The sequence below is a fragment of the Sporomusa intestinalis genome, assembly GCF_055383785.1.
Map to the genome: position 1 here is coordinate 1,128,529 of NZ_AP042390.1, position 461,373 is coordinate 1,589,901.

A 461,373-nucleotide genomic window follows, 5' to 3' on the forward strand; every position below is an offset into this window, starting at 1 on the left:
CTGCGACAGAGCCGTGCAGATTCACGGGGGCAACGGTTATAGCAAGGAGTTTGAAGTTGAACGGTTCATGCGCGATGCTAAACTACTGACTATTGGCGAAGGTACATCTGAGGTATGTAAAATTGTTATCGGTGGTCATGTATTGGCTTAAGTTTGTGAAGGGGGGCGAGAAACTCTCACCCCCCTCTTATATAAAATGACGAAAGGGGACTTGTTATGCCTAACATTATAGTTTCTTATAAATGGGTGCCAGATGAGCAAGACATAAAACTTAATTCATCCACTCTGGCGCTTGATTTTAGCAAGACCAAATATAAAATTAGCGAATACGATCGAAATGCCATAGAAGAGGCTGCACTGCTTACTCAAAAAAACGGTGGCAGCATAACGGCCCTCACCTTTGGGACCGCTGGGGCCAAACAGTCGCTCAAGGATGCTCTGTCGCGCGGTCCGGAAAGGGCCATCTTTGTAAACGACGAATTGGCTGCTAAATCCGACGCGTATGTTACGGCCAATGTATTAGCCGCCGCTGTCCGCAAAGCCAGTCCTTTCGATGTTATCCTTTGCGGCGAAGGTGCCGGAGACACATACGCTCAGCAAGTGGGACCACGATTGGCTGCAGTGCTTGGTATTCCGGCTATTACTTATGTCAGTGACATTAAGATAGAAGGCGACAAGGTTGTCGCTACCCGTAAGGTAGGAAATTGTACAGAAGTAGCAACCGTGGCATTCCCGGTTTTGATAAGCGTATTGCCGGAGATTAATAAACCGCGTATTCCCAGCTTGAAAGAAGTGCTCGGGGCTGCCAAGAAACCAGTGACCGAGTATAAGCTGAGTGAGCTAGAACTATCCGAGAATGAATTAATTGTCAAAAACAACGTCAAGGCTATTAAAGGCTATGTCATGAATCGCAAAAACGTGATCTATAAAGCGGGGACGGCTGCGGAAAAAGTAGCCGGTCTTGTCGAAAACCTTGCCCACGAAGGCGTATTGTAAGAAAGGGGGAAATAACATGCCAGCTATTTGGGTTTATTCAGAAGATGTTGCCATTACACAGCAGCTGCTTGCGCTAGGAAGAGCATTAGCCGATAATATGCAGACTCAATTGTGTGCTTTCACGCTGAATGGCGAAGGTGCAGCCTCCCTTATTGCGTCGGGGGCAGATAAGGTGTTTTCCTTGCAGGGGAATAGTCAGTGGCCGGAAAGCTACGCACAGCCGTTGGCAGATTTGGCAGCCCAGGAGCATCCTGAAGCTATCTTCATTGGTGCTACGCAACGCGGTAAGGATCTCGCAGCAAAGGTTGCTGCCCTAATTAAGAGCGGACTTGTGACAGAGGCTTTTGCAGTACGAATTGCTGACAGCGCGATTGAGACCGACAGAATTATGTATGGAGGCTTAGCCGTATGTACCGAAACACTTGTTGCGCCGGCTATGGTTACCATTCCGGCCAGAACATATGAAGCCCTTTTGCCTGACCCGAATCGAATTGGTGAAATAGTAACACTGGAAGTAAAAACCGATGACCGGGTGAGTGTAAGCAATGTATGTCCGATTGTAAGAGAAGGAGCCGATATTTCAGTCGCCGAAAAACTGGTGTGCGTGGGACGCGGCTTGGCTAAACAAGAAGATATGAAGCTGGTCGAAGGCCTTGCCGCTGCCCTCAGTGCGGAAATAGGTTGTACGCGTGGCATTGCTGAAGATTATCACTGGCTCCCCAGTGACCGGTATATTGGTTTATCCGGACAAAAAATAAAACCAAGTTTATATGTTGCTCTCGGGGTATCCGGTCAGGTTCAACACGTTTCCGGTATCCGGGACTCCAAAATTATTGTGGCAATTGATACAAATGAAAATGCTCCCATCTTTGAAGCCGCAGATTATGGTATTGTGGGTGACCTGTATGATGTTTCCCCGCTTTTGACCGAGGCCATAAAAAAAGCGGTCAAATAAATACGAAAAGGGGAAGGTTAAGTGAGTGCAGAGGAGCGTTTTGACGCAATTATAATTGGCGCTGGGCCGGCCGGAAGTGCCTGTGCATATGTACTCGCCAAGGCGGGGAAAAGTGTATTGCTTGTTGAACGGGGCGACACGGCGGGCAGTAAAAACGTCACAGGTGGACGCTTATATACTTACGCGCTGGAACTTGTGGAACCTGGGCTTTTCGCCCAGGCCCCCCTGGAGCGCAAAGTAGTTCGTGAGCAGATCATGATGCTGAGCAGTACGGGGGGGATAACGCTCGACTATGTAAATTATGAGTTCGGAGAAAATATACCGCAGTCCTACACTGTTTTGCGGGCTCCTTTTGATGAATGGTTCGCCGGACAGGCAGAAACCCAGGGTGCCATGTTTGCTGCCGGAATTCTGGTCGATGAACTTCTCGAAGCTGATGGAAAGATTGTAGGCATTAAAGCCGGTGACGATGAGCTGTATGCTGATGTCGTCATCGCGGCCGATGGCGTAAACTCTTTCATTGCGCAAAAAGCTGGTTTACTTCCTGATATTGCAGCCCATGCCGTGGGAGTCGGCGCCAAAGAGATCATTCAATTGCCACCGGAAGTTATTCAAAACAGATTTAACCTGGCTGAAGAAGAAGGCGCTGCCAGGGTTGTTCTGGGTGCGTCTGGCGGAGTAAGTGGCGGGGGTTTTTTCTATACCAACAAAGACAGTATTTCTCTGGGTCTTGTTTTAAATCCGGAAGAATTGGGGCGAAGCGGTAAGAAAATCCATGATTTGTTACAGGATTACAAGCTGCATCCTGCGATTTACCCGCTTATCAAAGATGGTACGACTACTGAATACGGAGCTCACTTAGTACCGGAGCTTGGATTCCATGGAGTGCCCCAAAAGTTATACCGTGATGGATTGGTAGTAATAGGCGATGCCGCCGGCTTGGTTATTAATACCGGGACAATCTTGCGCGGAATTGATTTAGCAATTGTAAGCGGCGTAGCGGCGGCCCGGGCATTGATCGAAGTAAGCGAACCAAGTAAAGTTGGACCGGCTTACCTACAACAATTAGAACAGTTGCAGTTGCTTCCCACCATGCGGCTGTATAAAGGCTTCCATGAATTGCTGTCTCTGCCGCGCATGTTTACGACCTATCCTAATCTGGCCAATGACATGATGCAGTTTATGTTTTCTGTGGATGGCAAGTTGCCGGAGCGCATGGATAAGGGCATGTTGCGTGTTTTAAAGAGCCACGTGACACTGGGACAATTAGTTGCTGATGGCTGGAAGGGGTTTAGATCACTATGACAATAAAACGGCAAAGCCCGGAAGAGTTACTGGGCCTAAATAAGTTTATGGTTGACGAAGATGAGCCGCATATTGTTCTAGATAAAACGATTTGTGCCAGTTGCACCGACAAGCCTTGCCTTGTTGTTTGTCCGGCTGTTCTTTACACATTAAAGGGTAAAGATATCAATTTTGAATACGCCGGCTGTCTCGAATGTGGTACTTGCCGGGTGATGTGCAAGAATAAAGGCATCATAAAATGGCAGTATCCCAGAGGCAGTTTTGGTGTTTCATTTCGTCACGGCTGATTTAATCTATTATAAAAAAGACTAGCCTAAGCTACCCCGACCTACAGTGGCAGGAGAAAGCTACAGGCTTTTCAATGGCGGCCTAGTGCTTCCCTGACTTATAATGCCGGGAGAAAGCTGCGGGCCGCTTTTGTTAGAATAATCATAAGGAGGGATGGACATAAAGGGGTGACTAGCGCATTAGGCATTTAAATATTTGAATATTGCGTATAAATACTGGAGGGATATGATGAGTGAATATATTGTAAAAAGGACATTTCCGGGACTGCTCACTACCGGTTTCGCGGCCACTGCTATTTGCTTTGTTGTCGCCTGTATCTACTGGCCAATATGGGGAACGGCAGTGAAAGCGATTGCGGTTTCTTTAGCAGGGCCTGGACTAAATACGGTTGACCCCAAAGTAGCTTCAAAATATTATACCGTTTTTGCCGAGGCTACTTTCTTTTGGACGGTTATTAATGCCTGGATTTGGCAAACATTGATTTTTGGTAATTATGGCAAAACATACTTCACTAAACGTCAGCCCTGGGCGGGGTTATGGTATACCTTAGTTGGATTCGGGGCTGGTATTATTGGATTTTTGATTCTTGTCGGCTTCATTGGAATTTGGTGGAAACCTTTTAACCTCGCCATCCTTTTTACCCCGCAAAACGCCGAACAAGTCACAATGGCAATTGAGGGGTTTGAAGTAAGCAACTTCTATGCCCTTGTAGTCATTACGGCGCAAATACCCTTTGTCGCTCTTTTCCATAAATGGCCCTTCGCCGGTAATATCAAAGCCCCGTTGGATGGCTTCGGTGTCATGATGATGAGTACGGTGGCTGCTTTAATCGTTTGGATTGCTAACATTATGCCTAGTCTGATGAAAATAACTCTAGGCGGACACGAAGCGACGGTTCCCCCTATGGGATCCTGGCCAACCTATCTGGCCTTTTCTGAATGCTTTATCTTCTGGTTTCTCATACCGGCCGAAGGGGGAGAACATTATCCGATGAAGCTGTTTGCCAAGAAGCAGCCTTATATGGGCCTGATGGGGTTAATTATTTCTTTGCTCGGAGGATATGTATCCATGTTAGCCCTCCGGCCGATCCTTGGGCCGATGAATCTTCTACCCGGGGCCCCCATCGATCTTATCGTGGCATCATTCGCCCTATCTCTCGTTATGGTCCAACTGCTGTGGCATCACCTCTTTGACGATTACCCCACTGCTCAAATGATGCCCAACCAGGCAAAACGCATTTTTATCCGTATCGCTATTTGGGTTGGCCTTGGCTCAGTCGTGGGTATTGCTTGGCTAAAGTCTTTCCGGATCTTACCATTTGCTGGCAACGATCTTGGCATGGGTTTCCCGGTAATGGGACTGCTTGCCGGTCAATTCGCCTTTATGTTGGTATACCTGTATATGAATACCTTCTTTGATAAGTGGCCTTTGGTTCACCAAGAACCAATCAAGCAACAAACCAATCGGGATATCAGGGCCTAATTGTTGTACGAGTCTTCTAAAATGTTCTCAAATGATAATCGCCGCCTCCGACTATTGTTGGTGGCGGCGGTTATCACTTTAGATTACGGCGGAGGATTAGATGTTCGGAAGAATAATTCCGGTGCAGGCTTGTAACTCAATACGATACTAGGAGGAGTAAATTATGAAATTATTTAAAGGTATTTTATTTAAACAATCACTATTTATTGGATTAATCATAACAGCAGTTGTTGTAATGAATACGGGAATGTGTAAAAAGTCTGATGGGAGTTGCCGTTACGATGGCTGCCGGAGATAAACGCGCAGCTACTACAGCTGTGATAGACGGAAACCGCCCGGTTGGAACAACGATTGACCCGGCCGTAGCCGAGAGAATTCTTGGGAAAGGTGAAAAATATACAGGGGCGGCAAGGATTCAAACTGTAAGCTATATTATCGAGGGCGCATAGAGAATTGCGAGACTATTTGTATAAAAAATCCGTTCCTTTGCTTTAATAATGTGTAACACATTGAGCAAATGAGAATGGATTTTTGTTTATCTGATTTCCGGTATGTTTTGCAATATTCTACTGACTTTGCTAAGAGTTTCTGGAATTTTACGACTTTGCGGTATTACTGCGTGTTTTTTTCATTGAAGCAGCCTTTACTATTCTACGAGTGTTTTAAAATTAAACAATATATCGATGGTGCCTTAATGGTGTTTTATTATAATACAGTCAACAAAGTTAATTGTATATATTTTTAACGGAATATAACTTATATTCCGTCTTTTCTTTTGTCTATTTTCAGATAATGATCAATCAATTCATAGTGTATTAATCTAATACAGTCGCTGGCGGAGATAACTGATGTTTATGGTGTGCCTTGGCGGACAGATTGCCGGTTTTCCGGGCCGCTGGACCGTCATATAGCCTGGCGTGCTTTGGCACGCAATTTGCTATTATTAATAAACAGTTTAGTGAATGATTCCCTTCATCCGTGAAAAGAGGTGAAAAAATGAGCATAATGCGCTATGACATAAACCAGGTTGATGTTTGTATTCAGCAGTTGGCGGAACGAATAACAGGCAGTACCCCGGCAGAAATAACGCAGCCCGTCTTCATCGGCGTTGATGTGGGCACTGCCAATGTAATCAGTGTTGCCGTCGATGCCAAGGGTGTGCCCCTGGCCGGAGAAATGACGCCGGCGCGCGTGGTCCGGGAGGGGATGGTGACGGATTATTTCGGGGCCATTCATATCGTCTGCGACCAGATAAATAAGTTGGAAACCCGGCTGGGTACTAAGCTGACTGTATCAGCCTCGGCAATTCCGCCCGGAACCGAACAAGGCAACGTCAAGGTTACGAAAAATATTCTGGAAGCGGCCGATCTTACGGTTACAAAAATCATTGATGAGCCTACGGCAGCGGCTCTGGTGCTGGGGATTGATGAAGGTATCGTTGTTGATGTCGGCGGCGGTACAACCGGGATTTCTATCCTGGAACGCGGCAAGGTGATCTACACAGCTGATGAGCCTACCGGCGGTTTTCAACTGGACCTGGTCATTGCCGGCCATTTTGGCATAACCCTGGAGGAAGCGGAGGGCAAAAAACGGGATCAGCAGCAACAAAAAAAGCTGTTGCCCATTGTCCGCCCGGTGTTTGAAAAGATTTCCCGGATTGTGCAGCAGCATATAGCCGGGTATAAGGCCAAAGATCTTTTTCTGGTTGGCGGCACCTGCGGCTTCCCAGGCTTTGACAAGCTTTTGGCAAGCGAGACGGGGCTCAGGACGTATCTGCCCAGGCAGCCGCTGCTGGTAACGCCGCTGGGTATTGCCTTGGCCTGCCGGGCGGAGCAGACAGTTACCAACTATTTATAGGCTATATGCAAGATATGAAGCACCCGGTTTATATCTTGTCTTATAAAAAAATGTAAAGGAGTAAATCGTTATGCAAACAACAGCAGAACAAGTAGCGGAAATTATTAATCAGGTCATGCAGCAGCTCAATACCCAGCAAGGTTCCGCGGTGGCAGCTCCATCGCCGGCGCAAGGCGGCTGCATCTTTGACGAAATGAATGATGCTGTGGCGGCTGCGGACAAAGCGCAGCAAGAACTTATGAAGCTCCCCCTGGTGAAAAGAGGTGAGATCATTCAGGCCATTCGCGCTACGGCAACCGCCAATGCCAACATGCTGGCGGAAATGGAACTGGCCGAAACCGGCTACGGCCGACTCGCGGACAAGCTCGTCAAAATTACTATGACTATTGAAAAAACCCCCGGAATTGAGGATATTACTCCCCAGGTATATTCGGGCGACCATGGTTTGGCCCTGGTCGAAAAACTACCGTTTGGTCTGGCCGGCTGCATTCTGCCGTCCACCGCGCCGGCGGCAACGGCCATCCATAACAGCATCTGTATGATTGCGGCCGGCAACAGTGCGATTATCAGCCCGCATCCCAATGCCAGCAAAACAGCATTAAAAGCGGTGGAACTGATCGGGCAGGCCATCAAGGCAGCCGGCGGGCCGGAACATTTGATTGTCAGCGTAAAAGAGGCCAGCATTGCCAAAGCCACCGAGATGATGAAACAGCCAAAGGTAAGGTTTCTCCTTGTTACCGGTGGTCCCGGCGTGGTGGCATCGGCGCTGGCGTCCGGCAAAAAGGCCATATGTGCCGGACCGGGCAATCCGCCGGTTTTGGTGGACGGCACGTCGGATATCGAACAGGCGGCGGCCGATATTATCGCCGGTAACAGCTTTGAGAACTGCATCAATTGCATTGGGGAGAAGGAAGTGTTCGTACTCGACAAGGTAGCGGAGGATTTGCTGAAAGCCATGGTCAAACATGGTGCGTACCTGATCAGGGATCAGCATACGCTTGCCAGGCTGGTCCAGCTCGTGACCGACGACAAGGGCGCGGTTAACAAGAAATATGTCGGCAAAAATGCCGGTGTGATTCTCAAAGATATCGGCATTACCGTTGATGAGAGCATCAAGACCATTGTATTCGAGGCGCCGGCAGACCATATCACGGTTATTGAGGAATATCTGATGCCGCTTTTGCCGGTGGTGCGGGTAAAGGATGTTGACGAAGGGATTGCGCTGGCCGTAAAGGCTGAGGGCGGCCGACGGCACAGTGCGATCATGCACTCGCACGATATCACGAATATAACCAAATTCGGCAAGGCAATTCAAACCACCATTCTGGTTAAGAACGGTCCGTCCTACAGCGGTGTCGGCATCGGCGGCGAGGGCTTTGTTACTATGAGCATTGCCGGTTCCACCGGTGAAGGCCTGACCTCGCCCGGGACATTTACCCGGGTGCAGCGGCGGACAATGGTTGACAAGCTCAGCAGGTATGCGTAAAGGGGTGAAGTCGCTTGGCTTGTACTAAATCGATAGGGATTGTTGAGGTTGTGGGACTGGTGCCGGCCATATGCTGTGCCGATGCAGCGGTAAAAGCCGCCAATGTGACACTAATAGGCTATGAAATTACCAAAGGCGGCGGTCAGGTCACCGTTAAATTAGGCGGCGATGTCGGGGCGGTGCAGGCAGCGGTGGCGGCCGGTGCCGCGGCGGTGGAGCAAATCGGCAGAGTGATTGGCACGCTTATCATCCCCAGACCGCATGCGGAAATAAAGCCGATCCTTTTCAATAAGGAAAATATCATTTATTCGCAGACGGCTGTAGGGGCGCAACCGGCGAACGGCGAGGAAAGCCCGGCCGGCGATGTTCCTGAACCTCTGCCTGTGGCTGGCACAGATGCTCCTCCAAACAGCGGCGGTGATGGCAGCGGCGGGGAGGAAGCGGTAATTACCACCCGGTCGCACCGGAAGGCTACCTGCAATATTTGCGGTGATCCGGAGTGCCCCCGGCATAAAGGCGACCCGCATGACAAATGTATTCACGCCGGTGACAACTCGTAAGGGGGGAGAATATGCCGGAACTTGACAAGGATTTGATTGACCGGATTGTCCGGGAAGTGCTCACGGTGCTTGGTTCTAAAAGCCGGAAAAAAGCGCTGGCTCTGATCTGCGGCGGCACCGCCGGCGGGGAGGAAGCCTTAACGGGTTTGAAAACCTTGCGTAACGCTGAATGTGATCTTACGCTTGTTTTCACGCCGGCGGGCAGGGAGCGCTACCGTGTGGCGCTGACGCAGTACGGGCTGGACGGCGTACCGGAACTGGTTGCTGGCAGCTGGGACGAAATAGCGCAGTGTGTGCGGGAAGCGGACGTCGTGCTGATTCCTGTCCTGTCTTTAAATTCGGCGGCTAAAATCGCGCATGGTATTGCCGACAATCTGGCGACCAGCCTGATTATGCAGGCTCTTATTGCCGGGAAACCAGTTGTTGCCGCCCGGGATGCCTGTACTGTCAATCAGTTGAGCGGTAATGCGAACTACCGGCAAATTTTTGCGGACAATCTTGCCTTGCTGGAAAAAATAGGAATTGCGCTGACGACAGCCCGGGAACTAAGTCGCCGTGTGACCGCCCTATTAAGCAGGGATGGCGGCACCGATACTTCCAAACACGCGGCTGGTGCCGGTGATCCGGTGACCGGGGAGGTATTTCCCGGGCGGGTACTAAGCGCCCAGGACATCAGACAATGGAACCGGCCGGTAGTAAAGGTGGGCAGCCGGACGCTGATCACGCCGGCGGCCTGGGATTTGGCCCGGGAACTGGGCATAGAGATTTGCCGGCACTAAGCGGCAGGAGGTTGGGTTATGTATATTGCAAAGGTGGTCGGAACTGTGGTTGCCACCAGAAAGAGCGAGGAGTTAGTCGGCAGGAAACTGCTTGTTGTCAGTCCGCTCGAAGGCAGAAATTATTCAGCGGACAAGTTTGAGGTGGCGGTTGATTCGGTCGGCGCCGGTGGCGGTGATGTCGTTCTGGTGGTAAGAGGCGGTCAGGCGCGCAACATTGCGGATGCCGGGAATGCGCCGATCGATGCGGCCATTATCGGTATCATTGACTCCCTGGAGTTTAGCAATACAGATAAAAAATAAATTTACGGAGGTACAAACAGATGGCACAAGAGGCATTAGGCATGATCGAAACAAGAGGCATGATCGGCGCAATTGAAGCGGCTGACGCCATGGCCAAGGCGGCTAATGTAACCATTGTTGGTTACGAAAAAATCGGGGCAGGGCTGATCACCGTTGTGGTGCGCGGCGATGTTGGCGCCGTAAAAGCGGCCACCGACGCCGGCGCGGCTGCGGCGCAAAGAGTCGGCGAAGTACTCTCGGTTCACGTGATTCCCCGCCCCCACACCGACACCGAGAAAATTATCCCGACGGTGTAGGTGTGCAGTGCACCGTTTTAAATTCAGAGGAGGAATGAACGTATGTCCACTAGCTTTAACGAAGAAACCGTCAGGCTGATTACCGAGCTGGTTACCAATGCCCTTAAGAATGAAGCCGCACCAGTAGCTGCCGGCAGTACTGACCTGCTGGCCCAGTATCCCCCTTATGACCAGACCAATCCAACCATCTTCGGCACAGGCTCTATCCGGATATTGGGAGCGAAAGCCAGAGAACTGGGGATAACCAAGGCTTTGATTGTTACCGATGAAGGCGTTGTTCAGGCCGGTGCGGTTGACAAGGCCAGACAGTCTTTGCTTGACGCCGGTATTCCGGTAGTGGTGTTTGACAAAGTCAATCCCAACCCGCTGGATATTGTTTGTGAAGCCGGGGGCGAACTGGCGGTAAAAGAAAAGGTCGACGGTGTTATCGCGGTCGGCGGCGGCAGTGTCATTGATTGTGCCAAGACCGTAAATATTCTCACTACGAATCCAGCCCCGGTAGCCAAGTACTACCGTACTTGGGGCTACAAAAAAGCGCAGCCGCTGATTTTGGTTCCCACCACCTCAGGGACAGGCAGTGAAAATACCATTTATGCCGTTATCTCCGACCATGAAACCCATGCTAAAAACGTTACTTTAGCCAAGGGCGATCTGGCGATCTGCGATCCGGAACTGACCTATACCGTTCCCCGGGATTTGACGGCGTCAACCGGCATGGATGCTTTTGCCCATGCGGCCGAATCGCTGACCGGCAATATCCGCAGCATCAAGACCGATGTGCTGGCGGTGGATGCTATCAAACGAATTGTCAAATGGCTGCCTGTTGCTTACCAGGAACCGACCAACGAGCGGGCCCGCTATGAAATGATGATCGCCAGCAACTTTGCCGGCATATCCTTCAGCGACACCCTGTGTCACTTAGGTCATGCTACGTCCCACAGTGCCGGCGTCAGACTGGGGGTTGCGCACGGCATCTCCTGTGCCTGGGCTTTGCCGGAAACACTGGCTTTTGTGGCAGATGCCGTCCCCGAACGGGTAAAAATGGTAGCCGATGCGATGGGGATTGTCTATAATCCGTACATTACCCCGGTTGAACTTGGCCGGCTGGTTGCCGATTCGATCAGAGAGTTCATGCGCAAGCTCGACATCCGGTCCATCAAAAGCTACGGTTTCAGCCGGCAGGAAGTGATGAGCGTATCCGATCTCGTTGTCCAGGATGTGTGTTTCCCCATTATACCCAAACCGATGACCGAAGCCGATGTCAAAGAGTTTCTCGGCCGGGTTTACGATAGCTATCAGTAAGTGAAAATGGGAGGAATGGAATGTGAATAAAGACCTTATTATCCAGCAGGTATTGAGCCAACTGCAGCATCAGGCCGCCCCGCCAGCGGTAGCGGCAACACAAAATCTGGTTGCCGGCTGTGGCATGACCGAGTTTGTCGGCGTGGGGCTGGGCGATACACTGGGCCTGGTTATCGCCAATCTGGATGCCAGCATTCACGACAAGCTAGGCATTGACAAAAAGTATCGCTCCCTGGGCATCATCAGCTCCCGCAGCGCCGTCGGACCGCAGGCAATGGGCGCGGATGAGGCGGTAAAATCAAGCAACAGCGAGCTGCTTATCTTCAATATGCCGCGGGATACCAAGACAGGCGGCGGTCACGGCATCTTGCTGGTTTTTGGCGCCGAAGAAGTTTCTGATGCCAGGCGGGCGGTGGAGATCACGCTCAAGTCCCTGGAATGGAGTTTTGGTGAAACTTATATGAATGAAGCCGGGCATTGCGAAATCCAGTATTCGGCCCGAGCCGGCCAGGCGCTGCAAAAGTTTTTAGGCGCCGAACTGGGGAAAGCCTGGGGAATCCTTTGCGGCTGCCCGGCGGGAGTTGGCATGCTGATGGCCGATAAAGCGGTGAAGTCAGCGGATGTAACCATTGCCATGCACGCCACGCCGGCCGTCAATACCAGCTTCAGCAATGAATTTATGATCATGGTCACCGGTGATTCCAGTGCTGTCAAGCAGGCGGTTCTGGCTGCCCGGGAAACAGGCATTCAGCTACTGAGCAAAATGGGCCCGGCGCCGGCATCGGTAGGTGGAACGCCTTATATCTACTAGGCGGCCTGGCGGGGAGGAACTCGTGGAGACAGTTGGAATTCAGGAAGAATTTATCGCGCAAATTGTTAAAGAAATCATACGCAAGCAGCAAAAAAACGATTTTTTGTCGATTCCGGTGGGCGTATCGAACCGGCATGTGCATGTATGCCGGGAGGATCTTGATATTCTGTTTGGCACAGGGTATGAACTTTCTCCCTGGCGGGAGCTATCGCAAAAGGGGTATTATGCGGCCAAGGAAACGGTGGTGGTGGCCGGACCCCAAGGCGCTTTGCCAGGGGTTAGGCTGCTGGGCCCGCTGCGGCCAGCCACGCAGATTGAACTGTTGCTTTCCGACGCCAAAACGCTGGGAATTAAGATACCCATTCGGGATTCAGGCACGATAGCCCGGTCAGAGGGTGTGACGATTATCGGCCCGCAAGGCATTGTGGTCAATAATACCGGTGTGATGGCGGCTTGGCGGCATATCCATATGAACACAGCGGAGGCGCTGGCGCTGGGCTTACAGGAAGGCGACGCCGTACAGGTCAAAACAAAGGGTGACCGGGCTCTGATTCTGGCCAATGTCAAAATCAGACTGGGTGAGAATTTTATCACTGAACTGCATGTGGATGTGGATGAAGCTTTCGCCGCCCAGCTTAAGAACGGTGATAAAGCGGAAATCCTCATAAACAGCAAGGGGGACAATCATGGATAGAGAAGAAATTATCCGGCAGGTCGTCAGCGCTTTGCAACAGCAGGGCGTTGCTACCGAAGCGGCTGCCGCTGGCAAGACGAATGCCAAACAAGCGGCAGTGCAAAGCAGCGTTGTGTATGAACGGGCCTGCGGCAGCCGCTACTATCCTTCGATGAAGGAATATGCAAGTTTATTTGCTCCCGGCCATATCGGCGGTTTGGAAGTGAAAAACCGGTTTGTCATGCCGGCCATGGGGACTAATTTCGCCAATCCGGACGGAAGCGTATCCCGGCAGATGATTGATTATTATACAGCCAGGGCCAGGGGCGGCTTTGGGTTAATCGTTATTGAGGTCACCGCCGTCGATCCTGTTGGCAGGGCCATACCGTATCAGGGCGGGCTCTGGAGTGATGACTTTATCCCCGGCTGGAAAAAGCTGATTGATTCTGTGCATCAATATGGCGCCAAAATCGCCGTTCAGCTGCATCATTGCGGCCGGCAGACCGACCGCGCTACCATCGGCGGCGCGCAGCCGGTAGCGCCTTCACCCATATCCTGTCCGGTTAAAAAGACTCTGCCACGGGAACTGACAACGGCAGAAACCTATGAGATTATTGATAAATTCGGCCAGGCTGCCGGACGGGCACTGGCTGCCGGCTTTGACGCCATTGAGTTCAACGGGGCGCACGGCTATTTGATCGCCCAGTTTATGTCGCCTTATGCCAATAAGCGAGTCGATGAATTTGGCGGCGATTTTAAATCCAGGCTGCGCTTCCCGGTTGAAATTCTGCGGCGGGTAAGGCGCGAGGTCGGCAACGGCTTTCCCCTCATTTTCCGGATGAGTGGTGAAGATAAGGTGCATGGCGGCCGCAGCCTCAGGGAGACGCAAATGATTGCCAGGGTTATCGAAGAAAATGGCGCTAACGCGCTGAGCATTTCCAATGGCACCTATGCCAGCCTCCACCATATGTCCGCTCCGGGCGCTCTGCCCCCTGGCCATAATGTCTATGCGGCGGAGGCCGTGAAACAGGTGGTTTCCCTGCCGGTCATTACGGCCGGGCGGATCAATGACCCTGATCTGGCCAAAGCGATTATCGCCGACGGCAAAGCCGATTTTGTCGCCCTGGGGCGGGTTTCCATTGCCGATCCCGAGTTTCCCAACAAGACGGCTGTCAATGCCACCGACGAGATTTCACCCTGCATTGCCTGCCTGCAAGGCTGCGTAGGCTACCTGTTCGATCCGGACCAAAAAAAGATATCCTGTCTGGTTAACCCGTTTGTTGGCCGGGAAGGCGACTGGCAGATCAGACAAACCAGCCGGCCCAAGAAAATTGTGGTTGCCGGCGGTGGCCCGGCCGGGCTGGAGGCTGCCTGGATCGCCGCCAAACGCGGCCACACAGTGGTTTGCTATGAAAAAGAACCGGTGCTCGGCGGGCAGTTCCGGCTGGCCGGCGTACCTTCCACCAAGCAAGACATCCTGACAGCCATTAAGTATTATGTCAGGATGGGTGAGAAGTATGGCGTGACCTACAAGCTGGGAACCGAATTCACGGCCAATATGCTGGCGGTCGAGAAGCCGGATGCCGTGCTGCTGACGACCGGCGGCGTGCCGCTCATTCCCCGGATCAAGGGCATTGAGAATCCGCGCTTTGTAAACGCCGTCGACGTTCTGGGCGGGAAATGCAGTGTGGGCAGTAAAGTCCTGGTGGTCGGCGGCGGACTTGTCGGTGCGGAAACCGCCGACTTTATCGGCGAGTATGGCTCAGAGGTTACCATTATTGAGTTTAAGCCCGCCGTTGCCGCTGATGTGCAGGCCTTTGTCCGCAAGTATCTGCTGGAGCGGCTGCGCGAATACGGCGTGAAACTGCTGACCGGCGCTAAGGTCATGGAGTTTCTTGACGACGGCGTGATTTACGAGAATACCGATGGCGGCGCCGGCGCCATCACGCTTCGCGGCTTTGACAGCATTGTGCTGGCCATGGGGGCAAGGTCCTATAATCCGCTCGAAGAAGAGCTAAAAGGCAAAGTGGCTGAACTGTACGTCATCGGCGATGCGCTCAAGGCGGGCAAGGCCATTACGGCCATTGAACAAGCGGCAGAGATTGGCGTGACGGTATAGGCGGGAAGGAGTAGCGATGGCTAATGGAGATCAACGAAGAACTAATCAGAAAAATTGTGGCTACGATTGTGGAGAATACTGCAACCGGACTGGCGGCAGCGTCCAAGCGCACTGACGCTGCCGGAAACTATCTAATTGCTGCGCAGGCCAGCCCGACAATTTTCGGTGAAGGCGCCCTGCAAACCGTAGGCTTGCGGGCGAAAGAACTGGGCTGTAGCCGAGTGCTGCTGGTAACCGATGCCGGCATCGTGCGCCTGGGTCTGGCCGATACCGTCAAAAATTTATTGCTGGCGGCGGGGCTGCAGGTCGTTGTATTTGACAAGGTGCGGCCGAACCCGCTTGACAGTGACTGCAACGCAGGCGGCCAGCTGGCGCTGGCGGAAAGGGTTGACGGCATTGTGGCGCTGGGCGGCGGCAGCGTCATGGATTCGGGCAAGGCAATTAAAATCCTGACAGCCAATCCTTTGCCCATTTCCCAGTATTACGGCACACTTTCTTACCGGCCGGGTGTGCCGCTCATCCTGATTCCGACCACCGCCGGCACAGGCAGTGAAGCGACCAAATATGCTGTTTTGACTGATGCCGCCACCCACGCCAAGAAGGTGGCGCTGGCGACCGGCGAGCTGGCAATCTGCGATCCGGAGGTGACTTATCAATTGCCGCCAGGGTTAACCGCCGCCACCGGGATGGATGTATTCGCCCATGCCTGCGAGTCGCTCGCCGGCAGTGTCCACAACCCGAAAGCGGATTTGCTGGCCAGGGAAGCGGTGGCCAAGATCAGCAAATGGCTGCCGGTTGCGTTTGCCGAGGGCAGCAACAAAACAGCCAGACGTGAGGTAATGCTGGCCTGCAATTTCGCCGGCATGGCCTTTAATGATACGCTGTGCCACCTTGGCCACGCGGCGGCGCACAGCATTGGCGCCACCTTCAATATTCCCCATGGCATTGCCTGCGCCTGGGTGCTGCCGGAAACCATGGTGTTTTGCGCCGAAGTGCACCCGGAACGGGTGAGAATGATTGCCGATGCTATGGGACTGGAGTATGATCCCTATAGTACTTCCCAGGAGCTGGGCAAGCTGACGGCGGCTGCTATTCGGGATATCGTACGCAAAATCGAGATTAAATCGGTTGCCGCCAGCGGCATCAGCCGGGAAGCGCTGCAAGACGTATCCGGCCTGGTCATGACTGACTTTTGTTATCCCTATATCCCCAGGGCCGTCACCGAAACGGAAGTGAAGGACTTCCTGGGGCGGGTCTATGACACCTATCAGTAACATAACATGTTGAGGAGGAATTCGTAGTGGCACAAGAAGCATTGGGATTAATTGAAACAAAAGGTTTGGTAGCAGCCATTGAGGCCAGCGATGCTATGGCCAAGTCGGCCAATATTATTATTGTCGGCTGCGAAAGAATTGGCGCCGGTTTGATAACCGTTATGGTGCGGGGCGACGTTGGGGCTGTCAAAGCAGCTACCGATGCCGGGGCGGCGGCGGCGCAAAAGGTCGGCGAGGTATTGTCCGTTCATGTCATTCCCCGCCCCCACACCGACACGGAAAAAATTCTACCCAAGCTGTAATGGTGGTTTACCCATCCGGAGAGTGAACCGACGGTTCGCTCCTTACACAATATACGGAGGCTGGATATGGATAAAATCTTAGTCATTAATCCCGGATCAACCTCGACCAAACTGGCGATTTATGAGAAGTGCCGGATGGTAGCGGAAGTCACTGTTCCGCATGAGCCGGAGTTTATTGCCGAATTTTCTTCGGTTACGGAACAACTGCATTACCGGCGAGCACTGGTCGAGGCCTGGCTGGAAGACCGGGGCGAAAGCATCGACTCGTTTGCGGCCATAGCCGCCCGGGGCGGGTTGCTGAGACCTGTGGCAAGCGGTACCTACCGGGTTAATGACAAAATGCTGGCGGATTTGCGCCAGGCGGTCTATGGCGAGCATGCCTCCAACCTGGGAGCGCAAATCGCTGCGGCCCTGACCAGGGAGAGCTCTGTTCCCTGCTATATTGCCGATCCGGTAATTGTGGATGAGCTGCAGCCGCTGGCCCGCATTTCCGGTCATCCGTTACTGGCGCGGAAAAGCGTTTTTCATGCCCTCAATCATAGGGCTGTCGCCCGCCGGGCGGCGGGCGAACTGGGAAAGACGTACGAGGAAAGCGCGCTGATTGTTGTCCATCTGGGCGGCGGCATTACCGTGGCGGCGCATCAGAACGGCAAGGTGATTGATGTGAATAACGGGTTGGACGGGGATGGGCCGTTTTCGCCGGAAAGAACCGGCGCGCTGCCGGCCGGTCAACTGGTGGCCTTGTGCTTTAGCGGCAACTATTCCCAGGCGGAGATACAGAAAATGCTTAACGGCCGGGGCGGAATGTTTGCCTATGTAAACAGCAAGGATATGCGGGCGGTGGAAGAGTCTGCTAATGAGGGGGATTCGCAAGCGGCCCTGCTGTTTGCGGCCATGGCCTATCAAATCAGCAAGGAAATCGGGGCTTACTCCACCGTGCTGTACGGCCGGGCCGACGCCATTGTCATTACCGGCGGCATTGCTCATTCTGGTAACATGATCGCCCTGATCAAAGAGCGGGTTGCCACGATTGCCCCGGTAATGGTTTATCCGGGCGAGGATGAAAATACGGCGCTGGCCGCAGCGGTGGTACGCGTTCTGAATGGCCGGGAGACCGCCAAAGAATATTAAAAGGAGGAATAATTATGTGTCGCTATTGTGTTGAATATGGCAACGGCACCAAATGGTACCTTAATCCTGACAACTATAACCCGGAGCTTTATAAAAGCGAGTTTCACAGCAAATCCTTCAATATGCTCACAGGTGTTGGCAAAAATACGTTTGAAATGGGCGCCCTGCGGGTATACGATGATTTTGTGCCCGACTATTACGGGGCCGACCCTGGTGTTGTCGGCAGCGAATCCTTGATCCGCCACCAGGGGCAGGTTGTACCGACAGAGGATATCCTGAAGGTGATTGATCTGGCTGGTGACCGGTTTGCCTTGGCCCATTGCGCCTGCCGCCGCTATAACGGTGATGATGACTTTTATTCCTGCCTGTGGTTTGAGGTCGCTGTCGACAGAATTTTAGAACAGCGTACCTGGGAGACCGATACCAAAGTGTTGACCAAGGCGGAAGCGAAGCAGTTCATCAGAGAAATGTCAGCCCTGGGCATGGTGCATACCTTGCTTGATGTGGGCACTGATACCGATGGCAAGCCCCCGGTGGTGGTCTGCAACTGCCAGATCACGGACTGCGTCGCCCTGAGGCTGAACGCGCTGTTTGGCAGCCAGCCTTTCGGCGGTTTGAAAAGCGAATATGTGGCTCAGATCCATGTAGACAAATGCGCCAAAAAATGCCAGGATTGCCAGGCGTGTCTGAAACGCTGTACCTTTGGCGCGCTTGCCTACAATCCGCTGAAAGAGAAAGTGGAAGTAATGATTTCCAAATGCTACGGCTGTGGGGCTTGCCGCAGCGTCTGTTCGAACAGGGCTATTAAGCTTGTCGACAGGAAGACATATCCTTCACTAGTGGATAACTGGTGATAAGCAACGATTTCTAACGGCAGCGGCGGTTGCCTGCAGCCACTTCTGACCCAAGATAAATATAGAATGGGGGGTTGACTATGAGTGACATGACACTCAATCCCATCGGCATTATCGCCAAAAAACCGTATTATGTTCAACGCTATAAATTGGAGATCGATTTGGAGAAATGCGGCAACGCGGTGTTGTGCCTGCAATGCGTGAAAGCCTGCAACCACCATGGGGCAAAATGTATTTCCTATGTAAACCGGGAAACTCCCGATCCGGACAATCAGCCCAAGACCCTGCGGGACATCCACCATATCGTAGGGGGCGGGCTGATGTATAACTGTGACGGCTGCGGTCTCTGTGTGGAAGCCTGTCCTAAGCAATGTATCCGGCTGATACCGCCGGAACCGCAGCTTCCCCGGGCTGTCATCCCGGCCAAGCCGGCGACGGTTCGCATCGTAAAGCTGAAGGACGGCACCAGCCATATGCCTGCTGGGGAGTAACCTTGGCCGCTGAAGCCGGACAGTTCCCTTCTTTGGCAGCTGGCGCCACCGTGGACGGCATACCCTGCTTGCTAAAGCGGGAGTCCTAAACCTGGTAAACACAAGTAACGCATATGGAACTGCCCGGTTACTCCGGGCAGTTCATTTAAATATCCTGTGCGGTTTTACCATGGCATTCAGGCCATAATGACTGCGGGCAAAGGAAGGAAACAACATGCGGAACACAAAAATCATTTCCTTTTCGGGAAAAGGCGGGACAGGCAAGACAACGGCGGCCTCACTGCTTTTATCCTCGGCCATCCGCCGGGGAAAATGCAAGGACATACTTGTAATCGACGCCGATCCTGATGCCAACCTTGCCACCACCCTTGGTGTGCAAGCGGCGCAAACGGTAGGCTCATTGGTAGACAGGCGCAAGAATGAAATGGAAAGCGGCCAGTGGGGGCCCCGGCTTCGTTTTGCCATATGGGATTTGGTTGTTCACGGGGAAAAATTCGATCTGCTGGTTATGGGCAGAACAACAGGCGAAGGCTGCTATTGTGATTTGAACAGTATGCTGACCTCCATCCTGAATGAGACCCTTCCCATGTACAATCTGGTTATTATCGATTTTGACGCAGGGCTGGAACACTTCAGCCGCAGAACTGCGAATCCCACCGACACCCTGATCGTGGTATGCGACCCGTCAGGCCTCAGCCTGGATACGGCCAAACGCATCCATGAACTGGTTGATGAATTGGGGCTGCCCTATGCGCGGGAGTATGTACTGGGCAGCCGGTTTCAAACCGGCCAGGCTGCTGATTTTGATGAGCTGGCCGGGGAAACAGGGATGGTAAGCCTGGGCTTTTTGCCTCTGGACAGGGAGATTATGAATAAAAATCTGGCGGGAGAAAGCCTCCTGACACTGGCTGAAAATAATCCGGCCCAGCAAAGGATGGATGGCATCTGGGAGCGGATTGCAGCGGCTCAGGGGCGCGGGGCGGAGTGATGCAATGGAAACAGTGAGCAAGGATACGGCCGTTTCGGCGTTCAGCCCGAAAACCCAAATCAGGAAACCGGTAACAGACAGGACCATGCTGGCGGCCTTAGCAGCTTACTTTTATGGACAGGGATATTTTGTCGATACATTTTTCCGGCCGCCCAAATGCAACGGTTACCTGGATCTGGCGGCGGTTATGCCCCGGATTCGGGAAATGAAGCCGCGGCTTACCCGGGGGTTTGCCCCGTCAGGCGTCATTTCCTACCTGCTGGACAACGCCGGCTGGGTGAGCGTCCGGCAACTTGCCCAAATGACCGGATATTCTTACGAAGTGGTAGGTAAATTGCTGGAAGAAGCCAATACCAACGGCTGGATTGAGCTGGATCTGACCCAGCCCCAACCCCTGTGCCGGCTGCTTGATTACAGGGTCCCGGCCAGCGAAATGCTGATTGCCTTTGACGGTATGCATGATCTGGCGGAAAAAGTAAGGGTATTCAAAATGCTGGCAGGTGCTTTCGACAGAGGTTATTTTGCTTTTACGGATATAGTGGACAATGAAACCATCGAGTATGTGCGCAAGACAGGTGCAGGTGTTTTGCGCTTTTATGAAAAGCACGGCATGTTTTTGGAAATCCTGCCGTCAGAGGAGTTTGCCATTATTGATGAAACGCGCCGGGCCATGCTGATTGAACGCACTGTCAGCCGGATCGTATTCCGGAAATCTTTGGACGAGCTGATTTGACAGTGATTAAAATATTTTATTAAAGAAAGGATAAAGCATGATAGAGCCTAAAACAAAAATCGTGTCATTTTCCGGGAAGGGCGGGTCCGGTAAAACCACCACAGCGACCCTGTTTCTCTATGCCGCGCTGCAATCCGGCCAATTCAAAAAAATTCTTGTTATCGATGCCGATCCTGACACCAACATGACCAATACCTTGCAGTTGTCTCCTGCCATGACCGTTGGCGAAGCCCTGGACCGGCAAAAGCGAAGCCGGGAGGAAAACGGCTCCGGTGGCGGCAAGCTGGCGGTATTGCCGGCGGAAGTGATCTGTCAGGCGAACGGGTTTGACTTTGTGGTGATGGGGCGCTCCCGGGGCGTGGGCTGCTATTGCAGCGTCACCGCTGTCCTGAATGAGCTTTTGGGAAAAACGATGGATGCTTATGAATTGGTGATTATTGATTACGATGCGGGGCTGGAGCATATCAGCAGGAAAGCCGGCGGCACGGTCGGTACGCTGATCGTGACCTGCGATCCGTCCAAGCTGAGCTTTGAGACGGCGGAACGGATAGAACGGCTTTTGCAGGAAATACAAGCCGGCTTTACCGGCAAATTTATCATTGGCTGCCGGTATTTGGAAGAGCACAAGGCTGTTTATGAAAAGCTGGCAGCCAAAACAGGTTTTGTATCACTTGGCATCGTGCCGCTGGACCGGGAAGTGGCTGCAAAAAATCTGCAGCGGGAATCCCTGCTGACATTGGCCCAGAGCAATCAAGCCGTTATGATTGTAGGAAATATGTTTCGCGATCTGCACAGAACAGACAGGGGCAGCATGCTGCCGGAGTCAGAGGAGCATCAATCACCGGTTGGGAAGATTATGGAATCCGCTGATAAAAGGTAAGATAAGGCCATAGTAGGCAAAAGTTATAATTAGATTTATTTAAATTTTCAAATATTTTTACCGGGAGGGTATTATAATGATAAAGCAATTGGTTTGTGCACTGGTTATAGTGTTTCTTACTGCTTTTAATATCCCCATATTTGCCAGCAGCCCTGCTGGTATTTTTGCCGATGTTCCCTTACATCACTGGGCCTATGCCGCAATTCAGCAATTGATTGATGAAGGTGTTCTGGCAGGCTATGATCAGGGCTATCTTCACGGGAGCCGACCGGTTACCCGTTATGAAATGGCGATCATTGCCGGCAATGCTATGACCAAAATGGACAAGGCCAACGAGCGGCAAAAAGATTTAATTCAAAGGCTGGCTGCCGAGTTTCAGCCCGAGCTGGAAAAATTTAATGGCTCTGTGGACAAAGCCGAGTCTGATCAAAAAAAATTGCAGATCAATATCGTTACTCGGATTCAATACACGCATACTTCCCTTACAGGGAACCGGCCGGGCGGCGCTCTCGGCGGCGGCACCTTCGATCATTCCGATCCGTTTTCAGAGCGGGTCCGGATTACTTTCTCCAAGCAGGTGAATGACGACTGGAACTGGGTAGGGCGCATGCATCAAGACAATTTCAACTTTCAAAACGGCAGCTACGGCAGTGGCGCCGAAATTGACCTGTTTTATCTGACAGGCAATATTCTGGGAGGAAAGGCAGAACTGGGAAGAATGTACCTGTACCCCGGCAAAGGCGGGTTCATTAACCGTGATTATAAAGCCGATCTCCTGGCTTACAGTACCTACACCGCCGATAAGAAGCTCTGGTTCAGGACAGGGACCGGCTACAGTGAAATTCCGGCTTTGGAACCGACGAAAAGCACCGATCTTAGTTTTGGCGAAGTAAAATGGCAGGTAAACAGGACTACGGACATCGGTGCGTATTATTATCAGCAGAACCGGAAAAACGGCGTCGAGGACGTTAAGGTGTACTCGGTTAATGGCGCGTATCGGTTACCCAATACCAAGCTGACGCTTGTGGGGGAGTGGGCCAGAAATGAGGCGGCCCCGTTTAAAGGGAAAACAGGCTATTGGCTTGGGTTGAATTCAGGCTATGACTTTTCCTACTGGAGCCCGGCTTTGGTTGATATGGTGAATTCGGCCAATGTGGGCTCACATGGCTGGGGGCTGACGTACCGGCATATGCCAAGCGGCGTAGCCGGTGCAAACAACTCCAACGCCTATGCGACTTGGTCTCCCTGGTGTAACGATAAGAGTGGCCAACTGATGAATGCTATTGATAATGTTAATGCCATCCGCTTTGATTATCAATGGGTACCGATGAAAGGCCTTATTGTAATGACCGGTTACGACAAAATTAAGCCAATTGACCAGCGCCAGGATTATGGTGTATTTTATTGTAATGTAAACTTCAACTTTTAGAATGGTATATGGGGGATAATAAGCCGCGTTATCGCTAAAAATAGTCTCCATTGACTCCCCACGGCTAATTTATCAATCATTTAATATGCCGCTTCAGAGACGGGACCGGAATAATGTACGAGCTAAGAGTGCGGGCAGGTTGTAGACCTCCTTCTGTGTATAATTTTGTTGGGTAGAAACATTCGGACCCATAATTAAGGGCTTCTCTTTTAGCGAAGCTCTTGATTATGTTGTTTGCCAGCAGTCAGCCAAGACCGGTTGCATTATGTTGTTAGTACACAAGCATTATAATGCTTGACCCGGTAAAATACATAGCGGTATACTAACTTTAGAAAATACCGAAAGCTACTTTTGTCCATACAAATATTTCATTCTGCGCATTGATTATCCATTCTTAATTTATTTAATTTTCGTTTTACTTAAGAATCCGGGGAGGAGAGCCAATGCAGAAAAACAAGGATACCCTAAGAGAATTATTATTTACACTTTCCTACTTTAACAAAATTGCTCAGAATGATATAGCTGTCGGTTTAACAGACTTGAAGGAATATATTGGTTATTTCAGAGCAAAAAACTTTGAATTAAATGTGCCTACTGGTACCCCTATTAAAGGGATAACGGCGATTGAAGAATGTATCCGTACAGGCAGGGAAACCTATTGTGATTTTCCTGCCGAAACCTGGGGCGTAGCGATAAGAGCCATATATGCCCCAATCTTTGATGACGACGGCAACGTAATCGGAACAATTAGCTCCGGCGTTAAATTGGCGGACAGTGCCGAAGCACTAAAAGCAGCAAAACAGCGTGACAACAGCAACATGGCTTGTTACAGTTTTGATGATCTGATATTTCACAACAAAAAAATGGCGGGATTAATCCAAAGCGCTAAGCATATTTCCTTCAAGGACACTACAATATTAATCCAGGGAGAAAGCGGTACAGGGAAAGAAATATTGGCGCAAGCAATCCATAATTATGGTAATCGCCGTAACAAAGCTTTTGTTGCGGTTAATTGTGCCGCTTTGCCAAAAGAATTGATTCAGAGTGAATTATTTGGATATGAGGAAGGAACTTTTACAGGCGCAAAGAAGGGGGGGAAGGCAGGAAAATTTGAGCTTGCCAATGGCGGTACAATTTTTTTGGATGAGATTGGGGATATGCCGCTGGCTGTTCAGGCTAATTTGCTTAGGGTTCTGCAGGAAAAAAATGTTGTTCGGGTTGGGGGCGGCCACACGATACCTCTGGATGTTAGGGTTATTGCAGCTACTAATAGAGACCTGCTGCAAGATGTAGAAGCTGGATGTTTTAGGCGAGATCTGTTTTATCGGCTGTCTGTGATTACTCTCTCTATTCCTTCTTTGAGGGAAAGAAAGGACGATTTAGAGATTTTAATACAGCATTTTATGAAAAAGCATGCAGGATTAAGTGCAGCGGACATTACCATTTCGCCTCAAGTAAAAAAATTTTTAGCGATCTATGACTGGCCGGGAAACATACGGGAACTGGAAAACACCGTAATCTATTTTTTACATTACATGAGTGGAAATACAGTTACGGTAAATCACCTTCCTGCTAGATTTCAAAACTCGGCAAAAGTTATTCCGGAGAAATTCGATATGCTAAATGAAGTCGAAAAACAAACCGTTGTCGAAGTATTTAGAAATTGCGGTTATAATATATCTCTTGCAGCGAGTGTTTTAGGAATTACGAGAGCCACTCTGTACAGGAAATTAAAAAAATTTCAAATATCTTTTTAGGGTACTACGAGTTGCCGTAAGCGGAAGGTTTTACTCCTGTGCCCTGTTTAAAGAGGACAACGCAAGAACAAATCAGCCTCAGTTTGGATGTCACTTCGCAAGTCGTTTCCAAATGAGAAAAAGACGGTTACGCTAAAACGTTGCCAAGGCGGCGGGCCGGTGGTATTATTACTGGCCATGCCAAACCCACCGGCCCGGGTCTTTAGCTGACCAACTGCTCTCAGGTTGAGGGATGATTGGGACCGGTCAGATGTTTATCGCCATGGATATTCTTATTTTTAAGGTTTTTATTCTGTTCTTTTGCCCGCTGCTGGGCTAAAGAGTCATTGGCGTTATTTTTTGCCATAATATCACCTCCTGGTTTATGGTTTGCAGGTTCCGTGATTTACATGCATATTCGCCAATGAAACGCCTGACAGGGTTTGGGGTTGGGTAAAATTTATTCAGGAGCAGGGACGATGGTGTTGGCTTGCGCTTTTAATAAGCAATGACACCGTGTCCCTGCCTTTGTTGTCTTTGCATTACTTTATGTCGCGCATTATTTTTATTATTTGGCCATTAACCCATAGCTGCTTGGCGCTGTAGATTTGCCGTGGATGTTTTGGATTGTCGGGTACTAATTCGACCCGCTTATTATAGCAAAAGACTCTTTTTAACGTGGTTTCATTGTCCAGCCGGACAGCATACACCTTGCCGTTAATGATATTGGGTGTGATATGGACTAAAACCATATCGCCGTCATATATTGTGGGTTCCATGCTGTCGCCGCTGGCAAACAGATAATAATATTCACCATTTGGTATGCCGGGGGGTAATGGCATTTCCCCTAAATGATCCGGCCGCTCTGCCAGCGGTCCGGGAATCGAAGCAAGTATCGGCGCTTTTCTACATTGGTCCCGATAATTTTGGGCCTGGATAGCAATAGTCCTGCATAAAAGGTAATCGGTTGTTACCCCGTACAGCTCGGCCAGGCTTTTTAACGTACCAGGCCCGGGGGAGCTGACACCATTTTCATAATTAGAAAGCGTTTTATTATTTATCCCTGTTATTTTTTTTACTCCAATCTGCGTTAGACCTTTGGCCAGGCGGGCATCACGAAGTTTTGCTCCCAAACTCAATAAAATCACCTCTTTATAATCTTACAACATTATCGGATTAGCGTAAAATCTTCCCATTATTTTGGAAAAATATTGACTTATAATGAAAATAATAGTAGGATGAAGGATGTAAGTCCAATTAAATGAGAATTTATGCTGGCACTGATACATTACCGTTAATCATGCAAATTAATTTAATTATTACCCATAATGATAGGAGGGTGCGTGAGATATGATTGGCAGTGTACCTCAGAAAGACGAGTCTATGACCTGTTTGGAGCTAATAGTAGAAATTCTTGCCGACCGGGCAATTAATACTTACCGGCCAGACCGGACACCAACCTGGGAGTCTGCTAATGATAATTTACGCCGCGGCATAGATTCTTTGCCTGTTGATTTCAATTCCCGAGAAGAGCTGTATACAAAACTAGATGACTTGCAGGTAACTATTGCTTCGCAAATGTATAAACACGGTTTTTCGGACGGGGTTCGCTTTATTATTGAAATCCTAAATAATAAGTAACAGGGCTTGCCGTGACTGCGGCATCCGCAATGGAAGCCGCGCAGGGAACGGCCGGTTTAATGAAAAGTTAACAGTCTCTTAACCCGGAGCCAGCATTTTTGCTGTATTATTAAGTTAACCTTTTTTTACAAAGTTTCCTCTTTTTCTACCGTTTACTCTGTAAGCGGTATTCTTTTTTTAGCAGTGCCCGGGGCTGCCGCTGTAACAGGTGATATAGAAACAACGGTTAAGGGAAACAATGAGGGATAAGACAGTGGAAAAAATATAAAGGAATATTCAGGACCTTGGCGAAGTTCCCTGTATAGAAGGAAGTAGCCATTTTAAAAGCGTAAAAGCCGGAGATGGAGGGAGAAGGGACACTAATGGAACGTAAATTAAAAGCGGCCTTGCAAAATACGATTAACGACTATAATGCAATTGGCAAAGAACTTGCTGATCCTTGCATATCTCCGGAAAGGGGCTTGCAATTAGCGGCTGCGCAAGAAGCGTTGCTTCAGGTTATCCAGCATTTTGCCAGGGCAGAATATCTGGAATGTGTCGATGGCCAGTGGCGGATCAAAGTGATTGTAATAATGGATTATGGCGATACGGGCCAGGCTTAACCAACCGGATGCAGTAAACAAAAGGCGGGTCGCTCCCTCAGGGAGCGACCCGCCTTTTGCATTTCCCGGCCAATGAGGTGTTTCCTGGTCTAATAGCCGGCTTTTTCTAAAGCCGCAGCGGCAACTGATAGCAGATAACCCAAATGCCTGGCCCAATATTTGCGCAGTAATGGCAGAAAGCTTAATAAGGTGATAAGGAATGGGTTAATTTATCTAATATGATATTAGGAGGTAGAGGCATGTTAAGTAATGCATGGGTTGCGTTTGGGCTGCTCATCACTGTGGTTATTGTTGAGCGGCTAATAGCTTCAATTGTGCTGGCTTGTGTTATAAAATATTATGACTGGGAGGATAAACATAGCAAATCACGGTGATAATGGCCGGCCCTGCAGGCTGCAGCAAAGTTCTTGCGGAATTTTGCTGCAGCCTAACGTTTTTTGGCGGCAGGGGCCGGCCGGAGTGATATTGACTGTCTGCCGTATTCACAATACAATGAAAGCAAATAAGCTGATAATAAAACAGGATAAACAGGGAGTGATGCGAATGGCTTGCACAAACGAGCCCTGGCAGGAACAGGTCAGGCAGGCTGCCCAGGGCATTAGACGCCGGGTTATGGAGCACACGATACGCAATCATGGCGGCTATCTGAGCCAGGCCTGTTCGGCGGCTGAGATTCTGGCAACTCTGTATCTACGGATTATGCATCTGGGCAAGACGGAAAAAGCGCTGGTACCGGCGCCTTTTGCCGGTGTACCCGGCCCCAATAACAACGCCGCGTCTACCGGTGCGCTGTTTAACGGGCCCCGGGGACCTGAATATGACAGGTTTATTTTATCACCCTCCCAGTATGCGCTGGTTTTATATGCCCTGCTGATTGAGACCGGCCGGATGGACCCGGCCGGCCTGGAGCAATTTAATGTGGACGGTTTTACGGTAGAGATGATCGGGGCTGAGCATTCGCCGGGGATGGAGGTCATGACCGGGTCTCTCGGACAAGGCCTGAGTCAGGCGGCCGGGATCGCCATGGCCCGCAGGCTAAAGGGCGAGCCAGGCAAGGTCTGGGTGTTTATGTCTGACGGCGAATGGCAGTCAGGCCAAAACTGGGAGGCCTTGCAGGCCATTGCCCACCACCGGCTTGACAATATCGGCATTTATGTGGATGTTAATGGCCAACAGTGTGACGGGGCAATCGGGGATGTCATGACCATCGACCCCTTTGCGGACAGGCTTGCGGCTTTCGGGGCCCGGGTGTATCAGGCGGACGGTCATGACCCGGCGGCCCTTGTCCGGCCGGTGCTGGCGCCCGCCGTTGCCGGGAAGCCTGTTATTGTGTTAGCCGCCACCAAGCCCTGGCAGGGCATCGAGATACTAAAAAAACGGCATCCTAAGCTGCATTATATTCGTTTTGCCAGTGACGATGAGCGGGCGCAGTATGACCGGGTTTTGCAGACGATGCTGTAAAGGAGGCCGAACCTATGGAAATCTTATCAAAGGTCCATGCCCGCAACCTGGTCGCCTGGGCGAAGGACAAACCGGATGTATATGTGTTGTCCGCCGATCTTACAAGCTCAACCGAGGCGGACCTGTTTCGCGATGCCTATCCGGAGCGTTTTTTGTCCATGGGCATTGCCGAGCAGAACATGATCAGTTTTGCCGGCGGCATGGCCAGGGAGGGGCTGTACCCCTTTATCCACACTTTTGCCGTCTTTATCTACCGCCGGGCGTATGATCAAATCGCTGTTTCGGTGGCTTATCCCAATCTGCCTGTGCGGATGATCGGCTTTTTGCCGGGCGTGACAACCCCGGGCGGTGCAACCCATCAGGCTATTGAAGATATTGCCGTAATGCGGGCCCTGCCGAATATGACAATTTTTGAATGCGGCGATGCCACTGATGTCGAAGGCGTGCTGGATGCAGCCCACAAGGTTGACGGGCCTGTTTACATCCGGATGCTGAGGGGGGAAATCCCCCGCCTGTTCGCCGCGGCAGAGCCCCTGCGCTTTAATCAGGCGCGGCTGATCCGGCGTGGCAGCGACCTTACCGTGTTATCGACAGGTATTTGTACCGAGGAAGCCATGCGGGCCATAGCGGTGTTGCAAAAACGCGGCCTGGCGGTACAGCATATGCATATTACCACCTTAAAACCTTTTAGTGACCCGGCGGTGCTGGCCGCCATCGCCCAGTCGCGGTATGGCGTAATTACAATGGAAAACCATTCCGTTATTGGCGGCCTGGGTTCGATTGTCGCGGAACAGATGGCTGAGGCCGGGGTTGGCAAACCGCTTGTCCGGATTGGCCTGGAAGATACTTTTGTTCATGGCGCCAGCCGGCCTTACTTGATGCGAAAATACCGGCTTGACGCGACCGCGCTGATTGAAAAAGTACAGAAGCTGACAGGCCACGACTTTGCCGTAGCAGAAGCTGAACTGGCCCAGGTGTATATTGCACCTGTGCATAGTGACGCCAAACCGGAGGCGCTGTAATGACAGGAGGAGAGCGTTTTTCCGTAGTGTACCGGTTAACAGGCAGCAGCGAACAGGAGGCCAGACAAAAGGCCTGGGATATTTGCCTGGAACAAACGGTGGAATTTCCGGAAGAGCTTATACCCGCCGGCATGATCAGGGATGAAATTGTCGGCCGCATTGAGTCCCTGGAACCAATCAGTAGCGGCAGTTATCAAACTGTCATCAGTTATGCGGTCGAGACGGCAGCCGGTGAATTTACCCAGCTGTTGAATGTTGTGTTCGGCAATATCAGTATTAAGCCGGGAATCCGGGTTGAACGGCTGGACTTGCCGCCGTCCCTGCTCAGTCAGTACCAGGGGCCACGCTTTGGCCGCGAGGGATTGCGGAAGCTGCTGGGTGTCAGCGGCAGGCCGCTCCTGTTTACGGCATTGAAGCCAATGGGCCTTACGCCGGCTAAGCTGGCGGCGATGGCCTATCAATGTGCGGTGGGCGGTATTGATATTATTAAAGACGACCACGGGCTGACAAATCAGGTTTTTGCTCCGTTCCCGGACCGGGTGGCCGCCTGTGTGGACGCAGTGGAAAAAGCCAATGCCCGGACCGGCCGGCAAACCATTTATGTCCCCAATATTACCGCACCGGCCAATGAGGTGGTGACACGGGCGAAACTGGCAAAAACACTGGGGGCAAAAGGTGTGATGCTGTCACCGGCTCTTACCGGCCTGGATGTAATGAAGTTATTAGCCGATGACGCGGAATTTGACCTGCCGGTGATCAGTCATCCGGCCTTTCAGGGCAGTTATGTGACAGCTCAGGCTAACGGCATATCTCATTTTGCGTTATTTGGCCAAATCCCCCGTCTGGCTGGGGCCGATGCTGTTATTTATCCAAACTTTGGCGGCAGATTCTCGTTCAGCCGGGAAGAGTGCCTGGACATTGTGCGGGGAACCTGTGAGGAGATGGGCCGGATCAAGCCGATTTTTCCCAGCCCGGGCGGTGGCATGAGCCTGGACCGTATTGGGGAATTGATGGCGGTATACGGCAGCGAGGTTATTTTCCTGGTTGGCGGCGGGTTATTTAAGCATGGGCCTGATTTAGAAGAAAACTGCCGCTATTTCCGTGCTATGGTCAGTAATTTTTCTAATACCGGCGGCAGCTAAAAAGGCTAAGTTCACCGGTCAGGGTGAACTTAGCCTTTTACATCCTGATAGAAAGTATCACTTTCCCTGGATAAGGGCAACATCGGCTGCCGCTTTCGCCAAAGGCTCGGCGCAAGCCGTGTTTTTCTTTAGTCTACCAGAATTTATAAAAAAATTCTGTGGACATAAGAACGACTAAGGCTTCTGCCGTCGTCCTAAAGGACTTGGCACAAGCCAAGTCTTTTCTTATCGTTATGCCAGTTTGTCGGGGTTGATTGGCCATTTGCCATAGTGACGGGCGGCGTCCATCATTGCCAGCACATTCGTGGCAGGGGTGCCTACCGGCAGGCCGCAGCCACTGGATAAAATGAACCCTTTGGGACTATCCCAGGCTTTACCCAAGCATTCTTTGACCTCGGCGGCAACCTCCTGCGGGCTCCCGCGCCAGAGCGCAAAAGGCTTGACATTGCCTGCCAGGCAGACTCGGTGGCCTACTTTAGCCTTTGCCGCCGCCAAATCAATCTGATTGTCCAAACTGAGCACAGTTGCCCCGGCATCGACTATATCATCCAAAATGTTTATGGTATCGCCGCAGATATGGACAAAGGGACCACTGCCGCAACGCTGGCTGATACGATCGGAATATTGTTTAAGGTAGGGTTTGGCAAACTCCCGGAAATGCTTATCGCTGATCAAGGTCCCCGAGGCAGAGGGTTCGGCGATGCTCGGTTTAATACCCATGGTGCACAGCACATCAATAAAGAGCAGGGCGTTATCAGTAACGTATTGCAATAACCGGTGCACCATTTCCGGGTTGCGGTACATATCCCGCAGGAATTGGTCTGTGCCCCGGACGGCGGCGGCGGTTGTAACGGGGCCGCCAAGCGAGCACCCCACGGCGGCGCGTTCCTGTACCGCGTCCTGAACAAGCTTGAGGGCTTCGAGTATGATTGGCAATCGTCCTGACCGGCAGGGATCGATCAACTCGAGTTTAGCAAGATCCTGATAGCCTGATATTGCCGGCGCACAAACAAAAGGAATGCCGTCATCAGGAAATGTCAATTTGGTGCCGATCGCCTCAGCCAGACCGAACAGACCGGGACCGGAACCGACCGAGTCTGTTTCATAGGTTTCAAACGCCTGAATCTGGGCCTGGGCCATTAAGGTGGCTGAATGGTAATACTGCGACAGCGGCCCGCCCGCCAGGCCATAGGCATGATCGGTAACTAACGGCATACAGGGTATTCGATCTAGGGGCTTGCCTGCAGCAAAAGCTGTAAGCCGCTCCTTGGGCGTCATCTCGTCCTGCCAATTGGTTTTCAAAATATCATTCCCCCAAATCCCCACCACAGTATAGTTACTGTGGTCACATATCGGTGTATTATAGTAATGATTATCTCTGGTTCAGCAGGATTCCTTCCGGCGAGGGAGGAATTGGCTGAAAAATATAGAAAAATTATATAAAATATAATGAAAATATATTGAAGAGAGGTCTGGGCGTGAAAAGACAGGAAATTTTTACTGCGCTGGCAGCTACTGTTGTCGAAATGGACGAGGACGGCGCGAAAATAGCGGCCCAAGCGGCAATTGACTCCGGGATACCGGCCTTCGAGGCAATTGCCGAGGGTTTGGTTAAAGGCATGAATATTGTTGGTGACAAGTACGCGGACCAGGAATACTTCATCCCGGAGGTGCTGCTTTGCTCTGATGCCATGCTTGCCGGTTTGGATGTGCTCCAGCCGCATCTGCCTAAGGACTATAATTGTGGCGCTGAGAAAGTAGTTATTGGCGTTGTTCAGGGTGATACCCATGATATTGGCAAAAATCTTGTAAAAATTATGCTGGAGACAGCTGGTTTTGACGTATATGATCTAGGCCGCAACGTACCGCTACGCGCGTTTGTTGATAAGGCCGAGGAGGTGGGGGCGACAATCGTTGCCATGGCCACACTGATGACTACAACTATGGATGGTATGCGCACCGTGATTGAGGAATTGGAGCAACGGGGCCTGCGCGACAAAATTACGGTTATCATAGGCGGCGGGCCTATCTCCCAGGTTTTTGCCGATGAGATAAAAGCCGACCTGTACGCGAAAGATGCCAATGTTGCAGTACGAAAGCTCAAAACCCGGACAGTGGCCGCTGCCAGCAGTAGTATGGTCTGCCAAGAATAAGGGGGAAACATGAGCCTTACAGAAAAAGAGCGCCTTACAGCCGTGCTGGCGCAAAAGCAGGTAGACCGCCCGCCGGTGATTTGCCCTGGTGGCATGATGAGCGCAGCTACTACTGCCGTCTTAGCCGGCTTTGCCCATGAGTTTCATAGTAAGCCGGCAGTAATGGCAAAAGTGGCGGAAGCGATTTGTCGGCATACCGGTTTTGAAAACCTGGGTGTTCCCTTTTGCATGACCGTGGAGGCCGAGGCTTTCGGCAGCACCGTTGATCTGGGGAATGCGGGGGTTGAGCCATGCATTACCGAATATGGAGCACAAGAATTGGCGGCGATACTGGCGGCGCCCTTGCCGGACCCTGTCAAAGACGGCAGGTCGCCGGTTGTATTAGCGGCTATTAAAGAGTTGGCGGCCCGCCATGCCGGCCTACCGGTGATCGGCAATCTAACAGGCCCTGTTAGCCTGGCAACCTCAATAATTGACCCCTTGTACTTTTTTCGGCTGATGCGCAAAACACCTGAGCAGGTTATGGACGTACTACACTATTTGACCGACTATTTAGCCGCCTTTGCCCGGGCGCAGGCAGCGGCCGGCGCTGATGTTATTGCCATCGCCGACCCCACCGCTACCGGCGAGATCCTCGGCAATGCTAATTTCCGCCGGTTTGTAATCCCGCTGCTATTACGCCTGGTCCGGGAGATCAGGCAGAGTGGGGCGGGGGGCATTGTCCATATTTGCGGCGATGCCACCGTATTGCTCAGCTCCTTGCAAGAACTTACCGGGGCGGCTCTCAGTTTCGATTCTGTTGTGAATCTGGCGAAGGCTAAAATTGCTTTGGGCGGTATACCGGTGATGGGCAATATCAATACCCAGATGCTGCATACCGGTACGCCTAACCGGATTGCACAAAATACCGGCAACTTAATCGCCCAGGGCATTGATATTATTGCGCCGGCCTGCGGTATTAGTCTGGCAACCCCCCAGTCTAACCTGGCAGCCCTTACGGATACGGTGAAAGGGTGGAGGTAGAATAAGCATTGGCCGCTCAAGTTGAAATCACATTTATGCCTGCGGACAAAAGTATAGCCGTAAATGAGGGGACAAGCCTGCTGGCGGCGGCCCGGGCCGCCGGTTTGCTGGTGGAGGCTCCCTGTGACGGACGCGGCACTTGCGGGAAATGCCAGGTTAAGGTCGCGGGGAAGCTTAATAACCCAGGCGAGCTGGAACAAAAGCAATTGGGAACCCGTCTTGAAGCGGGCGTACGGTTAGCCTGCCAGGCCAAGGTGGCGGGGGCTGCGCGGGTGGAACTATTAGCTAAGAATACTGAGGGATTTGTAGCCTTAACGGCAGCTCAAAGCACTAAGTGGCCATTTGATCCGCCTGTGCAGAGGCTTGTTTATCAGCAGCTGAAATCCGGGCAGGGTGCTTTGGCGCAAGGGTTTGACCCTCTGTTTCCGGAAAATTACTCGGGTCTGTTACAAGAACTGGCTGCTCAGCATAACCAGGGCAATGCGGCGCAAACAGCTATCGTCAGGAACGGCAGGTTATTAGATTGGCATTATCAGCCGGGACAACCCTGTTATGGCGTGGCCCTGGATATTGGCACAACCAGTGTCGTCGCTGAGGTTTTTGATCTGGCAAGCGGCAACAGTATGGGGACAGCTTCGTGTCTTAACCCGCAAACCGAGTTTGGCGGCGATGTGCTGACCAGAATATCCTTTGCTGCCAAGCAAGCCGGCGGAACCCGGCTGCTTCAGGAAAAGATCATTGCCGGGATCAACCGGCTGCTTGCGCAGGTGGCCACTGAGAATCAACTGGATAGTAAAAATATCTATGAAGTAGTTGTAGCCGGCAATACCACTATGCAGCATTTACTATTGGGGGTGGACCCCAGTTCCTTAGCCTATGCCCCCTATCAGCCGGTTTTTACGCAGCAGGTAGAAGTCAGCCCGGCCGCACTCGGGCTCGGAATATCGCCGCGCGGGGTGGTAACGATCCTCCCTTCTGCTGCCGCCTTCGTCGGCGCTGATATTCTGGCAGGGTTAGTAGCGGCTGGTCTGGCGCATGCTGCCAAAACTACGTTGTTTATCGATATTGGCACCAATGGCGAGATTGTAGTCTGTAAAGATGGTTCACTGGTGGGGACATCGTCGGCGGCAGGGCCAGCCTTGGAGGGCATGAATATCTCCTGTGGCTGCCGGGCCGAGTCAGGGGCCATTGAGGGCGTGACAATTGCCGGTGACGGCACTGTGGGGTTAAAGGTAATCGGGAATGGTTTGCCCACAGGGATTTGTGGCAGCGGTTTGATTGATCTGATCGCAGAGCTTGCAAGGTGTGGCGTCATTACCGCCAGCGGGCGGTTTGCCGCTCCGCCGAAGCTGCCTGCCGCCCTTGCGGCCCGGATGGTTGCTGTGGACGGGAAACCGGCTTTTGCAATCGCTAACGGGGAACCGCTTTTTCTGCAGCAAAAAGATGTGCGCCAGGTTCAACTGGCCAAAGGCGCCATATATACGGCCATGCACCTGTTGCTCAAAGAAATAAATCTTTGTTTTGACGATGTGGACGAGATTCTCGTGGCCGGCGCTTTTGGTTTTCACTTACAGCCGGCATCGCTGGTGGGAATTGGCTTATTACCCCCTACTTGTCAGCATAAGATCCGTTTTGCTGGTAATACGGCCAAGGAGGGAGCCAAGGCGGTTCTGCTTAATTGCCAGGCCAGTGGTGCGGTCCGACAAATTGGCCAACAAATTAAGATAATGGAGCTCTCCCTTCACCCCGAATTTCAGAGCTATTTTGTCCAGTCTTTAGCATTTCCCGCCAACAATAAGCAGTAAAGAAAAACCCAAGACTTTTTGTTGCGTCCTGCCGGACTTGACAAAAGTCTTGGGTTTTCGACAATTTTGGCGGCTGGATTTTGCCGTATAGTAAAAAATATTAGCAAAAAATGGAGAAATGGAAGGATTTTTTGGTTCGCTATAGAATAAATATTCCGGGAATAATTATTTTTTGTATATATTAGGAATGCCATAATGGAGATGCAGCTAAAGGATGGGGTCCCTTGATTGAAATAAGCAATTTGCAAAAATCATATGGTGACAGTACGGTTTTGAAGACAATTAACTTAACTATCAATGACGGCGAAATTTACGGGCTTGTTGGCAGGAGCGGCGCGGGTAAATCTACGCTTTTACGGTGCATTAACGGCTTAGAAAGCTATGACTCGGGCAGCCTGAAAATAGATGGCTTTGAGATTAAGGACCACAGTCCTCACGAAATCCGGAAGTTTAGAAAAAACATCGGTATGATATTTCAGCATTTCTCTTTGATGGAGAGAAAAACAGTATATCAAAATATCGCTTTGCCTATGGATTGCTGGGGGTACAAAAAACCGGAAATCGACAAGCGGGTGAAGGAATTAGTCAAGCTGGTTGATATTGAGGATAAGATTGATCAAAAACCAAGAGTATTAAGCGGTGGCCAAAAACAAAGGGTAGCCATCGCCCGGGCGCTTTCGTTAAAGCCGAAGATTTTACTGTGCGATGAAGCTACCTCCGCGTTAGATCCCAAAACGACAAAATCAATTTTGCTGCTGTTAAAAAGAATCAGCGAGACCTTGGGCATTGCCATCGTTTTTGTCACCCATCAAATGTCGGTTGTCAGAGAGATATGTCATAAGGTTTCTATTCTCGAAAATGGAGAAATCACCGCCAACGGCACAGTAAGCAGTATATTTCTTAATCAGCCGCAATCGCTAAAGAATCTACTGGGTGATGAGAATGAAGAATTAATACCGGAACAAGGTAAAAATATCAGAATTACTTATACGGAAAGTGGTGCAAACAGCAGGCTTTTGTCAAATATGGCTAAAGAACTGGGGGTTGGGTTCTCTATACCCTGGGCGAAAGTAGAAAAATATCGTGACGGTGTACTGGGGTCGATTGTAATTAATGTTGACCAGGACCGTGCCGCGGCGGTAGGGGAATACCTTACAGCCGCCGGTGTTCCGTGGGAGGTACTGAACTATGAATAATTCGGACATTTATATGCTTATTCATAGCATTGTTTTACCTGAACTGGTGAAGACCCTGTTTATGGTTGTTACGGCAACCGTTTTTTCGTCAATCATCGGTATTGGACTGGCTATTATTTTAATTATTACCTATAAAGATGGGTTAAGGCCACACAAATATATCTATCAAACCCTAAACACGATTATTAATATCGTTAGATCATTTCCCTTTATTATCCTGTTGGTAGCTATTATTCCTGTTACGCGGGCCATCGTTGGCACCTCAATTGGAGAAAAAGCGGCTATTGTCCCCCTAACCATTGCGGGTGCTCCCTTTATTGCCAGGATCATTGAAGGCAGTCTAAGAGAAGTGGACAAAGAGCTTATCGAGGCGGCAAAGTCGTTTGGGGCCAGCAACTTTCAAATCATCTTTAAAATCATGCTGCCAGAGGCAGTACCGTCAGTTATTTCCGGGATAACGCTGGCTATCATCTCCATCCTTGGCTGTACCGCGATGGCCGGGGCAGTCGGTGCCGGCGGCCTGGGAGCCGTATCAATCACCTATGGGTATGCCAATTTTGATAACACGGTAATGTATGGAACTGTTTTTGTTCTGATCGTATTGGTACAAGTTATCCAGGCGTTAGGCAACTATTTATATAAAGTATTAAAATAGAGGAAGCGGAGTGATGAATATGCGTATTAGCAAGAGCGTGTTGACAGCATTAATTTTAGTATTTGCCTTGGCAATGGCTGGTTGCGGGGAGACGAAACAGAGCGCGGGGGCAGCAACGGGCGGGAAAAAGGAGGTCATTGTCGGGACTTCGCCGATATTTAAAGATATTCTGGGGGCAGCGAAAGAAGAATTCGACCAAGACGGCTATACCTTAAATATAAAAGTATTTGATGACCTGGTTACTCCTAATATTGCCTTACAGGAAGGCAGTGTTGAGTTTAATGTTTATCAGCATGAGCCATACCTCAACCAGTTCAATCAAAATAAAGGGACTAATCTAGCCAAATATAACAGTGGCGTGGTTAAATATTTTATGGGTGTTTTTTCGAAAAAAATAAAAGATATTAATGAGTTAAAGGACGGGGCTACCGTATCTATTCCCAACGATCCAAGCAATCGGGCCAGAGCATTAAAAATGCTCCAGACAAACGGGTTGGTAAAACTTAAAGCAGGCGCAGATATGCCGACAAAATTAGATATAATAGAGAATAAGAAGAAGCTTAATATTGTTGAGATGGATGTAATGAAGCTTGTCAGCTCCTTAGATGATGTTGATTGTTCGGCAATCAACTCGGTTATAGCCGTCCAGGGAAATGTAGATCCTAAATCGGCGATTGCCCTTGAGGATAAGGGCGAAAGTGATAAATATTCTATTATCATTGCCGTAAAAAAAGACCAAATCAATGAGCCAATGGCAGCCAGGCTGGATAAGGCCTTAAAATCGGAAAAAGTCAGAAAGTTTCTGGAAGAAAAATACAAGGGGGCAATCGTGCCGTTATTCTAATTGCCTGCTTACATTTTATACGGCCCCAGGCCGGGGGCTGCCCGAGCCTGGAAGAGTAAATTCAGTAATTTTTTACGATTTGTTCACAGGATCTTCACAATTTGCTGCTACAATTACCTCAAAGGTATTCAGTAACAGTAACTTGAGGAGGAATTCAATTGAACATGACCCATTATATGGAGCTTCTGGCTGTGAATCAGCCCTGGAATCTCATTATCTATATGGTGATTCCGGTGGCTCTGGCCGAAGCCCTGGTGGCCACTGAATTCTTTGTGGTATTCAACAAGGACCGGGCCGGCGGGGCCCTGCGCACAATCAACAAATACATCGGCATTGTGCTCGGTTTCTATTTTCTCGGTATATTTCTGAACCTGATGATTACCGCCGTGCCGTCCATGGCCTGGCGCGGGCCGGCCGACATTCTGGCAGTCGGGGCCTATTTAAGCGGCGTGATTCCGCTTATGGGCATAGCCCTGCTGGAACTGGGGGTTATCGGCGGCGGCAAAACCGGGGACGAGAAATTAAAGCTCCATTTTATTCTGCTCACCGTGTTCCTGGTCGTTGCTCATATCGCGATGATATTCGGTATGGTCGACCCGGCAATTATGGGCTGGGATCCCCATGGCGCCCCGGCGCCCATGCAGCATAACATGCATCATAACTAACCGGCGCTTGCCTGATCCTGGGAAAACAGGATCAGGCAATTTTTGTCTGCGCCGGCGCAGCTGCCAAGCCTTGCTTCTCACCGTTAAAGGCGGTACAATGACAACAGCAAGCGACAGAAGGCGGGATATTGATGAAGGCAGTACCAATTGATGAAAAACTAATCCCTACGTCCTGTGTTCATAATTGCAGCGGCCGCTGTTTTCTCCATGCCCATGTTAAAAATGGTGTTTTGGTCAGGCTGTCACCGGGCGAGACAGGGCCGGAATCTCCTGCTTGCCCTCAGACCAAGGCCTGTTTGCGGGGGCTTGCCCAGCGGCACTGGCTGGAGCATCCGGACCGGCTGCGGTATCCCCTCAAGCGGGTTGGCCCGCGGGGGGAAGGCCGGTTTGTCAGGATCAGCTGGGAAGAGGCTTTGGCGGTGATTGCCGGCGAAATGCAGCGGATTAAAGCAACCTATGGCAATAGCGCCATCTATTTAAACTACGGCACCGGGGTTTACGGCCAAATCGGTGATGCCTATGTCACCGGCGATGGCTGGGGGGCTTTGCCGAGATTTTTAAATATGTTTGGCGGCTATCTCCGGTACTACAACTCCTACAGCGCTGCCTGCTACACGGTGGCTGCCCCTTATACGTACGGAACCGTGGAGGGCCAGTCGCCTGATGATCTGCCGAATGCCAAACTGATTGTTTTGTTTGCCGACAATCCGGCTGAAACCAGGATGGGAGGGGCCAACACCCCTTATTATTTAAGTCTGGCCAGAGATAAAGGTGCCAAAATTATTGTCATTGATCCCCGCTATAGCGATACGGCCGCCAGCCTGGCTGACGAATGGATTCCGGTAAAGCCCACAACCGATAATGCGCTGATTGCCGCCCTGGCCTATGTACTGATGGCCGAGCAGCTGGTGGACCAGTCGTTTTTGGACAGGTACTGTCTGGGCTATGACGAAGAACATATGCCGGCAGGCATTCCTGCCGGCAACTCTTTTACAAGCTATATCTTAGGGCTGGGGGAGGATAAGACGGCCAAGACGCCGGCCTGGGCGGAGGCAATTACCGGCGTGCCCCAGGCGGACATTGTCCGCCTGGCCCGGGAGATTGGTCTGACCAAGCCCTGCGCCCTGCTGCAGGGGCTGGGCTGGCAGCGGCATGCTTACGGGGAGCAGCCGGTAAGAGCGCTGCCGGTTTTGGCGGCTATGACCGGCAATATCGGGATTACAGGCGGCGGACCGGGGCTGCGTCCGGGCGGCCACAAGCTGGCGCTGGGCCGGCTGCCGGCCGGCAGCAATGCGGTAGCGGCCCAGATCCCGTGCTTCGCCTGGACCGAGGCCATCGTCAACGGCGAGCAGATGACCGCCGCCCAGGGGGTGCGGGGAGTGGACTGTTTGGGCACTAATATTAAGCTGATCTGGAATTATGCCTCCAACACCTTAATCAACCAGCATGCGGATATTAACGCCACGGCCAGAATACTGGCGGACGACAACCAATGCGAATTTATTGTGGTCCATGACCTGTTTATGACGCCCAGCGCCAGATTTGCCGATATGGTGCTGCCTGATGTCAGCCATTTTGAACGGGAGGATATTGTGACTTTTTCTTCCGGCATTGCCTACGCCATTTATCATCAAAAGGTCAGCGAGCCAAAGTTTGAGTGCCGCAGCATCTATGACATCTGCAGCTCCCTGGCCGGCCGGCTGGGTTTTGGTGCCCAATATACGGAGGGTAAAACCGAGCAGGGCTGGCTGCGGGAGTTTGTAAAAGTCGCGCAGTCACAGGACCGTAATTTTCCGGCTTTTGAGGAATTCCGCCGCCGGGGTATTTATAAAAAGCAGCCGGCCAAGCCCGTGATTGCCTACGAGCAGCAGATCCGGGAGCCGGAGGCCGCCCCGTTTGCGACCCCCTCCGGGAAAATTGAGCTTTTTTCGCCCCGGCTGTGGGCGCTGAAAACCCCGGAGATACCGGCTATTCCCCAATATGTACCGGCCTGGGAAGGTCCGGACGACCCGCTGCGCCAGCGCTACCCCCTGCAATGCATCGGCTATCACTCTAAACGCCGGGTCCATTCCACGTTTGAGAATATTGCCTTATTAGAGGCGGCAGAGCCGCATGCCCTGTGGCTTAATCCGGCCGACGCGAGCCTGCGGCAATTGGCAGCCGGCGATAAGGCGAAGGTCTTTAATGACCGGGGCGAACTCATCATTACCGTCAAGGTGACCCCGCGGATTATGCCAGGGGTTGTGGCCATTCCCCAGGGGGCCTGGTGGACGCCGGATTCCCGGGGGACCGATCGGCGGGGCGCAATCAATACCCTGACGAAATACCGGCCAACGCCCCTGGCCTTTGGCAATCCTCAGCATACGAACCTCGTGGAGGTTGTGAAACTTTGAGAAAAACGGATAAGAACGGGCAAATGCGTTTTCAGTTTCGTCAGGACCGGTGTGTTGGCTGCGCCACCTGCCAGATTGCCTGTACCGAAAAGAATCATCTGGCACCGGGGCAAGCCTTCCGCCGGGTGGAGGAATTTGCCGGCGGTGAATACCGCCAGAGCGGCCGGGGACTAAGCAATAACGTCTATGCTTATTGGCGGTCTGAGACCTGCCGGCACTGTTGCCAGCCGGCCTGTGTCCCGGCCTGCCCGGCAGGGGCGGTCCTAAAACGGGAAGACGGAGTGGTGCTGATTGAGCAGCAGCTTTGCACAGGCTGCTGCCGGTGCATTGCCGCCTGCCCCTATGGGGCTGTGCAGTATGACCGGCAGCGGCAACAGGCCCGGAAATGCGATTTTTGTGCCGACCTTTTGGCCCGGGGCGGGCCGCCGGCCTGTGTTGCCGCCTGTCCGATGCGGGCGTTAACTGTTGCCGTTGTCCCCTGCCAGCATGGTTAGATTATAAGTTGCACATACTATATTAGTAGTCTGCCAACCCTATTCCTGGGGATACTGACGGCGTATTTTCCCCAAGCCGCGCCGGCAAGCGGCATGCCCTCCATTCCGCCTTGTTTTTTTGCAAATCTCTTTCCTTCTGTCTGCAGTTTTACGGTTGGCACTATATTGTTTGCTGGTTTATAGGAGGGCTATAATTTTCCTGATTTTAGCAGGAATATGACTGAATTTCTCGAATTATAGCCTTAAGAAAAGAATAACATACTCCCGAAGGAGGTTGGCAAATGTCTAAGCAAATCTGTGAACTGGCTTTTCAAGGCGCTTCAACTGCTGTAGGTCTTGCAGAAAAACTCCTTAATGAAGCTATCGAAAAACATGGTGCTGAAGCACCGGTAAAGTATCCGGATACGGCATATAAACTGCCGGTGGTTACCGCTTTAAGCGGCGAGGATATAACCACGTTAGGGGAGCTTGTCCCTGTTTTACAGCGCATCAAGTCCAACAACCTGCGGCCTGAGCCTGAACTGGGCAATGCCCTGCTGTCAGGGGAAGCAACATTATACGCCGGCGAGGTAATTGAAGCCTTACGTTATCTCGGCGGGGCCAAACCTGACGAACCACCGTATACCGGGTTTTTGTCCGACCCTATGCTGCGGAAGTTCGGGGTGCCGCTGGTTGACGGCACGATTCCCGGCATTGCTGTTATTACCGGCAAGGCCAAAGATGCCAAAGCCGGTGCCAGGCTGATTAAAGACCTGCAGTCGAAGGGCATCATGATCATGCTGGTTAATGACATCATTGAACAGTGTATCGGGGAAAACATTAAAGTCGGCGCTGATTATATGACCTTCCCGCTGGGCAAGTTTACCCAGATTATACATGCCGTCAATTTTGCCGCCCGGGCCGGTTTGGCCTTTGGCGGTGTTCCCAAGGGCGCCCGGGAGCAAATGCTGGACTATCAAAAACGGCGTGTACCGGCCTTTGTCATTGCTTTGGGCGAACTTGACGCCGTTACCATTGCCATAGGTGCCGGGGCTTTGTTTATGGGTTTCCCGATTGTTACCGATCAGGATTTGCCGGCTGAACTGCAGATTCCCGAGCTTTTGGAAGCGCAGCCGGATTATGATAAAATTGTTAAACTGGCCCTGGAATTACGGAGCATAAAACTTAAGATTGTTGACATTCCGGTTCCCATCACCGTCGGCCCGGCCTTTGAAGGCGAAACCATCCGGAAAAAAGAGGCTTGGGTCGAATTTGGCGGCGGCCGCTCCCCGGGATTTGAGCTTGTGCAAATGGGCGATGCCGATCAGGTGGAAGACGGCAAAATTGAGGTGGTTGGCCCGGAAATTGACGAAATGCCGGAGGGCAGCGTTTTCCCGCTGGGGATTATTGTTAAAATCTTTGGCCGCAAAATGCAGGAGGATTTTGAAAGTGTGCTGGAACGGCGCATTCACTATTTTATCAACTACGGTGAAGGCCTGTGGCATGTGGCCCAGCGCGATCTGTGCTGGCTGCGGATCAGCAAAGGCGCCAAGGAGGCCGGCTTCAAGATCCGTCATTTCGGCGAACTGCTCATTGCCAAATTCAAGTCCGATTACCCCGCTATTGTCGATCGGGTGGAAGTAACCCTGCTTACCGATTTGGCAGCTGTCGAGGATAAGATTAAAGTAGCCCGCGAAAAATACCAGGCCCGTGACGCCCGCCTGAAAGGCCTGACCGACGAAACGGTTGACACCTTCTATTCTTGTACCCTGTGTCAGTCCTTTGCGCCTAATCATGTCTGCATTGTTTCCCCCGAGCGGGTCGGCCTGTGCGGGGCCGTTAGCTGGCTTGACGCCAAGGCCTCCAACGAAATCACCCCCACCGGTCCCAATCAGCCGATTGGCAAAGGTGAATGCCTTGATGAGGAAAAGGGCATGTGGCAAAATCTTAATGATTTTCTCCATACAGCCTCCAACCGGACATTGGAAGAGGTTAACCTGTATACCTTAATGGATAAGCCAATGACGTCCTGCGGCTGTTTTGAAGCCATCATGGCCATTTTGCCGCTGACCAACGGCATTATGATTACAACCCGCGAGCACGCCGGCGATACCCCCTGCGGCATGACGTTTTCGACGCTGGCCGGGACCTGCGGCGGTGGTGTACAGACTCCGGGTTTTATGGGGATTGGCCGCCGCTATATTGTCAGTGCCAAATTTATTCCGGCCGATGGCGGGCTGGGCCGCATTGTCTGGATGCCGAAAGAGCTTAAAGAGTATTTGCAGGATGAACTGACTGAGCGGGCGGTTGCCCTTGGCCTGGGCGCCGATTTCATCGACAAAATTGCCGATGAGACTGTGGGTACCACGGAGGAAGAAATTATGCCGTTCCTGGAGGAAAGAAAACATCCGGCGCTGACGATGCCGCCGTTAATGTAAGCCTGTATCTATATGAAATGTTAAAAACCTGCGCAAATAACTTTATTTGCGCAGGTTTTTAAGTTTTTGGGATAGGCTGTTGCCAATTTTTATCTTGTAGGAAGTATAACTTTCCGCCGCGATAAGGGGCAGATCGGCTTGTTGCTTTCACCAAACGGTCCGGCGCGCCGCTGTGCTTTCTTTACATTATGCGGAAAAACTGGTAGCATATACAATAAACACAGAAAAATATCCATAAATTAACTTATCTTATATCCGGAGGCTTTACCTACTTGCGAAATTATGTTACAAATTGGCTTGCGCCAGACAGGAAAAACTTAAAATATATTGAAAATTCCAATATATTAGAATAAAAATGTTCTTGGTTTGTTGGTTGAAAAATTTTTGCAAAATGTAACGATATAACGCTGTAGTAATTCTTGTATTTTTCACGCTATCTACTTAGTAATAAGGCTATGTCTATTAATATGAATCTCCAAGAATAAAAGGAGGTAATATTTTGAACAGGGATGGCCAACACATAGTTAACCTGAAGTCAATTCAGGATTATATCCAACGGGTAGCAGATGCATTTGCAGCCGTACTTGACTACGAGGTTGCTATTGTAGGTGAGTACCTGGAGGTCTTAGCGGGGACTGGAAAATATAAAGATCAAATTGGGATTGTTTATGGTTCAGGATCAATAAATTATCAATTGCGCTGCAAACAGAAGAGTTTTTTAGTATTCGATCCGCCAAACGGCAAACTCTGTCAAAATTGTAATCTTAGAGCCAACTGCAAGGTAGCGGCGGGTTTGCTATATCCGATCAAACTGGAAGATAAATTGATAGGCTCAATCTCATTATATGCCTTCAATGAAACACAAAAGGAGAATATGTTAAAGGACGTCGCTAAGCTTGAAGTGTTTCTACAGCACTTAGTCGAATTGATTTCCGGTAAACTTAATGAAAGGGCACTGTATAAGCAGTCAAAGAGGCTGGCTGCACAATTCAACACCTTGATTAATTCTGTACGTGAAGGAATTGTGGCGGTAGATTATCAGGGAAAAATTACTCATGTTAATCGATCGGCCACCGATCTTCTGATGGTACCGGCTGATCTGCTCAATGGCCGCATGCTGGAAGCAGTCTTCTCAGGAATTTCTATGGCGAGACTCCTAAAAATGACTAAACCATATATAGAGCAAGATATATTTTATAAATATGGTCAGCAAACATTGCATTTCATGAGTACCATCACAGAAGTGAAGTATGGAGAAGATATTAACGGCTTGGTTCTTTCTATTCGTTCGATCGGGGAAATGCGTAAGCTGGCTGGACGTTTTATCCGGGAAGAACGCAAGTATACTTTTGACGGTATCCTTGGTCAAAGCGAGGCAATCGCCAATATTAAAAAGAAAATGTGCAGGGTGGCGGCAACGGATTCAACGGTTCTTATCACCGGTGAAAGCGGCACAGGCAAGGAGCTTTTTGCCCATGCGATTCATCATGAAAGTTTACGGAAAACCGCCTCTTTTATTGCCGTAAATTGCGGAGCTATTCCTGAAAACCTGCTTGAGAGCGAGTTGTTCGGTTATGAAGAAGGCGCATTCACCGGGGCGCGCCGTACTGGCAAACCAGGAAAATTTGAATTAGCCAATGGCGGGACAATATTCCTTGACGAGATCGGCGATATCCCTTTGCACTTACAAGTCAAACTATTAAGGGTATTGCAAGAGCGCATGATTGAACGCGTAGGCGGGACTAAACCGCTAAATACAGATGTTCGAATTATCGCTGCCACCAATAAGAATTTGGAAGAAATGATAAAGGCTAACCAGTTCCGCAGCGATTTGTATTATCGCTTGAGTGTTATTCCTTTCCACATCCCCCCGCTGCGGGAAAGAATGGAAGACTTGGAACTGCTCATTCACTGTTTTATAGAAAAGTACAATTTGATTCTGGGAAAAAATATCAAAGGCTATAAACGGGATGCTCTGGCAAAATTGTTTGCATACCCTTGGCCGGGGAATGTGCGGGAGTTGGAGAATGCCGTTGAGTACTCCGCTAACGTTTGCCCTGATTCATTTATAGATGCCAGCTATCTGCCGGATCGAATTATCAAGCATATTTTGGCGTTGCAATCGTCCCACCCCCTGGAGCGTGTGCAATCAATTGCGGATTTAGAGAAAAATGCTATAGTAGAGGCGCTAAAAAGATTTGGTACAAGTAACCATGCCAAAGAAAATATAGCGAAATCCTTGGGGATGAGTCGTTCGACTCTTTATCGAAAAATTAAAGAGTTGGGCATAAAAGAGATAGGTATAAATGCAGAGCAATAAAATGAGTCTATGATTCATGCACCAATTACAAATAATGAATAAATGAACTTACCGATTGGAGGTAGGTTCTTATTTTTTTAATAAAGAAAAAGAGCAAATTAAAAACTTCCAACCGTTAAGGCTGGAAGTAATAAACAGCAAACTAAATATAAACTCCTGGTTTAATGCCAGGAGTGAATTAGCCAATGCGCTTAACAAGCGCCTGCTGTAATCCCCTCCCCATGCCTCGTGGGTAACAAAACGGTGATTGTCAGCTAGGCAGTTCTCCTGGCTCCGGATTATAGCTTGCTTAACCCTTCCCGGACTCTTCAGCCCAGTGGTATGTCTTAAGCTCGCTCCCCGTTACAGTGGCGGGACCGCGCCGGCTTTTAACCGGACTTCCCTATTAAGCCCCGTAGGGCACCTAACTCGAATATTTAATTTGTAATTTTACGATAACATATCTGGGAATAGTTGTCAATACGTTTTTTTAGCCTAAATGACCCAGCCGGAAGGCTTTTTAGTAAATACGGGGACAGCAATTGGCATAATTCTTGCATTTCGTTAAGATAGGTCAATTTTATAAAGGAGTGATTGAGAATGTTTATAGTCGGAGAATTAATTAATGCAAGTCGTAAGCCTATACGGGCTGCAATTGGAGAACAAGACGCGGTAGTGATTCAAAAAGTGGCTGCAGATCAATTTGAGGCGGGTGCCAATTATATTGATGTCAATGCCGGAATTTTCGTCCATAAAGAAGGCGAGTACTTAAAATGGCTTGTGGAAGTTGTCCAAGAGGCTGCCGGTGCTCCCTGCTGTATCGACAGTCCGGATCCAAAAGCTATTGAACAAGCGCTGGCTGTGCACCGCGGAGTCGCCATGATAAACTCCATCTCTTTAGAGAAAGAACGCTACGAAGGCATCCTACCTTTGCTTGCCGGTACAGAACACAAGGTAGTAGCTTTGTGCATGAGTGATGAAGGGATGCCTGAATCCTCAGATGCCAGGCTCGCCGTAGCAGATAAGCTTATCAATGGTTTAGTACAGAATAATATCCCTATTGGCAATATTTATGTTGATCCGCTGGTACAGCCAGTGTCTACGAAAGATGATTTTGGTATTGAGTTTTTAGCAGCGGTTGAGAAAATTATGGCGACCTATAAAGGGGTTCATACGATATGCGGTTTGTCGAATATCTCTTATGGTTTACCGGTCCGGAAGCTCTTGAACCAGTCGTTTGCCGTAATGGCGATTGATCGAGGCTTGGACGGCTTAATCATAAATCCTTTAGACAGGCAGATGATGGCTAATATAATAGCCGCTGAGACTATTGCCGGACGCGATAGCTATTGTGCTAATTATTTAAGTGCGTTTCGGGGCGGCAAGCTCGGAGACAATTAAAGAATCCTATAGTCAGAAACGCTGCGCGGGCAAGTATTTTTAACAAATGTCCTAAAATGAGATATTTATTTATACTTAAAAAAGGCGAATATGTTCTTGATTTCTATACTGAATCGTGGACTAAGACACTCCACAAAAGCAGTAACTTCCAAAATTAGTCTCAAAATAAGACGTGATATCTATCAATATCAGCAGGCCGGAATAACCTATTTCCCTCCCTGCCGTGAAAAGTTCCGTCTGAAAATGAGACGAAAACTTCAGGCTGTAAAACATAAGTTCACATACAGGCCAAGATCCATACCCCCGCTGGACTTGGCACAATACTTGCAATGAAGCTAATTTAAAAGAGTAATGCTATTGCTGTTTAAAATCATAAAGTGGCAGGTGAAATAATGGGTAAAAACTATCAGGTTAGACGCCGTGTTGCCAGCGGGGCGGGCGCCCCGGCAGCAGCCGTGGAGGCAAAAATAACAGAATATTGTGTAATGTTAAAATTGCCGGCCGGGTCGAAAGCTGAATTCGCCACTGCCAGGAAAGCCGGTGGGGATGAGGTAGTCAAAGCCCTGCGTGTCCATGCCTTGCCAATCAAACAAGACGATGAGAAAGGGGCAAGATCCCCCCCCTAATGACGCTGCCATGCCAGGCGAAAAAAGGGAGAAGGCTATTGCATTCCCAGTATGGAAAAGAAATTGATTTCTTAGGTGCCTTAGCTACAGCAATTACCGGGCCAGTTTAATTTGCGTAAGAAAATACTTATAAGAAAATCGGCCATTTTATGTCCGGTTTCAAGAAAAAGCTACAGCGAAAGCTGGAAATGAATTGGAAAGGGGTTTCAAAAGAATGGCAAACTTGGAAGAATTATCGAAAAGCGTAATCAGCGGCAATCTCGCCAAAGTTAAAAAGATAACACAGGCTCTGCTCGATGAAGGAGCTTCCCCGTTGGATATCATTAATCAGGGGCTGATCGCGGGTATGAGCGTGGTGGGGGCCCGGTTTAAGAACGGGGAAATGTATGTGCCGGAAGTGCTGGTCGCGGCCCGCTCCATGACGGCCGGCATTGAACTGGTAAAACCGTTGATTGCAGATCAAAACATGCCGTCGGCAGGCAAGGTTTTGTTGGGAACGGTAAAAGGGGACCTGCACGATATCGGTAAGAATTTGGTGGGAATGATGCTGGAAAGCAGGGGTTATACCGTTATCAATGCCGGCATGGATATTTCCCCGGAAAAATTTGTCGAGGAGATTAGAGTGCACAAACCGGATGTGTTAGGGATGTGCGCCTTGCTTACCACCACGATGCTGCATATGAAAGACACGATCGAACTTTTGAAAGAAGAGGGCATCAGAGAGCAAGTGAAAGTAATCGTAGGCGGGGCGCCGCTGTCCCAGGATTTTGCGGATGAAGCGGGTGCGGACGGATATGCGCAGGACGCGGCCTCGGCGGTAGATCTGTGTAATCGGCTCTTGGCATAAACATAGCGGATTGGAAAGGAGAGAGGAGTAAGTGAAGACAAAAAGTCGTTATACGCGGGCAAATTATGCGGTCAACCAGACCACCGTCTGGGAAATGCTGAGTGAGGATCAATGTGAGGAACTCTTCATGACAACGCTTGAGGTGCTGGAACGTACCGGCGCGGAAATCCTGAACGAAGAAGCGCGGGCCATCTTTGAAAAAGCAGGCTGCTGGGTAGATGGCAACCGGGTCAGAATCCCTTCCGCCTTAGCGGAATGGGCGGTAAGAAGCGCGCCTTCCCGTGTAACCGTATGCAGCCGCAATGGCAACAGGGCATTAAAATTGGAGACGACAAATGCGTACTATGGACCCGGCCAGGGGAATACCTATGTGCTTGACCCCCTGACAGCCGAGCGGAGAAAGCCGGTAAAGGCGGATGTCGTTAAAACCGGTGTTGTTTGCGACGGATTAAAGAATATTGATTTTGTTATGAGTAACGGCCTGCCCACCGACGTCAAAGAAAACACGGCGGAAGTTCATGCCTTTGAAGCCTTGGTAACCAATACGGCCAAGCCCATTGTCCAATCCGTCCGGGGAATAGAGCAAGCCCAGGCAATACTGGATATCGCCGCTGCCGTGGCCGGAAGTCTCAGGGAATTTCAAAAGAATCCGTTTGCCGTTTTGCTGATTGAAACGGAAGGAACGCTTGTTCACTCGGCTGAGACGCTGGCCAAGGTTTTATTTGCCGCCCGGAGCGGGATTCCCTATATTTATGCGACCAGGCTCATTGCCGGTGAAACAGCGCCGGCTACGCCGGCCGGCGCCATTGTCGTAGCCTTGGCGGATACGTTAGTTGGTCTAGTGCTGGGCCAATTAGTCCGCCAGGGAGCGCCTGTGATTGCCGGCGGTTTCTTCACCATTAAAAATCAAGAGACCGGTATCTTGCCTTACGGTGCGCCGGAAATCAGTTTGCTGGGAACCGGCATGGCCAATGTCCTGCGTTTTCTTAAGGTGCCGAGCTTTGGCTTTGCCGGTGCGACCGACGCCAAAACAAGCGATGCCCAAATGGGACTGGAAGCAGCCTTTTCGATACTGCATGCCGGACTGAGCGGAACAAGTCTGATCCATGGCTGCGGGCAATTGGAGTATGGCCTGACCGGTTCACTGGAATTACTGGTCATGGGTGATGAAGTCATGGGGATGACGCGCAGAATGATGCAGGGTGTCGAGGTCAACGAAGAGCGGTTGGCACGGGGTGTAATTGATGCGGTACAGCCGGGTGGCCATTACCTGGGAGAAGAGCATACCTTAAAATATTTCCGCGCGGAATTCTGGTGGCCGACGCTGATGAACAGAACCAGGATTGCTGAATGGGAAGCCAATGGGTCGAAAAGCCTGGGACAGCGGGTTAAAGAAAAGACCCAAAGCCTAATCAAAACCCATCAGCCGGAGAAATTACCGGAAGCAGTCCTGAGCAAAATCCAGGCAATCCTAGACAAAGCGGATGGCAGATAGAATGGAATGAGTTTTGAAAGGAGCGGTTGAAGTTGACAACCAGAACTAACATTAAGGCGAATGCAAGTACGAAGATGAATATATTGTCCGAAGCCCAGTGCTATGAATTGCTTATGGCCGCAGAAGAAGCCATGTGGCGAACCGGGACGGATTTTCATGACAAAGAGTCGCTGGAAATTCTAAGAAAAGCAGGCTGCTGGGTTGAGGGCAAAAGAGTCCGGATTCCGGCCAACATTACGGAACGGTGCTTAAGAAGCTGCCAGAAACACGTTGTGCTATGCAATAGCCGGACGGGAGCCCGGGAACTGTTTGTAGAAGGCAACAATGCTTATTTTGGTTCAGGCCCCTGCACTCCGTTTACCCGCAACCCCTTTACGAACGAAAGACATCGGGCCACCAGACAGTCGGTAGGCTGGGCAACCAAGGTTCTGGATGCCTTGCCCAATATCGATTATGCGATGTCGCTGGGTATTGTCCAGGATGTGCCCCTGTTGGTCTCGGACCGCCATGAGTTTGAGCAGCAGATTTTGCATACCGACAAACCCATCATTACAGTCTGTGTCGATCAATGGGGCCAGGAAGACGTCATTAAGATGGCGGAGATAGTGGCCGGCGGCGAGGAGGAGCTGAGAAGGAACCCGTTCATCTGCCTCTATGCTGAACCGATTTCACCGGGCGTGCATTGCAATGAAGCCGCGCAAAAGCTGGTCTTGGGGGCTAAGAAAGGCCTGCCGACTATTTATACCCCTTGTATTATGGCGGGAGGCACGGCGCCGGCGACGATGGCCGGGGTAATGGTTCAGGGATTGTGCGAAAGCTTGAGCGGTATGGTTCTGAGTCAGTGCACCCGGGAAGGCGCTCCCTTTATCATGGGCGGCGTATACACCGTACTCGATATGGGTACGACCATCTTTTCCTACGGGGCACCGGAGTTGCACCTGCTCTTAGCCAGCCTGGCTGATGTGGCCCATTATCTCAATATCCCGATGTTTGGCACGGCAGGCTGCACAGACGCCTGCATTATCGATGAACAGGCCGGCATCGAGGCGGCTTTGTCGATCGCTATGACCAATATGTCAGGGGCCAACCTGAATCATGATACCGGTTATTCAGAATACGGGACGACTTCAAACCTCGACCTTGTTGTGATAGCCGATGAAGTTATGGGCATGGCCAGAAGAGTAACCGGGGGCATACGGGTAGATCAGGACACGTTAGCGCTGGAGACAATTGAAAGGGTTGGCCCGGGCGGCAATTTTGCCGATGCAGACCATACGGAAGAGCATGCGGCGGAGAACTATACATCGCGTCTGGTCAATCGCGCCGCCCGCAGTATCTGGGAAAGTGCAGGCGGGAAAACCCTGACCCAGGCAGCCAATGAAAAAGTCCGCGATATTATCAATTATCATGAGCCTGCTCCCCTGCCGCGGGATATTGCCGCCAAGATCAGAGATATTGTGGAAAACGCTGTCGGACATATGCCGGGCGAAGACGATTAAAAATTGAGCTTGCCTGCTTTTGCTTTCGTTAAGGAGGAACGGAAATGTCACTGGTATTGGGAATCGATACTGGCGGAACGTATACCGATGGCGTAGTTGTGGAGCTTAAAAGCAAACAGATATTGAAGAAGGCCAAAGCATTGACGACCCGTGAAGATCTGTCCATTGGCATTCGCAATTGCATTACCAATTTATATTTTACAGATTTTAACAATATCCGTGCGGTTTCGCTGTCAACCACACTAGCAACCAATGCAATCGTAGAAGGTCGCGGCTGCGAGGTAGGTCTTTTAATGATTGGCTGTAACCCAATCGATTCCCTCCCGGTAAAGCATTACTATGTTTTGCCGGGAGGACACAATCTCAAAGGGCGTCCCAATGCAGAACTGGATCTGGAGAAAACCCGCCAGGCTATTTACGGGCTGAAGGGTAAAGTGGATGCCATAGCTATTTCGGGCTATCTGAGCATAAGGAATCCGGAACACGAAATCGCTGTAATGAGAATGGTAAGTGAAATTTTGGATCTTCCAGTGGTATGTGCCCATCAGCTAACGACTTCTTTGGGCTTCCAGGAAAGAACCGTTACGGCAGTTCTCAACGCTCGTTTAATTCCAATCATTGCCGAACTAATCGAATCCGTAAAAAAGGTGCTTGACGAAAAAGGGATAGAAGCGCCCATCATGGTTGTTAAGGGAGACGGGTGTATGATGGGCGAAGCGTTAGCGCGCGAAAAACCGATTGAGACGATTCTCTCGGGACCGGCTTCCAGTATCATAGGTGGAACGTTCCTTACCAAAGCAGCCGATGCCCTGGTACTCGACATGGGGGGAACTACGACTGATATTGCCATTCTGAAAAACGGCGTGCCTAGAATTAACCAGGAAGGGGCAACCGTAGGTGGCTGGCTCACACGGGTCCAGGCCGCACAAATATATACCTATGGTCTAGGGGGCGACAGCTATATCCAGATTAGCCGGGATGGTGAAATTCAGGTAGGTCCCCAAAGGGTATGGCCGTTATGCGTGGTTGCGAACCAGCATCCTTATTTGGTCGATGAACTGAAAATGAATTTTGCAATGACCTACGATCTTATGTTTGCGCAAGCAACAGATTGTTATATGTTCCTTAAGCAAGCCGCCTTTGCATTGAATGACCAAGAAAAACAAGTAGTGGAAATTCTGCAAACCGGGCCAAGAAGCCTGTATTACCTAACCCAAAGGATGAATCTGGATCCTAACCTGCTGAATTTACAACATCTTGTCAGTTTAGGAGTGCTAGGCAGAATATCCCTTACGCCCACTGATATCCTGCATGCCAAAGGGATCTATCAGCAATGGCGGCGGGACGCAGCGGAAATAGGGGTAGAAGTCCTGGCAAGCCGGATGAAAAAAAGCCCGCAAGAGTTTATACGGCTGGCATCAGAAAAAATAATCAATGAGCTTTGCCTTACCTGTATTCAGAGTCTTGTCGGCTGTGATGAGCAAAACATCAAGATAAAACACATCCCCGCTGTCATGTATTTCATGCAAAAAGCCTTATCACCCCAACAAGATCAGGGATTTAACTGTTTTTTAAAAATCAATATGCCCATTGTTGGCATCGGCGCTCCGGTCCGGGCCTGGTTGCCGGCTATGGCGGAAAAACTGAATACCAATTTGATTGTGCCGGAGCATGCTGAAGTAGCCAATGCTGTGGGGGCGGCAACCGGTAAGATCATGGAAACTGTCAAAGTATTGATTAAGCCCGGAGAAAAAGACGGGACCTATTTGTTGCATGCCCCCTGGGAATGCAGGTTGTTTGATGACCTGGCAACGGCAGTGTCTTATGCGCTGGACAAAGCCAAAGAGCAGGCTGCGCTGGCTGCAAATAAAGCCGGGGCCAAAGAGGTTGAGTTGGTAGTAACCCATCAGGATAAATATGCGCAGGCCGGAATGATAGAAAACGATCTTTATATTGAATCACTTATCGAAATAACCGCCGTAGAACGGCCGGAGTGGGAAAGGGAAGAAATTAAAGAGAAATTTTTTGTGGACATGGAAGATTCATGCAATCGCTGGGCATCGATACAACCTGCTTCAAACTGAGGCAGAGAAAACGCTGCCCCAGCCAGTAGCTTCGACCCTGCAGCGTTTGCGAAAAGTGGCGGTATCAGGGCGGATCAGGTCTCTGGCCGGGGTATGGATATTCATTATTCCGGATGCCAAAAAGCTTCTGTATCTGTTCGTAATCATTGATTGCTGCAAAAGTGAGTTATTTGAATAAATTTGAACAACGCTGGAGGGGGCAGCCCCCTCTGGCCTTGTGAGAAATGGAAGTGTTTGTTAACGCTGACAATGATGATAAAAAGGAGTTAGATGATGGAACAAGACGAAAAAGTGTTGCAGGTATTGAATGAATTAAACATTTCCTACCAGCTTCATCAACATCCGCCTGTGTACACCATAGAGGAATGGCATCAATATATTGGCGGCAAAGATGGCATTATGTGTAAATGTCTTTTTCTGCGGAACCAGAAAGGGGATAGGCATTTCCTGGTAGTTGCCGATCATTCAACTACTACTGACCTGAAAATTTTGGCGAAACATTTGGCTGAAAAACAGTTAAGTTTTGCTTCTGAAAAGCGGCTTGAACAATATCTGGGGTTAACGCGAGGGGCGGTCTCTCCTTTCGGATTGTTAAACGATGAAAATAAAGCAGTCATTGTTGTGCTCGACGCAAGCCTAAAGCGATATAGCAATATTCAAGTTCATCCTAATATAAACACTGAAACGGTTACTATTTCCTATAGCGATTTGAAAAAGTTTATTCAATGGCGTGGCAATAAATTGCTGGACATTAATCTGTAGCCAACCGGCCCAGAAGGTAAATGAAGACCAATAGCGATGCAATCCATTCGCGCTCAGTACTGCATGTTTAGGAAGGGGAAGGAAAAAAATATGTCCAATAGCCAAGATTCACAAAACCGCTCTGTTTTATACGTTTCGGCGACGATAGCCTTACTGTTTGTAGCATTTAGTATGTTCCTGCCCGCTCAAATGGGAAAAGCACTGGGCATGCTCACCTCGGGCGGGGACATGAACCCCAGTAAGAAACTGCGCGGTTTCTGGGGTATCGCGCAGGGTGCCGTCACTATCATGTTGATTTTGGTTGGCGGCACCGCGGCCCTGAAAACCCTGCAGACGGCATCCATTGCCGCCGCTTTCCCCTTCATGCTGGTTATGCTGGTCATGTGTTACAGCATATATAAGGCCCTTTCTGAAGAATCGGTTTAGGGCCAGCACGGCTTGCGCTTAGAGACTTGGCGCAAGCCGTGTTTTCTTATGGTCAGAAAACAGATATTTTAGCAATCCTAAAATGAGATACTTAAAAAAGTTAAATTGTTATTGATTTTTAGGCTCAATCGCCGGTAATATGCCCCACACAACAGCAGTAACTTCCCCAATTAGTCTTAAAATAAGATGTGATATCTATAGCAAGATTAGCAGCTAGAATGACCGATTTCCCTCCTTGGCCGGAAAAATTTCATCCGAAAATGAGACGAAAACTTCAGGCTTGGAATCAGCAGTGTGAAGACAGGCCAATATTCATACCCCCGCTGGACTTGGCACAGTACTTGCAATGGATCTAATTAAAAAAAATAATTGCCAATTTTTAGAAAAATGTACAATGGGAGGTGAAATAATGGATAAGAACCTTATTAGAACGGCAATCACGGCGATCTTTGCGGAAATGGTTCAAATTTTAGAGACCGGTACTATTGCTAACAGGTTGAGCGGCGGCCTAACAGCCTTGGGCCGTAATTACAGACCTGCGGAACTTATGCGAGGAGCGGAACTGGCAAAAGCCTGTCGGGAAAAAGCCAAACCAAGCGGATATGACCCGGGAGGAGGGGAGGCTTACTATCAGGTTAGACGCCGTGTTGCCAGCGGGGCGGGCGCCCCGGCAGCAGCCGTGGAGGCAAAAATAACAGAATATTGTGTAATGTTAAAATTGCCGGCCGGGTCGAAAGCCGGATTCGCCAAGAGCAGCGGTGGGGATGAGGTAGTCAAAGCCATGCGTGTCCATGCCCTGCCAATCAAACAAGACGATGAGAAAGGGGCAAGATCCCCCCCTAATGACGCAGCCATGCCAAGAAATTAATTTCTTAGGTGCCTTAGCTACAGCAATTACCGGGCCAGTTTAATTGGAGTAAGAAAACACTTACATAAAGAAAATCGGCAATCCCATGTCCGGTTTTCGTAGAAAAAGCTACAGCGAAAGCTGGAAATGAATTGGAAAGGGGTTTCAAAAGAATGGCAAACTTTGAAGAATTATCGAAAAGCGTAATCGGCGGCAATCTCGCCAAAGTTAAAAAGATAACACAGGCTCTGCTCGATGAAGGAGCTTCCCCGTTGGATATCATTAATCAGGGGCTGATCGCGGGTATGAGCGTGGTGGGGGCCCGGTTTAAGAACGGGGAAATGTATGTGCCGGAAGTGCTGGTCGCGGCCCGCTCCATGACGGCCGGCATTGAACTGGTAAAACCGTTGATTGCAGATCAAAACATGCCGTCGGCAGGCAAGGTTTTGTTGGGAACGGTAAAAGGGGACCTGCACGATATCGGTAAGAATTTGGTGGGAATGATGCTGGAAAGCAGGGGTTATACCGTTATCAATGCCGGCATGGATATTTCCCCGGAAAAATTTGTCGAGGAGATTAGAGTGCACAAACCGGATGTGTTAGGGATGTGCGCCTTGCTTACCACCACGATGCTGCATATGAAAGACACGATCGAACTTTTGAAAGAAGAGGGCATCAGAGAGCAAGTGAAAGTAATCGTAGGCGGGGCGCCGCTGTCCCAGGATTTTGCGGATGAAGCGGGTGCGGACGGATATGCGCAGGACGCGGCCTCGGCGGTAGATCTGTGTAATCGGCTCTTGGCATAAACATAGCGGATTGGAAAGGAGAGAGGAGTAAGTGAAGACAAAAAGTCGTTATACGCGGGCAAATTATGCGGTCAACCAGACCACCGTCTGGGAAATGCTGAGTGAGGATCAATGTGAAGAACTCTTCATGACAACGCTTGAGGTGCTGGAACGTACCGGCGCGGAAATCCTGAACGAAGAAGCGCGGGCCATCTTTGAAAAAGCAGGCTGCTGGGTAGATGGCAACCGGGTCAGAATCCCTTCCGCCTTAGCGGAATGGGCGGTAAGAAGCGCGCCTTCCCGTGTAACCGTATGCGGCCGCAATGGCAAAAGGGCATTAAAATTGGAGACGACAAATGCGTACTATGGACCCGGCCAGGGGAATACCTATGTGCTTGACCCCCTGACAGCCGAGCGGAGAAAGCCGGTAAAGGCGGATGTCGTTAAAACCGGTGTTGTTTGCGACGGATTAAAGAATATTGATTTTGTTATGAGCAACGGCCTGCCCACCGACGTCAAAGAAAACACGGCGGAAGTTCATGCCTTTGAAGCCTTGGTAACCAATACGGCCAAGCCCATTGTCCAATCTGTCCGGGGAATAGAGCAAGCCCAGGCAATACTGGATATCGCCGCTGCCGTGGCCGGAAGTCTCAGGGAATTTCAAAAGAATCCGTTTGCCGTTTTGCTGATTGAAACGGAAGGAACGCTTGTTCACTCGGCTGAGACGCTGGCCAAGGTTTTATTTGCCGCCCGGAGCGGGATTCCCTATATTTATGCGACCAGGCTCATTGCCGGTGAAACAGCGCCGGCTACGCCGGCCGGAGCCATTGTCGTAGCCTTGGCGGATACGTTAGTCGGTCTAGTGCTGGGCCAATTAGTCCGCCAGGGAGCGCCTGTGATTGCCGGCGGTTTCTTCACCATTAAAAATCAAGAGACCGGTATCTTGCCTTACGGTGCGCCGGAAATCAGTTTGCTGGGAACCGGCATGGCCAATGTCCTGCGTTTTCTTAAGGTGCCGAGCTTTGGCTTTGCCGGTGCGACCGATGCCAAAACAAGCGATGCCCAAATGGGACTGGAAGCAGCCTTTTCGATACTGCATGCCGGACTGAGCGGAACAAGTCTGATCCATGGCTGCGGGCAATTGGAGTATGGCCTAACCGGTTCACTGGAATTACTGGTCATGGGCGATGAAGTCATGGGGATGACGCGCAGAATGATGCAGGGTGTCGAGGTCAACGAAGAGCGGTTGGCACGGGGTGTAATTGATGCGGTACAGCCGGGTGGCCATTACCTGGGAGAAGAGCATACCTTAAAATATTTCCGCGCGGAATTCTGGTGGCCGACGCTGATGAACAGAACCAGGATCGCTGAATGGGAAGCCAATGGGTCGAAAAGCCTGGGACAGCGGGTTAAAGAAAAGACCCAAAGCCTAATCAAAACCCATCAGCCGGAGAAATTACCGGAAGCAGTCCTGAGCAAAATCCAGGCAATCCTAGACAAAGCGGATGGCAGATAGAATGGAATGAGTTTTGAAAGGAGCGGTTGAAGTTGACAACCAGAACTAACATTAAGGCGAATGCAAGTACGAAGATGAATATATTGTCCGAAGCCCAGTGCTATGAATTGCTTATGGCTGCAGAAGAAGCCATGTGGCGAACCGGGACGGATTTTCATGACAAAGAGTCGCTGGAAATTCTAAGAAAAGCAGGCTGCTGGGTTGAGGGCAAAAGAGTCCGGATTCCGGCCAACATTACGGAACGGTGCTTAAGAAGCTGCCAGAAACACGTTGTGCTATGCAATAGCCGGACGGGAGCCCGGGAACTGTTTGTAGAAGGCAACAATGCTTATTTTGGTTCAGGCTCCGGCACTCCGTTTACCCGCAACCCCTTCACAAATGAGAGACAGCGTTCTAACAGGCAGACTATAGGCTGGGCAACCAAGGTTCTGGATGCCTTGCCCAATATCGATTTTGCGATGTCGCTGGGGCTTGTCCAGGATGTGCCTCTGTTAATATCGGACCGCCATGAGTTTGAGCAGCAGATTTTGCATACCGACAAACCCATCATTACCGTTTGCAATGACCAATGGGGCCAGGAAGACGTCATTAAGATGGCGGAGATAGTGGCCGGCGGCGAGGAGGAGCTGAGAAGGAACCCGTTCATCTGCCTCTATGTTGAACCGATTTCACCAGGCGTGCACTGCAAAGAAGCCTGCCAAAAGGTGGTTCTGGGGGCTAAGAAAGGCCTGCCGACCATTTTTACCCCTTGTATTATGGCGGGAGGCACGGCGCCGGCGACGATGGCCGGGGTAATGGTTCAGGGATTGTGCGAAAGCTTGAGCGGTATGGTTCTGAGTCAGTGCACCCGGGAAGGCGCCCCTTATATCATGGGCGGCGTATACACCGTACTGGATATGGGTTCAACCATTTTCTCCTATGGAGCGCCGGAGCTGCACCTGCTCTTAGCCAGCCTGGCTGACATGGCCCATTATCTGAATCTGCCGATGTTTGGCACGGCAGGCTGCACAGACGCCTGCATTATCGATGAACAGGCCGGCATCGAGGCGGCCCTGTCCATTGCGATGACTAATATGGCGGGGCCCAACCTGAATCATGATACCGGTTACTGCGAATACGGGACAACGTCAAGCCTTGAGCTTGTTGTGATAGCCGATCAAGTTATGGGCATGGCCAGAAGATTAACCGGCGGCATACGGGTAGATCAGGACACGTTAGCGCTGGAGACAATTGAAAGGGTTGGCCCGGGCGGCAATTTTGCCGATGCAGACCATACGGAAGAGCATGCGGCGGAGAACTATACATCGCGTCTGGTCAATCGCGCCGCCCGCAGTATCTGGGAAAGTGCAGGCGGGAAAACCCTGACCCAGGCAGCCAATGAAAAAGTCCGCGATATTATCAATTATCATGAGCCTGCTCCCCTGCCGCGGGATATTGCCGCCAAGATCAGAGATATTGTGGAAAACGCTGTCGGACATATGCCGGGCGAAGACGATTAAGAACATCAGTGCGGTTTCGCGGCCAGACACATTAGCAGCCCACTGAAATGTAGAAGGTCGCGGCTGTGAGGCAAGTCTTTTGATGATCGGTCATAATCTAATCGATGCCCTCCCGGTAAAACGTTACTATGTTTTGCCGGGAGGGCACAATCTTAAAGAGCGACTCACTGCAAACCGGATATGGAGAAAACCCGCCAGGCTATTTGCGGGGCTGAAGGGATGTAACACTCGACCCACTAGCATTAAAGGGAGTGAGAAGTAATGTCTAAGTCCAATCTTGTGATTGAAGAGAGTCCGTTAACCCCATTTCTGAAGAGACTTACTGTTTATTGCGCCGGTGGCCCCTTCTTAGATGGCTATATTTTAGTCATAATCGGTGCGGCGCTTGTCCAGTTGAATCCCCACCTTCAGCTTGATGCTCACTGGGCGGGGATGATTGGAGCCGCTTCGCTTGCTGGACTGTTTGTAGGCGGATTTTTGGGGTATTTAACTGACATCGTCGGGCGAAAGGTGATGTACACGATTGATTTGCTTGTATTAGCCATCGGCTCAATTCTCCAAATATTTATTACTACTCCGATGGAACTGGTTGTTCTACGTTTCATAATTGGCATTGCCGTAGGGATCGATTATCCGATAGCCACTACGCTGTTGGCGGAATTTGCTCCGAGGAAGCACCGTGGCCAGATGCTGGGACTCTTGATGCTGGCATGGTATATTGGGGCGGCTGCCGCTAATATATTTGGATATTTTTTATTAGATACGCCAGGCGGCTGGAAATGGATGCTGGGCAGTTCGGCAATTCCCGCTATATTGCTTGTCATTGGGCGGTGGGGTACGCCGGAATCACCGCGTTGGCTATTAAGCAAGAATCGGGTGGATGAAGCCCGGGCTTCGCTGCGGCAAGTATATGGGCCTGATGTTGACGTTGACGCTATTGATCAAAGAGTAGTAGAGACTCGCTTAAGCAAGCTTATCGAACCAATGTATCTTAAAAGAAATATTTTAGTTTGCGGTTTTTGGATGTGCCAGATAGTGCCGTTATTTGCCATTTTTACATTTGGGCCGGTACTCCTGGAAATGTTCAATCTGGCTGAGGGCAAACAAGCTATGCTGGGAGATGTAGGTATTAGCATGTTTTTTGTCCTCGGCATAATCCAGGCATTAATGTTTATCAACAAAATAGGTCGGCGGCCGATGATTATCTGGAGTTTTGTGTTTATGACTGCAGGCATGTTAATTTTAGGACTGTTCCCGAATTCCTCAAGCTGGGTGATTATGGCAGGCTTTGCTATCTATGCGATAGCCTCAGGCGGGCCCAACATTCTGGAATGGCTGTATCCCAATGAACTATTTCCGACAGAGATAAGGGCAACCGCGGTAGGCATCGGCACGGCTATAAGCCGGGTCGGGGCATGCGTGGGTACGTATTTACTGCCTCAGTGGTTACTGACTTATGGGCTGGGGACAACCATGCTCATTATGGCCGGTATTACTTTTGTGGGATTGGTAATCTGCATATTCCTGGCAGAGGAAACGAAGGACTTAACGCTGGCGCAGGCGGCAGGTTCTGACGACAGTACGGCGGGTTCGGCCGGATCCCATATGTAAACAGGTAAATTTCGTTTTCCTGTGCAGCATAGGGATCGCTATAAGTCGTATTGACGTGTGTGCCGGTATGTATCTTTTGCCTAACTGGCCGCAAACTTATGGACTCGGCCCGACTATGCTTATTATACCGGGAATTACTTTGGCGGGGCTTATTATTTGTATAGCCTTGGCTGAGGAGACCAATGGTTTAACTTTGGCTCAGGCCGGCTGCGTTGGAAAGCGTGTTAACCGATAGTTATAAAGGATATTCGTTGGAAGAGAAGGCTAAAATAAAAGCTATTTGCACAGTGCCAGAGGGGGAGCAGCCCCCTCTCGTGCCGTGTGTCACATAAAATTTCAACTTTATCAACAATCCACCTGTATACACGGCAGAGCAATGGCAGCAATATACTGGCGGCAAAGAGGGCGTTATGGTTAGAAGTCTTTTCTGCGGACCAGAAAGGGGCTAGCATTTCTGGTGGTTGCCGATCATTCAACTTTATTTGGGAGGGTTGACCATGAACAATATAAAGATTTTCGCCTGCCGGACGCTGGAAGAAGAAGTCATGGCAGTGTTGCCTGGGAATGTAGACTATGAGTTTTTGGAGTATGGGCTGCATAGAACTCCTGATAAGTTGCGTGAAGAACTGCAGAAAAGTATTAATCTATCCCCGGAATACACAATATTGCTTTTTGGCTACGGCTTGTGTTCCAATAGTCTGCTCGGGCTTAAGGCTCCGCAACAAACAATAGTAATTCCCCGGGTCCATGATTGTATCAGTCTGCTGCTTGGTTCCAGAAGCCAGTATGATAAGGAGTTTAAACAGTATCCCGCGACCTACTACCTGAGCAATGGCTGGATTAAACAACAAGGAGATCCTCTAGCCAGTTTCTATCGGTACTGTAAACAATACGACGAAGAAACTGCCCGGTGGGTAATTGATGAAGAATATAAAAATTATCAGCGGCTAGTATTTATTCACACAGTAGGTGATAGTACCGAGGCGGTTAAATACAGCCGGAAGGTTGCAGAATTTTTGCAGGTAGAATTCTCTGAAGCGACAGGGTCCCTACGATATTTTCAGGAATTGGTTAAAGGCGATTGGAGCCAGGAATTTTTAGTCATTCCCCCCGGCGAAAATGCATCGTTATACGACTTCCTGTAAAAAGAAATATACGAGAATAAATATCCTCCCCCAAAAAATAGGAGAAATATTATAAAGTTGGTTGGAGGAAGACCTTATTCCAGCCGTAACTATGCATAGTTGTTAAATTTGCTGTCGTTGACAAAATTGTCTAAATAATATTATAATATAAAAATAATTTAAACAAACGACCAAACAACCAAACATGGAAGCGGAGAAGTACTGGCTGCCCAGGTATTCAAAACCGGGTGTCAAACAGAAAGAAATCAGATGCGGATGCCAGAGAATTCATAAGTATATCTAACGATAGCGGCATCGCCGCAACCGTGTAAAATAAATTATGGGGAGAGGAGGTAATTAATGCAATTAAAAGACAGAAAATTCGTTACTATCAGGAATGACGGCAGCTCCGGTCCTGCAGCGCACTGTGTGCGGAAACCCGGGTATAGACGTAGTATCTCAGCGGCAGAATGCTTTGTCTGCATTGCTGCGGGCTATGGACCTGGAAAACCGGAAGCGGGTTAAGGCGTTTACGGAGGATTCGGCGCAGTCGAGGGTGAGGCGACGCAGGACTGGCAGCCGAACTGTAACTGCCGGCAATCCTGCCTTTGCGGGTCTTTTGGCGGAGTCCGGTGGGACTGAGAGTATGCCATATATGTGAGCTGGAAGTGAAGGCCGATGCAATCCCCAGGTGTACGAAGAACAAATCAGTATGATGGAAATGGTGTTGGACGTAGACAGAGCTGAAATCCATTCGCGATCAGTACTGGATGTTGTAGGAAGGGGAAAAATAATTTATGTCAAATAGTCAAAGCTCACAAAACCGCTCTGTTTTATACATTTCGGCAACGGTATCCTTACTGTTTGTGGCATTAAGTATAGTTCTGCCTGTGCAAATGGACAAGGCAGCTAATGTCGTATTAAGATTTTTGACTACCAATTTTGGCTGGCTGTATCTGCTATCCGTGTTTATTTTTACCTTGACAGCCTATAGTGTTGCCTTTAGTCGCTTTGGCAGAATCAAGCTTGGCCAAGATGACGACAAGCCGGAATTTACCAATTTCCAATGGTTTACCATGCTCTTCGGCAGTGGTATGGGGATAGGCATGGTTTTTTGGTCGATTGCTGAACCGATGATGCATTACATGTCTCCCCCCGTTGGTCAGGGCGGGACCGTAGAGGCTATGCAGTTAGCTATGCGGCTTGTATTTAATGATTTCGGTATTCATGTCTGGATTATTTATACGATTTGCGGTTTAGCCCTGGCCTACTTCCAGTTCCGGAAAGGTCTGCCGTGTATGATCAGTTCGGCTTTTTACCCGCTCCTGGGTGATCGCATTTACGGTCCTAGCGGTAAGGCTATTGATGTTTTGGCGGTCTTTGCCACCATATTTGGCGTGGCTACCAGCTTGGGACTTGGTTCCAACCAAATTGCCACCGGTTTGCACTATATCTGGGGGATTGAGTCCTCACCGGGAATGATTGCCGTCATTATAGCGGTAATGACGGCAAGTTTCACCCTGGCCACTGTCTCCGGCCTGCATAAGGCTATGCAGGCTGTTGCTGATACCAAGGTCTGGCTATCGATTGTTTTTATGGTTTTTATCTTCCTGTTCGGCGGTTCGGTCTTCCAATTGAATATGTTTACTCACACTCTGGGCGAGTATCTGCAGAACTTTATCAGCCAGAGTCTGTGGATGGGGAATGTCGAGTGGGCTCAAGCGTGGCCGGTGTTCTATCGGGCCTGGTATATTGCCTGGGCGGCGTTTGTAGGCCAATTCATAGCCCGGGTCTCCAGGGGCCGTACCATTCGCGAATTTATTCTCGCAGCAACCCTGCTCCCCTCCGGTTTTTGCTTCATCTGGCTGGCGATATACGGCGGGGCCGCCTTCCATCTGGATGCGCTGTCCAATGGTGCCATCCAGGCCGCTGTGCAAGCGGATTATACAACAGCCCTGTTTGTCACGCTTAAACAAATGCCGTTGTATGCTCTTACCGCCCCCCTGTCGCTTGCCCTGATTGTGGCATCTTTTGTCGGCGCAGCCAACTCCGCCACTTATGTACTGGGCATGCTGACCTCCGGCGGGGACATGAACCCCAGTGCAAAATCGCGCGGTTTCTGGGGTATTGCCCAGGGAGCTGTCACCATTATGCTGATTCTGGTTGGTGGTACTGCCGCCATAAAGACCCTGCAGACGGCTTCTATCGCCGCCGCTTTCCCCTTTATGCTGATTATGCTGGTCATGTGCTACAGCATATATAAAGCTCTTTCTGAGGAACAGGTTTAAGGTAAAACGATAACAAACACTATATAACAAATTGCTGTATCTGCACTCCGCCGGGACCTCAATACCGGCGGAGTGCGTAATATACCGGCAAAATAAGTCATGCGAAAGAGTGGTGTAAATTTGGTATTAACTCGCAAAAACCAGTCGACTATTCTGAGCCATATATAGACCATCGTGGAAAAAGCCGCGTGAACGGTTCTGTACAGCGCGGATATAGTGCGGTATAATCAATATGTAAATCTGATGGAAAGATGGTGAACCTGTGGTAGCCTTATGCCGCATACGAGAAAAAAGCCTGATCGCTGTTCGTGCTTCTAATGTGAAAATACGTTAACTATCCCTCCAATCCGCGAATTTGGAGGGTTCTTTATATACATATACATATACATTTACATTCAGGGCGCTAGCCGGTGGAGCGCTAGTAAATACGAACCCTGCCGGCCAAAGAATAAGCAGCGGCTACAGGCCGCCGGCATGTGCCAACAACTTTTAAAGGGGGATTATTACCTGAAGACAACCAACAAGGTTCAGTCGGCCTGGCTGTTAATGCTCAGTGCGGCGGCCATATTAATGATTACAATGGGAGCCAGGCAGTCGGTCGGCCTTTTTGTCAACCCGCTGGATGCAGCTACCGGCCTGGGCATTGTATCTATTAGCTTTGCCCTGGCCATCGGCCAGTTTGTGTGGGGCCTGGCCCAGCCAATATTCGGGGCCGTCGCCGATAAAAAAGGGTCTTATTCTGTGCTTGTTTTTGGCACTCTGCTGCTGGCGGCCGGGCTGGCGCTAACCCCGCTGGTGCAGTCCGAATGGTCGCTGATCCTGACCATGGGCATATTAAGTGCCGCCGGGGCGGGGGCGGGCAGCTTCTCGGTGCTGATTGGCGCGACTTCCGGGCAGCTGCCTGCGGACAAACGCGCTTTTGCCGGCGGCTTTATTAACGCCGGCGGCTCGCTGGGCCAGTTTGTATTTGCCCCGCTGCTGCAGGCCATTATCAGTATGTTTGGCTGGGTAGCGGCTATCCTGACGATGGCGGCCACAACCCTGCTGTCAATTCCCCTGGCCTCGGTGCTGTGCCGTGGCTCGGCGGCGGCCGTGCAGGCCGCGGCCGCTCAGGCACCGGCGGTGGGCTTATATCAGCAAGTCTGCCAGGCCATGCGCAACCCCAGCTATTTATGCCTGCATGCCGGCTTTTTCACCTGTGGCTTCCATGTGGCTTTTTTGGTGACCCATTTGCCGGGAGAGGTTGCTTTATGCGGCCATACCGCCAGCGTCTCCGCCGCTTCGCTGGCGCTTATCGGCCTGTTTAATATAGCCGGCAGCCTCCTGGCCGGGGCGCTGGGCACCCGGTATCGCATGAAGTATATCCTTGCGGTCATGTATGCCAGCCGGGCGGTAATGATTGTCATGTATCTGCTGGCGCCGAAGACCCCGCTTACCTTTTATATATTTGCCGCCGGGCTGGGCTTCACCTGGCTGGCTACCGTGCCGCCGACAGCCGGGCTGGTGGGCAAACTTTTTGGTACCCGCTACCTGGCCACTTTATTTGGCCTGACGCTCCTGACCCATCAAATCGGCGGCTTCCTCGGCGCCTGGCTGGGAGGGCTGGCTATGGCCCATGCTGGCAACTACCAGTGGATGTGGTACGCCGATATGGTGCTCGCCGTTTTGGCTGCGGCCGTTAATCTGCCAATTAAGGAAGCCAAGCTGGGGGCTAAAGAGGCTATCGCGTAAAGATACAGTAAGAGCCATATAACTGTTAGTAAACAAATAGAAACATGATCATTTCCCGGTGCTTGGGAAAGGTCATGTTTCTATTTGTTTTGCGAAGAGATTACTGTTGTTGGTATTGAGGTTCCTGATTTTCCACATATTTTTGTCTGCTTTTTAAGGTTTCGACCGCATTATCCAGGGTTGTCGCCAATTGCTCGAAGGTTTGTTTGGCCTGCTGGTCCTGCGTTTCCAATGAGAAGGTTTTCATTGACGCCGCCGCGCTTTGCACGGTGGCGATAGCCTGCGTCATTTGTGTGCCTACTGTCATTTCTTCACCTCCTTTAAAGGCTCTCCCGCTATCCTTTCGGCTTGCAGAGCAACGCTGCTAAAAAGCCGAAAATGATCGCCGCCGAAATACCGGCGCTGGTAATTTTAAAAATACCTGTCAATACGCCGACAAGGCCGCTTTTCTCCGCCTCCTGGAGGGCTCCTTTGACTAATTGATTGCCAAAGCTGCTGATGGGGACAGAAGCTCCGGCGCCGGCAAATTTAACTAGGTCGTCATAGAGACCGAAACCGCCTAAAACGGCGCCGGTTATTACCAGGGTTACCATGGTATGGGCCGGCGTCAACTTCAGCCCGTCCATCAGGAGCTGGCCCAGCACACAGATGGCGCCGCCAACAATAAATGCCAGAATAAACTTCTCCAAACGTAAGCCTCCTAGGTTACATTTCTATTGCTACTGCATAGGCAATGCAGGGTATGGACTCTTTTTGCTGGTAAGACATCGGCGAGAGCAAAGCACCGGTCGCTATCACTAAAATCCGGTTCAGTTCACCGCGGCGCAGCCTGTTTAAAAAATGGCCGAAGGTTGTTGTGGCAACACAGGCGCAACCGCTGCCGCCGGCGAGAACAGGCTGCTTTTCTTTATACATCAAAAGACCGCAGTCAGTTAATTTTTCCACCGGAATGGCCAGGCCATGTTTTGTGAGCAAATCGCCGGCGATGCGGTGACCTACCCGGCCCAGGTCGCCGGTCGCAATGAGGTCGTAGTGATCCGGGGTCAAGTTCATATCCCGGAAATGAGCCTCGATTGTATCCACTGCTGCCGGCGCCATGGCTGCTCCCATGTTAAAGGGGTCGGACAGCCCCATATCAATCACCCGTCCAATCGTTGCCGCGACCACCCGGGGGCCGGTGCCCTGACCGGCAACAACGGCGGCGCCGGCGCCGGTAACGGTCCACTGGGCAGTGGGCGGTTTCTGGGCGCCATACTCAGTAGGATAGCGGTACTGCTTTTCACAGGCGGCGTTATGGCTGGACGTCCCCACCAGGGCGGTCTTGGCGAAGCCGCTGTCAATCATCAGCGAGGCTAAGGAAAGACCTTCCATCGAACTGGAGCAGGCCCCATAGATACCCAGGTAAGGAACGGCCAGGGTACGGGCAGTAAAGCTGCTGGGCATAATCTGGTTAATCAGATCACCGCTGAGGAAAAACTGGATATCCTCTTTTTTGAGTCCGGCTTTTTTAATTGCCGTCTCACAGGCTTGTTCCAAAAATTTTTTCTCTGCTTGTTCATAACTGTCCTGTTCAAGCCAGATATCGCCGTGAAGCAGGTCGAAATCGTCCGCTAAATTGCCTGCGGCTTCAAACGGCCCGCCGATAGCGGCTGAGCCAATGATTACCGGTTTTGTGGTAAAAACCCATGTTTGATGACCTTGCAGCATTCACATTCCACCTAACTCCGTGATGAGTACTTTAATAATTGCGACAATGAAAGCGGAAAAGACGCCAAAAACAATAACCGGGCCGGCGATTTTAAACATATTGCCGCCGACGCCTAATACCAGCCCTTCGCTTTTGTGGTCAAGCGCGGCCGATGCGATCGTATTGGCAAAGCCGGTAACCGGAACGGCAGTGCCGGCACCGGCCCATTGGGCAATGTGATCGTATACGCCAAGCGCGGTAAGCAGCACTGCGATCAAAATAAGAACCGCAACGGTTGGATCACCGGCTGTCTTTTCATCAAAGTTAAAATAGGTCATGAAAAACCACTGTATTCCCTGACCGAGCGTACAGACAAGGCCGCCGGCGACAAACGCCCGGAGGCAGTTTGCCAGTAGCGGACGCTGTGGCTCCCTGGCCCGGGCAAAGTCCTGATACTGCTGCTGGGCGGGGGTTAGATTCTTCCTTTTACTGCTTGACAATATAATCCACCTCCTTAACGCAATAAATAGGGCTTCAGTTTTTCCATAAGCTGCTCCAGCCGGCCGGCATGGTTGGCGTACATTTTCTGAGCCGCTTCATCCTGGGTCGCCAAGGCGAAGGTTGTGAGGTCAGCCTGGGATTTTTCAAGATTCGCGTAGAGCATTTCTCTGACCTCGGGCTGAGGGAGCTGGATAGAATCATCAAACAGATCCAGGTATAAATCGCCGGCAGCATCGACCTGACCGATAAACACATTATCCAGTGATACGCCCCTTGTCTCCAACTGGGTGCCAAGCCACTCCCGGTTAAGGCCCAAAGCAAACAGGGATTCATTTAATATGGTGCCGTCAAGGACCACGGTCTGCGGCTCGGCCAGCGGAGCTGTTTTTATCCCTACAGCGGCAGCCGCTACCGGCTGTTTCCCGGCTTTCAGCAGGACATTAATTTCGCCGGTGTCTTCCATGACCGCAAATTCCACATCGGCCAGATTATAGGCATTTTTAGAACGCAGCTCCCGCAGCAGCTCTTCCCCGGTTAACCTTGCCTGCAGCAGATTTTCTTCCAGTATTTTTCCCTGCTTGATCAACACCGTCTCTTGCCCGTTAATAAGATCATGCAGCCATTTGCTTTTTACAGACAAATACTCCAGGGCGACGGGAAAGAAAACCCAAACGCCGAGCGCAATCAGGCCAAAGGCCGGGTTGGGGATTGCATTTAATGACAGTAAGGCGGCAATTACCGCGATTACGATATAGCTTACAAACCGAAACGGTGTTAGGCGGGCGATATTCCGTTTGCCCATGACTCTGATTAAGAAGAGGGACAGCAAGAATACGGAAATTGAGCTGAATAGAACCTGTAGCCATGCCTGCATATTGTTATCTCCTACTAATTGCCTTTATATTGTGGCTCCTGATACTCCAACGTCTGCAGTCTTTTCTCCAGATCATGGATAACGGCATCCAGAGCATCTACCGCTTCATGATAGGCAGACATGGTTTCCTCATTGCCCGCCTGGAGGGCATACAGTCTTAACGTACCCTGGCTGCCTTTCAGACTGGCTAGTGTTTGTTTGACCTGCGAAGCAACTGTCATGGCATTACCTCCATTTACCAATCTATTATTTCAGTTAGCGGGGAATTTAATGCAATTCATTCATTTCTAATTTTTGGGAATGATAAAAGCGCGAGCTATGTGAAAGCTATACAGATAGAGTAGGCAAAGGAGGAAGATAATTATGGAATGGCAGGAGTATATCCGTGATACCTGGCAAACTACGCTGGTATTCTTAAGCCTGCTGGTTTTTACCCGGTTTCTTGGCAAAACGCAGGTCGGGCAGCTAACCTTCTATGAGTATGTAAGCGGAATAACAATCGGTTCCCTGGCCGCCAATATTGCCGCCGCCGATGTGGATAAGGTGTGGAACCATTATTATGATATGGTCCTGTTTGTCGTCTTAACCTATGTACTGTCACTTATTACCATCAAAAGCCGTCCGCTCCGGAAACTAATTGACGGCTCGCCGACGATTGTGATTGAGAATGGACGTATTATTGAAGAAAACATGCGGACTCTGCGGTATGATATTGACGAGCTGAGTGGACATCTGCGCCAACAAGGCGTTTTTGATCCCGCCGAAGTACAATACGCGATTCTGGAAATTACCGGTGATTTAAGTGTTATCAAAAAAGCGGACTATCAGCCTGTGACCAAAAGCGATGTCAGCCTGCATCTGCCTGACCCCTCGTTCCCGGTGGAACTAATCATGGACGGAGCAGTCATTGAACAGAATTTACATAAGCACAACTACTCTCAGGCCTGGCTGGAACAACAATTAGCGGCCAGGAACATCAGCGATCTGTCCGAGGTAACCTATGCCGGCATCGACTCGAAGGGACAGCTGTTTATTAACCGCAAAACCAGCTCCAGTTATCCTAATAAAAGCAGTAGTGAAGAATAACTTGGAATGAACCTCGTTTAGTAGACACGTAGAAGTTAAAATGGACTAAATTTGCTGGTCAAACTGCCTTGGGGATAGGTACCCCAAGGCAGTTTGTTTTCTCTGCCTGTTGTCAAATATCTTGATGTAATTTTAAAGACGGATTTTTTAGCTACTTCCCTACTTGTAAAGATTCCGCTGTTTCGTACTAATTCCGTCTTTAAGGTTTTCATGGAATGACTCTGCTACAGCATCATCATAAGGATTTCGAACATTAAGGGGTAATTTAAATAGCCTTTCGTTACTAAAATAGTACTTTTTTCCGATTTATTATAACCGATAATAAGCGTACTATTATAATTGTAAATTTATTATAATCCTGATAACCATAGTGTGTGGCTTGATTTGTGTTAAGAGTAATTTTGCTGGAGCAATGCAAACAGCGGCCTGCTATAATACAACGCAAGCGGTATGGAGGAGGAGGTTAAGTGAACGAACGATCTATAGGAATTTTAGGCGTAGGTTCATATTTGCCGGACAAAATTGTTACCAACCAGCAGTTGGAGGTAATGTTTGATACGTCAGATAAATGGATTGTTGAGCGCACTGGTATCCATGAGCGACGTATTGCACAGCAAAGCGAGGCTACATCCGAACTAGCCACAAAAGCCGCTGCCAGGGCACTCTTGGATGCTGGAGTCCACGCCGCAGAGATTGATCTTATTATTGTTGGGACTGTTACACCAGATCTGCTTTTTCCGTCTGTCGCCTGCCTAGTGCAAGCGAATCTTCAAGCGATTAATGCGGTTGCTTTTGATCTCACCGCAGTATGTTCAGGTTTTATATATGGCCTTATTACCGGCAGTACATTTATAAAAGCAGGCACTTATAAAAAAGTACTCGTAATTGGTGCAGAAACCCTATCTACAATTACTGACTGGGAGGATCGGAATACCGCTATCTTATTTGGTGATGGAGCAGGTGCTGTCGTACTAGGCGAAACAAAGTCAGGTTATGGAATTCTCGGTATGGACTTGGGCGCGGACGGTGGCGGTGGCGACCTTCTGCTAGTGCCTGCAGGTGGAACACGTCAGCCTGCATCCGCGGAAACCGTGGCAAACAGGCTGCACTTTATTCATATGGATGGTAATGAAGTCTTTAAATTTGCAGTAAAAATAATGGGTGAAACCCTAAATAAAGCTCTTACTAATGCCAGGCTATCTCCGACAGACGTCACCTATCTTGTGCCCCACCAGGCTAACCTGAGAATTATCCAATCGGCTGCTAAACGTTTAGGCCTGCCAATGGATAAGGTAATCGTTAATGTTGATAAATATGGCAATACTTCGGCTGCGTCGATTCCAATCGCTTTAGATGAAGGCGTTAAAGATGGTAGAATACAAAATGGCGATATAATCGCATTAGCGGGCTTTGGGGGTGGGCTTACCTGGGGGGCAACTATTATTAAGTGGTTAAAGTAATAACTACTTCTACTGTCCAGTAAATAGAGCTCAGTTTGTATTTTGATAATAAATATAAAATTATGCCATAAAAATAAAACAAAATCAATAGGAAAATAGTATTCATTATATTACAAAAAATCATTAGTTTTATTGAACCCCATGGTAATTGATAGTCAAAAACTATAAAGATAAAATTGAAGCAAATGTTGAGGTTTTTTAAAGCTACATACATTGAACGATTAATTGAAGTTTATAGGAGGATTCGAAGATGTATAATGTTCAGATGCCCAAATTTGGCATGACCATGGAGTCTGGGGAAATTAGTGAATGGTATGTAAAGGAAGGGGACAAAGTGACTAAAGGCCAGGCACTATGCGAAATATCTTCAGAGAAAATAACCAATATGCTGGAATGTTACACTGATGGCACGATAGATAAGATTCTAGTTGAAGAAGGTGATGAGGCTCCAATCGGTACTGTAATTGCAACGATCATAGAAGACTAAATGACTTTTGGAGGTTAATAAATATGGAATCTTTAACTCCTGGTACAATTACCGAGGATGGGAAGGAGATATGGCAAACACTGCCTATCACGGGGGCACGTAAAGCAATTAAAGTGAATTTAACAGAAAGCCTGCAGACAACAGCGCAAGCTAGTTCCTTTATAAAACCGGATCTTACCAAGCTTGTGGAATATAAAGAAAAATTAAAGGCAGCAGGCCATAAAATTAGTTATACGGCTTTATTTGCCAAACTGGTATCAGTGATACTGCAGAAAGATCCTACATTGAATTGCACCTCTACAGATAAAAAGATTATTATGTATAAATCAATCAACATCGGAATCGGAACAGGGGGGCCAAAGGACTTACTATATGTGCCTGTAATTAAAAATGTTGAAAACAAAGGCATCTCTCAAATTGCGGATGAATTGAAAACTTTGAGCCAGAAGGTAGCAGCAGGAACCTTTACAAAAGAGGATATGTCGGGCTGTACATTTACGTTATCCAGCCTGGGCATGTATGAGGTTGGGGCATTTACTCCCATTTTGAATCTCCCGGCGATGGCTATTATGGGAGTCGGCAATATCTTTTATGAGCCAGCCTGTAATGAGAATAAGGAGATTATTGTAAGGCCGACAGCGTATTTCTCCTTAACAATTGATCATGCCCTTATTCAAGGCGTTCCGGTAGGAAGATTTTGGAACGAGTTTATTGCTATATTAAAAGACCCAGAACAATATCTGCCTTTGTAATCAAGCGCAAGTTTGGTCAAATTAACAAATTTTTTAAAAATAAGGAGGGGAATATTCATGGAGTATTCAAAGCAGGAATATTTAAAAACCTATGAATTTATGACCTATTCAAGGTTGTTTGAAGAAATCTGTGAAGAGTATGTAATGAAAGGCATTGCAGGAGGCTTCCATCATCTTGGCACCGGCGATGAAGCAGTAGGAGTAGGTGTTTTTGAATCGTTAGGCCCCAATGACTGGATTGTACCTGAACATAGGAGCCGCCCCATGCTTGCCAGATATTTTGGCCAGCATGCATTTATTTCTGAAATGCTTGCCAAGCCAAATGGTTTTAACGGTGGTATGGCGGGCGATACCCATTACTGTGTACCTGCAAAAAAAGCAGGCCCGTATTCTGCTTTACTGGGTCAGTCGCAGGCCATGGGTGCAGGTATTGCCCTTAATTATAAGCTTGACAAAATAGATGGCTGCGTAGTTATCGGCTGCGGCGACGGATCACTGAACGAAGGCGTTATTGCGGAAGCATTGACGATGATTGCCGCTTGGAAATTGCCTGTTGTATGGTATGTTCAAAATAATAGCTGGGGCATGTCTATGCCGAGCAAAAAAATCAACGCTCTCAGTAGTTTGGCGAAAAGAGGAGAAGGCTTTGGCTTAGCGTCTGCTTCGTATGACGGCAATGACGTTTTCCTGGTAAAAGCAGTTATGCAGGAGGCCATGGACAAGGCTCGCAAGGGAGAACCTCAATTTATCGAATTTAAAACTGTTAGATGGGCCGGGCATTTTGTCGGCGATCCGCAATTGTATCGTGATCTGGCTGAAGTACAAGATGCCAGGATGAATACCGATTGCCTCAAATGGTGCAGAAATCATTTGCTGAACCGTAAAATTGCAACTGCAGAAGAATTAGATGCTATTGATGAAGCACAAAGAAAGCTCTTGTATGATGGTTTTAACGCAGCTTTGGCTGAACCAGACAAGACTGCCGCAGATATACTTGAGCCTAATAAAATTTTCGCGGAAATTTACGCAAAGTAATTTGGAGGTGAGATCATGAGTAAAAAATCTATATCACAGGCTATTAATGCAGCTCTCTGTGAAGAAATGACAAGAGATAAAGACGTTTATTTACTGGGTGAAGATATTGGCTTGTGCGCCGGATGCTTTGGCGTAACGAAAGGCATTATTGAAGAATTTGGCGAAGAACGGGTTATTGAAACCCCAATAGCTGAGGCTGGTTTTTGCGCTATGGCAGTTGGATCCGCCGTGGCCGGCAAAAGACCGGTAGTGGAATTAATGTTCGCCGATTTTTGCAGCCTTGCGTTCAATGCTATTGTTATGGAAGCTGCAAAAATACGCTATGTATCCGGCGGGACGGCAAAAGTGCCGGTCGTTTTCCGGGCTGCGCAAGGTGCTGGCGGGCACTTTGGCTTGCAACATTCCAATTGTGTTGAAGGCTGGATGATGAATGCTCCGGGACTGACTATTGTTAGCCCGTCGACACCTGCCGATTACAAAGGCCTGCTGAAGTCTGCCATTCGCAGCGACAATCCGGTTTTATTCCTGGAACATAAGGTGATGTACGGCAAAAAAGGCGAAGTGCCGGAAGGCGATTACACCATTCCGCTGGGAAAAGCGGATGTAGTAAAAGCAGGCAAAGATGTAACGATAATTGCCGGCCAGTTGATGAGAACTTATACAGAAGCGGCAATTAAAGAAGTCGAAAAAGACGGCATCAGTGTTGAACTGATCGACCCGAGAACTATATTGCCATTCGATCTTGAAACTTTCGTGGCATCGGCCAGGAAAACCGGCAGAGTCATTGTCGTTCATGAGCATCCTTTAACAGGCGGCATCGGCGGCGAGTATGCTTCAGCAATCACGGAGCAATGCTTTGCCGACCTGAAAAAGCCGGTTAAACGGGTTGCCGGAGCTGATATCAGTGTGGGCATGGGCGATGTGGAACCGCATATCTTCCCGACCATTGCTTCCATAACTGCTGCAATCAGAGATATCGTAAAATAGGCCATCTAAAGGAGAAGAACAATGAAAGCAGTCGTTTTAGAAGGTACCCACAAACTGGCAGTACATACTGTTGAAGCACCAAAGCCAGATGGCTATCATGTTTTGATCCAAGTCGAAAAAACAGCGATCTGCGGCAGTGAAACGCACTTCTGGTATGATATCGGTGATACGATGCAAGGCACAATACTAGGTCATGAATATTGTGGCACAGTATTGGATCCTGGTGCTAATGAGGATTTAAAAGCCGGCGACAGAGTTACCTCTGAAGCAATGGGGTGCGGGAAATGTGATCTATGCCAGGCAGGCCACCGCAATGTATGCTTCAACACACCGTTATTAATGGGGGGATTTGGGGAGGTTGCTATTTGCGTACCGGCGGCAGCAATCAAAGTGCCTGACCATGTTAGTTCGGTAGAAGCTGCCATGGTAGAACCAATTGCAACCTCCCTTCATGCCGTTAATACCGCCAATATTAAAATCGGCGATAAAGTTTGTATTATCGGTGGCGGAATTTTAGGCTTAGGATCGGCAAATTATGCCAGATTGGCTGGAGCTTCCAAAGTCATATTGGTCGAAGCAAATATGGAAAAAGCTAAAAAAGCACTCGCTATGGGCGATGTTGACGCTATTTTTGATGCAAAAGAAGATTGTGTGGAAAAATTAATGGAATATACAGGCGGGGCAGGATTCGATAGGGTATTTGAATGCTCCGGGGCGGCGCCTGCTGTAACAACTGCGCTTAAAGTTGTCAAAAGGAAAGGGAAAGTCATCCTTGTCGGCGGTTCTCCTACTGATACGAACGTACCCTTGTCAATCGCTTTATTTGGTGAAGTACAAATACTGCCGATATATGCTTACACCAGAACCGATTTCTTAAGAGCAATGGAAACTATTGCCGAAGGCCGGATTAATGTTAAAAAATATGCTACAAGGTTTGTAACATTAGATGAAGTTCCGCAAGTTTTTGAGGATATTAACAACCGCAAAATCAATGATGTAAAAGTAATTATCGATGTAGCCCAAAAATAGTTCAGCCACAGATATTTATGCTATTGAGACAATAGATGTCTTAATATATTTTAAGGAGGTAGGTATTTTGGATTACATAGTCAAATTTGCCGATTACATTGATGAGGCGTTTCAAACACCGTGGGCTCTGCCCAATAAGCCGGATGCACCCTTTGTAAGGATTCTTCGCCGGCTTATGAATGATGAAGATGCCAAGATTGCACTGGCTTTGACGCCGGTGGAAACTACTGCCGAGGAACTTGCTGCTAAATTAGGAAAGAAAGCCGAAGCAATAATACCCGTTTTGGATAAATTGGTAGACGGTGGCGTTATCTTTGATATTATTAGAGACGGTAAACGTACCTTCAAGCTAGTTCCTATCGCTCCTGGCATTCTGGAATTCCAAATGAATAAAAGGACCCTTGATAAAGAAATGGTCGACTTACTAGAAGAATATTACTATGATCTGGCTGAAGGTCAGTATCCTAACCTGTCTGTTGGCACCATGCGTATTGTTCCGGTACAGGAATCCATCGAAGCTGACAGCAAAAGCGCTTCCTATGAAGAACTGATGACCTTTATCAACGCTACTGACAAATATGCTGTTGCTCCATGTCTGTGCCGGTCAATGAAAAGGCAGATGGGCGAAGGATGCGGCCACATGCTGGAAACTTGTATGCTGTTTGGTGACTATGCCGATTACTATGTAAGAACCGGACGCGGTCGTAGCGTCACCAAGGAAGAGTTATTAAAGATCGTCAAACAGGTCGAAGAAGAAGGACTTGTTCACCATGTTTTCTCCTTTGATAAAGGGTTTTCTGAATATGTCTGCAATTGCTGCGGCTGCTGCTGCCTGACGACACGTGGCGTCACCCAGCAGAAGTTACATGACGGCGGCGGTACTACCAGAACCAATTACTGTGCTGAAGTTGATCCTGAAAAGTGCGTAGGCTGCGGTGAATGTGCGGAAGCTTGTATCTGGCAGGCCGTAAAGCTTGGTACCAGCCTGACCGATCCTGCAACCCAATGGACTCCTCGCGATCCGAATGCTGATGATCCAGCTGATACAACCTGGTTAAGAGACCGGTGGGATCCCAACTATCGCAATCGTCCCCTTGTTGCTGAAGGTGGTACGAGCCCATGTAAAACAGCATGCCCTGCTCACATTTCCGTACAGGGATATATCAAAATGGCATCTGAAGGAAAATACAGCGAGGCACTGAAGCTCATTAAGCAGGATAACCCATTCGCTGCAGTCTGTGGTCGGATATGCCCTGCTCCTTGTGAAAAAGAATGTACCCGTAACAAGGTTGACCAACCGGTAGCTATTGATGCGATCAAACGTTTCATCGCCGATCAGGAACTTGAGAGCGGAGCTCGTTTTGTACCTGAGATCAAGGCAAGTCCTGAGACTGTTGGTATGAAAGTGGCTGTAGTCGGCTCTGGCCCTGCAGGCCTGTCTGCTGCTTACTACCTGGCTATTCAGGGGTTACAGGTTACCGTATATGAAAAAGAAGAGGTTCTGGGTGGCATGCTCACACTGGGAATTCCTAGCTTCCGTCTGGATAAAGATACGATCAATGCTGAGATTGCAGTTCTTGCAGATTTAGGTGTTAAGTTCGTAACCGGAGTCGAAGTAGGTAAATACCTCACCCTCGATCAGTTGCGTGCTGACGGGTTCAAGGCTTTCTACTTCGCAGTTGGTGCACAAAAGAGCAGAAAACTTGGTCTTGCAGGCGAAGAGCTCGCAGGCGTTATTCCTGGCGTAGATTACCTCAAAAATGTCAATTATGGTAGACCCGGTTGCAACCTGAGCGGAAATGTTATTGTAATCGGCGGCGGTAACGTGGCTATTGACGTAGCCAGAGCTGCAATCCGGTCTGGTGCTAAATCTGTGAATATGTTTAGCCTGGAGTGCCGTGAAGAGATGCCTGCATGGGAAGATGAACTGGCTGAAGCTCTTGAAGAAGGCGTTGTTCTCAATCCATCCTGGGGTCCCAAAGCCATCCTCCAGCAGGACGGCAAAGTCACTGGTATAGAGTTTAAAAAATGTATATCCTGTGTCGATGAAGAAGGCAGATTCAGTCCGGCATTTGACGAGAACGACACCCAGACAGTGGCAGCAACAACCATTCTTGTTGCGATCGGACAAACTATTGATTGGGCCGGCTTAACTGCCGGTACTGCCTGCAAAGTGACCCCGCGCAATACGATGCAAGTTGCAGAGTTAAGCTATCAGACAGATCAACCGGACATCTTCGCCGGCGGCGATGCCGTAACCGGACCGCAGCTTGCTATTAATGCGATAGCTGCCGGCAAGCAAGCCGCTATCTCTATTCAGCGTTATTTACGCGGCGACAATTTGACCCTTGGCCGTGATGCCAAATTCGTATCCATTAACAAAGACAAAGTGGATGTCGGTGGTTATGACCGCCTGCCACGGCAGAAGTCAGGCAAAGCGGTAGGAGCAGCCAGAGCCCGCACCTTCGAGGATTTGACGGCAACCTTTACGGCAGCACAACTTCGTAAGGAAACTCAAAGATGCCTTAACTGCGGTCAAGCTGTTGTCAATCCCGAATTATGCATGGGTTGCGGTATCTGCACAGTTCACTGTGACTTTGACGCCATTCATATGGTGAAGGTAAGAGATATTCCTGCACCAGATAGCGCTATGGAGTATATCATGGATTCAGTCAAATACAGAGCGGAAAGAGCAGCGCGCATAGAAGCTAAAAAGAAAACAGGGTAAATCCTAATCCATACGACCTATAAAGAAACAGGGGCTGTGGGGACACTTAGAGATAAGTTATCCATAGCCCCTTATACATAATTTCTATTAAATAGGTTGCGCTGCTTTCGTGGGTAATACGAACCAGCGCCAATATGAGTTTCTGACAGGAGATGAAGCACATGAAAGTATATGAGGTTCTATATCAAATTATGTTAATAAGCGGCGACACTGAATTGAAACGGATAACACTAGAATCTGTTAGTCCGAAAAATGCCAAAAGGTGTGCATACAATATTATTTCCCAAGTAAAACCTACTGCATCCAAGACTAAGTTTATGTATGTACGTGAAACAAAAAAACTCAGACAGGTACACATTAAATAGTTTTTAAATGTCTTCAGGCGGCTGTTTGCCGGAAAAGCTAGTAGGCGCTGTAACCCTGAAAAGAGAAAAAAGTATGATTTTATTTATATAAAAGGGTAGCCCTAGACAACACATTAAGGCGATTTAAAAGAAAAACTGAATAGTTTAAAATTTTATATGTAAAGTATAATTGCTTTTGAAAAAAAATTAGGAGGAAACTATAACATGTGCAAAAATGCAGTACAACACCGTGAAGTTGTTGTGGTAGGTATGGCAAGAACGGCAATAGGTAATTTTTTAGGAAGCTTATCTAGTTTGACTGCGGTTGAACTTGCGAAGATAGTTGGTCAAGAGGCCATAAAACGCGCTAATGTTTCACCCCAGGTAATTGATGAAGTACTGGTAGGCATGGTTTACAAACAGGGACTAAAAGGAAATCCGGCCAGACAGGTACAAATCGGACTTGGAATCCCTGCCGCAGGTGGCGCGGCCACAATCGAACAGCAATGCGCTTCCGGTATGCGAGCATTGGAAATTGCAACTCAGCAGATTATTTTGGGAAAAACAAAAGCTGCTTTGGTTTGTGGCTGTGAAAGCATGTCTAATGTTCCTTTCCTGCAAATGCAAATGAGAAAAGGCGTACGGATGGGTGCCTGCACACTGGAAGACGGCTTAATGCATGATGCGTTGATTGATGCATTCAACGGCCAGCATATTGCGATAACTGCTGAAAACGTAGCCGAGAAGTATAACATTACCCGCCAGGAACAGGATGAATGCGCCCTCCTCAGTCAGCAGCGTGCATCTGATGCGATTGCCGTCGGCAATTTTAAAGACGAGATCGTTCCCGTAGAAATTAAAAGCAAAAAGGGCACTGTAGTTGTTGATACTGATGAGCATCCCCGGGCCACAACTATGGAAGCACTTGCTAAGTTGCCCGCGGCTTTCAAAAAGGACGGAACAGTTACCCCCGGTAATGCTTCCGGTTTAAACGACGGGGCCACAGCATTTGTAGTTATGTCCATGGGAATGGCAGTGGAGCTGGGATTAAAACCGCTGTTCAAGATCAAATCCACAACTACGGTAGGCGTTGACCCAAGTATTATGGGTATTGGCCCTGTTTATGCAATTCCTAAGGCAATAGACCAGGCAGGACTGAAGAGGGACGATGTCACTTACTATGAGATCAACGAAGCTTTTGCTGCCCAGGCAGTGGCTTGCTGCCGAGAGCTTAAGCTGGATATGAATAATGTAAATGCCAACGGCTCCGGGATTGCTTTGGGCCACCCTGTAGGCAGCACCGGTTTACGGCTTGTTATGGCCACTTATTCTGAATTGAAGCGGCGAGGCCAGAAATATGGTTGCGGTTCTTTATGTGCTGGCGGCGGACCTGCAATGGCGGTCGTAATTGAAGCACTGTAGTATAAGGAGGATGAAAAAATGCCAAATAGTAAAGTGCTGTTAAAAATTGAAAACAAAATAGCCACCGTTATATTGAATAATCCTCCCGTCAATTCAATAGATCAACAGGCCTTAAACGAACTTGAGAATACATTTGACGGATTGCAAAATGAAGACATCCGGGCCGTAATCATCGCCAGCGAAAACCCCAAAGCCTTTATTGCCGGTGGGGATATCAATCAGTTTGCCGCTTGGGACAGGAAGGGTGGAGTACAAGCTACACAAAGGGGCAATGATGTATTTTTAAAAATCGATCACTTTCCCCGCCCTGTTATTTGCGCCATAAACGGATTTGTCTTTGGCGGCGGGATGGAACTGGCTTTAGCCTGTGATATAAGGGTCATGGCTGTAAATGTTACATTAGGGTTTCCCGAGACAACCCTGGGCATATACCCGGGCTATGGGGGAACGCAACGGCTGCCGCGTTTAATCGGGACGGGAATGGCCAAAAAATTAATATTCAGCGGCGAAAGAATCAACGCGGAAGAAGCCTATCGCATTGGAATTTGCGAACAGCTAGCGGCAGAGGGCAAAGCACTTGAAGATGCGATGAAGATCGCACTGAAGATTGCCCAGGCGGGTCCTGTCGCAGTAAGAGCAGCAAAAGAGATTATCAACCAGGGAATAAATATGAATCTAAAAGATGCCATTGCGCTGGAAACTGCTAATTTTGGCGACATATGCGAGTCCTATGACAAAACAGAAGGGGCTAGAGCTTTTCTGGAAAAGCGGAAACCGGTATTCAAAGGGGAATAGCAGGAAGGATATAGCATGAACAATAAGATTTTTCGTGTATTGGCTATAAATCCCGGAGCAACTTCAACCAAGAACGGCATTTTTGAGAATGAAAAGTGTATTGCCGAAAGCACCATCCGTCATGATTATCAGGAATTGGCAGCATGCGGCTCTATAAAGAATCAAAAAAAGTTGCGTACTGAATTAGTTTTAAAGTTTGTTAAGGAAGCAGGCAGCGAATTGTCGTCATTGGCTGCCGTGATAGGCCGTGGCGGCATTATCAAGCCACTGGAATCAGGCATCTATGCGATTAACGATAAAATGATTGAAGATCTTAGCAAGGAGCCAGCCACCATTCATGCTTCCTCGCTGGCTGGTATTATCGCCCGGGAGATCGGTGACAGTCTGGGGATCCCTTCCTTCATTGCTGATCCTGTTACTGTGGATGAATTGTGCCCGCAAGCCAGGCTGACAGGTATTAAAGGTATTGAGCGGCAACCCATATTCCATGCTCTTAACTCCAAAGCTGTTGCGAGGCGTGTATGTAAAGAATTTGGTAAGAGATATGAGGAAAGCCGTTTGATCGTTGCCCACATGGGCGGAGGTATCTCGGTGGGAGCTCACCTTGATGGCAGAGTTGTTGATGTAAACTCTGCTGCCGCTGGCGAGGGGCCGTTTACTCCGGAAAGGTCAGGCGGGGTACCTTTATTTCCTATCATAGAAATGTGTTATTCGGGGTCTTACAGCAAAATAGAAATCATGGACTTGATTGTGAAAAAAAGCGGCATGCAAATGCATATTGGCACAAGTGATCTGCGTAAGGCCGAAGCAATGATCGCCGCCGGCGATTCCTACGCTGCCCTGGTTGTAGAGACCATGGCCTACATGGTTGCCAAAGAGATCGGAGCCATGTTCGCCGTACTTAGTGGCCGGGCGGATGGCATTATTCTAACTGGCGGGCTTGCTTACAGTACGTTATTTACGAATTACATTAAAGACCGGGTCGAACAACTGGCAACGGTGTATATGTGTCCAGGCGAAGACGAACTCTTGGCCTTGGTGGAAGGTGCACTGGCAGTATTGCGCAGGGAGACAGCCGTCAAACAATATTGATTTTTAAGGACTATAGTTATAAAAAGGTGAAATGAGGGAATTAAGAATGATAACAGATATTAAAAAAGTCGCAGTTATTGGCGCCGGGCTGATGGGCAGCGGAATTGTCCAGGTTGCTGCAACCGCTGGTTATCCTGTCGTTCTTTATGATGTTACCACAGAAATAGCGGAAAAAGGCAAAAAAAATATTCAAGCATTGCAGGACAAGGCTATTGCCAAGGGTAAACAAACCCAGGAGAATGCCGATGCAATTCTTGCCCGGATTACGACTACTGCGAATAAAACCGATTTAGCTGATGTGGATATGCTATTTGAAGCAATCATAGAAAAAACAAGCGTAAAAAATGCACTTTTCTCTGAACTCAACAAAATCTGCAAGCCTAACTGCATTTTTGCTTCCAATACCTCTGGGTTGAGTATTACTGAGATTGGAACTGCTACCGGACGCAGCGATAAATTTGTCGGCATGCATTTTTTTAATCCAGTGCCTGTTATGAAATTAGTAGAGGTTATTCGTGGTTATGACACTTCTGACGAGACTTTTACGACGGCTTTAGAAATGGGTAAAAAAATTGGCAAGGAAGCCATTGCCGTCCAGGAATCCCCGTTATTCTGTGTCAACCGTATCCTTGTTCCCATGCTTAACGAAGCTATATTTGTGTTAAGCGAGGGAATTGCTACGGCTGAAGATATTGACAAGGGCATGGTCTTGGGTTGCAACATGCCTATTGGTCCGCTTGCCTTGGCCGACATGGTGGGACTGGATACCTTGCTGCTGGTAGCGCAAACTCTCTTCCATGAAACCGGTGACAGTAAATATCGTCCCTCCCCGTTGTTGGTTAAGATGGTAAGAGCAGGCCATTACGGCAGAAAGAATGGCCGCGGATTCTATAACTATAACTAAGAATAGGTAATTGATTTGAAAACAGAGAAGGGTTTCTTACCAGAGACCCCTCTCTTAGTTTACATATAGCGAATACAGCAGCAACATGGCTTTAAGGAGTGTTGGAATCATGTTTGAGAAAATCATCGCAGCTGCACAGCAGTCTCCCAAGAAAGTTGCAGTTGCAGCAGCACAGGACAAACCGGTTCTGGAAGCGGTTCTGGCTGCACTGGAGCAGGGCATTGCCATACCCCTGCTTATTGGTGATGAGGCAAAAATAAGGATGCTGGCAAGCGAAATGAGTATGGATTTGTCTAACATTACGGTGCTCAATGAGAAGGAACCAGCGAAGGCAGCGCTGCGTGCAAGCCGATTGGTGCGGGATGGGCAGGCTGACTTTTTGATGAAAGGTCTTTTGCAGACGGCTGACCTGCTAAAAGCCGTGCTTGATAAGGAATATGGCCTGCGAAGCGGATCCATGCTCAGCCATGTTACAATTATCCAAGCAACCAGCTATGGCCGGTTGTTGTTCTTAACTGACGCCGCAATGGTGATGTACCCTGATCTGCGGCAAAAGACCGGGTTGATCCAAAATGCTGTCACAGTTGCCCGGGCAATGGGTGTTATGATGCCAAAGGTTGCTGGTATAGCGGCAGTGGAACTCGTTAACCCGGATATGCCTCCGACCTTGGACGCTGCTCTGCTAACACAGATGAACAGACGCGGGCAGATCAGGGACTGTTTGGTAGACGGACCTCTCCAGCTTGACACGGCGATAAGCGCTGAATCTGCTCAGCATAAAGGGATAAAAGGCAGCGAAGTAGCCGGACACGCCGATATTCTCCTGGCGCCCAATATCGAAGTAGGTAATGCCATATATAAGACGGTTAACCAGATGACTTCCTGCCAGATTGGCGGCCTTATTGTTGGAGCCAGCGCACCGATTGTCTTGACAAGCCGGGCTGATTCTGCCAGGACAAAGTTGCTTTCCATAGCCTGTGCGTCGCGGTTGGCTTTATACCTCAAGTCTTGAATGAAAAAATAGAGGGAGAGAATAAAACATGTCTAAGAGAGTTGATAACAAAGTAGCTATTATTACGGGCGGCGGCAGTGGAATGGGGCAGTCTGCCGTGAGAATTTTCTCCGCCGAAGGAGCCAAAATTGTTATTGCCGAAATCAATGAAAAAAATGGCCAGGCGATGGAGGCTGAAATTCGCGCCGCCGGAGGCGAAGCCCTATTTGTGAAAACAGATGTTTCGTCAGAAGCATCCACGGCTGCTATGGCTAAGGCTGCCATCGAAAAATACGGCAGAATTGACATTCTGTGTCACTTTGCCGGCGCCGGCGGTTCCATGCATTCCGACCAATTCATGGTTTATGGAAAACTATGGGAATTCCCGTTGGAAAGCTGGGAAAAGATGATTCGCATCAACCTAACCGGTACTTTTTTAGTAACTAAGGCGATCGTGCCTCATATGCTTGCCCAGCAGTCAGGAGCGATTGTTTATTGTTCTTCAGAAAATGGAATCAAGGCTGTGCAGAATGCCGATGCCTACACAGCTACCAAGGGGGGCATTGTTGCCCTGACCAGAGTGATGGCAGCAAACGTAGGACCAGACAACATCCGTGTTAACTGCATTTGCCCAGGGGGGGTTGCAACTCCCATGCATGGTGAAGGCTGGGAGAAAATGATTGGCAAAGCTCTTAATGAAATCGGTTTACAAGGTAATCTTCCTATCAATCGTTTAGGGACTCCGGATGAGCAGGCCTATGCGGCGCTGTTTCTCGCCTCTGATGAAGCTAGTTATATTACTGGTCATATTATGCCTGTAGATGGCGGCTGGTATGCGGTCTAATAGTACTAGCGGCCTTTACTGGTATTTAATATTGCAATAGGTTACTGTTGGCGTATTAAACGATAAAGTGGGCTGGCCGCTGCTGGAAGCAATTTATATGATATACTAATTGCGGGCGCTGTGACTGATTAAGAGAAGGAGGAGATACTATGCATGAAACCGGAGTCATGATGGAGATTGTACACCTTGCAGAAAAGCACGCCAAGAAAAGCGGTGCGACAAAGGTGATTAGACTCGTTCTACAGATTGGGCAGTTGAGCGCTGTTATTCCTGACGCCGCCAAGATGTGCTATCCTTTTGTGATTAATGGCACTATGCTGGAACAGTGCAAACTGGTGATCGAGGTGGTACCGGCCATCGGCGTTTGCAAGCAGTGTGATACCACATACAATGTGGTCGAGAAGGAGTTTACATGTCCGAGTTGTTCGAGTGGTCAACAGGAGATCCTCTCAGGCCGCGAGCTTAAAATTAAAGAGCTCATAGCAATGTAAGAAGTTTCCAGCAGCAGATTATAAGGAGGCGTAATAGATATGGAACAGTCAAGAATCATACAAGTGACCGAAAGTATCTTCAGCGAAAATGAACGCATAGCTAAGGTACTTCGGCAAAAATTTGCCGATAGCGGTGTTCTCGTATTAAATCTTGTGAGTTCCCCGGGATCTGGCAAGACCACGATTTTGGAGCGGACGGGAATAGATTTGAAGTCCGAATTTAACATGGCCGTTATCGAGGGGGATCAGCAAACTTCCAATGATGCTGATCGTATTGCCCGGACCGGTGTTGCTGCCGTGCAAATCAATACCATGGCTGGTTGCCATCTGGATGCACCGATGGTAGAGAAAGCGCTGGAAAGTTTTGATCTGGACAAATTGGACATACTGTTCATCGAGAATGTTGGAAACTTGGTTTGTCCCGCTGAATTTGATCTTGGTGAAGATTTTAGGGTGTTGGCGCTTAGTGTCACCGAGGGGGAGGACAAGCCCATTAAGTACCCGGTGATGTTCATGAGTGCTCAGGTTATCCTGATCAATAAAATAGACCTTGTTCCCATTCTTGGCTTTAAAATGGATGAATGCAACGGCTACCTCAAACGCGTCAACTCGCAAGCCACGATTTTCGATTTGTCGGCCCGTTCCGGCGAAGGGCTGGAGAATTGGTATCAATGGCTGAGGCAGGCTGTGCAGATAAAAAAAGCAGGCAAGTAATCGCACCGCCTAGCCAATTCATTCGCTCACAAGAAGTATCAGAGTGTTTAAAAAAACAAGTGAAGTGGCAAAAGTGAACTCCGGTACGTTATCTGTATCGTACCGGAGTTTTCGTCATCCTATTTAGTGTTTTGTGCCACAACAGTTTCCATGGCAAGTGCATTAAGTCCTCAAGTTCTGGTATACCCCAAGGTATACTACAGGGATTCGTTTTCCGCTTTATTGGATGCACATGTTAGTTTGTGTAAAAGCGACACTCTACCTGAAATATTCAGTTTTCTATATATATTTGTAAAGTGTGACTTTACAGTGTGCTTGCTGATAAATAATTTTTGGCTAATCTCAGTTGAACTGCACCCTTCTTTGACCAGGTGTATGATGGAGAGCTCCTGGGTAGTTAAGTTATACAGTTGGGCAAATTTTTCAAGATTGTCTCGATCGGAATTAATTTGTTTGGATATATATATATAATAAAGAGTTTCGCGGTTGTTGTGTATATTGTGGATAATACAGGGAGTAATAGTACATACATAATTTGCACAGTAGGTTTTGAAAACCGTTTGGGCATTATTTTTAATGGAGATGAGGTTGTCAGTGACGATATTGACAACCTGCTGTTGGGCTTGATATTTACTATTTCTAGATACTTTATAGATAATTTTGTCTTGCGTGCTGGTTTGAAATTCTAATATTTCCGAACAGTACTCAGAAGCTGCCTTGTTTGACTCTACCACATTAAATTGGCTGTCTGATAAGATGATACCAATAGATATATTGAAATTACATTTATTCAAGATATCAAGTTTTTGAACAAGTGCTTTCCGGTTCAAAAAGTGGGAATAACGATAGGAAATATGTTTGGCGATAGCAGACATTATCTGTAAGTCTCTTTTTTGGAAGTTGCCGGTTTCCTTTGAATTAGCCAATACAATTCTTCCTAAACAGGAATTATTCGCATCCAGCAGATAAGTTACTAAAAAAAATTGCAAGGATAAACTCTCTAAGTACTGTTTATAATTGATATTAATGACATTGCGGGGCAATTGCGAGGAAAGTATAATATTTTGATTACTCAGTTTTGGCGGGATCTTATCAAAAGTCATAAAATCCATTGAGTAATAGAAGTTGTTATATTGCTGCAACAGTGAAGCTGAATCCTTGATGGCATAAGTACTTTCTAAAACATTTTTGAAATTTTGTTTTTTCTCCTGTGGCTCATTAGCGTTAAAAATATCAAAGATATCGATTTCTCTGCAATTTAAAAAGGCAATCTTTTCAAAGCCAAAGTATTTGTTAAGCAATATAAGCACATGCGGTACAAAGTCAGCGGGGGAAGAATCTAATTCATATAAGAATTCTAGAATGGTATCCTGTTTAGCCAATGAATTTTTCATATATACCTCCTACTATGCAAAAAAAAACGAAAATTCGAATATTTTTTTGCATTTTTAATCCTTCCAAGATAAAAAGGGTACCTCAAAGGTCAGTTTTTTATGAATGCGTTACATTTGCTTGTATTGAAACAGGAGACTGCTTGCACTAGAAGCACGTGTGTAAGCGATCAGGTAAAATAACCCGAAAACGATCATTCTGGCAAATAAAACACGCAGAGATATGAGGCTAAACGTTTAGTCCTCCAAGCTAGATTTTCTGTTTTCAGCTGATAGTCATCACCTGCCATGCTTTACGTGATGGATACACGTAATGTACATCTGGATTGGTATAATATTCTTTTTGAAGCTGATAAAATGATATTATTTTCTGTATTATTAGTATATTATGTCTGTATATTTTTATTAATCGGACATATAGTGTATTCTAATTAATACAAAAGTACTATAAAATAACTTGAAATAAAATTGATAAGTAATAATCACCTGTCTATTTCGTGAAAGAAAAATAAAAATTAAAATAAATTACAGTATGGTCGCATAAACTTATTTTCTGTATTTTCGATATAATTCGACAATATAAGATAAAGTCCCTGCCTGTGAATAAAAGAACTTAAAAAGCTAATTTAAAAAGTGTTTGTAGCTTTACTTTTCTGTAACTGAGCATTCTCAGGGAGGAAGCCCGACTTTTACAAGCTGCCGAATTTTTTTGCGGGAAAGCTGGATTTTAAAATCCAGCTTTCCCGTTTTCTTGCGGCGTGCAGGTTAATTTATCTTTTTACACTTTTATAAATATATTGGCCAATTTTATTATTTCCACAACCGATTTTCGGGGTATTTATAGTGCTTCACACTCAGTCCAAATAGTACCTTTTTCCGATTTATCAATAACTGAAAAGTATATATACTTATAAACATAGACGTGGCGGCCTGTTTGAAAACTTTCAAAGTAAACAGTAAATTAAGGTCTAGACACCAAGAGGTTTGGAGGACATATGAAAAGCGACGAAAAATTAATTCTTGAATCCAATCTGCCCAATCCAGCCGTTCAGTTCTGGAAGAAACAGGGCAAGAAGGTTATAGGAACTATCTGCTGTCACGTACCGGAGGAAATAATCCATGCTGCCGGTTTACTCCCGTATCGTATAAGAGCAACAGGCTGTACTGACAACAGTCGGGGCGAGAGCTGGATGACCAGCTTTAGCTGCAGTTTTGCGAGTTCTTGTCTGGAATTATTATTTAATGGAACCTATGATTTTCTTGACGGAGTGGTAACTTCCAATGGTTGCATGCATTCTCAGCGCTTGTATGATAACTGGAGGCTAAATGATTCGCGGCCTTATCTGCAATCACTGACGGTTCCGCGGAAGGTCAGTGATTCGGCTATTTCCTATTATCGAGAGGAACTGAACCAATTAAAAGCAGGGCTGGAGAAGTTCACCGGTGTTGCCATCACCGACGAAAAATTAAAAAATTCCGTAAAAGTTTACAATGAAACCCGGAGACTGATCAGGAAACTGTATGATCTGCGGCGAAACGGATCGCCAGTTCTAACCGGAGCCCAGAGCCAAAAAATGCTCTTAGCTGCCATGTCTATGCCGAAAGAACAATACAATGAACTTTTGAGTGCTTACCTGGAAGAGGCGCAGGGTAAGGAGCCCTTGACCACTTACGGTGCCAGACTGATGATTATCGGCAGTGCGCTTGACGATCCGGAATTTATCAAGATCATTGAGGCTAACGGGGGGATGGTCGTCACTGATGTTCAGTGTTTTGGCAGCAGATACCTTTGGGAACCGGTAGTGCTGGAAGGAGATGGGATGACATCTCTGGCAACATCCTATCTCAAACGGCCGACCTGCCACCGAATGGTGGATCAGCATCAGGCTTTGTTCGATTTTACTATCGATATGGTGAAAAGCCACAATGTTGAGGGGATTATCTTTGCGAAGATGAAGAACTGTGACGTGTGGGGTGGCGAAAACTTATTTTTGAAAGAAAGATTCAAAAAGGAAAATATTGCCGTACTTGCTCTGGAACGGGAAGAGATCATGACGAATTCGCTGCAAGTTGGCGTCCGGGTCGAAGCCTTTATAGAAATGCTTCAGGGGGTGGGGAGCTAAGTGAGCGAACAAAAGAACCTTTTTAAAGAGTTGTCTGAACAATCAGAAAGTATAGTAGAGCATGCACGAAAAAAATATCCTGACAGGCTGTGGATGTTTGAGGTACAGAAAGTATACTGGCAGAGCGTTTATCAGGCTCACGAGAAAGGGCTTAAATTGATATTGCATGGACCGAATATGCCACCCGAGCTAATTTATGCTTTTGGAGCGGTGCCTTTCCTGTTGGATTGTATACCCACGCGGATTGCTTCTTCGAAGGAAGGGGTTGCCAGGTATGTGGATATCGCTGAAAAGTATGTGCCTAGCAGTCTGTGCGGCCTCGATAAAACCGATATTGGGGCCGTTCTCTCTGGCGATATGGAGAAACCGGATGCCATAATCTATGCATCGGCACCCTGCGACTCGACGAGGACCGCTTATCCGGCCATGGCTGATTACTTAGGCGTTCCTTCTTATTGTATTGATACGCCCTATAAAAAAGACGAACGGGGCTTTGCTTATATCGCCCAAGAAATGAGAGGGGCGGTTGCCTTTCTGGAAAAGGTGACCGGGAATAAACTGGATTGGAACCGGATGGCCGAAGTTATCGAATACTCAAACAAGGCTTATGAACTGCTCGGTAAAATTGCCGAGTTAAGACAACACATCCCTTGTCCGCTGCCGGGAAGGCTGCTGGTTTTAAACGAATTATTCGGCGCGATGGTTGGCAGTCCGGAAATCATCGGTTTCTTGGCGGCTCAGTATAAAACCGGTAAAGCCAAGGCCGATAAAAAAGAAGGCTGTCTTGAGGGTGAGGAAAAGTTTAGAATCATGTGGCTGCAGAACATGATCTGGTCTAATGTGGGTATTTTAGACTGGCTGGAGAAAGAGTATGGCGCTGTTGTGATAATGGATGCCTTTGGCTATCAGGCATCATACCTGATCGGAGATCCTTGGAATGAGGAGGAGGTATATACCGGACTCGCCAAGAGAATGTTGGGAGCGCCAATGACACATGGAGCTTCCGGCCCTGTAGAACCGTGGATGGAGCTTGTTGAAACAGCTATTACTGATTATAAATGCAATGCGGCTTTCTTTGCCGGCCATGTGGGGTGCAAACATACCTGGGCTGCGGGCAAGCTGATTAAAGATATGGTCTATAATAAATTCGACATGCCGACGCTGACCTTTGAGCTGGATGCTGTAGACCGCAGGTATAAGCCGGAAGAGGCCATTAAAGAAACAATAAAAGAATATATGGACACCCTTATCGAAAGTAAGGGTGCGAAATAAATACTGAGAAGCTGAACTGTAAATAAAGTTACCGCGGTCCACTAAGTTAGAAACGGTGGATCGCGATTCCGGGAAAGCGAGGCGGATTCTGTTGAATGAGATAAAATCTATTGCTGTTACCGGCAAAGGCGGAACCGGCAAAACCATGTTGGCCACCCTAATGATTAAAGTACTGACAGAGCGTTTACAAGGCCGGGTATTGGCAATTGATGCCGATTCGGCCATGAGCCTCCCGTATACGCTGGGAATGAAAATCGAGAAAACTGTGAGCGAGATGCGCAAGGACATCATCGGCAGTAAACAGATGAAACGCGAGATGGAAGATCAGCCCATGCGGACAGTGATGAAAAGCCTTCTGACACCGGGAAGCGGCTTTAATTTATTGGCCATGGGGCGCCCCGAAGAGCCGGGTTGCTTTTGTGCAGTCAATGACCTGCTAAGATACGGGATTGACACGCTCATTCAGGATTATGACATCACAATCATTGACGGTGAGGCCGGGCCTGAACAGCTTAACCGCAGAGTGCTCAAGAGTATCGATGTTTTATTGGTTGTTGCCGACATGTCGGCCCGGAGTCTGGAAACAGCGAACTCCATCATGAAAGTGGCTATGGCTCCGGACAATATCCAGGTGAAGCGGGCTGGTTTGATCCTGAACCGATTCCGTGACGATAACAAATCACTACAGGAAATCAGCGACAAAATAGGTTTGGAAATTTTCGGCTGTATTCCGGAAGACAAGACTGTAAACGACTACGACCGTGCCGGCAGATCTTTGCTGGAACTTCCGGCCGCTTCACCCTGTCTGATGGCTGTCCGGCAGATAGTAAAACAGACTGTACCTGACTTTGAGTAGGCCCAAGGAAAGAGGAGGATTAGAGGAATGAACTATGATGTTATAGTGATCGGCGGCGGTATTGGCGGTTTAGCCTTTAGTGCGGTAGCAAGTGCCCGCTTGGGCAAAAAGGTTTTGCTGCTCGAAAAAAACAGCGTCGTGGGCGGAAGGCTTTCTTCCTTCCAGCGCGATGGTTTCACCCTTGATATCGGGGCCCATGTTATTTCGCAAAGCGAGAAAGGTCCCTTGGGTGCTGTTTTGCGCACATTAGGTAAGGAAAACGATATCAGTTGGGAACATGTCCGTCCCATGACGAGTTATAAAGGTGAGATTTTTGCCTTTCCTAAAGGTCTTGCGGGACGTATCTCTGATGAGCAATATGCGGCAGTCCTGTCTGCTATAAAAGAAATTCGCAACTTGAGTGATGCCGACTCTCACAAGTTGGACCACGTGGATTTGTGCACTTACCTGAACCAGCAGGGAATTCATGATCCGCTAGCCCTGGAGTGTTTCAACAACATCGTTAAGATTTATGTTTGCGTTCCGCATCACCAGGCCAGTGCCGGCGAGTTCATCCGCTGCTTCTGTCATGAGGCGCAGTCGCGGGCCAGCGGCTATCCGGTGGGCGGATGCGGGGTCATCGCGCAGGCCCTCGCCGATGGGATTACGGAAAACGGCGCTGTGCTCCGGACCAGCAGCCAAGTGAAAGAAATCATCGTCGAAAACGGCCAGGCAGTGGGTGTCCGTACGGAGGATGCAGAGTACCGTGCCCCTGTTATTGTTTCCAATGCCGATGGCCGCCGGACCCTTCTCGATTTATTGCCAACGGGGATACTTTCCGCGAAGGAGTACTCACGGGTTCAAAACATGACTTATTCTTACAGTATGCTCATTGTCCGCATGGCTTTGAAGCATTCGGTGACCGATTTACGACTCATTACTCATATCGTAGAGGGGCTCGATTCTAAACGTTTCGAGGAGGATCTTTTGGCTGGCAGATTCCCTGATGAAGTGCCTCTTTTTATGCCTGTGCCATCTAATTTTTCTTCCGAATGCGCGCCCGCGGGCCATCAACTTATAACAGCCGGTGCGATTATTCCCTATGAGACCCCCGATATTGACAGACTCGAAGAGATCATCGTCAACACGGCGATGAAAATACTTCCTGGTTTAAAGGAGGCTCTCATGTGGCGCCATGTGACGTCACCGGCTGGTCTGCATGCTGCTGTCGTGGAAAACGGCGCCATTATCGGTTTGGGCCAGACTGTCGGTCAAGTTGGAAAATCGCGTCTTGGCGTAGAGACGGCCGTTCCCGGTCTTTATCTTTGTGGGGCTGAGGCCGGCGGCTCAGGTGTTGGGATTGAGCTAGCGATAAACTCTGCCTTTGAACTGCTTGCCAAACTGGGTGAGAAAGAAGCAGCTTGGCAAGAGGCAAATAACGCATAATCAGGACTTGTTACTGCTGCTCTTAACTCCCGCGGGCAGAAGATGGGAGTTAAGAGCAGGTTAGTTATAGGATAAAAATTGTGGTCTTAAATATGGTGTTCAAGTTTTAAGCAATACTCCTTTAAATGGGGGAGGAAAGGCAAATGCTTACAGTGGGAATTGACAGTGGAAGCCGGAACACGAAAGCGGTCGTCTTAAACAATGGAAAAATCATGGCTAAGGCAATGGCCTTGACCGATTTTGACACTAATGGTTCGGCAGTAAAAGTATATGAAACGGTTCTGGCCGGTGCCGGCGTGCAAACCGACGAAGTAGCAGCCGTAGTAGCCACCGGCGTGGGACGCAATGGAGTAAAATTCGCCAAAGATAATATAAGTGAAATTAGTTCGGCTGCGCGGGGAATTCGCTTTGTTAAACCGGACGTAAACACAATCATCGACCTGGGGGCGGAGGGCAGCCGGGTTATTATATTGAAACCTGACGGTAAGATTGCCAGTTTTGCGGGTAATGATAAATGCGCTGCTGGCGCCGGCGCTTTCATAGAAACCATGGCACGGATTTTGCAGGTTACACCGGAAGAAATGGGCGCGCTCGCCCTGAAACACGCCCAGGAAGTACCGATGAATACTCAATGTGTTGTGTTTGCGGAATCAGAAGTGATATCCCTGATTCACCAAAAAACGGCTAAAGCAGACATCGCCCATGCCATTCATAAAGGAATAGCAATCCGGATCGCCTCCATGGTACGCGGGGCAGGCATTGTGGAGGGTATCGCTTTGATCGGTGGACCTGGTAACAATGTCGGGTTAGTCCAAGCGGTAAAAGATGTGCTGGCCAAAGACGTTGTCATACCGGAAGATCCTGATTATATGAGCGCATTAGGGGCAGCTCTCTACGCTGCTGAGACTGTGTAAGCAAATTTAAAGTGAAGAGTCCCTGCTGGTTGGATAAAGAACGGAGGGGGATGGAAGATGAATGAGCGAACGAGAAAAGCGAGAGTATTGGCGATGGAAAGAATACAACTGGAAAAACCCCGAGATTTCAGATTGGCATGGCAGCCTGGTGACCGCCGGCGTGGATGTCGGCTCCGCCAGCTCACAAGCAGTTATTATGACAGACGGTCAACTGTATGCTTTCTCCAGCATCCGGACTGGAGCGGACAGCCCTGGTTCAGCCTGTGATGCAATGGCCAGGGCTATGGAGGGAACCGGCCTGACCATACAGGATATAAACTTCACCGTTGGTACAGGTTACGGACGGGTCAACGTACCCTTTGCCAATAAAACTGTCACCGAGATCACTTGTCATGCCCGGGGGGCTAATTTCATCTATGGTCCGACCGTACGCACCCTGCTCGATATGGGCGGTCAGGACTGCAAAGCCATTCACTGTGATGAAACAGGTAAAGTGACCTCCTTTTTGATGAATGACAAATGCGCAGCCGGTACCGGCCGCGGTATAGAAGCATTCGCCGATCTGCTGGCCGTACCCATCGAAAATATCGGGGAAATGTCCTTCGCCATTGAGGAAGAGCCGGAGCCGGTATCCAGCACTTGCGTAGTCTTTGCGAAGACAGAAGCCATGGGTTTACTGCGGGCCGGATGGTCTAAAGAGAAAGTGCTGGCCGCCTATTGTGCGGCCATGGCTATCCGGGTGGTTAGATTATTAGAACGCAACGGCATAGAGGCGGACTTCGCCATCACCGGTGGCATCGCCAAGAACTCAGGTGTGGTACGCAGAATTGAGAAACTGTTAGGCCTGGAAGCATTGAAACCAAAATTTGACACCCAGATTGCCGGTGCTTTGGGCGGCGCATTGCTTGCCAAGGCTTTAGTGGAGAAAAAGTAAAAGTAACAGGACAGCAAATTTTAACAGAAAGAAGGATGAACATGGAGTACACTGCATTATTGTATCAAGTGGAAAACCGGATTGCCAAAGTAACACTGAATGTTCCGGAAAAAATGAATGCTCTGGATAAAACAATATCCATGGAGCTTGCGGCGGCATTAGAGGAAACAAAAAATGACGATAATGTAAAAGTGGTTGTCATTACAGGAACAGGCAAAGCGTTTTGTGCCGGCGGCGATATCAGCTTTTTCCGGACACTTGACCTGGAAGGAAGCATTGAGTTCGTCAAAGGTGCCCAGAAAATGGTAGGTGCTTTTGTTAATTTGCCTAAACCAGTTATTGCTGCTGTTAATGGCTATGCACTGGGAGCGGGCCTGTCTTTGGCATTGCTGAGCGATATTGTTATTTCCTCAGATAGGGCCAAGTTTGGCGCGGCCTTTGTTAATGTCGGCCTGGTGCCTGATCTTGGCGGTCTGTATTTTCTCTCACGGCTGACCGGGTTGCAGAAAGCTAAGGAACTTGTTTTTACCGGCAGAAACTTTGATGCTGAGGAAGCCTGCAGACTCGGAATTGTTAATACAGTGGTTGAGCACGAAAAATTAACAGCTGCTGTCAGTGAACTGAGCGGACAGTTGGCAGGAAAGCCGGCAATTGCCATGGCAGCGGCCAAAAGACTACTGAATATGGGTATGGATTTAGGCATTGATGAGCTTTTGGAAATAGAAGCGTTTGCCCAGAGCCGATGTATGCAAACAGAAGATTGCCAAGAAGCGGTTGATGCCTTTTTGAACAAAAGAAAACCTGTTTTTAAATAAGAGAGGTTTAAAAAATGTTAAAAATAACAGAGAGGACCAATATTCGCATAGCGAGTATAAAGATTAAATTAATTTTTGGCATTTGCTTAGTATTAGCGTCATCCGCCGGCGTTTTGGGCTTTTATAATTTACAAAGCAGTCAAAGGGCTTTAAGCGTAAAAGTTGAAGAAAATATGATCGCAAATGCTGAAGTTGCCGCCGAGGCAATCGGTAAGGACGTGGCAGCGATGAAAGCAATCGTGGAGTTAATAGCTTTAGAAGATAAGCTTAAGTCAGGTAACGCCGGGCTAATATCTGCAAGAATTACCGAGCTGAAAAAAGCTATGCCCGCTATGGAAGATTTAATGTTTGTTGAACCGAATGGGAATTATGTAGGGGCTCACGGAAGCGCGGGATCGGTTGCCGGAATCGAATATTTTAAGGAAGTTTTACAAAAAAATGAGACGGTAGTAGCCGGAGATCCGGTAATTTCACCAATATCTCACAAACTTTCGGCTGTAGTAATAACTCCGGTCACAGGCGAGCAAGGCCAGATTAGGGGCTATGTCGCAGCGCCTATTATGATAGATAGCATTTCTGACTATGTTATAAACCATAAAATCGGCCAGAACGGTTACACTTCGACTTTCGGAAAGTCAGGTCTCATTTTCATAAATCCTAAACAAGAAGTTGTTATGAAACTGAATCTTTTGCATGATGCTGGTCCGATACTTTCTGAATTAACTCAGGCGGCGCTTAACGGAGAGAAGGCTGCAAAAATGTATGAGTATGCCGGCACTGCAGAATATGCCGCCTGTGTACCTGTTCCGGGGACCTCTTGGGGAGTCGGTACGGCATTACCTAAGGAAGAGGCTCTGGCAAGCATTAATGATATAAGAAACCAGGCTATTATTGCCGGCATTATTGTCATAATGCTAGGAGCAATCATTGCCTATTTTATTGCCGCTAACATGGCCAATCCCATTATTCAGTTGGTCGGGGCGGCAAACACGCTGGCTGGCGGCGACCTCACTCAGACTGTAAATGTTTCCTCAGACGATGAGGTTGGACAGCTAGCGGCTGCCTTTAATGAAATGAGGTCAAATTTGAAGACCTTGATCCAGCAAGTACAGAAAAATGCGGAACAGGTTGCCGCCTCGTCTGAAGAATTAACGGCAAGTGCCGAGCAATCGGCAACTGCCGTCAGCCAGGTAGCTGTCGCAATCAATAGCGTAGCACTGGGGTCGACTAATCAGGCTAAAGCTGTTGATTCAACATCGGCAGTGGTAGAACAAATGTCGGCAGATATTCAGCAAATTGCCGTCAATGCAAATATAATGTCTGATATGTCCGCTAATACCGCCAGTGCGGCCCAAGCAGGGAAAAATACGGTAACTACAGCTATTCGTCAGATGGTAAGTATTGAAAAATCAGTTGCTAGCTCCGCCGATGTTGTAACCAGGCTAGGGGAACATTCCAAGAAGATTGGGCTGATAGTAGACACAATCGCCGGTATTGCCGGTCAGACCAATTTGCTTGCTTTGAATGCAGCTATTGAGGCTGCGCGCGCAGGCGAGCAAGGCAGAGGTTTTGCCGTTGTTGCTGAAGAAGTGCGTAAATTGGCCGAACAGTCGCAGGAAGCGGCAAAGGAGATCGCAGTGTTGATTAATGAGATTCAGAACAATACGGAAAGTGCGGTTATTGTGATGAATGATGCGACAAATGAAGTTAAACAAGGCACTGAAGTTGTGAATAATGCCGGACAATCATTTGCAGAAATTTTTGCACATATTAATCACATGTCTTCCAAGACCAGGGAAACCTCGGCAGCCATTCAGCAAATGGCTACCGGCAGCTATCAGATCGTTGCCTCCATTCGGGAAATTGACGGAATTAGTAAAGACATTTCGGCGCAAACACAGAACGTGTCGGCTTCGTCCGCAGAACAAGCCGCAGCTATGCAGGAAATCGCCGCATCCAGTCAGGCATTGTCCAAGCTTGCCGAAGAACTGCAGACATCTGTACAAAGATTTAGGGGTTAATGAACCAAAGATGCTGGTTTGGAGATTGATCGCCATGGTTTGCTCTGGTTGAAAAATTCTGTTTATTCACATTTATTGGACAAAAAATAGTGGGAGGGGTCAGTAATGAAAAATCAAGTACAAAAAACCTTTGAGCAACTAAGAAAAGTACTCAAAGGTGAACCTTCGGGCGTTGAAGCATTTCCTCACTATGCCAATGATCCAAAGTATGCAGAGCTTTATGAGAAGCTGCGGCAGAGAATGCATCTGATTGCAACCGGTTTCCCAAAATCTTCTGAAGTAGGCGGGACGGAAAATTCCGATTACAATTTACTGAAGCTTTTATTTTTACCTGAGCAAGCCGAAGTTGCTTTGGGGATACCGATAGACGACTTTGCCGATGCTGAAGAAATCGCGGCGAATTTACAGCGTAATGATGTGAAAGCAGTAGCAGACATTTTACAGGCAACGACAGAAAGAGGATCCATATTCCATCGAAAAGAAAATGGCAAGGACTTTTACCGGCTGATAGGATATACCCCTGGTCTCCTGGAGTTTCAAGCTGCACGTTTATCAACCGAAGGTGCTCCGTTTTTCAGTCAGTATCTTGGAGAAGCGGTAATGCCTGCTGTGTTCGATCAGAATATTCCCAGCTGGAGATATTTGCCTGTAAATCAGGAGGTTACTGTCGACAACAAAATACTGCCTTATGAGGATGTAACCGAAATTATTAAATCCAAGCAGAGAATTGCCGTTGCTCCCTGCATGTGCAAGTCACTTAAGCCGGAGCCCTGTAAGGTTATAGACGAACCTTATGATTGCTGTATTCAATATGATGAGTGGGCGGATCTTTATGTAAATGATCTGAAAGTGTCCAGATATATTACCCAGGAGGAAGCCTTAGCGCTAATAAAGCATAATCAAGAAAACAACCTTGTAATGATGGCGGCTGGTTCCATGGAATCAGAAATCATGTGTTCCTGTTGTGAATGCTGCTGCGATCTTTTAGCCTCGCTTAAGGCCTTTAGAGGAAAAGCTTCTACAATGGTTACCAATTACTACGTCGATATTGACGAGGATAAATGCATGGAGTGCGGGAAATGTGCCGAGGTTTGCTTTACCCATGAAGGAATTCTTATGAACGACGGAAAATGGGCGTACCATATGGATAAATGTGTTGGTTGCGGAGTATGCGTGAATAATTGCCCGACCAAGGCACTGATTCTAAAAAGAAAACCGGAAAATAAGCAATATGTTCCGCCGAAGACTATGTTTGATACTTTTGCCATACAGGCGGAAGGAAGACTTGGGAAAAAATAAGGATCATTTAGCTCGCCATTATATTACGAAAGGCACCTGAGAATGCAGGTGCCTTTCGCAATATCTTCTGTAATTGTATTAAAATTCAATTTGTTCCAACTCATGCGTTAAAATTGTGCAAGCTGGCAGAGTACTACCGTAGCGTGTAATGGTTTTATTAGCTATCCTATGATAATCTGCATTTTCTTCACGAAAAGGAAGATGATACATAATCGCCTTGCCGGGATTTATGGTATTAATAAACTCCCGGCCGGCTTTTTTATTAAAGTGCAGGATGTTAAAAAAACCAGCATCGATTTTCAGATTGTTTACAATATTTTTGTGGTATTCTGCCGAATAATCAGTATCTCCTGCTATGTAAAAATTTTTTTCATCAACACTGATTATAAAGCTGTAGTGAGGAACATTGGTGTATTGAGAAGAAAGGTGAATGGTTTTGAAGTAAGATATTTTCATGTCGTTGATAGCAATTGTTTGTTTGACACCCAGAGGAGTAGCCATAAGCATCACATTAGTTTCATAATCCTGACAAAGCGGCATTGTGACACTAAAGTTACCTCTTTCATTATCATTAGGCAGAACAAGATGATTAACCTTGTTCTGCCTAATGCATTCTCCCACGAGGCCACTATGATAATGATCGGCGTGACAATGGGTAAACAATAGGCAGTCTATAGGGGTAAAGCCTGTATTGCCGTTAATAATACTATGCTGTAATGTATCAGACATCGGTTCGAAAGGCCATGATTCGTTGCAAGGGTCAGGTGTCTCTCTTCCTCCAAATAAGCCGTCAACAAGTAGTGTGGTTTGGGGCGATTTAAAAACCAGACCTGCGTTAGAGAGACATTTTATTGCTATATTCAATGTCTTTTGTACACCGCCTTTGTAAAATGCGTTACGTATAATCCAGGTTTATTTATATTGCATCCTACATTATAAATGATCGGGGATATCTGATAAATAGGATAAAAGGCTATATAAATCCCCCCTAAAGAACCATTAAACCTATCTTAAAAAGAGATTACAAATAGTGTGTTTAGCTAATTTCTTAGATAAAGTAGTAAGTGCTAATATGAACTATACAATAAAATACAAAATTAAAAATTACTGTTTTGGGAAAGGGGTTATAGAGTGATGAAGAGCGTTGTAATCATTGGTGGGGGTCCAGGCGGCTACGGAGCTGCCCTGTATAGTGCACACTTGGGTATGGCTGTTACTTTGATAGAAAAGAACCACTTGGGCGGAACCTGCTTGAATGTAGGCTGCATACCTACGAAAGCATTTGTACAAGCGTCTAAAGTGTATGCCCAAACGTTAAATGGCGGAGTTTACGGCATATCTGTAGACGGACCAGTGACTATTGATTTTGAGAAAACTTCACACTTCAAGAAAAAAATTGTAACTCAGTTGCGAAATGGGGTCGGATATTTATTAAAAAAGGCCAAGGTAAATGTAATTAATGGCACAGGGAAGATTTTAGATCCCCATACAGTGCAGGTAACTAGTAAAGAGGGTGTGCAAGCACTCCGGGCCGATGAGATTATCATTGCTACCGGCAGCAGCGAGATTGTTATTTCTGGTTTGGAGCCGGACGGAATCCGGATATTAAGCAGCACTCAACTGCTGGATATCGAAAAGCTGCCGGAGAGCCTTGCGATTATAGGCGGCGGCGTTATTGGTGTGGAGTTTGCTTCAATATTTAAGAAATTTGGCAAAAAAGTGACAATTATAGAACTCAGCCCATCTTTAATTCCAACAGAGGATGCACAAATTGGGGAGTCATTAAAAAAGAGTCTGGTTGCTCAGGGGATCAACGTTCTAACCGGTTCTCAAGCCCAAAAAGTAATAAATAAAACAGCAGATAATATTACGCTGGAAATTCAAGCCGGTGATGGTTCCAGCCAACAACTTACAGTTGAACAAGTACTTGTATGTGTAGGAAGAAAGGCTAACTTATCTGATATCGGTTTAGAGGAGCTTGGCATTGTTTACAATAAAAAATTTATTGAAACAAATGAAAAAATGCAGACAAATATTTCTAATGTCTATGCAATAGGAGATGTGACAAAATCACCACAACTGGCCCACGTAGCGTATTATGAAGCCAAAGTAGCAGCTTTGAATATTGCCGGGAAAGAGGCAAAGGCTCAGTATCATGCGATACCTGGCTGCATATTCTCTCATCCGGAAGTAGCCAGAGTGGGTATGACTGAAAAAGAAGCCCGGGAGCAAATAACTAATTTAAGTATAAAAATTGAAAGCTTTGCCGGCAATGGCAAAGCAATGATTGAAAAGGAAAATGAAGGTTATATAAAAATGCTGTTCGATAAGGATAACGGCAGGATAGTAGGAGTTTCAATTATCGGACCTAAAGCGACTGAGCTGATCGCAGAGCCGACTTTGGCTGTTACGTTGAATTTGCCTGTTGAGGAACTGGCCAATACTATCAATGCTCATCCGTCATTGTCAGAAATAATCGGCGAAACAGCAGGTGCTGCTATTGGATTAGGCCTGCATTCATAAAAATTTTGCGACTGCGGCGGGGGCAGTGATGTTGTTGTAGCAAGCGGCATAAACGATCGCTGAGCCCCTGTAGCCCTTAGCATCAGGTTGCAAACTGGTAGCGCAAGGATGAAATTTGAAATAAACGAGGTGATATTGTGGCTAATCAAAGACCAAAATGGTTGAGTGCAAAATATAACAAACATGATGTTGATAAACTGAATCTGATGCTTGAGAAATTATCATTAAATACAGTATGTAATGAAGCAAACTGTCCTAATATTGGGGAATGCTATCAAAAAAACACCGCTACTTTTTTGATTATGGGGAATAACTGTACGCGGCATTGTAAATTTTGTGCTGTTGCCCAAGAAGCAGCTCTTCCTTTAAACCCGGAAGAACCTGACAATGTAGCAATTGCTTCGAAAAGCTTGGGGTTAAAGCATATTGTAATCACATCGGTAACCCGCGATGATTTGGCGGACGGTGGAGCTTCGCATTATGTACAAACCATTTTTGCTGTAAAAAAAGCGTTGCCCGGATCGACAATAGAAGTGCTGATACCTGACTTGAACGGCAAGGAGCGGAACTTAGACAAAATTATAGCGGCCAAACCGGACGTAATCAACCATAATATCGAAACCGTGCCATCCCTTTATGCCGAGGTGAGGCCGGAGGCCGATTATCAAAGATCTTTAGGTGTTATAAAATATGTTAAAGCTAAAGATCCGGGGATTATTACTAAAACAGGCATTATGCTCGGATTAGGGGAAACCGAAGAAGAAGTCTTAAAAGTAGTGGATGATTTGGTTGATATAGAATGTGATATTTTTACGATTGGTCAGTATTTACGACCATCCAAAATCCATATTCCTGTAAAAGAATTTATTAGTCCGGAAAAATTTGCTGAATATAAAAGAATTGGTGAAAAGAAAGGGTTAAGATATATAGCGAGTTCTCCCTTGGTAAGAAGTTCATATAATGCGCTGGACGCAATTGAGATAATAAAAAACGAGGGCATACGCCAATGATGTATGTGGAAAATAACTCACAGGATCCTTATTTTTGCTTTGCGCTTGAGTACTACCTAATGAAAGAAATTGATTTAAAACAGGACTTTTTTCTTTTTTGGCGGACGACACCTACCATAATGATTGGAAAACATCAAAATACTTTAGTGGAAATAAATCAAGACTATGTGAAAGAAAAGCAGATCCAGGTCGTCCGGCGCATCACTGGCGGCGGGACAATATACACTGATCCGGCTACCTGGCAGTTCAGCTTTATTATTAAAAATAAGCTCGGCAATAATATTAATTTTGCAATTTATACAGATCCCGTCATGAAAGCGTTGTTGAAGCTGGGGATACATGCGGATTGCAGCAATCGAAATGACATACTGATCAAGGGTAGGAAAGTTTCCGGAAATGCGCAGTATATTGACTCAAATTGCACTCTGCATCACGGTTCGATCTTGTTTGACACGAAATTAGATGAACTTGCCAACGCCTTAACAGTCTCCGAGGAGAAAATTATTTCAAAAGGAATAAAATCTGTACGTGAAAGAGTGACCACTATAACAGAGCATTTACAGGAAAAAATTGATATGTTAGCGTTTAAAGAATTGATGCTGCATGATCTGCTGCAAAGTACAGATGGTAGTTACGAGTTAACCCCCAAAGATATAAAAAGAGTGAACGAAATAGCTGACGATAAATTTAGGCAGTGGGAGTGGAATTATGGAAGATCCCCGAAGTTTAACATGATAAGAAGCAAAAGATTCGCAGGCGGCAAGGTTGAATTTAATATTTATGTAAATAAAGGTGTTATTGAGCAATGTAAAATATATGGCGATTTCTTTAGCCAGGGTGATATTGAAATTGTTTCCCGCTCCTTACTAGGATGTCTCTATAAAGAAGAGAATATTAGCGGCGCACTTGAGGATATCCATGCAGCAAAATATTTTTATTTGATTAGTAACGAGGACTTGGTTCGCTGCATTATCTAACAATCAGACTTGGACGTTACATCGGTGAACTGGTTAGGCCGCCAACTGACCGGACTGGGCAAGTAGGAAAAAAGGCTGATATATAGGAGGAAGAAAGGGTGAATAAATGGTAAATCGGGGCGATTTCTTTAGCTAGCAATCTTTAGTACATTTATAATAGTAAGAATATTGAAAATAGAATGAACGGTTATTTTAATACAACCTTCATTCAACAAGACTGCCGGCAAGAAGGGAGGCAAAATCTTAGTAACTTGTTGTGACCTACTGGAGGTGATAGATTCAGGCTTGCCAGTTCTGGATGATTTTTAAGAAACCTAGGAGCTAGGAAACTAGGAAACTAGGACCTAGGAAAACGAAAAGCACTTATCTCTGGTTTTAACACATTGGATTAACATAGGAAATTGTGGTAAAAAAGGCATTAAAGAGGAGAGAAAACCGTGAAAAAAATTGCGACCACCCTGTTAGCATTCGTGTTTATTATGGGAGTATGCTGTATGCCGGCAGCCGCAAATCTCGAACTGTTTTCAGATGTTGCGCCTGGTCACTGGTCCTATAACGCAATCAGTCAGTTAAAGCAGGCCGGCCTCATTACCGGCTATGGTGATGGCACCTTTCGGGGCGATAGGAATATAACTCGCTATGAAATGGCTGTATTGGTGGCTGGAGCCATGAATAAGATGGACAAAGCCAGTCCTGAAGATAAGGCGCTTATTGAAAAGCTTGGAGCTGAGTACGCTAGCGAATTGGAGCAACTAGGTATTCGCCTGACAAAAGTGGAGGATCAAGTAAATAAATTCACTATTGATGGTAATGTTCGCATATCCTTTGGACATGCTAAAAACACTGTCGAAAACAATGCCCAAAAAGTGGAGGGTTCTATTTGGTCGAGCCGGATTCTTCTTAATTTTAATAATAGAATCGACGAAGCTACAACAGCTTATGCGCGTTTTGTCGCGCGTGATTGCTGGGGAGTTGACGAGTTATCCACTACTTCGTCTTGGGGACCTGAGATTCCATATGCACACGTTGACCAATACGGTATTAAGTACACGAAAAACGGGTGGAAGTATATCTTGGGTAAGCAGAGTCTCACTCTTGGCCAAGGCCTGTTGATCAGTACTGGTTACGATGCTGAGTGGAATAACCAATTTGTAGGTTTGACCGCTAGAGGAAAAATTGGCGATGTTAACACGACTCTTGTTGCCGGCAATACAACTGACGCTGGCCACCTTGAAGGCTATGGCAATTCCCGGGCAACCTGGTTTGGCGTGGATTTGAACAGTAAAGTCGGTAATAATGTAATATTAGGCGGAACATATGTCTCACACAAAGCTCAGAAACCGGATATACCTAATACCAACTGGGCACAATCTTTGAGAGCTAAGGACTTTTGGGCTGTGAATTCTACAATCAACCTTTCGCCTACACTGGCACTCATTGGTGAATATGCTGAATCCAGCTATAAAGAGGATAATCAGGCTTATAGCGCTGGTGCAAGATATATAAAGGGTAAAGATACATTTGTGGTTCAATATATTGATATAGAAAGAAATGCAATAGACCCTTTCAACAGTTCAATGTCTGCGATGGATACATTATCGGGAGGAGAAGGCTTCTTCCATACCAAGTGGTGGACAGAGACCATGATGAGCAATTTTGATGGCTGGAGATATTATTATGCACATCAGGTGAATAAGAATATTTATGTTGATATCTTTGCGGTCGATTTGAAGGTTCCACACTCAGATGGCCACGAATTTAATGCATATGCCGGGATAAATTACAATTTTTAATTGTTCCCCGTAACATACCGGGGGCGTCTGCATCTGAAAAATGTCGTGTGCAAGCTGCTTTAAACTAAATAACTCGGTTCAAAGCCTCTGATTACTCAAGCTGATAAAGGCATAGGCTGCTTATAACGGCGTCTGAAGGAACTTGACATAAGCCAGGTTTTTCTAATCAGGATATTGTCACGACTTTTACATTCGCCAATATAATATAACAGGAGATATGTTAAGGAGACAGGAGGTTTATGCAGATGGCAAATCAAGCCTTGCGGCGCTATGTTCCCCCGGGAAAACACAAGCTGCCGCCCTTGCCCTATCCATACAATGCACTGGAACCGGTTATTGGCGCCGAAACCATCAGGATACACCACAACCATCATCACAAAGCGTATGTGGAGGGCTTGAATAAAGCCGAATTAGCGCTGGTGGAGGCGCGGCGGCGCAATGATTTCACATATGTGAAGTATTGGGAAAATGAGCTGGCTTTTAATGGTTCCGGCCATATCCTGCACAGCATTTATTGGACGATTATGGCTCCCGTGGGCTGCGGCGGCGAGCCCGGCCCGCGTACGCTGAAAGAAATTAATAAATATTTCGGGAGCTTTGACAGCTTTATTGAGCAGTTTGCCCTCGCCACCACCAGAGTGGAGGCCTCCGGCTGGGGAATACTTGTCTGGAATCCGGCCTGGAATCACCTGGAGATCCTGACCGCCGAGAAACATCAAAACCTCACCCAGTGGGGCGCGATCCCGCTGCTTGTTCTGGATGTGTGGGAGCATGCCTATTATCTTGATTATCAGTATAACCGCGAAGCCTACGTCCGGGACTGGCTAAAGCTGATCAACTGGAATGAAGTCGAAAACCGGCTTATTCTCGCCCAGCAGGGTCAGCTGCCCTTATTAATAACAGAATAAAGGCCATAATAAAACGGCAGTCTGCTTCGCTGGGAAGCAGACTGCCGTTTTAGTTAGGGGGCCCCTATTTGCGCCAGCGCAGCAGGTAGCCGGTAACCCGCGTATACAGCGTCATTAAGGCCAGAACCACCACGCCGATGACAATAATGCCGGCGACTACCCGCGGGTAGTCGGCAAAGTCCGAGAAATACTTTACATACCAGCCCAGGCCGCTGGTGGCCCCGATCATTTCGGCTGCGGTCAACAGGATAAAAGCCAACACCAGGCTGATGACGCCGCCGCTGACAATATGCGGCATCGCCCCCGGCAGCAGGATATGGATCAGCATGGAGGTGCGGTTTACACCAATGGTCCGGGCCGAGTCGACAATTCCTTTCTCCAGCGCTTCCACGCCGGCGACGGTATTGATGAACAGCGGCCAAAAAGCGCCGATAAAGATGACAAAGATCGAGGACAGGGTAAAGGTTGGCAGGATGGCAATAGCATAGGGGATATAAACAATCGGCGGGATGGGCCCCAGGATGTTGGTAGCCGGTGCGATCGCCAGTTTCAGGCGGCGGTTCCAGCCGACCACAAGGCCCAGCGGCACCGCCAGGACAACAGCCAGCAGGTAGCCCCAAAATAATAAAGAAAACGAGCTGACCAGGCTTTTGGCAAATACCTGCCAGTCTTCGGCCAGCAGGCCAAGTACCTGCAGGGGCGGGGGAAAAAGATGAGGGTCGAGCAGCTGCAGCCAGGCGGTGCTTGTTTGCCACAGCAGCAGCAGGGCTGTTCCCAGCATAAGCCGGTCACGGCTGACCTGATTCATATGCCGGCACCTGCTTCCACCTGCTGCAGCTCTTCCAGGATTTCTTTTTGCAAGAGAGAAAGAATCTCGTTGCGCAGGGCGATGTAGTGCGGGTCCTGGACCAGAAAGAAACGGCGCCGGGGCCGGGGAAAGGGCACCTCGACCGTTTTCAGTATCCGGCCGGGGCCGGGAGTAAATACGGCAATCCGGTCAGCCAGGTATAAAGCCTCATCAATGTCATGAGTGACCAGAAAAATTGTTTTTTTAGTGCCGTTTCCTGCCCAGAGTTTGAGCAGCAGTTCCTGCAGGCTTACCCGGTTTCTGGCGTCAACAGCCCCAAAGGGCTCGTCCATGAGATAGACCGGGGCATCAAGCGCAAACGCCCGGGCAATCGCTACCCGCTGGCGCATGCCGCCTGACAGTTCAGCCGGATATTTATGACTGTAGCTGCTAAGCCCCACCAGGGCCAGCAGTTCCTGGGCCGCCAGGGTGGCGGCCCGGCCTGTGCTCCGGCCTGATTCTTTCAGGGCAAAGCGAATATTGTCCAGGGCTGTCATCCAGGGGAACAGGGAGTAATCCTGAAAAACCACCGCCCGGTCAGGGCCGGGAGCGGTAATCGCGCTCCCTTTGAGCGTAAGCCGGCCGCTTGTGGCTGGCGTCAATCCGGCCATGAGCCCGATCGTTGAGCTCTTACCGCAACCGCTGGGACCGACTGCCGCCCAGAATTCACCCTGATTAATAGCTAAGGTCAGATTGGTCAGGGCAGGCACTTCATCGCCCGGATAGGTTAGCGATACCGAGTCGAGATTTAGTAAAGCCACAAGTATCCTCCTTTCGGGCTTACAGGTTGTTGGCGGTAAAGTCCCTGTCAAGCTGCTGGTACGTGGTATTCTGCGGTTCCCGCTGTTTTAACTGATCGAGGGCGGTTTTATAGATATCACTGTTGATATGTTTGGTGATATCGATATCACTTTGAATATAGCCGGCTGTTTTCATTGCCTCCCAAAAAGCCACAAACCGTTTTTTGTCAGGGTCCGGAATGCTGTGGATATGGCCGCTGTAGGTGGCTTTTCTGAGCAGTTCCTTATCCAGCTTGACATATTTATTGAGAATATCCAGGGTTTCATCCTGGTGGTTGATGTAGAAGTCATAGGCGCGGATATTGGCGCGGCTAAAGCGGATGTAAGCCTCCTTGTTGGTTTGCAGTTTATCGTCAAGGGCTACTACCCGGCAGCAGACATGGCCATCCATATGTTCGGCCGACCAGGATACCAGCGTCAGGCCCTGTTTTTCAGCCATCTCCGAGAAAGGAACCCAGACCAGGCCGGCATCAGCCGCTCCCTTTTTGACGGCTTCCAGTACGGCGGCCGGTGAATCGAGCTCCTGAATGGTTACCTGGGTTTTCCAGTCAATGCCGGCTTGGGACATGGCCGCCCGCCAGACCGCGTCACCTGTTGCCAGGCGGACCGTGGCCACCTTTTTGCCGACAAATCCCTGCAGGCTGGAAAATTGCTGGGCATTTTCCGGTTTGGCCACAACGGCGTGGCCTTCGCTTTGCATGCCGCCAATATTCACAAACGGGATGCCTTTGGCGATAAAGACCTGCGGGGCCGAGGTGCCAAACGAGCCGGCATCCAGCTTGCCGGCCTTAATGGCATTTAAGCCTTCGCCGGAATTAGTAAACTGGAATAGCTCGACATCCAGCCCTTCCTGGTCGTAGAAGCCTTTTTCCTTGGCGACAAAATAGAGTACATGGCCAACCGCCGGCAGATACCCGATATTAAATTTGATTTTGTCGGCCGGGGCGGCGGACTGGGAAGCTGCCGGGGCTGCCGGCTGCGCCTTTTGCTGACCGCAGCCGGCAAGCAGGCCGAGCAGCAAGGATACGGTGAGGCCTGCAATGATCAGGCGGTGTTTAATCACTGTCAATCACTCCTTTTCTTCCTGTAACAACCGTTTGTAATAAAAACCACTGGTATAAAGCGCTGCCGCCGGGTTATGGCCCAGTACCCGGTCTTTGGTAATCAGGGTCGTAACCGGGGCCGACGAGTGCTTAATAAACAGGGAATCATGGCCGACACAGAGTCCCACGATAATATTCAGATCAGTGCCGGCCTGATTCAGCAGCCGGGCCTGGAGGACCGGATTGCATAACGCTTCATGACAGCCCTGCTGCACCTTATATTCCGGCGGTACGCCGATGGCCGTCTTGTCGAGGGAACCGACTTTGCACAGCACACTGTAGCTGTCAAGGCCTTTGGCCGCCAGGACCCGGACAAAGACCCGCGTTTCCTCAATCAAGCCGATGCAGGTGGCGATGCCAAGCTTCCTGGCGCCGATTTTTTTGGCAAAAGCGATGATTTCCTCAACCCTTGTCAGCTTGCCATAATATAAGCCTTCAATCTCGGCTGCCGCCAGGGCCATGCTGCGGTCGGCCCCTTCCGCCAGGTAGTGCTGCCTGACTTTTTCTATTTCGTCGTCAATATCGGCCTCACCCCGCGAGGTCACACTCAGGCAGAAGTCGGGAAAGCGTTTGTCGCGGCGATAACAGTTTAGCTGATGGCAATTGGCACAGCTCAGATGGCCGTGCGCGGCTGGGTCACTCATGCGGGTATACCTCCTCAAAATGTAAGCACCTGATAAAGGTCTTGTCAAAGTCGTTATAGGTGGCCAGTTCAACAACCGCCACCTGCTTGCTTAAGGCCGCCAGGGCCTGCCGGGAGCTCTGCTGCAGGAGCAGGGCCTGCCCCCCTGTTTTGGCGGTATTGCCAAGGAAACTGATTTTGCCGCTGAACTGGGGGGGCAGCATGCCGATATGGATCAGGCTGGCGGCAGTAAGGTGGAAGCCAAAGGAACCGGCGATAAAAACGCGGTCAACAGCGTCTGCGTCCAGGCCATTGGCGGCAAGCAGGCATTCTATCCCCGCCCGGATAGCGCCTTTGGCCAGCTGGACCTGGCGAATGTCTTTCTGCGACAGATAGACTGGCGGGTGCAGGATAAACACTGTTTTCCCGTTTTCTTGGTGCAGGTTTTGTTGGAGCCGGGGCCAGCGCTGGTTATCCGGTCTGCTGAATTTTCCGGTTGTGTTGATGACGCCGGTTCTGACAAGCTCACCCACAATATCGAGCAGGCCGCTGCCGCAAATACCGGTAGCAGGAACGCCGCCAATGGTTTGTAAGGCTGTGGCGCCCTCGGCCTCTACGGTGAATTTTTCAATCGCCCCGGGGGCGGCTCTCATGCCGCAGGCGATATTCATCCCCTCAAAAGCCGGACCGGCGGCGGTTGAGGTTACCGACAGGCGGCCGTTGACCGCCAGCGCCATTTCCCCGTTAGTGCCGATATCGACAAATAAGGTGGTGCCTGTGAGCTGGGGCAGGTCGGCCGCTAAAATGCCGGCCGTAATATCTGCGCCCACATAGGCCGACATAACCGGCGGCAGGTAAATGCGGGCGCACGGGGCGCCCCTAAGCCCTATTGCCGCCGCCGGATGATAACTGTCACCCCACAGCAGCGGGGTATAGGGATACCGGCCCAATGCGGCCGGGTCGGCAGCCAGGGCCAGATGCAGCATGCAGGTATTGCCGCTGAAGACAACTTCGTAAATCGTGTCGGTGCTGATTGCGGCCATGTGGGCGAGTTGACCGGTCAGGTCATTGATAGCGCCGATGATCGCGGTATGGAGCATGGCCAGTCCGTCGGCTGTTGATCCCAGCTTGATCCGGGACAGGACATCCTGGGCATGATGACTTTGCGGATTGAGGGCCGATACGGAGGCCAATTCGGCACCGGTGGTCAGGTCGAACAAGGCGGCAACCAGGGTAGTGGTACCGATATCAACGACCACGCCATGGACGGCGGCGGTGGTATTGCCAGGCTCTGTTCCGAGCACCGCTGATCCGGCTAAGATTTCAGTCTCATTGGCACCGGCCGCATACCGCTTGTGGATGAAGGGGTCAAGCGTAATGGCCAGCTGCTTGCCCTGGCTTACGATTTGCAACCTGGCTGTGTCCTGGTGGCCAATGAGGAAAATGTCGACAGGGGGATGATTGCCGGCGGCACCCGGCCGGGCCCGAATCCCGGTCATGCAGCCGAGGAAGATGCCCTGGCTTATTTCCTCGGCTGTCAGGCGATGGCGGCAAGTTTCCTCCAGGCTGTAGAGTGCAGGCCGGGACGGGGCGGGAATGCTTACTTTGCATTTACCGCAGGTGCCGGCCCCGTTGCACGGCGATTCCAGCAGGACGCCGGCGGCCCTGGCTGCCGCCAGGACAGTCGTGCCGCCCTCCAGTACCACTTCCACCGGGCTGGAATCCACCGGGCCGGTGGCAGGCCAAAAGCGTACGGTGGTCATTGCTTCATATCCTCCCGGCCGCTGCGGCGTTCCTGACAGTATCCGTAATCGCCCGGATATTGGGCAAGGCGGTTGAGGTGCTGAGACCGCAGGCCGGAGCGATGATATCAATCCCCTGGGCCACTAAGTTGCTGGTTTGCCGGGCCACTTTTTCCGGCTGGCTGAATTCCAGCAGGTAGGTGCTGACATTACCCATTGTCGTTAGCTGCGGGAATTCAGCCTTAAGCTGCTGCAAGCTGACTACGGCGTCGGTGCTGATGGCATTGGCGCGCAGGCTGGGGATCAGGGGCTTTACACTGTTCAGATTACCGCAAATATGGACAATTACCGGGACATTGCGTTGCTGCACGGCGGCTGTCAATTTATTGATATAGGTAACGGCATACTCGCCAAACATTTTAGGGCCGAGAATTTCGCCGGTTGCCGTGGGATCACCAATGGCAATGACGGCGGCGCCATGGTTAATGAGCCGGTGCGCGAAGCCGATTAACAGGTCGGTCACATATTCAAACACCTGGTGGGAGGCTGCTGGGTTTTTCCGCAGGTCTTTCAAAAACCGGAGGGGATCAATAATGGAGGCGGCTGTGCTTACCGGTCCGGTCAGACTGCCGATGACCGGGATATCCGGATGGCGGGCGGACAGACTGGCGGCCGCCTGGCAGACGACGGGAATGCGGCCGGTGGCCAGGATGGCGCTGATATCCTTGTATTCCACCTGGGCGGCTGACGCAAATACCTCCTTGCTTATTTTCGGCTCGCACTCCAGGGTGCCTAAATCAATTTCACTGCCTAACAATTCGGCCTCGACGGTCATGCAAAAAGGCAGGCCAAGGTTCTCAAACCCGGTGAGATTATGAACCGCAGCGGCCAGACCGGCCATTAGGTCCGGGGCGGTATGGGCGGCAGGCAGGGTATGCTGGCTGCTGTTCATAACCTCAACAATGGCGGCGTTCATCATCCCGCCGGGGCAGATAACCGGCGGGCGGTCAACCGGTTGTTTGTTTAATACGGCCAGTAGCCGCTGCTTCTCAGTCAGCATTGTCAGTTTGACCACCTCTGTTCCAGATAAGTAAGTTTTTCAGCTGTGATAGGATAGCCGATTTCGCGTACGGCGGCAAGCATGGCATCTATGTTGGCGAACGGGGTTTCGGTCGGCAGGCTGCAGCCGGAGGCGACAATATAGCCTTTGGGGTTATCATAGGCGTCGCGAACGCCGCTGAGAACAGCCCGGCGCACATCGGCCGGGGAGCCTTGCAGCATCACCTCTGACGGCTGGACATTACCCATCAGGCGCAGCCGGTCGCCAACCTTAGCCTTGGCTTCTGCCAGGCTGGCGGCATTATCGATGCTGATACAGTCGGCGCCGGCACTGGCCATGAGTTCCCATATTTTTGCGGTTTTACCGCAGATATGCAGGGTAACCGTTTTGCCCCGGCTGTGAATATAGTCAATCAGCTGTTTAAGATAGGGGAAAGAAAATTCTTCAAATTTTTTGGGACTGATGATCGTGGCTGAGGACATCGGGTCTGTCAGGCTGGGGGTGCAGCCGGCATCAATGATCGCTTGGGCATACTGTAAAGAGGTTTCCAGCGAAAGGCGGCACAAGCGGTGCACGGCCTCGGGGTTTTTGGCGACAAGCCGGGTCAGGTTTTCCGCGCCAATGAGAAAGGACGCATTGGTGAAGGGGCCGGTGAGCGCGCCGGTAACAACGACCTCCTTACCGACTTCCTCCACAGCAATTTTCATGGCTTCCAGCTGGTGGGGCAGGTTGCCGTCCCGATAGGGGTTGGCTGGTGTTAAACGGTCAATCTCGCTGATAGCGGTGAGGGCCGGCTGATCCAGATAGGCGGTTTCATCCTGGGGATAGCGAATGACAGCGCCCATGGCTTCCGCCTGACCATACAGGTCGGTAAAGATGCGGATAATGTCATAGCCAAAGCGGCGATAAGCACTAATCTGCGCTTGCGCCAGCAGTTGCCCGTTGGCCGGCAGCTGGCTGACTTTGACACCGATTACACGCGCGGCTGTGTTGCCGACGATGGGAACACAAGGCAGACGGTCAATCGGCTGTCCCTGGCTGTAGGCTGACAACCGTTCAATTGGCGTCATTTGGTCTTTTGGCATTTTTGCGGTGCCTCCTTTATGGCATTGGTGTAATTGCCCTATACTGGCTGCAGGCTGTAACCCCAAGCTGGTACTGACAACAGGCTGATTGCGCCAAGTAGTTCTGGCTTGGTATGGGAAAGGGAAAATGCCTGCCGGCAACGCAAAAAAGGCCAAAAGAAATGGTGCCATTTCTTTTGGCCTTCAGTTTGTCTGATCAGCCCCGGGTATATGCAGCTATTGTGGCAATTATATGCCAAGAAGTTAAAAAGTGCAAGGCATTTTTATAAAAATATATTCATCTGCCCGGGGCGGGGGTTGACAGCGGTTTGGACTCTGTGCTACCATGAGCCTAATCAATCTACGTGCTTTTACTGACCGGAATACCGGAGGTGATCGTCGGCTGGAGCCAGCCGCGGTTGCCTTTTTTTGTTCTGCTAGTACCTTGTCAGCATAGCTTTTTCTCAATTTTTTGGCGGTTGTGAAGCCGGCAATGGATTCTGCTGACGCTGCTTCTGCATACACTGTAATGAACCATAGAGCAATTACTGACTGGAAGTAACCAGAGGTAACCAGCCTGCCGTTGTGACACGGCAGGTTCCGGTTGCCTCTTTTTCATAGTGATAATAAAAGGGGGATGAGGTTATGACGGCCATGGTCATAGGCGCTGATTATTTAGGAACAATTGAAAAGAAAATGCGTGAGCTGGGTGTCACTGAAATCGCCCATTTCACAGGGAGAAACCCCGGGGAAATCCGCCGGGTTTCCATCCCTAAATCGGTGGCATTTGTCCTGGTGTTTACCGATTATGTCAATCACAATATTGCCAAAGCAGTAAAAAGCCATGCGAAAGCACAGGCTGTGCCCCTGGTTTACGCCAAACGCTCGTGGTGTGCTGTCGAGCACAAGCTTGCCAGCCTCGGCTTGCGGTAAGCCAAGGGGGGAACCCTTACTATTCTTTGGGGGTGGTCGTAATGAGCCAGGGCAAGGGGGAGAACATCATGTCGAAGCATCCTTGCTTTAGCGCTGAAGCCCAGGGGAAATGCGGACGCATCCACTTGCCGGTCAGCCCGGTATGCAATATTCAGTGCCGGTTTTGCCGGCGTGATTTTAATAAGAATGAAGACCGGCCTGGTACGGGCCGGGTGCTGTTAACCCCGGCCCAGGCGCTTGAGGTACTGGACAGGGCGGTAAAGCTCTGCCCTGAACTGACGGTTGTGGGCATCGCCGGGCCTGGCGATACCCTGGCCGGCGATTATGCCCTGGAAACGTTCCGGCTTGTCCATGAGCGTTATCCCCGCCTGATCAAGTGCCTGAGCACAAACGGTTTATTGCTGAAAGAAAAAATTGATGGTTTGGTAAAGGCCGGCGTACGGGCTATTACCGTGACGGTCAACGCCATTGAGGTTAAAACCCTGGTTAAGATCTGCTCGCACATCATGCATAACGGTCAATACATAACCGGTGAAATGGCGGCCCGCTGGCTGGTGCTGGCGCAATTGGCCGGTATGGAAAAGGCCGTAAGCCTGGGGGTGGCGGTAAAGGTCAATACTGTCCTCATTCCCGGTATTAACGACCGGCACATTGGCGATATTGCCAGGACCGCAGCCCAGGCCGGAGCCGCGTGCATTAACATCCTGCCGCTGGTTCCCGACCACGAATTCCGCAACCGCCGCCCTCCTGACTGCCGGGAGCTTACCGCTGCCCGTAAGGCCGCCGGCAAGTATCTGCCGGTTATTAACCATTGCCAGCAGTGCCGGACTGACGCCTGCGCCCTGCCTGGCACTGCGGCCGATCTGGCCGGGATGCTCTGTAATAAGGGCGGTATATTGGCTGCCAGCCATTAAAGGAGGATGAGAACAAGTGAGTTATTTCAAGCAGAAAGAGCCGCCGCGCCGGGAAGACAGGCTGCAGGCCTGCATTGCGCACGGAGCGGCACTGGGCGAACTGGCAACCCGGCGGCTGCAGTGCTGCCAGCCTGACAGTCAACGGCGGTTTACCCAAAATTCAATCTGTCTGTTGCTGCCGGCCTTAGGAACAATGAACAGCATACCCAACAGCGTTGTCCTGATGCACGGCGGCCTGGGCTGCGGTTCATCCTGCCACGGCGGCAATGCCGGCGTACGGTCCGGCAATAACCACCGCTGGGGCGTAGTGAAGGACGGCACCTGGCTGTCCACCGGTTTAACCGAAGCCGATGTAATCAGCGGCGGTGAGCCGAAGCTGGCGGCGGCGATTATTGCCGCTGACAGGCGCTACCAGCCTGCCGTTATTTTTGTGGTTGCCAGTTGTGTACCCGGTATAATCGGGGACGATGTGGACGGGGTAGTCGAGCAGGTGCAGCCTGAGGTCCGGGCGAAGTTATTGCCGGTCCACTGTGAGGGTTTTAAAACTAAAATCTGGGCGACTGCCTATGATGCGGTTTATCATGCCATCGGCCGCACCTTGCTGCCTGAGCCCGGCTTGGCTGTCAAGAAGTCTGGCAATACGGTCAACCTGATGAATATGTCGTCCATGGGGCGGGTGGATGAGGTTGAACTGGAGCGGCTGCTGGCGGGTCTGGGCCTGGCAGTGAATATCTTTCCGGTTTTCTCTGAGCCGGGTGCCATGCAGCGTATGGCGGCAGCTGATTTGTCGATTAGTACCTGTCCAACCCATGACGATTATATGCTCAACCATCTGCGGGAAACCTATCAGGTTCCGTTTATTATCAGGCATATGCCGATTGGTATTGACAACACAGGCAAATGGCTGCAGGATGTGGCTGCATTTTTCGGGCTTAGCGACAAGGCGTCAACAATCATTGCCCGGGAGGAAGCTGAACTGGCGGCGGCGCTGGCGCCGCTGAGCCAATGTTTGCAGGCAAAAAGGCGTTTGTCAGCGCCGGTGAGTTCCGGGCGCTCTCCACCGCCATCCTGCTGGCCGAGCTGGGGTTTGAGGTAGTAGGCGTCAGGGCTTTTCATCATGATGAGTTTGCTGAGGTTGAATATGAAAAATTACTGCGGCTGACCGGAACCGATTATCCGCTTAATATTGCCAATTGCCAGCCCTTTGAAGAAGCCAATCTATTGCGCAGAATACGGCCTGATGTTTTTTTAGGCCATATGAATGGCAACAGCACAGCGGCCAAACTGGGTATTGCCACCCATGTGATTTATAATACCGGTTTGCATTATGTAGGCTACCGCGGTGCATATGAACTGGCGAGGCGCCTGTACCGCCAGTTGAAAAATCCCCGCTTTAACAGCAATATCAGCAGATTTGTCCAATTGCCGTATCAGCAGTCCTGGTATCAGCAGGACCCGTTTACCTATATTGCCGCTGCCGGCGGTGACTTGGAATGAGCAATTATACTTTTGTTGAGAGACCGCGTTATACCTGTGCCTTGGGAGGGGCTATCGCCACCGTCAGCGCCTTGCCGCAGGCAGTGCCGATTCTCCATGCGCCGCCGGGCTGTGCCGGTAATTTTACCTGGACCCAGGCCGGCGGCTGTGGCTTGCAGGTCGGCGGCTATTGCGGCGGCCTGAGCATGCCCGGTTCCAACATCCAGGAGCGGGAGGTCGTCTTTGGCGGGGCCGAGCGGCTGGAGGAGGAAGTCAGGCATACACTGGCGGTTATGCAGGGTGATCTCTATATTGTGCTAACAAGCTGCGTGACCGAGGTCATTGGCGATGATGTCGGTTCGGTGGTAAAGCCGCTGCAGGCGCAGGGGATCCCTATTCTCTTTGCCGAAACCGGCGGCTTCCGCGGTAACTCCTATCAGGGTTATGACTTGGTACTGCAAAGCTTATTTAAAAACTTTGTGGACAAAACACCGGCTAAACAGCCGGGGTTAGTTAACCTATGGGGAATTACCCCTTCTATGGATATCTTTTGGCGTGGCAATCTAACCGGTATACGCCGTTTGCTCGAAAAGCTTGGTCTGATAGTAAACAGCTTTTTTACAATTGATGACAGCATCGCCGGCATCAGGAACGCTGGCGGCGCGGCTGTAAATATTGTCTTATCTGACGTCTTTGGGGTAGGGGCGGCTCAACTCGCGCAGGAAATCCACGGCACCCCCTTTATAGCCACCACGCTGCCGATAGGTCCGTCTGCTACCAGTGCATTTTTGCGTTCAGTCGGGGCAGCACTTAATCTGGATCAGGCACTGGTCGATAACCTTGTTCACGAGGAAACCAAACGTTATTACCACTTGCTGGAGCCGCTGATTGACTGTTTTAATGATATTGATTTGCAGCGGTATGCCGTTATTATCGGCGACAGCAATTATGTTACCGGCCTGACCCGGTTTTTAGCCGATGACCTGGGCTGGCTGCCGGAGGTTTTGGGCATTACCGATATCCTGGATGAGGAGCAAGCGGCCGGTATAAGCGGCCGTTTAACCAATCTGGCCAGCGGTTTATACCCTAAGGTCGTATTTGACACCGATGGCAGCGTCATTGCTGCTGCCGTACGGGAACACTGGGAAAAAAGCCAGTTTCAGGCCGGAAAATATGCCAATCCCCTCAACCCGGCCTTTGTTATTGGCAGTTCGCTGGATCGTGAGCTGGCTAAGGAGCTGGGGGCCGGCCATTTAAGCGTCAGTTTTCCGGTAGCCAACCGGGCTGTGATTGACAGAGGCTATGCCGGTTACAGCGGCGGGCTGACACTGATCGAGGATTTACTGAGTGTAATCATTGCCGGCAGGTAATGGAGTGAGGGGGGAATGGACATATGTTGCCCAAGGACAGGATTCTCCAGGCATTACATGCTAAAAACACCACCCGGTCTGAGCGCAGCCCGGTTCCGGCTGCGCTGCTGTCCGGCGGAACCTGGGCCTTCAGGCAGAAAGGGTTAACACTGCTTGAGATTCTGGAAAAGCCGGAATTGGGGGCGCCGGTTATTGTCGAGGTTAACCAATGGATTCAGTCTGCTATTGTTTGGCCGGGGTCAGGTTATCATAATCTGCTTGTGCATATTCTGGGAGGCGAGATTAAATTCCGGCCGCAGGGAAATATTGATGTAGTGCAACCGGCTTTGGTCAAAGCGGCGGCAGCTGACCGGCTTGACCTGGGGAAAATTGACCAGCATGAATGGGTCAGGGCTATCCGCCTGATCATCAGGCAGGTGCAATTGCAAACAGGCCACAGGGTAATGGTGGGAACCTCCGGCTGGGGACCTTTTACCCTGGCCGGACAGTTTTATGGGGTCGAGAAGCTGATGCGGGGCATGTATAAAGACAAACAGGCAATCCATGCCCTGATGGCGGTAATGACCGAGGTATGCCTTGCCTACCTGGTGCCGGCGATTGCCGCAGGGGCTGAAATCATATCTGTCGCCGAACCGACTGCCTCCGGCGACCTGGTTTCCCGCAGGCACTTTGAAGAATTTGTTGCCCCCTATATTGGGCAGGTTGCGCAGCAATTACAGCAGCACGGAGCTTTCGCCACCCTTCATATATGCGGCAATATTAAAGATCGTTTAGAACTTGTTCCCGCTATGCATATTGATCTGTTATCCCTGGATTATAAAGTGGATTTAGGCTTAGCCCAGCAGGTGCTGCAGGGCAGAGTGGCGGTAGCCGGCAATGTGAACCCGGTATTGCTCAAGGACGCAGCGCCGGCGGCGATAATCCAGGCTGCGGAGCAATGCATCCGGCAGGCCGGCCAGGCTGCAAACTATATTCTCATGCCGGGGTGCGATATCCCGCCCGGTGTGCCGCTGAACAATGTGCAGGCCTTTCTGCAGGCCGGGCGGGAATTTGTTTAGCATTTCTCCGTTTGAACCGGCTCAGGCGAAGCGACTCGGAACAGACACCAATGAATTTGAATTTATAGGAGGCTTACTATGTCGGTAAATAAGGAAGAATTGTTCAAAAAGCTTTCAGATGCTGTTGTGGATATGGATGAAGAGGAAACGATAAACCTGGCGCAGGCGATTGTAGCGGCAAACATTGATGCCTATGAAGCGGTCGAGAAGGGCCTGTCGGATGGCATGGACCGCGCCGGCAAATTGTTTGAAGAGGAAGAGTATTTTATCCCCGAGCTGCTGCTCTGCTCTGACGCCATGTATGCCGGGCTCGATATATTAAAAGGGCATATAAAAACCGCCGAACAAGGGGAAAAACAAAAAGTAGTCATCGGGGTTGTCGAAGGCGACACCCATGATATCGGCAAGAACCTGGTGAAAATTATGCTGGAAACCTCGGGTTTTGATGTAATCGATCTGGGGCGGGACATTCCCCCCCTGACTTTCGTGGAGAAGGCCAAAGAGGTTCAGGCTGATATCATAGCCGTAGCTACGTTAATGACCACCACCATGGACGGAATGGCCGAGGTTGTACGTATTTTGCAGGCCCAGGAAATTAAAGACCGCTATAAGGTGATTGTTGGCGGCGGGCCGATTTCGCAAAGCTTTGCCGATAAAATCGGGGCTGACGGTTATGCTGTGAATGCGGCCGAGGCCGTCCGGCTCTCCCGGCGGCTGCTGGCCTAGATTACTAAAGCTGCAATTTTATAAATGCTAACAGGAAAAACCGCGGGCCTTCGCGGTTTTTTTATTACTATCAGAAATTATAAGTTTTGAGAGACTGAAAGTCCTTATAAAATTAGGGGAACCAAGGTCAATGCCCAGCTTGAGCAGAAACGGTGCCCCCGGTAACCCCCCGGCCCTTTGCCGGAAAAAGCGTTCCGCAGGAGAAAAGGCGGGCGGTATTCCGTAAAGAAAGCCGCACTGTTTGAGCGGAGCGAGTTTGCGGATTTTAGGAATATCGCCCGCCTTTTCAGCTTTTGGAGGCTCTGGGCCTAGACTTTTTGCTTACTTTTGTGGCGATGACAAAAGTAAGACACGGCCCTTGCATTCCAGATCAACTGACGTGTGCAAAGCCAAAGGACCGCGCTAGCGGTTTTTTTTATTGAGTAATTTCGGGCTGCGCCGGCCAAGAAAGCCAATAATATTAATACAAACATATATTGTTGATAGTATACAGATGGATACTAAACTACATTTTAGTGCGTACTTGCCAAAACACAGTATGATTACTATTATGGATATAGATGCTGTCAGAAAAAATAAATTTTGAAGCGTCCCGGTTATGATGGAAATATTTATTAAGGAACGGGGGAATTGGCCAATGATTATGAGTAGCCAGGAAATTGAGGAACGTGCGGTATTGCAGGCTGCCGATTTGATGTGTGTGGCGGCAAGAACGGCCCCGAAAGCAAGAGGCGTGGATAATCTCGTAACGCTTATTGTGAATGGGCGGGAAAAAGACCAGCTGGCCGCTGAAATGCGGCGCATTGCCAGGGAAGCGGGTATGCAATTTTTCGAACGGGACGCCAACTGTATTGATAAGGCCCCGGTGGTGGTAATATTGGGGCAGAAGGTAAAGCCGCTGGGCGTCAGCCCCTGCGGTTATTGCGGCTATGCCGATTGCGGGGAATGTGCCCAAGGCACCGGGATATGTGCCATCAGCACCGGCGACCTGGGGATTGCCGTGGGATCGGCAGTGAATGCCGCCGCTTTGCACCATGCGGATAACCGGGTCATGTTCAGTGCCGGCAAAGCCGCCATTCAGATCGGTCTTACCGGCCAGGAAGTTAACATTGCCTATGCAATTCCGCTTAGCGTAACCGGTAAGAGTCCATTTTTTGACAGGTAAGGGCGAAAAAAGCGCTATTTGTCCGGTAAGCGGACAATAGCGCTTTTTTCCGCAGAGGAATCTCCCCGGAACCGGGGGATATATATTGCAGGATTGGATAAAAAATGGTATGATCAAATTGGTTACAGGTTGATCAGAAGGACTGAAGGCCAAATGGTAGCAATACCTTTGTCTTCGGTTTTTTTATTTTGCCATGCAGGGCGTGGCTTACAGGGTAGGCAGCAAGAAGAGCCTATTTGGCTATAGATTAACAAAAACGGGAAAGAGGGTTTATTCATGGCTGACAAGAAAAAATTCAGGTTTCAAACACAGTGCGTCCATACGGGCAATGGGATTGACAAAGAAACCGGCGCTATAAGACGGCCGCTCACGATGGCCAACAGTTACCGCCTGCCTGAGGATGCATCAGCCCTAAACTGGAGTGATCCGAATCAGTTGGTTTATACCAGAAATACATCGGCAAACCAGATCTATCTGCAGGAAAAACTGGCGGCCCTGGAGGGCGGGGAGGACTGTGTGGTATTAGGCAGCGGGGTGGCGGCCCTGGCCGGTGTCTTCTTTACTTTTCTGGAACAAGGTGCGCATATCATTTGTTCCAATGTTTCGTATATTGCCGTATACAGACTGCTCAAAGAATATTTTCCGGACAAATACGGGATCGAAACAAGCCTGGTAGACACCGCCGATTTACAGGCGATCCAACAGGCCCTGCGTCCTAATACCAAAATCATTCACATTGAGACACCGGGCAACCCGACTACCCGGGTCAGCGATATAGCCGAAATTGCCAGGCTGGCCAGGTCGGCCGGCGCTTTGCTTACCGTTGACAGTACGTTTGCCTCGCCGTTTCTGCAGCAGCCGCTTGCCCTGGGAGCCGATTTAGTCATCCATAGCCTGACAAAATATATTAACGGTCATGGCGATGCCATGGGCGGAGCGGTCATTGGCCGCCACGAGCTGATCGATCAGATTAAACGGCAGGCCATGGTCAATCTGGGCGGGGCAATCAGCCCGTTTAATGCCTGGTTAATTATGCGCGGTGTGGTTACGCTGCCCCTGCGCATGAAGCAGCACAGTGAGAGCGCCTTGCAGGTCGCCCGGTTTCTCGAAGCCCACCGGGCCGTTGCCTTTATTGCCTATCCGGGCCTCAGCAGCCATCCGCAGCATGAAATAGCCAGGAAGCAGATGACCATGTACTCCGGGGTTATGGCTTTTGGCTTACAGGCCGATGTGGCTACCCATAACAAGTTTATTAATTCACTGGCCGTGATTGTTCCGGCTGTTTCTATCGGGCATGATGAGAGCCTGATCGTTTATACCGGTCCGAACGATGAACGGAATCATTTCTATCCGCCTGCGTTTCAAAACGGGCATTTCCGGTTTAGTGTGGGGCTTGAAGCGCCTGAAGACATCATCTATGACCTGCAGCAAGCCTTTGACCACTGCGGTCTGTAGGCAGTTAAGCAGGGGGGGAGTCGGCGGCCGGGGCTTCCAGTTTCCGCAACAGAACCCGGGTAACCCTTCTATTATCCGCCTCTTCAATAATAAACTCATAGCCGTCGGCGCAGATCTTCCGGCCGACCTGCGGCGGCATCTCCACCTGCAGCGACATCCAGCCCCCTAAGGTATCGACGTCTTCGGCATCCAGGTTCAAACCGAAAATTTCGTTGACCTGTCCCAGCAGCAGCCGGGCATCAACAGAGTGCATATTATTTTTCCGGATTTCGACAAACGGCCGTTCTTCATCAAATTCATCCTGAATTTCGCCCACAATTTCCTCCAGGATGTCTTCCGCCGTTACCAAGCCGGCCGTACCGCCATATTCATCAATTACAATTGCAATTTGGGCCTTGTTCTTTTGCATCAGTTTTAACAGATCGCTGATCGCCATTGAGGCCGGCACCGCCATAATATCCCGCACGATTTCCTTAAGTGCCGGTGTTTCGTCTTTAGCCAGCGCGGAAAACAAATCTTTAAGATGGACAAAGCCAATAATGTTGTCTTTATCAGGATCGCACACCGGGTAACGGGTAAGCTGCTCGGTTAACGCTTTTTCAAGATTGACGGCAAACGGGTCCTCGGCATATAAGCAGACCATATCGGTACGGGGAATCATCACTTCGTAGACATGCCTTTCGGCAAAATCAAAAATGTTATCAACATACGTGAGTTCCGCCTTATTGATATAGCCCTGCTTATGGCTTTCTTCCATGAGAATCCGGATTTCTTCTTCTGTATGGGCCGCCTCATGTTCGCCTACCACCTGGATGCCGACCAGCCGCAGCAGCCAGTTGGCCACACTGTTTAATACCCAGATAACCGGGAACATCAGCTTATAAAAGGCAATAAGCGGCACCGACGTCCAGAGGGTTACACTGTCGGCCTGCTGAATCGCCAGTGACTTTGGCGCCAGCTCACCCAGGACAATATGCAGGGCCGTGATGATGGAAAAGGCAATGGCAAAGGCAACGGTATGAATCATCGCTCCCGACAGGCCCAGGTCGGTCAGCACCGGCTCCAGCAGGCGGGCAATGGCCGGTTCACCGATCCAGCCCAGACCCAGCGAAGCCAGAGTGATCCCAAGCTGGCAGGCTGATAAATAAGCATCGAGATTGTCGACCAGACGTTTTGCATATTTAGCCCGCATATTTCCTTCCTGCAGGAGGGTATCAATCCGTGTACTGCGCACTTTGACCATGGCGAATTCGGCAGCGACAAAAAAACCATTTAACAGCACTAAAAACATAACTAAGAATATGTTCCAGATAATCGTTGCTGGGTCCAATAAAATCCGACCTTCCCCCAAGCCGGGGAAAATCGGTCCACCTCCTCTTTTATGAAAAACCGGGTCCTATGACAAGTTTATCCCTTGTGCCGCTAAATTACACAGTATATTATGATAAAGAGGGTTGCCCGGCAGCCCTCTTTATTGTTAACGGCCCCGCCGCTAAGCCGGTCCTGGCATTGGCAGGACTGGCGGTTTTCGCGGCCACGACAGCAGGAATCATCATCATTCCCGCCGGATTTTAGGCCGGTTCCTCAGCTGCATCAGCGCCTGCGGACAATTCAAAAACAGTCTCAAAAATTTTGCGGGCAATCGGCGCTGCCGCGTCGGAGCCGTAGCCCCCTTGTTCCACAATAACCGCTATGGCTACTGTGGGATTATCATAAGGCCCGTAGGCTACAAACCAGCCATGGTCATCGCCATGCGGGTTTTCCACCGTACTGGTTTTACCGGCGATGGGTACGGGAAAATCGGTAAAAACATAACCGGCGCTGCCGCTTGGCGTAACAACATCCCGCAGCGCCTGCCGGATTGCTGTCAAAGTCGCCGGCGACAGCGGTACGCTGCCCAGTTTTTCCGGACCAAAGGTTTTTACTATTTCCCCATCAGGGGCTAAAATTTTACTGACAAGATAGGGGCGGTAAAACTGACCGCCATTGGCAATCTGGCTGATCATGGCCGCCAGTTGCAGCGGTGTTGCCAATTGAAAGCCTTGGCCGATTGCCGCATCAAATGTTTCCGACAAATACCACTCTTCGTCAAATACCTGCTGCTTGTAGGCCCGGTTAGCAACCAGTCCCTCATTTTCATGGGGCAGATTGATGCCGGTTGGCGCTCCCAGGCCAAACCGGTAGGCCCACTTTTCCAGTTCATCAATGCCTAAACGGTTGCCCAGCTCATAAAAATACACATTGTCAGACTTGGCTAAGGCGACATGAAAATCAATCCAGCCTAATGCGGCCCCATGGGCATTGCCCTTCGGCACCAGCCAGTGCCTGCCGGTATCCAGGATCTTTTCCGTGGTGGTTATCTTGCCTGTTTCCAGTGCCGCCGCTCCGGTTACAATCTTGAAAGCCGACCCTGGCGGGTATTCGGCGTTAATTACCCGATTGAGCATGGGATTAAAAGGATTGGTGTTAATTTCCTCCCAGGCCCTGGGCGAGATACCGCCATTAAACACATTAGGATTGAAGGCCGGCCGGCTTGCCATGGCCAGAACTTCGCCGGTTTGAGGATTCATGACCACCGCGGCGGCCGCCTTGGCATTGATATTGCCTAATCTCGTCTGCAGGTATTGCAGCCGGTCATCCAGTGCTTTTTCCGTAGTTTTCTGAATGCGGGCATCAATGGTCAGCACCAGATTATTACCGGGAATTGGCTCCTTTTTGCCCAAGAGCTGCACAAATTCGCCAGCCACATCGACTTCCAGCTGCTTGCCGCCGTTTATTCCCCGCAGCTCCTGGTCATAGACCTGCTCCAGTCCCGCCTTGCCGACAATGTCGCCGGCCCGATACCCCAGGTCCCTTTTTTGCTTAAGCTCTGGATCACTGATTTCGCCCACATAACCAAACAGGTGGGCGGCCAGCTCCTGATAAAGATAATGCCTTACTGCTTTAACCTCAATCGTTACACCGGGAAACTCGCGCCGCCGTTCTTCTATCTGGGTAATCACCTCATTGCTTACATTATCTTTGATGCGGATAAATTGGAGTGATCTGTTTTGCCGCTGTTCAATCTTCAGGCGGATTTCCCGGGGGTCCATTGCCAGAATCACAGCCAGCCGGTCGAGTACAGCCTCGGGCACCGGGCCGGCTACAGGCGAGATGGCAACCGCAAACCCCGGCTCATTTGACACCAGCGTCTCACCGTTGCGGTCGTAAATCAATCCTCGTGGCGCCATTATCGGCATAATCCGGATCCGGTTGCCATCGGCCAGGGCCTGATAGGCGGTGCCGTTAATTAGCTGTAAATAGCCAAACCGGGCCACCAAGGCAATAAAGAGCAGTATGATAGCGAATAAAAAAATATTGAGCCGGTTTGATCGTTTAGCTAGCATTCTGCTCATCCTTTCCTAATCTTTAGCCTCAATGTTACCGCTCTTCGGTAGGGGATTGTTGTCGTTGGCGCCGCCGCCACCATACCCGGTAATAGATGAGGAAAGCGAGCCCAATGACAACAGACAGCCGCAGCAGGTTTTGTTCGTAGTTGACCAGATCATAGCCAACCATAACTTCCAGCGCTGTAGCCGGAAATTTGCCCAGCAGCGTGGCCAGCGCATGGTCACGGAACCTAATCCGGCTCACGGCTCCCGCGGCTGTAATCAGCCCGGCCGGCAAGACCGGCAGTGACCGGGCCGCCAGCATCATGGTAAAGCCGTTGGCGCCGCTGAACTCATCCAGTTTACCTAGATATTTGCTCTTTACAATTAAGCGCTCTGCCGTATGACGGAAAAAGCGGCGGATGAGCACAAAGCTGATGATTGCGCCAAGGCACTCGGCCAGCCAGGAAATAAATATGCCGGGTATTAGCCCGAATACCACACCATTGGCGGCAGAGATAAATATGGAAGGCAAAAAGCCCAGCATATTAATCGCAATATTAAACAAGATGCTGATAATGATTGCCCACAACCCATAAGCACGCAGTACGTCGGCAAGGGCCTGGATATCGCCGCTGGTGAGCAGATACCAAAGCGTTGCGTACAAAGCCGGGTTGTACCAGTGCACCAAAAGGGCCCCCCCTATCAGAAAAACAACCAGCCCGCCTTTCAGCCAAGCCTCGGCTGCCAACCCGGACAGCCTGGCGGCCAGTTTTTTAACATAATGCATCGAGGGCCTTGCTCCTTCCTTTACCTGGAGTGATATAAATATATGCCGGGGGAATCGGCAACAGCACGAATAGGGACACAAGAATTGCATTCACAATACCGGCTTACACTATAACTACCTAACCCTCCTTAATATTAGCAGACAAGTACAGGGTAAGTATAGCCGCTCAACATTATACCGCCGTTAGAATCAGATTAGAATTGGATTAAAATTGGTGCTCAGGGCCGAAAAACTGCTTTATCTATAGTACAATAACGATATAAACAGCTTTTGCAAGGGAGGTAGCGGATGTACCCCGAAACCGAAACAATACTGATTGTCGAAGACGAATGGAAAATTGCCCGTTTTATGCAAATGGAACTGACCCACGAAGGGTACCATGCAAGCATCGAAACCAATGGCCGCCGCGCCCTGGACCGCATTATGCAGGAAGAGTTCAGTTTAGTGCTCCTGGATGTCATGCTGCCGGAGATGGACGGCCTGGAAGTATGCCGGCGGGTGCGTGCGGTTTCGACAGTCCCGATTATAATGGTTACTGCTAAGGACGATATTGAAGATAAAGTCCGGGGCCTTGATACCGGCGCCGACGACTATCTGACCAAGCCTTTTGCTATTCAGGAGCTGCTGGCCCGTACCCGCGCCGCCCTCCGCAAACATAAACAGGCCCGGCAGCCGGAAAGCGACAATGAGCTGCGCCTGAAAAACATCGTATTGTTTCCCGCCCGGTATGAAGTGCAGGTTGGCGGCCAGACGGTCGAACTGACAAAAAAAGAATATGACCTCCTTGCCTATCTGATTCGCAATAAGCATGTTGTGCTTGACCGCGAGAATATCCTCCAGGAGGTCTGGGGCTACGACTATGCCGGCGATACCAATATCGTTGATGTCTATATCCGGTATTTGCGCAGCAAACTGGATGAGCCCTTCAGCCAGAAATACATTCACACTGTCAGGGGTTTTGGCTATGTGGTCAAAGATTAAACAAGTCTCCATATCGGTAAAGCTTACCGTTTTATATGCTGCCATGTTGTTTTGCATCCTATTCCTCACCAGTGTGCTGACTGTTTCGGCCCTCTATCATGTTCTCTATACCCAGGCCAAGACCGATCTTGACATCAGTGCCGCCAGTCTAACGCAGCATTTGTCATCAGGTAACCCGATTGATCAGCATATACTCAAAAACAATCTGCTCGTTCCCGGTGTTATCCTCAAAGTATTGGATCAGCAGGGCGATCTGATACTGGATAGCGCCCAGTACCTGCCAGGCAATCCTGAAACCCTGGAAGAAGCGGTCGCGGACCAGGACCCCTTAGAAATTGTTCTGCTCAAAAAAAATACGCTCCGCATCATCAACATGGATCATACCTATTACTACTATGTCACCCACTCTGTGCAGCAGGGCGGACAAACCTATCAACTGCAGCTCTTAAAGGCCCTGACAGAACAGATCCATTTTTTGCAGACCCTGACCAAAATCCTGGCCGCGGCCAACCTGCTCGGTTTACTGATTGCTGTTTTCTCCGGGATTTTTATCAGCCGCAGAATTCTGCGGCCCCTGCGCAGCATCACGGCCACCGCCCGGGAGATACAGGTCAATGACCTGGGAAAACGCATCCCCGGCGGCCGCAGCGGTGACGAACTGGATGAATTGGCCGAAACCTTCAATCACATGCTTACCCGGCTGCAAACAGGATTTGAACAACAGCAGCGCTTTGTTGCTGATGCCTCGCACGAGCTCAGGACCCCTATCACCGTCATCAGCGGCTATACCAATATGCTGGACCGCTGGGGCAAGCAAGAGCAGTCGGCTCTGGAGGAAGGTCTGGCGGCCATAAAATCGGAAGCCGCCAATATGAATAACCTGATTGAAAAACTGCTGTTTCTGGCCAGGGCGGACCAGGGCAAGCAGGTTCTGCGCAAAACCCGGCTGGAAATGGCTCCCCTGATGGAAACGATTGTTCAGGAAACCCGCATGATCGCCCCTGACCATCATATCGTACTGGAGCATAATGATCTGGCTGTCATCGAGGCGGATGAAGCCGCTATCAAACAGATGGTACGTATTTTCATTGAGAATAGTATCAAATATACACCCGGGGGCGGCACCATTCGTGTTGCCTCCCGGCACAGCGGCGAGTATCTTGAAATTACTATTGCCGATACGGGCATCGGCATTCCCGCCGCCGATCAGGCCAAAGTATTTGACCGTTTTTACCGTGTCGATCAATCCCGGTCCAAAAGCACCGGCGGCGCCGGGCTGGGACTGGCCATTGCCCGCTGGATTGCCCGGGAGCATGGCAGCAGCATTCACCTGGCCAGCAGCGACGGCGCGGGGACGACGGTTACGTTACGGCTGACGGTCAAAGCGCCGGCAGAAATTACCGATTGATATTGACAAATATTGTATAATCGGTTAATCTGTCTACAAGTAATATTGTTGGCTTGTTTAAAAAAACTGGAGGCTATGTCCCTGGTGGGTACGGGATATAGTGTCTTGACCACATTATCTTTTTAGTTTGATGACGGCCAAAATGGCCAAAGGCGGCGTCAGTCCCTCCTAGCAGACCCCTTCCAGTATGCGTTGTCGGCGCTTCCTTGCCCTTGGCCATTTTGTCTCGCCCTAAAACTAAAATATAACATGGCCAAGACACAGCCTTTTCTGTTAAAGAACGAGGAGGTTAGCTATGGCGGTTCATCTTACCCTTGATAACGGGACACTTGCAGATACTTATGAAGCGATCAGCGATACCCAGTTTACTAAAGGCTGCAGTCTGGTAGCTATGCTTGCCATCAAGCCTGCGGCCACGGTTTTGGATATCGGCTGCGGCACCGGCAGACTGGCAAGGCACGTCCTAGCGCTGCTTAGCCCGGCCGGGCGTTTGGTCGGCATTGATCCCTTGCCGGACCGGGTTAACATTGCCAAGGAAAAAAACGAATACACCAATGCCGTCTTTCAGGCCGGCAATGCCGAGGATCTCAGTCCGTATGGCGGCAGCAGCTTTGATATCGTCTATTTAAATTCAGTGTTCCACTGGGTATTGAATAAGGAATTAGCTTTACGGGAAATATTCCGGGTGCTGAAACCGGGAGGAGCCGTGGGTATTACTACCGGCGCCACAGAACTGAACACGGTTACGGGGCTGCAGGTGATTACCGATGCCGTGCTCCGGCGGGAGCCGTACCGGCAGAGAGTAAATAAGGAAGAGTGTGCGCACATCCAGCATGGGCTGACAACGACCAGGTTGCTGCAATTGCTGACAGGGGCCGGCTTCAGGGTGGATGACGTTCACATTCAAAGCAGTGTCCAGGTCTACCAAAACGCCCGGGAGGTGACATTGTTTCAGGAGGCCAGTTGTTTCGGCAACTACCTGAACCATGTGCCGCCCGCCCTGCGGGCTCAGGCCAAGGCGGATATAGAGGTGGAACTGGAGAAGAGCCGCACAGATCAGGGAATTCAGTTCAGTCATTATACGATATTTGCCGTTGCGGCTAAAGCGGAATAAATGACAGCCATAAAAACCTTATTGACAAATAATGTATATAGGTGTATAGTGACTGTAAATACAAAGTTACATAGGCAGCGCTGACTGGTCAGAAACTGGAGGCTGTATCCATTTTTATTGGATACAGCCTTTTTGCATGGTTTAGCGGCCAGTATTACCTGCATGCACAACCGTCGCAGAGAATGTCCCTCTACGGGGGCTGATCAGTTATTAACTGAAGGCCACAGAAATAGCCGGCTATTTCTGTGGCCTATATTTTTTCCGGGGTGATGAAATGGCGCAATATATTGAACAGGTAAGACATGTATGCTCGTTAGGGGCTTTGCAGTCAGTGCTGGCCATTGAACGGGCAGTACCTATCCTGCATGCCGGACCCGGCTGCGGCCAGAAGCTATGGGGGGCGCTGGGCCTGCAAAATGGCTGTCAAGGCTCCGGTTATGTTGGCGGCCACTCGGTGCCGTGCACGAATATCGGGGAGAAAGAGGTTATTTTTGGCGGCAATGAACGACTCAGAGACATCATTGCCAATTCCCTGAAAGTCATTGATGCCGACTTATTCGTTGTGGTTACCGGCTGCGTCGCCGATATTGTCGGTGATGATGTGGGGGAAGCGGCCCGGCGGTTTCAGGAGCAGGGTCAACCGGTTGTATATGCCGAAACCGGCGGTTTTAAGGGGACTAATCTTTTGGGTCATGAGCTGGTCATTGATGCCATCATTGACCAGTATTTGCCACCGGCGGCGAACGTTAAGCCGGGGCTTGTCAATATTTGGTCGGTAGTACCTTTTCATGACGCCTTCTGGCTGGGGAACTTGCAAGAACTGGAGCGCCTTGTCGCGGCGCTTGGTCTGACGCCAAATGTTATATTTGGTCCGGGAAAAGGCCTGGCAGCACTGCATAAAGTGCCGCAGGCGCATTGCAACCTGCTGGTTTCACCCTGGGTTGGCCTGAAAAACGTGCGGCATTTGGCAGAGAAATATAATACCCCTTACCTGCATTACCCGGTATTGCCGATCGGCCCGACCGAAACCGCGAATTTTCTGCGTACGGTTGGCGAGTATACAGGCGTGGCGGGAAAACAGGTGGAGCGGGTGATCAGCCGGCATGAGGCGGAGTATTACTACTACATTGAGCGTTCCGCCGATGTACTGCTCGAAACCAGGTTGCTGCCCCGGCGCTTCGTAACGATTGCCGACAGTTTTTATTCCTTGGGTGTTTCCCGGTTCCTGGTCAATGATCTGGGGCTGCTGCCGGAGACGCAATACATTACTGACGGTGTTCTGGAAGAGCATCAGGACAATATAACGGCCGGGTTCCAGCACTTTACGGACGGCATTACCGCCAAGGTTATTTTTACCAATGACGGCGGCGCCGCCCATGCCGATATCAGGCAGATCAAGTTCCGGGGCCGCCCCCTGATCATAGGCAGCGCGTGGGATAAGGTGCTGGCGGAGGAACTTAACGGTTATCAGCTTTCTGTATCCATGCCGGTTAGCGACAGATTGGCCTTAGACCGGGCCTATGTGGGCTATCAGGGCGGTTTGCGGCTGGCGGAGGATATCTACTCCTTGGTGCTGGCCGATTTTCAGTAGACGGGGAGGGTGCTGGCGAGCGGATAGGCTGAGGAAGCAAAAAGACAGAGGGGGATACTAAGCTATGGCAATCAATCTGAATCACCCCGAGGTGCCAACAAGAGAGAATCGCCTGGGGTCCATTACCGGCTACCAGGGCACGATCAAGGATTTGGTGGAGCAGGCGGCCTGCGGGGCGCTGCGCAATAAAGAACGGTGCTTCAGCCAGGCCAGTGCCTGCAGTTCAGGTTGCGCCCAGGGGCAGCTTTCGCGCATTGTCGACGCGGCGGTGGTCAATCATGGCCCGGTAGGCTGCGCTGCGGATACGGTAGGCGGCAATGCTGTCAATAAGTGGGGTCAGCATATCCGCGGCTGGGAGCACAAAAATATCCGCCTGATTAATACCAATATGGTGGAGGAAGATACTGTTTTCGGTGCGGTGGCTAAATTGCGCACAGCTGTTCAAGAAGCATATCGACGTTTTCATCCCAAAGCGATTTTTATTACCACTTCCTGTGTTTCAGGCATTATCGGCGAAGATATTCAGAGTGTAATTGAGGAATTGCAGGAAGAAATTCCCATCCCGATTGGTTCGGTAAACTGTGAGGGTTTTCGTTCTAAAATATGGGCTACGGGCTTTGATGCCGCCTTTCACGCTGTTTTGACGACCCTGGTCAAGCCGCCGGCGGGCCGGTCCAATACTGTAAATGTAGTCAATTTTAATGGCAGCGCCCGCAGACAGATTACGGAAATGCTGGCTCATTTTGCTTTGGAACCGGTATTTTTACTGCCGTACAGTTCGGTGGAGCAATTGACACGTTTGTCTGAAGCTGTGGCGACGGTTAGCATTTGCGGTACCTTGGGCAGTTACATTGGCAATGCGCTCGAACAGGCATATGGCGTTCCCTATGTCAAGACATTACAGCCCCATGGTATTGCCGGGATGAACAGCTGGCTGCGCGGTTTAGGCGCGGTTATTGGCAAGGAAGCGGACGTAGAGGCGTATATTCAGCAGCAGGAAGAACGTATTGCCCCGGAACTGGCGGCAATACGGCAGCGGTTGGCAGGCTATAAGGCGGTGGTCGGCATGGGGCCAAGTTTTGGGCAAAATTACATCCGGACTTTGCGGGAGTTAGGGCTTGATGTGATCTGGGGGGCTACCTGGCATTTTGATCCCCAGCATGATAACGGCACTTGCCCGGCATCTGCCCAGTATTTAGTTGCCGGCAAGGATAATATTCCTGTAAGTGTGGCCGATCAGCAGAATTTTGAAGTAATTAATCTGCTGAACCGCCTGCAGCCTGACCTGTACGTGGCCCGTCACGGCGGTACCACAGTGTGGGCTACCAAGTTAGGCATCCCGTCAATTATGATCAATGATGAGTACACAGCCTACGGGTATCAGGGGCTGATCGACTTCGGCCACCGGATTGTCGATGCCTTGACCAATCGCAGCCTGGCAAAGAATTTAGCGACCAGAGTCAAGCTCCCTTACACTGATTGGTGGCTGCAGCAGAACAGCTTTGCTTTTCTGGAGGAAGCTGCTCTCTGACAGCCTGCCGGAGCAAACTGTGGCCAGTGTACGGCATAGGTTAGGGGGAAAGAAAAATGACAAAAACCGGTTATGCTGATGAAATGACTCCTAAAGAACGGATCGAGGCTGTATTAACGGGTAAGCCCTTTGACCGCATCCCCTGCAGCGTCAACCCCGGCTATCAGGCGGCAAAATTGACAGGCGTCAAGTATGGGGAATACTATTTTTCCGCAGAAAAAATAGTCGAGGTGCAGCTGGCTTCGCGCCGGATATTTAGTGTGGAAGCCGTGACTACCGGCCCGGGTTTGCATGGCATTGCCGAGGCTGCAGGCAGTACGGTTGTCTACCCGCAAGCTGAAAACTCCCCGTACATCAGTGAATTTGCCCTCCAGGCTGAAGACGGCTTGGAACGCCTTGTTATTCCTGATCCCTGGACGCAAGGCCGCCTGCCGCTTCATTTGACGGCCCTGCAAATCCTGATGGAACGGGTGGGGGCAGAAGTGCCGGTCACGACTAATGTGGCCGGGCCCTTCACAGTGGCTGCCAACCTCAGAGGCACAGAACCGTTTCTACGGGATTTGTACCAGCAGCCTGCATTTGCCCACCGCTTGCTCCAGTATGCCCTGGCCAGCACGCTCGCCTATGTGCGGGCGGCAGCAAAAATAGGCGTAAAAGTCAGTATTGCTGATCCTACCGCATCAACCAGTTTAATCAGTCCCCGCCACTTTTTGGAATTTGCTTTTCCTTATCTGCGGGACTTGATTGATCATATCAAAAGACTTACCGGTAGCGCCCCGTCCCTTCATATCTGCGGAAATACGAAAAAAATCTGGCACCATATGGCGAATACCGGCGCCGGAATATTGAGTCTGGACGATACGGTCGATTTAGCGGCAGCAAAGGCTGCTGTGGGCAATCGCACCGCCTTATCCGGGAATGTTAAACCAACGGCAACGATGTTTTTAGGAACGCCGGCGGATGTCCGCCGGGAGGCTAAAGAATGCCTGCGCAAGGCCTATGACAATCCTCAAGGTTATATTCTGGCATTGGGATGCGGTCTGCCAATGAAAGCACCGGCAGAGAATATTCATGCCTTGTTTCAGGCGGCGCGGGAATACGGCCGGTATCCGGTTGATCCGGACAGACTGAATTAGCATTTGTTGGGAACAATAGTCAATTATTGCCCAGGAAATCAATTACCATTGACACATATAGCTTGCTATGTTATCATAATGCAAAATATGGAATTGCAGCCTGCATCCATTATAACCATTTGTGCCGATTAGATAACAAGCTGAAGGCCGGTTCGCATAGGAACCTGGCCTTTTATTCATTTTTGAGCAGGGTATTTAAGGAGGTGGATTGGCAGAGTCAGGGGACCGGGTGCGTTAGGAAAGTTTTCCTTTGGGGGAGAAGAAAGAAGATAAAGGAGATGAGGTTATGTCTATTTCTAAAGATTTGAGCATCAGGGAGGTTGTCAGTAAATATCCGGATACCATTGCCGTGTTCCGCAAGTATGGGATGGGCTGCTTTGGCTGCGCGGCGGCTAGCTTTGAGAATATTGAAGAGGGCGCCCGGGCGCATGAAATCGATATTGAACTTTTAATCAACGACCTAAATAAAGCAATCCAGGAAAATGCGAGTTGAACTGACAGCTATGAAGTTGAAAAAATAATCTTGCCTTTTCAACCGGCCGGTTGAAGAGCTGACAGTCTGGCTGATCAGTGTAACGTACTGAAGGCAAAGCAGATTTTCCCCAGGGAATGCTGCTTTGCCTGTTTATTTTGCCGGCTGTTTGCACTAATTGGGCAGAGGATAGCTATGAGGAAAAGAGGGAGAGCAGTACATGAGCGAACAGCCAGCAAGACAACATGGCTTTGATACCTTAGCTTTGCACGCCGGTCAAGTACCTGATCCAGCTACCGGTGCGAGGGTTGTGCCGATTTATCAGAGTACGTCATTTGTGCTTGGCGATAGCAAGCGGGCGGCCCGGCTGTTTTCACTGGAGGAATTAGGCAGTGTATATACCCGGATGATTAACCCCACCCAAACCGTTTTCGAAGAGCGGGTAGCCGCGCTGGAGGGGGGAGTGGGGGCACTGGCGGTTGCTTCCGGCCAGGCGGCCGTTACCTATTCGATTTTGACAATTGCCCAGGCCGGCGATGAGATTGTAGCTTCGGCCGCGTTATATGGCGGCACCTATAATTTGTTCCATTATACGCTGCCTAAACTTGGCATTAAGGTGCATTTTGTCAATCCGGATGAGCCTGAAAATTTTCGTAAAGCGATAACGCCGGCCACCAAGGCCGTTTATGCCGAAATCATCGGCAACCCGAAGCTTGATGTACTGGATGTGGAAAGGGTGGCACAGATTGCTCATGCCAATAAGATCCCGCTCATTATTGACAGTACGTTTGCAACCCCTTATTTGCACCGGCCATTCGAGTGGGGGGCCGATATTGTTGTGCATTCGGCAACCAAATTTATTGGCGGCCATGGGACTTCTATCGGTGGTATTATCGTCGACTCCGGCAAGTTTAACTGGAATAATGGCAAATTTTCCGGTTTGATAGAACCTGATCCCAGCTATCACGGACTTTCTTATAGCGAGAAATTCGGTAATGCCGCCTATATTTTTAAAGCAAGGGTCACGATTTTACGCGATACCGGTGCGGCCTTAAGCCCGTTTAACGCCTTCTTATTCCTCCAGGGCTTGGAAACACTCTCCCTGCGTCTTGACCGGCACGTGTCTAACGCGCAGAAGGTGGCAGAGTTCTTAGCGGGACACCGGTTTGTTACCTGGGTTAATTATCCGGGGCTGGCAAGCAGTACCTCCTATGAGAAAGGGCAAAAGTATCTGCCGAAGGGGGCAGGGGCAATCCTTGCCTTTGGCATTAAAGGCGGTCTGGATGCCGCCGTTAAATTCATTGACAATGTAAGCTTATTTTCCCATCTGGCGAATGTGGGCGATGCTAAATCGCTGGTTATTCATCCTGCCAGCACAACCCACCAGCAGCTAACTGCCGCTGAGCAATTAGCCAGTGGCGTAACCGCAGACCTTATCCGGCTGTCCATCGGCCTTGAGGATATTAATGACCTGCTGTATTATCTGGAGGAGGCACTGGTTGTTAGCCAGCGATAGGGCAGAGGCGTTTGTATTCCGCGGTGCCCGCCGGGACCTGGCGCAAGCCAGGTCTTTTCTACCCCCATCAGAATTCAAAATACCTCAGCTGAGGTATTTACATGAGGCCGCGACTGCGGTATTATGTAAGAAAGATGAGTATCCCTGCGGTAGAGGGAGGTTTTTTATTTTCTTTGTGTCTTTAAGACACTGGGAGGGCGGATAAGCAGCCGCAGCGAAGGGGGGCGCCGATGTTGATTGTTGGCAGTGAAGTCATAGTGAAACCGGCAAAAGGGAACGCTTTATGAAACAGTTAATCAGCCTGCCCGAATGCCCGGGCCGGCTGGAAGCCGGCTGTTCCCGCCGGGAATGGCTGCAGCAGCTGCTGGCGCGCCGCGGGCTTGACGGCTGCGAAATACAGCTTGGCACCGCCTGGCAGGCCGGGTTATTGCCACCCCCATGGGTTTACGGCGCCGCCCTTTCCCCGGGGGAATGCTGGCTGGACTTTTGGCGGCAGGATCAGCAGGCGCTGCTGGCCCGGTTGGGCAGCGAAGAGGCAATCAAAGCCTGTTACGGCGGTTTGACCCGTGATGCCTGGCTGGAAGGCTGCCGGCAGCAAATTACCGCCGCCCGGGCGGCAGGCGCCAGGTATCTGGTTTTCCCGGTCGGTGAAATTAAGCCCTGGGAGGCTTTTACCTGGCAGTTCGGCGCCACCGACGAGGAGGTTGTTACCGCGGCCGTTGAGGTTATCAATGAACTTGTGGCCGCCATCCCGGACCATATGGCGCTTTTATTTGAAAACCAGTGGTTTTCGGGTCTGCGGCTGCAGGACAAACCCACAGTGCTTAAACTCATACGGGGGGTGCGCCACCCCAATACCGGCCTTATGCTGAACACCGGCCACCTCTTGAATACCAATCACCGCCTGCAGACGGAAGTCGAGGGCGTAGAGTACATCCTGGCGGTGCTGCGCAAGCTGCGGCTGTACAGGGGGGACATCCGGGGCCTGCGCTTAAACTGCTCATTGTCAGGGGAATATGTGCTGCGCGGGCAAAGGGAGGCGGCCAGGGGAATTTTGCCGGTGGACGAAGGGCGGGAACGCCGGCTGCGTATCGACGAGCAGCAGCCGTTCCGGGTGCCGGCGGCTAAGCGGATTGTCTACGAAGTGAGGCCGGAGGTGCTGGTGCATCATCTTCGCTCAGAGCTGTTCAACGACAACTGGGAACGGAAAATCCGGCGCCAGCAGGAAGCCTTGCTGCGGCCGGCGGAGCGGCGCCAATGTAATACGGCCGGCAGGCGCGGGCAGAAGCAGCCAAAGCAGTAAGGGCAAAGGGGCATAGAGTAGTCGCCGGCCGGGCGGAAAAATGGCGCTTTACATTTGCGTAAAGCGCCATTTCTGACGGTGTCTGTACTGCCTGTTACTATAGTTTGCCACCTTCGACAACAATATCTTCCGGGTTGATCGAATCGCCATAAACCGGTTTCAAGGTTGCATCATAAGCCTGGTGGATGAAGTTTTCCTTACCAAGGGTTTCCAGCTCCTGATTAATCCAGTCCAGTAATTCTTTGTTGCCTTGTTTAACTGCCGGGGCAATGGTGTCAAGACTGCCCAACGTGGTGATGCCCACCGTAAAGCCGGCATTTTCTTTGGCCCAGGCAAACAGCAGGGTATTATCCTGGGAGAGAGCCGCGCCGCGTTTGTCTTTTAACGCCTCAAAGGCCTGCGTGATCTGGTCGAACTTCAACAATTCAACCTCAGGATGATTTTTGGTAAAATAGGTTTCCGCCGTTGTCCCCTTGATAATAATCAGCTTTTTGCCTTTTAACTGATCAACAGAGGTAATCGGGGCAGCCTGGGGGGAAACAACCCCGATCGCAACCTTCATATAGGGGTTGGCGAAATCAACTTTTTGCTTTCTTTCTTCGGTGACAGTAAAGTTAGCCAAAACAATGTCCACTTTGTTTGTTTGCAGATATTCGACGCGGCTGGCCGGCTCAAGCAGGACAAAATCTATTTTGGATTCATCGCCTAACAGGTCTTTGGCCAGTCTTTTGGCGATATACACATCAAATCCCTGGTTCTTGCCATTGGCGTCAATAAAGCCGAACGGCGGCTTGTCGCCGAAGATGCCTATTCTGACTGTGCCGCGTTTTTTTATCTCTTCAATAGCACTTTTGGCAGCCCCAGCTTGTTTCCCGTCTGCTTTGGTGGTTGCGGTTGAGCCGCAGCCGGCCAGCACTCCTACTAAGAATAGAGCACTGAAAATCAACACCAGAATTTTTTTGCTATTCATAATCTCTCATCCTTTCGCTTAGCCAATTTAGTATTGGAATATATTTAAAAATTGCTGAGCCCGCTCTGTCCTGGGGTTGGAAAAAAACTCAGCCGGTGTGGCTGTTTCGCAGATCCTGCCGGCATCGATAAAGACGATGCGGTCGGCAACAGCCCTGGCGAACCCCATTTCATGGGTCACAATTACCATTGTCATCCCCTGTCTGGCCAGACCCAGGATAACATCAAGCACCTCCCGCACCATTTCCGGGTCAAGCGCGGCGGTAACCTCGTCAAACAGCATAATCTCCGGGTTCATACATAGAGCACGGACAATCGCGATGCGCTGCTTTTGTCCGCCGGACAACTGGCGGGGATAGGCCTGCTGGCGGTCAAGCAGACCGACCCTGGCCAGCAGCTGTTCAGCCTGTGCGGCAGCCTCTTTTTTGTCCCGGCCTTGCACTTTCAGGGGACCGAGCAGAATGTTCTCCATAACTGTCATATGGGGAAACAGGTCATAGTTCTGAAAAACCATCCCTACTTGCTGGCGGATTCTCTGCCAATCCCCGTTTTTACCGGTAATATTCTGGCCTGATAAGGCAATTTCACCTCCCTGAATCGCTTCCAGACCGTTCAGGCATCTGAGCAATGTACTTTTTCCACAGCCTGACGGACCGAGGATTACAACTACTTCGCCTTTATGAATGGTAAGGTCAATATTGCCCAATACCGTTTTCCCGTCAAATTCCTTGTGCAATGCTTTTATTTCCAGTAATACCTGGCTAGTTGCGGTAATGATGATGACCCCTCCCTAACTTTCCCATTTGGTTTCTAATTTCTTCGACAGCTTCGACAGCGGATAACAAATGATGAAATATAAAAAGAATATCAGGCCATAGACCCAAAAGGAGGCGGTCGGTTCTTTCAACAGGGACCGTTCAATGATCTGCTGGCCAACCTTCACTACATCAATAACACCGATTAAAACGACCAGCGAGGTGGTTTTGATCATCCTGGTGGCAAGATTCATAGCCCCTGGCAACAGCCGTCTTATGGCCTGGGGGATCAGGACATAGCGGTACAGGCCCCAAAAACTAAGGCCCAGTGCTTTGCCTGATTCCATTTGATGTTTTGGCAGTGATACCAGGGCCCCGCGGACGATATCGCTCATTTCCGCCGCTCCCCACAGGCTAAAGACAAGAACAGCCACAAGTTCACCTTCTAAATGGATATTAAACAGACCGGGCACACCAAAGTAGACGATGAACAACCAAACCAGTATGGGAATAATGCGGAAAAACTCCAGGTACAGGCGGCAGAGCAAGCGGATGATCCGGGATTTGGAGGTGTTGATCAAACCCAGAACAATACCCAGCACTGAGCCAATAAAAATTGCCAGGAAGGCAATGCGCGCCGTGACCAATAAACCTCCCAGCAACCGCTGCAGGTTAATGCCTTCCGTAAGCACGTTAATTCCCGAATTCAGCATACCGCACCTTCCTTTCCAGCCAGCTCAAAAACAATGACAGGGGCAACAGCATCAGCAGATAAGCAATGACCAGCATCAACAATGATTCAAAGGTTTGATAGTACATACCAATTAAGTCCTGGGTAACATGCATCAGTTCCGGAATGGCGATAGCGCCGACAATGGAGGTTTCTTTCAGCAAGAAGATGCAATTTGCCCCCAGGGACGGCAAGGTTACCGACAAGGCCTGCGGCAGAACCACATAGCGGACCAGCTGGCGGTTGGACAGCCCGATACTAAGGCCTGATTCAATCTGTGATTTACTGACAGACTGAATGCCGGCCCGGAAGGCCTCAGCCATATAGCTGCCGCCCAAAAAGGCCAGGCCGATGATGGCGCAGGCATGTTCGCTGAGCGTTAAACCTAATTTGGTCAAACCATAATACAAAAAAAATAGCTGAATCAGGAGCGGCGTATTGCGGGAAAGCTCGATATAGGCGTGGACCAGGCGGTTCAGACCGGCTGTCTTATGGTATAAAACAAGGCTGCATAGGAGCCCGATGAGTAAGGAGGCCCCTATACCCAGTACGGCAAGCTTTAGCGTCAGCCAGGCTGCTTTTTCGTATAAGGGTAAGGCCGTCATAATAAATTCCCAGTTAATAGTCACAAATGTACCCACTCTTTTCTGACAACTGAATTGGCAAACAAAAAAAGGCCAAGTCTCTTTTAGGGAGAAACTTTGGCCTTCAGTTTTCTGATCAGCACGCATATGTAATTCTATTTGAGTATACATGAATAAAAAGTACGTGTCAAGAGGATTAAAGAGCAGTTTGTTGTGCAGATGAATAACTAAATATTTGACATTATTTAGCAATGTGTGATAATATATGTTGTGTCGATAGGTTCTCTATCTGCCTGATCGACTTTTTTTATACAACAACTGGATAAAGCCAAGGCTCATCAGAAAACTGAAGGCTAAAGTCATCGCTAAGATGCTTTGGCCTTTTTTTTACCCTGATAGACAGTCAGGTCGTTACAACGGCACCATCAAAGAATGAAAAATGCTATTTTTCAGGATAGAAAGCTTAACTTTCCCTGGATAAGGGCAACAGCGGCTTCCGCTTTCGCCACAGGCTCGGCGCAAGCCGTGTTTTTTCTTTATCCCGGATGTGCGGACTGGGATTAACCGGCTATAGGCGCCAGGCTGCCTGTACCCGGCGGCAGAACACCTGTTTTCACTAAGCCGGAATTGAACATTTGTACAGAAAAGCGGTATAATATTACCTGTTGGCAGCATAATCCCCCTATATATTGAAAACGTTATTGGCGGAGAAGGAGTGTACGAATTATGTATATGACTCACCTGGAATGTCCCAAATGCGACGCTAAACATACCCCCCACAAACTTACCCAGTTATGTCCCGAGTGTGGGGCGCCGTTGTTAGTCAGGTATGATTTAGCGAAAGTAAAAGCTAACTTTAGCAAAGAAGACCTGATAAGCCGTAAACCCGATTTATGGCGTTACCGTGAATTACTGCCGCTTATTGATGAAACAAACAAAATCAGCCTGGGCGAAGGCCTGACGCCGCTGCTGACACTGTCCAAGCTGGGCCGGCAGCTGAATATTGAGCTGTATTTAAAGGATGAGGGCATTATTCCCGGCGGCACCTTTAAAGCCCGGGGGGCGGCCGTGGGGGTTTCCCGCGCTAAAGAGCTGGGCGTAACCTCCCTGGCAATGCCGACAAACGGCAATGCCGGCGCCGCCTGGGCTATCTATGCTGCTAAAGCGGGTATTGACGCCTATATTGTCATGCCTGTTGACGCCCCGGCCATTACCCGGAATGAATGCGCCATTGCCGGTGCCAAGCTGTTCCTGGTCAAGGGCCTGATCAGCGACGCCGGTAAAATTGTCGGCCGGGCGGTCGCCAAGCTAGGCTGCATGGACGCCTCCACGCTCAAAGAACCTTACCGGATTGAGGGAAAAAAGACCATGGGCCTGGAAATTGCCGAACAGCTGAACTGGGAAGTGCCTGACGTAATCTTGTACCCTACCGGCGGCGGCGTTGGCCTGATCGGTATTTATAAGGCTTTCCGCGAACTCCAGGCAATCGGCTGGATTGGGGACAAGCTGCCCCGGCTGGTCGCTGTCCAGGCTGCAGGCTGCGCCCCGATTGTTAAAGCCTGGGAAGAGAAGAAAGCGGCATCTGAGTTCTGGGAACAGGCCTCCACGGTAGCTTTCGGCATCACCGTCCCCAAGGCCCTGGGCGATTTCCTTGTGCTTGACGCCATTTATCAAACCAACGGCTGCGCCGTCGCTGTTACGGATGAGGAAATACTCAACGATCAGGCCGAACTGGCGTCGGTGGAAGGGACCTTTGTCTGCCCCGAGGGGGCGGCAAACTATACCGCGGCCAAGAAGCTGTGCGCGAGCGGCTGGATTAAGCCTCAGGAAAAGGTGGTCATGCTGAATACCGGCGCCGGGCTGAAGTACCCGGACACGGTACGGGTCATTGTCCCTGTTCTCCAGCCGGACGAGGATATCCCCGTATAGCCTTTTAGATGACCGGGGAGGGTTCCAGGCGCAAGTAACTTATACTTAGAATATCTATCTTAGCCTAAATATAAGAAAACCTCGCACTTTACATTGCGAGGTTTTTTCTATTATATTAAATTTACTTAACGGCCTTTAATTTATCTACTTCAACTTCCTGCCGGAAGAGCCGGTCATTTAGTACCCGGAACTGAGCCGACAGATCGGCCACATCTTCTTTGGTAGCCGCTTTGCCAGTCAGTACGGCCAGGTTGTGCCCAAGATGATGCAGCTGGGCATTGACCTCTTCCGAGTTATGCCGGAGAGCATGGACAATGCTGCTGATCTCTATTTGCTGACGCTCACTGGCCATATCGCCCTTCATGGTGCTAAGCTCAGCCTGTAATTGCTGGTGGCCGTTTTCCACGCGGTCAAGACGCTGAATAATCTGCTGCTGGCCGTTTTCCACGCGGTCAAGACGCTGGGTAATCTGCTGCTGGCCGTCTTCTACGCGGTCAAGACGCTGGGTAATCTGCTGCTGGCCGGAGTTTAAATTTTGCATTCCATCTTTTAAGTGTTTAATTTCGCCAAGTATCTGTTTTAACAATTCCGCTTCCATAACGACACCTGCCTTTAGGGTTATTATACTTGTAGGATCCAGGGCTGACAAGCAGAAATATTATTTCCGGGAGCAGCAGTGGGGACGTCATCCTATCTCTGCTGCAGAAAGGTCATAAACTCCTGGTGGATCTGGCTGCAGTCCCGCAAGCCCTGCTTGTAGGCGATTTCCGCCGACTGGCCCGACTCCAGGGCGGTGAAGGACTCGTAATCCATGACCAGCTCCAGCAATTCCGGATACTGGTCCGCCAGTTCCCCGGCCAGGGCCAGCAGCCGGTCGAGGGTGGCGCCGACCTGGCTGACCGTCTTGCTGTAGTCGGCATCGTTGGTGCCGGCCAGCTTGAGGATATTGTCCACCCGGACAAAGATATACTGATTAAAGGCCTCGGTTAAGATGCTTTGCAGCATCAGCCGGTCATCCGGCTCGGCCCCCGGCGGCTGCGGCGCCCGGGGCCGCTCTGCCGGCAGGAAGGAAGCCAGCCCCGGGCAAAAAGCCGCGCCGGCTGCCGTTGATTGCTCAGACATAGTTATACCCCCTATATTCAGGCTGCGGCCGGTATGGCCGTCAGCTTATTTTACAGGGGGAAATTAAAAAGAACGCAGGCAAAGGTTTTATCCCCTACACATGCGTTCTGTTGCGATAGCTGTTAAAATACTCAACGCTAACAAGCCGGCAGATCCGGCCGAAACAACAAGGGCGGTCGCAAACCGGTATTCCCGGTTGGCCCCGCTGCTGCTCCTTAGCGGCTGAGGATAGAGCGAATCATTTGCTGCGTCCAGTCGCACTCCCAGCCCGGCGTCGCCGGCGGCAACGGCTATTAACCCCGCGCTCCCCCCGCTTGTGCGGCGGCCGAAGTGCGGTTATAATAGAAATGTCGTCGTGGACAGCTTGGCTGTTACGTGTAGGTGCCTTGTACACCTTGCGCGGGCCTGAAAGTGCTGCGAACACTTTCAGGTCACGGCGACTCTTTTTAAATTCCCACCTATTTCTAATTATAGCTCTTTTCAAGCCAATTGCAAGTAAAGCGGGACAGGTAAACCAGGATTTTTTATGGATTGATTGCATATTTTACAATCTATGGGTATAATATAAGCAAAGGACTGACGTGTTGCAAGCACGCCAGCCCGGCAGGTTGTCTAACCGGGAAACCGGTTAGCCCAAATGTGTTATTGAAATAATCGCCGCTATTTGGGGACAGGGGCGATTATTTCTTTTGGTTTATGACCAGTACCATGAGCGTGGCAAATGCGACAGCAAATGTCAATGCTTCATAAACAGTCATCCTACCACCCCCTTCCTGAAAAAGGAAGGGGCTAACCGTCCCCCGCGCAACCTGTTACGCCTATTATAGCATATTCTTCCATAAAAGTGAGTATTTTACCTGATGCATTGCACCTGGCCTGTGCTGAAACTGGTAAGGCAGATGTGTTTTTAACCGTTGACGATGGACTCCTGAGTAAAGTGAGACGTAACGTAGGGATTGTCGCGGTAAGTGTGATGAATCCCGTAACTTGGTTTATGGAAAGGATGTGGTGCGGAGATGCAAGCGATGACACAGCGTGAAATTAGAGAAGCTGGTTTGGCTGCTTTAATTCAATCTTTAGGTCCGGTCGGCATGGTACGCTTCCTGCAACAGTATGATAGCGGCGAAGGAGACTATACCCAGGAAAAAAAACAGCGACCAGTCAAAACGATTGATGATATTTTGATCGAACGGCAAAAATACAATACACCTAAAGAATGATGCGTAAAAGAGCAGTCTTGAGTGGACTGCTCTTTTTTAGTCCATTGTGAGGATAATGAGGGCAGACCTCATTGCCTTTGAGGAAGCACGGGGACGTACATTTTGCTTCTTTGATTGCAGAAGCCAGTAGCCGTGCAGACATAGAACTAGGGCCGCAATGTAGATCGGTGACAGGTTAGGCCTGTCCGGCCAATTGCATAATAAGCTGCCAATGGCTTTCCGCGACAGGCATGACGGAGAGGCGGGACTGGCGCACCAGTTCCCAGTCGGCAAAGGCGGAATTGGCTTTGATTTCGCGCAGGCTGACAGGCTGCGGCAGGCGATAGCGGGGAATGACGTCAATCGTATAAAAACGGGGATCGGCAGACGTAGGGTCAGGATACGGTGCGGAGACAGCCTCGGCCACGCCGACAATCGCTTTTTCCTTGCCGGAGTGATAAATCAGGATCAGGTCGCCGGGCTGCATGGCCTTGATATGTTTGGCGGCGGTAAAATTGCGGACACCGTCCCACATATCTTTGGTTAGACGCTCAAGATCGGAGTAGCTAAAGGTTTCAGGCTCCGTTTTAGCCAGCCAATAAGACATTACTTTACACCTCTTTGTTTCGTTTAGTCTATTTTATAATATTTGCCGGTTAATAGCAAAAAGAGACCTTTTGTTTTCACGTTGACAGGGATGATGCAATATGATATTATAATTAGCATTACAGATAAGATAAGTAATTCATTTACTTACTATTACAATGCTGTGCTGATCAGTTAACAGACTGAAGGCCAAGGTTCATGCTGATGAACCTTGGCCTTTTATATTTTACTAAGGAGGCGGAAGAATAAACGACATATATCCAACACTGTTTTACCGGTGTAGTAACTCAAGATAGCGGGAAATTGTAATGGGTTGACCGGCCAATAAGCTGGAGACGCAAGGTGGGCGTTTCCGGCTTTTTGTTGTTTTCCGGTTTTGTATAGCAGTAAATTTATTTAAGGAGGTGCGGTATGGATGATTGAACACGTAATTAATAATTTTCGCCGGGGTTACCAGAATAAGCAGACGGTCGCGGCTGAGCCAAAATGGCTGCTGAATCGCTTGCTGACGCCTGTTGTAAGCATTCTGGAAAGAGTATTGGGCATTGTGCTGGTACTGCTCGTATGGGAACTGGCCCCACGCCTGGAACTGATCGATTCCTTTCTTCTGCCACCCTTCAGCGAGGTCATACAGAGTTTGTTTAAAATAACTGCTTCCGGCGAAATTTTTAAGCATTTTTCCGTCAGCATCAGCCGTTCGGTAACCGGTTTTTTCATCGGCATTGCCATTGCCATTCCCCTGGGGATTTTTATGGGCTGGTACAGCAAGCTGGAAGAAGTGGTGGATCCTTTGGTGCAAGCCTGCCGGAATTCTTCGGTGCTGGCTTTGTATCCGGTGTTCCTGTTGTTTTTCGGTTTGGGTGAGACTTCCAAAATGGCCATTATCATCTGGGGGACCATTTGGCCCTCGCTGCTCAACACGATTTCCGGGGTTAAGAATACGGACCCGCTGCTGATTAAGGCGGCCCGCTCTATGGGGGTATCGAAGCTGACCCTGCTGTATAAGGTCATTGCGCCGTCCGCGCTGCCTTCTATATTAACCGGTGTCCGCCTGAGCGCCGCCAGTTCCATCCTGGTATTGGTGGCGGCCGAGATGATTGGGGCCAATGCCGGCCTGGGCTTCATGATTTTTTACTTTCAGGAACGGTATGCGGTACCGGAGATGTACGCCGGCATTATTACTATGTCGCTGCTCGGCGTTACCGTCAATTACCTGCTTGTCGCCCTGGAAAAACGCCTGACCGGCTGGAAAGAAAAGTTTGTGGGCGACTGACTTGCAGTGTGACCGCACAACTGCCGGGGAAGTTTCTTGGCTAGGCTGTTGTGCGCAGATAAGGGAGGTTCAAGTATGAGCTTATTGGAAGATAAAACAGTGCCAGGCCGTGAGAGCAGGCTGGAGGCCTGCATCGCTTACGGCGGTACAGCCTGCAGCCTGAAAGGAGAGAATAAAGGCTGTCTGAAAAACCAGGAACGGGCCTTTTCCCAGTCCGGGCTGTGTCAATTGCTGCCGACAATGGGGATGCTGCTGACTTTACCGGATACGGCGGTTGTCGTTCACGGCGCCATCGGCTGTGCGGCCAATGGTGTCAGCACTGTCATCGGCATCCGGCTGCGGAATGTGCAGAAAGGGAATCCCCAGGCCAGAGACGGTATCTGGGTATCGACCAACCTGACCGAAAGCGATGTTGTCCATGGCGGCGAGGAAAAGCTGGAGAATGCAATTCTGGAGACCTATGAACGGTATTCCCCCAAGTCCATCGTGGTATTCCAGACCTGCACGCCTTCCATTATCGGCGACGATGTCGCCAGTGTCATTGACCGGGTCAGGAATAAACTGCCTATACCGGTGCTTGTTGCCTATTGTGAAGGGTTTAAGACCAAGGTCTGGGCAACAGGCTATGATGTGGCCTTTCACGCTATTGTCCATGGCTTTATTGAGAGTGACAAGGAAGGCCGGCCGCCGCGGCGGCAGCCGGGCGACAAACGGCAGCGGCCTCTGGTTAATGTGATCAATCTGGCTTCCGTGGGGAAGCCGGATGAGGATGAAATTACCCGGCTGCTGAATGCGATTGGCATTGACGTTACCATCGGCCCCAATTTTGCCACCCGGGAGGCCATCCGTAATATGACGCAGGCCGATCTGACCATCAGTGTCTGTCCCACCCATGATGATTATTTTATTGACTATCTGCACAAAGAGTACGGTGTCCCCTATGTCCTGAAGGATATGCCGATCGGGCTGGAAAACACCCGGACCTGGCTGCTTGATATTGCCGGCCATTTTGGCCTGGAAAAGCAGGCCGCCGCCGTGATTGCCGCCGAAGAGCGGAGAGTCTGGCAGGCAGTTGCCAAATATCAGCCTGTGTTGCACGGCAAAACAGTATTTCTAAGTGCCGGTGAGTTCCGGGCGCTGGTAACGGGCGCCCTGTTTCAGGAACTGGGCATGGAGGTTGTCGGGGTGCGCTCCTACCATCACGACCATTTTGGCAAGGACTATTATGAGAAGCTGGTGCAAAACCAAAATGGCAAAAACTTTGCTGTCGATATTGCTAATTTCCAGCCCTTTGAACTGACCAACCTGCTGCAGAAAACGCAGCCGGATTTATTTATCGGCCATATTACGGATAATATCTGGGCGGCGAAGCAGGGCTTGCCGACAGTAACTATTTTTAGAATTTTTGACAGTTATATTGGTTATCAGGGCTTCTACGCGGTGGCCAAAAAAGCCGCCCGGGTCCTGAGAAATTACTCGTTTAACCGCAATCTGGCGCAAAATACGCGCAATCCCTATAAGCCGGTCTGGTATGAACAAAACCCATTCGCTTTTATTAAGGTGCAGGCAGCTTCTCCGGCCTGGGAACAGGAATCGGCGGCAACGCAGACGGCAAAAGAGGTGGCAGGACGATGAGCAGCAATTTTATTGAAAAACCGCGTTATCAATGTGCTTTGGGCGGTGCCCTGGTAACAGTGAATGCAATCAACCGGGCGGTGGCCATTGTGCATTCGGCCCCCGGCTGCGCCTCGGCCGCCGACGGTGCGGCCAAATCCGGCAGCGGCTACTGGGGAACGAGCTATTGCAACGGGCGGGCCACACCCAGTACCAATATCCTGGAGAAAGAGGTAATCTTCGGGGGCGAAAGCCGTCTGGCCGAACAGATTGACAGTACGCTGGCGATTATTGATGCCGATCTGTATGCGGTCATTACCGGCTGCATGACAGATATTATCGGCGATGACGTCCGGTCGGTCGCCGGCCGGTTCCAGGCTGAGGGCAAACCGTTGGTAGTGGCTGAAACCGGCGGGTTTAAAGGCAATTCTGCCAGTGGCTATGATCTGATTCTTGCGGCCCTGATTGAGCAGGTGGTAGAAAAGGGGCTTGCCAAGGTTGCCAATCAGATCAACCTGGTGGGGGTTATTCCCACACAGGATGTTTTCTGGCGGGGCAATCTGCTGGAATTAAAACGGCTGCTGACTGCTGTGGGTTTGCAGGTGAATACTTTTTTCAGTCCCTTTGATGAGTTGTCGTCGCTGAAAACCTCGTCCCAGGCGGCCCTGACGGTTGTGTTGTCCGATGTGCATGGGCTGGGGGCCGCCCAGGCCTTCCAAGAAATCCATGGCATACCGTTTGTGAACCTGCCGCTGCCGATTGGGCCTACCGCTACCCGCGCGTTTTTAACAGAGCTTGCCGGTTATATTGCCATCGAGCCGGCGGTCCTGGCCGCCGTAGTGCAACGGGAAACAGCGTGGTATTATGCCTATGTCGAACATGTCGCCGAGCTGTATAATGATCTGGATTTGCAGCGTTTTGCCATTGTGGTGGGCGATGCCAATTACAGCTATGGGCTTACCCGCTTTCTGGCCGAGGATTTTGGCTGGATTCCCTATCTGGTGGCTGTGACCGATATCCTGGATGATGCCGGCAAAGCCAGGGTAGCTGAACGGTTCCAATCCCTGCCGGCCCCATTGCAGCCGAAACTGATTTTTGAAACAGATACCAGCCGGATTGAGACCGCCTTGCGGCAGGAACTGGCGAGCGAAGCGGATGAGTACGGCTCGCCCATCAGCCCCGCTTTTGTGCTGGGCAGTACCTGGGACCGGCCGCTGGCCCAGGAATTTAAAGCCGGCTTTCTCAGTGTTACCTATCCGGTGAGCAACCGGGTAGTGACTGACCAGGCGTATGCCGGCTACCGGGGCGGCCTGCATTTGGCTACCGATATTCTGAGTACCTTAATCAGCAACAGATAAGTAATTGGATACAGGGGTGGTGAGATTGTGCTAAACACATATTGGGATACGGGCTGGAAAGTGTTAAAAAGAGTTGTTGCCATCGGGGTAGTCATTATAATCTGGGAGATTCTTCCTGCAGCCGGTATAATTGATTCCCGCAGCTTACCCTCCTTTAGTGACGTAATGCAGGGCTTGCTAGGCCTGATCATGTCCGGTGAATTGGCAAAGCACGCTATGGCCAGCTTTCACCGGACGCTGCTGGGGTTTCTTATTGCCGTGGCAATTGCGATTCCGCTGGGGATTTTTATGGGGTGGTTTAAGCGCCTGGAAAAAATCGTCGACCCGCTGATGCAGATATGCCGGAATACAGCGACACTGGCGCTGTATCCCGTATTTATCCTGGTATTTGGGCTGGGGGAATTGTCTAAAGTCGGCATTATTTTCTGGGGTTCGATCTGGCCGATTTTGATTAACACCATTGAAGGCGTCAAGACGGTTGATCCGCTGCTGATTAAAGCGGCCCGGTCCATGGCAATGTCCCGGTTAGGTTTATTTATTCATGTTATATTACCGGCTGCCGTGCCCGCTATTATTACGGGGCTCAGGATCAGCGCCACCCGCTCGATTATAATCCTGGTGGCGGCGGAAATGCTGGGCGCCAGCGCCGGGCTGGGTTTCCTGATTTTTGATGCCCAGCATAAATATGAGATTGAAAAAATGTATGCCGGCATCGTGGTGCTGATTATGCTGGGAATGTCGGTCAATTATTTGATTGTCAGGCTCGAACAGCACCTCACCCGCTGGAAAGGAAGTACAGGCGCGGCCTAAGTCAGCCTGACGAATGCCTGGCCTGCTTACTATAAATAATTAGCAAAATGAAGGAGTGACCCGGAATGAGAAAAATAGTTGATGTCATTGATAAAAAACTGACAGGTACGCTTACGAACGACACGGTGATTGGTATTGATATCGGTTCCCGGACCGGCAAGGCTGTCCTGTTAACAGAAGGCAAGCTGTATACCGCGATCACGCCTACGGCCGTGTTTACCCAGCAGACCGCCGATAAGCTGTTTGACAAACTGCTGCAGCAGACCGGTTTGCAGCAAGCCGATATTCAATATATTGTTGGTACCGGCTATGGCCGGATATCGCTTAATTTTGGTGATATCCCCAATAAAATTGTTACCGAAATCTCCTGCCATGCCATGGGCGCCCATGTACTTAATGCCAACGTCCGCTCGATTGTCGATATCGGCGGCCAGGACTCAAAAGCAATCCGGGTAGATCCGAAGACCGGCAAAGTGGTGGAATTCATTATGAATGACAAGTGTGCCGCCGGTACGGGCCGGTTTCTGGAAAAAGTGGCGCAATTGCTGGATCTGACTACGGAAGAACTGGGCCAGGAAGCGCTCAAGGCCACTAAACCCTCGGATATTAGCAGCCAGTGCGTAGTCTTTGCCGAATCGGAGGTGATCTCCCTGAAAGCAAAAGGCGAAAAACGGGCTGACATTGCCGCCGGCATTCATATTGCGACCGCGCGCCGGATTCGCAACCTGTTTAACCGGATTGGCCTGGAGCCGGACTTAGTATTCACCGGCGGCGTAGCCAACAATGCCGGTATGAAAAAAGCTGTGGCAGAGGTACTCGGCCATGCCATCAGCGAGGTTAAGCTTGATACCATTTATGCCGGGGCCCTGGGCGGCGCGGTGATTGCGCAAAGGACCCTGGCCGCAAGTTCCGAGCAGGGCGGGGTAGCCGCTTCGGCCAGTTAGCGGCCCCGGGCTGTCTTGGGGTTCCCGCAGCCTCTGCTACAACCGCACTGGACCCATTCTTCCTGCTACCAAATATTAACGATACGGAGGCAATACAATGAGAACTGCATTTAGTAATCAGCGTCGAACAATCATTCTGGGCCTGCTTGTAATTTCGGTGTTATCCCTGCTGCTGTTTGGCTGCGGCAAGAACCAGGAAGCGCAAAAGACCGCCGCTGAGAGTCAGGCCAAACAGCCGGATATTATCAGGGTTCCTACTCCCGGTGATGTAACCCGGCCTGATATTTATATGGTTGCCGATGAATTAGGCTATTTTGCCGAAGAAGGCATCAAACTGGAATATGTGGGTGTTGTCCCGTCGCCCCAGCTGGTCGCTTCCGTGGTGGCCGGGAAAATTGATGTTGGTGCCGCCCATATTAACAGAACCATTGCCGGCATTTCGGCCGGCGCCAAGATCAAAGCCGTAGTGGCCGGTACGGAAACAACCAAGGAAATACCCCACATGGTCTATGTGACCTTGGACAACAGTCCGATAAAAAGTGCGGCCGATATGGTCGGTAAGAAGGTGGGCATACCCACAATCGGCGGCTGCAACGAATACACCCCGTATGCCTATCTGAAGAAAAACGGCATCGAGTCGCCCAAAGGCAAGCTTGAGGTGATTGTCATGCCCGAGGCCAACCTGGAACAGGCCTTGCGGCAAGGGAATATTGATGTAGCCGGCTTTCATAAAAACCCCAACTTCCTGGTGGCCCGGGGCGGCCTTACCGTATTGTTTACCGATTATGATGTGTTTGGGACGATCGGCGGCGGGACTCCCTTCTATTTTTCAGAAAAATTTATTCAGGAAAAACCCGATGTGGTCAGACGCTTTGTCAAAGCCATTGCCAAAGCCAACGACTGGGCTGACGCCAATCAGCAGCAGGCCATCGATATTACCGTTAAGCGGGCGAAGGTTGATCCCAAGCTGCTGCGGACCGGTTATTTCGCCCCGCAGGGTATTATTCAGCCCGAAACGGCAACAGTCTGGATTGATTTGCTGAAAGAATTCGGGGAAATAAAAAATGATGTTAAACCGGAACAGATATTTACCAATGAATTTAATCCTAACGTTAAGCGTTAGTAAAATAGCGGCATGGTAGAAAGTGAGGCACCAGGTGTATGGACATTGAAGATATTCAGAGTCCGCGCGACTATCTGATCTACAGTAAAACTCAGGTTCACCCGTATTCCCCGGCGATCGGCAAGTTACTGGACCTGTCCACATCTTATGTTCAGGATGCGGAAACAGCATATGCCCAGGGACAGATTAATGCTGTCTGGTCGCGGGCCACCGGCTGGGAAATACCGCTGGCTTACGCTTCCGGCATTATTCCGGTGGCTTACAGCGAGATGGGGCGCCTAAGTGACATGGAAGCGGTTACGATTGCCGAGGATTATTACCAGTTTCCCCAGGAGACCTGCTCGATGGTCAAATGCACGGTCGGCCAGTGGCATAAGCGCCGCGGGGCCGGCATCAGGCGGATCATCGGCGCCAGCGTGGCCTGCGAGCCTTATAATCTGGCCTGGGAGCTGATGAAAAAAGAAGGCTATGATGTTCATGCCATTGATGTGGTTTACCGGGCACCCGGCGTAAAAGGCGAGCGGCTGGAACAACTGGTACAGTTTCTTATTGAACAGATTTACGAAACGGCAGAGTGGCTGACCGGCAGCAGGGAGATCAATGAAGAAAAGCTCAGAACCGAGATTCAGCGCAAAAACCGGCTGATCGTCAAGGTCAGGAAAATCCTGGAGCTGCGGATTAAAAACCCTTACTATATGCGCAGCCTGCCCTCTATTTATCTCCTGACAGGGCTGAACACCTATTTCGGCAAGCCGGCCGCATATGAAGCTGTGCTGGATGAGCTGATCGCTGAACTGGAAACAGCGCCTGTCAGCAAAAGCGATCTGGCCAAAGTGATTCCCCTGGTTTGGGTTGGCAGCGCCGGCCAGGAATTCGGCATCTACGAGGCGATTGATCAGGCCGGGGGCGCTCTCCTTGGGTTCCGCGGCTACCCTTTCAATAATTATGATGAAACCCTGCCGCCGGTGGAGGCCTTAGCCCGCCATGTCCTGGGCAATCAGGAAGCCGGCGCCTCCATTTACGTACAAAAAGTGATCGAACAGGAACTGAAAAAGGTCAAAGCCCGGGGGTTGGTGCTTTATGGTTATCTGGGCTGCTCTTACGGCAGCGTGGCGCGGGAGATGTGGCGGGAGTATTTTCATAAGAAGGGTTTTCCCAGCATCAACCTGGAAGGCACCTTTCAGGTCGGCCCGCCCACAGGCCAGATCCTGACGCGGATCAGGGCGTTTGTTGAGATGCTGGCCTAGTAGCGTGACAACCAAGATTTTGAGGGATAAAGGAGCGAAAAAATATGAAAATTGCAGACATCATTGACCCCAGCCTTATTGCCGGCATCACCGGCGCAACGGTTGTGGGGATTGATATTGGTTCCAGAACAGGGAAAGCGGTACTCCTAACCGGCGATGAGCTGTATACTGTCCAAACCCCTACCGGGATTGACATGCAGGAAACGTCTGACGAGCTGCTGGCCGAACTGCTGGCCCAATCGGGCCTGAAACGATCGGATATTGCCTATATTGTCGGCACCGGTTACGGCCGGGTGGCAATGAGCTTTAATGAAATACCCCACCAGATTGTGACCGAGATCTCCTGCCATGCCATGGGAGCCCACTACCTGAATGCCGCGATCCAAACGATCATTGACATTGGCGGCCAGGACTCGAAAGGCATTAAAGTCGATCCCGAGACCGGCCGGGTCGTGGAATTTGTCATGAACGACAAATGTGCGGCCGGCACCGGCCGGTTTTTGGAAAAAGTGGCGCAATTGCTGGATCTGGATTTAGGTGAACTGGGAAAAGTGGCGCTGGCGGCCACTAAACCGTCGGAAATCAGCAGCCAGTGCGTTGTCTTTGCCGAATCGGAAGTGATTTCGCTGCGGGCCAGAGGCGCAACCCAGGAGGATATTGCCGCCGGCATTCATCTGGCTACAGCCCGCCGGGTGCGGAACCTGTTAAGCCGGATTGGCCTTGAACCGGGTTTGGCCTTCTCCGGTGGTGTTTCCAACAATATCGGTATGAAAAAAGCCATTGAAGACCTGCTCGAACACCCGATCAGCGAGTTTAAACTGGATGCGATCTACGCCGGTGCCCTGGGCGCAGCCGTACACGCGCTCAACTACCAGGCCGCCGGTGTGCGCGGCGAGCAGGCGGCGGAGAACGGCTTCCGCCTGGATTTGAGCGAGCTGGAAAGCCGGATTGCCAAACAGCAGGAGGCTATCATCACTGCCGGCGAGGGGAAAAAGAGTGTCGGTTATCTCTGCACCTATACCCCGCTGGAGCTGATTAATGCTGCCGGCGTCAATCAACTGCGGCTGTTTAAAATGGGTAATACCGAGGTGGTTGCCAGCGGCGAGCAGATCACCCAGAGTGTATTTTGCGATTTTACCAAGAGCATTCTGGGCGCCTTCAAGGAAGGCGACCCTTTATATAAGGCCCTGGATAAAGTGTATACCTTCTATACCTGCGACTGCATTAAAAAAGTCGGGGAAGCGATTGGCGACTTTTTCTCCCCTACCGACATTTATACCCTGCCCCGCCTGCGGGAGAAGGCCTCCTCACGCAATTACTACCGGACAGAAATCGTAAACTTCAAAGAAGACCTGGAAAGCTTGTCAGGCAATACGGTTAGCGAAGAAGCCGTGCGGGAGCAAATCAAACTCTATAACCAGGTGCGGGGGATATTAAAGAAAATCTCCGACCTGCGCAAACGGGAGAACCCGCCGATCAAAGGCAAGGATTTCCTTGATCTCATTAAGGGCTATTACTATCTGCCGCCGGCCGAATTGCTGGTTTTATACCAGCAAATCTATGACACTCTGGCGGCAGTGCCCGAGCAGGGCCGCAAACCGATCCGGCTGATGATGGCCGGCGGCATTGTGGCCGACGGCGACCGGCGGCTGCTGGAGCTTATTGAGGATACCGTAGGCGCACGGGTAGTTATTGAGGACCACTGCACCGGGTCGCGCAATGTCAGCTTCCAGATCAGTGAGGAAGGGGATCCTTACCAGGCTTTGGCCGAAGGCTATCTGGACCAGTCGCCGTGCACCCGGATGAAGCCTTTGCAGGAGCGGGTTGCCATTTCCGGCGATCTGGCGCAGGAATACAAGGTTGACGGCATTTTGTACGTGTATCTGAAATTCTGCCCTTGCTACGGCCAGATCAAGCACGAGTTTTTCCGGCACTATCAAAAGCTCGGCATACCCGTATTAGAGGTGCCTGTCGATTACTCCGCCAGCGACCAGGGACAGCTGAAAACCAGGCTGGAAGCTTTCATTGAGGTGCTGGGCGAAAGAGGGGGCATTGTTGATGCAAATCGAGGAAGTTCAAAATCAGCGTGACTACCTGATTTACAGCAAGGAGGTTCATGCTTACTCCCCGGCTGTCGGCCGGTTGCTGGATCTCTCGGCGTCATATATTTATGACGCCGAGAAGGCCTACCAAGCGGGAAAAAACGCAATCTGGTGCCGGGCCAGCGCCTGGGAGGTTCCCTTATTGTATTCCCTTGATACGATTCCTGCTGTTTTTAGCGAAATGGGGCGGCTCAGTGACCGGGAAGCCATGGTGCTGGCCGAGGATTATTACCAGTTCCCGGTGGAAACCTGCTCGATGGTAAAATGTACTGTCGGCCAATGGCATAAACGCCGCGGGACCGGCATTAACCGCATCCTCGGCACCAGCTCGGCCTGCGAGCCGTACAATATGGCTTATGAAATTATGAAAACCCAGGGCTATGATGTCTATTGCATTGAGAGTATTTACCGGGCTCCCGGCGTGGACGGCAAAAGATTAGCGCAGCTGAAAGAGTTTTTTGTCGAACAAATCTATGGTGTAACCGAATGGCTGACAGGCAGCCGGCACATTGATGGGGAAAAACTGAAAACGGAGATACTGCGCAAAAACAGGCTGATTGATAAGATTAAGAAAATCCTGGACCTGCGGCTCCGGAACCCTTTTTATATCCGCAGTTTGCCGACTATCCTGCTGCTTAATATCGGCTTATCCACTTATTTTGGCAAACCGGAAGAATTTGAGGAAACCGTCGACCTCTTAATCACCGAGCTGGAAACAGCACCGGTGAGCCCGGACGATTTGCAAAGGGTCATCCCGTTAGTCTGGGGGTACGGCACCGGCCAGGAATTCGGCATTTATGACGCGGTAGACCAGGCCGGGGGTGCCCTGCTCGGCCTGCGGGGCGTACCTCTGAAAAAATACCGGGAGGATGTTGCGCCGGTAGAGGCCCTTGTTCATTATATTTATGACAACCATGCCGCCGGTGCGGGAACGTACATGCGGGAGATTATTGAACAGCAGATTGATAAGATCAAGGCCCGCGGCTTACTGTTATATGGCTATATCGGCTGCTCGTTCTCCAGTGTCGACAAGGAGTTGTTCCGGGAACATTTTCATAATAAAGGAATCCCCAGCATCAGCCTGGAGGGGTCGTATCAGGTCGGACCGCCTACCGGTCAGGTTCTGACCCGGATCAAGGCCTTTATTGAAATGTTGTCTTAGCAAATATTGGCTGATCCTAAGCAGATTGAGGAGGATGTTTGTGGAAATAGAGGATATTCAAAGTCAGCGTGATTATGTTGATTATTGCAAAAAGGTTCACAGTTATTCCCCGGCAATCAACAAAATACTGGATCTTTCCGAAGCCTATGTTCCCGATGCCGAGAAAGCGTACCAAGAAGGCCGGAAGCAAGCGGTCTGGAGTAATGCCTATGGCTGGGAAGTGCCGGTTATTTATGCGTGTGACACCATCCCGGTGGCTTTTAGTGAGATGGGGCGCTTAAGCGACCGGGAGGTTATGTTGATTGCCGAAGATTACTACCAGTTTCCGGTAGAGACCTGCTCGATGGTTAAATGTACGGTGGGGCAGTGGCATTTGCGCCGCAACACCAATACCATCAACCGCATTCTCGGCAACAGCTCGGCCTGCGAGCCCTATAATCTGGCCTGGGAGATTATGAAGCGGGAAGGGTATGATGTGTATAATAATGATGTGGTATACCGCGGCCCTACCGTGGCCGGCAAGCGCCTGGAAGAGCTTATCGGTTTTTTTGTGGAGCAGATTCATGATGTGGCCGAGTGGCTTACCGGCAAACGGCAGATTGATGAAGATAAGCTGCGCGTTGAAATCAGGCGCAAAAACCGGCTGCTGACCAAACTGCGGACGGTGCTGGACTTAAGACGCAAGCATCCTTTTTATGTGCGCAGTTTAGCCACAATCCTGATGCTGAATATTGGTTTGAACAATTATTTCGGCAAACCGGAGGAATATGAGGCCGCCATTGATTTATTGATTACAGAACTGGAGAATAAGCCGGTTGACGAAGAAGATTTGAAGAAGGTTATTCCCCTGGTCTGGGCCGGCGGCACCGGCCAGGAATTCGGGATCTATGAAGCGATCGACCAGGCCGGCGGGGCCTTGCTGGGCTTGCGCAGCGTGCCGTTCAAGCTGTACCGGGAGGATGTGCCGCCGGTTGAATCCCTGGCCAGATGGGTGTATGACAATGCCGGTGCCGGCGCCGGTGTGTATGCCCGTAATGTGCTGGAGCATGAAGTGGATAAGCTGAAGGCCCGGGGAATTATTCTCTATGGGTACATCGGCTGCTCTTTCGCCAGTGTTGACCGGGAGATGTGGCGCAAGTATTTCCATGAGAAGGGGATACCCAGTATCAATCTGGAAGGATCATTTCAGACCGGAGCGCCGAGCGGCCAGGTATTGACGCGGGTAAAAGCCTTTGTGGAAATGCTGGCTTAGCTGCAAGTACATACGTTCATGGGGACAGCGGGTTGACTGGATACAGACTAGAGACGCGATGAGTGTCTTTAGTTTGTTTTTTTTTAGACTAACAGGGGAAGTGAGGAATTTACGGATGGATATTGAGGAGGTTTATAGTCAGCGCGATTATATCGAACACTGCAAACAGGTTCACCGTTATTCACCGGCGATCCAAAAGATATTGGATCTGTCGGAAGCCTATATTCCGGATATTGAAAAAGCCTATCAGGCAGGCCAAAAAGATGCGGTCTGGTGCAATGCCGCCGGCTGGCAGGTACCGCTGATTTATTCCTTTGGCATTATTCCGGTCTCCTATAGTGAGATGGGGCGTCTCAGCGATAAGGAGGCCATGCAGATTGCCGAGGATTATTACCAGTTTCCGGTGGAAACCTGCTCCATGGTCAAATGCACGGTAGGGCAGTGGCACCGGCGCCGGCATACCAGCACTATCAAGCGGATTATCGGCAACAGCTCGGCCTGCGAGCCTTACAATCTGGCCTGGGAGATTATGAAGCGGGAAGGCTATGATGTATATAATAATGACGTTGTATACCGGGGGCCGGCCGTGGCCGGCAAGCGGCTGGAAGAACTGGTGGGCTTTTTTGTTGAGCAGGTCTATGATATCGCCGAATGGCTTACCGGCAGCAGGCAGATTGATGAAGACAAACTCAGGGTGGAAATCCAGCGCAAAAACCGGTTGCTGCGCAAGCTGAGAACGGTGCTGGAATTACGGCGGCAGCACCCGTTTTATGTACGCAGCCTGGCAACGATTCTGATGCTGAATATTGGCTTGAACAATTACTTTGGCAAACCGGCAGAGTATGAAGCGGCGATCGATTTATTGATTGCAGAGCTGGAACAGGCACCGGTCAGCGCAGCCGATGTGAAACATGTAATTCCCCTGGTCTGGGCTGGCGGCACCGGTCAGGAGTTTGGCATTTATGAAGCGATCGACCAGGCCGGCGGCTCGCTGCTGGGACTGCGCAGCGTTCCTTTTAAACTGTACCGCGAAGACATTCCCCCGGTAGAAGCGCTGGCCCGGTGGGTGTACGACAATGCCGGCGCCGGCGCCGGCGTGTATGCGCGCAACGTCCTGGAACACGAGGTAAACAAGCTGCAGGCCCGCGGGATTATTCTCTATGGCTACATCGGCTGCTCTTTCGCCAGCGTTGACCGGGAGATGTGGCGCAAATACTTCCATGAAAAGGGAATTCCCAGCATTAACCTGGAGGGGTCGTTTCAGACCGGGGCTCCCAGCGGCCAGGTGCTCACACGGGTAAAAGCCTTTGTGGAAATGCTGGCTTAAAGCCGGTTTGTCCTATTTGTAAAAAGGGGGAGTTCGGTGAAAACAAATAGCCATGGGAAATATGCAGTGCTGATAACCATTTTAGTATTTACCGCATTGGCTGCATTCGGCTGCGCAAATAATCAACCCCCACAGACCGCCGCCGTCAGTCAAGAAAAGCAGCCCGACAGCATCCGGGTTGCCACACCTGTCGAAACCACGAGCCCGTCCATCTATTACATTGGGGAAGAGTTAGGCTTTTTTGCTGACGAGGGGATTAAGCTGGACTATGTGGGCGTTGTTCCCTCCACCCAGTTGGTTGCTTCCGTTGTCGCCGGCAAAATTGATGTAGGCGGTGCGCATGTGAACCGGACTATTGCCGGGATCTCCGCCGGCGCCAAAATCAAGGCTGTGGCCGCGGCCAGTGAAACAACTCAGGCTATGCCGCATATGACCTATGTCACGCTGGACAACAGTCTGATCAAAAACGCTCACGATATGGTAGGCAAAAAAGTTGGACTGCGCACAGTCGGCGGCTGCAATGAATATACCCCGTACGCCTATCTGAGAAAAGCCGGCATCAGTGATCCCAAAAATAAGATTCAGATTATCACCATGCCCGATTCGCAGCTGGAGCAAGCCCTGCGGCAGGGAGACATTGATATAGCCGGCCTGCACCAGACCCCGGACTTTATTGCCGAGCGGCAGGGCCTGAAGGTGTTGTTTACTGATTATGATGTTTGGGGGACTATCGGCGGGGCAACACCGCTGTATTTTTCGACTAAGTTTATTGCCGAAAAGCCGGCTGTTGTCAAACGCTTTACCAGGGCTGTGGCCAAAACCAACAACTGGATCAACGCCAATCCGCAGCAGGCGGTCGAGATTACCGCCAAGAGGGCTGAACGGAATATTAAATTAGTCAAAAAAGGCTACTATGCCCCTGATGCCATGATTAAAGAAGAGACCGTAACCGTGTGGATTGAACTGTTAAAGGAGTTTGGCGAAATAAAAGGAGATATTAAGCCGGAACAAGTGTACACAAATGAATTCAATGCCAGTGCCCGTTAGTTTGTTTCATTATTGCAGTTAAAGGATGTGCTGAATTTGCGAGGAAAAATCAGGGGAAAGCTGACTATAATCACGGCTACAATCGTTGTACTCATGCTGTTTGTTACCGGGTGCGCAAAAAATCAGCCGGCAACGGCTGGCAAGGAAGGTTCGGCCCAACAACCGGATATTATCAGGGTAGCGACCCCCGGCGCCCCGACCAGCCCGTCAATCTATTACGTGGGGGATGAGCTTGGCTTTTTCGCCGAACAGGGGATAAAGCTTGAGTATGCCGGGGTCGTGCCATCTACCCAGCTGGTGGCATCAGTAGTGGCAGGGAAACTGGATGTGGGCGGCGCCCACATTAACAGAACCATAGCCGGCATTTCCGCCGGCGCCAAAATCAAGGCGGTATCTGCCAATACCGAGACCAGTCAGGCTATTCCGCATATGGTGGGCGTGACTACTAAAAACAGCCCGATAAAAAGTGCCCAGGACCTGGTTGGCAAAAAAATCGGCATACCGCTGATCGGCGGCTGCAATGAATACACCCCTTATGCGTATATGAAGAAAAATGGGATTGACGATCCCAAAAGCAAGGTGCAGATCATCGTTATGCCTGAACCGCAGCTCGACCAGGCCTTGCGCCAGGGCGATATTGATCTGGCCATGCTGCATAAAACCACTGATTTTATCAATGAACGCGGTGAATTCCGGGTAGTGTTCAGCGATTACGATGTCTGGGGCACGATTGGCGGCGCTACGCCGGCCTATTTTTCGGAAAAATTTATTCAGGAAAAACCGGATGTAGTTAAACGTTTCGTGACAGCTGTCGCCAAGACCAACAACTGGGCCAACGCCAATCCGGAGAAAGCCCTGGAGATTACCGCCAAACGGGCCAATGTCGACCCTAAGACCATCAAACCCGGTCATTATGCCAAAGATGCGCTGATTTTAGAGGATACGGTTACTGTCTGGATTGATTTGCTTACCGATTTTAATGAGATCAAAGGCGGTATCAAACCGGAGCAAATCTATACCAATGAATTTAATCCCCAGGCCAAGAAATAATTTGCGCAAATTTGTTATAGTATAGCCGCTGACTGGTTTAAAAACTAGAGGCTGTAGCCCGCAAGGGCTGCAGCCTCTATCTGTTTACCCGCGGGCTGTTGGTAATAAGTGGTGCTGATTAGCTACCAAGCTAAAGGCAGAAAGATTTTCTTTCTGCCTTTAGTTTATTTGCTAATAAATACGTGGAGGAGGAATGGATATGAACAACAAGATCATCGCTTTGCTGCTGTTATTATGTTTGGGGTTATCCCTTGCCGGCTGTGCCGGCCGTTCCGGTGGCAGTCAAACTGTCCAGACCGGGACCATGGGGGCGGACGGGAAAAAACTGTTTCCTATCAGGGTAGCCGGTGACGGGACCGCTAACGGTGAGGTTATGATTGGCAATGAGGCTGGCTTTTTCCGGGAGGAAGGGATCGAGATTATTTTTACCGGCGCGCTTAAAGGCGGAGCCACAGAACTGCAAACTATAGCGCAGGGGATTAACGACGCCTTTATCGGTGGACATCCGCACAGTGTGGCCCAGGCGATTATGGCCGGCATCAAAGTCAAGGCCGTTGCCCCCGGCATGATCGATCATCCGGACTTCCCCCATGTCAGGTATTTGGTCAGGGAAGACAGCCCCATCAAAACACTGAACGATATAGTCGGTAAAAAAGTCTCCCAGACCAGCGCCACTTCGGCCTGCCAGGACGGTTATTTAAAACTGTATCTGCAGCAAAACAATCTGCCGCTGGACGTGGAGTGGGTGAAATTGCCTAATCCGGGCCAACAGGAGCAGGCGTTAAAGCAGGGGTTGGTAGATATGACAACCTCTCATCCGCCCTATGCCGGGATAACAGTTAAACAGCCCGGTATCCGCCAGGTCGCCACCAGCTACGATATCGTGAAAACGCCGGGGGCCGGCCTGTCGGTTCGCGGTTTCAGCGAAAAATTCATTGCCGACCATCCTGATGTCGTCAGGGCGTTCTGCCGGGCCTTGCAGAAGTCCCACAAATGGATTAATGCCAATCAGCAGGCAGCGGCAGCCATTGTTGCCCGCAAAATGAAGGTAGATCCCGAACATGTCAGTGTATTCTGGTATGAGGAGCGCGGGTACATAGAGCCGGCTTATATGGAAATATGGGTTAAGTTATCGGAGGATATCGGCTTGTGGCCGGCAGGGGCCATTCAGGCTGAGGCAATATACACCAACGACTTTGCCCCTGCAGAGTAAAGCCGCCCCTTCGTCCAGGGTTTTAAAATTACTGTGTTTTCATAGTAGCGATAAAAAAAGTAAAGGTGGAATTTGCAGGTGATTGCTTGGCTTAGAAGTTTGTTTACAGGGCTATACAGGATATCTTCGGTTTTAATGTTTTTATTGCTCTGGGAGAGTGCGCCCCGCCTAGGGATCGTTGATCCCATCTTTCTTCCCCCTTTCTCCAAAGTAGCAGTTGCTTTTTGGAACCTCATTATTACCGGTGAATTATTTACCCATATCAGCATCAGCCTGCTCCGGTCCCTGCTGGGATTCACTCTGGGGCTGAGCGTGGCAATCCCGCTGGGGCTGCTGATTGGCTGGTTTAAAGGCTTTGAACGTTTTATTGATCCCTTGGTACAGACTTTCCGGCAAACCTCGACCCTGGCTTTGTTTCCCGTATTTATCCTGTTGTTTGGTATTGGCGAACTTTCCAAAGTGGCCGTAATCTTTTGGGGGGTTCAGTGGGCTGTTCTTCTGAATACTATTTCCGGCGTGAAAAATGTGGACCCCCTGCTGATAAAGGCCGCTAAATCCCTGGGTATTTCCAGATTTTACCTGTTTATCAAGGTCATTCTGCCGGCCTCTCTGCCGTCAATTTTGACAGGCGTGAGACTGAGCGCGACCCATTCTATTTTGGTATTGATTGCGGCCGAGATGCTGGGCGCCAATGCCGGTCTGGGTTATCTGCTGTTTTTTGCCGAGGCCAATTTCCTGATTCCCAAAATGTATGCCGCGATTATCACCATGTCACTTATGGGCTTAATTGTTAATTACTCCCTGGTGTCACTGGAAAAATGGCTTCTTAAATGGAAAGAAGAACTGCCGTCGGGAACCTAACAAGTGGAATGGGGATATTCAACAATAACATGAACATGTAATTGCAGTGCAATTAATGGGGGAGGTATTTTTATTATGAAAAAGTGGTTCAGACTAAGGCCGATCATTATGGCTACTCTCATTACCTTTGCTTTAATGGCTGCGGCTGGCTGTGCAGATGGTACCGGCAAGCAAACGGCTGCCGGCGTTGCCGCCGGCCAAAGATATGATGAAATCAAGGTACCTACTCCGGCTGAGCCTACGGCAACCGTACTGTATTGGGTGGGCGAAGAACTGGGTTTTTTTGAGGAGCAGGGGATAAAACTGAATTATGTAGGTCTGGTTCCCAGCGGGCAGCTGGTTGCTTCGGTGGTGGCCGGCAAGATTGATGTGGGCGGCGCCCATGTCAACCGGACTATCGCCGGCATTTCCGCCGGCGCCAAAATCAAGGCGGTTGTGGCCCAGTCCGAAACTACCGCCGAAATTCCCCACCACACTTATATAACGCGAAAAAACAGCCCCATAAAGGGTCCGCAGGATCTTGCCGGCAAAAAGGTGGGGATAAGCGCCTATGGCGGCTGCAATGAATACATACCTTACGGCTATATGCGCACCGGCGGCATCAAGGACCCCCGGGGCCAGTTTGAGATCATCATTATGCCGGAGACCATGATGGAGCAGGCTTTGCGCCAGGGGGATGTCGATATTGCCGGCTTCAACAGGCTGCCGGCTGAGCTTAAGGTGAACCCCGAATTTGATTATCTGTTCAGCGACTATGAACCCTGGGGCACAGTGGCCGGCGCGACTCCGCTGTATTTTACCGAGAAGTTTATTAAGGAAAAACCGGAGGTGGTCAGACGCTTTGTGACCGCCATGGCTAAGACGATCGACTGGCAGAATGAACATAAGCAGGAGGCTGCGGCAATCACTGCCAAACGCGCCAATATTGATCCCGGTAAAGTAAAAATACGGTACTTTGCTCCCAACGGTATGATTACAGATGAAACTGTGCAGATCTGGATTGATCTGTTAACCGAGTTTGGCGAGATTAAGCCTGGTATAAAACCTGGCCAAATTTATACCAATGAGTTCAATCCCTACTACAAACAGTAGCTTATGGCAGGCCCGGACAAAGAACGAAAAGTTGCTGATAAATGATCTTTACAATACAGGCGAGATACTTTATAATACTATCATAGATTTATGCACAAAATAGCATCCTGTTATTCCTGCGCGGAATGCTGTGTCAGGGGCTGACTGGTTATTACATCAGAGGCCGAGGACCTGTTTTTTTTCTGAGAAAAAAACAGCCTCGGCCTTTTTGTTTTTTAAGGAAGTGATAAGTATTGAAACAGCACAGACATTAGACTGAAGGCAGCGCCGGTTTTCAATTATCAGGAAGGAAGGTCAATCCTAATGCCCAAACCAGTAATATGGCTGTCGGTCGTAGCGCTCGTGTTCGCCATTGCCGTAGATGTCTTTATGGATAATGCCGGCAGGCATATGCCTGTAAAGCATCCCTATTTTCTTTATCTGCTGGCGGTTTTTCTCGTAATTTTTACAACCATTACCCTGGCAGCCTATTTTAATAACAGAGCCAAAGCCTGGCTTGAGGAAAGAAATCTGTTTGTTGCGGTAACGTTTTTATTTTTAACTATATTGAATATCATCACCAAAAAGCTGGGTTTGCTGCCGGTTATCTATTTTCCGTCTCTTGACAGGATACTTAGTGTGATTGTGGAAGACCGGGATTTCCTGGCCCTGTGCCTGGCTTCTTCCGGCAAGCTGCTGTTTACGGGTTATTTCTTTGGGGCCATCGCCGGTTTTGCCACCGGGATTGCCGTGGGTTTCAGCAAAGGAGCGGCCTACTGGATTAATCCGTTAATCCGCGTCCTGGGGCCTATTCCGGCCACAGCCTGGATTCCCCTGGTGCTGATCAGTTTTCCCACTACATTTTCCGCCAGTTCTTTTTTAATTGCCCTTGCGGTCTGGTTTCCGACAACGGTTATGACCAGCAGCGGCATTCTGAACGTGCAGAATGCTTATTTTGAGGTATCCAGCACCCTGGGAGCCGGTAAATACTATCAGATCTTTAAAGTCGGTGTGCCGGCCTCAATGCCGCATATGTTTATCGGTTTGTTCAACGGCACGTGCGCCTCTTTTATCACCCTGATGACAGCAGAAATGCTGGGGGTTAAAAACGGGATCGGCTGGTACATCAACTGGCAGAAAGAAATGATGGCTTATGCCAATGTCTATGCGGGGCTGATTATCATTGCCGTGACTTTTTCCATTCTCATTACCCTGCTGTTTAAGGTCCGCGATCAGGTACTGGTTTGGCAGAAGGGAGTCATAAAATGGTAGGAGCAATAAAGATTGAAGGGGTTGTAAAGCGGTTTGCCCAGCAGGATGCGGAGGAGGTTGTGGCCCTCAGCGGTATTGACCTGACAATTGAGGCCGGCGAATTTGTTTCGCTCATTGGCCCCTCCGGTTGCGGGAAATCCACGCTGCTCCGCCTGATTGCCGGTTTGAACGGCGCTGATGCCGGCAAGCTGTATATTGACGGGGAAGAAATACGCGAGCCCACTTATGAACGGGGCCTGGTGTTTCAAAACCCGATGCTGTTTCCCTGGCTTAATGTGCATGATAATGTGGCTTTTGGGCTCAGGGCGCGCAAGGTATATAAGCAAAACAAAGCCGAGGTGGATAAATTTGTTGAGCTGGTCGGTTTAAGGAGTTTCCATAAGTCTTATCCCCACCAGCTTTCCGGCGGCATGGCCCAACGGGCCTCCCTGGCCCGGGCCCTGGTCAATCATCCGAAGGTGCTGCTTTTGGATGAGCCGCTGGGGGCGCTGGATGCGTTTACCCGGATGAATATGCAGGATGAATTGATCCGTATCTGGCAGGAGCGGCAAACCACCATGGTCATGGTGACCCACGATGTGGATGAGGCCATCTATCTCTCGGACCGCATTATCGTAATGACGCCAAGGCCGGGTAAGATTGAAAGCTGTATTGACGTCAGGCTTTCCCGGCCCCGGGCCCGCAGCAACCCGGAATTCCTCAACCTGCGTTCCCGCATCCTGGGGATCCTGGATTTTGCCGGTAATGTAAAAGAACCGAGTTATTATTTATAAGAGGTGACAGCATGAAGATGAGAAAAAAAATGACGATGATCGTCCTGACCGTGATCCTGTCCTTATTAGTGTCAGCCTGCGGCCAAAAGCCGGTAACCAAGGCTGACGACCTTGTTCTGAAAATCGGTTACAGCGGCAGCCTGTGTGAAGCCCCTGTGCATATGGCTGTGGAAAAGGGCTACTTTGCCGAGGAAGGCCTGAAGGTAGAGCTGATTAAGCTGGCGCCGGGAACAACCTTTGAAGCCATTACGGCCGGTAAAATCGATGCCGCCTTTGGTTTGCTGGCGAGCCTGATGCAGCCCTTATCCAACGGCTTGCCGATTAAGATTACCACAGGCCTGCATACCGGCTGCGATAAAGTGCTTGTACCCGCTGACTCCGGCATAAAAACCATTGCCGATCTGAAAGGCAAGCGGATTGGTGTGCCCAGCATGACCAGCAGCCCGATCATTTTTGCCAAACGGGCCCTGGCAGAGGCCGGAGTCGGTGTCAGTGAAAAGAATATGGAGGTCGAATTTGCTGTTTTCAGCGCCAGCGATCTGCCCATAGCCCTTAAAAATGGTTCAATTGATGCCCTGGCCATGAATGACCCGACAGCGGCCGTGGCCCAAAAAGAGTTTTCTCTGGTTACTTTGGCTGATTCGGCCATAACTGAACCGTACAATACACAATATTGCTGCTCTGCTTATGTAAGTGAGACTATTGCGAAGGATCATCCGGAGATTGCGGCAAAATATACCCGGGCGATGCAGAAGGCCAGTGCCTGGATTCAGAAAAACCAGGATGAAACCGCAAAAATTCAGGTCGAACAGAAATGGGTTGCCGGTGACGCCGCTTTTAATGCCTCTGTGTTGAAAACCTACAACTATATCCCGTCGGTCAAAGGGGCTTATGATGCCTTTGGCATAACGGCCAAACAACTGCAAAAAGTCGGGATGTTAAATGAAAGTGTCGATGTGGAGGCCCTGCATAAGAACAGCTTTATCTTTTTTAAGGATGTACAGGATACCGTACAATAGCCCCGGCCCGGGAGATTCGCAGTGCGTATCCGTGATTTAAACAGACGATGAATACGAAACATTAGCTGATCAGTAATACACAGAAGGCTAAGGTCTGCTTAACAGCGCCTTAGCCTTTTGTTTTCCCGGCCGTTTTTGGCAAATGTCTCATAGAGTGGCTATACCGATTGTAAAACATTGAATCTTAGGAGGTTATTACATGGGTACTTTTATTGAACGCGCCAAATCCACATGCGCTTTGGGGGGCGCCATTGTTACGATATCCTCACTGCCGCGGGCGATCCCTATCGTTCATGCCTCAGGCGGATGTGCAACGATGCTGGCCGGTACCTACAGCCAGGCCAGCGGTTACAAGGGGTCCGGGTATTGCAGCGGTCATATGACGCCCACTTCCAATGTTGTGGAAAAGGATATCGTTTTTGGCGGCGAAGAAAGGCTGGAAGAGCAGATTACCCACACGATCAAAATCATTGACGGTGATCTGTATTTTGTAGTCACAGGCTGCCAGGTGGAAATCATCGGCGATGATGCCATCGGTGTAACCCGCCGGTTCAAGGATGGCAAGTACCCTGTGCTGGCCGCCAATACCCCCGGCTTTATCGGCAACGGCTTTAAAGGCTATGACGTGGTGCTAAGCACCCTGGCCGCCGAGTTTATTGAGCCTAAGGCCGTAAAGAACGAACAGACTGTTAATATTTTGGGGATTATGCCAGGCCAGGATGTTTTTTTCCGGGGCAACATTAAGGGTATTCAAAGACTGTTGCAAAAACTGGGCATAAAAGCCAATACATTTTTTGGTGATGGGGAGACCATTGAAAAAATAAGAAATTACGGCGATGCCGCCCTGACCATCGTTTTCTCGGACAAATACGGCATTGACACCGCTAAAGTATTTGAGGAAAAGCATAATATTCCTTATATCACGACAGATCTTCCCATCGGCGATACCAGGACCGAGGCTTTCTTACACAAAATCGGCAAGCAGCTGGGGCTGGAGCCGGCGGCGGTTAACGCGCTGATTGCTGAGGAAAAACGCGAATATTACAGCTATCTGGAGCGGTTTCTGGATATCTACAGTGACATAGATCTGCAGCGTTATGCGATTGTTTCCGCCGATATCAATTACGCATTTTCGCTGACCAGTTTTCTTGCCGAGGATTTAGGGTGGGTGCCCCACCTTGTTGTTATTAATGAAGAACTGGATGATATCAGCAAAAAAAAATATGAGCTGAAATTCAACCAGTTAACCTCGGAGGCCAAACCGAAAGTAATCTTTGAACAGCATGCCGGGCAGCTCTTGCGCCATATCAGGAAGAGCTGGAAACAGAACACCAATGAGAAATACTATGATGCGCTCAGTCCTGCTTTTCTGGTCGGCAGCAGCCTGGAGGGCTCAACGGCGCAAAAAATCGGGGCCGCATTCCTGCCTGTTTCTTTTCCGGTCACAAACCGGGCCGTTTTAAATAAAGGCTATACCGGGTATCAGGGTGGATTATCACTGGCCGAAGATCTGTTCTCGGCCCTTGTCAGCAATCGATAGGAGGGGGTATAACAATGTCCAAATTAACGCAAGACCTTACGTATGACTATTTATCAGCCGAGGCTGCACCTACCAGGGAGGAACGGATTGAGGCGACCTATGCCTTTGGCGGTTCCTGCACAGGGCTGAAGCAGGGCATGGGACAGGGATGCACCAAGTATAACAGCAGGAAGTTCGCTCAGGGCGGCGGCTGCCAGTTAAGCCTGGCCCTGGGGATTGTGAGATCATTTCAGAATGTGGTTGTTGTCATCCATGGGCCGCTGGGCTGCGCCTCCAATAATCTGGGGGTTGCCGGGTATAGTAAAACCTTCCGGGTGCTGAAGCATAAACCGGTGACTGACAATATCTGGCTGCATACCAACCTTGATGAAAATGACGTGATTGCCGGCGGCATCGATAAACTGCGGGAAGCGATATTGTATGCCGAGAGAGAATACCGCCCGGATGCGATTATCGTTGGCAATAGCTGCGTGCCGGGAATTATCGGTGATGATATTGACTCTTTAATCGATGAGCTTGACGGGCAGCTGTCGGCCCGGGTAGTGCCTGTTCACTGCGAGGGCTTCAAAAGCAAGTTTGTGGCCACAGGCTATGACTCGGCCTATCATGGGGTATTAAAGAAGCTGGTTGATCCGATAAAAAAATACGACCGGGCGGCGCCGGAGGATGTTGACGGGGTCACTGCCGATGCGGCCGAAAGGTATCTGCACAGCAAAACGGTAAATCTCTTAAATGTTGGTTCCACCAGCTACGGGGATGAAGTAGAGCTGTCCAGGCTGCTTAAGGCGCTGGGCCTGAATGTGCGGGTCATGCCGCTGTATGCCAGTATTGAAGAGATTTCGCGCATCGGTGAAGCGGCGCTTAACATTAGCATCTGCGCCACCCACGATGACTATCTTATCGGTCATCTTAAAGAGCGTTTCGGCACCGAATATGTCATTGACACCCTGCCTATCGGCATCAAGAATACCAATCAATGGCTGCAGGTGATTGCCAAATTCTTTAAACTGGAAGACGAGGTCGAAAAACTGATTGCGATTGAAAATGAACAGCTGGAAGCGGCGCTGGAACCATTTAAAAAGGTGCTAAAAGGCAAGACGGTGTTTGTCGGCGGCGGGGAAACCCGGATATTTACCACCGCTGAATTTTATCAGTCGCTGGGGATGAAGGTCTTAGGCTTAAAGCCACATAATTTCGACCGCTTTGCCGTGCCGATGATTGATGATATTGATGATCAGGAGGCTGTCATTGATGTTGCTCCCGGCCAGCCGGCCGAAGAACTGGTCGTACTCAACCGTCTCCGGCCTGATCTTTATGTTGGTCATACCGGCGCCAATGCCTGGGTAACGAAACTGGGGATACCAACAACGCCGCTGTTTGGCCAGTCGTTTAACTATATGGGGTATTCCGGAGCCTTTGAACTGGCAAGAAAAGCGGCAAGAAGGCTGCAAAATACCGCCTTTACGAAAAAGATCGGGGCCAATGTGGCCTTGCCGTTCCGGCCGGAATGGTATGAAAGCAATCCCTTTGACAATATCAAAGAGGCACAACAAGGGTGAGCGTGAGTAACACTAACTAGAGGAGGAATAAGAATGCCTGTTATTGTGGATAATCTGACAGAGCTTATTGGCAATACGCCGCTGCTGCGGCCCAATTCTTTTGCCAAGCTGGCCGGACTAAAGGCTGACCTGCTGCTTAAGCTCGAATATTATAACCCGCTGGGGAGTGTAAAAGACCGGATCGCCAATTCCATGGTGGCGGACGCTGAAAAAACAGGCGTGCTCAAACCCGGGGCGGTGATTATTGAGCCTACCAGCGGCAATACCGGTGTTGGCCTGGCTTTTGTGGCCGCAGCCAGAGGCTATCGTATCATTCTTACCATGCCGGATACCATGAGCCTGGAGCGCCGGGCGTTGTTAAAGGCCCTGGGGGCCGAGCTGGTGCTGACGCCGGGCGCTGACGGGATGAAGGGGGCTATCCGCAAAGCGGAGGAGCTGTCGGTGCGGATTCCGGACTCTGTCATTTTGCAGCAGTTCAATAATCCCGCCAATCCGGCCATTCACCGGGAGACAACAGCCGAGGAAATCTGGCGTGATACGGAGGGCAAGGTCGACATATTTGTTGCCGGTGTCGGCACCGGCGGCACCGTTACCGGCGTGGGTGAGGTGCTTAAGGCCCGTAAGCCCGGTGTCCGGATTGTTGCCGTTGAGCCCAATGATTCTGCTGTTTTGTCTGGCGGTAATCCTGCCCCGCATCAGATTCAGGGAATTGGGGCTGGCTTTGTCCCCAAGGTGTTTAAATTTGAGGCTGTCGATGAAATCTACAAGGTGAAAAATGACGAGGCGATTGATACGGCCCGGGTGCTGGCCAGGGTGGAGGGACTGCTTGTCGGCATTTCCTCCGGCGCGGCGGCCTTTGCTGCCGCGCAGATAGCCCGGCGGCCCGAAAATGCCGGCAAAACCGTGGTTGCCCTGCTGCCGGATACGGGGGAACGGTATTTATCAACAGTCCTTTTTAAAGACCTGACCGACGAAGGCAGCCTGTACTGGCGTTAACCGGCGCAACTATGGTATAGTTATAAGTAAATAGGTGAGAATGGCACCAGTAAAGTAGAGCAGGAGGGATTTTCGTGAGTATTTTCAGTTTGGTAAAACAGCGATATTCTGTGCGCAAATATGAAGACAGGCCGGTGGAGGCCGAAAAGCTGCAGCAGCTCTTGGCAGCTGGCCGCGTTGCCCCTTCAGCCCATAACAATCAGCCCAGCCGGTTGCTTGTTGTACAGGAGCAGGCCGGCCTGGAAAAGCTCAGGCAAGGGGCTAATGTGTATGGCGCACCGCTGGCCATCATTGTTGCCGGTGATCATGAGACGGCCTGGGTACGGCCTTACGACAAGAAAAAAAGTGTGGATATTGATGCCAGTATTGTTACCGACCATATCATTCTGGCGGCAACTGAACTGGGCCTGGGAACACTGTGGGTGTGCTACTTTGATCCGGTCGTAATTCGCCGGGAATTTAATATTCCCGATCACCTGGAACCCATTAATATAATCGGCATCGGCTACGCTGCCGGGGAAGCCAAATCACCGGACCGGCATGATGCAGCGCGGAAGCCGTTAGCAGAGCTTGTGGTCTGGGAAAGCTTCTGATAAGCATGTATTCATCGCAAAACAAAATAGCTGGTGCTGATTAGTTGAAAAGGCTAAAGGCCGGTAAACATTGGGAAATGTTGTACCGGCCTTTCTGTTTTCCAGCAAATAAACATAAAGGAGCATAGTTATGACCATTAACCTACAGGTTACTTCAGCCGGTACGCGCGAAAGCCGGCTAGGATCAATCACCGGCTATTCCGGGGATCTGCACGACCTGGTGCGGCAGAGTAAATGCGGAACGCTGCAGGAAAGGGAACGCTGCTTCAGTCAGTCCAGCTCTTGTGATGCCGGCTGCGCGTTAAACCAGCTGGCCAGCATCAGCGACGTTGCCGTGATCAATCACGCACCCTCAGGCTGCACGGCAGGATCTTCTACGACCATTGTCCATTATACTCAGCTTGCGGCCAAGCGGGGCATCGAATACAATACCGTTTTCCTGGGAACCGATATGGATGAAGCGGATACCATTTTTGGAGCGACAGAGGGTCTTCGGCAAATTATCATCGAGACCTACAGCCGCTACCAACCCAAGGCAATTTTTGTGGGAACCTCCTGCGTGTCGGGGATTATCGGCGAAGATGTTGACAGTGTCATTGCTGAGCTGCAGGCTGAATTGCCGGTTCCGCTGGCGCCGGTTCATTGCGAAGGCTTTAAATCGAGGGTATGGGCCTCCGGTTTTGACGCGGCCGACCATGCTGTGCTTACCAGCCTCGTCAAGCCGCCGCAAAAAAAGAGCAATATAATCAACTTCAAAAACTTTAACGAAAGCGCCAGAAAAGAAATCATCGAAATTTTTGCCAATTTTGGGGTTGAGCCCTTTTTCTTTTATGCCAATTCGACGGTAGAGGAGCTTTCCCGTTTGGCAGAAGCCCAGGCGACCGTGTCCATCTGCGGCACGTTGGGAACCTATCTGGGCAATGGTCTGGAGCAGGAATACGGAGTGCCCTATATCAAGACCATCAACCCCTTAGGGATAGCCGGCTTTGAGACCTGGCTCCGGGAGATCGGACGGGTAATCGGGCAAGACGCGGCCGTGGCGGCTTATATTGAACGGGAACGGGCATTCTATCTGCCTAAAATTGAGGCTGTAAAACAGCAGCTTACAGGCTTGCGGGCCGTACTCGGAATGGGAGCGAGCTTTGCCTTTCAGGTGTCCCGTGTGCTGCAGGAGCTTGGCATCGAGGTCGTATGGGTGGCCTCATGGCATTTTGATGCGAAATATGACAACGGGGAGGCTCCTCCTTACCTGGAGCAGCTGGTCGCAGACAATCCCGATAATTTTAAAGTAAGTGTAAGTGATCAGCAGAATTTTGAAATTCTTAATATATTAAATACCTATAAGCCGGATATTTATCTGGCCAGGCACCCGGGCACGACTGTCTGGGCGATTAAGCAAGGGATCGCGGCCCTGTTCCTTGGTGATGAATATAAGACGTTTGGCTACCGGGGGACACTGGATTTTGCCAATACCATACTTGACACCATCAGGAACCGGAGCTTCGAGAAAAATCTTGCTGCCCGGATTACACTGCCTTATTCCGATTGGTGGTATCAGCAGGATACCGCAGCCTTCCTGAAAGAGGATGTGAAATAGATGCCGAAAATACTGGATCAGCCAAGGTATAAATGCGCCATGGCCGCCATGCAGACCGTGCAGGGAATCACGAAGGCCCTGCCGATACTGCACTCGGGGCCTGGCTGTGCGGATAAACTGCAGGGGGGGAATTACGGCGGTTCCGGGCATTTTGCGCCGCGGGTTTTTCCCTGCACCAATCTTAATGAAAAAGATGTTGTTTTTGGCGGGGCGGAACGGCTACGGGAAACCATTGAGAATGCCCGCAAAGTAGTCAATGCCGACCTGTATGTTGTATTAAGCAGCTGCGCATCCGAGATTATCGGCGATGATATGGAAGAGGTCGTCCGCTCCTGCCAGGATGGGGGAAAACCTGTCATTTTTGCTTCCACAGCAGGTTTTAAGGGGAATAATTTGCTGGGCCATGAATGGGTAGTCCAGGCGATTATTGAACAATACTTGCGGCCGGCGGCCCAAAAGATCACAGGGCTTGTGAATATCTGGGCCAGTGTTCCCCAGTACGATCCCTTTTGGTACGGCAATTTATTCGAACTGGAAAACCTTGTTGCCCAGCTTGGACTCATCCCCAATACCATTTTCGGGTATGACCGGGGCATTAAGAATATCGACAAAATACCGGCCGCGGAACTTAACCTGCTGGCGTCGCCCTGGGTTGGCCTGAGCAATGTAAAACTCCTGCAGGAGAAATTCGGGACACCTTACCTGCACCTGCCCACACTGCCGATCGGCTCTTTTGAAACCAGTAAGTTCTTACGGGCAGTGGCCGACTTTGCCGGGATCGACAAGCAAAAGGTTGAGGACATTATAACGGAGAAGGAAAGAAAATACTATTATTTTATTGAACGGTTCGCCGACGTGTTTTTGGAGACCAGGGTGATGTCCAAACGGTTTGTTGTCGTTGCCGATGCGCAATATTCCTTAGCCATTACCAAATTTCTCGTGAATGATGTTGGTTTGTTTCCCTCTAAGCAATATATTACCGACAATACGCCACCTGAGTATCAGGAACAGATCCGGGCGGAATTCAAACAATTGAACTATGGGATCACCGCCGAGGTGAGCTTTCTTGCCGACGGCTGTCTGATTCAGGATGAAATTAAAGATACCTATTTTACCGGCTATCCCCTCATTATCGGCAGCTCCTGGGAAAAGAAGGTGGCCCAAAAAACACAGGCCCATTATTTGTCAGTCTCCTGGCCGCTAAAAGAAAGACTGGTTATCAACAGCTCCTATGTGGGCTATGGCGGCGGGCTTAAACTGCTGGAGGACATCTATTCGGTTGTGCTTACCCGGTTCAATTAGGGAAAGAAAAACAACACCGATTTGGAGTAATCAGCGTGTTAACAAGACCAAGCAGGCAATAAGGCCAAAGAAGCTATCCGCCATGCAAGCTCTTTGGCCTTATTGCTATATAATTAATTGAAGGGGAGGCAGGCTGCAGGATGTAAAAAAACAAAGGCCAGGGTATATCTGAGATATACCTTAGCCTTCGGTGTTTACCAATCAGCCTTGTAATTTAAGATTATAGTACTACAACAGGATAGCGGTGTCAATGGGGCAGGGCATTTTTTGCTTTTTTTGCCTGCCGGGCAAAGATCGCCGACCCCAGGAGGCAGCAAACACCACAGACAAAAATGGTGGGGCCGGCCCCCCAGTCGTTGGCAAAAACTCCAGCCAGCAGGTTACCAAAAGGGGTTATGCCCATATTAGCCATGGTATAAAAACTCATGATCCGGCCGCGTTTGTTGTCGGCAACCACCGTTTGCAGCAGCGTATTGCTGCAAACAGAGTGCAGCATCAGGCCGAAGCCAACACTGATAATCACCGCAAAGGACAGCCAAAACTGCGTGGACAAAGAAAACAAAATCAGGCCCAAGCCCAGGAGCGAAGAGGCAAAAATAAGCAGATAGGCCATTTTAATTGTACCGGCGTGGGTAGTGAGGAAGGCCGAGGCGATTAAGGAACCGGCACCGTTCGCGAACATCAGGTAGCCCAGCGTATCCGGCCCGCCCTGCAAAATTGTCCCGGCAAAGACGGGCATTAAGGCTATATAGGGCATACCGGCCAGGCTTACCAGTGCAACCAGCATGAGTACCGAACGGATGGTTGGGGAAGATGCGGCATACTGAAATCCTTCCCGCAATGCAAACCATATTTTTTTCTGGGGCGCAACAGCCGGCTGTACCGGCAGCCGCATGGACAGCAGGGCCAGGATAACGGCGATATAACTGAGTCCATTTAACAGGAAGCACATTCCTTCCCCCAGCAGCAGGATGAGCATGCCGGCAATGGAAGGCCCCATGATTTTTCCGCCGTTGACCAGGGAAGAGTTCAAAGCGATGGCATTGCCTAAGTCGGCTTTTGATTCCAGCATTTCAATGATAAAGGACTGTCTTACAGGCATATCAAAAGCATTAATGATTCCGAGGCAAGAGCCCAGGACCAGGATATGCCAGATTTGAGCCTGCTCTGAGAGGACGAGGCCTGCCAGCACCAAGGCCTGCAGCATGGACAGGATCTGGGTGACCAGTAACAGCCGGTGCTTATTCAGGCGATCGGCCAGCACGCCGGCCAAGGGCGCTAACAGGAGGGTCGGGATTTGCGTGGCAAAGCTGACCGTGCCCAGCATTAAGGCCGATCCGGTCAGCCGGTATACTAACCAGCCGATCGTGATGCGCTGCATCCAGGTGCCGATTAATGAGATACCCTGGCCAAAGAAAAATAACGCATAATTGCGGTGTTGCAGGGCCCGGAAAGGCTGCGTGCTGGACAATGATTTTACAATCCGCATAGGCTGGAGACTCCTCTGGCAGTACTTTACCTACCAAACTATCACAAAATAGTTGCGCGGTCAACTATTTTGTGATAGTTTGGTAGTAGCAGAGGCAAGTCTTACTATGAGCAAATACGTAAATGGCAGGTGGCATATGCAGGAAAGACCGTACATGGGCAAGTGGATATCCATCTTATACCGCACCGGGCAGGCTTATTTTGATAAAAGCTTTGCCGACTATGGCATTGGCGACAAGCATTACCGGTATTTATTATTCTTGTACCGCCAGGAGGGCGTAACGCAGGATATAATGAGCAAATATTTTTATGTGGATAAGGCGACAACGGCCCGGGCAATTCTGGCGTTAGAGGAGCTGGGGTATGTATATAGGGAGGTTGATGCGAGCGACAGACGGGCCAATAAGGTGTTCCTGACAGAGAAAGGGCGGGCAATGGAACCAGTCATCCGTTCCGTACTTAATGATTGGGCCGAGATCATGACAAGTGACCTGACGGCAGCGGAACGGAGTACGGTCTATGGCCTGCTGCAGAAAATGGCCTGTAAGGCGGCGGAGCGGAAGGAACGGGATTTCGGGAAAACAGGGTTTGAGAATAATCGCTGATGTAAAAAAATTAAGCTGAGAACAGAAAATACTCTTGCCTTTTTACAGTAGTTTACGTTATAATTTAATCCATAGCTAAATGCTGTGGATTAAGACTGATTGGAAAAAAGCCGAAGGTCAGAATGCCGTTTCTGGGGAAACGCTGTTCTGGCCTTATTTTATTGAACAGGGGCGATGCTGCTTACACACCGGTGACCGGTGCTTGTCTATGTAAAAAGCCATTATTTGGACAACTGGCTGGCTAAAAGCTGGAGGCTGTTTCCCAATTAACCTGGGACACAGCCTTTTTATTCTACCAGAATTTATAAATAAATTCTGTGGGCATAAGAAGGACTATACCCTAAAGGGCACAAGAGGCTTCTGCCATCGTACTAACGTACTCGGCCCAAGCCAAGTCTTATCTTATTAATATAAAAGGAAGCCGCCCTCCCCGACCAAGAGTGGAGCGACTTCCTCCCCAACACACCTCACGAGTGAGGTCTGCCTTGCTATAAATATAGCATTGTTTGACCTCCTCCTGCAAGGTGCAAATTTTGAAGGAGGTTTTGTTATGTGTAACAATTGCCGGTAATTTCCCTTGACCATCTCAATTATACAAGGAGGCAAAGTCTGAAATGAAAAAATCAATGATACTGTTAATCGCGATTGTGTTAGTCCTGAGTATGGCCGGTACGGCTGTGGCCGCAAATGAATTTACCGACGTTGCCGCCAGCCACTGGGCTTATGACGCTGTCAGGCAGTTGCAGCAAGCCGGTTTGGTTGACGGCTATAGTGATGGCGCCTTTCGCGGCGATAAGGCATTGACCCGTTATGAATTTGCTGTTGTCATAGGCCGCAGCCTGGAGAATTACACCAGGGCCAACACTCAGCAGCAGGGATTATTGGATAAACTCGCGGCAGAATTTGCTGCCGAACTGAATACTATTGGCGTCCGCCTGAACAAGCTGGAGAAAAATCAGCCTAATCTTAAGTTTAGCGGCATTGCCGAAGTCCGTTATACCTCACAGGACAATAACGGCACAGTTGCTTCCAGTGTCGGTGGGGCCTACCGCGTCAGACTGAATGGGGTGGCTAAAGTCGATGATAAAAGCAGTCTGGGGTTGCGGCTGGCATCAGGCACGGCCAAAGCGGGTACGAAATATAAGTATTCCAGTGCAACTTTTACCAGCTTTGGGTCCAACGCAGCCGCCGATGATAACAAAAATAACATTACGCTTGACCGGATTTTTCTGACTAGTACTATTGGCGCCGTGAAAACTACAGTTGGCGCCCAGGAGCTGAAGCTGGGGACAACCGGTTTCATCGTGGACAACGGCGCTATCAGCTTTGACGGTATAAAATTCGCAACGGCAGCCGGCGCAGTTAATCTTGTCGGCAACTGGGGCCGCCAGCAAAAGAACGGGTCGGCCGGCACAACGATTGACGTTGCCTCGCTGGAGGCGGCCGCCCAGCAGGGCAAACTCAATTATGGCGCCGGGTACGCCACCCTCAAAGACCGGGGGACTGTACATACAACCCTGGCAGAATACCTGTACGGCAATGCTAAATATCGATTTGATGACGGTTTTTCGCTGGGAGGCGAGTATGTTTATAACCAGCAAGCCGATGCAGATAAGACGGCCTGGGCAGCTGTAGCCACAATCGGTAATCAGGAGATTGTGGCCAGAGGCCAGAACAATATAGTTGTAAAATACTACCATGTTGATAAAAACTCGATCAGCAGACTAACCTCCTATAGCCTGCAAAGCAAGGCTGGAGCAGGTGTTACTGAAGCATTTTCCGATGTGAGAAATTTAAAAGGCTTAAACGTTGCTTATAATTACGGGTTCAGTAAAAGCCTAAGAGCCTATGTGGCTTATCAAAAGCTGACTGACAAAGAGGCTGCTGCTGGTGACGACCGCGGTTATCAATATTACCGGGCGGCGGTTGTAGCCAATTTTTGAGTTATAACACCGGCCGGCAGCGGGCAAACATCATAAAAGAAAAATAGAGTCAGAGACTGGTCTCTGACTCTATTTTTCAAATTCGCTGTTAATCCAGGGCCTGGGCCAAATCGGCAATGATGTCCTCAACATCCTCAATGCCCACCGACAAGCGCAGCAGACAGTCGCTGATGCCTAACCGCTGCCGGATGTCTGCCGGGATATCGGCATGGGTTTGGACGGCGGGGAAGGTAATCAGGGATTCGACACCGCCTAAGCTCTCGGCAAACTGGAGAACTTTTATTTTACGCAGCACCTGCGCCGGCAGGCGGGGATGGTCCACGACAAAAGAAAGCATGCCGCCATACCCTGCTGCTTGCCCATCCTGTATTTCCTTGCCGGGATGATCCGGCAGCCCCGGATAATACACTTTGGTAACACTGGGGTGCGTGACCAGCCATTTGGCGACAATAAGGGCGTTTTCCTCATGCTGGCGCAGCCGGATGGCCAGGGTTTTTAAGCCGCGCAGCAGCAGCCAGCTGTCCTGCGGTCCGAGGATAGCGCCGGCCGCATTTTGGATGAAGCCGATTTTTTCACAGAGGGCAGGGTCTTTGGCTACTACCAGGCCGCAGACAACATCATTGTGGCCTGACAGATACTTGGAGCCGCTATGGACAACGATGTCGGCGCCAAGGGTTAGCGGCCGTTGCAGATAGGGGGATAAAAAGGTGTTGTCGACAATGACATGGATAGGCTTCCCGCTGCTGCGGGCAAGACCAACGATGGCTTTTATATCGGCGATTTTCATCAACGGGTTTGTCGGTGTTTCCAGCAAGATGGCTTTGGTGGCCGGCTGCAGCGCCTGTTGTACCTGGATCAGATCGCTGGTGTCCACGAAAGTGGCAGTGAGGCCAAATTCATTAAATAATTTGTCGACAATGCGGTAGGTGCCGCCATAACAGTCTTCGGTTAGGACAATATGATCACCGGGCCGGTACAGCATGAGTAGCGATGTAATGGCTGCCATGCCTGAGCCAAAGGCGAAGCCGGCATGGCCTTCCTCCAGGGCTGCCACTGCCTCTTCCACGGCTTTGCGGGTTGGATTCTGCGTGCGCGAATAGTCGAAGCCGGTACTGCGGCCAAGCTCGGGATGACGGAAGGTGGCTGTCTGATAGATGGGTGTACTGATAGCACCGGTAGTTTTGTCACTGACCAGTCCGGCTTGAACAACTTTGGTAGCAAATTTCATAGCGATCATCTCCTGTTTTAATAATGGTAAGAAAAAACAGCTCTTCCGCAAGAAGAGCCGCCTATATACGCTGATAACTCATCTTCCGGATTGCTCCGCTGGATTTAGCACCTTGCATAAATGCCGGTTGCCGGGTGTCATAGGGCCAGTCCCTCGACCACTCTTGATAAGTTGCTATTCAATTATTGGTTATTATTTTGTCATAGTTATTACCATTTGTCAATAGACATTTGTTAACTGGACGATGTTCTTTTTATTGACGGCAGTTCAAAAACCAGATATCATAATTGCAAAAGGGTACAGCTGTTTTGGGAATACAGGGGGAGGCACTGAGCGTATGACGGACGTAGGCGATATCCGGGCATTAATTACAAAGGCCGAAATAACCCATGAACTTACAAAGTGCGAAATGGTTGCGCTGTTGACAGATAATCAATATACAGCAGAATTTTTTGCTGCTGCCGACCGGGTGCGTCGGAAGTATGTGGGGGACGAGGTTCACCTGCGCGGTCTTATCGAATTTTCCAATATTTGCAAACAAAACTGTCTGTATTGCGGTCTGAGGCGTGACAATAACAAGGTAGACCGTTACCGGCTGGATATCGACACAATTATTGATTTTGCCGGCAAGGCAAAATCATACGGCTACCGCACCGTGGTATTGCAGTCAGGGGAAGACGAATGTTTTGATGTTGCTACGATGGTTACCATCATTAAGAAAATTAAGCAGCTTGGTTTGGCAATCACAGTCAGCGTGGGTGAAAAGCCCCGGGCCGTGTACCAAGCCTACCGGGAAGCCGGGGCCGACCGCTATCTGCTCCGGATTGAGACAACAGACAAAGCACTGTACGAGCAACTGGACCCGGGGATGAGCTGGGATAACCGGGTGCGATGTCTGCAGGATATAAAGGAACTGGGCTTTGAACTGGGCACCGGCTGTTTGGTTGGGCTTCCGGGCCAGACATTAGAGTCGCTGGCTGACGATATTCTTTTCTTTAAAAAGCTGGACGCCGATATGATCGGGGTAGGGCCGTTTATTCCTAACCCGGATACCCCGCTGGCCGCTGCGGCCGGTGGCACCTTCGAACTGAGCACCAAAGTCATGGCCATGACCCGCCTGCTGTTGCCTGATATTAACATTCCGGCGACGACGGCAATGGAGTCACTTCATCCCCAGGGGCGCGTACTGGCCCTGCAGCGTGGCGCCAATGTGGTTATGCCCAATGTTACCGAAGGGGAATACCGGCAAATGTACCTGCTATATCCGGGAAAAATCTGTATCAATGATACACCGGCCCATTGCCGGGGCTGTATTACCGGTAAAATACAGGGTATTGGCCGGCAAGTGTCTGAGACGTATGGATTCAGGCAAAAACATGCCTAGTAGAGCCAAATGGAGGAAATATCAATGACTAAACAGGACCTTATGAGTACAGGCAGGCATTTTTCCGATGCCGGCCTTGAGCTTATTGAGCATGCGGTGCGGGATATTAGTTTTGGTTCGCTTACTTTAGTAGTCCAGGATTCAAAGGTAATTCAGATTGAAAAGCTGGAGAAAATCCGGATCTGTGAGCAGCAGCCGAAAGCCAGCGGCAAAACTACAGTGAAGGCAGCAGACGGCGCTGCTTTGCGGACGCGGATTTTACAATCTGTCAGTGGCATGGAGTATGGGAAGGTTGCCATCCAAATTCAGGCAGGGCAAATTATTCAGGTGGAGCGGACAGAAAAATACCGGGTAGGCAAATTTACCGGACTCCACGGCGAAGGAATTTAAGCGTTGACACCTATAAAGTAATATGCTATCATAACTTACAAATATGGTACTCAGCAGTCTGAGGCCATTACAAGCGATTATGTGCTGATCAGAAATATACTGAAGGCCAAGGTCCGCTAAGCGGAACCCTGGTCTTTTATTTTCCTACAGCCTTTCTACAATCGCTGAGGGAGGGGTATGGATGACGGCACCCGGCTCGGCCCGTATTGTTTGCAGAAATTGCGCCAACCTTCTTGCCCGGTGGTGCTATCAGCGGTACTGGTGGTTCCGGCTGGTACGGGAACCGCTGCTGCTGGGGATGCGCCTTATGGCCTGGTGGCATGGAATTGATGCCCGGGGGCCTGCGGTCGGCAACCGGGAGTGCAACGGCTGCATCCGGTTTATGAAGAATGAGCTGGAGGAGAAGTCCGCTGCTTTCCGGTTTCTTAATAACAGTATCGGCAAACGCGTTAGCAGGCTGCGGGATGCAATGCTTACCCAGCAGGACCTGGATGAGGCCAAACGGTATGCCCGGGAAGCAAACCTGCATGAATAATTTTAGCGCATGATACATAGCCTTGACAGCCAATCATGCTACAATAAATTTTTATAGTGAGAGAATACTTGGTTGATCAGAAAACTGAAGGCCGGGGATGTGCAGAACATCTTCGGCCTCTTTTATTTGCACACAGACAACGAATAGTGGGGGAATGGAGCATGAGTACCAAACAAGACTTACAACAGCTGAGCTGCACGGATTGCAGTGTGTATAACTGCCGGTCCAGAAGCCGGCAGTTTCCGGGCTTTTGCCTAACCACAAAAGATAATGGCGGCCATTCGATTGCCGGCGATATTGAGGAAATTAAAAGTTACCTGCAGGGAGATCATCAGGATGCCGTTGTAGCCCGGGCGTCGGCGCAGGTCGAGGGACTTTTTTACGGCAAAAAGACCAGGGTGGAAGAGATTATTGAGTTTGCCAACCGGATCGGGGCAAAGAAAATTGGTATTGCGACCTGCGCCGGGTTGATCGAAGAAGCCAAGATATTTGCCGGCATCCTGGCGGCCAAAGGCTTAGACTATTACAGCGCCATCTGCAAGGTGGGGTCTGTTGATAAAGCCGATATTGGCGTGCTGGAAGAGCACAAGCTCAGGCCGGGCAATCATGAGGCCATGTGCAATCCGCTTTTGCAGGCCCGCATCCTGAATTATCAAAAAACCGACTTGAATGTTGTTGTCGGGCTGTGTGTGGGTCATGATTCCTTATTTACCAAATACTCGGACGCCCTGGTTACTACCCTGGTAGTTAAAGACAGGGTAACAGGCCATAATCCGGTGGCGGCTTTATATACGGCTCATTCCTATCACAAGCGGCTGCTGCAGCAAGAAAAGTAAGTAAATAAAAAACGGGGGGATTTATTTATGAAAAAAGCGAAATTGATTGCTCTGGCCCTGGCTGTGGTTACACTGCTGGCCCTGGCGCTGGCCGGCTGCCAGTCTGCAGCACCGGCAACGGCCGCCAAAAAGAAAATTGTCATCGGTACCGGCAATGCCTATAAACCGTACTGCTTCTTAGATGAAAAGGGCAATCTCACCGGCTTCGAGATTGAGGTTCTCAAAAAAATCAATGAAAAGCTGCCCCAGTATGAATTCGAGTTTAAAACATTTGATTTTAACGCCATCCTGGTCAGTCTGGAAACAGGCAAGATCGATCTGGCCGCCCATCAGTTCGAGGTGAATCCGGAACGGAAAAATAAATTTTTGTTTGGTGACGAGGGTGTAACCGTATATGACCTGAAACTGGTGGTCAAAGAAGACCGGAATGATATAACAACCCTGGATGATCTGGCAAAAATAAACGGCACAATTGAAGTCGGCAAGGCTTCTACCAATAAAACCTATGTTGTTGATAAATGGAACAAGGAACACGGCAATAAGCTGAATTTGGTATTTGCCGCCTCCGACACGACGATAACCCTGCAGAACCTGGAATCCGGCAAGACCGATGCGTTTGTCAATATCCAGCGCAATGTGGATGATTATCGCGCTACCTATAAAGCCAAAATTAAGACTGTAGGCGAGCCGATCAGCTTTTCCAATTCCTATTATCTCTACCGCAAGGACGATCCCACCGGGGCGCAGCTGAAAAAGGATATTGATGCTGTTCTCAAAACCATGAAAGAGGATGGCACACTGGTGAAGCTGTCGCAGCAATGGCTGGGAGGAGACTATATTCCAAAACAATAAGGAAGGGCTAAACCAGGATGGAAAATATATTTCTTTTTAGTTTATTTCTTGACAGTTTTCCGTATTTACTGTCCCGGCTGCATATCACCGTCGCCATTGTGGCGGTGGCGCTGTTTTTTGGTCTGATCCTGGGAACAGTCCTGGCGGTGGTCCGGCTGTATAAAATACCAATTGTGTCTCAACTGGCTACTGCCTATATTTCCTTTATCAGAGGGATTCCCATCCTGGTGCTGCTGTTTATTGTGTATATCGGTGCGCCCCTGGTCGCCGGGGCGTTCGGCGCCAATATCAACCGCTGGGATACCCTGATATTTGTCATGCTTACTTATATCATGAATTCGGCCGCGTTCTTATCTGAGATTGTCAGGTCTGCCGTTACCGGCGTGGAGAAAGGACAAATGGAAGCCGCTTTCTCTGTGGGAATGACCCGCTGGCAGGCTTTTCACCGTATTGTCGCCCCCCAGGCCTTGCAGATTGCCATTCCTGCCCTGGGCAATACGGTGGTGTCGCTGCTTAAAGATACCTCTTTGGCTTATACGCTGGGGGTCATTGATGTCATCGGCATTATCCAGGCCATCAGCAGCAGCACGCATCGTTCGCTGGAGGCCTACACCGCTGCGGCTGTCATCTTCTTTGTATTGAGTTTTGGCCTGGAACGTTTTTTTAAATGGCTGGAGAGAAGAATCGGTATCAACAATACGATTCCCGGTACCCAAGGGGCGGTAAATAACAAAATTGCTGTAGTGGGCAGGTGAGAGCGTGGGGTTTCAGTTTGATGTCTCTTTCTTACTGTTTGAAATCGGGATAGCGATAAAATATATTCCTGTTGTGCTGCTGTTGTCGGTCCTGCCTCTAATCATTGGCCTATTGCTGGGCACAGGCATTGCTTTAACCAGGTTATTCAAAGTACATCCCGTCGATAAAATACTGACTGTAGTTGTAATATTCCTGCGGGGGGTGCCGCTTGTTCTCCAACTGACCATCCTTTATCTGGCAGTAAGTTTGAGTATTGATTCGTTTGCCCAAACCTTGGGCCTGCGCCTGTCGTCCAAGGACCTGTCCTACACGCTGATTGCTGTAGTCGGATTATCGATTAATGCCACTGTGTATCTGTCCGAGGTCATGCGCACGGCGCTGCAGTCCGTGCCTGCCGGCCAGTATGAGGCTGCTTATTCGGTCGGGATGACCTCCGGCCAGATGCTGCGGCGAATTATTATCCCCCAGGCCCTGCCTGTGGCGATCCCCCTAATCGGCAGTAATTTCATCGGCCTGATTAAGGGGTCGGCGATCGCCTCGCTCATTTCCGTGGTCGAGATTATTAATGGCACACTCTATGAGGCCAGCGGCAATTATAAGTTCCTGGAGGCCTATGTGGCGGCGGCTATTATTTACTGGTGCTTGTGCCTGCTGGTTGAGCGCCTGGTGGCCTTTCTGGAAGGCCGGGTCGGAGTATATGGCAAGGGTGGGGTAGTATGATTGAGCTTAAGGGCTTGCATAAAGCGTTTGGCAAGCAGGAAGTATTAAAAGGCATCGATCTGAAGGTCGAAAAGGGTGAGGTTGTTGTTATCCTTGGCCCCAGCGGCTCAGGCAAGACAACCCTGCTCAGGTGCCTGAATTTTTTGGAGCAGCCTGACGACGGGGAGATTGCCATCGGCAGCACCCGGGTTCATTGCAATCACGTCTCCCGGCAGGAGATCCTGGCAATCAGAAGAAGTACGGCGATGGTCTTTCAACTGTATAATCTGTTTAAGAATAAAACCGCTCTGGAAAATATTATGGAAGGACTGGTGATCGCCCGGAAGGTTCCCCGGGAACAGGCAGAAGCAACCAGCCGCCAGCTGCTGGCCAAGGTTGGCCTGGCCGATAAAGGGGACGCCTATCCCAGCCAGCTGTCAGGCGGACAGCAGCAGCGGGTGGGAATTGCCAGAGCCCTGGCTCTGAATCCGGAAGTCATTCTTTTTGATGAGCCGACCTCGGCCTTAGACCCTGAGCTGGTAGGCGAGGTGCTGGGGGTGATGAAAAAAGTAGCCCAGGAAGGCCTGACGATGATTGTCGTAACCCATGAAATATCCTTTGCCCGTGATATTGCCGACCGGGTGATTTTTATTGATGGCGGGATAATTGTTGAACAGGGACCGCCGGCGGACATTCTTTTTCATCCGCGGGAAGAAAGAACCAAACAGTTCCTGAAAAGAATTTTGCCTGTTGAGGATTATGCGATCTAGTAGATGAAGTACTAGCTGCTATTTTGCACCTAAATTATGTATAATTAGCATATATAATTAAAATCAAGTGAGGAATTCAGGATGGCAAATAATAAAACAGTCTTTGATTTTGATACGATTATTCCCCGCCAGGGAACCGGCAGCAGTAAATGGGATGCGGTGGAAAAAGTGTTTGGCAGCCGGGACGTGCTGCCCCTGTGGGTTGCCGACATGGATTTTGCCGCTCCCGCCGCCGTGACAGCCAGGCTGGTGGAGCGGGCCCGGCACCCGATCTATGCCTACAATACCCAGGAGGCGCCCTTATATCAGTCCTTTATTGACTGGGTTAAGCACCGGCATCACTGGGAGCTTGAAAAGGAGTGGATTCTTCTGGCTCCGGGCGTTGTGCCGTCAATTATCCTGTCCATTTTAGCCCTGTCGGCGCCAGGTGACGGCGTCATTATCCAGCCGCCGGTCTATCCGCCGTTTTTCGCCGCCATCAAGGATAATGACCGGCGAATCGTGGAAAACCCATTGCTTGTTAAAGAGGGCTATTATGAGGTTGATTTTGCCGATCTGGAGCAAAAGCTGGCCGATCCCCGGAATAAAATACTATTATTTTGCAGTCCCCACAATCCGGTGGGACGGGTATGGCGCAGGGCCGAACTGGAAAAAATATATGAACTCTGCCAGAAGTACCAGGTCGATATCCTGGCCGATGAAATCCACAATGATCTGATTTATAGCGGGCAGCGCCATACTGTGTTTGCCTCCCTCGGCCCGGCGGTGGCGAAAGAGACGGTTACTTTTATGGCTGCCAGCAAAACCTTCAATATCGCGGGGCTTAATTTCTCCTTTATCGTCGTCCCCTGCAAGCGCCGGCGGGCCCTGCTCAGCTCCTGGTTTGCCAAACTGCATATTAACCGCAACAATCTTTTTGGGGCTGTTGCCACGGAAACGGCCTACCGGGAGGGCGAGGCCTGGCTGGATTCCCTGCTGCCCTATCTTGAGGGCAATGCCGATACGTTGATCGAGTTTGCCCGGGACCGTCTGCCTGGCGTCAAGGTAGTGAAACCGGAGGGGACTTTTTTGGCCTGGCTGGATTTTCGCGCCTATTTTACCAATGCCAGAGAACTGGAAGCCTTCCTGGTGCATAAAGCCCGCGTGGGGCTAAATCCCGGCAGAAACTTCGGCAGTCAGGGCGAAGGCTTTGCCCGGCTGAACTTTGCAACCCAGCGCAGTGTGCTGCTGGAGGGACTAACCCGGATAGAAACGGCCCTGCAGGCGATTAAACCGCTAACCGGAAAGTATCCTAGTTGATACTAGGGCACAAATTAGTGCGTACTTGCGAATAGAAAGCCGAAAGGATAAGATAAATACAGGAATTTATTTCCATTCGTATCAAGAAGAATGAGGGAGGTTTCTCGATGCCCTATTTACTGGAACCGTTGCAGGTCGGAACGTTAACCTTGGCCAACCGTTTGGTTATGCCGCCGATGGCTACCGCGAAGGCGGCAGCGGATGGGAAGGTCAGCCAGGCTATTCTTGCTTATTATAACGAAAAAACAGCCGGTGGTTATCTCTCCCTGGTCATTGTAGAACACAGTTTTGTGCAGCAGGCCGGGAAAGCCAGCGAGAATCAGCTGTCTGTCGCCGACGACAGTGTTGTTGACGGGTTGAAGGAACTGGCAGGTGTTATCCAGCGCAATGGGGCTAAAGCTGTTGTGCAGATCAACCACGCCGGGAGCGCGGCCGACCCGGCGGTAACCGGTGTTGCGCCGGTCGGGCCCTCGGCGGTGCAGAACCCCCGCAAGGGCAGTATACCGCAGGCACTTACCCGGGCAGAGATCGGTGAGGTTGTTGCCGCCTTCGGGGCCGCCGCGCGGCGGGTCAAAGCTGCCGGCTTTGACGGGGTGGAAATTCATTCCGCCCATGGCTATTTTCTCAATCAGTTTTTTTCGCCGCTGACGAATAAGCGCACTGATGAATATGGCGGTGATGTGCCAGGGAGAATTAAGATTCACCTGGAGGTGATTGCCGCCGTGCGGGAAGCGGTGGGGGATGACTTCCCCGTTTTCATCAGGCTGGGAGCAGCGGACTATGTAGAGGGCGGGACTACTGCCGCCGACAGTCAGCTTGCCGCCAGGGCGTTTGCCGGGGCCGGCGTCAATGTCATCGATATCTCCGGCGGTTTTTCGGGCTACATCGTCCCGGGCAATAATGAACAGGGCTATTTTGCGCCCCTTAGTGCCGCGGTTAAGGAAGTAGTTGCCATTCCGGTCATCCTTACCGGCGGCATTACTGAAGTGCAGGCGGCCGAACAGTTGCTGGCGGCAGGCAAAGCAGACCTTATCGGCGTCGGCCGGGCCGTTTTCCAGGATTCCTTATGGGCGCAAAAAGCGGTTACCAGTATCAAGCAGGCTTAGCTGCAGGCGGGGTGAAGGCTGTAAAGCAGTCAACAGCTAAAAAAGATAAACAGGAGGTAGTCCAGATGGCAGTAAATGAGGTTTTAGCAACAATCAAAAAGCGTAGAAGTGTGCGCAGCTTCCAAGCGGACCAAATCGCCGGGGCAGAACTGCAGAGTGTCCTGGAGGCCGGGCTTTATGCCCCCAGTGCCGGCAATCAGCAGCTCTGGCATTTCACAGTCATCCAGGACAAACAGGTGCTGGAGCAGCTGAACACGAAGGCCAAAGCAGGCGCGGCCCAGATTGATAACGAGCATATTCAGCTGATGGCTAACAATGAAAAGTTTAATATCTTTTACGGTGCGCCAACCGTGGTGCTGGTCTCCGGCAAGGAGGACGGCCTGATGATCGAGTCCGACTGCGCGGCTGCCACCCAAAATATATTATTGGCCGCTGAAGCCATTGGGCTTGGCTCCTGCTGGGTCGATCTTGCCTTATTTGCGTTTGGCGGCGAACAGGATGAGGAGTACAAACAGCAGCTGGGCATCCCGGCCGGGTATAAGCCATTTTCCTCAGTGGCGCTGGGCTATAAGAAAAGCGAGGTGGTAAACGCCCCCGCACGCAAAGAAAACGTGATTAATTACATCAAATAGGGAGTTTATCACACTCTGGAACAGAAACTGCCGTGAGGCGCGTCGGAACAGCAGTTGGTTGATCAGTAAGCAAGCTGAAGGCCGGGCAGCGGTAAGCTGCGCCGGCCTCGTTTACATTGGCGTAGGCCGCCGCCGGTTAAAGATTTAGCCATGCCGTACTTAGGTGCTGCTGCGGGGCCTTGTATTTGCCAGACAGGGAGGGGCGCTGTGACAATAAAAGCTTTGTATATATCAGATTTAGACGGGACCTTGCTCAACAGCCAGAAAGAGATCAGCGAAACCACTAAAAAAACACTCAATGCCCTTGTTGCCAGTGGGGGATATTTTTCTGTGGCAACCGCCCGGACCGCCGTATCCTCACAAAAGATACTGGCCGGCGTTCCAATGAATACCCCTGTGGTCTTGATGAACGGGGCAGCAATCTATGATCTGGCGGACAGTACATACCTAAAAACAGAAACAATACCGCCGGCAGCGGCTTATTCTATTATTGAAGTTATCAAAAAACACAACATTACCGGCTTCATGTATTCAGTTGTTGCTAATCAGCTGCAGATATATTATGAGAGTTTAAATACAACGGCACTAACCGCTTATCATGACGAACGGGTGATGAAATATGCCAAATCCTTTGAACAGGTTGCCTGTTTTTCTAATAAGATCAGGGATGATAAGGTAATCTATTTTGCCTTTATGGGGCCAAAAGCGCGATTGTCGGCATTATTGCCTGATCTGAAAAAGCTGGCAGGCATCGGCATGGTGCTTTCCCATGATGTTTACACCGAGAATCTGTGGTACCTGGAGGTATACAGCGCCAGCGCTTCCAAGTACAACGCAGTCAACTTTATCCGCAGCTATTGTGCTTTTGACCGGGTCATAGGCTTTGGCGACAATGTTAATGATATCCCGCTATTAAAAGCATGTGATGAGTTTTATGCGGTAGCAAATGGAGTGTACGAGTTAAAAGAGCAGGCAACCGGGATAATTGCGGATAATAATTCAGACGGGGTTGCCCGGTTTATTGCTGCCAGAACCAAGTGCTAATCCAGCTTGTAGCGATAGCTGACTTAAAAAATAAGAGGCTAGCAGCAGTTTATGGCTGTTGGCCTCTTTAGCTTAACAGATCTTTAGGTTCGTAGAATATGCTTAGGAGTGAATGATATGTCCAAACAACGCTATTTTTTCACATCAGAGTCGGTTACGGAAGGTCATCCCGATAAGCTGGCTGATCAAATCTCCGATGGCGTGGTTGACGCCATCCTGGCGCAGGATTCTCAAGCCAGGGTAGCCTGCGAAACAAGCGTTAATACCGGGCTGGTATTGTTGACGGGCGAGGTTTCTACAAAAGCGAATGTTAACTTTAGCCAGGTTGCCAGAGATACGATTGCCAGGGTGGGTTACACCAAAGCGGAATATGGCTTGGATGCCGCTACTGCGGCTGTTCTGGTATCGATTGACCAGCAATCACCGGATATTGCCCAGGGGGTAAATCAGGCTATCGAAAGCCGTAGTGGCAGCAGTGACGAAAGGTGGGACAAAATTGGCGCAGGGGATCAGGGGATTGTATTTGGCTATGCCTCAAATGAAACCGACGAATACCTGCCGGCGCCGATTGCCTTTGCCCATCGGCTGGCCAAACGGCTGGCTGCTGTCCGCAAAGCAGGGCTGTTGCCCTATTTACGGCCTGATGGTAAGACACAGGTCACGATTGAATACGAAGATTTTCTGCCGGTGCGGGCTGAAGCCATACTGATTTCGGCCCAGCATGCGCCTGAAACCGAAACGGAACAAATTGCGGCAGACTTAAAGAGACTGGTTATTGATGAAATTTTTCCTCCCCAGCTATTAGATGCAAAAACTAAGTTTCTGGTAAATCCAACCGGGCGATTTGTCATTGGCGGGCCGCAGGGAGATGCCGGTTTGACCGGCCGCAAAATTATTGTGGATACTTATGGCGGCTATTCGCGGCATGGCGGCGGGGCCTTCTCCGGCAAAGATCCGACCAAGGTCGACCGTTCCGGGGCCTATGCGGCAAGATATGTTGCCAAGAATATTGTTGCCGCCGGTCTGGCGAAACGGGCGGAAATTCAGATTGCCTATGCGATTGGGGTTGCCAGACCGATATCTATTTTCGTAGATACTTTTGGTACCGGGCGATTGAGCAATAGTGAACTACTGGCTGCTATCAATAAGAATTTCGACTTAAGGCCGGCAGCAATTATAGAGCAGTTGGATCTCAGGCGGCCGATTTACCAGCAGGTTGCCGCCTATGGGCATTTTGGCCGTACCGATATCGATGTTCCCTGGGAACGGACGGATAAAGCATTTGAGTTATTGCAAGGCACCCGTACACACCGGCGAATTAGTGGTGAATACTGAGCGCAGATAAGTTGGCGGTTGTATTCCCTGACTCGGGAGCGCAGCCTTTTGGCGTACAGCTTGGTTGATATATTATCTTTTGGCTGGTGTGTGTAGGAGAATAATGCTGCAATAGTGCAGATGTTTTTTGAAGGGGGTCCCAATATGGACTTAAGATTAAAATTTAACGAGGTTCCTTCTGTATATGATAAATGGCGTCCCACATATGTTCCAGAGCTATATACTGATATAAATAATTATTCAGGTATAAATCCAGACAGTTACTTGCTTGAGGTAGGTATTGGAACAGGTCAAGCCACTCTGCCATTCTTGCATATGAATTGTCATATTACAGCGGTTGAATTGGGTGATGATTTAGCATCTTATACGAAAGAAAAATTCAACAAGTACAAAAATTTTGAAATCAAGAACATGGCTTTTGAAAACTTCGAATGCCCTGACAACTCGTTGGATATGATTTATTCTGCTTCCGCTTTTCATTGGATTCCGGAAGAAATAGGCTATCCCAAAGTTTATAGATTACTAAAAAGCGGTGGCACCTTTGCACGCTTTGCAAATCATCCCCATAAAGATAAGAGCAATGAACCGCTTCATATTGCGATACAGAAGGTATATGCAGTGTATATGCCTGATTCTGCTTTAGGTCAGGAATATAGTGAAGAAATGGCCTCAGGCAGAGCGGACGTCATTAGCGGATACGGTTTTATTGATATAAGTTACAAGCTGTATCACCGAATAAGAACGTTTGATGCAGAAAATTATGTAACACTTATTAGCACTTACAGCGATCATAGGGCATTAGGTGAGGAAAAGCTGACATTAATGCAAAACGAAATTAAAGATGTAATTAACAGTTTTGGCGGTAAAATAAATATTTATGACACCATAGATTTGCAACTTGCAAGAAAGCCTTAACCCTTCAGCTTCCGGGAAAAGGAGCATTGGGCTTTTCGCGATATTTTCAGCCACCCATGAAGTGTATTTTCATTGATCCCTAATTCGGCTGCCACCTTGGATACCGGCCCGCCGGTCGCTTCTACTCTTTTCACCGCAGCGCTATATACATCAGCATTCGGTGAGAGCGGGCTAGTGAATAAATTAGAATCATGCAATAGACGTATAGGCGCCAACCGCACGAAAGCGGTTCATGGGAAAAACCGAGCGCGATACCATGCTAAGAAAACTAAAAGTAAAGGATCATCGATTCACCCGATTGAGAGAGTGACTGACATAGAGAACTGCCTCCTCTGGAAAAATATGTTTAATTTAGTGAAGACTGCTATTGACAGGATATTCCAAGTATAATAGAATTTAAATTAGAGTTACGGGCAACTGACTAGTTAATCATCTAGAGGCTGCATTCCAAGGTTTTGGAATGCAGCCTCTAAATTTCATCTGTTTCATACCTAAGGCAATTTCGCCAAATGTCAGGGCAAACTCATAAAAAATCACTACAATTTTTTTTATCTAGCTGGTTGATTGGTAAGCGAGGCTGAAGGCCAGAAACTACTCCGGTTGTGGAGTAGTGTTCCGGCCTTTTTCTTTTTGGTCAAAGTACCTGGAAAGAGGATTATTGACCTGAAGCAGTTTAAGACATGAAGAAAGGATATGATCGAAATGAACACGGATATTTTATGGAAGAGCCAATATTCACGGCGCAGATTTTTGAAGCTGGGCGCGGCTGCTTGCGGTTTTACTGCGGCAAGCGGGTTGTTTGAACTGGATAATTTTGTGTCCCTGGCAAGCGCGCAGGAACCGGTGGCCCGGGACAGGATTGTCCGCACATCGGGATCGCACAATTGCGGCGGCCGGTGCATACTGCAGGCCCATGTCCGGGACAACCGGGTTGTGCGGATCACAACAGAGGACGATATTCCTGATACCGATAAGACGCCGCAGCTGCGCGGTTGTTTGCGCTGCCGTTCCTACCGGGACCGCCTTTATCACCCCGAGCGTCTGAAATATCCGATGAAACGGGTGGGCAAGCGCGGCGAAGGCAAGTTTGAGCGGATCACATGGGATGAAGCGCTGGACACTATTGCCAGCCAGACCAAACGGATTATGGCCCAATACGGGCCGGATGCTGTCTATATGCAATATGCCCCCGGCAATGCCGGCAGAGTCTCCGAGCGGGTATGGATGAGCCGGCTGTTAGGTCTCTATGGCGGGTTTCTCTCCTATTATGGAAGCTACAGCACGGCGGCAACGCAGATGGCCACGCCGTACACCTTTGGCACGACAGCCACCGGCAGCAGCCGGGACAATTGGGCCCATTCGAAGCTGATTATTTTGCTGGGCTGGAATCCCGGCGAGACAATTCACGGCACGAATACCGCCTATTATCTGAAAAAAGCTAAACAAGCCGGCGCCAGGATTGTCAGTATTGACCCGATCTATTCGAATACCTCGGTCGCGCTGGCCGATCAGTGGATTCCCATCCGGCCGACGACCGACAGTGCGCTCTTAGATGCTATGGCATATGTTATCATCACAGAGAACCTGCAGGACCAGGCTTTTTTGGACAAATATTGTGTAGGCTTTGATGAAGCGCATCTGCCTCCCGGCATTCCGGCCGGCCAGTCGTTTACAAGCTATATATTGGGTGATAGTGAGGATAAAACGCCGAAAACCCCGGCCTGGGCCGCGGCTGTTACCGGGATACCGCGTGAAACTATTGTGAAATTAGCGCGGGAATATGCGACATTGCGTCCCGGGGCGTTGATTCAGGGCTATGGGCCGCAGCGTCATGCCTACGGGGAACAGGTGGTGCGCAGCGGCACGGTGCTGGCCGCCCTAACCGGCAATATCGGCGTGAAAGGCGGCTGGGCATCGGGAACCGGCTATCAGGCGCGTTCCCATTTTGTTGCCGCGATTCCTGTCCCTAATCCCAGCAAGGCAAAAATTTCGGTATTTTGCTGGCCGGACGCCATCAAGCGGGGGGCAGGCATGGGGCCGGAGGCAAGCGTAAAAGGTGTAGAGCAGCTGTCCGCCAATCTCAAGCTGATGTTTAACCTGGGCGGGAATTGTCTGGTAAACCAGCATGCGGACAACAATGGAACGGCCCGGTTATTGCAGGATGAAAATCTGCTGGAGTTTCTTGTCGTCAGCGAGCAGTTCCTCACCGCCAGTGCCAAATTCGCGGATATTCTTCTGCCCGCAGACAATATGTATGAGCGGGATGATATCGTCACGCCCTGGGGCTATGGCGATTATGTCCTGTTTATGAATAAAGCGGTGGATACCGTATTCGAATGCCGCAACGGGTATGACTGGATCAGTGACCTGGCGGACCGGCTGGGTCTTAAAGACGAGTTCACTGAAGGCCGAACACTCGACCAGTGGCTGCGGTATCTTGTGGAGGAAACGGCCAAAAAAAATCCGGGCTTCTACTCGTATGAAGAGTTTAAAGAAAAAAGCGTGTACCGCTGGCAGTATTCGGAATCCTCCATCGCCTTTCAGAAACAAATCGAAGATCCCGGGAACAACCCTTTTCCCACACCGTCCGGCAAGATTGAAATATTTTCGCAGCGCTTGTGGGATATGAACCAACGGCAGGAGATTCCCGCTATCCCTAAATATGTAAAAGCCTGGGAGGGACCGGAAGATCCCCTGCGTGAAAAATATCCGCTGCAATGCATCGGGCATCACTACAAGCGGCGCGTACACTCTATTTTCGATAATACCGGCTGGATGGAAGAAGCCGGCGCGCAGGAAGTCTGGGTCAGCCCCGTGGACGCCGGACAGCGGAATTTGCAAAACGGTGAATTGGTCACGGTATATAATGACCGGGGTGTAATCTCCCTGCCGGTCAAAATTACGCCGCGGATTATGCCGGGAGTAGTCTCGGTGCCGCAGGGGGCCTGGTGGACCCCGGATGAACAGGGGGTTGACAGGCGCGGCTGCATAAACACGCTGACCAAATATCACCCAACCCCGTTGGCTTTCGGTAATGCCACCCATACCAATCTGGTGCAGATTAGCAAGGGATAAAGGAGGGAGAATACAGCCATGGCAAAGCAATTAGCCTTTTATGTGGAACAGAAGTACTGTGTTGGGTGCAAGACCTGTCAGGTGGCCTGCAAGGATAAACATGACCTGAAAGTGGGGCAATTATACCGGCGGGTGTTGGAGACGGCAGGCGGAGGCTTTCGGATAAAGGGGGCAACGGTTATCCCGGCTGTGTATGCTTTCTGGACATCAATCAGCTGCAACCACTGCCGGAAGCCGGTATGCCTTACCAATTGTCCGGTTGGCGCCATTCGGAAACAGGCAGAAGACGGAATTGTTTATATTGATCAGGAAAAGTGTGTGGGTTGCCGCAAGTGCGAAAAAAGCTGCCCGTATGGTGCGCCGCAGTATGACCGGGAAACCAGAAAGACGGGGAAATGCGACTTTTGCCGGGATGAGCTGGCAGCGGGCAGGCCGCCGGTTTGCGTAGCCTCCTGCCCGCTGCGCGCGCTTGATTTCGGCCCGCTGGATGGGCTGCAGCGCAAATATGGCAAGGCCAATGAGACAAAGGGACTGCCTGCTGCCGGGCAGACTCAGCCTGCCCTGGTCATTGAGCCGCATCGCGACGCCCTGTAGACGACGGTAAGTAGCCGGGGCAGATCAAGCGGTGGTCTAGCCATTACACGGTTAAGCGGTGCGCAATATTTTCAATATCGGCCGTATCGGCTTTTAGCCACTGCGCTGTTAGCAGGGCCAATCCGCGGAAAAATTCTGATTCAGCTGCTTTTCCTATATCGTCGCATAAAGCGGGAACCCATTCCAGTAAATGTTCGGACAGAAAGCGTGCTTGCCCGGACAGATAAAGCTTTATTTGTTCCGGACTGATAGCAGGTCTTGCCGCTTGTTTGCACAGCCAAGCCATAAATTCCAGTTCTAAGCTAAGATGGTCGTCAGGTTCACTGCGCCCTTTTTTGGTTTCCAGGCCAAAGCTGCGGTAGAATTCACGCACAGCCAGCGTCGGCTCGCCGAATAGCAGCCGTTCCCTGGAACGGTACACCGATTCCCACGGGGGCGCTGCCAAATGTCCGGGGCCGGCAAACAGGCGGTTAAAATCAGATTGCAGCTTTTCCTGATAGTTAGCGGGATTGTCAAGACCAAGGTCCAATTCGCCCTGCAGGCGTTGCGCGGCTGAGTATACTTCTCCTTGCCGATCCTCCATTGGCGCACAACCCTCAACCAGGCTAGTCAACAGGCCGTTTGCCGACAGGGTTGCCAGCAGCTCCATGGCGGGGCTGGCCTGGTACAGCCTGGCAAATAAACAATAAATAAATTCGCGCCCGTGCAGCCATGAGGCCAATTGTTCTTTATTCATCCATATCCTCCCCCGAAATTAATACATGACAGCAGGTCCGGTGTGAAATGCCCTGCCCTTAGGATGCGGTTTTTTTATAAGAAAAAGGCTAGGATTACCTCAGTGTAATCTTAGCCTTCATCCGGTTATTCTGACCAGCTAATTTAGAGACTGTGTTGCCAAAAGCCGGCGCTGTCGCGCTGCTTCGTCTTTATCGCATATAAAATTGTTTTAATCGTAACACGGCAGGCAAAATATTGTCAATTCCGCCAGCCTTCTTTGCCTTTGACAAAACTTATTGTTAATCATGGAGTGTACACTATGCTGCAGGCAAAGATTATTCTTGTATATCGAAAGAAACTATAACAGGCAATCCTATAAATCCGGATAATCTAAATGAGCAAATAGGTTTTGTTAGTTCTATTGAGGCCGGGGGCCTCGCATGGATAGCAGAGCAAAAATTAATGGCGCTATTAACGGTAATAATATTGGCGCAATTTCCTTACATGAATAATTAGCTAGGTGGAACAAAATATTCCCTGCTTGAGCAGCCACGCCATTTTTGTGCCCCAAGAACTGACTCAAGAGAACCGTCCCCTTGAGTCAGCTTGTTTGTTGTTAATGAAAAAATTGACAAATTTTATAGTATGTGCTATATTGAACACTACAGGTAAATATACTGTATATTTGCGCCAGCAATGGTTGATTAGTAAACTAAAGGCCAGAAATTTTCCTATTGGATAGTTTCTTGTCTTTTTTATTTGATAAGAAGGGATGTGGCAACAGACCTTTCAACCCCGGTAAATGCGGCGCCAAATACCAGATGAAATCGGTGGGGTCCCTGCTTCCAGGCTTGTATAAACTGCTAATATGTGCCGAGTACAAGGCGGTGGAGTCACAGGCTGTGGTTCCACCGCTTTTTTTAAAAAAAGTAAGAATAAGGCACTAAGCCGCAAATCAGAGACGCTATGTGCCTAATCATCAATGCCGCAAAAAGGAGATGTTTTTATGGGGAAGAGCCTTAATCTCAAAATCAAAATGCTGATCTTTATTTTATTACCTGTCATTGTTGCCTTTATTCTGTTCGGATATTTATCCTATGTTAACTCCACGCAGATAATTAGCGCCCAGACGCATGAACTGCTTGAGGAAAAAGTAAGCAGTACCACTAACGCAGTGCAGGTCTGGATGGAATCCAAAGAAGCCCTGGCCAACAACACGGCTCTTGTTTTTGCTGCCAGCCAGCCGGCTGATGCCGATATTGTCAGGATGCTGCAGAATTTGCGTTCAGCCAACACCGGGGTGGACGATATATATATTGCCTGGGAAGACGGCAGACTCTTGCTGGGAACAGAGCGGGTGCTGCCTGCCGGTTTCGACCCGCGCACCCGGCCGTGGTATAAAAAAGCCCTTGCTGCCAATGACCTTGAATATTCAGATGTGTATCAGGATGTCAGCACTAACCAATTACTGGTGACAGTGACGCGCAAAGTGGAACGGGATGGACAGGTAATCGGTGTTGTCGGCGTGGACCTTAACCTGGCCGATTTAAAGAAAATTGCAGCAACTGCTCAAATAGGGAACAACGGCTATGCCTTTATTCTTGATCCACAAGGCCATTATATTTATCATCCTGCCTATTCTGTCGATGAAACCATATTAACCATTGCCGACGGTCTGTATAAAGCGGCAGGCACAGCCTTTATCAGCGGCAATAACGCGATCCGGGAGGTTAACGATGGCGGGAGCGTGCAATTACTGGCGGCAAAACCGGTTGGCAATCGTTCCGGCTGGACTGTGGTGGTGACTGTTCCTGCAGCCGAAGCTTTTGCCAGATTGGTGTCCCATGGACAGCAGGCTGTACTGCTGGGGATAATGGCTGCCGTTATTATTGGCGGGCTCATTTTTGTTGTTGCCGTAAGAATTTCCCAGCCGCTGCGCAAGGTAGTGAGTGTAGTGGAAGCGGTAGCCAGGGGCGATCTGGCAATTCCCCCCATTATGGTTACCGCGAACGATGAAGTGGGAAAACTGGGGGCTGCCATGAATCAGATGGTTGGCAACTGGCGAAACCTGGTCAGGCAGGCTGCCGATACCTCAGGCCAGGTGGCCGCCGCTGCGGAAGAGCTGACGGCAAGTGCCGGCCAGACGGCTCTGGCGGCCAATCAGGTAGCCGGCGCCATTTCGGTAATCGCCGGTGGCGCTGAGGAGCAACAACTGGCAATCGGGTCTACTTCCCAGGTGGTGGAAACCATGTCGGCCCGGATCCAGCAATTCGCTGCCAGCACCATAGACATCGCCAGACAGTCAGGCCTGGCCTCTGACAAGGCAAGCCAAGGCAACCTTGCTGTGGATAAAGCGATTCAGCAGATGAACCACATTGAGCAGACTGTTACCGCATCGGCGGCAATCGTAGCTAAGCTGGGGGAGAGATCCCAAGAAATTGGCCAGATTGTCGACACGATTGCCGGTATTGCCGGACAAACCAACCTGCTGGCATTGAATGCTGCAATTGAGGCGGCCCGGGCCGGTGAACAGGGACGCGGGTTTGCTGTGGTCGCTGAGGAAGTACGAAGACTGGCCGAACAATCGGAGACAGCCGCCAAACAAATAGCAACTCTGATCAGGGAGATTCAGAGTGATACCTCACAGTCGGTAGCGGCCATGGCAGCGGGGACCAAAGAAGCTGCACTGGGGGCCGATGTCGTCAGAGACTCCGGTCAGGCCTTCCGGGAAATTTCTGATTTGATTGTGCAAGTGACGCAGCAGATTCAGGCCGCCTCAGCCATGCTTGAGCAACTGTCGGCCGGCAGTCAGCAAATTGTCAGTTCGGTGGAACAAATTAATGCTTTAAGCCACAAGACAGCTCAGGAGACCCAGACGGTTTCGGCGGCTACGCAAGAGCAATCGGCCTCAATGGAGGAGATTGCCGCCTCCAGTCAGAGCCTTGCCCAACAGGCCCATACTCTGCAAACGGAAATTAGTAAATTTCAACTATAATTCTTGACACCTAGTGCAAGACATGGTAATATATTTCCAAATTTAAATATCTCACAAACTTTCATGTATAGGTATCGCCAGCTTGCGCCAACTTAATAGGTCCTGAACAATATAGCTGATCAGTAAGTGCGCTGAAGGCTGGGCAGAGGAAATATCTGCACCAGCCTTCTTTTTATATTGACTCAAGGGTGACTCAAGGGGACGGTTCTCTTGCGTCAGTTTTTAGAAAAACTGATAGAAAGCCTAACAAAATTTAGTGCAAATTTAAAGCCAATTTTAACCATTTGCTATTATGAAAATGATATAATTAGGCATGAGGATAGAGGCAAGCCAGTTGCGTGTTCTGTCTTTACAGGCAAGCAAAGGTAAATGTAGAGGGTGAGGAATTGAGTCATACTACTTTGCATTTCAAAATGCTCACATTGGAGCACAATCCTGTGGGGGCCGCTGTTGCCATACACCCCACCTTGTTGTGGGATGATAACGGCGCCACTCTCGTTGATGTCGGTTATCCGGGGCAATTACCAGAACTGACTGCGGCAGTGGCAGAGGCCGGTGTTGCCTTTAAGCACATTAAACGCATCATTTTTACCCATCAGGACTGGGATCATGTCGGCAATATAACGGACGTACAGCGCGCTTTGGGCAACAAGGCGGAAATATACGCGCATGTCAATGAGCGCGATTATATCGAGGGCGCCATCCCTTATATCAAGCTGACCCCGGAACGGGTGCAGGCCAGGCTCCAGTCGCTGCCGGAAAATGTCCGTGAACAGGCCGCTGCTTTGTTTGCAACCATTCCTACCGTTCATGTACATAAGACGCTGGCGGATCGAGACGCACTGTCATTTCACGATAAGGTGCAAGTGATCCATACACCAGGTCATACGCCCGGCCATATTTGCCTGTATTTGCAACAGCACCGCCTGCTTATCGCCGGGGATCAATTGCGGATTCAAAACGGAATTCTGGTAGGGCCGGCCCCGGAACATACGGCTGATATGAGGACAGCGCTGCAAGCACTGCGCAATTTGCCGGCAGATGATATTGATTATGTCATCTGCTATCACGGCGGCTTATATGGGCCCCAGGCCTCGACCCGTATTGCCGAGCTTATTGCCGAATGCCAGCAAGCACGAAGTAGGGGAGAATAACTGCTTGGGTATTGGGCCTGCAAGCGTAATAACAGGCAGCGGCCAGGGATACAAAAGTGTAAATGGGGGAGGGTTATTGATGTTTAAGGATATTGTAAAAGCAAACCGCAGTTACCGGCGTTTTTTTGAGCAGGAGGCAGTTACGAGGGAAACCTTGCTTACGCTGGTGGATTATGCCAGGCTGGTTCCCTCCGGTGCCAATAAACAGGCGCTTAAATATTATATCGCTTATGAGCAACCGCTTAACGGGCAGATCTTTGCCACCCTGGGCTGGGCCGGCTATTTAAAAGAGTGGCCCGGTCCGGCTGAAGGAGAAAGGCCGGCTGCTTATATTGTCATCATTCAGGATAAAGGCTATAAAATGGGAACCGGCTTCGATGCCGGGATTGCTGCCCAGACCATTTTGCTCGGGGCAACAGAAATCGGACTGGGCGGGTGTATGCTTGGCAATATTCGGCACGCCCCATTGCAGGCGGCATTAAACCTGGCAGACAATTATGAAATATTGCTGGTGATTGCCCTGGGAAAACCGAAAGAAGAGGTCGTGATTGAGGAAATCGAGGCCGATGGCGATATCAAATACTGGCGGGATGAAAACCAGGTGCATCATGTGCCAAAACGAAAACTGAAAGATATACTTATATAGTGCCGGAGGCTGACTAGTCGCTAACTAGAGGCTGTATTCCATGAGCTTGGAGTGCAGTCTTTTTATTTTGGCTGCCCATAATTGGACAAAGGCCTTTTCAGACCAATTGCGAGTTTAACCCCTCGTAGCCAGATTTGCATTTACTTAGCATCGGGCTGAAGGGTTTTTAATACGTTTGGCAAAATAATACAATAAAGGAGTGTTCCTTATGGCCGTTCATTTGACACTGGATAATGAGAAGCTGGCAAGTACCTATGACGAGGTAAGCAATACCCAATTCAATAACGGTTCTATATTGCTCCAGAAACTGGCGGTAAAACCGGGCGATGCGGTCCTGGATATCGGCAGCGGCACCGGCCGGCTGGGCCGGCATGTAATTTCCCTCATTGGTCAGTCCGGCAGTTTTGTCGGTATCGACCCTTTGGGAGAGCGCATTAAGATTGCCAATGAAAAAAACGAATATGCTAACGCCCTATTCCGGATTGGCAATGCTGAAGATCTCAGTTCTATACCAGATAATAGCTTCGATGTAGTGTACCTGAATGCGGTATTTCATTGGGTGCTTAATAAGGCAGTCGCTTTGCGGGAGATATTCAGAGTTCTTAAACCGGGAGGTAAGGTCGGTATTACAACAGGTGCCAAGGAACTTAGCAGTTTTACAGGCGTAAGATTAATTACAGATAACGTCCTGAAACGGGAGCCGTACAATAAGCTGGTCCGGCTGGAGGATAGTACCCAGAATCAGCATGGTTTGACTACCACTGAGCTAATTCAATTGCTGGCAGGGGCCGGTTTGACGGTTAACAATGTCGAGATCAGGGAGATCAAGCGGAGTTATCCAAGCGCCAGGGCTGTTATCAGATTCAGTGAGGCCAGCTCCTTTGGCAATTTCCTGAACCATGTTCCCGAATCGTTACGGGATCAGGCCAAAGCGGATATTGAGAACGAGCTTGAAAAGCAGCGGGATAAAGAGGGCATAACATTTAGCGGCTACACGATATTTGCAGTGGCTGAGAAAAAGTAAAAAGTTTGTAAGAGCCTGCTTCTCTACTGCCAACGACGCAGTAAGAATAAAGTAATTGTAAATAGGGAGATGATGGATTTGTATTGGAAATCGGCAGGAGCTGTTCATACAGCGCAAACAGTGGAATTAGCAGTGCGCAAAGCGGAAGAGTATGGCATTACCTCCATAGTAGTGGCCTCCAACAGCGGCAAAACAGCCGAATTGTTTGCCGGCAAGGTTGAAAATGTGGTATGCGTTACCCATGCCAATGGTTATAAGGAACCGGGGGTTAATGAACTGACGCCGGAACAGCGCGGGATACTGGCAGAAAAAAATATAAAAATACTGACAACCACTCATGTGTTATCCGGGGCCGAGCGGGGAATCAGCCGAAAATTCGGCGGGATCTATCCTGTAGAGCTCATCGCGAATACGCTTAAAATTTTCGGCCAGGGAGTTAAGGTTACTGTCGAGATTGCCGTCATGGCCCTGGATGCCGGGCTAATCCCCTATGGGGAAGATATCATTGCCATTGGCGGCACAGGCAAGGGCGCTGATACCGCTGTGGTAATACGACCGGCTCATGGGGCCAATATTTTAGATACTTATATTGCTGAAATCATTTGCAAACCGTAAGGGGAACAACGGTTAAGCAGTGCCGTGTTTTATTATAATCAAATTTAATAAATCCCTGGAGGTTTAGCTGATCAGTAAGTGCGCTGAAGGCTGGGTAGAGTTAAAATCTGTCCCAGCCTTCTTTTGCTGTTTATATACAGGCATTACGTGTTTGATTTGACGACAATTTCTTTTTATGGAGGGTACAATGAGAAAAAGAATAGTTTTTTCATTATTATTGTTGTTTATTGCGATTACCTTTACCGGGTGTGGCAGCAGCAACCATAGCGGCGGTCATGCTGAACAGGCAGCCGCGGCAGCGGGCGATGGTAAGAAGCTTTTTCCCATTAGGGTGGCAGGCGACGGGACCGCGAACGGCGAAGTAGTAATCGGCAATGAAGTCGGAATTTTCCGGGAGGAAGGTATCGAGATTGTCTTTACCGGCGCGCTGAAAGGCGGCGCCACAGAGATGCAAACCATCGCCCAGGGGATTAACGACGCCTTTATCAATGCGCATCCATTTGTTGTAGCCCAGGCAATCATGGCCGGGGTTAAGGTAAAAGCCGTTGCCCCCGGTATGATTGACGACCCGGAATTCCCCCATGTCCGGTATCTGGTCAGGGAGGACAGTCCGATCAAGACCCTGGATGATATTGTCGGCAAAAAAGTATCCCAAAGCAGTGCTTCTTCCGTTTGTCAGGACGGCTATTTAAAGCTGTACCTGCAACAACATAATCTGCCGCTGCATGTGGAGTGGGTGAAGTTGCCTAATCCGGGCCAGCAGGAACAGGCTTTAAGACAGGGACTGGTGGACATGACGACCTCACATCCGCCCTTTTCCGGCATCACGGTAAAACAGCCGGGCATCCGCCAGGTGGCCACCAGTTACGATATTGTGAAAACTCCGGGTGCCGGCCTGTCGGTCCGCGGGTTTAGCGAAAAGTTTATTGCCGAGCATCCGGATATTGTCAGCGCCTTCTGCCGGGCATTGCAAAAATCGCACAAATGGATTAATGCCAACCAACAGGAAGCCACTGCCATTATGGCCAAAAAGCTGAAAGTTGACAATCAGGAGCATGTAAGTGTTTTCCGGTATGAGGAACGCGGCAGTATTGACCCTGCTTACATGGATTTGTGGATCAAAATGTCGGAGGATATCGGCCTCTGGCAGCCGGGAGCAATAAAAGCGACTGATATTTACACAAATGCGTTCGCGCCTAAGGATTGACCATTACTGGCTTGTATTGTGATACAGCCTGGATGTGTAATGGCATAATTGCCGGTTGACGGCAATTGGATAAGCAAGTTGTAAATTTAATGATAATGGAGCGTGAAACAATGAGCGATGTTCGGCAATGGAAAGTCGGAATATTACTTTTTGATGAAGTCGAAGTGCTTGATTTTGCAGGACCCTTTGAAGTATTTTCCGTGACTGCGTACTCTGAAACTGCTCGCAAACCTTTTATTGTCGAGACGATTTCTGAAACCGGAAATCTAATTGTTGCCCGCAATGGCTTAAAGGTTCAGCCTGATTACAGCTTTGAAAACGCGCCATATTTTGATATCCTGGTGATCCCGGGTGGTCCTGGCGCCCGCAATCAGCAAATCAATAACCAGGCAGTCCTAGAGTGGATTAAGGAACGGTCAGCAGCAGTCCATTTGCTGACTTCCGTCTGCACCGGGGCCCTTTTGTTGGCGAAAGCCGGTTTGCTGCAAGGCAAAAGGGCTACAACCCATTGGGCCAGTTATGACCGGTTAGAAAATGAATTCCCCGGGGTAATCGTTAAAAGAAACATAAAGTATGTTGATGAAGGGGACATCATTACATCAGGCGGTATTTCCGCAGGGATTAATATGGCGTTTCACATTGTCCGGCGGCTTTTAAGCCCGGAAATTGCGCAGATAACGGCAAGACGTATGGAATACGATATTGCTATTGATGATAATAGTCCTTGCCAATTAAATGGTGATAAGCAAGGGGAACGGTGATAAAATTCAATCAAAAACCCATTAAATGCTTGATCTGACGACAATTTTCTGTTGTTGTAAGCAGCTCCAGCAGCTTAAAGGCAACATCCAGGGCTGTTGCCGGTGAAGAAGAAGTTATGATATTACCATCAACGACTAGCGGCTGATTGACAACCTGAACACCAAAAGCAGCTAATTGCTGCTGGCGGCGGCCATTGTTTAAATGGTATGTTGTTCCCTGCCGCCCGCATAAAACCCCGCTTTTTCCCAGGGGTAAGGCCCCGACACAAATGGCGGCGATGATTTTTTCCGCCAGGTTAAATTTTTGAATAATAGACAAAAATTCGTCGCTGTACGCATCTTCATAAAAGCCGGCTGATTCAAATCCTCCCGGAATAGCCAATGCATCGAATTCATTTACATTGACTTCCGAGGTCAATAGTTCAGGCATAACAGTTAAACGTCCGGTACAAATCAGTTTCCTGCGCAGGCCGCAAGTTACCAGTTTGGTGGATCTGTCGCCTTCTACCATATTCCAATCCAATACATCGGTAAAAACACTCGCTTCGTAGGCTTCAAAACCGCCAGCTAATAATAATAGAATCTGTTTCATAGCCTTGCACCCCCCCATATTTTTACTATAATTTATATTATCACCAAACCATTATTTGGTAAATGATTTTGACGAATCGCAGGGCGGGTGGCAAGCTAACTGTGAATATTCGCCAGGACAGTATCTGTCAACCTTTACCTGCCGGAACTCAAAATATATTGAGGAGGTGAATTGGGGTTTGGAACGGAAATTGGAAAGAATGGACCGTTTTTTTGATACCAGAGCGGGGTCCTATGACCATCATATGCTTCAGGAACTTAAGCTTGAAGTCTTTTATGCTGAATTTCAACGTTGTATTAATGCCTGCGGTGATCCTGTTTCCTTTTTGGATTTAGGCTGTGGAACAGGCTTGGAAATTGAAAGGGTTTTTCGTGCCTGTCCCAATGCTAAGGTCACAGGCATTGATTTATCGCAAGGAATGCTTGACGTGCTACAGGAAAAATTAAAAGATTATTCCGATAGATTGCATCTGATTTGTTCTTCCTATTTTGATGTCGATTTTGGCCAAAACACTTTCGATTATGTAATTTCAACCTATTCGCTCCATCACTTTAGCCCAGAAGAGAAACATTCCCTGTATAAACGAATTGTTGCAGCTTTAAAGCCTGACGGCCAATATATCGAGGGTGATTATACGGTTCAAAATGTTGAGGAACAGGAGTTCTATAAACTGAAAAATGAACGCTTGCGAAATGAAGACAGAATAACTGCTGGTCTGTTTCACTATGACACGCCGCTAGCCGTAGATACACAAATGGGGTTATTCCGCCAAGCGGGATTTCAGTTTGTCGACGTCAAAAAGCAGTGGGCCAAAACAAGCCTGTTTATTTGCCGGAAGTAAATAACCGGCGGCATGACAAGTATATATTTGGTAAATAGCTTTGGCGGATAGCAAGGAGGGGAATTCATGCATAAAATCAGTATTTTTTCGTGGTTTGGCTTCCCAATTTCTATGGAAGAACGCTTTAAACTGATAAAGGCTGCCGGCTTTGACGGAGTATTTTTGTGGTGGGGCGACGAGTATGCTGATGTGGACGGAGATAAAGCTTTGGCAGCAGCTCAAATACTATGCCGGTGCTAGAAAAGATCCACATTCTGGGGGCTTCAGGCTCAGGCACCACTACCTTGGGGCAGGCTCTTGCCGTTCAGTTGGGATATTCGCATTTTGACACAGATCATTATTTTTGGCTTCCTAGCAAACCACCATTTCAAGTAAAGCGGGATTTGCAAGCCCGGCAGCAATTGTTAGCTAAAGATGTAGACCGTGCACCCCGGTGGATATTATCAGGTTCCCTGTGCGGCTGGGGTGATATATTCATTCCGGAATTTGAGATGGTGGTCTATTTGTGGATTCCGCAAGCTTTGCGTATGGAAAGGCTGCGTACACGCGAAATACAGCGGTATGGGGCGGCGGCAGTCAAACCGGACGGCGAGCGGCATTCGGCTTCCAATGCTTTCCTGGCATGGGCTGCCGGTTATGATGAGGGCGGCCTGAATATGCGCAGTAAAATGCTGCATGAACGATGGCTGGCGGCGCTGCCTTGCAAAGTATTGCGTCTGGAAGGTGATTTGTCTGTGGCAGAGCGGGCGGCGGCTGTAAAGGCGCACATTTACGGCTAGCCGCCTCCGTAATTTTTTCTGCCAGGAGCAATTTATCAGTCTGGTGCAGATGATTGGCTGTAGAACTGGTACAATAATAGTTGCGTGATCAACTAATTGACATTATATTACTCATATGATAACATTAAAAATATGAGTTTTACCAATTTGATTATCCCGCTGCTGATCAGGAATAGACTGAAGGCTTAGGAATATTGTCCTAAGCCTTTTTATTTTTGCTGTGCATAGAGGAAGAGGATTGTAGGGGCCGCTGCCAGCTGCGGCCCCTGACTAGTCGGTGGAAGGGGTGCCGGAATAAGCTTGGACAAAATAGCTATCAATGTGAAGTTTATGCTGAGAGCCTTGCGTTATCGTAATTATCGTTTGTTTTTCAGCGGGCAAGCTGTTTCTACAATTGGTACCTGGATGCAAACGATTGCCATGAACTGGCTGGTGTATAGGCTGACTGATTCCGCGTTCATGCTGGGCACCTTCAATTTTTTTAATTCTGCGCCAGGTTTGCTGTTGGGGCCTGTGGCCGGTGTAGTCGCCGACCGTTTTAACAGGCACAAAATCATTATCATAACCCAGTCGTTAGCGATGCTGCAGGCAGTATTGCTGGCGGCTTTAGTGATAACCGGCAAGATAGAGGTTTGGCATTTATTAGGGTTAGGTTTCCTATTAGGCTGTATTAATGGCTTTGATTTGACTGCCAGACAGGCATTTGTTGTCGACTTGGTTGAAGACAAGGATGATTTGCCCAACGCCATTGCCTTGAACTCTATTATTCTCAGTGTTTCCAAATTGGCCGGACCATCGCTAGCCGGCGTATTGATTGCCCTAGTGGGTGAGGGAGTATGTTTTCTGCTAAATGCGGCCAGTTTCATTCCTGTGCTGGCGGCTTTGCTGTCTATGCGCGTTCAGGCACCAGTTGTACGGGAAAAAGAAAAAAATTCGCCGCTGCGGCAGATGCATGAAGGCTACCTGTATGCCTATCATTTTCCCCCGATTTGTTATACGGTGCTGCTCCTGGGGGTGGTCAATCTGGCAGGTACGGTATATGTTACGCTAATGCCGATTTTTGCCCGCGACGTATTTGCCGGCGACTCGTACATATTGGGGCTTCTGCTGGGGGCTACAGGCTTGGGCGCGGTTTGCGGAGCGACCTTCCTGGCCTCCCGGCCTAATCCGCAGGGCCTGGAGAGAGTGATTCCGTGGGCGGTTGTTCTGCTGGGAATTACATTGATCGTGTTTTCGCAGACAAACTGGTTGTTGCTCGGGCTGGTAATGCTCTTTTTTATTGGCCTGGGGTCGATTGTTCATATGGCAGCATCCAGTACATTAATGCAATCCCTGGTGGATGAAGATAAACGCGGCCGCGTTATGAGCCTGTATTCCATGTCGTTTGGGATGACTCCCTTTGGCAATTTGCTGGCCGGCATCATGGCGACCTACATCGGTGCAGCGGCAACCGTTAGTATTGGCGGGCTGGTTTGTGTGGCCGGGGCAATATTGTTTTTTTGCCGGCTGCAGGATATTGAAAAACATACCAAACATGATGACAGAATCGATGAACAACGTGTGGTTGTCCATCCGGCCTGTAAAAGGGTTTCGGGCGACTCAGGGGGACGGTTCTCTTGAGTCAGTTTTCCGAACTGATAAGGTGTGAACTGGCATAGTCCCCTACGGCTTTTCAGCTACAATTATGTTCATCGCATGCCTGTGGGCAAGGCCGGAAGAGTTACAGTCAAAGATTATTTCCTCACATTCTTTGATCAGCCAGTTGCTGTAAAGGGAAAAAAGTTCGCCTGACAGCCAGCTGTGGGCATTCGGTTCCTGTTCCGGGGCGGGGGGAATAAACGGTTTGGTCACAAAGGCCGATAAAACATGAAGGCCCTGCGGGGAGGTATGCTGCTGGTAGTTGTGAAATATCTCCTGCCGGAGTTCCGGTTTCAGATAATGGAGAACACCATTGGAATACAGGATATCGTAATTGGATTCCAGCCTGAAATCCAGGATATCGGCTTTAAAGACATTTACATAGACACCAATTTTATCGGCCAGCCTTTTGGTTTTTTCGATACCGGCATCGGCTATATCAAAGGCGGTTACCTGATAGCCGTTTCTGGCAAAGAATACGGCGTCTTTGCCTTCACCACAGCCAATGTCCAATAGTTTTAGGGGTTTAGTCGGCGGCAGCATGGCTAATATTTTATAACACATTTTTGCTGGTGCAAGACCCCAGTAATAATCAGCCTGGGCATATTCCTCCTCATAAATGGTCCGCTTCTGTTCCTGATGCGAGGTATAGCCCATGAGTCTATCAATGCTGACCTCCAATATACTGGCTAGATGCGGTAACAGGGTGATATCCGGATAGGTCTGGCCGGTTTCCCATTTTGACACTGCCTGAAATGTAATATTAAGCTGGGTAGCTAATTCTTCCTGCGTAATGTTTTTGAGTTTACGGTATCTACTGATGTTTTTTCCCAGACTGCTTTTCATACAGCAAGACCTCATTTCCCCTTATTTTTTCTTTCATTATAGCGGTGCAGCAGTAGCAGAACAATAACCGAGTGCTTGAATGCTTGCCGGACTCAAATGACAGTTGAGTGAATAAAATCGTATTTAATTGACAAAATTTACCGTTGGTGATAGAATAAAAATATAATTACATATAAATTGATTTGATAGTAGTTGGTTGATTGGTAAAAGCTAAAGGCCAAGGAGCTTTCCGGCAGGAGGGTTTCTTGCCTTTTTATTTAATTTTAAAGGAGTGTGACAACATGCCGGTTATTACTATTGAGGCAGGAAAGCTGGATAAAGAGCAGAAGGTGCTGCTGGTAGAGCGGTTTACCAAAACCGCGAGCGAAATACTGAAGATTCCGGAACAGTCTTTTATTGTCCAGCTTAAAGAGAATGAAAGTGACAACATCGGCGTTGGCGGTAAGCTGTTAACCCAGGTGCTGGCGGAGCGCAATAGCAAATGAGCCGTCCTGTTGTCGTGAGTCAGCCGGCATACGTCCGGTATGCCTCCTTCCTCCGCCTTGCTTTGCGAAAAATGGCCTCGCCATTATTCTACCGTTAAGGCTGACAAGCTGCTAGTCAACGAACAGCGGGGTCATAAACTATGATTCTGCTGTTTTTTTCTTAAGAAGAAAATAACTGCTGGCTGTTGGCAGTCCTGCCAACAAATTGGTGCACGGAAAGTTGCGCCTGTTTATAGAGCGTCTGTTATACTGGCGATAAAGAGAGGATAGTATAATGGACTGGATCGACAGAATGAATGGTGCGATGAGTTATATTGAAGACAATCTGGCGGCAGAAATTGATTTTAAAACCGCAGCGGCGATAGCCTGCTGCTCGGTATACCATTTTCAGCGGATGTTTTCTTTTATTACCGAGATTCCCTTATCGGAATACATACGACGTAGAAGGCTAACCTTAGCCGCCGCTGATCTGCAGAATACTGATATTAAAGTCATCCATTTAGCCCTCAGGTATGGCTATGATTCGCCTGTTTCCTTCACCCGCGCTTTTCAAAAAATGCACGGTGTCACGCCCACGGCGGCGCGCGAGACAGGAGCCCGGTTAAAAGCTTATCCCCGGCTGTCCTTTCATATATCATTGAGAGGAGATAAGGAAATGAATTACAAAATCGTTAAGAAGGACGGGTTTGAGGTTGTTGGCAAATCGATGCGGGTATCTACGGTCAATCAAGCACAGCTGAAGTTAATTCCCCGGTTTTGGGCTGAGGCTTGCCGGGAGGGAACTGTCGGCAAACTTGCTGATATTGCGGCGAACGGCGCGGCTGGCCAAACTAACCGCAAGCTGCTGGGGATTTGCACCGATTTTCGTGACAATAATGAGTTTTCTTATGTTATTGCCGTCGAATATACGGTTAAAGAAGAATGCGCAGGGTTTGAGGTTTTTCATATTCCTCCTGCCGACTGGGGCGTATTTGAGGCAACCGGCCCAATGCCGGGGGCCATCCAGGCGCTGTGCAAACGCATATATACTGAATTCTTTCCTGCCGGCGGCTACGAGCGGGCTGAGGGGCCTGATCTGGAAATCTATTATGAGGGTGACAGTACCAGTCCGGACTACCGGTCTGAGATATGGATACCGGTGGTTAAACGCCCTCTGTCTGCTACCAGGGAATAGCAGGAAGTGGCATGGATAAGCAACAGGGCGATAATTTAGTCCAATAATGGCAAAAGGCAATGTAGGCCGACAGGCTGGTTATGAGCAATAACCGTCAGCTATATTTTTGGTAAAAGCATTGGCAATTAGACAGAAAGGGTTGAGGTGTACGTTTTTTGACTAACGTACATCTCAACCCTGGTTAGCCGTTATTTGATTATTGTTACCGTTCCTTCCCGGCGTGGCGGCGCGGCCGGTGGTTCGCCCGCATTATAGCCGAAGGCCCCTGAGCCGATGATCGTGTAGCCGGCGGGAATGCCTAACTCCTGCTTCAGTGCCCGCCCTGCTTCTGTGTCAAACAGCTGGCGCAGGGAATGAATCCAGCAAGAGCCTATGCCTAAAACATGGGCTGCCAGGAACAGGTTGCCGAGGGCCAGGCTGCCGTTGGCCTGGGGGGCAATGGCTTTTTCATCACCAGAGACGATAATCAATGTGGGGGCATGGTAGAAGGGGCTGAAGTTTTCCGCTTTGGCCCGTTCGATTAACCCGGGATTGCCTGAATTGAGAAAAACAGTCTGCAGCACATGATTGATTTTACTCCAGTTCGGCATAGGACAAAGCAAACTTCAGCTTTAAGAAGGGTAAGGCGGCATAAAAAGCACCGGGAGACATATCAACAACCCCATGCGCGAGGGCTAACAGCCATATTGACTTGGGTACTGCTTTAAATGAACGGAACAGTTCAATCACTTCTTCCCTTTGCTGTGCAAAATACTGAAGGCTAAGGTATATCAAGCAGATATACCTTAGCCTTCAGTACGTACCGATCAGCTGTTGCCAACATCATATAATGCCAATTAGTTAATACAACCGTGATGTAATTGATTTTTTACAGTTATATAGTACTACAGGGGTTGGATGGTGTCAATATAAACCAGCAGTCTGTACTGCGTGGCGGAACTATACAGAATGAGCATAGCCGTTAGGCGACACCGCAGCGCTGCCTGAATTTTACATTACCCAGCAGGATATTTACTTGAACAGTAGTATATTAACATTGAACAGGTGACTGCTGCATTACATACCAGGTAGTCACGTTAACAGGAGGCGGGCATCTATGTACAATGACACCGTGCTTGATCATTTCTCCAATCCGCGGAATATCGGTGAAATAGCCGATGCCGACGGGATTGGTACTGTGGGCAACCCGATAGACGGTGATCTAATAACGCTTTATATAAAAATAGACGATAATGTCCTGACTGATGTCAAAGTCAAAACCTTTGGCTGTGCCGCGGCGATAGCGGCCAGCAGCATGGTTACGGTTATGGCTTATGGCAAGACGGTGCCAGAGGCCCTGGCGATAACCAACGAAGCTGTGGCCGCAGCCCTGGACGGGCTGCCTCCCAAAAAAATAAGGTGTTCCAATATTGCCGCCGATGCGCTTCACAATGCGATTGCCGATTATTACGCCAAAGCCGGCGGACAGGAAGGTGAGCAGGATGATACTTGCCAGGGTGCAGATCAATAGATATTTGCGGCATATTATTATGCCGGAGATTAGCGGTCCGGGCCAGAAAAAACTATTGGAGTCGGCAGTATTTGTTTGTGGGGAAAGCACAGAAGACGCAGCTCCTGCCATCTATTACCTGGCGGCGGCCGGTATCGGCCGCATAGACTGCCGGCTGGAAACGGCAACCGGGTTTGACCGGCTGGCGGCCGATATCCGGGACTTGAACAGTGATGTAGCGCTGGCGCTGGCGGACGGAGCGGACAGCCAATTACGGATTTTCTCAGGCAGTCCGGCCTTTATTGTCAGACAGAGAGAAAATATAGTCCAGGCTTTTTTGCCAGTCCTAATAGCTCCCCACCAGGGCTGGCAAGGAGGCATTCAGGTATGCAAAGAACCGGCAACAGCAGAAACTTTGCTGGCGGCCTTAGCGGCCGGGCAGCAACCGGCCAACCCTGGTGTCAAAGATTATTTGCTGGCGAATGGGGTATTTTCCCGTTGCCTCTCAGGCGCATTATGCGCTATGGAAACTGTCAAGCTAATCCTTGCTATTGGCGAGACAGCAGATAACCTGCTCTGTTTTGACCTGCTGTCCATGGATTTTAGAAAATCCAGCGGCCAGGATATTGACAAGCTGGCAGCCGAACTGTGGGCGGTAAAACCCGAAGACTGCCGGGAAACGAGACTGGAGCACGGCAAGGCGCTGATTGTCGGTACCGGCGGGCTGGGTTCGCCGGCTGCCTATGCCCTGGCCGCCGCCGGTATCGGCACCATTGGCCTGGTGGATTATGATGTTGTGGAGATCAGCAATCTGAACCGTCAGATACTGCATGGCGCTTCCCGGATTGGCAGGCCGAAAGTGGAATCAGCGGCAGTTTTCCTGAAGAAATTAAACCCGCAGCTTACAGTTAATGTTTACAATACCAGCCTGACCAAGGAAAACGTGTATGATATTCTTGCCGGTTATGATGTTGTCATTGTCGCAGTCGACAATTTTCCGGCCCGGTTTTTACTGAATGATGCCTGCTTTTTTGCCGGCAAACCGATGATTGATGCCGGCGTGCTCAGATTTGACGGCAGTTCTATGACCATTATCACGCCTGCAGGCCCCTGTTATCGCTGTACGCTGCCGGAGATTCCCGCAGCCGGCAGTGTGCCGTCCTGTTCTGAGACCGGCGTATTGGGGGCTTTGCCGGGAATTATGGGCTTTATCCAGTCCGCAGAGGCGGCAAAATTATTATCCGGCCAAGGCCAGCTTTTGCAAGGCCGGGTTGTTTACCTGGACGGATTATTCAGCCGTTTTTTAACCCTCCGGTTGAACAAAGCCGACAACTGCGCCCTGTGCGGGCCTAAACCTACGATTCACGAACTGCAGGAGTATGAGTTTGTGTGTGCCGATGCAGCTGAGACGGCGGCGCCGTGATGCTGTCTGCCAGTCAGAAACCGGTACAGATTACTAGGGAACAGGCCCGGCATTTCGTGCTGGCCCATCAGGGCTTGTGGCCGCCCGGCCGGTGGGCAGGCAAGCAGGGGATTCTAGCCTATATCCGGCGTGTGGGCTGTATCCAGTTTGATCCCCTGAGCATTGTGGGCTATAATCAGGAATTAGTGCTGCAGGCCCGGGTGGCCGGGTTTCGTCCCCCTTTGCTGCAGGAACTGCTGTATCAGGAGCGCAGTCTGATCGACGGCTGGGATAAGAATATGTCTATTTATTGTACAGCGGACTGGCCTTATTTTGCCCGCAACAGAGAAAAAGCCTGTCATAGCCTGCGCAATAGCTCCGAACTGGAGTGCTTTTTGCCTCAGGTTCTCAAAGAGATAGAAAAGCGGGGGCCTTTGTCCTCGCGGGACCTTAGCTATGATCAGCTCATTGACTGGTCCTGGGCTCCAACCCGGATTGCCAGGGCAGCACTGGAAACACTGTACTTTCGGGGAGAGTTGGTTATCCATCATAAGGCTCGCACCCGTAAAGTCTATGATTTGGCCAGCCGCCAGCTTCCCCCGGCCCTGCTGCAGGCACCGGACCCCAATCAGACCGAACAGCAGTATCATGACTGGTATATTCTCCGCCGGATCGGCAGCATTGGGTTGCTGTGGAGCAAGGCCGGTGATGCGTGGCTGGGGATGGCGGGCATAAAGAGCGGCGAGCGGAGTGCAGCGCTGCAGCGGCTGCTTAGGCAGGGCAAAGTTATTGAGGTAGCAGTAGCAGGAATACAGCCGCCGCTGTACATGCGGAACGAGGATAAAGTTTGCCTGGCCAGCGTCCTGCAACAGTCTGCGCAGGAATGTCAGGCCTCCATACTGGCTCCTTTGGATAATCTGCTCTGGGAACGGCAGCTGGCTAAAGCGATGTTTAATTTCGATTACCGCTGGGAAGTTTACAAACCGGCTGATAAGCGGGTATATGGCTACTATGTATTGCCGGTCTTGTATGGTGACCAGTTTGTAGCCAGGTTTGAGCCGTCAATTGCTAAACAGAGCAGGACACTGGTAATTAAGAACTGGTGGTGGGAGCCTGGCGTATCTCAATCAGAACAAATGCGGGCTGAAATTCAACGGTGCCTGCTGCGATTTGCCAACTATCTGGAGGCTGACTTTATTCCCGGCCATAACGAACCTTATAAGTAAGCAGCGGCATGATGAGACCCCCGGAATTATTCCAGGGGTCTCATCGTTTACGCAGTGAAAGTGCTTAAGGCCAGTGGGTGGTTTTATTGCGGCAGGCCTCTTTTTTCCAATTCCTGTTCGGCACTGGTCAGTTGAATGCAGAGTGTAAATAACTCCATGGCTTGTTTCAATTCCGCCAGCGGCGGGAAGGTGGGGGCAAGCCGGATGTTGCTGTCCTCAGGGTCCCTGCCATAGGGGAAGGTGGCCCCGGCCGGGGTCAGGACAACGCCGGCCGCTGCCGTCTTGGCCACTATTTTTTTAGCACAGCCGGGCAGGGTAGCGACACTAATGAAGTAACCGCCCTGCGGTTTACTCCAGGAGGCCAGGTTTTTGCCGCCTAACTCAGCTTCCATAATGGCTATGGCCAGATCAAATTTTGGCTTGATGATCGCCGCATGTTTGCGCATATGGGCTTCAATCCCGGCCCGGTCTTGGAAGAACCGGACATGCCGCAACTGATTCAGTTTATCTGGACCGATGGTTTGGATGCTAAGGTGTTTTTTAAACCATTTGATATTGGTTTCGCTGGCGGCGAGGGCGGCAATACCGGCGCCAGCCAGGCTGACCTTGGAGGTGGAAGTGAAGACAAAGACCCGGTCAGGCTGACCGGCCTGTTTACATTCGGCCAGCATGTTTAATAGCCGGGGCGGGGTATCGGTCAGATGGTGCACGGTGTAGGCATTATCCCAGAAAATCCGGAAATCGGGGGCTTTGGCCGGCAGGGCTGCCAGTCGTTTTACCACGGCGTCAGAATAAGTAATGCCAGTGGGGTTGCTGTGTTTGGGCACACACCAGATTCCTTTAATTGACCCATCGGCAGCTGCCAGTTGTTCTACCTGTGCCATATCCGGGCCATCATGCTGATAGTTAATCGGTATCAGTTCCATGCCAAGATGCTCGCAGATGGCAAAATGCCGGTCATAGCCGGGGCTGGGACAGAGAAATTTTACCTGTGGCTGTTTTACCCACGGGGTTTCACTGCCTGGCAGACCATGCAGCATCGCCCGGACCAGCAGATCGTTCATCAGGTTCAGGCTGGAATTGCCGCCAATGATGACCTCCTCCGGCTTGGCCTCCAATAGCTGGGCGAAAAGTTCCTTGGCCTCCGGGAGACCGTCCACGCCGCCGTAGTTCCGGCAGTCGGTGCCATCGGCCGCTTGATAATCTGTCTGATTGAGGCAATCTAAAAGCCCGTTGGCCAGGTCGAGCTGATCAGGGCCCGGTATGCCGCGCGACATGTTTAATTTTAGTTTCCGGGCCTGGAATTGGTCATAGCGGCGGCATAACTCTGTATAGCATTGCTGTAAGGCCTGGTTATCCATTGTTTCTAATTCCGTCATGGTTGCATCGCTCCTTTGCACTCTTTATATTATACAGGATTTGCTAATTTGCCGGCAATAAATTTATCAGTAGGTACCTGCCCGCGGCCGGGTAAAAATAGGCTCAGGTCTTGACAATTACAGGAAATGATACTACTATATTAAATAAATAACTTACCTGGTGAGTTGGCTGATCAAAAAAGAATGAAGGCCAAGAGGTTGTTGCCACAACTTCTTTGGCCTTTTGTGTTTTTACCATATTGTTAGCGGGAAAATGGGGGGAATGTATCATGTCTTTAGTTGCTGTTGCCAGTTCGGACGGAATCGCGATCAATGAACATTTTGGCCGGTCGAAGGCATTCTGGATTTATGAAGTGGCGGAAACCGGTGAATACCGGTTTGTTGAACGCCGGGAAAACCAGGGCCAGGGCCACACGGCCGCAGCCCGGCTGCTTACTGATGTGGAGGTCGTGCTGGCAACACAGATTGGCCCCCGGGCCGAGCAGGAATTGCAAAGCCAGGGCGTGCTGGCCTTGCCGGTGTCCGGCCCTGTTGACAAAGCGTTAAAGACTTATGGCCAAAGGCGCAGGTTGATCAAAAACCATATCCCCGGCGCAGGGGCCGCAAGCCGGCCGGGCGGCTGCGGCGGCTGCCCGGGGGGCTGCAGATAGAGCAACGATTACTGACAAACAATATTGACAATTGATTTTACTCAGAGGTATAATGACTTAAGCGTACATGCAAAGTAGCATTGCTGACTGGTTAACAAATCAGAGGCTGTGTTCCATTATTATGGGATACAGCCTCTTTCATTTTTTACAGCCTGCTCTTTTTTTCTCTCCCGGCCGCCCCTGCTGTCTGCTTGGATTCTATAGAGCCGGATATAATGCAAAGTTGACCAGACATACTGGAGGCTTGGGTTTACGCCTGTTGTTGAGACAGGGGTAAAACCAAGCTTTTATTATTATATTTCTTTCAGTCAAGCGAGGTGAAAATTATCATCACGGTAACAGATGTAAGCAAGACCTATATTACACCCCACGCCCGCATAACTGCCCTGCGCAGCGTAAACCTGCAGATTGAAAAAGGTGATATTTTTGGCATTATAGGCTTTAGCGGGGCCGGCAAATCAACCCTCATCCGGTGTTTAAACAGGCTGGAGGAACCTGACTCCGGCTCTATTGTTATTGAAGGCCGGCCGATTACCGGTATGGACAAAAAGCACCTGCGGCAGGCCAGAAGGAAAATCGGCATGATTTTTCAGCAGTTTAATCTATTTGATGCGAAAACGGTTTTTGAGAATGTGGCTTTCCCGCTGGAGGTTGCCGGCCATCGCCGGGAATTTATCAATCATAAGGTGAAACAGCTGTTGGCGCTGGTTGGTTTGGCCGATAAGGAGCAGGCTTACCCCCTGCAGTTGAGCGGCGGTCAGAAGCAGCGTGTAGGCATTGCCCGGGCTCTCTCCAACGAGCCGAGCGTCCTCCTCAGCGATGAGGCGACTTCGGCCCTTGACCCGCAGACAACCCTGTCGATTCTGGAATTATTGCAGGATATCAATAAGAAACTGGGGCTGACGATCGTGCTGATCACCCATGAACTGGATGTGCTGCGCCATATCTGCCATAATATGGCGGTAATCGAACAGGGTGAAATTGTCGAAACCGGGCCTGTCGATAAATTTTTTCTAAACCCGGAAAGTGATACGGCCAAACGGTTTATTTCCACTCTGCAGGGGTTCCGGGCCAAACGGATATACCGGGAGGGAGAAGGCATTTGAGTGAGGATTTGCTGGATTTATTATTCACTGGTTTTTATGAAACCATCTATATGGTGGTTCTCTCTACACTGGCCGCCTTAGTGCTTGGTTTTCCCCTGGGGGTCATTCTGGTAGCAACTGAAAAGGGGCATGTGCTGGAATCGCCCAGAATCAATAAGGTCCTGGCTACAACTATCAATGTTGTCCGTTCTTTTCCGTTCATTATTTTAATTGTCGTCTTATTGCCTTTAGCAAGATTTATCGTGGGCACCACCCTCGGGGCCACAGCCGCGGTAGTGCCGCTGGCGATTGGGTCGGCGCCGTTTCTGGCCAGGATCATTGAGAACTGCCTGAAGGAGGTCGGTTACGGCAAGGTCGAAGCGGCAATGGCTATTGGCGCCAGTCCGCTCACCATCATTACCAGAGTCATGATTCCCGAGGCGCTGCCCTCGCTGGTCAGAGGCATAACCCTTGCTATTATTGCCATAACCGGCTTTACCGCCGTGGCCGGGGCCATTGGCGCCGGCGGGCTGGGCAGCCTGGCCATCCGGTTTGGGTATATGCGCTTCCGGGATGATATTATGATTGCCACTGTTGTCGTGCTGATTCTATTGGTCCAGGGGGTACAATGGGGAGGTGACAGTCTGGCCAAGTATATTAATAGAAAAAGGTATAAGTTTGACTAACAATTTATAATAAGGGGATGATTGTGTGTTAAAAAGAAACCTGGTCTTTAAGGCTCTATTAGCTGTCGTCAGTGTTGTTTTTGCCGGCAGTGTATTGGCAGGCTGCTCAGCCGGCAATAAACAGAGCGCCCAGCCGGCGGCGCAGCCGGCTGCAAACCAGGAGGTGACTGTCAAAGTCGGGGCGGCAGTAGTGCCTCATGCCGAGATATTAAATTTTATTAAACCCAAACTGAAACAAGAGGGGATTAACCTGGAGGTAGTGGTGCTGGATGATGAGGCGCAATTAAATCCGGCCCTGCACAGCAAGCAGATTGATGCCAACTATTTTCAGCATGTTCCATATTATGAGTCGGTAGCCAAAGAAAAAGGGTACAATTTTACTGTAGCCGCCAAGGTGCATGTGGAGCCGATCGGCTTTTATTCACAGAAGATCAAAGCTAAGGATGAGCTAAAAGACGGCGCCACAATCGCTATTCCGAACAATCCCTCCAACGAATTCAGGGCGCTGGTGTTATTGCAGGCCAATGGACTAATTAAACTGAAAGACGGTGTAGCCAACTTCTCCGCCACACCGCGTGATATTGCCGATAATCCGAAAAAGCTGAAATTCGTTGAAGTCGATTCGGCGCAGCTTACCCGGTCGCTGCCTGATGTTGATGGCGCTATTATTAATACTAACTTTGTTCTGGAAGCGAAAATAGATCCTAAATCGGCATTATTCAGAGAAGATGCCAACTCACCCTATGCCAATGACCTGTTTGTCAGAACAGGCGATGAAAACAGGCCTGAGATCAAAAAAATTGCTGAGATCCTAACCTCGCCTGAGGTAAAGAAGTTCATTCAGGATAAATACGGTGTTGCTGTAGTGCCTGCGTTCTAGCCAACTCAACATATTTTTCAGAACGATAGGGGGTTGAGCATGAAGCCTGTTAACCTTACCGAGGCGGAGGTTCCCGTGCGGGAAATCCGTCTCGGGTCTATCACCGGTTTCGAGGGAACGGCCGGAGAACTGGTGCGTTGCGCCCGGGCCGGCAGCCTTACCGAAAGTACCCGCAGTTTCAGTCAATGTATGGGCTGCAGTTCGAATAATGCTTTTTGTCAGCTGGCGATGATTCAGGATGCTGCCGTTGTCAACCATGCGCCGGTGGGGTGCGCCGGTGATTTCTTTACCTTCAACTTTGTCTACCGGGTAGGCCAGATGGAGAGAAAGCTGCCGGCGGTGATGGGCCGTTATTTTAATACCAACATTGAAGAGCAGGATACCATTTTCGGCGCGACGCAAAAACTGGCAGACACCATCCGGGCGGCTTATCAGCGCGTACAGCCTAAGGCCATATTTATTACTACCTCCTGCGCCTCCGGCATCATCGGTGATGATGTGGAGGGGGTGGCCAATGAATTGAGCGGGGAATTGGGCATTCCGGTTGTCGCCTGTTTTTGTGAAGGGTTTAAGTCGAAAATCTGGACGACAGGCTTTGATTCCGCCTATCATTCGATTGTCAGAAAGATCGTAAAGCCGCCGGCCAGGAAAGCCAATAAAATTAATATTGTGAATTTCTGGGGCAGCCATATCTTTGATCAATTATTGCAGCGCTTAGGGTATGAAGCCCGTTATATTGTCCCCTTTTCCACGGTCGCCGAGCTGGAGCAGATTGCCGAGGCGGCTGCCACCATTCAGATTTGCCCCACACTGGGCACCTATATCGGCGCGGCGCTGGAGCAGGTGTATGGCGTGCCGGAAATCAAAGCCCCGCCGGCTTACGGCATTGCCGGCACCGATCAATGGCTGCGGGAGCTGGGAAAAGTCCTGGCCCGGGAGCAGGAGATCGAGACAATTATTGCCGAGGAGCATGCGCGGGTACTGCCTGCGCTTAGCGCCTGCCGTGACAAGCTGCGGGGGAAAACCGCGTACCTTACGGCCGGGGCGGCCCACGGCCATGCCTTGATTGCGGTGCTGAGAGAATTGGGCATGGCTGTGCAGGGGGCTGCTATTTTCCATCATGACCCTATTTATGACAACGGCGATATAACCGCTGACGCTCTGGCCCATGACGTGGCTACTTACGGCGATATCCCTAATTATAATGTCTGCAATAAACAGGCCTATGAACTGGTTAATATTCTGAACAGGGTAAGGCCGGACATTATGATTGCCAGACACGGCGGTATGACCCTGTGGGGAGCAAAGCTGGGCATTCCCACGCTGCTGATCGGGGATGAGCAGTTCGGCTTTGGTTATCAGGGCGTCCTCAATTATGGGGAACGCATTTTAGAGACCCTGGATAACCGGGAATTTGTCACCAATCTTGCCAGACACAGCACAATGCCTTATACCAAGTGGTGGCTGGAACAAAACCCATTCTCATTTCTCAGGGGTGACTTGGATGTCAAAGTTTATTGAACAGCCGCGATACTCTTGCGCCTTAGGCGCACAGCAGTCGGTCATTGCAATCAAAAGGGCTGTTCCTATCCTTCATGCGGGACCCGGCTGCGGCGATAAAGTCAGCCGGCTGCTGGGGCAGGGAGAGGGTTATGCGGGGGGCAATACCGTGCCCTGCACTAACGCCAGCGAGGCGGAGATTGTCTTTGGCGGTGAGGGCAAACTGGACCGTGTGATTGAGGGGGCGTTCCAGGTTATTGATGCTGATCTCTATGTAGTGCTGACCGGCTGTACTGCCGATATTATCGGCGATGATGTCGGGCAGGTCGCAGGCCGGTACCAGTCTGAGGATAAACCGCTTGTGTATGTGGAGACAGGCGGCTTTAAAAGTAATAACTATGTAAGCCATGAAACTGTGGTTAAAGCCATTATTGACCAGTATGTCGACAAATTCAAGACAGGCACGGCGCCAATTAAGGGGCTTGTCAATGTGTTTGCCTCCATTCCCTACCAGGATCCCTTCTGGAACGGCAATCTGGAGGAGCTGAAGCGGATGCTGGCAGGAATCGGGCTGACGGTAAATATTCTGTTTGGCGCCGCGTCCGGCGGCGTAGCCGAATGGAAAACCATTCCCCAGGCCGAGTTTAATATTGTTGTAAGCGCCTGGCCTGGCCTTGGCATTGCCAGGCATCTGCACGGTAAATACGGAACTCCCTTTCTGCAGTTTCCCTATTTGCCAATTGGTGGTGTCGAGTCAACGAAGTTTTTGTGGCAGGTTATTGATTTTGCCGGTCTGGATAAAGCGCAAGCCGGTGCTTTTATCAAAGCCGAAGAAGAGCGCTTCTATCTGCATATTGAGCGGACAGCCGATTTTATGCTGGAATTCAGATATGGTCTTCCCCGCAGATTATATACGATATTAGATGCTTCCTATGCGCTCGGTTTTGCCAAATATCTGCTAAATGAGCTGGGGATTATTCCGGCCAGGCAGTTTATTACTGACGACACGCCGGCCGAGTTTCAGGCGGCGATCTGCGAACAATTTCAGCATATTTCGGAATTGCGTTCAGCCCTGGTGAGTTTCTCAACCGATGGCGGCGCGATTCAGGCAGAAATCAGAAATGATAACCATAAAAGCAGAGCCTTGCTTATCGGCAGTGGCTGGGAACGGGATCTGGCCAGGGAAATCGGAGCCGACCTGTTGATTGTCAGCGTGCCTGTGGCTTACAGGCTTGTCCTGCATTGCGGCTATGCCGGCTATAACGGCGGCCTGCGTGTAATCGAAGATATTTATGACCGGGTGCTTGCTACCTATCGGTAGTATTGACGATTGTTATTTCCAGGCTGATTAGAATGACTGAAGGCCGGGGTGCAGTGCATTCCTGGCCTTTGGGCATTTTTTCATATAAAAGGTTTTGAGGAGGGAAAGTCATGACAGTGCACAAGTTTCTGGTGATCTCCTTGGTGGTATTCCTCGTGGGGCTGGCCGTCCTTTATACCGGGGGCAACCGGGTGCCGTTCCGGCAGCAGGGCGGCACCCATGAAAAGCACCAGTCCTACCTGCCGGGGCCGGTCGAACCCCTGGCGGCAGGTATAACAGGCAACAAGCCTGAGTCCGGGCCTATCATTGCTAAAAGGAGTTGAACCATAGTGACAGCCTATAAATTGTTAGCGTGGAGTGCCATTCTGCTTAGTGCCCTGCTGCTCATCCTGCCCCGGCTGATCCCTATCTGCACCGGACTGATGAAAAATGGCAGCCCGATGGCCTGCCATTATACCTATCAGGCGGAGTTTATTGTTGGGCTGATCGCGCTCATTCTTGCCGGTGCCCTGCTGGTGCTGCGTACGGACGAGGCCCGTCTGCTCAGCGGTTTTGTCATTTTGCTGTTAGGCATTACGGTTGCTATCCTGCCTCAGGCCTGGGCCCTTGGTATTTGTGAGGCCGGCGGGTGCCAGAAAACAGCTTTTTTCAGTACGGCTGGCGGCGTTTTGCTGGCTTTGTCAGGGGCTGGGATAGTAGGGCTGACCTGGCGCAGCAACCAATTGCATGAATAAGGCTGGGGAGAAGGAGACTAGAGACTATGATCGTTCTTATTTGGAAAAGCCTGCTGCACCGCCGGCTCCAGAGCCTGGCCATTATTGCTTCCATTGCTGTTGGCGCCGCTATAGTCTTCAGTGTTGCCGCCATATATAACGGGGTAGCCGCAGGCATGGAGCTTTCCAAACAGCGAATGGGGGCTGATATTGTCATTGTGCCGTACGGCGTGACGCTGGAGCCAAGCCTGCTCTTATTCGGCGGGGCAACAGCAAACTCGTATATGCCCCAGGAGTATACCGAGGGGGTACGGGGGGTTGCGGGGGTTCGTACGGTTACACCGCAGTTTTACACCCATTCCCTAACGGCCGATTGTCATGACATTGGCAGCCAGAACCGGATGATTGGTTATGATCCGGCCAGTGACTGGATCATTGCCCCCTGGCTGAAAAAGGTCCATAAAACCGAACTCAGTGATGACGAGGTGATTCTGGGCGCGAAGGTGCCGATCTGGACCCAGGATAAAATATCCATATTGGGCAAGTGGTATAACATCGTGACCATTGCCGAGGAAACAGGAACAACTCTGGACTATTCCCTGCTGGTCAGCATGAATGAGGCCAGACGGGTGGTTGCCAGGGATACCTCGCTCAAGCAGGTATGGCAGGAGCAGGGGCCGCCGGCGGGACTGATTTCGACCCTGCTGGTCCAGGTTGAGGAAGGCGCCGATATCAGCAAGGTAGTCGCTGATATCCAGACCGTGGGGTTCATGAAGCCAATTGTGGCGGCAGAAGTTAAAAAACGGATCGCCGATCAGTTTACCGTATTTGGCTTCCTGCTGGGCGGCATTGGCTTACTGGCAGTGCTGACCTCGCTGCTGCAGCTGTTTGCGCGGTTTTATACACTGACCTGGGAGCGGCAGGCCGAATGGGGCCTGTACCTGGCCTTTGGCGCTTCCCGGCGGCATATTGGCGCCATTATTGCCGGCGAGGCAGTGACGGTTTCGCTGGCCGGGTCGATAGCCGGGCTGGTGCTGGGCGGCGGATTGTATACAGCCGGACTGCACCTTTTGGCCAGCTATCAGTCCTTTCCTTTTGTGCAGCCGACCTGGCTCTTTTTTGCCGGTATCGCCGCACTGACTACTGTGGTATTTACCGGGTTAGGGGCTTTGGCTGCCTGGCTGCCGGCCTACCGGGGCAGCCGTATCGACCCCAGTGTCATCATGACCAGGGGCGAGTTTGACTAAAAGGAGAAGGATAATATGAGCAACCTGATTGAACTGAGGGGTGTTGGCAAACAGTACGGGGAGGATGTCATTCTGGCGCAGGTTTCCTTTACTTTGGCCAGGGGCACGGCGGTGGCGATTACCGGCCATTCCGGCGGCGGCAAGACTACCCTGCTGTCGATTATGGGACTGCTGCAAAAGGCAACCACCGGTACGGTGCTGGTAGCCGGTAAGGATATTGGCAGCTTGGATGCTTCCCGGCTGGCTGCCTTGCGGGGGGAATATGTGGGTTTTGTTTTCCAGAGGGCCCGCCTGATCCATTCGCTGACCGCGCTGGAGAATGTAATCGCCCCGGCCTGGTTTATCAGGAAGGGGATAAACGTGGAACAGGAGGCGAAGGCCTTGCTGGCAAATTTCGGGCTGTCCCACCGTCTGCACCATAAGCCGCAGGAGCTTAGCCTTGGTCAGCTGCGGCGGATTGCCCTGGCCCGGGCTCTGCTGCTTAAACCGCCGGTATTACTGGCTGATGAGCCGACTAATGACCTTGATCCGGCTTTGGCGGACGAGGTTGCCGAATGCCTGCTGGCCGCCCGCACAAACGGTACCGGTGTGGTCATTGTTACCCATGATGCCGGCCTGGCCGCCCGCACCGATCAAACCTTCCAACTGGCGGAAAAAACGCTGCGTCCGGCCTAAGCGGTTAGAAAGCGATGGGCGCAAGCAACAAAATAAAAATAAAGTGAGCTGCCTGATTTTGCTTCAGGTAAGCTCACCTTTATTAAATCTGTCAATCAATGGCCTTTGCATACGGTGCAAGGACTATTTTTCTGCATGGTTAACCACCGGGTCACCAGGTCTGTCAGCTCTTCATGGCGGCCTGTAAACACATGGTCGGCCTCCAGCCGGATCATCTCTTTCCGGCCCCGGTAGTAGTCATAGATAACCTCAGAGCCTGCCGGCGGCACGACAACATCCTGCGTCCCGTGGATAATAAGCAGGGGCGAGCATTGCCGGCCAAGCTGCGGCAGCAGCTCATAGCGGTTTTCCAGGAGATCCTGCACAAAATTGGGGCTGAGACGGAAGCCCTTGCCTAAAAAATTGGCGACTGTCTGACCCTGCAAAGCACGCTGCCAAAGGTCCGGGCCCAGGATAATGTCCCGGAAGTTTTCCACAGGCTGGGTCACCGGCGCTAACACCACCCGGCCGGCAATGCCGGCATCTTCGTGCCTAAGGACAATCAGGCCGCCCAGGCTGTGGCCCGCCAGATACACCGGCAATCCTTCAAACTCCGGCACGTTCTTCACCCAGTTGACCACACTCCGCAGATCTTCCTGCCAGTTCTTGATGGTGGTATCTGCCGCGAAATCACCCTCGCTTTCCCCGGAGCCGGTAAAGTCAAAGCGGACGGCAATCATGCCGGCCGCGGCAATGGCATTGGCCAGCTGCAGATTTAATTGATTAGAGCCGATTTTATCGCTGGTAAAGCCATGGCAGCAGATCACAACCGGTGTCTGGGTTACCGTGAAGCTGTGGGCATGAATCATGGCCGACAGTTTACGGTTTTGGCTTACTATCCATTCATGCTGTTTCATTTGCAGTCATCCCCCTTAAAATAAAAGAGACCAGAAAACGACTCGCGTCGTTTTTGGCCTTTAGTTTTTCTAATCAGCTGTTTAGTATTAATTTTATTAAATTATAGCAGGGGTTGCGAGATTCGTCAATATAGCGAAAATAATCATAACGCGAAAATAATCAGGAAAACATTTTATAAATGCCTTGTGTTTTTTTGGTGTGTTCAGTATAATAAGTTACAAGTCAATTTTATACCAATACGAGACTGATTGGTAAAATCAACCAAAGGTCAGAATAACAGTTCTGGGGAATTGTTGTTCTGACCTTTTTTTGATCCGGAGCGAAAGCTTTGCTTTCGTACAGATGAAGTGTTAACTGATGTTAACACTTCATCTGATGACAAAACCTGGGAGGGGTACACATGAGTAAAAAGATTAAACAAATTGCCATCTACGGCAAAGGCGGCATTGGTAAATCAACCACAACGTCCAACATCAGCGCTTCGTTATCGAAGCTGGGGTATAAAGTGATGCAATTTGGTTGTGATCCCAAAGCCGATTCCACCAACACGCTGCGCGGCGGCACATATATCCCCACCGTTCTTGATACCTTGCGGGAAAAAAATAAGGTACAGGCGGAAGATGTGATTTATAAAGGGTTTAATGGCGTGTATTGCGTGGAAGCAGGCGGACCGGCCCCGGGTGTGGGCTGCGCCGGCCGGGGGATTATTACGGCTGTGCAGCTGCTGAAGCAGTTAAAAGTCTATGATGAACTGGATTTGGATGTCGTTATTTATGATGTGCTCGGCGATGTGGTGTGCGGCGGCTTTGCCGTTCCTATCCGTGAGGGCATTGCCGAACATGTATTTACTGTCTCGTCCGCCGATTTTATGGCCATTTATGCGGCCAACAACCTGTTCAAAGGCATTCAGAAGTATTCGAATTCCGGCGGGGCGCTCTTAGGCGGCCTGATTGCCAACTCGATCAACCTCCCCTATGCCAAAGAGATTGTTGATGATTTTGTGCACCGGACACAAACACAGGTTGTCGAGTACATTCCCCGGTCGGTGACTGTAACTCAGGCTGAACTCCAAGGGAAAACAACCGTCGAGGCGGCACCTGACTCAGAACAGGCGAAAATCTACAGCCGTCTGGCGCAGCGGGTGGTAGAAACGGTAGAATCCAAAGTGCCGTCGCCGCTGGAAACAGCTGAATTGCGCGAGTGGGCGGCTAAATGGGCCGATCATTTGCTGGCCTTGGAAACAGGTGAAGTCCGCAGTGCTGCTGCCGGGATCTGACACGTCTTGGCTGAGGGGGACTGTAACTGCGCGGATTGAAAAAAGCGAGGTGAAAACATATGGCATGCATATGCTCCGGCCCTCTAAGCGGGGATCTTTTGGAGAAAACCAGCAAACATCCCTGCTACTCTGCCGATGCCCATCATAAATACGCCCGTATACATTTGCCGGTGGCTCCCCGGTGCAACATCCAATGTAATTACTGCAACCGGAAGTTTGATTGCGTCAATGAGAGCAGGCCCGGTGTTACCAGCGAGGTGCTGACACCCGCGCTTGCCTGCGATAAATTCGTCTGGGTAAAAGAAAAAATTGCGAACCTGAGTGTAGTCGGCATTGCCGGGCCGGGCGATGCCCTGGCGGACTGGCCGTTAACCAGGCAGACAATCGCCGCCATCAAAGCCCTCAATGAGGATGTTGCTTTCTGCTTATCGACGAACGGACTGCTGCTGCCGGAATACGCCCCGGAGATTGTGGCCTTAGGTATCCGGCATGTTACGGTAACGGTTAATGCCCTGGACCCTGTTATCAGCGCCAGAATTTATGCATTTATTACTTATCAGGGAAAGACCTATACGGGCACCGCGGGCGCCGAATTATTGCTGGCTAATCAGTTAGCCGGCATAGCCTATCTGGTGGCGCAGGGGGTGCTTGTTAAAATCAATATTGTTATGATTAAAGGCCTTAATGACACGCATATACCGGCTGTAGTCAAAAAGATGAAAGAGCTGGGTGTGTTTGTTACCAATATTATGCCGCTGATTCCGGCGCCGGGGAGTGCTTTTCAGCATCTGCCCCAAACCAGCACGAAAGAAGTTAATGCCCTGCGGGATATCTGTCAGCTTGATATTCAGCAGATGCGGCACTGCCAGCAATGCCGGGCCGATGCGGTCGGCTTATTGCATGAAGACCGTTCCCAGGAGTTCCGGCTGGCCAACCGCAGCCAGGACAGCGGGACGGCGCCCCAAAATGAAGCCGGGAAATCATACCGGATTGCCGTTACGTCAAAACATGGCAAACTGGTTGACCAGCATTTCGGCCATGCAACCCGTTTTTTCATTTATCAGGGAGACGGACAGGAGTTCCAGCTGCGGGAAACCCGGGCTGCAGCCCAGTACTGCGCAGGCATGGCAGAATGTGATACAACCGGCTTAGACAGCCGGCGGGAGCAGCTCATTGACTTATTGCAGGACTGCGATGCGGTGCTGACGATGCGAATCGGCTATCATGCCAAAGAGAAACTGCAGAACAGCGGCGTGTACATCAGCGAATACTGTGACACCGTTGAAACCGGTCTGCGTTATACAGTAAGCCAGCTTGAGGCTTTGCCCCTTAAGCAGGCCAGCGGCTTTAAGTGAGCTGGAAAAAGTGATTGACAAATACTTACTAATCAGTATAATTGTAGTTAATTATACAGGGAGATTATTGGCTGATCAGAAGGACTGAAGGCTGAGGTATTATCTGCGGATGTGCCTTAGCCTTTTTATTTGCCGGCTAATCCGACGGTGCAATACTGAGGGTTGGCAATGCGGCGGCGGCAGTTTCATAACAGATTTGACTGATCAGTAGAGCAGCTGAAGGCAAAGATTATTCTCACCAGAATTCATCTTTGCTTTTTTGCTTATTATCTGTTTTTCGCAGGTGAGCAAGGTTAATTCCCCGATTGAGAAAATGTTAAGGAGGAGCATACTATGTCGAAAATTGCCGGCAGTATTACTGCTTTAATCGGCGGGACCCCGCTTATCAGGCTTAATAAAGTAACTGCAGGAGCGCAGGCTGAGGTAGTCGCCAAGCTGGAGTCCTTTAATCCCGGCGGCAGTATTAAGGACCGCATTGGCTTCAGCATGATCAAAGACGCCGAAGATAAGGGAATCATCAATCAAAATACGGTCATTATTGAACCAACCAGCGGTAACACAGGCATTGCCCTGGCCTTTATTGCTGCCGCCAAAGGCTATCGCTTGATCCTGACAATGCCCGAAACCATGAGTCTGGAGCGGCGCAGCCTGCTAAAAGCCTATGGGGCCGAGCTGGTTCTGACTCCCGGCCCGGCCGGCATGAAAGGGGCGGTGCTGAAAGCGGAGGAGCTGGCGGCGGCAACACCGAACTCCTTTATTCCCCAGCAGTTTAACAACCCTGCCAATCCGGAGATTCACCGGGCTATTACCGCCGAGGAAATATGGCAGGATACAGACGGCAAGGTCGATATTATTGTGGGGGGAGTAGGTACAGGCGGCACTATTACCGGTGTCGGCGAGGTGCTCAAAAAGCGGAATCCCGCTATCCAAGTGGTAGCAGTTGAACCCTTTGACTCGCCCGTGCTGTCCGGGGGCCAGCCTGGTCCCCACAAGATTCAGGGAATCGGCGCCGGGTTTGTTCCCAATGTGCTGAATCAGGATGTGATTGATGAGATATACAAAGTGAAAAATGACGAGGCCCTGACCATTGCCCGCCGGCTGGCCAAAGAAGAAGGAATCCTTGTCGGCATTTCTTCCGGCGCGGCCGCTTTTGCTGCCCTGCAGGTGGCTAAACGTCAGGAAAACAGCGGGAAAACCATTGTGGTCATCCTGCCGGATACGGGCGAGCGCTATTTGAGTACTGTGCTTTTTGCCGAGGAGTAATTCTCATTAGGACTGCCTAATTCCTATTTGCAAAATAACGATAAAGGGGGAACCATTATGACTGACAGTCAGGTGGCGGCAGCAGAAAGTGCCGGCACAGAAGCTAAAATTATTGCCCGGAATATCCGGCGCGTCTACTGGGTCAAAAGGCAACCAAACGAAGCCGCAACTGAATTTGAAGCAATTAAACATCTTGATCTCACGGTCAAGCAGGGAGAGTTTCTGGCCATTGTCGGACCAAGCGGCTGCGGCAAGTCCACCTTTTTGGATATGGTTGCCGGGCTGGCCTTTCCCAGTTCCGGCGAGATCACCATTGACGGCAAAATAATAACTGGCCCGGCCCTGGACCGGGGGATTGTCATGCAGGGTTATGCCCTGTTTCCCTGGCGCACGGTGAGAAAAAATGTGGAATTCGGGCTGGAAATAAAAAAAGTTCCGAAAAAAGACCGCAAGGAAATCAGTCAGCGGTACATTGAAATGGTTGGCCTGACAAACTTTGAAGAGCGGTATCCCCACGAACTGTCCGGCGGGATGAAACAGCGGGTGGCCATTGCCCGGGCTTTGGCCTATGATCCGGAAGTACTGCTGATGGATGAGCCGTTTGCCGCCGTCGATGCTCAGACCAGGGAAGTGCTGCAGGAAGAGTTGCTGCGCATCTGGGAAAAGACGAAAAAGACAATTATTTTTGTTACCCATGGCATTGACGAAGCAGTCTTTTTGGCCGACCGGGTAGCTGTAATGTCCGCCCATCCCGGGACGATAAAGGAAATTGTCAATATAAACCTGCCGCGGCCCCGCGACGGCATCCGGTCATCGGCCGATTTCGGCTGGGTCAGGCATAAAATCTGGGAACTGCTCCAGAATGAGCATTTTACAGGCGGCAAGAAGCCGGCGGCAGAGCAAAGTGTTGCGGAATCAATATCCTCCTCGGCCGCCCTGTAGGCAGGGTCTGCAGTTGAATAACGGGATTAGCTGATCAGACATACTGAAGGCTAAGGGGCTTGTTGCTTGGCAAATCCGTCCCTTAGCTTTTTTTATTTACATCACAGCTTGTTTCGGTTATTGCTCAAAAAATGGGAGGTGTTACGGGTGGAGAAATTAACGCCTAAGAAGCTGTTGCTACCTCAAGTTATGGAATTGATTCGGCATTCTCTTCATACTGTCCAGTACGGACACTTGATTTTAACAATTCAAGACGGGTGTGTCATTAAGATGGAGAGAACAGAAAGGTTCATTTTCTCCTCAAAAAATAGAAAAGGCTATGTAATCCGTGATGTACCTGAGGGCCAGCATTCTTTACAGTCCAAAATTATTGCCCAATTGCAGGGGTTGATGTATGGGCAGCTGATCATCCGGATTGAAGACGGCAGGGTTGAACAGATCGAAAAAACGGAAAAACGGCGCATTAATGAATATGAGGGAATACACGGCGATGGCATCTAAAGCAGCGGTTAAAGCGATGACAATTACCTACAAGCTGGGGACGGCCTTATATATTAACATAACCAACCGCTGTACCAACCGCTGTGTTTTTTGCGTACGAACCACAGCGGCCGGTGTTGCTGACGGCCTTAATCTCTGGCTGGAGCGGGAACCCACCGTGTCCGAGGTGCTCAGGGACATTCAGCAATGGGATACCGCGGAAATAAGTGAGTTTGTTTTTTGCGGTTATGGCGAACCGCTGGCCCGGGCAGACGCCATTATCGACATCTGCCGGGAACTGAAGAAAAGCTATGCTGTACCCATCCGGGTTAATACCAACGGCCAGGCCAATTTGCTGTATGAGCAGGATATTACGCCTTTGCTGGCCGGGCTGGTAGATGCCGTTTCTATCAGTATGAATGCGAAAAATGCCAAAGAGTATCAGGCGATTTGCCTATCGGAATTTGGCGAAAGGGCCTATGCGTCGATGCTGGAATTTGCCGCTAAATGTAAACAATATATCCCGACCGTCGTATTGACAGTCGTCGATATTATGACGCCGGCAGATATCAGGGCTTGCCGGGAGATTGCCAGGCAAATCGGCGTGGACTTCAAAGTACGGAAACTTGTTGGCTAATTAACAGCGGGCGATGAACTGACAACAGTTTATCGCCCTTTTTTAGTCGCCCGGAATTTATAAATTAATTTTGTCGCCATAAGAACGTCGATACCTTAAAGGACTTGTTGCCAGCCAAGTTTTTTCTTTATTTCGATAACTACAACCTGTTTGTTTAGTGGCAGAATACATATGTTTTAATATAAAAGAATAGGGATAATGTATTGACAATAAAGGTGTAAAGGTGTATAGTGTGGTTTGAGTACAAAATACATAAATTCCTCGACACAAATACATTCTGTTAACAAAGCGCCCAAGCTGCACTTGCGGCAGGGATAATCGGTCCGGGGAACAAGAAGGGCAGGAGCAAAGATGCGAAAAAAATTAGTTGCGGCAGCGATGAGTACGCTGCTTATGGCCGGTGTACTGGCCGGTTGTGGCGGCGGTGCCAAAGAAGAAGCCAATGTTATCAAACTCGGCGGTAATTTTGAATTGACAGGCAGTGTTGCCAACTACGGCAATCAGGCGGTAAACGGCATTAAACTGGCAATCAAACAGGCCAATGCTGCCGGCGGTATTATGGGTAAGCAGATTACCCTGGTCCTGGCCGACAATAAGTCAGAAGCGGCCGAAGCAACTAATGCTGCCACTAAACTGATCACCCAGGACAAGGTTGTGGCTATTTTCGGACCGGCGACCAGCTCCAACACCCTGGCTACCGTGCAGGTGTCCCAGGACAATAAGGTGCCGGTGCTTACTCCGACAGGCACTAATGAAAAGATTACCGTGGATAATGGCAAAACCCGGCCGTATGCTTTCCGGTCCTGTTTCATTGATCCGCTGCAGGGTACCATTATGGCCAATTTTGCCAGCAACACGCTAAAAGCCAAAACGGCCGTCATCTATATTGACAACAGTTCCGACTACTCAAAGGGGCTTGCCCAGTCTTTTGAAACCCTGTTTACGCAAAATGGCGGCCAGGTGCTGGGTAAAGAGGCTTTTCTCCAGAAAGACCAGGATTTTAAATCTACCCTGACTAAAATTAAAGCCCTTAATCCGGATGTTGTTTTCCTGCCGGCTTACTATGAAGAGGTAGGCAAGATTCTTAAGCAGGCCCGGGAGATGGGCATGAACATGCCGTTTCTGGGCACTGATGGCTGGGATGATGCCAAAGTGGTGGAAATCGCCGGCGCGGCGCCGCTCAATAATTCATTCTTCAGCAGCCATTTTTCCTCCCAGGACACCGACCCGCATGTGGTAAAATTCATTGCCGACTACAAACAGGAGTACGGCCAGGATCCCAGTGTCTTTTCCGCTCTGGGCTATGATGCAGGCTTACTGATGATTGATGCCATCAAGCGGGCCAACAGCACGGATCCGGTTAAAATTCGCGAGGCACTGGAGCAAACCAAAAATTTGCAGTTAAGTACAGGCCTGGTGACGATTGATGCCAATCACAACCCGATCAAAAGCGCCGTTGTTATTGAAATGAAAGACGGCAAACAGGTATTTAAAGAAAAAGTGACGCCTAAACTGTAAGTGCGGTTGTGGGGCACTGACGGATAATTTGCCCAAAAATGGTTGACAGTTTTGTGCACATATGCTACCATATAGATAAGAGATATAGTTCTTGCTGACCGGAAAACCGGAGGCAATCGATGGCTGAGTCAGCTTCGATTGCCTCTTTTAGTTTTACGGTACTCCATCAGTACTTATTTTTTAGTAAAACAGGTTAAAATAATATTAATGATATGAGAGGATGGGATATTATGGCTAAAATTTATGGGAATTTGACTGAACTAATTGGTAACACCCCCCTTGTTGAACTGAAAAACTATGCGGCAAAAAGAGAACTTGGCGGTAAAGTACTGGCCAAACTTGAATACTTCAATCCGCTGGGCAGTGTCAAGGACCGTATTGGCCTGGCAATGATTCAGGATGCAGAAGAAAAGGGGCTTATTAATAAGGATACCGTTATTGTCGAGCCTACCAGCGGCAATACCGGCGTTGGCCTGGCCTTCGTCGCCGCCGCCCGCGGCTATAAGCTGATTTTGACCATGCCGGAAACCATGAGCATTGAACGGCGCAAGCTCGTCAAGGCCCTGGGGGCGCAAATAGAGCTGACACCAGGCGCCAAAGGGATGAAAGGCGCTATTGCCCGGGCCGAAGAGATTGTTGCCACTACCCCCGATGCCTGGATACCGCAGCAGTTCAAAAATCCGGCTAATCCTGCCATCCACCGCAAAACAACGGCTGAAGAAATCTGGCAAGACACTGACGGCGCCGTTGACATTGTCGTTGGCGGCGTAGGTACAGGCGGCACAATTACCGGTATCGCCGAAGTCCTGAAAGACCGCAAGCCAGGCTTGAAAATCGTTGCTGTTGAGCCCGCAGACTCGCCGGTACTCTCCGGCGGCAACCCCGGCCCTCATAAAATCCAGGGTATTGGCGCCGGCTTCGTTCCTGATGTGTTTAAACCCGGACTGATTGACGAAATCATTACCGTCCAAACAGATGAAGCCTATCAAACGGCAAGAGATGCGGCTGCCAGCGAGGGTCTGCTTGTCGGCATATCCAGCGGCGCAGCCCTCCATGCAGCGTCCGAACTGGCTAAACGGCCGGAGAATAAAGGCAAAACCATTGTTGTTATTCTGCCTGATACCGGTGAACGGTACCTGTCAACCCCGCTGTTTGGCGAGGAATAAATATAACAAAAGCGCTCTGCAGTGTGCACGCTGCAGAGCATTATTTTTTTACCCCATCATAATTTATCAGGCCATGCTCTAAGGGATACAAAAAATCTTTATCCTACCCCTAAAGGCCACAGGCGCCGCCGGCTTCCCTTAGGACACCTAAAGCAGGAAGAGTGGCATTTAGGGCTGGTGGGCGCTGCTTAACTAACAATCAGGCCATTTTTATAAGCAAAGGCAATTAACTGCATCCGGTTCTGCACATGTAGCTTATCCAGGATATTACGCAGGTGGTTTTTTACCGTGCTTTCACTGAGATATAATTTTTCACTGATCTCCTTATTGCCAAGCCCCTGGCTGATCAACTGCAGGACCTCGTGCTCCCGTTCGGTAAGCCTGTGATCCTGGACCGCCTGTTTTTGTCCGGCGAACTCCTGCAGGATTTTGGTCGCCAGCACCCGGGAGATCGGTGCCTCCCCCTGGACGATGCTGATAATATAGTCCAGCCAGTACTCGGGTTCCATATTTTTGAGCAAATAACCCTGAGCCCCCATTTTAATAGCTTCAAAAAAGTCCTGGACATCGTCGGATACACTGAGAATAATGATTTTTATATGGGGCATGGCGGCTTTGATCCTACCGGTAGCTTCCAGGCCACCGCCGTCGGGCATGCGAATGTCCATAAGAATGAGATCCGGCATTAACTGTTTCGCTGTTGCCAGGGCTTCTGTTCCGTTGGTTGCCTCGCCGATAATAGTGAACAGGGAGTTGGCGGCGAGAATGCTGGCGATGCCTTTGCGGGACAAAAGATGGTCGTCAACGATTAACACTTTAATGGTCACAACGATAGCCCCTTTGTTTATTTTTGGTAACCGTTACGGTGGTTCCGGCACCGGGAAAACTGGTAAGGCTGAGACCGGCGCCAATGGAGCGGATATCCTGTTCCAGCATTTTATAACCGAAAGATTTCTTTTGCCCGCAGTTTGCCGCAGCTACAAATCCCTTGCCGTTGTCGGCGATGGTCATAGTGAAAGCTTTGTCGCTTTCGCTTAAGCTGACACTCACCTGCGTGGCCGCGGCATGCTTGCGGATATTAAATAATAATTCCTGAAAAATATGAAATAACTGTTTACGCTCATAGGCATTAAAGGGAATTTCGTTGTCACAACTGATAATGAATTCTGTTTTGGCACCGGTCTGGGCCTCATACTGGCGCAAATGCTTTTGGATGGCGGTGATGAGATTGATATTATCCTCCAGGGCGACTGTTTGCAGCGCAAAAATATGCTGCCGCAGTTCCGTATCGGAAAACCGGATGGCTTCCCGCAGCTCCTTGATTGCTGACAAGGGCTTCTGGTTGTTTTTCCAGGCAGTTTCAATCTCCATTATTTTCACATTCATATAAAATAATGACTGGGCGATACTATCATGCAAATTGCGGGCAATCCGGTACCGTTCCTGCAGTACGGCAGTTTCCTGTTTTTCCTGCTGCAGCTTGCCGTACAGGTTTTCCATTAAGGCGAAAATGCCGTGAGAAAACACAATAAAGATGACACCTGTCAATACCGCGACCAAAACATTGCCCCAATCCATGGAAATAACATGCAGGAATTTATGCCTGGCAAATTCAAACAGGCCAATGCAGATCGCCGGTACAATGGCCGCAATCCATTTCATTTTAGTAATATGCATGCGATCCTCCCCGGATAAGCGTGATAACGTAACATTATTTCAGTTCGGCCAGGCCGCCGGCGCGTAAGGTGATACTATGGGCTGCCTGTAAATCGAGCTGCTGCCACTTCAATTGTTCGCCACAACAGGTAATTCCCATAATATCCCACTGCAAAACGGCGGGATCATAATTGGGAAAGTGAGTACGTATACTTTCGCCGCTTAGTAATTCTCTCCCTTGCAAGGTGTTTGGTCCCAAGGCGGCACTGTTTGCGGGCCTAATCGACAAGTCATACAGGTCGGAATCGCTGGCATTAATAATGATGAATTCCTGGCTGGCGGCAAAAGCGGCAGCGGGAAAGGCAGCCAGGAGTAAAGCGATAAGCAGTACGGTCAGGCAATAGGTTTTCAATTTGCTAAGCCTCCGTCTTATAGTTGTAACCATAACTGTCAGATCAATTTCCGGGGTTATGGCAGCCCGGACAATGCATAAAGGGATGGCCGTACGGCCATCCTTTAGCGGTATTAACGCCTGTCAATGCTGGTTTTTATGAGCTTCTGCCAACAGGCAGCCCTGTGCCGTTTCGCCGCTTTTGGCCAGCCAGCCGTCTATGCCATGCAAGCGTAAGACAAAGACGGCATAGGCTCCGTCCACTGCAGAGTCGCCAATGACCAAGACGCGCCTGTCGCGGGGTAATTCCCGCAAATAGTCATGCAAAGCAGTGAGCGGCACATGCAGGGCCTCTTTGCCCGGCGATTTCCGGAAGCTTTCGGCAGCGCGCACATCCAGCAGGAGATCACTAGCCGTTTTACTTTCCAGACTGACAATAAAGGAATGATTGGCCGGCACCGATTTTAACAATTCGTCAATTTTCTGATGGATCGATACATTGCCGTCGGCGCCGCCAGATGCATGGCCGGCCGCGTTCCCGGCCAGCGCGTAGGCCGGAGTTAACGTGAAAGATAAAATCAGTGTTAATACCAATAGCAAACGATTTTTCATACTAACACCTCCTCGTTGTAAAATGTACTGTAACTGCCGTTAACGGCAACAGTTTCAGAAGCGGGCTTTCACCGGCGTTACTGTTAGGCCGGAAAAGCGGCAAAGGCTACAAAGGTCGCAGGACCTTTGTAGCCTTCAGCTTGTTTGCTAATCAACTATGTATATATGATAAACCATTTTTTTGCAATAGTCTACCGTTCGAAAGTACTATTGATACTACCCAAAAGTACTATTTAGCCGGCTGCTGGCTGTTTGGGGAAAGGCCCGGGCAGAACAACCAGTATAAACAACAGGTTAATTGCTCATTTTGGTACTTGCAGGTAATAGGATAGTACTTGGGGCTAGTATTCCGCTGCCAAGTAAAGGCGTATAATTAATATCACTGACAGGAAAAGTGAATATTGGCTGATTGGTAAAAACTGAAGGCCGGGATGTTCTCAGGAACACCTGGCTTTTGGCGTTTTCAGGCCGCCCTATTCTTCGGCCGGGGAAGCAGGAAAGGAGGCCTGTTACAAGCCGCAGCCAACGGGCCGATTTACCTGCACATATAAACTGATTAGTAAAGTAAGCGGGTTTATGCTAACAAGATTGCAAAATGATAAAGGATGATGAGCTGATGAAAAAAGTACGGACCCTTGTTATTTCTACCGTATTGCTGTTGGCAGCGAATACTCAGCCACCGTTGACAGCGGAAGCGGCACAGCCAACATTTACGCTGGCAGAAATTGTTGTCACCGCGCCGGCGGTCAGTAAGCCTTTGCTGGTGGAAACCGATCCCCAGTCGCCGCGGCAGCCCGTACCGGCTGCTGACGGAGGCGGTTATTTGAAAAATGTTCCCGGATTTTCCCTGTCCCGGCAGGGAGGAACCGGCGGCGATCCGGTTTTCCGGGGATTAGGGGGAACACGGCTGAATATCCTGCTGGATGACACGTATCAGTTTGGGGGGTGTCCAGGCCGGATGGACCCGACCACTGCTTATATTTTTCCTGAATCATACAGCAAAATTACCATTCTGAAGGGGCCGGAAACCGTTAAATACGGCGGCGGCAATATTGCCGGCACGGTACATTTTGCCAGGAATACGGAAAGGTTTGACAAGGCCGGCATCAGGGTCAGCAGCAGCGTGCTTATCGGCAGCGCCGGCCGCGATGATGAATTGCTGGATATTACAGCCGGCGATGCAGCTGGTTATGTGCGCTTCATAAGGACCAGGGCAAATTCCAATGACTACGAAGACGGTAAGGGCAATAAAGTCCATTCTTTTTATACCCGTAACAGCGTGACCGGGATTTTTGGCTGGACGCCGGATGGGGATACGGTCTATGAGTTTACGGCCGATACGAGTTACGCCCACGCTGCCTATGCCGGTAAAGGTATGGATGGTCCTAAATTTGACCGCAATGACTACAGCGTCAGGTTTGTCAAAAAAAATATTTCGCCGGTTGTTGCCGGCCTGGAATTTAAAGCATTTCATAATTATATCGATCATGTGATGGATAACTACTCATTACGGCCCCGGCCGGGGATGATGGCAATGGCGATGGAAGTAGACCGGGCAACAAACGGCGGGCGTTTAACGGCCGACTTGATTTTAGGGGAAGCAACCACGGCAGCAGTGGGGCTGGATTATCAGCGAAATGCTCACCGCGGCCGCAGCAACATGGGTATGGGCTATGGAAAGTGGACCCGGGACCTGACGTTTACTAATTATGGCCTGTTTGGCGAAGTTAAGCGGCAGTTGAATCCACAGGACCGTTTTTTAGGCGGATTGCGAACCGACAGCCTTGCTGCAAGGCAGGAAACAGCGGGAGCAGAGGCGCACGACCGGACATACGGGGCTTTTCTGCGCTATGAGCATGATTATAAGAAGGCTCCGGCTACCTCCTACATCGGTCTTGGCCACGCCCAGAGACCGGCTGATTATTGGGAAAGAAAAGTAAAATTTTTTCTTAAGCCAGAAAAGAATACCCAGCTTGACACCGGTCTCATCTATCGCTCCGGTAAATTAAACACCAGCCTGTCTTTGTTTTATGCGGATATCCACGATTTCATCCTGTTTAAAAATAAAAAGGCAGCAGTGGAAAATATAGACGCGGCATTATATGGCGGTGAAGTCGATTTTGCCTATGCCCTGAGCCGGCGCTGGACGGCAACGGCTTCGCTTGCTTATGTACGCGGCAATAATGACACCGATCATAAGCCACTGGCCCAAATTCCACCGCTGGAAGGAACGCTGGGGCTGAAGTATAGCGATGCTAGAGTGGCAGGCGGTTTGTTGTGGCGGGGCGTTCAGTCGCAAACCCGGTATGATTTGAACAACGGCAGCGAGATCGGCCATGATCTTGGTGCAAGCAGCGGTTTCGGTATTCTTGCCGCCAATATTGCTTATAAAGCCAGTAAACAACTTAGTTTCGCCGCCGGTATTGATAATATATTTGACAAGGATTACGCTGAATTCATTAGCCGGTCAGGCGTGCCGATTCCCGCCCTGGGCATAGATTCTTCCTTCCGAGTGAATGAGCCTGGCCGCACAGTCTGGGTAAAAGCCAGCTATAATTATTAATTAATTCCAGCTATTCCGGCAATGAGGCCTCAAGTTTCCAGTAAAACGGATATCCGGGCTTCGCAATAGAACGGTTCTACAGAGGTGGCAATGTCGTCGAGGGTGTTTTCAATATAGCCGTGGCCGGTAAAGGTAAGCCTGTGGACGGCTGCATAGTCTGCCAGCTGCTGAAAGGCCTGCTGTATCTGCGGCCAGTCCCCCTTGTAATAGCCTACCAGGTAACGACCGCCAGGCTTATGGCCACAATGTATGGCTTGTGCTTTTTTTTCATCGACCGTGTAAAAACAATGGGTAATCTGATGGAAAGCGTTGGCACTGGAATTTCCCTGTTGCAAATGCTCTGACGCCAGCATATAACCGCCCGGATAGCCGCTGTAGCTGTGGGCATGATAGCAGTCATACATAAAATCAGTGAGTACTTTCATCGCTTTTTCAACCGCCATGCCGGCAATCGATTCGCTGACCACTATGGCCTGGGGGGGAAGTTCTAAAATCTCAATTTTGGCGGGATCAATCGTCAGTTTGGCCTCCATAGTGCCGATTTTATTCTGCACCACCTTTTGCAGCCACAGCAGCTCGGAAATTTCCTCTGTCAGCCGTTGATTCTGTTTATGGAGGAATTCCAGTAAAGACTGCGGGGTATAGTGGGTCAATTGTTTTTTTATTTCTGCCAAAGGCACCCGGAGTTTACGCAGTAACTGAATCGCATCAAATAATGTAGTTTGCGCAATTGTGTAATAACGGTAGCCGTTTTCTGTTACCACAGCGGGCTTAAATAAACCGATGCTGTCGTAATACATCAGGGTTCGTTTGTTAATGCCGTACATAGCGGCAAATTGTCCGGTAGTAAACTGTTTTTGCAAAAACTCATTCATCCTGCACCCTCTCCTCTTGACTATTCAGTTACTGTATACTTTATAATAACTCAATAAAGTAAAAATGGTCAATTCTGGGAGACCGTAAGCTGGCAGAGCGGCACAAAAAGGCTGCTCTTCCTTTAGTTAAGCAAATGGGGAGGTTAAAGCCGTGTTTTCAGTAAATAGGAGGAGAGGCTGCTGGGCAGGGATCAGCGCGTTAATGCTGATGTTAATTATTGCCGGCTGCGGCGGCCGGCCAGAGACTGCGCAGGTGACAGCAGTGCCGGTTAAAGCCGTAAAGGTTATCCAGCAGGATATTCAGTTAACCAATGAGTATGCGGGGCAGGTGCAGGCCAAAAATGAAGTCAAAATTCAGGCGCGCGTGTCAGGCAGTATTGTTGAAAAATTGATTGACGGCGGCGATATCGTTACCGCCGGGCAGCCCTTGTTTCGTATCGACAGCATTCAATATGAAAGCACACTGCTTTCCGCCCAGGCGCAGCTGGCACAAGCCGAGGCTAATTGGGAAAATGCCAGGATTGACACGGAGCGCTATCAAAGCTTGCTAGATGCGGCCGCGATTCCGGAGCAGCGCCTGACTACCCAGAAAGCGACCGAGCGGCAGCAGGAAGCGGTCGTGGCTTCCTATCGGGCCCTCGTAAAAAAAGCGCAGGATGATGTAAACAGCACCCTGGTTGTTTCCCCGGTCAACGGGCGTGTTGATGTAAACGCTGTCGCTGTGGGCACTTATGTGCAGGCCGGGAGTACGACGTTAGTTACGGTGAGCGACTTGGACCCGGTGTTTGTAGAATTTAATATGAGCGAAAACGAATACCTTACCTTGCGGCAGGTTGCGCAAAACGATGTTGCCAGCAGCGGCTGGGGCGACAACGTGACAATTACCTTAAGCAATGGGGCCGTGTATCCGTTGAGCGGGAAAGTCACGCAGGCGGACCGGGGCTTGACCAACAACAGCGGCACCCTGACGTTAAAAGCCGCTTTTGCCAATCCTGAGGGAATTCTGATTCCAGGTATGTTCGCCAGGGTTAAAATTGCCGGCCTGCCGATAAAGGCGGCGGTGCTGGTTCCCCAGCGGGCTGTGCAGCAGATATTGGATCAATCGCTGGTCATGGTTGTCAATGCCGAAAATCAGGCAGAGCCCCGGCCGGTCAGCCTCGGGGAAAAGGTGGGCAGCTACTATCTTGTCAGGGAAGGGCTGACAGTGAATGACACGGTTGTTGTGGAAGGGCTGACAAAGGTGCGGGAAGGAGCGGCGCTTGCCGTGACTGTCGTCACTCCGGCCGAGCTGGCGTTATCGATTAACCCGTAGGAGGTGACCATTGTGGCAAGATTTTTTATCGAACGGCCAATTTTTGCCATTGTTATTTCTATAATGATTGTCGTAGCAGGAACGATTGCCGGGCTGAATCTCCCCATCGCCCAGTACCCGCAGATTCAGCCGCCGACGGTATCGGTTTCGGCAGCGTACATCGGAGCGAACGCCGAGGTGGTCAACCAGACGGTAGCCCAGGTTTTGGAAGAGCAGATTAATGGCGTACAGGGCATGAACTATATGAGTTCAAACTCCGATGACTCGGGCGCCTACAGCCTGGAGGTTGTCTTCGATTTGGGAGTCGATGGCGATATTGCTGCCGTTAAGGTGCAGAACAGTGTCGCCCAGGCTAACGCCTCCTTGCCGGCCGAGGTGACTGAGGCCGGCATCACCACCAGAAAAGCGTCTTCCGACATGGCGATGATGCTGAGCATCTATTCGCCCAAGGGTACTTACGACAGTACGTTTTTGACTAATTATTTCAATGTCTATTTGAAGGATGTAATTAAACGGGTTAACGGTGTCGGCGATGTTATGGTGCTGGGAGCCGATTTTTCCCGGCGCATCTGGATTAATCCCGACCGCATGGCCGAGCTGGGGTTAACGGTGAACGATGTGGTTGAGGCTGTCCGCGAACAGAATGTTCAGGCGCCGGCCGGCACCATCGGTGCCATGCCTGCACCCCAAACGCAGGAATTTCAATATACGGCGAAAGTGCAGGGGCGTTTAGTCAGTATCGCCGATTTTGAAAACATTATTGTCAAGGCCCAGCCCAATGGCTCTTTTGTTTATCTGCGGGATATTGCGCGCATTGAGAATGCCGGCAAAGAATTAAATTATTCGGCCAGACAGGATGGCGCCAATACGGTAGCGGTGGGCATTCAGCTGACCAGTGACGCCAACACAATGAATACCATTCAAGGGGTAAATCAGGCTATGGCGGCGGCAGCGGGCGATTTTCCGCCAGATATGCAATACGGGGCTATCTTTGATACTACCGAGTATATTGCGGAATCCATGTCCGAGGTGGTCAAAACCTTTCTGGAAGCCATGGCCCTGGTTATGATCATTGTCTTTATTTTTCTGCAAAGCTGGCGGGCAACCCTGATCCCGATGCTGGCCGTGCCCGTATCGTTGATCGGCACCTTTGGCGCTTTCATACTGCTTGATTTTTCGATCAATACCCTGACTCTGTTTGCAATGGTGCTGGCCATCGGCCTGGTTGTCGATGATGCCATTGTCGTTATTGAAGCGGTCGAGCATCACATCCGCTACAATAAACTGACCCCGCTGGAAGCCACGAAACGGGCCATGGACGAAGTGTCGGGGCCGGTAATTGCCATAGCCTTCGTGCTGGCTGCCGTATTTGTTCCGGTTGCGTTCATCGGCGGCATGGTGGGTGTTCTGTACCGTCAGTTCGCCCTGACCATTGCGGTGTCGATGGCGTTATCCGCTTTTGTCGCCTTATCGCTGACCCCGGCGCTGTGCGCCATGTTGCTGAAACCCCATGCGGAACAGGCCCAGGCGGGGATTATGGGCAGATTATTCGGCCGGTTTAATGACTGGTTTGACCGGACTACCAGCGCGTATAGTGAAACGGTAAAATCATTAATCGCCAAAGCCAAGTATTGCTGCATCTTTCTGTTGATCATCCTGGTGGGAACGGTGTACTTGTACAAAATTGTGCCGACCACGTTTATACCGGATGAAGATCAGGGATTTTTTGCGGCGGTTGTCAATCTGCCGGAGGGGGCCAGCATGAACAGGACCCAAGCGGTAACCGACCGGCTGGCTGCAGAAATCAGACAACTGCCGGGGGTTGAGAAGGTCATTTGGGTTGTCGGCTTTGACCTGTTGTCAAACGGGGCCAAAGCCAATGCGGCAACCCTGTTTGCCGGGCTGGAGCCGTGGAGCCAGCGCAGGGACCCGGCCACCCAGATCGATGCTCTCGTTAATCAGGTGATGGCCGGCGGGGAACAAGTGCCGGAAGCTTCAATTATGGCCTTTAATATTCCCTCTTTGCCGGGTCTGGGCATGGTAGGCGGGTTTACGCTGGTACTGCAGGATATGTCCGGCCACAGCAAGGAAGAACTGGATACGATTACAAGGGACTTTGTCCTGGCTGCCAATCAGCTGCCGGAGGTAACGGCGGTATATTCCACCTATAAAAGTGATTCTCCCGGTTATGAATTCGTAGTGGACCGGGAAAAGGTGAAAAATATGGGGATTGCCCTAAATGATGTGTTTACGGCTTTGCAGGTCAATTTCGGCGGTACCCAGGTAAATGACTTCAATATGTTTAACCGTACCTATAAAGTGGTTATGCAGGCCGATACGATGTTCCGCAATGAAGCGGACATGACGCGGTTTATTAATGTCCGGTCAGCCAATGGCACCATGGTTCCGCTAGATACTCTGCTGACACCGAAGCTGACTACCGGACCGTCCATTATTTCCCGGTTCAATGCCGCCCGCAGCATTCCGATCAATGGCTCCGTAGGCGAAGGCTACAGCTCAGGCCAGGCCCTGGCTGCCATGGAGAGACTGGCTAAGGAAACGCTGCCGGCCGGCTTTAATGTGGAATGGTCGGGACAAAGCCGGGAGGAAAAGAAGGCCGGCAGCACGACTATGCAGATTCTGGCCCTAGCCTTGGTATTTGTCTTTTTATGCCTGGCAGCGCTGTATGAGAGCTGGAGCATTCCGTATGCGGTCATGCTTTCGGTGCCGACCGGCATTTTTGGGGCTTTGTTGTCCCAATATGTTATGAATCTGCAAAACAGCGTCTATATGCAGATCGGGGTAATTATGCTCATCGGCTTAGCCGCTAAAAATGCAATTTTGATCGTCGAATTTGCGAAAGTCAGGGTAGATAAAGGAATGGAACCGGTTAAGGCCGCGGTCGAGGCCGCCTCCCTGCGGCTGCGGCCGATTCTGATGACCTCCTTTGCCTTTATTATCGGCTGCCTGCCGCTTGCGCTGGCCAGCGGCGCCGGGGCCGGCGCCAGGCAGGCAATGGGCACTGCGGTTGTCGGCGGCATGACGATTGCCACGGCTTTGGGCATTTTTCTCATCCCCGTATTATTTGTGGTTGTGGAATGGGTTGCAGCTAAATTGACCGGAAGGAAAAAGCAAGCGGCCGACCGCTCCGGTTGATATATTGTTAACTAAAAATCAACTCACCTGGCAAAAGTCAGGTGAGTTGATTTTATATTCCTAGCTGCGCACATCCGGAAAGCTTAATCTGAACAGCCGGGATAACCATAATGATAAAATATTTAAAAAAGTCTATCAGTTCAGCAGGAGTTTTTAGTATCATGTTGAATAGTATCTGTGAAAAGGTTTGCAGAAACGTTTTCAAAAATATTATTCAACACATATCAGGAGTTTGTTATGAGTGATATCAGAGATGTTGCCAAGCTTGCGGGTGTTTCGCCCAGCACTGTGTCGCGGGTTGTAAGCGGAAAGATTCCGGTTACTCCGGCTACCAGGGAAAGAGTGCTGGCGGCGATTAAAGAATTGAATTACCAGCCTAATGCTATGGCTCAGGTTTTAAAAGGGGCCCGGATTAAGACGATTGGCTTATTTCTGCCGAATGTCAGGGACCTGGTATTTCCTGCGGTTATTCAGGGTATCGAAGATACGGCGGCAAAAAATGGTTATCTTGTGGTAGTTTGCAATACCAACGAAGATGTGGAAAAAGAAAAGTTTTATATCGAAAACTTGAGACGGCGATTAATTGACGGCTTTATTTTCTGTACTGCGCGGGCCGGGACGAATCACTTGCTTACTCTGCAAAAAGAAGGCTTTCCCCACATTTTTTTAATAAGGAAGCCGGAGCAGCTGTCCAATGCCGTTGTCCTCGATAATTTTGCCGGCGCCTTTGCCGCAACCGAATTTTTATTGGCAAAAGGATTCCGCCGTATCGCTTTCATCAATGGCCCGCGTGATATTTTATTATATCAGGAGCGCTTCCGCGGCTACCGGGAAGCGTTAGCGAAAGCGGGCGCCGCGCTGGAGGAAAATCTGATTATTCATGATATATCCGGCCGGGAGGACAGCGGCCAGGCTGTCAAAAAACTGCTGACCTGTCAGGAGCAGCCGGAGGCTGTATTTGCCGCCAGTGACCCTAAGGCTATCGGCGCTATTCAGGCGATTGTCGGTGCCGGTTTCTCCGTGCCGGGCGATATTTCAGTAATTGGCTTTGATGATTCTGCTCCGGCCCGCATGGTAATTCCGCTGCTGACTACGGTGGCGCAGCCGTTTTATGAAATGGGGCAGAGAGCCTGCCAGCGGCTTATTCAACATATTGACGGCAATGGCGAGCTTCCGCCCAAAATGGATGTTTTTCCGGCTGAACTTGTCATTCGGCATACCGTCAAATGCTAAACAACACCGTCCGGAAAGAGGGGATTTAGTACTTAAAAATTTGTAGTTATTTTTTTAATCCATTCTGCAAACGTTTTCATAGCTAATTTTTCGAGAAGGACAAGGAATTGGGAGGATGAAAATGAGCTCAAGCCAAACGCCGGTTGCACATTCTATGAAATTCGGTGAAGCCTTCAAAGTTCATGGGGTAACTTTGATTACCCTGCTGGGAGCCTATATCTTTGATGCTATGGATGCCACTATCTATGCGTACGTCATTCCTTCGATTACCCAGGATCTGCATATTACTTTTGCTGAAGCTTTTAGTGTTGTTTCTGTTTTTTTAATTGCCACAGCCATTGGCGGGCTTATTATCTCCAATGTTGGTGACAAGATTGGCCGTAAACCTACTATATTACTATGCATAGGGCTGTACGGACTGTTTAACTTACTATGCGGAACGGCAAACTCACTTAATGAATTATATGTGTACCGCGCTTTGGTTGGTTTTGCCGTCGGCGGATTCTGGCCGGCCGCCGTTGCCCTGGTATCGGAAACATGGCCGGCCGCATCCAGAGGCAACGCAATTGGCGTTTTGGCCTCAGGCTGGAGTCTGGGTCTGTTTTGCTCAGCCCTGTTTGCTTTTAACATTATTCCTCATTATGGGTGGCGGGCTATGTTTTACGCCACGGCGATACCCTCAGTGATAGTATTTGTCAGCGTACTGTTATTCTTGAAAGAATCACCGGTTTGGCTGGAAAATCGGAGAAAGAAAAAAGAACAGGCGCAGGTTGTTGCCGCCAATGACAGTATTCCGCTTGTAAAGATTTTTCGGAAAGAGCATTTTAAAATAGCGATGCTGGGATTAGGGGTATCCATTTTTGGGCAATTCGGCTGGTGGACAGTATTTACTTTTATCCCGACTTACATGGATAAAACTCTGGGTTTAGGCATAACCAAGGGGGCCGAATTTATGTTATGGAATAGTTTCGGTGCTTTGTTCGGCTATATTGTTTATGGCTACTGGTCTGACAGATATGGCCGCAGACGGTTATTCGCCATTTTTACAACGGCAATGGGCATTATGCTCCCTGTCTATATTTTCGCCGTAACCCATGGTGGAGTGGCCTACTTGCCTGTAATTGGCATAGTGCTCGGCTTTTTCACCGGTTATTACGGCGGCTACGGGGCTTTGTTCGCGGAATTGTTCCCGACAGATATAAGGAGCACGGCCGCTGCTTTTTGTTATAACCTGGGGCGGGCCTCGGTCTTTATTGGTCCCCTGATTATTCCGGTTCTTATCCCCAAAATCGGGTTTGATATGGCGATGGGCGTAGCGGCATTGGCTTATTTTGTAGCCGCCGGCCTGGTTATGCTGCTGCCGGAAACAAAAGGGATCGAAATTACCGCCAGGGATTAAAGATAAAGATCATTGTTGGGCCCAAAACTTAGCATAAATCTAAAGGAGGCGCCGCTTTGCCGCAGATACTTACTCTTGGCGAAAGTATGGTCATGCTGGTAGCCGACCAAAATGACTCGTTGCAGTTTGTTACCAGTTATACCCGCAAAATCGCCGGGGCCGAGTCCAACGTAGCGATTGGCCTGGCCCGGTTAGGCCATGACGTTGGCTGGATCAGCGCGATTGGCGATGACCCTTTTGGCACCTATATCCGCAATACGATTCGCGGCGAGGGCGTCGATACCTCCGGCGTGAAGATACTGCCGCAGTATCCTACAGGACTGCTTGTCAAAGAACGCAATGAAATCGGTGACCCTAAGGTCTTTTATTACCGTCAGGGTTCTGCGGCTAGTCATATAGCTCCTGCTATGGTGGCAGACAAGGATTTTGCCGGTACTCGGCTATTGCACGTTACCGGAATTTTTCCGGCCCTTGGTGAAAGCTGCCGGCAAACCTTGCTAAAAGCAGTAGCCATTGCCAAGAAAAAAAGGGCGTTGGTTACATTTGACCCTAATATCAGATTAAAACTGTGGAGTAAAGCCGAGGCCAGAGACGTCCTGCTTAAGCTGGCCGGACTCTCAGACCTGATTATGCCGGGGCGAAACGAGGCGGAAATCCTGCTCGGGACAGGCGAATGGGAGCAGGTAAAGGCGTATCTGCATCAGGCCGGCAACCGCTATGTGATTATGAAAGATGGCCCGGACGGCGCCTTTTACTCTCAGCGTGAAGGCAATCACATTGTCAATGAGGGTTATGTCAAAGGCTTTCCTGCCAGGCGGGTGGTAGATACGGTAGGGGCCGGCGATGGCTTTGCTGTTGGTGTGCTGTCAGGGCTTACGGAAGGATTAAGCCTGCAGCAGTCGGTTGCCCGCGGTAATGCCATTGGCTCCCTGGCTGTCACTGTTCATGGCGATGCCGAAGGCTATCCCACCAGGCGGCAGCTGGAAGAGTATCTGCAAGCAGCTGGGGGCCAAGACTCATTAATGTGAGGAAAGTAAGGAGATGACCATATGTCTGACAACATGCAAAACTTATATGAAGCAAGATTGGGCCGTTACCAGGCTGCTATAGCGTTAGAACCTACCGACCGGATACCGCTCTCGTCCGGCAGCAACTACTTTGCCGAAGTCTATTCGGGCAATACCAAGCAGGAATTTATATATGATACCGATAAGTGGCTTCAGTCCGAAGCGGTATTTGCCAGCGATTTTCCCGCAACCGATACTCTCCGCACCGGGCGTATTTTTGCCCCCATCCATGACATCTTAGGGGTTAAAACATATAATCTCCCCGGCCGGGAGCTGGGTAAAAATGTTCAGTTCCAATTCGTTGAAAAGATAAATATGGAAGCTGACGAATACAACTTGTTGATTAACGACCCGAATCAATTTTTATTTCAACGCTTTCTCCCGCGGATTTTTAGTGAAATGAATAAAGGTCCGGAACGGGCGTATACGGCATTTTTCAAAGCCGGGATGGCCCAGGCGGCCTTCGGGACTTTTATGCGCGGCAAAGCTGTGCATATGCAGACCCATTACGGTATGCCGGCCCCTATCATGGGCGGATTTCTGGCCCCGTTTGACGCGTTGGCAGACGCCTTGCGCGGTATCAAGGAAGCCTTGCTGGATGCACGCCGCATGCCGGATAAAGTATTGGCAGCCTGTGATTCACTTGCCTATATTATGGCCAATATGGCAATTGCCTCCGGTGATCCGCTAAAACGTTATCCGGTTCTTGTACCCACCCATAAACCAATGTTTATGTCTCCTAAACAGTTTGATGCCATTTATTGGCCGTCCTTTAAAAAGACCTGTGAGATCATTATTAAAGCCGGATACAAGATCCGTGCCTACCTTGAAGGCGATTGGAGCAAGCACTGGCATCATATGCTGGAGTTACCGAAGGGCAGTGTATTGTGTGATATTGACAGTCAAGGGGATATCTTTAAGGCCAAAGCCGAGATTGGCCATCATCAGTGCATTGCCGGTGGTTTGCCCGATTCACTGCTGTGCTTCGGCTCCCCCCGGGAAATTAAAGCCAAGGTCAGGGAATTGTGTGAAAAACTGGGGCCCGGCGGCGGCTATATCATGAATGGCGCCTGCTCGATTCCCTATAATACGCGGCCGGAAAACTATCAAGCCGTATGCGACGCCGTCATGGAATACGGCTGGTATGATAAGTCGGTTACAGCGCCGGTTAAAACCGGCCCACAAGCGGCATTGCCGGTGCCGGAACGCAAACCGCAGGGTATGGTAACCCCCTGGGAGCTAAAAAAACAGGAACTGGGCGAAATCAAAGGCGATGCGGAACTTATCCGCAGGCAATGGGAATTATATGAAACCATGACATACAACTGGCTATGGACCTGGGTTTACTAGTTTTATTATAAAGGTGGTTCACAGCATAGGAAAAACGAATCCGGTATAATGGGGGGAGCGAGATTGAATGATTGAAGCAAAGGTTGCGGTAGTTACCGGGTCATCCAAAGGGATCGGCAAGGGGATTGCCAGTGAATTGGCCAAAAACGGATACGCCGTAGTGATGAATTCCCGGCAGCCCCGGACAGAGGTCAGGGAAGCGGTGGCTGAGGTAGGCGGCTATGGCAATCCGGTTTTATATATTCAGGGCGACATTTCTCGGGCACAGGACAGGCAAATGATTGTTGAGCGGATTATGGATGAATTCGGACGCATTGACCTGTTGGTTAATAATGCCGGTGTAGGCCCCAAGGTAAGAGGGGATCTGCTGGCTGTAACCGAGGAGAGTATGGATTTCGTATTCGGAATCAATATTTACGGTACCTTTTTCCTTACACAATTGGTAGCTAAGGAAATGATTAAAACTAAGCAAAAATATCAAGGGCTTTCACCGGTCATTATCAATATTTCATCGATGTCGGCCTATACATCCTCCACCAGCCGCGGTGAATATTGCATATCCAAGGCCGGTGTAAGCATGATGACCAAATTATTTGCCGACCGCCTAGCCGGGGAAAATATTTTGGTTTATGAAATCAGACCCGGGATTATTGACACGGATATGACCGCAAATGTGCATACTAAATATTCGGCTTTAATTGACAATGGGATTACTCCTATCAGACGGTGGGGGAAACCGGAGGATATAGCCCGGGCGGTTATGGTCTTAGGCAGTGGGGGGCTGGCCTACTCTACCGGCGAGGTAATCAATGTTGACGGCGGTTATCATATTCAAAGATTATAACAGCGGCTGATAAGCAATTTTTTCACATAATTGCCCAAAAATCCATGATAAATGAGGCGATAATATGGCGGCACATAAAAGATTTAATTATAAAACATTAGCGGCGTTAATGGCCGATATCCATGAGCTTAATGTGGATATTCCCGTTGCGGATGATACCAGCGTATTGGTGCAGCCGTTGGTAATCGGCCCAAGGAAGCTTCCCAACCGAATGGCGGTTAATCCGATGGAAGGTTGCGACGGCAAAGAGAATGGTGAGCCCGCTGAGCTTACAACCCGCCGCTATGCCCGCTTTGCCCAGGGCGGCTCGGGCCTGTTGTGGGTTGAAGCCACAGCAGTAGTGCCGGAAGGCCGGGCCAATCCGCGGCAGCTAAGTATAAACGGCAATACGCTGGCAGCATTTACGTCCCTGCTTAGCAATACCCTGTCTCAAGCCCGGGCAGCTTTTAACGAGGATTTCCGTCCATATACGGTGCTGCAGCTTACCCATTCTGGCCGTTACAGTAAGCCTGTAGCCGGTCCGGCTCCCATTATTGCCTGTAAGAATCCTCACCTGGACCGCTTTTTGCCTGAGCAATACAGTATTATTACCGATGCGCAGCTGGCAGCTTTGGAAGACCGGTATGTTGAGGCCGCTGTCCTGGCGGCTGAGGCTGGTTTTGACGCGGTTGATGTCAAGGCGTGCCACGGCTACCTTATCAATGAGTTATTGGGTTCCCATACCCGGGAAGGCATTTATGGCGGCGCATTTGCAAACCGTACGCGGTTTATCTGCAATATTGTTGATAAAATCCGGGCAGCGGCAGGCGGCCGGATTACGATCGCCTCCAGACTGAATGTGTATGATGCGGTTCCCTATCCGTACGGCTGGGGGGTTGACCGCCGGGATTTTCATATACCTGATTTCAGCGAGCCTGTCCGGTTGGCGCAATTATTGTATGAGAAAGGTCTTACACTGCTCAATGTGACCTGCGGCAATCCGTATTACAATCCCCATGTTAACAGACCTTATGATCTTGGAACTTATATACCACCCTGCCATCAGCTCGAAAATACAGCCGTCTTGCTGGCTGCTGCGCGGACCATTAAGCAAGCGGTGCCTGAACTCAAAATTGTTGGCAGTGGCTTGAGCTGGCTGCGGCAGTTCGGGGCGAATGTGGCTGCCGGCTGCATTGAACAGGGCTGGTTTGATGTAGCCGGCTTCGGCCGTCAGTCGTTTGCTTATCCTGATTATGCCGCAGATATCATGAAGACAGGCGGGATGAACGCGCAAAAAGTTTGCCTGGCCTGCAGCAAGTGCACCTTTATGATGCGCGATGGCGGCAAAACCGGGTGTGTGCTCCGTGACAGCAAGGTGTATCTGCCCCTGTACCGGGAGGGGCGTCAAGGCAAGCCGGCCGTTGAATCAGACCGTCCTGGCGAACATGTTTGATGCGGATAATTTATTTCATTCATTAACTGCCGCCAGGGAAACAACAGGTCTTAATAAATTAAAGGAGGCTGGCGATGCGATTGGAACAGCTTACCGTAAATAATGTGGCAATTGATGTCTGGAGCTTAAACACGGTAGTCGTCGGAACCGGCGCGGCCGGACTTAATGCGGCCGATCATGTTTACAGTCTCGGTCAGGAAGACGTGGCCATTGTTACTGAGGGAATGAATATGGGAACTTCCCGGAATACCGGTTCCGACAAACAGACCTACTACAAGCTGACCTTGGCCGGGGCCACGGCCGATTCGGTCGCAGAAATGGCCAAAACCCTCTACCGCGGGGGCGGACGGCATGGCGACGTGGCGCTTGTGGAAGCGGCTTTGTCTACCCGGTGTTTTTATAAACTTATTGATATCGGTGTGGATTTCCCCCATAACCGCTATGGCGAATATGTTGGTTACAAGACCGACCATGATCCCCGCCAGCGGGCCACTTCGCTCGGGCCTTATACCTCCAGGGTTATGACAGAAAAGTTAGAGCGCCAGGTGCGGCGGAAAGGGATTCGGATATTTGACCAGTGCCTGGTGATTGGGATTTTGACTGACCAGGCAGCCGCCGTGGGACTCATAGCGCTTGATATGTCTAAACTGCACGAGCCCGGCCGGGGAATCACGCTTTTTAACTGCACAAACATTATTTATGCTACCGGCGGCCCGGCTGGGATCTATGCAGCTTCAGTGTATCCTGAAAGCCAGACCGGCGCTGTAGGCATTGGCTTAGAAGCCGGTGTTAAGGGCGTGAATTTGACGGAGTCCCAGTATGGGCTGGCCTCGATCAAATTTCGCTGGAATGTATCCGGCAGCTATCAGCAAGTCATTCCCCGTTACATCTCGACTGAGCAGGATGGCAGCAATGCTGCTGAATTCTTAGATGCATACTTCCCTGATAAGGCAAGCATGCTTACCGCTATTTTTCTAAAAGGCTATGAATGGCCTTTTGATCCGCGGAAGCTGGATAATTACGGATCATCCCTGATTGATCTGCTGGTCTACAATGAAACCTGCAAAGGGCGCAGAGTTTTTCTTGATTACCGGTATAACCCTTCCGCGGCGATGCAGGGCGGCCGGTTTGATTTTTCTCTGCTGTCTGATGAAGCGTTTGCCTATATAAGCAAATCGGAAATTCTTCTGGGGACGCCTATTGAACGGCTGCGTAAACTGAACATGCCGGCGATCGAATTGTACCGTGAGCACGGTATAGATTTGGCAGAGGAACCTTTGGAAATTGCAGTCTGCGCCCAGCACAGCAATGGCGGGCTGCTGGGCAACATTTGGTGGGAAAGCAATCTGGCCCATTTCTTCCCTGTCGGCGAAGTAAACGGCTCTTTTGGCGTATATCGCCCGGGCGGCTCGGCCTTGAACGCCACCCAGGTAGGAGGCGTCCGCGCTGCCGAATATATAACCCGGAACTACCGGCAGGCACCGCCTGCTGCCGATCAGTTCATTCAGTTGGTTGCCGGCCAGGTTGAAGCTAAATGGCAGCTTGTCCAAGGCTTGCTGCCATCAACCCGGGTCAGGAGCAATCTTAAAGACAATATAGTCCGGCTGCAAACCAGGATGACGCAAGCCGGGGCTCAGGTACGCTGCCTGGCCGAGGTGGAGGCTGCCGTCAGCGAATGCCGTAATGAGCTGCTGGCTTTCCCGCGAGGGCTGCATATTTCATCCCCTTATGAACTTCCCGGCGCATTCCGTTACTACGATATGCTGGTGACACAGTTTGCGTATCTAGGGGCCATCCGGGAGTATATACACAGGGGCGGGCAGAGCCGCGGGTCTTATATTATTTCCGCGCCGGCGGGAAATTTGCCGGCGGCAGGACTGCCGGAGCAACAGCGGTATGTGATGGATGATGGCCGGTTAATGAATATGATTTGTGAAGTGCAGGTACAAGCAAAACCCGATTGGCAATGCTTGTTTTCCTGGCTTCCTGTCCGGCCGGTCCCGCAGGAAGACGACTGGTTTGAAACCGTTTGGGCCTCCTACCGGCAAGGCGAGGTGTGGCAGTAGCCGGGCCGTCTGCGTAATCGCCCTGCCAGCGGCCGCACAACAGACCGGGGGCGGAGGGGAAAGCTGCCGGTCGATGCTTGACGGCTCAGACCGGTTGTTTTAACCGGCTGAGGTAAATACGGAGTCGCACCGGTTTTGCTGAAGATATGGCGGTGGTAATGTTAACCACCGCCATATTTGTTTTGTCAAATCATAAAGACCAGCTAACGGCCCCCATTGCAAAAATTCATTATATATTTAACTAAATATTTACAATTCTGATCGACCGTAGTATAATTGTAAATAGTAATATTATTATTTAAGAGGTAACGTATATGGAAAAATGGATTGCTGCCCTGCGGGCACAAGGGTATAAGGTTACACCACAACGCCGGGTCGTGATTGAGGCTTTGCAAGCAGGGGGCAAGTTTATTACCGCCCAGCAGGTGCTGGAGGCGGTACGGCAGAAATTTCCCGAGATGAGTCTGGATACGGTTTATCGCAATTTGAGCCTGCTCGTTGATATCGGCCTGGTGCATGAGGTGCGGACCAAAGGGCGGGAAGGCAATGTCTTTGAGATTGCCGTAACCGGTCATCACCACCACACGGTATGCCTGCAATGTGGCAAGGCCGAGTGCCTGGATTTTTGCCCTATCCATGAACAGGATCTGGCAAGGGCTGAGGGAGGCGGTTTCAAAATTACCGCTCATTCCCTGGAATTCTATGGCTATTGTGCCGATTGCCGCAAGACCGGCTGATGCGGTCACATATATAAGGGGGTTACTTATGAAACGTATTGTAAAAATTGGCCTGATGTGCCTGTTGGGGGCGACTGTGCTGCTGGCAGGCTGCGGCGGCAAAACAAAATCCACCCAGTCGTCGCCTGATAAGATTAAGGTTTTCGCGACCGTGTATCCTGTATATGATTTTGCCAAACAGGTGGGCGGCGATAAAATTGAGCTGGCCATGCTGATGCCGCCAGGGGCCGAACCCCATGACTGGGAGCCAACGCCCCAGGATATTATCAAGCTTAAGTCGGCGAAGCTGGTGCTTTATCATGGCGCCGGGCTTGAACCTGTCGATAAACTGCTGAGTAAAGACGTACTGGCGACCGTCAAAGCTGTCGAGGTGAGTAAAGGCATCACCCTGCTTGCCAACCAGGAAGAGCATGAGCAGGAAGACGAAGCTGACGACCATCATCACGATCAGGATGAAAAGGCAGAGCACCATGCGCATGATTCAGAGACAGATCCCCATGTCTGGCTTGACCCGGTCAATGCCCAGCAGGAGGTAAAGACCATTGCCGCGGCCCTGAGTGAGGCAGACCCTGCCAATGCCGACTATTACCAAAAGAATGCGGAACGGTTTATTCAGGAATTAGCCCAACTTGACAATGACTATCAAACCACGCTGGCCAAGGCGACCCGGCGCGATATTATTACCAGCCACATTGCTTTCGGTTACCTGGCCAAGCGGTACAACCTGGAACAGATTGGCATTATGGGGTTAGCGCCGGACAGCGAGCCTACGCCTGACAAAATGGCCAAGGTCGTTGACTTTTGCCGCACCCACCAGGTCAAATACATATTCTTTGAAACCCTGGTCAGCCCCAAGCTGGCTGAAACCATTGCCAAAGAAACAGGAGCAGGCCTGCTGGTGCTCAATCCGCTGGAGAACCTGACCGCCGAGGAAATGAAACAGGGGAAAGACTATCTATCGGTTATGCGGGAGAATCTGGCCAATTTGGCTAAGGCCTTACAGTAATAAACAACAAATCATTTTTTGTCTGGAGAGCAAGACTTCCCGGCCGCCCGGCCGGGAAGTCTTTTTGCATGAGCCGAAAGTAAGCGGTTTCTGCTCATAAGCCCTGTCAGCTTAGGCGCTGCCAGGAACTAGACAGGAAAAATCCTGCTGTTGCCAGCAGGATTTGCAAACCGGTATTAATCTTTTAACTGGGCAACCAATGCCTGCGGAGCCGCTGCGGACTGGGCCAATGCGGCAATACCTGTCTGCTGCGCTGTCTGTGAGCGAATCAGGGGAGCGGCCTCGGCGGCGGCAATGGCAGCCAGCCCTGCCGATTCGCTGTCCGGTTGCGGGCTCGATAATGTATTTTTGCTGCCGCTTAATTCTACTACATAGGCGGGGCCGATCCGCGCGTTTAAATCGTCGGTCCTGTCATCAGCGCCTGTTTCCCAACCTGACGCAATTGGCGTTGCCTGTGTTTTGTCTGTTGCTGATTTTATAAACTGATAATCAGTATTTGCAATAGCAAGATTCACCGACGACATACCCTGCACCTCCTGCGATTTTCTCTTTATTTCTACTATGCTACTATACCTGGGAAATGTCAAGGAAAATTATGTAATTTTTTGTATAGTTATGGATTGGCTCAGACGGCGGCTTGCACTCTAGCCGGATAGCAACCGGGGGTTTTTTAGCTGCCGCTATATTTTTATAAATTCTTAACAAAAAGATAAATTTCATTGCCGGCTGATAGTGTAAGATTGTAATGCAGGTTCCGTTTACAAGGAAGACCGCAATGAGGCCACTTTTGTATCACCAGGATCAATGGAAAAGAGGAGGCACGATGATGAACCCTTTGCAAAGTATAAAAGCTATTTTTATTATTGGTATGCTGGTAATCATTGCTCTTGTTATGAGTATTCAGGCCGGGATCAGTTTATATTCTTTTAAAAGCACCATGGAAACCAAGGTTTATGAAAACCTTAATCAGCAGGCGGGACAGATTGAACATAAGCTTAGCGGCCGCTTTGATCAGATTGGGAAATACAGCGAGCTGATGGCTTATAATATTGGCGCAATGCCTCATTATGATGCGGACATGCTGCTGGGTGTTATAGAAAAGTATATAGTCTCCGACCCGCTGATCCTGGGGGCGGGTTTTTGGTTTGAACCCGATGCGTTTCAACCTGGCCGTAAATATTATGGACCCTATAAATACAAGGATGATAAAGGCCAGGTTGTTCTCACCTGGGAATACAGTAACGCTGCATATGACTATTTTCAATACGACTGGTATAAGGCTGGTCTGGCGGCGAAAGCAAAGGTTGTCTGGAGCGCCCCGTATGAGGATGCTGTTTCTAAAATGCCCATGATTACTTCCAGCAGCCCGATCCTCAAAGGGGATAAGGTAGTTGGTGTTACCACCACTGATATTGGCCTTAATGAGTTTTCCAATTATATAAGGGATATAAGAATCGGCCAGGCCGGCTATGCGTTTATTGTCGGCAAAGATGGCACCTTCCTGGCGCACAGGCAGACGGAAAAGAACCTGCAAGAAAAAATCACCGACGACCAGGACCCTAAAGTAAGCCGGCTTGGCACGGAAATTATCAATAACAACAGTCAGACGGTGACTGTGCGCAGAGACCGTCTTTTTGGCGCCGACAATTTTGTCGCTTATGTGCCTGTTGGCAATACGGGTTTGCAGCTGGTTGCTGTCTACCCGGCCGCGGAAGCCTATCAGGAGCTGAATAAAGTGATTGTTCTCAATATTGCCGTCTTTGTGGCCGCTGTCGTTATCTTGGTCCTGGTCCTGGCCTGGTTATTTAATAGGAAAATCAGCCGGCCAATCCAGGTTTTGATGGCGGGGGCCGAAAAAATTGCCACAGGCGACCTGTCTGTGCGCTTTGCGGTGTGTTCCGCCGATGAGCTGGGGCGCCTGGCGGGCAGCTTAAATGGCATGGCAGACAACCTGCGGGCCATTATTGCCAAGGTAACGCAATCAGCAGAACACATTGCAGCTGCAGGCGAACAGCTCACTGCCAGCGCCGAGCAGTCCGCACAGGCTGCCAGTCAGGTCGCAGGCTCTATTACCGGCATAGCGCTGGGGGCAGGGCAGCAGATGAATTCTGTCAATGAAACAGCCGGTGTGGTGGCTGAACTGGCAACAAGCCTGCAGCAGGTTGCCGCCAACAGTTCCCAGGTAGCGGGACAAGCTGCGCAGGCTGCCGCAACGGCGCAGGCCGGCGGCAAAACAGTCGATCAAGCGGTTAGTCAAATGACGATGGTCGAAAACACGGTTAATAATTCGGCGCAGGTCGTCGCCAGACTTGGCGAACGGTCCAAAGAAATTGGCCAGATTGTGGAGACGATAGCCGGTATAGCCGGCCAAACCAATCTTCTGGCCCTTAATGCTGCCATTGAAGCTGCCAGAGCCGGTGAGCAGGGGCGGGGTTTTGCCGTTGTCGCCGATGAAGTCCGCAAACTTGCCGAACAATCCCAGGAGGCCGCCAAGCAGATCGCCGTGTTGATCAGCGGCATACAAAAGGATACCGATGAGGCTGTAATTGCTATGAGTGAGGGCACACGGGAGGTTAAGCTCGGCGCAGCGGTTGTGCATACGGCTGGTCGGGCATTTAGTGATATTGCCGATCTGATCATGCAGGTATCCGGCCAGGTACAGGAGATGTCGGGGAAAATTCAGCTTATGGAACAGGGCAGCCAAAAGATTGTAACGGCAGTCCAAGACATTGATACGCTGAGCAAAAATGCCGCCGGCGAAGCGCAGACCGTATCCGCCGCCACGGAAGAACAGGCAGCGGCGCTGGCGGAGATGGCTTCAGCCAGCCAAAGTCTTTCGCACCTGGCCCAGGAGCTGCAAAATCTGATTCAAAAGTTTCGCGTCAGTCAGCAGCCACATACCGAGCACGATTAGTAATCCCCCCAGCCAGTGGTTCCAGTTTACTTGCTCATTGAGCAGTACTGCTGATAAAATAAGTGCCGTCAAAGGCATTAGGCCGGAGAAGGCCGCTGCCACGGCCACGTCGCAGCGTTTGATCCCCTGATACCAGCAAATGAAGGCCAGCGCGGTAACAAAGAGACCATACCAGGCTAACGCTGCCCAGCCGCTTGGCGGCAGGGACAAAAGCGCAGCGGCCTGGCTCTCGGCTATTGCCAAACCAAAGCAAAGCAAAAAGGCCGCACCTACTACCAGGGTGGTCCAGACAGCGGGATGGCCAAGCCGTGTTTGGCCGGCGGCATTTTTGCTGCTGCTGCGGGATAACAGGTTAAACAGGGATTCGCTCAGGGCGGCGCAGAGCACCAGTAAATTACCTGTCAGGTGGTTGCCGGCCAAGACAACACCGGCAGACCATACCCCCTGGAGTGTTAAAATGCCGGCTACCGTGCAGCCAATGCCCAGGCAGCGCGCCGGACTTAAGGATTCCTGCAGAAAAAAACGACCCAGCAAGGCCGTAAAGGCCGGGGCAGCGCCAGTGAGCAACCCCGCCTCGCCCGCACTGGTATGGCGCAGTCCCACCAGTAAAAACAGCCGGAATAAAAAAATACCCAGTAATGCCTGCAGCAAAAGTCTTTGCCAGTCATTCCGGGTCATTTGCCCCAGACTGGCGACAACACCGTGCCCGTAGAAGGGCAGCAAGCCCAGCAGGGCAAAAAACAGGCTGACGGCGGTAATGGTAAAAGGCCCTAATATCTCGCACACCAGACGGCCGGCGATGATGGAAGTGCCGGCCAGGCTAAAGGCCGCGGCCAAAAACAGGGCGCCGGCAACTGACTGCATGCTAATTTCTCCTCTCTGGCTGATTATTTTTTCGGTATGATATAATAGTAACAAATTGACTGGTATTAGCCAGAGCCAGTAGAAGGCAAAATTCAGGGTGCCAGTCAGGAGGGCTTATGTGGGGAATTGTGTTGCAGCGTCACAGTGAGGTGGCGTTGGCCCGGCAGCTTTATCAAATACTGCGTGAAAAGATGACCGCAGGGCAGCTTAGCCCGGGGGAGGCCCTGCCCTCCACCCGGGAACTGGCCAACCAGCTGGCTTTATCCCGCAACACAGTCTGCGAGGCCTACGATATGCTGGCGGCAGAAGGGTACATCATCAGCCGGCAGGGGGCTAAAACCAGGGTTGCTGCCGGGCTGCAGCTGGAGAAGCCGGCGCCGGCGGACACAGAAAATACCCCGCCGGCGTCACCGGCGCTTGTTGCTGATTTCCAGACAGGCCGCCCGGATATCCGGCAGTTTCCCCGGCATCTCTGGCTGCAATTGCTGCTTAAGGCGACAAACGAACTTCCCCCTCGTCTGTGGGGTTATTCAGGCCCTGCCGGTTTGGCGGCCCTGCGCCGGGAGATTGCTGCCTGGCTGTACAGAAGCCGGGGGCTTGTTGTCGGCCCGCAGGATATTTTCATTACCGCCGGCGCCACCCAGGGGCTGAAGCTGCTGGCCGAGCTGCTGGCCGGCGCCGGGCAGGAGATAATTCTGGAGGACCCCTGCCATAGCGGCCTGCTGCAGGTATTGCGAACCCAGGGTCTTTCCATTTATCCGGCACCGGTAGACAGGCAGGGGCTGCAAACCGGTACTCTGAACAGAAAAGGCGCGTGCGCAGTCTATGTGACCCCGTCCCACCAGTTTCCCCTGGGCGGGATCCTGCCGGCCAGCCGCCGCGCCGAGCTTGTCCGTTATGCCCGGGAGAACGGGCTGTATTTGCTCGAAGACGATTATGACAGCGAGTTCCGCTATGGGGGACCACCGGTGGCCCCGCTTTATTCCCTGGACCCGCAGCAGGTAATTTACATCGGTACGTTCAGTAAAATCCTGTTTCCGGCCTTGCGTATCGGGTATGTGATCCTGCCGCGCCGGCTGCAGGAACGGTGGCGGCAGCTGCGCATCTGTGCCGATGTCCAGAACCCGCCTTTTGCACAGGCCGCCCTGGCTGAATTCCTGCAGACCCGCAAGCTGGACCGGCATATCCAAAATATGCGCAGGCTGTACGGACACCGGCGCAACATCCTGCTGCAGACTTTGACGGCCGTATTTGGTTCCGGCTGGTCGGTCTGGGGAGATACTGCCGGCCTGCATCTGGCAGTGGAATTTCCCGGTATGTGTTTTGATGATAGGTTTGTCCGGGACTGCCAAAGTAAGGGGCTGCGGCTGGCGCCGGTTGAAACTCACTGCATCCGTAAGGGGGCGCATCAGGACAAACTGCTGCTGGGATATGGACACCTGGAACCAGCGGAAATTAAACAAGGCCTGGCCCTATTGCGGACTGTTTTCCCGCCTTGATAAAAAGGGGAAAAGATAAAGAAAAAAACACTGCCGGCGCATCAGTTCGCACTGACGCCGGCAGTGTTGTATTTAGGTTGGGGTTACCCGGTTGCTGGTCCTGACCGGTTCCGGTTAGAACGTATAGTTGAGACCGAAGCCGACACCATCAGCGGTGTCTGTATCGTCTTCCTTGTAGGATTTATAACCAAGGTGCAGCGCAGTCTGGTCAGTCAACTGGTAGTTCAGGCCGGTTTGCCACTCGGTGGCAATGCTGCTGGTGGTTACCGATGCATAGCCGTCAAGCCGCGGGCCTAAATTGGTGCTGGCGCCGATGCCGTAAAATACCTTGGAACCTTCGTCGTAGTCACGGTTGCCAAGCATCAGCCGGAAATTCGGGTCAAGCTTGTAATGAGCGTAAACGTCGGTTGTCTTGGTGGAAAAGTCGGAGTAAGAATAGGAGTTTCTTTCCACGCCGAGAATGAATTTATCGGATATGCCATGTTCCAGATAAAAGCTGTCGTCATTAAGGTCTTCCCCGTATACGGACAGGTTATAGTGGTTATAGCCAATGGTTGAATCCCCTTGCTGCAGATCAGTCAGCGGCGCGGCGAAGCCAACGCTGGCCGTAAGCATGGTGCCGGTGAGAATAGTCAGGATTTTTTTATTCATAATATATATTCCTCCTCGAATCAAGCGTATTATATGAGGTTCTATCCAAAGATTACCGCAAATCTGTGACAAAAGTATGACAACAGGCAGGTCATAGCGGCTGATTGCGAAGTTGTTTTAAGAACCTGCGTCATTTCTCCGATATATATAATATAACAAGTTAAGCACAGCGCCAAGGGAGGTGAATGAAAGTGCACAGTATATCCTTAGATGAAATACAACCGGGGATGCTCCTGGCAAAACCCCTTATTCTGGCAGATGGCACCGTTTTACTCCATGAGGGCACCGAGGTAAAGGAACGTTATATCAATTATCTGCGTGCCAAAGGCTTTACCTCCCTGTTTATCGGCGAAGCAACAAGCCATGCTACCCTTGAAGACGTGGCTGACTGCTATGATTCCACGCATAAGCAGGCGGCGATGGCGGCAGCCCATGAAATAGTGAATCAGTTTCGCGTCGGCAAAGGCATTCAGCTTGACCGGGTAAAGATGATTGTCAGTGATTTAATTGACCAGCTGGGGCAAAAACCGGAAAACATGATTCATCTTCTCGATCTGCGCCGTAAAGAGGAGTATATGTTTTCTCATGCCGTCAACACGTGCATTTTGTCGGTTATGACCGGCCTGGCCATGGGATATGAGGCCAAGCAGCTAAGTGACCTGGGCCTGGCGGCCATGCTGCATGATATCGGCAAAATTAAGTTTTCCCCGCAGTTAGCCCTGCAATTTCCCCATTATTTAACCAAACAGGACAAGGAAGAATACCGGCGGCATTCTTTCTATTCGTTGGAGATCCTGCGCGAGAACACTACCTTGTCAACGGCGGTGATTAATGCCTGCTTCCAGCATCACGAGCGCTGGAATGGCAGCGGCTATCCGATGGGGCTCAAGGGGGATGCCATTTCCGAATATGCCCAGATTATCAGCATTGCCGATGTCTATGACCGGTTGCTTGTGGGGATGCCGCACCGTCTGCCGACACCGATCTATTATGCTGTTGCCATTTTGAATAAAGCCGCCGGGCAGTATTTCAACCCGGCGATTGTCGAGCGCTTCAACCAGAATGTGGCTGTTTATCCCATGGGAAAAACGGTAAAGCTCAGCAACCGGCAAAGCGGTCTTATTCTGGGGGTCGGCCTCAAGAGTAAAACAATTCCTGTCATTCGCCTCACCGGCGGCCAGGACGGTGATGACACCACTGACATCAACCGTATTGTCGAGCTGGATCTGGCCAAGAATCCCGACCTTTTTATCCTGGATATTGAAGAGTTATATTCCAGCTATGCCCAGGCCTATGCTGACCGGGCGCTTGTGTATCATACAAAAACAGAGCAGGTGTAATTGCTTTGGGCGCAAATAAACAAGGCTGCCGCTGGCAGCCTTGTTTATTGACGATTTTTATTGGACGTTATACAGGCCTTTACTGCTCAGGTAATTGAAGATCCCTTCGCCATGCTGCTGTTCTTCTTTCTGGATATGGTTCAAAGCCTGGCGCACATTGGCGTTGGTAAATTCAAAAATAGCCGTGTCATAGGCGCCCGAAACATATTTCTCCGTCATCAGCATATCTTTACACAGCATGGCGTCCGCGTTATTGGCACCGGCTGCGCCGGACTGGGCCGTCAGCGTGGCTGCCTGACCTGACTGAGCTTGAGACTGGGCCGAAGACTGAGCGGATTGCTGCCCTTGCTGCTGTCCCTGTTGCTGTCCCTGTTGCTGTCCTTGCTGCTGGCCTTGTTGCTGGCCTTGTTGCTGGCCTTGTTGCTGACCCTGATTCATATTGGGAACCTGCCCGCTCATAATGGAGGTTATGGTGTTCAGGTGCTGCTGCTCCTGCTCCGCATAAGACTGGAATAACTGTTTAAGCTGAGGGTCGCTGGCCTGGGCGGCATATTTCTGATACTTTTCAATACATACTTTTTCATGGGTTTCCTGGTCTTTCAGCAATGTGGTTTCTTTCTGGGTAAGTTGTAATGCCATATGGTTAGCCTCCCTTATTTTTTTATCCTGTAGAAAGCATAGCTTTCCCCCTGGATAAGGGCAACAGCGGCCTGGGCCTTCGCTAAGGTCCGGCGCAAGCCGTGTTTTCTGTATAGCTTTCCCGCCGTCTGTGGCTGTCATTCGGGCACCGGTCATATTTTTTGCCCGGCCGGAATGATTTTATAGTTACCAAATAGATACCAGGAAACAAAAAAGTGCGTACTTGTCAAAAAACCTATTATTGTCTATCATTACATCAGATTATAAAAATTGGGAAACGTAGTAATAAAGGAGGGGAAGTATGAAAAAATCAATTGGTGCCAAGACTTTTGCCATGCCTACGCCGGTATGGGTGGTAGGAACCTACGGGGCGGGCGGCGAGCCGAACATTATGACCGCTGCCTGGGGCGGCATTTGCTGCTCAACGCCGCCGTGCGTGGCCGTGTCATTGCAAAAGGTCCGGGCTTCCTACGACAATATTATGCAACGCCAGGCCTTTACAGTCAGCATACCGTCGCAAAAGTTTATTAGTGAAGCTGATTTTGCCGGTATGGTCAGCGGCAAAGCCGCGGATAAATTTGCGGCTGCCGGTTTGACCGCAGTTAAGAGTGAACTGGTGGATGCCCCGTATGTGCAGGAGTTTCCCCTGATTTTGGAATGCAAATTATTGCATACTATTGAAATCGGGCTCCATACCCAGTTTATCGGCGAAATCGTTGATGTAAAAGCAGAGGAAGCCGTGTTGGGCGACAATGGTTTGCCGGTTCTGGGGAAAGTAGACCCCTTTTCCTACAGCCCGCCCGAAAGGTTGTATTACGGAGTGGGCCAGAGCGTAGGGCCGGCCTATTCCCTGGGGGCAAAATTTAAAAAGTAAAGGTAAATGAGCGGAGGCTGTCTATGATTGTTTTAGTAGCAACAATGAAGGCAAAACCAGGCAAGGAAACCGAGCTTGAGAGTACGCTTACAGCAGTAATACCTCAGGTAGAACAGGAACCGGGCACCCTGCAATATGTGCTGCACCGTTCGCAGCAGGAGGCCGGGAAGTTTCTTTTTTACGAGAAGTATGTGGATAAAGCAGCCCTCGACTTCCATGGATCCACCCCTTATCTAAAAGAGCTGTTTAAAGCCATCGCCGGCCTGCTGGCGGAAAAACCGGTTATCGAGATCTATGAAGAGGTTGCAGGGATCAATAAATAAACCGCAATGGCAAGACCTTTATTTCAGCCTGGGTCAGGCTGAAATAAAGGTCTTTTTCCTGCTTCAATCATACTGCTGCTGCTGTCCCTGAGCCCCTGACTGTAGGCAAGCTCCGCAAAAAATCTTTAGGAAATCTTTAAGCTTATTTATGCCTGGCGTAGTATAATTTAATTTAGTAACAACAACCAGGCAAGGAGGATATGCATAGATCCTATTTTAGGACAAATTCAGCTATTTTCATTTAAGTGGAATATGGTAGGGTGGATGCCTTGTGAGGGACAACTGCTGCCTATAATGCAAAACCAAGCCCTATTTGCCATTCTAGGCACTACCTATGGCGGTGATGGACGTACTACGTTTGCAATACCCAATCTCAAGGGGGCTGAGCCGCATCCTGCAATGCGGTATTATATAGCGACTCAAGGTATATTCCCACAAAGAGATTAAGGAATAAGCCGCCTGCCGGATAATTGTGGCAGGCGGCTTATTTATCGTTTTAACGGAAAAGGCAACTGCTTTTTAGGCTAGCTTGCAGCTAAGACCGTAGGATGGGGCTGTTTGCATTCCTTAACCAATTATTTAATTTTGTCCTGCACAATTTATTGATTAAGCGTAATTACATGTCGAAATATTAATTTTATGGTATAATTTTAGCAGATATCAGAATATGGATGTGATTCATTCTGAAATGGCTAATTGGTTGTATCCTAGCAGGAATACTGGCTTTAGCGGGCGGCGCGGTTGTATTGACTTCGGAAGTAGGGGACAACTCTGCGAATAGTTTTCTGTTTACCCTGTTGATGTTTCTGGTTAGCATATGGTTTTATATGAAGTACGAGAATTCCAAATGATAATGTAGTCAGTAAGGGACGGTCCTTTTTGTCCCAGTTTAGTAAGATCTAAATCACCTTGCCGGCCGCAGGCTTGACTTGCAAGGCGGTAGATTTTGCGCTGTGCTGCCGCGGGAGGCGATTATAGGATCGTTCCTGTGGCTTTACTCTTATACTGCGGTGAGATCAACAAAAGTGACAAAAGGGAGTGATATTAAAATTAGAGTGAAAAGCATTTGAATATTTTATAAAAGTGGGTATTATTAATAAAGAGACTGACATGCGCTAAACTGCCAGCCGCGCAGGCTGTCTAACCAGAACGGTTAGCCGCAGGAAAAACTATTTAGAAATAGCCGTAACCTTGGCCAGGACGGCTTTTTCTGTTTTATGATCAATACGACTAGGGTTGCAAATGCAATAGCAAAAGACAACGACTCATATGTAGTCATAAGCATCACCCCTATCAACGGGAGTGCCAACCGTCCTGAACAACCCAAGTTTATTATAGCAGTAAATTTCCAGCATCAACAATATATGGAACATTTGAGGACGACAGGCTGTGCGAAAACAGCCTGTCGTCCTCAAATGTTCCATGCCGGTATTTCGCCACGCGGCTTCCTTTACAAGCTAGGCAGGAATACACTCAGGGACAGCGAATACGAATATAGAATATTTTTATAATTTCCCGTTGCTTAATCTATAACAAAGTGAGACAGGTGGTTTATGGAAGCTAAAATAGTTGCCGGCATTGATGCCGGTTCTTCGGCAATCAAGCTGACGTTGTATGATGGCAAGACCATGGCCAATAGCCTTTGTCCGGCCGGCTGGACACCGCAGGAGCAGGCCGCCGGTCTGCTGGCGGCGGCATTGGCCGGCAAAAGCCCGGCTCAGGCGGCCTATATTGTGGGGACCGGTTACGGCCGGCTCAGCCTGCCGTTTGTAAATAAGGCCATGACGGAAATAACCTGCCATGCCAGAGGGGCAGGTTATTTATTGCCGGCAGCGAGGACGGTTATCGATATTGGCGGTCAGGATGCCAAGGCCATCAGGATCGATGAGGCCGGCAAGGTTGAGGATTTTGTCATGAATGATAAGTGCGCGGCCGGCACCGGCCGGTTTCTGCAGGTTATGGCGCAGGCCCTGGGGCTTACGATTGCCGATATCGGCGCTATCGAGGCCGACCCGCAAGGCCCGGTATGCAAGATAAACTCAATGTGCACTGTATTCGCCGAATCTGAGGTGATTGGCCTTGTCAACCGGGGCGTTCCCCGGGAAGCAATTATTGCCGCTTTGTATACCTCAATTGCCAACAGGGTGGCAGTTATGGCGGCCGCCATTCAGCCGCTGCCGCCGGTGGCATTTACCGGCGGTGTGTCACAGAACCAGGCCCTCCGGCGTCAGCTTGCGCTGCGGCTGGGGCTGCCTGTTATTACTACCGGGCAGGCAATATTCGCCGGCTCAATCGGGGCGGCGCTGTATGCCTGGGAGGCTGCCGGGCGGCTTTAAACTAGTGTTACATTTTAGTTTCAGGGCGAGACAAAATTGCAAAGGGCAAGGCAGCGCCGCCGACGCATACTGGAAAGGGTCTGCTGGGAGGGGCTGACGCCGCCATTGGCCATTTTGGCCGTCATCAAACTAAAAAGATAATGTAGTCAAGACACTTGGATAAATGGAGGAACAGATTATGGCAGATGCGTTTACGATGCTTAAGGATGTTAAAGCAGCAGGCAAAAAGGTTATCGGTTTTTACTGTGTTTACGCACCGCAGGAGCTTGTGCTGGCCGGCGGTGCCCTGGGGTTTTCCCTGTGCGCGACCAAAGAGGAGGGGATACCCGACGGGGAAAAGGCATTGCCCCGTAATTTCTGTCCGTTGATTAAATCTTCCTATGGTCTGGCGGTGACGGACAAGTGCCCTTATTTTCTGTATGCCGATCTTATTATTGGCGAAACAACCTGTGACGGCAAGAAAAAAATGTTTGAGCTTATGAAAGGCTTTAAACCGGTACATGTCATGAAAATGCCGCAGAGTTATCTGGCAGAAAGCGATAAGGCTTATTGGCTGCATGAGGTGGAGGTATTAAAGGCACAGCTGGAGGCTGAGCTTGCTGCCGAGATTACTGATGAAAAACTTAAGGACGCCATTCAGGTACTGAATGAAGAGCGCCGGCTGATGCAGCAACTGGCCGGATATATGAAGCATGATCCGGTACCCATGACCGGTCAGGACTTCCTGCAGCTGCTCTGGGGCCGGAATTTTGTGATTGACCGGGCCGAGTTTGCCGAGCAAATCAGGGCTGTTATCAGTGATATCGAAGAAAGTATTGCCAAAGGGGAAGCGGCCAGGCCTAAGGGTGCAAAACGGATCTTGGTTACCGGTGTACCGACCGGTGTCGGCGCCGACAAGGTGATTAAGATTATTGAAGACTGCGGCGCCGCTGTCGTCTATATTGAAAACTGTTCGGGGATGAAGCAGTATGTTACGCTTGTGGATGAAACCAAGCCGCCGCTGGCCGCTATAGCGGAAAAATATCTGGCGATTCCCTGTTCCTGCATGAGCCCGAATCCTACCCGGCTGGAGCAGCTTGTTCAACTGGTCGCGGAATATCGCGTTGACGGTGTTGTCGATATCACCTGGCAGGGCTGCCATACCTATAATGTCGAGAGCCGGGTGGTAAAAGAGTGTTTAAAACAGAACGGCAATACCCCGTTTTTGCAGATCGAGACCGATTATTCCCAGGGGGATGTTGAGCAAATCAAAACCAGGGTACAGGCTTTTTTGGAGATGATGGGGTAACTTATTATTCTGGTGTTTTTTGTCTCTACATTAATATTAGTGCCTGTTTTAATATCTAAGTGGTAAATGAATTTTATTATGGGGAATTATTTCGCACAGCTTGACGTCCCCTCTGGCCCCTTAGCTTTTTTTATACATCGCTTAGCAGGTGCTTATACGCAAAAAAGGACAAACGTTTGACACGGTTGTCCTCTTTTGCTTTCTAGCCATTTTTGTGTAAAGGGTTTTGTCCTGACGCTACTTTGCCTTGAACGACTGTGTTCCCTTTTTTACCACGACTCCGTCAACTGCGGTATAGATTACATCGTCTTTAACCCAGCTTTCGATGGTATGGCCACCTACTACCTGTTTGGTGTACCCGGTAGGATTATGGTCAATCACGGCATATTGCGGGCCGTTTTTTTTGCTGCCTTCTCTCACTTTGACCATTTCGAGGTCTTTATTAATTTTGTACGCCTTACTAGTAACTCCGTCAATGGCAGTGTAGGCTACACCGTCTTTTAGCCAACTCTCCGTGACGCGCCCGGCAACTACTTTCTTGGTATAACCCGTAGGATTGCGGTCAATCACTGCGTACAGAGGACCGTTCTTACTACTGCCATCCCTTAGCTTGACGGTTTCTATATCCTTATTGATGCGATGCTCCTTAGTGGTAACTCCGTCAATAGCGGTATATGCCACCCCGTCCTTGATCCAGCCCTCAATGATGTGTCCGCCTACTTCCTGCTTGTTATAGCCGGTAGGATTATGGTCGATCACAACATAATAGGGACCGTTTTTCGTACTGCTTTGCCGAGTCTTAACCGTTTCGACATCGGATTTAATTTTATTGGTTTCCGGGAAAAACTCGTTGGCTGAAGCTATACCCGTTGCCATCAGGCTTACCAGTAATGATGCGGTTATAAACGTCTTTACCATGTTCATTCCCCCTCCTTGATTTTTATCCATATTATACCTAGGTAATATGAATATCCCGTGAAGGAATTATGAATAACCTGTGCTATTTTTCCAGCATTACACCACAGGTTGTTACCAATAAAGATCAACAAAAGTTGCCAAAAAAGGAACGTCAGACTGTGCGAAAACGGGTAACTTATCACAAACAGAACGCCATGAAAACCAAAAAATGATATAATAAAAGTAAGAAAAAATGGTTTGAGGTGTGCATGATGACGCGCTATGTCTCCCGTGGTACAGACCGGTATCAACTTAGCCTATTGCCGATGAGCTTGGATGAAATGGTTAGCGAAGACAACCCGGTACGAGTGATTGACATGCTGGTGGAAAGCTTAAACGTAAAGGCCTTAGGATTTAAATACGCAACAACCAAGGAAACGGGCCGCAAACCCTACAACCCGAGCGACCTGCTGAAACTTTACCTATATGGCTATTTCAACGGCATTCGAACCTCCCGCAAGCTGGAAAGAGAATGCACAAGAAATATTGAGCTGATGTGGCTACTGAAAGAAATAAAGCCGGACTATCGTACCATTGCTGACTTTAGAAAAGACCATATCGCACAGCTAAAAGATATCTTCCAACAGTTTTCTTTATTATGCAGTGAGCTCGGTTTACTGGGAAAAGAAATCGTAGCCATTGATGGCAGCAAGTTTAGGGCTAACAATGCCCGTAAAAAAAACATAACTAAGAACAAAGTGGCTAAAATGTTAGCCTACTTTGAACAAGCAGCCGAACGCTACCTGGAACTATTATCACACAGCGACGAGAGCGAAGGCGATACAGCTGTCGTAGTCAGCAAAGAAGAACTGCAGACCAAACTGGCCAGAGCAACCAAGCGTATAGAAGAACTAAGGCAGCTCAAACACCAAATCGAAGAAACCGGCGAAGTCTCTTTGACCGATAAAGAGGCACGGCTCATGAGCGCCAACAACATGGGAATGGAAGTAGCCTATAACATGCAGACGGCCGTAGATGATAAACACCACCTGATCGTAGCGGTTGATATCACCAATAACCCGGCAGACCAAAGCCAACTTTATGAAATGGCATCCCAAGCAAAACAACAGCTGGGAGTCGATACCCTGACCGTGCTTGCCGACAAAGGCTATTACAACGGAGAAGACCTGGAAAAGTGTGAACAAGATCAGATCACAGCCCTAATACCGAAACAAAACCCCCCTTCCGTCACCGGTAATCCGGCCTATACCCTAGATCAATTCAAATATGACCCAGACAAAGACAGTTACCTGTGCCCGCAAGGTCAAATACTGAACCAGGTAAGCAAAGAAGATGCCAAGAAAAAACTCTATCGGAGTAAAGCCTGCAAAACGTGTCCCGAAAAAGATAATTGCACCAAAAACAAGCGGGGCCGGCAAATTATCCATGGAGACTACCAGGAAGTCATGGCACGTACCGATGAGCGGATGGCCAAACAGCCCGAGCTGTATAAACAACGCCAAATGATCGTCGAGCACCCCTTTGGCACAATCAAGCGGAGCTTTGGCTATACATACTTTTTGCTGCGCGGCATCGAAAACGTGAGAGGGGAAGCGGTTATGCACTGCTTGGTGTATAACCTTAAACGCGTGCTCTCCATTTTGGGAACCGAAGAAATGATAGCGGCAATCCGAAGAAAGGCTACTGGCTTTTCTTTTGATTTTGCCGCTATTCTTCTTAACATTCGCTTTTGGGGGCACTTAGCATACTGAAGTGTTCCTCTTTTCGCACAGTCTGACGTCCCCGTGTCTTGACATCCCCTTTGTCCGCTTTTTTCCCTTTGTCGAAATAAACAAAAAAATATGACAAAAGAAAAATCTTATGTTACGATATTGTTGAATAAGAAAATCAAATAGTTTTGGTGCAGGTGCCCTTGAAGGGCCTAACAGAAAAGCCGGTTGAAAGCCGGCGCGGTCCCGCCACTGTAATGGGGAGCAAAGCCATGATTTGCCACTAGGAACAAAGGTTCCTGGGAAGGTTTGGTGGAGCGATGAGCCAGAGCCAGGAGAACTGCCTGCGCTATGAGTGCCTTAATCCTACGAGTGATAGGGAGGGGTGTTGTTGGTGTTTGCTTGTGAAGATAACGCCATTCTTTCCTGACTGCCTGGAAAGAATGGCGTTTTTTGCTGCGGCAGAGTACATGCTTTCTAAACCGGGTGTTTGGGAGCGATATTTACAGGCAGAGAGGATGGTATCCATGAAACTAAAAGCAAAAACCCTATTGGCACGGCAAATTCTTGTGGCAATCGTAACCGCCGGGACAATTTTGGGCGGACAAGCCGCGGTCTTTGCGGCTGCAGGCGATGCGCCGGATTTTACGTTGGAAAACATGATTGTAACCGCCCAAGGTTATGAAAAGCGTGATGTTGATGTAGCGGCCTCTACAGAAATCCTAACAGAACAGGACCTGCAAAATACCGGCGCCAGCAATTTGTATGACGCGCTGAAGTTCTCCACCGGCATTGAGCTGCAGCAGTATGGCACGGCCGGATCATCCATGGGCAACATGACCAGCAAGGTTGTTATGCGGGGAAACTCCGGCGGCACCCTGGTCCTGGTAAACGGCATCCCGCTAAATATTCGCGGTACCTATGACTTGAACGATATACCGGTGGAAAATATCGAGCGGGTCGAGATTGTCAGAGGCGGCGGTTCTGTTTTGTACGGCAGTGAGGCAACCGGCGGTGTTATCAATATTATTACTAAGAAGACGCGCGCCAATTACTTTAAAACCGGCTGGGGCAATTACGGTCAGCAGGAGTATACTCTTGGCCTGCAAGCGGGCAGGCTTGGCATTGGCTATCAATATTCCGACTGGGGTACCCGCGATCATGTTGCCAGCGACGGCAGGAAATGGCGAGGACCGGATAACAATAATGTAAGCCTGAACTATATGGTTAACGATAATTGGGATCTGTCATTCAACCATGTTGAATCAAATTATCATTACATCACAAGTACAAAAGACACCGAGCAGGATGTAAAACGGAATAATGTGCAGTTAGCTTATCATGATGATCATTTCCAGTCCACGTTTTATTACCTAGACCGGGTACGGGAGAAGGATGAGTTGACTTTTAAATCAGGCGAACATGCCACCGACGAAGAGAAGAACCGAAACTTCGGACTTGAAGCGCAAAAGGATTGGGATATAGGCAATGCCAAATGGCTGCTGGGCGGTTCCTATAAGCGGGAAGAATATACTCCGGATTCCAGCCCGAAGCAGACCAGGAACAATTTTTCCGCTTATACGCAGTACGAAAAACCGGTCAGCGCATTGAACACATTAATTTTGAGCGCGCGCGAATCCTGGACGACGGGCGCGCCTAATGATTATAACGAAACAAACTTTAGCGGCCAGGCGCAGTTTATCCATAAATTAGCTGAGGCGGAAAATGTGTACGCCAGTGTGGGACAATCCTATAAAATGCCGGATTTGCACCAAATATGGAAAACAGAGGCCGGCGCGGCTTTGCAGGCCCAAACCGGCACGCATTATGAACTGGGCTGGAAAAAGGATGTCGGTGCTCATAAGTGGCGGGCTGCGTTGTTCCATTATGAGATTGATGATAATATTACCGCTACCTATAATTCCACGCGGGAAGAATTCACCTATAAAAATGAGAACTTGAAAAATACCGGCATTGAGCTGGAATGCGTTATTACAAGCGACAGCCCGTTTGGTTACCGCTACGCCGTTAGCTATGGCAATCCGAAAACAAAAACTATAGACAATGGCGTTTCCGCCGGGTGGCAGCGCGATTACTCACGGTGGCAGCTTAACAGCGGCGTAACCTACCAGCAAGAGAGATGGAATGCCGCATTAAATGCAGCCTACATGGCGAAGCGGGTATTGAGCGGCAAAGACACCAAGCCGTATTTAGCTGTCAATTTAAATGTTAATTATGCCACGACAGAGAACAGCAGTGTATTTCTGACAGTTAACAATCTGCTTGACAGGGATGATATTTCCTATCGCTCCTCCTCTACCGCCTATTATTTTACTCCCTGTAATTACATGCTGGGATATAAGATGACCTTCTGATTTGTCGGGAGAAGGACTTTCCTGGTGCCCAACCCGCTTAGCAATGCTCTTTAAGCGGGTTGGGCGACTTTTAGCCAGAGCCCCCTTTGTCCGGCGGGTAACTCACATGCGCTGCCGGCAGCTACCGGCAACAGGGCAGCCCGCGCAGGCAGGCTGCTTTTTGCAGTGCCGCTTGGCATGCTGCACAATCAGGCCGTGAAATTCCCCGTACAGGTATACGTCCCGGGGCAGGTTCGCTTCCAGTTGCCGCCGCAAGCCGTCATAAGTGGGCGGGAGGTCATAACCAAACCGGTGCAACAGGCGTTTGGTATAGGTGTCTATCACAAAAAAGGGTTTGTTCAGGGCGTATAACAAGATGGCATCAGCTGTTTCCCGGCCGATGCCGTTTACGGCCAGCAGTTCAGCCCGGAGCGCATCGCCGTCGCCGGCGGCCGCTTTTTCAATAGTATACCCGTACTTTTCATACCATTGGGTCAGGGCTTTAAGTTTCAGCGCCTTTTGATTATAATAGCCGCTGGAACGGATGAGCTGGGCCAGTTCCCCGGTCCCGACCCCGGCAATAAAGGCTGGCGATAACCGGTCGCCTATATTGGCCAGCGCCTTTTCCACATTGGTCCAGGTGGTGTTCTGGGTCAGAATGGCGCCGACCATCATTTCAAAAGGGGTTTTGGCAGGCCACCAGTTTTGACGGCCATAGGCAGTCAGCAGGGTATTGTATAACTCCAATAATCTATGCATCGTATTGCTCCTTCTGATTATAGCCGGGCGGCGTATATTGGCAGAGATAAGTCATGTGTCTATTATAATTGGTTTTATGGTTAAATGCTTCCTTATATTGCAGAAAAAAGCAGAGGATATACTTGACAAATGTTCTCAGCTTCGCTATCATTTTATACATCACAACCCATTAATTTCATATTAACTCTTATCCAGAGAGGTCGAGGGACTGGCCCGATGACACCCGGCAACCGGCGTATTACGCAGAGGTGCTAATTCCAGCAGGAATCAGATATTCCTGGGAGATGAGAGGGATTAGGTATATGTCAATATGCCCCCTCTGAGAGGGGGTTTTTAATTTTTATATATAATTTATACAGGATTAAAAAAGGGGGCTAAGTTCATGGTTGTTACCTTTTTTCCCGGTTTTAAATGGCGGTCGCAGCTCAAGCTGGCCCGGATTGCCAGCCCGGAAAATCCGTTTACCCTGGTACAGGGCGGTTGTTTAACGGAGATTACGGTGGCGTATGAAACCTATGGCACACTGTCTGCGGCCGGCGACAATGTCGTCCTGGTGGCGCACGCGCTGACCGGCGACAGTCATCCGGCCGCCCACGGGCCGTATGATGAGCGAGGCTGGTGGGAACCGTTAATCGGTCCCGGGCGGACGCTGGACACCGACCGGTTTTACATTATTTGCGCGAATGTGCTTGGCGGCTGTCAGGGGACGACAGGTCCCGCCTCGCCTGACCCGGCTACTGGCAAACCCTATGGCATGCGTTTTCCGGAGATAACCATTAAAGATATGGTAAAGGTCCAGAAGCGGCTGCTGGAGGTGCTGGGGATTCAGCACCTGGCCCTGGTGATCGGCGGTTCGATGGGCGGGATGCAGGTTCTGGAATGGGCGGTAAGCTATCCGGGCTTTATTGATGCCGTTGCTGTCATTGCCGCCCCAGGCTATGCCTCGCCCCAGGCCATTGCCTATAACCGGGTGGGACGGCAGGCAGTCATGCTTGATCCCGCCTGGAACAACGGGGAGTATTATGGCGGGCCCGGTCCGGAGAAAGGCCTGGCGGCGGCCCGGGCCCTGGGCATGATTACCTATCAGAGCGAGCTGTCTATGGCGTATAAGTTTGGCCGGCGCACACGGAGCGGGCAGTTTGAGGTTGAAAACTATTTAGATTACCAGGGAGCGAATATCGTTAGACGCTTTGATGCCAATTCCTATCTTTATCTGCTGCGGGCGCTGGATCTTTTCGACATCAGCGACGGTTACGCCACGCAGGAGGAGGCTTTGGCCCGTATCGATGCCCGGGTGCTTATTGTCGGGGTCAGTTCCGATATCCTGTATCCGCCGCATCAGCAGGAAGAATTGGCGGAAACCTTGCGCCGGGTGGGCGTCCGGACCGAGTTGGCGGTGCTTGACAGCCCCCACGGCCATGACGGATTTCTGATCGATTTTCAATTGCTCAGGCCAATACTTACCCGGTTTATAGATGCCGCCCTGCCGGCGCCTGTTGCTGTGCCGATCAGGCAATGGTTCCGGTTCCGGGCGTCCAGCCTGGCCTATCTCGGCGCCCGCCTGCTGCCGGCGGAGGTATAAACGCAGCTTTTTCCCCTTGTATAACCGCAGGTAATTATAACTATGCATAATAGATATTTTACTTAATTGGCCGCTGCCTTTACAATCAATGTAAAGGTACCAGTCATTCAGGTAAAGGGGAGAAAGTACATGCAAGGGTTACTGACATGGATATTCGGCTATAAGCTGCCGTCAAATGATAATGCAACAGCACAACAAGGCGCGCTTGTTGATAAACGGGAAAAAATCGTACCCATTCCCGTTACGCGGGATATAACGCAGACCAAGGAATTTTGGGACCGGGCCGTACCTTCATAACCGGGGAATAAGCAAAATACGCTTGACAGTTATTGGTAAGGCCAGCCATAGTATAAGGTATATAGTTCTTTTTTGAACTATATACCTTATTTTTGGTAGAGGAGTATTGGCGTGGACATTCTGCATCTAACCTATTTTATTGAAGTGGCAAAACAGGGCAGCTTTACCAGAGCAGCCCATACCCTGCATGTTTCTCAGCCGTCAATCAGCAAGATGGTGCGCAATCTGGAAAATGAACTCGGGGTTGTTCTGATCGACAGGGCAGGCCGGAAGCTTAAACTGACTGATGCCGGACAGGCGCTGTATGAACACGGGATTAAGATCGTGGCTTCGCTCGACAATGCCGCGGCCGATCTGGACGCGCTGATAGGCTGCCGCAAAGGGCAGATCCGGATCGGGATTCCGCCAATGGTGGAGACCAGCTTCTTTGCTATTGCTATTGGCGAATTTAAGAAAAAATACCCTGACATTATCATTGATTTAATCGAGGTTGGTTCCAAAGCGGTTGAAACGATGGTGGCAGAAGGTCAGCTGGAGATCGGGGTCGTAGTGTTACCTGTTAAAAATAAAGCCAATTTTTCGCTGTTTGCTTTTGTGAAAGATCCAATCCAGCTCATTGTGCATCCGGAGCACCGGCTGGCGGCCCGGGATATAGCCCATATTACCGACTTAGCCGATGAACTGGTGGTTATGTACCGCAAGGACTTTGCTTTGCATGACCATATTACGGAGAAGTGCCGGGAGTATGGTTTTACGCCCCGGGTTTTATGTGAAAGCTCGCAGTGGGATTTTATGGTAGAAATTGTGGCCGCCAAGCTGGGTGTGGCCCTGCTGCCCAAAAGGGTATGTGACAAGCTGGCCGGTAATGCAGTTAAGGCCCTGCCCCTGGCGGAGGAGATCAGACCCTGGCATTTGGCGGTAATCTGGAAAAAAGATACTTATTTGTCCTATGCCGCCCGCGAATGGCTGCGGTACACCGCCTGTTTGTTTGGCGTGGATGTAAGGCTGGAATAATAAGTAGCATACTGACAATTGACTGAATTTTCAAACCGGTTAAGGCGTCAGGGAATAAAAAAAAAGCCTTAGACACCTGGTCTTTCGGCTCATGACGTGGCATATTTACTGCCTATGTGTAGTTTACACTTCGCCGTGCTAAAGGTAAAATACATAAAACGAATAGCTCTCATTCTTCAAAGTTATAGGAATTAATTGTATTTTGCCTAGTACCTCATCTTTCTTAAAAGCGAGGGAATAGTTTGCGTAGATTTTCTCGCACTGCAAGGCGGAGGACGCTAACTGATTCAGTAAGATCTGCTTTAATAAGGCCGGTAGGTAATAGGTCTCTTATTACTTGCGCGGGCCGCGCATATCGGGAATATGTAAGGCGACGACAACGAAGCAGTGCGGGAAAAGATACGCAAACTATCATTGGTTTTGAGGGAGATGAAGTACTATTAGCGGGTTTACAGGAGAATGTCTTATATACCGCGAATAGTAACATACTGAAAAAAAGAGACGTGAAGGGTTGGAGACAAGTTGCGATTTGAGGATATTTGCACCGTATTTTGGCGGGACTGGGTCGTTTTAAACAGGCGTCTGGTAAAGTTTGTTTTATCGCGGATGATTAGTCCGGTCCTGTATCTGGTGGCGTTTGGCTGGGGGATCGGGCGCAGTCTGCCGGTAAATGGCGGCAGTTATCTCGATTTTATCCTGCCGGGCATTATGGCGCTGAATGCCATGAATATTAGTTTTAGTGCGGTAGGTTCGCCGCTGAATATGAGCCGGCTGTATCACAAAACCCTGGAGGAGTACCTGATAGCTCCTGTCGGCCCCGGTTCTTTTGTGGCCGGCAAGGTACTGGCCGGAGCCCTCCGGGGTCTGATCTCCTGTATAATTATTTTTGTGCTGGCCTTTTTATTTGGCGCTCAATTTACTGTAACTGCAGGTTTTCTGCTGACACTGGCGCTTACCTGCCTGCTGTTTGCCGCCATGGGGCTGGTGGCGGCCATGCTAATCAATTCTCATGAGGATATGGCCAGTTTCAATACGTATGTACTGTTGCCCATGTCTTTTCTCTGTGCAACCTTTTTTTCGCCGGACAGGCTGCCGCTGGCGGTACGCTGGTTTATTGACCTGCTGCCGCTAACCCACGCTACTTATGCCTTACGGGCCATTGCCAGTGGGGTGGAGACACCCTGGGGATCTGTCGGCGTATTGGTGTTGTATACGGTACTGCTGCTGGCTGCGGGGGTCTGGACCATGGTCCGGGTAAGGGACTAAATCAGGGACAGGTAGGAATGGTAAAACAGGCAGGGTGTGATATGCACCCTGCCTGTTTGCTATAAGGTCATGACTACTTTTCCCAGTACATGGCTGACCGGGACTGGGCCGATATAGCGGCTGTCACTGGAGTTGTTGCGATTATCGCCTAATACATACACCTGGTTTGGCGGGATCGTAACCTTTTTCGGAGCGGCGGCCCGCATGGCTTCCTTAATATAAGGCTCGTCAAGCTCGGTGCCGTTGCGGTATACTTTTCCGTCCGTGATTTCAATGGTATCGCCCGGCTTGCCGACAACCCGCTTAATCCAGATATGATTGTCGACCTCGGCCAGTTTGGCAACACTGAGGTACGTGGAGACCGGGTCGGCAAGGTCGTCTTTTACGCTGCGCTCCCGGAATACGCGGCTGTCAATAATAACAATGTCGCCATAGTCAGGCGCATTGGCAAAGGTGTGGGACCACTTCGACACAAATACATAATCATTGTTATGCAGGTTGGGCTCCATGGAACTTCCTATCACCCGGGTGGGCTGAAAGACAAAGGCGTTAATCACAATGGCCAGGGCTAAGGCCACAGCCAGGCTGTAGGCCCAGTCGGCAATCTCTTTTATGAGTTTCATTATTGAATTCCCCCTACTATTTAAAATTTTAACAGATACTGTTACCGGGGGCAAGGCTTATTGCGAATAAGGACCATGGAATTATTGGCAGGCCTGTATATAAAAATGCCTTTTTGGTAATAAACTAACATCAGAAATCTAAGGGGAGGTACAGGAACTGTATGGCTAATGAGACTCTAATCAAAAGTGATGATACGACCAGCCGCGGTGATGTGGAATCAGTGCCTAATAAAGGTGACGCCAGCAGCACGAACCATCCGGACGGGCATTTTGACGTGCATAATAATGCCAGGAAATATTACGATATTGAAAAAGCCCCGGCCTCCATGCCGGAAGTACATAAGTGGCAGCGGGAACATATCAAGGTGCATGATCAGACCAAGGACGGTTTTCCGCTCAATGTCATCCTCGATCCGGCCATGCGCGAGATGTACCAGCATGTTCATGCGCAAGGCCTGACCAATGTGTTTGACCGCTTTGAGCAACAGGAGAAGATTCGCTGCAGTTTCTGTTCCTCCGGTCTGTCCTGTCAGTTGTGCGCCAACGGCCCTTGCCGGATCAGCCCCAAAGCCCCCCGCGGCAACTGCGGCGTGGATGCCGATGTCATGGTAGCCAGGAATTTTGTGTACCGCCATGTAACGATTGGCGTCTCGGCCAATATTTTTCATGCCCAGCAGGCGGCCCGGGCCCTGAAAGCCGCGGCTGAAAAGCCTGACAGCGGCCTTAAGATACGGGACAGCCAAAAACTGTTGAAATACGCGGAAATGGCCGGCCTGAACAGCCATGAGGATGTAAATAAAGTTGCGGTTGATTTTGCCGACTGGGTGCTGGCCGACATGGGCAAACCCTACTGGGAAGAAGCGGCGCTGGTGAAAACATTTGCCCCGCCCAAACGCCAGGAACTGTGGCGTAAGCTGAATATCTTCCCCGGCGGCGGCTTCAGCGAAGTTGGCTTTGCGCAAACAAAATGTATGACTAACCTCAATGCCGATGCGGTCGACTTTCTGTTAACCTCGGTCCGGCTGGGCATCATTAATGAATACCAGGGCCTGTTCGCTCTTGACATATTGCAGGAAATCCTTATGGGCACCCAGAAAATCCGGGCGGCCAAGCAGAATATGGGGCTGCTCCAAAAAGACAAGGTCAATATTATTACCAACGGCCATATGCCGCTTACTGCCCATGTGGTTATTGAGCTGGCTTCCACGCCTGAGTGGCAGGAGAAGGCCCGGCAGGCCGGAGCCAGCGGCCTGCAGGTGCTGGGCCATGTCTGCGAGGGGCAGCAGCTGCTCAACTACGGTGATACCGGGGTCATGAGCGCTTATGCCGGCCAGGAGGGCGAGTGGCTCTCAGAGGAGTATCTCCTGGCGACCGGGGCCGTAGACCTGTTTATGTTTGATTATAATTGCACCATTCCCACCCTGCCGCTTTATGCCAAACGGTTCGGCACAGCAATGGTAAGCACCCATGAAGTCATCCGCATGCCTGGCACTGAGGTCGTTGAATTCAAGCCGGCGGAGATGAAGCAGCAGGCGGCAAAAATTCTCGATATGGCCATCAGCGCTTTTGGCAAACGGAAAGCGGAAAATCGCGAGGTCTATATTCCCCCCCACGTTTCCGAGGACTGCATAATCGGTTTCAGCACCGAGTCGGTCAAAGAAGCGCTTGGCGGCTCGTGGAAACCGCTGATTGATGCCATTGCTGCCGGCAAAATCCGGGGCATTGCCACCATCGTCGGCTGCACCACCGCCCGCTATGGCCAGGGAGGCAGCAATATTTTCCGCATCACCAAAGGCCTGATTGAAAAGGACATCCTGATTCTGTCCGGCGGCTGTACGTCTTCAGTAATGGAATACACCGGCTTAACCAATCCCCAGGCCGCTGAGGAATGCGGACCCGGCCTGAAGGAGGTGTGCAAAGCCCTGGGCATTCCGCCGGTGCTTTCTTATGGCGCCTGTGTCGATATCGGCAAAATGACGCAAACGGCCAAGGAGATTGCCGATGCGCTGGATGTGGATACCAATAAGCTGCCGCTTGTTATCGGCGCTCCCGAATACCTGGAGCAGAAGGCGGTAGCCGATGCCTGTACCGCCATTGCTTTAGGCTGGCTGGTGCATGTTGCCCCGGTACCGTCGGTTACCGGCAGCGATCTGGTGGTTAAGACGCTGACCGAAACCACCGAAACCCTGGGGCTTGGCAAACTCACGGTCGAAACCAGCGCCGACAAGACGGTGCAGATCTATGTGGACCATATTGAAAAGAAACGCAAAGAGCTGGGTCTGAATTAGCTGGACCGGCTAACCCAAAAAAGATTGCCACGGTATCGCTTTAGCGGAGCCGGGGCAATCTTTTTTTGCTTGATCAGCCTCAGCAAAAAAATAATGCGCACACAATTATTGCGCTTGAAACATTTTAATGCATGGGCAGGGGGGAAGAGCCTGGTATTGCCGGCTGCGCAAGGATGGTATGAAATATGCAATAGTAATTTGAAATATATAATTCAGGGAGGCTTAGGAATGTTGTCTTGTCAGATTTGTTCTATCTGCCATGGTAATGACCTCCCTCACTTCTGCTTACCTTCAGTATAATGCGAAAGAATTCCCGGCACTGTGAGCCGCGTCACATATGCCGTATAATTATGGAAAAGATTCGCTTACCTGGCGGAGATAAGCTATAATATAACTGTTATAGCGTTTAGTTAACCGGTTGGTTGGATATTGAGTGAGGAGGAGGGGTTTTCATGCAAGACCATGAGCATAAAATAGATATGCAGGCGGTGTTAGAGGCCTTTAACCTGCTGGCGCCCTATCTCAAGCAGCTATTTGAGGATGATGTTACCCTGTCGGTGACAGATAAGCAAAAATACCTGACAATCCTGCACAGCCCCAACATCAGGGTTAATGTTAAAGACGGCGATCCCCTGCCGGCAGGCTCAGCTTCCTGCAAGGCGATCGAGCAGGCAGCGGCCATGTCGATGGTAATACCCAAGGAAGTAGTGGGGATTGATGTGCGATCAATTGATGTACCGGTGAAAGACCGCCAGGGCCAGGTAATCGGGACCATTGGCATTGCGAAAAGTCTTAACCGGCAGCGGGAGGTTTATAATCTGGCCAACAATCTCTCGGCCTCGCTCCGGCAGATTACCGACGGGATCAGCCATGTAGCCGCCGGGATTCAGGATTTGGTTACTTCTAATCGGGAACTGCTGCAGTATACGGAGGAAGCTAAAAGCGATACTAAGAATACAGATGAGGTGGTAGCTTTTATCAAAAATGTCGCCGGCCAAACCAATCTCTTAGGTCTGAATGCCGCGATTGAGGCGGCCCGGGCCGGTGAACTGGGGCGGGGGTTCAGTGTGGTGGCCGAGGAAATCAGGAAACTCTCAAGCTCCAGTAATGACAGCATCAGCCAGATCAATGCCATTTTGCAGCGGGTTCAATCCCAGGTCAGTTTGATTGGCCAGGGCATTCATAAGGCGAATACGGTTGTCGAGGAGCAGGCTGCAGCTATCCAGGAGATAACGGCTTCCATTCAGGAACTTAATGCCGCTGCCGGCATTCTGGAAAACATGGCAGAGAAGCTGTGAGCGGCAGTTGTAACCAGCGGACGGACAAACAATAACGGGACAAACTCAGTGCTTTGTGTGCTGAGTTTTCTGTTGTGAAGCAAGAGGAAACTGCCTGTAAAAAGTAAGGTATTCCGGATTTTTTTACAGTATGGTAGAATCCTATTAGGGGTAAAATGAATGTAGTAATAATTGGAGGGAGTATGCGAAATAAGTTTAATCAATACTTTTGGGTAGCTGTCGGCTGTATTATCGCCAGCATTTCCATTAATGGGTTTTTGGTCCCCCATCACCTGCTTAGCGGCGGGATTTCCGGTCTGGCTATCATTTTTTATTTTTTGTTTGGCCTGCCGATCGGTATACAGATCTTTGTGATGAATATCCCGTTGCTTTATGCTGCCTACCGGCTGCTGGGAAAAGACTATACGATCAACACCATATTTGGCACCATCTTTTTTTCTGTGGCCGTCGATGGCACTCGGTTTTTTTCGCAGTACAACCTTATTGATGACCCGATCATCTCCGCCCTGACCGGCGGGGTGATTTCCGGGATTGGCAGCGGCCTTATTTTCCGGGTCAATGGCAATGCCGGCGGCCTCGATATCGTTGCTGCCATTGTCAAAAAATACTATTCGCTTAATTTTGGGGTCGTTGGTTTTGCCATTAACTGTGTTATTATGGTGGTTGCCGCCCTGTTATTCGGGCTTAAGCTGGCCATGCTGACCCTATTTGCCATGTTCGTCACCGCTAACCTGACCGATAAGGTAGTAGAGGGCTTTAACCGCAGGAAAACGGTCTTTATCGTTTCCTACAATACGGACAGTATTGTTTCGTCCATCCTAAAAGAGGTTGGGCGGGGGGTTACTATCCTTAACGGCGAAGGCGCTTTTACTCATCAAAGCAAACAGGTGCTGTTTGTCGTCGTCAGCCTTACCCAGATTGCGAAGATTAAACAGCTTGTCCACGAGTCTGACCCGCAGGCGTTTATGATTGTTCAGGACGCGGCTGAAGTTATGGGACGGGGCTTTACGCTGCCCAACTCCCGCCAACTATGATGAGCGCAAATTTTGCACAATATTTTCTCAGCTTTTTATTGCTGTCAGGCATTATTTGCGGTACAATACTGATATACGGCCAACCAACCAGAATAACTTCCTGGCGTGACTAGGAGGACCGGGCTTTTCGAGTTAAAGAAAGGTTCGATAATGCTAGCAACCGATTATGCCCTGGGAAGCTCCTTCTAACCGGATGTCCGCCTTCAAATAAACGGAGGTGCATTCGTATGAGCGGACAGGAGCTTATGTTGTTAATCCTGGTGGGGGTCGGCTGGACTGCGGCCTTGTATTATAAATCATGCAAGCTGCTTGGCAGTAAGTCCAAAAAACAATAAGACCGGCACAATTCACAAAATCACCATTTGGCTGTGTAAATGGTGATTTTTTACGCACTTTTATTGTAATTTTTACTGAATATATGATCTTAATAAAGATTGACAGTTTATCGGTATCTATTTTAAAATAATAATACGAGAAGTAATTTTTTTAATATTCTAACTAATAAGAACGCAGGGCAATTAAAGGCCGGTAGTCTGCCGGAGCAGAAACAAAAGGAGGTGAAAGCAGTAGCTGAAAAAGTATCTGCAGTACATAACAGCCAGTGAATAGCAATCACTAAATATATGCAAGCGGCTAAGTGAGTATGTGGCCCGGGTGAGGAACGGATGCGAGCGACACCGGGTTAAGGAAAGCGGACAGTGGAGAGAGGGGTTGAAGGGATAATGGGAAAGAATTTAGGGATATACAAATGTCCGGCCTGCGGTTATACGCTGGAGGTCGTGGAAATGGGAAAAAAACAATTGGTGTGTACCGGTCATTCTTATGCAAGCACCTGCTCAATTGCCGATGCTCAAGTGGCTTGCTGCGGCAAAGCGATGGAATTATTGGAACCCAATACCGTAGAGGCTTCAACCGAAAAACATCTGCCTGAGGCTGCATTTACTGAAGACGGCAAACTGACAGTCCGGGTCGGGAGTATACCGCACCCCATGACCGCCGAGCATTTTATCGAGTGGGTGACTGTGGTTGCCGGTAACACGAGCCAAAGGGTAAAATTGGCAGCAGGCCAGCCTGCGGCATCAGTTTTCTGTGTTGGTGATGCGGCCGCGGCGGATATCTATGCGTATTGCAATCTCCATGGCTTATGGAAAGCAAATATTAAAAAGCAGAAGGACTGATGTTTTCCGCTCCGGAAAACAGAGGTGTAAAAGGATGCCCTGACGGCATCCTTTTTGTCGTTCAGTCCCATTTAGAAAGTACCTCCGCCGGTAGCAGGGGGCAGTTCTCTTGACAGGCTAAAAATTATATGTAAAGATAAATTATGGGAATCATTAAGGTGAAAAGTCAAATACGCGACTGTTATATTGCGGCAATTATTGTTAAACATAGAATAGACTCTGCTGATATAAAATAAACAACGGAATGCTTGGGGTGATTTGAGGTGTGGCAGCAGGTTTTTGTCCAGGCAAACAGGCTTTTCGCTGCGGCAAGAGGCAAGCGGCTGAAATAGTGTAACCGGGAGAACGAGGGCGCTTGTTAGGTTCAAGTAACCGTCCCCCGTGACAGAAGGAGATGCAGCAATGATTAAAGAATTTGAAGGAATCGCACCAACTCTTGATGAAAAGATTTTTATTGCCGATGGCGCCCGGGTGATTGGGGCCGTGACAATGCGGGAATTCAGCAGCCTGTGGTTTAATGTTGTTGCCAGGGGCGATGTAAACCGGATTGAGATTGGCCGGTATACTAATATCCAGGACAATAGTGTTGTTCATGTTGCTGATGCGCATCCGGCCCTGATTGGCGATTATGTTACCGTTGGCCACAACGCCATTATTCATGGCTGCACAATTGAAGAACATTGTTTAATCGGCATGGGGGCAGTTGTGCTTAACGGTGCCGTTATCGGCAAGGGCAGTATTGTCGCCGCCGGCGCCGTGGTGAGAGAGAACCAGGTAATTCCCCCGCACTCGCTGGTAGCCGGGGTGCCGGCGAAAATTGTTAAATCAGTGCCGGCAGAGTGGGACAGTATTCATGCGCAGGCGATAAAATACAAAACGTTGTGGTCTGAGCGCTACAAGGTGTTGCCGGAGGCCGGCGGCGAGAGCTATCATGGTGAAAAAATAGTGTAGGGAGGCAAGTTGCAATGAGTTTTGATTTTATTTATACACGCCACAGTGTACGGAAATTTACCGATGAACAAATACCTGAGGAAACCATTAAAGAGCTGATTAAAGCCGCTGTCCAGGCTCCTTCCGGCAAAAATCAGCAGAACTGGCATTTTGTTGTTGTAACCAATAAAGACAAAATTGCCGAGATTGCCCGGCTGGTTGAAGTCAAGAATGCCGAGCTGAGCACGTATTTAAAGGATGAGGCCAAAATCAAGGGATTTCGGGGTACTGTCGGCTATCATACCGTTTTCAAGGGGGCGCCGGTGTTGATTCTGGTGTATGCCGGTCCTTATGAAACCATTGCTGATATGCTGCTGGCCGACGGCATGATGCCTGAAAGCGAGACCCGACAATACGCCCGGGCCAATCCGGGGATCCAGAATATTGCCGCCGCCATGGAGAATTTGCTGCTGGCTGCCGCCAACAGCGGTTATGGTACTTGCTGGATGACCGGTCCAACCTATGCGGCGGAGGAAATATCCAGGTATGTCGGCTTTGTCAAAGACGGCTACCATTTGGCCGCCATGACCCCGCTGGGGGTTCCGGCCGGTGACAAGGTTACCGCCACGCCGCGCAAGCCGCTGGAAGATGTGCTGACAATTTTACGGTAACGCCATAAGCATACAAACAGGCAGGCTGCTTATCAAATGAGCAGCCTGCCTGTTTTGTTATCCAGTAAGAAGTATCATTTTCCGCCTGCTAAGGGCAACAGCGGCTGCCGCCGGCGCTAAGGCTCGGCGCACGCCGTGTTTTCATTTAATGCCGGATAGAAATCCTGTAACCGGGTTTTACGGCCGGGGTTAAGCACGATGAACTCTTCATCCCATGGGCCTGTCAGCAGTTTTTGCAATAACCGCAGGGAGCCGGGAACCACCCCGTATTCCATATTCAGCCTGGCGGCGAATGTTTGGACGTTACTTACCATCGCGTCGATATCATAGGAACCGGTATCGACTATGAGAAACCGGGTGTAATGGTGCAGCATCTTTTTTACCAGCCGCAGGGCCTTTTGCTCGCCGTACTGCTCAACCCAGTCTTTATAGGACCACATAATATTGCCGTCCGGGTCAAGCCAGCCTTTGGTCAGGAAATAAGTGCGGATTTCATCGTGGATGCTTTTACGGGCGTTGGTCGATCCCAGCAGTAAGGTGATGCAGTCATCAATGCGGGGAATGACAAGGGTGGCCCGGGCGGCGCTGATGCCGGTCAGGCCATTGCCGCAGCAGCCAAAGGCCATGAGGATGACTGACACGCTGCCCAGTCCGTTGATTTGTTCCTGGACTTGCCGGCGCAGCTCGTCCGGGTAGTTATGCAGGCCGGATTCAAAATAAAATACAGGATAACTGATACCTGACTGCTCCATAGCCAGTTCAACCTCCGCCTTCATTGTCTGGCAGGCCAGTAACATTGTGTGCATTCGCACCACCCCATTCCGGCTTTGCTGGTATAAACGGCCGATTTTTTACCAAAAGGCGTTAAGGGTAAATCTTCGATGACAGGCCAGTGGGTAGTTTTCGACATTTTTCAGCCCTCCTTGGGTACAGATCATATTATTAAAATATAGCAAATATTATGCCAACTAAGGCGCTGAAAAAGGGAGGCTGAAAAATAAATACTGTTACGCCTGGAAGCCGCTTAGTTATTTTGTCAACTCTGTTTGTAGGTTGAGGATTTGATGCCCAGCTTACGGAGGCGGTAATGCAGGTCCTGGCGGGAAATGCCCAGTTGCCTGGCACTGTCGCTTACATTGCCGTTAGTTAGTTTCAGTGTTTTGTGTATTACATCCGCTTCACACTGCCGGAGGTATTCGGCCAGCGGTTTGACGCCTATGTCGGCTGACGACAGGTCCGCGGGATTTTTTTCTGCTAAATTATTCAGCATGCGTTTTACTAAAAATGATGGCAAATCTTCCAGGACGACCTCGGTGGCCGTATTCTCAACAATACTCATGGCACTTTCAATGACATGCTCCAACTCCCGCACATTGCCCGGCCATTTATACAGGGACAACAGCTCTAACAGGTCGGGGGAGATCTGGTGAATTGCTAAATGCAGCTGCTCGTTAAAGCGGGCAATAAATTCCCGGGCGAGTACGGGAATATCCTCCCGGCGCTGTCTGAGCGGCGGGATTTGTAAAACAACAGGGGTTAAACGGTAGAGAAGGTCATCACGGAAGGAGCCGTTGCCGGCCGCTTCATATAGATTCTGGTTGGTTGCGCTGATAATGCGGCAGTTGATTTTACGCTCGGTTTTGTCGCCGAGCCGCCGTACCTTTTTATCCTGCAGTAAGCGCAGCAGCTTGGCCTGCAACGGAATACTCAGTGAGTTGATCTCATCCAGAAACAAGGTGCCGTTTTCGGCCTGCTCACAGAGTCCGGGGGCATCAATGGCGCCGGAGAAAGCCCCTTTTACCGTACCCATCAGCAGGCTCTCCATCAGGGTCTCCGGGATTGCGGCACAGTTGACGGCGATGAAGGGGCGTGAACTATAAGCACTGGCATTATGGATTCCCTGGGCAAAGAGCTCTTTACCGGTACCGGTTTCCCCATAAATCATTACTGTCGAGGCGGTCGCGGCTATCCGGCGGGCCTGTTTGACCGCCTGCCTGATTAAAGGGCTGATGCCGACAATGTCATCCAGTGTATAACTGGTGCCGTTAGGCCGGTTTTTTGATTTGCTCTGATCAAAACAGTTGATAACCTTGGTTAACAGCTCGTTGATAGACGGAATATCCCGGTTAATGGAATATACCGCCGTGAGTTCGCCATTTTCGAAAAAGGGGTAGGAATTGTAAACAATATCCACCTTTTTACCGGTATATAAATGATAGGTCATGTACTGCTCCAGGAGCGGTTTTTTACTTTGCAGCACGGCCAGGCGCTGCAGGTTTGGCAAGGGCAGCGAATAGACGTCAACATCCTTCCGGCCTAACATATTCGATCTTTTGGTAGCCTCGATTTTTTCAAAGGCCTGGTTATAAATCATGATCGTTCCGTCTTTATTGGCCGCATATACACCTTCCGATATCGCGTCGATGATTTCGTGCAGCAGCCTGTTTTCCCGGCTTAATTCCTCCCAGCTTTTTTCTTTACATTCAAGCATATGAAGATCACCCCTTCACTATATACAGCTGGCTTTAGAGAAAAAAATTTTTTCGGTGAAAAAATTTTTTTCATTTACGTAAATCCCTGATAAATATTCTGTTTATTCGGAATAAGTGAAAAATAATTCTTCACTGGCTAGGCACACTACGGTTTAAAAAAGATAAAAATCTTTGCCGGCAATATGACAATTTTTCATAAAAGTCAAACTATTCCGGGGTCTGTTCAAGCCTTGTTGCCATTATGGCATGATAATTGCAATACTTAAATGGTGAAATCATACACAGAAGAGGAGGGGATTAAGGCAGACAGTACAATCGGAGCCATGTAAATTGTAGTCAGGAGGGGCGTGCAATGAGTACAGAAGAAAAAAAGATTGATCAAATGTTGTTTTGGCCGCCGTTATTATTAGTTGCCGTGATCTGCGGGGCAATTATTACTAATCCTGAGGCCTCAACCAATGCCGTTAACACCGTATTCTCCTTTTTGACCGGCCAGATGGGCTGGGCCTATGAAGTCTTTGTTCTGGCCAACCTGGGGGTAGTGTTCTACTTTATATTTGGGAAATTTGCCAATAAGAGATTTGGCGGCGAAAAACCGGAGTTTAGCACCTTAAGCTGGCTGGGAATGCTGTTCTCCGCCGGTACTTCGGCTGCAATCCTGTACTGGAGCCCGATTGAATTTTACTTTTACCTGACGGCGCCGCCTTTTGGTTTGGAACCGCTCTCACCGCAGGCTACCGCTATGGCGACCGCCTACCCCCTGTTTCACTGGGGACCCAGCAGTTATGCCCTTTATGTCGGTGTAGGCGTTGTATTCGGCTACCTGTTTTTCGTGCAGGGTAAAGAGGTATTCCGCCCCAGCACGGCCTGTGAACCCATGCTTGGCCGCTATGCCGGCGGCTATGTGGGTAAAGCCATTGACATCTTTTATATGGTGGGGATCATAGCCGGGATCAGCACTTCAGTCGGCCTGGGGACGCCGCTGTTGAGCGAGGTTATTACCGAGATTACCGGCATCCCCCATACGCTGGGCCTGGATGGCGCCATCCTCGTTATTTGGACGGTCATTATCGGCATCAGTGTGTACGGGGGGCTGGACAAAGGCATCCGGCAATTAAGCGATTTCAGAAACTATCTGGGCTTTGCCCTGCTGGCGTTTGTCCTGATCGCAGGCCCGACGGCATTTATGTTCAACAATTTTTTTGACAGCCTGGGCGTCATGTTCAATAACTACTTTAGAATGAGCCTGTACACTGACCCTGTGCAGAAATCCGGCTTCCCCCAGGGGTGGACCATATTTTATTTTGCCTGGTTTACGGCCTTTGCTTTGAGTACCGGCATCTATCTGGCGCGAATCTCCCGGGGCAGAACCGTACGGGAGTTTACCTTGGGGGCCACCTTCTCCGGTATTACCTGTGTTTATACCTATTTTATGGTCTTTGGCAACTATACCATGGATTTGCAGGCCCGGGGCGTGTTAAACCTTGCTGAAACTATAAAAAATGAAGGCGTACCACGGGCGATTGTGGAAATATTTGCGACTCTGCCCTTTGCCCCGGTCATTCTGCCGATTATTCTGGTGTTATTGTTTATCTCGACAGCAACGGTTATTAATAGTATAGCATATACTCTCGCCATGGTAACTACTGAAAAATTAAAAGCCGGTGAAGAACCTGCCAAATGGAACCGGGTATTCTGGGCGCTGGTGTTGGGCGGCCTGTCGCTCACGCTCATATTCCTGGGCGGCATGAAACCATTGCAGGCAGCCTCTGTTGCCGGGTCCTTCCCAACCATGTTTATTATGGCGATTATTCTGATCGGCTTTATTAAAACAGCAGGCCGTGACTGGGATGTTGCGGAGGCGGCCAAGCCTGAGGGTCTGCCGGCTGCAGGGGACAGTAAGGAGACTGGCCGGCCAGTTAAGCCGGACAATGAAAATATCAAAGCGTAGACAAAAACCGGATAGGAGTGTGAACCGATGTTCAGATTTACTGCAGAACAACATGTGTATGATATTAATGGTGTAAAGATCGGGGGCCAGCCGGGAGAGTTCCCGACAGTCCTGATCGGCAGCATATTTTATAGGGGCCATAAGATTGTCGAGGACGCAGCCAAAGGCCTTTTTAATGAGACCGAGGCCAAAGCATTGCTGGATCAGGAGGCTGAGCTGAGCGCCGAGACTGGTAATCCCCGGATTGTGGATGTGTTGGGTGATACGCCGGAGGCGCTGGCCCGCCATGCCGAATTCATCCTCCGCCATACTTCTTCCCCGTTTCTGCTGGACAGCGTTAGTCCCGAGATCCGGACCGGGGCTTTGAAATTGCTGGGGAAAGACCCGGCTATTACGGAGCGGCTGATCTATAATTCGATTGAAGAAAACTATACAGAAGAGGAACTGCAGGTTATTAAGGAGTTCGGCATCAAGACCGCAGTCGTGCTGGCCTTCAGTAAAAAACACCTGAAACCAACCAGCCGCCTGAAGTTGTTGAAGGGCGACGGCAAGAGCGAGGGCTTGATAGCGGCGGCCAAACGAGCCGGTGTTGAGCAGCTGCTGGTAGACCCGGGGGTGCTGGATGTGGCCAGCAACAGCTGGACAACCAAGGCTATTTACGATGTAAAAGAGGAACTAGGCTATCCGGGCGGCTGCGCCCCGTCTAATGCCTTATATCTGTGGAAAAAGATGCGGTCTAAAGGGTCGCCGTATTTTGAGGCGGCAGGAACAGCGGTCTTTACCTATCCTGTCACCCAGGGCGCCGATTTTCTCCTGTACGGTCCGATTATGAATGCCCCCTGGGTATACCGGGGCATTGCGACAACCGATGCCATGATGGGTTATACCACCAAGCTTACCGGTACCAAGCTGGGGACAACGGAGCATCCGTTATTAAAGCTGTTTTAAGCGGGAAGCCCTGCTCTCCGGTGGAGATATAACATGAAAGAGAGAGGTGTTGGCAAATGATTCCGAAATTTAATGTATTAACACCCGCACAGGTTGATCAGGTTCATGAGCAAACGATGAGAATTTTGAGTGAGATCGGTGTGGAGTTTTCCTATCAGCCGGCGCTGGAAGTGCTGAAGGCGCATGGCCAAAGAGTGGAAGGACAGCGGGTATATTTTTCCCGGCAATTTGTCGAGGAGCAGGTGGCTAAAGCGCCGGCCGAGTTTTCGCTCCATGCGCGCAACCCGCAGCATAACCTGGTGGTCGGCGGGGAAAACATTATCTTTATGCCCGGCTACGGCGCACCGTTTATTCATGAAGCCGACGGCAGCCGGCGCAACTCGAATATGACAGACTATGATAATTTCATAAAACTGGCGCACCTGAGCCCCCCGATGCACATGACCGGCGGCAACGCTGCCGAGCCGAACGATGTGCCTGATTCGATCAGGCATTTGAAAATGACCTACAGCTCTATCATCCATTCGGACAAATGCTTTATGGGCAGCGCCTCCGGTTACGATAAAGCGCAGGATAATATCGAAATGACCGCAATCCTGTTTGGCGGCCGGGAGGTCATCAAGGAAAAACCGGCTTTGATCTGCCTTGTCAACTCGGTTACCCCCCTGAAATATGACGACCGGATGCTGGGCGCCCTGATGGCGTATGCCGAGGCCGGTCAGGCCGTAGTTATCGCTTCCCTGGTTATGGCCGGGTCCACAGGCCCGGCAACAATGGCCGGCGCGTTAGCCCTGCAGAATGCCGAGGTGCTGGCCGGCATCACCCTGGCCCAGAGCATTAACCCGGGTACACCGGTAGTGTACGGCTCAACCTCAGCGATTACCGATATGCAGACCGGTTCCCTGTCCATCGGCAATCCGGAAGGGGCAATGTTTACCTCGGCCAGCGCGCAACTGGCAAGGTTTTACCGGGTCCCGAGCCGGGGCGGCGGCGGTTTGAGCGATGCCAAGATTGTGGATGCCCAGGCCGGCTATGAATCAATGCTGACACTAATGGCCGCCAGTGTGGCCGGGATTAACTTTGTCCTGCACACCGCCGGTATCCTGCAATACTTTATGGCCATGTCTTATGAGAAATTTATTGTCGATAATGAGATTGCCGGGATGATCCTGCGGTATCTGCGCGGTATCGAATTCTCTGAGGATAAGTTTGCCTTTGATGTCATTGCCAAGGTCGGACCGGGCGGGCATTTCCTGACCCAGAAGCATACCCGGCAGAATCATGCCAAAGAACTGAGGGCGGCAACACTCAGTGACCGCCTGTCCTATGACGGCTGGGGGAAAGAACGGCTGGACACGAACCGGCGGGCTGAGCGGAAATGGAAGGCCATGCTGCTGGCCGAATACCAGGCACCGGCGCTGGATAGCAGCATCGATCAGGCCTTGCAGGCCTTCATAAAGAGAAGAACGGCTGAGTTATAAAGCCGGCCTGGTTTTCCCAGGAGCATACGAAAATAGAGAAAAATAAAAAAACAAACAATGACGGAGGTATATGAAAATGGCAGATATTTTTGAAAACCTTAAACAGGCTGTGCTTGAAGGTGATGAAGACCTGGTGAACGAGTATGTCCAGCAGGTAATTGATGAAAAGGTTGATCCGGTCAAAGCGATTGAAAACGGCCTTATCAAGGGGATTGAAGAGCTGGGGGCCAAGTGGAAAGCAGGTGAGGCCTTTTTGCCTGACGTCATGATGGCCGCCGATGCCCTGAAACTCGGTCTTGATCTGCTGGAGCCGGTTATTGCCGAATCCGGAGCCACCGGTGGCGATGCTAAGGGGAAGATTATTCTCGGTCAGGTTGCCGGTGATATTCACGATATCGGCAAAAATATCGTCGGCGCCATGATGACGGCTGCCGGCTACAAGGTGTATGATATTGGTATCGACCAGCCGGCCGAGAACTTCCTGGCCAAAGCGGAAGAGGTTGGCGCCAGCGTGATTGCCGCCGGGGCCTTGTTAACCACCACAATGGCGGCGCAAAAGAATATTATCGAATATCTTAAAGGCCAAAACGTGCGGGATAAATATAAGGTGATGATTGGCGGCGGTCCCACCAGTCAGGCCTTTGCCGATGAGATCGGCGCCGATGCCTGGGCTGAGACGGCTGACGAAGCCGTAACGCTGTGCGATAAACTGATTGCCGGCTAAACTGAATATACAAACCGGCCTGCCTGTTGCAACTGCAACAGGCAGGCCGGTTTTTTTCCTCGCGCCATAGTTATATAGCGGCCTAACCGGCAATACTAATGGTATTGCGTATAACCTTTGCCAGGATAGGGGAGGCATATGATATTCCATGCCTATAGAACTGACGGTGCCGGCGGTTTTTAACAGCATAGGTGCTCACAGCTATGCCGTACTGCTGGGAGCCATGCTGGCGGCCGGTATTGGCGTACCCTTGCCGGGCGAACTGACACTGGGGTTTACCGGCTATTTAGTATACACCGGTCAGGTGGAGCTGGTGCGGGCGATTGCCGCCACTACGGCCGGTGATTTGCTGGGGGCTGTGCTCTGTTACGGTGTCGGTTATTTTGCCCGTACCCGGATTGTGGCCCGATACTTATATTTTCTCCTGCCGGCCGAGGACAAGCTGGCTAGGCTTACCTACTGGCTTAATCGCTACGGCATTGCCGCCTTAATGATCGGCCGGCTGCTGCCTGTTATCCGGGGGGTGATCCCCCTGACTGCCGGCTTTGCCCGGATGAAGACCAGGCCGTATATGACCGGCAGCCTGATCAGCTCCGCCGTCTGGTGCAGTGCTATTATTTCTTTAGGCCTGGGCCTGGGCCATAACTGGCAGCAACTGTCCGGTTTGGCGACAAACGCCGGCTTGGCCGCTGCCGGCCTGATTATTATTATTATCTTTGCCGGCGGTTATGTGCTGCGCCGGTTATAAATAGTATGTTACTATAAAGATAATATAATAGCAGGTAGTAGGGCGGCGGCACTGCTACCGCGGGGGTGAATATGCCGACTGTGAGTATGGTTAAGGCTAAAGCCGGTATACAGATATTCGATGCCGAGGCTCATCGCGGCGGCCGTGATGCCAGGCCGGAAAATACGCTGTTTGCCTTTGCTTATGCCCTGGAACTGGGGGTAACCACCCTGGAAATGGATATGCAAATGACTAAAGACGGCCGCATTGTTATCAGTCACGATCCCTTTATGAACCCTAGTCTGGCTAAAGGTCCGGACGGCCGGTATGTCAAAGCCGGGAAACATGATATCAGAACAATGACCCTGGCCGAGATCAGGCAGTTTGATCTTGGCGAAATGAATCCGGCCGCCGGTGATTATTATGAAGATCACGGCAAAACCCAGCTAGCCTGTCCGGGCGCGAAAATGCCTACCCTGGAAGAGGTATTTGCCTTGGCCAGGGACTATGGCGATGATAAAGTCCTGTTTAACCTTGAGACGAAGACATACCCTGATCCAACTTTGCCGGCGGCTAAGAATAGCCCTGACCCGGCTGTATTTGTAAATAAGGCTTATAAAATTATAAAAAAATACAGGCTGGAGGAGCGGGTTATGCTCCAGTCTTTTGACTGGCGGACGCTGCAGGTGATGAAAAAACTGGATCCGGCCATTACCCTGATTGCCCTTGCCTGTGACCAGACTGCCCGGGGGTGTGGCCGCCTGCGCGGTCGGCCGGGTGCGTCCGGCGCCTCGCCCTGGCTGGCCGGTCTGGATATTGACACCTTCAAAGGCAATTATGTACCAGCGGCCAAAGCGGCTGGGGCCGATGCCGTATCGCCGTACTGGGAAGAATTGTCGCATAAATTGGTTTGTGAAGCCCATGCGCTGGGCATGAAGGTTGTGCCCTGGACTGTAAATCAGCGCGACAAGATGAGTATGCTGATTGATATGGGGGTAGACGGGCTTATCACTGATAAACCATGGCTGCTGCGGGAACTGCTGCTCCATAGGGGAATGGCCGTAGCCGCGCCAACGGTCAATGCCGGCAGCCCTTATCATACCGGTACCGGTTTAGCGGCCGGCGCTGCCAAATAGCATGACGGCAACCGCTTTCTACTCAGACAACCGCGAAGGGGCAGTTTTTTTGCGCAAGAAATTCAAATAACCCGGCACTTATTTATGGTTACGATGACAGGTATTTACCGATAATTTAGGGAAAGAAAGCTTGAATGCGGGTGCAAGGAGGAAATGCCGGTGAAGGCTTATGAAAAGATTCATAAACTGAATGAACTGATTGAAACAAAAACAGTGGCTGCTTTGCCAGGCCCTTATCAGGTGGGCGTTGACCTGGGAACGGCTGATGTTGTGCTGGTGGTCACCGACAGGGCCGGCAATCCGGTCGCAGGCAATATGCGCTGGGCTTCCGTGGTCAAGGATGGCCTTGTTGTTGATTTCCGCGGCGCAATGGTCATTGTTGAAGAGTTAAAGGCCGAGGTGGAAGCCTTAATGGGGGTTGAGCTGACTAAAGGGGCCACGGCTATTCCGCCCGGTACGGTGGGGCGGAATGCCATGGCCTGCGGCCATGTGATTGCCGGTGCCGGCTTAGAGCCGGTCTGTCAGGTTGATGAGCCGGTGGCAGCCGCAAAGGCCCTGGGGATTGATCATGGCATTGTTGTCGATATTGGCGGCGGGACTACCGGCATTGCCGTTTTAAGGAAGGGCGAGCTGGTGTTTACGGCCGATGAACCGACCGGGGGCACTCATATATCCCTGGTTTTAGCCGGGGCGTATAAAATCACCTTTGAGGAGGCCGAACTGCTGAAGCGGGATGCAGACCAGCACCGCCGGATTATGCCGGTTGTATTGCCGGTGGTTGAGAAAATGGCGACAGTGGTAAAAAATATGCTGGCCGGCCAGGCCGAGTTTGACGATTATCCGGTGTATGTGGTTGGCGGCACCGCATACCTGCAGGGCTTTGAGGCCGAATTCGGCAAGGCTTTCGGTCGGGAGGTGCATGTGCCGCCCCATCCTCTGCTGGTTACACCACTCGGTATTGCAATGTTTGGTTAAAAAAATATATGCCCTGCAGATAATTTTGATCTGCAGGGCATATATTTATCTATATCTACAAAATAGAACGGTATATTGCCTCTATATCCTCCCGGGTGCCCTGGCGGGGATTTGTCAGGCAGCAGACGTCCTGCAAGGCATTTTCCGCCAGCTGGGGAATATCTTCCGCCTGAAAGCCCCGCAGCTCCCGGAGTTGTGCCGGCAGGCCCAAATCCCGGTTGAGTTGTTTGACAAGGGCAATAAACGCCTTGGCGCTTGCTTCGGCGGAGCAACTGCCGGATTCCAACCCGGCGGCGCGGGCCAGATCGGCATACCTGGTTACGGCTGCCGGCAGGTTGAATTCCATAACTGCCGGCAACAGGATGGCATTGCAGAGCCCGTGGGGCAGATTATAAAAGCCGCCAAGCTGGTGGGCCAGCGCATGCACATAGCCGAGGCTGGCGTTATTGAAGGCAATGCCGGCCAGGTATTCGGCATACACCATGGCTTCCCGGGAGGGTAAATCAGTGCCGTCGCGATAGGCCGTCCGTAAGCTGCCGACAATCAGTTCCACCGCTTTTACGGCTTTGCAGTCTGTTACCGGGCTGGCATTTGTTGACACATACGCTTCAATGGCATGGGTTAAGGCGTCCATGCCGGTTGCCGCCGTCAGCCCCGGCGGCATCCCGATCATTAAGGCCGCATCACTGACGGCGATAATCGGCGTAACATGCCAGTCATTAATCGTCATTTTTATGTGGCGATCTTCATCGGTAATGACGCAAAAGCGGGTAAGCTCACTGCCGGTGCCGGCGGTTGTGTTGATGGCAATCAGCGGCATCGCCGGCTTTTTGGATTTGTTCAATCCCTCGTACTGGCCGATTTCGCCGCCGTTGGCAGCCAGCAGGGCAATGGCCTTGGCACAGTCATGGGGGGAACCGCCGCCAAAAGAAATCAGGAAATCGCAGCCGTTATCCCGCAGCAGTTTTAAACCGTAATTTACCTGGGCGACGGTGGGATTAGGAGCAACATCCTTATACACTATATAAAATACTCCCGCAGAGTCGAGCAAGTTAAGAAGTTTGTCAATCAGCCCGGTGTCAACCAATACTTTGTCGCTGACAATCAGGGCTTTTCTAAACAGCATCGGTTTAATATACCCGGCAATTCGTTCCATACAGTCGGTGCCGAGGATGCTAATCGGTGTCATAAAATATTCATTGACTTTTTTCATTTACTCAGCCTCCTTGTACATAAGTTCTTAAAACAATAGCATTGTTTGGTAGTTTGTGCAAGACTCGTGCCGGCAAATAGCCGGATGTTAGCAAAAAAATGATACAATCCGGCTACTGGCAACTATTTTTGCTGTTACAGACAAAAATAGCTTATATTTGTTCGCCAGCGGCGGCGTCATTTATTGCCGCCTGGCGCCATAGTACTTTTTTGATCAAATGCTTTAACATCTTGCGAACACCGTTTGCGGCAACAGGATAATGGTTGTATCTGTAGAATGTGCTAAACAAACAACTAAATATACTCCACCATACAGGTGCCCCTCTGTTTAGAGGGGAGAATAGGGAAGCTCGGAAGGATTGCTGACAATCCTTAAACGACGCGGTCGCGCCACTGTAATCGGGGAGGAATGCCCAGTCCAAGCCACCGCTCGCGGGAAGGCAAGGGTGTTCCGGTGAACCGTAAGCCAGGAGACCTGCCTGTTACGGCTGTTATTTACCTCCGCGCCAGGGGTAGTACCAGAAGGACTGGATTTTATGCAAATAGAACCCTGGCCCTTTTGGGCCAGGTGTTTTTATTGTATTCTCAAGCGGGAAAATAAAAAAGCAGGGGGAGTTAGTATGGATTATCAATTAGCGGTTGACGATTTGATCGATGGTATGGCCAAACCACCCAACAGCCTGGGGCTGCTGGAAAAAATTTTTAAGAAGATGTTGTTGGCCTGGGGCACCCTGCAGCCGGAGATCAAGCCTTACCATCTGATTTTTGCCGCCGATAATGGGGTGGTGGAAGAAGGGGTGGTTAATTTCCCGGCGGAAATCACCTATCTCCAGGCGCAGAATATGGTGGACGGACGGGCTACAATCAGTTGTTTCTGTAAGGCTAATCAGGTCCCCTACACCGTCGTTGATATCGGCATCAATAACCCGCAGACGGCTGGCGTGAACCGCCGGGTTGCCTGGGGAACGCAGAACTTTATGAAAGCCGAGGCTATGACCCCGGCCGAATTTAACCAGGCCTGGCAGGTCGGCGAGGAAATGGCTGAGCAGGCCATTACCACCCACGGCGCCAACCTGGTGTCTTTCGGGGAAATGGGAATTGGCAATACCACGACCTCTTCGGCTGTCCTGCACGCGATGACCGGGATTTTGCCGGAGTTTGTCGTGGGCTATGGTGCCGGTCTCCCCAACAGTGAGCTGTTGAAGCGAAAATGTGTGGTTGTGGCCAAAGGCGTTGAACGCCATAAAGAAAGCTTTACCAGGATCGAGGATATTCTGCGCTGCGTCGGCGGCCTGGATATTGTTGCGATTTGTGCCGGAATGAGCGCCTGTGCCAGGCGCAAAACCCCGTTTGTTATTGACGGGTTTATTACGGCCGTTGCTTTTGCCTGCGCCGCCAGGATCAACAAAGAGGTTGAGCATTACGGGCTGCCTTCGCATATGTCGAAGGAGCCGGGAATGGCCTATGCCATGCTGCTGGGCAATATTCTGGCCGATGATGTGCCAATCCGGGCCGGCATGGCGCTGGGAGAGGGGACTGGCGCCATTTTAATGATTTCTCTGCTGAGGACCATGGCCTTTGCTGTGTATAATACGGCCAGATTAGCGGATTTTGCGCTGACGCCCCCTGATTCTCAACAATTGGCAGCCATATAACAGTTGTTCTTCGAGGATTATTTACCGGCTGCGGCAGGAAATGACCAGTCCTATAGCAAAACTATTCTCCATAAATAAGTAGCAATACAGGGAGAAGCTTTTGTGGAAAATGTTAGCCGCTTTGTGTTGGCAGAGATCGTTAATACCCAGATATTACAGGAGATTCAGGACAAATTTTCCGAAACTACGGGGATTGCGGCCGTTGTGGTTGATGCTGACGGCAAACCGGTGACGAAACCGAGTAAATTTACCGATTTTTGTTCCTACGTTCGTTCTTTTCCCGCCGGGCTGAGCCGGTGCATGGCCTGTGACGACAGCGGCGGCCGCAAAGCGATGGAGCAGCAGCGCCCGTTTGTTTATCATTGCCATGGCGGGCTTACTGATTTTGCCGCCCCCATTATTGTCCAGGAGCAATATGTCGGGGCTCTGCTGGCCGGGCAGGTCGTGCTGGCCGGCAGTGATTTCGATGCCAGACAGGCGATGTTTACCCGGTTGGCCGCGGCGGGGATGCAGCCCGGAATCCTGGACGGCCTGTTCGACCGGGTTGAGGTGATACCGGAGAACCGGGTTAAAGCCGCTGCCGACTTGTTGTATATTATGGCCAATTACATCGTGGAAATGGGTGTTACCAATATTGTCCAAACCCGGCTGATGGCCGAACTGAAAGCAAAGGCCGAGCTGGAGAATTTGCTCCGGGCGGCGGAGATGAAAGCCCTTCAGTCCCAGATTAATCCGCATTTTCTCTTTAATACCCTTAACACCATCGCCCGGCTTTCTTTATTGGAGGGCGCCCAGCAGACCCAGGAGGTTGTGCATGCCCTGGCCGATCTGTTGCGGACTAATTTGCGGGACGTGGCCGGGCTGCGCACCGTGGAAGAAGAAATTAAATCCATTGATGATTATTTAATCATCCAGGGCGTACGCTTTGGCGACCGGATTCAGGCTCTGATCGATATTGAACCGGCGCTGCTGAGGATGCCGGTTCCGGCCCTGAGTTTGCAGCCGCTGGTCGAGAATGCCATTATTCATGGCCTGGAGCCGAAAAAAGAGGGTGGCTGTATCCGGATTACCGGCTATATCGAAAGCAACAGGGCCGCCATTGTCATATCCGATACGGGGGTGGGGATTGCGCCTGAGCGAATCAGTGCCATCTTAAACGGCGAAAAGCGGGGCCGCAAGAGCCGAAGCACCGGACTGGGCGTACTCAATGTTCACAAACGTATCCAGCATCATTTCGGGGAGCAGTTTGGTTTAAGTATCGAAAGCAAGGTTGGCGAGGGGACGGAGGTCGTTATCCGCCTGCCTGCCTGTTCTTAACCTGTACAACATTAGAGGAGAAGTAGTTTATGTATACACTTATGATTGCCGATGATGAGCAGCTGGAACGGCAGGCATTGCGGTTTATTATTGAAAAAGACTGCCCGGACATTGACATCATCTGTGAGACCGGCGATGGCAAGAGTGCGGTAACGCTGGCCGCTGACCAAAAACCGGATATTGTTTTGATGGACATCCGCATGCCGGAGTTAAATGGCCTGGAGGCGGCCCGGATCATTAGAACAGAGCTGCCAAACACCGCTATTGTTATGCTGACAGCCTTTGATGAATTTAACTATGCCAAAGAAGCTCTCTCCCTTGGGGCGGTGGAATATTTATTAAAGCCCCTGCGCCCCAAGGATTTATTGGCGACATTGCACTCGGTCGCCGCCAAAATCAGCCAGAGAAAACGCAAAGAGCAGGAAGAGGCAGACCTTAGAAAAAACCTGGCTGAGGCTATGCCCTTTATCAAGAACTCCTTTATTTATGATGTGGTGTCGGGCAAGATTACTGATTTGGACAACTTCCGGGAGCGGGCGGCTTTTCTTGGCCTGCAAGCCGATGCCGGCGTGATCCTTGTCGCCAATATTGACCATTTCCAGCAAATTACCCGCGGCGCGTCCGAGCTGGAACGGCAGGTAGTCAAACAGCGCGTGTATCAGCAGATTTGTAAAATTGCCGGCCAGGAGGTGATGGTGATTCCCTTTGGCGGGGACGAGGTCATTATCCTGATGGGGTATGCGGACAAGCCCGGCCGGGAATTTGTTGAAACCCGGGCCCGGGAGACGGCAGTCCGCATCAGGAATGGCATTACTGCCCTGGGCATAAGTCTCACAATCGGCATCGGCCACTACTTTGACAGCCCGCTGCATATTCATAAGTCGTATCTGGCGGCGGTAAGCGCCGAGCAGCAAAAATTTTATATGGGCGATAATCAGATTATCCATATTGACGATTTGCCTCATCTCAGTGCCGTGCCCTTCCGGTACCCCTTCAATTATGAGCGCAGCCTGCTCGACCGGGTGCGCTGCGGTGAGCGGCAGCAGGCCAAGGAGGCGCTGCATCACCTCCTGCACGAGATTTTTACCGCCAAGGCCAGTATCGAGACGGTGAAAGCCTGTGTCCTGGAACTGCTGATTGTATTATCAAGAGCGGCCGTGGAAGGCGGGGCCAATCTCGAACAGCTGACCTTGCTCAACTTTAACTGCATCAATCATTTAACAGGCTGTGCCGACCGGGAAGCGGTGCGCCGCTGGATTCTGGATGCCCTGGATCAGTTTATGGACAATATGCTGGAACACCGTACAAGTATGAATGCGCGGCTGATTAACAAAGCCTGCGCCTATATAACGGAAAACTTCCATAAAAGTATATCCCTGGATGAGGTTGCCCAGACCGTCCATTTGAGCCCTTATTATTTCAGCCGCATTTTCAAGGCCGAACAGGGCTGCAATTTTGTTGATTTTCTGACCAAAGTAAGAATTGATAAGGCCAAAAAACTGTTGCAGGACCCGGAACTGACGGTCGTGCGGGTTGCCGGGGAGACCGGTTATCAGGATGCCAGTTATTTTTGCCGCGTATTCCGGCAGGAGGTCGGCGCCACTCCCAACCAGTACCGGACCCGGTTCAGAAACAACAATAAACCGGTGTAGGGATTACAGGCGGCCGGCAATAACTTTCTCTAATCCAACAATAAAATGCAATTGACCAGTGGGATGCGCCCCCCAGGGTAGTCCGGCTATGGAAAAAGACTGTGAAAAACAGTCTTTTTTTGTTTTGGCCCGCAAAAAAAACACAAGCGGCCGCAAGATATCATGATGCCGGCCGGCAGGAAAATTTTACCCGCATAGTGTCCGGCGGCAGTGCGCAAATATGTCCTGTGATCCGGCGATTTCATCTCAAGGTGATTAAGCGAAAAAAGCAAATTATTATGGCGAAAGCGATTATTCAGTCAACAAGTAGCAATGATTGCGAGGTATGGTATGAATCAGGAAAAGCCAAGAGTTGTACAGGAATATGTGCCCGGTAAACAAGTAACGCTGGCTCACCTTATAGCCAATCCCAAAAAAGAACTATGCGGAAAACTGGGGATTGTGGATAGCGGCGCCATCGGCATCTTGACCATTACCCCGTGCGAGGCGGCAATTATTGCTGCCGATGCGGCCACAAAAACAGCCGCTGTTCAGATTGGCTTTATGGACCGGTTTACCGGTTCGGTGGTTATTACCGGCAATGTCTCCGCCGTTGAGGCCGCCTTGCGGCAGGTTATTCATCTGCTGGCTGACGGACTGGGTTTTTCCGCCGCCAGGCTCACAAGGTCGTGATTGGGCCGTGATTATGTTGGTAGGTCCCGTGGGTGCCGGTAAGACCTCGCTTATCCATGCGCTGAGCCAAAACAGCCGGCAGGCGGAAAAAACGTCCACCATCAGTTTTAGCGACGGGGCAATCGACACACCGGGCGAATATGCGCAAATGCCCCGTTTTTATTCGGCCCTGGCGGTAACCGCCACCTCAGCCTCCGTTGTCCTGATGGTGCAGGCTGCCACCGATTTGCGGATAACCCTCCCGCCGGGTTTTGCGGCCATGTTTCCCCGGCCGGTAGTGGGAGTGGTCACCAAAATAGATGCCCCCGGCGCTGAGCAGGAGGAAGCCAAGCTCCGCCTGCTCCAGGCGGGCATTCAAGAGCCCTTTTTCTGTGTTTCCGCCTATACCGGGGCCGGTTTGACCGAATTAACAGAGTATCTGCTGCGAAAGGAGGTGTAGACAGTGAGTGAAGCGTTAGGTTTGATTGAAACCAAAGGCCTGGTAGGGGCCATTGAGGCGGCCGATGCCATGGTAAAGGCCGCCAATGTTGTGCTGGTAGGATATGAAAAGATTGGTTCCGGGCTGGTTACTGTTATGGTGCGGGGCGATGTTGGCGCTGTCAAGGCGGCGGCCGATGCGGGGGCGGCGGCTGCCGGCCATGTTGGTGAAGTTGTGTCCATCCATGTGATTCCCCGTCCCCATACGGATGTTGAAAAAATCCTTCCTAAGGTTAAACAGGCATAATTTTGGAGGTGTATGATATGCAAGACCAATTGATTGAAAAAGTAATGGATGAAATCAAGAAACGCATGGAAACCGCGGCGCCGGCAGCGGCTGCCGGCGAGGCGGGCAAGGCGGCCATAAACCCGGGGATAACCGAGTTTGTCGGTACGGCCATCGGCGACACCATCGGCCTGGTCATTGCCAATGTTGACCCGGTGCTGCATGAAAAAATGAAAATAGATCCCAAATACCGGTCGATTGGCATCCTGGGTGCCCGGACCGGCGCCGGTCCGCACATCATGGCGGCCGATGAAGCCGTCAAGGCTACGAATACCGAAATTGTGGCCATTGAACTGGCCCGGGATACGAAAGGCGGTGCCGGCCACGGTTCGCTGATCATTTTTGGGGCGGAAGAGGTTTCAGATGCCCGCCGGGCCATTGAAGTGGCGTTGAAAGAGCTTAACCGGACCTTTGGCGATGTATATGCCAATGATGCCGGCCATCTTGAACTGCAATACACAGCCCGGGCCAGCTATGCGATCAATAAAGCCTTTGGCGCCCCTGTCGGCAAAGCCTTCGGCTTAATCGTGGGCGCCCCGGCCGCCATTGGCGTATTAATGGCAGATACGGCAGTAAAAACAGCCAGTGTCGAGGTTGTCGGCTATGCCAGCCCGGCCGGCGGCACCAGTTATTCCAATGAGGTCATTCTTATGGTGACCGGCGATTCCGGGGCCGTGCGGCAATCGGTCATCTCCGCCAAAGAAGTGGGCAAAAAATTGCTGGAGGCTATGGCCGGTCCGGCGCCGTCGGCAACAACGCCATATATCTAAGAACAGGGGGGAATTGAAATGAAGAGATCAAAACGTTTTGAAATGTTGGCAGCCCGCCCTGTGAATCAGGATGGTTTCGTAGTTGAGTGGCCGGAAGTCGGCCTCATGGCCATGGGCAGCCCCAACGATCCCAAACCCAGCATTAAGATCGAAAACGGCAGGATTGTGGAGATGGATGGGATTCCCCGTTCCCAGTTTGATTTTATTGATCAGTTTATTGCCGATTATGCTATTGATACCTCGGTCGCCGAACAGGCCATGGCCATGTCCGATACGGAGATTGCCAAAATGCTTGTTGATATCAATGTAGCGCGGGAGGAACTGATTAAACTGGTCCGCGGCCTGACGGCGGCTAAAATTGTGGCCGTACTCAACACCATGAATGTCGTGGAAATGATGATGGCTATGCAAAAGATGCGGGCCCGGAAGGTCCCCTCCAATCAATGCCATGTGACCAATCCTCAGGACAATCCGGTATTGATTGCCGCCGATGCGGCCGAAGCCGCGATGCGCGGCTTTGATGAAATGGAAACAACCGTAGCGGTTGTCCGCTATGCGCCGTTTAATGCGCTGGCCCTGCAGATCGGCGGCCAGGTGGGACGGGGCGGTGTCCTGATTCAGTGCGCGCTGGAGGAAGCCACCGAGTTGCTGCTGGGGATGCGGGGCATTACCGCTTATGCCGAAACCATCTCGGTCTATGGTACGGAGAATGTGTTTGTCGACGGGGATGACACACCCTGGTCCAAGGCCTTCCTGGCCTCGGCTTATGCCTCCCGCGGCCTTAAAATGCGCTTTACCTCCGGTACCGGCTCGGAAGTGCAAATGGGTTATGCCGAAGGCAAGTCCATGCTGTACCTTGAGGTGCGCTGCATCATGCTGACCCGCGGCGCCGGTGTGCAGGGGCTCCAGAACGGTTCGGTAAGCTGTGTGGGTGTACCGGCCGCCGTTCCGTCCGGCATTCGCGCCATCCTCGGTGAAAACCTCACCGCCGCCATGCTTGACCTGGAGGTTGCCTCCAGTAATGACCAGACCTTTACCCATTCGGATATTCGCCGGACGGCCCGGACCCTGATGCAAATGCTGCCGGGAACCGACTTCATCTGCTCAGGCTATAGCGCCAGTCCGAATTATGATAATATGTTTGCCGGTTCCAACTGGGATGTGGACGATTACGACGACTGGAATATTATCCAGCGGGACCTGATGGTGGACGGCGGTCTGAAACCGGTAACCGAAGAAGCGGTGATTGCGGTCCGGAATAAAGCGGCCAAAGCCATCCAAGCAGTGTTTAAGGAGTTTGGCTTCCCGGCCATTACCGACGAGGAAGTGGAAGCGGCCACCTATGCCCATGGCACCAAAGAGATTATTAAGCGCAATGTAGTGGAAGATCTGAAGGGGGCGGAAGAGATGATGAAGCGCGGCCTTACCGGCGTGGATATCGTGAAGGCCCTTGCCAAAAGCGGCTTTACTGATGTTGCCGAGAATGTGCTGGGGACTCTTAAACAACGGATTTCCGGCGACTATCTCCACACGGCCGCCATCCTTGACAAACAGCTCAATGTGATCAGCGCCGTAAACTGCAAGAATGACTATCGCGGTCCCGGCACCGGCTATCGCCTCAGCAAAGAGCGCTGGGATGAGATTAAGGATATACGCCAGGCGGTCAAAGCGTCTGATTTTGATGTGTGAGTGTAGGGAGAGGTGAGTGTAAAATGCAAATTAACGAACAACTGATTCGCGAGATCATTGGGCAGGTCCTGGCCGGCATGGCCCAGCCCGGGGCAGCGCCGAAGCCGGCAGGCGGCCGTTCTATGACGCTGGTGGAAAAAGGGGAGGCCCGCACCGGCAGCCGGTCTGACGAAGTCATTATCGCCCTGGCGCCGGCTTTCGGCAAATTCCAGAATAAAACGATTGTCAATGTGCCCCACAGCGATGTGCTGCGGGAAATGATTGCCGGCATTGAGGAGGAAGGCGTACAGGCAAGAGTTGTCCGCGTTCTCCGGACCTCGGACGTGGCCTTTGCCGCCCACGACTGCACGAAACTCAGCGGCTCGGGCATTGCCATCGGCATCCAGTCCCGCGGTACCACCGTCATTCATCAGAAGGACCTGCCGCCGCTCAGCAATCTGGAGCTGTTTTCGCAGGCGCCGCTGCTGGACCTGGAGGCCTACCGCCACATCGGCAAAAATGCGGCGAAATATGCCAAAGGCGAGTCGCCAACCCCGGTGCCGACCAAAAATGATCAGATGGCCCGGCCCAAATACCAGGCCAAAGCGGCCGTATTGCATATTAAAGAAACCGAACACGTCGTTCCCGGTGCCAAACCGGTTGAACTGGACGTACAGTTTTAACTAACTAGGCGGAGGTGAAATACATGTCTGAGAATAAAATGTTGGAAGACCTGGTGCGCGAAGTATTGAAATCAATGGCGGGAGCGGCCCAGCCGGCGGCAGTGAAAACGACGGTCCAGCCGCAGACGGCGGCGCTTTGCCCGGACCGCGATTATCCGCTGGCCAGCAAACGGCCTGAGCTGTTAAAGACCCCTACGGGCAAAACCCTGGCTGAGATTACGCTGGAGAAGGTTATGAACGGTGAGGTTAACGCCGAGGATGTCCGGATCACACCCCAGACCCTCAGGCTGCAGGCCGAAATCGCCGATGGCGTCGGCCGCTATCAATTTGCCAATAACCTGCGGCGTGCGGCCGAACTGGTAGCTATTCCCGATGCCCGCGTACTGGAGATTTATAATGCCATGCGCCCTTATCGCTCCACCAAACAGGAATTGCTGGCAATTGCCGAGGAAATGGAAGCAAAATACAATGCGAAAATTAACGCCGCTTTCGTGAGAGAGGCCGCCGAGGTTTACGAGCGCCGGAACCGTCTCCGGGCGGACTAAGGTGGGAACCTCATGCCGATTATTGCAGGCGTGGATATTGGCAACTCCACAACGGAAGTATGTCTGGCCCGGCTTGAACAGGGGCAGATAGCAGAATACCTGGCAAGCGGTATTATTAAGACCACCGGGATAAAAGGGACCCTGGCCAATGTGCCCGGTATTGCCATTGCTTTGCAGGCGGCTTTGCGGCAGGCGGGGCTGACCTTGTCCCAGCTTGAGGAAATACGGTTGAATGAAGCTACTCCGGTCATCGGGGATCTGGCGATGGAAACCATTACGGAAACCATTATTACCGAGTCAACCATGATCGGCCATAATCCTTCCACCCCCGGCGGCCTGGGGCTGGGCGTCGGCCTGACGGTAACGTTAAGCGAGCTGGACCGCCTGGCTGCCGGTGAAAAAGTTATCTGCCTGATTCCCGGGGGGATCGATTTTGCCGATGCAGCCCGGGCGATCAACACGGCTGCCGACCGCGGCGTGCTGATCCAGGGGGCGATAGCCCGGCAGGATGATGCTGTCCTGATTGTCAACAGGCTTAACCAGAAAATACCGGTTGTTGATGAAGTCACGCTGCTCGAAAAAGTCCCGGTCGGCATGCTGGCTGCGGTCGAGGTGGCGGAAGCCGGCCAAACCATTGCAACCCTCTCCAACCCCTATGGCATTGCCACGGTTTTTGACCTGACGGCAGAGGAAACCAAAATGGTTGTGCCCATAGCCCGGGCTTTGATCGGCAACCGTTCGGCGGTTGTTGTCCGCACCCCGGCCGGGGATGTCAAGGCCCGTTCGATCCCGGCCGGTTTTATTACCGTTGTCGGGCAGAAAGGCAGGGCCGATGTCGACGTAGAGGCGGGGGCAGCCGCGATTATGGCGGCGGTGGAGCGGGTCCAGCCGGTGCTTGATGTCCAGGGAGAGGCAGGAACAAATGTCAACGGCATGCTGGAACGGGTCCGCCAGGTGATGGCTGAGCTTACAGCCCAGGCGGCCGGCGCCATGAAGATCCAGGATGTGCTGGCTGTTGATACCTTTGTGCCGCAAAGGGTGCAGGGCGGTCTGGCCGGTGAGTTTGCCCTGGAAAGCGCAGTCGCCCTGGCGGCTATGGTCAAAACCAGCCGGCTGCCGATGCAGCAAATCGCCGATAAGCTTACAGAAGAGCTGCATGTACGGGTCGAGATTGCCGGCGTCGAGGCGAATATGGCGGTTCGCGGCGCTTTAACGACCCCGGGTACTGACAAGCCCTTAGCCATTCTGGATATGGGCGGCGGTTCCACCGATGCCGCGATTATTACCAGGGACGGACAGGTCCAGGCCATCCATCTGGGCGGTGCCGGCGATATGGTGACAATGCTGATTAACTCGGAGCTGGGGCTCAATGATTTTGACCTGGCCGAGGATATTAAAAAATACCCTTTGGCCAAGGTGGAGAGCCTGTACCATATCCGGCTGGAGGACGGCACAGTCAAATTTTATGACAGTCATTTGCCGCCCCATGTTTTTGCCCGGGTGGTTATCTTAAAAGACGGCGGCATGGTGCCAATCCCGTTTGACCATGCCCTGGACCGCATCAGGCATGTCCGGCGGGAAGCAAAAAAACGGGTGTTTGTTACCAATGCGCTGCGCTCGCTGGCCCGGGTTGCCCCAACCGGCAATATCAGGCATATTGAATTTGTCGTGTTAGTAGGCGGGTCAGCCCTGGATTTTGAAGTAGCCGATATGGTGACAGATGCCCTGGCTGAATATGGCATTGTCTGCGGGCGGGGGAATATCCGCGGCAGCCAGGGTCCCCGCAATGCCGTAGCCACAGGCCTGGTATTGTCTTATCTTGATAGCGGGGCGTGAGCGATATGCAGCCAGAGCAAACAAGTAACAGACCCAGTATTGTAATTCATATTTTTCCCCATGCCGGTGAGGCGGCGAAGCTGCGGGAAATTCAGGCCGGCATGGAAGAAGAAGGTGTGCCGTATTCCCTGCGAACCGGCACCGACACGGATGCCGTCGCCCTTGGCCATCAGGGCGCTTATCAGTCGGCGCTGGGGGTAGGCGTGGGCATCAGCCCTGACGGACTGTGCATCCATTATCGCAAATTGCCTGCAGGGGAGCCGCTGTTTGTTTTAACAGGCAAGCAGGACGCGGCCGAGTGGCGGCGGTTTGGCTATAATGCCGCCCGCTTGGTCAAGGGTTTGCCTTTTAAGGACCGCCAGGCGGCGGAAGCTGCTGCTGACGAACCTGACGGGCTATATGCGCGGGTCCGCGAGATCGTTCTTAAAATATTGCCGGAATTGGCTCAGGGCCATGGGGAGGTGAATACATGGTCAAAAACGCCTTAGGTTTAATTGAAGTAGTAGGGCTGGCGGCCGGGCTGGAAGCGGCCGACGCCGCCATGAAGGCTGCCAATGTGCAATTGCTTGGTTATGAGCTGACGAAAGGCGGCGGTATGGTTGTCATCAAGCTGAGCGGCGACGTGGGGGCGGTCAAGGCTGCCGTTGACGCGGCCGCGGCCGGGGCAGCCAGGGTAAACAAGGTTTATGCCACACACGTAATACCACGGCCCCAGCGGGAACTGGGCGGTATTATCATCACTAAAGATACGGTCGGGCAACAACCGGCTGCACCGGCTCCGGCTGAACAGGCCCCGGCGGCTGCAACACCGGCTTCGGCCGAAGCGGCTGCAGACAGCAGCCCGGTGCCAGCCGCAGACAGCCTGGAAACGGTTACGGCCATACCGCCGGCCGAGATCTGCAATCTGTGCGGCGATCCGGCCTGCTTACGGAAAAAGGGTGATCCCAGGGTAACTTGCATTCATTATGACAATAACAAGGAGGATGAATAATATGCGTGGAGAGGCATTAGGAATGGTGGAAACCAAAGGGTTAGTGGGGGCTATTGAGGCTGCCGACGCCATGGTAAAAGCGGCTAATGTGGTATTAGTCGGTTATGAGAAGATTGGTTCAGGGTTGGTTACGGTGATGGTGCGCGGTGATGTCGGTGCCGTAAAAGCAGCTACCGACAGCGGTGCTGCCGCCGCCCAGCGGGTGGGCGAGCTAGTGTCGGTGCACGTGATTCCCCGTCCTCATACCGATATTGAAAAAATACTTCCCAAGGTAGAATAAACCGTAATTATGAAGCCAACTAACGGGGTGAGATGATGGAGCAGAAATTACTTGAACAGATTGTAAGCCGGGTATTGGCGGCAATGCCTGATTTGGGGCAGGCCGGGCAGGTTGAAGCAGGTATACCGGTAGGTGTATCCAATCGCCACATCCACCTTTCTGCCGGGCATGTGGAAACCTTGTTTGGCAGCGGTTATACCCTTACCAGGCATAAAGACCTGAAACAGGTAGGAGAATTTGCCGCCCAGGAGACAGTTACCCTGGTAGGGCCGAAAGGGATTATGCGCGGGGTACGGGTTTTAGGCCCGGCCCGTGCTTTTACCCAGCTGGAAATTGCCCGTACCGACGGCTTTAGCCTGGGGGTCATTCCCCCGCTCCGGGATTCGGGCAATATCCAGGGCTCACCCGGCATTGTCATTGTTGGCCCCAAAGGGGCGGTAACCCTGACCGAGGGGGTAATCTGCGCTGCGCGGCATATTCACATGCAGGCCGAGGACGCCCGGCGGCTTAAGGTCGCTGACGGCGACCGGGTCACCGTTAAGGTGAGCGGCCCCCGGGGCGGGACTTTTGACCAGGTGCTGGTCCGGGTAAAACCGGACTTCCGTCTGGAATTCCACATTGATACCGATGAGGCCAATGCGGCGGAACTTAAAACCGGCGATATTGTCACTTTGGTAAAGGCAGGAGAGAGCGCCTGTGGATAGGGAAAAGCTTGTAGCGTTAGTGACGGCCGAGGTCCTGCGCCAGCTCGAACACAGCACCGATTTGGGGGCAGTGCCGCCTGCCGGCGCCGGACATACGGCGCTGATTATCCTCACCGGCGGAACCATCGGTCTGGAGGCAGGACTGGCAGAGCTGAGCAAACTGCAGGCCGCGCACACCGAGCTGACCATTGTTCTTTCCGCCGCTGCCGAAACCATCATCGGCAGCGACCGGATCAGAGAAAAACTGGGTAGCCATGTCAATATCATTACTGCCCGGTCGGCTTATCCCGGTGAGGCGCTGCGGGCGGCCGAGGTTGTACTGGTGCCTGTCCTTACCCAAAATACCGCGGCTAAGCTGGCCAGGACTTTCGCCGATACGATGGCCTCCACCCTGATTCTTCAGGCCTTGATGCTGGGCAAGCCGGTGATTGCCGCCTGCAATGCCGCTGATCCCCAGGACGAATGGCGGCTTAGAAACAATATGTCCCAAGCCGTGCCGGCCTTTAGAGAGGCCCTGCAGGGCAACCTGAAGCAACTCGCACTCTATGGCATTCAGCTTGTGCCTGTGGACACCCTGGCGGCAGCGGCCCAAACCACAGTCTACAGGGAAGAACAACAGCCGCCGCTGCCCGGTCCGGGACAAAAAACTGCCAAAAGGCAGGTGCTTGATGCCGCCATGGTCAGGCGGGCCGCCCAGACCGGTGCGAAGCATATCAGGGTTGCCCGGGGGACGGTTATTACCCCTCTGGCCCGTGATGTGGCCGGCGAATGCGGTGTTGAACTTGTTTACAGTTAGACAAAGAGGGTGAAAAGATGTGGGTAGGAAAGATAATCGGCACACTTGTGGCTACACCCAAGGATGACAGCCTGAGAGGCAGTAAGCTTCTCATTGTGCAGCCCGTAAAGTTCGGCAGCCGTTCGGCCGGCAGCCCGGTTGTGGCCGTAGATACCATCGGCGCCGGCACCGGCGAAACGGTCCTTGTTGTTGACGGCAGCTCCGCCCGCCATGTGACAGGCAACCCGCAGGCGGCGGTGGATGCGGCCATTATCGGTATTATTGACAGTATCGAGATCAAGCAAAGCTTACTTGAGGAGTAGTGGGCTATGAAGGTATATACCAAGACCGGTGATGCCGGAACAACCAGCCTGCTGAGCAAAGAGCGGGTATTTAAAGACAGTCTCCGGGTCCATGCCTACGGCACTGTCGATGAGGCCAATGCAGCCATGGGCCTGGGCAAGTCGTTAAGCGGCAAACACTGGGTCATAGATATTATTCATGGCATTCAGGCGGAGTTAATCCAGCTGAATGCCGATTTGGCAACCAACACGCCGGCGGACAGCAGCGGTTATCGTATTACCGACACCCATGTGGAGCGTCTGGAGAGTATTATTGACACGTTGGAGCAGCGGCGGATCCCGCAGCCGTATTTTGTCACCCCGGGCGGAACGACAGCCAGCGCGGCGTTGGACTTGGCCCGCACCATTGTCCGGCGGGCCGAACGGTGTATTGTCAGGCTCAGGCGCACCGAAACCGTGCCGGCCCCGGTCGCGCTGTATCTAAACAGGCTGTCGGACCTGCTCTATGTGCTGGCAAGGTGTGTTGAACAGGAAGAGCTGGTTGACAGGGTAACCGCTGCTGTGCTGCAGGTTCTGCAAAACCGGCAGCAAATCGACGGGGGGAAGGACGTTATGCTGGAAAAAGCCAAAAAAATGGTGGCCGCCGCTGAAAAAAAGGCAGTGGCAATCGGGGTGCCGATGGTTATCGCTGTTGTCGATAACGGCGGTCATCTTATTATCCAGGAACGCATGGATCAGGCCTTATTGGCCAGTATATCGATTGCCCTGAACAAAGCCTATACCGCCGTTGCTCTTAAAATGCCGACCGAGCAGGCGGCCGCTGTGGCTCAGCCCGGTCAAATGCTTTACGGCCTGAATACAACCGACGGCTGCCGGCTTGTCGTTTTCGGCGGCGGCATACCGATTTGGGACAATGGCACTCTGGTCGGCGCCATTGGCGTAAGCGGCGGCTCAGTTGATGAAGATATAACCGTAGCCAAAGCCGGTCTGGCTGCCTGGTAATGCGGGCGGCCCGGAGCGGAAGGAGGAAGATAAGTGACTATTGACCAAAGCTTAATTGCTAAAATTACAGCGGAAGTGATCGCCAGGGTACAGGGGCAGAACCAGGAAGCTGCCGGTATCGACGGTATTTTTGCAACCATTGACGAGGCCGTGGCAGCAGCGCGTACGGCGCAGCAGCAGCTAAAAAAATTAACGCTGGAAAAGCGGGAGTTATTAATTGAGGCTATGCGGCAGGCGGCGGCTGACAATGCCGCCCTGCTGGCGGAGATGGCAGTCAATGAATCCGGCATGGGCCGGGTGGAGGACAAGATTCTGAAAAACCGGCTGGCGGCTGCCAAAACGCCGGGCACGGAAGACCTGAAAAGCGAGGCCTGGAGCGGTGACTGCGGGTTGACGCTGATCGAGATGGGGCCGTATGGCGTCATTGGCTCCATTACCCCGACAACCAATCCCTCGGAGACCGTAATTTGCAACGGTATCGGGATGATTGCCGCCGGCAATGCCGTTGTTTTCAGCCCCCATCCCACGGCCAAAAACACCTCGCTGACAACTATCAAGCTGCTGAATGCAGCCATTATCAAAGCCGGCGGGCCGGCTAACCTGTTAACGGCCGTGGCTGAGCCGTCGCTGGCCGCCACCAATGCCATGATGCAGCACCCGGGGATTAACATGCTTGTTGCTACCGGCGGTCCGGCCGTAGTCAAGGCTGTCATGTCGGCCGGCAAAAAGGCGATTGGCGCCGGCGCCGGCAACCCGCCGGCGGTTGTCGACGAGACAGCCGATATTGAAAAAGCGGCCCGGGACATCATTGCCGGCTGCTCTTTCGACAATAACCTCCCCTGCATTGCCGAAAAGGAGGTTATCGCTGTCGGCAGTATTGCCGATAAGCTGATGGCCTATATGCAGCGCTATGGCGCGTATTTAATCTCCGGCCAGGACATTGACCGGCTGGCAGCCGTTATTCTGACCGAAAAAGAGGAACAGGCCGCTGCCGGCTGCACGGAGAAACCCAAGCGGGTCTATGGGGTCAATAAGAATTTTGTCGGCAAGGATGCCAAGTATATTTTGCGCCAGATCGGCATCAGTGTTCCGGACAGCATTCGGGCGATTATTTGTGAAACCGGCGCCGATCATCCGTTTGTCGTGGAAGAGCTGATGATGCCGGTACTCCCGGTTGTGCAGGTAAAGGATATTGACGCTGCCATTGCATTAGCCGTCAGGGTTGAACATGGCAACAGGCATACGGCCATTATGCACTCCAAGAATGTGGATCATTTGACCCGGCTGGCCAAAGCCATTGAGACCACCATATTCGTAAAAAATGCGCCTTCCTTTGCCGGGATCGGTGTCGGCGGCGAGGGGTTTACCACCTTTACAATCGCCGGACCAACCGGCGAGGGCCTTACCTCGCCCCGCAGCTTTACCCGCCAGCGCCGCTGCGTTCTTGTTGATGCTTTGTCAATCGTGTAAATTGCTGAACTGCCAAAGGAAGTGGGTGCCAGTATGCGGGAAGAGATTATCGCCGCCGTCAGGGCGGCAGGAGTAGTGGGAGCCGGCGGCGCCGGCTTTCCTACTCATATAAAGATTAATGCCGCTGTGGATACGGTTATCGTCAACGGGGCGGAATGCGAACCGCTCCTTAGGGCCCATCAGTTGATTATGGCCAGTGAAAGCGAGCCGCTTATCATCGGCCTGCGGGCGGTCATGGTGGCGACCGGCGCCGGCCGCGGGGTTATCGGCCTCAAGCGCAAATATGAAGAAGCGGTAACAAAGCTGCAGGCGGCATTAATCAAACTGAATGCCCAGGATATTGAACTGTTTTTTCTGCCGGACATTTATCCGGCCGGCGACGAGCAGGTACTGCTCCATGAAGTAACAGGCCGGATTGTGCCTGAAGGCGGTATTCCGCTGCAGGTGGGGGTTGTTGTGGCCAATGTCGAGACGCTGGTCAACGTGGCCGCGGCCCTTGCCGGCAAACCGGTTATCGATAAATATGTGACCGTAACCGGCGCTGTCAGGCAGCCTGCCACCTTTAAAGTTCCTATCGGCATGGCTATTCATGAACTGATCGGGCTGGCCGGCGGGCCAACCGTTAGCCCTTATGCCGTTATTGACGGCGGCCCGATGATGGGGAAGCTGACCACCACCGATCAGCCTGTCACCAAAACAACCGGCGGCATCATTGTCCTGCCCGGACAGCATTCGCTGATAATGGAAAAAAGCACACCCTGGGCGGCGATTGCCAACCGGGCCAAGGCGGTCTGCTGCAACTGCCGGGCCTGCACCGATGTCTGCCCGCGCCATCTCCTGGGCCATAGCCTGGAGCCGCATCGCATCATGCAGGCTGTTGGCAGAGGCCGGTATCCTGAGGCCGATATTGTGACCAAGGCCCTGTTGTGCTCGGAATGCGGGGCCTGCGATTCTTTCGGCTGTAGTATGGGATTGTCGCCGCGCCGGGTTAACGCTGAACTCAAACGGCAATTTAACCAGGCCCGTTTTAAAAATCCCCATACTGCCGGCCCCCGGGCGTCCCGCCCGCAGCGGGAGCATCGCCTGATTCCCACCAAACGCCTGCTCTACCGGCTGGGGCTGGGGGAATACGATGTCAAAGCGCCGCTGCGGCCAGAGCCGGTCACAACCGGCCAGGTCCGAATATTGCTCTCACAGCATATCGGGGCTCCGGCCCAGCCGGTGGTGCAGAGTGGCGATGTCGTCCGCCAGGGCGATATCATTGCTGTCATACCGGAAGGCGCGGCCATCGGCACAAACTTGCATGCCAGCATTACGGGGCAAGTACAGGCTGGGGACCGCTGGATCGACATCCGGTCAATGTAATCTGTCGGGAGGAAAATAAAAATGAAACGTGCCATCGGCTTGCTGGAGATCAAAAATATTACCAAAGGTATCCTGGTCGCCGATATTATGCTGAAGGCGGCTAATATTGAACTGATTATGTCGCAGCCCCTGTGCCCGGGCAAATATGTGGTGATGGTAGGCGGTGACGTGGGGGCTGTGCAAAGTGCCGTCCGCAGCGGCAAGGGGGTTGGCACAGAAAACATTGTGGATGAGTTTGTGCTTCCCAATATCCATCCCGATGTGTTTCAGGCGCTGTCAGGCTGTACGGAGGTCAAACAGATCAAGGCGCTGGGGGTGATTGAAAGCTACTCGGCGGCCTCAGCCATTGTCGCTGCCGACACGGCGGCCAAAGCGGCCAATGTACAGCTGGTGGAAGTGCGGCTGGCGCGCGGCATGGGCGGTAAGGCGGTTGTGTCTCTTAGCGGCGAGGTCGGGGCCGTAACGGCGGCAGTCCGGGCCGGCAGCAATGCCATTCAGGATAGCGGATTTCTCGTTGATCAGCTGGTTATTGCCGCCCCGCACCAGGGACTGCATCAGGCCTTGTTCTAGTGCCTCATCTTTCTTAAAATCGAGGGAATAGTTTGCGCAGATTTTTTCGGCCGGCTAGGCGGAGGAGCCGCGCATATCGGACATATGTAAGGCGACGACAACAACGCAGGGCGGGAAAAGATGCGCAAACTATCCTTGGTTTTAAGGGAGATGAGGTACTAGTGCCTTGACGGTAAATTTCTGAAAGGTGGGAAAAATGAATGTTTTCTTTCGTTGAAATTGCCGCTGCCTTTGGCGGCGGTCTGCTGGGCGCAGCGATAGGCGCCTTGCCTGCGTTTATCATGGCCGGTATTTTGGTTTTAGCCAATATGCCCGATATGGCATTTGGCCCCTACTTTGGTCCTCATATTTCTTTTGCCGGGGGCGTAGCGGCGGCCGCATTCGCAGCTAAGCGGGGCCTGGAATCGGGCAAAGATATTTTGACGCCATTGGCCAAACTGAACGACGGCTATGTTCTTATCGTTGGCGGCCTGTTTGGCGCGGCCGGGCTTGCAGTGCAAAAACTGCTGGCCGGTTTTGCCACACCTACAGACACCATTGCCCTGACGGTTGCTATTTCCGGCATTGCGGCCCAGCTTATGTTTGGCAGTCGCCAGGTATTTCACCGCTATTCCCTGCCTGACGGCAAAACGGCTTTGTATTTAATTGCTTTGGGGTTAGGCGTAGGGTTAATCTCAGGCTATGCCGCCATAGTTACCAAGAATGTTGTGCTGGGGTTTGGCGTGGCTGCGACAACCCTGATTCTCATACAGTTTATGGGCGCAGGCCCTGTCACCCACCATCTGGCCCTGCCCGGCGCCCTGGCGGCGGCAGCCACCGGCAATATCTGGGCAGGAGCTCTGTTTGGCATACTGGGAGCTTTACTGGGAGACTTTTTTGGCAAGACTATGAATAGCGGTGATACTCATGTTGATCCGCCGGCCCTGACCATTGCCGTGCTGACTTTAGTTGTCGTGCTCTTTCTGCAGTAGAGCAAAAGCTGACGCCTGCCAGACCGGCTGCTTATATTTGAACTTGACGAAATTGATCGAATAATGTAGAATTAAGGCAGAGTGTTATAGAGGGAATGAGCATGAATAATCATAAGCCGCCATTTATGGTGGACAGTATCAAGAGTGTTGGGACCGCAGCGATGCTGCTGGCATTAACCCGGACGATGGCCGACGAGGATACGGTAAAGGCGATGCTTGCCGGACAGGGCTATAAAGTCGTGGTGACGGAAGTAGGCGGGAATTCGGCGGTGTCTGAATTCCAGGGCAAGGTGACGAAAGCGGTGCTGGGAGCCGCGCTGAATACCGGCATCATCACTAAGACCTCAACTAATTACCATGCATTGCTGCATGCGACCGATGAAGCCAAACGGGGCATCCTGGTCAATGTGGCCAGCAGTGCCAGTATTGCCGTCAAAATAGCCATTGTGAGGGATAGTCAGTGGGTTGCTGTTGCCTTATTCGGGGAATCGGCGATTCATCCGCTGACTAACCACGAGCGGGCCGGTCTGGGGATTATGCATTTAGGTATATAAAACAAATAGCGAGCGAATGAGGGACAGAGTGGAATTGTATTCCAAGCTGTCCTTTTTGTGTTTACCCCTCTACATCACGCACCTATCGGTAAAAGAAAAGGAGTGATTGTTGTGAAAGCACTTGCAGGGATAAGAGTACTGGATTTAAGCCGGGTTTTGGCAGGGCCGTACTGCACCATGATGCTGGCCGATTTTGGCGCAGATATTATCAAGATTGAACCACCTGATGTTGGCGACGACTCCCGGGCTTTTGGCCCTTTTATCGGTAAAGAAAGCGCCTATTTTATGAGCCTCAACCGGAACAAGCGCTCAATGACCCTGAATTTCAAACGCCAGGCCGAATGCGACCTGTTTAAAGAAATGGTAAAACAGGCTGATGTGGTTGTAGAGAACTACCGGCCGGGCACCATGGAGAAATTTGGACTTGGCTACGATGTCTTGCAGCAGATTAACCCGCGGCTGATTTATGCTGCCTGCTCCGGTTTTGGCCATACCGGCCCCTACCGGGATAAACCCGCTTACGATATTATTGTCCAGGCTATGGGCGGCATTATGAGCATTACCGGGGCTGAGAACGGGGAGCCAACCCGGATTGGCGCTTCTATTGGTGATGTAATTGCCGGCATGTTTACCGCCTATGGCGTTATGCTGGCCATGTACCACCGGGAGCGGACCGGGGCGGGGCAAAAAGTCGATGTCGGCATGCTGGACTGCCAGCTGGCGATCCTGGAAAATGCGATCGCCCGCTATGTGACTTCCGGCGTAGTTCCCGGGCCGTTAGGCAACCGTCATCCCTCGATTACACCGTTTTCGTCTTACACGGCCAGTGATGGCTATATTATTGTCGGGGCTGGCAATGACCGCCTGTGGGAACGCCTGTGCAATATCCTGGACCGCCCGGACCTGATAAACGATCCACGCTTTGCTAATAATGGCAATCGTACCGCTAACGCCAAGGAACTGGGTGAGATCTTAAATGCAATTTTTACGGCCAGGACAATCAATGAATGGCTCGACATTCTTGAGGCGGCAGGATTGCCGTGCGCGCCAATCAATACCATCGATAAGATTGTCAATGACCCTCATATTAAGGCCCGCGAGATGATTGTGGAGGTGGAGCACCCGGCAGCCGGCAACCTAAAAATGCCCGGTGTGCCTGTAAAGATGTCGGCAACTCCCGGCGCTGTCGAAACCCATGCCCCGCTGCTGGGGCAGCATACGGGGGAAATATTAAAAGAAATTCTCGGCTGGGACGAGGAACAAGTTACCGCGTTTTTTCAGAATAGAGACTAAATGGCAACAGACAGCCCACAAAAAATTGTGGGCTGTCTAAGATAAAAAACCATATAAATAATTTGAATAATAACACTTGCCAAAATAATTAGGATATGTTATCATCTAAATAAGCACCATCCTTATAGCGCCTTAGATTCAAGTCCAGTGCAGTAGGTAGGAAACTTTCCGTTTTCCGTTTGTTGCAAAGTGGTTGTTAATCTGGCCGGATAGTGTTTTTCGTTTATCAAAAAACAGTTTAAATCGCGTTTGACCCATTTAGTGTAAGTAAAGTGAAGGTGTAAAATCAATTAGTTTGTTTCAATTAGCAGCTTGTGTAAGCTTGGTAAGCAGTGTGTACAGTAAATGCTATAGGGATGGGCGCTCCAGGTAAGGAGGAAGGTGTAGGCCTTCCTCCTATTATGTTGGTGAGGTTGCCCGAGGCCCGGACGGAGCGCGGGGGGATAAAGCTATGCATATATTTTTTTGGGATATTGACGGGACGCTGATCAGAACGTCCAAAGCGGGTTTAGTCGCCTTTAGCCAGGCAACGGAAGAACTGTGGCACCGGTCAGTGGATTTTGCCAGTATCAAGGCCGCCGGCATGACCGATAATTTTATTGCCAGGCAGATTATCCGGTCTGTGTTCGGGCGGGAGGCGGAGCCGGCAGAAATGGAACTGCTGTGCCGCCGGTACGAGTCGCTCCTGCCGGCCCAGCTTGCTGCCAGGCAGGGCCTGGTTTTGCCCGGTGTCCGGGAGATCTTGTCAAGGCTGGCCGGACAGGAGGACTGCAAGCTGCTGTTACTGACAGGCAACAGTTCCGGCGGGGCCCGGATAAAACTCAGGCACTTCGGACTTGACGGTTTTTTTGATTTTTCCCGCAGCGCTTTTGCCGGGCAGTGTGAGCTGCGGGTGGATATCGCCCGCAGTGCGCTGGCCACCGTCCACGCCAACTGGGGTATTGCCGACAGGCAGGCAATATACGTAATCGGCGATACGCCCCATGACATCGAATGCGGCAAGGCCATTGGGGCCTGCACCATCAGCGTGGCCACCGGCACCTATTCTGCTGAACAACTGGCAGCCTGCTCGCCGTGGTGGAATATGGATACCCTGCCGGCACCGGAACATTTTATCGCCAAGACAGCAGCCAGAAGGTGTTAGCCTTGTGGCTGCTGTTCTGTTACCCCGTTAAAATATATAAAGATGCTGCACCTGTTGTTAATAACCCAGTTCTTCGCCTGCCACCCAGACATGGATATCAGAGGCCGGCGGACATTTATGCATGACTGTATCTACATTACATAACCGTGACGGCGCCTGGCAGTCAACACAGTGGCCTGTTTTCACACACGGGTTCGGCCGGTTTAACCGCTTGTTGTTTGCCGGTGCGGCTGTGGTCCGGATACGCTCCCGCGCTGCTTCCAGGGACGCAACAATCTTATTGATGCCTGTTAGCACAATAACCTTTTTCGGGCCAAAGATCATGGCTGCGACCCTATTGCCGGTGGCGTCGGTGTTCACCAGCCGGCCGTCTTCCGTGAGGGCATTGGTGCTTGTCAAAAAAACATCACACGTTAATTGCCGGCGCCGGATATCCAGTATCTGCTCCGGGCTTAGACCTGGTTTGTGATGACATAAAACGGTATTGCCCCGTGCTTCCAGCTTCTCCACTAATTCCAGCTGGATCAGTGTCCAGGAACCGCCGATCCCTACGGTTGCAGCCGGCGGGATTACGGACAGCAGTTGGTCTACCGCTGCAGCCGCGGTGGGAAAGTAGGCGGCGGTAAATCTGTTTTTTTGCAGGGCTGCCACCGTCTGCAAGGCCTGTGTTTCAGTATGCACCATTATTCCTCCCAATTAGTTAGTACGATAGTTAACTTACACTTTATTGCTATAATAAACGGTATTATGCTACGATATGTATGTAATTTTAAGAAGGCTGCTGGTTTGGCGGCCTGTGAATCGCTTGCAGCGATACCCCGGGAGCTTTATACCGCCTGAAATATTTGGTATGGGACAAGGCCGCCAGCATGGCGGCAACAGGCTTAAGGCGCAAAAGATGGTGCAGCAGCCAGCAGACAAACGCCACACTGCCAAGGGTATAAAAATATTGGATCATAGAAATCATAATGCCCGGAGCAATCGACATTACTTCATAGCCAAGCTTTCCGGTCAGCCAGAACGTAACCGGCAGGGTAACGATATAGGCAAAGAGGAAGACGGTCAGGGGACTCACCTGGATGGATTGCTGCGGGCAAAAATTCATACAGGCCATACAGCTGTCACACGTGTAGGTCCAGTGCGGTTTGCTGCCAGACATGACAATTGAGTTTTTGGGGCAGATGCGCTGACATAAGCCACAGCCGGTACAGGTATTGGACGCAAAGAATAACTTAGCCAGGACCAACTGGCCAATAATTAAATACATAAGCGATATCCGGGCTAATAACAGGCCGATGCCGAGCGGCAGGAGGCCGCGATAGACAGTCTGCCCGGCAGTTATTGTCCGGGCCAGCTTCGCTACCTTTACCGCGGCTTTATCAACTATGATTTTTACATTCTGCTCATTCAGCCCCCAGTGCACGGCAGTCCAGTTAGAAGGCATATCAACTGCCGCTACGCCCCTGGGTTTATAGCCTTTGAACCACAGGAGCAAGGCGATCAGGTAGCCGGCAGTCCCCTCCATACCGGGCAGGGTCAGGCCAAACATTCTCGTACCTGCCCGTGTCGGCAGGAGTACAGCGTGAACACCGTTGCTCTGAGGCAGGCGGAATATATATTTTATCATTAACCAGGGGGCTGTAAAGCCATGGGTAGGATAGCTGAAAACCAGTAAATCCTGAGCTCCGATGTTGATATCGGCTTGTTTTGTTTCTTTAACCTGAAACAATTCGGCGGGGATTTGTTGGACAGACTCTATAAACCACTTAGCCACCTGGTATGAGTTTCCTGTGCCGGTCATAAAGAAGCCTGTTATTTTAGTGTACATGCAATCACCTCATCCCTATTATATAATTAATAATTAAATTTGTATTGTTATATTATTAATCAAGAATGGAAGGCCGGTGTGCCGATATGGAGGAAGCGCCGCGTAATTGTCGAATTTATTTGTATTAGCGTAAAGCTACCGCAGTCCAGTAATACGTGAAGCAGGAAGAACCGGAAAATGGAGAGGCAAGGATTATTTCTTAACCTGAAAAGAAAAGAGGAGTCAATGTGAAAAGGTCTATTGGAATTCTGGTTATCTCAATGCTGCTGGTTTTTCTCGCCGGGTGCAGCAGCGACAAAAAGGAAGGGGCGTCGCCGCAACAGGCCCAATTACAGACAATTACGCTGGGGCTAATGCCTGATGTCGATTCTATTCCTTTTATTATCGCCGAGGAAAAGGGTTTTTTTAAAGAAGAGGGTTTAACAGTAACGCTGAAGCATTTCAAAAGTGCCATGGAGCGGGACAGTGCCCTGCAAAGCGGTAATCTTGACGGCGCTGTTTCGGATATGCTGGCCGAGGCTTTCGCCAAGGCTGGGGGCTTTGATACCGTGATTACCTCACTGACGACCGGCAGCTATAAGCTGGTTGTCAATAAAGATATTGCCGCCGCTTCCATCCAGGACTTGCAAGGCAAGGATGTGGCTATTTCCAAGAACACAATTATCGACTATGTGACAGACCGGGTAATCGCCGAGGGCGGGCTGACCGCAGAGGCTGTTAACAAAGTGGTTATCCCGCAAATCCCGGCCCGGCTGGAGATGCTGCAAAACGGTAAGATTGCAGCGGCGACATTACCGGACCCGTTGGCGACTGTGGCTGTTAAAAATGGCGCCAAAGTAATAAAAACGTCCGAACAGCTGGGGTTAAATCCGGGGGTGCTGCTATTCACGACCAAGGCGGTGAATCAAAAAGAAAAAGAAATTCAGGCTATGTACCGGGCCTATGGCAAGGCCGTTGATTATTTAGCGCGGGAGCCGATGGAAAACTATATCGATCTGTTGATTGCGAAAGGCGGCTTTCCCCAGGATGTAAAGGGGGTACTCACCCTGCCGCAGTACAAACGGGCGGCTGCCCCGGCCCAAAAAGACATTGATGATGTTATCGCCTGGATGCAGGCCAGGCAGCTTATCAAGCAGAAATACCAGTATTCAGATCTAGTTGATACCCGGTTTGTCAGATAGTGCCATGATTCGAATTCAAGATCTGACAATGAGCTACGAAAGCAGCGGCACCCGCTATGACGCTCTCAGAGCCATTAACCTGGAGCTGGCGCCGGGAGAGACCTGCGCGATCATAGGCCCTTCCGGCTGCGGTAAATCAACTTTGTTAAAAATTCTGGCCGGAATTATTACTGACTTTGCCGGAACGGTTGAAATCAATGAGCAGCCGGTCAGGCCCAAACAGCAGATTATCGGCTTTATTCCCCAAAATTACGGCCTGCTGCCCTGGAAAAATGTTTATGAAAATATTTGCCTTGGTTTTAAAATTAAGCATAAAAAACATGCCGAATACGAAACAGATCTGCATTCGCTGGTTCAACTGCTGGGGCTGAGCGGCCTGGAAAACAGGTATCCGGGAGAATTGAGCGGAGGGCAGCAGCAGCGGGTGGCTTTGGCGCGGGCCTTTTTGTTAAAGCCTGACTTGCTGCTGATGGATGAGCCATTCTCCGCCCTCGATGCTATGACCAGGGAAGAGATTCAGAATGTGTTCCTGAATGTCTGGCGAAAACACTCGGTGTCCACCGTCCTGGTTACCCATCATATGGAGGAAGCCGTGTACTTAGGCCGCAAGATAGTCATTATGGCGGCCGCACCCGGCACGGTCAGCCAAATTGTGGATAACCCTCTATTCGGGGTCGATGGTGTGCGGGACAATAAGGAGTTTTTTCAACTGTGTGTTGAACTGCGAAAGATGATAAAAGAGGATTGGTCAAAGTGAAAGATAAAGGCCCGGGGATTTGGTATCTTTATGGCGTATTTATTTTCTTAGCTACGTGGCAGGTTATCTCGATGGCGGTACAATTGCCGATTATTCCAGCGCCGGGGCAGGTGGCGGAGAATTTAGCCGCCATTTTTATGTCTCAGATTGCTATTCACGGTTTTTACAGCTTATGGCGGATTTTGGCCGGAGTTTTGCTGGCAGTGATTATCGGCATCCCTTTAGGGCTGTGTATGGGCTACTTCCCGGGCTGGGACCGGCTGCTGTCGCCAATCGTCTATCTTACTTATCCGGTTCCCAAAATCGCCCTTTTGCCGGTCATGATGCTGTTGTTCGGCTTAGGGGAGCTTTCAAAAATACTGATGATTTTTCTGATTGTTGTTTTTCAGGTCATTATTGCTGTCCGGGATGGGGTTAAGGGCATTCCCAAAGAAACGTATTATCCCTTATATTCCCTGGGGGCCGGTTTTTTTGATGTATTCCGGGAAATTCTGATTCCGGCTTCCATGCCCAAATTTTTGACAGCACTGCGGGTAGCGATGGCTACAGCGGTTTCTGTATTGTTTTTTACCGAGACATTTGGCACCAAATATGGAATGGGCTTTTTTATCATGGATGCGTGGCTGCGGGTCAATTATTTGGAAATGTATTCAGGTATTGTAATATTAAGCGGTATTGGCCTTGTTTTATTTGGTACAATTGATTACTTGGAAAGAAAAAATTGCAGCTGGCAATATAAATAATAAGAAATATTATCCATATTTATTGAGGAAAAATAAATAGTATTGTATAATGTTGGTTAATATTGATGTTTAAATATTATGACTGAACAACCTCTGTGGGGGGATTCGGTCTTTTATTTTATTTATAAATTATAAAGGGGGAGAAATATGTCGATTAGAACTAAAACCATTGCACTGCTCGTAGTTTCCCTGTTGGTTGTAGGTATGATTATTGCCGGCTCAGGCATGTATGTTTTATACCAGCAGACGCTGAACAGCACGGAGGTTGCTATGCGTAACCAGGCAGTGCAGCTTGCCGGGCAGGTGACTGATCTGTTTAATTCCTTTGCCAAAAGCGGCAAGGTTTATCAGCAGGACAATGACTTGCAAGGCGGCGACCCGGTGCGTATCCAAGCGAAAATCAACACCTATTTCGGTGTGGCCTGGGGAATTGACCGGTTGAATTTTTTGGATGTTGACGGAAAAAGGACAGCTATTGCCCCTTATGATGCCAAAGTTATCGGGGATAATCTTTCAGACCGGAAATTTTACAAAGATACTATGGCGGATAAAAAATCGCATATTAGCGATATCATTATCAACAGGGTTACCGGCGTCCCCTCGGTAGTTGTCACCCAGCCGGTCGCCGGCGCCAATGGTCAATTGGCGGGGATGGTGCTGCAGGCGGTCAATCTGAAAACACTGCAGGACTATCTGGCTCAGGTCAGGGTTGGCTCAACCGGGGAATCAGCCATTGTCGCCCCTGACGGCACACTGATCGCCCATTCCAATCAAGAAATGATCAAAGAACAGAAAAAAATCTCCGAGGAAGTGATGGCCCGGTTTAGCAGCAGCCCCGGGCGGCTGCTAAAGTATACAGACTTGTCCGGGCGTGATTCGGTAGGGTTATTTGTCCCGGTCCAGGGTACAGACTGGTTTGCTATCGTATCGCTGCCGGCCAGTGAGTTCACGGCCGGATTTTTCAGCAGTTTACGGTGGATGGTGACTGCATTGGGCATTGGTCTTATTCTTGTGGGCTTTATTGGCTGGCGGTATCTGCTGAAAACACTGCGCCCGATCGAAAGCCTGGTGCAGGAAGCCACCCGCATCGCCGCCGGCGACCTTACCCTTACCAAGCTGAAGCTGGATTCTAATGATGAAATCGGCCGGCTGGCCCGCAGCTTTGAGCAGATGACAAAAAATCTGCGGACCCTGATGCTTCAGGTGGCCGAAGCGACTGAACAGGTAAGCGCTTCTTCGGAACAATTGAATGCCAGCGCCGAACAGTCCGCCCAAGCCGCGAACCAGGTTGCCGGCGCTATTGCCAAAACCGGTGCCGGGGTTGAACAGCAAACGGCAGGCGTGGCCAACGTGCTGTCGTTGATTGAGGACATTGCCAGTGGCTCGCAGGAAGGGGCCGAGGCCACTAAACTCGCCGCAGATATAACCGGCCAGGCTGTAGTTGCCACTAATGAGGGCAGCCAGGCGGTAGAGAATGCCATTGTCCAGATGAACCAAATTCACAAGACTGTCAGTGATTCGGCCGCTGTTGTGGCCGAATTAGGTGCCCGGTCCAAGGAGATTGGTGTAATTGTCGAAACCATCGCCGGCATTGCGGGCCAAACTAATCTACTGGCGTTAAATGCCGCGATCGAAGCGGCACGGGCCGGTGAACAGGGCCGGGGCTTTGCCGTGGTTGCGGAAGAGGTGCGCAAGCTTGCCGAGCAATCACAGGAGGCTGCCAAGCAAATTTCAGAGCTAATTGGCGAGATTCAGGGGAAGACCGGGCAGGCGGTTGCGGCTATGGCCGCCGGTACGGAAGAGGTGCAAAAAGGAACCACTGTTGTTGATAAAGCCGGCCTAACCTTTAAAGAGATTGAACGCCATGTCAAAGAGGTGGCTCAAATCAGCAAGGGCATAGCAGCCGGGTTAAATGAAGCGGTAGATGCCAGCAATCAGGTGCTTACGGCCATTAAGGCTGTTGATGCCGTCAGTAAGGAGATTGCGGGCCAGTCCCAGAATATATCGGCCGCAACCGAGGAACAGTCGGCATCCATGCAGGAAATTGCGGCTTCCAGCCAGTCCCTAGCCCAGTTGGCGGAAGAACTCCAGCAGGCTGTCCGGCAGTTTAAAATCTAGCTATAATTGATTGTTGAAGCCTGGAATAGCACTTACGCTATTGCAGGCTTCCTTTGTTTACTGGCCGCTCATTCTCCCGAATCCCAATAGCCCCTGTAGCTGGTCAGGCTAAAAGATTCGGCCGGTAAGCCGGAGACAAGTGTATGAACATAACAGGCGCCATAAGAGAAATTTAGTTTGCGGGGCCGGCCGGCAGGATTGTTTAAATAGATACAGAATCTGTAAGGATAGAAAATAATCATTAGGAGGTGTATGCTAATTGACAAAAATACTGGCACTGCAGGGAAGTCCGAAGCCAAATGGCACCAACAGCCTGCTTATTGATGAAGTGCTGCGTGGAGCAGCCGCCGCCGGCGACGTGGAGGTGCAAAAAATTCTCATTAATAAACTTAAGGTTGCCCCCTGTCAGTCCTGCGATTACTGTATGCACACCGGCCGTTGCCGCTTACAGGATGATATGGTGTCTGTCTATGAAAAAATTGTGGCTATGGATGCTTTCATTTTTGCCGCCCCGGTGTACTTTAACGGTATGAGCGCCCAGGCAAAAGCGGTGGTTGACCGCTGTCAGCCTTTTTGGTCGGCCAAATATATTGTAAAAAGAGATGTGTTTGGCGGACGCAAGCGGCCGGGTGTATTTATTGCCACCGGTGGACAACCCCTTTATAATGAACAGTTTGTTGGCTCGCTGCATGTCATAAACTTATATTTTAAGATGATTAGCGTAAAAAATACCGGCAACCTGACTCTGGCGGACCTTGATGCCAGACCGTTAGCCAGCCGCCCTGACGATCTGGCTCAGGCCTTTGCGCTGGGCAGGAATTTAATCGGCGGCGGCAATCCTAATGCAAGCTGACTGCCGGGCGTTAGCGCTGCGACAGTGATTTCATCGATTAATCAACTCATCAAAAAAGCCGGTACGCCGGTTGCATGGCGAAAGGATAGTTAGCTGTGGAACTAGTCTTTTTTCTAAAAGGGATTGTTTTAGGATTTTCAATAGCGGCACCGGTAGGGCCTATGGGCCTGCTTTGTATTCGCCGTACCTTAGCGCAAGGTTTGATCAGCGGTTTAGTTTCCGGTTTAGGAACCGCTACCGCCGATGCCCTTTATGGCTGTATAGCTGCTTTTAGTCTAACGGCCATAGCCACCGTCCTCCTGGAGCAGCAATTTTACTTACGCTTGTTTGGCGGCCTGTTTTTACTGTATTTAGGCTATACCACCTTTACCGCCTTACCGGCAGCAGCAACCGCCAATTGTGGCGATAAAAAACATTTGACCACCTATATATCCGCTTTTGGCTTAACTTTGGCCAATCCGCTTACCATCATGGCATTTGCGGCTGTGTTCGCGGCTTTGGGCATCGGTGAGGCGGCAGGCAGTTACCAGGCGGCAGGCGCGCTGGTCCTCGGCCTGTTTATCGGGTCAATGCTGTGGTGGCTGACCTTAAGCAGTCTGGTGGTGCTGCTTCGCTCCCGCTTTGATCCTAAGCGGCTGGCCTGGATTAACCGCCTATCCGGTGTGATCATTGCCGGTTTCGGTATCGTGAGCCTTATTGCCAGCCTTTCCTGAAACCGGGAGGGAGGAAGCCCTGTCCTATTCCCGGGATGACAGCTGTTTGTCAGTCCGGCAGGTCGCTGTCTGGCCGGACGGCTCAACCTCATTTACATAATTTTGGCCCCATTCACAGAGCGAGGCCAAAATGGGCAGGAGGCTTTTGCCGGCAGGGGTCAGGGAATATTCGACCTTGGGCGGTATCTGCGTATAGATGTAACGGTTTACCAAACCACTTTGCTCCAGTTCTCTGAGCTGCTGGGTCAGCATTTTTTGTGTAACCTTCGGCAGGGCTCGTTTCAGTTCACTAAACCGCAGGGTGTTTTCACCCAGATACCATAAAATAAGCGATTTCCACTTGCCGCCGATAAGCTCTAAGGTTAATTCCATGGAACATTGATATTCAGAATTTTTAAAATAAATCACAATATCATCCTTTCGGTATCTAAATAGGTACTAGGAAACAAATAAGTGCGTACTTGTTGTGCTGTATACCAATAATTATAATTATAGCAAAGGATTCAGCCTGAGAAAATAAAAAAAGTATAAGAAAAGACTTGGCTGTGTCAAGTCCTTCAGGACACCGGCAGAAGCCGCCTGTGCCCTTGCGGGTATAGGCGTTCTTATGTCCACAGAATTTATTTATAAATTCTGGTAACTAAAATAGGGGGGATATGGAATGAAAGTAGTGGCTTTTAACGGCAGCCCGCGGGCGAATGGCAATACTGCGCAGGGGATTCACATTGTGCTTGCGGAATTAAAAAAGGCAGGCATCGAAACCGAGATGATCCAGCTGGGAGGGCGCAAGGTTTTTGGCTGCCTGGCCTGCGGTAAATGCTGGGAAACCAGGAATAACCGCTGTATTCGGCAGGATGATGAGATGAATGCATTCATTGAAAAAATTCAGGCGGCTGACGGCATTATTATCGGGTCGCCCACTTATTTTAGCAATGTTTCGCCTGAGGTAAAGGCACTGATTGACCGTTGCGGCTTTGTTGCCAAGGCCAATGGCGGGGACCTGCTCCGGGGAAAAGCCGGTGCTGCCGTGGTTTCCGTCCGGCGGGCCGGTTCCACCTTTACCTATGCGGCCATAAATTTCTTTTTTGGCATTGCCGAAATGGTTATTCCCAGTTCCAGCTACTGGAATATGACTTTAGCCCTGGAGCCGGGCGACATTCAAAAAGATGATGAGGGAATACAAACCTTTCAGACCCTAGGCCGGAATATGGCCGGTGTGCTGAAGAAACTCAATAGTTAAGCAAGAGGCGCTAGCCGGCCTGGTCCGGCAATGTAAAAAACCGCGGCAATTCGCGGTTTTTTACATTCCGGGTTCTGTTATGTTTAGCCGCCAGGAGCTGCTGCCATGCGGGCCGGCCCGCGGCTGGCTCCGGCGTATAACGGTTATCACCCCGGCGCATACTTTAAAAAATAGGGTAGAAGTGAGGGGATGGATATGAAGGAGTTTTGTTCTACCGTGGTGGCTATCACCCAGGACAATCGTGTTGAAACGGCAAGCGCCGTGCAGGATATTTTGACCAGCTACGGCTGCCATATACGGGTTAGATTGGGGCTGCATGATGCGGACCGTGACCAGTGTACAAACAGCGGGATTATTTTATTGCAAATGTGTGCCGAACAAAAGGTAATAGCGGCATTTGAGCAGGACCTTAACCGGGTTCCCCATGTCAAAACCCAATATATGACCCTGCATTGATCCTGCTCTCCGCAATCAGCCGCAGGCCAATTCAGCCAGGATAATTCTTTGCAGTTTACAGGCCCGGTCGGCCCAGGAATTTTCCCGGGCGTACTGAATCCCGGCAGCTCGTTTTTTTTCATCTGCCGCCGGTAAAACAACCGGCAGCATAGCCTCAGTGAGGAAAGTAACATAGGCCGGCGGAATTTCCGGCAAAGGCGCGCTCAAAACCGGGATGCCGCCGGCAAGATATTCCCAGAACTTTACCGGATTGACCCCTTTCGTCATTTCCGTCAGCCTGAACGGAATCAAACCGTAACTAAAATTACTCAGATAACGGGGCAGGTCAGCATAATCCTGATGGTGCAGATAATGCATATTACGGTGGGGAAAGGCTATCGACTGCCGGCATAATAATGAGCCAATAAACACGAACTCATAATCAGGCAGGCATCTGGCCAGGGAATTGACCAGATTCATGTCCAGCCAGGGAGCAATAGCGCCCATGTAGCCGATAATCGGCTTACTGCCGGCAAAGGGCGGGCTTGCGACTGGGTGGCGCGTTTGCGCCGCTTGGAAATGATCGTAATCACAGCCATTGGGAATAAAATAGACCTTCTCCGGGGCTATCGCCCGGGCCCGGCTGACAAGGGAACAGGCCGTGGCTGTGACCACATTCGCCTGTTGTACCGCCCGGGCATAAGCCGGGAGCCAGGAAATGAATTCGCCGGCCGGTTCATCCACAGAATCAAAGATAATCAGGTCAGGCTTGGCAGACCGGATTGGGGTGATATGGGCCGGATAGGTGAAATAAGCCGTCAGCGGGCGGCCGGGGTAATTACTCCTGGCCCACCCGGCGGTTGTGGTGAAATCCCAGCCATTGGCCAGCAGCAGGTTTTCTTTTAGCTGCATAAGACCGTCAGGATGACGTTTATGCAAATTGACATTGCAAAAGATACAGGTGCAGTCCAGCCTCGCCAGGGCCTTTAGTAGCTGTTGCGGCCGCTGGTGCAGATAATCCCAGTCAATTGTCGGGGGATAGATAATAACAGGCTGCATGATATCACCTCCCTGTCATTATATTCCCGGGCAGGGGTAGTATTGCCGGTTTACTAAAGTAAAGCTCGTGCACTTAACTAAGTCGCACGAACTTTACTTGCCAGCGGTCTGGGTTAGGAAGACTCAATCATTTCATCGTTCCGTTTGTCAATGTAGAGTTCCCCTTCCGGTGTAAGCAAGGCCAGGGTTACGTTATCCAGATTGCTAATGCCGTTGCTGTTTAACTGTTGCAGCAGCTGTTCAACGGTTAACCCGCTTTGTAGCAAGCCTTGCTTACTTATTTTGCCATCGATAATAAGCTCAGTGCCTGGCAAATTTTGTCCGGCCGTTTGGTTGTCAGCCTGAGGTTGCAAGTCCTTAATCAATGGCGTTTGATATTCCCGTTTCTTTAAGACGCTGAGCTGGCCATCAGTCTCAATTAGTGCCAACGCTATCTGCTGGGGATCAAAGGTACCCTGCTTCCGCAGCATTTCGAGTAGGTCATTAACATTATAGTAGCGTTTTTGCAGGTTTTCCTCTAATATCTTCCCGTTGTGGATGACAATCAACGGCTCTGCTTCCAGCAGTTTCCGGGCCGGCAGCGATAGTTGGCATAACTTATCAATCGCCAGCACCCAGAAGGAGGCCGCTGTTATGGCAACTACGCCGTTGCTGACACTAAAGCCGTCATCAGTGATGACCGAACCGCCAATTTCGCCAATAATCAAGCCGACCACATAGTCATAGAAGGTTAATTCTGACAATGTCCGCCTGCCCAGCAGCCGGGAAATAAGCAGCAGAAAAAATAATATTACTACTGTACGGATACCAATAGCGAGTGCTTCAGTCATTAGCTATTTACCTCCTGGCAGCCTGTTCTTTGCAAGTTTTTTATTCCGCCATCAAGCGCTTCAATAAATCACAGTTGAAGATATATAGTATACGCGTTAACGCCATAATTATGACAGCGGCCTTAATGGATATTGGCGGCAGGAACGGTTAGCCTTTTTGGCAGCAGGAAATTACTTGTGAAAATACAGGAAGATTTTTTAGCGGCTTTCATGTAAAATGTAATAAGAGCAAGCAGCGCCTGCCGGCGGCGGGCAGGTGCCCGGATAAGAGGCGATGGCTGATGGCGAAGGCAGGCGGTATTCCTGACAGCGTTAAATGGCAGGCCGTGATGGCGTGCGATAAGAGGTGGGACGGTTTATTTTTTTATGGGGTAAAGACGACAGGTGTTTTTTGCCGGCCGGCCTGCCGGGCCAAAGCCCCCCGGCGCGAAAATGTTGTTTTTTTTCATAATGCCGAAGCAGCTCTTGCCGCTGGTTTTCGTCCCTGTAAGAAATGCCGGCCTGACCTGCTGAGTTTTGCCCCGGATATGGAGCTGGTGAGCCAGGCGGCCGCGCTATTTGCTCAGCAATATAACCAGCCGATCACTGCCGGCGCCGTTTCCAGGCTGCTTGGCGTAAGCGCACCGCATTTAACCAGATTATTTAAACACCATCAGGGCTGTACGCCGAGGCAGTATCTGACAAAAGTAAGAGTGGCCATGGCGGCGAAGCTGCTGCGGCAGAGTGATGCAGCCATACTTGAGATTGCTTATGCGGTTGGGTTTGTAAGCCTGTCTAATTTTTACAGGTGTTTTCAGGCCCACACCGGCGAAACGCCCAGCCGGTTTAGAAAAAAACAGGGGTGATTTTAATGGCTTTATATTTTTATCAAACAGATATTGGACAAATTGGTATTCGCGAACAGGATGGCAGCATTACCCATCTTTATTTTGCCGGCGACCAGCTACCGGCAGACCACACGCTATGTGAGACTCCGGTTCTCAAAGAGGCGGGCCGGCAGTTAGCCGGTTATCTCGCCGGAACGCTTACCGGGTTTACGCTGCCGCTGGCGCCGGCCGGCACTGCTTTTATGCAGGCGGTCTGGACCCGGCTTTGTGAGATACCGTACAGTAAAACTGCTTCTTATCAGGATATTGCTGCCAAAGTCGGCAACCCGAAAGCGGCCCGGGCGGTTGGGCTGGCCAATAACCGTAATCCGATCCCGATTTTTATTCCCTGCCACCGTGTGATCGGCGCCAATGGCTCCCTGACAGGCTACCGGGGCGGACTTGCCCTTAAGCAAAAACTGCTGATGCTGGAGCAGGGCGGGGATTGCCGAAAGGCGTGACTGTATCTGTAAAGGTAGCCTGCGATAGATAAGCGGCTTCTCTGTGGCCAAGTCGCTAATGGTGAAAAAAATAGCCGGGGAGTTGAGTAGTTTGCTCGACTCCCTGGCTATTTTAAATTATTTAATTTATTTACGTTGATTCTTGATTTTTTCGAGAATGCCGGTATCTTTTAAGGTTGATGTGATTTTTTGACTATCGGCCAGCCATTTGTCTTGTGTTTCCTGCGGCCCTAAATATTGAACAGGAAGTCCGATATTGTTCATATTTTTGATAAATTCGGGATCGGCAATAATCGCTTTAAACCCTTCTGCCAATTTGTTTTTTATTGCCGGCGGCGTTTCCTTAGGTATCGCTATGCCATACCAGTTAGTTAGCGTAATATCTAAGCCCTGCTCTTTAAAGGTAGGTGCCTGCGACAACACCGCATCTTCTATTCGTTGCTCCCCTGTTACAGCTAGGATTTTAACAGTGCCGTTTTTGGCATGTTCTCTTATTACCATCGGATTTACGAAGCTTAGGTGCACATGTCCCCCTAATAAAGCAGCGGTAGCTTCACTTGCGCCGGAAAAGGGAACTTGTTCAATATTAATCTTGGCCGTTTGGGCAAACATCTCACCGAGCAGATGCGGGAATGAGCCAATACCACCATGGCCAAATTTTAGTTCTCCTGGATTCTGCTTGGCATAGTCTACTAATTCAGCCAGTGTTTGCCAGGGTTTGTTCGTTTGGACTGCCAGGACCATTGGTGTTGCTGCAACTTGTACAATGGGCGATAATGCAATTGGATAATTGTATTTATCAGAGCCATATAGTGGCAGCAACAGCATATCAATACCAGTTACACCGAGGGTATAACCATCCGTATTTGCTCCGGCCAACTCATTCCATCCGATAGTACCTGCTCCGCCCGGGCGATTAACGATTGTCAGAGGTTGTCCCAAATATTGGGGTGCAAATTTTTCTAATGAGCGGGCTGTTAAATCCAGACCTCCGCCTACGCCGAACGGCACAATGACAGTAATCGGTTTTTCGGGAAATTTAGCAGTTTTGCTGACAGGGATAGTTTGTGTTTGTATATCACTACAACCTCCCAAGATTAGTGAAATGGAGATAGCGGCAATTGACAATAGTTTTACGCATTGCATTTTTATCGCCCCCTCTTTATTGAAGACACAGCTTGCTCACGAAGAATGAAGAATAGTGAACAAGTAAATTTTTCTGTAAGCATATTTGGTACCCATTGCTGTTCTGGTTTATTGATTTTAACAGCTTTCCTCCTTTCGTCGCTTATTGGTTTTAATAACCCACCTTGTTAGATTATAGAGAATGACCAAGGCACCTATTGTCAGCAGAATGCTGGAAATCGGGCGGGTAATCATGGCCCAGAGATCCCCGTCGCAGATAATTAAGCCGCGTACCAAGCCCTGTTCCAGGCTTGGACCCAAAATTACACCGATTAGCAGGGGGCCTGGCTCAAAGCCTGTCCGCCGCAGGAAGAACCCGATTATGCCGCAGATTACAATTAAGACCAGATCGGACATACTGTTATTGATGGAATACGCCCCGGTGAGCGTCAATAAGGCAATAAGCGGCATGAGGATATTAAGCGGCGTTTTGAGCATCTGGACAAAAACGCCAATGAGCGGCAGGTTAATAATCAAAAGCAGTATATTGCCGATGTACATACTGGCAATCAGCCCCCAAAACATGCCAGGCTGTTCGGTTATTAAGGCCGGACCAGGGGTAATGCCATGAATCATAAAGCCGCTGAGCAAGATAGCGGTAGCGCCGGAGAACGGCAGTCCCAGCGACAATAAGGGGATCATGGTGGCTGAAACAGCAGAGTTATTGGCGGCTTCCGGTCCGGCGACCCCCTCAATCGCACCCTGGCCAAATTCAGCCGGATTTTTGCTGAGGCGTTTTTCCATGGCGTACGAGGCGAAGCTGGAGATGGTTGCCGCCGGACCGGGCAATAAACCAACCAGAAACCCGACGACACCGCCGCGAAACATAGGGGGTACGGAACGCCGCCATTCCTCTTTGGTCGGGTAGAGGTCCTGCAGCCGTATGTTGGGCAGGGTGGGCGGTGTGGTGGGTTTGGTCATGACAGTAAGAATTTCACCGATGCCAAATATCCCCATGGCCAGAATGGATAATTCAAAGCCCCGGTCAAGCTCAGGCACTCCCATGGTAAGGCGGCTGATGCCGGACAGGCTGTCCAGGCCGACAGTGCCGAGCATAATGCCGGTGCTGACCATCATCATCGACTTGAGGGTGGAAGTGCCTGTAAGGTTGGTTAAAATGATTATGCCAACAAGGGCCAGGGCGAAGTATTCCGGCGGTCCAAAGGCTAATGCCGCCTGTGCTAACGGCGGGGCAAAAAGGGTTAAGCCAATCACACCGATCGTACTGGCAATAAAAGAGCCAATTGCCGACACAGAAAGCGCCGCCCCTGCCCGCCCCTTCTGGGCCATGGGATAGCCGTCAAGGCAGGTGACTACTGATGCCGCTTCGCCGGGAACATTGAGCAGAATAGAGGTTGTTGACCCGCCATACTTTGAGCCATAATAGATGCCGGCAAACATGATTAAGGCCGCAGTGCTGCCCATGGTATAGCTAAAAGGCAGCAGCAGGGCAATGGTGCTGATGGTATCAATTCCCGGCAATACCCCGATTAGCGTCCCGATAATAACCCCAATCGCACAGGCCAGCAAATTGGCGGGAATGAGGCTGACAGATAAGCCTTGCAGCAACGAGTCCAAAATTTCCATGCTTAAATTCCCCCCAGGGCTATGGCAGCGTAACTGCTAAATAGTAGCCGAATACAAGATAGAATATAAGGGAGCAAATGCCGGCCATGGCAATAGGCACCAGCCAGCCGCCGGTATCGGCCACCTTAAACAGATAGAGCAGAAAAATGAACGCCGCCGCAAGATAGCCGATAATATTTAAAACTGTGATATAAACGATCAGGCCAATAATTACAAAGATGAATTTAGTCCAGTCAACCATATCCTGTTTAGCCGGCTTTTTCAGGCATCGCCGGTTTATGACAAGCAGGACCACCGACAGCGTAATTCCGGCTAAGCCTGCCAGATTCGGGAGAAAGCCGGATTTGGGGGAATCAATCGTACCAAAGGTCAGTTGTTGAGCACCAAACAGATAAATGCTGCTTCCCAGCAAAAAGAACAAGGTTACCATTCGTTCAGCCATTCTACTATCACCTCGGTTAAGCGCATTTTCTACTACTGCGATTATTTAGAAAAACTCAGGACTGTTTGAAGCCGACTGTAAAGGTTGTTCCTTGCCCCGGGCTGCTTTCAATACTCAATGTGGCCGCATGACGCTGGATAATCTGGTAGCAAATCGCCAGGCCCAAGCCGGTTCCCTGTTCTTTGGTCGTAAAGAAGGGGGTTCCCAGCTTGTCCCTGATTTCAGGCGGAATACCGATGCCACAGTCCTGGATGGATAATAATACCTTGGATTCTACTGCTTCCGTATAAATAGTAATAATACCGCTTTTCGGCATTGCATCAAGTCCGTTGCGTACGAGGTTTAAAATAAGCTGGCGGATGCTGCTTTGGTCTGCAGACACATTGGGTATATCCCCCAAAATGACTTTAATCTCACAATTGTTCCGCATGGCATCAGCCTGCAGGAGCGGATAAATATCATGGATAATCGTATTCAGGTTTATGTCGCTGAACTCCATGTTCTTATTTTTGGCAAGTGACAAAAATTCAGTAATAATACTGTTGGCGCGATCCAGCTCATCGATCATCAGGTCAAAGTTTTCTTTTTGTTTTATGAATTCTTTTTTGATGCTGAGAAACTGTAAAAACCCCCGTACGGTTGTCATGGGGTTGCGGATTTCATGGGCAATCCCTGCGGCCATTTCCCCAATGATATTCAGTCTGTCCAGTTTAGTCATTTTTTCTGTTTGTTCACTGATGTATTTTAGAAGCGGTGTGAATTCCTCAATTTCACTTTTATAATCATAAGTACGGCTGTCAAGGATCGATTCCGCAAATGTGCGCAAGTCTTTTTTCAATTTTACAAACAACTCGCGAAACACGGCGACACAGACCAGCAGCATAAGAAATGCGCCTAGAAAAGTACTGATTGTCCGGCGCCAGAGTAGCGAATAAACGGCATCCTGGTTAAGGGCGGCAAACGCATGACCAATCACATTCCCGTTTTCGCTAATGGGTTTAACATAGATGAGCGCGTTGGCACCGTGCCAGACGATGGAGTTCTTTCTTCTTATCAGCTGTTCCGTATTGCTTTCATAAATCCGATTGATCCTGCAGGGCTCAATACCAATAAGTAAGGAGGTGTCTAATTGTGGTCCTATGGCAACAATACGGTCATGCTGGCGGGAGTAATAACCAAATTTAATACTATTTAAGGGTACAAATATTTCGTTCAGAATCGGATGGAGCTGCCTGTTAATTGCCAACACCTGCTCCGGCAACGGCTGCAGGGGGCCGGCCTGGCGAGCGGCAATATCGGCGAAGGTCCCTGCCGGTTTTTTCTGCACAAGAAACTCGGTAACAGACATCAGCAAAGCGATATTTTTATCGTTTTCCTCTTGTACGTAGAGCCAATGATTATACGCGGTCACAGTGAGCATTAACAACAAAACAACAAAAACTATCTTAAAGTTTAGTTTTGTTGTTAGATTGATTCTTTTCATCGTTTCCGGCTCCTCAAAATTGTCGCACCTCTTGCTTTTTTAGTTTACTTAAGTCATCGCCGTCATGATAACATAATTCATGATATTTTTTCCTTATCATACAAAATTTACCTGGCAATATATTATAGTTGTTCGCTAATAAATACCAATTTCCTTCTAAAGTTGATATAAATTTGCGAATTGTTTGATTATGAAACGTAGAAAAACGTAAACAACTAAACTTTCGTTTCGTCAATATTGACATCCTACCGCAGAAGGGGTATAGTAAATCAATAATATATGTGTATATACACATTGGGCTTGCAGAGCAAGATTCTGTTTTTTATTCAACAAGGAGGCATACTGTGAAGATCTGTATTCTGGCGTGCAGCATCTATCAGCCGGAGTTGGAAGCAGTCCTGGCGCAGATTAGGCGAGACAGACTGGTGGCTTATGATGTAGTGGTTACTTATCTACCCTTAAAACTGCATTCTAATTTGGCACACTTAAAGGAAGCTGTCATTAACGCCCTTGCTGAGACCGTTGCAGATCGTATTATCCTGCTGTATGGCTCTAAATGCCATCCGGAATTCGACGAATTTTTACGAAGTTATCGGTTAGTCCGGTTCGCTCAGGCTAATTGTATCGAACTGATACTGGGGGCGAGGAGTAAGCCGGCGGCTGATCATGGCAAGACCTTTTTTTTAACTCCCGGATGGTTAACTAAGTGGCGGGAGCTATTTGATACGGGGACAGGCATTGATGAGGTGGCGCTCAGGCAGAGTTTTGGTTTTTTTGACCGGGTATTATTCTATGATACCGGCGTGAGTGAAATTACGGATGAGATGATCCTGGAATTTTTTGATTATACCCGAGTTCCGATTGCGGTTGAGCAGGGAAACCTGGCAGCGTTTAGAACGAATATACTGGCAGCAATCCAGGCAGCAGTTCTAGCATCCGAGCAGCCTGAACAGAGCCGGGAATGATTCAATTTTTAACAAACGACCAACCACTGGGCGGCAATAAAAAACAGCACAAACCTGTGCTGTTTTTTATTGCCGGCGTGAAAATATAATTTGGTCCTGTAATCGGAGAATAAAAAAATCTTTCGCTGCCGCGGCTGGCATAAACCGGCGAATGCAGGAAAATATGACCCAGGGCCTAACTCTATTAATAATTGGCAGTACTGCCGCCAATGCGCGAATATTGCCCGGAAATACCGGGTCTGGTATTTTATTCTAAGGGGGAGTAAGAGTGAGAATTGGTATTTTGACATGTTCTGCAGCTACCCAGGATTCAGGCTGTTCATCGGTAAGCTGCCTGCGTGACTTAAGGAAGCGGAAAGGTGCATTTGCCCAATATGACAGTAAGCAGGAGTTAGAATTGATTGGAATTATCAACTGTGCTGGCTGTCCAACCTTAGCCGGTCCGGAGAAATTACTCAGCCGGATCCGGGCGTTGGCCGAATTCCGGGTGGATGCTATCCATCTGTCCTATTGCGTTGATGCGTTATGTCCTTATAAGGTCAAGTATCAGGCCTTAATTAAAGAGCATTTCCCAGAGATTGGCGTTGTCATTGGCACTCATGAAGCCCATATAACCCACGAACAATTCAGAGACAGGGTGAAAGGACTATTCTGTCAGCCCCGGCGGACCATGGTCGATGTGATAAAAGGAAAGTGACAGCGCGCCGCTATTCTTCCGGTGAAAGCTTGGGCGGGAGCTTGGCTGGGCCGCCGCCCATACGGGCTACCAGGTAGATCAGCAGCAAGAGGATGGCGAGGCTGCCGGTGACTGTTGCCGGGGTTAAGTACTGGCCGGGCAGATATTCATACAGGCCAAAGAGGCCAAAGCCGATGAAGACAATGGCGGCAAACCACTTTACTGCCCGTTCGGGAATTCTTTTCCCGAGAACAATGCCAATGATAATCCCAATACCGTCTGCAACCATCATGCCGGTGGTTGTCCCCAGCCATACCGGAATAAGCGCATTAAACTGAGCGGCTAATGCCACTGTGGCCAACTGTGTTTTATCTCCCATTTCAGCAATGAAGAAGGCAATTGCTACCGTCCAAAAGGGAGTGCGTTTACAGGCTTTGTCTTCGCCATTGAGTTCATCACCACGGATTGTCCACAGGCCGAAGAGGATAAAAGAGGCAGCGGCTGCAAGCTGAATGTAATTCATAGGGATAAAGTAGGTCAGGTAGCTGCCGACAACCACGGCAAACAAATGATTAAGAATGGTTGCGGCAAATACGCCCCACATGACTGTCCGCCAGCAGTAACGGGTGGCAAAGGCCATGGCGAGAAGCTGGGTTTTGTCACCCATCTCTGCCAGTACTACAAAGACAAGAGAAGTTAAAAAAGCTGTCATAACAAACCTCCATAATCGGTGTTATATATATAGAAAAAACGGCTTGCGCCGAGCCTTTGGCGAAAGCGGAAGCCGATGTTGCCCTTATCCAGGGAAAGTTAACCTTTCTATCCTGAAAAATAGCATTTTTCATCTTTGATGGTGCCGTTGTAACGGCATGACTGTCTATCAGGATAAAAAACGAGACCTTTAGTATGACAATGTTAGTCATACTAAAGGTCTCGCTAATTGACAACTGTCAACAACAGAGCCAGATGATTTCTCACCAGTATGTTGACTCTGTTCTAGAGCTACTCCCCTTTAGGAGTGTTATGTTTCTTTCATTTTACACTATCAGGCAGGGATTGTCAAACAAAGTAAAGGATTTACTGCGGGGGAGAGAGCACCGGTATTTTCTGTGTAATCAGACCACTTGTTGCCGGCACCAGAAACAGATAAAAGGCGTACAGGATAAAGCCGGCATCGGCGGCAAGCGCGGCCGCCGGCACGGCGCCGGCAATATTCCAGGGGATTAGGGCCGAGATTAAGACAACGGTGTTTTCCAAATCGGTTGCCAGCCTGTAGTTGCTCAGGCGATTTTTCTCATATATTTTACCGGCCAATTGCTGAGTCAGCATGATTGCCAGGGTTTGATTGCAGCTAAAGGCGGCAGTGGCGGTGCTGGTAAGGATCAGGGATGGATAAACACTGATTTTTTTACTTACTTCTGTAAAAAAATGTTCAATCTCCGTGAGTAAGCCGGTGCCGGCGAAAATGCCGGCATAAGCAGAGGAGAGCAGCACGATAAGCGAGACATTCACCATGGAATATAAGCCGCCTCCCTGGATTATAGCCGCAAAAAAGCCGCCGTTGTCCATGGTATACCCGGCAACTATGTAATGCAGGAGCTGCCAAGGCGGTATCTGCTGAACCCCAAGCGCAATACCTGTTCCCGCCAGGATGCTGACCATCATCGCCACCTTAACATCCACTCTGCAGGCGGCCAGGAGAAGGATGATAACAGCAGGCAATAATACAATCAGGCCGATATCGAAGGCCGAGGCTATAGCCTGCGTAATTTGCTGGTCAGCGAAGGTCAGCTGGTTTCCCAGTGATAAATAAATATAGCCTGTTACCGACAAGAGGAAGGGCAGGACCGAGGTTCTGGCCATGTTTCTTATATTTATATGGAGCTGGGTATTGGTTAAGGCCGCTACCAGGTTGGCACTGGAGGACAGGGGTGAGCATCTGTCGCCGAAATAGGCGCCGGCTATGATTGCGCCTGCGGCCATATTGATATCGACATGGCCGCCTTTGGCCATAACCATCAGCACTACACCGACAGTACCCACTGTACCAAAAGCGGTGCCAAGCAGAAAAGATACCAGGCAGCAAAGCAAAAAGGCGGAAAGGATAAAATACTTCGCACTGATCAAGGCAATGCCGTAATAGACTATAAAGGAAATAGTTCCACAGGCCCTCCAGACGGCGGTAATTACACCAATCAGCACGAAAATGTTAATTACAATCAGTGACCTCCGGCAGCCGCTTAACACCATTGCCAACAGACTGTTCAGGGCGTAGCCGCGGCGGAGCGATACGAGAATAAAGCCGATAAGACCGGCAAGAAGCGGGTACAGTATAGATACGCCGTTATAAATACTAAAAAGCAGGCCAATAAAGAACAGGCTGAATACCAGCAGCGTGTCCAAAAAATCATCTCACTTTCCGAACGGATACGTTTTACGTGGCTGAGCGTATTGTAAAAAATACATGGCAGCACAAGGGGTTTGTTGGGGTAATATCGAAAATAATTTAAGAGAGTATTATCGCGCAAATAGGGAAGAGATGAGGTATTTGGTTGCAAGCTTTGGTATTATGGCTGGACAAAACCCTGAGCAGAATTTTACTTGCACTGCTGATATTTGTGGCAGGCTTATTATTAGCGGTCGGATTTATTACAAAAAAATTTGAAGTGAATATCTATGATTACCGGCGGCAAGAGCTTAAACGTATTAGTGAGGTCGCCCGCAATTCGATCGAACCGGTTATCGTACAGTACCGAACCGGGGAATTATCCCGGCAGGCAGCGTTACATAATGTCCGTGACCGTGTCCGGACCATGACTTACAGCGATATCTTTGGGGCAAACTACGTATTTATGAGCTCTTACCAGGGAGTAATGCTCGTACAACCGTTTGAGTCCGGGCTGGAAGGCAGTGACCAAAGTCGGCTTACCGATGCGCAGGGGTACCCCATTATCTTGGCGCTTATTGAACAGGCCCGCCAGGGAGCAGGGTATGTTACCTATGTTTATCACCCGCCTGGCCGTTCGCAGCCGCAGCAGAAGGTATCGTACGTAATCGGGATACCTGAGCTCGAAGCCTATATCGGCACAGGCATGTATGTCGAGGATATTCAAACAAGCTACCAGGAATTTCTTACACAGCTTCAGGGCGTATTCCTGTTTTTCTTTTTTCTGGTCATGGGCGCCCAGTATACGCTGCTGCAGCCGCTGTTCAGCAGCTATCAGCTCTTGATCCAGGCTTTTGACCGGTTTAGGCGAAATTCAGAGGAAGCACCCCTGCTATCGGCGGCAACCTATCGCCAGGGTTCAGAAGCCGAAAGGCTGGTTACCGGTTTCAATGCCATGCTGGCAGACATGTGGGCCAAAAACGCCGCCATGCAGCAGGCCCATGAGGAACTTACCCAAAGCCATGAAGAATTAACGGCCGGTAATGAGGAGCTTATTGCCTTATACACCGAACTGACAGCCGCCAACGAATTGCTCCGGACCAGCGAAGAACGATATCGCCTGGCTATGGAAGGCGTCAATGACGTTATTTATGACTGGGACCTGCGGACTAATAAGATCGCGTTGTCAGAACGCTGGAACGACATCCTGGGCCTGGCGGCCGCTGAGGGGGTTGACATCCAAAGCGACTGGGAAACGAGAATCCATCCAGAGGACAAAGGAGTCAGGGAGCAGGCGATGTCTGAGCATTTTACGGGAAAAACTCCGTTTTATGCGGCCGAATACCGGGTGATGAATAAAAACGGCGAATACTTTTGGGTATTATCACGGGGGAAGGCGTTGCTCGACGGGAACGGCAATGTCATTCGCCTGGCAGGCTCGTTTACCGATATTAATGAGAATAAACGGCGGGAAGCCGAAATCTGGCGCCTGGCATACCGGGACCCGTTAACCGGACTTGCCAACCGGCGGCTGCTGACGGAGCGTCTGCGCAGCGAGCTGCTGTTGGCCCAGAACGGTCAGGGCAGCGGTTCCATGCTATATCTGGATCTCGATAATTTTAAGCTTGTTAACGATTCCTGCGGGCATATGCAGGGTGATCAGCTGCTGATTGAAGTTGCCGGCACCCTTGTAAAGCTGGTTGAGGAAGAGCATCTGGTAGCCCGTTTGGGTGGCGACGAATTTGTGGTACTGCTGACCAATGTAAGTGAGCCGGCCGTGGTTGCCCAGTATGCCGCCACCCTCATCAAAGCATTGTCCAAAGAAGTCAACCTCTGCGCCCATCCTTTTTTTCTGTCTGTTAGCATCGGTATCGCCTGTTATCCCCGTAACGGCACGGAGGTTGATGAAATACTTAAAAATGCCGATACAGCCCTATATGCGGCTAAAAATGCCGGCAAGAACGATTACCGTTTTTTTGAAAATTCGATGCAGGAAACCCTGATTCAAAAGCTTAAAATGGAGCGCAGCTTGCGGACTGCGCTCAGCAATGAAGAGTTTCTGCTGTATTTTCAGCCAATCATGCAGTTAGCCGGAGGCCGGGTTGTCGGTTTCGAGGCCTTGTTGCGCTGGCGCAATCCCCACCGGGGGCTGATTTTCCCCGACCAGTTCATCCCGCTGGTGGAAGAGTCAGGGCTTATTGTCCCTATCGGCAAATGGGTTATTCAAACGGCCTGTGCGTTTGCCCGCCGGCTGGCTGACAAGAATGCTGCCCAGCCTGTGTATGTTGCGGTTAATGTTTCAGTGAAACAACTGGCCTGTGATGATTTTGTCCAGGTGGTTAAGGCCGCCCTGCAGGCAGCGGCGTTGCCTGCCAATATGCTGGAGATTGAGATTACGGAAACAATCCTGATGAATTCCGATTGTTTAGATTCGAATATCGCCAAACTCAGGGAGTTAAAAGATATGGGGGTTCGTATTGCCCTTGACGATTTTGGCACAGGCTATTCTTCGTTGACCTATCTAAAGCAATTGCCTATTGATGTCGTCAAGATTGATAAAGGCTTTGTCGATGATCTGGCCACAAGCGGGAAAAACGTGCCCCTGATTGGTTCTATCATTGCTTTGGCCCACAACCTGGGTCTTGAGGTTGTGGCTGAAGGGGTGGAAACAAAAGAGCAATGTGAGTTGCTGCGTGTTTGGCACTGCGACTCGGTCCAGGGGTATCTGATCAGCCGGCCTGTGCCGGAGGCAGAGGCGCTGAGGCTGCTAAGCCAATGCTTTTGAGTATAAATTAGAGAACCAGGGTCATATCATACCATTGGGAACCGCCGTGTGTGGACTGGGAGATTCCGTTACTTACATAACCAAATGATTCATAATAAGGGACTAGCTGCTCTTTGCAGGTCAGAATGATGCTGCTGCGGCCGGCATTTCTGGCAGTCTGAATAAAATGCCGCATGAGCCGGGCGGCGATCCCCTGCCTGCGGTAGGCGGGAAGTACATCCAGCCCAAAAACCGCCAGATTTTTACCGCCTGGCCGGTGATGGCCAGTGCTGTGAAACAGCTCATCATAAATAACGGCGCTGTCGGTGGCACAGCCGTTGATAAACCCAATCAGCATTCCAGCTGCTTCCGCGACCAGGAAAGATTCCGGAAAGGCAGCGATACGCTCCTGGAAAGCTTCACGCGGTGCGGCTTCGGCCGGCGGGAAACAGACTGCCTCTATTGCGGTCACCGGGTCCAAATCTTCCGGGCCAACACTTCTAATGGTTACTTCTGTCATGGAAGTCCTCCTCTAATTTGTCAGTAAGAGTAGCTCAACACTAACATTTATTATATCATTTTTTACCATTCGCTGCCGTTCCATCTTCTGTTTTATCGTCTATATCAACCATAAAGCAACCAGTAAGGCTTTGCGGCAGGCTGTTAGCAACAGCGCGCCGGCGGCAAACTGAATCTTCAAAGGAAGGACTTGGCTATGGCCTATAAATTAGTCTGTATTGATGTTGACGGGACGCTGTTAAATAGCAAGCATAGAATTACAGACAGGACAAAAGCAGTATTGCAGCAGGCCCACCGGCAAGGGGTCCATATTGTAATCAGCACAGGCAGGATGTACACTGATGCCGAATATTATTCCAATCTTATTGGGGTCAAATCACCGGTGATTGCATCAAACGGGGCTTTTATCAAAGACAAAGATACAAATAAGGTTATTTATCAGGATGTTCTGGGCGAAAGTTTGTCCTTAGAAGTATTGGCGCTATTTCGCAAACACCGCATAAAACCATATTTCTGCACTCCCCATAAATTTTATTATGGTAATGTTATGTTTAAATTTTTTTATGTTGCCTCTACACTGTTGGGCACAAGGAATAACAAACTGGACATGGAATATATTTTCTCCTGGCAGCAATGGCAAAAAATATTGCAGAAAGAGAAAAACAATATTGTAAAATGTGAGATTATATACCGAAATACAGAATTGATCAGGGAATTACGCAATGAGATACAGAATATCAAACAGTTGGAAATCGTTGATTCTTCCCGATACAATATTGAAATTACCCGTAAAGGGGTTTCCAAAGGCAATGCGGTTGCCATGCTGGCCGCCTTTTATGGTCTCAGGCGTGAGGAAGTATTAACAATAGGTGACAGTGAAAACGATTTGTCAATGATCGAATATGCCGGTCTGGGTATTGCTATGGAAAACGCTTTGGACAGGGTGAAGCAAAAAGCTGATTTTGTCACAAGTTCTAATGACAATGACGGTGTTGCCAAGGCGATAAACCGATTTATTCTGGAAAACCCGCAGTAGAGAAAGACTATGTAGCTTAAGACAAAGAGGCCATTTGTGTATGTCACAAAGGCCTCTTTGTCTGTGGGACCAATAGGCTATCCCGCTATTAACGCGCGCGCATAGTCAGGCTGAGGAACGAATAGTAAGCCTACTTGCTGATAAACTCCTGCACTACATATACCTGTCCACTGGCGTTGCGTACTACGCCTACGCCGACATCAGTGTAAGTGGAGTTAAGAATGTTGGCACGGTGGCCCGAACTGTTCATAAATGCCTTTTCAGCATTGGCCACACTGGAATTGATGGCTAAGTTTTCACCGGCAGTTTTATAGCTAATGCCGGCTGCGGTCATGCGGTCGAACGGGGATTGCCCTTCCGGGTTGTAATGGGAAAAATAGTTGCGGTCAATCATGTCTTTGGCATAGTTGCGGGCCAGAGTCGTTAACTGCGAGTTGGATTTTAAGGCCGACAGACCGTTCTCGGCGCGGTCCTGGTTCAGCAGGGTCAGGGCCTGCTGCTCATCAGTTGCCGAAGTGCTGGTTGAACCGCTGGAGCCTGTGCTGCCAGAGCTGGAGGAGTCGCTATTATTTTTGTCGGAAGACTTGCTGCCATGATTGGTAAGGGCCGAAATCAGGCCGATGGCTACGATTCCAGTCAGAATGTTTTTCGTGGTTTTATTTTCTTTTAGTGTCTCTTCGACAGTAGTTTCGGTATCTAACGCTTCGTTGGCCGGAACTTCGTTGACAGCAGCCTCGCTGGCGGCGGTTTCACCGGCTAACGCTTCGTTGGCAGCTTCTGCTGCATATGCGGAGGTCACAAGTGTACCCCCAAAAGATGTGGTCAATAGCGAAACGGCAATAATGCCTGAAAGCACTTTCTTTCTAACCTTGAGGTTCACATGCATCCACCTTTCATTGTTTATATTGGGAACTAGGTAATAATGATTCGACGTTGTTGCGCAATATCCTGTTTACATAACAATGTAGATATTGTTAGCTTTGGGTATATCTGAGACCTCTTAAAGATTTTGGCAGCGGCGGCGGAAAATATAGTAAATGAATAAACATACGGCATATGGTATAATAGTACAGATTACCGCCCGCTGCTGCCGGCAACCAGGTTTTCAAACAAAATAACTATAATCAAAAAGGAGATAATTGGTGGAACTAGTTGCAATCCTACTCAGTCTTATCCTGCTAATGTATTTTGCCTTCCGTGGTTACTCCATCATCTTATTTGCGCCATTATTCGCCGTTCTGGCGGCAACGGCCAGCCATTTCAGCCTTATGCCTGTATATACGGAAATCTTTATGACGAAAGCCGCCGAATACTTTAAGATGTATTTCTCCATTTTTCTGCTGGGGGCTGTTTTTGCGAAGGTAATGGAAGACGGCGGCCTGGCCCGCGCCATTGCCGGGGCCATTGCCGGTAAGCTGGGTAAAGAGAATGCCCTGCTGGCTGTGCTGTTTGGCTGTGGCCTGCTGACTTACGGCGGCATTAGCGTCTTTGTTGTTGTGTTTGTCATGTATCCCTTTGCGGCCGCGTTGTTCCGGGAGGCAGACATTCCGAAACGGCTGATACCTGCCGCTTTATGGCTCGGTACATATACTTTCAGTATGGGGGCCTTGCCGGGATCGCCGCAAATTCAAAATATTATTCCCACCGCTTTTTTCGGTACAACAACATGGGCCGAGCCCTGGCTTGGCGTCATCAGCGGGGTCAGCATCTTTGCCACGGGCTGGGCCTGGCTGCTGTACAGACAGCGTCAGGCGGCGGCGCAGGGCGACGGCTATGGGCTGCATACGCTGAATGAACCGGTAAAGTCGGCGGAGGAGCAGCTGCCTGCTCAATGGCTGGCGGTTTTGCCGCTGGCTGTTGTCCTGCTGGCCAACTTATATCTCAGCAACCCTTTTGCCTGGTCCTGGGCTTATCAGTGGCCTGAAGATATGCTGCTGCCCTTTAAAGCCCTGCAGCTGTCGCTGTTAAGCAGCGGTATTGATAAGGTACGGGCAATCTGGTCTTTGAATATAGCTTTGATTCTGGGCATCCTGCTGGCACTTATCATTGGCCGCCAGCAATTGCGGCAAAAAGGCGGGGCTGCCGCTGCTCTCAACAGCGGCGCGATCAGCTCCCTGGTTGCGGTTCTTAACACGGCCTCAGGCTATGGGTATGGCAGTGTGGTGGCCAGTCTGGCCGGTTTCCAGGTGATTAAGTCTTTTTTAATGGATATTAAGATTGGCAGCAGCCCGCTGGTGTCGGAAGCGATTACCGTCAATATTATGGCGGCTATTACCGGCTCGGCCTCTGGCGGCATGACCATTGCCCTTGGTATGCTGGGCGCCGATTATCTGGCCTGGGCCCAGGCGGCCGGTATTTCGCCGGACACCCTGCACCGTGTTGCGGCCCTGGCCTCCAGCGGACTTGATTCCATGCCCCACAACGGCGGGCTTATTACCGTTATGGCTGTGTGCGGGTTAACACACAAAGAATCCTATTATGACCTCTTTGTTATTACGATGATGAAAACCTTGCTGGTCTTTATCTTTATTGGCCTGTATCTGGCCTTTTGACAGGGGCGGTATAGTGCCGTAACCGGCTGTCAGCGCATTATTAATCCCAGGTGAATACACTACCAGTAAAGAGAGTTTTACATTGGAGTGGTTGGCATGGGATACTATATTAAGGTAGAAAAAAATATTAAGATTTTTGTTGAGGATCTTAACCCCGAAGGCTGCAAGACCATTGTGTTTATTCATGGCTGGCCGGCAAGCCATAAGATGTTTGAATATCAGTTTGATCAGCTGCCGCGGCTGGGTTACCGCTGTATCGGCATTGATCTCAGAGGGTTTGGCAATTCCGACAAGCCCTGGGACGGCTATCATTATGATCAATTGGCAGATGATATCCGCTGCGTGGTCGAAGCCCTTGGACTCCGGGGTTTTATTCTGGGAGGACACTCTACCGGCGGGTCTATTGTTATCCGTTACATGGCCCGGCATAACGGCTATGGGGTAGAGAAGCTGGCCCTGTTTGCGGCAGCGGCCCCCAGCCTTATCCAGCGGCCCTGCTTCCCTTACGGTTTAGAGAGAGCAGCGGTGGAAAAAATCATTGAGGACACCTACAATGACCGTCCCAATATGCTGCAGGGCTTTGGCGATATGTTTTTCTTTCAGCATGTCACCGGGGCTTTCTCCCAATGGTTTTTCCAACTAGGGTTAGAGGCGGCAGGCTGGTCAACCGCTGCGATTGCCAAAGCCTGGCTGGACGAAGAAGGCCTGTTTTCCGATCTGGGGACAATCCGTGTGCCGACGTTAATCCTGCATGGCATTCATGACAAGGTTTGCCTGTTTCCCCTGGCTATTGCCCAGCATAAAGGCATAAAAAATTCCCGGCTGGTACCCTTTAAATATAGTGGCCACGGCTTGTTTTATGATCAGCGCGATAAATTTAACAAGGAATTAGCAGCATTTATCGAGGAATAAATGCCGGCAATCGTTGCCCGGATGCCCTTCTTTGCCAGCAAAGAGCACCTGACGGGTGCTCTTTTTTCGTTGGTGCCCATAGTGGGTCTGTATAGAAAATATTTGACAAAAAAATTTTTTCAGCATATGATTGGCTTGCATTTCCAATGTATTTCGGATCATGCCAGCTACAAAGGAGAAATGGGTATGAATTATTTAGAGGAAATAACTCATGAATTGTTTACTTTTTTTAATGCTTTTTCCTCCTGGGAGAATTCCGTAATCAAAACCAGTGATTTAGCGGTTTCCGAGGCCCATGCCATCGAAATCCTGGGGAAGTTTGGCCAGATGAATATGAAGAGCCTGGCTCAGCATCTGGGGGTCACTACCGGCACGACTACCGTTACGGTTGACCGCCTGGAAAAAAAACATTATGCTACGAGGGAATCGGTAAAAGAAGACCGCCGTGTGCATTTGATTACTTTAACAGAAAAGGGCCGGCAGGCTTTTGCCGAACATCATCAGTATCATTATGATTTAACAGAGCAAATCCTTTCGGTTCTGACGGAAGAGGAAAATGAACAGTTGCTCGCCCTGTTAAAAAAAATTAACAGAGAGGCATTTTAGCAACTATTGACTATAAATTTATTAATAGCTATAATCGAGATAACTTACTGATAAAGAGTTTCATTATCGATAAGGCGGACTTTGGGACAGGTTTGGGGAAAGGGGTTTGCTATGGTGAGAAAATGGGTCGCCATTAGCGCTGTTGGCGCTCTTCTTTTGCTTTTGTATATGTATGTGGGAAGCGTTTCCGCGCCTGATGCTCAATCCACTCAGCAGCAGGCAAGACCACAATTGCAGCCTGGTATTTATAAAGTAGAATATGACAAACCCGATTCCCGGGGCTGGAAGGCATTTTTCAGCATGGAAGTGGACAACAACGGTGAAATTGGGAACAGCAACTTTGATTATGTCAATCCTTCCGGCCAGTTGAAAACCCGTGACGTTGCCTATAACGCCAACATGAAGAGAAAAAGCGGACTGGGACCCAGTGAATATTGCCCGCGGTTTACCAAGAACCTGCAGGTCTATCAGGACCCTGAACAAATCGACGGTATCACCGGCGCCACCACATCCTCGCGGGATTTCAAAACCTTCGCTCAGGCCGCCTTTCATGCTGCTAAAACAGGCAATCATGCCACAATCTATATCCCGCAGCCGGATGCCTCGGCTCCGGATAAATAAGGCAGGATAAAGGAGAAGCTATGCTGACGTTCTTTTTAAACCTGAGGATGAGTGTGAAACTGCTGCTCAGTTTTTCGGTGATTACTGCAGTATGCATGGTTGTCGGTGGTGTGGGGATTTTGAATATTTACCAGTTACAGAAGCTGGATCATGATTTATACGCATTTCAAACCCGGCCGCTGCTTGAGCTGCGGATTATCAACGGCGGTTTTGAGCAGAACCGGGCTTATATGCGCGATATGATTGCCGAGGAAAACCCGCGGCAAATTGAAGAATATGTTAAGGCTATGGAGGCCAATACCGAGAAGATCAATCAGGCTATGCATATCTTCGCGCAGAATTTACTTACAGAAACCGAACGCAAAGATTTTGCGTATTTTTCTAATGTCCTGGAGAATTTCAATTATCACAAAGAGCAAGTGGTGACCTTATGTAAGGCCGGCAACCAAAAATATGCGGCTACCGTTTTGCGCAATGATGGTCCTAAGCTGTCACTGAACTTTAATAGAGCGATAGAAAAATTAGCAGCAACGAAGGCCGAGGCGGGCAGGCAAAAAGCCGAGTTTAATGCAGAACGGGCTCAGAAGGCTGTTTGGGTTATGGGCATACTGGTCTTTGTCTCCCTGCTGCTGGCAGCCGGGTTAAGCCTGTTAATCGCCAGAATGATCAGCAGGCCGATTGAATCTATGGCTGTTGCCGCCAATCGCATTGCCAAAGGTGATTTGTCGGTCGAGATTCCGCCGCGATACCTGGGTTTGCAGGACGAAATAGGCAAGCTTGGTCTGGCTTTCAAAGTAATGACGGAAAATCTGCAGTCTATTGTCAAACAGGTGTATCGTTCCTCCGAACAGGTCGCTGCCGCTTCCGAGGCTCTGACAGCCAGTTCCGGCGAATCGGCCCAGGCCTCCGGCCAAATTGCCGGCGCGGTTGTTGATATTGCCAAAGCCGCGGACATGCAACAGCACACGGTGAGCACAACGATGGCTGTAGTCGGACAGATGTCAGCCGGTGTCCAGAAAATTAGTACAAACAGTGTAACGGCAGTGCGTACTGCCGATAAGACGCTGAGTGCTGCCGCTGAAGGCGGCGAATCTATCAGTTTGGTCGTTGGAAAAATGGGCGATATTGAACAGATTGTCAATCATTCAGCCGCTGTGATTGGCGAGCTGGAAAAAAGGTCCAAGGAAATTGGCGAGATTGTTGCTACTATTGCCGGGATAGCCAGCCAGACCAATCTGTTGGCCTTAAACGCCGCTATTGAGGCGGCAAGAGCCGGTGAGCAGGGTCGTGGTTTTGCCGTTGTGGCCGAGGAGGTCCGGAAGCTGGCGGAACAGTCGCAGGCGGCGGCCAAAGAGATTGCTTACATTATTCATAAAACGCAGGCCGATACAGGCAATGCGGCGGCAGTAATGGGGCAGGGAACCCAGGAGGTAAAAGCCGGCTCACAGCTTGTCAGCCGGGCCGGAACCGCATTTAACACCATTATTGACATGGTGCAGCAGGTTTCAAGCGACAGTAAGGAAATTTCGGCCGCTATTACCCAGATTATGGAGGGAAATCAATTGGTGCTTGCATCCATCCGGGATCTGGACGAAATCAGCCGGGGGACTTCGGCCGAGACGCAGCTTGTTTCGGCGGCAGCGCAGGAGCAATCTGCCACTATGAAAGACATTGTTTTGTCCAGCGAAACATTGGCCCGGCTGGCAGAAGAACTGAAACAGGCAGTCACGCAGTTTAAAATCTGAGTAAATACAGCCCGGGACAGCTGTTATAAAGATTTTCCTGTTTTTTTACATTGACTACACAGTCGGTTGCGGTATAATCAGATTATAGTAGAAATACTAAAATTTGATATGGAGGGCGTTAACATGCAGAAAAAAAAGGTTGTCATTGGTGTGTTACTGGTTTCCATGCTGATGATTACTGCCGTTCCTGTTTCCCAGGCTTTGGGTTTAGGTGATATTCTTAAGGTCGGTGGCATGTCAATCCTTATCGACAGATTTGCAACACCTCTTAATAATTTCATCAATCAGCTGACTTTTAAACATAATGCGGGAACGGAATATGCGACAAAAGTGGTCCCGATTCTGTCTGTCGGTAATCACGGGTACATAGGAGCAGCGCAGATAACCGGTTCGCAGGAATTGGTGGATAAGACCAAGGCTGTTATGCAGGTGGAAGGCAACTTTAACAATAACCAGTTCAGGGTAAAGGCATTGATTCCGGTTGACAGCACGAATCCTACCAACTTCACCCGTGTGCAGGGGGTTGGGCTATCCGCTATCATTGACATTAAAATCTAACACAATGCAAGAAAGCATGGCTTGTGCCTTAGAGAAGACGCAAGCCATGCTGCTTACAGGAAAAAACCTCTTGCGGTAAATAAAGTTTACGGCAAGAGGCTTTTTTACCCCATCAGATTTATAAAAAATCAAGGCTGTGATCCCAGGGATAAGAAAAATCTTTGGCTTCTGCCGGCGTCCTGGAGGACTTGGCACAAGCCAAGTTTTCCTAAGCAGGCGACGCAACGGGGCAGCTACCGTGCGGTTGGCGCTATCAGCTTATCTACTTTTAGAATATGATCGACAAGCCATTCGATGACAAAGTTAAGGATTTCTTTTAAATAGGCATTTTGCTCATTATCGATCTTGGCCAGGTCAATAGCGCTCATTTTCTCGATAAACTCATTATGCAGCACTTTATGTGACAAAAACTTGGGATATTTATTGGCCAGCATATAGGCCTCTTCGGTTGCGAAATGTTCTGTTGTATAATCCCGGAGTTCCTCGATAATAGCTACAATATGATCATATTTGTCAGTCACTAATTCGTTGTTCAATAATTTGTCGATCGCATTGGCGATCTCAAATAATTTTTGGTGCTGCTCGTCAATGGCAGGGATACCGAGATCATAATCATGTTTCCAAATTACCACGGCACTAACCACCTTTATTATTTAATAATAATAACAATTTCTACATATTTGGGACAAATCCTGTTTCACATTAATTAATCAAATAAAAAAGTGCAGGCCGGAGGAATTTTTCCTCCTGCCTGCGCCATTACCGGTTAGAATTTGATTGTTTTTGCATTGCCCTTCATATCCTGGATGGTTGCCTCTGCGTTTTCAATATAAAACAGCTCAAAAATGGAATCATCCACACTGTACAGATTAGCGAGCGTTGGCATCTTATCAAGCGCCGCCTGCTTGCTTTGCTTACTTGTGTTGAAAACGGCGTTTCCTTTTAAGCGTATCCACTCCCCGGTTTTGGCGGTTGTGGATATCTCAAAACTGGGATTGGCCTTTAGCTGCCGGTATACAGGCTTTTGGTTGCTTGTACAAAAGTGCAGCTTGCCTTCAAAATTCATGATAAAACCGAAAGGCCGGACCTTGGGGGTATTACCGTCTACGGTGGCCAGGTAAAAAATTGGATTTTCCGTGAGAAATTTAAGCACTTCTTCCATGACAAATCTCCTTTACTGTTATATTTTTTTATGATTCGATTATACGATAAAGGGATAAAAAAACAAAGTATGCAGTTATTTCTTACATAGTCAGTATTATGTGAGTATTGGAGAAAAATTATGAATCATCAACAAACAGTGCCGGCCGAATGTCCGGTAATATATGCCCTTAGCCTGATTGGGGGGAAATGGCACCTGCCGGTGATCTGGACTCTCAGCCGCCATAAGCTGCTAAGATATAATGAATTAAAAAGAAATATCTGCGGCATAACGAATATGATGTTGTCCCAGGCGCTGAAAGACCTGGAAAGCAATGGCTTAATTAACCGGGTTCAGTATAACGAGATTCCCCCCCGGGTCGAATACTCGCTGACCGAAGCCGGTCTGAGCTTATTGCCCGCACTGGATGAGCTAGCCAAGTGGGGGGTTAAGCAAAGAGGAAAAATATAGTGCCTGCCTTGCCTGCGATCCATTGCCTGTAAAACCGGAGGGGATATAAGTGAAAAAACAACCGGTACTTTTAGTTTTTATAGTGGGTTTAATCCTTTTGCTTGGCTGGGCAGCAGCACATTATTTTATTGCCGGCACACCTCCCCCCGAGCCGGAGCGCGGCAAGCCGGCAAAGGTTCGGGTGCCGCCGCTTACAGAGCAAGACCCCGGCGACCTGCAGCCAGTTACTGCTGAGCCCGAGCCGGCAAAACCGAAAGAAGAGCAGCTTGGGTCTCAACAGCTTAGTCCTGACAACCACATTGGAGCTTCAAATAATGTGAATAATACACGCCTTAATCTGTCTGACCATACATATACAATAGAGAAAGAAGAGAAAAGAAGTTTTGAGATTATGCCGGGTGTTAATCTAAAAAGCAGGCGCGTTCATGTTGAAATTGATGAGGAGGATAAAGAATGGATTGAAATTGAGCGGAACCCGTCAAATTCCAGTAGTGATTATCAAATACTGCTCAAAAGGAAGTTTTAGACGGTTGCATTAAAGAAGGATTAAACCTGATGATAATGTATATTTATGGTAATTTTATCGGCTCTCTTAGAGGAAAATATGCAATTCGGGGAGAAGTATCCATCACTGCACCTGTCGCAAGGCACTGCGTAATGGGTATTGTTCATTTACAATGAATACCGTGTTGATAATACCTAAAAGGAGTAATTGCATGAATAATCAGGATAGGCCTACCATGGGACCGGCAGCTAAGTATAGAATGAAACAGCATCTTGTGAAGAATGTTTATCGTGAATTTCAGGAACAACAGACCTATGGGCAGCGAATTGCTGATTCTGTAGCCCGGGTAGTTGGCAGCTGGCCGTTCATTATTGGCCAAAGTATCATTATTACGATCTGGATGGGCGCAAATGCTTTTTTGGTCTATATGAAGGTAATGGACCCCGGGTATTTTGATGCCTGGGACCCGTATCCGTTTATTTTGCTTAATCTGGTGTTAAGCTTCCAGGCGGCTTATACCGGTCCGGTAGTCATGATGAGCCAAAACAGGCAGGCCGAGAAGGATCGCCTGATGGCCGAGCAGGACTATCAGATTAATAAAAAATCTGCAGAAGAAATCGAGGTTATTATGGCTCATTTGGTCTATCAGGATGAATTTATGCATAAACTGATGTCCCGTTTAGAGGAGCGGACAACAACGATAGAAAAGGGATAAGGATAATTAACTCAACTCCTGCAGGAAGAAGGAAGCATGCGGCAGACCGGAGAATATCATTAAGATGCTACGTGCATGACTGGGCTGAATCAGCCAGTTGGATTTCCAGGAAGAGGAATATTACAGTAATAGAGGGGGATTCATATGACGACAAAGAGAATTGGGGTTTTGGTTGGCAGCCTGCGTAAAGAATCCTTTTGCCGAAAGGTTGCAAAAGCCTTGCAGGAATTAACGCCGGCAGGTTTTACGCTGGAGGAAGTTGAAATAGGAGACCTGGCAATCTACAATCAGGATTTTGACGATGAGGGCAACCCGCCTGCTGCCTGGATTGCTTTTCGTGAACGCGCAAGAAACTATGATGCCTTCCTTTTTGTTACACCGGAGTATAACCGCTCCGTTCCCGCGGTGCTGAAAAATGCCCTTGATGTTGGTTCACGGCCATTCGGCCAAAATGTGCTTGACGGCAAACCCGGGGCAGTAATGAGCGTCTCGCCGGGAGGGATAAGCGGGTTTGGCGCCAATCACCATCTGCGCCAATCCCTTGTTTGCCTGAATGTTCCCACTATGCAGCAGCCTGAGGCCTATATCGGCAATGCCGCCATGCTTTTTGACACCAAGGGGGTGCTTATTAATGAGAATACGCGCGAGTTTTTCCGCAGGTTTATGACCGCTTTTACAACATGGGTTACGACGATTACAGAGAACAAACAGTAATTGATATGGCCCATAAATTCCCAGGTATTGATATATGAAATCGGACGATACTATGAGTGTAAAGGGTCTGTAATGGTTGAGCCAAGATTGGTGCCGGGTTTGCAAGAGCTCGGTATTAGTCGGCCAAAGATTGGCGTCGGGTCCTAGGGTTCGGCGTTAGTCGGCGGGAAGACTGGCATGGGTCTTGAAAGGCTGTGCGGTAGCCCAACTGTTGCCGTATGGTCCCAAGGGATGTATGTTGGTCGAGCTAAGATTGCTATGGGTTGTGAACAATACGGGTCGTTTGCAGTCGGGAGATTGCAGGCGGTTCAGTAGCTATCTGTGGTAGTCGAGCAAAGGTTTGCATCGGTTGTGTAATGCTTGTGGGTAGGCGAAAGTCTGCGTATAGGTATGTAATGATCGGTGTAGGCTGTAGCGTAGATCATTGCAGGCTCTTTACCTTATAAAAATAGTAAAGCCACTCCGGCGGGAGTGGCTTTTTGGTCTGCAATTAAGAGCAGGTACCGCAAGGTACCTGCTCAACCGGTAGGCCTATTTGCTGCGAGTGGCTGCCAGACGGCGGCTGGCGGCATTGATTGCGTCTGTAATTTCCCGGGTATAGCCGGTACTGCCGCTGATAATATCAAGCAATGTTTTCTGTTTGAACCGGACAAGATCAAGGGTAGACTGCAGGCCTATAGCCTCTGTCATCATCAGGTATTCATCGGAAATATCGGTGGGAATACCGATGCTGGCCGCGTAAGCCCGCAGCTTGCCGGTTTCTTTTAAAACGGTTTTGCTTTCCATATTGTGCAGGGAAGAGCCGGGATCATCCCAAAACTCAACCGGTTTATAAATGGAATATTCATATTCCATGAACCGCTGGGTAAAGGTTGCTGCCCCTTCAGAGAAGCTAAAGCCAAATCTTGCGGCGTCAGTATACCATTTTGTTCCGGGAAAAGGTCCGGGCGGATTAACTATTACCGTATCCGGCAGCGCTTCATCAATTAGACGCACATTCGCCTGGAAGACTTCTGTCAAAGGGATCCCCGGCGGCAGCGGGCAGGGGTAAATAAGGGACAGGCCGACCCGGCACGGCAAGCCGGCGGCGTCAGAGGCCAGACGGATAATCCCGATTGTATCGATAATATCCTTTCGCTTCACCCCTTTGTTCATAATCTCCCGGTTAACATCGTCATGCCCGGTTTCCCCGCCCATAAACACAGCCCGGAGACCAGCCTGGATCAGGAGGCGGTAGGTTGCCAGGGTTTCTGCATTCACACTGGCAGCCCGGACAAACATGGAAAATCGGACTGTAAGGCCATGGGCTAAAATCGCTTCCGCAATTTTTCGGCCATGAGCCAGCGGTGTTTCGGAACTGCTAAACCGGAAAAAAGCTATACCATGCCCCAGCATTGCTTTAATTTCGGTAATAATGTCTTCGACCGGCCGGGGGGTAAAGGGAACCAGGCAGCGGGTATGGGAGCAAAAGTTGCAGTGATTCCAACTGCAGCCAACACCGTCGACAATGGTGTGGAAAAGAATTTTGTCGTTAAGGTCGGCAGCGTAATAGTTGGGAATTGTTTGCGCGGCCAGTCCCCGGGCCACCTCCTGCTGATCGCCGGCAAAGCCGCCTGTTTTTAACAACGGTCCGCCCCATTGTTCGCGGACTTGTTGCAGGAAAACGCTTTTTGAGGCTGTCCGCCGGCGCAACATAATAAGTTTTTCCAGAATTTCCTCGCCCGGTCCCATGATAGCAAGGTCAAAGTCTGTGTGCAACAGTACGATATCACCATACACTTTAACCTGAGGACCGCCGGCGATTATCAGTGTGTCCGGACTAAGCCGCCTGATTTCGGCTGCGAGTTCCCGGCACCAGGTATAGGCTTCGCCATACCATAGCTTCAGGCCGACGACAGGAATCTGCCGGGCCTGTACATCGGCAGCGATCTGACGCAGCCTGGCGCGCAGATACTCCCGCCGGCAGTGAAGAGCATAGGCCTGCAGGGGCCAAGCGGCAAATAGCAGACCGGCGGCTGCCGGTTTTACGCGGTAGGCTTTCATTAGCAATCGTGTCATTGTTTTCAGCAACCGCAGGCACCACCGGGGTACGCCTTTCTCTAAATCAGTTACCCTTTGGTCATCGATAATTTCAGCCTGCATGCCTTTGTGCTCCAGATAAGTACGCAAGATCACCAGGCTATTTTCGAGGGCCGCGTCTGAAACCACCCGTTGCCGTGGGGCATAACTGTTAATTAGCAAGATGTCTGGTGCAGTTTTCATTTTTGTTCCTCCCTGTCCAGGCTCAGGCGCAGCTTGGCGCCCAGCTCAGGATAAGAACGCTGAAGTTTTTCAAAGGAAATCCGGGATATTGCCAATATCTCGCAATCTGCAGCGGCAGTGGCATCCACCTGATGGTGAGTCTGGCCAAACAGACCTACCGCACCGAGAATATCGCCGCACTTAGCCACGGAAATCTCTCCGGCCTGGGTGGCAATGGTCATAGTTCCGGTCAGCAGTAAATTGAGCTCGTTGCACACATCGCCCCGGCGGATAAATTCGCTTCCCTGGCGGCACTCGACCGGGGTTGCAAGGTGCAGCAGTTTTTTTACTTCGTGTTCCTGTAAAGAATTCAATACAGTTAAAGTCGTCAACGGATCGCTGACCCGCTCCGTAACGAAGCTCCACCGCTGCTGCTCAGTGGTAAATAAACTCACAGGATAGCGGGAGGCCTCCGGGAAATTAGCCAGATACCATTCTCTGGCGGCAGTTGAATTAGTATATTTTTTGGCAATACGTAAATATGGTGAACGGATGGTGGCCAGATGTTCTACATCTTCCGGCATAAGTAAAATTGGCACCACAAATCCATAGCCAGGGTCCTGAAAGCCTGGCGCAAAAGACTGATATCCCAATTGTTCATACATCGGGAGAAGATACGGATTGCAGCCGCTTAAGTTGAACTGTATCTTATGTTCGCGCAGGAATTTATAGCAGTGTATTAAAAGATGAAAGAATACCGGCGTTTTTCGGTATTGCGGGTCGACCATCATTTTAGTCCCGAAACAAATATTTTTACTATTAGGACTAAATTTCTGGAAACGTTCAAGTTGAAAGGGGTGGGCAAGTTCAGTTGGAAAGTCACTAGCATTGCCAAAAGTTGCCCGGACAGCACCAACAATACGGCCATCAGCTAATTTTACATAAGCATGCTGACTCCGCGAATCGAGTTCATCCATTATAACTTGTCGATAGTGGTCAGTATTGGGGATAAGGCGTTGCATTTCACTAATCTGGATTTGATAACGAAAATGGTAGATAGCTTCTTTTTCTTCCGTTGTATGGGCATCATGAACTTTAATACTTTCCCCTTCTGGTTTGATAGCAGCTTCGAGTTTTTGTTTTTTGGTTTGCATTGTTGTCACTCCTTGATGTTAGTCACATAATAATTTTAAGTGGCCTATAACTCCCACTCACATAACACCACCTCCTAAAAGATTTTTTGCACTGTCTATCTGGTGTTACCATGACAGACAGGCGAAAAAAAAAGGCCTTTCGGCCTTCTTCATCAATTATTGTTTTTAAACCTTATGTTAATTGTCGTTCCGGCCGGTCCAGTATCAATGTCCAGTTTGGCATTATGCCTGTGCGCGATGCGATAGCAGATGGCCATACCCAGGCCAGTACCGGTTGCTTTAGTAGTGAAAAATGGTTTACCCAGGTTTTCAAGAACTTGTTGAGGAATGCCTGTTCCTTGATCGGCAACACTCAATATAGTTTCTTTGCTGTCATTAGTGGTTGTAATAGTTAGTTTTCCGCCTAACGGCATAGATTCAATCGCGTTGCGAGTAAAGTTAAGTATAAGCTGTTTGATCTCTTTATCATCAAGATGAAGATTGGGGATGTTACCAAGTTCAAGAACGGTTTCAATATTAAAGGATACGGCATCAGCCTGGATCAAGGGATGGATTGTTAATATAATTTCATTAAGATTGCATTTTTTCATATCCAGACTTTTATTTTTGCTTAGAGCGAGGTATTCGGTAATAATCTGGTTGGTCCGGTCAAGCTCATCAAGTAATAGGGTGAATTGTTCTTTATAACGTTGAAATTCATTTTTATTGCCAAATAGCTGTAAATAGCCGCGCACGGTGGTAAGGGGATTGCGAACTTCATGAGCCAGGTTGGCAGCCATCTGCCCAACAATGTTTAGCCGGTCAAGGCGCGCCACATCCTGCTCCAGCAGGACGCGCTTGGTAATATCACGCATAATTCCTTCAACTGCAAGAAGTTGACCATTTGAGTCAGTAATAACAGTTTGTTTTGGTTCTACCCATAGAATATCACCGTTTTTATGTACCACCCGGAGTATGCCAAAATCATTGAGACTGATTGGTGATTTAATTAATTTTTTAAAATTTTTCCGATCTGCCGGATAAATGATACGCATGATATCACGAAGTGTTTTTATTTCAGTAGAGCCATATCCAGTTAATATTTTAATAGATGGACTGATATATTCGAACCCAACAGGACGAATTAATTGATAACGGTAAATAACATCAGTAGCATTATCTGCTAATAGACGATAGTATTTTTCTTTTTCGGCAAGTTCGACCCGTGTTTTTTCAAAGTAAATCAATACAATACCAATTGCAACAGTAGAACGTAATAAGGCATCCAGTAGGTAACCCCAAGGAGCAAACCAGTCAAGTTGGAACAGGAATGGCATATCGAAAGCGTGGATGCCGAGCAGGAAAAAACCTCCAGCAGTAAGCCTGATTCCTAGACCCTTGATATTAATTTGACTTACAACTCTTCCGGCATTGGCATAAGCAAATGCAATATAAATTGCGCCAGGCAGCAGATAGGCTACGGTAGGTAAGCCAATTAACTTCCCTATTACAGAAAAAATTAAGACCAGGATACAACCAGCTAGCCAAATGGCGGACAATTTTTTTCCTGCCAACTCCATTGTGCCGGCTGTAAGAAGCAGACAATGAGCAAAAACCAGCACCCCATACATCATTCCTAAAAACACGGAAGATTGATTGATAAAAGCATTTTCAAGAAAAATAATTCTGACTTCATGTATGATCCATGCAGCTAGCCATTTTGCCAGATAACTATGTTTATATTGGATGTAAAAATAAGTATAGGTCAAAACCATTAATGTACTCGCGACGATATTCGTGGTTAAAGCGGCGTCCATAGACATGGAATGACCTCCTGATAACCTCTTATATTTCGATATTGACTTTAAAAGAGTTTGTATAGTGATGGGCTAAGAATATACTCTATTTTTCTAGGTAATTACTTAAAATCCTCTATATATTTCCAAAACTTCCAGTGGTAATCGACAAATGTTGCAGGTCTGATAGGAGGTGCATCGATAATTTTATTAGGGGATCGGTTATATGAAATGGGAGAAAGAGTAGAGATGAAATCTATTAACTGTTTTTGGGAAAAGTGATAATAGGGTATAGCTCAATGAGGTCAAAATTTTGTTAACAACAAAAGGCAACAAGCCGGAAAATATTCTGGTTTCCGGCTCGTTGCCAATCAATCTAGGGGTTAAATCATGCTATTATTCAATGGTAATCCCGGCGCTGGCATAACCTAACATCATGTTTGTGAGGTTGGTGCCTGTAGCGGATGCGGAAAAGAAGAGTAGCAGGCGGGAGCCGGCAGTTACCGGGACCGTGAGGCCGGTTGCGAGGACGCTGCTGCTAGTACCTATGGGGAGATCGCCTGTAAACGGTGGCACTAAGTCTACGGCGGAACCAGTTAAGGGGGTAAAAATGTTATCTCCCGTAAGAGATTGATAAAGCTGTACTGTCACGGTTAGCGTTGTGTCGACAAGGGTTACCGGATCAGCCAGGCTAAAAAACCCGGCAATTGCAGAAAGTATTCCGTTACGGGAAACCGAAAAGGCATAGTTTAGTGGCAAACCATTACTTGTAAGATCAATTGTCGGTCCAAGCGGAGCAGGACCGCCATCAGCACTGCCAAGGCCGATGAAGTAGGGGAAGCCTGGTGAACCATCTGCTAGAGTATCCAGGAGGATGGGGAAGCCTGATGCAAATGGAATCATTGCCCCCGCCCCGGTAGCGCCAGTAGCCCCGGTTTCGCCAGTAGCCCCGGTAGCGCCAGTAGCCCCGGTATCGCCAGTGGCCCCGGTGTCGCCAGTGGCTCCGGTATCTCCGGTAGCCCCGGTATCGCCAGTAGCTCCGGTGTCACCAGTGGCTCCGGTAGCGCCAGTGGCTCCGGTGTCGCCAGTGGCTCCAGTATCACCCGTAGCTCCGGTGTCACCAGTGGCCCCGGTGTCACCCGTAGCGCCGGTAGCGCCAGTGGCGCCAGTTTCGCCAGTGGCGCCAGTTTCGCCAGTGGCTCCGGTAGCGCCAGTGGCCCCGGTGTCGCCAGTGGCCCCAGTCTCACCAGTGGCCCCGGTGTCACCTGTAGCTCCCGTGTCACCAGTGGCGCCAGTCTCACCAGTAGCGCCGGTGTCGCCAGTAGCGCCGGTGTTACCAGTGGCGCCGGTCTCACCAGTAGCTCCGGTGTCACCCGTAGCTCCGGTGTCACCAGTGGCCCCAGTCTCACCAGTAGCGCCGGTGTTACCAGTGGCCCCGGTGTCGCCAGTGGCCCCAGTCTCACCAGTGGCGCCGGTTTCACCAGTAGCTCCGGTTTCACCAGTAGCTCCGGTGTCACCAGTGGCGCCGGTCTCACCCGTGGCGCCGGTCTCACCCGTAGCGCCAGTTTCGCCAGTGGCCCCGGTGTCACCCGTAGCTCCGGTGTCACCAGTGGCCCCGGTATCACCAGTGGCCCCGGTATCACCAGTGGCCCCGGTATCACCAGTGGCTCCGGTAGCGCCAGTGGCGCCTGTGTCACCCGGGGCGCCGGTATCACCAGTGGCCCCGGTGCCACCAGTGGGTCCAGTGTCGCCGGTAGCCCCAGTGACACTGGTTTCTTCCGCTATTTCTCCTAATACTAAAGAGGCTGTAGTTGATACCAGCGGCGAATAGGTTACATTGTTTGAGGCCCTGCTTACTAGTTGTATGGTTATGGGCACGAGGTTAACTTGTAAGAGGGCAAAACCAGTTACTTCTCCGGATTTTATGGGTGAATCGCCCGGGAGTTCATCTCCCTGCGAAGTTGAAATAGCAAAAGATATTCCTGATGATCCCAACATGGATTGGGTTGCTACCCACCAGTTGATGAAATATCTGCCAGGTTTATTGATAGTGATTTCTCCTGTCAGGGGATTATACAGTACAGAGCCAAAACTGCTTATTATATTGTCAAATAGTACGTTGGTGTTTGGTGCGACTGTGCCAGCCAGTTGTCTCTGAAGTTGAAGACCTATAGTATCCACGCTCTAACCTCCGTTAATTATTTGCATGTATTAATAATCGATAAGATTGCCTGAACAATTGTCAGCTTCCCTTTTATAGACCGAAAATAATTACATAATATAATATGAAGGTTTTAATAAAACCGTGAGTATTCCGCCCGGAAGATTCCTGGTCTGTTTTTTAGCGGCAAACTAAATATTTTACTTATTACCCTGCTTGCGATAAAATTAAAAATAAAACAAGCTTAAACTAAGGGGAGGTAATCGCTGATGGAAACGAAAAAGTTTGGCTCAAAAATTCTTGTTAGATGTGACAGGGCAGAGGAAATAGTAGAGTCGATTAAGCAAGTCTGTAATGACAACCAGATAAAGCTGGCCAGTGTGACCGGTATTGGTGCCGTAAATAAAGCGGTTATCGGGCTCTTTGAGCCAAACACCAAAGAGTACCATTCAACGCAAATTAATAAAGACATGGAGATTACTGCCCTTACCGGCAATGTTACCCGCATGAACGGCGAAGTGTATTTACATACTCATATTACCCTCACAGATGCCTCCTATCATGCGTTTGGCGGACATTTGACCTCTGCCTGGGTAAGCTGTACTGCCGAGATCATTATTGATATCATTGACGGCGAGGTCGACCGGGCCTTTAGTAATGAGATTGGTCTCAATTTGCTAAAAATGTCATAACAATAAAAGGACCAAACCGACCTGGTTTGGTCCTTTTATTGTTATGGCACGAAGCCGTTCCCTTACTTGCGGCTAAAATAATTGCAGCCCCAGCGATAGAAGGCGATAAATGCCCGGGACATTAAAAAGGTAATTGTTAATGTATAAAAAGTAGTAAACCAACGCCATTGTAAATACTCTATAAGCCTGGTATACCGTTCAATGGGGTATTCAATCATCGTTATACCCGCACTAAACAATAAGGCATAACCAATGATAGGCAACAGGCTTTTGTCTTTTGTAACCTGGTTGTACCACACGCACAGGATGGGAAATACCCACAATTCAAACAGGATGCAGGTATTATAATAATGAGGCAGCAGCCGGACCGGATAATCAATAAGTTTGAGGTTAACAACCGGGCTGCCCCAGATAAAGTCAATATTCATTTTGAACAGTAACACTACAATCCAGTCGCGAAAATATCGCCAGTCTATCAGAAAGACCAGTATGAGTAAAGCAAGCACAACGGCAAGTATGCTGATTATTCCTTCCAGGCTAAAAATCATGGTGTGAATACCTCTCCCATAGTCTTTTCACCAACTTATTCAGCTAAAATAGTAGGTCCCTTCTGAATTTATAACGACTTTATAACGACGCCTGCACGACTGATTATAGATTTCCCTGCTTCCGAAAAAATTAAAACGTAGTCGGCTTTAGTTTATACTGTAAGAATTTGGTATTAAATGGTTAGCTATGGTAAATCACTTAGAAAAGATAAAACGGCCTCCTCCTGTGTGGCCCAGGAGGTGACGAGACGGATGGCGGAATGTTCGTCATCGACATTCGCCCAAACGTAGAAGGCGTACTTTTCCTGGAGTTTTTTTATCAGCCGGTTGGGCAGGATCGGGAATAGCTGATTGGTGGCCGAGGGGGTCAGGAAGGGATAGCCCTTATTGCTGATGCCGTTTTTCAGGATACTGGCCATTTGATTCGCATGTTGGGCCAGCTCGAAGTACAGATTGTCCCGGAACAGCTCCTGGAACTGTAGGCCGAGAATATTGCCTTTAGCCAGCAGTGCCCCTTTCTGTTTCATCTGAAAACGGAAATCTTCCTTAAGGGAATCGCGACAGATAACAAGGGCTTCTCCCAGCAGCGCGCCGTTTTTTGTGCCGCCAATGTAGAATGCATCTGACAGGGTTGCCAGATCAGATAACTGCAGGTCATTTTCCTCGGAACAAAGGGCCGATCCCAAGCGGGCCCCGTCAATATAGAGATACAGGTTTGCTGCTTGGCAAAACCCGCTTAGCTGCGCCAGTTCGGCTTTGGTGTAAATTGAGCCGATTTCAGTCGGGTTGGAAATATAAACAAGCTTTGGTTTTACCATATGCTCATCGGTATGTTCAGCAAGAACGGCCTGGATATGGAGCGGGCTGATTTTTCCGTCTGCTACCTCAATCGCGAGGATTTTGTGGCCGGTAGCCTCGATCGCTCCGGTCTCATGCACCAGAATGTGCCCCGTATTGGGCGCAACAATTGCTTCATGGGGCCTGAGAAAGGCGGAAAGAGCGGTCAGATTCGTCTGCGTCCCGCCGACGAATAGATGAATGTCAATATTGTCAAGCCCGATTCTTTGTTTTAACAGCTTAATGGCTTTTTGGGTATATTGATCCTGGCCATACCCTTCATTTTGCTCAAGGTTTACCTGCAGTAACGCTTCCAAGATTCGCGGATGTGCACCTTCACTGTAGTCATTTTTAAAGCTATACATTGTCTACTCCTCCTCCAAACCGGTTGCCAGCTTGTATTTGTGCGCTATAATATACACAATCAGCAAGCTATTGTCAATGGCTGGAGGAATGTTTTGCCGTTTTTTTGCCTAACCCAAGCCAGTTCTTCCTAGAGCGAAACCGCCTATACCCTACAACAGGGCACAGACGGTTCTAACGGCAACCTAAAAATTAGTGCAGCTTGCACAGGAACTATTCCCCAACAGGCGCTGCGAATGGCGATCCGCATAAATAACAGCACAGCCGGCAAACTAATGGTATCATTTAGCAGTTAATTGTTACATGCTGCCTGAAAACTAGGAGGTGCTTGTTATGCAGCAGAACCAAGACAAATCGGCCGCCCCGGGGATTGATAAAAAAATGCGGCAGATGGAGGAATTCAGCACAGACCATAAAGGCCGGAAGCTGACAACAAATCTGGGGGTAAAGCTCACCAACACCGATGATTCGCTCAAGGCCGGAGTACGGGGCCCTACCTTAATGGAGGATTTCCATTTCCGGGAGAAAATTACCCATTTTGACCATGAGCGCATCCCGGAGCGGGTAGTTCACGCCCGGGGATTTGGCGCCTATGGTTTTTTTCAGGTTTATGAACCGCTGGCTGAATATACCAAAGCTAAATTTCTCCAGGACCCGGCTGTGAAGACCCCGGTTTTTGTCCGGTTTTCCACTGTCGCCGGCTCACGGGGCTCGGCCGACACGGTGCGTGATGTGCGCGGCTTTGCCGTGAAATTTTATACAGAGGATGGCAATTACGACCTTGTCGGCAACAATATTCCGGTGTTTTTCATCCAGGATGCCATCAAATTTCCTGATGTTATTCACGCCGTTAAGCCTGAACCGCATAATGAAATCCCGCAGGCGACAACGGCGCACGATACATTCTGGGATTTTGTCGTCAACACGCCGGAAACTGCCCATATGGTGATGTGGGTAATGTCAGACAGGGCCATTCCCCGCAGTTTCCGGATGATGGAAGGCTTTGGCGTTAATACCTACCGGTTTGTCAATGCCCAGGGCCAGGCCTGTTTTGTAAAATTCCATTGGAAGCCGCTGCTGGGTGTGCATTCGCTGGTGCGTGACGAAGCCCAGAAGCTGTCCGGCAAGGACCCCGATTTCCACAGACGGGACTTATGGGATGCTATTGAGCAGGGAAATTATCCTGAATATGAATTTGGTGTGCAAATCCTGGCTGAGGAACAGGAATTTGATTTTGACTTTGATATTCTTGATCCGACCAAGTTTTGGCCGGAGGAGTTAGTGCCGGTCAAGATTATAGGGAAAATGACTTTGAACCGCAATGTGGAAAACTTTTTTGCTGAAACGGAACAGGTGGCTTTTTGTCCTGGCAACGTTGTGCCGGGAATTGATTTCAGCAATGATCCCCTGCTGCAGGGGCGGTTATTCTCCTATCAGGATACGCAGCTCATCCGCCTGGGAGGCCCTAATTTCCATCAGATCCCGGTTAACAGGCCTGTTGTTCCCGTTCATAACAATCAGCGCGATGGTTATCACCGGCTGACTGTGGATAAAGGAACAGTCAGCTATTCCCCCAATGGGCTGCAGCAGAATTCTCCGGCTCCTGTTGCGGAAGAAGAGGGCTATGTTCACTATGCGGAAAGGGTTGATGCCCGTAAAATCCGGGGGCGCAGCGACAGCTTCCGTGACTTTTTCAGCCAGGCCACTCTGTTTTGGAATAGTATGTCAGACCCGGAAAAGGAACACATCATTGATGCCTTTCATTTTGAAGTAGGCAGTGTTAAGGATAAAGCATTAAAGCAGCAGGTTGTGGATATGTTTAACCAGGTAGCACCCGAGCTGGCCGGGAAGATTGCCAGCGGTATCGGGGCAAACCCGCCGGCAGAGCCCGGGGGAACCGGGGTGACCGCCGCTTCGGCTGCTGTGAGTCAGGCCAATACAATCAAGTTGCCGCTGACCAGAAAGGTTGCGGTGCTGGCTGCGGACGGTTTTTGCTACCAGGGGCTTAATCAGGTTGTTGATTTATTATTAAATGCCGGGGTCACCGCCGATATCGTCAGCAGCCGTTTGGGCATGCTTGCTGCTAAGGACGGCAAGCAAATGGAAGCGGTCAAGGATTTTACGACGGCGAACGCTGTTTTGTACGATGCCGTCTATGTCCCGGGCGGGGCTGAGAGTATCCGGAGTTTGCTAACAACGCCCGATGCCCGTGACTTCATCAATGAGGCCTATAAACATGCCAAACCGATTGCTGCCGCCGATGAAGGCGTAGACCTGCTCCAGGCTTCTGATGCCGCCCGGGCCCGGCTTGCGCCGCCGGACAGTGCCGGGCAGCTGCATGCCGGCCAGGGGGTGGTAACCGTGCGCGCGGCTTCTGACTGGCGCAGTTTCGGCGAAGAGTTTGTGCAGGCGATCGCTATGCACCGGCACTGGGAGCGAGCTTAGGCAAAAAGGAAAGCAGCGATATGCTAAGTAGGAAACTGGAGTTGAAATCTAAATTCAACTCCAGTTTCCTATGTTCGGCGGCAGGGATATTATACTAAAACCAGTAAGGAAACTAACCGGGTCTTGCTGGCGGCAGAAAATTATTTATTTGGATATTTTTGCACTGTTTGTTTAATAATAATCTCGTATTCTGTCAGAAAGGAGTGGATCTATATGACGCAGTTAAGCCAACTGGAGCTTCAGCATTTACGGCATATGATCGGCGGCCATGAGACTGTGGCCAACAAACTCGAAACTTATGCCCAGCAGTGCAGCGATGCCCAGCTCAAGCAAATGTTTCAGCAAGATGCAGTTGCCGCCAGGAATGCCAAACAAAAACTAATGTCATTTCTTCAATAGCAAAAGGAGGTATAACGGTGAACGATAAAGACATGCTAAATGACTATCTGGCATCGATAAAAGGGAGCTTATCCACGTATGCCAGTGTCATAGCCGAAACGAATAATGCCCAGCTGCGTTCGACCTTTCAGCAAATGCGGGATCAGGATGAGCAGCGCCAGTATCAGCTTGCTCAGACGGCCATGCAAAAGGGGTATTACAAACCGGCTGCCCTTGCTCAGCAGAGCGAAGTTCAGCAATTAAAAACCGAATTAATGAGCGCCTCGGCTCAATAATTTAAATAGTAAGCCAAGAAAAGTCGCGATTGCAAGCAACCAGGCGACTTTTCGTTTTTTCGGTATTGAGGTCTTTTGGTGCAGGGCTAACCCAAGGAAGGAGAACGCGGATTGTGGCTGCCGAAAATCAACGTACTACACTGGTCGCAGGCCTGTTGCTGGCCATGTTTTTTTCTTCGCTGAACCAGACTGTGGTTGGGACCGCTATGCCAAGGATTATTGGTGAACTAGGCGGGCTAAGTATTATGACCTGGGTTACGACTGCCTATATGCTGACCTCAACAACCGTGGTGCCGATAGCGGGCAAGCTTGCTGACCTTTATGGGCGGCGCGTGGTATACATTACCGGCATCACCGTATTCATGCTGGGCTCTGCCCTGTGCGGGACCAGCAGCAATATGCTGCAATTGATAATTCACCGGGCGGTGCAGGGGCTTGGCGGCGGTATCATGATGCCTCTGGCGATGACGATTGTGGGCGATATTTTTGCGCCGGAGGAACGGGGGAAATGGCAGGGAATTATGGGGGCGGTCTTTGGGCTGGCCTCTGTTATTGGTCCTACTATTGGCGGCTGGATTGTTGATTATTCCTCCTGGCAGTGGGTCTTCTACATAAATCTGCCGATTGGTTTTTTAGCAACAATTACAATTTACCTGGGCTTAAGGAATGAACAGCTACTGATTGAGAAAGTGGTTATTGATTATGCCGGCGCCATTACCCTGATTACCGGAACGGTAGGTTTGTTGTTAGGGTTAAACCTCGGCGGAACGGAGTATGCCTGGTTATCGTGGCAGATCTTTGGTTTACTGGGAATATCGCTGCTGTCGTGGATATTATTTATTCATTTTGAGAATAAGGCTGTTGAGCCGGTGTTGAGCCTGGAATTATTTAAAAACAGGATTTTTACGGTTTCTAATATTGTCGGTTTTTTAATGGGTTTAGGCATGTTTGGCTCAACTATGTTTTTACCCTTGTTTTTCCAGGGAGTGCTGGGGATCAGCGCAACCAGCTCCGGTAATACCATGTTGCCGATGATGCTTGCCATGATGCTCACCAGTGTTGTTGTTGGCCGTTTGGCAACCAGGATTGCTTTCCGGTCCTTGTATATAGCCGGGATGGCGTTCATGTCGCTGGCATTTTTATTAATGAGTACAATGACCGTACATACCGCACAGCTTACGGCTATCGTATACATTGTTATTCTGGGGGCGGGAATTGGCGTTGTAACCCCTGTTATCACCCTTGCCGTGCAAAGCGCTTTTGGCGCGGCGCAGCGGGGGGTGGCGACCTCTGCCACGCAGTTTTTTCGCAGTATTGGCGGTACTATCGGGATTACTGTCCTGGGGGCCGTCTTTAACGGTTATTCGGTCAATGTCATGCGGCAGGAATTTTTTCCGGTTATCGAAAATATACCGCTGGCGGCGACAGGAGCTATAGCCGAGATGCTGGTTAAAGCTCAAACCGATCCCCGGAGTTTGTTTAATATTCTGCTTAGCCCGGAGACCCTGCACAGGATGACTGCCAATATGCAGCAGCTGTTGCTGCCGGCCCTGAAGACGGCCCTGGCCGATTCTCTTCACATCGTCTTCTGGGTGGCCATGGTCGTCTCCCTTGCGGGGATTCTTGTCAGCCTGTTGATGGGAGGCACAAGGCTTAATAACAAGGCGGAGCGGCCGGATGCCGAACAAGCCGGCGTAACCTTATATGCTGACGGTCTGGCTGCCGAAATTGAATTGGCTGCTGATCTCGTTCCCGATCTTATTGATGGGGACAGGACCGCCGGAAAACGTGACTAAAAAGCATGTTAATCTGATTCTTTATTATACAGCATCAGCACAACAAGGGAGGGCAATATGGATAAAAAACAACGGAATTTTTCCACCTGGTATCTTGTCATAGCCCTTATGGCGACCTGGATTTTTAACGATTTTGTGTATAAGCCGTTTATTATTCGCGAAACAGAAGTCAGTTACAATGTTTTTTTGCAGAATTTGAATGAGAATAAGATTGATACCGTTATTTTAAACGGGGACCGTATTGTCTTTACTTTAAAAGCAACAGACACGCAGAAAGAATCAGTTGCCAATGTTGTGGCCGTCAGTGATCCTGAACTGATTAAGCGCCTGGTAGCCGCCGGGGTTGAGTTTTCAGCCCAGGCGCCAACGCAAAGCTTGTTTTCAACCCTGTTAGGCTGGATTCTGCCTTTATTGCCGCTGCTCTTAATCTGGTATTTTATTTTTAGCCGGATGGGTGGGGGCGGCAATGCCATGTCGCTGGGGAAAAGCAAGGCCCATGAGATTCAGGGCGAAATGGTTGGGATTAAATTCAGCGATGTCGGCGGGGTTGGTGAAGCGGAAATTGAACTGCGGGAAATTATTGAGTATCTGAAAAAACCGGAGAAGTTTGGCCGCATGGGTGCCAGGCTGCCGAAGGGAGTTCTGCTGGCCGGCCCGCCCGGCACCGGCAAAACACTGCTGGCCAAAGCGACTGCCGGCGAGGCGGGAGTTCCCTTTTTCTTCCTAACAGGTTCCAGTTTTGTGGAAATGTTCGTCGGTGTGGGCGCAGCCAGGGTACGCGACCTGTTTGAGCAGGCCCAAAAAAAAGCCCCCTGTATTATCTTTATTGATGAGATTGATGGCATTGGCCAGGCCCGCACCAGCATGGGGCGGATCGGCGGCAACAGCGAACAGGAAAACACGCTGAATCAGCTGTTGGCGGAAATGGACGGATTTCAGGCCAATTCGGGGGTTATCATTATGGCGGCCACCAACCGTCCGGAAATTCTGGACCCGGCCCTCATCCGGCCGGGCCGGTTTGACCGGCAAATTCAGGTAAACTTGCCGACTGAGCCGGGCCGGATGGAGATTCTTAAGATCCACACCCGTAATATGCCGCTTGGCAGTGATGTAAATCTTGCGCGCCTGGCCAAAATAACCGCCGGCTTTTCCGGGGCCGAGCTGGCCAATATTGCGAATGAGGCCTCTTTGCTGGCGATCCGGCAGCAAGCGGCAACCATTTCCATGGCTGATTTTGATTTGGCGATTGAACGGGTTGTCGCCGGATTGCAGCGGAAAACGCCCCTCTCCGACGATATCCGGGCCAAGGTTGCCTACCATGAGGTCGGCCACGCCCTGACAGCCTATTATCTGCCCGGGACTGATCCGGTTCACAAGATCAGTATTATTCCCACCGCTAAAGGGGCCTTAGGGTATACTATGCAGATGCCGGAAGAAGACCGGTATCTGATCGGTGAAACCGAGCTTAAGGCCCGTATGGCCGTTATGCTTGGCGGCCGGGCGGCCGAACTGATTATTTTTCATGAAAGCTCCACCGGTGCGGCAAATGACCTGGAACGGGCTACAGAAATGGCGCGGCGCATGGTGACTGAGTTCGGGATGTCCGCCAAGCTGGGGCCGGTTCGCTATGCGAATGCCGCCGGAGCTTATCTACGAGGCGGGGTTGCAGGCCGAGAGGATTTGAGCCCTGTTACCAGTGAACATATTGATGGGGAAATTCAACGGTTGCTGACGGAAGCACACAATACGGCCAAGCAGATTTTAGCCGAACACCTGGCTGTTATGGAGGAGGTTGCCAAGTTTTTGCAGGAAAAGGAAGTCATTTCCGGTGATGAGCTTACTCAGATTGTAAGGACGATGTCCTAACTGCATGATCTCCAGGCCTGTTAGGCGAAAGCAGACAACAACCCCCTCAGCTTAAGATGGATCAAGCTGAGGGGGTTGTTTGTGTTTGCCTGCAGTCTGTTGTTAGCTATCTGCAGCGCTGTTGAGCGTGTTTACTTTATTTGCAGCCCGGCAATACAGTTTGTCAGGGCCCGGCGAAAAGCCGTGTAGGTGTCAGCCGGACTTAATAGGGGCTGATAGCCCATATCCACCGTCGCTTTATCCCAGTTAAGGTGCCAGGTTTCATTCAGAAATGCCGGACCACTCCAGTCTGTTGCCGCCACTAGCTGCAGTGGCGATACGGATTGCGTTAATTCGATAATCGTCTGACCGATTTTTTCCCAGGCTAGAAACAGACTGCCAATATTGTAAGTGTTGCCGGCCGTCTCCTCCCGGGCGGCGGCAAGCTCGACCGCTGCCCCTAAATCATTCATGCTGACAAAGGTGCCGCCGGCTCCTGCCACCATTGACAGGGGCTGGCCCGCAAGGGCTATTTTCACTAATTCCCGCAGGTGTTTCCCGCCAATCGTATTGCCAAAAGCCCACCAGAAACGCAATACTGTCACCGGCAGATTCTGCTGCCGGCCAAGGGCCAGCGCTAACTGCTCGGCGCAAAGCTTGGCAATTGCATACAACGGTTTACGGGCCCGTTCCGGCCGGCAAGGATCTGCTTCGTTAACCGGACCGGCGGGAGGCGTGCCATAAACGCCGGCCGTGCTTGTATAGACAAACCGTTTCACTCCGGCCGCAGCACAGGCGTGCAGTAAATTAACCTGCCCCAGCAGATCGCTGGTAAACACAACCTTCGGTTCGTCGCTGAAACTCCAGGCCAAATTCACAGCCACATCCATACCGGCCACAATATCCTTAAGCGCTGCCGGGTCCGTAAGATCGGCCGTACAGGCAGTCACATTGCCTGTAGTCTGGGCCAACGGGGCAGCTTTTTTATCAAGAATCACTACTGTATGGCCCTGCCGGCCCAGATAGGCAGCCAGGTTGCTGCCCACATCGCCGGCTCCGCCTGCCAACAGAATTCTCATTGTCCGCTCTCCTCTTTATGATTGATAAGCCACTGCTTATCATCACTGTACCACTATCCGGCTGTTTCAGGGAGCATATTGTAGATTAAATAAATAAAAATAATAATGTTCTTACCCTTCGGCCGGGGCGGGCTTGCTTTTGACCGTCGAGCTTAGGCGGGCCGCACCTAAAACCGCGGCGGTCAGTGTGCCGCTGAGCAGCCATTTGCCGGTGGCAGACAGGTCAACGTATTTCATTGTCAGCGGATCGCCGGCAATCATACCGCCCGCTGTCCAGGCGAGTACCGCTCCGCCCAGATAAATCACAACCGGGAACCGGTCTACGAGTTTAATGAAAGTGGTGCTGCCCCAGATAATGACAGGAATGGTGATCAGTATACCAACAGTAACCAGCAACATATCGCCATGGGCTACACCGGCTACGGCCATTACGTTGTCAATGCCCATCACCCCGTCAGCGATTATGATCGTGCGCACGGCGGTCAGCAAATCGGAGTGCGCGCTGATGTCCTTATCCTTTTGGTCGGTCAGCAGCTTATAGGCGATCCAGATGAGCAGCAGACCGCCGGTGATCATCAGAGCCGGCAGCTTCAACAGCCATACAACTGCCACTGTCGACAGGAAGCGGATAAAAATTGCTCCCGCTGTTCCCCAGAATATCGCCTTTTTTTGCTTGTCGGCCGGCAGACGGCGCGCCGCCATGCCGATTACGATCGCATTATCGCCTGCCAGCACAAGGTCGATAAAAATGATCGCCAGTAGGCCCCACAAAAATTCAGTTGTTAAAAAATCCATTGCAACTACCCCCTAAATATTTTCTGATTGGCTCTTAACACTTTCCAAGGCGGTTGGTTATTAAGAAGATCAAGAAAAGCAAGGATATCTCCGGAAAGGATTTGTGAAAACAAAAAACCTTACCCGGTTATCAGGTAAGGTCCTGTGTGGGAAAATAATAAAAAGACCTTACCTGAATAGGCAAGGTCTTACCAGCAATAATCAGATTGCCAGCAAAGCCGGGCTTGCGCCGCAATGACGACTTTGCTTGTCGGTTACTCCCCTTGTAAATCATATGCTTTTGTAAGTAGTATATATTATTTCCCTGCCAAAGTCAATCAGTGATTAGCGCTGACCTTGGGGACAAGAAAATGCAGGGAATGGCATGGCAGGATATATGCCGCCAATGGCAATATTAATGCCGCTAGCGGCATTAATATTGCCATTGGCGGCATTTGCCCTCAAAAAATACGGTTCGGGGATTCGATTAATAGAATAGTCAGAAAATAATGCTTGCTACGGAAAGATCATTCAAAGTAAAATTAAGATATCCTTTGTGTTAGGAGCGTATACATATGCGGGTAGTGCGATGGCTGGTTACGACGACAGACCGGATTGGGATGATCCAGGATGTGGTGCAGGTGTTTTCCCGCGAAGGGGTAAGTATAAGTTCCATGGAGGTTTTTCCCGGGCAAATTTTCCTTAAGTTTCAGGTAATGCCCGGGGGCAGACTTGCTGAAATTCTGCAACAGGAATTATTATGTCATAGTGATATTATTGCCATTACCGATACTGCCTTACAACCTCACGAACAACGGGAAAAAGAACTGCAAGCCGTTTTGGAGTCCGTCAATGAGGGCATTATCGGTCTGGACATTCAGGGAACGATCCGCTATATCAATTCAGCGGCAGCAAGCCTGCTTTATATTGAGCAAGAGACGGCAGTAGGCCGGACGATTACACAGCTAACCGGTGCCGATACGCAACTGCTGGCACTTTTATCAGGTCACAGCTTTGATAATCAGCAGATGCTGACAAATACCCCTCGCGGTATCCTTCACTACTTGTGTTCGGGACGGCCAATCAGAAATGAGAACAACCAGATAATTGGGGCCGTGGCCACCCTGAAAAGCATGAAAGCGGCGCAAAAATTAGTCCATTCGATGATTAAAAGCCCGGGTGTCGGGTTCAATACCATTATTCGCGCCAGTTCCGCTATGGAACACTGTATTGACTTTGCCCAGAGAGTGGCTGTCAGCGACTGCACGGTTCTCCTCCGCGGTGAGAGCGGAACAGGCAAAGAACTGTTTGCCCGGGCTATACATGAGTCCAGTAACCGCAGTCGGCAGCCTTTTGTACCTCTTAACTGCGCTGCCTTGCCTGAGGCTTTGCTGGAAAGTGAATTATTCGGCTATGAAGAAGGGGCTTTCAGCGGTGCCAAAAAAGGGGGGAAGCTTGGGCTCTTTGAAGCGGCGCAGCAGGGGACCTTGTTTCTGGACGAAATAGGTGAGCTATCCCTTGTTTTACAGGGAAAGCTGCTTAGAGCGATACAGGAAGGGGCTATCAGGCGGGTGGGCAGCAACAGCCATATTCCCGTTGATGTCCGGATTATTGCCGCGACCAACCGGAATCTGGAAGAAATGGTGGAGGCAAAGCAGTTCCGGCAGGATTTATATTACCGGATTAATGTCATCCCTATCCAGATTCCGCCGCTGCGGGAGCGGCCGGAGGACGTTCCCCTCCTCATAAAATACTTTCACACGAAATATTGTCTGGAATTAAATAAAAATGTGCATTTTTCGCAAACGGCATACAGCCTGTTGACCGGTTACGAATGGCCGGGGAATGTGCGGGAACTGCAAAATGTCGTTTTGCGGGCCATCCATCTGGCTTGTGATGGCGATATCGCAAGCGCCGACTTGCTGCTGGCAGGTGAACATAGCCCGGAGTACGGCAAAAAACGGGACCGGCAGGGCAACAGCCTTAAAGTGGCCATCAATCAAACGGAAAAGGCAATGTTGGAAAAGGCGCTGCAAAAGCATGGCAGCGCCCGGGGGGCCGCCCGTGAGGTTGGCCTGTCGCACACTGCAGTTTTAAATAAGATCAGGCGGTATAATCTGGAGCATTTGCTCCCGTCCGCACGCAAAGAAGGGCGGTAGCAAACCGCAGCCTGCTTGTTTGTTTTCAATATAGCGGCTGGCATAAAAGTTGCATTACAGTTTGGCTATAGAGAAGCGAGGAGGTATTGGTTTTATGAACAGGCAGCAACAGGTTGGCTATAATACAGCCATCATTCACGCCGGCCAGTCGCCAGATCCAATAACGGGGGCTTTATCGACCCCCATTTATCAGACCTCAACTTTTGTTTTTGCGACGGCTGAGCAGGGAGCCGCCAGGTTTGCCTTGGAAGAAGAAGGCTTTATCTATACCCGGCTGGGAAATCCAACCCAGCAGGTATTGGAGCTAAAGCTGGCAGCCTTGGAAAAAGCCGAGGCTGCCCTCGCGGTTGCTTCTGGCATGACTGCGATTGCCGGCTCGCTGTTAACGCTTTGCCGCCAGGGGGACCATATTGTTGCTGCCGTTACCTTGTATGGGTGCACACATGCGCTTTTGGCCCACAGCCTGCCCCGGTTTGGCATTGCCGTTACCTTTGTGGACGCAACTGATCCGGCGAATATCCGCACGGCGATGCAGCCCAATACCAAAGCGGTTTATATTGAGACGCCTGCGAATCCAACCCTGGCAATTATCGACATTGCCGCAACGGCTAAGGTGGCCCATGCCTACAATGCCCAGCTTATTGTCGACAATACTTTTATGTCGCCGTACTGTCAGCGGCCGTTGGCGCTGGGGGCCGATATTGTTGTCCATAGCGCCACTAAATATATTAACGGCCATGGCGATGTTGTTGCCGGTGTGGTGTTAGGGAAACAGGATTTTATCAATCAGGTGCGCTTTGTCGGGGTAAAAGATATTACTGGCGGCTGTATCAGCCCATTTAACGCCTGGCTGACTTTGCGGGGGGTGAAAACTCTGGGTGTACGTATGGAGCGGCATTGTGCAAATGCCATGCAGGTTGCCCGGTATCTGGAAAAGCATAACAAAGTGCAGCAGGTATATTATCCAGGCCTGAAGAATCATCCCCAGCACGAGCTGGCTTTAGCCCAGATGACTGGTTTTGGCGCTATGATTAGCTTTGAGGTAACCGGCGGCATCGCGGCCGGGCGTTTAATCATGAATCATGTTACCCTGTGTGCACTGGCTGTCAGCCTGGGCGATACGGAAACCCTGATTCAGCATCCGGCGTCTATGACCCATTCACCGCTGGCCCGGGAAGAGCGTGTTAAAGCCGGCATAAGCGATGGCCTTATCAGACTGTCGGTCGGGTTGGAGGATCCGGAAGATATTATCAGCGATCTGGAACAGGCGCTGGCATGGCTGTAAGCTGATGGCAGGACCTTAATCCCATGCGTATGCGGGGTTAAGGTTCTTTATTTTGGTATGCGGGATCTTCTAGATATAAGGCTGATATTGAATTAAAAAATGTCATGTTAAAGATTTGAAAAATGCGTTTTTATAATTCTTTTCCTCATAGTATACTTATTGCAGCAGCGCAGCACCGGACCAGCCCGAATCAGTAACAGAAATTATTGCTGCTGCACGGAGGAAAACATGACAGCAAGGAAAGCGGATTTACTTATTGCCACGGTTTCTATCGCCTGGGGGACCTCTTATCTGTTAATGAAGTTCGGACTTAATGGGGTTGAGCCGTTTAATTTGATAACACTGCGGTTCGGGATTGCCTTTGCTACAACATTTATTATCTTTTTTCCGCGTGTAATTAAAGCGGATGTAAAAGCAATGGGGTATAGCGCCCTGCTTGGTCTGATTCTTTTTGGTGTTTTCACTGCCCTCCTGTTTGGCTTGTCAACAACAACGGTCTCATCAGCCGGATTTCTAACAAGTACTACCGTAATTTTTGTCCCGATCCTGCAATCCCTGCTTACGCGCACAATTCCTAAACCGCCGATTGTGGCTGGGGTTTTAGTCATTGTGGCCGGGATCGGACTGTTGACAATTGGCGACACCTTTGAAATTAAAAGCGGCTCAATGCTGTGTTTACTTGGCGCAATTCTCTATGCCGTCCATATTATAGTCACAAATTATTGTGCTCATAAAACCGATACCCTGCAGCTTGGCATCCTCCAACTGGGATTTGCGGCATTCTATGGACTGATTTTTTCCTTTATCTTTGAAACGCCAACGCTGCCTGTGACCACCACGGAATGGATAGCTGTACTGGGGCTGGCGCTTGTGTGCAGCGCCTTTGGGTTTGTTGTGCAGCCGATCGCCCAGCAGTTTACAACGCCTGAACGCACCGGTGTGCTGTTTGCGCTGGAACCGGTATTTTCGGCCTTGTTCGGGTTTATCTTTTTGCAGGAAATTCTTCAACTCCAGGGATATATTGGGGCGCTGCTTGTTTTAGCCGGTGTATTTATCGCCGGCCTAAAAACAAGCCAGGCCTAAGGAGACGATGGCAGTGTCTGTTTGTCCGCCACTGCCATCGTCCTTTTGCCTTAGCCGCTGACCTACATGGCTTAAAATTTTAGAAGGGGCTGTTTTTTTTTGCAGGAAAAATATGGAATGGAGCGAATACCCTCATAGAATAATCACGCAAAGAAGCCTATTCAGCAGTCTGATAGGCGCAGGAAGGAGTTGGCCGCATGCAGGTTGTCGAAGCTATTAATGGCAGAAGGAGTGTTCGGTCTTTTACTTCGCAGGCGATCCCGGCAGATATCATCAATCAATTGATTGCATTAGGCACGAAGGCTGCCACCGGTTCGGGGCAGCAAGCGTGGGGGTTCGTTGTTATAACCGATAAAAACGACATGAAGCGCTTGTCTGATGAAACCAAAAAATACCTGACAGAAAATCTTGAAACGTATCCGTATTTCCGGCAATATAAAAGTTGGCTTGAGGATGAAAACTATAATATTTTTTATAATGCCCCTTGCTTACTGATCATCTATGGCAACTCTGATTCCCATTGGCATACCTATGACTGTACTTTGGCAGCCGGCAACATTATGCTTGCCGCCGGCGACTACGGGGTGGGAACCTGTTGGATCGGCTTTGCTGAATACATATGTGATACTGCCGCTTTCCGGTCAAAATACAATATTCCCTCCGGTTACAAGGTGGTTTGCCCCATGGTTATAGGTTATCCGGCCGCACCGCAGTCCCCTCCCAGCCGGAAGCCAGTCCTGATTTTTTATAGGGATTAACAGGGGCGGCAGGAACAAGCGAATTAGTGAAGTGAGCCATAGCTAAGCTTGGGTTAGTAATGGCTCATTTTGTTAGGTAAAGATAGATGACCAACAGGAGAAAGCCGATTTGCATTTTATGCAGCAGGCGGATTGAAGTAAACTAAAAAGGTAGTTCCTTCAGAACCGGTATAAATTTTGATAGTAGCATTATGTCTGCGGGCTATCTGGTAACATATGGGGATCCCTAAACCTGAGCCTGTCTTTTTGGTAGTAATAAAAGGGGTGCCTAAGTTATCCAGTATATGAACAGGAATACCCGGCCCCTGGTCGCTGACAGATAAGACCGCTTTGCCAGCCTCAAAGGCTGTTTTTATGGCCAGGCTGCCACCTGCCGGCATGGCTTCCATACTATTATGCACTAGATTTAACAACAACTGGCGAATTTCATTTTCATCTAAAAGAAGTTCGGGAACGGTATTAAGGTCAAGGGTTACAGATACCGCTGCCCCAGTGGCATCAGTCTGAATCAGAGGATATAACGCTTCAATAATCGCATTTAAGGAGCATATTCCGAAGTTCGAAAATTTTTCCTGTGATAAAGACAGGTATTTGCTAATAAAAGAATTGGCTTGATCGATTTCCTCAATCATTAAGTCAAACTTCTTTTTATCAGTTTGGTATTTTTCTTTGCTTCCCATATGCTGTAAGTAACCACGCACCGTGGTCATGGGGTTGCGGATTTCATGAGCAACTGTTGCGGCCATGCTTCCTACCATAGTTATTTGATCCAGCATGGAGGCCATTCGAGGTGTAACATCACGGATAATACCTTGCAATGCCGTAATTTTATTATGTTTATCATAAATCGGTGCACATTTCTGCTCAATCCATAGGGTTGTTTTATCTTTTCGCACCAGCCGTAATGTTAGCGGTGATTCAAGCGAGCGGGGGAAGTCCCGGATACAATCCTCGACCAGGCTGCGGTCATCGGCATGTAGCAAATCAAAAACCAAATTGTTATTTTTATAGAATTCTTCAGGTGTGTAACCAGTGAGCAGGCGAACGGTCGGATTAATATACTGGAGTTTGGCTGTGGGATAGATTTGATAGAAATAGATTGTATCGGCAGCATTTTCCGCAAGCAAGCGATACTGAGTTTCTTTATTTATTAAATCGATTCTCGTGTTTTCTAAATAGACCATTAGTGTGCCTAGAGCTATTAATAAGCGGAATATGCCGCCGAGGGCGTGCGCCCAGGGGAGAAACCATGTGCCGCATAGCGTAATGGGGGCGGCTAGATTGAGGAGGCTCCAAGCGATGTAGGCATAGCCGGTAATCAGGTGGCCGATTCCTTTTAGTTGGGAATTGCGGATGAAAACTACTCCAATCCATATACAGACAAAGCACCCAAAATAGATGGGAGGCATTAGCATATAAATCAACGGCAAGTTCAGAATGTTCGTTGTTAAACTTATGATAGCAATAGCACCAGTTCCGTATAACCACCACTTGTTAAATGGTTTATTCATATAAAGATAAGTGGCCCACACAAACAGGAACACACTGATTATAATCATCATTTGATATGCAGTCATACCTATGGCGGACTGTTTCCAGGGCAGCAGCCCTAGATCAAACATTATATACCGAGCTAGCAGGATAAGCCAGCCGACGGCCCAGATGCCCATATAATGCTGGCCATACAGTGCATACAGATATAAATAAATAAGAACTATGGAAGCCGTGCCAATTGATGAGCCAATTACTGCTAACTGAACATAATCCATGACTGCTCCTAATAACCAAATTTTAAAATTAAATTAGCTCCCGCAAATTGATGTGTATCCGCAAATTACACAGCTTAAGAAAAAAACCATCTATTTAGATGGCCTTTGCTAATATTCGCAAATTAGTTAAATGATTGTAAAAATATAAATATTTCATTGTACTCTATGAAATTAATTATATAGAATTAAAAATATACACGTCAATGTCTAATTTTGTCGTTATTTAAGAAAGCTGTAAGTAGCAGATACTGTTAATAAAGGAAAGATATTTACCCGCTTTCGTTGCTGTCCTGCCTTTCTCAAGTACCTGTTTTACAATTTGAATTTTAAATTTTTTGTTAAACTGCGCCCTTGCCATATAAAAACCCCTTAGTAACAAGTTGTACGTTTTAATCATACGTTCTGTCTACTAAAGGGGTAGCATACCAGTCTGCCAATTTTCTGTCTGAGTACACAAAAGAGGGGCGCCGCAGTGCGTTTTTTATAAAAACGTTTTGCGACAGCCCCATTTTAAGATAAAGAAGTTACCTATTGACTGACAAATTTTACATCATCAATACCTCTTATCCATTGCTTTTTGGTGGTTGCTTCAATGATACAAACTGCAGTTGCGAATAGTGATAACAACAAATAAAACTAAATATTTAAGCAGAAGTAAGATATTACACAGGAGAACCGGCTTAGCATGCTATACAACGTAATATCTTTATATCTTTAGCGGATCTAACTTACTCGTATAATTGTTAATCCGGCGCCTGCACCGCCGCTTACCAAGGTAGCAGTGCCAATGAGTCCATATAGCTGAAGGCTGATGGTGGAATTTGCTGTTAGAGTTACGATCATGTCATTATTGAGCGATTGAGAAGAAATCGTAGGAGGTATTGTTGAAGCAGTGTTGGCACTACTGTTGATTATTAATCGGGATCCTAGTAACAAGGAAGACGTGAAATTAAGCTGATATGAAATATAATATCTACCTGCAGGGGCGACTGTGAAGATTGTGTTACCACCGCTTGCTGTAATATCGGCTGACAAATTTTGAGTGGGCAGTGGGACTAAAGTACCGAGTAGAACTACAGTGATACCTGCCCCAGTAGTATTGACGGCGTATCCTGAGGTCGCCGTGGGATTATCGCCAGTAGCCCCGGTTGCACCGGTGGCTCCGGTTTCGCCAGTGGCTCCCGTCTCGCCGATAGCCCCGGTTTCGCCAGTAGTTCCAGCTTCGCCAGTAGCGCCAGTAGCCCCAGTCTCACCGGTGGCTCCAGTCTCGCCGGTAGCCCCGGTTTCGCCAGTGGCCCCAGTTTCACCAGTAGCTCCGGTCTCACCAGTAGCCCCGGTTACTCCAGTAGCTCCAGTTTCACCAGTAGCTCCGGTATCGCCAGTGGCCCCAGTCTCACCAGTAGCTCCGGTTATGCCAGTAGCTCCAGTTCCGCCAGTAGCGCCAGTTTCGCCGGTGGCGCCTGTTACGCCGGTAGCGCCGGTTTCACCAGTGGCTCCGATTTCACCGGTAGCGCCAATCTCACCCATAGCGCCAATCTCACCAGCAGCTCCAGTAGCTCCAGTGACACCGGTAGCGCCTGTTACGCCAGTAGCGCCAGTTTCACCAGTAGCTCCGGTTACACCAGTGGCCCCGGTTTCACCGGTGGCTCCAGTTTCCCCAGTAGCTCCAGTATCACCAGTGGCCCCGGCTTCACCGGTAGCTCCGGTAGCCCCAGTCTCGCCAGTAGCCCCAGTCTCACCAGTAGCGCCAGTCTCACCAGTAGCTCCGGTCTCGCCAGTAGCCCCAGTCTCACCGGTGGCTCCAGTCTCGCCGGTAGCTCCGGTTTCGCCAGTGGCCCCAGTTTCACCAGTAGCTCCGGTCTCACCAGTAGCCCCGGTTACTCCAGTAGCTCCAGTTTCACCAGTAGCTCCGGTATCGCCAGTGGCCCCAGTCTCACCAGTAGCTCCGGTTATGCCAGTAGCTCCAGTTCCGCCAGTAGCGCCAGTTTCGCCGGTGGCGCCTGTTACGCCGGTAGCGCCGGTTTCACCAGTGGCTCCGATTTCACCGGTAGCGCCAATCTCACCCATAGCGCCAATCTCACCAGCAGCTCCAGTAGCTCCAGTGACACCGGTAGCGCCTGTTACGCCAGTAGCGCCAGTTTCACCAGTAGCTCCGGTTACACCAGTGGCCCCAGTTTCACCAGTAGCTCCAGTTTCACCGGTGGCTCCGGTATCGCCAGTGGCTCCGGTATCGCCAGTGGCTCCGGTTTCCCCAGTAGCTCCGGTTTCACCGGTAGCGCCGGTATCACCAGTGGCTCCGGTTTCCCCGGTGGCCCCGGTTTCACCGGTGGCTCCAGTTTCCCCAGTAGCTCCAGTATCACCAGTGGCCCCGGCTTCACCGGTAGCTCCGGTAGCGCCAGTTTCACCAGTGGCTCCAGTGACACCAGTAGCTCCGGTTTCACCGGTAGTCCCGGTTACTCCAGTGGCACCAGTCTCGCCAGTGGCTCCGGTTTCGCCGATGGCTCCGGTTACGCCAGTGGCCCCAGTTACACCGGTGGCGCCGATCTCGCCAGTAGCCCCGGTTACACCCGTAACCCCGGTTACACCAGTGGCCCCAGTCTCACCAGTGGCCCCAGTCTCACCAGTGGCCCCGGTTTCACCAGTGGCCCCGGTCTCACCAGTAGCGCCAGCCTCACCAGTAGCTCCGGTTACACCCGTGGCACCAGTTTCGCCAGTAGCTCCGATTTCGCCAGTGGCGCCGGTTACACCAGTGGCCCCAGTTTCCCCGGTAGCCCCGGTTTCACCAGTGGCTCCGGTTTCGCCGATGGCTCCGGTTTCGCCAGTAGCCCCGGTATCACCAGTGGCTCCAGTTACGCCAGTAGCCCCGGTTTCACCCGTAGCCCCGGTTTCACCCGTAGTCCCGGTTTCACCCGTAGCACCAGTCTCACCCGTAGCACCAGTCTCACCCGTGGCTCCAATCTCACCAGTGGCGCCAATCTCACCAGTGGCGCCAGTTTCACCAGTAGCGCCAGTTTCACCAGTAGCGCCAGTTTCACCAGTAGCTCCGGTTTCTCCAGTAGCTCCGGTTTCTCCAGTAGCTCCAGTTTCACCCGTGGCCCCGGTATCACCAGCGGCTCCAGTTACGCCAGTGGCTCCGGTTTCACCGGTGGCTCCGGTTTCCCCGGTGGCCCCGGTATCACCCGTGGCCCCGGTATCACCAGCGGCTCCAGTTACGCCAGTGGCTCCGGTTTCACCGGTGGTGCCAGTTTCACCAGTAGCTCCAGTTACGCCAGTGGCCCCGATCTCACCAGTGGCTCCAGTTTCGCCGGTAGTCCCAGTTTCACCCGTAGCGCCAGTGTCACCCGTAGCCCCGATCTCACCAGTGGCTCCGGTATCCCCGGTGGCCCCGGTCTCACCAATGGCTCCGGTTACACCGATAGCGCCAGTATCGCCAATGGCGCCAGTGACACCGGTAGCCCCGGTCTCACCAGTAGCGCCGGTCTCGCCGATAGCCCCGGTCTCACCCGTGGCTCCACTCTCACCCGTGGCTCCAGTCTCGCCGGTAGCGCCGGTTACGCCAGTGGCCCCAGTTACACCAGTGGCCCCAGTCTCACCCGTGGCCCCAGTCTCACCAGTCACCCCGGTTACACCGGTAGCTCCGGTTGCACCCGTAGCCCCAGTTTCCCCAGTAGCTCCGGTTTCGCCAGTAGCACCGGTCTCGCCAGTAGTTCCAGTCTCACCCGTGGCCCCAGTCTCACCAGTGGGCCCAGTTTCCCCAGTGGCTCCGGTTACACCAGTGGACCCAGTTTCCCCAGTAGCTCCAGTTTCACCAGTGGCTCCAGTGACACCAGTAGCTCCGGCTTCACCGGTAGCCCCGGTTACTCCAGTGGCACCAGTCTCGCCAGTAGTTCCAGTCTCACCCGTGGCCCCAGTCTCACCAGTGGGCCCAGTTTCCCCAGTGGCTCCGGTTACACCAGTGGACCCAGTTTCCCCAGTAGCTCCAGTTTCACCAGTGGCTCCAGTGACACCAGTAGCTCCGGCTTCACCGGTAGCCCCGGTTACTCCAGTGGCACCAGTCTCGCCAGTGGCTCCGGTTTCACCAGTAGCCCCGGTATCACCAGTGGCCCCAGTTACACCGGTGGCGCCGATCTCGCCAGTGGCCCCGGTTTCACCAGTGGCCCCGGTTACACCAGTGGCCCCGGTTACACCCGTAGCCCCGGTTACACCAGTGGCCCCAGTCTCACCAGTGGCCCCGGTTACACCAGTGGCCCCAGTTTCACCAGCAGCCCCGGTTTCGCCAGTGGCCCCAGTTTCACCAGCAGCCCCGGTTTCACCAGTAACTCCAGTTTCCCCAGTAGCCCCGGTTACTCCAGTGGCGCCAGTTTCGCCAGTAGCCCCGGTATCACCAGTGGCCCCGGTTACACCCGTAGCGCCAGTTTCGCCAGTGGCACCAGTCTCACCAGTTACCCCGGTTACACCAGTAGCTCCGATTTCCCCAGTAGCCCCGGTATCACCAGTAGCCCCAGTTTCGCCAGTGGCACCAGTCTCACCGGTAGCTCCGGTATCCCCGGTAGCGCCAGTTTCACCAGTAGCTCCGATTTCACCCGTAGCGCCAGTCTCGCCAGTAGCTCCGGTTTCACCAGTAGCCCCGGTTATTCCAGTGGCTCCGGTTTCCCCGGTGGCTCCGGTTTCACCAGTAGCGCCGGTTTCACCGGTAGCCCCGGTTACACCAGTGGCGCCAGTTACGCCAGTGGCTCCGGTTTCACCGGTAGCCCCAGTTTCGCCAGTGGCACCAGTCTCACCAGTGGCACCAGTTTCGCCGGTAGCTCCGGTATCACCGGTGGCTCCAGTTACGCCAGTAGCCCCGGTTTCACCCGTAGCACCAGTCTCACCCGTGGCTCCAATCTCACCAGTGGCGCCAGTTTCGCCGATGGCTCCAGTCTCGCCAGTAGCTCCAGTTTCACCGGTGGCTCCGGTTTCTCCAGTAGCTCCGGTTTCCCCGGTGGCCCCGGTATCACCCGTGGCCCCGGTATCACCCGTGGCCCCGGTATCACCAGCGGCTCCAGTTACGCCAGTGGCTCCGGTTTCCCCGGTGGCGCCAGTTTCTCCAGTAGCTCCAGTTACGCCAGTGGCCCCGATCTCACCAGTGGCTCCAGTTTCGCCGGTAGTCCCAGTGTCACCCGTTGCCCCAGTCTCACCCGTAGCGCCAGTGTCACCCGTGGCGCCGGTCTCGCCAGTAGCACCAGTCTCGCCAGTAGCTCCGGTTTCGCCGGTAGCACCGATTTCACCAGTGGCCCCGGTTACACCAGTGGCTCCGGTTACACCAGTGGCTCCGGTTACCCCGGTAGCCCCAGTTACACCAGCGGCTCCGGTATCCCCGGTGGCCCCGGTTTCACCAGTAGCGCCAGTCTCGCCCGTAGCGCCGGTCTCACCAGTGGCTCCGGTTTCCCCGGTGGCCCCGGTCTCACCAGTAGCTCCGGTTTCGCCCGTAGCGCCGGTCTCACCAGTGGCTCCGGTTTCCCCGGTGGCCCCGGTCTCACCAATGGCTCCGGTTACACCGGTAGCGCCAGTATCGCCAATGGCGCCGGTCTCACCAGTGACTCCAGTTTCACCCGTAGCCCCGGTTTCACCCGTAGCCCCGGTTTCACCCGTGGCTCCAGTTTCGCCCGTAGCGCCGGTCTCGCCAGTAGCGCCAGTGACACCCGTAGCGCCGGTCTCACCCGTGGCTCCAGTTACGCCGGTAGCTCCGGTATCACCAGTGGCCCCGGTTTCACCAGTAGCCCCGGCTTCACCAGTAGCCCCAGTTACACCAGTGGCTCCAGTTTCGCCCGTAGCGCCGGTCTCGCCCGTAGCGCCAGTCTCACCAGTTGTGCCAGTTACACCAGTTGCTCCGGTTTCACCGGTAGCCCCGGTTACACCAGTGGCACCAGTCTCGCCGGTTTCGCCGGTGGCCCCAGTTACACCCGTAGCGCCAGTCTCGCCAGTAGCTCCGGTATCACCGGTGGCTCCACTCTCACCAGTGGCTCCACTCTCACCAGTGGCTCCAGTCTCGCCGGCGGCTCCAGTCTCGCCGGTAGCGCCGGTTTCGCCAGTGGCTCCAGTTTCGCCAGTAGCCCCAGTTACACCAGTGGCCCCAGTTACACCAGTGGCTCCAGTTTCGCCAGTAGCGCCGATCTCGCCAGTAGCCCCGGTTACTCCAGTAGCTCCAGTTTCACCAGTGGCACCAGTTTCACCGGTAGCGCCGATCTCGCCAGTAGCCCCGGTTACTCCAGTAGCCCCAGTCTCACCAGTGGCTCCAGTCTCACCAGTCACCCCGGTTACACCGGTAGCTCCGGTTGCACCCGTAGCCCCAGTTTCGCCAGTAGCTCCGGTTTCGCCAGTAGCTCCGGTTTCGCCAGTAGCTCCGGTTTCGCCAGTAGCTCCGGTTTCGCCAGTAGCTCCGGTTTCGCCAGTAGCACCGGTCTCGCCAGTAGCCCCAGTCTCGCCAGTAGCCCCAGTCTCGCCAGTAGCGCCGGTTTCCCCAGTAGCGCCGGTCTCACCAGTAGCGCCGGTCTCGCCAGTAGCCCCAGTCTCGCCAGTAGCGCCGGTTTCCCCAGTAGCGCCGGTCTCACCAGTAGCGCCGGTCTCGCCAGTAGCCCCAGTCTCGCCAGTAGCCCCAGTCTCACCAGTAGCTCCAGTTTCCCCAGTAGCCCCGGTCTCACCAGTGACCCCGGTCTCACCCGTAGCGCCAGTTTCGCCAATAGCCCCAGTTACACCGGTAGCACCAGTTTCCCCAGTAGCGCCAGTTTCACCCGTAGCGCCAGTTTCACCAGTGGCTCCAGTGACACCAGTAGCTCCGGTTTCACCGGTAGTCCCGGTTACTCCAGTGGCACCAGTCTCGCCAGTGGCTCCGGTTTCGCCGATGGCTCCGGTTACGCCAGTGGCCCCAGTTACACCGGTGGCGCCGATCTCACCAGTAGCCCCGGTTACACCAGTAGCCCCGGTTACACCAGTGGCCCCAGTCTCACCAGTAGCCCCGGTTACTCCAGTGGCCCCGGTTTCACCAGTAGCCCCGGTTACTCCAGTGGCCCCGGTTTCACCAGTGGCCCCGGTATCACCAGTGGCCCCGGTCTCACCAGTGGCTCCGGTATCACCAGTGGCCCCGGTTACACCAGTGGCCCCGGTTTCACCAGTGGCCCCGGTTTCACCAGTGGCCCCGGTTTCACCAGTGGCCCCGGTTTCACCAGTGGCCCCGGTTTCACCAGTGGCCCCGGTTTCACCAGTGGCCCCGGTTTCACCAGTGGCCCCGGTTTCACCAGTGGCCCCGGTTTCACCAGTGGCCCCGGTTTCACCAGTGGCCCCGGTTTCACCAGTGGCCCCGGTTTCACCAGTGGCCCCGGTTTCACCAGTGGCCCCGGTTTCACCAGTGGCCCCGGTTTCACCAGTGGCCCCGGTTTCACCAGTGGCCCCGGTTTCACCAGTGGCCCCGGTTTCACCAGTGGCCCCGGTTTCACCAGTGGCCCCGGTTACACCAGTAGCTCCGATTTCACCAGTGGCGCCAGTTTCGCCAGTAGCCCCGGTCTCACCAGTGGCCCCGGTTACACCCGTAGCGCCAGTTTCGCCAGTAGCACCGGTTTCGCCAGTGGCACCAGTCTCACCAGTTACCCCGGTTACACCAGTAGCTCCGATTTCACCAGTAGCCCCGGTATCACCAGTAGCCCCAGTTTCGCCAGTGGCACCAGTCTCACCGGTAGCTCCGGTATCCCCGGTAGCGCCAGTTTCACCAGTAGCTCCGATTTCACCCGTAGCGCCAGTCTCGCCAGTAGCTCCGGTTTCACCAGTAGCCCCGGTTATTCCAGTGGCTCCGGTTTCCCCGGTGGCTCCGGTTTCCCCAGTAACCCCGGTTATTCCAGTGGCTCCGGTTTCCCCGGTGGCTCCGGTTACACCCGTGGCACCAGTTTCGCCGGTAGCTCCGATTTCGCCAGTGGCGCCGGTTACACCCGTGGCCCCAGTTTCACCGGTAGCCCCGGTTACACCAGTGGCTCCGGTTTCGCCGATGGCTCCGGTTTCGCCAGTAGCCCCGGTATCACCAGTGGCGCCAGTTACACCAGTGGCTCCGGTTTCGCCGATGGCTCCGGTTTCGCCAGTAGCCCCGGTATCACCAGTGGCGCCAGTTACACCAGTGGCTCCGGTTTCGCCGATGGCTCCGGTTTCGCCAGTAGCCCCGGTATCACCAGTGGCGCCAGTTACGCCAGTCGCTCCGGTTTCACCGGTAGCCCCAGTTTCGCCAGTGGCACCAGTCTCACCAGTCTCACCAGTGGCACCAGTTTCGCCGGTAGCTCCGGTATCACCGGTGGCTCCAGTTACGCCAGTAGCCCCGGTTACACCCGTAGCACCAGTCTCACCCGTGGCTCCAATCTCACCAGTGGCGCCAGTTTCGCCGATGGCACCAGTCTCGCCAGTAGCTCCAGTTTCCCCGGTGGCTCCGGTTTCACCAGTGGCCCCGGTCTCACCAGTGGCACCAGTTTCGCCGGTAGCTCCGGTATCACCGGTGGCTCCAGTTACGCCAGTAGCCCCGGTTACACCCGTAGCACCAGTCTCACCCGTGGCTCCAATCTCACCAGTGGCGCCAGTTTCGCCGATGGCACCAGTCTCGCCAGTAGCTCCAGTTTCACCGGTGGCTCCGGTTTCACCAGTGGCCCCGGTCTCACCAGTGGCACCAGTTTCGCCGGTAGCTCCGGTATCACCGGTGGCTCCAGTTACGCCAGTAGCCCCGGTTACACCCGTAGCACCAGTCTCACCCGTGGCTCCAATCTCACCAGTGGCGCCAGTTTCGCCGATGGCTCCAGTCTCGCCAGTAGCTCCAGTTTCACCGGTGGCTCCGGTTTCACCAGTGGCCCCGGTATCACCAGTGGCCCCGGTTTCACCAGTGGCCCCGGTTTCACCAGTGGCCCCGGTTTCACCAGTGGCCCCGGTTTCACCAGTAGCGCCAGTCTCACCAGTAGCGCCAGCCTCACCAGTAGCGCCGGTTACGCCAGTGGCCCCGGTATCGCCAGTGGCTCCAGTGGCGCCAGTTTCTCCAGGAGCGCCGGTCTCACCCGTAGCCCCAGTCTCACCGGTAGCTCCGGTTTCCCCGGTAGCGCCAGTTTCACCAGTAGCTCCGATTTCACCCGTAGCCCCGGTTATTCCAGTGGCTCCGGTTTCACCGGTGGCTCCGGTTTCACCAGTAGCGCCGGTTTCACCGGTAGCCCCGGTTACACCAGTGGCTCCAGTTTCGCCGGTAGCTCCGATTTCCCCAGTAGCCCCAGTTTCGCCGGTAGCTCCGGTTACACCAGTGGCCCCAGTTTCACCAGTAGCTCCGGTTACACCAGTGGCCCCAGTTTCACCAGTAGCGCCGGTTATACCAGTGGCTCCGGTTTCGCCAGTCGCTCCAGTTTCACCAGTGGCCCCAGTCTCACCAGTGGCTCCGGTTTCGCCAGTAGATCCAGTCTCACCAGTCACCCCGGTTACTCCGGTAGCTCCGGTTGCACCCGTAGCCCCAGTTTCCCCAGTAGCTCCGGTCTCACCAGTGGCTCCGGTTTCGCCGGTAGCCCCGGTTATACCAGTAGCGCCGGTTATACCAGTAGCGCCGATCTCACCAGTAGCTCCAGTTTCACCAGTGGCTCCAGTTTCGCCAGTAGCTCCGGTTTCACCGGTAGCTCCGGTTTCGCCGGTAGCTCCAGTTTCACCGGTGGCTCCAGTTTCGCCAGTGGCACCGGTTTCACCAACAGCCCCGGTTTCACCGGTGGCGCCAGTTTCACCAGTAGCTCCAGTTTCGCCGGTAGCCCCGGTCTCACCAGTAGCGCCAGTGTCACCAGTGGCTCCGGTCTCACCAGTAGCTCCGGTCTCGCCAGTAGCTCCAGTCTCACCAGTGGCTCCGGTTTCGCCGGTAGCCCCGGTTATACCAGTAGCGCCGATCTCACCAGTAGCTCCAGTTTCACCAGTAGCTCCAGTTACGCCCGTAGCCCCCGTTACACCCGTAGCGCCAGTCTCGCCAGTAGCGCCGGTATCACCGGTGGCTCCACTCTCACCAGTGGCTCCAGTCTCGCCGGTAGCGCCGGTTTCGCCAGTGGCCCCAGTTACACCAGTGGCCCCAGTTACACCAGTGGCCCCAGTTACACCAGTGGCTCCAGTTTCGCCAGTAGCGCCGATCTCGCCAGTAGCCCCGGTTACTCCAGTAGCTCCAGTTTCACCAGTGGCACCAGTTTCACCGGTAGCGCCGGTATCACCGGTGGCCCCAGTCTCACCAGTGGCTCCGGTTTCGCCAGTAGATCCAGTCTCACCAGTCACCCCGGTTACTCCGGTGGCTCCGGTTGCACCCGTAGCCCCAGTTTCCCCAGTAGCTCCGGTTTCGCCAGTAGCACCGGTCTCGCCAGTAGTTCCAGTCTCACCCGTGGCCCCAGTCTCACCAGTGGGCCCAGTTTCCCCAGTAGCTCCAGTTTCCCCAGTGGCTCCAGTTTCCCCAGTAGCTCCAGTTTCCCCAGTGGCTCCAGTTTCCCCAGTAGCTCCGGTCTCACCAGTGGCTCCGGTTTCGCCGGTAGCCCCGGTTATACCAGTAGCGCCGGTTATACCAGTAGCGCCGATCTCACCAGTAGCTCCAGTTTCACCAGTAGCTCCAGTTACGCCAGTGGCCCCGATCTCACCAGTGGCTCCAGTTACGCCGGTAGCCCCGGTCTCACCAGTAGCGCCAGTGTCACCAGTGGCTCCGGTTTCACCAGTAGCTCCGGTCTCGCCAGTAGCTCCAGTCTCACCAGTGGCTCCGGTTTCGCCGGTAGCCCCGGTATCACCGGTAGCGCCGGTATCACCGGTGGCTCCAGTTTCCCCAGTGGCTCCGATTTCACCCGTAGCGCCAGTTTCGCCAGTAGCTCCGGTCTCACCCGTAGAGCCGGTCTCGCCAGTAGCTCCAGTCTCACCAGTGGCCCCAGTTTCCCCAGTGGCGCCAGTTTCCCCAGTAGCTCCGGTTTCACCAGTAGCCCCGGTTATTCCAGTGGCTCCGGTTTCCCCGGTGGCTCCGGTTTCACCAGTAGCGCCGGTTTCACCGGTAGCTCCGGTTACACCCGTGGCGCCAGTTACGCCAGTAGCCCCGGTTTCACCCGTAGCCCCGGTTTCACCCGTAGCCCCGGTTTCACCCGTAGCCCCAGTTACACCAGTTTCGCCAGTGGCTCCGGTTATACCAGTAGCCCCGGTTTCGCCCGTAGCCCCAGTCTCACCAGTGGCTCCAATCTCACCAGTGGCGCCAGTTTCGCCGATGGCTCCAGTTACGCCAGTAGCCCCGGTTTCACCGGTGGCACCAGTCTCACCCGTGGCTCCAGTTTCGCCGGTGGCCCCAGTTACACCGGTAGCGCCGATCTCACCAGTAGCCCCAGTTACACCAGTAGCGCCAGTTTCGCCGGTAGCTCCGGTTACACCAGTAGCGCCAGTTTCGCCGGTAGCTCCAGTTACACCAGTAGCGCCAGTTTCGCCGGTAGCTCCGGTTGCACCAGTAGCCCCAGTTTCGCCAGTAGCTCCGATTTCCCCAGTAGCCCCGGTATCACCAGTAGCTCCGATTTCCCCAGTAGCCCCAGTTTCGCCAGTTACACCAGTTACGCCCGTAGCTCCAGTTTCCCCGGCGGCCCCAGTCTCACCGGTAGCGCCGGTTTCGCCAGTGGCCCCAGTCTCACCAATGGCTCCGGTTACACCGGTAGCGCCAGCATCGCCAATGGCGCCAGTTACACCGGTAGCCCCGGTCTCGCCAGTGGCCCCAGTTACGCCAGTGGCCCCGGTTACACCAGTGGGTCCGGTATCACCGGTGGGTCCGGTTTCACCAGTAGCCCCGGTTACACCAGTGGCTCCAGTTTCGCCGGTAGCTCCGATTTCACCAGTAGCCCCAGTTACCCCAGTTACCCCAGTAGCGCCAGTAGCCCCAGTTTCCCCAGTAGTCCCAGTTACGCCAGTTTCCCCAGTGACACCAGTGGCACCGGTTTCACCAACAGCCCCGGTTACACCAGTGGCTCCGGTCTCACCGGTAGCTCCGGTTTCGCCGGTAGCTCCGGTTACCCCAGTGGCTCCGGTTACCCCAGTAGCTCCAGTTTCACCGGTGGCTCCGGTTACCCCGGTGGCCCCGGTCTCACCAGCGGCTCCAGTTTCGCCAGTGGCACCGGTTTCACCAACAGCCCCGGTTTCACCGGTGGCGCCAGTTACACCAGTAGCTCCAGTTACGCCAGTAGCGCCGGTTATACCAATAGCGCCGATCTCCCCAGTAGCTCCAGTTACACCAGTAGCTCCAGTTACACCAGTAGCTCCAGTTACACCAGTAGCTCCAGTTACACCAGTAGCTCCAGTTACGCCAGTAGCCCCGGTATCACCAGTGGCACCAGTCTCGCCGGTGGCCCCGGTTACACCAGTTACACCAGTAGCCCCGGTTTCGCCAGTGGCCCCAGTATCCCCAGTGGCGCCGGTCTCCCCAGTGGCTCCAGTGACACCAGTAGCTCCGGCTTCACCGGTAGCCCCGGTTACTCCAGTGGCGCCAGTCTCCCCAGTGGCTCCGATTTCACCAGTAGCGCCAGTTTCGCCAATAGCTCCGGTATCACCGGTAGCCCCGGTTACTCCAGTGGCTCCGGTATCACCGGTGGCACCAGTTTCACCGGTAGCTCCGGTATCACCGGTGGCTCCAGTCTCACCAGTAGCTCCGGTCTCGCCAGTAGCCCCGGTTACACCAGTGGCCCCAGTTTCACCAGTGGCCCCAGTTACTCCAGTGGCTCCGGTTTCACCGGTGGCGCCAGTTTCGCCAGTGGCCCCGGTCTCACCGGTGGCCCCGGTTACACCAGTAGCTCCAGTCTCACCAGTAACGCCAGTGACACCAGTAGCTCCGGCTTCACCGGTAGCCCCGGTTACACCAGTGGCACCAGTCTCGCCAGTGGCCCCAGTTACACCGGTGGCGCCGATCTCGCCAGTAGCCCCGGTTACACCAGTGGCACCAGTCTCACCAATGGCTCCGGTTACACCGGTAGCGCCAGTATCGCCAATGGCGCCAGTGACACCGGTAGCTCCGGTCTCCCCAGTGGCTCCGGTTTCCCCGGTGGCCCCGGTCTCACCCGTAGCGCCAGTCTCCCCAGTGGCTCCGATTTCACCAGTAGCGCCAGTTTCGCCAATAGCTCCGGTATCACCGGTAGCCCCGGTTACTCCAGTGGCTCCGGTATCACCGGTGGCACCAGTTTCACCGGTAGCTCCGGTATCACCGGTGGCTCCGGTCTCGCCAGTAGCTCCGGTCTCGCCAGTAGCTCCGGTCTCGCCAATAGCTCCGGTCTCGCCAGTAGCTCCGGTTACACCAGTAGCGCCAGTCTCACCCGTAGCTCCGGTTGCACCGGTAGCCCCAATTTCGCCAGTAGCTCCGGTTATACCAGTGGCCCCAGTCTCACCAGTAGCGCCAGTTTCGCCGGTAGCGCCGGTTACACCAGTGGCCCCGGTTTCACCAGTGGCCCCGGTTTCACCAGTAACTCCAGTCTCACCAGTTACCCCGGTTACACCAGTAGCTCCGATTTCCCCAGTAGCCCCGGTATCACCAGTAGCCCCAGTTTCCCCAGTGGCTCCAGTGACACCAGTAGCTCCGGTCTCGCCAGTAGCGCCAGTGACCCCGGTAGCGCCAGTCTCGCCAGTAGCGCCAGTGACCCCGGTAGCGCCAGTCTCGCCAGTAGCTCCAGTCACGCCGGTGGCCCCAGTTTCGCCAGTAGCCCCGGTATCACCAGTAGCCCCAGTTTCGCCAGTGGCCCCAGTCTCACCGGTAGCTCCGGTTTCCCCGGTTTCGCCAGTAGCGCCAGTCTCGCCAGTAGCTCCAGTTTCGCCGGTAACGCCGGTTTCCCCAGTGGCGCCGGTATCACCAGTAGCCCCGGTTACGCCAGTAGCCCCAGTCTCACCGGTAGCTCCGGTTTCCCCGGTTTCGCCAGTAGCGCCAGTCTCGCCAGTAGCTCCAGTTTCGCCGGTAACGCCGGTTTCCCCAGTGGCGCCGGTATCACCAGTAGCCCCGGTTTCTCCGGTGGTGCCAGTTTCACCAGTGGCCCCGGTCTCACCAGTAGCGCCAGTTTCCCCAGTAGCTCCAGTGACACCAGTAGCTCCAGTGACACCAGTAGCTCCAGTTGCACCGGTAGCCCCAGTTTCGCCAGTAGCTCCGGTTATACCAGTAGCCCCAGTTTCGCCAGTGGCTCCGGTATCACCAGTAGATCCAGTTTCACCGGTGGCCCCGGTTTCACCAGTAGATCCCGTTACTCCAGTAGCTCCGGTTTCACCAGTAGCCCCAGTCTCACCGGTAGCGCCGGTAACGCCTGTTTCTCCAGTGGTTCCGGTATCACCAGTAGCGCCAGTTTCGCCAGTAACTCCGGTCTCCCCCGTAGCGCCAGTCTCGCCAGTCTCACCAGTAGCCCCAGTTACCCCAGTAGTCCCAGTTTCGCCAGTGGCTCCAGTTTCGCCAGTGGCTCCAGTGACACCAGTAGCTCCGGCTTCACCGGTAGCCCCGGTTACTCCAGTGGCTCCAGTCTCACCGGTAGCGCCGGTTACACCGGTGGCTCCTGTTTCCCCAGTGGCTCCGGTATCACCAGTAGCTCCGATTTCACCAGTAGCCCCGGTTTCACCCGTAGCGCCAGTCTCCCCAGTGGCTCCAGTTTCACCGGTAGCCCCAGTTTCGCCAGCAAATCCGGTCTCACCCGTAGTTCCAGTAGCGCCGGTTATACCAGTAGCACCAGTTTCACCAGTAGCGCCGGTCTCGCCAGTAGCCCCGGTTTCACCAGTGGCCCCAGTTTCACCAGTGGGGCCAGTCTCACCAGTGGCGCCGGTTTCACCAGTAGCGCCGGTTACGCCGGTAGCCCCGGTTACCCCAGTGGCCCCGGTTACGCCGGTAGCCCCAGTTATACCGGTGGCGCCGGTTACGCCTGTAGCGCCGGTTACGCCAGTAGCCCCAGCTAGGCCGGTAGCCCCGGTTATGCCAGTGGCGCCAGTTACACCGGTAGTGCCGGTTACGCCAGTAGCCCCAGTTAGGCCGGTAGCCCCGGTTATGCCAGTGGCGCCAGTTACACCGGTAGCGCCGGTTACGCCAGTAGCCCCGGTTACGCCGGTGGCGCCGGTTACCCCGGTAGTTCCAGTTATACCAGTAGCGCCGGTTACGCCAGTAGCTCCGGTTACCCCAGTGGCTCCGGTTTCACCGGTAATTCCCTCTTCTTCAGGTACTTCAGTTAGCACTAATGCTGCTCTAACAGTAACTGTAGTCGGGAGATTTACAGGATTTGCTGATTGATTTACTAAGCTTAATATTATTGGTGCTGTATTAACTTGAATAACTGTGAAACCAACGACTTCACTGGGTTTTATTGGTGATTCTCCGGAAAAATTATCACCCTGAGATGTTACAATTGAAAAAGAAACCGCACTTCCGCCTCCACCTAGACCTGTGATTACCCACCAATTGATCAGATATCGTCCTGTTTTGGATATTGTTACTTCACCGGTTGAGATATCATAACTTACAGACCCAAAGCTGCTTACTATATTATCAAAAATAACATTGGCATTTGCAGCAACTGAGGTACCTGTAAGTTTTTGTAGTTGAAGACCTATAGTACTCAGAATGTTTCCCTCCTTAATTTTATCGTGGAAGAAGCTCAGGTTAATTTTTGGGGGTAATATAGTTTTGAATTTTACAATTAATTAATGTTAAACATTTCAATTGCAGTAGCATAAACCTGCTGAATTATTGGTCCATTTGCAACTGAAAATACTTTAACCTGAAGGAATATATTGGTATACTTAATAATATATTCAATGTGATTTATATTTGCTATTATGTAAAATGAGACTGTTTTGCAATAAATCAGCCTCATAAAAACCGGTAATATGTATGATATGCTCCCCTTTATGGTAGACAGGCAACAAATGGAGAGTGATTTCCTAAAAAAGTTAGAGGAGATAGCCGGCAACGGGTTCTGATGAGAAGCCGCCGCCGGCAGGTTTGTTTTTCTGCGTTTCCCTGCCTGTTCACACAAAAAAAGGGCGCCGCAAAACATTTTTCAAAAATGTTTTGCGACAGTCCCTCTATGATTTACGGGGTGGAAATTGTCTGTTTGGTCCAGTATTTACTCTGGCGGCAGATTAGATTACCGTTAAATGTGATTTGTATTGATTTGCACACGCAATTGTAAAACCTCGGTAAAGAATTCGACCGGCACCAAGGTTTTTCCCCGGACGATTTCCGGCGGGTAGGCCAATTCAAGCTCTGTTTTTTGATTTTTGTATAAAGTGCTGCCAATGGCCAGTGACGCCACGGTCTGGTCGTTAGCCTGGAGCTCAATGCTGGCATCCTCATCAGACCAGATAACCCTATAGCCGAGGTGTTCGGCAACAATCCGCAGCGGCAGCATGACAGTGTGTTCGTCAATGCGGATGGTATCATCACTGTGTAAAGGCAGTTCCTGGTCCTGGATCACAATGACACCGGCCAGGGTGTGAACCCGGATATCATACTTGGGTTGCAGCGCCACCACCTTGGTTGCCCCGGCCTGTCCCGGCATACTCATTGTCATAACATCATACCATACCAGCAGTTCAGAGCCTTCCTTTATCTCGGCAATTGCGCCAAATACGTCAGGCCGGATAGTGATAAGGTGGTCCCGATTGCTGGAAAGCACCCGGACACTACCGTCATTGCCTGCTTCCACGCTGGCGACCTGCAGATACTTGCCGCTGCTGCTGTCACCGGTAATCAATGCCAGGGCGTAGCCCTGGGGCGGCAGGCTTTTCATCAGCCTGGGCCCATAGTAGGCAGTAACCTTGTCACCTTTTTTTAGTTCAGAAACTGGAATTTTTCTACCATTCACTCCATCCCGGATGTAGGTGTCAGGTTGAATATGGAGGACAATCTCTTCCTGGGAGCCTTTACCGGCAATCGTGACTCTGTTTTCCCAAATTGCGGTAATTTCCCCCGCGGTTGTCAATACGTTGCGCTCGGGTTGAGGCAAGGCCGGCGCGGCAGTGCCAGGCGCTGCCTGTATGATTAGGGTTAGGCTCATTAATAGGGCGATCAATAAATTTTTCATAGTTCCTCCTTTAGCCGTATCTAATATAATTAACGCCGGCACCGCTGAAAAGTAACTCTTTATTTCCGGGTCTTGCAGGAGTTTTTTCCTTGATTTTGAAATAGTAGAATAGCCAATAGTTAACTGTTTTGCCAGTTGCGAGTGTCTTGGCCATGTTATATTTTAGTTTTAGAGCGAGGCCAAATGGCAAAGGGCAAGAAAACACCGACGACGCATACTGGCAGGGGACTGCTAGGAGGGGCTAACGCCGCCATTGGCCATTTTCGCCGTCATCAAACGAAAAAGATAATGTGGTTATGACACTAGTATAAAGTGAAAGGCAGTATGAACAATGAAAAAACACATGAACTTATTTTTTCCCCAATGGCAAGGCGGCGGACAAGACCTGTCTACCTATGAGGGGGCTTTGGAATTAAAGCATAATTATTGCCAGGGAATTCAGCTGGCCGAAGTGCCAGTCGGCACTGACGCGGTTAGTGCAGCCAGGCATAACATTGTCGGGTATGACGAGATTTTTCAGCAGCTGGTACAGGCAAAAGCGTTGATTAGGCAAACCCGGCCGGCAACCATATTTACGGTCGGCGGAGGGTGTGATGCCGATGTCGCACCCATTGCGTATTTAAATGACAGGCTGAAGGGCGACCTGACAGTCTTATGGTTTGATGCCCATGGTGATATGAATACACCGGCATCTTCTGCCAGCAGGTACTTTTATGGGATGCCTTTACGGGCTCTGCTGGGGGAGGGGGAAGCAGCAATTGTAAAATTAACGCAGCCCCATTTACTGCCGGCGCAACTCGTTCTGCTGGGAGCTCGGGCTCTAGATGCCGCCGAAGAGGAATATATTACCGATCAGAATATCCGTATGTTTGGCGTGCAAGATATTGAGCAAAAGGCGGATTCGGTAATTGAGGCAGTTAAAATGAAGGGGTCTGCTAATATTTATATTCATATTGATCTGGATGTACTTGATTTCGTTGATTTCCCCCATGTTCCAGTGCCTGCGCCAGCAGGGCTGAAGAGTAATACCCTTAAAAAACTTTTACAGAAGCTTGATCAAGAATTTAAACTGGTCGGTTTGGGTCTGTTTGAATACCAGAATTCCGGGATCGAACGAATTGACTTGTTGGCGGACATTATTAAAATCGGGGCAGGGTTATAGGCGGCGACCCGGGCCGCACGCGGCCTTGTTTTGCCATGCTTCGTTGTTGTCAGCTTACATATGTCCGATATGTGCGGCCCGCGCAAGTAAGAAGAGACCCATTCCTACCGGCCTTATTAAAGCAGATCTTACTGAAGCAGTTAGTGTCCTCCGCCTCGTCTGGCGAGAGAATTCCCACGAATTCTTTTACGCTTTCAATGTAGTCGGGCCACTAGTAACGCCACTTAGTTGACAATTCAACTAAGTGGCGTTACAATATGATTAGTTGAAATATCAACTAGTTGTGCGGGGGTTTTACATGACTAAATTAACAAATGAAATTCTGCGGGAAGTGGGCATGCTGTCCCGGTGTATTCAGTCAATTAGCGATATTAAATTCCGGGAATTCAAATTACAGCGGGGCCAGTTTATTTTTTTAACCCGCATTTGTGAAAACCCGGGCATTAATTTAATTGATCTTTCCAATATCCTCAAGGTGGATAAGGCAACAACAACTAAGGCCGTACAGAAGCTGCTGGCCGAAGATTATGTATTGCGGACAAGGGACAGCTTGGACAAGCGGATGTGGCATCTGTTTCCTTCCTCAAAAGCGCAAAGAATTTACTCTTATCTTATTCAGGAAGAGAACCGGAATCTTGAAATTTGTTTACAAAGCTTTACTCAGGCAGAAAGAGACCTTGTCCAGCGATTGCTAAAAAAAATGCGTGAAAATATTGAGTTGGATTGGAAAGCGTTAAAATCTTACAATGAAGATTACGATTAATAGTATGTTAACAAGGAGGCATAATCCATTGCCAAACATTAGTATTCGCCAGTTCTCGCCGGAATTTGAGGAGGAAGTCGTTAAGTTAATCCTCCATATTCAGCAAAATGAATTCAATATTCCCATAGGCAAAGAAGATCAGCCGGATTTAAATGATATTCCCCATTTTTATCAGTCAGGCGGTGGCAATTTCTGGCTGGCCAGTTGCGGTACCGAGCTTGTAGGCACGATTGCCCTGATCGATATTGGCAATCAGCAGGGGGCGCTGAGGAAAATGTTTGTGAAAACCGCTTATAGAGGCAAGGTTTATAATACAGCAGCATTGTTGCTCGGCGAATTACTGGTCTGGGCCCGTGAACAGGAGATGCGGGAAATTTACCTGGGAACGACGGAGAAATTTTTAGCGGCCCACCGGTTTTATGAAAAAAACCGCTTTGTGCAAATCCCGCAGGAGTCATTACCCGGCCGATTTCCTGTAATGAAGGTGGATACCAGGTTTTATAAGTTTGTTGTGTAATGAAAAAGTGCAGCCTGAAAATCTTAAGGCCGATTTCAGTTTAGGCTGATGTGGTATTGAAGTAAACTAAAAAGGTAGTTCCTTCAGCACCGGTATTAATTTTAATAAGAGCATTATGCCTATGGGCTATCTGGTAACATATAGGAATACCCAGACCGGCGCCGGTATTTTTGCTAGTAATAAAAGGGGTGCCTAATTTATCAAGTATATAAGCAGGAATACCTGGCCCCTGGTCACTGACAGATAAAATAACCTGACCGGTCTCATGGGTGGTTTTAATAACCAGATTGCCTCCTGCCGGCATAGCCTCAATACTATTACGCGCCAGGTTCAACAGCAACTGGTGAATTTCATTTTCATCTACAAGCAGGTCGGGGATGGCATTAAGATCAGATATTACAGACACAGCAGCCGCAGCGGCATCGGCCTCAATCTGGGGCAATAACGCCTCAATGACCGTATTTAGGGAGCATAGCTCAAAGTTTGCAAATTTGTCCTGTGATAAAGCCAGGTATTCATTAATAATGGAATTAGCCTGGTCGATTTCCTCAAGCATTAGCTCAAACTTATTTTTATCAGGCTGATATTTTTCCTTGTTTCCCATAAGCTGTAAGTAGCCGCGCACGGTGGTCATGGGATTGCGGATTTCATGCGCGACCGTTGCGGCCATATTTCCTACCATTGTCATTCGATCTGATGCTAAATCCTTGCGGGGGGTAATATCACGGACAATACCCTGTAATGCAGCAATTTTACCATGACTATCATAAATAGCTGTGCATTTTTGCTCGATCCACAGGATTGCCTTATCTTTTCTCACCAACCGTAATGTTAGTGTTGTCTCAATCGTTTTGGGAAAATCATAGATAAAATTTTCGAGCAAGCGCCGGTCATCAGCATGTATTAAAGTAAAAACCAGCCTGTTATTATTATAATATTCTTCAGGCGTATAGCCGGTAAGCAGGTGAACCGCCGGATTAACATACTGGAGCCTGGCTGTAGGCTGGATTTGATAGAAATAGATGGTATCGGCTGCGTTTTCCGCAAGCAACCGGTATTGCGTTTCCTTAGTGATTAAATCCAGCCGGCTTTTTTCTAAAAATACTATTACCGTACTAATGGCAATTATCAGTCTCAGAATGCCGCTGGTGATAGTTATTGCGAGCGGAAAGGCTTGAATAAAAAATGGCATAGCTATAGTGAGAAGGCTCCAGAGGGTGAAGGCGACACCGGTTATGATTCGTCCCAGTCCGGTTACCTCCACCTCCCGGAGGAAAACGGCGGCTATCCAGGCCAGCACTATGCCGGCGAACCAGGTGGGCAGGATTAGGGTATAAGTAATCGGGGCCAATAATAAAAAGCATACCATACTCAATGAAGAGGCGCTGATCGCTCCATATAGCCAGAATTTGTTAAAGGTTCTGCCAATAAAGAGATAAGTGCCCCAGACAAAGGTCAGGCTACAGCCAATAAACAATAGCTGATAGAGTAAAAAATATACTATGGATTGTTTCCAGTCAAATATTCCGGAATCAAAAAATATATTGCGCATTAACAACAGGAGCCAGGCAATTGCCCAGAGGCCAATATGGCGTTCACGGTACATAAAATATAAATGAATATATATAAATATCATTGATAGTGTGCCGGCTATTGCGCTAATTATCGTTATGTAGAAAAGATCCATAAATTCTCCTGCTAATACAATTATTTACATTTTAATATACCACAAAAGTATGATTTCTCCTTTTTTTAATAAATTATAACCTGTACAATTATATAATATGGGGTATACTGCGGTATGATAAATATCTGTCACGCCTTGCAGCCGCCAATGATTATTTGCGGCGCAAAACAGACAAAGAGGTGAAATATTATGGAGATTGATAGCGACTCTGTTTCACTGGCTGCATATGAGAGCATGGCTGAATACTACTTTCACTGTGTTGATAACAAAAGCTATAATGCTTACTATGAAAGACCGGCTACCTTGTCCCTGCTGCCCGTGGTTGCAGGCAAAAAGGTAGTCGATGCAGGCTGTGCGGCCGGTTGGTACACCCAGTGGCTACTGGCAAGAGGCGCGGCCGTCACGGCCCTGGATTTCAGCCCCCGAATGATTGAGATGACCAGAAAAAGGGTCGGCGACCGGGCGGAGATCGTTCAGGCCGATTTAAACAAACCGCTTGACTTTATCGGGGATCAATCCCAGGATATCATAATTTCTTCACTGACGCTGCATTACTTAAAAGACTGGACCGGTGTAATGAGTGAATTTCACAGAATCCTGGTAAAGGAAGGAATTCTCATATTTTCTGTTCATCATCCGTTTATGGATTTTGCCGTATTTAACAAAGAAAACTATTTTCTCACTGAATTGCTGACTGACGAATGGCAAACGCCTAACGGCAGTGTGACGGTCAATTTCTACAGGCGGCCGTTAAGTGCCATTATCGCCTTTGTCCTTGAGGCAGGTTTTATAATTGAGCAACTGCAGGAGCCTCTGCCAACGGAAAAGTTTAAAGAGGAACAGCCTAAGGAGTATGAAAGGCTGCTCAAGAAACCGCACTTTTTATTTGTAAGAGCCAGGAAGCCATGAGTTGTTGTAGAATGTTGTATCCGGTTTTTGCGAGATCGCTGCTGAGTCTGGTTTGAGAGAGTGTACTACTTAACAATTTCCTGAAAAATACGATATTTAATTAAGAGAGTATTTTTTCGCGGGAGATGATTAGTAGCATGCATGGTAACGGTGTTTCGGCAGTGCCAAAAAATCAGTCCATCTACAGGCAATTGGACAATCAGACCGCCGGGGATACGGGCGGCAGCGCGAATGGCTGGAAGTATCTTACTGTTCGGGAAGGCGGTAAGATATACACTTATATAGTTATCGGTAAAAACATGCGGATTCTAATTGGCGAGAGCACGGAAAAAAAGACGGAAGCTAAGGACAAAAAAACGGCGGACGGCCAGAAGGCCGGGGGACCGGACCAAATGGAAGGGAACGGCAATAATGGTGCGTTGGCCAGCCCGGCTCAGCCGGTAGCGGCCAATGACAGCGACGAGAGTACAAGGGAGTCCGTCAAAACCAGCTTTTTAACAGATACCACCATGTTGGCCCTTACAGGTTACTATCAGAAAAAAATGCGGGAAACGATAAAAAACCTGGGAGAAAATCTGGGCAACGCAAAAGTTGCTGAGATTGGAACAGCCGCATATGGCGGCAAAAAGACAAATGAATAGCGGCCAAACCTAGTTCTTCGGAGAGCTGCCCCAAACAGATGCCGGGCAGTTCTTTTTTTGCATAAAAAGGCTGTCGTTGTCCCTGTTTTTAGGCGGCACCAGTTATGAATTTTGGATGTTGCTTTGTTTTTATCGGATAGACAACCTGCCTAAGTGTAGTTATGATTAAAATGTTAGAAAACTTTTAATTCGATTTATGTAAATTAAGGAGGAGAAGTGTGTGAAGGGTTTCAAAAAGGCAGTACCGGTTTTGCTTGCTATGTCTTTGCTGGGGTCGATCCTTACTGGCTGTGGCTCAAATACAGCGGAAAAATCAAAATCATCAGCCGCACCGGAAGAAAAGGTCTTAACTGTTTATACTGCCCGCAGTGAAAGTCTCAACAATCTTGTAATTCCCAACTTCGAAAAGGACACCGGCATTAAGGTGCAGGTGATTGTGGCCGGTACAGGCCCGCTGGTAAAACGGGTTGCTTCAGAAAAAAACAACCCCCAGGGCGATATTTTGTGGGCTGCCGACCAAACAATGCTGGAGTCCCAGAAGGATTTATTTATGCAGTATGTTTCCCCGGAAGATGCTAATATGATGGAGGCGTTTAAAAATAAATCCGGTTATTTTTCAGCCGCTTTTGCCGACCCCACAGTGTTTATCGTTAATACCAACTTGGCAGGCGATGTCAAGATTGATAGCTTTGCCGACCTTCTCAATCCGGCGTTGAGAGGAAAAATCGCCTTTGGTGATCCAGCTAATTCCAGTTCCGCTTTCCAATCATTGATGGCGATGCTGTACGGCATGGGTAAAGATGGCGATCCGATGTCAGACGAGGCCTGGGCTTTTGTCGATAAATTCATTGCCAACCTGAATGGCAAGATGCTTAACAGCTCCGGCGGCGTGCATAAAGGGGTTGCCGACGGCGAATATACCGTAGGCTTAACCTGGGAAGACCCGGCGGCGAATTATGTGAAAAACGGAGCGCCCGTTAAGGTTGTATTCCCGCGGGAAGGGGCTATTTTCCCCGGTGAATCGGTGCAAATCATCAAGGGCTGCAAACATCCAGAGAACGCCAAGAAATTTGTAGACTATATGCTGTCACAAAAGGTTCAGGAACAGGCCGGCAAAGAACTGACTGTTCGCCCGCTGCGCAAGAATGTGGAACTTGCCGGCTATATGACGCCGATGGCGTCCATCAAGCTTTTCAGTAATTATGACGAAGCTTGGGTTGCTAACAATAAGAACGCCATTACCGCGAAATGGAATCAACATCTCGAAAAAACTATAAAGTAATCGCCTTCTTAGTCATGATAAAGTATAAGCGCTAATACGAAGGGCCATTGCGACTAACGTTTAAGGCAATGGCCTTTTTTCCATAACCTGAAGCGGCAGTGACCACAACCTGAAGCCGGTGCAGGATTTTTAAAGGAGGATCAGGATGAGCGTTTCGATAGATATTGAGAATGTAGTTAAGAAATATGGCAACGATACGATCATTAACGGGTTATCGCTGAATATCCAGCCAGGCGAGTTTTTTACCCTTTTGGGGCCTTCCGGCTGTGGGAAGACCACGCTGTTGCGGATGATTATCGGCTTTAATTCGATAGAGGGCGGGCTGATAAAAGTCGGCGGCCGGATCGTTAACGACATCCCCCCCAACAAGCGCAATATGGGTATGGTTTTCCAAAACTATGCGATTTTTCCGCACATGTCGGTAAAGGATAATGTCGCTTTTGGGTTGAGAATGCGGGCGCTTCCGGAGCCGAATATTGAAAAGCAGGTTGATGAGATCTTAAAAATTGTTAAGATCGATCATCTCAAGGAACGCATGCCGGCAAAGCTTTCCGGCGGCCAGCAGCAGCGCGTGGCCTTGGCAAGGGCAATTGTCATCCATCCGGAGGTTTTGTTAATGGATGAGCCACTGTCCAATCTGGATGCCAAATTGCGGGTAGAGATGCGTAATGCCATCAAAAACATTCAGCGTCAGATTAACATTACAACCGTGTATGTCACCCATGATCAGGAAGAGGCGCTTGCGATTTCCGATAGAATAGCGGTTATGCATAACGGCGTTATTCAGCAGATTGACAGACCGAAAAATATTTATCAGCGCCCGGCCAATATTTTCGTATCTTCCTTTATCGGTCTCTCCAATATCCTTGAGGCCAGGCTTGTCCGGCCTAAGGACGGCAGCGTTCTGGTTGCATTTAATAATGATTACCAGGTCGTGATGGAGAATATCAGCGAGGCGGTAGCTGACGGGCAGACGGTTTTGGTGTCGGTGCGGCCGGAAGAATTCCGGATCAATACAAACGGCGAAGGCTTGCCGGCTATTATTAAAAGCAGCGTATTTCTGGGCCTGAATACCCATTACTTCGTCAAAATGGCAAATGGCCGGGAATATGAAGTCATTGAGGACCAGGGAGGCCAGGAGATAATTGCCGACGGCACCACCGTTTTCCTCACGGTAAAGCGGCAGAAGATCAACGTATTTGACAATGAAAGTAAAAACACATTGATTAAGGGTGGGAAGCAATGAAATACGCCAGTGAAAAACGCTTTTCCCTGTGGACTTCTTTCAGCCTGATCATTCTGGCCGTATTTCTGCTCTTTATTATTTATCCCCTCGTCTTAGTGCTGTGCAAGAGCGTCATTGACCCCCTTTCGGGGAGCTTTACCCTCGAGTATTTAACCAAGTTCTTTACCAAAAAGTTTTACTGGAGCACAATGGTAAACAGCCTCAAGGTAACAGCCTGTGCCACTTTGCTGGCCGCGCTGCTCGGCCTGCCCATGGCCTATGTGATGCGCAGTGTAAAAATCAGGGGGAGCGGCCTATTGGATATTCTGATTGTAATTTCCTATCTGTCGCCGCCCTTCATTGGCGCTTATGCCTGGATTCAGCTGCTTGGCCGCAACGGTATGGTGACAAATCTGCTTAATGAGCTTTTCGGCCTTACCTTTGACGGTATTTATGGCTTTACTGGCATTGTTCTTGTATTTACGCTCCAGTCTTTTCCGCTTGTGTACATGTACGTTTCCGGAGCACTGAAAAGCCTGGATAATTCTCTGAACGAAGCGGCTGAAAGCCTTGGCTGCGGCCGGTTTGCGCGGCTTGCCAGGATTATTGTCCCTCTCATCATGCCCACTTTGCTGGCTAGTTCCCTGCTTGTTTTTATGCGTGTTTTTGCTGATTTTGGGACACCGATGCTGATTGGCGAAGGCTTTAAGACCATGCCGGTACTCATTTACACGCAATTTATGAGTGAAGTCGGGGGCGATGACGGTTTTGCCGCCGCCTTATGTGTAATCATCATTATGATGACCCTGCTGCTGTTTTTTGTGCAGCGTTTTTGGGCGAACCGCAATACTTATGCGATGACGGCGCTCAAACCATTAATGGCCGAGCCGCTTACCGGGGTGAAAAATGTGCTGTCCCATGCCTTTGTCTACCTGGTGGTGGGCCTGGCTATTTTACCGCAGGTAGTGGTTATCTATACTTCGTTCCTAAGAAGCAATGGCGGGCAGGTATTTACCGGCGGCTTTGGCTGGCAAAGCTATGAGGCGACCTTATTGGCCAAAGATAATGATGTCATCTGGAATACCTATATCCTTGGCATTATCAGTATCACGATCATCGTCCTGTTCGGAATTCTGATTTCCTATCTGACGGTACGCAAGAAAAACCTGTTAAACAGTACGCTGGACACGATTACTATGTTTCCTTATATCGTGCCCGGCTCCGTGCTGGGAATCGCCTTCCTGTTCGCCTTTAATAATCCGCCTGTTCTCCTGAGCGGGACGGCACTGATTATGATCATTGCCTTTGCCATCCGCCGGCTGCCGTATACAGTACGGTCCAGCACCGCCATTATCGGCCAGATCAGCCCCAGTGTGGAAGAAGCGGCCATTTCGCTGGGTGCCTCGGAACTGAAAACCTTCACCAAAGTGACTGTGCCGATGATGCTGCCTGGTGTTTTCGCCGGGGCGATTATGAGCTGGGTAACGATTATCAGCGAGCTGAGCTCCTCCATTATTTTGTATACCAACAGCACCCAGACACTCACCATTGCCATCTACACGGAGGTTATCCGCGGTAACTACGGCAATGCATCAGCTTATTCCACGATTCTTACCATTACCTCGATTCTTTCCTTGCTCATATTTTACAGGCTGACCGGCAAACGGGACATTAGTCTGTAAAATACTTGACTACCGACAGGGTTTCAGTAGTGGAACCCTGTTTTACATGTTCAGGAGTACCGGGTTTCCGGTCATGTGTAAGAATGCCTAGATCCTAAAAGGCACAGAGTATCTGCCGGCGGCCGGCGGGGCTTGGCATAAGTCCCGTCTTTTCTTATAATGAGAGCAGGACTGGCTGACTGATTACTAAGTACAGGAAGATGGGAAAAGCATGGGAAAAGCCGTAACTTTCAAAGAATATATGAAGAGCGTATTTGTCCGCTATACAGTTGTCCTGATTGGCGTGATGTTCACCCTGTTCATTGCTGTTATGCTGCTGAATTACCGTCTGTTTGTCGTGAAAGCAAACGCTGATTGCAATCAGCAGGTAAGCAGCCTGTTGGCTGAGCAGTGGTCTGCCTATCAAAATGGCATCAGGGCTTTAGCGGACGATGCAGCACTAAAAAGAGCTCTTTTGACACAGGATAATCTGCGTGAGGTCAATCAGCTATTATACGGGTTTTCCCTGGGCCAGAAACTTAAGGCCAATTTTGTATTGCTAAATCCGGCAGGCGGCATTGTTGCCACCAATCTCTATAAGCCCAATCAATTGCTTTTTTCGGCGAACAGAACAGTACAGGCAACGTTAGGCCGGTTGGCTGCTGATACCGGGATGACCTATAGCGGCGTGATCCCGCTGCCCTTTGCGCATGGTCAGAAATCTGCCTTAACTTTCATACAAGCGGTGCGAGATCAGGATAAGCTTGCAGGTTATCTGGCCTTTAGCCTGCAGGAAGATAGTCTTGGCATTTTTATGCGCAACCGGGATGCCGATATTATTGTCGTAACCGATGCTTTTAATAATGTCATTTTTTCTACTAACAGCCTGATGATCGATTCGTTTGGCAAGTATATGGAAGGCCCGGAGCGTGAATCTGCCATTGTTATTGATGAAAAGCCGTATGATGTCACGACGTCTACTTTGCCGGCGAGCAATATGCGGGTCATTACTATGATTTCTGTTGCCAAGCAGCAACAGATTGTTCTGTTTGGCGGCTTGTTCCTTTTTGGTATCAGCGGAATACTGTTGCTGCTGCTGCGTTTTTTGGCGGAGAAGGTAACGGCCAGACATCTCGGTTCTATTGACGAATTGCTTTATGCTGTTAATGAATGCCGGCAAGGCAATATCAATTACCGGATTAAGTCCCAGACCTTTGAGGAGTTTCAGATGCTGTATGACAATTATAACGGCATGATGGTCAGGGTTCAGCAGTTGCTGCAGAGCAATAACGAAATGGCTGAACGGAAGCGCCTGATGGAGGTAAAACACCTGAAGGAACAGTTTAATCCCCACTTTGCCTTTAATGTTATGGAGGCGCTGCGTTATGAAATTCTGATCAACCCGGACCAGGCCGCCAAAATGGTAGTTGCCTTTGCTAATCTTATGCGGTACAGTATTAATTTAGGCAGTACCCACGTATCACTAAAAACCGATATCGGCTATGTGCAGGATTATCTTCTGCTACAAAAAATGCGGCATAATCAGCGCTTAGAATATAGTATTGACATGGAAGACTTCATCCTGGCCTGTAAGGTGCCCAAACTGCTCATCCAACCCATAGTGGAAAACAGTATTGTTCATGGATTGGAAAAGGCCAAAAAAATTACCATTGCCATTACCGGCCGTATGTTCAATAGTCAGCTCGTGCTCTGCGTCGAAGACGACGGCCCCGGTCTTGACCAGGAACAGCTTGTCAGGCTGCAGGCTGTGCTTAATGATGATAACGCGACCCCCCGGCGCATCGGTTTGTATAATGTTCACCGGGTAGTACAGTTGTTGTACGGGCCAGCATTCGGCCTCACCTTAGAGTCCGCCGGCCAGGGGATGAAGGTGCTGCTTAAGCTGCCGCTTATACTGGAGAATGACAATGTATAGGGTTTTGGTTGTAGAAGATGAGGACATCATCCGGAAAGGTCTTATTTTTATGGTCGACTGGCTGAAAGTAAACTGCATTGTTGCCGGCGAAGCGACAGATGGTGAAGAGGGGCTGGCGAAGATAAAGGAAATCCGCCCGGATATTGTAATCACTGATGTAAAAATGCCAGGCAAAGACGGTTTGAAAATGCTGGAGGAAAGCATTGGCGAATACCAGTATGAGGCAATTATTATATCAGGTTATAGCGAATTCGAATATGCAAAAAAGGCGATCACGCTGCATGTCACCGAATATCTGCTTAAACCGGTCGATTTTGAACACCTTTACAAGACGATCGAGAAATTGACTAATAAAATTGAAAACAACAGAAAAGTACGAAATTACCTGCAGGAGCTTGACCGGATATCTGCGGATAAAAGCATGGATATCCATATCTCTTATACCGATAAGAGCAAATATACCGTCAAAATGCTTGAGTATATTAAATTATATTATTCTCAGAAAATATCAATCAACGATCTCAGCGAGAGGCATGGTATTTCCAGCACCTATCTAAATACCAAGTTTAAAAAAGAAACCAATTATACCTTTAACGACTTTTTGAACCGATACCGTGTCCTGCAGGCAGTAGAACTCCTTAAGCAGAATAGATTGAAGATATATGAAATTGCTGAAAACGTAGGTTTTCAGGATTATAAGTACTTCATCCTGGTTTTCAAAAAATATATTGGCTGCTCGCCCCGCCGGTTTAGGGAGGCCATGGGGGCAAACTGGGATTATGAAAACAGTGATCAATAGAAGAATAGATGCCAAGATATCATCACCGGTCCTTCGGCTTATGGGCAAAGACGAGGGGCCGGTGATGATTTAATTATTGATATTTTTTGTTACTTAATTTTTATTCGGTTTATTTGTTATTCTTCTGCATAGTTGGCTGCCCAGTATTTGTTTCTTTCAGCCATTTTAAAAAAACAAATTGTTAACAATTCACATAATAAATCATATGATATTGTAATTAAGTCTACTAAACTTGAGTGATACTTCATTTATTATTGTGATGGAGGGATAATGTGGATACCATAGGTTTACAGCTCACGCGACAGTTGGGCGGAGTGGTCAACACGAATGCCAATGTAATTTTTGATACTATATTGGATAGTTTCGGGCTGGTAAGTTATGATCCAGCTACAGGTACTATAACTATTAACAAAGAGGGGCGGTATCTTGTCAATTGGTGGGTGGCAACCCAGTCCACGCTGGGAAGCATTGGTATAAGCTTTGCTATTGTTACCTCGCAGGGAGATGAAATTTCAGGGGAAACCCCCTTGAAAACAGGTGAAGTTGTCGGTTTTGCATTGCTACAGGTTGAAAGCGTACCAATCACATTAAGCTTGGTTAACAGAACTGTCAATTCTGTGTCTTACTCGACATTAGTAACCAATAAAGCATATTTGACAATAGTTGAAGTTCCGGAAGAAACAGGCGTCACTGGCGCTACCGGTGATACCGGAGCTACCGGGGCAACCGGTGACACTGGAGCTACAGGCGCTACTGGGGCAACAGGCGACACCGGGGCAACAGGTGACACCGGCGCTACAGGCGCTACCGGGGCCACAGGTGATACCGGGGCAACAGGTGATACCGGAGCCACAGGTGATACCGGAACCACAGGTACTACCGGGGCCACAGGCGACACAGGAGCCACAGGTGATACCGGGGCCACAGGTGATACCGGAGCAACAGGCGTTACCGGGGCCACAGGCGACACTGGAGCAACAGGAGCTACCGGGGCCACAGGCGACACTGGAGCAACAGGAGCTACCGGGGCCACAGGCGACACTGGAGCAACAGGCGTTACCGGGGCCACAGGCGATACCGGAGCCACAGGCGTTACCGGGGCCACAGGCGATACCGGAGTCACAGGTGACACCGGAGCAACAGGCGATACGGGGGCTACCGGTGATATCGGAGCTACCGGGGCTACAGGACCTACCGGGGCCACGGGTGACACAGGACCTACCGGGGCCACGGGTGACACAGGCGTTACCGGGGCCACAGGTGATACGGGACCTACCGGGGCCACGGGTGACACAGGACCTACCGGGGCCACAGGTGACACAGGACCTACCGGGGCCACGGGTGATACGGGACCTACCGGGGCCACGGGCGCTACAGGGGACACTGGGCCTGCCGGGGCCGGTTTAGGCGGGGCTGTAGAATTTGATTTAGCCACTTCGCCAACCTATCCTGAAAATCAAGTAGTAACCTATAATGGCAGTACCTTTATGGTAACAACGGCTTCGCCGTCAGGGACACCGGATGCCTCGCCGGACTATATGCTGCTGGCCGGGGCGGGAGCCACCGGCGAAACAGGTGTTGCCGGGGCTACCGGAGTGGGTATGGAAGGGGTTGTGGAATTTGACCCCGTCACGTCACCCACCTATCCTGTAGGTCAGGTGGTAACGTACAATGGCAGTACCTTTATGGTAATAACGGCCCCGCCGTCAGGCACGCCTGATACCTCGCCGGACTATATACTGCTGGCCGGAGCAGGAGCCACCGGTGATATCGGAGCTACAGGCGCTACCGGAGCCACAGGTGTAACCGGCCCCAATGTAGCTGAAGAAGGATTTTCCGCGTTCCTTCCTGCAATTGCGCTTTCTGGAAGCTCGCAACTAGGTGCTTGGACTGTCACTTCGCCTTATTTTGATAGCGTTAACTTTGACGAAACGACAGGAACCTACACAGTTCCGGCTACCGGAGTTTACTCTATTCAAGCAACCATAAACTATTCTACCACGGCCGCGATTGGCGTTTCTCTTGGGGCAGGTATTAACCCCTCCTTTGTAGTTCGGAGAACTAGTCCGACAACAACAGATTTAATTAGTGGATTGTTTCCCTTATTAAATGTTAATATAGCGCTGGTATTAACATTGAGAACAATACTAGGTAATGGTACAGTTACAATAGCCGGAGAAGTTGAATTGAACGCAGGTGATGTTATCGGTCTGTTCTATGTTTCAGATGGCTTGACCATTTCTATTGACATCGGCGGCGCTACGACAGGGACTGTATGGTCTGTCTATAGATTGACTTAACGCCGTTACGAGCTGAGAACCACCCAACAACGGCAATCGCTTTGCTCCGTTTTGGCTCACCGCCTGCCGGGGCAGGAGATATCAGATGCGCCTGGCTGCCGATTACGGCTTAGCCAGGCGCACTGTATTATCCATGCGGTCTGCATTGCTATAATAAGACTTCTGTCGTCCTAGGGAAATGGCAGGAGTTTCTTATCCTTACATTGAAATTTGAAGAGAGTGTGTTTGTAACCACAGGCGATTCTATGCATAAGTTTTTTACACAGAAGACCGGGACGGAGGCATAATTTTATGGCGGATATTTTCCGGGACTATAGAGGCATTCAGTGTTTATCAATATAGTTCTGTAACTGGACATGCCACTGCACGGTATCATATATTTGCGGCTCAGTTGTTTCTTTCAGCAGGAGATCAAGCAAATAGCGCGGTGTTTTGCCACCAATATACATTGCTTTGATACAGGAAATACAGTAAACGCAAACGGCCTCGCAAGGCATTGAAACTGCTCGGGCTTGCATTTTTTTATGAACCTTGTCCACTGGCAGCGCCGGATAAAAATTGTCGCCACAGCATATGGACTGAGTACCGTAACACTTTGTTTCCACAACATCAATATTCATTTTTTTTAACAGATTTCGAACAGCCTGATGTACTTGCGGTTTTTCCCGTACAGGACAGGCATCGTGTACCGACACCTGCAAACCTTGGTAGTCTGGATATTGAAATGCATCCAAGCCATCAAGCACTTCCCATAAAGAGATTGTGGATATGCCGTCATATAAGCTTCTGAAACGCCTGTCACAGCCGGCACATACATTAATAATCAACGAGCCTGCCTCTAGCTGTGGTTCATGGCGGCAGCATATCTTATGCAGTGCAGTCAGCCCGTAGTTTTCATTTAAAAACTTTACTATTTTATTCTCGATTTCAGGCTTATAAATGCTTAAGGCGCAACCTGGATTAAAATATGTTTTTTTCTTTATTGTCATATTCAGAGCTCCCTCAATTTATAGCTTAATTATAACGGTGGAAAGACGAAAAATCTTCCCGATTTTGGAGTTTTAATTTCAGTACACTCTCAAGGCTGAGAATTAGAAAGTTTAATAAATCTTAACAGGTTGCTTTGAGTGGATTCTGATTATGTTTTAAATAAAAATAGACAGCGGTCAATTTTTCGGGGCTAATGCTTTAGGTAGCCTGTACTATGTAGGAAAAGGAGAGACGTAATGGCCAAGCGTTTTTATGCTGTAAAAATTGGTCGTGTCCCGGGCATTTACCGGACATGGGAAGAGTGCAAGGCACAGGTTGATGGATATCCGGGAGCTGGTTTTAAAGGCTTTGCGACTGAAGCGGAGGCCAGGGGCTTTCTTGCCGGACCTTCGCAGACCAGTGCGATTCTTGCTGAAAAGTCAAAAAAACGTAAAGTTGATAAGGCGATTCCGCCACCGGCTCCAGCTCAGCCGCAAAAAGAATATGACGAAGGTAAAATGATTATTTACACAGACGGTTCCTGCTTACAGAATCCGGGTGGTCCTGGCGGGTATGCTGCGGTTATCCAGGTGGGTAAATCTGTTAAGGAATTGGTTGGTGCGGAGTTATCAACTACTAACAACCGCATGGAAATGCAGGCTGCTATTGAGGCCCTGCGATTCTTTGACCAGCCGGCTGACATCATTTTGCATACTGACAGTCAATATTTACGCAAAGGGTTTGCCGAAGGCTGGGTCGAAAAGTGGAAAAGGACGGGCTGGATCACGAAAGCGGGTACACCGGTGCTTAATAAAGAACTGTGGCAGGAGCTTGACCGGTTAAACAGTATTCACAGGGTAGTGTGGAGATGGGTAAAAGGACATCATGGCAACCCCATGAATGAACGCTGTGACGAGTTGGCAGTCGGCGCGGCGATGAACGAAGCTGAAAAAAACGGCTGGCAGGGTAAGAAGCGGGGCTAAATACAGAGAATCCCCCCTGCCTGATATTTAGCCTTGCCCACAAAAAACAGTACGGCTTCAGATAATAAAGCCGTACTGTTAGCAAAATATTTTATTTGCCCTGTTAGCCTTACCAACGGCGGGTGGCGGTCAGCAAGACGGCCCGCCTTTCACCGGCAACGCCATACGTGCTGTAGGCATAGGTTTGATACTGTTTGTCGAATACATTGCGGACATTGAGCGCATAGCGCCAGCCGTCCGTTGCGTACCGGAGCTGGGCATCGGCCACGACCGCGCCGCCCAGTCGGACCGTGTTGGCGGAAAAGTAGGTCGGACCAATATACCGCACGCCGGCTCCGATTCCCAGGCCGTTAAGCTTTGCTCCCGGCACGGCATAGTCGGCCCATAATGCGGCGCTCTGGCGGGGCACGCCGGTGGTGCGCAGGCCTATTTCCGCAGCCGTATTGCTTTTGGTGGTTTTGGCGTTGAGCAACGTGTAGGAAGCTGTGAGATTCAGGTTTTTCAAGGCTACATTGGCTTCCAGTTCCAGGCCTTTGGCAGTGACTTCACCGGTTTGTACATTATAAGACTCAGTTTCAGTATTTAACGGGTCTGCGGTCAAAACATGCTGCCTGCGCAAATCGAAGACCGCCGCCGTAAAGCGGGCATTCCTATTTTGCGGTTCATACTGTACGCCCACTTCATATTGCCGGCCTGTAGTCGGTTTAAAAGGATTTTTATTCCGGTCGGTGCCTGACTGGGGCTGAAAGGATTCGGAATAGCTGATATAGGGCGACAGCTCGCTGGTGGCATGATAGACCAGGCCGGCCCGGCCGGTAAAGGCATCCTGGTCAATAATGGTTTTATCTCCGGTCTGGGGATTGACGCCGTTCAACTGATACCAGTCCTGGCGGCCGCTTACGGTCGCCACCCACTTGCCGCCGAATTTCATCTGATCCTGCAGATAAACCCCCGTTTGTTTGGCCTTGGCTTTATAGACAACCGGCGCATACACCGCAGTAACCGAACCGGTGTAATTTAAATCGTAAATGTCCAGATCGGTGATCGCCCATTCGACATAGCGATTGGTCCAGTCGGCATGACGGTAATCAACCCCCGCCAGCGTAATATGCTCTACTGCTCCGCCCGCCCATTTGGCCTCGCCGTAAGTGTCAAACGTATAGGCAGCCAGCGTTTCATCATAAATGTAAGCACTGCGTTTCAGCGTCCGTCTGTCTGCCTGCAGCGTACTCCCCGTCATATTGTACCGCATGTCCACCTCGCCATAGCGGAAATTCTGATGCAGTGTCCAGACATTATTGACCTTGTGGTCCAGCAGATAACCGAAATAGTATTGCTCCCGTTCGTAACCGCCCCAACCAGGTTCATCCAGATTTAGCTTTTCCGAAAATCCGTACAGGCTGTGGTTCGGGTAATATACCCTAAGCGCCTGACCGCTGCCGGCCAGCCGATCCTTTAAATAATGGGCCTGCAAGGTGATATTAGTGTCCTTATCCGGTTGCCAGCCGAGGGAAGGCGCAATAAACGTCCGTTTCAACCGGCTGTCGTCAGCCGGCAAATCCCGGTCCCTGGCGAGAGCGGTCAGCCGGAAGGTGAACTTTTCCTGCCCGTCAGCCTGGCCGCCAATATCAATGGCGGCACTTTTAAAGCTATCGGTGCCGCCCTGAAGCCGGACTTCCCTGATCGTTTGGGAGGTCGGCCGCTTGGTCGCCATATTGAACAGCCCGCCGGGAGAACTGCCGCCATAGGTGACAGAGGCCGGTCCCTTGACAATACCCACCTGCTCCATCCCGTAGGTTTCAAAGTCCCACACCCCGAAATTGCCGTTGCCAAACAGCTGCAGGCCATCGACAGTAGTGTTGCTGTTGCCGACACGGAAGCCCCGGACATAACTCCAGTTCCAGCGAGTGTCATTGCCGTAAATATTGGCGTGGACCCCGGCGCTGTATTCCACGGCCTGGGCCAGGTCAAGGACGCCGCGTGTATCCAGCTGCTCGCGGGTGACAAGGCTGATCGACTGGGGCGTATCCCTCAGTGCCGTATCGGTTTTGGTGCCGGCGCTGCTGCGCCTGGCTACCCAGGCCTCACGTTCACTCTCTTTCCTGGCGGTAACCTCCACGCCCTCCAGCTTGAATTCCCGCTGCCCGCCGGCATCGGCCTGCTCCTCCGCCTGGTTTTGCTCTGCCACCGGCGCTTCTGCCCCATAAACCGCAGCCGGCCACTGCCACAACAGGCTGCCGCTCAACAGGGCGTAGGCCAGCCGTTTCCTCTGCGGTGAAATTCGCTGCTTCATTTGTCAATTCCTTCCTTTATCTGGTTCATGTATCAGGAAAACATAAGTGCAACAATGTTGATAATGGAATTCATTATCAATAAAAATATAATTTCAGACCTTCAACTTCTTTTTTCCTGGCTGACTAATACGGAGCATCCGTCTTTTACTTAGTGTTACAGGTACCTTGTGGCTCATTATAGCAACGATTTTTTAGCAGCGTCAATTGTCCCCCGTGGTTATTCACTGGCGGTTAAGACAGTCCAAAATCAATGATAATTGATAATGTTTATCATGTGTTGACGGTAATTAACCAAGTGATTATTTCGTAAAAACGGAGGTTTTTTAGATGAATGTGGATTGTTTTAGCTATTGTATACCTGGCGGCCTATCCCTATAATTAGTAATTAAAGAGTGAAAAAAAGCGGCAGCCGGCTGCTATACCAAAAAGGATGCGGACAGCAATGAGCATAAACCAAACGCAATTAAACAGCGCCGGTCTGGCGGCCAGGCTGGGGTACCATCAGGCAAATGCCAGTGGTGGTTTGATCTATTCTCTCTCCACACAACACCCCGGGATATACAGCTGGCTCAGGGATATGACTCCCGCCGCCGGTTTGCTGGCCACCACAACCTATGCCCAGCTAGCGGAAACCATTACCCTGATTTACACACTGCCGCAGCCCTGGCTGTATTTGCTTTCCCTCGACAGCGGCGCTATAACCATCCATGAAAATGGCAAAAAAGCCCGGCGCCTGCAGCGGGGCATTCACTTGCTTGTCTATAGGGAAAAAGCTGTTAGGATGATGTTTCAGCCTGCTGAGCGGCTGATATATACAGCGATCGCGGTTAGCGGGGAGTTTCTTGCCACCTATTTCAACAGCCATCCGCTGGAGCGCCCATTTACAGTACAAGATGCCGCCGCCCGCTGGGAAAAATGGCATTATGATGCGCCTGATATTCAACTGGTTTTCCAACAGCTGAAAGCGGCGGTACGCAACGGCAAGCTTTCCCCCATGTATTATGAAAGTAAGATTATTGAAATCCTGGCCTTGATCCGGCGTAATGTCCAGGACGATTACTCCTGGAAAAGGCATCAGAAAAGCGAACGCAAAAGCCATGTCACTTATCAAAACTTTATCTATCTGGAACGCGTCAAAGCTGAGCTTGATAAAAATATCCTCCAGGTGCCCACCCTCGATCAGCTGGCGCTTGTCGCCGGTATGAGCGTACCCAAGCTTTACCGTTGTTTTAAGGAGCAGTATAAGATGACTATCGCCGGTTATGTACGCCGGGAAAAAATGAAATATGCCATGAGCCTGTTATGGCATGATGAGCTGAGCATCCAAAACATCGCCGTCAAGGTAGGCTATGAAAACTCCAGCAAATTTTCCGCCGCTTTTAAACGGGTTCACGGCTTTCCGCCGCGGCATTTCCGCCAATCATTCGGGTTGTAAGACTGTGTGATGTTATCAGAGCTCTTTTAACAAAAGCTTAATATGAGCATAACACTTTTTAACAGCAACTATGTCATGATAGATTCGAAATATATAGTAACGAAATAATCCTATTGCCAGTGCTGCCCCTCTTGAGGAGCAGCACTGGCAATAGGCGAAATATGTCTAGACGTCTATAACGCTATTGTGAAGCCTTTATTTGGCGTTACCGGACTGTGAGAGGAAGGTTACTATGATCGATAAGGAAAGTGGCATACCTTATTACCGGCAATTGATGGATTTCGTGCAAAAACAGATTGATTCCGGTTTATTGCAAGAAGGGCAGCAGCTGCCCGCAGAGACGGAAATGAGCGAGACATTTCAGGTTAACCGACATACGATAAGACAGGCAGTCAATGAGCTTTGCCTCGTAGGGGTGCTTTATAAGCTACGGGGGAAAGGTACTTTTGTGGCTAAAGCGCCACTTGACAGTATCGAATATCAACTGAGCGCTAAAAACCGTTTCGCAGAAAACATTACCAAACTGGGAGGCGTACCGGACACTAGAATTCTGCATCCGGTAGAAATGCCTGCGCCTGAGAAGGTTAGGGAATTACTAAAACTCAATTTCGATGATACGGTTTATTGTTATTATATACAGCGGTTTGTCAACAATCGTCCTTTTCTGGTGGGGCAATCGTTTCTTCCTGCCAAGTACTTCCCCCATGCGCTGGAATATTTGCAGACAATTCAATCCATGTCATGCTTCTATGAAAAATATAACATAACGTACAAGCGGGTGAAGTCTACAGTACGGGCGACTTTTCCCAGCCAAGAGGAAGCCATGCTGCTTGGAATTCCGAATAATATGCCGGTATTAAAGGTTGAAAGCCTGTTAAAATCCCAGGATGATGTCCTAATTGATTATGGCGTTTCCTGTTACCGCGGCGACCTGGCAAAACTCAGCTTAGCCTGGTAACAATTCCCTTCCCTCTGTTTTTTAACAAAGTCATAACATGTTCATAACATGTTATTCCCGTAACTGTGTCATAATGAATAACAGATACAGTCCTGCCAATATTTATTAATTGAATAGAGCCACATTAAGTGCCGTTCTCTGATGAGAACGGCACTTGCAATATAGAGATACCGTCTAGACGTCTAGAAGTCGCTTGCGGCTTGTGAACTTTACAGAAAGAAGAAAATTCCAGGATGCATCCTGATTGAATAAAATGTCGTTTATTACCGCGGTTGCCTGAAAAAAATTAAAATATCTAGCAAAACGCTGTAAGGAGATGAAAGGCCATGAAAAACAAAAAGGACGGCTTTCTGCTTGGGGTCAGTGTATTATTAGCGGCGATGCTCTGGCTTGGCGGCTGCTCAACCGGTACGCAGAATGCCGCACAACCGGCACAGGCAGTAAAAGTGCTGCGGGTTGGAGCGATTCCATCTGAAGATTCACAGAAAACGCGCGAGGCATATAATCTGTTTATCAGTTATCTGGAGAAAAAGACGGGGATGACGGTTGAATTATTTGTGGCTACCGATTATTCGGGCGTAGTCGAAGCAATGCGCTCCGGCAAACTGGACATTGCGTATTTTGGCCCATTTTCGTATGTGCTGGCTGCCGATAAAGCCAATGCGGAAGCTTTTGCCCAGGAAAAACGCGCAGGGGCCGGTACGTCGTATAAAAGCCTCATCGTGGCCAATCCGGAAGCGGGAATTAACAGCCTTGCCGACTTAAAAGGACATAGCTTTGCTTTTGTTGACCCGGCTTCCACTTCCGGCAACTTAGTCCCCCGGTCGATTATGAAAAGCCAAGGAATAAGTCCGGAACAGGACTTTAAGAGCATCATCTATGCCGGTGGGCATGACGCGGCGGTATTAGCTCTGAAGAATCGCAAGGTGGATGCCGTTGCTGTTGGTGATGACGTCTATGACAGAATGAAAGCAACCGGTCTTATTTCCGGCAAAGACGCGAAAATTATCTGGACGTCAGATCCCATTCCCAATTCACCTTGGTCGTGGCGTAAAGATCTGCCGTCAGAGCTAAAGGCGAAAATCAAAACTGCTTTTCTGAATGTGGACAAGGAAGATCCGGGGGCTCTGAGCGCTCTGAGCGCCCTCAGCAAAAAGGTGGAAAGTTTTGTTGAAACCAATGATGCCAATTATAACATTATCCGGGATACGGCTAAAATTCTTGACCTGGATTTATCCAAACAATAGGGGGTACAGGAGCCGCAACTTTATGTGGCGGCTCCTTTCCCGCCGGATTTTATTAAGGAGGCTGACGATGATCATAATTAAAGGCTTGCATAAGGAATATGGCAAAGGGACAAAAGCGCTTACTGCTATTGAGCTTGAAATCCCACAGGGGCAGTTTGTTGTACTGCTCGGTCCGAGCGGCGCCGGCAAATCCACGCTGCTGCGCTGCATCAACGGGTTGGTAAAACCTACTGCCGGTGAAATTTTTGTACAGGGAGAGCCGGTACATGATTTGCGGAAACTGGAAAGCATCCGTCGTAAAGTCGGTATGGTTTTTCAGCAGTTCAACTTGGTGAAACGCCTGACTGTCATCGAAAATGTGCTTTGCGGCCGATTGGCGCACACCAATGTCTGGGCAAGCTGCCTGAAGCTTTTCCCGGAGCAGGATATTGCTTTGGCTTTGCATTGCCTCGAACGGGTAGGGCTGGAGCACAGAGCTTATCAACGGGCCGATCAGCTAAGCGGCGGCCAGCAGCAGCGGGTGGGCATCGCGCGGGCATTGGCTCAGTGCCCGAATATTATCTTAGCTGATGAGCCGGTGGCCAGTCTTGATCCCCAATCTGCGGAACGGGTGATGACGGCATTACAGTCTATCAGGGAGCAGGATCATATCACTGTTGTCGTCAGCCTGCATAATGTCGAACTGGCAACCCGCTATGCTGAAAGGCTTATCGGCATTAAGGACGGCGTCGTCGTTATCGATAAGCCGGCCAAGATGCTGACAGCCGGCGACATTGAACGTATCTATGGTCCTGCGAGTGATGCTGTGGCAGAAGAGTTTGATTGTACATGTAAGCAGGTGACTTATGCCCACGCGTAAACCGACCTGCTTTTCTATCAGGCCGCCGGTGCCGTGGAGTTCTGATGTCAGGGTAACCCTGAAACGATTGGCGCTGCTGGTTTTTCTTGCCATTGTTTATGTCTGGAGCGCTGACGGTACCAACCTTAGTATTGCGGAGCTGGTTACAGGGTTGCCGCAATTGGCTGACATTATTGGGCGAATGCTGCCACCGAATTTTGAAATTTTACCACGGCTGGTCAAGCCGACGATCGAGACCCTTCAGATTTCGATTTGGGGTACAACCCTGGCCATAGTTTTTACCATTCCTTTTGGGTTGCTTGCGGCCCGAAACATTTCACCGAATCCTTACCTGTATAATTTTGGCCGCTTTGTTCTTAATGCTGCGCGGTCAATATCAGAGCTGATTTTTGCCCTCGTTTTTGTGGCCGCGGTTGGTCTTGGACCCTTTCCCGGGGTATTGGCCCTGGCTTTTCATTCCGTAGGCATGCTGGGTAAGTTTTTAGCGGATTCAATCGAAAACATTGATTCCGGTCCGGTCGAGGCGCTGCTTGCCACCGGCGCCAACAAATGGCAGGTCATTGCCTATGCCATAGTGCCGCAGGTGTTACCTGAGTTTATCACACTTTGTCTCTACCGGTGGGAGCTTAATTTCCGGTCGGCCACCATCCTGGGAATCGTGGGGGCAGGCGGCATTGGTTTTGAACTGGTAACCAGTATGCGGCTCTTTATGTACCCGGATATGACAATGATCCTGATTGTTGTGTTGGCAATGGTAACTGCCGTTGATTATATATCTTCCTATGTTCGATCGAGAATACTGTGATTCGGGGTGGAAAAATGGAGTTTAGAGAGGTACTGGCGGAAGGGGCTCTTGCTGTGTGGGAAGATTTGGCCGAAATGATTGCCGCCAGATATGAAGTAAAAGTATTACAGGAGCCGGAAACCTGTATGACGATGATGCAGGCCATTGACAGTGTCGGACATACGCCTTTTTATGTGGGAGAAGTCCTCATGACCGAGGCTGTTGTCAGCATTAACGGCGCCGCAGGGTTCGGGTTTGTCCTCGAAGACGAGCCGGTGCGGGCGCTGTGTATGGCGATTATTGACGCCGCGTTAACGGCGCATATCGCGGAAGAAGCCGAAATTAGACGCGTGATTGCTGCCGAAAGACAAAGTGCCGTCGAACGTCAGCGCCGGGAGAAGGCGCTGGTTGCGGCAACCCGGGTGCGTTTCGCTATTATGGAGGGATAACAGTGATGGCGGTTGGTTTTGATAAAGTGTTTGATACGCAGCGCATTTACCGGCTGACGCTTGATGCGATGGCCAGACCCGGAAAAGTGAATGCTTTGCCGGCGCTCAGGTTAAACCCGCCGGCCGGTCTCAGTCAGGCCGCTGCTGCAGTCGCTTTGACGCTGCTTGACAGCGAAACCGGTTTCTGCGTACTGCCGTCCGACCAGGCCGTAAAGGATTATCTTATGATCCATACCGGGGCGGCTTTTTATCCGCTACATTCCGCCGAGTTTATCGTTATCAGCGGCAGGGAGAGCAACCCGCAGCTTGGCGAGGTGTGTTGCGGCACGCTGCTAGCGCCGGAAAAAGGGGCGACGCTGATTATGATGGTGGATAGCCTTGCCGGCACTGCTGGCGGTACGAAACTACGGCTCAGCGGCCCCGGAATCAAGGAGAGCTCCCTGCTGAATATCAGCGGGCTGGATCAGGAAAATCTTAAGATCATTGCGGAAATGAATCAGGAATATCCACTGGGCATTGATGTCATTTATGCCGACAATTCAGGCAATGTGGCTTGTGTTCCCAGATCCAGTTCACTGCGATGGGAGGTAGTGTCTTAATGGGTTATGTAGCCGTCTCCGGCGGTACGGAGGCAATCATAAATGCAGAAAAATTATCGGCCTATTTCCGGCTAAAAGGTAAATCACAGCCGCTGGCCGTGGAACAGATCCGTGACCAAATGCGGCTTGCAGTGGACAAAGTAATGGGCGAGGGGTCGCTGTACGCTCCCACTATCGCAGCGTTAGCGCTGAAGCAGGCGGAAGGGGATACTCTCGAGGCGTCATTTATCTTGCGGGCTTACCGGGCGACCCAGCCGCGGCGCTATGTTTCGCTGGCGGTGGACATTGCCGGCATGCAGGTGATCCGGAGAATATCGGGAGCTTTTCAGGATATTCCCGGCGGTCAGATTTTAGGACCGACGCGGGATTATACGCAGCGGTTGGTAGATTTTTCCCTGCTGACCGAAAAACAGGAAGAAATGGAGAAGCTTCTTGGCAGCATCGGTATCCAGACCATGCCGGAACAGCTGCCCGACACATTTCCCAAGGTCGTTGATTTGCTGCGCCGGGAAGGGCTGCTTGCCGCAGCGGAACCGAGCCAGGAAGTTTGTGATATTACCCGTCAGTCTTTACATTTTCCCAGTTGCCGTTCCGCCAAACTGCAGTCGCTGTGCCGCGGCGAAACGGGAGCCATGATGGCGCTGGCCTATAGCTGTGTCAGAGGCTTTGGTGATATTCATCCCTGTCTTGGTGAACTGCGGGTGGGCTATGTACCGCTGTTCATCAACCATCCCGGTTGTACGCAGCCGGTATATACCGGACGCGTGCTGGTAACGGAAGCGGAAATTATTGCCCAGTATAGTGAGGGGGATAAAAAAAATAAACCCCAGTTAACCTTAGGTTATGGCTTGTGCTTTGGCCATAATGAGTTGAAGGCTATGTCGATGGGGATATTGGACCGGTCTACCCGCAGCAAGGCGCCGGTGAAAGCGCCGGCGGAGGACGAGGAGTTCGTACTGTATCATATTGACGGGATTGAAGCCGCTGGTTTTGTGAATCACTGGAAATTGCCCCATTATGTTACCTTTCAGTCCACGCTTGACCGCTTACGCCGGTCGCAGGTGTTAAAGGAGGAAGCGGCAGATGCTGAACATCAGGCAGATTAACAAGCATTCCGGCTATAATTTTGCTTTTCTTGACGAGAATACCAAACGGGAAATTCGCCGTAAGACATTAAAGGCGGTAGCTATTCCCGGCTACCAGGTGCCTTTCGCCTCGCCCGAGCTCCCCATTGCCCGGGGCTGGGGCACAGGCGGTTTGCAGGTTACGATGTCAATCATCGGCAAAGATGACATATTGAAAGTCATTGATCAAGGCTGTGATGGTGGTGTCAACGCTGTCAACATCCGCAATCTGCTCACGAAAACCACCGGTGTCCAAACTACTTTTGACACCCGGGCGGCGACCATTGTCCAGACCCGTCACCGTGTTCCGGAAGAGCCACTGCGGGAGGATCAGATTCTGGTGCTCCAGGTACCTATCCCTGAGCCGTTGCGTTATGTGGAAGCAAGTACGGCCAAAGCGCAGGAAATGCACGCCGAAATGGACTACAGCCGGATGTGGGTGTTTCTCTACGAAAACATTGTTAAATGGGGCGAAATCACCATTGGCGCCCGTTACCCGTCGCTGGTCAATGGCCGCTATCTCATTGATCCCTCGCCGATTCCCCGTTGGGATGTGCCAAAATTGAATATGGCGGATACTCTGTTCCTGTTTGGCGCCGGCCGGGAAAAACGGATTTATGCCGTACCGCCGCATACCCGCGTCGAACCTATGGAATTCGAAGACCATCGCTTCCGTGTCGAAGATTTTACCGGCAGAGCTTGCCTGCGCTGCGGCTCTACCGCTACCTACATGAATGAGATACATGATGACGGCAGCGGCAAAAAACTGTATGTCTGCTCGGACAGCAGCTACTGTGATAAAGTCCGTGGCCGGAAGGAGGGGGCTTTGTATGGAGGCAGGTAAACAAATGGCTCTGACTGTCCGCGGCTTAGATAAGATCTATGGCGCCGGTTGTCCGCGGTGCTTTGATTTGACGGGACCGGCGTATGAAAGCAATATTTGTCCCGAATGCGGCACTCTTGTTGCCTGCCATGATATTTCGCTTGAACTTGAGCACGGAGAAATCCTCGGTGTCGTGGGCGAAAGCGGTTCGGGCAAGAGTACCCTGGTACGCTGCCTGTATTTTGATGAAGAAGCCTCTGGCGGTGAAAGCTACCTGGCTGCTTACCAGGACGGCCAGGTCAACCTGTTCACTGAGACCGCCCAGCGTAAACGGCACATTCGGAATCAGCTGATGGGTATGGTTTATCAGAATCCGCTGCTTGGCATTAAGCCGCACTTTACGGCAGGCGGCAATGTGGCTGAAAAATTACTGACTGCCGGCTTTAATAATTTTGCGGATATTCGCAGCCGGGCCGGAGCGCTTTTGTCCCACACCGAAGTGCCGCTGGCCAGGATGGATGATTTTCCGGCCCATTTTAGCGGCGGCATGCAGCAGCGGGTGCAAATTGCCAAAGCACTGGCCAACAATCCGCCGCTGTTATTTCTGGACGAAATCACCACCGGTCTGGATTTATCGGTGCAGGCCAGGGTGCTTGATCTAGTGAAAGAAATCCAGCGGGAACTGGATATTGCGATGCTGGTTGTCTCCCATGATTTAGGGGTTATCCGTATGCTGGCCGATCGTACGGCAGTGATGAAAAATGGCCGGATGGTGGAAATTGGGTTAACCGACCAGATTTTGGAGGACCCGCAACACCAGTATACTCAGCTTTTGGTTCATTCCATGCTATAAGGAGACGTGATGATGGGTGATACAATCCTGACGGTCAATGGACTGTCAAAAAATTTTATTCTGCACATGCTGAGAGGAGAAGTGCTCTACGGCTGCGGCAACATCAGCTTCAGCCTCAAAGCCGGTGAATTTATGGGCATTGCCGGACCCAGCGGGGCGGGAAAGTCGACAATTATAAAATGCATCTACCGTACCTACCTGCCTTCCGCGGGGCAGGTCATCTACCGCACGCAGGCAGGCGGGGAGACCGATCTGGCAGCCGCAGGTGAACGTGAAATCCTGCGCCTGCGCCACAGCGAAATTAGTTATGTCAGTCAGTTTCTCAAAGTTATTCCGCGGGTTTCCTCCGTCAATATTCTGGCGGAAGAACTGCGGCAGCGGGGGTGGAGCCCGGAAAAAGCCAGGGAACGTGCCTGCGAGTTTTTAGAGCGAATGAAGATTGCCCCGGAATTATGGGATGCTTTTCCTTCCACCTTCAGCGGCGGCCAGCAGCAGCGGATCAACCTGGCCCGGGCATTAATCACCGAGCCGCGGCTGTTATTGCTTGACGAGCCGACCGCTTCGCTTGATAGCGAGACGAAAAAAACAGTAGTGCAGGCGCTAATGGCGCTGAAGCAAAAAGGAACCAGTATCATCGGCATCTTCCACGATCTTGAGAGTATGAACCGTCTGGTAGACCGAGTGTTTACCATGCGGGCGGGACAGTGCAAATCGATTAAACGGATGCGGGAGGTAGTATGAGTACGGTATTGATAACGAATGGGCGATTGGTCATGCCGGACCGGGTCATTGCGAAGGGTGAACTGCTGCTTGAACAAGGAAAAATAAAATACGCCGGGCGGTGCAGCCATCATTACGGGCAGCCGGCGCCTTGCGTCATAGATGCTTGTGGCGGCTATATATTGCCGGGCTTTATTGATACGCACAGTGATGCCATCGAAAAGGAACTGGAGCCACGGCCGGGAGCCTATTTTTCTACCGAACTGGCATTTTGTGAACTGGAGAAAAAATTAGCCGGTCAGGGAATCACTACGATGTATCACTCTTTTTCCTTTGCCGGAGCAAAGCTGGGCGTGCGCCGGGATCAGGAAGCTGCCGACTGCATACGCCGCATTACGGCTATGGCTGCCGACTGTTCTCTTATTCGCAACAAAATTCATTTGCGTTGTGAGATTACTAACTTTAAGGTGGTAGATCTGATTCAGGAGCTTATGGGCGAGGGCGTTGTCGATTTATTGTCGTTTATGGATCATACCCCCGGACAGGGTCAATACCCTACTGTTGAAGATTATCGCCGTTATGCCGAGAAAACATATCATCTTAAAGGGGCGGATTTGGATGAAATTATCGCAGACAGGAAAGCAGGACAATTACAGGCCGATGCATGCGTAAAAAGGCTTAGTCCGGCAGCTTTGGCGGCTGGAGTGCCTTTGGCTTCGCATGATGATGATTCGGTTGAGAAAATTGCGTATTATTACGGGCAAGGGGTTACATTAAGCGAATTCCCGATCAATCTGGAGACCGCGGCAGCTGCCCGTCGGCGCGGTATGCATGTTAGTGTCGGCGCTCCTAACATTGTGCGGGGCGGTTCAACCGGCAAAGGAATGAGAGCCCTTGATGCGGTAGCTGCCGGGTATGCCAATATTCTTTGTTCCGACTATTATCCGCCAGCCATCTTACATGCGGTATTCCTCCTGGCTGAACGCACGGTAACCCTGGCGGAAGCGGTAGCCATGGCTACTGTTTTCCCGGCAAGAGCTTTAAAACTGGAGCATCTCGGCAGTCTGGAAGAAGGTAAAGCCGGTGACGTCATTGTCATTAAAAAACGCAATGAAACACCGGTTGTTACGAATACCGTGGTTAGCGGCGTGCCGGTTTATGGCATGAATTACCGTGGTGTTTTACCCGTCAATGACACCGAAGAACCGGCTTGTTAAGGAGGGAGACCGCTTTATGAATGTTCAGGGGATAGCGATTAATGCGGATGCTGCGGTTATTGACGGCAGTCTGGCGGTATTGCGCCGGGAGCTTGACTATTACCGTGAGCTGGGTTTTACGCACGTGGAAATGGCACCCCATGGCGTGGGCGCCGTTTATTGCGGACGCCTGGATAAAAACAGAGTCAAAGCAGTGCAGGAGCTGCTGGCTCAATACCCCTTCCGTTATACTGTACACGGGTCTAATCCGCTGAATTTGATGTCAGGTGATGCAGTGAACCGGCAAGGTTTTATTGCCAGTATGGAGTTTACCGCCGCCATTGGCGCTGAAATTATGGTCTATCATGCCGGCCGTTATCTGGCGGAAGAAAATTTTTTATTTACAGCTCAGACCAATCCAACTCCGTTTGAGAAGGCAGCGTTGTGGGAACAAGAATGCACCGGCCTGCAGGCAATGGGAGATATTGCCGCACAATACGGAATCATGGTGGCGGTGGAAAACGCCCGTCCGTATCTGAACGCTCCGAATTATTGCTATGCTGAATCACTGGAAGAATTGGGACAAATGGTTACAGCCGTAAATCGCAGTCAGGTGGGAATTACTCTTGATACCGGGCATGCGTACCTCGCTGCCTGCCATTATGGTTATGACCTTTTGGCAGGCATCTCACTGATTGCCCCTTATGTTCGCCATATCCATCTGCATGACAATTTTGGACGCTGCTGTGCGTCCTGGGAGAAGAAGCAATATGAACTGGCAGCTATGGGGCGTGGCGATATGCACATGCCGATCGGCTGGGGTACTGTACCTGCCGGCGAAATATTGGCCCGGTTGCCGCAGTATAACGGCAATATCACACTGGAAATGCGTCCGCGCTACCGCGAGCATTATCGTGAGGCGCTGGCCAACGCGCAGGCACTGGTTGAACTTTACACACAGAATGAATGCATAGCTGCTTCGGCAGAGCCTGTATGATGCTGGAACTCTAATTCGGTACCAAAAATTCTACTCATATTTCAACGCATCAATCGGATGTAAGCAAGAAGCCTTATACGCAGGATAATAGCCAAACCCGATGCCAACACTTGCCGAGAAGACAAAGGCTAGAATAATGGAGGTAGCGGTAAATAGCGGCGGGGCTTCGGTAAAGCTGGCCAACATATAGCCTGCAAATACTCCCAGCATAATTCCCAATATACCGCCAAGCATGGACAAGACAAATGCCTCCAGCAAAAACTGCAGTCGAATGTCTTTCGCTTTGGCCCCGGCAGCCATCCGGATTCCGATCTCCCGGGTACGCTCCGATACAGATACCAGCATGATATTCATAATGCCGATCCCACCCACCACCAGCGATATAAACGCGATCGAGCCGAGCAGCGTGGACATGATGGTCGTCGTCTTACGCCGCGCCTCCAGGAACTGGCTGATATTTCTTACGGCAAAATCATCGGCTTCTCCGGCTTTTATCCTATGCCGCTCGCGCAGCAAGGACTCTGTTTCATGCTGAATAAACCGCAGGGAGTTCATCGAAACGCCTTTAATGAAAATCATGCCGATACGCCCGGGTGTATTCCAGCGAACCAGCCTGCTTTGCGCCGCGGTTACAGGTACTAAGACAAAATCGTCCTGGTCCCGGCCCGTCGTGGTTTGTCCCTTGGCGGCAAACACGCCGACAACCGTAAACGGCACTTTATTGATTCGTATTGATTTGCCTAGCGGCTCTTCATTAAAAAAGAGCTTGTCGGCGATAGTCTGACCAACAATTACCACCTTGGCCGCCTGCCGTATATCACTGTCATTTAAGTCCCGGCCTTTGGCGACTGTCCGGTCCTGAACATTTGCGTAAGAGGCATTGCTGCCGATTACCGTCGTGCCCCAATTGGTATTGCCATAAATTAGTCTTACGGAAGTTTCGATAACAGGCGCAACTGCATCGATTCCTGATACTTCCCGTTCGATTGCTTCCGCATCAGCCAGCGTAAGATAGGGTATTCTTTCCAGCGAAGACATGGCAGAGCGATCAGGAAATACAATAATAAAATTACTGCCAAAAGAAGCGATCTGTTCGTCTATGCTTTTATTTGCGCCCTGGCCGACAGCGAATGCCGCGATCACAGCCGCCACCCCAATGATGATACCAAGTGCCGTCAGCATAGACCGCAGCTTGTTTCTATATAGAGCCCGTATGGCGATGCGGACTATCTCCCATGTGGAAATCATGACTGGCTCGACCTTTCATCGTTAATAATTCTGCCATCCTTGAAATGAATAATTCGCTTGGCATAAGCCGCCACATCCAGCTCATGGGTAACCAGAATGATGGTAATGCCCATTTCCCTGTTCAATTTTACAAATAGGGCCATGATTTCATCACTGGTTTTGGAATCGAGATTTCCCGTAGGCTCGTCCGCCATCAGTATCGGCGCTTTATTTACAATACCGCGGGCAATCGCGACCCGTTGCTGCTGACCGCCTGACAACTGTGCCGGCTCATGCTGCAGACGTTCAGATAATCCCACCAGTTCAAGCGCTTCTATCGCTCTTTTACGCCGTTCATTTTGCGGTATGCCCGCATATAAAAGTGGCAGTTCCACATTTTCCAGCGCGCTGGTTTTAGGCAGCAGATTAAAGCCCTGAAACACAAAGCCGATCTTCTGATTACGGATACTGGCCAGTGCATCAGAGTCAAGGCTGCTTGTGTTCTGCCCATCAAGCCAGTACTCGCCCGCAGTCGGTTTATCAAGGCACCCCAACACATTCATGGTGGTGGACTTGCCTGAGCCTGACGGACCCATCATCGCCAGAAACTCACCTTTGTCAACAGACAGGTTGATGCCATGCAGGATTTCCAGTTCTTCCTCATCCAGTTTAAAACTCTTACGGATATCTTTCAGCATAACGAACGGCATATCAGTTACCTTCTTTTTCCACAATGATTCCAGTAATCACCGCCTCACCTTCGTTCAGACCTGACAGGATTTCCGTATTCTGTCCGTCGGTAATCCCTTTTTCGACTTCCTTCTTAACAATCGTTTGCTTTTCCAGTGTATAAAGGGCAGGAATAGCCATGGCCGCTACCGGCGCCTGGCGGAACGAGCGCTGGTCAACTACCTCCGCATCAAGATCAACCGGTTTAAACCGGAACGCTGAATTTGGCACCGTCAGAATATTATCTTTCTGCTGCACAATCAAAGCTACATTGGCAGTCATACCGGGAAGCAATATTCCGTCATCATTAGACACGCCAACAATCACTGAATAGGTAACCACATTATTTTCCGTTTTAGGTGAAAGACGGATTTGTGTGACCGCACCGAAGAATTTTTTATCCCCATAGGCATCCACCGTAAATTCAGCCTGCTGCCCCTGGCTAATTCCGCCGATATCGGCTTCATCCACATTGACTTCAACCTGCATCTGCTTTAAATCTCTGGCGATTTTTGCAATGCTGGGAGTTGCATAGCTGGCTGCAACCGTCTGTCCCTGCTCGACCGTCTTCGACACAACAACACCGTCTACAGGCGAATAAATGTTGGTATATCCCAGATTGATTTTTGCCCGCATAAGCGCAGCCTCATATTGCTGAATTCGCGCTTCACCAGACGCCACCTGCGCTTTTGCGATGAGATAGGAGCTTTCGTCAGCATCGACTTCTGCTTTGGCAATCAGGTTCTTAGCTGCCAGCAGTTTTGTCCGGTCAAAATCTTTCCTGGCTTTGACAAGAAGGGCTTTATAATTCATCAGATCGGCTTTAGCGGCAAGCAAATTGGCTTCCGCCTGGGCAACCTCGGTTTGTTGCGTGGAAGAGTCGATCTGGGCAATAAGCTGGCCCTGTTTTACACTGCTATTATAATCAATGTATATTTTCGTTACCGTACCCGAGATTTGCGTTCCTACATCAACAGTTTCAACCGCGTCAAGCAAGCCTGTTGCCTGGATGACAGAACGGATGCTGCCCCGGGAGGCGTTTACCGTTTTATATTGTATCTCTTCGCCACTGAACCTTGCTGTCATATAATAGCCGCCGCCCAGTAAGACTAAAACTAAGCCGAATATCGCTTTTTTATATGGCAATATTCTTCTAACATTAAAATTCATTCATCGGCCTCCCCGTTGCCTCTCCGTTCAAGTTGTAAACCTGTATATTTCTACCAGGCGGAAACCGGTTTTTCGCTTGTACAGTTGCAAAATTCCCGACCAGCAGCGATTTCCAGATAATTACCAACGTATTAAGTTATTATAACAAACTGATTTTAAAGACGTCAACTGCCGGGGAAGAGGACTGGAGCAGGTTTAAGAGCAGGTTGAGGACCCGGCAAATGGTGTTATTCCTATCTAATTAACCCTCATACACAATTTTTTCTTGTTAACTTGGAGTATATAATTAAATCATTTAGGAGCAGTATTCATCAGGGTGCTTGTAACAAGGCAAGGAATGGAAAAGGCTGTTACACCGCTTTGGTGAGAAATCTAAATTTCTTACAGAAGCTCGTCTACCGGGCGTGGGGAAATTGTGTAAATAAGTCGATGCGAAAAAACGTAAGGTAACACAATTCGTGTGTTACCTTACGGCCTTATATAGTACTCTAATTATTGACAATTATTATGAAGCTTGTGCTACCAGCTGTGGGTGGCGGTCAGCCGGACGATTCTGCCCGGGTCGAGTCCGTCGGCTGTATTGCCGGGAGACATGTTATAGTGTTTATCGAACAGATTCTGGGCATTGAGGGCGTAACGCCAGGCGCCCTGGTCATAGCGGATCATGGCATCAGCCAAAACGGCGTCACCGGCTTTTCTGGTATTGGCACTGTTATAACGGGAGCCGATATACCGCAGGCCGGCCCCGTAACTCCAGCCTTGCCGGTCTTTGGCGGCAGGGGCGGTGTCAAGCCAGAGGGAAGCGCTGTGGCGGGGGATATTGGCCGTGCGGCGGCCAATTTTAGCGGGATCATTGTCTTTGGTAATTTCATGGTCCGGCATATACGTATAGGCGGTGGTAATGTTCAGGCCTTTCGCCGCCTCCACTGTTGCTTCCAGTTCCAGTCCTTTGGCGGTAGTCTCGCCGGTTTGCACGCTAAAGCTGCCGCCTAGGGTTTCATTCAAAGGGTCGCTCGTTAGGGTGTTTTGCTGGCGCAGGTCGAAGATAGCGGCGGTAAAGCGGGCTTTGCTGTTTTCCGGGACATATTGCAGCCCTAGTTCGTACTGCCGGCCTGTCGTTGGGTCAAAGGCCCTGCCGTAACGGTCGGAGCCGGACAAGCCTTCAAAGGACTCGTCATAGCTGATGTAGGGAAATAGTCCGTTGCCGGCGTCATAGACCAGACCCAGACGGCCGGTAAAAGCGTTTTGATCAATGACGGTACGCGAGCCATTCAGGCGGTTCAGGGTGGTGCTGTCGTAGCGGTCATAGCGGCCGCCGGCAATAGCCGTCCACCGCTGGCCGAATTTGAGCTGATCCTGCAGATACCAGCCGGTTTGCTTTATTTTTGTATCAGTCAGATAAGAAAGTGTTGCTGGCTCGGCCACCGCCTGGCCATAATTTAACGTATTAAGGTTTAAGGAAGGCGCGGAGCCGGTGAGCCAGGCATAGTCATAACGGTAATTATAATAATCAAAGCCCACCAGGGTGGTGTGCTGTACGCCGCCGCCCGCCCATTTGGCGGTGAAATGCGTATCAATGAGGTCGGCAGTCAGATCGCTTTTATAGTAATCAGCCCTGCGTTCGGCTATGCCGTCGGCCACCCTGGTTACAGTCAGCGCCTTCATGCCGCAAAAAACATCGGAATGACGGGCGCTCTGGGTGACGGACCAGGTATCGCTAAACCGGTGTTCCAGAATATAGCCGATTTGCTCGTCCTCCCGGATAAACCGGTCAAAATCCGGTTCACCGAGAAACATGGTTCCGGATTTGTAACCATACAACACATGCCCGGGGTTATAGCGGGAAATCGAACTGTACGAGTCGCCTTTGATATCATCCTTCTGGAAGTGTGTCAGCAAGGTCAGGCTGGTATCGGCATCCGGCTGCCAGGTGAGCGCCGGCGCAACCAGGTGGCGTTTGCCGCTGCTGTGATCGACTACCAGGTCTTCATCACTGGTGAGCGCGGTCAGCCGGAACAATAATTTGCCGTCGTCATTGGCCGGTCCGCTGATATCCAGGGCACCGCTCACCTGGCTGTCGCTGCCGGCCTGCAACCGGAGTTCCCGCAGCGGCTCGGCCGTAGGACGCTTGGATACCTGGTTTACAATTCCGCCCGGACTTGTGGTTCCATAGAGGATTCCCGCCGGGCCGCGCAGCACTTCCACTCGTTCAAAGCTGTAGGGATCAAAGTTTGAAACGGCAAAGCCGCCGCTGGCGCTGCGCAGCCCGTCGATAAAGGAGGTGCCGGTAAAGCCGCGGAGGTTGTAATAACCATAACGGTTGCTGCGGTTGTTATAGCCCATATCGCTAAAGCCCGGTGTATAGCTTAAAATGCTGAACATGTCAGTGACGCCGCGGGCGTCCATCTGCTCTCTAGTAATGATGCTGATCGACCGGGCCGTCTCTGCCAGCGGCGTATCGGTCTTAGTGGCGGCGCGGCTGCGTTTGGCTACATAGCCGCTGTCCTGGCGGGCGGCTGTTACTTCCACCCCTTCCAGGGTAAATTGGCGTCCTGTGGCGGCTTCGTCAGCGGCGAAACCGGGGGCCGGCAGGTGCCAGAACAGACTGCTGCCGATGAGGGCATAGAGCAGGCCTTTGCCGGTACGGGATATTTTTTTCACGCTATCAGCTCCTGTATTTCTTATCATGATAAAAATAATAATCATTCTCAATCCGGATTTGTCTCAGTATAGCAAGGCTGTTTTATTGACGTCAACTGCCGGCCCCACTGTCCGGCATGAGGTATGATTCAGGTGGGAAACAGCGGGAAATTAGACATTATGTGCTCTTTCAGATTTTGGCAAGCGGTTTGTCTTGCCGGAAAAGAAAAAAAACGAGTTGTTTTGGGCAATTAGTTTGGTTGCGCCCATGTTATAATTAAGAAAAGACTTGGCTTGTGCAAGTCCTTTAGGACGACGGCAGAAGCCGCCTGTGCCCTTCAGGATATAGTCGTTCTTATGTCCACAGACTTTATTTATAAATTCTGGTAGACTAAAAAAGTAAGTTACAGTCTATGGCCGTGCGGGAGGAAAGATCATTGTGGCAACAAACGAAGACAAGTTAGGCAGCGCCGGGCTGGCTGAGCATTTGGGATGCAGGGAATCCCATGACGGCGATGCCCATATTTATTGCCTGCCGCCCGCTTATACCGACTACTATACAGACAGCCGCAGCGGCGGCTATCTGCTTGATACCCACCCGTCACCGGGGCTGGTGGCCGGTTATGCCCGGTTTATGGTCAAGGAAGCGGTAACTTACAGTTACCCGGCTGCGCCGCGGGGCGTATGGCTTTGTTCAGTGGAGCGCGGTGAGATTACGCTGCTTGAGCCGGGGAAAAAGGGCAGAAAGCTGAGGCGGGGCATTCATCTTCTTGTTCACCGGGGGCAGACGGTCAAGCTGAGTTTCGGGGCGAATGAGCCGGTCTGGTGGACTTATGTACTGCTGCTTGATGAATTTGTGGCAGCTTATGTGCGGGGCAGTTGCAGTGACGGTCCTTTTCAGCTTGACGGGGCTTTGCACTGGCAAAGTCAGCATTATAACACGCCCGATCTGGTGGTGGCGTTCGAGCAGTTAAAGTACGCCCTGCGGGGGGCGGCGCGGATACCGCATTTGTATTACGAGGGGAAGATGCTGGAGATATTGGCGATTATCCTGCGCAATGTACAGTATCAGAAAAATTTTTCCGCCGAAGGGATCTGGAACCGGTTTGCGGCCTGGCGGGAAGGCGCCAATATCTGGCTGGTAAAAGACGTGCTGGATAAAGAGTTTCAGCATCCGCCCGCAGTTGAGCAGCTGGCTGTCATTGCCAAAATGGGCGTTACCAAGCTGCGCAAATGCTTTAAGGCCTGCTTCGGACTTTCGATTGGCAAGTATGTGCAGCAGGAAAAGATGAAACAGGGGCGCGGTTAATGTCCCACGGCATGACAATACAGGAAATTGCCGCTGCCGTGGGCTACGAAAGCGCCGGCAAGTTTGCGGTGGCGTTTAAAAAAACCTATGGGATGACACCGCGGCAATTCAAAAAGTCTTTGTTTTAGCCGGCGGAACGTATCCGGGAACTGGCGGCAGGAGCCGGTCTGGCCTGACTGTTAACTGCCGGCCGCAGTGGTGGCAAGGCAGCGGAAAAGAACCGGCAACCACGGTACAAGCCGCGGTTGCCGGTTCTTTCTTTCTAAACATATACGGTGTTTTTCTTATAGTCTAAGTATCTACCAACGCCGGGTGGCGGTGAGCTGAACGGTGCGGCCTTCATCGACAGTATAGTAAGTGTCGTACGAGGAGAAGTCGCCAATGATATAATGCTTGTCGAAAACGTTATGAATATTGAGTGCGTAACGCCAATTGCCGGTATCATAGCGGACAAGGGCATCGGTCAGCCATACGCCGCCTGCTTTATTAATGTTGTCATAATCATGGCGGGAACCGATATAACGCAGTCCGGCGCCAACGCTCCAGCCTTGCTTTTTCTCCTCAGCGGGAGCCAAGGTGTCCAGCCAGACCGAGGCACTGTGGCGGGGAACGCCTTCGGTGCGCAGACCGATCCGCGCCGGGTCGGTGTCTTTGGTTACTTTGCTGCTGAGCAGGGTATAGGAGGCCGTCAGGTTCACACCCTTGAAAGCGGCGACATTCGCCTCCAGCTCCAGCCCTTTGGCGGCTATCTCACCGGTCTGGATACTGAAATCGTTGTCTACGGGATCGGTGACCAGCACATTTTGCTTGCGCAGATCAAAAATAGCGGCGGCAAACCGGGCGCTGCTGTTGGCCGGCTGATATTGAACGCCCAGCTCGACCTGGCGGCCGGTGGTGGGATCGAAGGCCCTGTCGAACCGGTCGGTGCCTGGCTGCGGCTGGAAGGATTCATTATAGCTGAGGTACGGCGACACACCGCCGCCGGCATCATATACGACGCCCAGACGGCCGGTGAAGGCGTTTTGCTTAAGCCGGGTATTCAGGCCGGTTACGCGATTGTAGATATCGCTGTTGTAACGGTCATAGCGCCCGCCGGCCAGGGCTGTCCAGCGGTCGCCAAACTTCATCTGATCCTGCATATACCAGCCGGTCTGTCTGGTTGCCGTATCGGTTAGGCGCGAAAACGCAGGCAGCGTAATGCCTTGGTGATAGTCCGGGCTCAGCAGGTCAAGCGAAGGCAGCGATCCGTTTCCCCAGCGGTAGTCAAAATCACTGCGGGCGAAATCAAAACCGAGCAGTGTAACATGGGCAATCTTACCTGCCGACCAGTTGGCCTGAAGGTGGGTATCGACAGCATCGGCGTCAAACTCGGCCGCTATATAGCGGCCGACGCGGGTAAGCGTGCGCCCGTCGCCGGCCAGCGCATCGGGATATGTTATTTTGGAGCGAAAGGACAGATCCAAATGCCGGGCGGTTTGCGTTACCGACCAGGTGTCGTTAAAGCGGTGCTCCAAAATATAGCCGAGCTGGCTTACGTCGCGGGTATAACGGTCATAGCTCGCATCACCGATAAACAGCTTGCCGGAAAAACCGTATAAGGGGTGGCCCGGCAGATACACATTGCGCGTATACTCAAAATTGCCTTTAATGTCGTCTTTTTGGAAATGGGTCAGCAGGGTGAGGCTGGTGTCTTCAGTGGGACGCCAGGTGAGCGCCGGCGCCAGGAAATGGCTGTCGCTGCTGCTGCTGTCAACATACAAATCCTCCCCGGTGGTCCGGCCGGTCAGCCTGAACAGCAATTTGCCGTCTGCTCCCACCGGACCGCCAAGGTCGATGGCGGCGCTGCGCTGCTTGCCGCTGCCGGCCTGCAGCTGGATTTCCCGCAGCTCGCTCTCGGTTGGCCGCTTGGAGACCTGATTGATCAGACCGCCGGGATTGGCGGAGCCGTATAGCACCGAAGCGGGGCCGCGCAGTATTTCGATGCGTTCAAAGCTGTACAGGTCGGGATTGGCAGCCGACCAGCCGGAAGTCAGCATATTCAGACCATCGGTGGAGGTAGTCGCATTGACAGAAAAACCACGGATGTTGGTAGAGAAATAACGGCTGTCCCGGTTATAGGTCACGTCGCTGATGCCGGGCGTATAGCCCAGGGCATCAAACAAATCGGTTGCGCCGCGGCTGTCCAGCTGTTCTCTGGTGATTACGCTGATGGACTGGGCGGCCTCGTTGAGGGGGGTATCGGTTTTGGTGGCGAAGCTGCTGCGTTTGGCGACATAGCCTGTGTCCGGTACCTTGTCTTTTATTCTGGCGCCGGTTACCTCAACGCCCTCGAGCACGAAATTTTGCTGGGTGGAAGAGGCTGCGTCCGCTGTGGCCGCTGCTGCTTCCGTTGATTTTTCCGCCTGGGCAGCGAGTGGCGCGTGCCAGAGCAGGCTGCTGCCGATAAAAGCATACAGCAGCCGTTTCCCGGTACGCGAGATTGTTCGTTTCATGTAAGCCATCGACTCCCTTATGTTAGTTCAGGCGCTATAAAGAGTTTTGCAGGATCGTTAACAGCCGGGCCGTCAAGCAGCGCTTTTAATGGACTGCAAGTGCCGGCTGGCTGTCACCAGTGGCCACTGATGGTTAACTTGAAGCTATTATAACAAGGGAAAATAGGCTGAACAAGCGGGTGAAAAGCGGATAAGTTGATGTTTATAAATAGCTGTTTATTAATTTTTATGAGAATTGTTATCATCTCGTGACTTATAAATCCATCTGTTTTTGTGACAGAAATCGACAGGTTTTTGTCAATAAAGGGCATTGGTTGTGCCGCGTATTATGGTATGATGATAGTAGGGGCGCTGAGGCTATCAAGGATGAAAGGGATGAGCCAAAGACATGGAAGACTTTGCTTTAGGGCATAGTGAGCTGGTTTTGCGGGCGGGAGGAGAGAAAACCGATTATGGCAATTACAGCCGGTATATCATTCTGCCCCCAGGTCAGGGCAACAGCTGGATTATCGATTTGCATCCCCAACCGGATTTAGTGGTTAGCAGCGCTTATTTTACGCTGCCGTATCCGGATACTTTTCAGTACAATACGCTGCAGCCCTTTCTGTGGTTATGCTTCTTTGAAAGTGGTGATACCACCATTATTGAAAAAGGGAGAAAACCTAAAAAACTGCAGCCGGGCAGAATTTATGTCTTTGTCAGTCAGGGCCGCCCGTTTAAAATGGTCTTTAAGCATACCGAGAGGATTCTGTATACCAGTATATTGATCACCGCCGATCGCATTGCCAGCTATTTTCAGGATAGCGCAAAGGAGGAGCCGTTTGCCGCAACCGACGCGTTGCAGTGGCACAGTACGCAGTATAATACCCCTGAACTGGCCCTGGCCTTTGAACAACTGAAATATGGCGTTCGATGGGCACTTGCTCCGGCCATGTACTTTGAAGGCAAAGTGCTGGAAATTTTGGGACTGATCCGGTGCAACGCCAAGCATGAAGCATATTGCCAGAAACACACCGAAAAGAAAATGCGTACCAGGCTGACCTATCAGAATAAAAAGTATATCTGGAAGGTCAAGGCGGCTCTGGATGAAAATATTTTGAATCCGCCGAGCCTTGAACAGTTGGCGGTTATCGCCGAAATGGGAACAACCAGACTGCGTCAGCGTTTTAAGAATTTTTATCAAATAACCATTGCCGAATATGTACGGCGGGGAAAAATGAAATATGCCCTGCAGCTACTAGGCGATGACGCTCTGAGCATCAACAATATTGCCACAACGCTGGGCTATAAAAGCGCCAGTCAGTTCACCGCTGCTTTCAGGAGGATTCATGGTGTGACGCCAAGTCAGTTTAGAAAAACTCTGGGGTTATAGACGGACTGTTTTAGGAATAACGGGGGTGGCAAAGCACGGTAGAAGCCCAGCCGGCATTCCAGCCAAAGGGCGTCTCCCGGCAGATAAAAACCTGCCGGGAGACGCCCTTTAACGGCTATTTATTGTCTATGGAAAATACACGTACCAGGCTTATCTGCGCGGGTTACCAGCGGCGGGTGGCGGTTAAGAGGACGGCCCGACCTTCACCGGCGAAATTGCCGCTGACATTATAAAACTTATCAAATAGATTACGCACATTCAGGGCTAGCCGCCATTCGGCAAGGTCATAGCGCAACATGGCATCAGCCAGCAATATCCCCGGATATTTCTCAGTATTCATATTATTATAACGCGAGCCAATATAGCGCACTCCACCACCAAAGCCCAGCCCTTTCAGCCGGCCCTCCGGGACGGTGTAGTTGGCCCAGAGAGCGGCGGAATGTCTGGAAACGCCGGCACCGCGTCTGCCGATGGCTGCCGGATCGCTACTCTTGGTTGTTTTATGATCCAGCAGCGTATAGGCGGCGAGCAGATTGACGCCTTTGGCGGTGGTCAGATTGGCTTCCAGTTCCAGGCCTTTCGAGGCGATTTCACCGATCTGCACACTGAACCATTCACTGGCAGAATTGAGCGGGTCGTCGGTAAGCGCATTTTGTTGGCGCAGATCAAAAATGGCGGCGGAAAACCGGGCGTTGGCCCCGGCCGGTTCATATTGAATGCCCAGTTCATACTGACGGCCGGTGGTGGGCACGAAGGCCTTGCCGTGGCGATCGGCGCCGGACTGTGGTTCGAAGGACTCCGCATAACTAAAATAAGGGGATAGTTCATTCGTGGCATGGTAGACCAGACCGGCGCGCCCGGTATTGGCTGCTTGTTTGATACTGTTCAGATCGTCTTCAAACCAATCCCGGCGGCCGCCCGCCATAAACACCCACCGGTCGCCGAACTTGGCTTGCTCCTGTAGATACAAGCCACGCTGGCGCATGTGCGACATTTGATTAGGAACAGTTTCCGGCGTTGTCACTGCCTGGCCGTAATTCAGCGTAATCAGATCGAGACTAGGGGCGGAACCTGAGCCCCAGCGATTATCAAAGTCGCTCCGCAGATAATCAAAGCCCAGCAAGGTCGTATGGGTCCAGGACCCAGCCGACCATTTAGCCTGAAAATGGGTATCGACGGCATCGGCCCGCAGTGTTTCTGTTATATGGTTGGCATAACGGCTTAACGTCCGTCCGTCAGTACCGGAGTATTCGTCTATGCCCAGGTATTTACTTAACAGATCAATATCAGAATGGCGGGCGGTTTGGGTCACTGACCATACATCATTAAACTGATGTTCAAAAATATAACCGATCTCTTTCAGTTCCTGTTCGAAACGGTCATAATCTGGCTCCCCGGTAAACAGTGTGCCGCGATAGCCGTGCAGGGTATGCTCGGAATCATAAATCCGCCGGTTGCCGAAATAATTGCCTTTGATTTTATTTTTTTGGTAATTAGCCAAAATGGTCAGTTTTGTGGCGTCATCCGGCTGCCAGGTTAGCGCCGGGGCAATAAAGGTGCGTTTGCCACTGGAGTAGTCCTGTTCAAAATCCTGCTCCTGGGCGCGGGCTGTGAAGCGAAACAGCAGTTTACCATCTTCATGGACTGGTCCGCCGATATCCAGGATGCACCTTTATTGGCGTGGTTACCAGCTTGGAGTTGGATTTCATGTATTGGATGTTCGGTTGGCCGCTTGGTAACCTGATTGATGAGGCCGCCGGGATTGCTGAAGCCATAGAGAACGGAAGCAGGCCCCCGCAGGATCTCAATCCGTTCAAACGCGTAAGTGTCGGTATTGGCGGCGGACCACGAGCCATACGGAGCACGCAGGCCGTCCGTGAATGTCGAACGTACACCACTGCCAAAGCCGCGAATTTTGATCGTACTGTTGCCGCGGCCATCCTTTCCCCAGATGCCGGCGCTGACACCTGGCGTATAGGCTAAGGCTTCATCCAGGGATTGCACGCCTCGGGCTTCCATTTGTTCTCTGGTGATTACACTGATTGACTGAGCGGTTTCGCTGAGCGGCGTATCCGTCTTGGTGCCGATGGTGCTGTTTTTGGCGACATAACCGTCGGTTAAACGGGTGGCGGTAATAAAAAGGCCTTCCAGGGTAAACTCCCGCTGCAGGTCGACTGTTTGCTCCGCCGGCGGTGCACTTTCCTCGGCTGCATAACCTGTCAGGGGCCAGAACAGGCTGCCGCCGATCAGAGTGCAGAGCAGGCCGGTTTTTCGCAGATAATGTCTCTTCATAACGTCACCCTTTGCTGTGTTAGTGTGGTCGGTCATAATTAATAATAAATGATAATGAGTTTTATTCGCGATTAGCAAGCTTGCGGGTTCATTATAGCAATACCGTTTTGCTCAGTCAACGCTTTACCAAGGTCTTAACGGGGGGGAGCGGTAATGGTAGCGTAGGGTCTATAAGGTTAGAATATTACTCGACTCGGAGGTGGTCAGTAATCGCGTTTATGCCAGGATTCGGATTATCTTTGCATTAGTTTGGAGCCTTGTGCTTCGGCCAAAGGGATTGCTTTGAAAAGATGCATTTGTTATTCTAATCATAGTGGATCAAGGGGAGGGAATGCTTATGGATCGGAATGTATACCGGACAGGCAGCCGCGAACTGAGTGAACAATTTGGCGCACAGCCGGAAGTTTTTCGCAGCGGGATAAGATATAATTTGCCGTCGCCCCACGGCGACAACTGGCTGATGGATGTTTGCCCCGCCCCGGGTCTCATATTGACAGATACGCATTTTTCTCTGGCGGCGCCTGTTGTCCGGGAATATGCCGTCGCTGAGTCCGGACTGTGGCTATGCTCGTTTAGTAGCGGCGACATGACTATTGTCGAAACCGGCAAAAAGGCCCGGCAACTCAGGCCGGGCATCCATTTACTTGTCAACCGGGGTCAGCCGTTCAAAATCATTTACGGGGCGGGAAAGTGGCAATGCTATACCGGTATGTGGCTGTTCAGCGATTACATCGCCGCCCAACTGGACGGATGGCTGCCGGGCCGGAGTTTTACCCTGGCCGACGCGCTGGCCTGGCAAAGTCCGCAATACAATACGCCGGAGCTGCTGCTGGTCTTTGAACAGCTTAAAGCCAATGTCCGTCATGCCTCCGCCCCGCTGCCGTACTACGAACACAAAGCCTGTGAAGTGCTGATGCTCATCCTGCGCAATATTCACTACGAAGATTGCTGGCGGAAGCACTGGAAAACACGGCGGAAAAATTATTTAACGTATTATGACCGCACCTATATCCTAAAAGTGAAAGAAGAGCTGGACAGGAATATTCTGGCTCCGCCGTCTGTCAGCCAACTGGCTGTAATGGTTCAGATGAGCATCAGCAAGTTGCAGCATTGCTTTAAACTCTGGTACGGAATATCCATTGCCGGATATATTCGCGAGGAAAGACTGAAGTATGCCCTGCGGCTGTTGTGGGACGACGGGCTTAGTATCAAAAATATCGCCGCGATGGCCGGCTACGAAAATGCCAGTAAATTTACCGCCGCATTTAAAAGGATACATGGTTATTCCCCTTCGTACATCCGCAAATCATTCGGGTTGTAATGTAAGGCAGGCAAAAGCAGCCTGTCTGATCTCCGTTGCCGGGAACAGACAGGCTGCTTGGCTGTAGTGCAAGTGGCTGGATGCAAGCGTTCTACCAGCGGCGGGTGGCGGTCAGCCGGAAGGTGCGGCCGGGGTTGACGTACTCATAGCCTTCGGCGGGAAAGGTGCCGATAACATATTCCCGGTCAAACAGATTGTGCACGTTGAGGGCGTAGCGCCAGCCACCGCTGTCATAACGGACCATGGCATCGGTCAGGACTACGCCGCCCAATTTTACGGTATTGGTATAGTCATAGCGTGAGCCGATGTAGCGCAGGCCGGCGCCAAAGCCCCAGCCCTGTGCAAGTATGCCTTGCTCCTGCGCCGGAGCAGCTGTGTCCAGCCAGAAAGAGGCGCTGTGTTTGGATACATTGGCTGTTTTGCGGCCAATATTGGCCGCAACGGTATCTTTGGTGATCTCATGTTTGGGCATGTAGGTATAGGCGGCGGTAAGATTGAATCCTTTTAGCGCCGCAATATTGGCTTCCAGCTCCAACCCCCGGGCAGAGGTTTCGCCGGTCTGAACCTGATAACGAGTCTGGCCGGCCTGATTTGACGGATCGTCCGTCAGCATATTTTGCTTGCGCAGATCGAAGATTGCGGCCGTATAACGGATGCTGCTGTTTTCGGGTGCGTATTGCACGCCCAATTCATATTGGCGGCCGGTGGTAGGGTCAAAAGCATTCCCGTAGCGGTCGGCTCCCTGCTGGCCCTCAAATGATTCATCATAGCTGATATAGGGAAACAGCCCGTTGCCGGCGTCATAGACCAGGCCCAGGCGGCCGGTGAAAGCGCTCTGGTCGATGCGGGTATAGGTGTTGGTCAGGCGTTCCAGCCGGTTACTGTCATAGCGGTCATAACGCCCGCCTGCCGTTGCCGTCCAGCGGCCGAATTTGAGCTGGTCCTGCAAATACCAGCCGGTTTGTTTTACTTTGTATTTCCACATATACGTAAAAGCAGGATCGGTAATTTTCTGGCCATAGTTCATGGCCGTGAGGTCAAGATCGGGGACGCTGCCCCAGGCATAGTTGTAGTCATAACCGGTGTTCTGATAATCAAAACCCAGCAGGGTAACATGCTTAACGGCGCCGCTGGACCAGTCGGCCTGAAAGTAGGTATCAATAATATTGGCACTCAGGTCGGTATCCAGATACTCGGCTGAGCGGCTGGCGACGCCATTGGCTGCGCTGTCAACATAAATCACCCTGGATTTCTCATCTATGCTTGAATGCCGGGTACTTTGGGTTACCGTCCAGGTATCGTTAAAGCGGTGTTTAAGAATATACCCCAGTTCCTTATCGTTTTTGATAAACCGGTCATAATCGTACTCGCCATAGAACCCGGTGCCGGAATAGCCGTATAAGCCGTGATTGGGCAGGTAGCGGTATGGATTGATGTCCGGCGCGCCTTTGATATCATCCTTTTGAAAATGCGTCAGGATGGTCAGGCTGGTATTATCGCGGGGCCGCCAGGTAAGGGCAGGGGCGATAAAATGCCTCTCGGCTTTGCCATAGTCCATGGAGGTATTCTCATCAGAGGAGCGAGCCGTCAGCCGGAACTCTACATTGTCCTGGGCATTGACAGTCCCGCCCAGGTCAATGGCCCCGCTGAACAGGTTATTGCTGCCGGTCTGGAGTTGAATTTCCCGTATGGGTTGACTGGTCGGCTGCTTGGACACCTGATTGACGACACCGCCGGGATTGCCGGCGCCATAGAGGATGCCGGCCGGGCCGCGCAGCACCTCAATCCGTTCAAAGCTATAGGTGTCATAGTTGGGGTTGGCCACACCAACGCCCTGAAGCATGCGCAGGCCATCGGTATGGGTGACAAAGTTGTTGGTGAAGCCGCGGATCTGAGCCAGAAAGTGGCGGGAGTCCCGGTTAGCAGTGGCATCGCTGAAGCCGGGCGTATAGCTTAAGGCGTCAAACAAATCGGTGACACCGCGGGCTGCCATTTGTTCGCCGGTCACTACGCTGAGCGAGCGGGCGGTTTCTTCCAGCGGCGTATCGGTTTTGGTAGCGGCGCTGCTGCGTTTGGCCATGTAACCGTCATCCGGGGCACTGTCTCTGACGGCGGTTATTTCTACTTCGTCCAGGGAAAACTCCGGCGACTGCGGCGGTTGTTTTGCAGTCTGGCCAGTTGCGCTGTTTTCTGTCGCATCCGGTCCATTTGCCGCAGCGGCCGGCAGGGGCCAGAACAGGCTGATGCCAAGTAAGGCATAAAGCAGGCGCTTGGCCGTTGGCGGGGAAATTGATTGTTGCATGCGCTTTTTGCTCCTTCAGATAAACTCACACAGCGATTGACAATGAATTTCATTATCAACAAGAACGAAAAAATACTGTTAGTTCTGGTGTGCCGGCACGGACTAACTTGTGGCTAATTATATCAAAGCAATTTTAGCCCGGTCAATGGGCGGGCAGGGGACCTGTTTGCAGGTGACTACAGGCGGAAAACGGAATCAACCGATAATTTTTCTCAGTTGAGAGGCAACACACGGTCTTGGTTTGCGTTTTTACGGTATAGTCCTCTGTCAGCAGGGAACGAAAAGGCATGGCGTTTACCTTTTCTAGCATGATATGATAATAGGCAAAAGCGGGGCAGGCAGTTCCGGGGGAATCAATTAGCCGGTGCTGCCGGTCGGAAAGGAAGCAGGCGTGAGCACCAATGAATATGCCGGCGGCAGCCGGGAATTGGCGGAGCAGTTAGGCTGCACGGCAAAAAAGTACAGGAGCAAAGGCGTCAAATACAGCCTGACGCCCGAAAATGGCGACAGCTGGCTGATTGATGTACAGCCTGAACCGGGCTGGTGTGTTACCGATGCCTATTTTAGTCTGCAGCAGCCGGTTACCAGGGGCTATGAGATTGCCCAGCCCGGTTTGTGGCTGTGCTCTCTGGCAGCCGGTGATATGACGATCATTGAGCAGGGCAAAAAAAGCAGGAAGCTGGGGCGGGGCATTCATCTGCTGGTCAACCGGGGCAAGCCGTTTAAAATCCGGTTTGGCAGTCCGTCTAAGCTCTGTTATACCAGCGCCTGGCTTTTTGCCGATTTTATTGCGGATTATTTTCAGGAACGGGGCCGGGGCGAGTGGCTGACGGTCGAGGATGCGTTAACCTGGCCGGAGCATTATTATAATACACCGGAGATTCTGATGGCTTTTGAACAGCTCAAGTATACCATCCGGATATCCATTGCGCCGTTTATGTATTACGAAAGCAAAATGATTGAAATTCTTTCGCTGATATTGTGCGGTGTGCAAAACAGGGGCTATGCGGAGATGTTTACCAGGCTCAGGCGCCCCAGCCATTTGACTTATGAAAACATAAAACTTCTCTGGCGGGCCAAAGAAGAACTGGACAATAATATTTTAGCGCCGCCGGACGTCGCGCAACTGGCACGCCTGGCAGGGATGGGGACGACCAAGCTGCGCCAGTCATTTAAGGCGTATTATAATATGACGGTTGCCGAGTATATCCGCCAGGAAAAAATGAGCTATGCCCTGCGGCTGTTATCCAATGACGAGATGAGTGTGCAAAATATCAGTACTCTGCTGGGCTACCAAAGCCCCAGCAAGTTTACTGTTGCCTTTAAACGGGTTCACGGCTTTACGCCGCGGGCGGCCAGGAAAGCCTTTAATATTTAGCAACAGGTGAGCAGGACACTGGGGATGGTCCTTGTTTGTATCTGCCGATGTGTCATTCATTGTTCTCAGAGCCAGCAATAAAGCCTACACTGTTTTTTGTCTGGACGAGTAGCCTTGCTGTGCCCGTGATTAATCATTACTTCATCAAACTCCTCACCGTCACATATGTCATAGTCGCCATACATTACGATATTCGAGGCATCGCTATGGAGACGGAATAGATCCAAGTCATATTTAGCTTGATGAAAACATTGAAGAAGGAAGCTATTGAAGTCATTTCTAAGCTGCCGGAAACAGCCAATCTTGAAGAGATCATGTATCGGCTATATATCATTGACAAAGTAAAAAAAGGAGTGGCAGCAACCCAAACGAGACGAAAGCCATATGAGCCTATTACCATATCGAAAAGTGTAACCCTGATAATATGAGAAAAAAACTCAAAAAAGCAGGTATAAATTTTATTATTATAGAACATAACTCTAAATAATGAGACTTTTTTGTAATGGAGTGAAGCCAGCATGCTGTGTCAGTTCACATTTAAAAATTTTAAAAGTTTTCGGGATGAGGCTGTTCTGGATATGCAGGCTGTGGCCATTTCCGAGCATGAAAACACTCTTCTTGTCGATTCCGACGGGCAAAGATTTTTGCCGCTTGCTGCGCTTTATGGTCCTAATGGCAGTGGCAAGAGTACGGTGCTAGAGGCCTTTGTCGTTTTGGTCAGCATCATAATGAGGCCTATCTACGTTCTTAAAAATGCGAACGAAGTTAAAAATAAGAACACCAATCTGACTACGCCCTTCAAGTTTGATCCGGAAACAATAGAAGCGCCAACCGAATTTACCTTGTTTTTCCGGACTACTGGCGTAGAATACCGGTATAATTTGCACATTAAAAAACAAGTTATTATCTATGAAAGCCTCTATAAACAGAACATTAACGGAAAAAGAGCCAGTAAAATCTTTGTCCGCAATCATAATGCAGAAAAAATTGACACAGGTCCATTACTCAAATCTATGGAGAACATTGGAGTTGCAGATACCATTCCTTTCTTAGCGTATCTGAAAATTTTAAAAGACATTGACACAATTAATGAAATTATTGCTTGGTTTGAAAGATGTGAATTTGTTAATTTCGGTAATCCATTTTATGAATCAAGAATATTCTTATTTGAAAATGACAAAATCCAAAATATTATGTTTAAAATAATTCAGGAAATGGATAGCGACATTTCCAGTTTTCGTTATAAAAAGGGTGATAAAGAGGACGAATATGAAATTTTCACTAAACATGTTGTGCAAGAACAAGAATATGAATTAGAACTTCAGGAAGAGTCTAGTGGCACGATTAAGTTGTTTGCCTGTCTGCCTTTTGTTATTCAGGCGTTAATGCGGGGCGGTGTAATCGTTATTGATGAAATGGATGCCAAGTTACATCCAAAACTGATCCGCTATATTATCGAGCTGTTTAGTAATCCCTGCTCAAATCCCCATAAGGCGCAACTGATATTTACTTCCCATGATCTATCGACCATGAAAAAAGAAGTTTTCCGCCGCGATGAAATATGGTTTGTTGCCAAAGATAGCAGGCAAAGTTCTAAGTTGTATTCATTAGTGGAATTTAAAGATCAGGCTGGCAATGGTGTGCGGAAAGACGCTATTTTTGATAAGCAGTATCTGGAAGGAAGATATGGCGCAGACCCTTATCTGCGGTGCTGCCTCAACTGGGAGGCAGAGTTATGAGTAAAAAAGCGGTCAACGCTTTAGGGCGGGAAAAACGCCGGATGCATATTATTGAGCCGCTTACCTATTATTTAATTATTTGCGAGGGAACGAAGACAGAGCCGGAATATTTTAAAGAGATTAGAAGTCTGATTAATGCTCAATATGATCACCGGGTTGAAGTAAGGCAAGTTGAAATCCAGATTGAGGGCGAAGCTACAAATACGATTTTCTTATTGGAACGGGCCAAAAAATATGTTGCTGAGTTAAAAGGGCAAGTAAATCAGGTCTGGTTGGTATATGACCAAGATGATTTTTCGCCGGAGAGATTTGATAATACCAGTTATGCGGCCAATAAATTATCTAAAACAGGTGAGATTCAGTATAAAACTGCTTGGTCGAACCAATGCATAGAGTATTGGTTTCTACTCCATTTTGAGAATTTGCAGGCAGATATTGACCGGGAACAATATAAGAAGAAATTAAGTCAACATTTGCGCAGACATGGATTAGGCGAATATCGGAAAAACCTTACTAATCTGTTTAGCTTGCTCAAACGATATGGTAATCTGGAGTTAGCCATTCGCTTTGCAGAAAACAGACTAAAAGAATTTGGTAAGCAGAAGCCATCAATGCAAAGGCCAGCTACCAAGGTGCATGAATTAGTGGTGGACCTACTGAAATATATACCGAAGTAATTTGATTGCAAATCCGCCGGGACATGATATTATAATATTTAGTTTTAGTCATGCTTTATAAAGCATGTGGATTGAAATATTTATATAGCTGTCCATATTATTATTCTGGATATCGTTTGGCGCGCCCATCACGGGCGCGCAATTTTTTATATAAATTAATATTCATTTATATAGTTGTCAAATTATATTCTATAGATATTTTAAATATTTCCTATATCTAACTAATATGCATAAAACAAAAAAAATAGAATATAGTTTACTAAAATAATTGCAAGGTTTTGGGGGAGCGTTTAAATGAATGGCCTTAAAACAAAAATTAATGTTGAAATACATAACAAAACTCGAATCTTGCTAATTCAGCAAAAACAAAAAAAAAATGAAGCAATATTCGATAGATATTTGAATAAAACTATTACAATAATAATGTTGTTTCGACAAAAAATGAAAAAATATTTTGATTAGCAATATCTTTTTAAGGATTGCGCAGGAAAAATATCAAAATAAAGGGAAATATATACATTTAGAGAGGTGAGTGAACTGCGACAGATAGGCTACGTGTTATGTTAGGTTGTAACAGGAAAAAGCATGTTGAATGTCGGGAAGTAAAATTATTTATGGTTCATGGAGACCTCTGGTCTGTGATGCGAACCTTTAGTGTACATTAATTTGCCAGGACATTCGCACCTTTTGTGTTTGAAGGCTTAGGTGTGTTTAAGGGCTTTGTGTTTAGGGTTAAGAATAGCAAAGATTGCTAGATTCGCAAAATCAAGTGTTTGCATGCTTGATTTTTATAATGTTCTAAAGGGAGCAGTCACGCCCCGTAAGGGCGTGTGGATTGAAACGACACCCATATGGGCAAGGGAATGCCGATCGGCGGTCACGCCCCGTAAGGGCGTGTGGATTGAAACATTCCAACGACGATGGCCAGAAACTAGATCATGTCACGCCCCGTAAGGGCGTGTGGATTGAAACATCCAACTGCCCCTTGCTAACCGCTTGATTTGCCGTCACGCCCCGTAAGGGCGTGTGGATTGAAACGTGAGTTGGTTAACACTCGCGGCGGAAACATTGGTCACGCCCCGTAAGGGCGTGTGGATTGAAACGGCTCGTAGATTGTTTTTACTTTGTAATTTGCGGTGTCACGCCCCGTAAGGGCGTGTGGATTGAAACTACTGCGCCACTTAAGAAGCAAAAACCTGTATCGTCACGCCCCGTAAGGGCGTGTGGATTGAAACCCCGGTCAGGTTGTCTACCTCTGTCTGTTCGGCGTCACGCCCCGTAAGGGCGTGTGGATTGAAACATTAAACCAGTCAATAAGCTTTTGCCATATGGGCGTCACGCCCCGTAAGGGCGTGTGGATTGAAACGCCTACGGACCAGTAATGGCCGGCGTATGGCAGCGTCACGCCCCGTAAGGGCGTGTGGATTGAAGCGTATTTCGGACTAACTTATGGCTTGTTACACCTCATACGGGCGTTGCATCTAGGTAGGGGATTCAAACATCACAAGCATACGTGTCACCAATGTTTCTGGCACAATTATATAACCTGAGGAGGGGGAAGCGGTGCAATACTATGGACATACCAAGGAAGATCCCCGGACAAAAGCTGTGTTGCCTCAACCCGAGTGGCAGTTGCTCAAGGACCATTTAAAAAACGTAGCTTATCTGGCGAAAGAACGGGCCGAAAAATTTGGGGCGGGCAAGTTGGGGGAAATCCTTGGCCTGGCGCATGATCTGGGCAAGTATTCCCGGTTGTTTCAGCAAAGGCTGGCCGGGGCGGTCGCCAAGGTGGACCATGCTACTGCCGGAGCGCAGGAAGTATACCGGCGATTTGGCCAAGTCGGCAATGTGCTAGCCTTTGCCATTGCCGGTCATCACAGCGGTCTGCCGGATGGCCATAAAGGAGAGGGTAAAAACCTGCCGGACAGGCTGCAAAAAGCTGTCCCGGACTACCAGGCATTTATGCAGGAAATAGAGATTCCGCCGTTGGCGCAGGAGGATTTAAAGACGTTGCCTGTTGCCCGGTCACCGGAAATGGGGGCGTTTAGTCTTGCTTTTGCCACCCGGATGCTGTATTCATGCCTGGTTGATGCCGACTATTTGGATACCGAGCGGTTTATGAACCAAGACAAGTTTCAAGCGCGGCCAGAGGAGATATCATTAGCGTTGCTGTGCAGCCGACTGGACAAGCGGCTGGCTCAACTGGCGGAACAGAGCCGTCAGAACCCGTCTTACATTAACGATGCCCGCAGCCAGATCCTGGCCAGATGTTTGGCCATGGCCGGACATAAACCGGGGCTGTTCACACTGACTGTTCCTACCGGCGGCGGCAAGACCTATTCGTCTTTGGCCTTCGGGCTGAAGCATGCCGTCGAATATCAGAAGGAACGGTTGATTTATGTTATCCCCTATACTAGCATCATTGAGCAAAATGCCGATGTATTCCGGGCGGCGCTGGAGGATTCGGCCGCAAATGAGAATGTCGTACTTGAACATCACAGCAATTTTGAATACCCCGAAGAAGCTTTCGAAGAATGGAATCCCCGGGAAAAAGCCCACCGGCTGGCAGCGGAAAACTGGGACATGCCGGTGGTCGTCACTACGGCTGTGCAATTTTTTGAGTCATTATACGCCAGCAAAGGGTCCCGCTGTCGGAAGCTGCATAATTTGGTCAACAGCGTCATCATTCTGGATGAAGCGCAGATGATGCCTGTCGAATATTTGAAACCATGCCTGTGGGCGCTGGCTGAGCTGGTGTTGAATTATCAGGCAACGGTGGTCTTGTGTACGGCCACGCAGCCGGCAGTAAATGCCCTTATTCCGGGCAAGCTGCAACCGGTGGAGATTATGGAAGACCCCGGTGAGCTGCAAAGGATTTTTAAACGGGTTACCGTCCGGTATGTCGGCGAAATGGTGGATGAAGCACTGGCGACAGCTATGGCCGCTCAGTCTCAGGTACTGACCATTGTTAATACCCGGCGGCATGCGCGCCTGCTGTTTGACCGACTTCGGGAACAGACGATGGCAGGGGTGTATCATCTGTCGGCTAGGATGTGCCCGGCTCACCGGAAAATAATACTGACTGAAATCAGGCAGGAGCTTAAGTTGGGCCACCCTTGCCGGGTAGTGGCCACGCAACTGATTGAGGCCGGTGTGGATGTGGATTTTCCGGTGGTATACCGTGCGGCGGCCGGCATTGATTCCATTGCCCAGGCCGCAGGCCGCTGCAACCGGGAGGGGCGGCGGACAGCGGGACAGGTTTTTGTGTTTGTGCCCGAAGCCCATGGGATGCCCAGTAAAGGAAAATTCTCTGAGGTTGCCGGTATCGCCCGCGACGTAATGCGTCAGGTAGACAAGCGGAGGGGCGAGATATTGTCATTGGAAGCCATTGAGGATTACTTCCGGCAGATATTTGAAGTCGAGAAAAACAACCTGGATGCGCAGGGAATTCTTAAAAAGATTAAAGAAGGGAGCAATGGACTCGCCTTTCCGTTTGCCACAATTAGTCATGACTTTCAGCTCATTGACAGCGCCACTGTCCCGGTGGTGGTTCCCTGGGATGAGACTGCCGAGCGGCTGATGGCCGAGGCTGAATACCATCCCTATCCGGTCAGCAAGGCCCGGCAACTGCAGCCATATGTTGTCCAGATATACCAATTTGAATTAGCGGCCCTGCAAAAAGAAAAGGTTATCAAAACCATCGGCGGCTTCATGCATTTTGTCACTGACAGAAGTTTTTACGATGCCAGGTTCGGCCTGCGGGACGCAAAGGAAGTAACAGCGCCGCCGGATGTGTTGCTATTCTAGGTTTAGGTGCACATATAGCGTAACCATAAAATTCATAGAGAAAGGAGAAGTCTATGGGCTATGGAGTAAACCTTAGGATTTGGGGCGACTACGCCTGCTTCACCCGGCCGGAAATGAAAGCCGAGCGGGTCAGTTATGACGTGATGACCCCTTCGGCTGCCAGAGGGATTTTAGAAGCCATTCACTGGAAGCCGGCCATTAGCTGGGTGATTGACCGTATTCACGTCATGAAACCCATTCGCTTTGAAGCCATTCGCCGCAATGAGGTTGCCGGCAAGATATCCGAGCGCAATGTAAAAACGGCTATTAAAGGAGGCAATATTGACCTGCACCAGTACGCCGCCGAGGACCGCCAGCAGCGGGCGGCCCTGGTGTTGCGGGATGTGGAGTACATTGTGGAAGCCCATTTTGATCTGACCGGCAAAGCCGGCGAAAGCGACAACCCCGGCAAGCACTGCGATATTTTCAGACGGCGGGCCCGGGCCGGTCAGTGCCATATGCGGCCTTATTTTGGCTGCCGTGAGTTTCCGGTGCATTTTGCCCTGGTTGAGGGCGAGGTTGCGCCGTCTCCCTTGACCGGGGAACAGGACCTGGGCTGGATGTTATGGGACATTGATTTTGCCAATGCTATGCAGCCCATTTTCTTCCGGCCGGTCATGAAAAACGGTATTGTGGATACCCGCCTTACCAAGGGGGGAGAAGGTTGATTTTACAGGCTCTTGCCGAACATTATTACCGCTTGCTGGCTGAGCCCGATTCCGGGGTTTCGCCGTTGGGCTACAGTCCGGCCAAGGTGTCGCATGCGTTGATTATTGACGAACAGGGCGCACTGGTCGATATTTTGCCGCTGGCCGATATTAAGAGCAAAAAGACTGTGCCTAAAGTATTATTGGTGCCTGAGCAGCCTACCCGGACATCGGGTATTGCTGCCAATATACTTTGCGACAGCGCGGCCTATGTGCTGGGGCTGGAGCGGAGCAAGCAAGGCGACATCAATGTTTCGGCCAATAAATTTCATGATTTCAAAAATAAAAATGAACTGTTTCTGCGAGAGGTTCAGAGTGGGGAAGCAGCGGCTGTCCGCAGCTTTTTAGCGAAGTGGAATCCCCCAAGCGCTATGGCCGACAGCAAGCTTATGACAAAACTGGCTGAGGTTATAGGCGCTTATCATATTGTCTTCAAGCTGGACGGTGCGCTGGGCTATATTCATGAGACTGACGCAATTAAAGCAGCCTGGGAGGCCAGGACACAAGAACAAGAGGCCGAGGTAGTCGGGCAATGCCTCATAACCGGTGAACACGCAGCCCTGGCCCGGATTCATCCGTTGGTCAAAGGTGTGGTGGGAGCGCAAACCAGCGGCGCGTCTGTGGTCTCCTTTAATGCTGATGCCTTCACTTCCTATAGCAAATCACAAAGCTTTAACGCCCCGGTTAGTAAACAGGCGGCTTTTGCCTAC

General features: G+C 50.6%; 412 protein-coding genes, 2 pseudogenes, 1 CRISPR repeat array and 5 riboswitches (2 of these 420 cut by a window edge). Of the genes and pseudogenes, 324 read left to right on the forward strand and 90 right to left on the reverse strand.

Annotated elements, in window-relative coordinates:
- The 28 genes from ACZ481_RS05095 to ACZ481_RS05230 form a co-directional block, all read left to right on the forward strand.
- Nucleotides 1-151, forward strand: partial view of an acyl-CoA dehydrogenase family protein gene (locus ACZ481_RS05095; RefSeq protein WP_464769082.1) — the final stretch only. It extends 992 nt beyond the left edge of the window; only the last 151 of its 1,143 coding nucleotides appear in the window; its start codon lies off the left edge, out of view; the stop codon is at nt 149-151.
- Nucleotides 152-216: 65 nt separating this feature from the next.
- Nucleotides 217-996 carry an electron transfer flavoprotein subunit beta/FixA family protein gene (locus ACZ481_RS05100; RefSeq protein WP_464769083.1) on the forward strand — a complete coding sequence of 260 codons (780 nt, stop codon included), beginning with the start codon at nt 217-219 and terminating at the stop codon, nt 994-996.
- A complete protein-coding gene (locus tag ACZ481_RS05105; protein ID WP_464769084.1) occupies nt 962-1,951 on the forward strand; it encodes an electron transfer flavoprotein subunit alpha/FixB family protein in 990 nt (329 codons plus the stop codon). Before ACZ481_RS05100 ends, ACZ481_RS05105 begins: the two co-directional genes overlap by 35 nt.
- A gap of 21 nt (nt 1,952-1,972) precedes the next feature.
- Nucleotides 1,973-3,256, forward strand: a complete 1,284-nt coding sequence (locus tag ACZ481_RS05110) for an FAD-dependent oxidoreductase (protein ID WP_464769085.1) — start codon at nt 1,973-1,975, stop codon at nt 3,254-3,256.
- Entirely contained in the window at nt 3,253-3,543 is a 291-nt protein-coding gene (locus tag ACZ481_RS05115) for a ferredoxin family protein (protein ID WP_464769086.1), read from the forward strand. Before ACZ481_RS05110 ends, ACZ481_RS05115 begins: the two co-directional genes overlap by 4 nt.
- Nucleotides 3,544-3,769: 226 nt before the next feature.
- On the forward strand, nt 3,770-5,026 hold the full coding sequence (locus tag ACZ481_RS05120) for a hypothetical protein (RefSeq protein ID WP_464769087.1): 1,257 nt from the start codon (nt 3,770-3,772) through the stop codon (nt 5,024-5,026).
- 163 nt (nt 5,027-5,189) lie between these two features.
- Entirely contained in the window at nt 5,190-5,324 is a 135-nt protein-coding gene (locus ACZ481_RS05125) for a hypothetical protein (RefSeq protein WP_464770700.1), read from the forward strand.
- Complete coding sequence (locus tag ACZ481_RS05130; protein WP_464770579.1) at nt 5,308-5,475, forward strand: cache domain-containing protein; 168 nt, start codon at nt 5,308-5,310, stop codon at nt 5,473-5,475. Before ACZ481_RS05125 ends, ACZ481_RS05130 begins: the two co-directional genes overlap by 17 nt.
- Nucleotides 5,476-6,022: 547 nt before the next feature.
- A complete protein-coding gene (gene eutJ, locus ACZ481_RS05135) occupies nt 6,023-6,883 on the forward strand; it encodes an ethanolamine utilization protein EutJ (protein WP_464769088.1) in 861 nt (286 codons plus the stop codon).
- Between the two features lie 70 nt (nt 6,884-6,953).
- A complete protein-coding gene (locus tag ACZ481_RS05140; protein ID WP_464769089.1) occupies nt 6,954-8,369 on the forward strand; it encodes an aldehyde dehydrogenase family protein in 1,416 nt (471 codons plus the stop codon).
- Between the two features lie 14 nt (nt 8,370-8,383).
- Nucleotides 8,384-8,929 carry a BMC domain-containing protein gene (locus ACZ481_RS05145; RefSeq protein ID WP_464769090.1) on the forward strand — a complete coding sequence of 182 codons (546 nt, stop codon included), beginning with the start codon at nt 8,384-8,386 and terminating at the stop codon, nt 8,927-8,929.
- Between the two features lie 11 nt (nt 8,930-8,940).
- A complete protein-coding gene (locus ACZ481_RS05150) occupies nt 8,941-9,708 on the forward strand; it encodes a flavoprotein (RefSeq protein WP_464769091.1) in 768 nt (255 codons plus the stop codon).
- Nucleotides 9,709-9,726: 18 nt separating this feature from the next.
- Nucleotides 9,727-10,008 (forward strand): EutN/CcmL family microcompartment protein, encoded by a 282-nt coding sequence (locus ACZ481_RS05155; protein WP_464769092.1) that lies wholly within the window; start codon nt 9,727-9,729, stop codon nt 10,006-10,008.
- A gap of 20 nt (nt 10,009-10,028) precedes the next feature.
- Nucleotides 10,029-10,304: a BMC domain-containing protein gene (locus ACZ481_RS05160; RefSeq protein WP_464769093.1), complete on the forward strand. Its 276-nt coding sequence runs from the start codon at nt 10,029-10,031 to the stop codon at nt 10,302-10,304.
- Between the two features lie 42 nt (nt 10,305-10,346).
- Nucleotides 10,347-11,606, forward strand: coding sequence for an iron-containing alcohol dehydrogenase (locus ACZ481_RS05165; RefSeq protein WP_464769094.1), 1,260 nt, complete (start codon nt 10,347-10,349; stop codon nt 11,604-11,606).
- Between the two features lie 22 nt (nt 11,607-11,628).
- Nucleotides 11,629-12,417, forward strand: a complete 789-nt coding sequence (pduB, locus tag ACZ481_RS05170; RefSeq protein ID WP_464769095.1) for a propanediol utilization microcompartment protein PduB — start codon at nt 11,629-11,631, stop codon at nt 12,415-12,417.
- A 22-nt stretch (nt 12,418-12,439) separates the two neighbouring features.
- Nucleotides 12,440-13,111 (forward strand): phosphate propanoyltransferase, encoded by a 672-nt coding sequence (gene pduL / locus ACZ481_RS05175; RefSeq protein WP_464769096.1) that lies wholly within the window; start codon nt 12,440-12,442, stop codon nt 13,109-13,111.
- Nucleotides 13,104-15,209 (forward strand): oxidoreductase, encoded by a 2,106-nt coding sequence (locus tag ACZ481_RS05180; RefSeq protein ID WP_464769097.1) that lies wholly within the window; start codon nt 13,104-13,106, stop codon nt 15,207-15,209. The genes pduL (ACZ481_RS05175) and ACZ481_RS05180 overlap by 8 nt, the downstream gene beginning before the upstream one ends.
- Before the next feature lie 23 nt (nt 15,210-15,232).
- The gene (locus ACZ481_RS05185) at nt 15,233-16,483 is read left to right on the forward strand and encodes an iron-containing alcohol dehydrogenase (RefSeq protein ID WP_464769098.1); all 1,251 of its coding nucleotides are present in this window, start codon (nt 15,233-15,235) and stop codon (nt 16,481-16,483) included.
- A 26-nt stretch (nt 16,484-16,509) separates the two neighbouring features.
- On the forward strand, nt 16,510-16,785 hold the full coding sequence (locus ACZ481_RS05190) for a BMC domain-containing protein (RefSeq protein ID WP_464769099.1): 276 nt from the start codon (nt 16,510-16,512) through the stop codon (nt 16,783-16,785).
- A gap of 66 nt (nt 16,786-16,851) precedes the next feature.
- Entirely contained in the window at nt 16,852-17,916 is a 1,065-nt protein-coding gene (gene buk / locus ACZ481_RS05195) for a butyrate kinase (RefSeq protein WP_464769100.1), read from the forward strand.
- A gap of 14 nt (nt 17,917-17,930) precedes the next feature.
- Nucleotides 17,931-18,770 (forward strand): 4Fe-4S dicluster domain-containing protein, encoded by an 840-nt coding sequence (locus ACZ481_RS05200; RefSeq protein ID WP_464769101.1) that lies wholly within the window; start codon nt 17,931-17,933, stop codon nt 18,768-18,770.
- Between the two features lie 80 nt (nt 18,771-18,850).
- Nucleotides 18,851-19,261, forward strand: a complete 411-nt coding sequence (locus ACZ481_RS05205) for a 4Fe-4S binding protein (protein ID WP_464769102.1) — start codon at nt 18,851-18,853, stop codon at nt 19,259-19,261.
- Between the two features lie 214 nt (nt 19,262-19,475).
- Complete coding sequence (locus tag ACZ481_RS05210; protein WP_464769103.1) at nt 19,476-20,249, forward strand: ATP-binding protein; 774 nt, start codon at nt 19,476-19,478, stop codon at nt 20,247-20,249.
- Between the two features lie 4 nt (nt 20,250-20,253).
- Entirely contained in the window at nt 20,254-20,982 is a 729-nt protein-coding gene (locus ACZ481_RS05215; protein WP_464769104.1) for a hypothetical protein, read from the forward strand.
- 37 nt (nt 20,983-21,019) lie between these two features.
- Nucleotides 21,020-21,862, forward strand: a complete 843-nt coding sequence (locus ACZ481_RS05220) for an AAA family ATPase (RefSeq protein WP_464769105.1) — start codon at nt 21,020-21,022, stop codon at nt 21,860-21,862.
- A 76-nt stretch (nt 21,863-21,938) separates the two neighbouring features.
- Nucleotides 21,939-23,291 (forward strand): S-layer homology domain-containing protein, encoded by a 1,353-nt coding sequence (locus ACZ481_RS05225; RefSeq protein ID WP_464769106.1) that lies wholly within the window; start codon nt 21,939-21,941, stop codon nt 23,289-23,291.
- A 443-nt stretch (nt 23,292-23,734) separates the two neighbouring features.
- Nucleotides 23,735-25,048 (forward strand): sigma-54 interaction domain-containing protein, encoded by a 1,314-nt coding sequence (locus ACZ481_RS05230; protein WP_464769107.1) that lies wholly within the window; start codon nt 23,735-23,737, stop codon nt 25,046-25,048.
- A 220-nt stretch (nt 25,049-25,268) separates the two neighbouring features.
- Here ACZ481_RS05230 and ACZ481_RS05235 read toward each other — a convergent pair whose 3' ends face one another.
- Together ACZ481_RS05235 and ACZ481_RS05240 are read right to left on the reverse strand one after the other, a co-directional pair.
- Complete coding sequence (locus tag ACZ481_RS05235; RefSeq protein ID WP_464769108.1) at nt 25,269-25,394, reverse strand: hypothetical protein; 126 nt, start codon at nt 25,392-25,394, stop codon at nt 25,269-25,271.
- 175 nt (nt 25,395-25,569) lie between these two features.
- Complete coding sequence (locus tag ACZ481_RS05240; protein ID WP_464769109.1) at nt 25,570-26,166, reverse strand: helix-turn-helix domain-containing protein; 597 nt, start codon at nt 26,164-26,166, stop codon at nt 25,570-25,572.
- 211 nt (nt 26,167-26,377) lie between these two features.
- Between ACZ481_RS05240 and ACZ481_RS05245 the strand changes: the two genes are divergently transcribed.
- The 6 genes from ACZ481_RS05245 (at nt 26,378) to ACZ481_RS05270 (ending at nt 30,895) form a co-directional block, all read left to right on the forward strand.
- On the forward strand, nt 26,378-26,668 hold the full coding sequence (locus tag ACZ481_RS05245) for a hypothetical protein (RefSeq protein ID WP_464769110.1): 291 nt from the start codon (nt 26,378-26,380) through the stop codon (nt 26,666-26,668).
- 362 nt (nt 26,669-27,030) lie between these two features.
- Entirely contained in the window at nt 27,031-27,270 is a 240-nt protein-coding gene (locus ACZ481_RS05250) for a hypothetical protein (protein ID WP_464769111.1), read from the forward strand.
- Nucleotides 27,271-27,509: 239 nt separating this feature from the next.
- Nucleotides 27,510-27,644, forward strand: a complete 135-nt coding sequence (locus ACZ481_RS05255; protein ID WP_464769112.1) for a hypothetical protein — start codon at nt 27,510-27,512, stop codon at nt 27,642-27,644.
- A 169-nt stretch (nt 27,645-27,813) separates the two neighbouring features.
- Nucleotides 27,814-28,731: a transketolase gene (locus tag ACZ481_RS05260; protein WP_464769113.1), complete on the forward strand. Its 918-nt coding sequence runs from the start codon at nt 27,814-27,816 to the stop codon at nt 28,729-28,731.
- 14 nt (nt 28,732-28,745) lie between these two features.
- Nucleotides 28,746-29,753 (forward strand): transketolase family protein, encoded by a 1,008-nt coding sequence (locus ACZ481_RS05265; protein ID WP_464769114.1) that lies wholly within the window; start codon nt 28,746-28,748, stop codon nt 29,751-29,753.
- Nucleotides 29,753-30,895 (forward strand): RuBisCO large subunit C-terminal-like domain-containing protein, encoded by a 1,143-nt coding sequence (locus ACZ481_RS05270; protein ID WP_464769115.1) that lies wholly within the window; start codon nt 29,753-29,755, stop codon nt 30,893-30,895. The genes ACZ481_RS05265 and ACZ481_RS05270 overlap by 1 nt, the downstream gene beginning before the upstream one ends.
- Nucleotides 30,896-31,126: 231 nt before the next feature.
- Here the strand turns inward: ACZ481_RS05270 and ACZ481_RS05275 are convergent, their stop codons facing one another.
- On the reverse strand, nt 31,127-32,197 hold the full coding sequence (locus tag ACZ481_RS05275; protein WP_464769116.1) for a uroporphyrinogen decarboxylase family protein: 1,071 nt from the start codon (nt 32,195-32,197) through the stop codon (nt 31,127-31,129).
- Nucleotides 32,198-32,373: 176 nt separating this feature from the next.
- On the opposite strand from ACZ481_RS05275, the gene ACZ481_RS05280 reads away from it, so the two are divergent.
- From ACZ481_RS05280 to ACZ481_RS05415, 28 genes and pseudogenes are all read left to right on the forward strand, one after another.
- Nucleotides 32,374-33,048 carry a corrinoid protein gene (locus ACZ481_RS05280; protein WP_464769117.1) on the forward strand — a complete coding sequence of 225 codons (675 nt, stop codon included), beginning with the start codon at nt 32,374-32,376 and terminating at the stop codon, nt 33,046-33,048.
- A 9-nt stretch (nt 33,049-33,057) separates the two neighbouring features.
- Nucleotides 33,058-34,071: a uroporphyrinogen decarboxylase family protein gene (locus tag ACZ481_RS05285; protein WP_464769118.1), complete on the forward strand. Its 1,014-nt coding sequence runs from the start codon at nt 33,058-33,060 to the stop codon at nt 34,069-34,071.
- A gap of 35 nt (nt 34,072-34,106) precedes the next feature.
- Nucleotides 34,107-35,876, forward strand: coding sequence for an ASKHA domain-containing protein (locus ACZ481_RS05290; RefSeq protein ID WP_464769119.1), 1,770 nt, complete (start codon nt 34,107-34,109; stop codon nt 35,874-35,876).
- 224 nt (nt 35,877-36,100) lie between these two features.
- Nucleotides 36,101-37,072, forward strand: a complete 972-nt coding sequence (locus tag ACZ481_RS05295) for a methionine ABC transporter ATP-binding protein (protein WP_464769120.1) — start codon at nt 36,101-36,103, stop codon at nt 37,070-37,072.
- Entirely contained in the window at nt 37,065-37,727 is a 663-nt protein-coding gene (locus ACZ481_RS05300) for a methionine ABC transporter permease (protein ID WP_464769121.1), read from the forward strand. The genes ACZ481_RS05295 and ACZ481_RS05300 overlap by 8 nt, the downstream gene beginning before the upstream one ends.
- 13 nt (nt 37,728-37,740) lie before the next feature.
- Nucleotides 37,741-38,571, forward strand: a complete 831-nt coding sequence (locus ACZ481_RS05305) for a MetQ/NlpA family ABC transporter substrate-binding protein (RefSeq protein WP_464769122.1) — start codon at nt 37,741-37,743, stop codon at nt 38,569-38,571.
- A 164-nt stretch (nt 38,572-38,735) separates the two neighbouring features.
- A complete protein-coding gene (locus tag ACZ481_RS05310; protein ID WP_464770580.1) occupies nt 38,736-39,236 on the forward strand; it encodes a DUF6803 family protein in 501 nt (166 codons plus the stop codon).
- Between the two features lie 131 nt (nt 39,237-39,367).
- Nucleotides 39,368-41,629, forward strand: coding sequence for a DMSO/selenate family reductase complex A subunit (locus ACZ481_RS05315; RefSeq protein ID WP_464769123.1), 2,262 nt, complete (start codon nt 39,368-39,370; stop codon nt 41,627-41,629).
- The gene (locus ACZ481_RS05320; RefSeq protein WP_464769124.1) at nt 41,626-42,123 is read left to right on the forward strand and encodes a 4Fe-4S dicluster domain-containing protein; all 498 of its coding nucleotides are present in this window, start codon (nt 41,626-41,628) and stop codon (nt 42,121-42,123) included. The genes ACZ481_RS05315 and ACZ481_RS05320 overlap by 4 nt, the downstream gene beginning before the upstream one ends.
- 281 nt (nt 42,124-42,404) lie before the next feature.
- Nucleotides 42,405-44,540 (forward strand): acetyl-CoA decarbonylase/synthase complex subunit alpha/beta, encoded by a 2,136-nt coding sequence (gene acsB, locus ACZ481_RS05325; RefSeq protein WP_464769125.1) that lies wholly within the window; start codon nt 42,405-42,407, stop codon nt 44,538-44,540.
- A gap of 499 nt (nt 44,541-45,039) precedes the next feature.
- Nucleotides 45,040-46,860: a sigma-54 interaction domain-containing protein gene (locus ACZ481_RS05330; protein WP_464769126.1), complete on the forward strand. Its 1,821-nt coding sequence runs from the start codon at nt 45,040-45,042 to the stop codon at nt 46,858-46,860.
- Between the two features lie 240 nt (nt 46,861-47,100).
- A riboswitch (cobalamin riboswitch) is annotated at nt 47,101-47,282 on the reverse strand.
- A 157-nt stretch (nt 47,283-47,439) separates the two neighbouring features.
- Complete coding sequence (locus ACZ481_RS05335) at nt 47,440-48,240, forward strand: methyltetrahydrofolate cobalamin methyltransferase (RefSeq protein ID WP_464769127.1); 801 nt, start codon at nt 47,440-47,442, stop codon at nt 48,238-48,240.
- A gap of 392 nt (nt 48,241-48,632) precedes the next feature.
- On the forward strand, nt 48,633-48,866 hold the full coding sequence (locus tag ACZ481_RS05340; protein WP_464769128.1) for a hypothetical protein: 234 nt from the start codon (nt 48,633-48,635) through the stop codon (nt 48,864-48,866).
- Nucleotides 48,867-49,080: 214 nt separating this feature from the next.
- Entirely contained in the window at nt 49,081-49,713 is a 633-nt protein-coding gene (locus tag ACZ481_RS05345; protein WP_464769129.1) for a cobalamin B12-binding domain-containing protein, read from the forward strand.
- 31 nt (nt 49,714-49,744) lie between these two features.
- Nucleotides 49,745-51,208, forward strand: coding sequence for a trimethylamine methyltransferase family protein (locus ACZ481_RS05350; protein ID WP_464769130.1), 1,464 nt, complete (start codon nt 49,745-49,747; stop codon nt 51,206-51,208).
- A gap of 32 nt (nt 51,209-51,240) precedes the next feature.
- Nucleotides 51,241-52,707 carry a trimethylamine methyltransferase family protein gene (locus tag ACZ481_RS05355; protein ID WP_464769131.1) on the forward strand — a complete coding sequence of 489 codons (1,467 nt, stop codon included), beginning with the start codon at nt 51,241-51,243 and terminating at the stop codon, nt 52,705-52,707.
- 44 nt (nt 52,708-52,751) lie between these two features.
- A complete protein-coding gene (locus ACZ481_RS05360) occupies nt 52,752-54,791 on the forward strand; it encodes a hydantoinase/oxoprolinase family protein (RefSeq protein WP_464769132.1) in 2,040 nt (679 codons plus the stop codon).
- Between the two features lie 270 nt (nt 54,792-55,061).
- On the forward strand, nt 55,062-55,553 hold the full coding sequence (locus ACZ481_RS05365; RefSeq protein ID WP_464769133.1) for a prolyl-tRNA synthetase associated domain-containing protein: 492 nt from the start codon (nt 55,062-55,064) through the stop codon (nt 55,551-55,553).
- A 189-nt stretch (nt 55,554-55,742) separates the two neighbouring features.
- Nucleotides 55,743-55,979 carry a BCCT family transporter gene (locus tag ACZ481_RS05370; protein WP_464769134.1) on the forward strand — a complete coding sequence of 79 codons (237 nt, stop codon included), beginning with the start codon at nt 55,743-55,745 and terminating at the stop codon, nt 55,977-55,979.
- Between the two features lie 409 nt (nt 55,980-56,388).
- Nucleotides 56,389-56,847, forward strand: a complete 459-nt coding sequence (locus ACZ481_RS05375) for a hypothetical protein (RefSeq protein ID WP_464769135.1) — start codon at nt 56,389-56,391, stop codon at nt 56,845-56,847.
- A gap of 152 nt (nt 56,848-56,999) precedes the next feature.
- Nucleotides 57,000-57,632 (forward strand): cobalamin B12-binding domain-containing protein, encoded by a 633-nt coding sequence (locus ACZ481_RS05380; RefSeq protein ID WP_464769136.1) that lies wholly within the window; start codon nt 57,000-57,002, stop codon nt 57,630-57,632.
- A gap of 31 nt (nt 57,633-57,663) precedes the next feature.
- On the forward strand, nt 57,664-59,127 hold the full coding sequence (locus tag ACZ481_RS05385; protein ID WP_464769137.1) for a trimethylamine methyltransferase family protein: 1,464 nt from the start codon (nt 57,664-57,666) through the stop codon (nt 59,125-59,127).
- 32 nt (nt 59,128-59,159) lie between these two features.
- On the forward strand, nt 59,160-60,626 hold the full coding sequence (locus ACZ481_RS05390; RefSeq protein ID WP_464769138.1) for a trimethylamine methyltransferase family protein: 1,467 nt from the start codon (nt 59,160-59,162) through the stop codon (nt 60,624-60,626).
- A gap of 261 nt (nt 60,627-60,887) precedes the next feature.
- On the forward strand, nt 60,888-62,237 hold the full coding sequence (locus ACZ481_RS05395; protein WP_464769139.1) for an MFS transporter: 1,350 nt from the start codon (nt 60,888-60,890) through the stop codon (nt 62,235-62,237).
- A 461-nt stretch (nt 62,238-62,698) separates the two neighbouring features.
- Nucleotides 62,699-63,382 (forward strand): DUF1638 domain-containing protein, encoded by a 684-nt coding sequence (locus ACZ481_RS05400; RefSeq protein WP_464769140.1) that lies wholly within the window; start codon nt 62,699-62,701, stop codon nt 63,380-63,382.
- A 664-nt stretch (nt 63,383-64,046) separates the two neighbouring features.
- Nucleotides 64,047-64,169, forward strand: a pseudogene (locus ACZ481_RS05405) (hypothetical protein); the annotation flags it as partial.
- On the forward strand, nt 64,159-65,649 hold the full coding sequence (locus ACZ481_RS05410) for a glycine betaine uptake BCCT transporter (protein ID WP_464769141.1): 1,491 nt from the start codon (nt 64,159-64,161) through the stop codon (nt 65,647-65,649). The pseudogene ACZ481_RS05405 and the gene ACZ481_RS05410, both read left to right, overlap by 11 nt.
- A gap of 474 nt (nt 65,650-66,123) precedes the next feature.
- Nucleotides 66,124-67,380: an MFS transporter gene (locus ACZ481_RS05415; RefSeq protein WP_464769142.1), complete on the forward strand. Its 1,257-nt coding sequence runs from the start codon at nt 66,124-66,126 to the stop codon at nt 67,378-67,380.
- 100 nt (nt 67,381-67,480) lie between these two features.
- Here the strand turns inward: ACZ481_RS05415 and ACZ481_RS05420 are convergent, their stop codons facing one another.
- From ACZ481_RS05420 to ACZ481_RS05445, 6 genes are read right to left on the reverse strand one after another with little or no spacing between them, the layout of a single operon-like run.
- On the reverse strand, nt 67,481-67,687 hold the full coding sequence (locus tag ACZ481_RS05420; protein ID WP_464769143.1) for a DUF1657 domain-containing protein: 207 nt from the start codon (nt 67,685-67,687) through the stop codon (nt 67,481-67,483).
- Between the two features lie 28 nt (nt 67,688-67,715).
- Nucleotides 67,716-68,069, reverse strand: coding sequence for a stage V sporulation protein AE (spoVAE, locus tag ACZ481_RS05425; protein WP_464769144.1), 354 nt, complete (start codon nt 68,067-68,069; stop codon nt 67,716-67,718).
- Between the two features lie 16 nt (nt 68,070-68,085).
- A complete protein-coding gene (spoVAD, locus tag ACZ481_RS05430; RefSeq protein WP_464769145.1) occupies nt 68,086-69,087 on the reverse strand; it encodes a stage V sporulation protein AD in 1,002 nt (333 codons plus the stop codon).
- Nucleotides 69,088-69,567 (reverse strand): stage V sporulation protein AC, encoded by a 480-nt coding sequence (gene spoVAC / locus ACZ481_RS05435; protein WP_464769146.1) that lies wholly within the window; start codon nt 69,565-69,567, stop codon nt 69,088-69,090.
- A gap of 14 nt (nt 69,568-69,581) precedes the next feature.
- Nucleotides 69,582-70,442 (reverse strand): DUF421 domain-containing protein, encoded by an 861-nt coding sequence (locus tag ACZ481_RS05440; protein WP_464769147.1) that lies wholly within the window; start codon nt 70,440-70,442, stop codon nt 69,582-69,584.
- A gap of 14 nt (nt 70,443-70,456) precedes the next feature.
- Nucleotides 70,457-70,663: a DUF1657 domain-containing protein gene (locus ACZ481_RS05445; protein ID WP_464769148.1), complete on the reverse strand. Its 207-nt coding sequence runs from the start codon at nt 70,661-70,663 to the stop codon at nt 70,457-70,459.
- A gap of 142 nt (nt 70,664-70,805) precedes the next feature.
- Between ACZ481_RS05445 and ACZ481_RS05450 the strand changes: the two genes are divergently transcribed.
- The 16 genes from ACZ481_RS05450 to hypB all read left to right on the forward strand — a co-directional run bounded on the left by ACZ481_RS05450 (nt 70,806) and on the right by hypB (nt 87,603).
- The gene (locus tag ACZ481_RS05450; protein ID WP_464769149.1) at nt 70,806-71,528 is read left to right on the forward strand and encodes a DUF421 domain-containing protein; all 723 of its coding nucleotides are present in this window, start codon (nt 70,806-70,808) and stop codon (nt 71,526-71,528) included.
- Nucleotides 71,529-71,995: 467 nt separating this feature from the next.
- Nucleotides 71,996-72,988 carry a beta-ketoacyl-ACP synthase III gene (locus ACZ481_RS05455; protein ID WP_464769150.1) on the forward strand — a complete coding sequence of 331 codons (993 nt, stop codon included), beginning with the start codon at nt 71,996-71,998 and terminating at the stop codon, nt 72,986-72,988.
- A gap of 250 nt (nt 72,989-73,238) precedes the next feature.
- Nucleotides 73,239-73,475: a biotin/lipoyl-containing protein gene (locus tag ACZ481_RS05460; RefSeq protein ID WP_464769151.1), complete on the forward strand. Its 237-nt coding sequence runs from the start codon at nt 73,239-73,241 to the stop codon at nt 73,473-73,475.
- 23 nt (nt 73,476-73,498) lie between these two features.
- On the forward strand, nt 73,499-74,227 hold the full coding sequence (locus tag ACZ481_RS05465; RefSeq protein ID WP_464769152.1) for a 2-oxo acid dehydrogenase subunit E2: 729 nt from the start codon (nt 73,499-73,501) through the stop codon (nt 74,225-74,227).
- A 57-nt stretch (nt 74,228-74,284) separates the two neighbouring features.
- Entirely contained in the window at nt 74,285-75,262 is a 978-nt protein-coding gene (locus tag ACZ481_RS05470; RefSeq protein ID WP_464769153.1) for a thiamine pyrophosphate-dependent dehydrogenase E1 component subunit alpha, read from the forward strand.
- A 15-nt stretch (nt 75,263-75,277) separates the two neighbouring features.
- Nucleotides 75,278-76,249: an alpha-ketoacid dehydrogenase subunit beta gene (locus tag ACZ481_RS05475; RefSeq protein WP_464769154.1), complete on the forward strand. Its 972-nt coding sequence runs from the start codon at nt 75,278-75,280 to the stop codon at nt 76,247-76,249.
- Nucleotides 76,250-76,270: 21 nt separating this feature from the next.
- Nucleotides 76,271-77,278 (forward strand): zinc-dependent alcohol dehydrogenase, encoded by a 1,008-nt coding sequence (locus ACZ481_RS05480; protein WP_464769155.1) that lies wholly within the window; start codon nt 76,271-76,273, stop codon nt 77,276-77,278.
- Nucleotides 77,279-77,345: 67 nt separating this feature from the next.
- Entirely contained in the window at nt 77,346-80,006 is a 2,661-nt protein-coding gene (locus ACZ481_RS05485; RefSeq protein WP_464769156.1) for an FAD-dependent oxidoreductase, read from the forward strand.
- Nucleotides 80,007-80,575: 569 nt separating this feature from the next.
- On the forward strand, nt 80,576-81,772 hold the full coding sequence (locus ACZ481_RS05490; RefSeq protein WP_464769157.1) for a thiolase family protein: 1,197 nt from the start codon (nt 80,576-80,578) through the stop codon (nt 81,770-81,772).
- Between the two features lie 18 nt (nt 81,773-81,790).
- Nucleotides 81,791-82,567, forward strand: coding sequence for an enoyl-CoA hydratase/isomerase family protein (locus tag ACZ481_RS05495; RefSeq protein WP_464769158.1), 777 nt, complete (start codon nt 81,791-81,793; stop codon nt 82,565-82,567).
- Between the two features lie 15 nt (nt 82,568-82,582).
- Entirely contained in the window at nt 82,583-83,659 is a 1,077-nt protein-coding gene (buk, locus tag ACZ481_RS05500; protein ID WP_464769159.1) for a butyrate kinase, read from the forward strand.
- A gap of 46 nt (nt 83,660-83,705) precedes the next feature.
- Nucleotides 83,706-84,563, forward strand: a complete 858-nt coding sequence (locus ACZ481_RS05505; RefSeq protein WP_464769160.1) for a 3-hydroxyacyl-CoA dehydrogenase family protein — start codon at nt 83,706-83,708, stop codon at nt 84,561-84,563.
- Nucleotides 84,564-84,672: 109 nt separating this feature from the next.
- Nucleotides 84,673-85,575 (forward strand): phosphate butyryltransferase, encoded by a 903-nt coding sequence (locus ACZ481_RS05510; protein ID WP_464769161.1) that lies wholly within the window; start codon nt 84,673-84,675, stop codon nt 85,573-85,575.
- A 28-nt stretch (nt 85,576-85,603) separates the two neighbouring features.
- Nucleotides 85,604-86,398 carry an SDR family NAD(P)-dependent oxidoreductase gene (locus ACZ481_RS05515; protein WP_464769162.1) on the forward strand — a complete coding sequence of 265 codons (795 nt, stop codon included), beginning with the start codon at nt 85,604-85,606 and terminating at the stop codon, nt 86,396-86,398.
- A gap of 149 nt (nt 86,399-86,547) precedes the next feature.
- Nucleotides 86,548-86,889: a hydrogenase maturation nickel metallochaperone HypA/HybF gene (locus ACZ481_RS05520; protein ID WP_464769163.1), complete on the forward strand. Its 342-nt coding sequence runs from the start codon at nt 86,548-86,550 to the stop codon at nt 86,887-86,889.
- A gap of 39 nt (nt 86,890-86,928) precedes the next feature.
- On the forward strand, nt 86,929-87,603 hold the full coding sequence (hypB, locus tag ACZ481_RS05525; RefSeq protein ID WP_464769164.1) for a hydrogenase nickel incorporation protein HypB: 675 nt from the start codon (nt 86,929-86,931) through the stop codon (nt 87,601-87,603).
- 197 nt (nt 87,604-87,800) lie between these two features.
- On the opposite strand, the gene ACZ481_RS05530 is transcribed toward hypB, so the two are convergent.
- Entirely contained in the window at nt 87,801-88,997 is a 1,197-nt protein-coding gene (locus tag ACZ481_RS05530) for a response regulator transcription factor (protein WP_464769165.1), read from the reverse strand.
- A gap of 992 nt (nt 88,998-89,989) precedes the next feature.
- Here ACZ481_RS05530 and ACZ481_RS05535 point away from each other — a divergent pair.
- The 9 genes from ACZ481_RS05535 (at nt 89,990) to ACZ481_RS05575 (ending at nt 100,653) form a co-directional block, all read left to right on the forward strand.
- Entirely contained in the window at nt 89,990-91,117 is a 1,128-nt protein-coding gene (locus tag ACZ481_RS05535) for a 2-hydroxyacyl-CoA dehydratase subunit D (protein ID WP_464769166.1), read from the forward strand.
- Nucleotides 91,118-91,294: 177 nt separating this feature from the next.
- Entirely contained in the window at nt 91,295-92,389 is a 1,095-nt protein-coding gene (locus tag ACZ481_RS05540) for a 2-hydroxyacyl-CoA dehydratase family protein (protein ID WP_464769167.1), read from the forward strand.
- Between the two features lie 91 nt (nt 92,390-92,480).
- Nucleotides 92,481-93,245 carry an ATP-binding protein gene (locus ACZ481_RS05545; RefSeq protein ID WP_464769168.1) on the forward strand — a complete coding sequence of 255 codons (765 nt, stop codon included), beginning with the start codon at nt 92,481-92,483 and terminating at the stop codon, nt 93,243-93,245.
- A gap of 27 nt (nt 93,246-93,272) precedes the next feature.
- A complete protein-coding gene (locus tag ACZ481_RS05550; protein ID WP_464769169.1) occupies nt 93,273-94,670 on the forward strand; it encodes a phytoene desaturase family protein in 1,398 nt (465 codons plus the stop codon).
- Nucleotides 94,671-94,813: 143 nt separating this feature from the next.
- The gene (locus ACZ481_RS05555; RefSeq protein WP_464769170.1) at nt 94,814-95,584 is read left to right on the forward strand and encodes an acyl-CoA dehydratase activase; all 771 of its coding nucleotides are present in this window, start codon (nt 94,814-94,816) and stop codon (nt 95,582-95,584) included.
- A gap of 61 nt (nt 95,585-95,645) precedes the next feature.
- On the forward strand, nt 95,646-96,518 hold the full coding sequence (gene bzdQ / locus ACZ481_RS05560; RefSeq protein ID WP_464769171.1) for a benzoyl-CoA reductase, bzd-type, subunit Q: 873 nt from the start codon (nt 95,646-95,648) through the stop codon (nt 96,516-96,518).
- A 41-nt stretch (nt 96,519-96,559) separates the two neighbouring features.
- Complete coding sequence (locus ACZ481_RS05565) at nt 96,560-97,333, forward strand: enoyl-CoA hydratase/isomerase family protein (RefSeq protein WP_464769172.1); 774 nt, start codon at nt 96,560-96,562, stop codon at nt 97,331-97,333.
- A 14-nt stretch (nt 97,334-97,347) separates the two neighbouring features.
- The gene (locus ACZ481_RS05570) at nt 97,348-99,354 is read left to right on the forward strand and encodes a methyl-accepting chemotaxis protein (protein WP_464769173.1); all 2,007 of its coding nucleotides are present in this window, start codon (nt 97,348-97,350) and stop codon (nt 99,352-99,354) included.
- A gap of 105 nt (nt 99,355-99,459) precedes the next feature.
- Complete coding sequence (locus ACZ481_RS05575; protein ID WP_464769174.1) at nt 99,460-100,653, forward strand: ATP-binding protein; 1,194 nt, start codon at nt 99,460-99,462, stop codon at nt 100,651-100,653.
- Nucleotides 100,654-100,731: 78 nt separating this feature from the next.
- Here ACZ481_RS05575 and ACZ481_RS05580 read toward each other — a convergent pair whose 3' ends face one another.
- Nucleotides 100,732-101,517, reverse strand: coding sequence for an MBL fold metallo-hydrolase (locus ACZ481_RS05580; protein WP_464769175.1), 786 nt, complete (start codon nt 101,515-101,517; stop codon nt 100,732-100,734).
- A 270-nt stretch (nt 101,518-101,787) separates the two neighbouring features.
- On the opposite strand from ACZ481_RS05580, the gene lpdA reads away from it, so the two are divergent.
- The 5 genes from lpdA to ACZ481_RS05605 all read left to right on the forward strand — a co-directional run bounded on the left by lpdA (nt 101,788) and on the right by ACZ481_RS05605 (nt 107,864).
- Nucleotides 101,788-103,176: a dihydrolipoyl dehydrogenase gene (lpdA, locus tag ACZ481_RS05585; protein ID WP_464770581.1), complete on the forward strand. Its 1,389-nt coding sequence runs from the start codon at nt 101,788-101,790 to the stop codon at nt 103,174-103,176.
- A gap of 137 nt (nt 103,177-103,313) precedes the next feature.
- The gene (gene lipA / locus ACZ481_RS05590) at nt 103,314-104,186 is read left to right on the forward strand and encodes a lipoyl synthase (protein ID WP_464769176.1); all 873 of its coding nucleotides are present in this window, start codon (nt 103,314-103,316) and stop codon (nt 104,184-104,186) included.
- Complete coding sequence (locus ACZ481_RS05595; protein ID WP_464769177.1) at nt 104,183-105,163, forward strand: lipoate--protein ligase; 981 nt, start codon at nt 104,183-104,185, stop codon at nt 105,161-105,163. The genes lipA and ACZ481_RS05595 overlap by 4 nt, the downstream gene beginning before the upstream one ends.
- Before the next feature lie 437 nt (nt 105,164-105,600).
- Complete coding sequence (locus tag ACZ481_RS05600; RefSeq protein WP_464769178.1) at nt 105,601-106,956, forward strand: S-layer homology domain-containing protein; 1,356 nt, start codon at nt 105,601-105,603, stop codon at nt 106,954-106,956.
- A gap of 245 nt (nt 106,957-107,201) precedes the next feature.
- Complete coding sequence (locus tag ACZ481_RS05605; RefSeq protein WP_464769179.1) at nt 107,202-107,864, forward strand: superoxide dismutase; 663 nt, start codon at nt 107,202-107,204, stop codon at nt 107,862-107,864.
- A gap of 64 nt (nt 107,865-107,928) precedes the next feature.
- Here the strand turns inward: ACZ481_RS05605 and ACZ481_RS05610 are convergent, their stop codons facing one another.
- The 7 genes from ACZ481_RS05610 to ACZ481_RS05640 are packed head-to-tail and all read right to left on the reverse strand — an operon-like array spanning nt 107,929 to nt 115,123.
- Nucleotides 107,929-108,672, reverse strand: a complete 744-nt coding sequence (locus ACZ481_RS05610; protein WP_464769180.1) for an ABC transporter permease — start codon at nt 108,670-108,672, stop codon at nt 107,929-107,931.
- Nucleotides 108,669-109,472: an ABC transporter ATP-binding protein gene (locus ACZ481_RS05615; protein ID WP_464769181.1), complete on the reverse strand. Its 804-nt coding sequence runs from the start codon at nt 109,470-109,472 to the stop codon at nt 108,669-108,671. Before ACZ481_RS05615 ends, ACZ481_RS05610 begins: the two co-directional genes overlap by 4 nt.
- A 19-nt stretch (nt 109,473-109,491) precedes the next feature.
- Nucleotides 109,492-110,574: an ABC transporter substrate-binding protein gene (locus ACZ481_RS05620; RefSeq protein ID WP_464769182.1), complete on the reverse strand. Its 1,083-nt coding sequence runs from the start codon at nt 110,572-110,574 to the stop codon at nt 109,492-109,494.
- 6 nt (nt 110,575-110,580) lie between these two features.
- Entirely contained in the window at nt 110,581-111,258 is a 678-nt protein-coding gene (locus ACZ481_RS05625; protein WP_464769183.1) for a DUF1847 domain-containing protein, read from the reverse strand.
- The gene (locus tag ACZ481_RS05630; protein WP_464769184.1) at nt 111,251-112,999 is read right to left on the reverse strand and encodes an ASKHA domain-containing protein; all 1,749 of its coding nucleotides are present in this window, start codon (nt 112,997-112,999) and stop codon (nt 111,251-111,253) included. The genes ACZ481_RS05625 and ACZ481_RS05630 overlap by 8 nt, the downstream gene beginning before the upstream one ends.
- Before the next feature lie 4 nt (nt 113,000-113,003).
- Nucleotides 113,004-114,038, reverse strand: a complete 1,035-nt coding sequence (locus ACZ481_RS05635; RefSeq protein ID WP_464769185.1) for a uroporphyrinogen decarboxylase family protein — start codon at nt 114,036-114,038, stop codon at nt 113,004-113,006.
- A gap of 2 nt (nt 114,039-114,040) precedes the next feature.
- Nucleotides 114,041-115,123 carry a uroporphyrinogen decarboxylase family protein gene (locus tag ACZ481_RS05640; protein ID WP_464769186.1) on the reverse strand — a complete coding sequence of 361 codons (1,083 nt, stop codon included), beginning with the start codon at nt 115,121-115,123 and terminating at the stop codon, nt 114,041-114,043.
- 624 nt (nt 115,124-115,747) lie between these two features.
- On the opposite strand from ACZ481_RS05640, the gene ACZ481_RS05645 reads away from it, so the two are divergent.
- The 8 genes and pseudogenes from ACZ481_RS05645 (at nt 115,748) to ACZ481_RS05680 (ending at nt 124,199) form a co-directional block, all read left to right on the forward strand.
- On the forward strand, nt 115,748-116,035 hold the full coding sequence (locus tag ACZ481_RS05645; RefSeq protein ID WP_464769187.1) for a DUF2325 domain-containing protein: 288 nt from the start codon (nt 115,748-115,750) through the stop codon (nt 116,033-116,035).
- 68 nt (nt 116,036-116,103) lie between these two features.
- A complete protein-coding gene (locus ACZ481_RS05650; protein ID WP_464769188.1) occupies nt 116,104-116,949 on the forward strand; it encodes a radical SAM protein in 846 nt (281 codons plus the stop codon).
- 223 nt (nt 116,950-117,172) lie between these two features.
- Nucleotides 117,173-118,446: pseudogene (locus ACZ481_RS05655) on the forward strand (nitrogenase component 1).
- Entirely contained in the window at nt 118,443-119,795 is a 1,353-nt protein-coding gene (locus tag ACZ481_RS05660) for a nitrogenase component 1 (RefSeq protein ID WP_464769189.1), read from the forward strand. The pseudogene ACZ481_RS05655 and the gene ACZ481_RS05660 overlap by 4 nt, the downstream one beginning before the upstream one ends.
- Before the next feature lie 23 nt (nt 119,796-119,818).
- Nucleotides 119,819-120,853 (forward strand): uroporphyrinogen decarboxylase family protein, encoded by a 1,035-nt coding sequence (locus tag ACZ481_RS05665; protein WP_464769190.1) that lies wholly within the window; start codon nt 119,819-119,821, stop codon nt 120,851-120,853.
- Between the two features lie 78 nt (nt 120,854-120,931).
- Nucleotides 120,932-121,579, forward strand: coding sequence for a corrinoid protein (locus tag ACZ481_RS05670; RefSeq protein WP_464769191.1), 648 nt, complete (start codon nt 120,932-120,934; stop codon nt 121,577-121,579).
- A gap of 637 nt (nt 121,580-122,216) precedes the next feature.
- A complete protein-coding gene (locus ACZ481_RS05675) occupies nt 122,217-122,744 on the forward strand; it encodes a ferredoxin domain-containing protein (RefSeq protein WP_464769192.1) in 528 nt (175 codons plus the stop codon).
- Between the two features lie 276 nt (nt 122,745-123,020).
- Nucleotides 123,021-124,199, forward strand: coding sequence for a trans-sulfuration enzyme family protein (locus ACZ481_RS05680; RefSeq protein ID WP_464769193.1), 1,179 nt, complete (start codon nt 123,021-123,023; stop codon nt 124,197-124,199).
- A 4-nt stretch (nt 124,200-124,203) separates the two neighbouring features.
- On the opposite strand, the gene ACZ481_RS05685 is transcribed toward ACZ481_RS05680, so the two are convergent.
- Complete coding sequence (locus tag ACZ481_RS05685; protein WP_464769194.1) at nt 124,204-125,490, reverse strand: hemolysin family protein; 1,287 nt, start codon at nt 125,488-125,490, stop codon at nt 124,204-124,206.
- Between the two features lie 107 nt (nt 125,491-125,597).
- On the opposite strand from ACZ481_RS05685, the gene ACZ481_RS05690 reads away from it, so the two are divergent.
- Nucleotides 125,598-125,774: a hypothetical protein gene (locus ACZ481_RS05690; protein ID WP_464769195.1), complete on the forward strand. Its 177-nt coding sequence runs from the start codon at nt 125,598-125,600 to the stop codon at nt 125,772-125,774.
- Here ACZ481_RS05690 and mrdA read toward each other — a convergent pair.
- Together mrdA and ACZ481_RS05700 are read right to left on the reverse strand one after the other, a co-directional pair.
- Nucleotides 125,771-127,585, reverse strand: coding sequence for a penicillin-binding protein 2 (gene mrdA / locus ACZ481_RS05695; RefSeq protein WP_464770582.1), 1,815 nt, complete (start codon nt 127,583-127,585; stop codon nt 125,771-125,773). The genes ACZ481_RS05690 and mrdA overlap by 4 nt on opposite strands.
- 34 nt (nt 127,586-127,619) lie before the next feature.
- Nucleotides 127,620-128,357: a TVP38/TMEM64 family protein gene (locus ACZ481_RS05700; protein ID WP_464769196.1), complete on the reverse strand. Its 738-nt coding sequence runs from the start codon at nt 128,355-128,357 to the stop codon at nt 127,620-127,622.
- A 288-nt stretch (nt 128,358-128,645) separates the two neighbouring features.
- Between ACZ481_RS05700 and ACZ481_RS05705 the strand changes: the two genes are divergently transcribed.
- The 9 genes from ACZ481_RS05705 to ACZ481_RS05745 all read left to right on the forward strand — a co-directional run bounded on the left by ACZ481_RS05705 (nt 128,646) and on the right by ACZ481_RS05745 (nt 139,409).
- A complete protein-coding gene (locus tag ACZ481_RS05705) occupies nt 128,646-129,338 on the forward strand; it encodes a response regulator transcription factor (protein WP_464769197.1) in 693 nt (230 codons plus the stop codon).
- Complete coding sequence (locus ACZ481_RS05710) at nt 129,322-130,746, forward strand: sensor histidine kinase (protein ID WP_464769198.1); 1,425 nt, start codon at nt 129,322-129,324, stop codon at nt 130,744-130,746. The genes ACZ481_RS05705 and ACZ481_RS05710 overlap by 17 nt, the downstream gene beginning before the upstream one ends.
- 295 nt (nt 130,747-131,041) lie before the next feature.
- The gene (locus tag ACZ481_RS05715; protein WP_464769199.1) at nt 131,042-131,860 is read left to right on the forward strand and encodes a class I SAM-dependent methyltransferase; all 819 of its coding nucleotides are present in this window, start codon (nt 131,042-131,044) and stop codon (nt 131,858-131,860) included.
- A gap of 274 nt (nt 131,861-132,134) precedes the next feature.
- Nucleotides 132,135-133,451: a nitrogenase component 1 gene (locus ACZ481_RS05720; protein ID WP_464769200.1), complete on the forward strand. Its 1,317-nt coding sequence runs from the start codon at nt 132,135-132,137 to the stop codon at nt 133,449-133,451.
- Between the two features lie 64 nt (nt 133,452-133,515).
- Nucleotides 133,516-134,982 (forward strand): nitrogenase component 1, encoded by a 1,467-nt coding sequence (locus ACZ481_RS05725; RefSeq protein WP_464769201.1) that lies wholly within the window; start codon nt 133,516-133,518, stop codon nt 134,980-134,982.
- 56 nt (nt 134,983-135,038) lie between these two features.
- Nucleotides 135,039-136,118 (forward strand): uroporphyrinogen decarboxylase family protein, encoded by a 1,080-nt coding sequence (locus tag ACZ481_RS05730; protein WP_464769202.1) that lies wholly within the window; start codon nt 135,039-135,041, stop codon nt 136,116-136,118.
- 286 nt (nt 136,119-136,404) lie between these two features.
- On the forward strand, nt 136,405-136,611 hold the full coding sequence (locus ACZ481_RS05735) for a DUF1858 domain-containing protein (protein ID WP_464769203.1): 207 nt from the start codon (nt 136,405-136,407) through the stop codon (nt 136,609-136,611).
- Nucleotides 136,612-136,810: 199 nt separating this feature from the next.
- Entirely contained in the window at nt 136,811-138,106 is a 1,296-nt protein-coding gene (locus ACZ481_RS05740) for an O-acetylhomoserine aminocarboxypropyltransferase/cysteine synthase family protein (protein WP_464769204.1), read from the forward strand.
- A 283-nt stretch (nt 138,107-138,389) separates the two neighbouring features.
- Nucleotides 138,390-139,409, forward strand: a complete 1,020-nt coding sequence (locus ACZ481_RS05745) for a TIM barrel protein (RefSeq protein WP_464769205.1) — start codon at nt 138,390-138,392, stop codon at nt 139,407-139,409.
- Nucleotides 139,410-139,506: 97 nt separating this feature from the next.
- Here ACZ481_RS05745 and ACZ481_RS05750 read toward each other — a convergent pair whose 3' ends face one another.
- From ACZ481_RS05750 to ACZ481_RS05765, 4 genes are read right to left on the reverse strand one after another with little or no spacing between them, the layout of a single operon-like run.
- On the reverse strand, nt 139,507-140,379 hold the full coding sequence (locus tag ACZ481_RS05750; RefSeq protein ID WP_464769206.1) for a cysteine ABC transporter substrate-binding protein: 873 nt from the start codon (nt 140,377-140,379) through the stop codon (nt 139,507-139,509).
- A 27-nt stretch (nt 140,380-140,406) separates the two neighbouring features.
- On the reverse strand, nt 140,407-141,156 hold the full coding sequence (locus ACZ481_RS05755) for an amino acid ABC transporter ATP-binding protein (protein ID WP_464770583.1): 750 nt from the start codon (nt 141,154-141,156) through the stop codon (nt 140,407-140,409).
- 12 nt (nt 141,157-141,168) lie between these two features.
- Nucleotides 141,169-141,846 carry an amino acid ABC transporter permease gene (locus tag ACZ481_RS05760; RefSeq protein WP_464769207.1) on the reverse strand — a complete coding sequence of 226 codons (678 nt, stop codon included), beginning with the start codon at nt 141,844-141,846 and terminating at the stop codon, nt 141,169-141,171.
- Nucleotides 141,827-142,492 carry an amino acid ABC transporter permease gene (locus ACZ481_RS05765; protein ID WP_464769208.1) on the reverse strand — a complete coding sequence of 222 codons (666 nt, stop codon included), beginning with the start codon at nt 142,490-142,492 and terminating at the stop codon, nt 141,827-141,829. Before ACZ481_RS05765 ends, ACZ481_RS05760 begins: the two co-directional genes overlap by 20 nt.
- Before the next feature lie 681 nt (nt 142,493-143,173).
- Here ACZ481_RS05765 and ACZ481_RS05770 point away from each other — a divergent pair.
- Entirely contained in the window at nt 143,174-144,376 is a 1,203-nt protein-coding gene (locus ACZ481_RS05770) for a threonine synthase (protein WP_464769209.1), read from the forward strand.
- Nucleotides 144,377-144,497: 121 nt separating this feature from the next.
- On the opposite strand, the gene ACZ481_RS05775 is transcribed toward ACZ481_RS05770, so the two are convergent.
- Both ACZ481_RS05775 and ACZ481_RS05780 read right to left on the reverse strand, forming a co-directional pair.
- On the reverse strand, nt 144,498-144,974 hold the full coding sequence (locus ACZ481_RS05775; protein ID WP_464769210.1) for a hypothetical protein: 477 nt from the start codon (nt 144,972-144,974) through the stop codon (nt 144,498-144,500).
- Nucleotides 144,975-145,066: 92 nt separating this feature from the next.
- Nucleotides 145,067-145,498 (reverse strand): hypothetical protein, encoded by a 432-nt coding sequence (locus ACZ481_RS05780; protein ID WP_464769211.1) that lies wholly within the window; start codon nt 145,496-145,498, stop codon nt 145,067-145,069.
- 1,016 nt (nt 145,499-146,514) lie between these two features.
- On the opposite strand from ACZ481_RS05780, the gene ACZ481_RS05785 reads away from it, so the two are divergent.
- Entirely contained in the window at nt 146,515-146,718 is a 204-nt protein-coding gene (locus tag ACZ481_RS05785) for a hypothetical protein (protein ID WP_464769212.1), read from the forward strand.
- A 175-nt stretch (nt 146,719-146,893) separates the two neighbouring features.
- Here the strand turns inward: ACZ481_RS05785 and ACZ481_RS05790 are convergent, their stop codons facing one another.
- Nucleotides 146,894-147,304, reverse strand: coding sequence for an EVE domain-containing protein (locus tag ACZ481_RS05790; RefSeq protein WP_464769213.1), 411 nt, complete (start codon nt 147,302-147,304; stop codon nt 146,894-146,896).
- A gap of 414 nt (nt 147,305-147,718) precedes the next feature.
- On the opposite strand from ACZ481_RS05790, the gene ACZ481_RS05795 reads away from it, so the two are divergent.
- The 25 genes from ACZ481_RS05795 (at nt 147,719) to ACZ481_RS05915 (ending at nt 177,408) form a co-directional block, all read left to right on the forward strand.
- The gene (locus tag ACZ481_RS05795; RefSeq protein ID WP_464769214.1) at nt 147,719-148,576 is read left to right on the forward strand and encodes an ABC transporter permease; all 858 of its coding nucleotides are present in this window, start codon (nt 147,719-147,721) and stop codon (nt 148,574-148,576) included.
- A gap of 75 nt (nt 148,577-148,651) precedes the next feature.
- Nucleotides 148,652-150,211: a nitrogenase component 1 gene (locus tag ACZ481_RS05800; protein ID WP_464769215.1), complete on the forward strand. Its 1,560-nt coding sequence runs from the start codon at nt 148,652-148,654 to the stop codon at nt 150,209-150,211.
- Nucleotides 150,208-151,548, forward strand: a complete 1,341-nt coding sequence (locus tag ACZ481_RS05805; RefSeq protein WP_464769216.1) for a nitrogenase component 1 — start codon at nt 150,208-150,210, stop codon at nt 151,546-151,548. The genes ACZ481_RS05800 and ACZ481_RS05805 overlap by 4 nt, the downstream gene beginning before the upstream one ends.
- Nucleotides 151,549-151,575: 27 nt before the next feature.
- Nucleotides 151,576-152,358, forward strand: coding sequence for an ABC transporter permease (locus tag ACZ481_RS05810; protein WP_464769217.1), 783 nt, complete (start codon nt 151,576-151,578; stop codon nt 152,356-152,358).
- A gap of 65 nt (nt 152,359-152,423) precedes the next feature.
- Nucleotides 152,424-153,302: an acyl-CoA dehydratase activase gene (locus ACZ481_RS05815; protein ID WP_464769218.1), complete on the forward strand. Its 879-nt coding sequence runs from the start codon at nt 152,424-152,426 to the stop codon at nt 153,300-153,302.
- A gap of 97 nt (nt 153,303-153,399) precedes the next feature.
- Nucleotides 153,400-154,425: an ABC transporter substrate-binding protein gene (locus ACZ481_RS05820; RefSeq protein WP_464769219.1), complete on the forward strand. Its 1,026-nt coding sequence runs from the start codon at nt 153,400-153,402 to the stop codon at nt 154,423-154,425.
- Nucleotides 154,426-154,463: 38 nt separating this feature from the next.
- Nucleotides 154,464-155,672 (forward strand): 2-hydroxyacyl-CoA dehydratase, encoded by a 1,209-nt coding sequence (locus tag ACZ481_RS05825; protein ID WP_464769220.1) that lies wholly within the window; start codon nt 154,464-154,466, stop codon nt 155,670-155,672.
- Between the two features lie 44 nt (nt 155,673-155,716).
- Entirely contained in the window at nt 155,717-157,762 is a 2,046-nt protein-coding gene (locus tag ACZ481_RS05830; RefSeq protein WP_464769221.1) for a 2-hydroxyacyl-CoA dehydratase, read from the forward strand.
- Nucleotides 157,731-158,936, forward strand: a complete 1,206-nt coding sequence (locus tag ACZ481_RS05835; protein WP_464769222.1) for a 2-hydroxyacyl-CoA dehydratase — start codon at nt 157,731-157,733, stop codon at nt 158,934-158,936. Before ACZ481_RS05830 ends, ACZ481_RS05835 begins: the two co-directional genes overlap by 32 nt.
- A 40-nt stretch (nt 158,937-158,976) precedes the next feature.
- Nucleotides 158,977-160,188, forward strand: a complete 1,212-nt coding sequence (locus ACZ481_RS05840; RefSeq protein ID WP_464769223.1) for a 2-hydroxyacyl-CoA dehydratase subunit D — start codon at nt 158,977-158,979, stop codon at nt 160,186-160,188.
- A gap of 115 nt (nt 160,189-160,303) precedes the next feature.
- Nucleotides 160,304-161,515: a 2-hydroxyacyl-CoA dehydratase subunit D gene (locus tag ACZ481_RS05845; RefSeq protein ID WP_464769224.1), complete on the forward strand. Its 1,212-nt coding sequence runs from the start codon at nt 160,304-160,306 to the stop codon at nt 161,513-161,515.
- 36 nt (nt 161,516-161,551) lie between these two features.
- Nucleotides 161,552-162,562: an ABC transporter substrate-binding protein gene (locus tag ACZ481_RS05850; RefSeq protein ID WP_464769225.1), complete on the forward strand. Its 1,011-nt coding sequence runs from the start codon at nt 161,552-161,554 to the stop codon at nt 162,560-162,562.
- 12 nt (nt 162,563-162,574) lie between these two features.
- Nucleotides 162,575-163,612 carry an ABC transporter substrate-binding protein gene (locus ACZ481_RS05855; RefSeq protein WP_464769226.1) on the forward strand — a complete coding sequence of 346 codons (1,038 nt, stop codon included), beginning with the start codon at nt 162,575-162,577 and terminating at the stop codon, nt 163,610-163,612.
- A gap of 199 nt (nt 163,613-163,811) precedes the next feature.
- Nucleotides 163,812-164,825, forward strand: a complete 1,014-nt coding sequence (locus tag ACZ481_RS05860; RefSeq protein ID WP_464769227.1) for an ABC transporter substrate-binding protein — start codon at nt 163,812-163,814, stop codon at nt 164,823-164,825.
- 135 nt (nt 164,826-164,960) lie between these two features.
- Nucleotides 164,961-165,686: an ABC transporter permease gene (locus ACZ481_RS05865; RefSeq protein WP_464769228.1), complete on the forward strand. Its 726-nt coding sequence runs from the start codon at nt 164,961-164,963 to the stop codon at nt 165,684-165,686.
- A 75-nt stretch (nt 165,687-165,761) separates the two neighbouring features.
- Entirely contained in the window at nt 165,762-166,778 is a 1,017-nt protein-coding gene (locus ACZ481_RS05870) for an ABC transporter substrate-binding protein (RefSeq protein ID WP_464769229.1), read from the forward strand.
- Nucleotides 166,779-167,081: 303 nt separating this feature from the next.
- Entirely contained in the window at nt 167,082-168,029 is a 948-nt protein-coding gene (locus ACZ481_RS05875; RefSeq protein ID WP_464769230.1) for an ABC transporter permease, read from the forward strand.
- Complete coding sequence (locus ACZ481_RS05880; RefSeq protein WP_464769231.1) at nt 168,023-168,802, forward strand: ABC transporter ATP-binding protein; 780 nt, start codon at nt 168,023-168,025, stop codon at nt 168,800-168,802. The genes ACZ481_RS05875 and ACZ481_RS05880 overlap by 7 nt, the downstream gene beginning before the upstream one ends.
- An 11-nt stretch (nt 168,803-168,813) precedes the next feature.
- Complete coding sequence (locus ACZ481_RS05885) at nt 168,814-169,821, forward strand: ABC transporter substrate-binding protein (protein WP_464769232.1); 1,008 nt, start codon at nt 168,814-168,816, stop codon at nt 169,819-169,821.
- A 199-nt stretch (nt 169,822-170,020) separates the two neighbouring features.
- Entirely contained in the window at nt 170,021-171,361 is a 1,341-nt protein-coding gene (locus ACZ481_RS05890) for a nitrogenase component 1 (RefSeq protein WP_464769233.1), read from the forward strand.
- 14 nt (nt 171,362-171,375) lie between these two features.
- Nucleotides 171,376-172,920, forward strand: coding sequence for a nitrogenase component 1 (locus ACZ481_RS05895; protein ID WP_464769234.1), 1,545 nt, complete (start codon nt 171,376-171,378; stop codon nt 172,918-172,920).
- 33 nt (nt 172,921-172,953) lie between these two features.
- The gene (cysK, locus tag ACZ481_RS05900) at nt 172,954-173,916 is read left to right on the forward strand and encodes a cysteine synthase A (RefSeq protein WP_464769235.1); all 963 of its coding nucleotides are present in this window, start codon (nt 172,954-172,956) and stop codon (nt 173,914-173,916) included.
- A gap of 74 nt (nt 173,917-173,990) precedes the next feature.
- Nucleotides 173,991-174,509 carry a nitroreductase family protein gene (locus tag ACZ481_RS05905; RefSeq protein WP_464769236.1) on the forward strand — a complete coding sequence of 173 codons (519 nt, stop codon included), beginning with the start codon at nt 173,991-173,993 and terminating at the stop codon, nt 174,507-174,509.
- Between the two features lie 130 nt (nt 174,510-174,639).
- Entirely contained in the window at nt 174,640-176,106 is a 1,467-nt protein-coding gene (locus ACZ481_RS05910; protein ID WP_464769237.1) for a nitrogenase component 1, read from the forward strand.
- Nucleotides 176,107-177,408, forward strand: a complete 1,302-nt coding sequence (locus ACZ481_RS05915; RefSeq protein ID WP_464769238.1) for a nitrogenase component 1 — start codon at nt 176,107-176,109, stop codon at nt 177,406-177,408.
- 247 nt (nt 177,409-177,655) lie between these two features.
- On the opposite strand, the gene ACZ481_RS05920 is transcribed toward ACZ481_RS05915, so the two are convergent.
- Nucleotides 177,656-178,897: an MFS transporter gene (locus tag ACZ481_RS05920; RefSeq protein WP_464769239.1), complete on the reverse strand. Its 1,242-nt coding sequence runs from the start codon at nt 178,895-178,897 to the stop codon at nt 177,656-177,658.
- Nucleotides 178,898-179,033: 136 nt separating this feature from the next.
- Here ACZ481_RS05920 and ACZ481_RS05925 point away from each other — a divergent pair, with 136 nt between their 5' ends.
- Both ACZ481_RS05925 and ACZ481_RS05930 read left to right on the forward strand, forming a co-directional pair.
- The gene (locus ACZ481_RS05925; protein ID WP_464769240.1) at nt 179,034-179,501 is read left to right on the forward strand and encodes a MarR family winged helix-turn-helix transcriptional regulator; all 468 of its coding nucleotides are present in this window, start codon (nt 179,034-179,036) and stop codon (nt 179,499-179,501) included.
- Nucleotides 179,502-180,115: 614 nt separating this feature from the next.
- Nucleotides 180,116-181,444, forward strand: coding sequence for an S-layer homology domain-containing protein (locus ACZ481_RS05930; RefSeq protein WP_464769241.1), 1,329 nt, complete (start codon nt 180,116-180,118; stop codon nt 181,442-181,444).
- An 88-nt stretch (nt 181,445-181,532) separates the two neighbouring features.
- Here the strand turns inward: ACZ481_RS05930 and ACZ481_RS05935 are convergent, their stop codons facing one another.
- Nucleotides 181,533-182,672 carry a trans-sulfuration enzyme family protein gene (locus tag ACZ481_RS05935; protein ID WP_464769242.1) on the reverse strand — a complete coding sequence of 380 codons (1,140 nt, stop codon included), beginning with the start codon at nt 182,670-182,672 and terminating at the stop codon, nt 181,533-181,535.
- A 75-nt stretch (nt 182,673-182,747) separates the two neighbouring features.
- Nucleotides 182,748-182,845: riboswitch (SAM riboswitch) on the reverse strand.
- Between the two features lie 164 nt (nt 182,846-183,009).
- Between ACZ481_RS05935 and hydE the strand changes: the two genes are divergently transcribed.
- From hydE to ACZ481_RS06015, 16 genes are all read left to right on the forward strand, one after another.
- Nucleotides 183,010-184,056: a [FeFe] hydrogenase H-cluster radical SAM maturase HydE gene (hydE, locus tag ACZ481_RS05940; RefSeq protein WP_464769243.1), complete on the forward strand. Its 1,047-nt coding sequence runs from the start codon at nt 183,010-183,012 to the stop codon at nt 184,054-184,056.
- Between the two features lie 24 nt (nt 184,057-184,080).
- Nucleotides 184,081-184,446 carry a YezD family protein gene (locus ACZ481_RS05945; protein WP_464769244.1) on the forward strand — a complete coding sequence of 122 codons (366 nt, stop codon included), beginning with the start codon at nt 184,081-184,083 and terminating at the stop codon, nt 184,444-184,446.
- A 181-nt stretch (nt 184,447-184,627) separates the two neighbouring features.
- Complete coding sequence (locus tag ACZ481_RS05950; RefSeq protein WP_464769245.1) at nt 184,628-184,981, forward strand: nitroreductase; 354 nt, start codon at nt 184,628-184,630, stop codon at nt 184,979-184,981.
- Nucleotides 184,982-185,142: 161 nt separating this feature from the next.
- A complete protein-coding gene (locus ACZ481_RS05955; protein WP_464769246.1) occupies nt 185,143-185,817 on the forward strand; it encodes a DUF1847 domain-containing protein in 675 nt (224 codons plus the stop codon).
- A gap of 27 nt (nt 185,818-185,844) precedes the next feature.
- Nucleotides 185,845-186,669, forward strand: coding sequence for a transporter substrate-binding domain-containing protein (locus ACZ481_RS05960; RefSeq protein ID WP_464769247.1), 825 nt, complete (start codon nt 185,845-185,847; stop codon nt 186,667-186,669).
- 17 nt (nt 186,670-186,686) lie between these two features.
- A complete protein-coding gene (locus ACZ481_RS05965) occupies nt 186,687-187,424 on the forward strand; it encodes an amino acid ABC transporter permease (RefSeq protein ID WP_464769248.1) in 738 nt (245 codons plus the stop codon).
- A 4-nt stretch (nt 187,425-187,428) separates the two neighbouring features.
- Nucleotides 187,429-188,145 carry an amino acid ABC transporter permease gene (locus ACZ481_RS05970; RefSeq protein WP_464769249.1) on the forward strand — a complete coding sequence of 239 codons (717 nt, stop codon included), beginning with the start codon at nt 187,429-187,431 and terminating at the stop codon, nt 188,143-188,145.
- A complete protein-coding gene (locus ACZ481_RS05975; RefSeq protein ID WP_464769250.1) occupies nt 188,142-188,894 on the forward strand; it encodes an amino acid ABC transporter ATP-binding protein in 753 nt (250 codons plus the stop codon). Before ACZ481_RS05970 ends, ACZ481_RS05975 begins: the two co-directional genes overlap by 4 nt.
- Before the next feature lie 81 nt (nt 188,895-188,975).
- Nucleotides 188,976-190,193, forward strand: coding sequence for a MalY/PatB family protein (locus tag ACZ481_RS05980; protein ID WP_464769251.1), 1,218 nt, complete (start codon nt 188,976-188,978; stop codon nt 190,191-190,193).
- Nucleotides 190,194-190,300: 107 nt separating this feature from the next.
- The gene (locus tag ACZ481_RS05985) at nt 190,301-191,299 is read left to right on the forward strand and encodes an NADH:flavin oxidoreductase (protein ID WP_464769252.1); all 999 of its coding nucleotides are present in this window, start codon (nt 190,301-190,303) and stop codon (nt 191,297-191,299) included.
- Nucleotides 191,300-191,364: 65 nt separating this feature from the next.
- Nucleotides 191,365-191,931 carry a nitroreductase family protein gene (locus tag ACZ481_RS05990; RefSeq protein ID WP_464769253.1) on the forward strand — a complete coding sequence of 189 codons (567 nt, stop codon included), beginning with the start codon at nt 191,365-191,367 and terminating at the stop codon, nt 191,929-191,931.
- A gap of 207 nt (nt 191,932-192,138) precedes the next feature.
- A complete protein-coding gene (locus ACZ481_RS05995) occupies nt 192,139-192,975 on the forward strand; it encodes an HAD family hydrolase (protein ID WP_464769254.1) in 837 nt (278 codons plus the stop codon).
- Between the two features lie 117 nt (nt 192,976-193,092).
- Nucleotides 193,093-194,310 carry a methionine adenosyltransferase gene (gene metK, locus ACZ481_RS06000; protein WP_464769255.1) on the forward strand — a complete coding sequence of 406 codons (1,218 nt, stop codon included), beginning with the start codon at nt 193,093-193,095 and terminating at the stop codon, nt 194,308-194,310.
- Between the two features lie 144 nt (nt 194,311-194,454).
- Complete coding sequence (locus ACZ481_RS06005; protein WP_464769256.1) at nt 194,455-195,225, forward strand: class I SAM-dependent methyltransferase; 771 nt, start codon at nt 194,455-194,457, stop codon at nt 195,223-195,225.
- Nucleotides 195,226-195,927: 702 nt separating this feature from the next.
- Nucleotides 195,928-198,300 carry a DMSO/selenate family reductase complex A subunit gene (locus ACZ481_RS06010; protein ID WP_464769257.1) on the forward strand — a complete coding sequence of 791 codons (2,373 nt, stop codon included), beginning with the start codon at nt 195,928-195,930 and terminating at the stop codon, nt 198,298-198,300.
- Between the two features lie 18 nt (nt 198,301-198,318).
- On the forward strand, nt 198,319-198,894 hold the full coding sequence (locus tag ACZ481_RS06015) for a DMSO/selenate family reductase complex B subunit (protein WP_464769258.1): 576 nt from the start codon (nt 198,319-198,321) through the stop codon (nt 198,892-198,894).
- A 43-nt stretch (nt 198,895-198,937) separates the two neighbouring features.
- Here ACZ481_RS06015 and ACZ481_RS06020 read toward each other — a convergent pair whose 3' ends face one another.
- Nucleotides 198,938-199,630 carry a TorD/DmsD family molecular chaperone gene (locus tag ACZ481_RS06020; protein WP_464769259.1) on the reverse strand — a complete coding sequence of 231 codons (693 nt, stop codon included), beginning with the start codon at nt 199,628-199,630 and terminating at the stop codon, nt 198,938-198,940.
- A gap of 987 nt (nt 199,631-200,617) precedes the next feature.
- Here ACZ481_RS06020 and ACZ481_RS06025 point away from each other — a divergent pair.
- The 7 genes from ACZ481_RS06025 (at nt 200,618) to ACZ481_RS06055 (ending at nt 208,013) form a co-directional block, all read left to right on the forward strand.
- On the forward strand, nt 200,618-202,606 hold the full coding sequence (locus ACZ481_RS06025; protein WP_464769260.1) for a methyl-accepting chemotaxis protein: 1,989 nt from the start codon (nt 200,618-200,620) through the stop codon (nt 202,604-202,606).
- Between the two features lie 413 nt (nt 202,607-203,019).
- On the forward strand, nt 203,020-203,760 hold the full coding sequence (locus ACZ481_RS06030) for an MBL fold metallo-hydrolase (protein WP_464769261.1): 741 nt from the start codon (nt 203,020-203,022) through the stop codon (nt 203,758-203,760).
- A 79-nt stretch (nt 203,761-203,839) separates the two neighbouring features.
- Complete coding sequence (locus ACZ481_RS06035) at nt 203,840-204,406, forward strand: nitroreductase family protein (RefSeq protein ID WP_464769262.1); 567 nt, start codon at nt 203,840-203,842, stop codon at nt 204,404-204,406.
- Nucleotides 204,407-204,614: 208 nt separating this feature from the next.
- Entirely contained in the window at nt 204,615-205,430 is an 816-nt protein-coding gene (locus ACZ481_RS06040) for a class I SAM-dependent methyltransferase (protein WP_464769263.1), read from the forward strand.
- Between the two features lie 72 nt (nt 205,431-205,502).
- A complete protein-coding gene (locus ACZ481_RS06045; protein WP_464770584.1) occupies nt 205,503-206,045 on the forward strand; it encodes a pyruvate kinase alpha/beta domain-containing protein in 543 nt (180 codons plus the stop codon).
- A gap of 187 nt (nt 206,046-206,232) precedes the next feature.
- Nucleotides 206,233-207,252 (forward strand): ABC transporter substrate-binding protein, encoded by a 1,020-nt coding sequence (locus ACZ481_RS06050; protein ID WP_464769264.1) that lies wholly within the window; start codon nt 206,233-206,235, stop codon nt 207,250-207,252.
- A gap of 95 nt (nt 207,253-207,347) precedes the next feature.
- A complete protein-coding gene (locus tag ACZ481_RS06055; RefSeq protein ID WP_464769265.1) occupies nt 207,348-208,013 on the forward strand; it encodes a DJ-1/PfpI family protein in 666 nt (221 codons plus the stop codon).
- Between the two features lie 10 nt (nt 208,014-208,023).
- Here ACZ481_RS06055 and ACZ481_RS06060 read toward each other — a convergent pair whose 3' ends face one another.
- Entirely contained in the window at nt 208,024-208,605 is a 582-nt protein-coding gene (locus tag ACZ481_RS06060) for a DJ-1/PfpI family protein (protein WP_464769266.1), read from the reverse strand.
- 178 nt (nt 208,606-208,783) lie between these two features.
- Here ACZ481_RS06060 and ACZ481_RS06065 point away from each other — a divergent pair, with 178 nt between their 5' ends.
- The 4 genes from ACZ481_RS06065 to ACZ481_RS06080 all read left to right on the forward strand — a co-directional run bounded on the left by ACZ481_RS06065 (nt 208,784) and on the right by ACZ481_RS06080 (nt 211,845).
- Nucleotides 208,784-209,446: a class I SAM-dependent methyltransferase gene (locus ACZ481_RS06065; RefSeq protein ID WP_464769267.1), complete on the forward strand. Its 663-nt coding sequence runs from the start codon at nt 208,784-208,786 to the stop codon at nt 209,444-209,446.
- Between the two features lie 66 nt (nt 209,447-209,512).
- The gene (locus ACZ481_RS06070; protein WP_464769268.1) at nt 209,513-209,686 is read left to right on the forward strand and encodes a hypothetical protein; all 174 of its coding nucleotides are present in this window, start codon (nt 209,513-209,515) and stop codon (nt 209,684-209,686) included.
- Nucleotides 209,674-210,225: a P-loop NTPase family protein gene (locus ACZ481_RS06075; protein WP_464769269.1), complete on the forward strand. Its 552-nt coding sequence runs from the start codon at nt 209,674-209,676 to the stop codon at nt 210,223-210,225. Before ACZ481_RS06070 ends, ACZ481_RS06075 begins: the two co-directional genes overlap by 13 nt.
- A gap of 300 nt (nt 210,226-210,525) precedes the next feature.
- Entirely contained in the window at nt 210,526-211,845 is a 1,320-nt protein-coding gene (locus ACZ481_RS06080) for an MFS transporter (protein ID WP_464769270.1), read from the forward strand.
- Between the two features lie 42 nt (nt 211,846-211,887).
- On the opposite strand, the gene ACZ481_RS06085 is transcribed toward ACZ481_RS06080, so the two are convergent.
- On the reverse strand, nt 211,888-212,709 hold the full coding sequence (locus ACZ481_RS06085) for a methyltransferase domain-containing protein (protein ID WP_464769271.1): 822 nt from the start codon (nt 212,707-212,709) through the stop codon (nt 211,888-211,890).
- A 281-nt stretch (nt 212,710-212,990) separates the two neighbouring features.
- On the opposite strand from ACZ481_RS06085, the gene dmpI reads away from it, so the two are divergent.
- Together dmpI and ACZ481_RS06095 are read left to right on the forward strand one after the other, a co-directional pair.
- Complete coding sequence (dmpI, locus tag ACZ481_RS06090) at nt 212,991-213,194, forward strand: 4-oxalocrotonate tautomerase DmpI (RefSeq protein WP_464769272.1); 204 nt, start codon at nt 212,991-212,993, stop codon at nt 213,192-213,194.
- Between the two features lie 274 nt (nt 213,195-213,468).
- On the forward strand, nt 213,469-214,368 hold the full coding sequence (locus ACZ481_RS06095) for an AraC family transcriptional regulator (protein WP_464769273.1): 900 nt from the start codon (nt 213,469-213,471) through the stop codon (nt 214,366-214,368).
- 188 nt (nt 214,369-214,556) lie between these two features.
- On the opposite strand, the gene ACZ481_RS06100 is transcribed toward ACZ481_RS06095, so the two are convergent.
- The gene (locus ACZ481_RS06100) at nt 214,557-214,958 is read right to left on the reverse strand and encodes a nitroreductase family protein (RefSeq protein WP_464769274.1); all 402 of its coding nucleotides are present in this window, start codon (nt 214,956-214,958) and stop codon (nt 214,557-214,559) included.
- A complete protein-coding gene (locus ACZ481_RS06105; protein ID WP_464769275.1) occupies nt 214,942-215,097 on the reverse strand; it encodes a hypothetical protein in 156 nt (51 codons plus the stop codon). The genes ACZ481_RS06100 and ACZ481_RS06105 overlap by 17 nt, the downstream gene beginning before the upstream one ends.
- A 367-nt stretch (nt 215,098-215,464) precedes the next feature.
- Here ACZ481_RS06105 and ACZ481_RS06110 point away from each other — a divergent pair, with 367 nt between their 5' ends.
- Genes ACZ481_RS06110 through ACZ481_RS06120 form a run of 3 tightly spaced genes read left to right on the forward strand, consistent with a single transcriptional unit; the run spans nt 215,465 to nt 218,485 of the window.
- Nucleotides 215,465-215,878: an iron-sulfur cluster assembly scaffold protein gene (locus ACZ481_RS06110; RefSeq protein WP_464769276.1), complete on the forward strand. Its 414-nt coding sequence runs from the start codon at nt 215,465-215,467 to the stop codon at nt 215,876-215,878.
- Nucleotides 215,850-217,280, forward strand: a complete 1,431-nt coding sequence (locus ACZ481_RS06115) for a ThiF family adenylyltransferase (protein WP_464770585.1) — start codon at nt 215,850-215,852, stop codon at nt 217,278-217,280. The genes ACZ481_RS06110 and ACZ481_RS06115 overlap by 29 nt, the downstream gene beginning before the upstream one ends.
- Nucleotides 217,280-218,485, forward strand: a complete 1,206-nt coding sequence (locus ACZ481_RS06120) for a winged helix-turn-helix domain-containing protein (protein ID WP_464769277.1) — start codon at nt 217,280-217,282, stop codon at nt 218,483-218,485. Before ACZ481_RS06115 ends, ACZ481_RS06120 begins: the two co-directional genes overlap by 1 nt.
- An 83-nt stretch (nt 218,486-218,568) precedes the next feature.
- On the opposite strand, the gene ACZ481_RS06125 is transcribed toward ACZ481_RS06120, so the two are convergent.
- Nucleotides 218,569-219,864, reverse strand: coding sequence for an aspartate aminotransferase type Ic (locus tag ACZ481_RS06125; protein WP_464769278.1), 1,296 nt, complete (start codon nt 219,862-219,864; stop codon nt 218,569-218,571).
- A gap of 269 nt (nt 219,865-220,133) precedes the next feature.
- Here ACZ481_RS06125 and ACZ481_RS06130 point away from each other — a divergent pair, with 269 nt between their 5' ends.
- The 10 genes from ACZ481_RS06130 (at nt 220,134) to ACZ481_RS06175 (ending at nt 228,621) form a co-directional block, all read left to right on the forward strand.
- Entirely contained in the window at nt 220,134-220,514 is a 381-nt protein-coding gene (locus ACZ481_RS06130) for a NifB/NifX family molybdenum-iron cluster-binding protein (RefSeq protein ID WP_464769279.1), read from the forward strand.
- 317 nt (nt 220,515-220,831) lie between these two features.
- Nucleotides 220,832-221,620 (forward strand): methionine ABC transporter ATP-binding protein, encoded by a 789-nt coding sequence (locus ACZ481_RS06135; protein ID WP_464769280.1) that lies wholly within the window; start codon nt 220,832-220,834, stop codon nt 221,618-221,620.
- Nucleotides 221,617-222,285, forward strand: a complete 669-nt coding sequence (locus ACZ481_RS06140) for a methionine ABC transporter permease (protein ID WP_464769281.1) — start codon at nt 221,617-221,619, stop codon at nt 222,283-222,285. The genes ACZ481_RS06135 and ACZ481_RS06140 overlap by 4 nt, the downstream gene beginning before the upstream one ends.
- A gap of 25 nt (nt 222,286-222,310) precedes the next feature.
- Nucleotides 222,311-223,165, forward strand: a complete 855-nt coding sequence (locus ACZ481_RS06145) for a MetQ/NlpA family ABC transporter substrate-binding protein (protein WP_464769282.1) — start codon at nt 222,311-222,313, stop codon at nt 223,163-223,165.
- A 39-nt stretch (nt 223,166-223,204) separates the two neighbouring features.
- Nucleotides 223,205-224,686 carry a nitrogenase component 1 gene (locus ACZ481_RS06150; RefSeq protein ID WP_464769283.1) on the forward strand — a complete coding sequence of 494 codons (1,482 nt, stop codon included), beginning with the start codon at nt 223,205-223,207 and terminating at the stop codon, nt 224,684-224,686.
- Nucleotides 224,670-225,986, forward strand: coding sequence for a nitrogenase component 1 (locus tag ACZ481_RS06155; protein ID WP_464769284.1), 1,317 nt, complete (start codon nt 224,670-224,672; stop codon nt 225,984-225,986). The genes ACZ481_RS06150 and ACZ481_RS06155 overlap by 17 nt, the downstream gene beginning before the upstream one ends.
- Nucleotides 225,987-226,096: 110 nt before the next feature.
- The gene (locus ACZ481_RS06160) at nt 226,097-226,309 is read left to right on the forward strand and encodes a hypothetical protein (RefSeq protein ID WP_464769285.1); all 213 of its coding nucleotides are present in this window, start codon (nt 226,097-226,099) and stop codon (nt 226,307-226,309) included.
- Between the two features lie 6 nt (nt 226,310-226,315).
- Complete coding sequence (locus tag ACZ481_RS06165) at nt 226,316-226,720, forward strand: DUF4418 family protein (protein WP_464769286.1); 405 nt, start codon at nt 226,316-226,318, stop codon at nt 226,718-226,720.
- A 26-nt stretch (nt 226,721-226,746) separates the two neighbouring features.
- The gene (locus ACZ481_RS06170) at nt 226,747-227,946 is read left to right on the forward strand and encodes an ABC transporter permease (protein WP_464769287.1); all 1,200 of its coding nucleotides are present in this window, start codon (nt 226,747-226,749) and stop codon (nt 227,944-227,946) included.
- A gap of 15 nt (nt 227,947-227,961) precedes the next feature.
- Nucleotides 227,962-228,621, forward strand: coding sequence for an ABC transporter ATP-binding protein (locus ACZ481_RS06175; RefSeq protein WP_464769288.1), 660 nt, complete (start codon nt 227,962-227,964; stop codon nt 228,619-228,621).
- Between the two features lie 95 nt (nt 228,622-228,716).
- Here ACZ481_RS06175 and ACZ481_RS06180 read toward each other — a convergent pair whose 3' ends face one another.
- Nucleotides 228,717-229,517 carry an alpha/beta hydrolase gene (locus tag ACZ481_RS06180; protein WP_464769289.1) on the reverse strand — a complete coding sequence of 267 codons (801 nt, stop codon included), beginning with the start codon at nt 229,515-229,517 and terminating at the stop codon, nt 228,717-228,719.
- Between the two features lie 401 nt (nt 229,518-229,918).
- Here ACZ481_RS06180 and nifH point away from each other — a divergent pair, with 401 nt between their 5' ends.
- The 8 genes from nifH (at nt 229,919) to cysK (ACZ481_RS06220) (ending at nt 238,155) form a co-directional block, all read left to right on the forward strand.
- Nucleotides 229,919-230,794 carry a nitrogenase iron protein gene (nifH, locus tag ACZ481_RS06185; protein ID WP_464769290.1) on the forward strand — a complete coding sequence of 292 codons (876 nt, stop codon included), beginning with the start codon at nt 229,919-229,921 and terminating at the stop codon, nt 230,792-230,794.
- A 59-nt stretch (nt 230,795-230,853) separates the two neighbouring features.
- Complete coding sequence (nifB, locus tag ACZ481_RS06190) at nt 230,854-232,149, forward strand: nitrogenase cofactor biosynthesis protein NifB (RefSeq protein WP_464769291.1); 1,296 nt, start codon at nt 230,854-230,856, stop codon at nt 232,147-232,149.
- A gap of 333 nt (nt 232,150-232,482) precedes the next feature.
- A complete protein-coding gene (gene cysK / locus ACZ481_RS06195) occupies nt 232,483-233,412 on the forward strand; it encodes a cysteine synthase A (RefSeq protein ID WP_464769292.1) in 930 nt (309 codons plus the stop codon).
- Between the two features lie 57 nt (nt 233,413-233,469).
- A complete protein-coding gene (locus tag ACZ481_RS06200) occupies nt 233,470-234,354 on the forward strand; it encodes an ABC transporter ATP-binding protein (protein ID WP_464769293.1) in 885 nt (294 codons plus the stop codon).
- Nucleotides 234,355-234,501: 147 nt separating this feature from the next.
- The gene (locus tag ACZ481_RS06205) at nt 234,502-234,855 is read left to right on the forward strand and encodes a DUF2292 domain-containing protein (protein ID WP_464769294.1); all 354 of its coding nucleotides are present in this window, start codon (nt 234,502-234,504) and stop codon (nt 234,853-234,855) included.
- The gene (locus ACZ481_RS06210; RefSeq protein ID WP_464769295.1) at nt 234,845-235,471 is read left to right on the forward strand and encodes a TatD family nuclease-associated radical SAM protein; all 627 of its coding nucleotides are present in this window, start codon (nt 234,845-234,847) and stop codon (nt 235,469-235,471) included. The genes ACZ481_RS06205 and ACZ481_RS06210 overlap by 11 nt, the downstream gene beginning before the upstream one ends.
- A gap of 351 nt (nt 235,472-235,822) precedes the next feature.
- Nucleotides 235,823-236,989: an ABC transporter substrate-binding protein gene (locus tag ACZ481_RS06215; RefSeq protein ID WP_464769296.1), complete on the forward strand. Its 1,167-nt coding sequence runs from the start codon at nt 235,823-235,825 to the stop codon at nt 236,987-236,989.
- 230 nt (nt 236,990-237,219) lie between these two features.
- Nucleotides 237,220-238,155 (forward strand): cysteine synthase A, encoded by a 936-nt coding sequence (gene cysK, locus ACZ481_RS06220; RefSeq protein WP_464769297.1) that lies wholly within the window; start codon nt 237,220-237,222, stop codon nt 238,153-238,155.
- Nucleotides 238,156-238,343: 188 nt separating this feature from the next.
- Here cysK (ACZ481_RS06220) and ACZ481_RS06225 read toward each other — a convergent pair whose 3' ends face one another.
- The 4 genes from ACZ481_RS06225 to ACZ481_RS06240 all read right to left on the reverse strand — a co-directional run bounded on the left by ACZ481_RS06225 (nt 238,344) and on the right by ACZ481_RS06240 (nt 240,814).
- Nucleotides 238,344-238,982: a response regulator gene (locus ACZ481_RS06225; protein ID WP_464769298.1), complete on the reverse strand. Its 639-nt coding sequence runs from the start codon at nt 238,980-238,982 to the stop codon at nt 238,344-238,346.
- Nucleotides 238,972-239,832, reverse strand: coding sequence for a sensor histidine kinase (locus tag ACZ481_RS06230; RefSeq protein WP_464769299.1), 861 nt, complete (start codon nt 239,830-239,832; stop codon nt 238,972-238,974). The genes ACZ481_RS06225 and ACZ481_RS06230 overlap by 11 nt, the downstream gene beginning before the upstream one ends.
- Before the next feature lie 34 nt (nt 239,833-239,866).
- Nucleotides 239,867-240,223: a hypothetical protein gene (locus ACZ481_RS06235; protein ID WP_464769300.1), complete on the reverse strand. Its 357-nt coding sequence runs from the start codon at nt 240,221-240,223 to the stop codon at nt 239,867-239,869.
- Between the two features lie 123 nt (nt 240,224-240,346).
- Entirely contained in the window at nt 240,347-240,814 is a 468-nt protein-coding gene (locus ACZ481_RS06240) for a rhodanese-like domain-containing protein (RefSeq protein ID WP_464769301.1), read from the reverse strand.
- Between the two features lie 616 nt (nt 240,815-241,430).
- Here ACZ481_RS06240 and ACZ481_RS06245 point away from each other — a divergent pair.
- On the forward strand, nt 241,431-243,377 hold the full coding sequence (locus ACZ481_RS06245) for a TonB-dependent copper receptor (protein ID WP_464769302.1): 1,947 nt from the start codon (nt 241,431-241,433) through the stop codon (nt 243,375-243,377).
- 29 nt (nt 243,378-243,406) lie between these two features.
- On the opposite strand, the gene ACZ481_RS06250 is transcribed toward ACZ481_RS06245, so the two are convergent.
- Nucleotides 243,407-244,252 carry a MerR family transcriptional regulator gene (locus ACZ481_RS06250; RefSeq protein ID WP_464769303.1) on the reverse strand — a complete coding sequence of 282 codons (846 nt, stop codon included), beginning with the start codon at nt 244,250-244,252 and terminating at the stop codon, nt 243,407-243,409.
- Between the two features lie 202 nt (nt 244,253-244,454).
- On the opposite strand from ACZ481_RS06250, the gene ACZ481_RS06255 reads away from it, so the two are divergent.
- The 11 genes from ACZ481_RS06255 to ACZ481_RS06305 all read left to right on the forward strand — a co-directional run bounded on the left by ACZ481_RS06255 (nt 244,455) and on the right by ACZ481_RS06305 (nt 259,854).
- The gene (locus ACZ481_RS06255; RefSeq protein WP_464769304.1) at nt 244,455-245,564 is read left to right on the forward strand and encodes an efflux RND transporter periplasmic adaptor subunit; all 1,110 of its coding nucleotides are present in this window, start codon (nt 244,455-244,457) and stop codon (nt 245,562-245,564) included.
- 12 nt (nt 245,565-245,576) lie between these two features.
- Nucleotides 245,577-248,720 carry an efflux RND transporter permease subunit gene (locus ACZ481_RS06260; protein ID WP_464769305.1) on the forward strand — a complete coding sequence of 1,048 codons (3,144 nt, stop codon included), beginning with the start codon at nt 245,577-245,579 and terminating at the stop codon, nt 248,718-248,720.
- A 237-nt stretch (nt 248,721-248,957) separates the two neighbouring features.
- The gene (locus ACZ481_RS06265; protein WP_464769306.1) at nt 248,958-249,953 is read left to right on the forward strand and encodes a LacI family DNA-binding transcriptional regulator; all 996 of its coding nucleotides are present in this window, start codon (nt 248,958-248,960) and stop codon (nt 249,951-249,953) included.
- A 121-nt stretch (nt 249,954-250,074) separates the two neighbouring features.
- Nucleotides 250,075-251,352, forward strand: coding sequence for an MFS transporter (locus ACZ481_RS06270; RefSeq protein ID WP_464769307.1), 1,278 nt, complete (start codon nt 250,075-250,077; stop codon nt 251,350-251,352).
- Nucleotides 251,353-251,408: 56 nt separating this feature from the next.
- Nucleotides 251,409-252,380 (forward strand): sugar kinase, encoded by a 972-nt coding sequence (locus ACZ481_RS06275; RefSeq protein WP_464769308.1) that lies wholly within the window; start codon nt 251,409-251,411, stop codon nt 252,378-252,380.
- 21 nt (nt 252,381-252,401) lie between these two features.
- The gene (locus ACZ481_RS06280; RefSeq protein WP_464769309.1) at nt 252,402-253,769 is read left to right on the forward strand and encodes a uroporphyrinogen decarboxylase family protein; all 1,368 of its coding nucleotides are present in this window, start codon (nt 252,402-252,404) and stop codon (nt 253,767-253,769) included.
- Nucleotides 253,770-253,836: 67 nt separating this feature from the next.
- On the forward strand, nt 253,837-254,613 hold the full coding sequence (locus ACZ481_RS06285) for a 3-ketoacyl-ACP reductase (RefSeq protein ID WP_464769310.1): 777 nt from the start codon (nt 253,837-253,839) through the stop codon (nt 254,611-254,613).
- Between the two features lie 64 nt (nt 254,614-254,677).
- Nucleotides 254,678-256,045, forward strand: coding sequence for an oxidoreductase (locus ACZ481_RS06290; RefSeq protein ID WP_464769311.1), 1,368 nt, complete (start codon nt 254,678-254,680; stop codon nt 256,043-256,045).
- Between the two features lie 74 nt (nt 256,046-256,119).
- On the forward strand, nt 256,120-258,111 hold the full coding sequence (locus tag ACZ481_RS06295) for an FAD-binding protein (protein WP_464769312.1): 1,992 nt from the start codon (nt 256,120-256,122) through the stop codon (nt 258,109-258,111).
- Between the two features lie 314 nt (nt 258,112-258,425).
- Complete coding sequence (locus tag ACZ481_RS06300; RefSeq protein WP_464769313.1) at nt 258,426-258,848, forward strand: Fur family transcriptional regulator; 423 nt, start codon at nt 258,426-258,428, stop codon at nt 258,846-258,848.
- Between the two features lie 28 nt (nt 258,849-258,876).
- A complete protein-coding gene (locus ACZ481_RS06305) occupies nt 258,877-259,854 on the forward strand; it encodes a metal ABC transporter substrate-binding protein (RefSeq protein WP_464769314.1) in 978 nt (325 codons plus the stop codon).
- A gap of 176 nt (nt 259,855-260,030) precedes the next feature.
- Here the strand turns inward: ACZ481_RS06305 and ACZ481_RS06310 are convergent, their stop codons facing one another.
- The gene (locus ACZ481_RS06310; RefSeq protein ID WP_464769315.1) at nt 260,031-260,378 is read right to left on the reverse strand and encodes a hypothetical protein; all 348 of its coding nucleotides are present in this window, start codon (nt 260,376-260,378) and stop codon (nt 260,031-260,033) included.
- Nucleotides 260,379-260,677: 299 nt separating this feature from the next.
- On the opposite strand from ACZ481_RS06310, the gene ACZ481_RS06315 reads away from it, so the two are divergent.
- Complete coding sequence (locus ACZ481_RS06315; protein WP_464769316.1) at nt 260,678-262,768, forward strand: methyl-accepting chemotaxis protein; 2,091 nt, start codon at nt 260,678-260,680, stop codon at nt 262,766-262,768.
- On the opposite strand, the gene ACZ481_RS06320 is transcribed toward ACZ481_RS06315, so the two are convergent.
- Complete coding sequence (locus ACZ481_RS06320; RefSeq protein ID WP_464769317.1) at nt 262,673-263,632, reverse strand: DMT family transporter; 960 nt, start codon at nt 263,630-263,632, stop codon at nt 262,673-262,675. The genes ACZ481_RS06315 and ACZ481_RS06320 overlap by 96 nt on opposite strands.
- 116 nt (nt 263,633-263,748) lie before the next feature.
- On the opposite strand from ACZ481_RS06320, the gene pdxR reads away from it, so the two are divergent.
- Nucleotides 263,749-265,131 carry a MocR-like pyridoxine biosynthesis transcription factor PdxR gene (pdxR, locus tag ACZ481_RS06325; RefSeq protein WP_464769318.1) on the forward strand — a complete coding sequence of 461 codons (1,383 nt, stop codon included), beginning with the start codon at nt 263,749-263,751 and terminating at the stop codon, nt 265,129-265,131.
- Between the two features lie 114 nt (nt 265,132-265,245).
- Here pdxR and ACZ481_RS06330 read toward each other — a convergent pair whose 3' ends face one another.
- On the reverse strand, nt 265,246-265,782 hold the full coding sequence (locus ACZ481_RS06330; RefSeq protein ID WP_464769319.1) for a hypothetical protein: 537 nt from the start codon (nt 265,780-265,782) through the stop codon (nt 265,246-265,248).
- Between the two features lie 191 nt (nt 265,783-265,973).
- On the opposite strand from ACZ481_RS06330, the gene ACZ481_RS06335 reads away from it, so the two are divergent.
- Entirely contained in the window at nt 265,974-267,122 is a 1,149-nt protein-coding gene (locus ACZ481_RS06335; RefSeq protein WP_464769320.1) for an HD-GYP domain-containing protein, read from the forward strand.
- Nucleotides 267,123-267,179: 57 nt separating this feature from the next.
- On the opposite strand, the gene ACZ481_RS06340 is transcribed toward ACZ481_RS06335, so the two are convergent.
- Complete coding sequence (locus ACZ481_RS06340; protein WP_464769321.1) at nt 267,180-267,761, reverse strand: spore coat protein; 582 nt, start codon at nt 267,759-267,761, stop codon at nt 267,180-267,182.
- Between the two features lie 301 nt (nt 267,762-268,062).
- On the opposite strand from ACZ481_RS06340, the gene ACZ481_RS06345 reads away from it, so the two are divergent.
- From ACZ481_RS06345 to ACZ481_RS06365, 5 genes are all read left to right on the forward strand, one after another.
- Nucleotides 268,063-268,635 (forward strand): flavin reductase family protein, encoded by a 573-nt coding sequence (locus ACZ481_RS06345; protein WP_464769322.1) that lies wholly within the window; start codon nt 268,063-268,065, stop codon nt 268,633-268,635.
- A 23-nt stretch (nt 268,636-268,658) separates the two neighbouring features.
- Nucleotides 268,659-268,958, forward strand: coding sequence for a putative quinol monooxygenase (locus tag ACZ481_RS06350; RefSeq protein ID WP_464769323.1), 300 nt, complete (start codon nt 268,659-268,661; stop codon nt 268,956-268,958).
- 225 nt (nt 268,959-269,183) lie between these two features.
- Nucleotides 269,184-269,405 (forward strand): phage tail protein, encoded by a 222-nt coding sequence (locus ACZ481_RS06355; protein WP_464770586.1) that lies wholly within the window; start codon nt 269,184-269,186, stop codon nt 269,403-269,405.
- A gap of 1,106 nt (nt 269,406-270,511) precedes the next feature.
- Nucleotides 270,512-271,294: an acyl-CoA dehydratase activase gene (locus ACZ481_RS06360; RefSeq protein ID WP_464769324.1), complete on the forward strand. Its 783-nt coding sequence runs from the start codon at nt 270,512-270,514 to the stop codon at nt 271,292-271,294.
- Nucleotides 271,295-271,472: 178 nt separating this feature from the next.
- Nucleotides 271,473-272,582, forward strand: coding sequence for a double-cubane-cluster-containing anaerobic reductase (locus tag ACZ481_RS06365; RefSeq protein WP_464769325.1), 1,110 nt, complete (start codon nt 271,473-271,475; stop codon nt 272,580-272,582).
- A gap of 237 nt (nt 272,583-272,819) precedes the next feature.
- On the opposite strand, the gene ACZ481_RS06370 is transcribed toward ACZ481_RS06365, so the two are convergent.
- Nucleotides 272,820-273,500, reverse strand: a complete 681-nt coding sequence (locus ACZ481_RS06370; RefSeq protein WP_464769326.1) for a hypothetical protein — start codon at nt 273,498-273,500, stop codon at nt 272,820-272,822.
- Between the two features lie 251 nt (nt 273,501-273,751).
- Between ACZ481_RS06370 and ACZ481_RS06375 the strand changes: the two genes are divergently transcribed.
- Entirely contained in the window at nt 273,752-275,251 is a 1,500-nt protein-coding gene (locus ACZ481_RS06375; protein WP_464770587.1) for an IS1182 family transposase, read from the forward strand.
- Between the two features lie 136 nt (nt 275,252-275,387).
- Nucleotides 275,388-275,571: riboswitch (cobalamin riboswitch) on the forward strand.
- Between the two features lie 165 nt (nt 275,572-275,736).
- A complete protein-coding gene (locus tag ACZ481_RS06380; protein WP_464769327.1) occupies nt 275,737-277,584 on the forward strand; it encodes a TonB-dependent receptor plug domain-containing protein in 1,848 nt (615 codons plus the stop codon).
- A gap of 102 nt (nt 277,585-277,686) precedes the next feature.
- Here ACZ481_RS06380 and ACZ481_RS06385 read toward each other — a convergent pair whose 3' ends face one another.
- A complete protein-coding gene (locus ACZ481_RS06385) occupies nt 277,687-278,322 on the reverse strand; it encodes a hypothetical protein (RefSeq protein WP_464769328.1) in 636 nt (211 codons plus the stop codon).
- 184 nt (nt 278,323-278,506) lie between these two features.
- Nucleotides 278,507-278,613, forward strand: a riboswitch (SAM riboswitch).
- 91 nt (nt 278,614-278,704) lie between these two features.
- Between ACZ481_RS06385 and metX the strand changes: the two genes are divergently transcribed.
- The 4 genes from metX (at nt 278,705) to ACZ481_RS06405 (ending at nt 282,481) form a co-directional block, all read left to right on the forward strand.
- Complete coding sequence (gene metX, locus ACZ481_RS06390; RefSeq protein WP_464769329.1) at nt 278,705-279,904, forward strand: homoserine O-acetyltransferase MetX; 1,200 nt, start codon at nt 278,705-278,707, stop codon at nt 279,902-279,904.
- 129 nt (nt 279,905-280,033) lie between these two features.
- The gene (locus ACZ481_RS06395; protein WP_464769330.1) at nt 280,034-280,201 is read left to right on the forward strand and encodes a hypothetical protein; all 168 of its coding nucleotides are present in this window, start codon (nt 280,034-280,036) and stop codon (nt 280,199-280,201) included.
- A 111-nt stretch (nt 280,202-280,312) separates the two neighbouring features.
- Nucleotides 280,313-281,215, forward strand: a complete 903-nt coding sequence (locus ACZ481_RS06400; protein WP_464769331.1) for a LysR substrate-binding domain-containing protein — start codon at nt 280,313-280,315, stop codon at nt 281,213-281,215.
- A gap of 522 nt (nt 281,216-281,737) precedes the next feature.
- Nucleotides 281,738-282,481 (forward strand): ABC transporter permease, encoded by a 744-nt coding sequence (locus tag ACZ481_RS06405; protein WP_464769332.1) that lies wholly within the window; start codon nt 281,738-281,740, stop codon nt 282,479-282,481.
- A gap of 59 nt (nt 282,482-282,540) precedes the next feature.
- Here ACZ481_RS06405 and lepB read toward each other — a convergent pair whose 3' ends face one another.
- Complete coding sequence (gene lepB / locus ACZ481_RS06410; RefSeq protein WP_464769333.1) at nt 282,541-283,104, reverse strand: signal peptidase I; 564 nt, start codon at nt 283,102-283,104, stop codon at nt 282,541-282,543.
- A gap of 161 nt (nt 283,105-283,265) precedes the next feature.
- Between lepB and cooS the strand changes: the two genes are divergently transcribed.
- The 6 genes from cooS to ACZ481_RS06440 all read left to right on the forward strand — a co-directional run bounded on the left by cooS (nt 283,266) and on the right by ACZ481_RS06440 (nt 290,503).
- Nucleotides 283,266-285,392: an anaerobic carbon-monoxide dehydrogenase catalytic subunit gene (gene cooS, locus ACZ481_RS06415; protein WP_464769334.1), complete on the forward strand. Its 2,127-nt coding sequence runs from the start codon at nt 283,266-283,268 to the stop codon at nt 285,390-285,392.
- A 452-nt stretch (nt 285,393-285,844) separates the two neighbouring features.
- Nucleotides 285,845-286,690 (forward strand): methyl-accepting chemotaxis protein, encoded by an 846-nt coding sequence (locus tag ACZ481_RS06420; RefSeq protein WP_464769335.1) that lies wholly within the window; start codon nt 285,845-285,847, stop codon nt 286,688-286,690.
- A 182-nt stretch (nt 286,691-286,872) separates the two neighbouring features.
- Entirely contained in the window at nt 286,873-287,724 is an 852-nt protein-coding gene (locus tag ACZ481_RS06425; protein ID WP_464769336.1) for a YitT family protein, read from the forward strand.
- Nucleotides 287,725-288,446: 722 nt separating this feature from the next.
- On the forward strand, nt 288,447-288,902 hold the full coding sequence (locus tag ACZ481_RS06430; protein WP_464769337.1) for a desulfoferrodoxin family protein: 456 nt from the start codon (nt 288,447-288,449) through the stop codon (nt 288,900-288,902).
- 402 nt (nt 288,903-289,304) lie between these two features.
- On the forward strand, nt 289,305-289,853 hold the full coding sequence (locus ACZ481_RS06435; RefSeq protein ID WP_464769338.1) for a gamma carbonic anhydrase family protein: 549 nt from the start codon (nt 289,305-289,307) through the stop codon (nt 289,851-289,853).
- 14 nt (nt 289,854-289,867) lie between these two features.
- Nucleotides 289,868-290,503 (forward strand): nitroreductase family protein, encoded by a 636-nt coding sequence (locus ACZ481_RS06440; protein ID WP_464769339.1) that lies wholly within the window; start codon nt 289,868-289,870, stop codon nt 290,501-290,503.
- A 116-nt stretch (nt 290,504-290,619) separates the two neighbouring features.
- Here ACZ481_RS06440 and ACZ481_RS06445 read toward each other — a convergent pair whose 3' ends face one another.
- From ACZ481_RS06445 to ACZ481_RS06455, 3 genes are all read right to left on the reverse strand, one after another.
- Complete coding sequence (locus tag ACZ481_RS06445; protein WP_464769340.1) at nt 290,620-291,309, reverse strand: DUF1638 domain-containing protein; 690 nt, start codon at nt 291,307-291,309, stop codon at nt 290,620-290,622.
- Nucleotides 291,276-291,413: a hypothetical protein gene (locus ACZ481_RS06450; RefSeq protein ID WP_464769341.1), complete on the reverse strand. Its 138-nt coding sequence runs from the start codon at nt 291,411-291,413 to the stop codon at nt 291,276-291,278. Before ACZ481_RS06450 ends, ACZ481_RS06445 begins: the two co-directional genes overlap by 34 nt.
- A gap of 126 nt (nt 291,414-291,539) precedes the next feature.
- Entirely contained in the window at nt 291,540-292,994 is a 1,455-nt protein-coding gene (locus ACZ481_RS06455) for a sigma-54 interaction domain-containing protein (protein ID WP_464769342.1), read from the reverse strand.
- 353 nt (nt 292,995-293,347) lie between these two features.
- Here ACZ481_RS06455 and caiT point away from each other — a divergent pair, with 353 nt between their 5' ends.
- The 7 genes from caiT (at nt 293,348) to eutJ (ACZ481_RS06490) (ending at nt 300,937) form a co-directional block, all read left to right on the forward strand.
- Nucleotides 293,348-294,946 (forward strand): L-carnitine/gamma-butyrobetaine antiporter, encoded by a 1,599-nt coding sequence (gene caiT / locus ACZ481_RS06460; protein WP_464769343.1) that lies wholly within the window; start codon nt 293,348-293,350, stop codon nt 294,944-294,946.
- Nucleotides 294,947-294,973: 27 nt separating this feature from the next.
- The gene (gene mtgA / locus ACZ481_RS06465; RefSeq protein WP_464769344.1) at nt 294,974-295,894 is read left to right on the forward strand and encodes a [methyl-Co(III) glycine betaine-specific corrinoid protein]--tetrahydrofolate methyltransferase MtgA; all 921 of its coding nucleotides are present in this window, start codon (nt 294,974-294,976) and stop codon (nt 295,892-295,894) included.
- Between the two features lie 56 nt (nt 295,895-295,950).
- Entirely contained in the window at nt 295,951-297,375 is a 1,425-nt protein-coding gene (mtgB, locus tag ACZ481_RS06470) for a glycine betaine--corrinoid protein methyltransferase (RefSeq protein WP_464769345.1), read from the forward strand.
- A gap of 76 nt (nt 297,376-297,451) precedes the next feature.
- Nucleotides 297,452-298,099: a glycine betaine-specific corrinoid protein MtgC gene (mtgC, locus tag ACZ481_RS06475; RefSeq protein ID WP_464769346.1), complete on the forward strand. Its 648-nt coding sequence runs from the start codon at nt 297,452-297,454 to the stop codon at nt 298,097-298,099.
- A 148-nt stretch (nt 298,100-298,247) separates the two neighbouring features.
- Nucleotides 298,248-298,847, forward strand: coding sequence for a DedA family protein (locus ACZ481_RS06480; RefSeq protein WP_464769347.1), 600 nt, complete (start codon nt 298,248-298,250; stop codon nt 298,845-298,847).
- Nucleotides 298,848-298,918: 71 nt separating this feature from the next.
- Nucleotides 298,919-299,962 (forward strand): glycerophosphodiester phosphodiesterase, encoded by a 1,044-nt coding sequence (locus tag ACZ481_RS06485; RefSeq protein ID WP_464769348.1) that lies wholly within the window; start codon nt 298,919-298,921, stop codon nt 299,960-299,962.
- A gap of 153 nt (nt 299,963-300,115) precedes the next feature.
- Nucleotides 300,116-300,937 (forward strand): ethanolamine utilization protein EutJ, encoded by an 822-nt coding sequence (gene eutJ / locus ACZ481_RS06490; RefSeq protein ID WP_464769349.1) that lies wholly within the window; start codon nt 300,116-300,118, stop codon nt 300,935-300,937.
- A gap of 55 nt (nt 300,938-300,992) precedes the next feature.
- Here eutJ (ACZ481_RS06490) and ACZ481_RS06495 read toward each other — a convergent pair whose 3' ends face one another.
- Nucleotides 300,993-302,150: an iron-containing alcohol dehydrogenase gene (locus ACZ481_RS06495; RefSeq protein ID WP_464769350.1), complete on the reverse strand. Its 1,158-nt coding sequence runs from the start codon at nt 302,148-302,150 to the stop codon at nt 300,993-300,995.
- 296 nt (nt 302,151-302,446) lie between these two features.
- Nucleotides 302,447-302,646, forward strand: a riboswitch (cobalamin riboswitch).
- A 123-nt stretch (nt 302,647-302,769) separates the two neighbouring features.
- Between ACZ481_RS06495 and ACZ481_RS06500 the strand changes: the two genes are divergently transcribed.
- The 25 genes from ACZ481_RS06500 (at nt 302,770) to ACZ481_RS06620 (ending at nt 325,131) form a co-directional block, all read left to right on the forward strand.
- A complete protein-coding gene (locus ACZ481_RS06500; protein WP_464769351.1) occupies nt 302,770-303,804 on the forward strand; it encodes a nicotinate-nucleotide--dimethylbenzimidazole phosphoribosyltransferase in 1,035 nt (344 codons plus the stop codon).
- A gap of 102 nt (nt 303,805-303,906) precedes the next feature.
- A complete protein-coding gene (locus ACZ481_RS06505; RefSeq protein WP_464769352.1) occupies nt 303,907-305,121 on the forward strand; it encodes a sensor histidine kinase in 1,215 nt (404 codons plus the stop codon).
- 29 nt (nt 305,122-305,150) lie between these two features.
- On the forward strand, nt 305,151-306,773 hold the full coding sequence (locus ACZ481_RS06510; protein WP_464769353.1) for a response regulator: 1,623 nt from the start codon (nt 305,151-305,153) through the stop codon (nt 306,771-306,773).
- 312 nt (nt 306,774-307,085) lie between these two features.
- A complete protein-coding gene (eutS, locus tag ACZ481_RS06515; RefSeq protein ID WP_464769354.1) occupies nt 307,086-307,445 on the forward strand; it encodes an ethanolamine utilization microcompartment protein EutS in 360 nt (119 codons plus the stop codon).
- A 13-nt stretch (nt 307,446-307,458) separates the two neighbouring features.
- On the forward strand, nt 307,459-307,884 hold the full coding sequence (locus ACZ481_RS06520; RefSeq protein ID WP_464769355.1) for a EutP/PduV family microcompartment system protein: 426 nt from the start codon (nt 307,459-307,461) through the stop codon (nt 307,882-307,884).
- Between the two features lie 3 nt (nt 307,885-307,887).
- Nucleotides 307,888-308,169 carry a propanediol utilization microcompartment protein PduA gene (gene pduA, locus ACZ481_RS06525; RefSeq protein WP_464769356.1) on the forward strand — a complete coding sequence of 94 codons (282 nt, stop codon included), beginning with the start codon at nt 307,888-307,890 and terminating at the stop codon, nt 308,167-308,169.
- A 17-nt stretch (nt 308,170-308,186) separates the two neighbouring features.
- Complete coding sequence (pduB, locus tag ACZ481_RS06530) at nt 308,187-308,978, forward strand: propanediol utilization microcompartment protein PduB (RefSeq protein WP_464769357.1); 792 nt, start codon at nt 308,187-308,189, stop codon at nt 308,976-308,978.
- Between the two features lie 18 nt (nt 308,979-308,996).
- Nucleotides 308,997-310,667, forward strand: a complete 1,671-nt coding sequence (locus ACZ481_RS06535; protein WP_464769358.1) for a propanediol/glycerol family dehydratase large subunit — start codon at nt 308,997-308,999, stop codon at nt 310,665-310,667.
- A 23-nt stretch (nt 310,668-310,690) separates the two neighbouring features.
- Nucleotides 310,691-311,329, forward strand: coding sequence for a propanediol/glycerol family dehydratase medium subunit (locus ACZ481_RS06540; RefSeq protein ID WP_464769359.1), 639 nt, complete (start codon nt 310,691-310,693; stop codon nt 311,327-311,329).
- Between the two features lie 23 nt (nt 311,330-311,352).
- On the forward strand, nt 311,353-311,874 hold the full coding sequence (locus tag ACZ481_RS06545) for a diol dehydratase small subunit (protein WP_464769360.1): 522 nt from the start codon (nt 311,353-311,355) through the stop codon (nt 311,872-311,874).
- A gap of 12 nt (nt 311,875-311,886) precedes the next feature.
- A complete protein-coding gene (locus tag ACZ481_RS06550; protein WP_464769361.1) occupies nt 311,887-313,710 on the forward strand; it encodes a diol dehydratase reactivase subunit alpha in 1,824 nt (607 codons plus the stop codon).
- 5 nt (nt 313,711-313,715) lie between these two features.
- Nucleotides 313,716-314,198: a glycerol dehydratase reactivase beta/small subunit family protein gene (locus ACZ481_RS06555; RefSeq protein WP_464769362.1), complete on the forward strand. Its 483-nt coding sequence runs from the start codon at nt 313,716-313,718 to the stop codon at nt 314,196-314,198.
- Nucleotides 314,180-314,701, forward strand: coding sequence for a BMC domain-containing protein (locus ACZ481_RS06560; protein ID WP_464769363.1), 522 nt, complete (start codon nt 314,180-314,182; stop codon nt 314,699-314,701). Before ACZ481_RS06555 ends, ACZ481_RS06560 begins: the two co-directional genes overlap by 19 nt.
- Nucleotide 314,702: 1 nt before the next feature.
- Nucleotides 314,703-314,981 carry an ethanolamine utilization microcompartment protein EutM gene (gene eutM / locus ACZ481_RS06565; RefSeq protein WP_325535780.1) on the forward strand — a complete coding sequence of 93 codons (279 nt, stop codon included), beginning with the start codon at nt 314,703-314,705 and terminating at the stop codon, nt 314,979-314,981.
- 83 nt (nt 314,982-315,064) lie between these two features.
- The gene (gene pduL / locus ACZ481_RS06570; protein WP_464770588.1) at nt 315,065-315,685 is read left to right on the forward strand and encodes a phosphate propanoyltransferase; all 621 of its coding nucleotides are present in this window, start codon (nt 315,065-315,067) and stop codon (nt 315,683-315,685) included.
- A complete protein-coding gene (locus tag ACZ481_RS06575; protein ID WP_464769364.1) occupies nt 315,678-316,481 on the forward strand; it encodes a flavoprotein in 804 nt (267 codons plus the stop codon). Before pduL (ACZ481_RS06570) ends, ACZ481_RS06575 begins: the two co-directional genes overlap by 8 nt.
- A 17-nt stretch (nt 316,482-316,498) precedes the next feature.
- Nucleotides 316,499-316,783, forward strand: coding sequence for a EutN/CcmL family microcompartment protein (locus ACZ481_RS06580; protein WP_464769365.1), 285 nt, complete (start codon nt 316,499-316,501; stop codon nt 316,781-316,783).
- Nucleotides 316,784-316,789: 6 nt separating this feature from the next.
- Entirely contained in the window at nt 316,790-317,764 is a 975-nt protein-coding gene (locus ACZ481_RS06585; RefSeq protein ID WP_464769366.1) for a cob(I)yrinic acid a,c-diamide adenosyltransferase, read from the forward strand.
- 33 nt (nt 317,765-317,797) lie between these two features.
- On the forward strand, nt 317,798-319,234 hold the full coding sequence (locus ACZ481_RS06590; protein WP_464769367.1) for an aldehyde dehydrogenase family protein: 1,437 nt from the start codon (nt 317,798-317,800) through the stop codon (nt 319,232-319,234).
- 33 nt (nt 319,235-319,267) lie between these two features.
- A complete protein-coding gene (locus ACZ481_RS06595) occupies nt 319,268-320,599 on the forward strand; it encodes an SLBB domain-containing protein (protein WP_464769368.1) in 1,332 nt (443 codons plus the stop codon).
- Between the two features lie 21 nt (nt 320,600-320,620).
- Nucleotides 320,621-321,169 carry a BMC domain-containing protein gene (locus tag ACZ481_RS06600; RefSeq protein WP_464769369.1) on the forward strand — a complete coding sequence of 183 codons (549 nt, stop codon included), beginning with the start codon at nt 320,621-320,623 and terminating at the stop codon, nt 321,167-321,169.
- Between the two features lie 200 nt (nt 321,170-321,369).
- Complete coding sequence (locus ACZ481_RS06605) at nt 321,370-322,140, forward strand: DUF7973 family transport facilitator (RefSeq protein ID WP_464769370.1); 771 nt, start codon at nt 321,370-321,372, stop codon at nt 322,138-322,140.
- 101 nt (nt 322,141-322,241) lie between these two features.
- Nucleotides 322,242-322,694 carry a HutP family protein gene (locus ACZ481_RS06610; protein WP_464769371.1) on the forward strand — a complete coding sequence of 151 codons (453 nt, stop codon included), beginning with the start codon at nt 322,242-322,244 and terminating at the stop codon, nt 322,692-322,694.
- Nucleotides 322,695-322,805: 111 nt separating this feature from the next.
- A complete protein-coding gene (locus tag ACZ481_RS06615) occupies nt 322,806-323,987 on the forward strand; it encodes a CaiB/BaiF CoA transferase family protein (protein ID WP_464769372.1) in 1,182 nt (393 codons plus the stop codon).
- Between the two features lie 451 nt (nt 323,988-324,438).
- Nucleotides 324,439-325,131 (forward strand): HAD family hydrolase, encoded by a 693-nt coding sequence (locus tag ACZ481_RS06620; RefSeq protein WP_464769373.1) that lies wholly within the window; start codon nt 324,439-324,441, stop codon nt 325,129-325,131.
- A gap of 57 nt (nt 325,132-325,188) precedes the next feature.
- Here ACZ481_RS06620 and ACZ481_RS06625 read toward each other — a convergent pair whose 3' ends face one another.
- Complete coding sequence (locus ACZ481_RS06625) at nt 325,189-325,815, reverse strand: lactate utilization protein (RefSeq protein ID WP_464769374.1); 627 nt, start codon at nt 325,813-325,815, stop codon at nt 325,189-325,191.
- An 85-nt stretch (nt 325,816-325,900) separates the two neighbouring features.
- Complete coding sequence (locus ACZ481_RS06630; RefSeq protein WP_464769375.1) at nt 325,901-326,959, reverse strand: EFR1 family ferrodoxin; 1,059 nt, start codon at nt 326,957-326,959, stop codon at nt 325,901-325,903.
- Between the two features lie 260 nt (nt 326,960-327,219).
- Here ACZ481_RS06630 and ACZ481_RS06635 point away from each other — a divergent pair, with 260 nt between their 5' ends.
- The 6 genes from ACZ481_RS06635 (at nt 327,220) to ACZ481_RS06660 (ending at nt 333,324) form a co-directional block, all read left to right on the forward strand.
- The gene (locus ACZ481_RS06635) at nt 327,220-328,140 is read left to right on the forward strand and encodes an ABC transporter substrate-binding protein (RefSeq protein WP_464770589.1); all 921 of its coding nucleotides are present in this window, start codon (nt 327,220-327,222) and stop codon (nt 328,138-328,140) included.
- Between the two features lie 4 nt (nt 328,141-328,144).
- Entirely contained in the window at nt 328,145-328,897 is a 753-nt protein-coding gene (locus ACZ481_RS06640) for an ABC transporter ATP-binding protein (protein WP_464769376.1), read from the forward strand.
- Nucleotides 328,894-329,640, forward strand: a complete 747-nt coding sequence (locus ACZ481_RS06645; protein WP_464769377.1) for an ABC transporter permease — start codon at nt 328,894-328,896, stop codon at nt 329,638-329,640. The genes ACZ481_RS06640 and ACZ481_RS06645 overlap by 4 nt, the downstream gene beginning before the upstream one ends.
- A 147-nt stretch (nt 329,641-329,787) precedes the next feature.
- Entirely contained in the window at nt 329,788-331,758 is a 1,971-nt protein-coding gene (locus tag ACZ481_RS06650) for a methyl-accepting chemotaxis protein (RefSeq protein WP_464769378.1), read from the forward strand.
- A gap of 259 nt (nt 331,759-332,017) precedes the next feature.
- Nucleotides 332,018-332,611 (forward strand): flavodoxin family protein, encoded by a 594-nt coding sequence (locus ACZ481_RS06655; protein WP_464769379.1) that lies wholly within the window; start codon nt 332,018-332,020, stop codon nt 332,609-332,611.
- A 95-nt stretch (nt 332,612-332,706) separates the two neighbouring features.
- On the forward strand, nt 332,707-333,324 hold the full coding sequence (locus ACZ481_RS06660; RefSeq protein WP_464769380.1) for a LysE family translocator: 618 nt from the start codon (nt 332,707-332,709) through the stop codon (nt 333,322-333,324).
- Between the two features lie 24 nt (nt 333,325-333,348).
- On the opposite strand, the gene ACZ481_RS06665 is transcribed toward ACZ481_RS06660, so the two are convergent.
- Nucleotides 333,349-333,732: a winged helix-turn-helix transcriptional regulator gene (locus ACZ481_RS06665; RefSeq protein ID WP_464769381.1), complete on the reverse strand. Its 384-nt coding sequence runs from the start codon at nt 333,730-333,732 to the stop codon at nt 333,349-333,351.
- Nucleotides 333,733-333,985: 253 nt separating this feature from the next.
- Between ACZ481_RS06665 and ACZ481_RS06670 the strand changes: the two genes are divergently transcribed.
- Nucleotides 333,986-334,564 (forward strand): flavodoxin family protein, encoded by a 579-nt coding sequence (locus tag ACZ481_RS06670; RefSeq protein WP_464769382.1) that lies wholly within the window; start codon nt 333,986-333,988, stop codon nt 334,562-334,564.
- A 195-nt stretch (nt 334,565-334,759) separates the two neighbouring features.
- A complete protein-coding gene (locus tag ACZ481_RS06675) occupies nt 334,760-335,020 on the forward strand; it encodes a CPF_0552 family protein (RefSeq protein ID WP_464769383.1) in 261 nt (86 codons plus the stop codon).
- 15 nt (nt 335,021-335,035) lie between these two features.
- Here ACZ481_RS06675 and ACZ481_RS06680 read toward each other — a convergent pair whose 3' ends face one another.
- Both ACZ481_RS06680 and ACZ481_RS06685 read right to left on the reverse strand, forming a co-directional pair.
- A complete protein-coding gene (locus tag ACZ481_RS06680) occupies nt 335,036-336,058 on the reverse strand; it encodes a glycosyltransferase family protein (protein ID WP_464769384.1) in 1,023 nt (340 codons plus the stop codon).
- 113 nt (nt 336,059-336,171) lie between these two features.
- Nucleotides 336,172-336,888 carry a YetF domain-containing protein gene (locus ACZ481_RS06685; protein WP_464769385.1) on the reverse strand — a complete coding sequence of 239 codons (717 nt, stop codon included), beginning with the start codon at nt 336,886-336,888 and terminating at the stop codon, nt 336,172-336,174.
- Between the two features lie 281 nt (nt 336,889-337,169).
- Here ACZ481_RS06685 and ACZ481_RS06690 point away from each other — a divergent pair, with 281 nt between their 5' ends.
- Together ACZ481_RS06690 and ACZ481_RS06695 are read left to right on the forward strand one after the other, a co-directional pair.
- Nucleotides 337,170-337,733, forward strand: a complete 564-nt coding sequence (locus ACZ481_RS06690; RefSeq protein WP_464769386.1) for a bifunctional transcriptional activator/DNA repair enzyme AdaA — start codon at nt 337,170-337,172, stop codon at nt 337,731-337,733.
- A 5-nt stretch (nt 337,734-337,738) separates the two neighbouring features.
- Nucleotides 337,739-338,215 carry a methylated-DNA--[protein]-cysteine S-methyltransferase gene (locus ACZ481_RS06695; protein WP_464769387.1) on the forward strand — a complete coding sequence of 159 codons (477 nt, stop codon included), beginning with the start codon at nt 337,739-337,741 and terminating at the stop codon, nt 338,213-338,215.
- Between the two features lie 126 nt (nt 338,216-338,341).
- On the opposite strand, the gene ACZ481_RS06700 is transcribed toward ACZ481_RS06695, so the two are convergent.
- From ACZ481_RS06700 to ACZ481_RS06715, 4 genes are all read right to left on the reverse strand, one after another.
- Nucleotides 338,342-339,292 carry a tripartite tricarboxylate transporter substrate binding protein gene (locus ACZ481_RS06700; protein ID WP_464770590.1) on the reverse strand — a complete coding sequence of 317 codons (951 nt, stop codon included), beginning with the start codon at nt 339,290-339,292 and terminating at the stop codon, nt 338,342-338,344.
- A gap of 186 nt (nt 339,293-339,478) precedes the next feature.
- Nucleotides 339,479-340,987: a tripartite tricarboxylate transporter permease gene (locus ACZ481_RS06705; protein ID WP_464769388.1), complete on the reverse strand. Its 1,509-nt coding sequence runs from the start codon at nt 340,985-340,987 to the stop codon at nt 339,479-339,481.
- 19 nt (nt 340,988-341,006) lie between these two features.
- A complete protein-coding gene (locus tag ACZ481_RS06710) occupies nt 341,007-341,429 on the reverse strand; it encodes a tripartite tricarboxylate transporter TctB family protein (RefSeq protein WP_464769389.1) in 423 nt (140 codons plus the stop codon).
- Between the two features lie 55 nt (nt 341,430-341,484).
- A complete protein-coding gene (locus ACZ481_RS06715) occupies nt 341,485-342,912 on the reverse strand; it encodes an ATP-binding protein (RefSeq protein ID WP_464769390.1) in 1,428 nt (475 codons plus the stop codon).
- A 344-nt stretch (nt 342,913-343,256) separates the two neighbouring features.
- Between ACZ481_RS06715 and ACZ481_RS06720 the strand changes: the two genes are divergently transcribed.
- Together ACZ481_RS06720 and ACZ481_RS06725 are read left to right on the forward strand one after the other, a co-directional pair.
- Entirely contained in the window at nt 343,257-343,877 is a 621-nt protein-coding gene (locus tag ACZ481_RS06720; RefSeq protein ID WP_464769391.1) for a DUF1638 domain-containing protein, read from the forward strand.
- 268 nt (nt 343,878-344,145) lie between these two features.
- On the forward strand, nt 344,146-344,574 hold the full coding sequence (locus ACZ481_RS06725) for a CGGC domain-containing protein (RefSeq protein WP_464769392.1): 429 nt from the start codon (nt 344,146-344,148) through the stop codon (nt 344,572-344,574).
- A 10-nt stretch (nt 344,575-344,584) separates the two neighbouring features.
- Here ACZ481_RS06725 and ACZ481_RS06730 read toward each other — a convergent pair whose 3' ends face one another.
- Nucleotides 344,585-345,265: a TMEM165/GDT1 family protein gene (locus ACZ481_RS06730; protein ID WP_464769393.1), complete on the reverse strand. Its 681-nt coding sequence runs from the start codon at nt 345,263-345,265 to the stop codon at nt 344,585-344,587.
- 365 nt (nt 345,266-345,630) lie between these two features.
- Complete coding sequence (locus tag ACZ481_RS06735; protein WP_464769394.1) at nt 345,631-346,956, reverse strand: Na+/H+ antiporter NhaC family protein; 1,326 nt, start codon at nt 346,954-346,956, stop codon at nt 345,631-345,633.
- A gap of 61 nt (nt 346,957-347,017) precedes the next feature.
- Between ACZ481_RS06735 and ACZ481_RS06740 the strand changes: the two genes are divergently transcribed.
- Both ACZ481_RS06740 and ACZ481_RS06745 read left to right on the forward strand, forming a co-directional pair.
- Nucleotides 347,018-347,218 carry a hypothetical protein gene (locus ACZ481_RS06740; protein ID WP_464769395.1) on the forward strand — a complete coding sequence of 67 codons (201 nt, stop codon included), beginning with the start codon at nt 347,018-347,020 and terminating at the stop codon, nt 347,216-347,218.
- Between the two features lies 1 nt (nt 347,219).
- Complete coding sequence (locus tag ACZ481_RS06745) at nt 347,220-349,724, forward strand: EAL domain-containing protein (RefSeq protein ID WP_464769396.1); 2,505 nt, start codon at nt 347,220-347,222, stop codon at nt 349,722-349,724.
- A 7-nt stretch (nt 349,725-349,731) separates the two neighbouring features.
- On the opposite strand, the gene ACZ481_RS06750 is transcribed toward ACZ481_RS06745, so the two are convergent.
- Nucleotides 349,732-350,223, reverse strand: a complete 492-nt coding sequence (locus tag ACZ481_RS06750; RefSeq protein ID WP_464769397.1) for a GNAT family N-acetyltransferase — start codon at nt 350,221-350,223, stop codon at nt 349,732-349,734.
- A 195-nt stretch (nt 350,224-350,418) separates the two neighbouring features.
- On the opposite strand from ACZ481_RS06750, the gene ACZ481_RS06755 reads away from it, so the two are divergent.
- The gene (locus tag ACZ481_RS06755) at nt 350,419-351,258 is read left to right on the forward strand and encodes a Cof-type HAD-IIB family hydrolase (protein ID WP_464769398.1); all 840 of its coding nucleotides are present in this window, start codon (nt 350,419-350,421) and stop codon (nt 351,256-351,258) included.
- 130 nt (nt 351,259-351,388) lie between these two features.
- On the opposite strand, the gene ACZ481_RS06760 is transcribed toward ACZ481_RS06755, so the two are convergent.
- Nucleotides 351,389-352,057 (reverse strand): CAP domain-containing protein, encoded by a 669-nt coding sequence (locus ACZ481_RS06760; RefSeq protein ID WP_464769399.1) that lies wholly within the window; start codon nt 352,055-352,057, stop codon nt 351,389-351,391.
- Nucleotides 352,058-352,400: 343 nt separating this feature from the next.
- On the opposite strand from ACZ481_RS06760, the gene ACZ481_RS06765 reads away from it, so the two are divergent.
- The 6 genes from ACZ481_RS06765 (at nt 352,401) to ACZ481_RS06790 (ending at nt 358,252) form a co-directional block, all read left to right on the forward strand.
- Complete coding sequence (locus ACZ481_RS06765; protein ID WP_464769400.1) at nt 352,401-353,810, forward strand: GntP family permease; 1,410 nt, start codon at nt 352,401-352,403, stop codon at nt 353,808-353,810.
- 96 nt (nt 353,811-353,906) lie between these two features.
- Nucleotides 353,907-354,722 (forward strand): alpha/beta fold hydrolase, encoded by an 816-nt coding sequence (locus ACZ481_RS06770; protein ID WP_464769401.1) that lies wholly within the window; start codon nt 353,907-353,909, stop codon nt 354,720-354,722.
- A 186-nt stretch (nt 354,723-354,908) separates the two neighbouring features.
- Nucleotides 354,909-355,328: a MarR family winged helix-turn-helix transcriptional regulator gene (locus ACZ481_RS06775; protein ID WP_464769402.1), complete on the forward strand. Its 420-nt coding sequence runs from the start codon at nt 354,909-354,911 to the stop codon at nt 355,326-355,328.
- Nucleotides 355,329-355,439: 111 nt separating this feature from the next.
- Nucleotides 355,440-355,949 carry an FMN-binding protein gene (locus ACZ481_RS06780; protein WP_464769403.1) on the forward strand — a complete coding sequence of 170 codons (510 nt, stop codon included), beginning with the start codon at nt 355,440-355,442 and terminating at the stop codon, nt 355,947-355,949.
- 47 nt (nt 355,950-355,996) lie between these two features.
- Nucleotides 355,997-357,694 carry a methyl-accepting chemotaxis protein gene (locus tag ACZ481_RS06785; protein WP_464769404.1) on the forward strand — a complete coding sequence of 566 codons (1,698 nt, stop codon included), beginning with the start codon at nt 355,997-355,999 and terminating at the stop codon, nt 357,692-357,694.
- A gap of 123 nt (nt 357,695-357,817) precedes the next feature.
- Nucleotides 357,818-358,252, forward strand: coding sequence for a hypothetical protein (locus tag ACZ481_RS06790; RefSeq protein WP_464769405.1), 435 nt, complete (start codon nt 357,818-357,820; stop codon nt 358,250-358,252).
- A gap of 233 nt (nt 358,253-358,485) precedes the next feature.
- Here ACZ481_RS06790 and ACZ481_RS06795 read toward each other — a convergent pair whose 3' ends face one another.
- On the reverse strand, nt 358,486-358,884 hold the full coding sequence (locus ACZ481_RS06795; protein ID WP_464769406.1) for a bacteriohemerythrin: 399 nt from the start codon (nt 358,882-358,884) through the stop codon (nt 358,486-358,488).
- Between the two features lie 134 nt (nt 358,885-359,018).
- Nucleotides 359,019-359,414, reverse strand: coding sequence for a pyridoxamine 5'-phosphate oxidase family protein (locus ACZ481_RS06800; RefSeq protein WP_464769407.1), 396 nt, complete (start codon nt 359,412-359,414; stop codon nt 359,019-359,021).
- A gap of 120 nt (nt 359,415-359,534) precedes the next feature.
- Here ACZ481_RS06800 and ACZ481_RS06805 point away from each other — a divergent pair, with 120 nt between their 5' ends.
- The 4 genes from ACZ481_RS06805 to ACZ481_RS06820 all read left to right on the forward strand — a co-directional run bounded on the left by ACZ481_RS06805 (nt 359,535) and on the right by ACZ481_RS06820 (nt 361,798).
- The gene (locus ACZ481_RS06805; protein ID WP_464769408.1) at nt 359,535-359,864 is read left to right on the forward strand and encodes a winged helix-turn-helix transcriptional regulator; all 330 of its coding nucleotides are present in this window, start codon (nt 359,535-359,537) and stop codon (nt 359,862-359,864) included.
- A gap of 49 nt (nt 359,865-359,913) precedes the next feature.
- The gene (locus tag ACZ481_RS06810) at nt 359,914-360,390 is read left to right on the forward strand and encodes a hypothetical protein (RefSeq protein WP_464769409.1); all 477 of its coding nucleotides are present in this window, start codon (nt 359,914-359,916) and stop codon (nt 360,388-360,390) included.
- A 190-nt stretch (nt 360,391-360,580) separates the two neighbouring features.
- A complete protein-coding gene (locus tag ACZ481_RS06815) occupies nt 360,581-361,084 on the forward strand; it encodes a DUF1003 domain-containing protein (protein WP_464769410.1) in 504 nt (167 codons plus the stop codon).
- A 144-nt stretch (nt 361,085-361,228) separates the two neighbouring features.
- Complete coding sequence (locus ACZ481_RS06820) at nt 361,229-361,798, forward strand: NADPH-dependent FMN reductase (protein ID WP_464769411.1); 570 nt, start codon at nt 361,229-361,231, stop codon at nt 361,796-361,798.
- A gap of 531 nt (nt 361,799-362,329) precedes the next feature.
- Here the strand turns inward: ACZ481_RS06820 and ACZ481_RS06825 are convergent.
- The 4 genes from ACZ481_RS06825 to ACZ481_RS06840 all read right to left on the reverse strand — a co-directional run bounded on the left by ACZ481_RS06825 (nt 362,330) and on the right by ACZ481_RS06840 (nt 368,846).
- Entirely contained in the window at nt 362,330-364,060 is a 1,731-nt protein-coding gene (locus ACZ481_RS06825; protein ID WP_464769412.1) for a B12-binding domain-containing radical SAM protein, read from the reverse strand.
- Nucleotides 364,057-365,193 (reverse strand): GNAT family N-acetyltransferase, encoded by a 1,137-nt coding sequence (locus tag ACZ481_RS06830; RefSeq protein WP_464769413.1) that lies wholly within the window; start codon nt 365,191-365,193, stop codon nt 364,057-364,059. Before ACZ481_RS06830 ends, ACZ481_RS06825 begins: the two co-directional genes overlap by 4 nt.
- Before the next feature lie 152 nt (nt 365,194-365,345).
- The gene (locus ACZ481_RS06835) at nt 365,346-366,995 is read right to left on the reverse strand and encodes an ATP-binding protein (RefSeq protein WP_464769414.1); all 1,650 of its coding nucleotides are present in this window, start codon (nt 366,993-366,995) and stop codon (nt 365,346-365,348) included.
- 369 nt (nt 366,996-367,364) lie between these two features.
- The gene (locus tag ACZ481_RS06840; protein ID WP_464769415.1) at nt 367,365-368,846 is read right to left on the reverse strand and encodes an exosporium glycoprotein BclB-related protein; all 1,482 of its coding nucleotides are present in this window, start codon (nt 368,844-368,846) and stop codon (nt 367,365-367,367) included.
- 552 nt (nt 368,847-369,398) lie between these two features.
- Here ACZ481_RS06840 and ACZ481_RS06845 point away from each other — a divergent pair.
- On the forward strand, nt 369,399-369,821 hold the full coding sequence (locus ACZ481_RS06845; protein WP_464769416.1) for a PPC domain-containing DNA-binding protein: 423 nt from the start codon (nt 369,399-369,401) through the stop codon (nt 369,819-369,821).
- A 62-nt stretch (nt 369,822-369,883) separates the two neighbouring features.
- Here ACZ481_RS06845 and ACZ481_RS06850 read toward each other — a convergent pair whose 3' ends face one another.
- Complete coding sequence (locus ACZ481_RS06850) at nt 369,884-370,369, reverse strand: CBO0543 family protein (protein WP_464769417.1); 486 nt, start codon at nt 370,367-370,369, stop codon at nt 369,884-369,886.
- Between the two features lie 185 nt (nt 370,370-370,554).
- Nucleotides 370,555-371,571: a threonine aldolase family protein gene (locus tag ACZ481_RS06855; RefSeq protein WP_464769418.1), complete on the reverse strand. Its 1,017-nt coding sequence runs from the start codon at nt 371,569-371,571 to the stop codon at nt 370,555-370,557.
- A 331-nt stretch (nt 371,572-371,902) separates the two neighbouring features.
- On the opposite strand from ACZ481_RS06855, the gene ACZ481_RS06860 reads away from it, so the two are divergent.
- The 5 genes from ACZ481_RS06860 to ftsH all read left to right on the forward strand — a co-directional run bounded on the left by ACZ481_RS06860 (nt 371,903) and on the right by ftsH (nt 378,350).
- On the forward strand, nt 371,903-374,014 hold the full coding sequence (locus ACZ481_RS06860; protein WP_464769419.1) for a catalase: 2,112 nt from the start codon (nt 371,903-371,905) through the stop codon (nt 374,012-374,014).
- Nucleotides 374,015-374,227: 213 nt separating this feature from the next.
- Nucleotides 374,228-374,413 carry a hypothetical protein gene (locus tag ACZ481_RS06865; RefSeq protein WP_464769420.1) on the forward strand — a complete coding sequence of 62 codons (186 nt, stop codon included), beginning with the start codon at nt 374,228-374,230 and terminating at the stop codon, nt 374,411-374,413.
- 17 nt (nt 374,414-374,430) lie between these two features.
- Entirely contained in the window at nt 374,431-374,688 is a 258-nt protein-coding gene (locus tag ACZ481_RS06870; protein ID WP_464769421.1) for a spore coat protein, read from the forward strand.
- Nucleotides 374,689-374,801: 113 nt separating this feature from the next.
- Nucleotides 374,802-376,484: an MDR family MFS transporter gene (locus ACZ481_RS06875; RefSeq protein ID WP_464769422.1), complete on the forward strand. Its 1,683-nt coding sequence runs from the start codon at nt 374,802-374,804 to the stop codon at nt 376,482-376,484.
- A 57-nt stretch (nt 376,485-376,541) separates the two neighbouring features.
- Nucleotides 376,542-378,350 carry an ATP-dependent zinc metalloprotease FtsH gene (ftsH, locus tag ACZ481_RS06880; protein WP_464769423.1) on the forward strand — a complete coding sequence of 603 codons (1,809 nt, stop codon included), beginning with the start codon at nt 376,542-376,544 and terminating at the stop codon, nt 378,348-378,350.
- A gap of 131 nt (nt 378,351-378,481) precedes the next feature.
- Here ftsH and ACZ481_RS06885 read toward each other — a convergent pair whose 3' ends face one another.
- Complete coding sequence (locus ACZ481_RS06885) at nt 378,482-379,408, reverse strand: NAD-dependent epimerase/dehydratase family protein (protein ID WP_464769424.1); 927 nt, start codon at nt 379,406-379,408, stop codon at nt 378,482-378,484.
- A gap of 111 nt (nt 379,409-379,519) precedes the next feature.
- The gene (locus ACZ481_RS06890) at nt 379,520-380,203 is read right to left on the reverse strand and encodes a TerC family protein (RefSeq protein ID WP_464769425.1); all 684 of its coding nucleotides are present in this window, start codon (nt 380,201-380,203) and stop codon (nt 379,520-379,522) included.
- Nucleotides 380,204-380,757: 554 nt separating this feature from the next.
- On the opposite strand from ACZ481_RS06890, the gene ACZ481_RS06895 reads away from it, so the two are divergent.
- The 4 genes from ACZ481_RS06895 to ACZ481_RS06910 all read left to right on the forward strand — a co-directional run bounded on the left by ACZ481_RS06895 (nt 380,758) and on the right by ACZ481_RS06910 (nt 385,467).
- On the forward strand, nt 380,758-382,341 hold the full coding sequence (locus ACZ481_RS06895; protein ID WP_464769426.1) for a sigma 54-interacting transcriptional regulator: 1,584 nt from the start codon (nt 380,758-380,760) through the stop codon (nt 382,339-382,341).
- Between the two features lie 94 nt (nt 382,342-382,435).
- Nucleotides 382,436-383,626, forward strand: coding sequence for a methionine gamma-lyase (megL, locus tag ACZ481_RS06900; RefSeq protein WP_464769427.1), 1,191 nt, complete (start codon nt 382,436-382,438; stop codon nt 383,624-383,626).
- A gap of 228 nt (nt 383,627-383,854) precedes the next feature.
- Nucleotides 383,855-384,709: a DMT family transporter gene (locus tag ACZ481_RS06905; protein WP_464769428.1), complete on the forward strand. Its 855-nt coding sequence runs from the start codon at nt 383,855-383,857 to the stop codon at nt 384,707-384,709.
- A 197-nt stretch (nt 384,710-384,906) separates the two neighbouring features.
- Nucleotides 384,907-385,467: a nitroreductase family protein gene (locus ACZ481_RS06910; protein ID WP_464769429.1), complete on the forward strand. Its 561-nt coding sequence runs from the start codon at nt 384,907-384,909 to the stop codon at nt 385,465-385,467.
- 116 nt (nt 385,468-385,583) lie between these two features.
- On the opposite strand, the gene ACZ481_RS06915 is transcribed toward ACZ481_RS06910, so the two are convergent.
- From ACZ481_RS06915 to ACZ481_RS06925, 3 genes are all read right to left on the reverse strand, one after another.
- Nucleotides 385,584-387,236: an ATP-binding protein gene (locus ACZ481_RS06915; protein WP_464769430.1), complete on the reverse strand. Its 1,653-nt coding sequence runs from the start codon at nt 387,234-387,236 to the stop codon at nt 385,584-385,586.
- A 723-nt stretch (nt 387,237-387,959) separates the two neighbouring features.
- A complete protein-coding gene (locus ACZ481_RS06920) occupies nt 387,960-402,440 on the reverse strand; it encodes a hypothetical protein (RefSeq protein WP_464769431.1) in 14,481 nt (4,826 codons plus the stop codon).
- Nucleotides 402,441-403,357: 917 nt separating this feature from the next.
- Nucleotides 403,358-404,290 (reverse strand): copper amine oxidase N-terminal domain-containing protein, encoded by a 933-nt coding sequence (locus tag ACZ481_RS06925; protein WP_464769432.1) that lies wholly within the window; start codon nt 404,288-404,290, stop codon nt 403,358-403,360.
- Nucleotides 404,291-404,633: 343 nt separating this feature from the next.
- Here ACZ481_RS06925 and ACZ481_RS06930 point away from each other — a divergent pair, with 343 nt between their 5' ends.
- The 3 genes from ACZ481_RS06930 to ACZ481_RS06940 all read left to right on the forward strand — a co-directional run bounded on the left by ACZ481_RS06930 (nt 404,634) and on the right by ACZ481_RS06940 (nt 406,732).
- The gene (locus ACZ481_RS06930; protein WP_464769433.1) at nt 404,634-405,452 is read left to right on the forward strand and encodes an arginase family protein; all 819 of its coding nucleotides are present in this window, start codon (nt 404,634-404,636) and stop codon (nt 405,450-405,452) included.
- A 298-nt stretch (nt 405,453-405,750) separates the two neighbouring features.
- Nucleotides 405,751-406,215 (forward strand): MarR family winged helix-turn-helix transcriptional regulator, encoded by a 465-nt coding sequence (locus tag ACZ481_RS06935; RefSeq protein WP_464769434.1) that lies wholly within the window; start codon nt 405,751-405,753, stop codon nt 406,213-406,215.
- 28 nt (nt 406,216-406,243) lie between these two features.
- Nucleotides 406,244-406,732, forward strand: a complete 489-nt coding sequence (locus tag ACZ481_RS06940; protein WP_464769435.1) for a GNAT family N-acetyltransferase — start codon at nt 406,244-406,246, stop codon at nt 406,730-406,732.
- Between the two features lie 40 nt (nt 406,733-406,772).
- On the opposite strand, the gene ACZ481_RS06945 is transcribed toward ACZ481_RS06940, so the two are convergent.
- Complete coding sequence (locus ACZ481_RS06945) at nt 406,773-408,338, reverse strand: ATP-binding protein (protein WP_464769436.1); 1,566 nt, start codon at nt 408,336-408,338, stop codon at nt 406,773-406,775.
- A gap of 270 nt (nt 408,339-408,608) precedes the next feature.
- On the opposite strand from ACZ481_RS06945, the gene ACZ481_RS06950 reads away from it, so the two are divergent.
- The 8 genes from ACZ481_RS06950 (at nt 408,609) to ACZ481_RS06985 (ending at nt 419,172) form a co-directional block, all read left to right on the forward strand.
- A complete protein-coding gene (locus ACZ481_RS06950; protein ID WP_464769437.1) occupies nt 408,609-409,328 on the forward strand; it encodes a class I SAM-dependent methyltransferase in 720 nt (239 codons plus the stop codon).
- Between the two features lie 137 nt (nt 409,329-409,465).
- Nucleotides 409,466-409,969, forward strand: a complete 504-nt coding sequence (locus ACZ481_RS06955; RefSeq protein ID WP_464769438.1) for a hypothetical protein — start codon at nt 409,466-409,468, stop codon at nt 409,967-409,969.
- Nucleotides 409,970-410,189: 220 nt separating this feature from the next.
- Entirely contained in the window at nt 410,190-411,251 is a 1,062-nt protein-coding gene (locus ACZ481_RS06960; RefSeq protein WP_464769439.1) for an extracellular solute-binding protein, read from the forward strand.
- Between the two features lie 145 nt (nt 411,252-411,396).
- Nucleotides 411,397-412,497 (forward strand): ABC transporter ATP-binding protein, encoded by a 1,101-nt coding sequence (locus ACZ481_RS06965; protein WP_464769440.1) that lies wholly within the window; start codon nt 411,397-411,399, stop codon nt 412,495-412,497.
- Entirely contained in the window at nt 412,494-414,158 is a 1,665-nt protein-coding gene (locus ACZ481_RS06970; RefSeq protein ID WP_464769441.1) for an ABC transporter permease, read from the forward strand. The genes ACZ481_RS06965 and ACZ481_RS06970 overlap by 4 nt, the downstream gene beginning before the upstream one ends.
- 211 nt (nt 414,159-414,369) lie before the next feature.
- Nucleotides 414,370-416,073, forward strand: coding sequence for a sensor histidine kinase (locus ACZ481_RS06975; protein WP_464769442.1), 1,704 nt, complete (start codon nt 414,370-414,372; stop codon nt 416,071-416,073).
- The gene (locus tag ACZ481_RS06980; protein ID WP_464769443.1) at nt 416,066-416,872 is read left to right on the forward strand and encodes a response regulator transcription factor; all 807 of its coding nucleotides are present in this window, start codon (nt 416,066-416,068) and stop codon (nt 416,870-416,872) included. Before ACZ481_RS06975 ends, ACZ481_RS06980 begins: the two co-directional genes overlap by 8 nt.
- A 272-nt stretch (nt 416,873-417,144) precedes the next feature.
- The gene (locus tag ACZ481_RS06985; RefSeq protein WP_464769444.1) at nt 417,145-419,172 is read left to right on the forward strand and encodes a hypothetical protein; all 2,028 of its coding nucleotides are present in this window, start codon (nt 417,145-417,147) and stop codon (nt 419,170-419,172) included.
- 323 nt (nt 419,173-419,495) lie between these two features.
- On the opposite strand, the gene ACZ481_RS06990 is transcribed toward ACZ481_RS06985, so the two are convergent.
- Nucleotides 419,496-420,161: a hypothetical protein gene (locus ACZ481_RS06990; protein WP_464769445.1), complete on the reverse strand. Its 666-nt coding sequence runs from the start codon at nt 420,159-420,161 to the stop codon at nt 419,496-419,498.
- A 237-nt stretch (nt 420,162-420,398) separates the two neighbouring features.
- Between ACZ481_RS06990 and rnhA the strand changes: the two genes are divergently transcribed.
- A complete protein-coding gene (gene rnhA / locus ACZ481_RS06995) occupies nt 420,399-421,124 on the forward strand; it encodes a ribonuclease HI (RefSeq protein ID WP_464769446.1) in 726 nt (241 codons plus the stop codon).
- 109 nt (nt 421,125-421,233) lie between these two features.
- Here the strand turns inward: rnhA and ACZ481_RS07000 are convergent, their stop codons facing one another.
- Complete coding sequence (locus ACZ481_RS07000) at nt 421,234-423,417, reverse strand: TonB-dependent siderophore receptor (protein ID WP_464769447.1); 2,184 nt, start codon at nt 423,415-423,417, stop codon at nt 421,234-421,236.
- 443 nt (nt 423,418-423,860) lie between these two features.
- Here ACZ481_RS07000 and ACZ481_RS07005 point away from each other — a divergent pair, with 443 nt between their 5' ends.
- The 13 genes from ACZ481_RS07005 to ACZ481_RS07065 all read left to right on the forward strand — a co-directional run bounded on the left by ACZ481_RS07005 (nt 423,861) and on the right by ACZ481_RS07065 (nt 435,462).
- Nucleotides 423,861-424,853: a helix-turn-helix domain-containing protein gene (locus ACZ481_RS07005; RefSeq protein ID WP_464769448.1), complete on the forward strand. Its 993-nt coding sequence runs from the start codon at nt 423,861-423,863 to the stop codon at nt 424,851-424,853.
- A 232-nt stretch (nt 424,854-425,085) separates the two neighbouring features.
- Nucleotides 425,086-425,811 carry a GntR family transcriptional regulator gene (locus ACZ481_RS07010; protein WP_464769449.1) on the forward strand — a complete coding sequence of 242 codons (726 nt, stop codon included), beginning with the start codon at nt 425,086-425,088 and terminating at the stop codon, nt 425,809-425,811.
- Between the two features lie 326 nt (nt 425,812-426,137).
- The gene (gene phnD / locus ACZ481_RS07015) at nt 426,138-427,058 is read left to right on the forward strand and encodes a phosphonate ABC transporter substrate-binding protein (RefSeq protein ID WP_464769450.1); all 921 of its coding nucleotides are present in this window, start codon (nt 426,138-426,140) and stop codon (nt 427,056-427,058) included.
- 67 nt (nt 427,059-427,125) lie between these two features.
- The gene (phnC, locus tag ACZ481_RS07020; RefSeq protein ID WP_464769451.1) at nt 427,126-427,917 is read left to right on the forward strand and encodes a phosphonate ABC transporter ATP-binding protein; all 792 of its coding nucleotides are present in this window, start codon (nt 427,126-427,128) and stop codon (nt 427,915-427,917) included.
- On the forward strand, nt 427,904-428,722 hold the full coding sequence (phnE, locus tag ACZ481_RS07025; protein WP_464769452.1) for a phosphonate ABC transporter, permease protein PhnE: 819 nt from the start codon (nt 427,904-427,906) through the stop codon (nt 428,720-428,722). Before phnC ends, phnE begins: the two co-directional genes overlap by 14 nt.
- A 14-nt stretch (nt 428,723-428,736) precedes the next feature.
- Complete coding sequence (phnG, locus tag ACZ481_RS07030; RefSeq protein WP_464769453.1) at nt 428,737-429,150, forward strand: phosphonate C-P lyase system protein PhnG; 414 nt, start codon at nt 428,737-428,739, stop codon at nt 429,148-429,150.
- 5 nt (nt 429,151-429,155) lie between these two features.
- Nucleotides 429,156-429,749 (forward strand): phosphonate C-P lyase system protein PhnH, encoded by a 594-nt coding sequence (gene phnH / locus ACZ481_RS07035; RefSeq protein WP_464770591.1) that lies wholly within the window; start codon nt 429,156-429,158, stop codon nt 429,747-429,749.
- The gene (locus ACZ481_RS07040; protein WP_464769454.1) at nt 429,749-430,855 is read left to right on the forward strand and encodes a carbon-phosphorus lyase complex subunit PhnI; all 1,107 of its coding nucleotides are present in this window, start codon (nt 429,749-429,751) and stop codon (nt 430,853-430,855) included. The genes phnH and ACZ481_RS07040 overlap by 1 nt, the downstream gene beginning before the upstream one ends.
- On the forward strand, nt 430,833-431,717 hold the full coding sequence (locus tag ACZ481_RS07045) for an alpha-D-ribose 1-methylphosphonate 5-phosphate C-P-lyase PhnJ (RefSeq protein WP_464769455.1): 885 nt from the start codon (nt 430,833-430,835) through the stop codon (nt 431,715-431,717). Before ACZ481_RS07040 ends, ACZ481_RS07045 begins: the two co-directional genes overlap by 23 nt.
- Nucleotides 431,704-432,549, forward strand: coding sequence for an ATP-binding cassette domain-containing protein (locus ACZ481_RS07050; protein ID WP_464769456.1), 846 nt, complete (start codon nt 431,704-431,706; stop codon nt 432,547-432,549). The genes ACZ481_RS07045 and ACZ481_RS07050 overlap by 14 nt, the downstream gene beginning before the upstream one ends.
- A gap of 9 nt (nt 432,550-432,558) precedes the next feature.
- Nucleotides 432,559-433,290, forward strand: coding sequence for a phosphonate C-P lyase system protein PhnL (phnL, locus tag ACZ481_RS07055; protein WP_464769457.1), 732 nt, complete (start codon nt 432,559-432,561; stop codon nt 433,288-433,290).
- Nucleotides 433,287-434,486: an alpha-D-ribose 1-methylphosphonate 5-triphosphate diphosphatase gene (locus ACZ481_RS07060; protein WP_464769458.1), complete on the forward strand. Its 1,200-nt coding sequence runs from the start codon at nt 433,287-433,289 to the stop codon at nt 434,484-434,486. The genes phnL and ACZ481_RS07060 overlap by 4 nt, the downstream gene beginning before the upstream one ends.
- Before the next feature lie 16 nt (nt 434,487-434,502).
- Nucleotides 434,503-435,462, forward strand: a complete 960-nt coding sequence (locus tag ACZ481_RS07065) for a sugar phosphate isomerase/epimerase family protein (protein WP_464769459.1) — start codon at nt 434,503-434,505, stop codon at nt 435,460-435,462.
- A 30-nt stretch (nt 435,463-435,492) separates the two neighbouring features.
- Here ACZ481_RS07065 and ACZ481_RS07070 read toward each other — a convergent pair whose 3' ends face one another.
- The 4 genes from ACZ481_RS07070 to ACZ481_RS07085 form a co-directional block, all read right to left on the reverse strand.
- Nucleotides 435,493-436,710: an ABC transporter permease gene (locus ACZ481_RS07070; protein WP_464769460.1), complete on the reverse strand. Its 1,218-nt coding sequence runs from the start codon at nt 436,708-436,710 to the stop codon at nt 435,493-435,495.
- Nucleotides 436,707-437,399, reverse strand: a complete 693-nt coding sequence (locus ACZ481_RS07075) for an ABC transporter ATP-binding protein (protein ID WP_464769461.1) — start codon at nt 437,397-437,399, stop codon at nt 436,707-436,709. Before ACZ481_RS07075 ends, ACZ481_RS07070 begins: the two co-directional genes overlap by 4 nt.
- Nucleotide 437,400: 1 nt before the next feature.
- Entirely contained in the window at nt 437,401-438,588 is a 1,188-nt protein-coding gene (locus ACZ481_RS07080) for an efflux RND transporter periplasmic adaptor subunit (protein WP_464769462.1), read from the reverse strand.
- 519 nt (nt 438,589-439,107) lie between these two features.
- The gene (locus ACZ481_RS07085) at nt 439,108-441,249 is read right to left on the reverse strand and encodes a TonB-dependent siderophore receptor (RefSeq protein ID WP_464769463.1); all 2,142 of its coding nucleotides are present in this window, start codon (nt 441,247-441,249) and stop codon (nt 439,108-439,110) included.
- Between the two features lie 418 nt (nt 441,250-441,667).
- Between ACZ481_RS07085 and ACZ481_RS07090 the strand changes: the two genes are divergently transcribed.
- Complete coding sequence (locus tag ACZ481_RS07090) at nt 441,668-442,537, forward strand: AraC family transcriptional regulator (RefSeq protein ID WP_464769464.1); 870 nt, start codon at nt 441,668-441,670, stop codon at nt 442,535-442,537.
- Between the two features lie 11 nt (nt 442,538-442,548).
- Nucleotides 442,549-442,665, forward strand: a complete 117-nt coding sequence (locus ACZ481_RS07095) for a helix-turn-helix domain-containing protein (protein ID WP_464769465.1) — start codon at nt 442,549-442,551, stop codon at nt 442,663-442,665.
- A gap of 171 nt (nt 442,666-442,836) precedes the next feature.
- Here ACZ481_RS07095 and ACZ481_RS07100 read toward each other — a convergent pair whose 3' ends face one another.
- Nucleotides 442,837-445,029 (reverse strand): TonB-dependent siderophore receptor, encoded by a 2,193-nt coding sequence (locus ACZ481_RS07100; RefSeq protein ID WP_464769466.1) that lies wholly within the window; start codon nt 445,027-445,029, stop codon nt 442,837-442,839.
- A 388-nt stretch (nt 445,030-445,417) separates the two neighbouring features.
- Here ACZ481_RS07100 and ACZ481_RS07105 point away from each other — a divergent pair, with 388 nt between their 5' ends.
- On the forward strand, nt 445,418-446,401 hold the full coding sequence (locus ACZ481_RS07105; protein ID WP_464769467.1) for an AraC family transcriptional regulator: 984 nt from the start codon (nt 445,418-445,420) through the stop codon (nt 446,399-446,401).
- 163 nt (nt 446,402-446,564) lie between these two features.
- Here ACZ481_RS07105 and ACZ481_RS07110 read toward each other — a convergent pair whose 3' ends face one another.
- Together ACZ481_RS07110 and ACZ481_RS07115 are read right to left on the reverse strand one after the other, a co-directional pair.
- Nucleotides 446,565-448,028: a TonB-dependent siderophore receptor gene (locus ACZ481_RS07110; RefSeq protein ID WP_464770592.1), complete on the reverse strand. Its 1,464-nt coding sequence runs from the start codon at nt 448,026-448,028 to the stop codon at nt 446,565-446,567.
- Nucleotides 447,938-448,693, reverse strand: a complete 756-nt coding sequence (locus ACZ481_RS07115) for a TonB-dependent siderophore receptor (protein ID WP_464769468.1) — start codon at nt 448,691-448,693, stop codon at nt 447,938-447,940. Before ACZ481_RS07115 ends, ACZ481_RS07110 begins: the two co-directional genes overlap by 91 nt.
- Nucleotides 448,694-449,030: 337 nt before the next feature.
- Between ACZ481_RS07115 and ACZ481_RS07120 the strand changes: the two genes are divergently transcribed.
- A complete protein-coding gene (locus ACZ481_RS07120; RefSeq protein WP_464769469.1) occupies nt 449,031-450,014 on the forward strand; it encodes a helix-turn-helix domain-containing protein in 984 nt (327 codons plus the stop codon).
- A 91-nt stretch (nt 450,015-450,105) separates the two neighbouring features.
- Here ACZ481_RS07120 and ACZ481_RS07125 read toward each other — a convergent pair whose 3' ends face one another.
- Entirely contained in the window at nt 450,106-452,316 is a 2,211-nt protein-coding gene (locus tag ACZ481_RS07125) for a TonB-dependent siderophore receptor (protein WP_464769470.1), read from the reverse strand.
- Between the two features lie 364 nt (nt 452,317-452,680).
- Between ACZ481_RS07125 and ACZ481_RS07130 the strand changes: the two genes are divergently transcribed.
- From ACZ481_RS07130 to cas8c, 7 genes are all read left to right on the forward strand, one after another.
- Nucleotides 452,681-453,694, forward strand: a complete 1,014-nt coding sequence (locus tag ACZ481_RS07130) for a helix-turn-helix domain-containing protein (protein ID WP_464769471.1) — start codon at nt 452,681-452,683, stop codon at nt 453,692-453,694.
- Between the two features lie 242 nt (nt 453,695-453,936).
- Nucleotides 453,937-454,122 (forward strand): hypothetical protein, encoded by a 186-nt coding sequence (locus ACZ481_RS07135; RefSeq protein ID WP_464769472.1) that lies wholly within the window; start codon nt 453,937-453,939, stop codon nt 454,120-454,122.
- Between the two features lie 90 nt (nt 454,123-454,212).
- Entirely contained in the window at nt 454,213-455,433 is a 1,221-nt protein-coding gene (locus ACZ481_RS07140; RefSeq protein WP_464769473.1) for an AAA family ATPase, read from the forward strand.
- Nucleotides 455,430-456,110, forward strand: coding sequence for an RloB family protein (locus tag ACZ481_RS07145; RefSeq protein WP_464769474.1), 681 nt, complete (start codon nt 455,430-455,432; stop codon nt 456,108-456,110). The genes ACZ481_RS07140 and ACZ481_RS07145 overlap by 4 nt, the downstream gene beginning before the upstream one ends.
- Before the next feature lie 810 nt (nt 456,111-456,920).
- A CRISPR array of direct repeats spans nt 456,921-457,542; the repeat unit is 32 nt; unit sequence GTCACGCCCCGTAAGGGCGTGTGGATTGAAAC.
- 131 nt (nt 457,543-457,673) lie between these two features.
- Nucleotides 457,674-459,917 carry a CRISPR-associated helicase Cas3' gene (gene cas3 / locus ACZ481_RS07150; protein ID WP_464769475.1) on the forward strand — a complete coding sequence of 748 codons (2,244 nt, stop codon included), beginning with the start codon at nt 457,674-457,676 and terminating at the stop codon, nt 459,915-459,917.
- 53 nt (nt 459,918-459,970) lie between these two features.
- The gene (gene cas5c / locus ACZ481_RS07155; RefSeq protein WP_464769476.1) at nt 459,971-460,624 is read left to right on the forward strand and encodes a type I-C CRISPR-associated protein Cas5c; all 654 of its coding nucleotides are present in this window, start codon (nt 459,971-459,973) and stop codon (nt 460,622-460,624) included.
- On the forward strand, nt 460,621-461,373 hold the beginning of the coding sequence (cas8c, locus tag ACZ481_RS07160) for a type I-C CRISPR-associated protein Cas8c/Csd1 (protein ID WP_464769477.1). Its footprint extends 1,077 nt past the window's final position; only the first 753 of its 1,830 coding nucleotides appear in the window; it begins with the start codon at nt 460,621-460,623; its stop codon lies beyond the right edge, outside the window. The genes cas5c and cas8c overlap by 4 nt, the downstream gene beginning before the upstream one ends.

Coding starts and splice junctions, on each gene's coding strand:
- ACZ481_RS07100 (WP_464769466.1), bottom strand. CDS start 445,029: ATGAAACGAACAATCTCGCGTACCGGGAAACGGCTGCTGTATGCTTTT.
- ACZ481_RS05935 (WP_464769242.1), bottom strand. CDS start 182,672: ATGAAATTTGCTACCAAAGTTGTTCAAGCCGGACTGGTCAGTGACAAA.
- ACZ481_RS06685 (WP_464769385.1), bottom strand. CDS start 336,888: ATGACTGAAGCACTCGCTATTGGTATCCGTACAGTAGTAATATTATTT.
- ACZ481_RS05575 (WP_464769174.1), top strand. CDS start 99,460: ATGAAAAATCAAGTACAAAAAACCTTTGAGCAACTAAGAAAAGTACTC.
- ACZ481_RS06850 (WP_464769417.1), bottom strand. CDS start 370,369: ATGATTTTTAGCCTGGAAGGAATAATCAGCATACTTGCCGTTGTGCTT.
- ACZ481_RS06265 (WP_464769306.1), top strand. CDS start 248,958: ATGAGTGATATCAGAGATGTTGCCAAGCTTGCGGGTGTTTCGCCCAGC.
- ACZ481_RS06935 (WP_464769434.1), top strand. CDS start 405,751: ATGACTAAATTAACAAATGAAATTCTGCGGGAAGTGGGCATGCTGTCC.
- ACZ481_RS06010 (WP_464769257.1), top strand. CDS start 195,928: ATGAACACGGATATTTTATGGAAGAGCCAATATTCACGGCGCAGATTT.
- dmpI (WP_464769272.1), top strand. CDS start 212,991: ATGCCGGTTATTACTATTGAGGCAGGAAAGCTGGATAAAGAGCAGAAG.
- ACZ481_RS05155 (WP_464769092.1), top strand. CDS start 9,727: ATGTATATTGCAAAGGTGGTCGGAACTGTGGTTGCCACCAGAAAGAGC.
- ACZ481_RS05670 (WP_464769191.1), top strand. CDS start 120,932: ATGTCGGTAAATAAGGAAGAATTGTTCAAAAAGCTTTCAGATGCTGTT.
- ACZ481_RS06520 (WP_464769355.1), top strand. CDS start 307,459: ATGTTGGTAGGTCCCGTGGGTGCCGGTAAGACCTCGCTTATCCATGCG.
- ACZ481_RS05370 (WP_464769134.1), top strand. CDS start 55,743: ATGGGAAAAGCACTGGGCATGCTCACCTCGGGCGGGGACATGAACCCC.
- ACZ481_RS05865 (WP_464769228.1), top strand. CDS start 164,961: ATGTTTTTATTGCTCTGGGAGAGTGCGCCCCGCCTAGGGATCGTTGAT.
- ACZ481_RS06215 (WP_464769296.1), top strand. CDS start 235,823: ATGCGAAAAAAATTAGTTGCGGCAGCGATGAGTACGCTGCTTATGGCC.
- ACZ481_RS06340 (WP_464769321.1), bottom strand. CDS start 267,761: ATGGCATTACAACTTACCCAGAAAGAAACCACATTGCTGAAAGACCAG.
- ACZ481_RS05210 (WP_464769103.1), top strand. CDS start 19,476: ATGCGGAACACAAAAATCATTTCCTTTTCGGGAAAAGGCGGGACAGGC.
- ACZ481_RS06540 (WP_464769359.1), top strand. CDS start 310,691: ATGCAAATTAACGAACAACTGATTCGCGAGATCATTGGGCAGGTCCTG.
- ACZ481_RS07080 (WP_464769462.1), bottom strand. CDS start 438,588: ATGAATTTTAATGTTAGAAGAATATTGCCATATAAAAAAGCGATATTC.
- ACZ481_RS06670 (WP_464769382.1), top strand. CDS start 333,986: ATGAAAGTAGTGGCTTTTAACGGCAGCCCGCGGGCGAATGGCAATACT.
- ACZ481_RS05595 (WP_464769177.1), top strand. CDS start 104,183: ATGATGTATGTGGAAAATAACTCACAGGATCCTTATTTTTGCTTTGCG.
- ACZ481_RS06730 (WP_464769393.1), bottom strand. CDS start 345,265: ATGACAGCTTTTTTAACTTCTCTTGTCTTTGTAGTACTGGCAGAGATG.
- ACZ481_RS07050 (WP_464769456.1), top strand. CDS start 431,704: ATGGAGGCAGGTAAACAAATGGCTCTGACTGTCCGCGGCTTAGATAAG.
- ACZ481_RS06310 (WP_464769315.1), bottom strand. CDS start 260,378: ATGTCGTCGGTGAATCTTGCTATTGCAAATACTGATTATCAGTTTATA.
- ACZ481_RS06600 (WP_464769369.1), top strand. CDS start 320,621: ATGAAACGTGCCATCGGCTTGCTGGAGATCAAAAATATTACCAAAGGT.
- ACZ481_RS06980 (WP_464769443.1), top strand. CDS start 416,066: ATGTATAGGGTTTTGGTTGTAGAAGATGAGGACATCATCCGGAAAGGT.
- caiT (WP_464769343.1), top strand. CDS start 293,348: ATGAGTACAGAAGAAAAAAAGATTGATCAAATGTTGTTTTGGCCGCCG.
- ACZ481_RS06150 (WP_464769283.1), top strand. CDS start 223,205: ATGAAGCCTGTTAACCTTACCGAGGCGGAGGTTCCCGTGCGGGAAATC.
- ACZ481_RS05660 (WP_464769189.1), top strand. CDS start 118,443: ATGAGCAATTATACTTTTGTTGAGAGACCGCGTTATACCTGTGCCTTG.
- ACZ481_RS06320 (WP_464769317.1), bottom strand. CDS start 263,632: ATGCAGTCAGTTGCCGGCGCCCTGTTTTTGGCCGCGGCCTTTAGCCTG.
- ACZ481_RS05410 (WP_464769141.1), top strand. CDS start 64,159: ATGTCAAATAGTCAAAGCTCACAAAACCGCTCTGTTTTATACATTTCG.
- ACZ481_RS05885 (WP_464769232.1), top strand. CDS start 168,814: ATGAAGATGAGAAAAAAAATGACGATGATCGTCCTGACCGTGATCCTG.
- ACZ481_RS06780 (WP_464769403.1), top strand. CDS start 355,440: ATGGTGAGAAAATGGGTCGCCATTAGCGCTGTTGGCGCTCTTCTTTTG.
- ACZ481_RS06865 (WP_464769420.1), top strand. CDS start 374,228: ATGACGCAGTTAAGCCAACTGGAGCTTCAGCATTTACGGCATATGATC.
- ACZ481_RS05415 (WP_464769142.1), top strand. CDS start 66,124: ATGTGCCAACAACTTTTAAAGGGGGATTATTACCTGAAGACAACCAAC.
- lepB (WP_464769333.1), bottom strand. CDS start 283,104: ATGAAACTCATAAAAGAGATTGCCGACTGGGCCTACAGCCTGGCTGTG.
- ACZ481_RS05380 (WP_464769136.1), top strand. CDS start 57,000: ATGGCAAACTTTGAAGAATTATCGAAAAGCGTAATCGGCGGCAATCTC.
- ACZ481_RS06930 (WP_464769433.1), top strand. CDS start 404,634: ATGAACTTATTTTTTCCCCAATGGCAAGGCGGCGGACAAGACCTGTCT.
- ACZ481_RS05160 (WP_464769093.1), top strand. CDS start 10,029: ATGGCACAAGAGGCATTAGGCATGATCGAAACAAGAGGCATGATCGGC.
- hypB (WP_464769164.1), top strand. CDS start 86,929: ATGGAACAGTCAAGAATCATACAAGTGACCGAAAGTATCTTCAGCGAA.
- ACZ481_RS05720 (WP_464769200.1), top strand. CDS start 132,135: ATGGCGCAATATATTGAACAGGTAAGACATGTATGCTCGTTAGGGGCT.
- ACZ481_RS06820 (WP_464769411.1), top strand. CDS start 361,229: ATGACGACAAAGAGAATTGGGGTTTTGGTTGGCAGCCTGCGTAAAGAA.
- ACZ481_RS05555 (WP_464769170.1), top strand. CDS start 94,814: ATGCTTACAGTGGGAATTGACAGTGGAAGCCGGAACACGAAAGCGGTC.
- ACZ481_RS06675 (WP_464769383.1), top strand. CDS start 334,760: ATGAAGGAGTTTTGTTCTACCGTGGTGGCTATCACCCAGGACAATCGT.
- ACZ481_RS05725 (WP_464769201.1), top strand. CDS start 133,516: ATGGCAATCAATCTGAATCACCCCGAGGTGCCAACAAGAGAGAATCGC.
- cooS (WP_464769334.1), top strand. CDS start 283,266: ATGGCTAATGAGACTCTAATCAAAAGTGATGATACGACCAGCCGCGGT.
- ACZ481_RS05520 (WP_464769163.1), top strand. CDS start 86,548: ATGCATGAAACCGGAGTCATGATGGAGATTGTACACCTTGCAGAAAAG.
- ACZ481_RS05910 (WP_464769237.1), top strand. CDS start 174,640: ATGACCATTAACCTACAGGTTACTTCAGCCGGTACGCGCGAAAGCCGG.
- ACZ481_RS05290 (WP_464769119.1), top strand. CDS start 34,107: ATGCCTGCGGACAAAAGTATAGCCGTAAATGAGGGGACAAGCCTGCTG.
- ACZ481_RS07125 (WP_464769470.1), bottom strand. CDS start 452,316: ATGCAACAATCAATTTCCCCGCCAACGGCCAAGCGCCTGCTTTATGCC.
- ACZ481_RS06100 (WP_464769274.1), bottom strand. CDS start 214,958: ATGCCGAACTGGAGTAAAATCAATCATGTGCTGCAGACTGTTTTTCTC.
- ACZ481_RS05740 (WP_464769204.1), top strand. CDS start 136,811: ATGAGCGAACAGCCAGCAAGACAACATGGCTTTGATACCTTAGCTTTG.
- ACZ481_RS06015 (WP_464769258.1), top strand. CDS start 198,319: ATGGCAAAGCAATTAGCCTTTTATGTGGAACAGAAGTACTGTGTTGGG.
- ACZ481_RS05965 (WP_464769248.1), top strand. CDS start 186,687: ATGGAAAATATATTTCTTTTTAGTTTATTTCTTGACAGTTTTCCGTAT.
- ACZ481_RS06755 (WP_464769398.1), top strand. CDS start 350,419: ATGGCCTATAAATTAGTCTGTATTGATGTTGACGGGACGCTGTTAAAT.
- ACZ481_RS05980 (WP_464769251.1), top strand. CDS start 188,976: ATGGCAAATAATAAAACAGTCTTTGATTTTGATACGATTATTCCCCGC.
- ACZ481_RS06455 (WP_464769342.1), bottom strand. CDS start 292,994: ATGCTTGAATGTAAAGAAAAAAGCTGGGAGGAATTAAGCCGGGAAAAC.
- ACZ481_RS05835 (WP_464769222.1), top strand. CDS start 157,731: ATGCAAATCGAGGAAGTTCAAAATCAGCGTGACTACCTGATTTACAGC.
- mtgC (WP_464769346.1), top strand. CDS start 297,452: ATGGCAGATATTTTTGAAAACCTTAAACAGGCTGTGCTTGAAGGTGAT.
- ACZ481_RS06035 (WP_464769262.1), top strand. CDS start 203,840: ATGTTTAAGGATATTGTAAAAGCAAACCGCAGTTACCGGCGTTTTTTT.
- ACZ481_RS05285 (WP_464769118.1), top strand. CDS start 33,058: ATGAGCCTTACAGAAAAAGAGCGCCTTACAGCCGTGCTGGCGCAAAAG.
- ACZ481_RS05690 (WP_464769195.1), top strand. CDS start 125,598: ATGACAAGTTTATCCCTTGTGCCGCTAAATTACACAGTATATTATGAT.
- ACZ481_RS06305 (WP_464769314.1), top strand. CDS start 258,877: ATGAAACGTATTGTAAAAATTGGCCTGATGTGCCTGTTGGGGGCGACT.
- ACZ481_RS06915 (WP_464769430.1), bottom strand. CDS start 387,236: ATGGATTATGTTCAGTTAGCAGTAATTGGCTCATCAATTGGCACGGCT.
- ACZ481_RS06835 (WP_464769414.1), bottom strand. CDS start 366,995: ATGTCTATGGACGCCGCTTTAACCACGAATATCGTCGCGAGTACATTA.
- ACZ481_RS05830 (WP_464769221.1), top strand. CDS start 155,717: ATGAAAATTGCAGACATCATTGACCCCAGCCTTATTGCCGGCATCACC.
- ACZ481_RS06110 (WP_464769276.1), top strand. CDS start 215,465: ATGTACAATGACACCGTGCTTGATCATTTCTCCAATCCGCGGAATATC.
- ACZ481_RS05875 (WP_464769230.1), top strand. CDS start 167,082: ATGCCCAAACCAGTAATATGGCTGTCGGTCGTAGCGCTCGTGTTCGCC.
- ACZ481_RS05205 (WP_464769102.1), top strand. CDS start 18,851: ATGAGTGACATGACACTCAATCCCATCGGCATTATCGCCAAAAAACCG.
- ACZ481_RS05955 (WP_464769246.1), top strand. CDS start 185,143: ATGAGTACCAAACAAGACTTACAACAGCTGAGCTGCACGGATTGCAGT.
- ACZ481_RS07115 (WP_464769468.1), bottom strand. CDS start 448,693: ATGAAGAGACATTATCTGCGAAAAACCGGCCTGCTCTGCACTCTGATC.
- phnE (WP_464769452.1), top strand. CDS start 427,904: ATGCCCACGCGTAAACCGACCTGCTTTTCTATCAGGCCGCCGGTGCCG.
- ACZ481_RS06770 (WP_464769401.1), top strand. CDS start 353,907: ATGGGATACTATATTAAGGTAGAAAAAAATATTAAGATTTTTGTTGAG.
- ACZ481_RS06970 (WP_464769441.1), top strand. CDS start 412,494: ATGAAATACGCCAGTGAAAAACGCTTTTCCCTGTGGACTTCTTTCAGC.
- ACZ481_RS06315 (WP_464769316.1), top strand. CDS start 260,678: ATGATGAACCCTTTGCAAAGTATAAAAGCTATTTTTATTATTGGTATG.
- ACZ481_RS06790 (WP_464769405.1), top strand. CDS start 357,818: ATGCAGAAAAAAAAGGTTGTCATTGGTGTGTTACTGGTTTCCATGCTG.
- spoVAD (WP_464769145.1), bottom strand. CDS start 69,087: ATGCTGCAAGGTCATCAAACATGGGTTTTTACCACAAAACCGGTAATC.
- ACZ481_RS06270 (WP_464769307.1), top strand. CDS start 250,075: ATGAGCTCAAGCCAAACGCCGGTTGCACATTCTATGAAATTCGGTGAA.
- ACZ481_RS05260 (WP_464769113.1), top strand. CDS start 27,814: ATGGCTTGCACAAACGAGCCCTGGCAGGAACAGGTCAGGCAGGCTGCC.
- ACZ481_RS06365 (WP_464769325.1), top strand. CDS start 271,473: ATGGCAGATGCGTTTACGATGCTTAAGGATGTTAAAGCAGCAGGCAAA.
- ACZ481_RS05645 (WP_464769187.1), top strand. CDS start 115,748: ATGACGGCCATGGTCATAGGCGCTGATTATTTAGGAACAATTGAAAAG.
- ACZ481_RS06785 (WP_464769404.1), top strand. CDS start 355,997: ATGAGTGTGAAACTGCTGCTCAGTTTTTCGGTGATTACTGCAGTATGC.
- ACZ481_RS05255 (WP_464769112.1), top strand. CDS start 27,510: ATGTTAAGTAATGCATGGGTTGCGTTTGGGCTGCTCATCACTGTGGTT.
- ACZ481_RS05505 (WP_464769160.1), top strand. CDS start 83,706: ATGATAACAGATATTAAAAAAGTCGCAGTTATTGGCGCCGGGCTGATG.
- ACZ481_RS05265 (WP_464769114.1), top strand. CDS start 28,746: ATGGAAATCTTATCAAAGGTCCATGCCCGCAACCTGGTCGCCTGGGCG.
- ACZ481_RS06360 (WP_464769324.1), top strand. CDS start 270,512: ATGGAAGCTAAAATAGTTGCCGGCATTGATGCCGGTTCTTCGGCAATC.
- ACZ481_RS05775 (WP_464769210.1), bottom strand. CDS start 144,974: ATGGAAGCGGAATTGTTAAAACAGATACTTGGCGAAATTAAACACTTA.
- ACZ481_RS07010 (WP_464769449.1), top strand. CDS start 425,086: ATGATCGATAAGGAAAGTGGCATACCTTATTACCGGCAATTGATGGAT.
- ACZ481_RS05915 (WP_464769238.1), top strand. CDS start 176,107: ATGCCGAAAATACTGGATCAGCCAAGGTATAAATGCGCCATGGCCGCC.
- ACZ481_RS05460 (WP_464769151.1), top strand. CDS start 73,239: ATGTATAATGTTCAGATGCCCAAATTTGGCATGACCATGGAGTCTGGG.
- ACZ481_RS05470 (WP_464769153.1), top strand. CDS start 74,285: ATGGAGTATTCAAAGCAGGAATATTTAAAAACCTATGAATTTATGACC.
- ACZ481_RS06245 (WP_464769302.1), top strand. CDS start 241,431: ATGAAAAAAGTACGGACCCTTGTTATTTCTACCGTATTGCTGTTGGCA.
- ACZ481_RS05780 (WP_464769211.1), bottom strand. CDS start 145,498: ATGTCTGAGCAATCAACGGCAGCCGGCGCGGCTTTTTGCCCGGGGCTG.
- phnL (WP_464769457.1), top strand. CDS start 432,559: ATGATGGGTGATACAATCCTGACGGTCAATGGACTGTCAAAAAATTTT.
- mtgB (WP_464769345.1), top strand. CDS start 295,951: ATGATTCCGAAATTTAATGTATTAACACCCGCACAGGTTGATCAGGTT.
- ACZ481_RS05340 (WP_464769128.1), top strand. CDS start 48,633: ATGGGTAAAAACTATCAGGTTAGACGCCGTGTTGCCAGCGGGGCGGGC.
- acsB (WP_464769125.1), top strand. CDS start 42,405: ATGTCTAAGCAAATCTGTGAACTGGCTTTTCAAGGCGCTTCAACTGCT.
- cysK (WP_464769297.1), top strand. CDS start 237,220: ATGGCTAAAATTTATGGGAATTTGACTGAACTAATTGGTAACACCCCC.
- ACZ481_RS06055 (WP_464769265.1), top strand. CDS start 207,348: ATGGAGCGTGAAACAATGAGCGATGTTCGGCAATGGAAAGTCGGAATA.
- ACZ481_RS06425 (WP_464769336.1), top strand. CDS start 286,873: ATGCGAAATAAGTTTAATCAATACTTTTGGGTAGCTGTCGGCTGTATT.
- ACZ481_RS06280 (WP_464769309.1), top strand. CDS start 252,402: ATGTCTGACAACATGCAAAACTTATATGAAGCAAGATTGGGCCGTTAC.
- ACZ481_RS06895 (WP_464769426.1), top strand. CDS start 380,758: ATGCGGGTAGTGCGATGGCTGGTTACGACGACAGACCGGATTGGGATG.
- ACZ481_RS06910 (WP_464769429.1), top strand. CDS start 384,907: ATGCAGGTTGTCGAAGCTATTAATGGCAGAAGGAGTGTTCGGTCTTTT.
- mrdA (WP_464770582.1), bottom strand. CDS start 127,585: ATGCTAGCTAAACGATCAAACCGGCTCAATATTTTTTTATTCGCTATC.
- ACZ481_RS05315 (WP_464769123.1), top strand. CDS start 39,368: ATGAAGGCAGTACCAATTGATGAAAAACTAATCCCTACGTCCTGTGTT.
- ACZ481_RS05625 (WP_464769183.1), bottom strand. CDS start 111,258: ATGAGTGACCCAGCCGCGCACGGCCATCTGAGCTGTGCCAATTGCCAT.
- ACZ481_RS05785 (WP_464769212.1), top strand. CDS start 146,515: ATGCAAGCGATGACACAGCGTGAAATTAGAGAAGCTGGTTTGGCTGCT.
- ACZ481_RS05570 (WP_464769173.1), top strand. CDS start 97,348: ATGTTAAAAATAACAGAGAGGACCAATATTCGCATAGCGAGTATAAAG.
- pduL (WP_464770588.1), top strand. CDS start 315,065: ATGCCTGATTTGGGGCAGGCCGGGCAGGTTGAAGCAGGTATACCGGTA.
- ACZ481_RS05750 (WP_464769206.1), bottom strand. CDS start 140,379: ATGAATAGCAAAAAAATTCTGGTGTTGATTTTCAGTGCTCTATTCTTA.
- ACZ481_RS05630 (WP_464769184.1), bottom strand. CDS start 112,999: ATGACCACCGTACGCTTTTGGCCTGCCACCGGCCCGGTGGATTCCAGC.
- ACZ481_RS05125 (WP_464770700.1), top strand. CDS start 5,190: ATGAAATTATTTAAAGGTATTTTATTTAAACAATCACTATTTATTGGA.
- ACZ481_RS06775 (WP_464769402.1), top strand. CDS start 354,909: ATGAATTATTTAGAGGAAATAACTCATGAATTGTTTACTTTTTTTAAT.
- ACZ481_RS05440 (WP_464769147.1), bottom strand. CDS start 70,442: ATGCAGGCATGGCTACAGGTTCTATTCAGCTCAATTTCCGTATTCTTG.
- ACZ481_RS06845 (WP_464769416.1), top strand. CDS start 369,399: ATGGAAACGAAAAAGTTTGGCTCAAAAATTCTTGTTAGATGTGACAGG.
- ACZ481_RS05610 (WP_464769180.1), bottom strand. CDS start 108,672: ATGAATCAGGTCAGCCGTGACCGGCTTATGCTGGGAACAGCCCTGCTG.
- ACZ481_RS06690 (WP_464769386.1), top strand. CDS start 337,170: ATGGCGAAGGCAGGCGGTATTCCTGACAGCGTTAAATGGCAGGCCGTG.
- phnH (WP_464770591.1), top strand. CDS start 429,156: ATGGCGGTTGGTTTTGATAAAGTGTTTGATACGCAGCGCATTTACCGG.
- buk (WP_464769159.1), top strand. CDS start 82,583: ATGAACAATAAGATTTTTCGTGTATTGGCTATAAATCCCGGAGCAACT.
- nifH (WP_464769290.1), top strand. CDS start 229,919: ATGAGTAAAAAGATTAAACAAATTGCCATCTACGGCAAAGGCGGCATT.
- eutJ (WP_464769349.1), top strand. CDS start 300,116: ATGCCGGTGAAGGCTTATGAAAAGATTCATAAACTGAATGAACTGATT.
- ACZ481_RS05100 (WP_464769083.1), top strand. CDS start 217: ATGCCTAACATTATAGTTTCTTATAAATGGGTGCCAGATGAGCAAGAC.
- ACZ481_RS06285 (WP_464769310.1), top strand. CDS start 253,837: ATGATTGAAGCAAAGGTTGCGGTAGTTACCGGGTCATCCAAAGGGATC.
- ACZ481_RS05305 (WP_464769122.1), top strand. CDS start 37,741: ATGAATATGCGTATTAGCAAGAGCGTGTTGACAGCATTAATTTTAGTA.
- ACZ481_RS06005 (WP_464769256.1), top strand. CDS start 194,455: ATGGACTTAAGATTAAAATTTAACGAGGTTCCTTCTGTATATGATAAA.
- ACZ481_RS05220 (WP_464769105.1), top strand. CDS start 21,020: ATGATAGAGCCTAAAACAAAAATCGTGTCATTTTCCGGGAAGGGCGGG.
- ACZ481_RS06485 (WP_464769348.1), top strand. CDS start 298,919: ATGCCGACTGTGAGTATGGTTAAGGCTAAAGCCGGTATACAGATATTC.
- ACZ481_RS05945 (WP_464769244.1), top strand. CDS start 184,081: ATGACTAAACAGGACCTTATGAGTACAGGCAGGCATTTTTCCGATGCC.
- ACZ481_RS06045 (WP_464770584.1), top strand. CDS start 205,503: ATGGATTTGTATTGGAAATCGGCAGGAGCTGTTCATACAGCGCAAACA.
- ACZ481_RS05310 (WP_464770580.1), top strand. CDS start 38,736: ATGACCCATTATATGGAGCTTCTGGCTGTGAATCAGCCCTGGAATCTC.
- cysK (WP_464769292.1), top strand. CDS start 232,483: ATGTCGAAAATTGCCGGCAGTATTACTGCTTTAATCGGCGGGACCCCG.
- ACZ481_RS05665 (WP_464769190.1), top strand. CDS start 119,819: ATGTTGCCCAAGGACAGGATTCTCCAGGCATTACATGCTAAAAACACC.
- ACZ481_RS05930 (WP_464769241.1), top strand. CDS start 180,116: ATGAAAAAATCAATGATACTGTTAATCGCGATTGTGTTAGTCCTGAGT.
- ACZ481_RS07000 (WP_464769447.1), bottom strand. CDS start 423,417: ATGAAGCAGCGAATTTCACCGCAGAGGAAACGGCTGGCCTACGCCCTG.
- mtgA (WP_464769344.1), top strand. CDS start 294,974: ATGTTCAGATTTACTGCAGAACAACATGTGTATGATATTAATGGTGTA.
- ACZ481_RS06440 (WP_464769339.1), top strand. CDS start 289,868: ATGAGTTTTGATTTTATTTATACACGCCACAGTGTACGGAAATTTACC.
- ACZ481_RS06640 (WP_464769376.1), top strand. CDS start 328,145: ATGATTCGAATTCAAGATCTGACAATGAGCTACGAAAGCAGCGGCACC.
- ACZ481_RS06855 (WP_464769418.1), bottom strand. CDS start 371,571: ATGTATAGCTTTAAAAATGACTACAGTGAAGGTGCACATCCGCGAATC.
- ACZ481_RS05705 (WP_464769197.1), top strand. CDS start 128,646: ATGTACCCCGAAACCGAAACAATACTGATTGTCGAAGACGAATGGAAA.
- metK (WP_464769255.1), top strand. CDS start 193,093: ATGTCCAAACAACGCTATTTTTTCACATCAGAGTCGGTTACGGAAGGT.
- ACZ481_RS05450 (WP_464769149.1), top strand. CDS start 70,806: ATGGAATGGCAGGAGTATATCCGTGATACCTGGCAAACTACGCTGGTA.
- ACZ481_RS06925 (WP_464769432.1), bottom strand. CDS start 404,290: ATGAAAAATTTATTGATCGCCCTATTAATGAGCCTAACCCTAATCATA.
- ACZ481_RS05230 (WP_464769107.1), top strand. CDS start 23,735: ATGCAGAAAAACAAGGATACCCTAAGAGAATTATTATTTACACTTTCC.
- ACZ481_RS05490 (WP_464769157.1), top strand. CDS start 80,576: ATGTGCAAAAATGCAGTACAACACCGTGAAGTTGTTGTGGTAGGTATG.
- ACZ481_RS06585 (WP_464769366.1), top strand. CDS start 316,790: ATGAAGGTATATACCAAGACCGGTGATGCCGGAACAACCAGCCTGCTG.
- ACZ481_RS06290 (WP_464769311.1), top strand. CDS start 254,678: ATGGCGGCACATAAAAGATTTAATTATAAAACATTAGCGGCGTTAATG.
- ACZ481_RS06375 (WP_464770587.1), top strand. CDS start 273,752: ATGACGCGCTATGTCTCCCGTGGTACAGACCGGTATCAACTTAGCCTA.
- ACZ481_RS05715 (WP_464769199.1), top strand. CDS start 131,042: ATGGCGGTTCATCTTACCCTTGATAACGGGACACTTGCAGATACTTAT.
- ACZ481_RS06420 (WP_464769335.1), top strand. CDS start 285,845: ATGCAAGACCATGAGCATAAAATAGATATGCAGGCGGTGTTAGAGGCC.
- phnG (WP_464769453.1), top strand. CDS start 428,737: ATGGAGTTTAGAGAGGTACTGGCGGAAGGGGCTCTTGCTGTGTGGGAA.
- ACZ481_RS06180 (WP_464769289.1), bottom strand. CDS start 229,517: ATGAAACAGCATGAATGGATAGTAAGCCAAAACCGTAAACTGTCGGCC.
- ACZ481_RS06210 (WP_464769295.1), top strand. CDS start 234,845: ATGGCATCTAAAGCAGCGGTTAAAGCGATGACAATTACCTACAAGCTG.
- ACZ481_RS05510 (WP_464769161.1), top strand. CDS start 84,673: ATGTTTGAGAAAATCATCGCAGCTGCACAGCAGTCTCCCAAGAAAGTT.
- ACZ481_RS05185 (WP_464769098.1), top strand. CDS start 15,233: ATGGAGATCAACGAAGAACTAATCAGAAAAATTGTGGCTACGATTGTG.
- ACZ481_RS06070 (WP_464769268.1), top strand. CDS start 209,513: ATGCATAAAATCAGTATTTTTTCGTGGTTTGGCTTCCCAATTTCTATG.
- ACZ481_RS05745 (WP_464769205.1), top strand. CDS start 138,390: ATGAAACAGTTAATCAGCCTGCCCGAATGCCCGGGCCGGCTGGAAGCC.
- pdxR (WP_464769318.1), top strand. CDS start 263,749: ATGTGGGGAATTGTGTTGCAGCGTCACAGTGAGGTGGCGTTGGCCCGG.
- ACZ481_RS05550 (WP_464769169.1), top strand. CDS start 93,273: ATGAACTATGATGTTATAGTGATCGGCGGCGGTATTGGCGGTTTAGCC.
- ACZ481_RS05375 (WP_464769135.1), top strand. CDS start 56,389: ATGGATAAGAACCTTATTAGAACGGCAATCACGGCGATCTTTGCGGAA.
- ACZ481_RS06060 (WP_464769266.1), bottom strand. CDS start 208,605: ATGAAACAGATTCTATTATTATTAGCTGGCGGTTTTGAAGCCTACGAA.
- ACZ481_RS05395 (WP_464769139.1), top strand. CDS start 60,888: ATGTCTAAGTCCAATCTTGTGATTGAAGAGAGTCCGTTAACCCCATTT.
- ACZ481_RS06385 (WP_464769328.1), bottom strand. CDS start 278,322: ATGCATAGATTATTGGAGTTATACAATACCCTGCTGACTGCCTATGGC.
- ACZ481_RS06350 (WP_464769323.1), top strand. CDS start 268,659: ATGATTGTTTTAGTAGCAACAATGAAGGCAAAACCAGGCAAGGAAACC.
- ACZ481_RS05640 (WP_464769186.1), bottom strand. CDS start 115,123: ATGCCAAAAGACCAAATGACGCCAATTGAACGGTTGTCAGCCTACAGC.
- ACZ481_RS06030 (WP_464769261.1), top strand. CDS start 203,020: ATGCTCACATTGGAGCACAATCCTGTGGGGGCCGCTGTTGCCATACAC.
- ACZ481_RS05605 (WP_464769179.1), top strand. CDS start 107,202: ATGGCAAATCAAGCCTTGCGGCGCTATGTTCCCCCGGGAAAACACAAG.
- ACZ481_RS06610 (WP_464769371.1), top strand. CDS start 322,242: ATGAATAATCATAAGCCGCCATTTATGGTGGACAGTATCAAGAGTGTT.
- ACZ481_RS06695 (WP_464769387.1), top strand. CDS start 337,739: ATGGCTTTATATTTTTATCAAACAGATATTGGACAAATTGGTATTCGC.
- ACZ481_RS06430 (WP_464769337.1), top strand. CDS start 288,447: ATGGGAAAGAATTTAGGGATATACAAATGTCCGGCCTGCGGTTATACG.
- ACZ481_RS06635 (WP_464770589.1), top strand. CDS start 327,220: ATGCTGCTGGTTTTTCTCGCCGGGTGCAGCAGCGACAAAAAGGAAGGG.
- ACZ481_RS06125 (WP_464769278.1), bottom strand. CDS start 219,864: ATGACGGAATTAGAAACAATGGATAACCAGGCCTTACAGCAATGCTAT.
- ACZ481_RS05730 (WP_464769202.1), top strand. CDS start 135,039: ATGACAAAAACCGGTTATGCTGATGAAATGACTCCTAAAGAACGGATC.
- ACZ481_RS05165 (WP_464769094.1), top strand. CDS start 10,347: ATGTCCACTAGCTTTAACGAAGAAACCGTCAGGCTGATTACCGAGCTG.
- ACZ481_RS05270 (WP_464769115.1), top strand. CDS start 29,753: ATGACAGGAGGAGAGCGTTTTTCCGTAGTGTACCGGTTAACAGGCAGC.
- ftsH (WP_464769423.1), top strand. CDS start 376,542: ATGGATAAAAAACAACGGAATTTTTCCACCTGGTATCTTGTCATAGCC.
- ACZ481_RS07060 (WP_464769458.1), top strand. CDS start 433,287: ATGAGTACGGTATTGATAACGAATGGGCGATTGGTCATGCCGGACCGG.
- ACZ481_RS06200 (WP_464769293.1), top strand. CDS start 233,470: ATGACTGACAGTCAGGTGGCGGCAGCAGAAAGTGCCGGCACAGAAGCT.
- ACZ481_RS06120 (WP_464769277.1), top strand. CDS start 217,280: ATGCTGTCTGCCAGTCAGAAACCGGTACAGATTACTAGGGAACAGGCC.
- ACZ481_RS06160 (WP_464769285.1), top strand. CDS start 226,097: ATGACAGTGCACAAGTTTCTGGTGATCTCCTTGGTGGTATTCCTCGTG.
- pduB (WP_464769357.1), top strand. CDS start 308,187: ATGCAAGACCAATTGATTGAAAAAGTAATGGATGAAATCAAGAAACGC.
- ACZ481_RS06535 (WP_464769358.1), top strand. CDS start 308,997: ATGAAGAGATCAAAACGTTTTGAAATGTTGGCAGCCCGCCCTGTGAAT.
- ACZ481_RS06945 (WP_464769436.1), bottom strand. CDS start 408,338: ATGTACCGTGAACGCCATATTGGCCTCTGGGCAATTGCCTGGCTCCTG.
- ACZ481_RS05975 (WP_464769250.1), top strand. CDS start 188,142: ATGATTGAGCTTAAGGGCTTGCATAAAGCGTTTGGCAAGCAGGAAGTA.
- ACZ481_RS05420 (WP_464769143.1), bottom strand. CDS start 67,687: ATGACAGTAGGCACACAAATGACGCAGGCTATCGCCACCGTGCAAAGC.
- ACZ481_RS06450 (WP_464769341.1), bottom strand. CDS start 291,413: ATGTCGAAAACTACCCACTGGCCTGTCATCGAAGATTTACCCTTAACG.
- phnD (WP_464769450.1), top strand. CDS start 426,138: ATGAAAAACAAAAAGGACGGCTTTCTGCTTGGGGTCAGTGTATTATTA.
- ACZ481_RS06990 (WP_464769445.1), bottom strand. CDS start 420,161: ATGACAATAAAGAAAAAAACATATTTTAATCCAGGTTGCGCCTTAAGC.
- ACZ481_RS06085 (WP_464769271.1), bottom strand. CDS start 212,709: ATGAAAAGCAGTCTGGGAAAAAACATCAGTAGATACCGTAAACTCAAA.
- ACZ481_RS06595 (WP_464769368.1), top strand. CDS start 319,268: ATGCGGGAAGAGATTATCGCCGCCGTCAGGGCGGCAGGAGTAGTGGGA.
- ACZ481_RS06480 (WP_464769347.1), top strand. CDS start 298,248: ATGCCTATAGAACTGACGGTGCCGGCGGTTTTTAACAGCATAGGTGCT.
- ACZ481_RS06955 (WP_464769438.1), top strand. CDS start 409,466: ATGCATGGTAACGGTGTTTCGGCAGTGCCAAAAAATCAGTCCATCTAC.
- ACZ481_RS05800 (WP_464769215.1), top strand. CDS start 148,652: ATGAGCTTATTGGAAGATAAAACAGTGCCAGGCCGTGAGAGCAGGCTG.
- ACZ481_RS05790 (WP_464769213.1), bottom strand. CDS start 147,304: ATGTCTTATTGGCTGGCTAAAACGGAGCCTGAAACCTTTAGCTACTCC.
- ACZ481_RS05150 (WP_464769091.1), top strand. CDS start 8,941: ATGCCGGAACTTGACAAGGATTTGATTGACCGGATTGTCCGGGAAGTG.
- ACZ481_RS05515 (WP_464769162.1), top strand. CDS start 85,604: ATGTCTAAGAGAGTTGATAACAAAGTAGCTATTATTACGGGCGGCGGC.
- ACZ481_RS06715 (WP_464769390.1), bottom strand. CDS start 342,912: ATGAAAAGAATCAATCTAACAACAAAACTAAACTTTAAGATAGTTTTT.
- ACZ481_RS06680 (WP_464769384.1), bottom strand. CDS start 336,058: ATGCAGCCTGTTATTATCTATCCCCCGACAATTGACTGGGATTATCTG.
- ACZ481_RS05540 (WP_464769167.1), top strand. CDS start 91,295: ATGCCACCCGAGCTAATTTATGCTTTTGGAGCGGTGCCTTTCCTGTTG.
- ACZ481_RS05880 (WP_464769231.1), top strand. CDS start 168,023: ATGGTAGGAGCAATAAAGATTGAAGGGGTTGTAAAGCGGTTTGCCCAG.
- ACZ481_RS05180 (WP_464769097.1), top strand. CDS start 13,104: ATGGATAGAGAAGAAATTATCCGGCAGGTCGTCAGCGCTTTGCAACAG.
- ACZ481_RS06750 (WP_464769397.1), bottom strand. CDS start 350,223: ATGACAGAAGTAACCATTAGAAGTGTTGGCCCGGAAGATTTGGACCCG.
- ACZ481_RS05475 (WP_464769154.1), top strand. CDS start 75,278: ATGAGTAAAAAATCTATATCACAGGCTATTAATGCAGCTCTCTGTGAA.
- ACZ481_RS06805 (WP_464769408.1), top strand. CDS start 359,535: ATGAATCATCAACAAACAGTGCCGGCCGAATGTCCGGTAATATATGCC.
- ACZ481_RS05845 (WP_464769224.1), top strand. CDS start 160,304: ATGGATATTGAGGAGGTTTATAGTCAGCGCGATTATATCGAACACTGC.
- ACZ481_RS07145 (WP_464769474.1), top strand. CDS start 455,430: ATGAGTAAAAAAGCGGTCAACGCTTTAGGGCGGGAAAAACGCCGGATG.
- ACZ481_RS06740 (WP_464769395.1), top strand. CDS start 347,018: ATGGCAGCACAAGGGGTTTGTTGGGGTAATATCGAAAATAATTTAAGA.
- ACZ481_RS05895 (WP_464769234.1), top strand. CDS start 171,376: ATGTCCAAATTAACGCAAGACCTTACGTATGACTATTTATCAGCCGAG.
- ACZ481_RS05925 (WP_464769240.1), top strand. CDS start 179,034: ATGCAGGAAAGACCGTACATGGGCAAGTGGATATCCATCTTATACCGC.
- ACZ481_RS06380 (WP_464769327.1), top strand. CDS start 275,737: ATGAAACTAAAAGCAAAAACCCTATTGGCACGGCAAATTCTTGTGGCA.
- ACZ481_RS07095 (WP_464769465.1), top strand. CDS start 442,549: ATGACAATACAGGAAATTGCCGCTGCCGTGGGCTACGAAAGCGCCGGC.
- ACZ481_RS05735 (WP_464769203.1), top strand. CDS start 136,405: ATGTCTATTTCTAAAGATTTGAGCATCAGGGAGGTTGTCAGTAAATAT.
- ACZ481_RS06050 (WP_464769264.1), top strand. CDS start 206,233: ATGAGAAAAAGAATAGTTTTTTCATTATTATTGTTGTTTATTGCGATT.
- ACZ481_RS06965 (WP_464769440.1), top strand. CDS start 411,397: ATGAGCGTTTCGATAGATATTGAGAATGTAGTTAAGAAATATGGCAAC.
- ACZ481_RS07135 (WP_464769472.1), top strand. CDS start 453,937: ATGAAAACATTGAAGAAGGAAGCTATTGAAGTCATTTCTAAGCTGCCG.
- ACZ481_RS05650 (WP_464769188.1), top strand. CDS start 116,104: ATGTCGAAGCATCCTTGCTTTAGCGCTGAAGCCCAGGGGAAATGCGGA.
- ACZ481_RS05870 (WP_464769229.1), top strand. CDS start 165,762: ATGAAAAAGTGGTTCAGACTAAGGCCGATCATTATGGCTACTCTCATT.
- bzdQ (WP_464769171.1), top strand. CDS start 95,646: ATGAGCGAACGAGAAAAGCGAGAGTATTGGCGATGGAAAGAATACAAC.
- ACZ481_RS05245 (WP_464769110.1), top strand. CDS start 26,378: ATGATTGGCAGTGTACCTCAGAAAGACGAGTCTATGACCTGTTTGGAG.
- ACZ481_RS06295 (WP_464769312.1), top strand. CDS start 256,120: ATGCGATTGGAACAGCTTACCGTAAATAATGTGGCAATTGATGTCTGG.
- ACZ481_RS05480 (WP_464769155.1), top strand. CDS start 76,271: ATGAAAGCAGTCGTTTTAGAAGGTACCCACAAACTGGCAGTACATACT.
- ACZ481_RS05565 (WP_464769172.1), top strand. CDS start 96,560: ATGGAGTACACTGCATTATTGTATCAAGTGGAAAACCGGATTGCCAAA.
- ACZ481_RS06905 (WP_464769428.1), top strand. CDS start 383,855: ATGACAGCAAGGAAAGCGGATTTACTTATTGCCACGGTTTCTATCGCC.
- ACZ481_RS05680 (WP_464769193.1), top strand. CDS start 123,021: ATGGCTGACAAGAAAAAATTCAGGTTTCAAACACAGTGCGTCCATACG.
- ACZ481_RS06890 (WP_464769425.1), bottom strand. CDS start 380,203: ATGGATTTTTTAACAACTGAATTTTTGTGGGGCCTACTGGCGATCATT.
- ACZ481_RS06040 (WP_464769263.1), top strand. CDS start 204,615: ATGGCCGTTCATTTGACACTGGATAATGAGAAGCTGGCAAGTACCTAT.
- ACZ481_RS06800 (WP_464769407.1), bottom strand. CDS start 359,414: ATGGAAGAAGTGCTTAAATTTCTCACGGAAAATCCAATTTTTTACCTG.
- ACZ481_RS06025 (WP_464769260.1), top strand. CDS start 200,618: ATGGGGAAGAGCCTTAATCTCAAAATCAAAATGCTGATCTTTATTTTA.
- ACZ481_RS06435 (WP_464769338.1), top strand. CDS start 289,305: ATGATTAAAGAATTTGAAGGAATCGCACCAACTCTTGATGAAAAGATT.
- ACZ481_RS06625 (WP_464769374.1), bottom strand. CDS start 325,815: ATGGTGCATACTGAAACACAGGCCTTGCAGACGGTGGCAGCCCTGCAA.
- ACZ481_RS05960 (WP_464769247.1), top strand. CDS start 185,845: ATGAAAAAAGCGAAATTGATTGCTCTGGCCCTGGCTGTGGTTACACTG.
- ACZ481_RS05225 (WP_464769106.1), top strand. CDS start 21,939: ATGATAAAGCAATTGGTTTGTGCACTGGTTATAGTGTTTCTTACTGCT.
- ACZ481_RS07105 (WP_464769467.1), top strand. CDS start 445,418: ATGGAAGACTTTGCTTTAGGGCATAGTGAGCTGGTTTTGCGGGCGGGA.
- buk (WP_464769100.1), top strand. CDS start 16,852: ATGGATAAAATCTTAGTCATTAATCCCGGATCAACCTCGACCAAACTG.
- ACZ481_RS05200 (WP_464769101.1), top strand. CDS start 17,931: ATGTGTCGCTATTGTGTTGAATATGGCAACGGCACCAAATGGTACCTT.
- ACZ481_RS05335 (WP_464769127.1), top strand. CDS start 47,440: ATGTTTATAGTCGGAGAATTAATTAATGCAAGTCGTAAGCCTATACGG.
- ACZ481_RS06175 (WP_464769288.1), top strand. CDS start 227,962: ATGAGCAACCTGATTGAACTGAGGGGTGTTGGCAAACAGTACGGGGAG.
- ACZ481_RS05535 (WP_464769166.1), top strand. CDS start 89,990: ATGAAAAGCGACGAAAAATTAATTCTTGAATCCAATCTGCCCAATCCA.
- ACZ481_RS05985 (WP_464769252.1), top strand. CDS start 190,301: ATGCCCTATTTACTGGAACCGTTGCAGGTCGGAACGTTAACCTTGGCC.
- ACZ481_RS06240 (WP_464769301.1), bottom strand. CDS start 240,814: ATGAAAAATCGTTTGCTATTGGTATTAACACTGATTTTATCTTTCACG.
- ACZ481_RS05140 (WP_464769089.1), top strand. CDS start 6,954: ATGCAAACAACAGCAGAACAAGTAGCGGAAATTATTAATCAGGTCATG.
- ACZ481_RS07065 (WP_464769459.1), top strand. CDS start 434,503: ATGAATGTTCAGGGGATAGCGATTAATGCGGATGCTGCGGTTATTGAC.
- ACZ481_RS05685 (WP_464769194.1), bottom strand. CDS start 125,490: ATGTTTTTAGTGCTGTTAAATGGTTTTTTTGTCGCTGCCGAATTCGCC.
- ACZ481_RS06830 (WP_464769413.1), bottom strand. CDS start 365,193: ATGCAAACCAAAAAACAAAAACTCGAAGCTGCTATCAAACCAGAAGGG.
- ACZ481_RS05815 (WP_464769218.1), top strand. CDS start 152,424: ATGAGAAAAATAGTTGATGTCATTGATAAAAAACTGACAGGTACGCTT.
- ACZ481_RS05120 (WP_464769087.1), top strand. CDS start 3,770: ATGATGAGTGAATATATTGTAAAAAGGACATTTCCGGGACTGCTCACT.
- cas5c (WP_464769476.1), top strand. CDS start 459,971: ATGGGCTATGGAGTAAACCTTAGGATTTGGGGCGACTACGCCTGCTTC.
- ACZ481_RS06500 (WP_464769351.1), top strand. CDS start 302,770: ATGGATTATCAATTAGCGGTTGACGATTTGATCGATGGTATGGCCAAA.
- ACZ481_RS05700 (WP_464769196.1), bottom strand. CDS start 128,357: ATGCATTATGTTAAAAAACTGGCCGCCAGGCTGTCCGGGTTGGCAGCC.
- ACZ481_RS05365 (WP_464769133.1), top strand. CDS start 55,062: ATGATGGAACAAGACGAAAAAGTGTTGCAGGTATTGAATGAATTAAAC.
- rnhA (WP_464769446.1), top strand. CDS start 420,399: ATGGCCAAGCGTTTTTATGCTGTAAAAATTGGTCGTGTCCCGGGCATT.
- ACZ481_RS06560 (WP_464769363.1), top strand. CDS start 314,180: ATGGTCAAAAACGCCTTAGGTTTAATTGAAGTAGTAGGGCTGGCGGCC.
- ACZ481_RS06445 (WP_464769340.1), bottom strand. CDS start 291,309: ATGCACACAATGTTACTGGCCTGCCAGACAATGAAGGCGGAGGTTGAA.
- ACZ481_RS05990 (WP_464769253.1), top strand. CDS start 191,365: ATGGCAGTAAATGAGGTTTTAGCAACAATCAAAAAGCGTAGAAGTGTG.
- ACZ481_RS05250 (WP_464769111.1), top strand. CDS start 27,031: ATGGAACGTAAATTAAAAGCGGCCTTGCAAAATACGATTAACGACTAT.
- ACZ481_RS07140 (WP_464769473.1), top strand. CDS start 454,213: ATGCTGTGTCAGTTCACATTTAAAAATTTTAAAAGTTTTCGGGATGAG.
- ACZ481_RS07040 (WP_464769454.1), top strand. CDS start 429,749: ATGGGTTATGTAGCCGTCTCCGGCGGTACGGAGGCAATCATAAATGCA.
- ACZ481_RS05950 (WP_464769245.1), top strand. CDS start 184,628: ATGACGGCACCCGGCTCGGCCCGTATTGTTTGCAGAAATTGCGCCAAC.
- ACZ481_RS05825 (WP_464769220.1), top strand. CDS start 154,464: ATGGACATTGAAGATATTCAGAGTCCGCGCGACTATCTGATCTACAGT.
- ACZ481_RS06300 (WP_464769313.1), top strand. CDS start 258,426: ATGGAAAAATGGATTGCTGCCCTGCGGGCACAAGGGTATAAGGTTACA.
- metX (WP_464769329.1), top strand. CDS start 278,705: ATGGTTGTTACCTTTTTTCCCGGTTTTAAATGGCGGTCGCAGCTCAAG.
- ACZ481_RS06705 (WP_464769388.1), bottom strand. CDS start 340,987: ATGGAAATTTTGGACTCGTTGCTGCAAGGCTTATCTGTCAGCCTCATT.
- ACZ481_RS06095 (WP_464769273.1), top strand. CDS start 213,469: ATGGACTGGATCGACAGAATGAATGGTGCGATGAGTTATATTGAAGAC.
- ACZ481_RS05890 (WP_464769233.1), top strand. CDS start 170,021: ATGGGTACTTTTATTGAACGCGCCAAATCCACATGCGCTTTGGGGGGC.
- ACZ481_RS06395 (WP_464769330.1), top strand. CDS start 280,034: ATGCAAGGGTTACTGACATGGATATTCGGCTATAAGCTGCCGTCAAAT.
- ACZ481_RS06620 (WP_464769373.1), top strand. CDS start 324,439: ATGCATATATTTTTTTGGGATATTGACGGGACGCTGATCAGAACGTCC.
- ACZ481_RS05635 (WP_464769185.1), bottom strand. CDS start 114,038: ATGCTGACTGAGAAGCAGCGGCTACTGGCCGTATTAAACAAACAACCG.
- ACZ481_RS06370 (WP_464769326.1), bottom strand. CDS start 273,500: ATGGTAAAGACGTTTATAACCGCATCATTACTGGTAAGCCTGATGGCA.
- ACZ481_RS05465 (WP_464769152.1), top strand. CDS start 73,499: ATGGAATCTTTAACTCCTGGTACAATTACCGAGGATGGGAAGGAGATA.
- ACZ481_RS06650 (WP_464769378.1), top strand. CDS start 329,788: ATGTCGATTAGAACTAAAACCATTGCACTGCTCGTAGTTTCCCTGTTG.
- ACZ481_RS05495 (WP_464769158.1), top strand. CDS start 81,791: ATGCCAAATAGTAAAGTGCTGTTAAAAATTGAAAACAAAATAGCCACC.
- ACZ481_RS06860 (WP_464769419.1), top strand. CDS start 371,903: ATGCAGCAGAACCAAGACAAATCGGCCGCCCCGGGGATTGATAAAAAA.
- ACZ481_RS06885 (WP_464769424.1), bottom strand. CDS start 379,408: ATGAGAATTCTGTTGGCAGGCGGAGCCGGCGATGTGGGCAGCAACCTG.
- ACZ481_RS06630 (WP_464769375.1), bottom strand. CDS start 326,959: ATGTACACTAAAATAACAGGCTTCTTTATGACCGGCACAGGAAACTCA.
- ACZ481_RS06975 (WP_464769442.1), top strand. CDS start 414,370: ATGGGAAAAGCCGTAACTTTCAAAGAATATATGAAGAGCGTATTTGTC.
- ACZ481_RS07045 (WP_464769455.1), top strand. CDS start 430,833: ATGCTGAACATCAGGCAGATTAACAAGCATTCCGGCTATAATTTTGCT.
- ACZ481_RS06170 (WP_464769287.1), top strand. CDS start 226,747: ATGATCGTTCTTATTTGGAAAAGCCTGCTGCACCGCCGGCTCCAGAGC.
- ACZ481_RS07005 (WP_464769448.1), top strand. CDS start 423,861: ATGAGCATAAACCAAACGCAATTAAACAGCGCCGGTCTGGCGGCCAGG.
- ACZ481_RS05710 (WP_464769198.1), top strand. CDS start 129,322: ATGTGGTCAAAGATTAAACAAGTCTCCATATCGGTAAAGCTTACCGTT.
- ACZ481_RS05820 (WP_464769219.1), top strand. CDS start 153,400: ATGAGAACTGCATTTAGTAATCAGCGTCGAACAATCATTCTGGGCCTG.
- ACZ481_RS06345 (WP_464769322.1), top strand. CDS start 268,063: ATGAAAAAATCAATTGGTGCCAAGACTTTTGCCATGCCTACGCCGGTA.
- ACZ481_RS05860 (WP_464769227.1), top strand. CDS start 163,812: ATGAACAACAAGATCATCGCTTTGCTGCTGTTATTATGTTTGGGGTTA.
- cysK (WP_464769235.1), top strand. CDS start 172,954: ATGCCTGTTATTGTGGATAATCTGACAGAGCTTATTGGCAATACGCCG.
- ACZ481_RS05130 (WP_464770579.1), top strand. CDS start 5,308: ATGGCTGCCGGAGATAAACGCGCAGCTACTACAGCTGTGATAGACGGA.
- ACZ481_RS05360 (WP_464769132.1), top strand. CDS start 52,752: ATGTCACTGGTATTGGGAATCGATACTGGCGGAACGTATACCGATGGC.
- ACZ481_RS06230 (WP_464769299.1), bottom strand. CDS start 239,832: ATGCATATTACTAAAATGAAATGGATTGCGGCCATTGTACCGGCGATC.
- ACZ481_RS05300 (WP_464769121.1), top strand. CDS start 37,065: ATGAATAATTCGGACATTTATATGCTTATTCATAGCATTGTTTTACCT.
- ACZ481_RS05235 (WP_464769108.1), bottom strand. CDS start 25,394: ATGGCAAAAAATAACGCCAATGACTCTTTAGCCCAGCAGCGGGCAAAA.
- ACZ481_RS06950 (WP_464769437.1), top strand. CDS start 408,609: ATGGAGATTGATAGCGACTCTGTTTCACTGGCTGCATATGAGAGCATG.
- ACZ481_RS07120 (WP_464769469.1), top strand. CDS start 449,031: ATGGATCGGAATGTATACCGGACAGGCAGCCGCGAACTGAGTGAACAA.
- eutM (WP_325535780.1), top strand. CDS start 314,703: ATGCGTGGAGAGGCATTAGGAATGGTGGAAACCAAAGGGTTAGTGGGG.
- nifB (WP_464769291.1), top strand. CDS start 230,854: ATGGCATGCATATGCTCCGGCCCTCTAAGCGGGGATCTTTTGGAGAAA.
- ACZ481_RS05795 (WP_464769214.1), top strand. CDS start 147,719: ATGATTGAACACGTAATTAATAATTTTCGCCGGGGTTACCAGAATAAG.
- ACZ481_RS07075 (WP_464769461.1), bottom strand. CDS start 437,399: ATGCCGTTCGTTATGCTGAAAGATATCCGTAAGAGTTTTAAACTGGAT.
- ACZ481_RS05675 (WP_464769192.1), top strand. CDS start 122,217: ATGATTATGAGTAGCCAGGAAATTGAGGAACGTGCGGTATTGCAGGCT.
- ACZ481_RS06545 (WP_464769360.1), top strand. CDS start 311,353: ATGTCTGAGAATAAAATGTTGGAAGACCTGGTGCGCGAAGTATTGAAA.
- ACZ481_RS06710 (WP_464769389.1), bottom strand. CDS start 341,429: ATGGCTGAACGAATGGTAACCTTGTTCTTTTTGCTGGGAAGCAGCATT.
- lpdA (WP_464770581.1), top strand. CDS start 101,788: ATGAAGAGCGTTGTAATCATTGGTGGGGGTCCAGGCGGCTACGGAGCT.
- ACZ481_RS05770 (WP_464769209.1), top strand. CDS start 143,174: ATGTATATGACTCACCTGGAATGTCCCAAATGCGACGCTAAACATACC.
- ACZ481_RS06020 (WP_464769259.1), bottom strand. CDS start 199,630: ATGAATAAAGAACAATTGGCCTCATGGCTGCACGGGCGCGAATTTATT.
- ACZ481_RS06250 (WP_464769303.1), bottom strand. CDS start 244,252: ATGAATGAGTTTTTGCAAAAACAGTTTACTACCGGACAATTTGCCGCT.
- ACZ481_RS05115 (WP_464769086.1), top strand. CDS start 3,253: ATGACAATAAAACGGCAAAGCCCGGAAGAGTTACTGGGCCTAAATAAG.
- ACZ481_RS06155 (WP_464769284.1), top strand. CDS start 224,670: ATGTCAAAGTTTATTGAACAGCCGCGATACTCTTGCGCCTTAGGCGCA.
- ACZ481_RS06550 (WP_464769361.1), top strand. CDS start 311,887: ATGCCGATTATTGCAGGCGTGGATATTGGCAACTCCACAACGGAAGTA.
- ACZ481_RS06605 (WP_464769370.1), top strand. CDS start 321,370: ATGTTTTCTTTCGTTGAAATTGCCGCTGCCTTTGGCGGCGGTCTGCTG.
- ACZ481_RS05215 (WP_464769104.1), top strand. CDS start 20,254: ATGGAAACAGTGAGCAAGGATACGGCCGTTTCGGCGTTCAGCCCGAAA.
- ACZ481_RS05530 (WP_464769165.1), bottom strand. CDS start 88,997: ATGAAAAATTCATTGGCTAAACAGGATACCATTCTAGAATTCTTATAT.
- eutJ (WP_464769088.1), top strand. CDS start 6,023: ATGAGCATAATGCGCTATGACATAAACCAGGTTGATGTTTGTATTCAG.
- ACZ481_RS06330 (WP_464769319.1), bottom strand. CDS start 265,782: ATGAATAAAAAAATCCTGACTATTCTCACCGGCACCATGCTTACGGCC.
- ACZ481_RS06815 (WP_464769410.1), top strand. CDS start 360,581: ATGAATAATCAGGATAGGCCTACCATGGGACCGGCAGCTAAGTATAGA.
- ACZ481_RS06510 (WP_464769353.1), top strand. CDS start 305,151: ATGTATACACTTATGATTGCCGATGATGAGCAGCTGGAACGGCAGGCA.
- ACZ481_RS06075 (WP_464769269.1), top strand. CDS start 209,674: ATGCCGGTGCTAGAAAAGATCCACATTCTGGGGGCTTCAGGCTCAGGC.
- ACZ481_RS06555 (WP_464769362.1), top strand. CDS start 313,716: ATGCAGCCAGAGCAAACAAGTAACAGACCCAGTATTGTAATTCATATT.
- ACZ481_RS06580 (WP_464769365.1), top strand. CDS start 316,499: ATGTGGGTAGGAAAGATAATCGGCACACTTGTGGCTACACCCAAGGAT.
- ACZ481_RS06825 (WP_464769412.1), bottom strand. CDS start 364,060: ATGAAAACTGCACCAGACATCTTGCTAATTAACAGTTATGCCCCACGG.
- hydE (WP_464769243.1), top strand. CDS start 183,010: ATGACGGACGTAGGCGATATCCGGGCATTAATTACAAAGGCCGAAATA.
- ACZ481_RS05805 (WP_464769216.1), top strand. CDS start 150,208: ATGAGCAGCAATTTTATTGAAAAACCGCGTTATCAATGTGCTTTGGGC.
- ACZ481_RS06115 (WP_464770585.1), top strand. CDS start 215,850: ATGATACTTGCCAGGGTGCAGATCAATAGATATTTGCGGCATATTATT.
- ACZ481_RS05760 (WP_464769207.1), bottom strand. CDS start 141,846: ATGCTGAATTCGGGAATTAACGTGCTTACGGAAGGCATTAACCTGCAG.
- phnC (WP_464769451.1), top strand. CDS start 427,126: ATGATCATAATTAAAGGCTTGCATAAGGAATATGGCAAAGGGACAAAA.
- ACZ481_RS05345 (WP_464769129.1), top strand. CDS start 49,081: ATGGCAAACTTGGAAGAATTATCGAAAAGCGTAATCAGCGGCAATCTC.
- ACZ481_RS06130 (WP_464769279.1), top strand. CDS start 220,134: ATGTCTTTAGTTGCTGTTGCCAGTTCGGACGGAATCGCGATCAATGAA.
- ACZ481_RS06495 (WP_464769350.1), bottom strand. CDS start 302,150: ATGAAAAAAGTCAATGAATATTTTATGACACCGATTAGCATCCTCGGC.
- eutS (WP_464769354.1), top strand. CDS start 307,086: ATGATTGCGAGGTATGGTATGAATCAGGAAAAGCCAAGAGTTGTACAG.
- ACZ481_RS05445 (WP_464769148.1), bottom strand. CDS start 70,663: ATGACAGTTGCTTCGCAGGTCAAACAAACACTAGCCAGTCTGAAAGGC.
- ACZ481_RS05920 (WP_464769239.1), bottom strand. CDS start 178,897: ATGCGGATTGTAAAATCATTGTCCAGCACGCAGCCTTTCCGGGCCCTG.
- ACZ481_RS06255 (WP_464769304.1), top strand. CDS start 244,455: ATGCTGATGTTAATTATTGCCGGCTGCGGCGGCCGGCCAGAGACTGCG.
- megL (WP_464769427.1), top strand. CDS start 382,436: ATGAACAGGCAGCAACAGGTTGGCTATAATACAGCCATCATTCACGCC.
- ACZ481_RS07070 (WP_464769460.1), bottom strand. CDS start 436,710: ATGATTTCCACATGGGAGATAGTCCGCATCGCCATACGGGCTCTATAT.